The sequence below is a fragment of the Streptomyces griseoviridis genome (genome assembly GCF_005222485.1).
Taxonomy (GTDB): domain Bacteria; phylum Actinomycetota; class Actinomycetes; order Streptomycetales; family Streptomycetaceae; genus Streptomyces; species Streptomyces hintoniae.
Window position 1 is genome coordinate 5,611,462 of the sequence record NZ_CP029078.1, and the last position, 461,373, is coordinate 6,072,834.

A 461,373-nucleotide genomic window follows, 5' to 3' on the forward strand; every position below is an offset into this window, starting at 1 on the left:
CGTCCCGCATGTCCCGTCCCCCTCCGGCGTCAACTCCTGTCCGTACGAGTGTCCTTCGGGTGACGCGGGAGCGCGAGGGGGCGGAGATCACAGGGTTCGGCGACGGCCGCGACCGGGACGCCCGCCCAGGCGCCCCGGAGCGCGACCGGGCGGGCGTCCGGTCAGCGCCCGTCGTCCGGAGTGCCGGTGCGCAGGACCTCCGCGAGGGACTCCGCCCGCCAGCGGCGCAGGAGTTCGTGGAAGGCGACCGCGCCGTGCGGGTAGGCGGTCGGGCCGTTGGGCCGGCCGCGCCCCTCCCGGTTGTAGTAGCCGGGGGTGCACTCGGCGTGGAACCACTCGTGGTCGGGGGCGCCGTCGGCCAGCACCGCGAGCCAGGCGTCCTCCGTCTCACGGGACGGCTCGATGAGGGCGCCCTTCGCCTGGGCGGCGGCGATCAGGGCCGCCGCGTGCACGGCCTGCTCGTCCAGGATGTGCGTGTAGTTGACGCTGCTCGCGTTGTGCAGCGAGCCCATCTGGACGAGGTTCGGGAAGCCGTTGCTGGTGAAGCCGTGGAGGGAGCGCGGGCCCTGCCGCGCCCAGGCGTCGAGGAGTTGGACGCCGTCGCGGCCGTGGACGGGCAGCTTGCCCGAGTGGATGCCCGAGGTGCCGACGGAGAAGCCGGTGGCGAAGATCAGGCAGTCCAGTTCGTAGGCGGTGCCGCCGACCACGACCCCGTTCTCGGTGACCCGCTCGATGCCGTGGGTGTCCGCGGTGTCGACGAGGGTGACGTTGTCGCGGTTGAACGCCGGGTAGTACTTGTCCGAGAACGTGGGGCGCTTGCACGCGTACCGGTACCAGGGCTTGAGCGCCTCGGCGGTCTCCGGGTCGCCGACGATCTCCTCGACGCGGGCCCGCAGCTCGTTCATCTTGGCGGCGTCGGCGACCTCGTAGGCGGCCTCGAACCCGGTCCGGTCGTCCGGCCTGCGGAAACTGGGCAGCAGCTTCTCCAACAGGGCGGCCGACGCCGTCCATTGGTCCGCGACGAGGTCCTCGTCGGCCCGCTCCCCGGAGACGATGCGGAGATAGTTCTCGCGGCGCGCGCGGGCCCAGCCCTCGCGGTCCGCGCCGACGTCCTCGCCCGTGGTGCGGCGGTTGCCGCGCACGTCCACGGTGGAGGGGGTGCGCTGGAAGACGTAGACGTGCCCGGCGTCCTCGGCGAGCATCGGGATGAGCTGGACGCCGGTCGCGCCGGTGCCGACCACGCCCACCCGCCGGTCCGCGAGGCCCGTCAGACCGCCGTCCGGGGTGCCCCCGGTGTAGCCGAAGTCCCACCGCGAGGTGTGGAAGGTGTGGCCCTTGAAGTCCTTGATGCCGGGTATCCCGGGGAGCTTCGGCTCCGAGAGGGTGCCGGTGGCGGTCACCACGTAGGTGGCCCGGAACGTGTCGCCGCGGTCGGTGGCCACGATCCAGGTGCCGGACGGCTCGTCCCACGTCAGCGAGGTGACGGCGGTGGAGAACAGAGCGTGCTCGTAGAGGCCGAACTGCTCGGCCACACGCACCGCGTGGCGGCGGATCTCCTCGCCCGGCGCGTACTTCCACTCCGGGACGTACCCGGTCTCGTCCAGCAGCGGCAGATAGACGTGCGCCTCGATGTCGCAGTGGATGCCGGGGTAGCGGTTCCAGTACCAGGTGCCGCCGAAGTCGCCGCCCTTCTCGACGATCCGGACGCGCTCCACGCCCTGCCGGCGCAGCCGCGCCCCGGCCAGGATGCCGCCGAAGCCGCCGCCGACCACGGCGACGTCGACGGTGTCGTCGAGCGGCGCGCGCTCGGTGGCCTCGGTGTACGGGTCGGCCGCGTAGTAGCCGAACTCGGCGTCGGCGGCGAGGTATTGACCGGTGCCGTCGGGCCGTACCCGGCGCTCGCGTTCGAGGCGGTAGCGCTGCCTCAGCTCGGCGAGTCCTTCGGGGTCGGGGGCGTGCGGGGTCGTCACGTGGGGGGCCTCGATCCTGTGGGCGGGGTGGCGCGCGGGCCGCTCGGGGCGGCCGTCGGTCCGCTACCGTAGCAACTACCGGACAACACTGTCCGGTTGGAGTGCGGGCGTACCGCAGCATCCGGCCACCGCGTCCGCCCCACCGACGCGCGGGCCACCGGAGGACCGCGCCCGCGGACAGGAGCAGTGATCCCCCCTATGCGACGACTTCCGATCCGAACGCTCGCCACGCTCACCGCGATCGGCGCGCTGACCCTGACCGGATGCGGCACCCAGAGCGCCGCCACCGGCGCGGCGGGCACCTCCGACGAGGGCCGGACCATCACGGCCCGGAAGGTCATGCGGCTGACGACGGTGCACCAGGAGACCGGGATGACGCTGCTCGAAGGGCCGACCTTCGGCACCGACGGCGGGCTGTACGTCGTCGACGTCACCGCGCCCGCGGGCAAGCCGAAGGTGCTCCGCGTCGACGTCGGCCGGAAGACCTCGCGCGCGGTCCACACCGACTCCCGGGGCGCCTACACCTCCGCGCAGTTCAGCCCCTACGACGGACGGCTCTATCTGACCGACTACGCGCACGGCGAGATCGTCAGCATGGACCCGGACGGCGGCGATTTCCGGACGTTCTTCTCCGGCGAGGTCGACGGCGCCCTGATGAACCCCGACGACCTCGCCTTCGACCAGGACGGCAACCTGTACGTCAGCGACTCGCGCGGGCTCTCCGAGGGCGAGGCGCACGGCCGCGTGGTGCGGATCGACCGCACCGGCGAGAAGACCGCCGTCCTCGCCGACGGCCTCGCCGCGACCAACGGGATCTCGTTCGACCTCGGCTACCGGGGCCTGTGGATCAGCGAACTCACCGAGAACCGGATCTCCTACCTCCGCCTCGACGCGGACGGAAAGGTGACGGCCAGGCACACCGCCGTCCGCGTCGACGGCGGGATCGCCCAGACCGACTCGATCGCGGTCGACGCCGACGGCAACCTCTACCAGGCGCTGCACGGCAGGGCCGCGATGATCGTCTACAACCAGTACGGCGAGCGCCTCGCGACGGTCCGCCTCCCAGCCCGCACCGAGGGCCTCGAATCGGCGACGAACGTGGCGATCACGCCCGGCGGCCGGACCGCGTACGTGACGGTCAGCGGCCCCGCCGGGGGCTACCTCTACACCTTCGACGCGCTCGCGGACGGGGTACGCCAGTCCAACGGCGGCTGACCGCGGGGACGTTGACGGCCGGCCACGGGAACTTCGGTGGTCGATGGCGGGAACGCCGGCGGCTGACGGCGGGGACGTCGACGGCCGACCGCGGCACTTCGGTGGTCGATGGCGGGAACTTCGGTGGCTGACCGCGGGAACGCCGGCGGCTGACGGCGGGACGTCCGACGGCGGTCGACGTCCCGCCGGTCACTCCTCGAAGGGCCGTACCGGTTCCGCCTCGACGCCGAGCAGCCGCCAGGCCGCCCGCGCGCGCCGCTCGCGCTCCTCGCGGGTGGGGCCGGTGACGGCACCCGAGACCATGGCGACGGCGAGCATGAGATCGCCGGCCGCCTCCAGCCGTCCCCCGTGCGGAGCGTGCCCCCGCAGCGCGCGCTCCACCCGCTCCGACAGGGCCTGCGCGTACGGGGGAACGCCCTGCGGGCTGATCGCCACGTCGGCGTGCAGAAGCCCGATGAAGGCCGCCGACTCGGTGAGGTGCCAGGTCAGCACGCCGAGCACGGTGGCGGACGTGGCGCCCTCGGCCTCGGCGGCCTGCTCGACCTGCCGCACGTTCTCCTCCAGGACCGCGGCGGCCACGGCGGCCCGGTCGGGGAAGTGCCGGTACAGGACGCCCTGCCCGACACCGGCCCGGCGGGCGATGGCGGAGAGCGGGGCGGCGAGCCCGTGCCGCGCGTAGATCTCGCGGGCGGCGGAGACCAGAGCGGCCCGGTTGCGCGCGGCGGCCTTGGGCCCGTGGTTGGCGGGCCGCCACTTCTCCGGCACGGGGTGCTCTGTCACCCGGGAAGGGTACCGCCGGGGGAGGCGGAGGGTCGGGGCCTGTCCGCCGGCCGCGGGCCGCGGGCCGACGGCCAGGAACGGGTCGGTCTGCCCGCCCCGTACGCCTCGATCAGCCTGTCCCGGATGATCCGCCGCACCGGGACGGTGTCGACGTCCATCAGTAGGACGACGGGAGGGCGGGCCCGGTCGGGGTGGCGCACGAGGCCGTAGTGCGCGTCGACGTCGGCGAAGCGGGGGAAGGCGATGGGCAGGCCGCAGGCCACGATGCCGCCCTAGCCGTAGCCCTCGGCGATCGCCTGGAGCTGCTCGACGACCTGCCGCTTCTCGTCCCTGGCCGGCTCGACGTCGCTCGGGTTGTTCACCGGAACGATTCCCCGGTACCGCTTGAGGAGGTCGGCGGGTTCGGTCGGTACCGGTCCTGAAGGGGCGGCGGCCCCGCGAAGTGTCACCGGTCCGTCACAGTCGGCCAGCGCGGAAACCCGCGCCCCCGGTCCGATATCTCCCTGGCTGTCAGCAGATCTCACGCAAGGAACAGCAAGGGACACTCATGAACCACCGTTCTGTCTCGGCCGCGGCCCTCGTCACCTCCGCCGCCGCACTCCTGGCCCTCGGGTGCGGTACCGCCGGCGCGAGCCCGGCCGGCGCGGCGCACGTACGGGCGGCCGCCGCGGATTCCGGCGCGCGGACCGGGGACGCGGCGCGGACCACCTGGAAGCCGTGCGCCCTGCCCACCGGGTACCGGCACTTCTTCGAGCTGAAGTCCGCGAAGAAGGTCCACGGCGACACGGTCGTGCGCGTCGTCCCGGAGAAGTGCGTGGTCAACACGGAGAACGACGAGGATGTCGACTACACCCCGACCGGTCCGGCCACATCCCTCGTCGTCGCGTCGAGCGCCTCCGTCAAGGTCCTCGACGGCACCAGGACCGTGAAGGTCAGCCCGGCGTGGCTGACGAACCACACGCTGGACAACACCCCGCACTTCGTCTACCGCACCGGCGCCGGCAACCGGGTCACGGCGATGCGCGAGATCTACCACCCGTAGGGGAGGGAAGGCTCCAAGACTCCCGGGACCCGGCAGGCGGGTCCCGGGAGCCTGGGCGGAGCCGACCAGCCGCCGGCCTGGGGGAGCCGGGCGCCCGGCATCCCGAACGCGTCGGCATCAGGACATCGATCGCTTGTCGCGAATGTCTTCCGTCATCACCGATGTCTTCCGTTATCGCCGATGTCTTCGGTTCTCCGTGAATCCAGGTATTTCCATCGCCATTCAGCGGCCTTTCCGGGGCGGAATCGGTCATGCCAGGACAAGAGCAGGGCCGACCGCGAGGCAGGAATTCCATTCCGCCGTGATTGATTTCCCGGCTCATTGACAGGCCCCGGTGGAAGAAGCTTCACTTCAGCATCGAGCCGGAGGAGACACTCCTCCGAGCCGAAGAGGTGCGCCCATCCGGTAGCGAATCGACGACCAATTCGGAGCCCGGACCGAGTCGCCAGGACGTGTCGTGCACCGTCCGAGGCGGGGACGCGCCCACGATCTCTCGGAGATCCCGTATGAAGGACAACGCGATCAGCGTTCTGCATCGATGTCTTGTGCTGGCTGTCGTCGTGGCGGCCGCGTTCATCGCCTGGCCCGCGCCGTCCGAGGCGGCGTCGGCCAAGACCCTGCCCCCGGCCGCGGGCGGCTTCGACTACCAGATCGGCGGCCCCTACACGCCGGCCGCCGGAGTCAAGATCGTCAGCCGCGACCACACGGCGAGCCCCGCGTCCAACCTGTACAACATCTGCTACATCAACGCCTTCCAGACCCAGCCGGGCGCGAGTTCCGAATGGGCCGCGGACCTCCTGCTGCGCGACGCGAGCGGCAAGCTGGTGGAGGACAAGGAGTGGCCGGGCGAGTACCTGCTCGACGTGCGCACCGAGGCCAAGCGGGCGGCCATTCTCCAGAAGGTCGGGGGCTGGATCGACGAATGCGCGACGAAGGGATTCGACGCCGTCGAACCGGACAACTACGACCACTACACCCGCTCGAAGGGCCTGATCGACCCGAGCGAATCCAAGAAGTACATGAAGCTCCTCGTCGACCGCGCACACGCGAAGAACCTGGCGATCGCCCAGAAGAACACCCTCGAACTCGCCGGTGACGCCTCTTCTCTCGGCATCGACTTCGCCGTCGTCGAGGAGTGCGGTGTGATCTGGTCCGGCGCCAGCGCGCCCGAATGCCCCGAGTACTACGCGGCGTTCGGCAACCGCATCATCGACATCGAGTACACCAACGCGGGCATGAACCGGGCCTGCGCCTCCTACGCGGGCGTCTTCAGCATCGTGCAGCGCGATGTCTCGGTCACCCCGAACGGCCTCCGCAAGACCTGCGCCGGCCAGTAGGACCGAGCCGAGCGGGCCTTGCCGACCCGCCCCTGCCCCTGTGGTCTCAGTCGTCTCCGACGCTCCCGCGGCCTCCGCGGAACTCCGACCGGTCGTCGTGGTCGGAGGTCGGGGCGAGCACGGGGGCGGGGTGCGGCGGGTGGGCTCGAAGTCGTTTCAGCGTACGAGGATCAACCCGCAGCTGTACGCACGCGCGTGGCCGATGCCCTGAGTGAGGGCAGCGACGAACACCTTGGGGTCGGTGACCGTGAGGGTGCCTTTGATCTCCGCGCGGGCGATGCGAAGTCCCTTGTGCGGTGCGGGACTTGAGGCGCGCGGAAGCATGCGTACGGCGAGTCGGTCGGTGTCCGTGTCCGCTCCGATGCGGGTGACGCCGTCCGGGGCGGTCGCGGGCTCGCCGGACGGTTGCAGGCGTCGCGCGAACCACCCCTTCACGTGCTCGGGCCGAGTGTGCGGGACGCGGGTGCCTCGGGCCTTCCGGGGAGAGCCCGGCGGGGGCGGAATGCTGCGCACCGGATTGACGACCGTGCGGAAGGCGACCCGGTCGCCGACGCGGAAGGTGCGATCGATGGTGAGGGGCTCCGGCCTCTCGGCCAGGGCCGCACGGGGGATGCCACTCCAGTCGGCCGGGAGGGACGACTGGACCACCAGGTTGAGCCGCGCCTGACGGAGGTCGACGGTCCAGGTCGACAGGATGCCCATCTGGGCCCGCGGGTCCTGGCTGCCGTCATCCACCCAGCCGGGGAAGCCGCTCATGACCGTTCGGTGCATGTCCTGGGCGTCGATGAGTGACTTACCGGCGAACGGATGCCGGGCATCCAGGGTCAGCAGGGTCTGCGCGGCGACGAATCTGGCGGCGCCGTCCGCGCCTGACGGGCCGTTCGGCACGGCGGTGTCGGTGTCGGTGTCGGTGTCGGTGTTCACAGGATGATGTCCCATCCACGGGCGTGTGCGGCGATGGTGATGCGGTGGCGGGTCTCCCAGCGGAGACCGTGGGTTGCCCCGTCCGCTCCGAAGCGCACGGGCTGGTCGGACAGGGGTCCGACACCGGGGATCGGCCGCGGACTCTCGAACCAGGCCCACGGGCGTGCGGAGGGCCGGGCACCCGGCGACCCGGTTCCGCAGCCGACCGCGTCGGGAAGCAGGGCGTGTGTCTCGAAGGCATCCCTGAGGGAGCCCGGAGCGATGCCGAGGGCGAGGTCCCCCGACGGCGGACAGGCCTTGCGGCCGAGCCAGAGCAGCCTCTTCGGATGCTCCAGGGCGTGGGCGACACGTTCAAGGAGCGCTCTGTCCTCGTGTTCGAGACCGACGAGAAACGCGGCGTCGGCGAGGTACCAGCGCTCTGTGATCAGGCTGTGGCGGCGAAGCTGCGCGGAGACGAGAGCCCCCGATGCCGGGTCGGCGGTGACGTACTTCGGTGAGCCGTACCACGCCTCCAACTCCGCGCGTCCGAACGGGCCGGGCTCCGGGGCGTCGTCCAACGGCGGCACCGGCGACGGGTCCGTCGTCGCCCTGGCGGCTCGCTGGTGGTCGGTGATGAGGTCACGCGGGCGCAGCGGATACCTCCCGCCGCCGACCGTGTGGTAGTCGCGGAGCGACGTGCCGGGCCGGTCGGCCCGCACGCCGAAGCGCACCTCGGCGAGCTCCCCGAGAGGTTCTTCCCTGGGCAGCCCCAGGGCCGCGGCGCAGAGGCCGATCACACCCGACTTCGTGGGGCGGCTGTGCGTGTCGCGTCGAGCGAACCTGCCGGTGATGCCCCAGGACTGGAGGGGGCCGGCCAGCCGGACGAGGAGGACGTGCGCGTCGTTCGCGCCGCTCACGGGGTGAGGTCCTCGATCCGCTCCACCACGAGCGACTCCGGCACTCCCGACTCTCCCAGGAGCAGATCGATCTCGGGGTCGTACGTGAGCACCCGTGTGGTGCGCAGGTCGCTGCGGCGGCGACTGACGAAGGTGTGATGGCGCAGCAGCCTGCGTACGGCGGCGGGGCCCGCCGGTCCTTCCCCACCGGCCGACAGGGCCCGCTCGTCGACCGGCTTCTGAAAGGCGGACGCGTAGTTGTAGGGGCGCTCCCCTTCGAAGGCGAGGACGAGCGCCGGCAGTGATCCGGTGGACGCGGTGGAGTTCTTCTTCGCTTCCGGAAACGCCTCCACGAAGGAGTTGACGAACTCCTTCTCGGCCTCGGACGCCGCTTCCTCGGCCTCGGCCTCGTCCATTCCGGCCACCCGCAGATTGATGCGGAGCTGCGTACGGTCGAGGACCGCGTGTCGGTAGAAGGTGCCGGAGATCAGGGACTGGTACCCGGTCATGCCCGCGCCCGCGTCGTCCGCCGCGTCGAGGAAGTCGAGTGCGTTGCGTCTGCGATCGAGTTTCGCGTCATCGGCCGCCGCGTAGAAGTCCTCGATCTGCTCGGCCTCATGCACGGTGAAGGCGTGTCCGGTCTGGACGGCGCCGTCCACGTTGGGCGAGTCGGGAATCTCGGCGAGGAAACGACCGTAGAGGGCGATGTCCACGGCGTCGCGAGGAGCGAGGGCCAGCAGCACGGCATCGCGTGTGGCCTTGGGCAGCGGAGGCAGGTCGGCGGCCGGGGCGGCTTCCACCGCGGTCTCCGCCGCGTCCGGTGCTGTCGCGCCCTTCGTCCTGGTTCCGCGTCGTGTCTTCTTCGCGGCCTCAGCGCGAGCCTGGGCTTCGAGATACGCGTCGCGCCACTCCTCGACGTCCGCCGCCCGGTCGACGATGTGGTCCGCGATCCTCACCCCGGCGTCGGCCGGCGCGAAGATGAGCACCTTGGTCAGATCGGCCACGGTCTTCTTCTTCGGATCGCCGAATTTGAGACCGCTCGCTTCCATCACCGTTCGGGCCGTGACCACCGCCCTGTCCCGGTCCCAGCCGTGGGCGGACTCGAGTTCACGTCCGGCCAGGAGCGCCCACTCCCGGGTACGGACGCCCATGCTCCGTCCCTTGAGCTGCCCGAGTCCGGCGTTGGCCCGGTTGCGGGCGTGGACCCGCTCGGCGCGCCTGCGGGCCTGACTGGTGATCATGTGCCGTTCCACACCGCCGAAGACCAGGGATTTCGGCTGCGCGTTCTCGTCGCGTACGGGAAGGACCGCGGCCAGGGTCTCGATGAGATGCAAGGAGAGGAACTGGCTCCGAGGGGGCTCGGTCACGAGATGGTGTCCTTCCGTGTCGTCGGGCGAATCGTGAGAGGTGGTGTCGCCCCGGGTCATCGGTTCCTCGATGCCTGCCGGCCGCGCCCCGGCGGGGTGTGGAACTCGACCGACCACCGGTAGGCGACGCGCGCCTCTCGGTCGTTCCACTTGATGAGGTCCTCGGTCAGAGCGGTCCAGGACGGTGGGGGCTGTTCGCAGGACCGGAGCCGGGTGACGGCGTGCTGGATGTGGCGCCAGGGAACGCGCCGGCTCGCGACGACCCGGCCCAGGAGCCGCTGCGCGCCGGGATTGTCCGGCCCGCGGCCGGTCCCGTCGCCGATCCTGCGGGCCGCGGCGCCGAGACTGCCGTGGCCGTACGAGGGTGTGGGTCGGCCCTGGTGGTAGATCGCGAAGAGGAAGGCCACCTGCTCGAAGAGATCGCGGTGGTCGTCGCCCCCGTACCAGCCGGCCCGGATGTGCGCGTTGGTACGGACCCGGGCGCGACGGAGTTCGGCGAGCGTCCCGTACTCGCGGTCGCGCACGAGACCGGTGAGCCAGGTGGTGAGCGCCGTGCTGTCGTGCGGGAAGCGAGGCGGCTCCGCCTCCGTGTCCACCGGCGGACTCTGCTCAGTCACGTGCGGTCTCCCCTCGGAGTTCGGCCGGGGCCCGCCCACCGGACACGGCTTTGTCGAAGAGCCGCTCGCCCCGGGCGCGCGCTCGATGGTTGCGGTCGCTGGGCGGCAGGGTGTCGAGGCGCCGGAGCAACTGGGTGCGAGCCATGTTCATCAATTCCATCGCGTAGGCGACCAAGGGAGCGGACACCGGGTCGTCGTCCTCGAAACCGCGGTCGATCACCTCGTCCAGCAGTTCGTGGAAGGGGTCCTCGGCCGCGGGCCAGAAGGCGTACCGGGCGTCGAGCCGGGCCACCTGGCTGGTCTCCTCCCCGGCCCTCATGGCGGGGAACGCGGTCTCCGCGGCCACGATCGCCGCGTTCTTCAGGGTCCGCGCCAGGTGCTCGGCGACGATCGAGCCACGGCGGGACGCCCGGTAGAGGTGCGCGGCCATGCCCGGCGCGTAGGGGTAGGCGCCGTGCGTCCAGATGACGGGGAGTGCTTTGTTGGCCAGGAGCCCGACAGCCCAGAGCTGGTACGGGGCGCCCTTCCGTGCTTCCTGGTACGGGCCCTGCGGTTCCGCTCGCTGATGGGGGAGGAGGGACCGCAGCCGCGCGTACATACCGGTCCTGTCGTCCCTGACGGCGCCGTACAGGGCATGGGCCTGTTGCCAGAGAGCCCGGCTGGGCGAGGGCCACAAGGGCTTGGACACGCCGCTCGTCGTCTCGCTGTACACGGCGTCCTGAAGATGACGCGCCGGGTCGAGTTCCAGGATCTCACCGGCCCCGATCAGTACCCGGTCGACCATGATCTGCCCGTGAGGTCCGCGTGCCGGACGCAGCAGCACGGAACGGCCCAGGGAGCTGTGCAGGTCCGCTGAGCTTCGCGGCTTCCGGGGCTTCGGCTTCTCCACGAACGTACGCCGCTCGAAATCGGCCGCGGTCCAGGAGGTGTTGAGCGGCTTCCCCGGCCCGTCAGGCGGATAGAGGTTCAGGCGCAGTGTCTCGCCGAGCGTCCGCCCCAGGGCGACGACCCGGATCCGCCCCGCCAGCCGGCCCGCCGCGAGATTGGTGATCTTGGCGCCGAGCAGATCCCCTGACATGCGGGCCCGTCCGTAAGGGCCGTAGACGTGCTGGGTGAGGGTGGCGCGGAACGCGTCCGCCGCCGGGAGCGGGTTGGGGCGTTCGAGGTGATGGTGGTCGAAGTGCTGGTTGTAGTCGCCGGCGTGCTCGATGACCAGTTGGGCGGTTCCGGTGCCGTCTTTGCGGAGATTCGCGGCCAGTTGGGAGTTCTGGGCCAGCGGCTTCGTGGGGTGGAACAGGTCCCAGGAGTCCGCTGGTTCCTTCGACAGCCAGGCGGCGGCCGGCGCCAGGGCCTTTCCGCCGCGGACCCAGGCGCTCCAGTCCTCGTCGGACGACGGGCAGGTGCCGGACGCGAAGCAGATGGCGAGCAAGTACTCGATGACGGCGACGGTCTCGCCCGGCGAGGCGCAGTCCAGGGCGGCGAGGCCGTCGGCCTGGGCGAGGAGCGCGCACAGGGAGTGGTGCGCGGTCGCGCCGTCGAGGCCGACGGCGGGGACGCAGGGCTGGAAGCGAGGGTCCCAGCCGACGCGTCGCCCGGCCGGAACCGGCGGTCGGCTCTCGTGCAATCCGCTGCCCCCTCTTTGTGGATCAACAGCCACAAAACTAACGGGTGTTGGCGTCGAGGGAGAGGTGTTCTCCGCTTCTCGCCACACGGTGAGCACTCCGCGGACCCCGAAGCGCGGGACACCCCCGCCCACGCGGGGAAAAGCCATTCCAGAGCCCTCCAGGCTCCCGACGGGCCACTCCCGCCGTGAGCGGGAAGCGCTGTGACGGCCGTGAAGCCGTTTGTCCGTACCGGTAGTGGACCGCCCGGCCGGATGACATCCACCCAGGGAACTAAACTCAGAGGTGCCGATGTCTCGGCACCCCGGCAGCGCTCCACCGGGAGACCGGCGAGGTGCGAGCGGCTCCCGTCCCGTGCACGCGGAACGGGAACCACTCGCTGCTGGGGCAGGCCGTTCTCGACGCTCTCGCTGCGTCGAGAACGGCCGTCTACCAGAGGTAGTCGACTGCCTTGGCCACTACTGCGCTGACCACGGCGGCCACCAGGATGAGGAACAGTTCCTCCCTGCGGCGCCCCAGCCACTCACGTGCTGTCGTTCTCATGTCCTTCCTTCCGTGTCGGGACCTGCAGCGCCGCAGACGCAGAGCTGCAGGCGCCGCCACGGCTTGAGCGGGCGGCAGCACGGGAGAAGGTTTACACCAACGCCCTTGCTCCAGGAGGGTTTTCAGGCCACCGAAGCCCAGGAGAGGTGTGTTCAGCAAAGGGCCCTTCACGCTCCCGAGTTCTGTCAGAAGTCCATGTGGTCGTTCTGTGTGAGCAGGGCCCGCCGCGAGCACGGATGCGGTCGGTTCGCGGGGCGTCGGACGCGGTCCCATTCTCAACGCGGGCGTCGGCGTACGAGGATGCTGAGCGTCGTTCGCGCGTCCTTGCGGCGCTCCGGTGCGGAGGCGAGGACGGAGACGAGTGCCACGGTGAGCAGGGCGACCGTGTAGAGGAGACCGGCGGAGCCGCTCAGGAGAAGTGTGGAGGAGAGCAGATGAGAGAGCTGAGACACGGGGCGTCCTTCTGCGGGAGCCGGTTTCGGCTGCTGTGGTAGTGGCTCCAGACTGACGACGACGGTGCTGTGACGTTAAGTTGGGACGACCGCCGCGCAGAGTCTCCGCAGGTCAGTCCGCTTGAGGTCGTACGGAGGCGGCGGGGTTTTCGGGTGGCGGACGAGAACGGGAGCGGGGCCGGTGGCGCCTTCGGAGAGACGCGCGCGAGACGAGCTGCACCGCATGCTGACGGAAGCATGGTGCGACGCGAAGGTGAATCCTGGCTCCGTGGCCGCGGAGTTGGCGATCTCCCGTTCGACGCTGCACGGCTGGATCGGAGGGAGGACCGTTCCCTCACCGGAGCGAGCGCCTGACTTCTGGGCTCTGGTACGGCTGTTGCGGCGGGCGCCCGGCGCCTCGCCGCGCTCGGACGCCGCCTGGGAGGCCGCTCTGCTCGCGGCTCAGACGGAAGCGCAGGGCGCGCAGCACCGGCAACTCCCGTCGAACCGGCGGCGGTTGGACCCTGGCCTCCGTTTCATCGGGCTGCACCGGGCGGCCCCCGACGTCTCCACCGTCGAGGTCCGGGGCAGGGCGAACGAGCGGACGGTGATGAACGCGTTCGCCCAGGACTCCGGACCCGAGGCGCCGTCGTACCTGTGCTGGCTCGCCGACGGTCCCGCGGGCAAGACGACGCTGCTCGCCGACTACGTCCGCCGGAAGCCCCCGGCCGACCTCGACATCCTGACGTTCTTCGTCTCCGCGGCCCACGGCACCGACACCCGGGCGGAGTTCGAGCGGGAGATCGTCGACCAGATCGACGCTCTCCTCGGCAGGTCCAAGAGCCCCGGCAGCCCCGGCAGCCCCGTCCCGCGTGGCACCCGGAGGTGGTCCGCCCTCTTCGCCGAGGCCGCCGCGAAGAGCGCGCGACACGGACGGAACCTGCTGCTCGTGGTCGACGGACTCGACGACGACGTCGCCTGGTCGGACCCCGCGGGCACGAACGGGACACCGGAGCCCCGGACCCGCCCCGAGGCCAAGCAGAAGGGCCCGGTCAAGGCCGTGCGGAGCACCGCGCGCGGAAGCATCGCCGGCCTCCTGCCCGCCCACCCGCCGCCCCCCATGCGCGTCATCGTCTCCCTCCGGCGTGCTGTGCCCCTCCCCGGCGATGTCCCCGAGAAGCGGCATCCACTGCGCGAGAGCAGCCACCTGCGGACCCTCCTGCCCGTCGCGGGGATAGCGCGGATCCGACAGCCGCCACCGGACGGCACCGCGCTGGGCGAACCGGTCGCGGGGCTGCTCGCCGTGGCGGGCGGCGGCCTGCGCATGACGGACCTGGCGGAGCTGACCGGGCTCTCCGCCGACCACCTCGACCGCCTGGCGCACGGCCCGGCTGGGCGCGCCCTCGTGACCGACGATCCGGTGCTCCGGACGTACGCGTTGGCGGACGCCCCTCTCGTCGACGCGATCCTCGCGGACCTGGCGGAGCCAGAAGTCCGGCGGTACACAGCGGACTTGCTGGCCTGGTCGCGGACCTGGCGGGCGGCCGGCTGGCCGGACGGCACTCCTCCCTACCCTCTGACACATCAGCTCCGCCTGCTGACCGACACCGCCGAACGCGCCGAGTTCGTCCTCGACCTGCCTCGCCTGCGTCGACTCGCCCACACGGCCGGACCGGACGTCGCGCTCGCCCAACTGGACGCCTTCGAGAGGGAGATCAACGAAGCGGCGGACGTCACGTCCGACGCCGACGCTCTGGCGACCCTGGTACGTCTCCGCGGGGCGCGGTCCCTGCTGCGCCCGGAGTACGACGCGGACGTGCCCGACGGGGCTGCCGCCCTCTTCGTCAGGCTCGGGGACCGGGAGCGCGCACGCGCCCTGGCCCGTTCCGCACCCACGGCCCTCGCCAGGGCCGTGCAACTCGCGGACGTGGCAGTGGAACTGGCCCTCGCGGGACGGTCCTTTGGGGAGCGGACCGACCTGGACGCCGTCGTGCGGGAGACCGTCGAGTGGCTGCTCCGTGACCGGGCCCACCAGGGCTTTCCCGGTGCCTTCCGAGACCCCGAGTCGTACGCGCGGCTCCTCTGCGCCGCGGGCACGCTCGCGCGTCTGAACGGTCCCGGCGTCGCCCGGCCGTTGTTCCTCGCCGTGCTCCACGACCCTGCGGCCGGGACAGCGGCGGTCATCGAGGCGGCGGCGGCGCTGGACGCCGTCAAGGAGTTGCGCTGCCGGGCGGAGACGCTCAGCGCGGGTGACCCGCGGGCCAGGACCGCGGCGGTGGAACTCTATGGTCTGCTGCCGCAGGTCGCCCCCTACCTCGGCCGGTACGCCGGTGATCGCATCGAGGCCGTCTGCGAGGAACTCGGCGACGCGGAAGGACTCGGCGCGGTCGACGTGCTGGCCGCCGCGGCGTCGGCGCTCAGCACTCTGCCCGCCAAGCGACATGGCCGAGCCGCCGATCAGATGCACAAGGCCCTGGCCCGGATGCGCCAGGCGATCAAGGCGCTCAGGGACCCGGTGCCCCCGTCCGACGTCCTGTCCGAAGCTGATCGGGCTCACCTGCGCCGCGAACTCGCCGGGACACTGACGCGTCTTGCCAAGGCCGCAGCCGACATGGACGCGAAGGGCGACCTCGGCGGCATCAGACGTCTCATGGAGACCCTGCCCGAAGACCTGCGCGTCGGAGTGCTCGACGACCCCCTGCTGGAGCGGGCGCAGTGGGTCCTGGACACAGCCGAGGACGACAGAGCGCGACGGAACAGCGGGGTGGCGCAGGCCGCCGCCGAGAAGAGTGAGGCCGAACGCAAGGCGAAGCGCAGGGCCGGCGACGCCGAGCGCGCGGCATTCACGAGGCAGCGCATGGCCCACAAGGCGCGATCCGCCCGGACACCACGGCCCGCACGGACAGAACCCGAGGACACCCAGCCCCCACCCCCGCCCCGGCACACCCCCGCACCCCGGCGCCCGCGTCCGCACCGGCGGTCGACCGGTCTGCTGCGCCCTGGTGACGGCCCGTACCCCGACCGCCCGGAGCAGCCCCTGCTCCCGCTGCTTTTGGAGGCGGACGACCAACTGGCCGCGGGTCACCTCCCGCGCAGTCGGGAACTCCTGGAGTCCGCCCTGCGGAGCCGTCACGCGGTGCGGCCCACGAACCTCCCGTCGCTCCCGGAGAGCTGGACGGCAGACCTCTTCCAGGCCATGGGCGCCGCAGGCGGGTGGGACGAGGCCGAAGCGCTCGCGAAGATCCTGCCCGGCACACCTGCCCGCGCCCGGCACCTGGCGGCCCTCTCCCTCGGCTGCTCCCTCGCCGGACACGACGACCCGGGCGCCCGCTACGCCCGAGCGGCGGCCCGCCTGGTCCCCGACGCCGCCGCCCCTGACCTGGCGAACGCCGTGGCTCAGGCTCTCGCCCACGCCGGGGACGGGCCCGCGGCCACGGCGATGGCGACCGGAAGCACCGCCGCGCAACGGCGACACGCGCTGACGACGGTCGCAGCCGGGCTCGTACGACACCGTCCGGAGGCGGCGGCACGGGCCGCCGGGCCTCTGGTGGAGGCCGTCGCACGGCGAATCGACGCCGGGGGCAGCCCGCTCACCCTTCTCTCCGGACTCGCGGCGCTGCTGCTCGCCTTCCCGGACGTGCGGGACCCGGCCCCACCGTTGAGCGACGCACTCCGCCGCACCGCTCTCCAGGTGGCCGACCCCTCCACGGCGCCGCAGGCCCGGACGATGGCCGCCCTCGCCCTGCTGGCCCGGCTCGGCTGCCTGCCGGACGGAGCCATGGACGCCGTCGAAAGCGCGGTCCACCGCTGGCGACACACCCTTCGACCGGAACCACGGCTCGCCGCGGAGCTGGCGTTGCTGGCCGCGGTGGAAGGCGACACCGCCGCCGTGCGGCAGCACGCCGAGACGGCGCCGACGCCGGACGACCGAGCAAGGGCGCTCGGTACGGCCGCCGCGCACCTGGCGGGCGCCCACGTGGCGTTGGCCGTGGACAGCGGCGCTGAGCAGCGGGTGACGCGGACCTGCCTGGTGCTCGCCCGGGCCGCAGGCGACGGCCGGCCCCCGGCCGAAGGGACGGCCCGCCGGATCGCGCTGGAGCTTTCGCGGGACGACGCCGCGTGGACGCGCACGATCCCGCTGCTCCCGGCACTCGCCCCTGGGGCGCTGGGGCCCCTGGGCGCGATGGGGAGGGACACGTACCGGCCCGAGGAAGGAGCCCCTGGCGGCGGCACGGCACCTCGGAGGTGAGGCCCCGCCGCTCCGTCGCGTCGGGGCCCACCCCGCCGCAGCCGTGCGGAGCCCACGCCGGCCTCCCCGCGCGGAGAGGGCCCTGTGAGACGCTGGATCACATGAACCGGCTAGCTGGTGTGACCTCCCCGTATCTGCTTCAGCACGCCGACAACCCCGTCGACTGGTGGCCCTGGCAGCCCGAGGCGTTCGAGGAGGCCAGGCGGCGGGGGGTGCCGGTGCTGCTCAGTGTCGGGTACTCCGCGTGCCACTGGTGCCACGTCATGGCCCACGAGTCCTTCGAGGACGAGGTGACCGCCGCCTTCCTGAACGAGCACTTCGTCAGTGTCAAGGTGGACCGGGAGGAGCGGCCCGATGTCGATGCCGTGTACATGGAGGCCGTGCAGGCCGCCACCGGGCAGGGTGGCTGGCCCATGACCGTGTTCCTCACCCCGGACGCCGAGCCCTTCTACTTCGGTACCTACTTCCCGCCCGAGGCGCGGCCAGGGGTGCCGTCCTTCCGGCAGGTGCTCGAAGGGGTGCGGGCCGCCTGGAGCGACCGGCGGGACGAGGTCGCCGAGGTCGCGGGGAAGATCGTGCGGGATCTGTCCGAGCGGGAGATCGCCTTCGGCGCCGGTGCCGCGCCCGGTGACCAGGAGACCGCTCAGGCGCTGCTCGGGCTGACCCGGGAGTACGACCCGCAGCGCGGCGGGTTCGGGGGCGCGCCGAAGTTCCCGCCGTCCATGGTGCTGGAGTTCCTGCTGCGGCATCACGCGCGCACCGGTGCCGAGGGCGCGCTCCAGATGGCGCGGGACACCTGTGAGCGGATGGCCAGGGGCGGGATCTACGACCAGCTCGGGGGCGGGTTCGCCCGGTACTCGGTGGACCGGGACTGGGTGGTGCCGCACTTCGAGAAGATGCTGTACGACAACGCCCTGCTCTGCCGGGTCTACGCCCATCTCTGGCGGGCCACCGGGTCCGAGCAGGCCCGCCGGGTCGCGCTGGAGACCGCCGACTTCATGGTGCGTGAACTGCGCACGGCCGAGGGCGGGTTCGCCTCCGCGCTGGACGCCGACAGCGACGACGGCACCGGCCGGCACGTCGAGGGCGCCTACTACGCGTGGACGCCCGCGCAGTTGGCCGAGGTGCTCGGCGAGGACGACGCCCGGATCGCCGCGCACTACTTCGGCGTGACGGACGAGGGCACCTTCGAGCACGGCTCCTCGGTGCTGCAACTCCCGCAGCAGGACAGCGTGTTCGACGCCGAGCGGATCGCGTCGATCCGGCGCCGGCTGCTCGCCGCGCGGGACACGCGTCCGGCACCAGGGCGCGACGACAAGGTGGTCGCCGCCTGGAACGGCCTCGCCATCGCCGCGCTCGCCGAGACCGGCGCCTACTTCGACCGCCCCGACCTCGTGGAGGCGGCCGTCGGCGCCGCCGACCTCCTGGTCCGGCTGCACCTGGACGAGCAGGCACGGCTGGCCCGCACCAGCAAGGACGGCAGGACCGGCGCCAACGCGGGCGTCCTGGAGGACTACGCGGACGTCTCGGAGGGGTTCCTCGCGCTCGCCTCGGTCACCGGCGAGGGCGTCTGGCTGGAGTTCGCCGGGTTCCTGCTCGACCACGTCCTGGCCCGGTTCACCGACCCGGAGTCCGGCGCCCTCTACGACACCGCCACCGACGCCGAGCAGTTGATCCGCCGCCCGCAGGACCCGACCGACAACGCCACCCCGTCCGGCTGGAGCGCCGCCGCGGGAGCGCTGCTCGGATACGCGGCGCAGACCGGCTCGACGCCCCACCGGGCCGCCGCCGAGCGGGCGTTGGGCGTCGTGAGGACGCTCGGCCCGCGCGTCCCCCGGTTCGTCGGCTGGGGCCTCGCGGTCGCCGAGGCGCTCCTCGACGGGCCGCGCGAGATCGCCGTGGTGGCGTCCGAGGCCGACGACACGGCGTCGAAGTCCCTGCACCGCACGGCACTTCTGGGCCTCGCGCCCGGCGCCGTCGTCGCCTACGGGACCGCCGGGAGCGACGAGTTCCCGCTGCTCGCCGACCGGCCGCTGGTCGACGGCGGACCGGCCGCCTACGTCTGCCGGCACTTCACCTGCGAGGCACCCACCACCGACCCGGCCGAGCTGCGCGCCGCGCTCGACGGCTGAACCGGACAGATCCGTAACCCACCCAAACGTGATGTGCATGAGGAATATTCACGCTCGGGCCTCAATGTGATGAAACACGCCCTTCACCGAAAGGGCCTGCGCTCTTCACAGTTCACCCATAGTCTCTGCGGCGTGGCGCAACCGACTTGACGGGGCGTCATGTCCGGGGGGACTACAGGGATCTGGGGGGATCTTTTGCTCACGTCCATCGTCATCGCCACTGTCTCGATGGCCCTGTTCGGGATGGCTGCGTTCACTCTGTGGTGGCAGATGCACGCGTGGCGCACGCCCGAAGTGCTCGCCTCCACCCGGTTCAGCAGACCGGACGGCGCCGCACACGTGTCGTTCTCGCTGCTCCTGCCGGCCCGCCACGAACAGGCGGTCCTCGACCACACCGTCCAGCGGCTGCTGGAGTCCAGCCACACCGACTTCGAGATCATCGTCATCGTGGGGCACGACGACCCCGAGACCACCGCGGTGGCCGAACGCGCCGCCGCACGCGACCCACGGGTCCGGGTCGTCGTCGACACCCATGAGAAGAAGAACAAACCGCGCGCCATGAACACCGCGCTGCCGCGCTGCCGGGGAGCCGTCGTCGGGGTCTTCGACGCCGAGGACCAGGTCCATCCCGAGCTGCTCGCCCACGTCGACCACGCCTTCCGCACCACCGGCGCCGACGTCGTGCAGGGCGGCGTCCAGCTGATCAACTTCCACTCCAGCTGGTACAGCCTGCGCAACTGCCTCGAATACTTCTTCTGGTTCAGGTCCCGGCTGCATCTGCACGCCCAGAAGGGGTTCATACCGCTCGGCGGCAACACCGTCTTCGTCCGCACCGACGTCCTGCGCGCGGCCGGCGGCTGGGACCCGGACTGCCTCGCCGAGGACTGCGACCTCGGTGTCCGGCTCTCCTCGGTCGGCAAGAAGGTCGTCGTCGCCTACGACTCCGCGATGGTCACCCGCGAGGAGACACCCGGCAGCCTGATGTCGCTGCTGAAGCAGCGCACCCGCTGGAACCAGGGGTTCCTCCAGGTCTACCGGAAGAAGGACTGGCACCGGCTGCCGCGCTTCGAGCAGCGGTTGCTGGCCCGCTACACCCTCATGACACCGTTCCTCCAGGCGTTCTCCGGCGTGATCATCCCGCTCAACGTGGCCGTCGCCCTCTTCCTCGACGTGCCCGTCGGGATCGCCTTCGTCACCTTCCTGCCGGCCCTCACCGCCCTCGTCACCTTCGTCTTCGAGGTCGTCGGACTGCACGACTTCGGGGCCCAGTACGGGCTGCGGGTGCGCACCGTCCACTACCTCAAGCTGGTCCTGGGCGGTCCCGCCTACCAGGTGCTGCTCGCCGGAGCCGCCATCCGCGCCGTCTGGCGCGAGCAACGCGGGCGCACCGACTGGGAGTTGACCACGCACACCGGCGCGCACCTCAGCGGCGCTGCCGTGACCCGAGACCTCCGAGAGGACGTCCCCGCGTGACCTCCACCCTCCCCGCGGCGACCGCTCCCCAGGTCCCCGCGCAGCGCACTCCCGCGCCCGAAACCGCCCCGCCCGAGCGCCCCGCCGCACCCGGCGGGCTCCGGGCGGCCCGCCCCGACCTGCTGCTGTGCGGCGCGCTCCTCGTCGTCATCCTGGTCGTGCAGGGCTGGAACATCGCCGACTACCCGGCCCTCAGCGACGACGAGGGCACCTACCTCGCGCAGGCCTGGGCGGTCCAGCAGGGCAGCGGCCTCGCCCACTACACCTACTGGTACGACCACCCGCCGCTCGGCTGGATACAACTCGCCCTGCTCACCTGGATACCCTCGGTGCTCAGCCCGGGTTCGATGACCGTCGGCACCATGCGCACGGTGATGCTGCTGGTCAGCGCGGTCAGCGCGATCCTCCTCTACCTGCTGGCCCGGCGGCTGTCGCTGCCCCGCTGGGCCGCCGCCCTCGCCATGGCCCTCTTCGGCCTCTCGCCGCTGTCGGTCGTCCTCCAGCGCGAGATCTTCCTCGACAACCTCGCCGTGCTGTGGACGCTGCTGGCGTTCACCCTGGCCGCCTCCCCGAGCCGCCACCTCTGGCACCACTTCGCGGCGGGCGTCGCCGCGGCCGTCGGCGTCCTCACCAAGGAGACGATGCTCGTCGTCCTGCCCGCGCTGCTGCTCACCATGTGGCGGCACAGCCACCGCGACACCCGCAAGTTCGCCCTCACCGGCGCGGTCACCGCCTGCACCCTGATCGGCTTCCTGTACCCCCTGTTCGCCCTGCTGAAGGGCGAGTTGGTGCCCGGCAGCGGCCATGTCTCGCTCTGGGACGGCATCACCTACCAGATGACGAGGCCCGGCTCCGGCTTCATCCTCGACCCCGGTTCCGGCTCCTACGGGGTGCTGCACTCCTGGCTGTACTACGACCGCGTCCTGCCGCTCGGCGGGCTGCTCGGCGCGGTCCTGCTGCTGGTCACCTGGCGCTGGTCGGTCACCGCCCGCGCGCTCGCGGGCCCCGCCCTCACGATCGCGATCCTCGCCGCCCTCGCCCTGCGCCCCGACGGCTATCTGCCCGCCATGTACGTCATCCAGGCGCTGCCGTTCCTCGCCCTGGTGCTGGCGGGCGGCGCCGCCTCGGTCGCCCACGGGGTGCTGCGCCGCCGGCGGACGGAGCGGGAGGCGCGGTACGTCACCGCGGGACGCCATGTCGTCGCCGTCGCCCTGGCGCTCGCGGCCGCCGCCTACACCGTGCCGAGCTGGTACGACGGCGCCCGCACCGCCGTCACCACCGACGCCAACGCCCCCTACCGGGCCGCCGCCGGCTGGCTGGCCTCGGAGGTCGAGGAACCGCGCGACACCCGGGTCCTCGTCGACGACGCGCTCTGGCTCGACCTGGTGCACGCCGGGTACCGGCCGGGACTCGGCGTCATCTGGTTCTACAAGGCCGACCTCGACCCGGCGGTCACCAGGACCATGCCGCGCGGCTGGCGCGACCTCGACTACGTGGTCGCCTCCCCGACGGTACGGCGCGACGCGGCCGACCTGCCCCATGTCCGGGCCGCCATCGACCACTCCACCCCGGTCGCCGTCTTCGGCACCGGACCCGACCGCATCGAGATCCGGCAGATCCAGCCGGCCTCCGGAGGCGTCCGATGACCCACGAACACGCTGCCGTGCCGGGCGAGTTGACGGACCCGGCGGGGTCAGGGGGCGCGCTGGCCGAGCCGGGCGCCGTCACCCTCGTCGTCCCCACCTTCAACGAGTCCGCGAACATCCGCGAACTCCTGCGCCAGATAGCCGAGTCGGTGCCGTCCCGGCTGCCCTGCGAGGTCGTCTTCGTCGACGACTCCACCGACGACACCCCGGACGTGATCCGGGAGGCCGCCCGGCACTGCCCGTTCCCGGTGACCGTCCTGCACCGGGCGGAGCCCGTCGGCGGCCTCGGCGGCGCGGTCGTCGAGGGGCTGCGGGCGGCCACCTCCGAGTGGATCGTCGTCATGGACGGCGACTGCCAGCATCCCCCGTCCCTGGTACCGGAGTTGGTCGCCACCGGGGAACGCACGGGCGCCGGGCTCGTCGTCGCCTCGCGCTACATCGAGGGCGGCAGCAGGGCCGGACTCGCCGGCGGCTACCGGGTCGCCGTCTCCCGCGCCGCGACCTGGCTCACCAAGTCCCTCTTCCCGCGCGGGCTGCGCGGCATCAGCGACCCGATGAGCGGCTTCTTCGCGATCCGCCGCGCCGACATCACCGCCGACACCCTCAAGCCGCTCGGCTACAAGATCCTCCTGGAACTCGCCGTCCGCGGCAGGCCGGACCGGGTCGGCGAGGTGCCGTTCGTCTTCCAGGACCGGTTCGCGGGACACTCCAAGTCCGGCGCGCGCGAGGGGTTACGGTTCCTGCGCCATCTGATCGGGCTGCGCACCGCCTCCCCGGCCGCCCGCCTGATCGGCTTCGGCCTGATCGGCGCCTCCGGGTTCCTGCCCAACCTGCTGGGCCTGTGGGCCCTCACCCGCGCCGGACTGCACTACGTACCGGCCGAGATCGCCGCCAACCAGCTCGGCGTCGCCTGGAACCTCGTCCTCATCGAGCACCTGCTGTTCCGCGACCGCAGGGGACACCGCCGCTGGTGGGACCGGGCCTGCCGGTTCGCGCTGCTCGCCAACGCCGACCTGGTGCTGCGCATCCCGCTGATCGCGCTGCTCGTGCACCGGTTCGGGATGGGCGCGCTCGGCGCGACCGCGCTCGCCCTGGCCATCACGTTCGTGCTGCGCTTCGTCGGGACCGAAGCGCTGGTCTACCTCCCGCGCAGGGGGCGCGGGGGAAGCACCGCAGCGAGGAGAGCCGTGTGAGGAAGAGATCTGTCCGCACCCACCGCAGAAGGACCGCGCTGGTCGGGGTGGGGGCCCTGACCGCCGGTCTGCTCCTGACCGCGCCGCAGCAGGCCGCCGCCGCCAACCTGGTCGTCAACGCCGGGTTCGAGACGGCCGGACCCGACGGCATGCCGTCCTGCTGGGAGCGGTCCGGCTGGGGCGACAACGACTTCGCCTTCGAGACGACGAGCGACGCCCACAGCGGCGCGAAGGCGATGAAGGTGACGCTGACCCGCCGCGTCGACGGCGACCGCAAGGCCCTGATCACCGAGTCCGCCGCATGCGCGCCGGTGGTCGCCGCGGGCAGGCAGTACGACCTGTCGCTCTGGTACCGCTCGACCACCCCGGACGCCAACGTCACCCTGTTCCGGCACGACAGCACGGCCGGCTGGCAGTACTGGACGGACCTCAAGACGCTGGACATGCAGGGGAGTTGGACCGAGGCCACGGTCCGCACCCCGGAGGTGCCGGCCGGCACCGACCGGATCACCTGGGGCGTCTCCGTCTACGGCACCGGCTCGGTGACCACCGACGACTACACGATGGAACAGGTCGCGACAGTCACCCCGCCGGCCGGCTGCACCGCCACCGCGGCCGAGTGCGCCGACGGCCGCTGGGAGGTGCTGCCCACCCGCAACCCGGTCCGCTCGATGCACTCCGTCGTCCTGAGCAACGGCAAGGTGCTGCTGATCGCGGGCTCAGGCAACAGCGAGGAGAACTTCGCCGCGGGCACCTTCACCTCGGCGGTCTACGATCCCGCCGCCGGCACCTACAAGGTCATCCCCACGCCGAAGGACATGTTCTGCGCCGGGCACGTCCAGCTCCAGGACGGCCGGGTGCTGGTGATGAGCGGCAACCAGGCGTTCCCCGCGGCCGACGGCTCGCACGGCTACGAGGGCTACAAGGACTCCTACCTCTTCGACCCGGCCACCGAGACCTACAGCAGGACCAACGACCTCAACGACGGCCACTGGTACCCGTCGGCGACCGAGCTGGGCAACGGCGACGTCATCTCGTTCGGCGGACTGCGCGAGGACTCCACCGGGTCGGTGACCGCCGAGTACTGGAAGGACGCCGAGCAGCGCTGGCTGCCGCTGTGGCAGGTCAACCAGACCTGGTCCTACTGGGGCCTGTACCCGTCGATGATCCTGATGCAGGACGGCCGCCTCTTCTACTCGGGCAGCCATGTCTTCGGCAACAACATCCCCGGCACCGGTTCGGCGATCTACGACTACGACGCCAACACCGTCACCCAGGTGCCGGGACTGCGGGCCAAGGACGAGCGGGACCAGTCGGCGAGCGTGCTGCTGCCCCCGGCGCAGGACCAGCGGGTGCTGACCCTCGGCGGCGGCAACATCGACTCCAACCCGGAGGCGGGCCGCCTCACCGACGTCATCGACCTCAAGGCCGCCGACCCCGCCTATGTCGCCGGGCCCCCGATCCCGCAGGGCACCGTCGACCTCGGCGCGGGCCCGGTCCCGCAGACCGGCGACCAGGGCAAGATGTACGTCTCCGCCGTGCTGCTGCCCGACGGCACGGTCCTGGAGACCGGCGGCGCGCTGCACAACCGCGCCGACCCGGTCCGCGAGACGTCGATCTACGACCCGGCGACCGGCACCTTCGACCCGGTGGCCGCCGACCCGGAGGCCCGGGGCTACCACTCGTCCGCGTTCCTGCTGCCCGACGGCCGGGTGATGACCACGGGCGACAACCCGGGCAACGGCACCTGGAACCACGCCGTGTCGCTGTACACCCCGCCGTATCTGCTCAAGGGGCCCCGCCCGGCCATCACTTCGGTGATCGACACGGAGTGGACGTACGGCGACACCCAGCGCATCACCGTCGACCGGCCGATCGCCAAGGCCGAGTTGATCCGCCCGGCCGCCGTCACCCACTCCTCCGACCCCAACCAGCGGTTCGTCGACCTGCCGCTGTCGGTGGACCCGGAGAACAGCGGTGACGCCGGCACCGTCGACCTGAACGTCACGAGCAACCCCGACCTGGCCCCGCCCGGCTGGTACATGCTGTTCGCGGTCGACGCGAACGGCGTGCCGTCGGTGGCGAAGTGGGTGCACCTCCAGGGCCCCAAGGCGCTCGCCGCCCCGGAGGCCGCCGCGCACGTCCACTCCTTCGCGGACTCGCTGACCGGCAAGGTCGAGGGGCCGCGGAAGAAGCGGACCTCGCAGCCGGTCCCGGTCACCGTCGCGGGCTGCGACCGGCACTACGGCACGGTCAACGTGTGCGTGCCGACCGCGTTCCCCGCGGAGGTGAAGCGGACGGCGGCGGCCCGCTGCGGCTGGCTGAAGAGGAACCACTACGGGCGGCTGAGGGTGAACGGCGGTGACGACCCGCTCGGCCTCGACCGCGACCGGGACGGCGTGGCGTGCGGGACGGCGGACGTGCGCGGGAGATGACCGGCGCCCCGGCGGCGGTAGGCACCCGCCGCCGGGGGCCGATTCCCTTGTCAGGAACCGCCGTTGATCGAGCCGCTGATCTGTCAGCCGCCGCTGTCGATCGAGCGGGTGGTCTGTCAGCCGCCGCTGTCGATCGTGCCGCCGGTCTGTCAGCCGCCGCTGTTGATCGAGCCGGTGATCGCCGCGTCGGTGTTCCCGCGCGCGGCCCTTTCACCCGCCCTGCGGGCCTGTTCGTCGGTGGCGCCCCGGCCGTAGGCGGCCAGCATGGCCGCGTCGCGACGCTGCGCGACCTGCTCGGCCCGCCGGGCCCTGATTCCGCTGAAGAAGGACGAGAGAGACATGACGGTCGCGCTACCCGCGATACCCGACGGCAAACAGGACGGCGGCGCCGCTCACCCCGCGAACCGGTCGAGGGCGCGCGCCACGATCGTCTCCAACTGCTCGTGGTGGGCGCCCTTCCAGTAGGCGCGGCCGCACGCACCGCACCGCGCGAAGACGTCGAACGAGCGCCGGGTGCCGCCCGCGAGCTGGTCGGCGACCTCCTCCTTGGTCGCCGCGCGCAGCAGGCCGTTGCAGGCGGTGCAGCGGGTCCAGGGGGCCAGTTCGGGGCGGAACCGGTCAAGGACGTCGTGGAGTTGGGCGTCGGGGTCGGTGGAGTAGACGTAGCCGCCCGCCCACAGTTCACGCCGGTGCAGCAGACCGCGGTCCCGGCTGAGCAGCACCCGCCGCTGCTCGGCCGAGCGGGCGGCGAGGGCCGGGTCGCCGATGTCCGTCGACTCGTAGGCGCTGTCCACGCCGAGCAGCCGCAACCGGCGGGCGAGGGTGCCGAGATGGACGTCGAGGAGGAAGCGGAGCGGGGCGCCGGGCACCCGCTGGGGGCGCTCGACGGGCCGGACGGTGACGGACTCGCCGGCCGCCGGGATGTGTCCGGCCGTCACCTCGCGGCCGTCCACGAGCAGGGCGCCCACCTCGGTCAGCGGCACCCCGAGGGACTCCACGACATGGCCGAGGGTGGCCTTGCCGTCGACGGTGAGGGCGGTGGCTCCGCTGCGGCGCGCGTGCGGCACGAACAGGGCGAGTTCGGGGGCGACTTCGACGTGGATCTCGGGTCCGTTCACCCGGTCAGGATGGCACGCGGGACGGTGCCTGGCTCAGGAATTCGGGGCGGGCGGCGGGTGGGCGCAGCCGTCGAGGGCGCGGTCCACGAGGTCGGTGAGGTCGTCCCGGAACCCGTGCTCCGCCCAGTACAGCGGGACCTCCATCAGACCGCCGAGCAGGGACATGGTGAAGACCCTGACCTCCAGGCGGTCCTGGCCCTGGCCCGCGCGTTCGGCGACGGCCTCGGAGAGCAGGTGGCCGGTGGCCGACACCGTCTCCAGGAGCCGGGCGCGGACGGCGGGCACCTCGGCGAGCAGCCGGCCGCGCAGCCGGGTCACCTCGGGCCCTTCGGCGGTGCCGAGGTCGACGGCGGTGCGCAGCACGTGCCGCAGCGAGGTCTGCCACGGCTCGTCGGCGGGACGCGCCCGCAGCGCGTCGAGGAGCCGCCCGGCGTGCTCGTGGGGCAGGACGATGTCCTCCTTGCCCGCGAAGTACCGCGACACCGTCGAGGGGGACACCTCGGCCAGGGCGGCGATCTGCTCGATCGTCGTGGCGTCGTAGCCCTGCCGCTCGATCAGCGCGTACGCGGCCGAGCGGATCGCCTCCCTGGTCTTGATCTTCTTCCGCTCGCGCAGGCCCGGCCGGGGGCGGTCGGTGGGGGCTGTGGGGTGCGCGGCGGTCATGGGGCCATTGTCGGGCATCCGGCGTCGGGGGCGGCCACGCCGTGCGGCCACGGAGACGGCCGGGCGGCGGCCGGTGGGCGGGTCGGGGCACGGAAGAGGGCCACGGCCGCTCGGCCGTGGCCCTGACGGGGGAGGGGCGGGCGGTCACCCGTGCTGGTACGCCACCAGGGAGATCCCGACGTAGTGGACGACGAACGCGGCCAGCGTCAGCGAGTGGAAGACCTCGTGGAAGCCGAACCAGCGCGGGGAGGGGTTGGGCCGCTTGATGCCGTAGACGACCCCGCCCGCGCTGTAGAGCAGTCCGCCCACGATCACCAGGACGAGGACGGCGATGCCGCCGGTGCGCATGAAGTCGGGCAGGAAGAAGACGGCCGCCCAGCCCATCGCGATGTAGCAGGGGGTGTAGAGCCAGCGCGGCGCGCCGACCCAGAAGACCCGGAAGGCGATGCCGGCCGCGGCGGCGGCCCAGATGCCCCAGAGCACCGCCTGCCCCTTCGCGCCGGGCAGCAGCAGCATCGTCAGCGGGGTGTAGGTGCCCGCGATGATCAGGAAGATGTTGGCGTGGTCGAGGCGGCGCAGCACGCCGTCCATCCGCGGACTCCAGTCGCCCCGGTGGTACAGCGCGCTCACGCCGAAGAGCAGGCACGCCGTGAGGACGTAGATCCCGCAGGCGATCCGGCCCCGGGAGGAGTCGGCGAGGGCGGTCAGCACCAGTCCGGCGACCAGAACGGCCGGAAACATACCCAGGTGCAGCCAGCCTCGGAGCTTCGGCTTCACCGGGTGCGGCAGGGAGAGCGCGGTGGGACCGCGGCCGACGGGCGGCTGGTCCGTGGGCGCGTCAGGGGCGGACGCAGTCATGCCCGCATCGTACCTACGGAACCGTAAGTTACGGGTCAACAACGGCTGGGGCCGACGAAGAGTGGCCATCGTCTCACGGTAGTTGGCGCGGGTGCCCGCCGCGTCAGGGTGGCACCAAGGGACCTTCAGGTGAACCCAACGCGCACGCAAAGGAACGCTCCGAAACGTTCGGGTACGTGGCGATCCTCACTCCGCTCAAGTGTGAGGCCCTCTGGACAGATGGGCGGACGCGTCGGATGATCAAATGAGTGCGGTCGGCACCGGATGAGCGCAGAGGGTTCACGTGCAGCGAACCAGCGTGGTGGCATCCGGGTCGCAGCCCCCACGGGGCCTCCAACAAAAAATCCCTCATCTAGGAGCAATCGTGGCGCGCGACAACGCGGCTCCCTCCGTCGTCCCCACCCACCACAAAGAACTGATCTCGTGGGTCAACGAGATCGTCGAACTGACCCAGCCGGACCACGTGGTGTGGTGCGACGGATCCGAGAGCGAGTACGAGCGCCTGTGCGGGGAGCTCGTGGCCAAGGGCACCTTCAAGCGGCTCGACCCGGTCAAGCGCCCCAACTCCTACTACGCGGCCTCCGACCCCACCGACGTCGCGCGGGTCGAGGACCGGACGTTCATCTGCTCCGAGCGGGAGGAGGACGCGGGTCCCACCAACCACTGGAAGGACCCCGCCGAGATGCGCGAGGTCTTCCGCGGCAAGGAGGGCCGCGGCGGTGTCTTCCGCGGCTCGATGCGCGGCCGGACGATGTACGTCGTCCCCTTCTGCATGGGCCCCCTCGGCTCCCCGCTCTCCGCGCTCGGCGTCGAGATCACCGACTCGGCCTACGTCGCCGTCTCGATGCGCACCATGACCCGCATGGGCCAGGCCGTCCTGGACGAACTGGGCACGGACGGGTTCTTCGTCAAGGCCGTCCACACCCTCGGCGCCCCCCTCCAGGAGGGCGAGGCCGACGTGCCGTGGCCGTGCAACCCGACCAAGTACATCTCGCACTTCCCCGAGAGCCGCGAGATCTGGTCCTACGGCTCCGGCTACGGCGGCAACGCCCTGCTCGGCAAGAAGTGCTACGCCCTGCGGATCGCCTCCGTCATGGCCCGCGACGAGGGCTGGCTCGCCGAGCACATGCTGATCCTCAAGCTGACGCCGCCGCGCGGCGAGTCCCGGTACGTCGCCGCCGCCTTCCCGAGCGCCTGCGGCAAGACGAACCTCGCCATGCTGGAGCCCACCGTCCCCGGCTGGACCGTCGAGACCATCGGCGACGACATCGCCTGGATGCGGTTCGGTGCGGACGGCCGCCTCTACGCCATCAACCCCGAGGCCGGGTTCTTCGGCGTCGCGCCCGGCACCGGCGAGCACACCAACGCCAACGCGATGAAGACCCTCTGGGGCAACTCCGTCTTCACCAACGTCGCCCTCACCGACGACAACGACGTCTGGTGGGAGGGCATGACGGAGCAGACCCCCGAGCACCTCACCGACTGGAAGGGCAACGACTGGACGCCCGCCGACGGCGTCCCGGCCGCCCACCCCAACGCCCGCTTCACGGTGCCAGCCGCCCAGTGCCCGACCATCGCGCCCGAGTGGGAGGACCCCAGGGGCGTGCCGATCTCCGCGATCCTCTTCGGCGGTCGCCGCGCCTCCGCCGTCCCGCTGGTCACCGAGTCCTTCGACTGGAACCACGGCGTCTTCCTCGGCGCCAACGTGGCCTCGGAGAAGACCGCAGCCGCCGAGGGCAAGGTCGGCGAGCTGCGCCGCGACCCGTTCGCCATGCTGCCGTTCTGCGGCTACAACATGGGCGACTACATGGGCCACTGGATCGACGTCGCCAAGGGCAAGGACCAGGCGAAGCTCCCGAAGATCTACTACGTCAACTGGTTCCGCAAGAACGACGCGGGCCAGTTCGTGTGGCCGGGCTTCGGCGAGAACAGCCGCGTCCTGAAGTGGATCGTCGACCGCCTCGACGGCCGCGCGGAGGGCGTCGAGACCCCGATCGGCGTGCTGCCCGCGCCGGGCGCCCTGGACACCGACGGCCTCGAACTGCCCGACGAAGACCTGGAGTTCCTGCTCACCGTGGACCAGGAGATCTGGCGCGAGGAGGCCGCCCTGATCCCCGGCCACCTCGACACCTTCGGCGAGCACACCCCGAAGGAGCTGTGGGACGAGTACCGCGCGCTGGTGCGGCGCCTGGGCTGACCCCGTCCCGCGAGACTCCGCGGCCGGCCCGGATGTGCCCTGACCAGCGATCGTCACGGCCGGCCGCGGTGCACCACCCGAAGACCGGCGAGGCCCCGTACAACGGCGTGCGGGGCCCGGGGCCGTCGCCGGGGTTCCCGTCCGCCCCGACGGGACCCCGGTGGCGGCCCTTCGCCCGTGCCCGCCCACGCCGCCGGGTCGGGGCAACGCGCCCCGCGCGGCGGTGAGTTCGGCGGGTCCTCCGGCCGCGATCGGAAAAAAGAGGGACGACGGTTCCGTGCGTGGCCGCCATGATGGGCGGATGGGCGACGAGGTGCCGATCAGCGACGAGGAGCGCCGGCTGCTGGCCGGCTGGGCCGCCGACTGCGCCGAACGGGTGCTGCCGCTGTTCGAGAAGGCGGCTCCCGGCGACCCGCGTCCGCGTGCCGCGCTCGACGCGGTCCGGCTCTACGTGCGCGACGGGCGGCGGACCGGCGCGCTGCGGTCGGTGGCCTGGGCGGCGCAGAAGGCGGCGGGCGAGGCCGGGGACCCGGCGGCCGCCGCGGCGGCCCGCGCCGCCTGCTGCGCGGCGGCGACCCCGTATCTGCATCCGCTGGCCACCCCGCACCAGTCGCGGCACATCCTGGCGCCCGCCGTCCACGCGGCCCGCGCCCGCGACCTGGCGCACGGGCGGGGAGCGGCGACGGAGGCGGGGGACGACGAGATCCGCGACGCGATCGAGCGGTGCCCCGCGCCGGTCCGTGAGCTGCTCTCCCGGATGCCGCCGCGGAATCCGGGCCGCGGTCGCCCGGACACGCTCTACCACCGGCTGGACGGCGCGCTGCGGGGCCGAGACCCGCGCCGGTGAGGGTGGCGCCCGGTGCGCGTGCCGTACGGCGCGCGCGAACCGGGGCCGTCGGGGGAGACCCGGGTGGGGTCAGCGGGCGGCGAGGGCCTGCGGGTGCAGGGCCGCCGCGTGGGCGTCGATGCGTTCGGCGGAGAGGATGGCCGCCGCCGTGTCCGCGCGGGACGCCGCCACGACCAGGGCCCGTCCGGCGAGCGCCTGCGCCCGCTGGTGGAGCACGGTCGGGTCGAGGGCGTCCGCGGGGGCGGTGAGCCTGGCCGGTGCGGGTCCTCCGCGCAGCCGGGCGACCTGCCCGGCGAGCCGGTCCGCCGCCGTGTCCAGCTCGGTGGACGGGGCGCTCGCGCGCAGCTCGTCGGTGACGGCCAGCAGCGCCGCGAGGTGCCCCGCGAGCTGGATGTCCAGCTCCTCCTCGCGGGAGCGGTGCGGGAAGTCGGAGGGCCTGCCGGCCGTCGTGCTGTGGACCGACTTGGTGCGGATCGGTTCGTACATGGGACGGCCTCCAGTGCGGTGACAGGAAACCATCCTAGCTTAGATTTCGTCTAAAGTTATGCGCTTCACAAAGCCGGACCGCTCACCTACGGAGCGTGAGACTCACGGCTGGCCGTAGCCGTCGAGGAAGTGCGCGATCCGCCCGACCGCGTCCCGCAGGTCCCCGACCGACGGCAGGGTGACGACCCGGAAGTGGTCGGGCTCCGGCCAGTTGAAGCCGGTGCCCTGGACGACCATGATCTTCTCGCGGCGCAGCAGGTCGAGCGCCATCCGCCGGTCGTCCTTGATCTTGAACGTCTTCGGGTCGAGCCGCGGGAAGAGGTACAGCGCCCCCTTCGGCCGCACGCAGGTCACGCCCGGGATCTGGGTCAGCAGCTCGTAGGCGGTGTCGAGCTGCTCCTTCAGCCGGCCGCCGGGCAGCACCAGGTCGTCGATGGTCTGGCGCCCGCTGAGCGCGGCGACCACGCCGTGCTGGCCCGGCATGTTGGCGCACAATCGCATGTTCGCCAGGATCGTCAGGCCCTCGATGTAGGAGTCGGCGTGCGCGCGCGGCCCGGAGATCGCCATCCAGCCGACCCGGTAGCCGGCCACCCGGTACGCCTTCGACATGCCGTTGAAGGTGAGGGTGAGCAGGTCGGGGGCGACCTTGGCGGTCGGGGTGTGGGTGGCGCCGTCGTAGAGGATCTTGTCGTAGATCTCGTCGGAGCAGACCAGCAGGTTGTGCCGGCGGGCGATGTCGGTGAGCCCCTTGAGGACCGTCTCGTCGTACACCGCGCCCGTGGGGTTGTTGGGGTTGATGATGACGATCGCCTTGGTGCGGTCGGTGACCTTGCGCTCGACGTCCGCGAGGTCGGGCATCCAGTCGGACTGCTCGTCGCAGCGGTAGTGGACGGCGGTGCCGCCGGAGAGCGAGACGGCGGCCGTCCACAGGGGGTAGTCGGGGGCGGGGACGAGGACCTCGTCGCCGTCGTCGAGCAGGCCCTGCATGGCCATCACGATCAGCTCGGAGACGCCGTTGCCGACGAAGACGTGCTCGACGTCGGTCTCGATGCCGAGGGTCTGGTTGTGCATGACGACCGCGCGACGGGCGGCCAGCAGTCCCTTCGCGTCGCCGTAGCCGTGGGCGGTGGAGACGTTGCGGAGGATGTCCTCCAGGATCTCCGGGGGGCACTCGAAGCCGAACGCGGCCGGGTTGCCGGTGTTCAGCTTGAGGATGCGGTGACCGGCCGCTTCCAGCCGCATCGCCTCATCGAGGACCGGCCCGCGGATCTCGTAACAGACGTTGGAGAGCTTGGTCGACTGGATCACCTGCATGTCTGGGAGCTTACGGCCCGGTAACGCACCTCGCGTCGTGTTTTCCGCCACGCGAGGTGTCCGCGGCCCGGAGCGGGCCCTCTCCGCCGGGTCCGGATATGACGGGTTCACGCCAGCTATGTGACCGGAAACCGCGCCTTGTCCCACCCCCTCGTCACCACAACAATGCACATGACAATTCCGGGGTGGCCGGACGATCTCCGGCCGCCCGCGTCCACGAGGGGACCCCACATGCGCAAGCCTCTCCTTGCCGCGCTCGCCACCCTGGCCGTCGCCGGGGCCACCGTGGCACCCGCGGTCGCCGCACCACAGGCCGCGGCAGTGACCGTCGACTTCGCCGGCATCGTCTCGCTCAGCAACTGTTCCGGCTCGGTCATCCGCTTCCCCGGCTCCACGGACACCGCGCCCGCGCTGGTGATGACCAACGGCCACTGCCTGGAGACCGGCTTCCCGAGCGCGGGCCAGGTCATCACGGGCCAGTCGTCGAGCCGCACCTTCGGGCTGCTGAACTCGGCGGGCACCACCGTCGCCACGCTCCGCGCCAACCAGGTCCTCTACTCGACCATGACCGACACGGACGTGACGATCTACCGCACCACCACCACCTACGCGGCGATCAAGAGCGCGTACGGGATCAGCCCGCTCACCCTCAGCGCCACCCACCCGACCGCGGGTACCGCCATCAAGGTCGTCTCCGGGTACTGGAAGACGATCTACAGCTGCAACATCGACGGGTTCGTCTACCGCCTCAAGGAGGGCAGCTGGACCTGGAAGGACTCGGTCCGCTACACCTCCGCCTGCAACACCATCGGCGGCACCTCGGGCTCCCCGGTGATCGACACCAGCACCGGGCAGGTCGTCGCCGTCAACAACACGGGCAACGAGGACGGCGCGAGCTGCACGGTCAACAACCCGTGCGAGGTCGACGCGAACGGCACGGTGACCGTCCGCAAGGGCATCAACTACGCCGAGGAGACCTACAACATCCCCGCCTGCTTCACCTCGGCCAACGCGCTGAACCTCAGCGCCGCCGCCTGCACCCTGCCCAAGCCGTAGCCGGGCGCGGCTACCGGGGGGTGCGGCGGACCGAGCGGCCCGCCAGGACGTCGGTGCGGCGGCCGTCCTCGATCACGGGACGGCCGTCCACCAGGACGTGCGGGATGCCCACCGGCAGGGTGCGCGGCCGCTCGAAGGTGGACCCCGCCGCGACCGTCGCCGGGTCGAACAGGACCAGGTCGGCGCGGTAGCCCTCGCGCACCAGGCCCCGGTCGGGCAGCCGCAGCCTGGCCGCGGGCCGCGACGTCAGACGGGCCACGCACTCCTCCAGCGAGAGGACGCCCAACTCCCGTACGTAGTGGCCGAGATAGCGCGGGAAGGTGCCGTACGCGCGCGGGTGCGGCTTGCTGCCCTGGAGGATGCCGTCCGAGCCGCCGGTGTGCACCGGGTGCCGCATGATCGCCCGGACGTTCTCCTCGTGGCCGACGTGCTGGAGGATCGTCGGGCCGAGCCGGTCCTCGACGAGCAGCCGGCGCGCCGTCGTCCACGGGGACTCGCCGCGCAGGTCGGCCGACTCCTGGACGGTGCGGCCCACGTACGGCGCCAGCGCCTCGCTGCCCACGCCCGAGATCTCCACGGTGTCCCACTCGATGGGCACACCGTGGCAGCCGTCGGCGCCGACCACCTCCAGATCGTGGCGGATCCGCTCGGCCGCCGCCGGGTCGGCCAGCCGCCGCAGGATCGCCTCGGGGCCGCCCTCGCTCGCCCAACTGGGCAGCATCGCCACCAGGGTGGTGCAGCCCGGGGTGTACGGGTAGGTGTCGAGGCTGATGTCCGCGCCCGCCGCGAGAGCGGTGTCCAGCAGGGCGAGGAGTTCGGGCGCGCGGCCCTTGTTCACCCCGAAGTTCATCGTGGCGTGCGCCAGATGGAGGGCGCAGCCCGCCTCCCGGGTCAGCGCCACCATCTCCTCGTACGCCTCCAGGGCGCCCGCGCCGTAGGAGCGGTGGTGCGGGCAGTAGTAGCCGCCGTAGGACGCCACCACCCGGCACAGCTCGGTGAGTTCGGCGTCCCGTGCGTACATGCCGGGCGTGTAGGTGAGCCCCGACGACAGGCCGACCGCGCCCTGTTCGAGGCCCTCCGCGACCAGGGCGCGCATCCGCTCCAGCTCGGCGGGGGTCGCCGCGCGGTCCTCCCAGCCGACGGCCAGCATCCGGACCGTGCCCTGCGGGATCAGATAGGCCGCGTTGACCGCGATGCCCCGGTCGAGGCGGTCGAGGTACTCGCCGACCGACCGCCAGTCGAAGTCGATGTCGTCGCCCGAGCCGTTCCAGCCGGTGATGGTGGAGCGCACCTCGGCGAGGGTGCGGTCGTCGACGGGCGCGTACGAGAGACCGTCCTGGCCGAGGACTTCGAGGGTGACGCCCTGCGCGGCCTTGGCGCTGTGGTCGGGGTCGCGCAGCAGGGCCAGGTCGCTGTGCGCGTGCATGTCGATGAAGCCGGGCGACAGGACCAGGCCCGCCGCGTCCAACTCCCGCCGCGCGCCCGGCCGTCGGCGGCCCGCCGCGGCCGCCTCACGGACGATCTCGACGATCCGCCCCTGGTCGACCACCACATCGGCGCGGTACGACGGGCCACCGCCGCCGTCCACGACGTCGGCGCCCCTGATGACGAGTTCCCGCACGGCCTGCCTCCTAGAAGAACGTGCGGAGGTAGTCGACGACCGTGCCGTCGGCCTCCGTCACCGGGATCAGCTGCCACTTGTCGAAGGACGTGCACGGGTGGGAGAGGCCGAGGCCGACCCAGTCGCCGACGTCGATCCGCGCGTCGGGCCCGGTGCGCAGCCAGGCGTGCTGGTCGGAGAGGCCGGTGACCTCGATGCCGTCGGCCGGCCGCTCGCCGCCGTCCGCGCGCACCACCTGGGCGACCGGCAGGTCCAGGTCGTAGGCGGCGTCCCGCTTGCCCGCGTTGGTGAACGCCTGCTCGGCGGAGGGCCTCGACACCACCTGCGTCCAGAGCCGGAACGCCGGTTCCAGCGCGCCCTCCTCGGGCACCCGGTTGAACGGGGTGAGCCTGCGGTAGTGGCCGTCGTCGTGCGAGACGTAGGCGCCCGAACGCAGCAACTTCAGCACCGGCAGGGAGAGTTCGGGGATCTCGGCGAAGACCTCGGCGACCGCGTCGAACCAGGCGCTGCCGCCCGCGCTCACCACGACCTCCTCGGCGCCCGCGAACCGGCCGGCCCGGTCGAAGTCGGCGGCCAGCGCGACCAGTCGGCGCAGATAGGCGGCCACCCGCTCCGGGTCCGCGCCCGGCACCTCGCCCTCGTAGCCGGCCACCCCGGTCAGCCGCAGGGTGCGGGTGGCGGCCACCGCGTCGGCGACGGCCGCGCACTCGGCCTCGGTCCGCACCCCGGTGCGCGCGCCGTCACCCGCGGCGAGTTCCACGACGACGTCCAGCGGCCGGACGGCGCCGGACAGCGCCGCGTCCATCAGCCGCACGCCGCGCACCGAGTCGACGTAGCAGACCAGCCGGAAGTCCGGGTCGGCGTCCTGCTCGGCGGCGATCCAGGCGAGGGCGGCCGGGTCGACGAGTTCGTTGGCGAGGAACACCCTTCGCACCCCGAACGCGCGGGCCACCCGCACCTGGTGGGGGACGGCGAGGGTGATGCCCCAGGCGCCGCGCTCGATCTGCCGCTGGAAGAGCCGGGGCGCCATGGAGGTCTTGCCGTGCGGGGCGAACAGCAGGCCGTGGCGGGCCGCGTACCGCTCCATGAGCGCGAGGTTGTGTTCGAGGCGCTCGGCGGAGAGGGCCAGCACCGGGGTGGTGAAGCCGCCGGTGAACAGGTTGCGGCGCTGGGCGGTCAGCTCGCCCACGGTCAGCCCTTCGGCGTCCGGCGGGAGGCCCTTGAAGCGGTGGTCGACGCGTTCCTCGGCGAGCCGGTCGAGCGCCTCGGCACTCATGGAGCCTCCCTGAAGGGGTCGGTGGCCTCTGTTGCATCTTCTGCAACGTTCATTGCGTATGTCGCTCACCGCTGTCTAACATCCCAGCCAACCCCGGGTCAACGGAAGCAGCCGAGACCCGCGAGCACGAGGAGCGACGACCATCGTGACCACCGCCGGACCCCCCACCGCCGCCCCCGACGTGGTCGACGTGGTGACGCTCGGCGAGTCCATGGTCACCTTCCTGCCCACCCGGCCCGGCCGCCTCGCCGACGTCCCCTCCTGGGACCGCGCCATCGGCGGCGCCGAATCCAACGTCGCCTGCGTCCTGGCCGCCGCAGGACACTCCGTGCGCTGGGTCAGCCGGGTCGGCGCCGACGGCTTCGGCGACCACCTTGTGGAACGGATCGCCTCCTGGGGCGTCGACACCCGCCACGTACCACGCGACCCCGCCCGCCCCACCGGCATCTACTTCCGCACCGCGGGCGACCGCGCCGACGACACCCACGAGGTCGCCTACTACCGGGCCGGCTCCGCCGCCTCCGCGATGTCCGCGACCACCCTCGACCTCACCGCCGTCCGCGCCGCCCGCGTCCTGCACCTCTCCGGCATCACCGCCGCCCTCTCCGCCGACTGCCGCGCCCTGCTGCACACCCTGACCGCGCCCGCCGCCGGCCGCCCGCTGCTCTCCTTCGACGTCAACCACCGCCCCGGCCTCTGGCCGGACCGGGCCGAGGCCGGCACCGTCCTGCGCGACCTGGCCCGCCGCTGCGACCTCGTCTTCGTCGGCGACGACGAGGCCAGGGACGCCTGGGGCATCGAAGGACCCGACGCCGTCCGCAGGGCCCTGCCCGAACCCCGCACCCTCGTCGTCAAGGAAGGCGCCCGCGGCGCCACCGTCTTCCACGACGCGGGCGTCACCTCCGTACCCGCCCTCGACGTCGACGTCGTCGCCGCCGTCGGCGCGGGCGACGCCTTCGCCGCCGGGTTCCTCTCCGCCACCCTGCGCGACCTGCCCGTCCGCGACCGCCTCCGGCACGGCCACCTGACGGCCGCCGCCGCCCTCACCGTCCCCGGCGACCTCGCCAGGCCGCCCGCCCGCGGCCACGCCGACCGGCTGGCCGCCCTCGACGACACGGCGTGGGGGACACTTCGACTCGGCCCCGGCTGGACCACCGCAGCCGACGACGACCGGGCCGACCAGGAGGTACGTACGCCATGAGCCAGACCGTCGACCGCGCGCTCAGCATCCTGCCGCTGCTCGCCGAGGGCCCCGCAGACCTCGGCAAGGTCGCCGACCGGCTCGGCGTCCACAAGTCCACCGCCCTGCGGCTGCTGCGCACCCTGCACGAACACGGCCTGGTCTACCGCCAGTCCGACCAGCGCTACCGGCTCGGCGCCCGGCTCATCGCCCTCGCCCAGGAGGCGATGGAGAACCTCGACATCCGCGAGATCGCCCACCCCCACCTCGTCCGCCTCAACGAGCAGTGCGGACACACCGTCCACCTCGCCGTCCACGAGGAGCACGAGGTCCTCTACATCGACAAGGTGGAGAGCCGCTACCCGGTGCGGATGTACTCCCGGATCGGCAAACCGGTCGCGATCACCGTCGCCGCCGTCGCCAAACTCCTGCTCGCCGACCTCCCCGAGAGCGAACGCAGGACCCGCGCCGAACAGCTCGACTACCCCCTCTACACCGCCCGCTCCACCCCCAACGCCCCCGCCTTCCTGCGGGAGTTGGAGAAGGTGCGGGACCAGGGATGGGCCACCGACCTCGGCGGCCACGAGGAGTCCATCAACTGCGTCGCGGCCCCCATCCGCGGCGCCGACGGCAAGGTCGCCGCCGCCATGTCGGTCTCCGCGCCCAACGTCGTCGTGACCGCCGACGAACTCCTCACCCTGCTCCCGCTGGTGCGCCGCACCGCCGACGCCATCAGCGGCGAGTACTCGGGCCGCACCCCCGTCACCGACCCCGCCCACCCGAACCACCGCAGCGACGAACCCTCGACGAAGGACCCGGAATGACCGACAAGACCGCCCTCACCCCCGCGACCCACACCACCCCGCCCGCGAAGTTCTCGCACGGCGTGCGCAAGGGCAACATCCTCCAGGTCGCGGGCCAGGTCGGCTTCCTGCCCGCCGAAGCGGGCAAGGCCCCCACCCCGGCAGGCCCCACCCTGCGCGAACAGACCCTCCAGACCCTCGCCAACGTCAAGGCGATCCTGGAGGAGGGCGGCGCGAGCTGGGACGACGTGATGATGATCCGCGTCTACCTCACCGACGTCGACCACTTCGCCGAGATGAACGCCCTCTACAACACCTACTTCGAGGAGCAGGCGCTCACCGCCCCGCCCGCCGCCCGCACCACCGTCTACGTCGGCCTCCCGGCGGGCCTGCTCATCGAGATCGACGCGCTGGCCGTCCTCGGCTGACCCGCGGCCCCCGCGTCACACTCCCCACCCCGCACCGCAGTACGGCACGGCGTCCCGGACCTCCCGGGGCGCCGTGCCGCGATCCGCCCTGCCCGAAAGCTTCATGCCCCCACGAAGAGGACCCCCATGCCCCTCCCGCTCGCCGCACCCGCCGCCCCCGAAGCCCCACCCCACACCGGCGGACTGCTCCTGCTCATCGACGGCACCGCAGGACTGCTCACCATCGCCGCCCTCGGCATCGCCCTGCTGCTCGTCCTCATCATCAAGGCCAGGCTCCAGCCGTTCGTCGCGCTGCTCGCCGTCTCCATAGCCGTCGGCCTGATGGCCGGCCTCTCCGTCACCGAACTCTTCGGCACCGTCCAGCGCTCCGACGCCGTCTCCACCATCGAGTCCGGCATGGGCGGCATCCTCGGCCATGTCGCCATCATCATCGGCCTCGGCACCATGCTCGGCGCGATCCTCGAAGTCAGCGGCGGCGCCGAGGTGCTGGCCTCCCGGCTGCTGCGCCTCTTCGGCGAGAAACGCGCCCCCCTCGCGATGGGCCTCACCGGCCTCATCTTCGGCATCCCGGTCTTCTTCGACGTCGGCATCTTCGTCCTCGCGCCGATCGTCTACGCCGCCGCCAAACGCTCCGGCAAGTCGATCCTGCTCTACTGCCTGCCGCTGCTCGCCGGACTCTCCATGACCCACGCCTTCCTGCCCCCGCACCCCGGCCCGGTCGCCGCCGCGGGACTCCTCCACGTGGACCTCGGCTGGGTCATCCTCATGGGCGTGGTCTGCGGCATCCCCGCGGTCCTCGCCGCCTGGGCGTACTCCGCCTGGATCGGCCGGCGCATCTTCGTGCCCGTGCCGCAGGACATGGTCGAGGCCGCCGACGAGGCCAGACGAGCCGTCCTCGACGAGCAGCGCGCCGCGGGCGACGGCACCGCGCCCCGCGAACACCCGGTGCCGCTCGGCACGGTCCTCGGCATCATCGGCACGCCCCTGGTGCTGATCCTCGCCGCCACCTTCTCCTCGATCGCCCTCGACCCATCCACCGGCCGCTCGGTCGTCGAGTTCTTCGGCCACCCCTTCGTCGCCCTGACCATCGCCCTGCTGCTCGCCTACTACCTGCTCGGCATCAGGCGCGGCTGGTCCCGCGCGTCCCTGGAGAAGGTCTCCACCTCGTCGCTCAAGCCGGTCGGCAACATCCTGCTCGTGGTCGGCGCGGGCGGTGTCTTCGGCGCCGTCCTCAAGGCGAGCGGCGTGGCCCAGGCGCTCTCCGACACCTTCCACGACGTGGGCCTGCCGGTGCTGGTCCTCGCCTATCTGATCTCCCTGGTGCTGCGGGTCGCGCAGGGCTCGGCGACGGTCGCGATCGTCACGACGGCCGGGATCGTGGCCCCGCTGCTCGCGGCGGGCGACCACTCGCAGGCGTTCGTCGCGCTCGTCATCATGGCGATCTCGGCGGGTTCCATCTTCGCCTCGCACGTCAACGACGGCGGCTTCTGGATGGTCGCCAAGTACTTCGGCATCAGCGAGCGCGACACCCTCAAGACCTGGACGGTCCTCGAGTCGGTGCTGTCCGTCGCGGGCTTCGCGGTGGCGGCCGTGCTCAGCGTCTTCGTGTAGGTACCGCCGTCCGGGTGCCGTCGTGTAGGCGTCTGATAACGAAGTTGGGGCTGGCTGTGCCCGGCACAGGATCTTCGACCATACTGCCCGCTGTGGAGCAGCGCATAGGTTCGAGCAGCCAGCCCCTGGAGGGCGCCGGATTCGACCCGGCTTTCATCCCCGGGCTCACGTCGCCCTCGTCCGCCGGGAAGGCGACGGGGAAGCCGACGGAGGCCGAGACCGAAGCCGAGGCCGCCCAGGACACCGAGGAGGAACACCCCGAGGACGTGAGCAGCGAGGACGGGAGCCGCGAGTCGGACGTCCGGTCCGCCGTGGAGCCCGAGGAGCCCGTGGAGCCCGAGGAGCCCGTGGAGCCCGAGGACGCCGTGCCCGCGGGTGACGAGGCCGTCGAAGGGCCCGTCTTCGAGGCGTCCGACCGCCGCGCGCGGATCGTCGCCGACCACCGGGGCGTCCGGCTCTCCCTCGACGACCAGGCGTGCGAATTCCGCTGGGACGAGATCGGCGCCGTCGAGACGGAGTCGCCCCGCTTCGGCAAGCGCTTCACGATCACCGTCCACACCCCGGACCGCCGCTGGTACCCGATCGAGATCGAGGCGAAGTCCAGGGCGCGGTTCGACGAGTGGGACCGGGAGTTGGACGCCGTCCTCGACACGTACTTCGAGGACGGCGCCGCGGAGACGGAGCCCGACTCCGGGCCCGAGCCCGACTCGGAGCCCGGGATCGACCCCGCCGCCGAGGACGGCCCGGAGGCCGAAGTCGACGCCGGGGAGGGCGAGTCGGAGGAGAACGCCAAGAACCCCGCGAACCCCGAGAACCCCGCGGACTCCGCGAAGCCCGGGAAGCCCGGCAAGGCTCAGGAGCCCGGGAAGGAGTAGCTAGCCGCAGTACTGGGCCTCCTTGCCGATGGCCCGGTACATGCAGTCGGCGTTCTCCAGGAGTTGCAGTACGGCGTCCTCGTTGCGTGAGGTCTCCCGCTCGATCACCTCGTCGGGCGGGTAGAACCCGCCGCCGCCCGAGCGCGGGTACATCTCGAAGGTGTACGAGAAGATCCGGTGCACGCCCCACAGGTAGTCGTCGATCGAGCCGTCCGTGATGTACAGGTCGCTCGACTGCTCAGCGGTGTACCCGTTGCTCGCGGCCATCTTCTGGCCGACCGTGCGGAAGGCGTTGTAGTCGTCCGCCGTCATGCCGGTGGTGGTGTCCGAGTACGTGTACCCGAAGGGCCACAGCACCAGTTCGCTGTAGGTGTGGAAGTCGATGCCCGCGGTGATCTGCTGCTTGCCGCCGACCACCCGGCCGCGCACGAAGTCGGCGACGACCTTCACCTCGGGCGCGGACTCGGCGGCCGCACCGCGGTAGGTCTCGGAGGACGCGGAGCCCGAAGACCCGCCGCAGCAGCCCCACTTGTGGTTCCAGTTGCGGTTGAGGTCCGTACCGACCGCGGTGGAACCGGAGTTGGGCTGCCGGTTCTTGCGCCAGGACCGGTAGGAGCCGGTGGCGATGTCGTACTCGCCGCCGTCCGGGTTGAGGTCGGGCACGATCCAGATCTCGCGGCTGTCGACCAGGCCGGTGATCCGTGGGTCGCTGCCGTACCCGGCGCCCAGCTCCCGCAGCAGGTACAACGCCATCTCGACGGTGAGGTGTTCACGGGCGTGCTGGTGGAACGTGAAGAGGACCTCGGGCTCGTTCTCGTCGGTGGCGACGTTGTCGCTGACCTTGATGGCGACGATGTCCCGGCCCTGGTACGACGTGCCGATCACGCGCCGGCTCATGATGCCGGGATAGGCGGCGAGCCGCTGGTCGATCTCGGCGTTCATCTCGGCGTAGTTGTGGTAGCGGGAGTCGGCCGACGGGAAGTCGAACAGGCGCGGTTCGCCGTCCGACCGGTCAGGGGCGGCGCCCACCGGGGCCACCTCGTACCCCTTGGCGCGCAGGGCGCGGATCTGCTCGGCGCGGCCGGAGACGACGACGGTCTCCTCGTCGGCCTCGTCGACGCTCACCCCGGCGGCCGCGATGGCGGTGCGGGTGACCGGGGTGTTGTGGTCGACGTGGATCTCGTACTGGCGGACACCCTCCGCCGAGGGTGCCGTGGGGCGGGCGCCGTCCGCGGACGCGGTGAGGGGGACCGCGAGCGCCAGGGCGAGGAGGGCGGCCAGCAGGCCGGGTCCTCGGGTGCGAAGTCGCATGAATTCTCCTGGTTCTCCGGGTTCCGGGGGTGCCGGAAGCGGGGGAGTGGAGCGGGGGGTGGTTCAGCGACGTGCCGGTGCGGTGCCGCCCATCGTTCTGCTCGTGGCATGAGCAGGTCAAGAGGACGTCAAGGACCCCCAGGTCCACGCCCTCTTGTCCGGCGCACCGCTGTGCTGTTACTTGACCCGCATGGCGGACACCACGGGACACCCCACTGACACCGAGGCTCCATCCGGCCCCGACTCCACCCCCCGCAGATCGAGTTGGAAGCACATCGGCCCAGGCATCGTGGTCGCCGCGACCGGCGTCGGCGCGGGCGACCTGGTGGCCACCCTCATCGCGGGCGGCAACTTCGGCTACACCCTGCTCTGGGCGGCCGTCGTCGGCTGCCTGGTGAAGATCTCCCTCGCCGAGGCGGCCGGCCGCTGGCATCTCGCGACCGGCCGCACCCTCTTCGACGGGTGGGCCGGCCTCGGCCGCTGGACCGGCTGGTTCTTCGTCGTCTACGCCGTGGTCTGGGGGTTCGTCTACGGCGCGGCGGCGATGTCGTCCAGCGCGCTGCCCCTCCAGGCGCTGTTCCCCGGGGTGATGGACCTCAAGGCGTGGGCCGTCGCCTGCGGTCTGGCCGGCCTGGTCTTCGTCTGGTTCAACAGGTACGCCGTCTTCGAGAAGGTCATGACGGTCCTGGTGGGCGTCATGTTCGTGGTGACCGTCTACCTCGCGGTCAGGGTCACCCCGCACCTCGGGCAAGCCTTCGCGGGCCTGCTGCCGGTACTGCCCGACGAGAAGGACTCGGTCCTCAACACCCTCGGCCTGATCGGCGGGGTGGGCGGCACCATCACGCTGGCCGCCTACGGCTACTGGGTCAACGCCAAGGGGTGGACCGACACCGGCTGGATGAAGGTCATGCGCCTCGACAACCGGGTCGCCTACCTCACCACCGGCGTCTTCGTGGTCGCCATGCTGTTCGTCGGCGCCGAACTGCTGCACTCCGCGAACGTGGCGATCTCCAGCGGCGACCAGGGCCTGATCCAGCTCGGCGACATCCTCGCGGACACCTACGGCCGGGCCACCTCGACGTTCTTCCTCATCGGCTTCTTCGCCACCTCGTTCACCTCGCTGATCGGCGTCTGGCACGGCGTGAGCCTGATGTTCGCCGACTTCGTGGCCCGCACCCGCGACCGCGCACCCGCCGCCGGCACCGAGGTCGCCTCCGGCGCCCGTGAACGGTCCTGGCCGTTCCGCGCCTACCTGCTGTGGCTGACGTTCCCGCCGATCGTTCTGCTGTTCCAGGGCCAGCCGTTCCGCCTGATCATCCTCTACGGCGTGCTGGGCGCGGCCTTCCTGCCGTTCCTCGCGCTGACCCTGCTGCTGCTCCTCAACTCCTCGCGCACACCCGCCCCCTGGCGCAACGGGCCGCTCAGCAACACCCTCCTCGTGCTGGCCGGGACGCTGTTCCTGGTCCTGTGCGTGAAGCAGGTCCTCGACCAGCCCTGGGCCGACTTCCTCTGACGGCACCGAGGGCAGCGGCGGCCCGACAGCGCCGTGCCCCCGCCCGGGGAGCCGGGCGGGGGCAGGGGTGGGGGCGGGGATGGACAGCGGGCCGTTCTAGGGCAGCGCGTGGACGTGCGGGCCGACCGTGTTCGACCAGGCGTTGCCCGCCGACGCGTCCCAGTTGGTCGACCAGGTCATCGCGCCGCGCAGTCCCGGATAGGTCCTGGACGGCTTGAAGGAGCCGCACCCGGTGCCCTTCGCCAGGCAGTCGAGGGCGTTGTTGACGACTGTCGGTGAGACGTAGCCGCTGCCCGCGCCGCTGGTCGAGGCGGGCAGGCCGAGGCCGACCTGGGACGGGGCGAGGCCGCCCTCCAACTGGATGCAGGCCAGCGCGGTGAGGAAGTCGACCGAGCCCTGCGAGTAGACCTTGCCGTCGCAGCCCAGCATCGAACCGCTGTTGTAGTACTGCATGTTGACGACGGTGAGGATGTCCTTGATGTTCAGGGCCGTCTGGAAGTAGGAGTTCGACGTCGACTGCATGTCGATGGTCTGCGGCGCCATCGTGATGATCAGCGAGGAGCCCGCCTTGGCCGACAGGGAGCGCAGCGCCTGGGTCATGTAGGTGGCGTTGAGGCCGTTCTCCAGGTCGATGTCGACGCCGTCGAAGCCGTACGTCTGCATCAGCGTGTACACCGAGTTGGCGAAGTTCGCGGCCGAGGTCGCGTCGCTCACCGACACCGTGCCGTTCTGGCCGCCGATGGAGATGATCACCTTCTTGCCCGCCGCCTGCTTCGCCTTGATGTCGGCCTTGAACTGATCGGCGGTGTAGCCGTTCAGACCGGCCGAGTCGAGGGTGAAGGAGACCGCGCCCGGTGTCGTCGTCGCGTCGGCGAAGGCCACCGCGATGATGTCGTACTGGGACGGCACGTCGGAGATCTTCTGGACGGTGGCGCCGTTGTTGAAGTTCTGCCAGTACCCGGTCACCGCGTGCGCGGCGAGGGTGCCGCCCCCGCCTCCGCCGCCGGTCGCGGTGGTGGTGCCGGTCACGGTCGCCGACTTGGCCGACTCGCCGGCCGCGTTGGTCGCCGTGACCTGGAAGGAGTACGCCGTCGAGGCGGCGAGCCCGGTCACCGTGGCCGACGTTCCGGTCACCGCCGTCACCTTGGTGCCGTTGCGGTAGACGCTGTAGCCGGTCGCGCCCGACACCGCGTTCCAGGCCAGCGAGACGGACGACGAGGTGGTGCCCGACACCGCGAGGCCCGCCGGGGTCGCCGGGACGGTCGGGGCCGGGTCGCCGCCCCCGCCGCCGTCGGGGCCGTACACCGACAGGTCGTCCGCGTAGTAGGCGGCCTGTCCGTACCAGCCGTGCGTGTAGACGGTGACCGAGGTGGTGGCGGAGCCGGTGGTGAACGTCGTCGAGAGCTGCTTCCAACTCGCCGTGTCCGGCGTCCAGGTGGAGACGTCCGTGGTGCCGGTGCCCGTCACGCCCAGGTAGCTGTACCCGCCCTGCACCCAGGCGCTCAGCGTGTACGTCGAACCGGGCTTGACGGCCACGGTCTGTACGCACTGGGCGTTGTCCTGCCCGGCCGGGGTCGCCTTGAGCGCGGAAGTGCCGCCGTGGACGGGTGAGTTGACGGTGGCGCCGCTGTTCGCGGAGCACGTCCAGTTGCTCAGGCCGTTCTCGAAACCGGCGTTCTTCGCGTTGTTGACGTCCGCGGCGGACGCCTGGCCCGCGCCCGCCAGGGAGAGCGCGAGGGCGGCGGTGACGGCTCCCGACCAGAGCCGTGCCGATCTTCTGTGTGGGGACATGACAACAAGTTGGTCTAGGCCAATCCTGCTGTCAAGAGGTCCAGACCAACTTGTCGAGCAGCAGTCCGGCCGCGCACCCCGCGAGCAGCACCGCCGTCGACATCCACAGCGACCCGTGCGCCGGTGCCAGGAACTCCGGGCGCAGCGCCGACGCGAGCAGCAGGGCCGCCACCGGGACCGCGCAGGCCGCCACCGGGTGCCGGACCGGATCGTGCCGCCACGGCTCCGGGTGGACGCGGGCCGCCGCCCACGTCGCGAGTGTCACCGAGAGCAGGTTCGGCAGGTGGACGAGGGCGAGCGCCGCCCCGAACGAGCCGACGCCCCCGGGGCCGACGAGATACCGGTGCACCACCGTGGCCTGCGTGTACGCGGTGAGCGCCAGCACCACGGCCCCGGCCGCCCAGGACCTGGCGAACGCCATCAGCCGCCCCCGAGGACCCCGTGCACGAGGACCGCCGTGAACCACACCGCCGCGAGACCGCACCCCGACGTCAGCGCCAGCGCCTGGAGCACCGGCGGCCAGCTCCCCCGGCCCGTCACCGCCGCCGTCCCGGCCGGGTCGCGCGGATCGTAGGTGACGGTGACCGGGGTGCCCTCCTCGGTGGAGCGGCGCACCATCGCCTCGAACTCGACCCGGGTGCCGTCGGTGGTGTGGAAGGCGAAGAAGTGCCGTACGGCGTCCGAGCGGTGGTACGGCTCGGCCGTGACCCGCACGCACTCGCCGCCGGTGCGCACCCCGCGCCGCAGCACCCGCGTCACCGTCACCAGCCGGCGCGCGCACCGCACCGCGACGGCCCCGGACACCACGACCAGCAGGGCGAGTACGACGTCGCCCGTCTCCGGTAATCCCATGGCTAGCGCACCTTCGCAAAGGCGACGGTCCGCTTCGGACCGGAGGCGGGCAGGCGACCGCGCACGGCGTCGCCCCGGAGCCCCCCGGCCGGGAGCGGGCGGTGGGTCCTCGTCGGCGGAGGGCTTCCCCCGAGGTCAGTTCGCACAGCGGCTGTAGGGCACATAGTGGCGAGTGTTCCCCTGTGGGACGCCCGGGAACTGCGCGGCGGCCGGCGTCTCGGTCTTCTTCTGCGTCACCCGGGTCGCCTGAGCCGCCTCAGTCACCCGAGTTGCCTGAGTCACGTGCGGCACGTGCGGCACCTGAGTCCCGTGCGTCGCCCGAGTCACCCGCGTTCCGCTGTCTCTCCCGTGACGCACGCGTACCCCTCCCGGCCGACATTCGCCTGTGTGTTCGGCCGCGAGCGTAGGCGCCGGGCACCCCGGTGCGCGTGGGCCCGGGGACCCAGACACGGGCCCACTCCGCACCCGGGGCGGCGGACCCGGTCAGCCGGAACGGACCCGTCCGGCGGGCGGCGAGATGCTCAACCTGCCCCGGTTTGGCATGACTTGCGCCACAGGAGTTCCCCAGGAGCTACGCAATCGCTGTTCTCCGGTCACAGTGGCGTGGATACAGTGCTGAGGTAGTCACGCAGTGAAGTCATTTCGATGCGCCGGAGTCACCCCGGCGGAGCGACGGACGCAACACGGGGAGCCGCGCGTGCCCACTGCCATCGCCGTGACGAGCGCCGACATGGCGCTCCCGCCGCAGGACGAACGCACCCTGCCCGCGGTGGTCCTCGCGGACCTGGACCGGCAGCCGCTCGACGAGGCGCTCGGCGCCGTCCAGGCCCTCCTCGACCAGCACGGACATCTCGTCGTGGTCTCCTCGCAGGCCGTGCCCCACGCGGTCACCCGGCGCCTGTACACCATCCGCTCGCTCCTGGAGAGCGACCGGATCGCGCTGTTCCATCCGCCGCTGCCGCCGCTCGGACTCGCCGTCCTCGCCCGCCAGTTGCGTCAACTCGCGACCTGCGACCTCAGCCCGGGGGTGCTCGCCTCGGCCGGCCGGCTGCTCACCCACTACATCCACTGCGGCGCGCTGCTCGGCTCCGTGGCCCGGCTCGACCGGGTCCCCGTCGGCCTCACCTCGCACGCCAGATCCTGGGTCCCCGGCAGCCAGTTCGGCGTCGTCGCCCACCCCGAACCGCAGCTCGTCAGGATCGGCCCCGAAGCCGCCCTGACCGGACCCGAGTTCGGCACCTGGATGCTCGTCGCCCCGGGGCAGCCGCCCTCGGACTGGGTCACCGCGACCCTCGCCGAACAGTGGGGCGCGCAGGGGCTGCGCGAGGTCCCGTCGCCCGCGGAGTCCGCCACCTGGTGGGGCACGGGCAAGCTCGTCGAGTTCGCCGCGTACCTGCCCGACCTCTCCGTCCTGTACCAACTCGTGACGTCCGTGCGGCAGGGCGTCTGCCACTGGTGCGGCATCGACGTCATCGGCGACCGCTGCGTCTTCTGCTCCGCCGTACCACCGTTCCACGAGAACCAGATCACCGCCCGATGAGTCCTGCGCCCCAGGGTTCGCAGCCACGTCCGTCACGTCCGGCACTTCATCCGAAGTCCGCTCGACCGACCATCCCCCCGATGAGGTTGTACGGTTCATGAACTCACGTCAGCGCCGAGGCGTGCTCCTGCTGCTCCTGTCGGTCCTCTGCGCCCTCGGCGCGTTCGCCGGTGTCCTCTCCGTGATCAGCGACGTCAAGTCGAAGGTCGGACCCGAGGTCACGGCCTACCGGCTGAAGAAGAGCGTGGCGCCCTACACCACCCTGACCACGGACCAGTTCGAGAAGATAGAGATGCCCGAGCGCTGGCTCTCGCCCACCGCGGTGACCAGCCTCCGCCAGATCCAGGGCAAGATCGCCGTCACCACCCTGCGCGAGGGCTCCCTGCTCCAGACCGACATGATCGTCGAGCAGCCCGCACTCCAGCCGGGCCAGCAGGAGGTCGCGATCATGATCGACGCGGCGACCGGCGTGGCGGGCAAGATCACCCCGGGTGCGACGGTCAACGTCTACGCCACCTTCGCGGGCGAACGGGACGGCGACCCCGCCCAGTCGAAGATCATCGTGACCAACGCCAAGGTCCTCGACGTCGGCAAGATCACCGCCCTCGACCCGGCCGAGGGCACCAGGACGCAACGGCCCACCGACGCCGTCCCGATCACGTTCGCCCTCTCCGCGCTCGACGCCCAGCGCATCACCTACGCCGAGTCCTTCGCCCAGCGGGTACGGCTGGCCCTGGTCGCGCCGGGCGGCGACACCACGGTCCCTGACAAGGACCGCACGTACCAACTAGCGAAGGACAAGTGAGACGCCCGCATGCCCACGAGGATCCTTCCGGCCGTCGGTGACGTGGACGCGGTCCGCTCCCTGACCACGCTGCTCAGCCAGCTCCCGGACGCCGAACCGGTCGCCCCGGTCGTCGACTCGACGCAGCTCGTCGACACCCTCGCGCGCCTCGCCGCCGAGTCCGTCGACGAACTGCCCGAGGTGGTCGTCGTCCACGAACGCATCGGCCCGGTCCCGGCCCTTGAACTCATCCGCGAAGTGGCCCTGCGCTTCCCGGCCGTCGGCGTCATCCTCGTCACCACCGACGCCAGCCCGGGACTCTTCCAGGCCGCCATGGACTACGGCGCCCGCGGCCTGGTCGCCATGCCCCTCAGCTACGAGGAACTCGCCAGCCGCGTCCAGGCGGTGGCCCAGTGGTCGGCCGGCGTCCGGCGCCATCTCGGCCACGGCGGCGACGTGTTCACCGGCGTCGGCGGCACCGTCGTCACCGTCAGCGGCGCCAAGGGCGGCGTCGGCGCCACCCTCACCGCCGTCCAACTCGCCCTCGCCGCACAGGCGTCAGGCAGGACCACGGCCCTGGTCGACCTGGACCTCCAGGCCGGCGACGTCGCCTCCTACCTGGACGTCCAGTTCCGCCGCTCGGTGGTCGACCTCGCCGCCATCACCGACATCTCGCCCCGCGTCCTCGCCGACGCCGTCTTCCGCCACGACACCGGACTCGCCCTGCTCCTCGCCCCCGGCGAGGGCGAACGCGGCGAGGAGGTCACCGACCGCGCCGCCCGCCAGATCGTCGCCGCGCTGCGCTCCCGCTACGAGGTCGTCGTCGTCGACTGCGGCGCCCAGCTCAGCGGCGCGGGCGCCGCCGCGGTGGAGATGGCCGACACCGCGCTGCTCGTCACCACCCCCGACGTGGTCGCCGTACGCGGCGCCAAGCGGACCGTGCGGATGTGGGACCGGCTCCAGATCCGCAAGGCGGAGGAGACCACCGTCGTCGTCAACCGGCACACCCGCGCCACCGAGATCCAGCCGCCGCTGATCCAGCGGATCACCGGCACGGCGGTCGCCGCCACCACGGTCCCCGCCCACTACAAGGAACTCCAGGGCGCGGTCGACGCGGGCCGGGTCCACGAACTCGACAGCAAGAGCGTGGTGAAGCAGGCCCTGTGGGGCCTGGCCGGAGAGCTGGGCCTGGTGAAGGCCGCCGAGAGCGCCCACAAGGGCGGCAGGGCACGCGGCGACCGGGGCTCGGTCAGCCTGTTCAGACGCCGGGACGGAGGGGGATAGCGATGCGCAGACCACCCGGAGGCACGCGCGAGAGGCGGGACGGCGGCCAGGTCACCATCGAGTTCCTCGGCATGACACCGACGATCCTCGTCACGCTGGTGGTGCTGTGGCAGCTCGTGCTCGTGGGGTACACGTTCACGCTCGCGGGGAATGCTGCGGACGAGGCGGTACGGGCGGGCACGGCCGCCGAGGGCGACGCACCGGGAGCCTGCCGGCGGAAAGGGGAGAGGACACTGCCGTCCGCGTGGCAGCGCACGGTCACCTGCGGTCCAGGTGCGGCCGGCTACTTCACGGCCGACGTCCGCCTCAAGGTGCCCGTCCTCTTCCCCGGCACGGTCGACTTCCCGTTCCGCGTGCACGGACACGCCGGAGCCGTACAGGAGGCGAGGCGATGAACCGGCACCCGCACCGCGACCGCGGCCAAGTCGCCCTGGAGTACCTCGGGTTCCTGCCGATCCTGCTGCTGGTCGGGATGGCCGCCGTCCAGCTCGGACTGATCGCCTACACCGCCCAGCAGGCGGGCACCGCCGCCCGCGCCGGCGCGCGCAGCGCCTCCCTCGACGGGAGCGCCGCCGAGGGCTGCGCCCAGGCGGTCAGCGACTGGCTGACCGGACGCACCCGCTGCGCCTCCTCGTCCGGCGGCGACTCCGTCACCGTCACCGCCAGCATCGCCATCCCGTCCGTCGTCCCCTTCTGGCACTTCGACCAGGCCCACAGGACGGCGACGATGCCGCTCGACCACTAGGCCCACCGGCACACCGAGGAACCAGAACGAGCGAGGAGCACCGGAGCCATGAGCCTGCGGGCACGCATCAACTCCCCCGAGGAGAACGGCAACAGGGGCGAGGACGGCCACCTGGTCGCCTCCTACCGGGCCAAGCTCCTCGAGGAGATCGACCTCGCCGAGATGAGTTCGCTGGCCGCGGCCGAACGCCGGGCCCGCCTCGAGCGGGTGCTCGGGCACATCATCAGCCGCGAGGGCCCGGTCCTCTCGACGGTCGAACGCTCCCAGCTGATCCGCCGGGTCGTCGACGAAGCCCTCGGCCTCGGCATCCTCGAACCGCTCCTGGAGGACGCGTCGATCACCGAGATCATGGTGAACGGCCCCGACGCGATCTTCGTCGAGCGCGGCGGCCGGGTCGAACAGCTCCCGCTGCGCTTCCCCTCCCACGACCAGCTCATGCAGACCATCGAACGGATCGTGTCGACCGTCAACCGCCGTGTCGACGAGTCGAATCCGATGGTCGACGCCCGCCTCCCGTCCGGCGAACGCGTCAACGTGATCATCCCGCCGCTCTCCCTCACCGGCGCCACCCTCACCATCCGCCGCTTCCCCCGCTCCTTCACCCTCCAGGAGATGATCGGCCTCGGCTCGCTCGACGAGCACATGCTCTACCTGCTGGCCGGCCTGGTGCAGGCGAAGTTCAACGTGATCGTCTCCGGCGCCACCGGCACCGGCAAGACGACCCTCCTCAACGCCCTCTCCGGGCTGATCCCCGGCGGCGAACGCATCATCACCATCGAGGACTCCGCCGAACTCCAGCTCCAGCAGGCCCATGTGATCCGCCTGGAGTCCCGCCCGCCCAACGTCGAGGGCAAGGGCCAGGTCACCATCCGCGACCTGGTCCGCAACTCGCTGCGGATGCGGCCCGACCGGATCGTCGTCGGCGAGGTCCGCGGCGGCGAGTCCCTCGACATGCTCCAGGCCATGTCGACCGGCCACGACGGCTCGCTCGCCACCGTCCACGCCAACAGCGCCGAGGACGCGCTGATGCGGCTGAAGACCCTCGCGTCGATGTCCGAGGTCGAAGTGCCCTTCGAGGCACTGCACGACCAGATCAACAGCGCCATCGACGTGATCATCCAGCTGACCAGGTTCGCCGACGGCGCCCGCCGGATCACCGAGGTCGCCGTCCTCGACAGCCACGGCAGCGAACCGTACCGGCTGATCACCGTCGCCCGCTTCCACGCCCGCCCGATGACCGCCGACGGCCGCGTCCACGGCGTCTTCGAGTACTTCCCGCTGCCGCGCCGCACCGCCGAGCGCCTCTACCTGGCCGGCCAGCCCGTCCCGCAGGCGTTCGGCGTCGCCCAGAGCCTCGACCAGCTCGCCGTCCGAGAAGCCAGGTAGGCAGGAACCGACCCCATGACTCTGCGATCCCTCGTCTCCCTCACCACCGGCGTCACCCTGCTCGCCTGCGTCCTCGCCGTGCTCGGCGTGCACGCCTACGCCACCGGCAGAGCGCAGCGCCAGGCCCTCGTCGACCGCCTCTCCGCCACCGGCCAGATCCCGGTCGTCGGCAGGCGCCGCCGCTTCCGCACCCTGGACCGCAGGCTGCGCCGCACCGGCGTCGGCCGAAAGCTCGAACTGCGGCTCGCCGCCACCGGACTCGACGTCACACCGGGCGAGTTCTTCGTCTACATGCTCGCCACCGTGGCCGGCCTCTGGCTGGTCGGCCAGGCCGCCCTCGCCCCCTTCTTCGGACCCATCGCCGGACTCCTCGGCATCTGGGTGGCGGTGCAGTTCCTCAACTGGCAGCGCCAGAAACGTATCGAGAGGTTCATCAACCAACTCCCCGAACTTTCCCGCATCCTGGCCAACGCCACCCAGGCGGGCCTTGCCCTGCGCACCGCGATCGGCATGGCGGCGGAGGAACTGGAGGCCCCGGCGGGCGAGGAACTCGCCAAGGTCGCCAACCAGTTGGCGGTCGGCGCCGCCATGGACGACGCGCTGGGCGAGCTGGCCGAGCGGCTGCCGTCCCGCGAACTCGTCGTCCTCGTCACCACGTTGGTGCTCTCCAGCCGGGCCGGCGGCCAGGTGGTCAGCGCGCTGCGCAACCTCACCGAGACGCTGGAGGAACGCAAGGAGACCCGACGCGAGGTCCGCACCCAGCTCTCCCAGGTCAGCATGACCTCGTACGCCGTTCCCGTCCTCGGTATCGGCTCGTTGTTCCTCATGAACGGCGTCAAGGACGGCGCCCTCGACCGGATGACCGGCTCCCCGGTCGGCCAGGCCGCCGTCCTCATCGCCTTCGGCCTCTACGCGGTCGGCTTCGTCCTCATCCGCCGACTGTCCCGCATCGACGTCTGAGCACCGGAAAGGAGGACACATGGCACTGCTGCTCGCCCTCGCGATGGGCCTCGGCGTCTGGGGCGCCTTCGCCGGCATCCGCATGTACCGCGCCGACGCCAAACTCCCCGGCGACCTCGCGCTCGCCCTCGAGGTCGGCGCCACCCGCACCGGCGCCGTCGACTCGCTCGTCGACCGCCTCGGCATGCGCTACGCCCCCGCCGTGCAACGGATGATGGGCCCGAAGGCGGTCGCCAGGTACCGCCGCAGGATCGACCTCGCGGGCAACCCCGGCGGCCTGACGATCGACCGCTACGCGGCCCGCCGCGCCGTCTACGGCTTCCTCGGCGGAACCGGCTTCCTGGTCTTCCTCCTCAAGGGCAACATCCTCCTCGCGGTGGTGCTGCTGGCCTTCGGCGCGTTCTGGACGGAGGTCGGCATCTGGTCGGCGATCCGCATCCGCAAGGACGTCATCGAACGCACCCTGCCCGACTTCCTCGACGTCCTCGCGGTCGTCGTCAGCGCCGGCCTCGGCTTCCGCCAGGCCCTGGACCGGGTCGCCTCCAAGTACGAGGGCCCCTGGGCCGACGAACTCCGCATCACCCTGCGCCAGATGGACCTCGGCATGAGCCGCAGGCAGGCCTTCGCGGAACTGCGCCGCCGCAACGACTCCGAGCAGGTCGCGATGTTCGTGACCGCGCTCCAGCAGGGCGAGGAACTGGGCGCGCCGATCGTCGACACGCTCGTCGCGCTCGCCAAGGACATGCGCCGCACGGACGCCCAGAACGCCCGCCGCAAGGCGGCCCGCGCGGTACCCAAGGCCACCATGATGATCACCACGTTCATGGTCCCGGCCACGATGATCCTGCTCGGCGCCGGACTGCTCCTCGGCTCAGGCACCGACTTCGGCACCATCACTGGCAAGTAGACGACGGCGGTGACGCACATGCCCACGACGAGACCACGCCTCGGGCGGCTGCGACGCCGCGGGACCTCGTGGAAGCCGACGGAGATCACCACACCCCCCGCGGGGACGGTCCTGCCGGCCCACGCCCGCACCGGAGCCCCGGACATCCCGGTCACCTCGGTGACCCCGGCACTGCCCCCGGGCTGGGAACGCGCGGACGGCCTCGCCACGGGCCCCACGGAGGGCGGCCGGCCGACCGAACCGATGAACGCGATGCCGCCCCAGCCGGGCCCGCGGGGCACGAGCGGGGCGAGGGGCGGGGGCGGCGGTGGGGCGGTCGGCGAGGCGGCGGAGATATCCGTCTTCACGCCGTTACCGAGGAGGGCGGGACCGGCCCTGACGGCGCCACCCGCCCTCACCACCTCCCCCGCTCCCTCTCCCTACTCCTCACCCTCCGAGGCTCCTCCGTCCGAGGCCCCCGCCCAGGCGTCGAGAACCGGGTCGTCGAGAACTCGAGCGTCCAGAACCAGACAGTGGGGAACCAGACAGTCGGGAACCCAGGCGCCCAGGACCCCGACGATCCCGATCCAGATCAACGCCCTCCAGGCCATGTGCCGACAGGTCTTCGGGTTCCGCCTGGCGATGATCGCGCTGGCGGCCCCCTCCGCGCTGATCAACGCCTCACCGGGAGTGGCGACCCGGCTGGTCGGGGCGGCCGTCGTCGTCACCTTCATGGGCTCCTACGTCCTGCTCCGCGACTGGGAACGGTTCGGCCCGCTCCTGCTGCGCCACCCCGTCCTGCTGGCGGTGGACACCCTCTTCGGATCGCTGCTGCTGATCTCGGCGGGCCCGGACACCACGATCGCCTACGTGAGCGTCTGCACCCCGCTGCTGGCCGGGATCGTCTACGGCTGGCGGGGCGCCGCCGTCTTCGCGTCGCTCCAGTCCGTGATCCTGCTCCTGGTCCACGCGACCAGACGCGGCCTCGACGCGCCCCCGTCGGAGACGCTGATCCTGCCCGGCCTGTGCGTCATCGCCGGGGCGGTCGGCTCGGCGCTGCGCAACCTGCTGCTCCGCTTCGGCGCCGCAACCGAGGCCCTGACGGCCGTGCAGGCCCGCCTCGCCGTGACCGAGGCGGTCAGCGCCGAACGGGCCAGGCTGGCACGGGAGATGCACGACTCGGTCGCGAAGACCCTGCACGGTGTGGCGCTGGCGGCGGAGGGCCTGGCGGGCTCGGCGGGCGCGACCCGGGTGGACGCGCGGCTGGTCAAGCAGCAGGCGGAGCTGGTGGCCCGCTCGGTCCGCAGGGCCGCCGCCGAGTCCCGTGAACTCCTCGCCGACCTGCGCCGGGAGGCCGACCCGCGGCACGCCACCGACGTCCTGGTCGAACTGGCCGCCCGCACACGGGACTTCAGGGCCCGCACCGGCATCGTCGCGAGCTACCGCCCGACCGGCGACCACGCGGTGCCGCCGATGCCGCCCGCCGTGGCCCGGCAGCTCCTGACCATCGCGACGGAGGCGATGGAGAACGCCTACCGGCACGCGGGCCCGGCCCGGGTCGAGGTGGCGGCGGGGGTCCACGGCGACCTGCTGCGGATCGTCGTCCACGACGACGGACGCGGCCTGCCCGAGGACACCACCCTCGAACAGCTGCGCAGAGCGGGCCACTTCGGACTGATCGGCATGGTCGAGCGGGCCGCGTCCGTGGGCGCCCGCATCCGCATCGGCCGCGGCGACCACCCGCACGGCACGGAGGTCCGCCTCGACCTCCCGCTGGCGGCCCTGGCCACGGAGCCGGAGCACGACACACAACACCCGCACCGCGTATGACGGTTGACCGACCCCACGACCCGAGAGAGAGGAGGCCGCCCGATGCCGGAGCCGAGCACGCCCCCAACCGGCGCCCCACAGCCGCCGCCGTCACCGAGCCCGTTCGACGACTTCCCGCCGACCGCACCGGCCCCGCCCGCCGCGCCGCTGCGCGTCGTGGTCGCCGACGACAACCCGGTGGTCCGCGCGGGCCTCACGGCGCTGCTCTCGGGCCGCCCCGACATCGTGGTCGTCGCGGAGGCGGCTGACGGGCGTGAGGCGTGCGAGGCGGCGCGCGAACTCCGCCCGGACGTGGTGCTGTTGGACGTCAGGATGCCGGGCGTCGACGGCATCTCGGCGCTGCCGTACCTGGTGCGGATCGCGCCGGTGGTGATGCTGACGTACAGCAGGGAGTCGGAGATCGTCCGCGAGTCCCTGCGCAGGGGAGCGGGCGGCTACCTGGTCCACGGGGAGTTCACGGCGGACCAACTGATCACCGCGGTGCGGGACACCAACCACGGCGGGGCGCACTTCACGCGGACGGCGGCGGGGGCACTGCTGGCCCAGGTGCGCCAGGACGCCGACCGGGGCGCGGGACGGGAGGGCGCGGGACGGGAGGGTGCGGGGCTGCCGGAGGGCCTGGGCGGCGCCGAGGCGTCCGACGGCAACCTTGCCCAGGGGTCGATTTCTTCGCGAGAGCAACCAGCCTCACCTGCGGATGAAGTCGGCTGGCCGCAGGAACTCTCCGCGATTTCCCCTCATCTCCTTTCGCGATTGCAATCAAATGTGGGACAGTCGTCGTCAGCGGGATGGCCGGGCGGTCGTGCGGCCGTCCCCGACAGGTCGAGGTTCCCACTCAGTGCGAGGGAGGCGGAGATCATGGACCTCATCGCGTCCGGCATGAACAACCAGCAGATCGCCGCCACGTGCTTCATCAGCGAGAAGACGGTCAAGAACCACATCAACCGCATCTTCGCGAAGCTCCACAGCACCAGCCGCTCCGAGGCCGCCGCCAAGTGGCTCGGCACCGCATGGGACCAGGGGTGACCGGCGATGACCCGATCGAGTGAGGCGAGCGGCGGGGAGCGGCGGGCCGAGATCCGGGGCCGGGTCCCGGCTTGGGCCCGCGTTTGGGCCCTGGGGCCCTCTGGCGCACAGCGAAATCCGGCGTACGTTTCTGGTGTCGACGGTGGCACCGGCCGGGAGGAAGCCGGTCACGCGGGCGACACGGAGACTTGCGAGCCGACCCGCCAGCGGTCGACCGGCACCGGAGGGGAACACCATGAGCTACTGGGTCAACAGCACGGTTTCGTACCTCAAGACCCGCGCGTCCCGCAACGACAAGGGGCAGACGGCGGTCGAGTACCTCGGGATCATCGCGGTGGTCGTGGCGATCGTGCTGGCGATCACGGGGACGGACATCGGGCAGTCGATCTACGACGCCATCGTGGATCAGATCGACCAGGTCACCGGCGGCTGATGCGCGTTCGTCGCTACGACGACGCAGGGCAGGCCTTCCCCATCTACATCACGGTGGTGGGGGGCCTGCTCTTTCTCGCGTTCGCGTACCTCGCGGTCGGCCAGGCCGCTGCGACTCGCAACGGTGCCCAGACGGCAGCCGACGCGGCCGCTCTCGCGGCGGCCCAGGAGACCCGGGACCGGCTCGCCGGTGAGTGGGTGGACACGATCCTCGACCCCACGAAGTGGGGGGACCTCCTCGACGGTGACGCCGCCGTCCTGGACGGGTGCCCACGCGCATACCAGCTCGCGGAGGACAACAGCTCGCATGTCCTCGATTGCGCCCCGCGGTTGGTGGATCTGAGCTACACAGTTCAGGTCCAGACGAACGACCCCGTCGGCGACACCATCGTTCCCGGCACGGAGGACACCTACGCCAAGGCGTCGGCCAAGGCCGTGATCGAGCCGCTCTGCACGTTCGAGCCGCCCATCGAGGGCGGCGGCGACGCCGGTGACCCGGGTGACCCCGCCGACACCGTGTTGCCGAAGCTCACCTGCAAGGACAGGAACTGGGACCTGGACCCGGACGACCTCACCCGTCTCCCGGAGCCCAAGGACCTCTTCGACGTCCACCTGGCCGACTGACAAGCGAACGATGAGTGAAGAAGGAAGCGAGCGGAGTCATGAGCATTCGGTTCACTGGGAAGGCCCGCAGGGGGATGGTCGCGTTGACCGTTGCGGCCGGACTGGCCGTCGGCGTGACCGGCTGCGGCGGGGGAGGGGACGACGCGAAGAAGCCGAACGCCTCCACCTCGGCTTCCTCGAACGGCGGGTCGGGACCGAGCGCGCAGGAAGGTACCGACGAGACTCTGGCGGAGCTGAAGGGCGAGGACGGCCTGCTCCTCCAGATCACCTCGGCCAGGAGGGACGCCGGCGGCTTCGTCACCGTCAGCGGTGAGCTGAAGAACGACGGCGCCCAGCCGGTCCGGCTGTCGGTGCGGGCCGCGGGTGACGAGACCGAGATCATCAGGCACGGTTCGTCGTTGGGCGGGGCGACTCTCGTGGACCCCGAGGGGAAGAAGCGCTACTACGTGCTGCGTGACACGGACGGCCGCCCGCTGACGACGACCGGTATGCCCCGGATCAAGGCGGGCGACTCCATTCCGGTCTTCATGCAGTTCCCGGCGCCGCCGACCGACACCACCGATGTCACCTTCCAACTGCCGACGTTCGCCGCCGCGACCATCAAGATCTCCGGGTGAGGCGACGATGATCCACACCCGAACCCGAACCAGGACACCGAGCCTCGCGCTGACCCTCACGGCGGCCTCCGTCCTGCTCGCCGCCAACCTCCTCGGCGCCACCACCGCCCGCGCCGACGACAACCCCAGCGTTCCGCCCGGCACCGAGGCCAACGCCGCCGCGCCCGTCAAGGTCGACCCCAACGACCCCGACCTGAAGCTCCCCGAAGGCGCCACCCTCGCCGACCCGAAGGTCCTCGACATCAAGTCCGTCGTGGAGGACCAGAGCGGCGACGAACGCCGCGAGGACACCAACTCGGACGTCAAGTTCGCCCTTCAGGCCGAGGTGCTCTTCAGCAAGGACAGCGCGAAGCTCAGCGGCGAGGCGAAGTCCCGGATCTCCGGGATCGCCGACGAGATCAAGAACCAGAACGCCACGAAGATCCGCGTCTTCGGTTTCACCGACAACCTCGGCTCCTCCGCCCACGGCGACGTCCTGTCCCGGCAGCGCGCCAACGCCGTACAGGACGTCCTGGCACAGGAGTTGAACAACCCCGACGTCACCTTCGAGGTCCGCGGCTACGGCGAGCAGTACCCGATCGCCGACAACTCGACGGAGGCGGGCCGCAAGAAGAACCGCCGGGTCGAGGTGTCCTTCCCCCGCACGGACAGCTGACGCCGCACCGGCCCCCTGCCTGCCGCCCCGTGGCGGCTGACGGCAGGGGGCCGTGCGGGCGCTCAAGGGATGCCTGGCGCCTGACGGCACCTACGGGCCCCGCCCCTCCCGCTACGGACGCCCCTCACCCGCCACAAGCACCTCGACCCGGACCCCCGCCCGGAGCCCCCACCCCGCCATCGCCCCGGCCTCGGCCTCCAGCACATGCCGTGAGCGCAGCCGGGGCATCCCCAACCGGCCCGGCTTCATGGTCCGCACGGCGACGACCCGCAACGTCCGGTCGAGGTAGGCGACATCGATGGGCATGCGCATCCGGAACGTGTGCACACTGCCGGCCGGCGACAGCAGCATCGCGCCGTCGATCGAGTCGCGTCCCAACAGCCCCTTGATGCGGGCCCGGTACGAGGTCGCCAGCTCCAACGGGACGGCGGTGCCGCCCGGTTCGGGTACGACCAACGTCCCGCGCCCGTCACGCCATCGACGCCCCATCCCGAACCTCCCACGGTCGTCCGGGGGCGAACGTATCGGCTCGCGCCCGGCCGTTCACCCCGTCCGGCGACCGCACGTGACGCAACCGTGACCCCGTGGTGGGAACCAGGGGTGGCCGTTTTGGACTCATACGCTCCATCCGTAGTCAAGCATCACCCTGGTGCCACCGCACGCCGCTGGATAGCGTTACTTCGCTTGCGAGAATTCCGACCCGTCCAGGAGCCGACAGTGAACCGCCGCCCTACCGTGCTAGCAGCGATCACCTTGACCACCGTCACGGCCCTGTGCCTGTCTGCATGCGGAAACGACAACGACGACAAGGCCGGCGACTCCAACGGGAAGATCGCGGGCGCCCAGACCGACAAGGAGACGTCGGCGTCGCCGGAGACGTCGCCGTCCGCGGTCTCAGGGCGACCGAAGATCGAGCTGCCGTCGGACGTCAAGCGGGTCTTCGAGGGCGGGAAGACCGGTGACACGGTGAAGGACGCCGTCCTCGCCGACAGCGCGGACCGCATGGGAGCGATCGACGCCGCGATCACCGGGACGGACCCCAAGGGTGAGGCTCTCGCCTACTACAACACCGGTAAGGCGCTGGAGTCGGCGCTGTCCTGGGTGGCCCAGTGGAAGAAGGCCAACGCCACACTGACCGGTGAAACGCGCTATTACGACCGCGAGGTGACGCTCAAGGGCAAGACGTCGGCGGTTGTCATCTTCTGCGCGGACGAGAGCAAGGGCTTCAGCAAGGACAAGACGACCGGCAAGGTCGCGAAGACACCGGTCACCAAGAACAGCTACGTCCTCTACAACACCAGGCTGGACAAGAACCCGGATGGAGTCTGGCAGACCTCCCAGGTCATCGCCACGAGGGGAGCCGCACGATGCCAGCCGTAGCCGGAATCTCACGGTGCTCCGCACTTCTTCTGGCGGGTGCCTTGGTGGTTGCCTCCAGCTCCCCGGTCTGGGCCGACAACGTACCCGGCGGCGTGGGCCAGCCCACCGAGACTCCGGTGAAGGGCGACGCCGCCGACGACAAGATCAGTGCGACCGCGGGCGCCGTGGTCTTCGACCGGTCCCGAAACGGCTCGGGTCCGAAAGCGGGCGCGGTCACCTCCGCGTCGACCTGGACGCCGCCCGCCTGCTATTACGCCCCCAAATACTCCCCCGGCCAGCTCGAGAAGTATCTGACACCGATCTGGGAAGCCGGCTCGACCGGCTACGAGTGGGATGCCGAACAGCGTGACCGCTACGTGAACGGCAAGCCGTACAAGGACTTCAACAAGGACAAAGCGGGCGACGGCTACTGGTGGGACTCCTACGTCACACCGGGCCGAGAGGGCGACCCCGGGGCGACCGAGTGCGACAAACGCATCTTCTGGGTCGACACCAACGACGACCCGCCCGCCGACATCCCGCAGGCCATCACCCCGCAGATGCTCGCCCAACTCGCCTACGCCGAGATCCGCGTCCCGTCCACTCAGGTCGACATCGCACCGCAGAACGCCACCAAGGTGAACCTGCCGACCTGGACGTGGCTGGACGGTGCGCAGTTCAAGCCGGTGTCGGTCACGGCGAGTGTGCCGTTGCTCGGCATCACGGCCACGACGACCGCGGAGCCGGTCTCCGTGAAGATCGACCCGGGTACGGGCGACGCCCAGACGTATCCCGCGTCCGGCGTGTGCGGGTTGCGCAACGGCCACATCGGCGAGCCCTACGCCAAGGGCAAGGCGTCCCGGACCCCGCCCTGCGGGGTGAAGTACCTGCGCTCCTCGGGCGACGGTTCCTTCCCCCTCCGGGCCACCGTCACCTGGAAGATCCACTGGACCGGCACCGGCGGAGCGGGCGGCGACCTGCCCGACGGGACCTTCGGCGCCACCCAGGACGTCGTCGTGCAGGAGATCCAGGCGGTCAACCGCTGAGCGGGACCCGCGGCGCGGTAGGAACCCGGCCCGCCGGGTAGGGACACCCCCATGACTGGACTCGGCGCCGTGTTCCGCCCTCAACTGCCCCCCGAAAGACTCCGTTCCGTCGTCCGGCTGGCCGACGAGTCAGGACTCGACCAGCTCTGGCTGTGGGAGGACTGCTTCCGCGAGGGCGGCATCTCCACCGCCGCCGCGGCCCTCGCCTGGACCGAGCGGGTCAGGATCGGCGTGGGACTGCTCCCGGTGCCGTTGCGCAACGTCGCCCTCACCGCCATGGAGGCCGCCTCCCTGCACCGGATGTTCCCCGGGCGCCCGATCCTCGCCGTCGGCCACGGCGTCCAGGACTGGATGGGGCAGGTCGGCGCGCGCGTCGAGTCCCCCGTCACCCTGCTGCGGGAGCATCTCGGCGCGCTGCGCGCCCTGTTGGCCGGTGAGCGGCTCACCCGCGACGGCCGGTACGTGCGCCTCGACGACGTCGCGCTCGACTGGCCGCCCGCCGCCGCGGTCCCCGTCCTCGCCGGCGCCACCGGGCCCCGTTCGCTGCGGCTGGCCGGTGAGGCGGCCGACGGCACCGTCCTCACCTCGTCGACGTCCCCGGACGGCGTCCGCGCGGCACGGCTGCTCATCGACGAGGGGCGCACGTCGGCGGGACGGGCCGCCGACCCGCACGAGGTCGTCGTCTACCTGCTCGCCGCGACCGGTCCCGACGCCGCCGCCCGGCTGCGGACCGAACTGGCGGCCGAGGGACTCGCATCGGTCCCCGACCTCGGGGTCGCCGGGGACGCGGACGCCGTCGCCAAGGCCGTCCAGCGGCTCGCGGACGCCGGCGCCGACACCGTCGTCCTCCAGTCGACGGGGGACGAACCCGACCCCGAGGGTTTCGTCCGTTTCGCCGCGGAGCAGGTCAGGCCGCTGCTGCCGTGACCGCGAGGGGTCCCGGGACGCGACCGAGCCCCGGGACCCCCGCCCTCACCCCTGGCCCCGGCCTCCCGCCGCGAAATCCGGTTGTCCGTCGTGGCCTCGGCGGATCTCATGGGGCTCATGGGTCCCATGGTTCACAACGGCGGGTCCGAGTCGCCCGGCGACGACGGCTCAGCCTCCGCCCGCACTCCCGCCCGCACCCCTCGTCGCGCTCCCCGTTCCTTCGACGACCTCGTCACCGAAGGCGCCGCCGTTCCCACCGACGGCTGGGACTTCTCCTGGTTCGAGGGGCGGGCCGCCGAGGCCCGGCCCTCCTGGGGTTACGCCAGGGCCATGGCCGGGCGGCTCGCCCGCGCCGACGCCGTGCTCGACGTGCAGACCGGGGGAGGGGAGGTCCTCGCCGAAGCACTTACGCACACCGCCGCCCCCGGCCCGACCGCCACCCCCACCACCGCGCCCGCACCGAACCCCGTCCCCTCCGCCCCCGGCCCGACCGCCCCGCGCACCCCCTCCACCCTTGCCGCCCCCGCCCCCGCCCTCGTCGTCGCCACCGAGGGCTGGGGTCCGAACGTCCGGCGGGCCACCCGGCTGCTCGGGCCGCTCGGGGTCGCCGTCGTCGCCTCCCCGGAGGACGCCCCGCTGCCGTTCGCCGACGGGGCGTTCGACCTGGTCGTGAGCCGGCATCCGGTGCGCCCGCACTGGGACGAGATCGCCCGGGTGCTGCGTCCCGGCGGCCGTTACTTCGCGCAGCACGTCGGGCCGGCCAGCGTCTTCGAGCTGGTGGAGTTCTTCCTCGGCCCGCAGCCCGACGCCGTCCGCTCCGCCCGCCACCCCGACCGGGAGCGGGCCGACGCCGAGGCGGCCGGTCTCGACGTCGTCGAGCTGCGGGCCGAGCGACTGCGGATGGAGTTCCACGACATCGGGGCCGTCGTCCATTTCCTGCGGAAGGTCGTCTGGATGGTCCCCGGGTTCACCGTGACGGAGTACGAGGAGCGGCTGCGCGCCCTGCACGCGCGGATCGAGTCCGACGGGCCGTTCGTCGCGCACAGCACCCGCCACCTCTTCGACGCGCGCAAGCCCTGACGCCGGTTCCCCGGGCCCGACGGCGCTCCCGCGGCGCGTCGCGACGCGCTGGACTCCGTTCGCCTCGCATGCGCATGCGACGCGCTGGACCCCGTTCCGCCTCGCACGCGCAGGCCGCCCCGGAGTTTCCGCATCGTTATCGAGGTGATCTCGCTTCCCCGGCGTGTCTGACGTAACTTCACTCCCAGGCAATTCGCGTGAGCAAAGCCGCGCGGACGGCACCGCGCGGTGGAGGGGGCCGCGCGGCGCCCCGGCCCCCCGCGAAGGCCGGAGCCAGGCCGAGTCGGACCCCGCCCCGGCCCGCTCCGCCCCGTCCCCGCCGCCCGGCCCCGCGTGTCGTCGTGTCACCCGAGTGGGGGATGCCGCGCCCGGATCGCCACCCGGAGCGGATTCCGCACCAGACCCCCATGATCTCCATGGGTTCCCCCCAACTGCCCTGGAAATGCACCGCGTTTCGGCCAGGGGCAAGCCGTGCGGAGGCCACTCCTGAACACTTCGGGAGTCGCCGCGCGATTCCGGAGAGTAGTTGTGGCACGCCGATGCGCGCGACTTCCCTCACGAAGGGTTATGGTGGAAACCCCCCCTCGGGCCGGTCCGTCTCCCCCCCACGGACCGGCCCGTTTTTCTTGCCCGGGTGCCGCCGCCGCTCCCCGGCCGCCTCGCCCGTCCGGCGCCGTCGCCCGTTGGCCGTCCAGCCGCCCGGCGGGGGTAGGCTTCGCCCCCGGGGAACCGTCGTACGGAAGACCCCGGACCGCCAACGGACAGGGCCCGCCCTCGGCCGAGTGCCGAGCCCGGGTCGCGCCTGTCCGATCCCTACGGAGGGGCTGACAATCACGTGAACCTGCGCGACAAGCTGCGTGGCCTGTTGGTCAGGCTGTACGCACGCCGGGTGGAAGGCCACCTGGACCACGCTCAGGTGCCCAAGCACATCGGCGTCATCATGGACGGCAACCGCCGCTGGGCGAAGGCCGCGGGTTCGAGCACGGTGCACGGTCACCGCGTCGGCGCCGAGAAGATCGAGGAATTCCTCGGCTGGTGCACCGAGACGGACGTCGAGGTCGTCACGCTCTGGCTGCTGTCGACGGACAACTTCGACCGGCCCCAGGACGAACTCGGCCCGCTCCTCGGCATCATCGAGGACGTCGTGCGCACCCTCGCCGCCGACGGCCGCTGGCGCGTGCACCACGTCGGCACCTCCGACCGGCTGCCCGCCCAGATGCGGATCGCGCTGAAGGAGGCGGCGGAGTCCACCGCCCACGTCGACGGCATAGTCGTCAACGTCGCCATCGGCTACGGCGGCCGGCAGGAGATCGCCGACGCCGTGCGCTCCATGATCCAGGACGCCGCCGACAAGGGCACCTCGATGGAGGAGCTCGCCGACGCCGTCGACGTCGACATGATCGGCCGCCACCTCTACACCAAGGCGCAGCCCGACCCCGATCTGGTGATCCGGACCAGCGGCGAGCAGCGACTGTCCGGTTTCATGCTGTGGCAGACCGCTCACTCGGAGTACTACTTCTGTGAGGTCTTCTGGCCGGCCTTCCGCAAGGTCGACTTCCTGCGCGCCCTGCGCGACTACGCGGCGCGACACCGCCGCTACGGAGGCTGACGGGAACGCCCCGTATACCCCTTCGGCAGCGGAAGTAACAAGGAGTTCACCAGCACGCCGCCCTGTGCTGTGGCATGGTCACGCGCGTTCGAGGGCATAACCCTGGCAGGTCGACGCCCGAACCACGGGTGTCGGATCTCAGCGGACGGCACGGGGCCGTCCGCCCGGGAGGCCCTTTGCACCAGCCCGACCGTGCGTCGGCACGGAAGAAGCAGTGGAGGGCCGGTCCCCGGCCCGTGCGAGGCGGCCGTCGACCGGTCGGGATCCGTCCCGCCCAGCCGGACCCGGCACTCCACTCCGTCGCTCCCCGACCTCATCCGAGGGGGTACGTCCTTCCGTGGTGACCAGCGCAAAGCGCCACAAGACCGACCGGCGCACCTATGTTCTCGACACCAGCGTCCTGCTGGCCGATCCCAACGCCCTGACCCGGTTCGAGGAGCACGAAGTGGTGCTCCCGATCGTCGTGGTCACAGAGCTGGAGGCCAAGCGGCACCATCCCGAACTCGGCTACTTCGCCCGGCAGGCGCTCAGGCTGCTCGACGACTACCGGGTGCGCTACGGGCGCCTCGACGCGCCCATCCCGATCGGGGAGCTGGGCGGGACGGTCCGTGTCGAGCTCAACCACTCGGACCCCAGCGTGCTGCCCAGCGGCTACCGCCTGGGGGACAACGACTCCCGCATCCTCGCGGTCGCCCGCAACCTCCAGGCGGAGGGCTTCGACGTCACCGTCGTGTCGAAGGACCTCCCGCTGCGGATCAAGGCGTCCTCGGTCGGCCTGCTGGCCGAGGAGTACCGCGCCGAACTCGCCATCACGGAGAACTCCGGCTGGACGGGCATGTCCGAACTGACGCTCCCGGGCGAACAGGTCGACATCCTCTTCGAGGAAGGCCAGGTGCAGTTGCCGGAGGCCGCGGACCTCCCCGTGCACACCGGGCTGACCATCCAGTCCGAGCGCGGCAAGGCGCTCGGCCGGGTCACCCCCGAGGGCGGCATCCGGCTGGTGCGCGGCGACCGCGAGGCGTTCGGCATCAAGGGCCGCAGCGCCGAGCAGCGCATCGCGCTCGACCTGCTCCTCGACCCGGACATCGGGATCGTGTCGATGGGCGGCCGGGCCGGCACCGGAAAGTCGGCGCTGGCGCTCTGCGCGGGCCTCGAAGCGGTCCTGGAGCGCCGTCAGCACAAGAAGGTGATGGTCTTCCGGCCGCTGTACGCGGTGGGTGGGCAGGATCTGGGCTATCTGCCCGGCTCCGAGGCCGAGAAGATGAGCCCCTGGGCGCAGGCGGTCTTCGACACGCTGTCCGCGGTCACCAGCCGCGAGGTCATCGAGGAGGTCACCGCCCGCGGGATGCTGGAGGTGCTGCCGCTCACCCACATCCGCGGACGCTCGCTGCACGACGCGTTCGTCATCGTGGACGAGGCGCAGTCGCTGGAACGGAACGTCCTGCTGACCGTGCTCTCCCGGATCGGCGCCAACTCGCGGGTGGTCCTCACCCACGACGTGGCGCAGCGCGACAACCTCCGGGTCGGCCGGTACGACGGAGTCGTCGCCGTCGTCGAGAAGCTGAAGGGGCATCCGCTCTTCGCGCACGTCACCCTGACCAGGTCCGAGAGGTCCCAGATCGCCGCCCTTGTGACCGAAATGCTGGAGGACGTGCAGATCTGACAGGCACCGCCCAATAAGGGCCGGTTACCCGACGGTTGGCGCCGTCCGGCAAAGGCAGTGAGCCTAGCCGGGCGGCGTCTTCGCGCGTGAGCGTTTCTCGAAATGCCGTGGGCCAAACGGGCTGTGAGCTTTCACACTCAACTCGGAATTGCCTCCCGGTGTTGCCGTACGGCAGAGTCTCCTTCCTGTCAGGCCCCGCATACGACACACAGGTAACCCTGGGGATGCCCCGCACCGGCACGGCGCGGAGAGGTACGGCATCCCCACGCACCACCGCCAACTCCACAGCGTCGTCGTATGCCGCCCGAGCACCACGCGGCGCTCCCGTCACGGGAGTTGCCCACCGGGTCCGCGCCTCCCGTGACCCCGCAGTACGGAGGCCAGCGCCAGGGGCACGATTGCGTCCGCCACGGTCACCGAAGCGGGCGATGCTGGAAGGAAACCGTGTGAGCCGGATTTCGGTCCGGGGATTCGCAGTGGCCTCGGCCACCGCGGTCACCGCTGTCGGAAGCGTCGTCGGTGTTGCCTCGGGCAGCGTCGCGCAGAACAACGACGCCGAGGCAACGGCTGCCGACGCCACGCTCCTCGCGGACATACCCGCGGGTCAGCAGGCCCAGGTGCAGACCGCGTCCCTGACGCAGCAGGCCGAGACACAGGCCATCGCGGCGGACGCCTCCGCCAAGAAGGACGCGGAGGAAGCGGCCCGCAAGGAAGCCGCCAAGACCGCGGTCGCGAAGAAGGAGGCCGCGGAGAAGGCCGCCAAGGACGCCAAGGAGCGTGCCGAGGCCAAGGCCGCAGCCGCCCGCAACGCCACGCGTGACGCCTCCAGCTTCACCCCGCAGAGCTCGTACACCGTGGCCCAGATCCAGGCGATGGCCCGTCAGATGGTGCCGAGCAGCCAGTTCCAGTGCTTCAGCAACATCGTGAACCACGAGTCCAGCTGGAACATGCACGCGACCAACGCCTCCTCCGGGGCCTACGGTCTCTTCCAGGCGCTCCCCGCCTCCAAGTACTCGTCCGCCGGCTCCGACTGGCAGACCAACCCGGCCACCCAGATCAAGTGGGGCCTCAGCTACATGGACGGCCGCTACGGCAGCCCGTGCGACGCGTGGTCCTTCTGGCAGGCGAACAACTGGTACTAGTACCGGCGGCCGCTCTCCCGCGGCCCCTCATCTCCACCCCGGCAGCCCCTCCCCGTCCTAGGGGGAGGGGCTGCCGCCCTGTACGGTCGGACACGCAACGGCTCCGGGGGGAGTGGCGGGGAAAGACGGGGGAAGAGGACGCATCATGTCGAGAGTGCCAGGGTGGCTCGGTCAGGTCGGCAACCGACTGACCGAGATGAGTGAACGGCTCGACGAGCGCCGCGCCGAGGCCGAGCGGGAGGACGACGAGGGCGGCACCGCCCGCCCCTCGTCGTCCCGGGGCCACGGCGGCGGAGCCAGGGAGCACGCGACCGAGGTGCTTTCCGTCGTGGTCTCCCGCCCCGACCCCGCGCACGCCGTGCCCTGGGGGGTGCGGGTCGCCGCCGAGGCCGGCTGGCGGCTGCTCGTGCTCGCGGGCACCGTCTGGGTGCTGATGCGGGTCATCAGCGCCGTGCAGCTCCTGGTCCTCGCCTTCGTCGCCGCCCTGCTGATCACCGCGCTGCTCCACCCGACGGTGGCCAGGCTCTGCCGGTACGGCGTGCCGCGCGGCCTCGCCACCGCGCTCACCGCGATCTCCGGCTTCGTCGTCATGGGGCTGATCGGCTGGTTCGTGACCTGGCAGGTCATGGAGAACATCGACACCCTGTCCGACCAGATACAGGACGGCATCGACGAACTCCGCAAGTGGCTGCTGAACAGCCCCTTCCACGTCACCGACAAGCAGATCAACCAGATCGCGAAGAACCTCCGCGACGCGATCGGCGCCAACACCGACCAGATAACGTCCGCGGGCCTCGAAGGCGTCCAGGTCGTCGTCGAGGCGCTCACCGGCATCCTGCTGACGATGTTCTCCACGCTCTTCCTGCTCTACGACGGCCGGCGCATCTGGGGATGGACGCTCAAGCTGGTGCCCGCCGCGGCCCGTCCCGGTGTCGCGGGCGCCGGTCCGCGCGCCTGGCGCACGCTGACCGCCTATGTGCGCGGCACGGTCCTGGTGGCTCTCATCGACGCCATCTTCATCGGCCTCGGCATCTACTTCCTCAATGTGCCGATGGCCGTCCCGCTCGCCGTCTTCATCTTCCTGTTCTCCTTCATCCCGCTGGTCGGCGCGGTCGCCTCGGGCGCCCTCGCGGTCGTCGTGGCGCTGGTGACGCAGGGCGTGTTCACCGCGGTGATGACGCTCGTGGTGGTCCTCGCGGTGCAGCAGATCGAGGGCCATGTGCTCCAGCCGTTCATCCTGGGCCGCGCGGTCCGCGTCCACCCGCTCGCCGTGGTGCTCTCGGTGGCGGGCGGCGGCATGATCGCGGGCATCGGCGGCGCGGTGGTCGCGGTGCCGCTGGTGGCGGTCACCAACACGGTGGTCGGCTATCTGCGGGCGTACGCCCACGACCAGAGTGTCGCCGACGCGGCGGGCCGTCAGCCCGCGGTGCCCGCGACGGCCGGCTCGGCCCCGCCCGACACCCCCGCGGGCGCCAGCCCGGCCCCCGCCGACACCCCCGCCGACGGCACCCCCACCGGCACGCCGGACGGCGGTGACCGCGACGGCGGTCAGGGCGACGGCGGCACGGGGGCCGGCGGCAAGGGGGCTGGCGGCACGGGAGGCCCGTCGTAGGAGTCGGGCGCGTACGCGGGGCCGCCCCGGCGGGCTCGTGGCGCGCCTCGCGCCTCGCATCGCGCATCTCGCACCGCGCGCCTCGCACCGCGCGCCTCGCACATCCCCGCCCCGGCCCGCGACCGGACCCGCCGCCCCCGAGCCGCTCGGCGCCCTCGCCGAGCCTGGCCCCGCCCCGCCCCGTCCGGTCGCGGCTCCGCCGACATCCGAGCGGGTCCCTCCCCGGGGTGGGGGAGGGGCCCGATTCCCGTGTCACCGGGCGCTACTCGGTGCGCAGCCCGTCCGGCCGCATCAGCTTGAGCAGCGGCGGCACGCTGAACAGGGTCACCCCCATGACGATCGCCGCGCCGAAGCCGGTCATCGCCAGCACCCCGGTCCAGTCGATCCGCACCTGCGCGCCGACCATCTTCAGCAGCACCGTGCCCAGCGTCAGCCCGACCGCGCAGGCGAGCACGAGACCGAGCCCCACCGGCACCGCCGACTGCCACAGCACCGACATGCCGAGCGTGCGCCGCCGGGTGCCGAAGGCGACCAGCGACGACAGCAGCTTCCTGCGCTCCCGCAGCTGTTCGAGCTGCCCCACCAGGAGGCTCGCGCCGATCAGCGCCAGCACGCAGGCCGCGCCCACGAACAGCCCGGTGCGCAGCGAACGGAACTCCGCCGTGCGCTCCTTGGAGACCAGCGTCTCCGGGGTCAGCAGGACGTCGATCCCGGCGGCCGTGTTGCGCACCTGCTCCTGGGCGTCCGCCGCGCCCGGGACGAGGGACAGGTAGACCACCCCGCGGATCCCGGCCTCGGCGCCGCTCGGCACGGCGCTCCTGGTGAGCAGGAACCCGCTGCGCTCCGCGCCGGTCGGGTCCACCCGGGTCCGCGCCTGCTTCAGCTCCTTCGGCAGCCGCCAGGCGGCCGGGGCGACCTGGTCGTCGCTCCCCCACGACGGGTTCAGGTAGAGCCGCTTCCGCGACTTCAGAAGCGTCCGGGTATCGGTCTGGTCCGCGGTGTCCGCCACGTAGAAGACGTCACCCTCGCGGCAGGACGGCAGGACGGCCACCTCGCGCAGCGACGCGCAGTCGCCGACGCTCACCTGCGCGCTGTGCTTCGGCTCGACGCGCCCGTCGCCTACCTCGGCGTCGGCGACCGAGACGACCTTGCGCACGCCCTCGGTGTCGCGCATGGCGTCGGCGATCCTGGTCACCGGCGCCGAGTCCGTGACCTTGATCTGCATCTGCGCGCGGGTCAGGTCGTTGGTGGTCCACTTGCTGTACTGGGCGTCCACCCCGGCGAACAGCATCTGGAGGGCGATCGCGCCGGCCACCGCCACCGCGATGCCGTTGACCATCCTGGCCGCCGAACCGCCGCTCAACTGGAGCTTGCGGACGGCCAGTTGCCAGGAGACGGCGCCATGGCCGAGGCGGCCGACGACGGTCTCCACGAACCACGGCAGCAGCGCGGTGACCCCGACGAGCAGCAGTAGGACGCCGATCACGACCAGGTACTGGTTGAAGTCCCCACCGCCTTCCCCCTTGCCGATCATCGGGGCGAGCGCCGCGAGACCAGCCACCGGCAGCAGCAGCCGCCACCACAGCCGGCGCCTGGCGGGCTTCGCCGTCCGCACCACACCGAGCGGTTCGATGACGACCCCGCGCAGCGCGAGCAGCGTCACGCCCACCGCGGCCGCCGGGACGGCCACCGCCACCAGCACCACAAGGGCGGCGGCGGGGGTCAGGTAGCTCGGGAACACGCTGATCCCGAACACCTCAACGGTGGAAGCCAGTTGACGGGCCATCAGGAAGAACCCGGCGCCGAACGCGAGGCCGAGCAGCGCCCCCGCCATCGCCTCGCCCGCCGCGATCCGGCGCACCATCCGGCTGTCGGAGCCGACCAGCCGCAGCGCGGCGAGCCTGCGGTCCCTGCGCTCGCCGCCGAAGCGCACGGCGGCGGCGATGAAGACCCCGACCGGCATCAGCAGCACCACGAACACCACCAGGATCAGGAGCGTCATCACCGGATCGCTCTCCTCGCCCCGGCTCGGGCTGCCGAAGTGGTCGATCCGGGCCACGTGCGGCGGGTCGATCCGGCTCGCCAGGTCCTCGGCGCCCGCGTAGTAGGCGAGTTCCTGCGAGCCGACCAGGCCGCTCTCCGTGATGGTGCCGCTCACCCGGTAGGGCAGCCGGGCGCGCAGCGTCGTCCCGTCGGGGGAGTCGAGCAGCTTCTTCAGCGCGGGCGAGACCACCATGTCGCCGGTGGCCGGGAACGCGTCGAGACCGGGCGGCAGCGGCGCCTTGGCGCCCTCCGGTTCCATCACCCGGCCGCGGATGTCGGCACCGCGGTACTCGGTGTCGTTGTCCGCGATCACCAGGGTGTCGTCGGCCGGCTTCGTCGCCTCGAAGATGTACGTGAAGTCCGCGCGCTGCCGCTCCCGGTCGTGCCGGACGGACAGCGCGGTCGGCAGGGTCGTGGTGAGCAGCAGCAGCGCCACCCCGAGCCCCACGCCGACGGCCGTGAGCAGCGCCCTGACCCAGCCCTCGCGCCCTCCTCCGAAGGCGAATCTGACGCCCAGGGACAGGTCCCTCGACCACTGCCGCACGTTCATACCGCGCGCTCCATGTCCCGGGACTTGCCGTCCCGCACGACGATCTCGCGGTCGGAGTAGGCGGCCACCCTGGCCTCGTGGGTCACCAGGACCACGGCGGCCCCGGTCGTCCGCGCGGCCTCGGTGAGCAGCTCCATCACGCGTTCGCCGTTGAGGGAGTCGAGGGCGCCGGTGGGTTCGTCGGCGAAGATCACCCGGGGGTCGGTGACCAGCGCGCGGGCCACCGCCACCCGCTGGCCCTGGCCGCCGGAGACCTCGCCGGGCCGCTTGTCCTTGAGGCCGTCGACCTCCAGGCGCTCCATCCAGGAGAGCGCGGCGCGCTCGGCGGTCCTGCGCGGGGTGCCGTTCAGCCGCAGCGGCAGCGCGACGTTCTCGACGCAGGTCAGCTCGGGCACCAACTGGCCGAACTGGAAGACGAACCCGAACTCCGAGCGGCGCAGCGCGCTGCGCTGGGCGTCGGTCATGGTGGCCATTTCCTGGCCGTTGTAGCGGATCGACCCGGAGTCGGGCGGGACGATCCCGGCGAGGCAGTGCAGCAGCGTCGACTTGCCCGACCCCGAGGGGCCCATGACGGCGACGACCTCGCCCGGGTGGATGGAGAACTCGGCGCCGTCGAGGGCGACCGTGGGGCCGTACGCCTTGTGCAGGTCGACGGCGGTGAGCAGGGAACCGGTCGGGTGCGTCATGCCGTCACCGCCGCGCGGAGCTTGTCGAGCCGGGCCGCGGTCAGTTCGAGCCAGCGCAGGTCGGCCTCCAGGTGGAACAGGGCGTGGTCGCAGATCAGCTGGTCGGCGAGGTCGCCCTGGCGCTTGCGCTCGGTCAGCGCGCGCATCGTGCGCAGGTGTTCGGAGCGCTGCGTGTCGAGGATGTCGGCGGCGTCGCGCCGGGTGAGCAGGGCGAGGACGACCTTGGTGTACAGGGTCGACTGGAGGTAGGGCTCCGGCGCCTCGGGGGTCGCGAGCCACCGTTCGACGTCGGTGACGCCGGCCTCGGTGATCGCGTACCGCTTGCGCTCGGGTCCGCCGCCCGCCTCTATGCCGTCGACCTCGACGAGACCGTTCTTCAGCAGGCGCGACATCGTCGAGTAGACCTGGCCGTAGTGCAGCGGCCGGTCGTGACCGAACTTCTCGTCGAAGGCCCGCTTCAGGTCGTAACCGTGTCGCGGGCCGGACTCCAGGAGCCCCAGAAGGGTGTGACCAATGGACATGGCCAGGACTCTACACAGTGTGTATACCCACGGTGTATACCCGGGGTGTCCAGTTGGCGGAGAGGGGCATGAAACCGCAGGTCAGTGGCGTTTGTCAGGGTTCGGCAACAGCCGATTCAGGCGGACGGCGATCCGGTGCCCGGGTCGCCGGGCGGGCGCCCCCTGCGGGGCAGCGGGCCCACCTCGCCCGGCAGTCGGCCGGCCTCTTTGAGGGCCCTGCGCAGCAGGAACTCGATCTGCGCGTTGGCCGACCGCAGTTCGTCGCCCGCCCACCGCGCGAGCGCGTCGTGGACCGCGGGGTCCAGCCGCAGCAGCACCTGCTTGCGCTGCTGCGGCCGGCGCTTCCCGGGCGCGGCCCCGGCGGCCCCGGCCGACTCGGGGGTCGCGGGGGCCGCGGGGATGTCGGAGGGATCCGTCACTGGTAGAGCGTCCCGGTGTTCAGGACCGGCTGCGGGGCGCGGTCGCCGCACAGCACGACCATCAGGTTCGACACCATCGCCGCCTTGCGCTCGTCGTCCAGTTCCACGATGTCCCGCTCGGAGATCCGGGCGAGCGCCGCCTCGACCATGCCGACCGCTCCCTCCACGATCTCCCGCCGGGCCGCCACGACCGCTCCGGCCTGCTGCCGCTGGAGCATCGCCGAGGCGATCTCGGGAGCGTACGCGAGGTGCGTGAAGCGCGACTCGATGATCCGCACGCCGGCCGCCTCCACGCGCGCGTGCAGTTCGACGGCGAGCTTCTCGGTGATCTCCTCGGCGTTGCCGCGCAGCGAGAGCCCGCCCTCGTCGTGGGCGTCGTAGGGGTACTCGATGGCGATGTGCCGCACGGCCGCCTCGGTCTGGGTGGAGACGAACTCCAGGAAGTCGTCGACCTCGAAGACCGCCTGCGCGGTGTCCTGGACGTTCCACACCACGACCGCGGCCAGCTCGATCGGGTTGCCGTAGGCGTCGTTGACCTTGAGGACGGCGGTCTCGTGGTTGCGCACCCGGGTGGAGATCTTGGTGCGCGAGGTGAACGGGTTCACCCAGCGCAGCCCGTCCTGCCGGATCGTCCCCCGGTAGCGCCCGAAGAGCTGGACGACCCGTGCCTCGCCCGGCGCCACCGTGTTCAGGCCGCACATCGCGATGAAGGAGGCGAGCGCGATGAGGATGCCGCCGATGATGAGCAGGGCCTTGCCGCCGGCCGAGGAGACGGCGGTGGCCGCTATGGTCACGCCGACCCCGACCAGCAGCCCGACCAGGCCGAGGAGCAGCGCGAGCCCGCCGCCGATGCTGTGCGCGGCGACCTCCCGCACGCGGGGTTCGGGCATCTCGGGTACGTCGGCGGTGGTGGTCTCCGGTGCGCTGTCGTGCACGGACATGCGGGTCCCCCGTTCGTCAGGCGCCGGGCTGTCCGCCCGGCGCCGCCTGTCTCGTTCCGCGCCTATCGCGGTTCTAGCTAACTGATATCACTTTACCCTGCCGGGCAACCCTTCACGCCTCTCGGCCGTCGGTTCCTTGGGGACGGGTGCTGATTGTCACGTCCGCAAAAGGCCGGATCACCGGACCTTTGCCATAACTGGCGGTGTTAGCTTTCTGAGCTGACCTTGGCGGCGAAGCTGTGTGACTTCTGAGCACACTTGAGCGAAGCGGAGCGGAACGGACCAATGGGACGCGCGGATGAGAGACGAGCGCGACAGCGCGGTGGCCATCGCGCGGCGCCTCCACAACCGTCCGGGACCCACGCCCCCGGCGTCGGGGGCCGGGCCGAGGCCCGGAGAGCGGCACAGGGCAAGGGCCGGAGCAAGGGCAGGGGCAAGGCCGGCAAGGACGGCAGGAGCCTGATACGCCGGATGTTCACCTGGAAGAAGGTCGTCGGGACGCTGCTCGGGCTCTGCCTGCTGGGCATGGGCGCCTTCATCGCGCTCTACATGATGATCGGCATACCCGAGGGCAACGCCGACGCCCAGCTCCAGAGCAACGTCTACAAGTACAGCGACGGCACCCTGATGACCCGCGACGGGCAGCGCAACCGCGAGGTCGTCGACCTGGCGAAGGTGCCCAAGAAGGTCCAGCTGACCTTCGTCGCCGCCGAGAACAAGACCTTCTACAAGGACGCCGGTGTCGACCTCAGGGGCACCGCGCGCGGTCTGCTCAACACGGTCGCGGGCCGGGGCGCCCAGGGCGGTTCGACGATCACCCAGCAGTACGTCAAGAACTACTACCTGACGCAGGAACAGACCGTCACCCGCAAGCTCAAGGAACTGGTCATCTCGCTGAAGCTGGACCGGGAGAAGTCCAAGGACTACATCCTGGCCGGCTACATCAACACCAGCTACTACGGCCGCGGCGCCTACGGCATCCAGGCCGCCGCGCAGGCCTACTACCGCGTCGACGCCGACGAACTCACCGTCGAGCAGGGCGCGTACCTCGCCGCGCTGCTCCAGGCGCCGAGCCAGTACGACTGGGCCTCCGCCTCCGAGACCGGTAAGAAGCTGGTGAAGGAACGCTGGAACTACGTCCTCGACAACATGGTCGAGGAGGGCTGGCTCGACCAGGGCAAGCGGACGTCGATGACGTTCCCGGTCCCCAAGGACCCGAAGGCGGCGCCCGGGATGGGCGGCCAGGTCGGCTACCTGGTCGACGCGGCCAACAACCAGCTGGCCAGGCAGCTCGTCGCGCAGGGCACGGCCGACAACGTCAACGACGCCGTGACGATGGTCAAGGCGGGCGGCTGGAACATCACGCTGAACATCGACAAGAAGCGGCAGGCCGCGCTGGAGGAGGCCGCGAAGACGCAGCTGACCAGCAAGCTCGACCCGAAGGAGCGCGACGTCGACGCGGACGTCCAGGCCGGTGCGGTGTCCGTCGACCCGAAGACCGGCGCGGTGGTCGCGCTGTACGGCGGCCAGGACTACTACAAGCACTTCCGCAGCAACGCGACCCGGGTCGACTACCAGCCGGCCTCGACCTTCAAGCCGGTCATCCTGGCCGCCGCCTTCGACGAGGCCGCGAAGACCCAGGACGGCAAGGAGATCGACGCCAACACCCTGTACGACGGCACGAGCAAGCGCCCGGTTGTCGACAACGGCGTGAAGGTCGGCTTCGCCCCGGAGAACGAGGACGACGCCAGCTACGGCGACGTCACCGTCCAGACGGCCATGAACAAGTCCGTGAACTCCGTCTTCGCGCAGATGGGCGTGGACGTCGGCATGGACAAGGTGCTCAAGGTGGCCGGCCAGATGGGCATGGACACCGCCGAGCTGAAGTCGGTGCCCGCGCAGACCCTCGGCACCATGGGCGCGAGCCCGCTCCAGATGGCGGGCGTGTACGCGACCCTCGACAACCACGGCAAGAAGGTCACACCGACCATCCTCAAGTCGGCGGAGAGCAGCACCCGCACGGTCGACCTGCCCGACCCGATCGGTAAGCAGATCATCAGCCGCGAGGCAGCCGACTCCGTCACCTCGGTGCTGACGGGCGTGGTCGACGACGGTACGGCCAAGGTGTCGGTGCGCGACAACACCGAGCGCGACGGCCGCAAGGTCGCCGGCAAGACCGGCACCTCCGACGAGAACCGCTCGGCGTGGTTCACCGGCTTCACCCCCGACCTGGTCACCTCGGTCGGCCTGTTCGGCGAGGACCACAAGACGTACGCGCAGGTCTCGATGTACAAGGCGGGCGGTGTGCCGCGCGTCAACGGCGGTGGCTTCCCGGCGCAGATCTGGGCGATGTACACCTTCGGGGTGTCGTCGAAGAACGCCCGGTTCGACCTGGACACCACGCAGGGCGCGGCGGTCCAGCCGTCCCAGGCGCCGACCCCGAGCGACACGCCGTCCCAGACGCCGAGCCAGACGCCGAGCGAGTCCCCGAGCGACACCTCGTCGCCGCCCAGCGAGACACCGTCGCAGACGCCGTCCCAGACCCCGTCCCAGACCCCGACGACCACACCCCCGTCCCAGACCCCGAGCCAGACCCCGACGGAGGAGATCCCGGACGACCCCCTGAACCCGAACAACGAGCAGTAGCGGCCCGACACGAAGGGGCGCCCGGCACAGTGCCGGGCGCCCCTCCGCGTGCCGTCCGTGATCAGCCGGCGTCGAGCTCCTTCGCCACGCGGGCGCCGAGGTCCTTGTCGACGTTCCGCCAGTACTCGATGGCACGGGCCAGCACCGGGGCCGAGACGCCGTCCTTGAGGTGGCCGGTGATGTTGGTGACCAGCCGGTCGCGGGCCGCGTCGTCCAGGACCTCGCGGACCTGGGTGCCGGCCTGGCCGAAGTCGTCGTCCTCGCTGTGCAGGGCGTACGCCTCCCGCACCATCTCGCCCGCCGCCTGCCAGCCGGCGACGTCACCGAAGCGTCCGACGTCCGCCGCCGGGCCGCCGTACGAGTTGGGCGCGTACGGGGCGCCGACCCGGGCCGGCTCGTAGCGCATCGCGCCGTCCTTGGCGTACGAGTTCACCGGGGAGTGCGGCCGGTTGGGCGGCAGCTGGGTGTAGTTCGCGCCGATGCGGTAGCGGTGCGTGTCCGGGTAGGAGAACAGCCGGCCGAGGAGCATCTTGTCCGGCGACGGGCCGATGCCAGGCACCAGGTTCGACGGCTCGAACGCGGCCTGTTCGATATGGACGAAGTAGTCCTCGGGGTTCTGGTTCAGAGTCATCCGGCCCAGCTCGATCAGCGGGTAGTCGCCGTGCGGCCACACCTTCGTCAGATCGAACGGGTTGAACCGGTAGCCGGGCGCGTCCTCGAACGGCATGACCTGCACGTACACCGTCCAGGTCGGGTGCTCGCCGCGGTCGATGGAGTCGAACAGGTCGCGCCGGTGCAGGTCGGGGTCCTCCCCGGCCAGCCGGTCGGCGTCGGCCTGGGTGAGGAACTCGATGCCCTGGTCGGTCTTGAAGTGGTACTTGACCCAGAACCGCTCCCCGCCGCCGTTCACCCACATGTAGGTGTGCGACGAGTAGCCGTTCATGTGCCGGTACGACCTCGGGATGCCCCGGTCGCCCATCAGCCACGTCACCATGTGCGCGGACTCGGGCGAGAGGGTCCAGAAGTCCCACTGCATGTCGTGGTCGCGCAGGCCGTTGTCCACCCGTCGCTTCTGCGAGCGGATGAAGTCCTGGAACTTCTGCGGGTCCCGGACGAAGAAGACCGGGGTGTTGTTGCCGACCATGTCGTAGTTGCCGTGCTCGGTGTAGAACTTCAGCGCGAAGCCGCGCGGGTCGCGCCAGGTGTCGGGCGAGCCCTGCTCACCCGCGACGGTCGAGAAGCGCGCGAGCATCTCGGTCCGTTTGCCGGGCTGGAAGAGGTCCGCCTTGGTGAACTGGCTGACGTCGTTCGTCACCTCGAAGACGCCGTAGGCGCCACTTCCCTTGGCGTGGACCACACGCTCAGGTACCCGCTCCCGGTTGAACTGCGCCATCTTCTCGATGAGGTAGTGGTCCTGGAGCAGGATCGGGCCGTCCGCCCCGACGGTGAGCGAGTGCTCGTCGCTCTCCACGGGGATGCCCGCGTTGGTCGTCGTGTACGGATCATGCCGGGGTGCCTGCGTCACGAGTGTCTCCCGTTCATCCGGAGAGGGGATCGGGTCAGGTCGTTCCGGGTACCCCAGCAGTCAACGCCTCCAACATGATGTCGGCAACTTTTGGATCGGCTCCAATTCCGGAGCTAGTTCCGGTTCAGCTCGAACCACACCACTTTCCCGGTGCTCAGCCGTGTCGCACCCCACCGTCTGGCCAGTTTGTTGACCAGGTACAGGCCACGGCCGCCCTCGTCGGTGGCGCGTGCCTGGCGCAGTCTGGGCAGCTGCGGCACGTCGTCGCCGACCTCGCAGCGCAGCACGTCGGTGCGGAGCAGCCGCAGGGTGACCGGCCGTGACGCGTACCGGACGGCGTTCGTCACGACCTCGCTGACCAGCAGCTCCACCGAGTCGCTCAGATCCTCCATGCCCCACCGGGACAGCGCCCTGCGGGCCAGCCGGCGGGCCCGCCCGGGAGCCGCGTCCTCCGGCTCCAGGAACCAGTACGCGACGTCGCTCGGCGCGATCCCGTCGAAGCGGGCGGCGAGCAGCGCGATGTCGTCGTCCCGGTCGCCGGGGCCGAGCATGTCGAGCACCTCGTCGCAGAGCGCTTCGAGGGGCGGCGGGTGGTCGGGTCCGGTGAGCTGTGCGGTCGCGGCGAGCTTCTCGCGCAACTGTTCGATTCCGGTCCAGACGTCCCGCAGCCGGGACTCCACCAGCCCGTCCGTGTACAGCAGCAGGGTGGCCCCGGCCGGCGCGTCCAGCTCGACGGCCTCGAAATCGACCCCGCCGACACCGATCGGGGCGCCGGGCGGCACCCGCAGCACCTCGGCCCGACCACCCAGATGGAGCAGGATGGGCGGCGGATGCCCGGCGTTGGCGATGGTGATCCGGTGCGAGACCGGGTCGTACACCGCGTACAGGCAGGTCGCCATGCGGTCGCTGCCCAGCCGCTGGGCCTGCTCGTCCAGGTGGTGCAGCACCTCCTGCGGCGGCAGGTCGAGACCGGCCAGGGTCTGCGCCGTGGTGCGCAGCTGGCCCATGATCGCCGCCGAGGTCATGGAGTGACCCATGACGTCACCGACGACCAGCGCGACCCGGCTGCCGGGCAGCGGGATCGCGTCGTACCAGTCGCCGCCCACCCGGGCCGTCTCGGCGGCAGGCAGATAGCGGGAGGCCAGCCTGACACCCGTCGGGCGCGGCAGGTTCTCCGGCAGCATGGTGCGCTGCAGCTCGTCGGCGATGTACGCCTCGCGGCCGTAGAGCACCGCCTTGTCGATGCCCAGCGCGCTGTGCGTCGCCAGCTGGGCGGCGACCAGCAGATCGTCCGCCTCGAAGGCGATGCGCTCGGGGCGGCGCAGGAACAGCGCGGCACCGATCACCCGGCGCCGGCCGCGCAGCGGCGCGAGAATCGCGCGCTGTCCGGACGGGACGGTGAACTCGCCTCCCTCGCCGAGCAGTTCGGGCAGGGCCGCGCGGGCCGCCGGGGCGTCGGTGAACACCGGACGCACTCCACGCAGCACCTCGGCCAGGGCGCTGCCGGGTCGCACCTCGCACAGTTCGTTGCCGACCGTCTCCAGCTCCGATGGCTCGGGCTGGAGGACCGGCGCGAAACCGCCGTCGGTGTCCCGTTCCGCCGGTATGCGGTCGGTCCTGCGCAGCCGCAGCAGCAACGGCCCCGTGGGCCGTTCGTCGCCGACCGGCAGCGGATCGCGCAGGTAGACCAGGATCGCGTCCGAGAACGTCGGGACGGTCGCCCGGCACAGGCCCATGACGATCTCGTCCAGGTCGATGCCGCGGGCGATCCGCCGGGTCGCGGCGCCCACGAAGCGCAGCCGGTCGCCGTCGCGCCGCATCGGTGTCGGCTGTCCCGGCGGCAGTCCCTGGCCCGACCGGCGCTCACCGCCGCCCAGCACCGGCGGCCGCTCGTTCTCGGTGCCCGGCTGCGAGGGGATGCCCTCGGGTGCCGGACGCGGCCGGTGGGTGTCCGGCTCCGCCGCGTCCGGCTGCGAGTGCTCCGAGTCCGTGCCGGCCTGACTCATGCCCTTGCCGCACGGCACCGCCGTCTCCGGTGTCGACGGCGTCTCGCCCGCGCGTGCCTGCGCGGGTAAGGCGCCCGACGGGGAGGCGGGCGCGGGCGCCGGGGTGCGCAGGAGCGCCCCGCGTGGGTCCGCGGGGTCGACGCCCGGCTGGGGGCGCTCGAAGGAGATGGGGTGCTCCGTCACGCGTGTCGAATCCGTCCGTCCGGGGCTGCGCGCCGTGCGCGCGGTTCGTCCCGCAGTGTTGCCGATACCCGGAATACGTGCCCCAGGAACGGAATTCCCGCGTGGTCAGAGGTGCTTCCTGTGCCGCCGACGAACCGTCTGCGGCTCGCAACGGTGTCCTCGTACCCCTCGCTCACGTCCTGCCGCCCCTCGGTGACGATCGGCCAAGCCCAGCGCATGCTCCGGGAGTTGCTGCTGTGCGCCCTTGCGGAGGACGATCCTACGGTTGTGGACCGGGGGCGCATCAAGGGTCTCATGTGGACACGTGCGCGGGCGTACGGTCCCAGTCCTCCGGGAGTGACGGTACAGCCCACGAGGGGTCGGGGCGCCAGTGCTGCCATCCTTCGCTGTACGGCGGGCCCCAGGCGTGGATCACCTCCACGGCCGCGTGTCCCGCCTCCCGCACCCGCCGGGCCTGCGCCTCGTCCATCAGACCGTCCCGCCGGGCCTGCGCGAACTCGTCCTCGTCGCGCCAGTCCCAACTGTGGTCCGGCTGCACCGTGATGTCCAGGAAATGGTCCTCGGAATCCACCCCACCGTCCCAACGGGTCAGCGGCGTCTCCAGGTTCACGTACCAGTTCTTGAACTGCCATCCCGGGTCCCAGAACAGCCACACCGACCAGGGCTCACCCGGTCTGGCGAGCTTCAGCACCCCGGTGCCGAACCAGTGGTCGCGCTGGACCGCGCGCGGCTTGGTGTACCGGGACTCCAGAGGTTCCTGGTGCACGGGAGTGCCATCGGCGAGCACCGGCTTGACGCACTCGGTCCCGGGGGCCATCCAGGCGGCGAGGAGATCGGCGTCGTCGCGCACGACGGTGACCGGGCGCGCGATGTGGATCCCCGGGCCGCCGTTCTCCCGGTAACGCCACAGGATCTGACTCCCGGGGTCCCAGAAACCCGTCGGACCGCCCGCTGTCACCCGCTTCGCGTCCCCGCGTACCGCTCCACCGTCTGCCATGCACAGATATTAGGTGCCTGCGGCATACGACGCTGCGGTCCGCGTCACGGTTCAGGCCGGTCCACGCGAAAGGTTCGCGTCCGGTTACGGGCGTGTCATCCGCAGGACATCCAGCGCCTCGTCCAACTGCTCGACCGTGAGGTCGCCGCGCTCCACGTACCCTCCGTCCAGGACGACCTGACGGATCGTCCGCCGTTCGGCGAGCGACTTCTTGGCGACCTTCGCCGCCTCCTCGTACCCGATGTACCTGTTCAGCGGGGTGACGACGGACGGCGACGACTCCGCGTACTCACGGGCCCGCTCCCGGTCCGCCACGATCCCGTCCACGGTCCGGTCGGCCAGCAGCCGCGACACGTTGGCGAGCAGCCGCACCGACTCCAGCACGTTCTTCGCGATCACCGGCAGCATCACGTTCAGCTCGAAGTTGCCCGCCGCGCCCGCGGTGGCGACCGTCGCGTCGTTCCCGACGACCTGCGCGGCGACCATCAGGACCGCCTCGGGGATCACCGGGTTGACCTTGCCCGGCATGATCGACGAACCCGGCTGGAGATCGGGCAGCGCGATCTCGGCGAGGCCGGTGCGCGGCCCCGACGCCATCCACCGCAGATCGTTGGCGATCTTCGTCAGGCCGACCGCGATGGTCCGCAGCTGCCCGCTGGTCTCGACGATGCCGTCCCGCGCGCCCTGCGCCTCGAAGTGGTCCCTCGCCTCGGTCAGCGGCAGCCCGGTGGCGCGGGCCACCTCCGCGATGACGGCCGCGGCGAAACCGGGCGGGGTGTTGATGCCGGTGCCCACCGCGGTGCCGCCCAGGGGCAGCTCGGCGAGGCGCGGCAGCGACGCCCGCAGCCGCTCCACGCCGTACCGCACCTGCGCCGCGTACCCGCCGAACTCCTGACCGAGGGTCACCGGCGTGGCGTCCATGAGATGGGTGCGCCCCGACTTCACCACGTCGGAGAACTCCTCCGCCTTCCGGCCCAGGGCGGCGGCGAGGTGTTCGAGGGCCGGCACGAGATCACGGGTGACGGCGGCGGTCGCGGCGATGTGGATCGACGACGGGAAGACGTCGTTGGACGACTGCGAGGCGTTCACATGGTCGTTCGGGTGGACGTCCCGCCCGAGCCGCTCACTCGCCAGGGTGGCCAGCACCTCGTTGGTGTTCATGTTGGACGAGGTACCTGACCCGGTCTGGAACACGTCCACCGGGAACTGGTCGTCCCAACGCCCCTGCGCGACCTCGTCGGCCGCCTCCTGGATCGCCTCCGCGATCTCCCGGTCGACCACCCCCAGCTCCGCGTTCACCTTCGCCGCCGCGCCCTTGACGCGGGCCAGCGCCTCGATGTGCGCCCGTTCGATCCGCTGCCCCGAGACCGGGAAGTTCTCGACGGCACGCTGCGTCTGGGCCCGCCACTTGGCGTCGGCGGGGACGCGGACCTCGCCCATGGAGTCGTGTTCGATGCGGTAGTCGCTCATGACCTGTACAGCGAACGGCGCGGCCCGGATGTTCCGCCCGCTGGGCCGTCCGGGGGCGCGACCCTGTGACACCGGTCTCGCCCCCGGCCGCCCCGGGACGGCGTCAGACCAGACCGGGCCCGCGCACCGGGATCGACGTGAACGTCGGCGCGGGCGCCGGGTCCTGGAAGAAGTCGTTGCCCTTGTCGTCCACCACGACGAACGCCGGGAAGTCCTCGACCTCGATCTTCCAGACCGCCTCCATGCCCAGCTCCTCGTACTCGACGACCTCGACCTTCTTGATGCAGTCCTGGGCGAGCCTGGCGGCCGGGCCGCCGATGGAACCGAGGTAGAAACCGCCGTGCGTGCCGCACGCGTCGGTGACCTGCTTGCTGCGGTTGCCCTTGGCGAGCATCACCTTGGAACCGCCCGCCGCCTGGAACTGCTCCACGTAGGAGTCCATGCGGCCCGCCGTCGTCGGCCCGAAGGAACCGGACGCGTAGCCCTCGGGCGTCTTCGCCGGGCCCGCGTAGTACACCGGGTGGTCCTTCAGGTACTGCGGCATGCCCTCGCCCGCGTCGAGCCGCTCCTTGATCTTGGCGTGCGCGATGTCGCGGGCCACCACCAGCGGGCCGCTGAGCGAGAGCCTGGTCTTCACCGGGTACTTGGTCAGCTCGGCGAGGATGTCGTCCATCGGCTGGTTCAGATCGATGCGCACGACGTCCGACGACTCGTCCAGGTGCTCGTCGGTGGTCTCCGGCAGGAAACGCGCCGGGTCCGTCTCCAACTGCTCCAGGAAGACGCCCTCGGCGGTGATCTTCGCGACGGCCTGCCGGTCGGCCGAGCAGGACACCGCGATCGCCACCGGGCAGGAGGCGCCGTGCCGGGGCAGCCGCACCACGCGCACGTCGTGGCAGAAGTACTTGCCGCCGAACTGCGCGCCGATGCCGATCCGCTGCGTCAGCTCGAAGACCTTCTCCTCCAGCTCCTTGTCCCGGAAGCCGTGCCCGAGCGGCGAACCCTCGGCCGGGATCTCGTCCAGGTAGTGCGCGGAGGCGTACTTCGCGGTCTTCAGCGCGTACTCGGCGCTGGTGCCGCCGACCACGATCGCCAGGTGGTACGGCGGGCAGGCGGCCGTGCCCAGCGAACGGATCTTCTGCTCCAGGAACGCCATCATGGAGCCCTCGTTCAGGACGGCCTTCGTCTCCTGGTAGAGGAACGACTTGTTGGCGCTGCCGCCGCCCTTCGCCATGAAGAGGAACTTGTAGGCGCCGCCGTCCGTCGCGTACAGCTCGATCTGCGCCGGGAGGTTGGACCCGGTGTTCTTCTCCTCCCACATGGTGAGCGGAGCCATCTGCGAGTAGCGCAGGTTCAGCTTCGTGTACGCGTCGTAGATGCCGTGCGAGAGGGCCTTCTCGTCCTCACCGGAGGTGAGGACGTTCTGCCCGCGCTTGCCCATGACGATCGCCGTGCCGGTGTCCTGGCACATCGGCAGCACGCCCGCCGCCGCGATGTTGGCGTTCTTCAGCAGGTCGAGCGCCACGAACTTGTCGTTGCCGGATGCCTCGGGGTCGTCGATGATCCGGCGCAGCTGCGCCAGGTGGGCCGGGCGCAGATAGTGCTGGATGTCGTGGACGGCCTCCTCCGCCAGCTTGCGCAGGGCCTCCGGCTCGACCTTGAGGAACGTCCGCCCGTCGGCCTCGAAGGTGGAGACACCCTCGGAGGTCACCAGCCGGTAGGGGGTGGTGTCCTCTCCCATGGGGAGCAGATCGGTGTACGCGAACTCAGGCATCTCAGCCCATTCCTCACTCGGCGGACGACGGCCCGCCGACGCTGGCGGGCGCCACCAGCGTAGAACCTGCCTCTGACAACGATCCGGTCAGGTAAGGCTCAGTCGCGCGGAGACCGGTTGTCCACACCCCCTAGTCGCGATCTATCGCGTTTGGGTACGCTGCTGCCGTGGACCTTCACAAGCACGCCCCGCAGGCGCAGACGCCGCCCGCAGTCGCCGAGCTGCGCGCCTCGGACGCCGACCGTGACCGCATCGCCGACATCCTCCGTGACGCACTCGCCGAGGGGCGGCTGACCGCCGAGGAGCACGCCGAGCGGGTCGAGGAGGTCTACCTGGCCAAGACCGTCGGCCAGCTCGAACCCCTCGTCCAGGACCTGCCGGCCGCCCATCAGCGCCGCCAGCCGCCGGCGTTCGCCCCGGCGCCGGGGCGCCCCACCCGCGAGTACATACCGGCCGACCCCGACGACAACGTGGTGGCGGTGTTCAGCAGCGCCGTCCGCAGGGGACGCTGGCGCGCGGGCCGGCGCATCCACGCCTACGCCGTCTTCGGCAGCGTCGAGATCGACCTCAGCGAGGCCCTCTTCGAGCACCAGCAGGTCCTCGTCAAGGCGCTCTCGGTCTTCGGCAGCATCGACGTCCGCGTCCCGGAGAACGTGTCGCTGCGCGGCACCGGCGGCGGCGTCCTCGGCAGCTTCGAGGTCGACCACCTGGACGCGGCCGACCCCAACGCCCCGGTCGTGCACGTCGAGGGCTGGTCCGTCCTCGGCAGCATCGAGGCCCGCCCCAAGCGCGGCAGGCTCGTCGCGGACATCCTCGACCGCGTCCAGCGCAAGATCGACAAGGTCGGCCTCGGCGACAGGAGTTTGCGCAAGCACCCGGACCGGTGATCGGGCCGTCCGGAACTGTGTGCATAGGCCCGCGCACAGCGGGTAGGCCTTGCGCATCGTCTCTCGCTCGCGAAGCCGTCGTCAGGAGTAGACCGTGCCGCAACCGCCGCATTCGTCCGCGCAGGTAGCTGCCGTTCCGGCCCAGCGGGTGCCAGTGCGGGACAGGGACCAAGACGCGCCCTGGCACACCGAGGCGGTGTGCCGGCGCGACGAGGCGAGCCTGTTCTTCGCACCGTCCAAGGAACCCACCGCCGCCCGGCTCTCCCGCGAGGAGGCGGCCAAGCGGGTCTGCGGTCGCTGTCCCGTGATGGTCGAGTGCCGGGAACATGCGCTACTGCAACCGGAACCGTACGGCGTCTGGGGCGGCCTCACGGCCGCGGAACGCCGCGTGGTCCTGGCCAGGCGCCGCCGCCGCGAGGTCGAACTCCAGAAGGCGGCCCGCGCGGGAACCCGCATAGCCCAGGCAGGCTGACCCAGCCGAACGTGGGCGCCCCCTACCGCACCAGGGGACGCCCACTTCTGCCGCGCGGCGGGGGGCGGGGGGTCTCCTCAGGGCGCGTGCGCGTGGGCGCGTGACTCCGAGCGCCTTCGAGAACCGGGACCCGATGGCCGGGTGTGCCGTCCGGGGGCGCCGGGAGGCTTGTCGGGCCGGGATGGGAAGACGGCTGCCTTGGTGAGGCACGCGAGCCGCAACCCCCTCAGGGGCGCGGGGAACTGCGCGACCGGCCCCCACGCACGCGCACCGGTAATGCAGTCCGGGGGTGCCGGGAGGCTTGTCGCGGCACCTCGGGAAGGCGGCTCCCCAGCCGAGATACGCGAGCCGCATCCCCTTCAGGGGCGCGGGGAACTGCGCGACCGGCCCCCACGCACCCGCACCGGTAATGCAGTCCGGGGGCGTCAGGAGGCTTGTCGCGGCGGGCGGGGAAGACGGCTGCCTTGGTGAGGCGCGCGAGCCGCACCCCCTCAGGGGCGCGGGGAACTGCGCGACCGGCCCCCGCGCACCCGCACCCGCACCCGAAGAATCCTTACTTCCCCCGGTCGAAGTCGACCGCGCTGTACGCCCGCAACTTGCTCAACCGGTGCTCGGAGTCGATCCGCCGCACCGTCCCGGACTTCGACCGCATCACGATCGAGTCGGTGGTCGCGGTCTCCGACCGGTACCGCACCCCCCGCAGCAACTCCCCGTCCGTGATGCCGGTCGCGACGAAGAAGACGTTCTCGCCGGAGACGAGGTCGTCCGTGGTCAGCACCCGGTCGAGATCGTGCCCCGCGTCGACCGCCCGCTGCCGCTCGTCGTCGTCCTTGGGCCACAACTTGCCCTGGATGGTGCCGCCGAGGCACTTCACCGCGCACGCGGAGATGATGCCCTCGGGCGTGCCGCCCACGCCGAGCAGCAGGTCGACGCCGGTGCCCTCGCGCAGCGCCAGGATCGAGCCGGCCACATCGCCGTCGGAGATCAGCTTGATGCGCGCGCCGGTCTCCCGGATCTCGTCGATGATGCCCGCGTGCCGCGGCCGGTCGAGGATGACGACGGTGACGTCCTCGGGCGCGGACCGCTTCGCCTTCGCGACCCGCCGGATGTTGACCGAGACGGGCGCGTCGATGTCGACGAAGTCCGCCGCGTCGGGCCCGGTGACCAGCTTGTCCATGTAGAACACGGCGGACGGGTCGAACATCGACCCGCGGTCGGCCGCGGCCAGCACGGCGATCGCGTTGGTCATGCCCTTCGCGGTGAGCGTGGTCCCGTCGATCGGGTCGACGGCGATGTCGCACTCGGGTCCGGTGCCGTCGCCGACCCGCTCCCCGTTGAACAGCATCGGGGCTTCGTCCTTCTCGCCCTCGCCGATGACCACGACGCCGTTCATCGACACGGTGTGGACGAGGGTCCGCATGGCGCGCACGGCGGCACCGTCGGCGCCGTTCTTGTCACCCCGGCCGACCCAGCGGCCCGCCGCCATCGCGGCTGCTTCGGTGACCCGGACGAGTTCCAGGGCCAGGTTGCGGTCCGGAGCTTCGCTCGGGACTTCGAGTTCGGACGGCAAGTGATGATGCTCGGTCATCGGAGCGCACCTTTCTGATACGACGACGGCCGGATGAGGGTGACTCCGACTCTATCGCCAGTCCTACAAAATGAGCAGGGGGCCCCACGGATGAGCACGCCGGTGCACCTGCGACGATAGGGACGTGGCAGGTTCGAACGGTAAGCAGAAGACGGTCAGGGACATGATCCTCTCCCTGGCCCTCATCGGGGTCGCGGCGGCGGTCATCTACGTCTTCGTCCCGCACGACGACGGCGAACCCGACGTCAAACGGGTCGACTACCGCGTGGAGCTACTGACGGCTCGCCGGGCCGCCGCCTATCCGGTGGCCGCCCCGCAGGGGCTCTCCGAGGAGTGGAAGCCCACCTCGGTCCGCTTCAGCGGCGCCGACTCCGACGCCTGGCACCTCGGCTTCAGGACCCCCGACGGGCAGTACGTGCAGATAGAGCAGTCGACCCAGAAGCCCTCGAAGTTCATCGACACCGCGAGCCAGGGCTCCAAGGAGACCAAGGTCACCCAGGAGATCGACGGCGCCACCTGGACCCGCTACACCGGCGGCCGCTATGACGCGCTCGTCCGCTCCGACGAGGGCGCGACGACGGTCGTCGCGGGCACGGGTTCGTTCGAGCAGCTGACGGAGATGGCGAAGGCGCTGAAGACGGCGTAGCCGTCCACCGCACGAGAAAGGCCCCGGCGTCGTCGCCGGGGCCTTCGTCATCGTCGGGCCGCTCAGACCGTCGTGACGACCTGGTCGTACGTGAGGCGCGGGGAGCGCGGGAACCAGGCGTCCTCGCCGGGGCGGCCGATGTTGACGACCATCAGCGGGGTGTGGTCGTCGTCGAGGAACTCCTTGCGGACACCCTCGAAGTCGAGGCCGGTCATCGGCCCCGCGGCGAGGCCGGCGGCGCGCACGCCGATGATGAAGTACGCGGCCTGGAGGGCGGCGTTCAGGGCGGCGGCGCCCTCGCGGGCCGGACGCTCGCTGAAGAAGAGGTCCTTGGCCTGCGGGAAGTGCGGCAGCAGGGCCGGCAGCTCCTCGTGGAACTCGTTGTCCGCGGCGAGGATCGCGACCAGCGGCGCGGTGAGGGTCTTGGGCCGGTTGCCCTCGGCCATGTGCTGCACCAGGCGCTCGCGGGCCTCGGCGGAGCGGACCAGCGTGATGCGCAGCGGGTTCTGGTTGAAGGCGGTGGGGCCGTACTTGACCAGGTCGTAGATGGCCTGGACCTGCTCGTCGGTCACCGGCTCGTCGGTGAAGGTGTTCGCGGTGCGGGCCTCGCGGAACAGCAGGTCCTGGGCGTGGGGGTCAAGAACGAGAGACATGGGGGAAACCTTCTGGCGATATGAGCGGGATCCGGGACACCGGACCGGCTGACGGTCACGACGGTACGCCAGAGAAGTTCAAGTTTCAACCAACACTGAGGCGCGGTGATCCGCTTCACAGTGCCGGAAAGGCGACCGGCCGACGGGCGGGAGGCAGGACGCGACGGACGTGAGGCGGGTTGTGACGGAGGTGAGGCGGGTTACGGGAGACGGGTGACTGGGCTGACGGGGCTGACAGACCTGACGGGGCGGCCGAGCGAGACGCAAGCGACGACGCTCGCGCGAGCGAGGACATGGCGACGACGATCGCCCGCCCGCCGAGTCGCCCCCGCCCACCGAGCGGCCGGCGTCGCGCGCCTCCGCCCCGCCGAGCGGGCGCCGCCGTGTGCCTTCCCCCGCCGAGTGGCCGCTACCCCCGGCCGTCCGGCCGTCCGACTGGTGGCGACCACCCGAACGGGTGACGACGGCAATCCGGTCGGCCGTCACCCCTTCACCAAGCTCGCAGCGCGACGCTCGCAGCGCGCCCAAGCGCCCAAGCGCCTACGCGTCCGCCTCGCCCCCGGTCCCCCCGGCGCCACCGCTCCCGCCCTCCTGCGCGTGCTCCTCCGCCAGGGCCGCGTCCAGGCGGGCCCGCGCGCCGTCCAGCCAGCGGCGGCACACCTTGGACAGCTCCTCGCCGCGCTCCCAGAGCGCCAGCGACTCCTCCAGCGTCGTGCCGCCCGCCTCCAGGCGCCGTACGACCTCGATCAGCTCGTCCCGGGCCTGCTCGTACCCGAGCGACTCTTCCGCCACCTTGCCAGCCATTCCGCCCACCCTACGCACCGCTCTCATCGACTCGAACCGTGAATTCGCCCTCGGCCACCCGCGCCCGCAGCACCTCGCCCGCCCCGACCTGTTCAGGCGCCCTGACCACCGGGCCCTCCGCCGTCTGGAGCACCGCGTAGCCGCGCTTCAGGGTGGCGGCGGGGGAGAGTGCCACCACGCGCGCGTGCGTGTGCGTCAGCTCCGAGTCCGCGCGGTCCAGGAGATGGCCGAGCGTGCGGCGGGAGCGGTCGACGAGGGACGCCACCTGCTCGGCCCGCTGGTCGACCATGCGGTGCGGATCCTCTATCGAGGGTCGCGCCAGGGCGTGCGCGAGCCCGCGCTCCTCACGCGCGAGGATCCCCTCCACGCACCGGCGCGCCCGGTCCCGCAGCCCCCGTACCCGCTCGAACTCCTCGCCGACGTCCGGCACGACCTTCTTCGCCGCGTCGGTCGGCGTGGACGCCCGCAGGTCGGCCACGTGGTCGAGGAGCGGGTTGTCGGGCTCGTGCCCGATCGCCGACACCACCGGCGTGCGGCAGGCGGCGACCGCCCGCACCAACTGCTCGTCGGAGAACGGCAGCAGGTCCTCCACACTGCCACCGCCCCGCGCGACGACGATCACGTCGACCTCCGGCAGCGCGTCCAGCTCCTTCACCGCCTGCACCACCTGCGGGACGGCGTGCACGCCCTGCACGGGGACGTTGCGCACCTCGAAGCGGACGGCGGGCCAGCGGTGCCTGGCGTTCTCCAGGACGTCACGCTCGGCGGCCGACGCCCGCCCGCAGACCAGCCCGATCAGCTGCGGCAGGAACGGCAGCGGCTTCTTTCGCTCCGGCGCGAACAGCCCCTCCGCGGCGAGCGACTTCTTCAACTGCTCGAGCCGCGCCAGCAGCTCCCCGACACCGACCGGCTTGATCTCGGCGGCCCGCAGCGACAACTGGCCGCGCGGCGCGTACCACTCGGGCTTCGCGTGCACGACGACCCTCGCGCCCTCGCTGACGACGTCGGCGACGGCCTCGAACACCTGGCGGTAGCAGGTGACGCTGATCGAGATGTCGTACGACGGGTCGCGCAGCGTCAGGAACACGACACCGGCGCCCGGCCGCCGGGACAGCTGGGTGATCTGCCCCTCGACCCAGATGGCACCGAGGCGGTCGATCCAGCTTCCGATCAGCCGCGACACCTCACCGACGGGGAGGGGCGACTCCGGGGACGTGTTCGCAGCCATGCCGGTGAGCGTAACCGCAGCCACTGACAACGAACCGGCCCCACCGGGCCAGCCGTCCCGCCGCCCTGCCGGGCCCCCGTCCGGCCGTCCCGCCGGGCCCGTCGCCCGTGCCGGGCCCGTCGCCCGTGCCGGGCCCGTCGCCCGTGCCGGGCCCGCCGTCCGGCTGTCCCGTCGGGCCCGTCGCCCGTGCCGGGGCCACCGTCCCGCCGTCCCGCCGGGTCCCTGGCCCTCGGTCGTCAGGCCACGGCTCCTCGTCGCGCCTTTCCGCCGGGCCGCAGGTTCCTCGTGTCGCGCGGGTCCGGCCTCCCGCCGGGCCGTCGGGCCGTCGGGCCCTCGGGTCCGTCAGTCGGCCACCCGTCCCCGCTGTCCCACCAGCACCACCAATCCGATCACCAGCCACACCGCGCCCACCACCTGCGCCGCGCCGGACGCCTCCACGATCACCGCGATCGTGATCGCCGCGCCCAGCACCGGCATCAGCAGATGCCGCCACCACACCACAGGCCCGCCCGCCCGCCGCACCACGAACCAGCCCACCACGCTCGCGTGCAGCAGCGTGAACGCCGTCAGCGCGCCGATGTCGACCACCGACACCAGATGGTCCATGCCGTCGTCCCTGCTGGCCGCCCACACCGCCGCCACCAGGGTGATCACGGCCGCGCACAGCAGCGCCACCCGCGGCACCCCCGAGTCCGTCCGCGACAGGGCCCGCGGCAGCCGCCGGTCGCGGCCCATCGCGAACAGCAGCCGCCCGGCCGCCGCCTGCCCGGCCAGCGCCGCGAACGCCGCGCCGATCGCCTTGCTCACCGCGACCAGGTCGTGCAGCCAGCCCCCGACCGACACGTCCACCGCGTCGTAGAACGCGGACCCCTGCTTGACCGGGTCGGCGGCGAGCTGCGCGGACGTCGTCGGTTCGAGGAGCGCCACCAGGTACGTCTGCGCCACGAACAGCATGCCCGCGAGCGCCAGACAGAACAGCACCGCGCGCGCGACCTTCTCCGAGCCGCCCGTGACCTCCTCGGCGAAGGACGCGATCGCGTCGAAGCCCAGATACGACAGGACCGCGATCGACACCGCCCCGATCACCGCGGAGAGCGCGAACGCGCCCTGCGTGCCGTCCCCTGACAGCGGCGACAGCCAGCCGCGTTCGGCGCCGTCGCGCGCGAGGACGACGATCGCGGAGACGACGAAGACCAGCAGCACCACGATCTCCATCGCCAGCACCAGGAAACCCACCCGGGCCGCGGCCCGCACCCCCCACAGGTTCAGCAGGGTCGTGACGACCACCGCGATCGCCGTCCACACCCAGCGCGAGACCCCCGGGACCAGCGCGTTCATCGCGATCCCGGAGAACAGGTAGGCGACCGCGGGGATGAGCAGATAGTCCAGCATCGCCATCCAGCCCGCGATGAACCCGACCTCCCTGCCGAGCGCCGCGCGCGCGTAGGCGAACACCGAACCGGCCAGCGGCACCACGCGCACCATCTGCGCGTAGCTGAAGGCGGTGAACGCCATCGCCACCGTCGCGACGACGTAGACCAGCGCCACCGCGCCGTGCGAGCGCGCGTCGAGGGTGCCGAAGACTCCGACAGGAGCCATCGGGGCGATGAACAGCAGCCCGTAGACGACGAGATCCCGGAAGCCGAGACTGCGCCGCAGATCGTCCGGTTCGCCCGTCGTGCCGCCCGTTCCCGCCGTCGCGTCCGTCCCGGACATCGCGCCTCCGCCTGTGCCTCGTCCGTTCTGTCCCTGCCCGCCCCTCCCACCTCACGCCAGTCTCTCCAACGGCGCGATCTTTGACCCGCCGAACGCGGCCTTACGATGGGTGCCATGACCGCTTCGCCTGGCCGCCGTGTCCTGCTCGCCGCCCCCCGGGGCTACTGCGCGGGCGTGGACCGCGCCGTGATCGCCGTCGAGAAAGCCCTCGAGCAGTACGGGGCTCCGATCTATGTCCGGCACGAGATCGTGCACAACAAGTACGTCGTGCAGACCCTGGAGAAGAAGGGCGCCGTCTTCGTCGAGCGGACGGAGGAGGTCCCCGAGGGGAACATCGTGATGTTCTCCGCGCACGGGGTCGCCCCCGTCGTCCACGAGGAGGCCGCGCGCGGCCGGCTCGCCACCATCGACGCGACCTGCCCGCTCGTCACCAAGGTCCACAAGGAAGCCGTCCGCTTCGCCAACGAGGACTACGACATCCTCCTGATCGGGCACGAGGGCCACGAGGAGGTCATCGGGACCTCGGGCGAGGCCCCCGACCACATCCAGCTCGTCGACGGCCCCGCGGACGTCGCCAAGGTCGAGGTCCGCGACCCCTCCAGGGTCGTGTGGCTCTCCCAGACCACCCTGTCGGTCGACGAGACGATGGAGACCGTCGACGCCCTCCAGGAGAAGTTCCCGCAGCTCATCTCGCCGCCCAGCGACGACATCTGCTACGCCACCCAGAACCGCCAGCTCGCCGTGAAGCAGATGGGCGCCGAGGCCGAGCTGGTCATCGTGGTCGGCTCGCGCAACTCCTCCAACTCCGTCCGGCTCGTCGAGGTCGCCAAGCAGGCCGGCTCCCGCGCGGCCCACCTCGTGGACTTCGCCGATGAGTGCGACGAGGCGTGGCTCGACGGCGTCTCCACGGTCGGCGTCACCTCGGGCGCGTCCGTCCCCGAGGTCCTCGTCGAGCAGGTCCTCGAGTGGCTGTCGCAGCGCGGCTTCGAGGACGTCGAGCTGGTCAAGGCGGCCGAGGAGTCGATCACCTTCTCGCTGCCCAAGGAGCTCCGCCGGGACCTGCGCGACGAGGCGGCCGCGCTGGTCGCCGAGCGCGGCGGTTCGGGCGCCGCGGGTGCCTCGGCGGAGTGACTGTCAGTCCGTCGTCGTAACGTAGGGCCATGCAGATCTTCGGCGTGGACATCGGCGGATCCGGGATCAAGGGCGCCCCTGTGGACCTCGACAGGGGCGACCTTGCACAAGAGCGGTTCAAGGTGCTGACCCCGCACCCGGCGACCCCCGACGGGGTGGCCGACGGGGTCAAGGAGGTCGTGGAGAAGTTCGGCTGGAGCGGACCGGTCGGGCTCACCTTCCCGGGCGTGGTCACCGGCGGCTCCACCATCCGTACGGCGGCCAACGTCGACAAGAGCTGGATCGACACCGACGCGCGCGCCCTCTTCGCCGACCGGCTGGGCGGCCTGCCGGTGACGGTGGTCAACGACGCGGACGCGGCGGGCGTCGCCGAGATCGCCTTCGGCGCCGGCCGCGACCGCAAGGGCACGGTCATCCTGCTGACCTTCGGCACCGGCATCGGCAGCGCCGTCTTCGTGGACGGCGTGCTGCTGCCCAACACCGAACTCGGCCACCTGGAGCTGCACGGCCACGACGCCGAGAAGCGGGCGTCCAGCAAGGCCAAGGAGGACGGCGACCTGACGTGGGAGCACTGGGCCCACCGGGTCCAGAAGTACCTGGCCCACGTCGAGATGCTGTTCACGCCCGAGCTGTTCATCATCGGCGGCGGGGTGAGCCGCAAGTCCGAGAAGTTCCTGCACTTCATCGAGGGCATCAAGGCGGACATCGTCCCGGCGCAGCTGCAGAACAACGCGGGGATCGTAGGAGCGGCGATGCACGCAGCCAAGGACGGCTAGCCGCCCGCTCCCCGGTTCTCAGGTTCTGTGCCGGCCTCCTGCCTCCGGTCAGCGACGCTGGGCCGCCGTGCGTCGACGCATCAGGGCGACCCGGCGGCCCAGCACCACCACGCCGGCCACCAGGGTGCCGCCGTAGAGCCAGCCCGCCTGGGTGGCGAGGGCCGTCACGAGGCCCATCAGCCGGCCGAGGAGCCCCGCGTCGCCCTCGGCCATGGGCAGCAGTCCGACGGCGAAGGCGATCGGTACGACGACCGGCGCGGTCAGCAGATCGCCCCGCCGCACCCAGGCGGCGGTCACCAGACACACCGGCAGGAACAGCACGCCGTACACGGTGAGGGAGTCCAGGAGCAGCGAGTCGAGGACGCCCAGGACGAACATCACGGCGCCGCAGAAGAGGCCGCCGCCCAGCCCGGTCAGGCGGGGGTTGGGCAGCCGCCGCAGGGCCTCGACGAGCGGCGGCCCGGCGGTCCTGGCGGGCAGCGGTCTGGCGCCGAGTGCCCGGCGCTGTACCGGGCGTCCGGTGCCGACGGCGGCTCTGGCCCCCTTCCGTCCGCCGCGTGCCGCCTGCGGGGGCAGCGGGGGCGTGCCGCGTCGCGGTCCTTGCTGCGGGGGGCGCGTCCTGTGTTGCTCCACTGGACCAACCTAGGTCGGTTTATGTGCGGAATGGCTCCTCAGACACGCCGGTGGACGGTCCCTGGCCACGCGTTCGATACGTCGCCGGTGCGGGGTCCGGCACGCCGTAGACTGGTGGATCGGCCCGCCGCACCGCTGTGAGGACCGGGTCCGCAGCCCCCAGTCCCCTGAACTCCTCTCACGTACGGGAAGTCGCAACGTGTCGCTCACGATCGGAATCGTCGGCCTGCCGAATGTCGGCAAGTCGACCCTGTTCAACGCCCTGACCAAGAACGACGTGCTCGCGGCCAACTACCCGTTCGCGACCATCGAGCCGAACGTCGGCGTGGTCGGCGTCCCCGACCCCCGCCTCACCAAGCTGGCGGAGATCTTCAGCTCCCAGAAGGTCCTCCCGGCGACGGTCGACTTCGTCGACATCGCGGGCATCGTGCGCGGTGCGAGCGAGGGCGAGGGTCTCGGCAACAAGTTCCTCGCGAACATCCGCGAGTCCGACGCGATCTGCCAGGTCATCCGCGCCTTCAAGGACGAGAACGTCGTGCACGTCGACGGCAAGGTCTCGCCCAAGGACGACATCGAGACGATCAACACCGAGCTGATCCTCGCGGACCTCCAGACCATCGAGAAGGTCCTGCCGCGCCTCCAGAAGGAGTCGCGGATCAAGAAGGACGTCGCCCCGAAGGTGAAGGCCGTCGAGGAGGCGAAGGAGATCCTGGAGCGGGGCGACACCCTCTTCTCGCAGGGCATCCTCCAGGGCAGCGAGCGCGCGGAACTCCTTCACGACCTGCACCTGCTGACCACGAAGCCGTTCCTTTACGTCTTCAACGTCGACGAGGACGAGCTGGTCGACGACGACTTCAAGGCCGCCCAGCGCACCCTGGTCGCCCCCGCCGAGGCGATCTTCCTCAACGCCAAGCTGGAGGCGGACCTCGCGGAGCTGGACGAGGCGGACGCGATGGAACTCCTGGAGTCGGTCGGCGCCGAGGAACCGGGCCTGGCCACCCTCGCCCGCGTCGGCTTCGACACCCTGGGCCTCCAGACCTACCTGACGGCCGGCCCGAAGGAATCCCGAGCCTGGACGATCAAGAAGGGCGCGACGGCCCCCGAGGCGGCCGGAGTGATCCACACGGACTTCCAGAAGGGCTTCATCAAGGCGGAGGTCATCTCCTTCGACGACCTGGTCGAAACGGGTTCGGTGGCCGAGGCCCGAGCGAAGGGGAAGGCCCGGATGGAGGGCAAGGAGTATGTGATGCAGGACGGGGATGTGGTGGAGTTCCGGTTCAACGTGTAGCGGTTGACTTGGCACCACGTCGCTGATCTGGCAGACATGCGGCTCAGAGGGGGTCCGACTGCTTGGGGTCGGGCCCTTCGTTTTTCCCGTGCTGGGATCGTGCTGGGTTGGGACGGGGGCGCCCGCGCTGGGATTGCGCGAGTGGGGCGCTGACCGAGCTGTGTCGGCAGTGCGGACTTGGCACTTTTCCTACTCGTTTGACACAATCGGGGGCATGGCTGAGACGACGTACAGCATTGGCGAAGGCCCGGCGACGCGGGTGAGCCTGTCGCTGCCTGAGGGGACCGCTGAGGCGATTCGGGCACGGGTGGGGAAGCGGGAGTTCTCCGCGTTCATCGCCGAGGCGGTCGAGCGTGAGCTGCGCGGGCAGGTCCTCGACGAGTATCTGGCGGACTACGAGAGCCGCAAGGGGCCGGTCTCCGAGCCGGCTCGTCAGCGGGCGCGGCAGGTCTTCGACGAGGTGTTCGCCGAGGAGGCCGAGTGGCCCGCCGCAGGCTGAGCCACGAGGGGACGCTGGTCCTCGACAGCGAGGGCTTCTCGAAGCTGCTCGCTGACGACGAGCAGGTGGTGGCTCTGATCGCTGAGGCGCGCTCGCGCGGCATGGAGGTCGTGATCAGTGCGCTCACCATCATCGAGGCCGTCCACGCCCGTACGAACAAGTCACGCCTGAACTGGGTGCTTTCCGGGCTGCGGGTCGTCCCGGTCGGTGACGAGGAGGCGAGGGCTGCCTCGGAGTTGCTGATGAATGTCGGGTTGCACGGACACAAATACGCGATCGATGCGGCCGTCGCCGAGGCCGCGCTGCGACAGCACCGCCCCGTGGTCATGCTGACTTCCGACATTGACGACATGACCAAGCTGTGCGGCGAGCGGGTCCGGCTCGTGGCGGTGTGATTTCCCTTGGTCCGACTCAGTAGGAGCGGGGTCCGTAGGGGCAGCAGTGACCGAGGAAGGGTTGAGGTCGTCGCCGCTGGGTTTCGGCGGCGTGGGCTTCCTGCACGGCGGCTTCCCAACGCTTTTGCTATACCTCTCTGGCTTGCTGTCTGCAAGGCGTTTGCGTTCCGCGGCTTCGCCGCGGAGGCCGACCTCTTGCACGATCTCGGTAAGTTGTTCTTCCAGAGGCCGGTCGGGGAGGTCGGCCAGGGCCTGTCCGCTGGTCTTGTACGTGCTGTCCGGCCAGACTCCGTCGGGGGACACCCTGGCCCACCCAGTCGAGTACGGCCTGCTGCCGCTTGTTGAGGGCCTGGTGCATGTAGCCTCCCGCCGTGTGCCATGTGTACACAAACGCTTCTGCTGAACGTGCGGCGGGCGCGACGGTCGTCGACGCCGCGTTGCGACATCACCGCCCTGTGGTCATGTTGAGCAGTTCCCCTCCACAACACCCCCCACCGCCCCCTCAACCCGCTCCACCGCCGCCCGGACCAACCCCGCGAAGAGTGGATGCGGATGGGTCGGGCGGGAGCGCAGTTCTGGGTGGGATTGGGTTGCCACCAGGTACGGGTGGGTTTCTCTCGGGTATTCCAGGTATTCGATCAGTTGGCCGTCCGGGGACGTGCCCGAGAAGATGAGGCCCGCTTTCTTCTCCAGTTCCGTGCGGTACGCGTTGTTCACCTCGTACCGGTGGCGGTGGCGTTCCTCGACGTACTCCTTGTCCGCGTACGCCTCGCGGACGAGTGAGCCCTCCGTCAGTCTCGCCGGGTACATGCCCAGCCGCATCGTGCCGCCCATGTCGCCGTCACCGGCCACGATGTCGAGCTGCTCGGCCATGGTGGAGATGACCGGGTGCGCGGTCGCCGAGTCGAACTCGGTGGAGTTGGCGTCCTGGATGCCGGCCAGGTTGCGGGCGGCTTCGATGACGATGCACTGGAGGCCGAGGCAGAGGCCGAGGAGGGGGATCTTCTGTTCTCGGGCGTACTGGATGGCGCCGACCTTGCCGGCGACGCCGCGGTCGCCGAAGCCGCCGGGGATGCAGATCGCGTCGGTGTCGGCGAGCTGGGCGGCGGCGCCCGCGGGGGTCTTGCAGTCGTCGGAGGTGACCCATTTGATCTTCACGCGGGCCTTGTTGGCGAAGCCGCCGGCGCGCAGGGCCTCGGTGACGGAGAGGTAGGCGTCGGGGAGGTCGATGTACTTGCCGACCAGGGCCATGGTGATCTCGTGGTCGGGGTTGTGGACGCGGTCGAGGAGGTCGTCCCAGGTGGTCCAGTCGACGTCGCGGAAGGGCAGGTCGAGTTTGCGGACGACGTAGGCGTCGAGGCCCTCGCCGTGGATGGTCTTGGGGATGTCGTAGATGGAGCGGGCGTCGGGGCAGGCGACGACGGCGGCTTCGTCGACGTCGCACATCAGGGAGATCTTCCGCTTGATGGCGGTGGGGACCTCGCGGTCGCAGCGCAGGACGATCGCGTCGGGCTGGATGCCGATGTTGCGCAGGGCGGCCACCGAGTGCTGGGTGGGCTTGGTCTTGAGTTCGCCGGAGGGGCCGATGTAGGGCAGGAGCGAGATGTGGACGACGAAGACGTTGTCGCGGCCGACCTCGTGGCGGACCTGGCGGACGGTCTCCAGGAACGGCAGTGACTCGATGTCGCCGACGGTGCCGCCGACCTCGGTGATGACGACGTCGACGGCGTCGGTGGCCATCCGGCGGATGCGGTGCTTGATCTCGTTGGTGATGTGCGGGATGACCTGCACGGTGTCGCCGAGGTACTCGCCGCGGCGTTCCTTGGCGATGACGGTGGAGTAGACCTGGCCGGTGGTGACGTTGGCCGAGCCGTCGAGGTCGCGGTCGAGGAAGCGTTCGTAGTGGCCGATGTCGAGGTCGGTCTCGGCGCCGTCGTTGGTGACGAACACCTCACCGTGCTGGAAGGGGTTCATCGTGCCGGGGTCGACGTTCAGGTACGGGTCGAGCTTCTGCATCACGACGCGCAGCCCGCGGGCCTTGAGCAGCATGCCGAGGCTGGAGGCCGTCAGGCCCTTCCCGAGGGAGGACGCGACACCCCCGGTGACGAAGATGTGCTTGGTCGTCGGCGATGTGGGCGGCATGACAGGAGGCTCCCGTGGTCGCGGTCTGGGGGAGCGGCGCCGTTCACCGGGGCGCGGTCCGCGGGGCGGGACCGTCCGGAGGCAGCCGCCGGATGATGTCGGTGTCGTAGGCGAGGATGTGCGGAAGCGCCCCGAGCGTGTCCACCACGAAGCTGTACAGGCTCGTCTCGTGCTCGACGCACACGTCCGCCAGCAGGTTGTGACGTCCGGTCACGGCGACGCAGGACCGCACGGCGGGGGACGCGGCCAGCGCCGAGCCGACCTCTTCGAGGCCGGCCGGGTGGACCTTCAGCCGCACCCGCGCCTGGACCGGCCGGCCGAGCAGGGCCGGATCGACCACCGTGCGCAGATGCAGCACCCGGCGTTCGAGCAGCGCGGTGACCCGGCGTCCCGCGGTGGCCGTGGAGACACCGAGGCCGCTCCCGAGGTCGGTGAGGCTGATGCGTCCGTTCTTCATCAGGGCGTCGGCGACGCGCAGGTCGGTGGGGGTGAGTTCGTAGCGGTGGGCGGAATCGGGCAGCGGCTTGACCAGGCTCGCCCGCAAGCGCTTCTCCTCTTCCTCGGTCAGGACGGGGGCGTGCCACTCGGCCTCGGTCAGGAACGGGCGCAGGGTGACGTGCGAGCTGCGCACGTCGATCTCGGGGAGGCCGGGGATGCCGTCGGTCGTCAGGGAGTACAGCAGGCGGTGGGATTCGAGCAGCAGCTCGCACCAGAGGTGGCCGACCGCTCCCCCTACCGCCGCGACGTTAAGGACATCGGGGCGGTTTGCCAATTCCTGAACGATGCTTTTCAGGCAGCTCGTCGGGGCCTTCAGCCGCAGCCTGACCGTGGGGCCGAGTCCGCAGCGCAGCCGGTCGTACTCGGCCGTACAGCGCACGGCTCCGGTGTCCAGGAGCCTCTGCAGGTGCCTGGACACGGATCGTTCGTGCTCGCCGAGGATGCGGCCCACCTCCGCGACCCCGGCACGCGGGCTGATCTGGAGCGCGGCCACGATCCGCTGGTCAAGACCACTGAGTACCTCGGTTGCGTCTGAATCGTTCAGCATGGCCGCATGATGGCAGGATCTTTATCACCAGATCCAGCTCCCTTGTCGGAATCCATCTCCTCGGGCACACTATCCCTTCGTCACCAGCGGTGATGAGCGGTGAGCTTGTTGTATCCGACCCGGCTGTACACGCCCGAGAGGACAGAGCTTTTGTTGGGCGAGAACCATTCCGCAGCAGTTCAGGATCACGTCACGCCGGACACGTTCCGTTCGGTCATGGGACAGTTCTGTTCCGGCGTCACGGTCGTCACCGCCATGGGCCCCACCGGGCCCGTCGGATTCACCTGTCAGGCGTTCTCGTCACTCTCCCTGCGACCGCCCCGGATCACCCTGGGGGTCAGCCGCACCTCGACGAGCTGGCCGTCGATCAGGGACAGCGTCTCCTTCTGCGTCAACGTGCTGGCGCACTCCCAACACCCGCTCAGCGAGCGGTTCGCGCGGTCCGGCGGGGACAAGTTCCGCGAGGTCGCGTGGGACCCGTCCCCGGACGGCGCCCCGCGGCTGGCCGGCGCGACCGCGTGGATCGACTGCCGGCTGCACGCCGAGCACGACGGCGGCGACCACCTGGTGGTCATCGGCGACGTGCGCCGGGTCGAGGCGCCCGCCGAGCCGCGCGAGCCCCTGCTCTACTACCGCGGCCGGTACACGCGGGTCGCCGACCTCTCCTGACGTCGGCGTATCCCGCCCGACACGACCACCGCCCCCCGCCACGACCGACGCCCTCGGCCGTGGCACGCGGTGCGCCGACCCTGCGGTCGGCCGCCGCCGACCCTCGCGGTCGTCCGTCGCCGATCACCCCGGCGCGCGACCGCACACCCGCACGCCCGCGCGGACTCGGGCGCCTGCCCGGCGCGGGAGACCGTCCCACTCACCACCCCCCACCTCACCCGACATGGAGCGACACAGTCATGGACACCACCTCTGCCGGACTTCTCTCCGGGCTCGACGTCTTCGTCGGCGGGCCGATCCAGCACGCCATCCTGGCCGACGGCTTCGCCGGTGACTTACAGGACGCGATCACCACGGCCATCACCACGGCCAAGGAGAACGGCGCGAACATCTTCTCCGCGCACGTCGTCGAGAAGTTCGGCGCCGACACCGCCTCCTTCACCCCGGAGCAGGTCTCCGTACGCGACTTCCGCTGGATGAAGAAGTGCGACGTCTTCGTGCCCGTCCTGCCGGTCCTCGACGACGGCATCCTGCGGCGCACGGACGGCACCCATGTCGAACTCGGCTGGGCCACCGCCCTCGGACGTCCCATCGTCATCATCACCAAGCAGCCCTTCGTGGAGTCCGCGAGCCACCTGCTCAAGGGCCTGCACCGGGTGGGGGCCGTCCAGACCATCGACTTCGACGCCTTCACCGAGAAGCCGAGCCTGCTCATCGACGCCGTGCTGAGCGCCACCGAGCGGCAGCGCGAGGCGATCAGCGCGAGCCTCGTCGCCTAGCCATCCGTCCCATCCCCGCAGACCACCCCTCCATCTGCCGGACGGAGACACCCCAGTGAACGACATATCGATACTCGGCCTGCCGCTGGCCAACCCCGTGGTCATCGGATCCGGGCTGCTGACGGACCAGGAACGCAACATCCGCAAGCTCATCGAGAAGGGCGCGGGCGCGGTCGTCACCAAGACCATTCACCCCCGGCCGCCGAAGGGCCTCGACGAGCGCATCCTGCGGCTGCCCGTCGGCATGCTGAACAGCACCACCTACTCCAAGCGCTCGGTCGACCACTGGCTGGGGGTGCTGCGGTCGTTCGCCGAGGACGGGCTGCCGATCATCGCCTCCCTGCACGCCGACACCCCGGCCGAACTGGCCGCGCTCGCCAAGGACGTCGAGGCGACCGGCTGCCGCGCCCTCGAACTCGGCATCTCGTGCCTCAACGAGGAGGACGGCCTGGAGGACGACAACCCCGACCGGGTCTACGCCTACACCTCCCAGACCCGCGGCCGGACGGCGCTGCCGATCTCCGTCAAGCTGGCCGTCGGCGAAGGGCTCCAGGACCGGGTGCGGGCCGCCATCGCGGGCGGGGCCGACGCCATCACCCTCAGCGACACCATCCCCGGCGCCGCGGTCGCCCCCGACACCGGGGAGCTGGAGCTGAACGGCGTCTACGGCTACTCGGGACCCGGCCTCAAGCCGCTGGTCCTGGCCGCGATCTGGCAGCTGCGCAAGCGCGGCATCGAACTGCCCATCCTGGGCGGCGGCGGAGTGACCTCGGGCCGGGACGTCGCCGACTACCTCAGCGTGGGTGCCACCGTGGCGCAGGTCTACACGGCGCTGCACACCGACATGTACGAGACGCTGGAACGCATCGTGGCCGAGACCCGCGACCTCGTCGGTCCCTTCGCCGCCCAGGAGTCGAGGGGAGCGATCGCATGACGAACGCTCAGCCGCGGCCGCCCCTGCTCACCGATCTGACCAGCTCCCAGGTCGCCGACGCGGTCCGCGGACGCACCGTCGTCTGGCCGATCGGCGCGATCGAGCAGCACGGCCCGCATCTGCCGCTCTCCGTCGACCTGATCTTGGCGGAAGGTTTCGCCACCGAGATCGCCAGGGAACTCGACGCGTACACCCTGCCCGCGCAGGCCGTCGGCGCCCGGTCCCTGCCGCAGAGCGGCGGCGGCCTGTACTTCCCCGGCACGGTCTATGTCGCGGGCGACACGCTCGTCCGGTTCCTGCGCGAGACGCTCACGGCGCTGGCCGCGCTCCCGATGGCCCGCCTCGTCGTCGTCAACGGCCACTACGAGAACGAACCGTTCCTCTTCGAGGCGCTCGACCAGGTGCGCGAGCAGGGGCTGTTCGACGGCACCGAGGTCTTCGCGTTCAGCTGGTGGAGCCTGGCCAGGGACACCTGGACCGACGCGGAGATCCCCGCGTTCCCCGGCTGGCACGCCGAGCACGCCGGAGTCACCGAGACCAGCCTCATGCTGCACCTGCGCCCCGACCTGGTCACCGACGAGCGCCCCGACCACGACAACCCGCCCAGGGCCGGCGTGTACCTGCACCCGGTGGACGTCGAACAGACCACCCACCGCGGGGTGCTGTCCTCGACCTCCGGATCGAGCGCGCACCTCGGCGAGAAGCTGCTGCGGCACGTCGTCGACGAGGCGACGGCCCTGGTGCGCGACGGCAGCGGGCTGCTGTTCGCCCAGAGCAGCCCCGACCGCCGCCCAGGCCGCCGTCCCGACCCGCGCACCGCCGACCGCTCCGAAGGGACCACGCAGTGACCCGTAAGTTCCACCTCGCCTGTATTTTCAACTTCACCCCGGACGAGTGGCAGGGACCCTTCGGCAACGGGGGTTCACCCTGGGACGGCCGGTTCCACACGGAGGTCGCGCAGGCGCTCGAACGGGCCTGCTTCGACTATCTGATCATCGAGGACAAGCTCATGGTCCCGGAGAGCTACGGCGGCTCCTCCGAGCGGGCACTGCGCCAGGGCATGGTCGTCCCCAAGCACGACCCGGTGCCGCTGGCCGCCGCGATGGGCGTCGCCACCTCGCACATCGGGATCGTCGCCACCCTGTCGACGCTCGCGTACCCGCCGTTCATGACGGCGCGGCTCGCCTCGACGATGGACAGCATGCTCGGCGGGCGCTTCGGCTGGAACATCGTCACCAGCGCCGAGAACCTGGCCGCGCGCAACTTCGGCCTGGAGGAGCTGCCGACCCGCGACGCCCGCTACGCCATGGCCGACGAGTACGTCGACGTCGTCCGGCAGCTGTTCGCCTCCTGGGACGCGGACGCCGTCGTCCTCGACCGCGAGAAGGGCATCTACGCCGACCACACCAAGGTCCGCCCGATCGACTTCAAGGGCGAGTACTTCAGCGTCCGCGGCCCGCTGAACACCGTGCCCTCCCCGCAGCACCGGCCCGCGTTCGTGCAGGCCGGCGCCTCGCCCAGGGGCCGGGTCTTCGCCGCCCGCAACGCCGACTCGGTGATCGCCATCGCCAACGGCGTCAGCGGGATGAAGCAGTTCCGCGACGACGTGCGCAAGCACGCCGAGGCGGCCGGCCGGGACCCCGACGACGTCAAGGTGCTGTTCTGCGTGACGCCCACGCTCGGCGACACCGAGCAGGACGCCCGGGACAAGTACCAGCGGATGATCTCCTCACCGCAGTTCATCCACGACATCCTCGCCGAGACGTCCGCGCTCACCGAGATCGACTTCGCGCAGTTCGACCTCGACAAGCCGCTCCCGCACCGGCTGGAGACCAACGGCGAACAGGGCTCGCTCGACCAGCTCCAGCAGTGGGGCAGCGGCAAGACCCTGCGCGAACTGGTCATGGACGCGGCCGGCGGCCTGGTCTCCTCCGTCGAACTGATCGGCACGCCCGACCAGGTGGCCGAGCGGATGGGCGAGGTGATGGAGGAGGTCGGTGGCGACGGGTTCATGGTGACCACCCCGGTGCTGCGGCTCGACCGGCGCTGGGTCGGCGAGATCACCGACGGCCTGGTGCCCGCGCTGCAACGGCGCGGCCTCACCCGTACGGAGTACACGCCGGGGCAGACGCTGCGGCAGAACCTCACCGAGTTCTGACCCGGCGGAACCGGATGACGCACACCACGACGCGACGGCTGGTCCTGGACGAAACGGCCCAGGACCTGCTGTTCCGGCAGGCGCACACCGTGGACCGGTTCACCGACGAGCCGGTCCCCGACGACATGGTCAGGGCCGTGCACGACCTCGTCAGGAACGGCCCGACCGCCTTCAACCAGCAGCCGCTCAGGCTGGTCCTGCTCCGCTCTCCGCAGAGCCGGGGCCGGCTGGCCCGGCATCTGTCACGGGGCAACCGGGACAAGACCGTACGGGCGCCGCTGACCGCGCTCCTGGCGGTCGACAACCATTTCCACCGGAGGCTGCCCGAACAGTTCCCGCAATTCCCCGGGGCGATCGACCTGTTCACCGGCGAACAGGGTGTGCGGGAGCGTTCCGCGATGTTCAACGGCGCCTTGCAGGCGGCCTATTTCATCATCGGGATACGGGCCGCGGGACTCGCCGCGGGACCGATGAGCGGATTCGACGAGGACGGCGTCAACGGTGAATTCTTCCCGGACGGCGACCTGTCCACGCTGCTCCTCGTGAACATCGGCAGACCCGCGCCCGACGGCGCCCGCCCCCGCGGCCCACGGCTCGGGTACGACGAGATCCGCACGACGCTCTGACCCGCGCCCCCGGCCCGGCCCCTGCCCCGGGGCCGGGCCGGGGCTGCCCGGTTCACGCGGCCGGGCGGGGTCCTGCCGGGGCCTCCGCGCGCACCGTCTCCTGGTACCAGCGGCCCCACTTGTCCAACTGCTCGGTGATGGCGTCCAGGCTGTGCCCGATGTCGGTCAGCGCGTACTCGACCTTCGGCGGCACCTCCCGGTACACCGTCCGCGTCACCAGGCCGTCCGCCTCAAGCTCCCGCAGCTGACGGGTCAGCATGCGCTGCGTGATGGTCGGCAACGCGCGCCTCAGCTCACCGAAGCGATGCGTTCCGGAAGCCAGCTGCTTCAGTATGGCCAATTTCCAACGGCCGCCGAGAACCTCCATGGCGAACTCGATCGCGCAGTACTCCGGGGCCTCTTCGACGCTGGAACGCACAACTGACCTCCATTGGTATACCGAATGGCACTAGGGGACACGAAAGACCGTACTTGTGGCCCGCGTCGATACCTACCGAAACTGAGACTATGTTGAACAAGGATGCCTCCGCACCGGCGCGGGCGGAAGCGGAATCAGAACGGCTCGCGGGCTCCTCGCGGCAACGGTGGCTGGTCCTGGCCGTGGTGTCGGGCAGCCTGCTGCTGTGCGGGATCGACCTCACCGTGCTGCACGTCGCCGTACCGAGCATGAGCCTCGACCTCCAGCCCAGCGCCGCGCAGTTGCTGTGGATCGTCGACGTGTACTCGCTGGCGCTCGCCGCCCTGCTGGTCACCTGCGGCACCCTCGGCGACCGCATCGGCCGCCGCAAGATGGTGCTGAGCGGCTTCTTCGCCTTCGGTCTCGCCTCCGCCGCCTGCGCCTTCTCGACGTCGACCGTGCAGCTCATCGCCGCCCGCGCGGCCCTCGGCGTCGCCGCCGCCATGATCATGGCCTCCACGGTGGCGATCATCCGGGTGGTCTTCACGGACGACCGTGAACGCGCCTTCGCCATCGGGGTGTGGACCTCCGCGCACAGCGTGGGCGCGACGATCGGACCGCTGCTCGGCGGACTCGTCGCCGAACAGTGGGGCTGGAACGCCGTCTTCCTCGTCAACATCCCGGTCATCGTCGTCATCCTCGCCGTCGGACTCCGCGTCATCCCGGAGTCGAAGAACCCCGTGCCGCGCCGCTGGGACCTGGCCAGCGTGGTGCTCTCGGTGACCGGCCTCGCGGGCGTCGTCTACGCCCTCAAGCAGGCGGGCGAGCACGCGGGCGTCAACACCGTGATCGTGGTGACGGCCGTCGTGGGCGCCGCCCTCCTGTACACCTTCGTGCGCCGCCAACGGCGCCTGGCCGAACCGCTGCTGGACTTCTCGCTGTTCGCCGAACGCCGCTTCAGCACCGCCACCCTCTGCGTCATCGGCTGCTTCGGCAGCTATGTCGCCCTGCTGTTCTTCCTCACCCAGTGGCTGCAACAGGTCGGCGGATACTCGCCGTTGCGCGCCGGGCTCGCGCTCATGCCGCTGGCCGCCGCCAACGCCGTCGGCGCGATCACCGCACCCTGGGCGGCGAACCGCTGGGGCAACCGCTGGGCCCTCACCGGCTCGCTCTCCCTGTTCGCCATCGCCTTCGCGGCCATCGCCGCCGTCGGCGACACCGCCCACTACGGCCTGCTCCTGCTGCCGCTGCTCGCCGCAGGGTACGGCGCGGGCATCGTCATGACGCTGGGCGCCGACTCCATCATGAGCGCCGCGCAGCCCGAGCGGTCCGGGGAGGCGGCGGCCATCCAGGAGACGTCCTTCGAACTCGGCGCGGGCCTCGGAGTCGCCGTCCTCGGCACCGTCCTCGCGGTCTTCTACCGCACGAGCCTCCCCTCGGTACCCGGTCTCGCGCCGGACCAACGGGCCGTCGCGGGCGAGTCGTTCTCCAGCGCCGAGGAAGTGATGAGCCACCTGCCCGCTCCGGCCGCCCACGCCGTGCTGGACGCGGCCCGCCAGGCGTACGACCACGGCTTCACCGCCGTCGCCGTGATCGCCTCGATCGGACTGGCCGGGACGGCGGTGATGGCGGCGGTGCTGCTGCGGCCCCGGACGACGGGCGAACCGACCTGATCGGGCCACCGGAGGGCCCTGCGCCCCCGCAGGGCCGGGCAGGTCACTGTCGCCGTCACTGTCGCTGGCGCCGTCACTGGAGGGTGAGCCGCACCGGATGCCTCCCGTCCTCCGGGCAGCTGAACAACCGGAGTTCACCGAAGCGGCCGACGCTCAGGTCCGGGCCGTCGTTGCTGCTCGGGACGGTCAGCAGCAGCCGCAGCCGGGTGGCGCAGGACCCGCAGTCAAGGGGCTCGCCCCCGGCGAGGTGCCGGCTGGGCCAGCCGCCCAGCTTCCAGCCGGGCAGGCAGGACAGATCGCGCCGATACGCGGCACCGTGTTCCTCGGCCCAACGCCGCGCCCGCTCGGCGAGCTTGGCCGGGAGTCCGTCCTGGTCCGGGAGGTCGGCCACCGGGAGCGGGGCGAGGACACAGGGCGTCGGCAGGTAGACGTCGTCTGCGCGGTGCGGGCGGGGCGGAGCGGCCAGGACGTCCTCAGGCCGCACGTCCGAGGCGGCGCGGTGGCGTATCTCCACCGCGGGCCCGTGGTACGCCGACTGGTGCGGCAGGTCGCTGTGGTCGTTCGGGCACCACAGCACCTGGAGGAGGTCCGCGCCGTCCGGCCAGTCGGCGGCGGGCGCCTGCGCGCGGCGCAGTTGCAGGAGCGGGACCATCGGGACGCCGGGGCCCGAGGTGTCGAGCGCGGTACGGACCGTCTCCCAGGAGATCCGGTCAAGCGACCCCGCGCCGTTCATGACCCGGCGCACCACCGCCGCCTCCTCCGCGGTGGTCTCGTACGCGCGCTCCGGCCGGGCGCGACGGCGCTCCCGTACCGCGCGGTCGACGCGCTCCAGGGCCGCCCGGTCCTCGTCCGACACCTTCTCGCGGACCTCCACGACATGCGCCTCCCGGCACAGCGGCCACGGCTCGGCCGCGGGCCACAGCAGCGGGCCGCCGACCGAGCTGTCCAGGACGCCGGGCGCACCGGGCTCAGGCCGCAACAGCACGGCCGCGCGGACGAGTCCGGCCAGCTCGGGCAGCGCGGACACCAGATCCTCGACGGCGGGGTGCGGGACGCTCATGGACAGCTCCTTCCGAGGAGCGCGGCGCGGGTGCGGGTCATACGGAAACGCTACGCGCCGCCACTGACAACGGAGCCGGCACGCGTCCTCGGCCGGGGCGCGGGGGAGTGGGACGCGTCCTCGGCCGGGGCGCGGAGGAGTGGCACGCGTCCTCGGCCGCGGTGAGGGGGAGCGGGACGCGTACCGCCCGGTCCGGCGATCCCGTCCCGACCTCTGCCGTCCCGACCCTTCCCTCCCGCCCCCTCTCGCCCCGTCCCCCTCGCTCCGTCCCCGCCCGCTCCCCTCACCCGTCCCGTTCCCGTTCCCGTTCCCGTTGTCAGTGGCCGGTGCGACCATGGACGCGTCGGCGTGGGCCGGGTGAGCGGAGGGGCGGGGCGGTATGGGGGAGGGCGTGGGGGAGGCCGTCGTCGGGCGGCGGGCCCGGGAGCTGTGCGCGCGGGGAGTCCGGCTGCGGGACACCGCGCGTGCCCTGCTCGACGACCATGACCGCGCCCTGGACGCCGTCCGCTCGGCGCTCGCCCCGCTGCGCGACGAACTGGTCGCGGCGGAGCTGGAGTCCATCCCGGTCGCGCGGCTGAAGGACGTCACCGAGGGGCGGCTGCGGCTGGCGGCTCTCGAGGCGGCCGGCCTCACCACCGTCCGCGCCGTCCACCGGGCCGAGCGCTTCGCACTGCGGCAGATCCCCGGAGTCGGCGCCCAGACCGCCGACCAGGCGCTCGCCGCCGCGGGCCAGATCGCCCGCGCGGTCGAGGAGACCGTCTCCGTGCGGGTCGACGTCGACCACCCCGAACCCCGGACCACCGCCCTGGTCGTCGCCCTGCACCGGCTCGTCGAGGCCGGGCCCGAGCTGCGCCGCGCCGTGGACACCGCCCGCCGCGTCGAACACGCGCTCGGCGAGCTGCTGCCCACCGTCCGCCCCGCCACCGGACGGCTGCGGCTCGCCCTCGCGGGACCTCGCCGCCGCGCCGCCGCCCTCGAAGCCGGCGGTGCACTGCGCGCGCTGATCGCCGACGCCGACACCCGTGGCGTCGGCCTGCTGCTCGCGCAGGCCACCACCGACCTGCTGCGCGACCCGGTGTCCGAGATCGAGGCGTGGGTCGACTTCGAGCTGCGGTCCGCCGAGTACTACAGCCAGCTCGTCGAGACCGGCGCACCGCCGGGCGAGGAACAGGCCGCGGACGGCTTCCTGCCGTCCGACGTGGTCGAACGGGTGCGGGCGCAGCCGCTCGACGACACCCACCGCCGGGTCTCGCTGCGCGGCTACCAGTCCTTCGGCGCCCGGTTCGCCCTGGCGCAGCGCCGGGTGGTGCTCGGCGACGAGATGGGGCTCGGCAAGACCGTGCAGGCCATCGCCGCGCTGGCGCATCTCGCGGCCCAGGGGCACAGCCACTTCCTGGTGGTCTGCCCGGCCGGCGTGCTCATCAACTGGACGCGTGAGATCCGCTCCCGCAGCACCCTGCGCGCGCTGCCCGTGCACGGCCCCGAACGCCAGGACGCGCACGCCGAGTGGCGCGAGCGCGGCGGCGTCGCCCTCACCACCTTCGACGTGCTGCACACCCTGCCCGCGCCCGAGGAGGGCGCCGCCCCGGCGATGCTCGTCGTCGACGAGGCGCACTACGTGAAGAACCCCGAGACCCGCCGCGCCCGTTCGGTCGCCGAGTGGGCCGCGGCCTGCGAGCACGTCCTGTTCCTCACCGGCACCCCCATGGAGAACCGGGTGGGTGAGTTCCGCTCCCTGGTGCGGATGGTCCGGCCCGAGCTGGCGCCGGAGATCCGCGACAGCGACGGCGCCGCGGGACCGCAGGTCTTCCGCCGGACGGTCGCCCCCGCCTACCTGCGCCGCAACCAGCGGGACGTGCTGACCGAGCTGCCCGCGCTGCTCCAGGTCGACGAGTGGGCCGAGTTGAGCCCGGCCGACCTGGACGCCTACCGCGCGGCGGTCGCCGCGGGGAACTTCATGGCGATGCGCCGCGCCGCCTACGCCGACCCCGCGCACTCCGCGAAGCTCGGGCGGCTGCGCGAACTGGTCGAGGAAGCGGGCGGCAACGGCCTCAAGACGGTCGTCTTCTCCTACTTCAGGGATGTCCTCGGCGCCGTCGAACAGGCCCTCCCGCAGCCGGTGTTCGGACCGCTGTCCGGTGGGGTGCCGGTCGCCCGGCGGCAGCGCCTGGTCGACGACTTCACGCACGCCGAGGGCCCAGCCGTGCTGCTGGCCCAGATCGAGGCGGGCGGTGTCGGCCTCAACCTGCAGGCCGCGTCCGTCGTCGTGCTGTGCGAACCGCAGGTCAAGCCGACCCTCGAACACCAGGCGGTGGCCCGCGCGCACCGGATGGGCCAGGTCCGCCCGGTCCAGGTGCACCGGCTGCTCGCCACCGACAGCGTCGACGCGCGCCTGCTGCGCATCCTGGAGAACAAGACGCGCCTCTTCGACGCCTACGCCCGCCGCAGCGACACCGCCGACGCCACCCCGGACGCGGTGGACGTCTCGGACGCCGGTATCGCCCGCCGCATCGTGGAGGAGGAACAGCTCCGGCTGGCGACCGGGGCGGCGTAACTCCGTTCCCACCCCGCCGACCTCGTGCCTACGATGCCGAGTCGTACGTCGGTCCGCCGTGCGGTCGGCGTCAGTCCGCCGTGCGGCCGGCGGGTCCGCCGTGAGGCGTGCCATTCCTCTGCCCGCACCACCGCCCGAATCAGGAGCACGGTACCCGTGTCGATACCCCCGCCCCCTGGGCCCGACCAGCCCCAGGACCGCCAGGAGCCCCAAGGCCCAAACCCGCAGGGCCCGTTCACGGCTCCCGGTCAGGGGGACCCCTACGCGGCCCCCGGCCAGGGCAACCCGTTCGCGCCGCCGGGTCCGCCGCCCCCGCCGGGACCCGGCGCCGCGGGCCCCTACCCGCCGTACGGACCGGGGGCCGCGCCAGCACCCGGTGGCGGGCCGTACGCCTACCAGCCCTGGGGGCAGGGCTACAGCCCCTACCCCCAGCAGGCTCCCGTCAACGGGATGGCCGTCGGCTCCCTCGTCCTGGGGCTCCTGTGCGGTGTCCCGGTCGTCGGACTGGTGCTGGGGCTGGTCGCGCTCGGGCAGATCCGGCGCAAGGGGGAGCGCGGCAAGGGCATGGCGGTGGCCGGTTCGGTGCTGTCGGGGATCGGGACCGCGCTCTGGGTCCTGGTGCTGGCCACCGGCGGGCTGACCGGCCTGCGGGACGGCATCGAGGAGGCCGCGAGCGGGGAAGGCACCGCCTACACGCTCTCCGTCGGCGAGTGCTTCGACGCGCCGACCGGCTCGCTCCAGGGCTTCGCCTACGACGTCGAGGACGTGCCCTGCGAGGGTGAGCACGATGCCGAGGTCTTCGCCCTCTTCACGGTCACCGGCCACGACTCCTACCCGGGCGACGACCGGCTCACCGAGATCGCCGACACCCGCTGCTACCAGCTGCGGCACGGGTACGCGATGGACTCCTGGGCCGTCCCCGCCGAGGCCGACGTGTACTACCTGACGCCGACGCGGTCGAGCTGGCGGATCGGCGACCGCGAGGTCACCTGCCTCTTCGGCAACATGGAGGAGCGGGCGGGCCTGACCGGTTCGCTGCGCAACGACGCCACCCTTCTCGACGCCGACCAGCTCGCCTATCTGACCGCCGTCAACCTGGAGAACAAGGCCCTGGACGGCGAGCCGCTCGCCACCGCCGAGGACGACCTCGACGCCAACCGGAAGTGGGCCGGGCGGATGTCGGGGGCGCTCCTGAAGGAGGCCGGGCAACTGCGCGACCACAGTTGGCCCGAGGCGGCGCGCGGACCGGTCGCCGAGGTCGCCGACGAGGTCGACAGGCTCCAGAAGGAGTGGGCGCGGGCCGCGAAGGCCACCGACGCGGACGCGTTCTACGTCCACGTCGACCGGGTCATGGAGCTGTCGACGCCCGACCGGTCGGTCACCGCGCGCAAGGCTCTGGGGCTTGCCTCCAGCCCTCCCGCGGACGGCGTCGACGGCTCCGAAGGCTCCGGCGGAGGCGGAGACTCCGGTCTTGAGGTGTGACGGCCGCTGTGCGGGGGAGAAAGTGCCTGCGTAAGCCACTGGTAAGAGCGAGTCATCACATCGAGTGATTCTCTGGCCTTTGCTTGCATCGCCGAACCCACGGTTGCCACGCTGTCGCTGTCTGTACAACCTGATGGGAGCGACCTGTGACTTTCGGTGAGCAGCCGGCGTACCTGCGCGTCGCGGGTGATCTCCGCAAGAAGATCGTCGACGGTTCGCTGCCACCGCACACCCGGCTCCCCTCCCAGGCGCGCATCCGGGAGGAGTACGGCGTCTCCGACACCGTCGCCCTGGAGGCGCGCAAGGTGCTGATGGCCGAGGGCCTGGTCGAGGGCCGCTCCGGTTCCGGTACCTATGTGCGGGAGCGGCCGGTGCCCAGGCGCCTGGCCCGCTCCGGCTACCGCCCGGACGGCGGGGCGACGCCCTTCCGCCAGGAGCAGGCCGACGGCGAGGCGCGCGGCACCTGGGAGTCGCGCAGCGAGCAGCTCGCGGCCGGCGGCGCGGTGGCCGAGCGGCTCGGCATCGAGCCGGGCGAGCGGGTGATGTGCACGCGCTACGTCTTCCGCGAGGCCGGCGAGGTGATGATGCTGTCCACCTCCTGGGAGCCCCTCGAAGTCACCGGGCGCACGCCGGTGATGCTGCCCGAGGAGGGGCCACTCGGCGGGATGGGCGTCGCCGAGCGGATGGCGGCGATCGACGTCATCGTGGACAACGTCACCGAGGAGGTCGGGGCGCGTCCTGGCCTCGCCGAGGAGTTGCAGGCGCTCGGCGGCGTGCCCGGTCATGTGGTGCTGGTCATCCAGCGCACGTTCTACGCCTCGGGGCGTCCGGTGGAGACCGCCGACGTGGTCGTTCCGGCCGACCGCTACCGGATCGCGTACCACCTTCCCGTGAAGTAGCGCACACCCCTTGGGGGTTGACCCGCCCCCCGATCCCTGCGGGGAGCCGCGCGCGCCCTCGCGCCCGCCGCCGCGATCCGGCCGTTCTCGCAGGTCGCCGCCGTCCGGTCGCGACGGCGCCGCGGCGAGGCGTCGGCAGGTCCGGACGGCGCGTTCGCCGGCGCGCGCCCCCTGCGTTCTGGCCGGTTGCGTACCTCTTTGTGAAAACCCGTATTCGCTGCGTGAAGGTAGGGCGTAGGCTCAGGCATATGCGGATCGCGGTTTCCTCAGAGAGCGGGGCGCGGTGCGAACCGCGTTCGGTAAGGGGCGACTTGGCGTGATGAACGACGGCACTCTCACTCTTCCCTGGCGCCTCATACGTGAGGACGACAACGGCAATCGGTACAGCGTCGGCAGATACGCGACGCAGGCCGAGGCCGAGAAGATGGCCGACAGGCTCGATGCCCGCGGCCACAAACAGCTCTACTGGGTCGAGTGCATCGGCCCGAACGGCCAGGGCGCGACCGACACGCTCAACTGAGTTCCACCGGCCGGATCACGCGGTCGGACGCGGGCCCGAGCGCCGGCGTACGACTCCCGTAGGCTCCGGCACATGACGGAACGGATCGTGGTGGGCGCCGCCCTCCTGCACGACGGCCGCCTGCTCGCGGCCCGGCGCAGCGCGCCGGTCGAACTCGCCGGCCGCTGGGAGCTGCCCGGCGGCAAGGTCGAGGAAGGCGAGAGCCCCGAGAGCGCCCTCGTCCGCGAACTGCGCGAGGAACTCGGCGTGGACGCCTCGCTCGTCGAGCGGATCCCCGGCCAGTGGCCGCTGCGGGCGCCCTATGTCTTCCAGGTGTGGACCGCCCGGCTGCTGCCCGGCTCCGCCTCCCCCCAACCTCTCGAGGACCACGACGAACTGCGCTGGCTCGCCGCCGCCGACGTGTGGGACGTCGACTGGCTCGACCAGGATGTGCCGGCCGTGCGCGAGGCGGCGGCGCGGCTCGCGGCGTAGAGGTCGGAGGCGCTGCTTCCGCGAGAAATGTGGGGGGAGCGGAGGGGGAGCACGGGAGTGCGGAAGGAGAGGGCCGGGGGGAACAGGGCGCCGGGTACGCCGTTTGTGCCACAGTGCTTCGAATAAGGCGGTACTTCGCGCTGAATATCGGGTATGTGGCCATTAACCCCATGAAAACGGACATGGGTAGGCTTGCTGGCCCGGCCTGGGAAGTGATCGGCGTGATCGACACCGAAGGCGACCGTGCCGAGTGGACCTTTCCCGCGGAGCCGGGAGCCGTCCGCAACGCCCGTGACGCCGTGCGCGACCGGCTGCGCCGCTGGAACCTCGAACCCCTCACCGACCTCACCACTCTGCTGGTCAGCGAGCTGGTCACCAACTCCCTCCGGCACGCGACCGGCCCCATCGGACTCCGTCTCGTGCGCCCCGCGCACCCCGGCGACGTCCTGCGCGTCGAGGTGTCCGACCCGCTTCCCGACCCGCCCCGCGAGCGGGTCGCCCGTCCGGAGGACGAGAGCGGGCGCGGACTCCAACTCGTCGCGCTGTCCTCGCGCAGTTGGGGTACCCGCCCCGGCGACACCGGCAAAACGGTCTGGTTCGAACTGGCCGTACCGGGGTGAACCGGACGCCCCGCCCGCCCGTGGAAGCTGTACGAGGCAGTCCGCTTCGCCCGCCGCCCTGTTCGGCGGAGGTCGGTTGTCGATAGGAGTGGTTCGACGACGTGTTGGCTGGTTAGAAGACTGGAAGTGTTGTCACGGTCCGGACCGAAAACCATCGGGACCGTGCTGTGATCGTGAACACCGTGTTGTGCGGCGCCGTAGTGCTGGATACTGCGGGCAGCCGCTGCCGGTGACCGGTGCCGGACGCGGTGAGCTGGAGGGGACGGTTCGAGTGAGCGAGATACCAGCGAAGGCGGCGGAGTCCAAGGACCCGTCGGGCGGTGCGAGGTCGTACACCGCGGGCGCTGCCGATGCGCCGGCGCCACGCGCGGTGACGGGCGTCGGCGAGCCGCCCGCACCTGGTGACGCCATGTGGCAGAGCAGTCCGCCCGGCTCGATCTACGACTACATCAAGGTCGCCTCCTTCTCCATCGGCCCCGACGGACTCGTCGACCAGTGGAGCCTGCGCGCCGAACAACTCTTCGGCATCACCGCGGAGCAGGCCGTCGGCATGGACCCCATCGAGACGTTCGTCGACCCCGATCTGCGCGAGCAGGGCCAGCGGAAGATGGCCGAGATCCTCGACGGGCGGGAGTGGACCGGCGTGGTCCCCTTCCGGGTGCCCGAGCCGAGAAGCAGGGGCGAGTGCGGGGAGGAGGGCCTCGCCGAGGTCTACGTCATGCCCACGCTCACCGAGGACGGTGAGAAGGCCGCCGTCTGCATCGTCGTCGACGTCCGCACCCTGCGGAACATCGAGACCGACCTCGCCGCCTCACAGTCGATTTTCGGGCAATCCCCTTTCGGCTTCCTGCTCATCGACGCCGACCTGCGGGTCCGCCGCGCCAACCAGCGGTTCGCCTCCCTCTTCGGCGGCACCCCCGACGACCACCGCGGCAAGGGCGTCCACGACTACCTGCCCCGGCCCGAGGCCGACCGCATCACGGCCACCCTGCGCCGGGTCCTCGAGACCGGCAACGCCATCACCGACATGCACGTCACCGGCTTCGTGCCGAACACCGACGAGCGCCGCCACTGGTCCGTCAACCTCTACCGCGTGCACAGCGGGAGCGGCCGGCCCATCGGGGTCGCCTGGCTCGCCACCGACATCACCGCCCGCCGCGCCGCCGCCCGCGAGGCCGCCGCCGCACGGCGCAATCTCGCCCTCCTCAACGAGGCCGGTGCCCGCATCGGCAACTCCCTCGACCTGGAGACCACCGCACGCGAACTCCTCGACGTCGTCGTGCCCGGCTTCTGCGACCTCGCCACCGTCGACCTCTACCAGGGGCTGCTGGCCGGCGACGAGACCCCGCCGGGACTCGCCGACGGCAGCGCCGCGCTGCGCCGGGTCGCCTTCGCCAGCGCCGTCTCCGACGCGCCGTTCGTCGGCGGCGGGACCTCCGTCGAGGTCGGCGCCGTCCACCACTACCCCTTCAACTCGCCCTGCGCCGACGCCCTGCGCACCGCCCGCACCCAGCGGGTGCCGGCCGAGGAGGGCGGGCTCGTGCAGTCCACCCTCGCCGTGCCGATGGTCGCCCACGACACCGTCGTCGGACTCGTCCAGTTCGCCAGGACCAAGGGCAGCGAGCCGTTCGGCGACCGGGACCGCGACCTCGCCGTGGAACTCGCCGCGCGCGCCGCCGTCTGCATCGACAACGCGCGGCTGTACCGGCGCGAGCACGAACGGGCCCTGATACTGCAACGGTCCCTGCTGCCGCCCGGCGACCCGGTCGCCTCCGGACTCGACATCGCCTGCCGCTACCGGCCCGGCAACTCCTCCTCCGACCGCCCCAGCGAGGTCGGCGGCGACTGGTTCGACGTCATCGAACTGCCGGGCCACCGCACCGCGTTGGTCGTTGGCGACGTCATGGGCCGCGGACTGCGGGCCGCCGTCGCCATGGGCGAACTGCGCTCCGCCGTGCGCACCCTGGCCCTGCTCGACCTCGAACCGGCCGAAGTGCTCGGCGCGTTGGACGAGATCGCCCGCGGGCTCGGGGCACCGGGCGGGGTCCAGCAGGCCACCCGCTCCGCCCGCAGGCCCCGCGAGGCCGACCTCTCCGAGGTGTACCTCGCCACCTGCATCTACGCCGTCTACGACTCCGTCACCCGGCGCATCACCTTCGCCAACGCGGGCCACCTCCCGCCGGTCCTCGTCGAACCGGGCGAGGACGCCCTGATGCTCGACGTGCCGCCCGGCATGCCGCTCGGGGTCGGCGGCGAACCCTTCGAGGAGGTCGACGTCGACCTGCCCGAGGGCGCCCTGCTCGCCCTCTACACCGACGGCCTCGTCGAGTCCCGCGACCACCCGCTCGACGAGGGGCTCCAGGCGTTCGTCGGCGCGCTCACCGACCCCGCCCGCCCCCTGGAGGACGTCTGCGACCACGTCCTCAACACCCTCGACACCCACCACGGAGAGGACGACATCGCCCTGCTGATGGCGCGCGTCCAGGGCCTGCCCACCGACTCCGTCGGCGACTGGACGCTGCCGCGCGAACCGCGCAGCGTGGGCCGCGCCCGCGAGCACGCGCGCGGCCAACTGCTGTCCTGGGGCCTGGAACCGCTCGTCGACACGGCGGAACTCCTCGTCAGCGAACTCGTCACCAACGCGCTGCGCTACGGCGAGGGCGAGATCCGGCTGCGGCTCCTGCTGGACCGCACCCTGGTCTGCGAGGTCTGGGACTCGGGACTCGTCCAGCCGCGCCGCCGCCGCGCCCGCGACACCGACGAAGGCGGCCGGGGCCTGCAACTCGTCGGGCTGCTCAGCACGTCCTGGGGCTCACGCCGCACCCCCCGCGGCAAGACGGTCTGGTTCGAACTCCCGCTGCCCGACGGCGAGACGGGCCTGACGGACCCGGCGGAGGCGCTGCTCAGCCTGTTCTGACGAGGGAGGCTCCGCCGGTGCCGGTCGGCCCCGCACGGGGTCCCGTGAGCCGGCTAACCCGGGTCCGCGGCGCGGCGGCGGCCGGTCCTGGGGCCGCCGAAGCTCGGGGGCGGCCCGACGGCGCCCTGCGGATCTCCGTCCGACGGCGGCAGCAGCACGCCGCCGAGGACCGCGCCCGCGAGACCGCTCTCGTGCCCGCTCCCGCCGCTCAACGGGTTGCCGTGGCCGCGCACATCGCGTTCGGCCAGCTCACGGGCGCGGACCGCCAGCGCGTCGGCGGTGAGCGGATCGGCGTCCCGGAGCCGCCTCGCCTCCGAGAGCCGGGTCCTGGCCTCGCTGCCGACGGCACCCCGGTGCGTGCCGATGAACGTGTCGGCGTCGGCCGTGCTGTGCGCGGCGACCAGGGAGGCGGCGAACGGCACCGCGCCCGCCCGGCCCGCGGCCAGCGGCAGCACGGCGGAGGCGACCCGCCGCAGCGCGTCGACCGGATCGGAAGGTCCCGCCGTCGCCTCGGTCCTGACGGCGGCCAGGACGGCGTCGGCGACATCGGCTTGGGCCAGCAACATGTCGGCGGGGAGCAGGGGTTCGGCCGGCCGCGCCCCTGACGCGCCGGGCCTGACGAACCGGTGCCCCCGCGCGGTCACCGGCCGTTCGGCGCCGTCGCCGCGGACGGCCGCCGCGTGGTCCCGCGCCGTCTCCCGCGCCCCCGCGATCTCCGCCTCGGCGCCGCTCAGCGTGGCCGGAAGCAGCCGCTCGGCCGACTCCAGGTCGGCGGCGAGGCGTTCGACGCCGTCCAGGAACGCGGCGGCCTGCGCGATCCCGCCCTCGGCCGCCCGCAGCTGCCTGGCCGCGACGTCGGGTTCGCCCCGGTCCGCCGCCTGCCGGGCCTCGTTGAGCCGGAACGTCGTGAACACCAGCCGGTCCTTGGCCTGTTCGACGGAGCCGGTCACGGAGTCCGTCACCGCGGGCCCGTACCGCTCCCCGAGCCCCGCGACCAGCGTCGCCATCCGGCGGGTACGGGCGCCCAGTTCACGGAACCGGGTCTCGGCGGCCACCAGCGCGTCCACGACCCCGGGCGCCGACCCCCTTTCGAGGCCGCGCAGTTGGTCGAAGGAGTCGGCGTCCGCGTCCAGCCGCCACCCCGCCTCCTCGCACCGCGCGACGATCCCGGCGAGCGACTGCCGCCGCTCGTCGTGGTCGGCCGGTGGCCCTTCGTCGTAGCGCTGCCGCAGCCGGAAGGCGTCCGACAGCTCCGCCGCCGCCTCCCGCACCGCCCGCGCGTACGGCGCGACGGCCGCCGCCCCGAGCCGCGCCTCGGCCGGCCCCAGCTCCTCCCGGGACACCCGCACCCAGTCGTCGGCCGCGACGAGCAGCGCCCGCGCCCGGTCGTCCGCCTCCGGCAGCGAGGGCGGGGCGTCGGCGGCCGGGGCGGTCGCCCAGCCGGGGGTGGTCCTGGTCCTGGCCCGCCGGGTGCGCCGCACATACCCGTACCCGCCGAACGCCAGGGCGGCGACGACCACGACGAGGGGAAGCACCAGGTCGGCGGTGGAGGTCCCGCCGGACGCGGGTGCCGACCGCGCGGTGGCCGCGGGGGCGGCCGCCGCGCTCGGCGGCGGAACCGGCGTGGCGCTGTGGAACGTCACCCCCGGCAGGACCAGCCACACCACACCGGCGAGGCCGCCCAGCACGGTGTGCAGCAGGCGCGCGGGGACGAGGGACGGAGCGCGGCGTCTGGGCCGCCCCCGTATCAGGGAGGACGTCACATTTCGGAGCGTATGAGCAGCACAGCGGGTGCGCGAGCGGGAGACGCCCGGGGTGGGGAGCCGAGAGAGGGGCGGGACACGGCATGACGAACGAGAAACAGGGGAACGGGGGGCGCGCGGCGGGCCGTGCGGACCGGGTGGATCGTGCGGACCGGGTGGATCGTGCGGGCCGGGCGGCGGGGGCGGACCGGGTGGACCGTGCGGATCGTGCGGGCCGGGCGGCGGGGGCGGAGGTGGGGGCAGGGCTGGAGGGCTCGGATGATCCGGCCGAGCCCGCCGGTCCCGCTGAGCCCGCCAGTCTCGCCACGGCCGCCGGTCCCACTGAGCCCACCGGCCTTGCCACGACGGCCGGTGCCGCTGAGCCCGCCAGTCTCGCCACGACGGCCGGTGCCGCTGAGCCCGCCAGTCTCGCCACGACGGCCGGTGCCGCTGAGCCCGCCAGTCTCGCCACGACGGCCGGTGCCGCTGAGCCCGCCAGTCTCGCCACGACCACTGGTCCTGCTGAGCCCACCGGCCTCGCCACGACCACTGGTCCTGCTGAGCCCGCCAGTGCCACCAGCCACACCGGCCCCACCAGCCACACCGGCTCCACCGGCCTTGCCGAGCCCCCCGGCCTCGCCACGACCACTGGTCCCGCTGAGCCCATTGAGCCCGCCGGTCTCACCGGCTCCGTCGAGCCCACCAGCCCCGCCAAGCCCATTGAGCCCACCAGCCCCACCGGCTCCGCCGATCCCACCGGCTCCGCCGATCCCACCGGCCTCGCCGAGCCCATTGAGCCCGCCGGTCTCACCGGCTCCGCCGAGCCCACCAGCCCCGCCAAGCCCATCGAGCCCACCTGCCCCACCGCCCCCACCAAACCCCCCACCCCACCCCGCCCCCGGCGTCTCCTTCGGCGGTTTGTCCTGGGGCTTGTGCTTCTGCTGGTGCTTCCCGTCGCCTCCGCCGCCGTCGCGTTGCGGCTCGCCTACGGTGGGGAGCCCGGGAGCGGGGCCCACAGCAGGGGGCGGGACGCGGTCTGGCTCGGGCACGCCTGGGTCGACGGGCGCAAGGGCGACGCCGACGTCACCGCGCTCGCCCGGCGGCTGCGCTCCACCGGCATCCGGGACCTGTACGTCCACGCGGGCCCCCTGGAGCACGACGGCACGCTGCCCGACTCCGCCTATCCGAAGGCCCGTTGGCTGATCGGCGCGGTGCACGAGGCCGCGCCCGGCGTCCGCGTGCAGGCGTGGCTCGGTGACGAGCTGGCGACCGAGAGCCCGGACGGCATGCGCCTGGAGCGGGCCGCCACGCGGACCGCGATCGTGGCGTCCACCCGGCGCGTCCTGGCCGCCGGATTCGACGGCGTCCACTTCGACCTCGAACCCCTGCACTCGGGCGACGCCCACTACCTCGGCCTGCTGGACGCCCTGCACAGGACCACCGAGGCGGCCGGCGTGCCGCTCTCCGTCGCCGCCCATCAGATCGACCCGCTGCCCGCGCTGCACACCGTCGCGGGCGCCCTCACCGGTCACCCCAAGTGGTGGTCGCGGGAGTACTTCGGGCAGGTCGCCCGGCGCGTCGACCAGATCGCCGTCATGTCGTACGACACCGCCACGCCGCTGCCGAGCCTGTACGGCGGCTATGTCGCCCGGCAGACCGCGCTCGCCCTCGACGCCACCCCGGAGTCGACGGACCTGCTGATGGGGCTGCCGTTCTTCCACGAGACGAAGCCGGGCCACCTGGCCTACGCCGAGACCGTCCCGGCCGCCGTCCGGGGGGTCAGGCTGGGTCTGTCCCGCGCGGACGCGGACCGCGTACGCTTCGGCGTCGCCCTGTACGTGGACTTCGCGGCCACCGAGGCCGACTGGGCGGCCTACCGAGAAGGCTGGGTGACGCCCGGATGACCCGAACCCCGCTCACCGCCACCGACCTCGCGCCCCTGGCCCGTGCCGCGCTCGGACGGACCCCGCTCACCGCGACCCGGCTGCCGGGCGGCACCCGCAAGGGCGTCTACCGGCTCGCCCTCGACGACGGCTCCACCGCCGTCGTCTATGTGTGGTCGGCCGCGGAGGACTTCTGGGACGCCGCTCCACCCGGCCCGCGCGACCCGCTCGCCCCCGGCACCGGCCTCGCCCTGTTCACGACGGCCCACGACCGGCTCACCGCGGCCGGTGTCCGCACCCCACGGCTGCTGTACGCCGACGCCACGCGCACCCTGCTGCCAGCGGACGCGGCCGTCGTCGAGGACCTCACCGGCGGCAGCCTCCAGGAGGCGCTGGCCGGTGACCCCCGGGAGGCGGAGGCGGCGCTCGACCGGTTCGCCGATCTGGTGGCGCGGCTGCACGCGCAGCGCGGGCCGGCCTTCGGCAGCGTCGCCCTGGTCGACAACGGCGGTGTCCCGAAAGGCGGTTCGTGCGAACGGCTGGTCACCGAGGGCGCCCTGCGGGACATCGCCGCGAGCGCGGCGCGGGACCGGCGGATCGCGGCGGCCCGCGACGAACTGGACGACGTCGTCGAGGAGTTGGCGTCCGCCGTCCGACCGCGTTCCCGGTTCTCGCTGGTGCACGGCGAACTGGGGCCCGACCACGTCCTGTTGACCGCCCAGGGGCAGCCCGCCCTGATCGACATCGAGGGGCTCAGGTACTTCGACGTCGAGTGGGAGCACGTCTTCCTGCGGCTGCGCCTCGGGTCCCACTACCCGCGCCTGCGTACCGCCGGTCTCGACGAGGACCGGCTGCGCCTGTACCGGCTGGCGACGCATCTCTCGCTGGTCGCCGGTCCCCTCCGCCTCCTCGAAGGGGACTTTCCCGACCGGGTTGCCCTGCGGGGCATCGTCGAACACCATCTGCGGCGGGCGCTGGAGTTCGTCGGCGGATGACGGCCGCGGACGCCCGCCCTCCCCCGTGACGGCGCTCCTGCGGGCGCCCCCACCGTGACGGACTCCCGCCCGCCGCCCGTGACTTCACTCCCGCCCGCCGTCCCGGTGACCGCTACGCCCGACGCCTGATCTTCGACCCCAGCCAGACCAGCGGGTCGTACTTGCGGTCGGCCGCGCGCTCCTTCAGGGGGATCAGCGCGTTGTCCGTGATCTTGATGCCTTCGGGGCAGACCTCCGTGCAGCACTTGGTGATGTTGCAGTAGCCGAGCCCGTGCTCGTCCTGGGCGGTGCTCTTGCGGTCGAGGCCGGACTCGGCGGCCGCGTCCAGCGGATGCATGTCCAGCTCCGCGACCCGCATCAGGAACCTCGGGCCCGCGAACGCCGGTTTGTTCTCCTCGTGGTCGCGCACCACATGGCAGGTGTCCTGGCAGAGGAAGCACTCGATGCACTTGCGGAACTCCTGCGAGCGGTCCACGTCCTGCTGCGTCATCCGGTACTCGCCCGGGGCCAGTCCGGCCGGCGGCACGAACGCCGGAACCTCCCTCGCCTTCGCGTAGTTGAACCCGACGTCCGTCACCAGATCGCGCACCACGGGGAAGGCGCGCAGCGGTGTGACGGTGATCGTCTCGTCCTTCGTGAACACCGACATGCGGGTCATGCACAGCAGCCGGGGGCGGCCGTTGATCTCCGCCGAGCACGAACCGCACTTGCCCGCCTTGCAGTTCCAGCGGACGGCGAGGTCGGGTGCCTGGGTGGCCTGGAGGCGGTGCACGATGTCGAGGACGACCTCGCCGTCGTTCACCTCGACCGTGAAGTCCTCCAGGCCGCCGCCGCCCACATCGCCCCGCCACACCCTGAAGCGGGCCTCGTAGCTGCTCACTCGTAGAGCTCCTCTTCGGCCAGGTACTTGACCAGCTCGTCCTTCTCGAAGAGGGCGAGCAGGTCGGGGCGGATGGGTTCGGTGTCCTCGCGGGTCAGGGCGATCTGGCCGGGCGCCGGATCGGTGGCGCCCGGATCGGCCAGCGCGCAGAGCAGGTTGACGTGGCGCCAGTGCCGTTCCATCGTCGGGTGGTCCTCGCGGGTGTGGCCGCCGCGCGACTCGGTGCGCTCCAGGGCGGCCCGTGCCACGCACTCGCTGACCAGCAGCATGTTCCGCAGGTCCAGGGCGAGATGCCAGCCGGGGTTGAACTGGCGGTGGCCCTCGACGCCCGCCCGCCTGGCCCGTACCCGCAGTGCGGACAGCCGCTCCAGGGCCTGCTCCATCTCGCCCTCGCGGCGGATGATGCCGACCAGGTCGTTCATGGTCTGCTGGAGCTCCTGGTGGAGGGTGTACGGGTTCTCCGGGGCGCGGGCCGCGGCCGGTTCCCCGTCCGGGGGCGGGCCCTCGGCGGAGAACGGGCGCAGCGCCTCGGCCGCCGCCGCGTCCACCTGGGCGTCGTCCGTCTGTGGTCGTCCTGGCCGTCCTGGCCGTCCCTCCGTCTGCTCCGCCGCGTGCTCGGCCGCGTACCGGCCCGCCCTGCGGCCGAAGACCAGCAGGTCGGAGAGGGAGTTGCCGCCCAGTCTGTTGGAGCCGTGCATGCCGCCCGCCACCTCGCCCGCCGCGTACAGACCCGGCACCCCGCGCGCGGCGGCCGTGTCGGAGTCGACGGCGATGCCGCCCATCACGTAGTGGCAGGTGGGCCCGACCTCCATCGCCTCCGCCGTGATGTCGACGTCGGCCAGCTCCTTGAACTGGTGGTACATGGACGGCAGTCGGCGCCTGATCACCTCGGCGGGCATCCGGGTGGACACGTCGAGGAAGACCCCGCCGTGCGGGGAGCCGCGGCCGGCCTTCACCTCGGAGTTGATGGCGCGGGCGACCTCGTCGCGGGGGAGCAGTTCAGGGGGTCGCCTGTGGTGGTCGGGGTCCTCGTACCAGCCGTCGCCCTCGTCCTCCGACTCGGCGTACTTCTCCTTGAAGACGTCGGGAATGTAGTCGAACATGAACCGCTTGCCCTCGGAGTTGCGCAGCACCCCGCCGTCGCCGCGCACCGACTCGGTGACGAGGATGCCCTTCACGGACGGCGGCCAGACCATGCCGGTCGGGTGGAACTGCACGAACTCCATGTTGAGCAGCGGCGCCCCGGCGAGCAGGGCCAGCGCGTGGCCGTCGCCCGTGTACTCCCACGAGTTCGACGTCACCTTGAAGGACTTGCCGATGCCGCCGGTGGCGATCACCACGGACGGTGCCTCGAGGACCAGGAAGCGGCCCGACTCGCGTTCGTAGCCGAAGACGCCCGATACCCGGCTCCCGTCCTTCAACACCCGGGTGACGGTGCACTCCTGGAAGACCTTGAGCCGGGACTCGTAGTCGCCGGTCTCCTTCTTGTCCTGCTGCTGGAGCGAGACGATCTTCTGCTGGAGGGTGCGGATGAGTTCGAGTCCGGTGCGGTCGCCGACGTGCGCGAGGCGCGGGTACTCGTGGCCGCCGAAGTTGCGCTGCGAGATGCGTCCGTCGGCGGTGCGGTCGAACAGGGCGCCCCAGGTCTCCAACTCCCATACCCGGTCCGGGGCTTCCTTCGCGTGCAGCTCGGCCATCCGCCACTGGTTGAGGAACTTGCCGCCGCGCAGCGTGTCCCGGAAGTGGACCTGCCAGTTGTCGCCCGGGTTGACGTTGCCCATGGCGGCCGCGATGCCGCCCTCGGCCATCACCGTGTGCGCCTTGCCGAACAGCGACTTGCAGATCACCGCCGTACGGGCGCCGCGTTCCCGGGCCTCGATGGCGGCCCGCAGCCCCGCGCCGCCGGCGCCGACCACGACAACGTCCCACTCCTGGCGGTCGACCACGGACATCAGAAGAACCTCGGATCGTCGAAGGCGCCGGACGAGAGCAGGTAGACATAGAAGTCGGTGACCCCCACGCTCACCAACGACGCCCAGGCCAGCAGCATGTGACGGGCATTCAGCTTGCCGACGAACCGCCAGGCCCGGTAGCGCACGGGGTGCCGGGAGAAGTGTTTGAGCTTGCCGCCGACGATGTGCCGGCAGGAGTGGCAGGAGAGGGTGTACGCCCAGATCAGCGCCACGTTGGCGACGAACAGCACGGTGCCGAGGCCCATATGGCCCCAGTGGTGGTGCGCGTCGCGGAACGAGAGCACGGTGTCGTAGGTGAGCACGCCCGCGACCAGGATCGCCGCGTAGAAGAAGTAGCGGTGCAGGTTCTGCAGGATGAGCGGGAAGCGCGTCTCACCCGAGTACGACGCGTGCGGCTCGGCCACCGCGCAGGCCGGCGGGGACGCCCAGAAGCCCCGGTAGTAGGCCTTGCGGTAGTAGTAGCAGGTCATGCGGAAGCCCAGCGGGAAGATCAGGATGATGATCGCGGGGGAGAGCGCCCACCAGCCGCCGAACAGGTCCGCGTTGGGGCCGCTGTGCATGGTCTGGCAGCGCTCGGCGAGGCAGGGCGAGTAGAACGGCGACACATAGGGCGCGGAGTAGTAGTGCGCGTCGGCGAAGGCCCGCCAGGTCGAGTAGACGACGAAGGCGAGCAGCCCCGCGGCGGTGCCCGCGGGGGCCAGCCACCAGCGGTCGGTGCGCAGATGACGGGCGGAGATCGCGGCGCGCGTCGGGGTGTGCACGCCGCGGCTGTCGGGATGGGGTTCCGTACCAGTGGCCAATTCTTGACTCCGGTCGGGTTCAGGGGGCGTGGCGGTCGCGGGCGCCGAGTCCCTCGTCGTCCGAGTCCGTCCACAGGCTGGTGTCGTACGGGGTGTCGGAGATGGGGACGAGATCGGTGCGGCGGGCGGCGGGGGCGGCCGCGGTGTCGCGCAGCAGGGCGAGGCTCTCGCGCAGGTGGTTGGCGTCGTTGCGGACCCGGCGCATCTCGAGGCCGCCGGTGCCGAGCTGCTTCTCCAGCCGCCCGACGGACCTGAGCAGCTCGTCGAGACTGCGCTGGACCGATGTCAGTTCGTCGTGCACGGACATGACGTGACCTCACTTCCGCGGGCTGCACTGCCCTGGGCGGGGACGTTCATGCGCCTGCGAGTGTTGCGCGTCACACCCGGCGGTGGGAAGGCATGTGCACGGATTGGCGGGGGCGCGCGGGTGCGGGCCGGTCCGGCGGAGCCCGGCGGACGGCGGGCGGCACGGGTCACGGGCGGGGCGGGCCGGGAGGCAGCGGGGCCGCGGGGCGGGCCGGGGGGCCGTGGGGCGGGCCGTGGCCCGGGGCGCGGCCGTCGCCGTCCCGCCGATGGCGCAACGGCCGCCGCGCCGGTTGCGCCGCACGGGTGGGGTTCGGCGCGCGTGCCGCCGTGTCGCGCCCGAACGTCTGATCCCGTCCTCTTCAGTGGGCCGCATAGATCTGATCAGCTCCAAATACCGCCAAACGAGTTCGGCGGCGGCCCCCTCCCGGAGGTAGACGACATGTCCCACCACGGCGTCGGACTGCGCGCGGTCATGCGCTCGGTCGCCTTCCTTGCCGCGGGTGCGCTCGCGGTGCCCCTGCTCGCCGGATGCAGCTCCGAGGACGAGGCCGGCCGGCCGCTCGCCGGACAGGACATCGCACCCGCGGCCCGCGACCAGGTGGCCGACGGCGGCACCCTGCGCTGGGCCGTCGACGACATCCCGGAGACCCTGAACGCCTACCAGGCGGACGCGGACGCGGCCACGGGCCGGGTCGCCCAGGCCGTCCTGCCGTCGATGTTCCGGCTGGACGCCCAGGGGCGTCCGCAACGGGACCCGGACTACCTGGAGACCGCCAAGGTCGTCGAGACCGAGCCCAAGCAGGTCGTGCTCTACAAGCTGAACCAGCAGGCGGTGTGGAGCGACGGCCGCGAGATCGGCGCCGCCGACTTCGTCGCCCAGTGGCGCGCGCTGTCCGGCAAGGAGAGCGCCTACTGGACCGCCCGCAACGCCGGGTACGACCGCATCGAGAAGATCGAGCGGGGCGCCAACGACCTGGAGGTCAAGGTCACCTTCGGGCGCCGGTACGCCGACTGGCGCTCGCTGTTCTCGCCGCTGTACCCGAAGGCCGTCATGGGCACCCCCGACGCCTTCAACGACGGCGCGCGCCGCAAGCTGAAGATCACCGCGGGCCCGTTCGCGGTGAAGAAGGTCGACCGCGCGGAGGACGAGATCACCCTCGCCCGCAACCCGCGCTGGTGGGGGCGGCCCGCGAAGCTGTCCGAGATCGACCTGAAGGCCGTACCGCGCGCCAAGCGGGCCGCCGCGCTGGCCGCCGGGAAGATCGACCTGGCCGACATCGACCCGGACGCCGCCTCCCGCATCTCGCAGGCCGGCAGCAACGGCGGCCCCGGCAGCCCGTCGCAGGGCGCCTCTCCGCAGCTGGGCCCCGCCGCGGGCCGGACCGCCGCGAAGGCGCTGCGCTCCTGGGCGCGGGCGCACGGCAGTGACGACGACGTCGCCGACGAGGAGCTGCTCGCCCGCAAGAAGGCGCGCAAGGCCGTCGCGAAGTACGAGCGCCAGCAGGAGGCGCTGCGCGGCTTCGAGGTCCGCAAGTCGCTCGAACCCGCCTACACCCAGCTCGCCCTGAACGGTTCCGAGGGCCCGCTCGCGGACGAGCGGGTGCGCAGGGCGGTGGCCCGCGCCCTCGACCGGGAGGCGCTCGCCCAGGTCGTCCTGAAGCCGCTCGGGCTGCCCGCGGTGCCCGTCGGCAGCCATCTGGCGCTCTCCGGGCAGGCCGCCTACGCCGACAACAGCGGCGCGCTCGGCGGCCAGGACACCGCCGAGGCGCAGGCGCTGCTCGCCGACGCCGGGTGGGTGCCGGGCGCTCCGGTCAAGGACAAGAAGAAGGGCGAGAAGGCGGCGGGCTCCGAGGGCAAGAAGTCCCAGGACGAGTCCGAGGGCGGCAGCGACGGGGCGTACATCGTCGGCGAGGACAACAAGGGCCACGACGACCACGACCACAAGGGCCACGACGACGGCCAGGACAAGAAGGCCCATGAGGGCGGCGAGGGCGGCGAGGGCGGTGCCAGGCACCTCGCGGACGGCAAGCAGTACGGCGGTGAGGCGCACCTCAAGCAGGGCGGCGCGGCCGGCGCGGCGGGTGCCTACGCCCCGAAGGGCACCGCGGCCCCCGCGCCCGCGCCCGGCCCGCTGGCCAAGGACGGCAAGCCGCTGACCCTGCGGTTCGTGCTGCCGTCGGGCGCCGGTTCCGAGTCGCTGCGGGCGGTGGCCGAGCGGATCGGCACGATGCTGGAGCGGGTCGGCATCAGGACCGACATCACCAAGGTCCCGGACAGCAGCTACTTCAAGGACCACATCGCGTCCGGCCAGTACGACCTGGCCCTCTACTCGTGGCCCGCCTCCGCGTACCCGGCCACCGACGCCCGGCCGATCTACGCCAAGCCGGTGCCCGCGGCCGACGGCTCCCTGAACGTCGAGCAGAACTACACCAGGGTCGGCACCGACCAGGTCGATCAACTGTTCGATCGCGCGGCCGCCACCCTCGACGACGACGAGAGCCGCTCCCTGATCCGCAAGGCCGACTCCCGCATCTGGGCCTCCGCCGGATCCATCCCGCTCTACCAGCGCCCCCAGCTCACCGCGGCCCGCAAGGACCTGGCCAACGCCGGCTCCTTCGGCTTCCAGACCCCCGTCTACCAGGACATGGGCTTCCTGAAGAACGGCACCAAGCCGTCCACCGCGCCCAACGGGAACTGACCCTTCCGCCCCCGCGCACGGGCCGCCGCCCCGCACCCGCGGGGCGGCGGCCCGCGCCGCTCGTCCCGGCCCCCGGGACCGGTCCACCGGCCACCGGCGGGCCGGGGCCGCGCCACCGCGCGCGCCGCGGTCTGCCGAGCCACGTAACATGGGGTGAGGCCGTGGCATGTCAAGCCCGGCAGGGCCCGCGTCACACGGACGTACGCGAAGGCCTTCCTCACACTCCGGGAGTACTCCGCAATATGGCCACGCGCCACGACATCCGCAATGTCGCCATCGTCGCCCACGTCGACCACGGCAAGACGACCCTGGTCGACGCCATGCTCAAGCAGGCCGGTGCCTTCGCCGCGCACGCCGCAGAGTCGCTCGACGACCGCATGATGGACTCCAACGACCTGGAACGTGAGAAGGGCATCACGATCCTGGCCAAGAACACGGCCGTCAAGTACCACCCGAAGGATGGCGGCGACGTCATCACCATCAACATCATCGACACCCCCGGCCACGCCGACTTCGGTGGCGAGGTCGAGCGCGGCCTGTCGATGGTGGACGCGGTGGTGCTGCTGGTGGACGCCTCCGAGGGCCCGCTGCCGCAGACCCGTTTCGTGCTGCGCAAGGCGCTGCAGGCCCGCCTGCCCGTCATCCTGTGCATCAACAAGACGGACCGCCCCGACTCGCGCATCGACGAGGTCGTCAACGAGGCCTACGACCTCTTCCTCGACCTCGACGCCGACGAGGACCAGATCGAGTTCCCGATCGTCTACGCGTGCGCGCGCGACGGCGTGGCCTCGCTGACCAAGCCGGAGGACGGCACCGTCCCGGCCGACAGCGACAGCCTGGAGCCGTTCTTCTCCACGATCCTCTCGCACGTCCCCGCCCCCGAGTACGACGAGGAGGCCCCGCTCCAGGCGCACGTCACCAACCTGGACGCGGACAACTTCCTCGGCCGTATCGCGCTGCTCCGCGTCGAGCAGGGCGAGCTGCGCAAGGGCCAGACCGTCACCTGGATCAAGCGTGACGGCACCATGGCCAACGTGCGCATCACCGAGCTGCTGATGACCGAGGCGCTCACCCGCAAGCCCGCCGAGGTGGCGGGCCCCGGTGACATCTGTGCCGTCGCCGGTATCCCGGAGATCATGATCGGTGAGACCCTCGCCGACCCCGAGAACCCGATCGCGCTGCCGCTGATCACCGTCGACGAGCCGGCGATCTCCATGACCATCGGCACCAACACCTCGCCGCTGGTCGGCCGCGGCGGCACCGGCAAGGGCGCCGACAACAAGGCCGCGGTCAAGGACCGCAAGGTCACCGCCCGGCAGGTCAAGGACCGCCTCGACCGCGAACTGGTCGGCAACGTCTCGCTGCGGGTGCTCGACACCGAGCGTCCGGACGCCTGGGAGGTCCAGGGCCGCGGTGAGCTGGCGCTCGCCATCCTGGTCGAGCAGATGCGCCGCGAGGGCTTCGAGCTGACCATCGGCAAGCCCCAGGTCGTCACCCAGATGATCGACGGCAAGGTGCACGAGCCCGTCGAGCGCATGACGATCGACGTGCCCGAGGAGCACATGGGCGCGGTCACGCAGCTCATGGGCGTCCGCAAGGGCCGCATGGACAACATGTCGAACCACGGCTCCGGCTGGGTCCGCCTGGAGTTCGTCGTCCCCTCCCGCGGCCTCATCGGCTTCAGGACCGAGTTCCTGACCGGCACCCGCGGCACCGGTATCGCGCACTCCATCCACGAGGGCCACGAGCCGTGGTTCGGCACCCTGACGACCCGTAACAACGGTTCGCTGGTCGCCGACCGCTCGGGCGCCGTCACCGCCTTCGCGATGACGAACCTCCAGGAGCGCGGTGTGCTCTTCACCGACCCCGGCACCGAGGTCTACGAGGGCATGATCGTCGGTGAGAACTCGCGCTCCGACGACATGGACGTGAACATCACCAAGGAGAAGAAGCTCACGAACATGCGGTCCTCGTCGGCCGACACGTTCGAGGCGATCGTCCCGCCGCGCAAGCTCTCCCTTGAGCAGTCCCTGGAGTTCTGCCGCGACGACGAGTGCGTCGAGGTGACCCCGGAGGCCGTTCGCATCCGCAAGGTCGTGCTCGACCAGAAGGAGCGCGGCCGCTCCGCGAGCCGCGCCAAGCACGGCTGACACAGGGCCGATCAGGCCGAAAACAGCTGAACCGGAGCCCGGGTTCCCCGTCTTGGGGGGTCCGGGCTCTTTGCAACCGGTTTTCCAGAAGATCGCTGTCCGGATTGCGGAGATCGTCGCCCGATACCCATGTAACAAGTCCGTTTCGCGCCTTCTCCTCCCGAACAGTTTGTCCAGATTTTGGAAGATGTACGTGCCAGCTGTGACCGAATTGAGATTTGAAGACAGTGGTCGGTGAATGGCTCATGGCAGATAGTTAGCCGCGTAGCGCTCGGGTCAATGGGTCTCGCACTGTGGGGACAGTGCCGACTCACGAGCACCAAGGGGTGTCTGAGTCTCCGTCAGGGGTGTCGGAGGACGGACGCGAACCCTTTTCAGTGGTGGGTACGTGAAGTCATAGGAGGAACACCCATGCGCGGTGTCACGAGCACCAAGTGGATCCCCTTCGTGAGGTCCGTCCTGCACAGCTGTGAGTGTCTGCCCTACGGCCAACTCTGAAGCGTCCGCCGACCGCTCAGTGCGGCGGCTCGCCTACGCGCGTCCGACTGCGGATTCGCGTGCTCCAGAGCATTCGGACGCCACTCGGCAATCATTTCTGTGAAACGGACCAATAGTGACAAGTCCTATCGACATTGAGGGCAGTGGGACTTCGGTGGTCGTCGACGGCGAACCAGAGCCGAAGGCGAAGTCCGAGGCCAAGCACGAAGGCCGCTCTCCCGGCCAGTTGATGTGGATCCGCTTCAAGCGGGACCGCACGGGTGTCGTGTGCGCCGTGATCGTGATCGGCTACTTCGTCGTCGCGCTGCTCGCCCCGCTGCTGGTCAAGTTGGCCGGCACCGACCCGTACACGCTGTACGGCCAGGACCCGACCTACGCCGACCAGCCGATCCTCGACGACTTCGGCCTTCCCCTCGGCTACCTCGGCGGGGTCTCGGGCGACCACTGGTTCGGTGTCGAACCGCAGTACGGGCGCGACCTGTTCGCCATGCTGATGTACGGCATGCGGACCTCGCTGTACATGGCCCTGGGCATCACGGTGCTCGTCATGGTCACCGGCGTGATCATCGGCCTGATCGGGGGCTACTTCGGCGGCCGCACGGACTACTGGGTCGGCCGCGTCACCGACTTCTTCCTCTCCTTCCCGTCGCAGCTGTTCTTCATCGCCTTCATGCCCGTGGTGACGTCGTTCTTCGTGGATCCCCGCGAGGAGACGCCGACCTACTTCCGCGCCCTGGCCATGCTGATCGTGCTGTGGCTGCTGGGCTGGATGGGCATGGCGCGTCTGGTGCGCTCCACCGTGCTCTCCCTGCGGGAGCGGGAGTTCGTCGAGGCCGCGAAGGTGTCCGGTGCCTCACCGTGGCGGATCGTCCGCAAGGAGATCCTGCCCAACGTCGTGACGCCCATCCTCGTGCAGTTCACGTACCAACTGCCCAGCACCATCCTCACCATCGCCTTCCTCTCCTTCGCCGGAGTCGGCTTCGTCGAACCGACCCCCGACTGGGGACGTCTGTTCGCCGCCGGAGCCCAGTACGCCGAGCAGGACCCGGCGTTCATGTTCTTCCCCGGCGTGGCGCTGGTCCTCTTCGTGCTCGCCTTCAATCTCCTCGGAGACTCCGTACGGGACGCCTTCGACCCCAAGTCCGGTCGATAGCAAGTCCATTGGTGGGGGGTGACTGCCGCCCCCGCTCGGCCCGCCGGCCAGCGACTGGCAGTACTCATGGATAACAACCGACAGGTAGGTGGATCAGCCTCATGATGTCTCAACGCGCACGCACGGCTCGCGCCGTCGTGATCGCCTTCGCGGCGGGCTCTCTCGTTCTCACGGCCTGCTCCAAGAACGAGGGCGGCAAGTCGAACACGAACTCCAAGAAGGACCAGAAGGAGGCGGCGGTCCAGTCCAAGGCGGTCACCTACGGGGACGAGACCGCCTCGGCGGGACCGGCCAAGGAGCTGGCCGGCGCCAAGAGCGGCGGCACGATCACCGTCTACCAGGAGGCGGGCATCTCGCACCTGGACCCGGGCCAGATCTACGTCTCCGACGCCGGCCAGGTCGCCAACCTGCTGTTCCGCCGCCTCACCCAGTTCTCCGAGGACGACAAGGGCAACGTCTCGGTCGTCGGCGACCTCGCCACCGACTCGGGCAAGTCCTCCGACGGCGGCAAGACCTGGACCTACACGCTGAGAGACGGCGTCAAGGACCAGAACGGCAACGCCATCACCTCGGCCGACGTGCGCCACACCATCGAGCGCCTCTACGCGAAGTTCATCTTCGACGGCCCGACCTACCTCCAGTCCTGGCTGAGCGGCCCCGACTACCGCAAGGCGCTGCCCGACGGCGGCTTCGGCTCCAAGCACCTGCCCGACTCGGTCCTCGACACCCCCGACGACAAGACCGTCGTCCTGCACTTCGACAGCCCGCGCCCCGACCTGCCGCAGACGCTCGCCATGGCGGGCTACGCGATCGTGCCGAAGAAGACCGACACCAAGGAGAAGTACGACAAGGCCCCGGTCGCCACCGGGCCCTACAAGATCGCCGAGAACAAGGCGGGCAAGTCCGTCAAGCTGGTCAAGAACACCAACTGGGACGCGAAGACCGACCCGGTCCGCCACCAGTACGTGGACGGCTTCGACTTCCAGTTCGGCGTCACGGAGTCCACCCAGACCAAGCGCCTGATCGCCGACCAGGGCAGCAACAAGACCGCCATCCAGTTCACCGGCGGTGTCGAGGCGACCCAGATCCAGGACGTCGTCAGCAACCCCGAGGTCAACAAGCGCACCGTCAAGGGCTACCAGCCCTACGTCATGCAGCTCAGCTTCAACCTCGACCGGGTCAAGGACAAGAAGATCCGCGAGGCCGTCACCTACGCCGTCAACTCCAAGTCCCTCATCGCCGGTGAGGGAGGCGTCTACGGCGGAGACGTGGCCCCGAACTACTTCGCGCCGACCCTGCCCGGCTACGAGGAGAAGTACGACCCCTACGGCCGGCTGAAGACGCCCCAGGGCAACATCGCCAAGGCCAAGGAGATACTCAAGGACGTCCCTGACTCGGAGAAGACCCTCGTCTTCGCGTACGGCAGCACCGAGGCCGGACAGAAGCGCAAGGTCGCCATCGAGGACGCCCTCTCCAAGGTCGGTCTGAAGGTGGTCGCCAAGGAGATCGACTCCGCCAGCTACTACGAGCAGATCGGCAAGCTCAGCAACCCGTACGACATCTACATCACCGGCTGGGGCCAGGACTGGCCGTCGCCGGGCACCGTCATCACGCCCATCTACGACGGCAGCCAGGTCACCGACGGCGGCTCCAACTACGCCCACGTCAAGGACCCGAAGGTCGACGCCCTGATCAAGAAGGCGCTGACCCAGGAGCCCACCGAGGCGGCGGCGACCTGGAAGGAAGCCCAGCACTACCTGCTGGAGAACGTCATCCCGGCGGCCCCGCTGTGGTACACGAAGTCCTTCCAGCTGTTCGGCTCGCAGGTCGGCGGCGCCCGGTACAGCTCGGTGTCGAGCCTCATCGACATGACCCGCCTGTACGTGAAGCCGTAGCGCTCCCCGGCTGATGGCGGGGGCCCGCACCAGGCGGAGCGGGCCCCCGCGTCGGGATGAAGTCCTTTCACTGTCACCGCAGAGAGCAGCCTGCCCGCCATGCTTCAGTTCATCATCCGGCGCGTACTAGGTGCCGTCGTCACGCTCTTCCTCATCGGAGCGGCCACGTTCTTCCTGTTCGTCGCCGCGCCCTCCGACTACGCCTCGCTCGCGTGCGGCAAGGACTGTTCGCCGCAGCGACTGGCGGACATCCGGGAGGCGCTCGGGCTCAACCTGCCGATCGCCCAGCAGTTCTGGGACTTCATGTCCGGCATCGTGACGGGCCGGGACTTCCCCACCGGCCACTGCCCCGCGCCCTGCCTCGGCCAGTCGTTCTACTCCGGTGACATGGTGTGGGCCACCATCATGGACCGCTTCCCGGTGACCATGACGCTCACCGTCGGCGGAGCGATCGTCTTCCTCCTCGTCGTCGGCGTCGGCGCGGGCATGCTCGCCGCCTACCGGCAGGCGACCATGGTCGACAAGATAGCCACCGGCGCCTCCATGGTCCTCAGCTCCTTCCAGATCTACTTCCTCGGCCCGATCGTGCTGACCGTCCTCGTCTACAGCACCGGCTGGATGGAGGACCCCAAGTACGTCCCGATCAGCGAGGACCCGGTCGGCTGGTTCATCGGCATGTCCATCCCGGTCTGCGTGATGGCGACCATCTTCACCGCGCAGTACACCCGTATGGCGCGCTCGTCGATGATCGAACAGCTCGCGGAGGACCAGGTCCGCACCGCGCGCGCCAAGGGCATGTCCAACCAGTACGTCTTCTTCCGCTACGCCTGGCGCGGTTCGCTGATCCCGATCGTGACGGTCCTCGGCATCGACATCAGCTCCATGCTCGGCGGCGCGGTCGTCACCGAACTGACCTTCTCCCTCCAGGGGATCGGCCAGCTCGCGGTCTCCGGCGCGACGACGAAGGACCTGCCGTTGACGATGGGCGTGATGCTGTTCGGCGCCTTCTTCATCCTCTTCATCAACATCCTCACCGACATCGCGTACGCCTTCATCGACCCGCGTGTCCGGCTCTCCTAGGAAGATCCACCACAGTGACCACACTGACCAAGATCGAGGGCGAGCCCGTCCCGACCGGACCGGAGACCTTCCTCTCGGTCCGCGATCTCCAGGTGACCTTCGCCACCGAGGACGGCCCGGTGAAGGCGGTCGACGGACTCTCCTTCGACGTCCAGCGCGGCTCCACCCTCGGCATCGTCGGCGAATCCGGCTCGGGCAAGTCGGTCACCAACCTGACGATCCTCGGCCTGCACAACCCGCGGACCACCACGGTCGACGGCGAGATCCTGCTCGACGGCAAGGAGCTGATCACCACTCCCGAGAAGGAGTTGGAGCGGCTCCGCGGCAACCGGATGGCGATGATCTTCCAGGATCCGCTGACCGCGCTCTCGCCCTTCTACACCGTGGGCCGGCAGATCGCCGAACCGTTCCAGAAGCACACCGGCGCCTCCAAGAAGGAGGCGTGGCAGCGCGCGGTCGACATGCTGGAGAAGGTCGGCATCCCCAACCCGAAGGAACGGGCGAAGGACTACCCGCACCAGTTCTCCGGCGGTATGCGCCAGCGCGCGATGATCGCCATGGCGCTGGTCTGCGACCCCGACCTGCTGATCGCCGACGAACCCACCACGGCGCTCGACGTCACCGTCCAGGCGCAGATCCTCGACCTGCTCAAGGACCTCCAGCAGGAGTTCGGCTCGGCGATCGTCTTCATCACCCACGACCTCGGTGTCATCGCCGACATGGCCGACGACATCATGGTGATGTACGCCGGGCGCGCGGTGGAGCGCGGCACGGTCGACGAGGTCCTGCGCTCTGCCCAACACCCCTACACCTGGGGCCTGCTGAACTCGATGCCCCGGCTGGACTCCGACCTCAGCCTGCCGCTGGAGCCGATCCCAGGCACCCCGCCGTCGCTGCTGAGCCCGCCGTCCGGCTGCCGTTTCCACCCCCGCTGCACCTTCCAGGACCGGGTCGGCGGCAGCCGCTGCGCCGACGACATCCCGCTCCTTGGCCAGGGCCGCTCCTCCGCCTGCCACTTGACGGCGGATCAGAAACGGACCATCTACGCCGAAGAGATCAAGCCCGGCCTGGGCTAGGAGAAACCGTCATGACAGAGGACCTCGTCCTTCCCGCTCCGCGTGACGACGACGCCCCGGCGCCCGCCGCGGAGCCGCTGCTGACCGTCGCCGGACTGAAGAAGCACTTCCCGGTCAAAGGGGGCTTCCCGATCCGGCGCACGGTCGGCGCGGTCCAGGCCGTCGACGGCCTCGACCTGACCGTGCACGTCGGGGAGAGCTTCGGCCTGGTCGGCGAGTCCGGCTGCGGCAAGTCCACCACCGGACGGCTCATCACCCGCCTCATGGAGCCGACCGCGGGGACCATCTCCTACCGGGGCCAGGACATCACCCACGCGTCCCGCAGGCAGTTGGCGCCGGTCCGCTCCGAGATCCAGATGATCTTCCAGGACCCCTACTCCTCGCTCAACCCGAGGCAGACGGTCGGCAAGATCATCTCCGGTCCGATGGAGATCAACGGGATCAACCCGCCCGGCGGCCGTGAGACGCGGGTGCGGGAACTCCTGGAGATCGTGGGTCTCAACCCCGAGCACTACAACCGGTTCCCGCACGAGTTCTCCGGCGGTCAGCGCCAACGCATCGGTGTCGCGCGGGCGTTGGCCCTCGAACCGAAGCTGATCGTGGCCGACGAACCGGTCTCCGCGCTCGACGTCTCCATCCAGGCGCAGGTCGTCAACCTGCTCCAGAAGGTGCAGCGCGAACTCGGCATCGCCTTCCTCTTCATCGCCCACGACCTCGCGGTGGTACGCCACTTCTCGCAGCGCGTCGCGGTGATGTACCTCGGGAAGATCATCGAGGTCGGCGACCGCGACTCCATCTACACCCGCCCCCGGCACCCGTACACCCACGCCCTGCTCTCCGCGGTCCCCGAGGTCAGCCTCGACGAGAACCGGGCCGGCGGCCGTGAGCGCATCCGGCTGGCCGGTGACGTGCCGTCCCCGATCAACCCGCCCACCGGCTGCCGGTTCCGCACCCGCTGCTGGAAGGCGACGGAGAAGTGCGCCACCGAGGAGCCCCCGCTCGTCCAGATCTCCGGCAACCGCGAGGGCCATCTGACAGCCTGCCACTTCCCGGAGGAGCCGACGATCGAGGGCCGCGCGGAGGACATCGTCCTCGACCCGGCGCTCGCGGCCCTCGAGGACGTGGCGACGGAGCGTCCGGACGACCCCGCGAAGTGAGCGGGACGGGGGAGCGGGGCCGCCTCCGAGGCGCCCCGCCCCGCTGGTCCGCCGTACGAAGAAGGCCCGCGCCTGGGGAGGCGCGGGCCTTCTCGTCCCCGGGAACCGGACGATCGTGGGCTCGGGTCAATGGGCCGTGAAAGTCGGTTCCCCGTGGGGCCGCGGCTGACGGAAAGGGGTGTTGTCAGGCCGCTGCCCCGGGGTCCTTGGCGAGGGCGGTGGCAGGCACCGTGGCCTCGTGCGTCTCAGGATAGTGGCAGGCCGTCAGGTGGCCGGGCTTGTTCCCCTCCACCTGCACCAGCGGGGGAGCCTCCGTCGCGCACTTCTCCGTCGCCTTCCAGCAGCGGGTGCGGAACCGGCAGCCGCTGGGCGGGTTGATCGGGGACGGCACGTCGCCGACCAGCCGGATGCGCTCGCGCGGCGTCTCGTCCACCGTCGCCTCGGGCACCGCGGACAGCAGCGCCCGGGTGTACGGGTGGCGCGGGTTGCCGTACAGCTCGTCGCGGTCGGCGATCTCCACGATCTTGCCGAGGTACATCACGGCGACGCGCTGCGAGAAGTGCCGCACGATCGCGAGGTCGTGGGCGATGAAGAGGAAGGCGATGCCGAGTTCGCGCTGCACCTTCTGGAGCAGGTTGACGACCTGCGCCTGGATGGAGACGTCGAGCGCGGAGACCGGCTCGTCGGCCACGATCAGCTTCGGTTCGAGAGCCAACGCCCGCGCGACACCGATGCGTTGGCGCTGGCCGCCGGAGAACTCGTGCGGGAACCGGTTGTAGTGCTCGGGGTTGAGACCCACGATCTCCAGCAACTCGCGGACCCGTGTCTCGTGGCCGCCGGGCGGGTTGATGCCGTTGATCTCCATCGGGCCCGAGATGATCTTGCCGACCGTCTGGCGGGGGTTCAGGGACGCGTACGGGTCCTGGAAGATCATCTGGATCTCGGAGCGGACCGGCGCCAGCTTGGTGCGCGAGGCGTGGGTGATGTCCTGGCCCCGGTAGGTGATCCGGCCCGCGGTCGGTTCGAGGAGCCGGGTGATGAGCCGTCCGGTGGTGGACTTGCCGCAGCCGGACTCGCCGACCAGGCCCAGGCTCTCGCCCTCGCCGACCTGGAAGTCCAGGCCGTCGACGGCCTGGACCGCGCCGACCGTGCGCCGGATCGCGAAGCCGCCCTTGATCGGGAAGTGTTTGGTCAGCCCGGAGACGTCCAGGAGGGGGGTGGTGGTGCTCATGGGGGTGAAGTCCCGTCTCTTCTGCGTCAGTGGTGCCGGGAGCCGGCGAAGTCGGCGAAGAACTCCTCGCGCTGGGCCAGCGGGAGGTGGCAGGCCGATCCGCGGCCGTCCACCACGTCGAGGGCCGGCCGCTCGGTCGAGCAGAGCCCGTTCGGCACCTTCTCGGCGAAGGCGCAGCGCGGGTGGAAGCGGCAGCCCGACGGCGGGTTGAGCAGCGAGGGCGGCGACCCCGGGATCGGGTTGAGCGGCACGTCCACCGACCCCTCCAGGCTCGGCATCGAGCTGAGCAGCCCCAGCGTGTAGGGGTGCTGCGGGGTGCTCAGCACCTCACGCTTGGTGCCGCGCTCCACGCACCGGCCGCCATACATCACCAGCACGTCGTCCGCGATGTCGGCGATGACACCGAGGTCGTGGGTGATGAAGACGATCGCCGTGCCGAACTCCTGCTGGAGGTCCTTGAGCAGGTCCATGATCTGGGCCTGGACGGTCACGTCGAGCGCGGTGGTCGGCTCGTCGGCGATCAGCAGCTCGGGGTCGCAGACCAGCGCCATGGCGATCATCGCGCGCTGGCGCATACCGCCGGAGAACTGGTGCGGGTACTCGTCCACCCGGGTCTCGGGCTGCGGGATGCCGACCCGCCTGAGCATCTCGATGGCGCGCGCCCTCGACTCCCGCTTCGAGGCGCCGGTGTGCTTGCGGAACACCTCGCTGATCTGAGTGCCGACCGTGTGGTACGGCGACAGCGAGGCCAGGGCGTCCTGGAAGATCATCGCCATCTTGTTGCCGCGGAGCTTCTCCAGCTGCCGCTCCGACGAGGTCAGCAGATCCGTGCCGTCGAGCAGGATCTCCCCGTCGATCGCGGTCCTGTGCCGGTCGTGCAGGCCCAGGATCGTCAGGTTGGTGACGGACTTGCCGGAGCCCGACTCGCCGACGATGCCCAGCGTCTGACCCTTGGCGAGGTCGAAGCTGAGCCCGTCGACGGCCTTGACGATGCCGTCCTCGGTGGAGAAATGGACCTTCAGATCCCTGACGGAGAGGAAGGGCTGCTGCTCGGTGCTCGTCACGGGGACGCTCCTGGGGGTGATGCGAGAGGTAGGGGGCGGGCGGAGGTCAGGCGAGCCGGATCCGCGGGTCGATGAGGGCGTAGACGGCGTCGACGATGATGTTGAAGAAGACGATCGCGCCCGCCGACAGCAGGGTCACGCCCAGCAGCATCGGCAGGTCGCTCTGGTCCACCGACTGGACGGCGAGCCGTCCGATGCCCTGGAGGCTGAAGACCGACTCGGTGATGATCGCGCCGCCGATCAGCGTGCCCAGGTCGATGCCGAACACCGTGACGATGGGGCCCATGGCGCCGCGCCAGGCGAAGCGGAAGAAGACGTTCCACTGGGACAGGCCCTTGGCCCGCGCGGTGCGCACGTAGTCCTCGCTGAGCTGCTCCACCAGTTGGGAACGCGTCATACGGGTGTAGTTGGCGGTGAAGATGATCGACAGCACCAGCCACGGCAGCAGCAGGCCCGAGAACCAGGCGGCCGGGTTGTCGGTGAGCGGCGTGTAGGACGGCTGGCTCAGCAGTCCGATCTTGGCGACCAGGAAGTACATCGCGATGTAGCCGACGAAGTAGATCTGGAGGGAGGAGCCGAGCAGCGAGACCGAGCTGGCGATCTTGTCCAGGGGCTTGCCCTGCTTGACGGCCGCGATCATGCCGGCGCCGATGCCGAAGATCAGGAAGACGATCGCCGCGCCGAACGCCAGCGACAGGGTGAGGGGCAGCCGGTCCATGATCGTGCCGAAGACCGGCTCGCGGTTGGCGAAGGAGTACCCGAGGCACGGCGCGTCGCAGTAGCCGTAGCCCCCGTAGTCGCGGCCCGCGAAGACGCCCACGAGCCAGTGCCAGTACTGGAACGTGATCGGCTCGTCGATGCCCAGGTTGCGGCGGATCTGAGCGAGGTTCTCGGGCGTGCAGTTCTTGCCGCAGGACATCATGGCGGGGTCACGCGGGATGGCGTAGAAGAGCCAGAAGGTGATGGCGCTGATGATCAGCAGGATGACCAGCGCGCCGAGAACGCGGCGAGCGAGGAAGCGGGGCATGGGGCGTGACTTTCGGACGGGGCGCCGTCGCCGGGGTGGAGGGGGTGGGCCGTGGGGGCGGCCACAGGGTGGGTGGCCGCCCCCGTGAGTCCGGCGCCGTTACTTCTTGACGTACACCTTGCAGAGGGCCACGCAGGTGTTGCCGGCGTCGTACACGACGTTGCCGACCTTGGATCCGTACATCCAGTTGCGGATCGAGTGGTAGTCGGGCACGACCGGCGCCAGCTCCATGATCTGGCGGTCGACGGCACCCCAGGCCTTGTTGGCCTTCTCGCTGTCGGTGAGGGTGGCGGCGGTGTTGATCGCCTTGTTGACGCTGGTGTCGTCGAGCTGGGCGTAGTTGCTGCGGCCGTCGCCGATGTTCTCGCCGCTCCAGCAGGGGTAGAAGACGGAGTAGCCGTTCGGCCAGTCCGGGCTCCAGCCCGCCGCGAAGAGGTCGTAGTCGTTGTCGATCTTGCCGATCTGGGTGTAGAAGGTCGACTTGTCGATCTGCTTGTTGACGACCGTGAAGCCGGCCGCCTCAAGGGCGTTCTTGATCGCGACGGCCTGCTTCACCGCGTTGTCCGACTGCTGGTACGCGATGACCAGCTTCTGGCCGACCTTGCCGGCCTCCTTCAGCAGCGCCTTCGCCTTGACGGGGTCGCCGCCGGGCTTCTTGGTGGTGCCGTAGAGGTCGAACTTCTCGTAACCGGGCGTCACCGGGCTGAGGATCGTGGTGGCGATCTCGCTGGTGGAGGCGCCGCCGCGGATCGTCTGGAGCTGCTGGTGCGGCCAGGCCCAGTTGATCGCCTGACGGACCTTGACGTCCGTGATGCGGGTGGTGTTGATCGGCCAGTAGTAGGTGACCGTGTCGACCTGGGTGAGGACGCGCTTCTTCAGCGTCGCGTTGGTGAGCACCTGCGCTATGCGCTCGGCGGCGACCTCGTTGAAGATCGGCACGGCGTACTGGTCGTTGCCCTTGTCCGCGATGTAGCGGTCGGTGGCGGCCAGCGGCTGGAAGCCGAACTCGAAGACGTACTTGTCCGGGTAGTTGTTGCGGATCGAGTCGGTCTTCGGGTCCCAGTGCGCGTTGCGCGAGTAGGTCAGCGACTTGCCGATGGAACGGCTCTCGATCTTGTAAGGACCGCAGGAGAACGGACGCTTGTCGTACTTCTCCTTGGTGTCGTGCTTCTTCGGCACCAGGGCGTAACCACGCATCGCGAGCGTGTAGTTGAAGTCACCGCGGGGCTCGTTCAGACGGAAGGTGACGGTCTTGCCGTCCACCTCGACCGACGAGAGCGACTTGCCGTCGTAGGGGCCCTTGTACTTGTCGCCGCCCACCAGCCACTGCTGGACGTAGCGCGGGCCCTCGGTGATGAAGGACGCGAAGAGCCGCTCGAAGGTGTGGCGGACGTCGTCGATGGTGACGTCCGAGCCGTCCTCCCACTTCAGGCCGTCCTTCAGGGTGAAGGACCAGGTCTTGCCGCCGTCCTTGGAGGTGCCGGCGTCGGTGGCCGCGTCGCCGACCAGGGTGACGCCGCCCTTCTCGTCGATCTTGTAGCCGGTCAGACCGCGCATGATCGGAACGGTGATCGCGCCCTCGGTGGAGACGTAGATCTGCGCCGGGTCCAGGTGGTCCATGTCGAACTGCTCGAGGGAGTAGATCGTCCCGCCCTTGGTGGCGCCCGCGACCTCGGGGGCCGGCCCCGTGGAGTCGGCCTTGGTGCCCACCGGGATGTCCATGGTCTTGGAGCCGGTGACCTTCGGGGCGTCGCCGCCCGACGAGCTGCCGCCGCCACCGCTGCCGCCGCACGCCGTCAGCACGGTGGACGACGCGGCGACGACGCCGGTCGCGATCATGAAGTTTCTGCGGGAAAAGGACATGGAGAGCCTGCCTATTGAGTTCGATCTAGGACCGGGTGAGGTCGATCGGGGCGGACGGGACCAGCCGGGCGTCGTTGGACCGGACCGGGTTCAACTGAGTGGCTAGCGCTTGGACTTCGGGTCGAGGGCGTCTCGTACCGAGTCGCCGAGCAGGTTGAAGGCCAGCACGAAGATCACCATCGCGAGGCCCGGGAAGAGCATGAAGGTGAAGTCCTCGGTGTAGAACTGCGCACCGCGCTGGATCATGACGCCCCAGTCCGGGGTCGGGTCGATGATGCCGACGCCGAGGAAGGCGAGACCCGCCTCGGCCGTCACATAGGCCGGGAGCATCAACGTGGACTGGATGATGATCGGCGTCCACAGGTTGGGCAGCAGCTCCTTGAAGACGATGCGCTTGGGCGAGGCGCCCGTGACCTTGGCCGCCTCGACGAACTCGCGCTCGCGCAGACCCAGCACCTGGCCGCGCAGCAGCCGGGCGATGGAGGCCCAGCCGAAGGCGGAGAGCACGACGATCAGGGCGCCGGCCCGCAGCGAGGTCGGGATGTTGTCGTCGGCGGCGACGAAGAGGCCGTAGATGACCGGCATGAAGGCGATGAAGAACAGCGTGGAGGGGAACGACAGCAGGATGTCGATGACCCGTCCGACGAAGTAGTCCGTCCTGCCGCCCAGGTAGCCGGCGGTCACGCCGACGACCACGCCCAGGAGCGTGGTCAGCAGGGTGGCGGCGACGGCGATGCCCAGCGAGGTGCGGATGCCGTAGAGCAGGAAGGTGAAGACGTCACGGCCGAGCTGCGGCTCGATGCCGAACCAGAACTCCGAGCTCATGCCGCCGTTCGGGCCCGCCGGGTAGGCGAAGGCGTTCAGCAGCTCCGGGCGCTGGCTGGCGTAGGTCGTGTACGGGTCTTTGCCGTACACCTTGGCTATGAGCGGCGCGGCGAGCGCGATCGCGAAGAAGAAGACCACGATGCACGCCGATATGACGCCCGTGCGGTCCCGCTTGAAGCGGTTCCATGCCAGTCGTCCGGGAGACCTGCTCTCGTTGCCCTTCGGAGAGGGAGAAGTGGTCGACTTCTCGACGCTCTCGTCGGTCAGCTCGAGCGGGGCGGCCGCTGATGGAGTTGGGGGGGTCATGATGCTCCTGGCCCAAGGGAGGGACTGATGTGTCCGCAGGGCGCTCCCCTACGGGCTACGCCGGACTTTTTCAACGCAATTCGTTCAAGGTCAATAAAATCTCGGTTCCCTTGGGTTTCTCTTTACTTTCTTTGCGTTTACTTTACTGACTTGTAGCTACGCGCGTAGCGTTTCGTAACTGATCCGTGTCCTTAATCCGGCAAATCACGCGAAACGGGCAACGAGTTCGATATGCGGACTCCAAGGTGTCGAAATGCGTACATCCGGTGGTCGCTCTCCAACGGTTCGGCAACAGATGGTGAAGATCCATTGCGCGGGCTGGACAAGATCTCTCACACCCCTCCGCCGTCCGGGTGTCCGCCCCCCGAATGGGTGGGGCGGGTGTGCGATGCGTTCCTTTTGAGTCGATATTTGCCGGTAACGGATCGGCACTCATGAGGAGGCACTCCATGCGCGGAGCCACGCACGCCAAATGGGCCGCTTGCACCGTTGCGGTCGCACTCGCCGCAACGGCCTGCGGAGGCGGGGGCGGCGGCAACGGCGGCGGTGGCAGCGGAGTCCTCAGCTCGTCCTGGGGCGACCCGCAGAACCCGCTGGAGCCGGCCAACACCAACGAGGTGCAGGGCGGCAAGGTCCTCGACATGATCTTCCGGGGCCTGAAGCGCTACAACCCCAAGACCGGCGCCGCCGAGGACATGCTCGCCCAGAGCATCGACACCTCCGACTCGCAGAACTTCAAGATCACGATCAAGAAGGGCTGGAAGTTCAGCAACGGCGAGCCCGTCACCGCCGCCTCCTTCGTCAACGCCTGGAACTACGGCGCCAGCCTCAAGAACAACCAGAAGAACGCCTACTTCTTCGGGTACATCGACGGCTACGACAAGGTCCACCCCGAGGACGGCGGCAAGCAGAGCGCCGACACCCTCAGCGGCCTCAAGGTCGTCGACGACACGACGTTCACCGTCAAGCTCACTCAGAAGTTCTCGACGTTCCCCGACACCCTCGGCTACGCGGCCTTCGCCCCGCTGCCCAAGGCGTTCTACGACGACCACGCCGGCTGGATCGGGAAGCCGGTCGGCAACGGCCCCTACCAGGTGCAGTCGTACGCCAAGGGCTCCCAGATGTCCCTGCGCGCGTGGGACGGCTACCCCGGCTCGGACAAGGCGCAGAACGGCGGCGTCGACCTCAAGGTCTACACCGACAACAACACCGCCTACACCGACCTCATGGCCGGCAACCTCGACCTGGTCGACGACGTACCGGCCGCCCAGCTCAAGAACGTCAAGAGCGACCTCGGCGACCGCTATCTGAACACCCCCGCGGGCATCATCCAGACGCTCGCCTTCCCGTACTACGACAAGAACTGGAACAAGAGCGGCTCCGACAAGGTCCGCCAGGGCCTGTCCATGGCGATCAACCGCAAGCAGATCACCGACACGATCTTCCAGAAGACCCGCACCCCGGCCACCGACTGGACCTCACCCGTGCTCGGCAAGGAGGGCGGCTTCGACCAGAGCCTGTGCGGCGCCGCCTGCTCCTACGACCCCGGCCAGGCCAAGAAGCTCGTCCAGCAGGGCGGCGGGCTGCCCGGTGGCCAGGTCAAGATCTCCTACAACGCCGACACCGGCTCGCACAAGGAGTGGGTGGACGCCGTGTGCAACTCCATCAACAACGCCCTCGGCAACGACAAGGCGTGCGTCGGCAACCCCATCGGCACCTTCGCCGACTTCCGCAACCAGATCACCCAGAAGAAGATGACCGGCCCGTTCCGGGCGGGGTGGCAGATGGACTACCCCCTCATCCAGAACTTCCTCCAGCCGCTCTACTACACCAACGCCTCGTCCAACGACGGCAAGTGGTCGAACAAGGACTTCGACAAGCTGGTCGACCAGGCCAACCGGGAGACCGACACCGCCAAGGCCGTCGGCCTCTTCCAGGACGCCGAGAAGGTCGTCAGGGACAACATGGCCGCCATCCCGCTCTGGTACCAGAACGGCAGCGCCGGCTGGTCGAACCGGCTCTCGAACGTCGCCCTCAACCCGTTCAGTGTCCCGGTCTACAACGAGATCAAGGTCAGCTGACCCGCCATGGGACGCTACGTCCTGCGGCGGCTGCTCCAGATGATCCCGGTGTTCATCGGAGCCACACTGCTGATCTTCCTGATGGTGAACGTGATGGGCGACCCCATCGCCGGGCTCTGCGGCGACAAGCAGTGCGACCCGGCCACGGCCGCCCAGCTCAAGAGGGAGTTCGGCCTCGACAAGCCCGTCTGGCAGCAGTACCTGACCTACATGGGGAACGTCTTCACCGGCGACTTCGGCACCGCGTTCAACGGGCAGAAGGTCACCGAGCTGATGGCCACCGCGTTCCCCGTCACCATCCGGCTGACCATCGTCGCGATCCTCTTCGAGATCGTCATCGGCATCACCCTGGGCGTGATCACCGGCCTGCGACGCGGCCGGCCCGTCGACACCTCCGTGCTGCTGCTCACCCTCGTCGTCATCTCCGTCCCCACCTTCGTCACCGGCCTGCTGCTGCAACTGCTGCTCGGCGTCGAGTGGGGGTGGATCAAACCCTCGGTCTCACCTGACGCCGAGTTCGGCGAGCTGATCGTGCCCGGACTGGTCCTCGCGTCCGTCTCGCTCGCCTACGTCACCCGCCTCACCCGCACCTCCATCGCCGAGAACCGGCGCTCCGACTACGTCCGCACCGCGACCGCCAAAGGGCTGCCGCGCCGCCGGGTGGTCGTCAGGCACCTGCTGCGCAACTCCCTGATCCCCGTCGTCACCTTCATCGGCACCGACATCGGGGCCCTGATGGGCGGCGCGATCGTCACCGAGCGGATCTTCAACATCCACGGCGTCGGCTACCAGCTCTACCAGGGCATCCTGCGCCAGAACACCCAGACGGTGGTCGGCTTCGTGACCGTCCTCGTTCTCGTCTTCCTGGTGGCCAACCTGCTCGTCGACCTCCTCTACGCCGTACTCGACCCGAGGATCCGCTATGCCTGAGCAGCCGTACGAGCCCGACGGCGCCATCGCGGGCACCGGCGCGGGCGGCGCGATGGACCTCGCGGCCAGCGAGGCGCAGACACTGGAGAAGACCCCGGGCGGCCCACTGGGCACCGGACCGCGCGGCAAGCCGCGCTCGCTCTGGTCGGACGCCTGGCGCGACCTGCGCCGCAACCCCGTCTTCATCATCTCGGCGCTCTTCATCGTCTTCCTCGTGGTGATCTCCCTCTGGCCGTCCCTGATCGCCTCGGGCAACCCCCTCAACTGCGACCTCGCCAAGGCCCAGCAGGGATCCCAGCCAGGCCACCCGTTCGGCTTCGACGGCCAGGGCTGCGACGTCTACACCCGCACCGTCTACGGCGCCCGCACCTCCGTCTCGGTCGGCGTCCTCGCCACCCTCGGGGTGGCGGTCCTCGGCTCGGTGCTAGGCGGGCTCGCCGGGTTCTTCGGCGGCGCGGGCGACTCGGTGCTCTCCCGCATCACCGACGTCTTCTTCGCCATCCCGGTGGTCCTCGGCGGCCTCGTGCTGCTCTCCGTCGTCGTCACCAACACCATCTGGCCGGTCATCGGGTTCATGGTGCTGCTCGGCTGGCCGCAGATCTCCCGGATCGCCCGCGGCTCCGTCATCACCGTCAAACAGAACGACTACGTGCAGGCCGCCCGCGCCCTGGGCGCCTCCAACTCCCGGCTGCTGCTGCGGCACATCGCGCCCAACGCCGTCGCCCCCGTGATCGTCGTGGCGACCATCGCGCTGGGCACCTTCATCTCCCTGGAGGCCACCCTGTCCTACCTCGGCGTCGGTCTGAAACCGCCGACGGTCAGCTGGGGCATCGACATCTCGTCCGCCTCCGCCTACATCCGCAACGCCCCGCACATGCTGCTCTGGCCGGCCGGGGCGCTCGCCGTCACCGTGCTCGCGTTCATCATGCTCGGCGACGCCGTGCGCGACGCCCTCGATCCGAAGCTGAGGTGAGCCGCCGCCATGCTGCTCGAAGTGCGTGACCTGCATGTGGAGTTCAGGACCAGGGACGGTGTCGCGAAGGCCGTCAACGGCGTCAGCTACGGCGTGGACGCGGGCGAGACGCTCGCCGTGCTCGGCGAGTCGGGGTCGGGGAAGTCCGTCACCGCCCAGGCCATCATGGGCATCCTCGACATGCCGCCCGGCCGGATCGCGGCCGGCGAGATCCTCTTCCAGGGCCGGGACCTGCTGAAGCTCAAGGAGGACGAGCGGCGCAAGGTCCGCGGCGCCGAGATGGCGATGATCTTCCAGGACGCCCTCTCCTCCCTCAACCCGGTGCTCTCCGTGGGCGACCAGCTCGGCGAGATGTTCGTCGTGCACCGCGGGATGTCGCGCAAGGACGCCCGCGCCAAGGCCGTCGAGCTGATGGACCGGGTGCGCATCCCGGGCGCGCGGGAGCGGGTCAAGCAGTACCCGCACCAGTTCTCCGGCGGCATGCGCCAGCGCATCATGATCGCGATGGCGCTCGCCCTCGAACCCGCGCTGATCATCGCCGACGAACCGACCACCGCCCTCGACGTCACCGTCCAGGCCCAGGTCATGGACCTGCTCGCGGAGCTGCGGCGCGAGTACGACATGGGGCTCATCCTCATCACCCACGACCTCGGCGTGGTCGCCGACGTCGCCGACCGGATCGCCGTGATGTACGCGGGCCGGATCGTCGAACAGGCGCCGGTCCGCGACATCTACAAGGCGCCCGCCCACCCCTACACCCGGGGCCTGCTCGACTCCATCCCTCGCCTCGACCAGAAGGGCCGGGAGCTCTACGCGATCAAGGGCCTGCCGCCCAACCTCATGGACATCCCGCCCGGCTGCGCCTTCAACCCCCGCTGCCCGATGGCCCAGGACGTGTGCCGCACCGACGTCCCGCCGCTCTACGAGGTCTCGGACGACCGGGTCAGCGCCTGCCACTTCTGGAGGGAGTGCCTGCATGGCTGAGCCGATTCTTGAGGTCAGCGGGCTGGTCAAGCACTACCCGCTCACCCGGGGCATCCTCTTCAAGAAGCAGGTCGGCGCGGTGAAGGCCGTCGACGGCGTCGACTTCACGCTCGACCGCGGCGAGACCCTAGGCATCGTCGGCGAGTCCGGCTGCGGCAAGTCGACGGTGGCCCGGATGCTGGTCAACCTCGAACGCCCGACAGGCGGTTCGATCATCTTCAAGGGCGAGGACATCAGCAGGCTGTCGGGCCGCGCCCTCAAGGCCGTCAGACGCAACATCCAGATGGTCTTCCAGGACCCGTACACCTCCCTCAACCCCCGGATGACGGTGGGCGACATCATCGGGGAGCCGTACGACATCCACCCCGAGGTGGCCCCGAAGGGCGACCGCAGGAGGCGGGTCCAGGACCTTCTCGACGTCGTCGGCCTCAACCCCGAGTACATCAACCGGTATCCGCACCAGTTCTCCGGCGGCCAGCGCCAACGCATCGGCATCGCAAGGGGGTTGGCGCTGCGCCCGGAGATCATCGTGGCCGACGAACCGGTCTCCGCGCTCGACGTCTCCGTGCAGGCCCAGGTGATCAACCTGATGGCCCGGCTGCAGAGCGAGTTCGAGCTGTCGTACATCTTCATCGCCCACGACCTGTCGATCGTGCGGCACATCTCGGACCGGGTCGGGGTGATGTACCTCGGCCGGATCGTGGAGACCGGCCGGGACGCCGAGATCTACGACCACCCCACCCACCCCTACACCCAGGCGCTGCTGTCCGCGGTGCCGGTGCCCGACCCGGAGGCCCGTGAGCGCCGGGAGCGGATCATCCTGGCGGGCGACGTGCCGTCGCCGACCAACGTGCCGTCCGGCTGCCGGTTCCGCACCCGCTGCTGGAAGGCCCAGGAGCGGTGCGCGCTTGAGGTGCCCGAGCTGGCGGTGCCCGCGGAGTTCCGGCTGCTGCCCGGTCCCGCGGCGCACGACTCCGCGTGCCACTTCGCGGAGGAGAAGCGGGTGGTCCCGCCGGAGGAGGGCCAGGAGCCGCCGGCCGGGGGAACGGGCAACGGGCCGGGGTGACATGGCGCACCCCGGCCCGTACACGGCACCCGCACGGCCGTACGTTGTACAGGATCGCGCGTCCGTATATCGGTACGGCTTCCGTGAAGTTGCCTGTGTGTTAACGCCGTTCGGGCGCTTTTGTGACGTTATGCCAGTGACCGCCGCAGGAAGTCCAGCTGGAGCCTGAGCAGGTTCTCCGCGACCTCCTCCTGCGGTGTCATGTGGGTCACGCCGGACAGCGGCAGCACCTCGTGCGGGCGCCCCGCCGCCAGCAGGGCCGAGGAGAGCCTGAGCGAGTGGGCGACCACCACGTTGTCGTCGGCGAGGCCGTGGATGACCATCATCGGGCGGTGCGGCGCGACGGCGTCCACCAGGCCGGCGTCGTCGATCAGCGAGTTGCGCCGGTAGACGTCGGGCTGCTCGCCCGGCAGCCCGAGGTAGCGCTCCTGGTAGTGGGTGTCGTACAGCCGCAGGTCGGTGACCGGGGCGCCGACCACCGCCGCGTGGAAGACGTCGGGGCGGCGCAGCACGGCGAGGGCGGCGAGGTAGCCGCCGAAGGACCAGCCCCTGACGGCCACCCGGGAGAGGTCGAGCGGGAAGTCGCCCGCCAGCGCCTGGAGCGCGTCCACCTGGTCCTGGAGCATCACCGCGGCCAGCTCGTCGCGGACCGCCTTCTCCCAGGCGGGGGAGCGGCCGGGGGTGCCCCTCCCGTCGGCGACGACCACCGCGAAACCCTGGTCCGCGAACCACTGCGAGGTCAGGTGCGCGTTGTGGGCCGAGGTGACCCGCTGGCCGTGCGGGCCGCCGTAGGGGTCCATGAGCACGGGCAGGAGAGTGTCCCCGTCGTAGTCCCGTGGCATAAGCACGGCGCACGGAATTTTCCGTGCGCCCCCCTGTGTGAGGGTCACGCGCGGGGACATACCGGGATCCTCCGCGTCCGACCGGACAACGGCGACCTCCTTGAGACCCTTGCCGTCCGGGTCGTCGCGCAGCACCCGGGCGCGGGAACCCGGGCGGTCGAGGGAGGCGGAGACCAGGACCGTCACCTCCCCGGCCCGCACCGCGCTGTGCACGCCCGGCTCCCGCGAGAGGCGCTCGACCCCCAGCTCGTTGACCCGGTAGACGTGCACCTCGCCGGTCTCCGGCTCCGCCGCCGCCTCGCCCGCCGACGCCGTGACCAGCACTTCCCGTGCCGACACGGCCAGCACCGAACGGATGTGCAACTGCGGTCCGGTCAACGGGCGTTCGCCGACGGTGAGGACCCGGGCGCCGCCCTCGTCGGCGATCCGCACCAGGTGGCCCGACGGGCTCCAGCACGGCACCCCAGGGAAAAGATCAAGCCAAACTGGATCTTCGTCCGCGTGCACGGGGCGGGTCCCGCCGGTCTCCGGGTCGACCGCGAGGAACAGCTGCGACCGCTGGTCGCGCGCCTGCACCAGAATCAGCGGGGCACCCGCCTCCGACCAGTGCACACGCGCCAGATACGGGTAGCGCGCCGCGTCCCAGACCACCTCCGTACGGGTCCCGTCGAGGCCGATCACGGACAGCCGGACGTCCGCGTTGTCGGTTCCCGCCGCCGGGTAGGCGACCCGGTGCGGCTCCCGGTCGGGATGGGCCGGATCGGAGATCCACCAGCGCCGCACCGGCGTCTCGTCCACCCGCGCGACCAGCAGCCGGTCCGATCCGGGCGCCCACCAGAACCCGCGCGAGCGGCCCATCTCCTCGGCCGCGACGAACTCCGCTAGCCCGTACCCGACCTCCTCCGACTCCGGTTCGGCCAGGGCCCGTTCACCCGTGCCGTCGGCGCCCACCACCCGCAGCGCACCCCCGGCCGCGTACGCGACGAACCGTCCGTCGGGGGACGGCCTGGGGTCGATCACCGGTCCCGCGGACGGGAGTTCACGGGTCTCGCCGGTCCTGGTGTCGGTTCGGAAAAGCCGCCCTGACAAGGCGAAAGCCGCTGATTCGACGGCCGCGTCGGTGGCGTAGCCGACGATGCCGGCGCCGCCCTCGCGGCTGCGTTCGCGCCGTGCCCGCTCCTCGCGCGAGAGGTCCTCCGAGGCGCCGCCGAGCAGGGCGCGCGGGTCGGCAAGCACCCGCTCGCCGCCGTCCGCGACATCGAGCACCCGCAGTGAATTCGCCCTGTCCGTACCGGAGTCGGAGCGCAGGAAGACCACACGGGAACCGTCGGGCGAGACCGTGAACGCGCGGGGCGCGCCGAGCGTGAACCGCTGGGTTCCGGCGTACCGGCGGGGGAAGGAGTCTGGACTCGTCGTCATGACTCGACCATATTGGCCATGCGCCCCCTTGTGCGGCTGTGCGCCGATCGATGCGCGCGTGTGGATAGTTATGATCACTACCGCGTAGTGGGTATGAATCTGCTGGTTGCTGTATGGATTTATGTGCCCCCTTAGTCCGACCCCCCGAGCTTCTGGGATCTTTGGAGGTGAGCTGCCGTGGCACTCTCGATTTCGGCGGCGGTGCTGCTGGCGATCATCGTCTTCCTGCTCGTCAAGAAGTCAGGACTGAAAGCCGGGCATGCGGTTGTCTGCATGCTCCTGGGGTTCTATCTCGCCTCGTCCACCATCGCGCCCACGATCAGCAACCTGACCTCGAACATCGCAGGCATGATCGGCAGCATCAAGTTCTGAGCGGGCGGTGGGCCGGACTCCGGGCGTCAGCCCGCCGGGAGTCCGGCCCGCCGGCCGGCCCGTCCCGCCACTCCCTCCGCCCTCCCCGGGCCCGGCCGCGCGCCGGACCGGGGGCGGGCGCGGGGCGTGCGGTCAGCCCTGCCTCGGGAGCCTCGTAGGCTGGGCCCATGACGGAACTGCCCGCCCGGCGTCTGCTCCTCGTGCACGCGCACCCGGACGACGAATCCATCAACAACGGCGCGACCATGGCCAGGTACCGGGCCGAGGGCGCGCGGGTGACGCTGGTCACCTGCACCCTCGGCGAGCGCGGCGAGGTCATCCCGCCCGAGCTGCGGCACCTGACCGGGCCCGCGCTCGGCGCGTACCGGCTGCGCGAGCTGACCGCCGCCATGGCCGCCCTCGGCGTCGACGACTTCCGGCAGCTCGGCGGCGCGGGCCGCTACAGCGACTCCGGGATGATGGGGCTCCCCGACAACGACGACCCGGACTGCTTCTGGCAGGCCGACCTCGACGAGGCCGCCGCCCACCTGGTCGAGGTGATCCTCGAGGTCCGCCCGCAGGTCGTCGTCACCTACGACCCGGACGGCGGCTACGGCCACCCCGACCACATCCAGGCCCACCGGGTCACCACCCGCGCCGTCGAACTGGCCGCGGCGGCGGGCTGGGAGGTCCCCAAGGTCTACTGGAACCGCGCCCCGCGCACCGTCGTCGAGGCCGCCTTCGCCCGCCTGGAGCGGGAACTGCCCGAGCTGCCCTTCGACGCCGCCGCCCGCGTCGACGACCTCCCGGGCGTGGTCGGCGACGAGCTGGTCACCACCGAGATCGACGGCACCGCGCACGCGCGGGACAAGGCGGCGGCCATGGGCGCGCACGCCACCCAACTGAAGCTCACCGGCGCGTACTTCGCGCTGTCGAACGCGCTGGCGCAACCCCTGTTCACCACCGAGTACTACCAACTGGTGCGCGGCGAAAGGGCCCCGGGCGGTCGCGAGAGCGACCTCTTCGCCGGCCTCGCGACGGAGGGGACCCGATGAGCGGCCAGGGGCACGGATCCCCGCTCGCCCAGCCGCTCAGGGCGCCCTCCCCCGGCCGCGCGGCCGCCTACGCGGGCCTCCTCGTGCTCGGCGCGGTCGTCGGGACCGCCGGATCGCTGGTGCAGGCGGGCTGGTTCCCCGGCGGGCTGCTGCTCGCGCTGGCCGGCGAGGCCGGGCTGCTGCTCGGCGGCGCGCGGGCCACCGGGGGCCGGGCCGGGGCGGTCGCGCCCGCCGTCGGCTGGATTGTCGCCGTCGTCCTGCTCACCACCAACCGGCCCGAGGGCGACTTCGTGTTCGCCGCGGGCGGGACCTCGTACCTCTTCCTCCTCGGCGGCATGGCCGTCGCTGTGATCTGTGCCACTTTTGGTTTCGGGCGGCAACCGAGCGGTCGATGACGCCCGACTTGGGAAGTGACGTACCACTTCGCCGCCGCGCGCGCGTGCGAGTCCGGTGTGGGTTTCCCCATCGGTCGTGGGATACGCGTCAGAAGTGGCCAGTATGGTGGTGCGCGCCGCCGAGCTGCCCGCGTGAGGTCGTGTGGGGCGGCGGAGCCAACCGGGAGAACCTGCCTTGAGTCGTGAAACTGACACTCCGTCCTCCGGGCCCAACGGGCGCGGCGGAGCCGCATACCCGTCGGGCACGCCGCCCTACGGGACGCCCGTGGCTCCCGACGCCGGTACCGACGCGGCGCGTTCGGGCTCGCAGCCGGAGGACCGCAAGACCGAGACCACGCTGACCACCCGGATCAGGATCAACATCCCCGGGTCGCGGCCCATCCCGCCGGTCGTCGTGCGGACCACCGTCGCCGACTCGCCGGCCCCCGAGGAGACCGGCGAGACCCCGGCACCGCCGCCCGCCGTCGAGCCGCCCGCCGAGGCGGCGGCGCCGCCCGCGGGCGAGAAGACCAGCGACTGGTTCGCGCCCCGCAAGGGCGGTGCGCCCAAGGGCGGCCAGGGCGCGGGCGCCACCAACGGCGCGGGTCTGGCCGTCGGTCCGGCCGCGGCCGGTGCCGCGCCGCCCGCCCGGCCCGCGCTGCCCGGCCGCCCCAGCGGCGTCACCGGCGCCATGGGCGCGTCGGGCGGCAGCCGTCCCGGCTCCACCAACGGCGCGGGACTGCCGGGCGTGGCGGGCGGACCCGTCGCCCCAGGACACGGCGGCGGCACCGGTTCGTTCGACGTCACCGAGGCCCTGGCCGCGGGCAACGCGCCGCGCCCCGGCCCGGCGGACGCCCCGGCGAACGGCACGAGCCCGTACGGGACGCCCGAGCAGACCCCGGCGGCCCCGGCCGCCCCAGGCGGCCCGAACGCCTCGTACGACTTCACCGACAACTCCAGCAACGCGAGCGCCGCCGGCAACGCGAACAACACACCCCCCTCGGCCCCCGGCGCGGGCGAGCCCCGCCGCGACGAGCTGCCGTACTTCGCCGAGGGCGACCAGGGCGAACGGCCCGGCGGCCAGGGCGGCTACGGCGGTCCCGGCGGCGCGGGCGGCTTCGAGGGACCCGGCGGACCCGGCGGCGGCTTCGGCGCGCGGGGCCCGGCGGGACCGACCGGCGGCCCGGCCACCGGCGAGGGACCGATGACCCCGCCAGGCGCCCCGCGCGCCGCGGGACCCGGACCAGGCGGCGGCCTCAGCGACGACACCGCGATCCTCACCCCGCAGAAGCAGGTCCCCGAGCCGGGCACCCCGGGCTACGGCGGCCGCCCCGCCCCTGTCTCGGGGCACACCGTCACCAGCGGCATCCCGGTCGTGCCGCCCGGCCCGAACACCGGGTTCGCGCCGGGCGTCGGCACCGACGGGCCGCTGCCGCACACCCCCCCGAAGCTGCCCGAGCCGGTCGGGCAGAACGTGCCCGCGTCCTCGGCGCCGAAGGCGAAGAAGAAGGGCCGCAGCAAGCTGGTCCTGCTCGTCGTGGCGGCGTTCGTGCTGGCCGGCGGTGTCTACGGGGCCGGCCTGCTGATGAACCACACCGACGTGCCCAAGGGCACCACCGTCCTCGGCGTCGACATCGGCGGCGGCACCCGCGACGACGCCGTCAAGAAGCTCGACGCGGCCTTCGGCGAACGGGTCGGCAAGCCCCTGAAGCTGAGCGTCGACGGCAAGACGGTCTCCCTCACCCCGGACCAGGCCGGCCTCCAGTTCGACACCCAGCAGACGGTGGCGTCGGCGGCCAGGAGCGACTACAACCCGGTGTCGGTGATCGGCTCCCTGTTCGGCCAGAAGCGGGTCGTGGAGCCGTCGATGCCGGTGGACGAGGAGAAGCTCCAGGCCGCCCTGAAGCTGGCGGGCGGCGGCTCGGGCTCGGTCCGCGAAGGCACCATCAAGTTCGAGTCGGGCAAGGCCGTCGCGGTCTACGGCAAGGCCGGCAAGGGCATCGACGCGGCCAGGTCCACGACCGCGGTCGAGGACGCCTACCGCGGCATGGTGGAGACCGGCGCGGCGCAGACGGTGACGGTGCCGACCACCAGCCAGCAGCCGACCGTCTCCAACGCCGAGGTGGACCGGATGATGAAGGCGTTCGCGGAGCCCGCGATGTCCGCGGTCGTCATCGTGCAGACCGACGCGGCGCACCAGATCCCGCTGGGTCCCGTGTCGCTGCCGAAGATCCTCGGCGTGAAGGCCATCGACGGCAAGCTCGTCGAGACGTACAACCTCGAAGCGCTCAAGGAGGCCTACGGCAGCACCTTCGACGGGGTGAAGGTCGAGGGCGCGAGCGGCAAGCGTGACGTGATCCCGCAGGACGTGGTCGCCGCGCTGCGCAAGGCGCTGCTGGGCAGGACGACGGCGGAGCGCGTCGGCGTCATCGACACCAACCCGAGCTGACCCGAGCCGCTGCCGAGGGCCCGTCCGCGAGGACGGGCCCTCTCGCGTTCCCCGGGGCCGCCGCATGACATCTGTCATCCCGCACCCCGGACGCCCGACACTGCCCCGGGCGCCCGGCCGCCCAGCAGGATGGGGGGCATGACAACGACAGCCGTGACGGCCGCCACCCCGGTGGTCGGATTCGAATCTGTGAGCAAGGTGTACGGGGACGTACGGGCCGTGGACGGCCTGTCGCTCAGCCTGTACCCGGGGGAGACCGTGGCCCTGCTGGGGCCCAACGGGGCGGGCAAGTCGACGACGCTCGATCTGCTGCTCGGGCTCAGGCAGCCCGACGCCGGGCGGGTACGGGTGTTCGGGACCGGGCCGCGGGAGGCGATCGTCGCCGGGCGGGTCGGCGCGATGCTCCAGAGCGGCGGTCTGATGGACGAGGTCACCGTCGCCGAACTGGTCGCGCTCGCCTGCGCCCTGCACCCGAAGTCCTACAAGGTCGGCGACGTGCTCAGCCGGGCCGGCATCAGCCAGATCGCCGACCGCAAGGTCGACAAGCTCTCCGGCGGCCAGGCCCAGCGCGTCCGGTTCGCCCTCGCCACCGCGGGCGACAGCGACCTCATCGTCCTCGACGAACCCACCACCGGCATGGACGTCACCGCCCGCCAGGCGTTCTGGGCCACCATGCGCGAACAGGCCGACCAGGGCCGCACGGTCCTCTTCGCCACCCACTACCTGGAGGAGGCCGACGCCATCGCCGACCGGGTCCTGGTGCTGCACCGGGGCCGGCTGCTCGCCGACGGCACCGCAGCCGAGATCAAGGCCAAGGCCGGCGCCCGCCGCGTCTCCTTCGACCTCGACGGCCCCGTCGACGAGGCCCCGATCCGCGCGCTGCCCTTCCTCACCTCGGTCGACGTGAGCGGCCACACCGTCCGCATCCAGTCGTCCGACGCCGACGCCACCGTCCACGCGCTGTACGGACTCGGCGTCTACCCCCGCAACCTCGAAGTCTCCGGCCTCGGCCTCGAGCAGGCGTTCGTCGCCATCACCCAGGCCGAGGAGGCCAAGCAGTCATGAGCAGCCTGATCAAGCTGGAACTGACCCGCGCCCTGCGCAACCGCAAGTTCCTGTTCTTCTCGGTGATCTACCCCTCGGCCCTGTTCCTGCTGATCGCGGGCAACGCCGACAGCTCCGAGAAGGTCGACGGCACCGGCCTGACCCTGCCGACGTACATGATGGTCTCCATGGCCTCCTTCGGCGCCCTGACCGCCGTCCTGATGGGCAACAGCGAACGCATCGCCAAGGAGCGCGAGAACGGCTGGGTGCGGCAACTGCGGCTGACCACCCTGCCGGGACGCGGCTACGTCCTCGCCAAGACGGCGGGCGCCGCCGTGGTGAGCCTGCCGTCCATCGTGATCGTCTTCGTCGTCGCGGCGCTCGTGAAGGACGTCCGCCTCGACGCCTGGCAGTGGCTCGCCCTCACCGGCGCGATCTGGGCGGGCAGCCTGGTCTTCGCCGCGCTCGGGGTCGCCCTCGGCTACCTCGCCAGCGGCGACGCGGTCCGTCCGATCACCATGCTCACCTACTTCGGGCTCTCCATCCTGGGCGGCCTGTGGATGCCCACGACGACGTTCCCGCAGTGGCTCCAGGACATCGCGAAGTGGCTGCCCACGCACGCGTACGCTGCGATCGGGCGGGCCATCGAGCAGAGCCAGGCCCCGCAGACCCAGGACATCGCCATCCTGGCCGTGTTCTTCGTCCTCTTCGCGGGCGGAGCGGCCTGGCTGTACCGGAAGGACACGCTGAAGGCGTGAACGGCATGGAGGACGCACCGCTCTCCGACGAGGAGACCCGGGTGAATCGGCTGGTGCGCATCGGTGAGGCGCCCCGCAACCGGGGTGAGCTGATGCGCAAGCTGATCTGGGTGGTGCCCTGGCTGGTCTTCCTGGCCTCGCCCTTCCACGACCTGCTGGACGGCGACGACTCCGCGGCGGTCACCGCGGCCGGCGCGGCGGGCCTGCTCGCCTTCGTCGGGATCTACCTGACGATCGTCTTCCGCAACATGGGCACCCCGTTCGCCCCGGCCACCGTCATCTTGCTGGTCGCGGTGCTCGAAGCGCTCGCCGTCGCCCTCTCGCTCGCCCTCGGCAGCGACTGGCTCGGCCTGTTCGTGTACATCTCCGTCTGCTGCGGGATCACCTTCCCGATCCGCCTCGCCTACTGGTGCGTCCCCGCCAACACCGCCGCCCTGGTCCTGGTCGGCCTCGCGGTCGGCCAGCGGGACGCCTGGGGGCTGGTCCTGGTCGTCCTGATGGTCGGCTACTCCATGAGCGGCGTGCGCCAACTGATCCACACCACCGTGGAGTTGCGCAAGGCACGGGCCACCGTCGCCCGACTCGCCGCCAACGAGGAGCGGTTGCGGATGGCCCGGGACCTGCACGACCTGCTCGGCCACTCGCTCTCCCTCATCACGCTCAAGAGCGAACTGGCCGGCCGGATGCTCCCCGGCCACCCCGACCGGGCCGCCCAGCAGGTCGCCGACATCGAACAGGTCAGCCGCCAGGCCCTGGTGGACGTCAGGGAGGCCGTCACCGGCTACCGGCGGGCCCGCCTCGCCGACGAACTCGCCGGCGCCCAGGTCGCCCTGACCGCCGCGGCCATCACCCCGCGCGTCCCCACCGAGCCCGACCTCACCGGCGTCCCCGAGGAGAGCGAGTCGGCGCTCGCCTGGGCGCTGCGCGAGGCGGTCACCAACGTCGTGCGGCACAGCGGCGCCCGCCGCTGCACGGTGGAGCTGCTGCGCCGCCAGACCCTGGACGGCCCGGTCCTCGAACTCTCCGTCGAGGACGACGGCTCCGGCGGCTCCGGCGAGGGCCCCGGCAACGGCCTCGCCGGCCTCACCGAACGCCTGGCGAAGGCCGGCGGGACCCTGGAGGCGGGCCGCACCAAGGGCGGCTTCCGGCTCGTCGCCCGCGTCCCCGCCGACGGCCCCGCGCACGTAGGATCCGAGGCATGAGCCGCACGATCAAGGTCCTGCTCGCCGAGGACCAGTCGATGGTCCGCGAGGCGCTCGCCGCCCTCCTCGGTCTCGAGGACGACATCGAGGTCGTCGCCCAGGTCGCCCGCGGCGACGAGGTGCTGGCCGCGGCCCGCGCCCACGACGTCGACGTCGCCCTCCTCGACATCGAGATGCCCGGCGCCACCGGCATCGAGGCCGCCGGACAGCTGCACCGCGAGCTGCCCGGCGTGAAACTGGTCGTGCTGACCACCTTCGGCCGCCCCGGCTATCTGCGCAGCGCCATGGAGGCGGGCGCCGACGCCTTCCTCGTCAAGGACGCCCCGGCCGCCCAACTCGCCGACGCGGTAAGGAAGGTGCTCGCGGGCGAACGCGTCATCGACCCCACGCTCGCGGCGGCGGCCCTCGCGGAGGGCGCCAACCCGCTCACCGACCGCGAGCGCGAGGTGCTGCGCGCGGCGGCGGACGGCGCCACCAACGCCGAACTGGCCTCCGCCCTGCACCTCTCCCAGGGCACGGTCCGCAACTACCTCTCGACGGCGATCCAGAAACTGGCGGTCCGCAACCGCGCGGAGGCGGTCAGCATCGCCCGGCAGAAGGGCTGGCTGTAGCGGCCACGGCCGACCGGAGCGGCCCGGATAACCGTCCGGACAGCGTCAGTTGAGCATCGCCCGCGCCAACCGGGCCTCCCCGCGCACCCGTTCGGCCGTCGCGTCGTCCACCGCCGCCACCACGTCCGCGTACGCCTCCAACTCGCGTGCCCCGTCCGTGAACTCGCCCCGGCCCACCAGCAACTGGGCGCGCTCGTAGCGCAGTCGGGCCGGATGGGACGGCAGCAGCAGGCCGAGGTCGACGGCCCACAGCCCCACCTCCGACCGTTCGGGCCTGGCCGCCGACCACGCCCGCACGTTGTTGAGGATCCGCGCGACGACCTCGAGCGGCTCGGCCGGAGCGAGCATCGACGGTTCGAGAGGCGCCCCCGCGGCCCCGGCCACCAACGCCCGCGCGTCGCCCCCGGCGAGCACCCGTCCACCGTCGAACGGATCGGCGAGCACCTGCTCGTCGGGCGGGCCGAACCCGACCACGAAGTGACCGGGCAGCGCGACCCCGTACACCGGGGCCCCGGCCCGCCTGGCGACCTCGAGCCACACCACGGAGAGCAGGATCGGCAGCCCGCGCCGCCGCCGCAGCACCTCGTGCAGGAGCGACGACTCGAGGCGCCGGTAGTCGGCGGGGGCGCCGCCGAACCCCTCACCCGCGCCCAGCACCCGGCCCACCGCCCGCGCCCACGCCTCGGGCCCGCCGGGCCGGAACGGCAGCCGCCCGGCCAGCCGGTCCAGCTCCATCTGCGCGGCGTCGATGCCCGTGTCGTCCAGGGCGCCGTCCGCCGCCGCGCCCACCAGCAGGCAGAGCGCGGCCAGGTCGGGCCGCTCGGAGCGCGCCTCCTCGGCGAAGAGCCGCCGCACCTCGGCGGCCCGCTCGGGCGGGGGCGGCTGCGGGGAGCGCGGGGTCCTGCCGCGTCGTCCGTGCGGTGTCACGCCGGTCCTGTCCCGTCGCCGTCCGGTTCCCGGTAGTGGTGGTAGGCGTGGTGCGCGGCGAAGCCCATCCCGGCGTACAGGGCGCGCGCGCCGGCGTTGTCGGTCTCGACCTGGAGCCAGGCGGCCGAGGCGCCCTCGTCCAGGGCCCGCCCGGCCAGCGCCGCCATGACGGCGCCCGCGAGCCCCTGCCTGCGCCGCTCGGGCGCCACCTCGACGGCGGCGAACGAGGCCCACCTGCCGTCCACCACGCACCGCCCGATCGCGGCCGGCGCACCGGGCACGTCCTGGCCGGACGCTTCCTCGCCCGGCACCGTCGCGAACCAGACCGAGGGCCCGCTGCCCAGCACCCTCAGGGCCACCTCGCCGACGCCCTTGCGCTGGTAGCGGGCCAGCCAGGCCGCGTCGGCCGTGCGGGACAGCTCCACCCCGGCGGACCCGGCCCGGTCGGCGACCGGCGCCAGCGCGCCCGTCCACAGCTCGGCGCTCACCTCACGCGCCCAGCCGCGCCGCTCCAGCTCCGCGCAGAGCGCCTCCTGGGTGCCCTCGGCGCCGGTCGCGGTCTGCACGTACGCGGGCAGCCCCCGTCGCGCGTACCACCGCCGTACCGCGGCCAGCGCCTCGTCCAGGGGCAGCCCGGGATCGCCGAGCGGCAGCACCGAGTTGGCCCGGCGGGTGAAGCCGGCGGCGGCGCGCAGCTCCCACCCGCCGAGCCGCTCGCTCTCCACCGGGCGCCACGCGCGCGAGGAGACCCGCGCGAGTTCCCGGTAGGTGGCGGCGGGCCCGCGTCTGCGGGCCGGCGCGGCCGGTACGACCTTCCCGGCGACCAGGGACGGCACCGCGATCCGGACGCTCACACCGCTCTTCTGTGTGATCAGCAGCACGTCGTCGTCCCATGATGTGAGAACGCCCACCGTGTCGGTGAACTTCTCCCGCGCCGCGCCGGGTTCGGTCAGACACCGCACGGAGACGCGTTTTCCCACGTCAGCAGCGGTGATGCGGACCTCGAGACGTCCGGCGGCAGATATTTCCACAGGTCGGTCCACCCCTCCTGTTCGGATCGTGCCCAAGAACGGAGATACTAGAGGTGGGCATCGACGACGCCGCGTTTGTGCGCGCCAGGCGGCGGAGCCTGTGGAGGCCCGCCAGCGCCCTATCGAGGAGGAACGACAGCGTGACCTACGTCATCGCGCAGCCTTGTGTCGACGTCAAGGACAAGGCGTGCATCGAGGAGTGCCCGGTCGACTGCATCTACGAGGGCTCCAGGTCCTTGTACATCCACCCGGACGAATGCGTCGACTGTGGTGCCTGTGAGCCGGTCTGCCCGGTCGAGGCGATCTTCTACGAGGACGACGTGCCGGAGGAGTGGAAGGACTACTACAAGGCGAACGTCGAGTTCTTCGACGAGCTGGGTTCTCCCGGCGGCGCCAGCAAACTGGGTCTGATCGAGCGCGACCACCCCTTCGTGGCGGGTCTCCCGCCGCAGGCCGAGTAGCCTCCGCCCGCACCGTGCGTCGCCTCGGTCCCGTACGCCCGCCGTACGGGACCGAGGCGTTTGCCGTCCCGCCGCGCAGCCGCCGCGAGCCGCTGCGCGAGAAAGTGAGCCAGAGCCGTGTCCGCAGTCTCCGACCGCCTTCCGACCTTCCCCTGGGACAGGCTGGAGCCGTACAAGAAGACGGCGACCGCCCATCCGGACGGCATCGTCGACCTCTCCGTCGGCACCCCGGTCGACCCGGTGCCCGAGCTGATCCAGAAGGCGCTGATCGACGCGGCCGACTCACCCGGCTATCCGACGGTCTGGGGCACCCCGGCGCTGCGCGACGCGCTCACCGGCTGGGTCGAGCGCAGGCTCGGCGCCCGCGGCGTCACCCACCGGCACGTGCTGCCGATCGTCGGCTCCAAGGAACTGGTCGCCTGGCTGCCCACGCAGCTCGGCCTCGGCCCCGGCGACCGGGTCGCGTACCCGCGCCTCGCCTACCCGACCTACGAGGTCGGCGCCCGGCTGGCGCGCGCCGGCCACGAGGTCTACGACGACCCGACCGAGCTCGACCCGGCGGGCCTGAAGCTGCTCTGGCTCAACTCGCCCTCCAACCCGACCGGCAAGGTCCTCGGCAAGGACGAACTGACCCGGATCGTGGCCTGGGCCCGCGCCCACGACGTCCTGGTCTTCTCCGACGAGTGCTACATCGAGCTGGGCTGGGAGGCCGACCCGGTCTCGGTGCTGCACCCGGACGTCAACGGCGGCTCCTTCGACGGTCTCGTCGCGGTCCACTCGCTCTCCAAGCGCTCCAACCTGGCCGGCTACCGCGCCGCGTTCCTGGCGGGCGACCCGGCCGTGCTCGGCCCGCTCCTGGAGATCCGCAAGCACGGCGGCATGATGACCTCCGCGCCGACCCAGGCGGCCGTGGTGGCGGCCCTCGGCGACGACGAGCACGTCCGTGAGCAGCGGGAGCGGTACGCGGCCCGGCGCACGGCGCTGCGCGCGGCGCTCGTGCGGCACGGCTTCCGCATCGAGCACAGCGAGGCCAGCCTCTACCTGTGGGCGACCCGCGGCGAGTCCTGCTGGGAGACCGTGGCGCACCTGGCCGAGCTGGGCATCCTGGTGGCGCCCGGCGACTTCTACGGCACCGCGGGCGAGCGCTTCGTCCGGGTCGCCCTGACGGCGAGCGACGAGCGGGTGGCGGCGGCGGTGGCCCGGCTGTAGCCGCGTCGACGAGCCACGACGACAGGCCGAAGGGGCCCGGGAGACAGCTCCCGGGCCCCTTCGGCGCGTGCGGTGGAGGATCAGCCGCCCAGCGGGAGGCCCTTCAGCGGCAGCGTCTGCGCCGACGGCAGGCCGCCGCCGAGCGCGTCCGTCGGCAGCCCGCCCTTGGTGGCCGTCTTCGCGGTGTCACCGAGGATCTCCCCGGCGGAGCCCGCCGCGCTCCCGGCGGCCTTCTGCGCGGCCGGGGTGGCCTGCTTGGCGACCGCGCCGCCGGTCTTGCCCGCCGCGGGCACGGCCTGCTTGACGGCCTTGCTGCCGGTGTCGGCCGCGACGCCGGTGGCCTTCTGCGACACGCCGTCCACGGTGTTGCCGACGCTCGCGCCGTCCAGCGCGGTCAGGCCGCCGAGGTTCGGGGTGGCGGGCAGCTGGGGGGCAGCGCTGGCGGAGCCGGCCACACCGACCCCGGCAGCCGCTCCCGCTGCGACGAGCAGCGCGGCACGGGCGATCCGGCGGGTCAGGGGGAGGGACATGATGCTCCTTCGACGGGAGAGAACACGGAATCGTCCGGCCGTGCCGGGCAGTTGACCGGTGCGGTCCGGACGGAGTGACTACCGCTCGAAGGCCGCGAAGGTTGCGGCGGCCCGACGTAAAGAGTTGGCAATGCGTCGCATAATCGCCTGCGGATGAAGTCGGGCAAAAGGTGCCCGGTCCGACAGTGTGCCGAATGGCCGCAGCCCTTTGTTCCCAAGGGCTGTGGCCCTCTCGGGGGTGACGGCGCGAAAACCTGCGCACCTCACACGGGGAACGGCACCCGCGGTACCCGTGCGGGTGACACCCCGCACTCCTGCGCAGGTGCCGGGGCGGGGGCTGGGGCGGGGTCGCACTCGCGGGACTGCGGGACTGCGGGTTTGCGGGGCTGAGCGAGTGCGGGTCACGGCCGCGCGGCAACAGCGACGCGCACGGCCACGGCCACGGCTACGGCTACGGACGCGCCGTGACGATCCGGACCGTGTCCGCAGCCCCGGCGGTCCCGCCGGTCCCGCCCGTCCCCGCCCCGCGCACCGTCCGCCACCGCGAGTCGACGTTCCCCGCGGTCCACTCGCGCCCGCCGTAGACGACCCGCTCGATGCGCAGCGCCGAGGCGTTGGCCACTGCCCACTGCGCGAGCTGCCAGCCGCGCTGCCGGTCCGTGCGGCCCTTCGCCGGGCTCGAACCCGCGGTCACCGGCAGGGTGAGGACGCGACTGCCCCCGGTGCTCTGCGAGGGGGCGGCCGACGGCTCCGCCGCCGTGCCCACCTCGGCGCCGACCGGCTGGAGCGCGTCCCGCCCGAAGTCCCGCGCCAGCGCGGCCCGTACCGCGTCGGGGCCCTGCGTCTCGCCGGCCGTCGGGTCCACCGAGGCGACGGGCGCGGGCGTGCCGGTGCAGGAGAGGGTGGCGGCCGCGTTCCCGGTGAGGGCGGCGGCGAGCAGCGCGGCGTCCGGCTCGTGCTTGGCGTACGCCTCGGGGAAACCGCTGCGCTGCACGCGCTGCGCGGCGACCGTCAGCGGCAGCTCGGCGTAGTCGTCGACCTTCGCGAGGTGCCGGTAGAACTCGCCCGCCGCGTACGTCGGGTCCATGATCTCCTTCGCGGTGCCCCAGCCCTGCGACGGCCGCTGCTGGAACAGGCCGAGCGAATCCCGGTCGCCGTGCGCGATGTTGCGCAGCGCCGACTCCTGGAGCGCCGTCGCCAGCGCGATCGTCACCGCGCGCTCGGGCATGCCGCGCCCGGTGCCGACGGCGGCGATCGTCGCCGCGTTCACCGCCTGCTCCGGCGTGAACTCGTACGTCGTCCCGTCGCCCTCGGCGTCGCCCGCGACGACCTCGCAGCCGGGCCCGCCGCGGCCGCCCGTCACGTACTGCACCGCCATGTAGGCGGCGACGGCCAGCAGGACCACGAGGGCGCCCGCGGCCCGCAGAAGGCGGCCACGGCGCTTGGGGGAGTGGGGGGACGGCTCTGACACGCGTACAAGGTAGCGGAGGTCTCTATGGTGTTCGCACCGGGTGCGCACCGAACGTTCACACTCCCGCGCGTTAGGGTCGGCCCCATGGCCGACACCCCACTTGACCTCTCGCTGGACGCCGCCCGGCTGACCGCGCGACTCGTCGACTTCCGCTCCGAGAGCGGCACCGAGAAGCCCCTCGCCGACGCGATCGAGCAGGCCCTGCGGGCGCTGCCGCACCTGACGGTCGACCGGTACGGCAACAACGTGGTCGCCCGCACCCGGCTCGGCCGCGCCGAACGCGTCATCCTGGCCGGCCACATCGACACCGTGCCCATCGCGGACAACGTCCCCTCCCGCCTCGACGAGGACGGCGTCCTCTGGGGCTGCGGCACCTGCGACATGAAGGCGGGCGTCGCCGTCCAGCTGCGGATCGCCGCGACCGTCCCCGCGCCCGCCCGCGACCTCACCTTCGTCTTCTACGACAACGAGGAGGTCGCCGCCCACCTCAACGGCCTGCGGCACATCGCCGAGGCCCACCCGGACTGGCTGGAGGGCGACTTCGCGGTCCTGCTCGAACCGTCCGACGGCGAGGTCGAGGGCGGCTGCCAGGGCACCCTGCGGGTGCTGCTCAGGACGGCGGGCGAACGGGCCCACTCGGCGCGCTCCTGGATGGGCGCCAACGCCATCCACGCCGCCGCGCCGATCCTCGCCAGGCTCGCCGCCTACGAACCCCGCTACCCGGTCATCGACGGCCTGGAGTACCGCGAGGGCCTGAACGCGGTCGGCATCTCAGGCGGCGTCGCCGGGAACGTCATCCCCGACGAGTGCGTCGTCACCGTCAACTTCCGCTACGCGCCCGACCGTACGGAGGCCGAGGCGCTCGCCCACGTCCACGAGGTGTTCGCGGACTGCGGGGTCGAGGAGTTCGTCGTCGACGACCACAGCGGCGGCGCGCTGCCCGGCCTCTCCCACCCGGCCGCGGCCGCCTTCATCGAGGCGGTCGGCGGCACCCCGCGGCCCAAGTACGGCTGGACGGACGTCTCCCGGTTCTCCGCGCTCGGCATCCCGGCCGTCAACTACGGCCCGGGGAACCCGCACTTGGCGCACAAGCGGGACGAACGCGTCGACACCGCGAAGATCCTCGCCGGTGAGGAACGGCTGCGGGCGTGGCTGTCCGCGTGACACCTCTTCGAGGGTGGACATGCGCACGTCCCCCCTCCGTAACCGGCGTGGATCTACGCTGAGGTGAACACCCGCAAGTGGAGGGAGCGCATATGGCTACCGGGAACCCGGAGGGCAAGAAGCAGCCGCCGGAGGAGCAGCGCCTGGGACCAGTCCTCCGGAGGCGGGACCAGGTCACGGCGAGCACGACCGACCAGCGGCTGCTGGACGCCGGCGGCCCGTCGGACTGGGTGCACACCGACCCCTGGCGGGTGCTGCGCATCCAGTCGGAGTTCATCGAGGGCTTCGGCACCCTCGCCGAACTCCCCCCGGCGATCAGCGTGTTCGGCTCCGCGCGGACGGCCGTCGACTCACCGGAGTACGAGGCGGGCGTACGGCTCGGGCGCGGACTCGTCGACGCCGGATGGGCCGTCATCACCGGCGGCGGACCCGGCGCGATGGAGGCCGCCAACAAGGGCGCGCTCGAGGCCAAGGGCGTCTCCGTCGGCCTCGGCATCGAGCTGCCCTTCGAGCAGGGGCTCAACCCGTACGTCGACATCGGCCTCAACTTCCGTTACTTCTTCGTCCGGAAGATGATGTTCGTCAAGTACGCGCAGGGCTTCGTCGTCCTGCCCGGCGGGCTCGGCACCCTCGACGAACTCTTCGAGGCGCTCACCCTGGTGCAGACCCAGAAGGTCACCCGCTTCCCGATCGTGCTGTTCGGCACGGAGTACTGGGGCGGCCTGGTCGACTGGCTGCGCCACACCCTGATCGCCCAGGGCAAGGCGTCGGAGAAGGACCTGCTCCTCTTCCACCTCACCGACGACGTGGACGAGGCGGTCGCCCTGGTCTCGAAGGAGACCGGCCGCTGACCCGCACGGTCAGCTGACCCGCACGGTCTAGGCGAGTCCTCGTCGGGCCACCGCCGGTGGGCGGTGGCCCGCGATCGACGCGACCATGTCCAGCACCTGGCGGGTCTCGGCGACCTCGTGCACCCGGTACACCTGGGCGCCGAGCCACGCCGACACCGCGGTGGTCGCCAGCGTCCCGATCAGCCGCTCCTTCACCGGGCGGTCCAGGGTCTCGCCGACGAAGTCCTTGTTCGACAGCGACACCAGCACCGGCCAGCCGGTCGCCACCATCTCCGGCAGCCGCCGGGTCGCCTCCAGGCTGTGCCGGGTGCTCTTGCCGAAGTCGTGCCCGGGGTCGATCAGGATCGACTCCCGGGGCACGCCGAGCCCGGCCGCCCGCTCCGCGAGCCCCTCCGTCACCCGCAGCACGTCGGCCATCACGTCGTCGTACGCCACCCGGTGCGGCCGGGTGCGCGGCTCGGCGCCGCCCGCGTGCGTGCACACCAGCCCCGCGCCGTACCGCGCGGCGACCTCGGCGAGCCCGGGATCGACGCCGCCCCAGGCGTCGTTCAGCAGATCGGCGCCGGCCGCGCAGACCGCCTCGCCGACCTCGGCCCGCCAGGTGTCCACGCTGATCACGACATCGGGGAAGCGGCGCCGCACCTCGGCCACGAAACCGACCGTGCGCCGCGCCTCCTCCTCGGCGCCGACCTCCTCGCCCGGCCCGGCCTTGACGCCGCCGATGTCGACGATCGCCGCGCCCTCCGCCACCGCCTGCTCCACGCGCGCGAGGGCGGGCTCGTCACGGAAGGTCGCCCCCTGGTCGTAGAAGGAGTCCGGGGTGCGGTTCACGATCGCCATGATCACCGGCTCGTGCGCCTCGAACACCTGCCTGCCCAGCCTGAGCATCCGCTGTGACCTTCCTCGTGGTTCCTCGTCGTCGGCCCCCTTGAGGCCGCCTGCGACCCTAACTGTCCGACCCGCATGGCACGATCGGACCCTGACACATTCAGCTTGCGGACATCGAGCGTGGGGACCACAGCGATGGTTATGTTCTTGTTCCTGGTCGTCGCCCTGGCCGTGGTGGTCGGCGCGGTGACACTGGCCGTGGTGGGCGGGGGCGAGGGCGAAGGACCGCTGCCGGAGGCCGCGCCCGAGCGGCTCCGGGACGCCCTGCCCGAGGACCGTCCGGTCGCCCGCACCGACGTGGACGCCCTCCGCTTCCCGCTCGCCGTCCGCGGCTACCGGATGGAGGACGTCGACGACGCCCTCAACCGCCTCGCCGCCGAACTGGCCGAGCGCGACGCCCGCATCGCCGACCTGGAGACCGCTCTCGCCGGCCCCCGCGCCGCCGGCCCCGCGGCGCCCGAGGACCACCACGGTCACGTCTCGGTTCAGAAGCCGGTCCCCGGGGAGCCCCAGTGACCGAGGGCACCGCGCTCGCCGGGGCGGACGGCGCGCTGCGCTGCCCCTGGGCGCTCTCCACCGCGGACTACGTGACGTACCACGACGAGGAGTGGGGCCGCCCGGTCCACGGCGACGACGCCCTCTTCGAACGCCTCAGCCTGGAGGCCTTCCAGTCGGGCCTGTCCTGGATCACCATCCTGCGCCGCAGAGCCGGCTTCCGCGCCGCCTTCGCCGACTTCACGATCGCCGCGGTGGCCGCCTTCACCGACGACGACCGCGCACGCCTCCTCGCGGACCCCGGCATCATCCGCAACCGCGCCAAGGTCGACGCGACGATGGCCAACGCGCGCGTGCTCGCCGACTGGACGCCGGGCGACCTCGACACCCTGATCTGGTCGCACGCCCCCGACCCCGCGACACGCCCGGCCCCCAGAACCCTCTCCGACGTCCCCGCCGTCACCCCGGAGTCGACGGCGCTCTCCAAGGCCCTCAAGAAGCGCGGCCTGCGGTTCGTCGGACCGACGACGGCGTACGCGCTGATGCAGGCCTGCGGCCTCGTCGACGACCACCTCCAGGACTGCGTGAGCCGCGGCGCCCGCTGACGGGCGCCACCGCCCCGCTCACCTGCCCAGGTAGGCGGGCCGCTCCTTGTTGACGAAGGCGGCCACCGCGATCGCGTGGTCCTCGGACACCCCGGCCAGCGTCTGGAGCTCGTCCTCCTTCTCCAGCGTCTCGGTCAGGGAGTGCGTCAGCCCGTACGCCACCGACTCCTTGAGCGCCCGGTAGGCCACCGTCGGCCCCTCGGCCAGCGCCCGCGCCGCCTTCTCCGCCTCGGCCCGCAGCTCGGCCGCGGGCACCACCCGGTTGGCGATGCCGAGGTCGAGGGCCTCCGCCGCCTTGACGCCGCGCGGGAACAGCAGCAGATCGGTGGCGCGCCCCGGGCCCACCACCCGGGGCAGCGTCCAGGAGACCCCGGAGTCCGCGGTCAGCGCGACCCCGGCGAACGACGTGTTGAACGCGGCCGTGTCCGCCACCACCCGGAAGTCAGCCGCGAGCGCGAACCCGAACCCGGCCCCGGCGGCGACCCCGTTCACGCCCGCCACCACCGGCTTCCCCATCCCCGCGAGCGCCCGCACGATCGGGTTGTAGTGCTCGCGGACGGTGCTCATGGTCCGCCCCGAACCGCTCTCCCGGTCGGCGGCCAGCAGCCCGATGTGCTCCTTCAGGTCCTGCCCCACGCAGAAGGCACGGTCACCGGCCGCGGTGAGCAGCACGGCCCGCACCGCGTCGTCGCCCGCCGCCTCCTCGACCGCCCCGCGCAGCGCCACCTTCGCCTCGGTGTTCAGCGCGTTCATCGCCTCGGGGCGGTTCAGCGTGATCGTCGCGAGAGAGTCGCGCACTTCGTAGAGCACGGTGTCGGCCATGGTGGATCCCCTCGGCGGTCGCGGTCGCGGCGTACCGGCCGGTACGCCCTCGTGGCAGACAGCATGGCGGAGATCACCGCCCGCGGGCCGGACCGGACGTGTGACCTGCGTCAAAGAAAAACGTCGTCCAGAAGCCGCGGCGAGGTCGGTGCGGGCGCGAAGTATCGCAGTCACATCGCCGAATTGAGTGGTTTTGCTCGCGCGCGTTGCGCAAGCGATGCCGACCGATGTTGGTCATCGGGTCCTGCGATGCGGGATAATGGCCTGGAAGCAATGTGTTCGATGCCGGTGTCGCGTGTCCCACGCCTTGGAGCGCGCGTGCCCGCCCATGGGCTTGTCGGCTGTGAGTGAGCTGGTTTCAGGAAGGGGAACGAGCATGGCGGCCATGAAGCCGCGAACGGGCGATGGCCCGCTCGAGGTGACCAAGGAGGGGCGGGGCATCGTCATGCGCGTTCCGCTCGAAGGCGGCGGTCGGCTCGTCGTCGAGCTGACCCCGGACGAGGCTGACGCGCTGGGCGACGCCCTCAAGAAGGTCGTCGGCTGACGCGGGAGCGCGACCGTACCCCTTCAGCGCCCCGGCATCGTCCTCGATGCCGGGGCCGCTGCGTTCACCCCTCGCGGCTGCCCCGCTTGACCGCGCACAGCAGCCCGTCGCCCACCGGCAGCAGCGACGGCAGCAGCTCCGGACTCTCCCGCACCGCCCGCAGCAGCTCCCGCAGCCGCAGCACCTCGGTGGGCTGCGGACCGGAGTCCACCGTGCGGCCGTTGGCGAAGGTGCCCTCGAAGACGACCAGGCCACCGGGGCGCAGCAGCCGCAACGATTCAGCGAGGTACTCCATCACCTCCTGCCGGTCGCCGTCGCAGAAGACGAGGTCGTAGCCGGAGTCCGCGAGGCGGGGCAGGACGTCGAGGGCGCGGCCCGGGATGAAGCGGGCGCGGTTGCTCGCGTACCCGGAGGCCCGGAAGGCCTGGCGGGCGAACTGCTGGTGCTCGGGCTCGGGGTCGACGGTGGTCAGCACGCCGTCGGGGCGCATCCCGTGCAGCAGGTGGATGCCGGAGACGCCGGTGCCGGTGCCGATCTCGGCGACCGCCTTCGCGTCCACCGAGGCGGCCAGCAGTCCCAGCGCGGCGCCCGCGCCGGGCGACACCGAGCGCAGCCCGGCGTCGCGGGCCCGCTCCCGGGCCCAGAGCAGCGCGTCGCCCTCGGCGACATAGGCGTCGGCGAACGCCCAGCTCGTCTGCCGGTTGCCGGTAATGACCCTCTCCTGTCCCCATGGTTGCCTGGGCGTGACTGTATCCGTTGGGGCCGGGAACCCGCAGATGGGACCGGGCGTTTAGAGAGTGGCGGACGACACCGGGGGGACACGGTTGGATCACGACGGCAAGCGGGGGTCCGCACCCCCGCCGACGTGGGGGTTCGACCCCCGGCAGGCCAGATCAAATTCTCGTAAAACCGCTTATCCGGAGCTAACGGGCGAGGTGGCTATGGTAGGGGCTCCACTGGACACCACCAGAGCCGACAGGGGAGGTGCGGCCGCGCCTGTGGATCGGGGAGGAGTGCTGCGGCGCTTTCTCGGATCGGCGGGCAGGCCGAAATCCGTGAACGACACCGCTGCTGACCACAGCCACGCCGCTGACCAGTCCCAGACCGCGACTTTCACCACCGACGCGGACGGGCAGGCGTGGACTCCGCCCACCTGGGAGGAGATCGTCAGCACCCACAGCGGTCGCGTCTACCGCCTCGCGTACCGCCTCACCGGCAACCAGCACGACGCCGAGGACCTCACGCAGGAGGTCTTCGTCCGCGTCTTCCGCTCTCTGTCGACCTACACGCCCGGCACCTTCGAGGGCTGGCTGCACCGCATCACGACGAACCTGTTCCTCGACATGGTCCGCCGCAAGCAGCGCATCCGCTTCGACGCCCTCGGCGAGGACGCGGCCGAGCGGCTGCCCAGCCGCGACCCGTCCCCGCAGCAGGTCTTCAACGACGCCCACTTCGACGCGGACGTCCAGCAGGCCCTCGACACCCTGGCGCCCGAGTTCCGCGCCGCGGTCGTCCTGTGCGACATCGAAGGGCTGTCGTACGAGGAGATCGCCGCGACCCTCGGGGTCAAGCTCGGCACCGTGCGGTCCCGGATCCACCGGGGCCGCTCGCAGCTCCGCAAGGCCCTCGCCCACCGTTCGCCCGAGGCCCGCGCGGCCGAGCGGCGCGGATTCATGGCGCGGGTGCCCGCTCTGGGGGGAGGGGGCGCGACCGCGTGAGTGGAACACGACCCAGCCCCGCCGAGCGGCGCCTGTCCGAGCAGCATCTGGGAGACCGACTCTCCGCCCTGGTGGACGGAGAGCTCGGCCATGAGACGCGCGAGCGTGTCCTCGCCCACCTGGCCACCTGCGCCAGGTGCCGGGTCGAGGCCGACGCCCAGCGCCGTCTGAAGAGTGTCTTCGCGCAGGCGGCACCCCCGCCGCCCTCCGAGAGCTTCCTCGCCCGCCTCCAGGGGCTACCGGGAGGAGGCGACGCGGGAGACGCGCGGTACGCGGTGGACCCGGACGGCGGTGGATCGCCGTTCGGAAGAGGATTCGGCGACGGGCTGACCGCCGCCCAGGAGCCCTTGGCGCCCTCGGGCGTCTTCCCCGCCACGGGCGGGCTCGGGGGCTTCGGCCCCAAGCGCGGTGAGCGGTTCGCCTTCGGCTACCTCCCCGCGCGCCCGCACCCGCCCGAACCCGCCCCGGGGCGCGGCTTCCGCGTCCACGACGTCAGCAGGCACGACGCCGACCGCTCGTCCTCGCGCGGGCTGCGCTTCGCGTTCGTCGCCGCCGGCGCGGTGTCCCTCGCGGCCATCGCCCTCGGCGGTGTCACGACCGGCGCCCCGACCGACACGGACGCGCGCGGCGCGGGCAGCAACGTCACGCCGATGCGCACCCCGGCGACCGGAGCCGCGACCAACCCCGACGGCCAGCGCCGCCGGGGCGTCAACCCGCTGCTCGCCCAGGGCCAGCGGGTCCTCGGTGACATCGCGGTCGCCCCGACCACGGTCTCCGCTCCGCTGCTGCCCGGGGTGCCCGCGCCCGCGCGCCAGCCGCAGGCACCGCACTCGCTGACCACGCCGGTCCTCGCCGGCGCGGCCGTCATGTCCCCGCTGATACGGCCGTTGTCCGCCGTCCCGCCGCTGGCCCTCACCGCGTGGTCCGCGGCGCCCGATGTGCCGGTCGTCCCCGACACGACGTCGTCGCCGACCGCGTCCGAGCTGCCCCGCACCGCCCGCTGAACCTGGTTGAATCCGGGGTGGGCCGCGACCACGGCAGGCAGCCGGGCGCGGAATCGACGTACCGCGACCACCGTCGAGGTGCCGTGTCGCGGTCAGCTGTGGGGAGAACATGAACGAGGGGAAACCCACCGAGCGGGGCGCGACCCGGACGGACGGGGACGCCGTAGGGGCCGGGCCGGACGGATCGGGAGGTCCCGCCACCCCCGCCGTGCCGGAACCGGCCACGGCGGACGGCGACTTCGTCCTGAGACGACCCGAGACACCCCCGACCGCAGAGACCGCCGGCGGCCGGGAGCTGTCGGTCACCGGGGCGTCGGCGGGCTCGGCCATGGCGTCAACAGATTCAGCGGCAGGCCCGGCCTCGGCATCGGCAGGCTCGGCCACCGCGGACACCGTGACCACCCCGGACACAGTGACCACCCCGGACACACTGGCCGCCTCGGCCACAGCGTCCCCGGCCGTCCCCGCCGCCGAGCAGCCCGCCGCCTCCGTCCCGGCCCCGCCCCCACCGGCCCCGCAGGCCCCTCCCGTGGCCTCCTCCGGGCATTCCGCGCCGCTGCACGACCCTGACCCCTACAGCACCCCGCCCTACGGTCAGCCGGGCCCCTGGGCCTCCGCCCCGCCGTTCCAGCACCCGGCGACGGCCCCGCGGCCCCCCGCGGACCCGCCGGCCGGCGTCCCGACGCCCGCCCCGGCCCCGGTCGAGGAAGGCGCCGTCGCCTCCGGGACCCCGTCGCCCGCCCCCGCCTCCGTGTCCCCCGCCGACGGCGCCGACCCCTGGCGCAACTACGACCCCTGGGCACGGGGCGGCGCCTCCGGATCCTCCGGGATGGCGTTCCAGCAGAGCGGTGAGGGCGTCGAGAGCACCGGGCAGCGGCGGCGCCGGGTGCGGCGGGCCCTGGTCGGCGGGGCCGTCGTGCTCGCGCTCGTCTCCGGGCTCGGCGGCGGGATCGTCGGGACCTGGCTGGAGCGCAACGGCGGACTCGGCGACATCGTGCTGCCGCAAGCCGCGAAGGAACCCGCGGGACGCGACCCGGACAGCGTCGCCGGGATCTCAGCCCGCGCCCTGCCCAGCGTCGTCACCCTGCACGTGTCCGGCTCCAAGGAGTCGGGCACCGGCACCGGCTTCGTGCTCGACGACCACGGCCACATCCTCACCAACAGCCACGTCGTGGAACCGGCCGGCTCCTCCGGGCGGATCTCGGTGACGTTCAACAGCGGCGACACCGCCAGGGCCACCGTCGTCGGCCGGGACAGCGGCTACGACCTCGCCGTGGTGAAGGTGAGCGGGGTGCGCGGGATGAAGCCGCTGCCGCTCGGAAACTCCGACAACGTCCAGGTCGGCGACCCGGTGGTGGCCATCGGCGCCCCCTTCGACCTGGCGGGCACGGTCACCTCCGGGATCATCAGCGCCAAGGAGCGGCCCATCACGGCCGGCGCGCAGAGGCAGGCAGGTGACGTCTCGTACGTGGACGCCCTCCAGACCGACGCCCCGATAAACCCGGGCAACTCCGGCGGCCCGCTCCTCGACTCCCGGGCCCGTGTCATCGGCATCAACTCCGCGATCCGCTCGGCGGACAGCGGCGCCGACGCGGAGACCGGGCAGTCCGGTTCCATCGGGCTCGGCTTCGCCATACCGGTCAACCAGGCCAAGCGGGTCGCCGAGGAACTGATCAACAACGGCCGCGCCACCCACCCGGTCATCGGCGTCACCCTCGACATGAACTACAGCGGTGACGGCGCCCGGGTGGCCGCCCACGGCAACGACGGCGACGCGGCCGTGACCAGGGAAGGACCGGGTGCCGAGGCCGGCATCGAGCCGGGCGACGTGATCACCGAGGTCGACGGCCGCGCCGTCCACACCGGCGAGGAACTCATCGTCAAGACCCGTGCCCACCGTCCGGGCGACCGCCTCGTGCTGACCGTCGTCCGCGACGGCGAGGAACGCACCGTCACGCTGGTGCTCGGTTCCTCGCACGGCGGCTGACACCGCGGCGGCCGGAACCGCGGCGGCCGGCACCGCGGCGGCCGGCACCGCGGGGAGGGACAGAAACCTCACAGGGAGACGTCCGGCACCCGCCCCCCGCGGGCGCGCACCGCGGAAAGGCCGCCGGACGGCCGCATTCCGCCCCCTCGGGGCGGTACCGGTCGCACCGCATCGCCGGGTACCGTGGATCCGGCCCGGACCACGGAAGACCCGCACGACCACAGAGGGCCGAGGACCGAGGACATCGCAAGGAGCTTCAGGTGTTCAATGACATAGGACCGCTCGAGCTGGTGACGCTTGTCGTCCTCGCCGTGCTCATCTTCGGTCCGGACAAGCTCCCGAAGGTCATTCAGGACGTCACGCGGACCATCCGCAAGATCCGCGAGTTCTCCGAGAGCGCGAAGCAGGACATACGGTCCGAACTGGGGCCGGAGTTCAAGGACTTCGAGTTCGAGGACCTCAACCCCAAGACGTTCATCCGCAAGCAGCTGGACAACGACGAGCTGGGGCTCAAGGAGATCCGCAACGGCTTCGACCTGAAGAAGGAGATGGCCGAGGTCACGGACGCGGTGCACAGCCGCGACACCGACACGCCGTCACCCTCGCCGTCGTCGCCCTCCGGGTCCGCCGGCGGGCGCGTCGACATGACCAAGAAGCCCGAGGGCGACGAGCGCCCGCCCTTCGACATGGACGCCACCTGATCCGGACGTCCCCATGGGTCTGACGCGTCGCACGTGACGCGTTTCATACGCAGGGACGCCCGCCATACGGCCTGAACATGCCGTCCGCGCGAGGCACGCGCCGGGCGGCTTCCCTGCTGTCCGCAGCGGGGTGGCTATGCTGCCGAGTTGTTGTGCGGACCGGACGAGTGCGCCCGAAGGGGGGCGGGCCGCCCCGGTCCGACGAGAGCGAGGAGGCGTCCGGGCATGGAGACGACGAGTAGTGCAGTCGCGCAGGCGTCGGCCGCGGAGGGCAGACAGGGGGGACGTCCGTCCCCCTCCGCCCGGCGCACGGTCGACGGTTATCTGGAGGCGCCCTTCTCCTGGTACGGCCTCGACGAGGCGTTCAGCGGGCCGCGCTGGCTGATGCAGGTCGGCGCGGGAGCCGACGGGGCCGTCGAGCACGGGTCCCTCGGGCACGGCGACGAGCCGTCCGTGAAGAACGAGTTCGCGGCCCAGGGCGGCGACTCCAAGGAGAAGTTCGCGGTCGTCGTGACGATCGCCGCCCACCCGTCCCGGCGCAGCGCCGACGGCACCGGGCTGCTGGAGGCCACCTCGGTCTCGTCGGCCGCCTGGCTGGCCGGGGTGGGGCTGCTGTCCTTCACCTGGCCGGGGCAGATGGACCACAGCCTGCGCGACGACTGGCTCGACCAGCAGACCGAGACGGCGTGGGCGCTGGCCGACGACCTCGAAGGCGCCGACTGGTCCTCGCTCTCCCTGCCGGTGGACGGCGTGCCGACGCCGTTCCACTACCGGGAGTCCGAGTTCGGCTGGGTGCTCGCCGGGTCCACCGAGGCGGGCGTCCACCTGGGCGCGTACGGGCGCGGGATGAGCGTGTACGGGCTCGGCTTCGCCGCGGTCAAGGACCTCGGCGCCTACACGTAGCGAGACGACCGCACCCCGGGGCGCCGCTCGACGGCGCCCCGGACGCGCGTGCCGTTCGCCGTCAGAACTTGTTGCGGGGGGTGATCCCCAGCGACAGCCCCGCGAGCCCCCGCTGCCTGCCGCCGAGCTTGCCCGCGATGCCGCGCAGGGCCGCGCCCGCCGGGGAGTCGGGGGCCGCCAGGACGACCGGGGTGCCGTCGTCGCCGCCCTCGCGCAGCCGCAGGTCGATCGGGATGGAGCCGAGCACCGGGACCGAGGTGCCGGTGGTGCGGGTGAGCCCGTCGGCGACCAGCTGGCCGCCGCCGGTGCCGAAGACGTCGACCATCTCGTCGCAGTGCGGGCAGGGCAGGCCCGACATGTTCTCGACCACGCCGACGATCTTCTGATGGGTCTGGACGGCGATCGAGCCGGCCCGCTCGGCGACCTCGGCGGCGGCCTGCTGGGGCGTCGTCACGACCAGGATCTCTGCGTTCGGGACCAGCTGGGCGACCGAGATGGCGATGTCACCCGTGCCGGGCGGCAGGTCGAGCAGGAGGACGTCGAGGTCGCCCCAGTACACGTCCGCCAGGAACTGCTGGAGCGCCCGGTGCAGCATCGGGCCGCGCCAGACGACCGGTGCGTTGCCCGGCGTGAACATGCCGATCGAGATGACCTTCACGCCGTGCGCGGACGGCGGCATGATCATGTTCTCGACCTGGGTGGGACTGCCGTCGGCGCCCAGCATGCGCGGCACGCTGTGGCCGTAGATGTCTGCGTCGACCACGCCCACCTTGAGGCCGTCGGCCGCCATCGCCGCCGCCAGGTTCACCGTCACCGAGGACTTGCCGACGCCGCCCTTGCCCGAGGCGACCGCGTAGACGCGGGTCAGGCTGCCCGGTTTGGCGAACGGCACCTCGCGCTCGGCCTGCCCGCCGCGCAGCGCGTTCGCCAGCTCCTTGCGCTGCTCGTCGCTCATCACGTCCAGCTCGACGTCGACCCGGGTGACCCCCTCGACCCGGGCGACCGCGTCCGTCACGCGCTGGGTGATGGTGTCCCGCATCGGGCAGCCGGAGACCGTCAGGTACACGGCGACCGCGACCGCTCCGTCCGCACCGATCTCCACCGATTTGACCATCCCGAGGTCGGTGATGGGACGGTTGATCTCGGGGTCGTTCACCGTCGCCAGCGCTTCGCGCACCGCGTCTTCCGTAGCCATAAGGACGATGGTACGGCGCCGGGGGGCACCCGAGGGCAGTCGGTCAGCGGTCGTCTGTGTCACGCCCGCGCGACCGGTCCGCCGGGAATACGACGGGTTCCCGCTCGCCGCCGCGCGCTTCCTCCAGCTCCCTCACCAGGTCCTGGAGCTCGGAGCGGATCCAGTCCCTGGTGGCCACCTCGCCCAGGCCGATGCGCAGGGCGGCGATCTCCCGGGTCAGGTACTCGGTGTCGGCGATCGAGCGCTCGTTCTGCTTGCGGTCCTGCTCCAGGTTGACCCGGTCGCGGTCGTCCTGCCTGTTCTGCGCGAGCAGGATCAGCGGGGCCGCGTAGGACGCCTGGAGGGAGAGCATCAGCGTCAGGAAGATGAACGGGTACTGGTCGAACCGCAGGTCGCGCGGTGCGGCGATGTTCCACACCACCCACACCACGATCGCGACCGTCATCCAGACGATGAACCGCCCGGTGCCCAGGAACCGCGCGATCCGCTCCGACATGATGCCGAACGCCTCGGGGTCCCACTCGGGCAGCAGCCGGCGGCGGGGCGGGCGCGGCTGGTCGAGGCGGGCGCGCGGGCGCGCGGTGGCGGTGGCCCCGGTCGGGGTGCGCTCGCGGCCGCTGTCACGCTCGGGAGCCATGGCCGTCCGCCCCCTCGCCGTGGTCCCGGTCCTCGTGGCCGTCCCGCTCCCGGTCCTTGATCAGTTCCTCGTCCTCGTCCCCGCGACGGCCGTCGTCGGTGTCAGCGCTGTCGGCGCGGTCAGCTGTGTCAGTGGCGTCGGCGATGTCGACGGGGTCGTCCTCGTCGAGGTGGAACTCGGTCTCCCGCCAGTCGTCGGGCAGCATGTGGTCGAGGACGTCGTCCACGGTCACCGCGCCGAGCAGCGCCCCCGCCTCGTCCACGACGGGTGCCGCGACCATGTCGTAGGTGGCGAAGAACCCGGCGACGGCGGGCAGCGCCGCGTCCGGCGCCAGGGGCTTGAGGTCCTGGTCGAGGATCGAGCTGACCAGCGTGTACGGGGGGTCGCGCAGCAGCCGCTGGAAGTGCACGGTGCCCAGGTACTTGCCGGTCGGGGTGTCGTCGGGCGGCCGGCAGACGTAGACCTGGGCGGCGAGCGCGGGGGAGAGGTCGGCGTTGCGGACCCGGGCCAGGGCGTCGGCGACGGTGGCGTCGGGGCGCAGCACGATCGGCTCGGTCGTCATCAGACCGCCCGCCGTGCGCTCCTCGTACGACATCAGCCGCCGCATGTCGGCCGCGTCGGAGGGCTGCATCAGGCTCAGCAGCCGCTCCTTGTCCACCTCGGGCAGCTCCCGCAGCAGGTCGGCCGCGTCGTCCGGGTCCATGGCCTCCAGGACGTCCGCGGCCCGCTCCTCCTTGAGCTTGCCGAGGATCTCGATCTGGTCGTCCTCGGGCAGCTCCTCCAGGACGTCCGCCAGCCGGTCGTCGTCGAGGGCGGCGGCGACCTCCGCGCGGCGCTTGGGGGAGAGGTGGTGCAGCACGTTGGCGAGGTCGGCGGGGCGCAGCTTCTCGAAGGTGGCGAGGAGGTTCTCGGCGCCCTGTCCCTGCTCGTCGAGGGAGAAGCCGCTGACGGCTGACCACTCGACGGTCAGCGTCTCGCCCTTGGCCCGCCGGAAGGCGCCGCCCTTGCGGCCCTTGCGGACGAAGACCCGGTCGACCTCCCAGTCCCTGCGGGCGGGCAGTTGCCGCACCGACAGGTCGAGGACGGTGACCTCCTCGCCGCTCTCGGCGAGCACGACCCGCCGGTCGAGGAGTTCCCCGAAGACCAGCCGCTCGGTGGGCCGCTGCTCGAACCGGCGGACGTTGAGCACCCCGGTGGAGATGACCTGGCCCGACTCGACGCCGGTGACCCGGGTCATGGGCAGGAAGATCCGGCGCCTGCTGGTCAGTTCGACGACCAGGCCGAGCACCCGGGGCGGCCGGTTGCCGACGCGCAGCACGACGACCACGTCCCGCACCCGGCCGACCGCGTCGCCGTTCGGGTCGAAGACGGCGATGTCGGAGAGGTGCGAGACGAAGACCCGGGAAGGGGCGCCCGTTGCCATGCCCGCGCCTCCTCCCACGACGGTGTTGCGCGCTGCGCTTCTTTTCCGAATTGCCCGCTCGGATGGGCTTCAGGCTAGCCCGTCCCGATCGGATCCGCGCAGGTGGGGCTCGGCGAGGACTGGGTCCGCCGGGAGCGTGCGCCCCCGGTACGCTGCCGTACGCCGCTTGGGTCATTCGACGGAAAGGCAGCACCACCTGTGTCTGCGATCTCCCTGGGCCGTACGCGCCGGACCGCGCTCGCGGGCGCGGTCTGCGCCCTGGTCGTGACGGCGACGGGGCTGCTCTCCGGGTGCGGCGAGGACCCCGACGCGGGTACCAACGGGGTGGGGAAGCTGCCCGCCGAGCAGATCCAGCGCAAGACGCGGGCCGCGGCCGACGCCGCGGACACCGTGCGGCTGGCCGGGGACGTCGTCACCAACGGGCGCACCTACCGGCTCGACATGCGCCTGTCGGCGGACGGCGCGAGCGGCTCGGTCACCTCGAAGGGCGTCGCGTTCGGGCTGCTGCGGGTCGGCGAGCACCTCTATGTGAAGGCCGACGCCGACTTCTGGAGGCACGCGGAGGACGGCAAGGGCGGGGACGCCGACGCGGCGGGCAAGCTCGAAGGCAAGTACGTCAAGGTCCCGCAGGGCGACCCGGCGTACAAGAAGTTCAGCGGCTTCACCGAGAAGGACGTCCTGCTCGACGGGCTGCTCACGCTGCACGGCTCGCTGGCGACCGACGGCCACCACCAGCAGTCGGGCACCCGCACCATCCGCGTCACCGGCGACAAGGGCTCGGGCGGCACCCTCGACGTCTCCCTCGAGGGCAGCCCGTACCCGCTGCGGCTGGAGCGCGCGGGCGGCGCGGGCACCCTCACCTTCTCGGCCTGGGGCAAGTCCGTCGCCCTCGAGGAACCGGACGAGAGCGAGACCGTGGACTACGGCAAGCAACTGCCGACGTCCTGACGGCCGCTCCGGCGGCTATCCGCGCCGGCCCTTCCGCTTCCGTCCGCGCTTCAGCAGCAGCCGCGGCAGCCCGGCGGGGACCGGCTCCCTGGTGGTCGCGGGCGACGGCAGCGGCGGCCCGGCCAGTGATCCGTCGGGCAGCGGCGCCGTCGCGCCCGTCGGTTCGAGGCGCAGCACCCGGCACTCGCGCGCCCAGCGGGCCGGCATCGCCTCGCCGTCCGGCGCGTTGAGGCGCTTGCCCTTCAGCTCGGCGACCGTCGTCTCCCAGACCTCGGTGCCGGGCGCCACTTCGACGACGGTCGCCGCCCACGTCACCAGCCGGCCGCCCTTGTCCTTGCTGCGCGCGGTCACCAGGGCCCGGCCGCCGTCGGTCAGGGCGGGCAGCGGCTGTTCGCCCGGTCCGTCGCCGACCAGGCAGAGCGCGCCCTCGTGCCAGACGTGCCACAGCGGCCTCGCCGGGCCCGCGGAGCCCTCGACCCAGACGAGGCCGGACTTCTTCGTGGCCTCCTCGACCAGGGCCCGGTCCAGCAGCTCGCCAGTCAGCGCAGGTGTCATGAGGGGCAGCCTACTCAGGCGCCGTCACAGCCAGCCGTTGCGCTTGAGGGTGCGGTGGATGCCGAGGCAGATGCAGACCGTCACGCCCATGACCATCGGGTAGCCGAAACGCCACTCCAGCTCGGGCATGTGCTTGAAGTTCATGCCGTACACCCCGCACACCATCGTCGGGACGGCGACGATCGCGGCCCAGGAGGTGATCTTCCGCATGTCCTCGTTCTGCGCGACGGACGCCTGGGCGAGGTTGGCCTGGAGGATGGAGTTGAGCAGCTCGTCGAAGCCGATGACCTGCTCCTGGACCCGGGCGAGGTGGTCGGCGACGTCCCGGAAGTACTTCTGGATGTCCGGGTCGACCAGCCGCATCGGCCGCTCGGACAGCAGCTGCATCGGCCGCAGCAGCGGCGACACCGCCCGCTTGAACTCCAGCACCTCACGCTTGAGCTGGTAGATCCGCGCCGAGTCGACACCGCGCGACACCCCGCCCCTGCGGCCGGGCGAGAACACCTCGGTCTCCACCTCGTCGATGTCGTCCTGGACGGCGTCGGCGACCGCGATGTAACCGTCGACGACATGGTCGGCGATGGCGTGCAGCACGGCCGACGGGCCCTTGGCGAGCAGCTCGGGGTCGTCCTGGAGGCGGTGGCGCAGGGCGCGCAGGGAGCCCTGGCCGCCGTGCCTGACGGTGATGAAGAAGTCCCGTCCGGTGAAGCACATGACCTCGCCGGTCTCGACGACCTCGCTGTTGGCGGTGAGGCGGTCGTGCTCGACGTAGTGGATGGTCTTGAAGACGGTGAACAGGGAGTCGTCGTAGCGTTCGAGCTTGGGCCGCTGGTGGGCCTGGACGGCGTCCTCGACGGCCAGCGGGTGCAGCCCGAACTCGCCCGCGATACCGGAGAATTCGGCCTCGGTGGGCTCGTGCAGGCCGATCCACACGAACCCGCCGTCCCGGCGCACCTGGCGCATCGCCTCGTGCGGGGTGAGCGGAGCGGCCGTCGCGACGCGGGAGCCGTCGCGGTAGACGGCGCAGTCGACGACCGCCGACGGCGTCCCGGGGTCGCGGGTGGTGTCGTAGGAGGCGGTGTCCTTGCGCAGGGAGGCGCGGGACGGTCGGACCGCGGCGCGCAGGTCACGGATCATCGACATGGCGGGCTCCTTCGTGAAGCGAGCGACAAGCGACGAACGCCGGGTACGACGGCTGGAACTGCCCGGAATGGGGACGTCCTGACTGCGGAGGTTCGGCACGTCCACAAAGCGGGGAGCACCGCACCGTCGCGGTGGCGCGCTTCGTCACTGATACGGATCGGACGGATCAGACGGATCAGGCAAAACGAAACGAAGGGATCTTCCGAAGGAAGAACGCGGGATGACGCGAACCCGAGAGGTGGCGGCCGATCGAGTGGGAGCGGCTACGTCAGCGGGCGGAAGATCGGGTGGTACTGCACGGTCGACTTCGGTCCACCGCAGCCCCACCTCCTCCGGCCGGTCCCCCGTAGGGGAGTTCCATCGGCGTCGGAGCTTGATGGCGACGCTTCTGCGTGCTGCCCCGAACCACCGGGCAAGAGTAACAGTCGCCAGGAGTGTCAAGGCGCCGCTTTACCCGCTACTGGCGAGTTCTATGCTCACCGCATGGTTGATGTTCTCCCCCTGGTCGAGGCGAGGCTGCGCACCGCGCTGGGCGAACCGGACGCGCGCGCGGCGGTCACCTTCCTCGGCACCGACCGCGTCGAGGTGCTGCGCTTCCAGGAGCGTGACGTCGTCCGCTACGCCACCCTCGGCATGTCCGCCCACCCCATGACCGACCCGACCGCGATGCTCGCCGACCCGGTCGCCGGGCCGCGCGCCGAGCTGGTCCTGTCGGTGCGCGCCGGGGTCGCCGACACCGACAAGGCGCTCAGGCCGCTCGCCGTACTGGCCGCCTCCCCGCAGGTCGAGGGTCTGGTGGTGGCGCCCGGCGCCTCCCTCGACGTCGGCGAACCGCTGTGGCCCGGCGCCCCGTTCACCTCGGTCCTGGTGGCCGAGCCGGGCGGTCTCGTCGAGGATCTGGAGCTGGACGCGCCCCTCGACCCGGTCCGCTTCCTGCCGCTGCTGCCGATGACACCGAACGAGGCCGCCTGGAAACGGGTGCACGGCGCCCAGGCGCTCCAGGAACGCTGGCTGACCAGCGGGACGGACCTCAGGGACCCGGCCAGGAGATCCGTCCCGCTGGACTGACCCGGGCGTGAGCAACCTCACCAACGGGCCTCTGCCGCAGCTCAGTTGGCGAAGACCGTGACGCCGTCCTCGGTGGCGTGCCGGGTCTCCAGCTCCTGCGCCCGGTGGGTGAGCGAGCGCCGCCGCACGACGACCACGGCCGCGCCGAGCACCGCGGTGACGGCGGCGACCGTGAACGGCATGTGGATGTCGCTCCACTCCTCGATCTTCGGCGCGAAGAAGGGGGCAGCGGCGGCGGCGAACCAGCGCACGAAGTTGTAGCCGGCGCTCGCCACCGGGCGCGGCGCGTCCGAGACGCCGAGCGCCAGCTCGGTGTACACGGTGTTGTTCACGCCGATGAACGCGCCGGACAGGATCGTGCAGACGATCGCCGCGGTGTGACCGCCGTAGCCGAGCACCAGGACGTCGGCCGCGAGCAGCAGCAGCGAGCCGCCGAGCACCTTCAGCGAACCGAACCTCGCCTGGAGCCTGGGCGCCACGAACACCGAGAAGACGGCGAGCAGCACACCCCACGCGAAGAACACCGCACCCGACTTGTACGGCGTCATGTTCAGGACGAACGGGGTGAAGGCCAGCACCGTGAAGAACGTGTAGTTGTAGAAGAACGACGAGGCGGCGGCGGAGGCGAGCCCGCCGTGGCCGAGCGCCCTGATCGGGTCGAGCAGGGCCGTCTTCCGCGCGGGCCTCGGCTGCTCCTTGAGGAACACCGTGATGCACAGGAAGCCGACGGCCATCAGGAACGCGGTGCCGAAGAAGGGGTAGCGCCAGCTCGCGTCGCCGAGCAGCGCGCCGAGCAGCGGTCCGCAGGCCATGCCGAGGCCGAGCGCGGACTCGTAGAGCAGGATGGCCGCGGCGCTGCCGCCGGCCGCCGCGCCGACGATCACCGCGAGGGCGGTCGACACGAACAGGGCGTTGCCCAGGCCCCAGCCCGCGCGGAACCCGACGAGTTCGCCGACCGAGCCCGAGGTGCCGGCCAGACCGGCGAAGACCACGACCAGGGCGAGGCCGAGCAGCAGGGTCTTGCGGCCGCCGACGCGGCTGGAGACGAAGCCGGTGACCAGCATCGCGATGGCGGTGATCAGGAAGTAGGAGGTGAACAGGAGGGAGACCTGGCTCGCGGTGGCGTCCAGGCCCTTGGCGATGGACGGCAGGATCGGGTCGACGAGCCCGATGCCCATGAAGGCGACGACGGACGCGCCGGCCGTCGCCCACACCGCCTTCGGCTGCCGCAGGATGCCGCCCGCCCCGGCGTCGAAGGGGTCCTGCGCGCCGTCTCCCGTCCGCATGGTGCTGTCTCCTGTCGTCACTGCTGGCTCCGATCCCGACGAAGAGATGGTTGGTATTTACACAGACTAGATTAGGTTGGCTAACTAATGCAAGATACATCTAGTTCTTGAGGGGTCGGTTCCGGTCGGTGACCCGGCGATCCGGACGGGTGATCGTCCTTGACGTGGCGGTTCGAGGGTAGGACCGTGGGGCTCTATGAGGGGCGAACCCAGTTGCCCGAAGTGCGGTGGCCGGGTCAGGGCTCCCGGACTCTTCGCCGATTCCTGGCAGTGTGCCGTGCACGGGACGGTGCATCCGCTCCAGCCCGTGATCCCGCCCAGCGTCGAGGCCCTCGAAGTCGTGGTGCGTCGCACGCAGGTACCCGTGTGGATGCCCTGGCCGCTGCCGGTCGGCTGGCTGTTCACCGGCGTGGGCTGCGCGGGCGACGACCGCAGCGGCGGCCGCGCCACCGCGGTGGCCTGCTCGGGCCCCGGGCCGCTCGGCGGCGCCGGTGAGCTGATCCTCGTCGCCGAGGAACTGGGCGTCGGACTCGGCGCGCGGTACGCGGGCATCGAGGGACCCGACCCCGGCACCGGCATGGACGTGGGGAAACCCCCGCAGGCCAAGGTGCTCGCGGCCGGCCGGCCCACCCCGCTCTGGCACGTCACCGGGGCGCCCGAGGACCGCGCCGTCTTCGCGGGCGAGGCGCTCGGGCTCTGGGTCTGGGCCGTCGTCTGGCCCGAGCAGTCCGGGCTGCTGATGTACGACGAACTCGTCCTGACCGACCTGCGGGACGCCGGCGCGGAGATCGACCTGGTGCCCTGCGGGGCCCTGTCCCCGCGCCTGCTCACGCCGTAGCGGCCCGGCGCGGCCGGGGGTTCCGGCTGCCGGGCCCGGTCGCCGGGGGGCGGGGTGCCGCTCGGCGACCGGGCGGCGGAGCGTCTGGGAGACGCGGCGGAGCGTCGGAGAGACGCGGCGGAGTGTCGGGGAGAGTTGCTCAGGTCCGCGCGCCGGGGTCGCCGGGGAGTGTCGCCCGGGTCCCCGCGCCGGAGGGCCGGGAGGGCGGGGTGTCGCTCAGGTCCGCGCGCTGGGGTCGCCGGGGCGCCGGGAGCGCGGGATGCCGCCCGGGTCCGCGCGCCGGGGCGCCGGGAGGGCGGGGTGCCGCCCAGGTCAGCGCGCAGGGATCGCCGGGGAGTGTCGCCCGGGTCCGCACGCCCAGGTGCCGGGCGCCGGCGGCGGTCCGTGGGTGCCGGGGCGGTCGGTATGCTGAGGCGTCCCCTTTCGTTCCGTCCGTCCTGGAGTTTCGTCGTGCGTATCGACCTGCACACCCACTCCACGGCGTCCGACGGGACCGACACCCCCGCCGCACTGGTGCGCAACGCCGCCGCCGCGGGGCTCGACGTCGTCGCGCTGACCGACCACGACACCACCAGGGGGCACGCCGAGGCCGTCGCCGCGCTGCCCGAGGGGCTCACCCTCGTCACCGGCGCCGAACTGTCCTGCCGGGTCGGCGGGATCTCGCTGCACATGCTCGCCTACCTCTTCGACCCCGCCGAACCCGCGCTGCTCGCCGAGCGCGAGCTGGTGCGCGACGACCGGGTGCCGCGCGCCCAGGGCATGGTCGCCAAGCTGAACGCCCTCGGCGTGCCGGTCACCTGGGAGCAGGTGCGGCGGATCGCGGGGGAGGGCTCCGTCGGGCGCCCGCACGTCGCCACCGCCCTCGTCGAGCTGGGCGTCGTGCCGACCGTGGACGCCGCGTTCACGGCGGAGTGGCTCGCCGACGGCGGCCGGGCCCACATGGCGAAGCACGAGACCGACCCCTTCGAGGCGATCCGCCTGGTCAAGGCCGCGGGCGGGGTCACCGTCTTCGCCCACCCGGGCGCCAGCAAGCGCGGACGCACGGTGCCCGAGCCGGTGATCGCCGAACTGGCCGCCGCGGGGCTCGACGGCATCGAGGTCGACCACATGGACCACGACCCGGCCACCCGCGCCCGACTGCGCGGCCTCGCCAGGGAGCTGGGGCTGCTGGCCACCGGGTCGAGCGACTACCACGGCAGCCGCAAGACGTGCCTGCTCGGCGAGAACGTCACCGACCCCGAGGTCTACGGCGAGATCACCCGCCGGGCCACCGGGGCCTTCCCGGTGCCGGGGACCGGCGGAGCCTGACCCGCACCGCCGCCCGCCCGAACCACCCTCTCTCCCGCAAGGCCCTTCACCGATGTTCGACGTCGCCGTCTTCGGCTCGCTCTTCCTGACCCTCTTCGTGATCATGGATCCCCCCGGGATCACGCCGATCTTCCTCGCCCTGACCGCCGGACGCCCCGGCAAGGTGCAGAAGCGGATGGCCTTCCAGGCCGTCTGCGTGGCCGGCGGTGTGATCACCGTCTTCGGGCTGCTCGGCCACCAGATCCTGGACTACCTGCATGTCTCCGTGCCCGCGCTGATGATCGCGGGCGGGCTGCTGCTCCTGCTCATCGCCCTCGACCTGCTCACCGGCAAGACGGACGAACCCCAGCAGACCAAGGACGTCAACGTCGCCCTGGTCCCGCTGGGCATGCCGCTGCTGGCCGGGCCTGGAGCCATCGTCTCCGTCATCCTGGCCGTGCAGAAGGCGCACAGCGTAGCCACCCAGGTGTCGGTGTGGGCGGCGATCCTCGCGATCCATGTCGTGCTGTGGCTGGTGATGCGGTACTCGCTGCTGATCATCCGGGTCATCAAGGACGGCGGGGTGGTCCTGGTGACGCGGCTCGCGGGCATGATGCTCTCCGCCATCGCCGTGCAGCAGATCATCAACGGGGTGACGCAGGTGATCAAGGGCGCCTGAGGGGTGGCCGCGGGGCGCGCCTGATGGGGCTAAAGGGGTACGCCTGAGGGGCCCAAGGGGCGCGCCAGGGGTGGAGCGCTCGCGGGGCGGGTGCCCGTACGGGGCTCGCGCGCGGGGCGCCGGACGCACGGAGGCCCCGCACGGTCCTGCCGTGCGGGGCCTCGAAGCTCTGGTCTTCGTCGTCTGTCGTTACGGTGTCGTCGGTCGTCTTCGGGCGTCGTCGGTGTTCTGGCCGCGGTGGTTCGGCATGGTCTGTTACGCGGCCGGGGTCTGTGCCGGTCGGATCCAGAGGCGCTGTCCTACGGCGGCGGCCTGCTGCACGATCCGGTTGACGGAGGCGGCGTCCACGACGGTGCTGTCCACGGGCGTGCCGTCGACCTCGTCGAGTCGCATGATTTCGAAGCGCATGGCCTCTCCCTTCGTCTCGTTGTCTCTGTAGCAGTCAACGACTTGCATGTTACAAACATTCCCTACGCTAAAGAAAATTTTCGAACAACTAATTACTGACCGGTAAGACACTGGCGTGAGACTGACCGGGACCGGTTGTGTTCGCAGCGTGACCGCCGGGACAATGGGGGCGATGAACGACGACGAACTCGCGGCTCTGAACGCCCGCATCGACCGCACGAACGAGCTGCTCCAGCGCATGCTCGCCGAGGTGGCGAAGACGCCCTCGACCCATGCGATCTTCGTCGACGCGGGATACCTGTACGCCGCCGCGGGACGTCTCGTCGCCGGCACCGAGGACCGCCGCGCCTTCGACCTCGACGCCGAGGGGCTGATCGAGGCGCTGATCGACAAGGCCCGCACGATCTTCGCGGACAGCAGGCTGCTGCGGGTCTACTGGTACGACGGCGCCCGGCGCCGCATCCACACCGCCGAACAGCAGTCGATCGCCGAACTCCCCGACGTCAAGGTCAGGTTGGGCAACCTCAACGCCAACAACCAGCAGAAGGGCGTCGATTCGCTGATCCGCAGCGATCTGGAGTCACTGGCCAGGCACCGCGCGATCAGCGACGCCACCCTCCTCGGCGGCGACGAGGACCTGGTGTCGGCGGTCGAGGCCGCGCAGGGGTACGGCGCCCGCGTCCACCTCTGGGGCATCGAGGCACCCGAGGGCCGCAACCAGGCGGAGCCGCTGCTCTGGGAGGTCGACAGCCAGCGCACCCTGGATCTCGACTTCTTCAAGCCGTACGTCTCCCGCCGCGCCGCCGCCCCCGCCTACGAGCCGACGGCGTCCCGCCCCACCCGCGAGAACGTCCGCTTCGTCGGCGCCCAGATCGCGGCGAAGTGGCTCGCGGCGCGCGGCCGGGAGGCCTTGGTGGAACTGCTGCCGGGACACCCGTACCTGCCGGGCTCGGTCGACCAGGACCTGCTGGTCGAGGCGGAGGGCCTCCTCCAGTACTCGCTGCGCGGCCAGGCCGACTTGAGACGGGCCCTGCGGGACGGCTTCTGGGACCACCTCCAGACGCAGTACTGATCCGCGGACCGTCGGCACTGGTGTCACCCGCGCCGGGAGGTCAACGGGCCGCGCTGTCCCAGAAGTCGGCGACCGCGCGGGCCGTCTCGGCGGGGCGGTCGGTGTTGGGGGAGTGCTCCGCGCCCGCGACGACCGTGCGGTGCGCGCCGAGCCCGCGGGCCATGTCGTCGAGCAGCGGCACCGGCCAGGTGTCGTCCCGCGCCCCCGACAGCACGTGCAACGGCAGCCCTGTCGCGGCGAGTTCGGCGACCCGGTCCGGCTCGACGCACAACTGCCGTCCGGTGGCGATGAGTTGGGCGGGCTTGTTGGCGAGCCAGCGCCGCCGCAGGTCCTCCTGGTCGTCGAGTCCCGAGTCCAGGCCCGCGTCCTCGCCGGTCTCCGTCTCCTCCGGCGCCTCCATGCTCCGGATGGCGTCCCACACCTCGGCCAGGGTCATCACCGCGAGGGCGTCCCTGAGCAGCTTCACGCGCTGCCGCTGGGACTCCGAGATCTCCGCGGGGCCTGACGACATGAGGGTGAGCGACCGGAACGGCGCGGGGTCAAGCAGCACGGCCGCGCGCGCGATCTGGCCGCCGAGCGAGTGCCCGACGAGATGGACGCCCGGGGCGCCGAGCGCGGCGGCCTGCGCGAGCACGTCCCGCGCCAACTCGCCCTGTGCGTAAGCCGATTCGTCGTGCTCGGGGCCGTCGGACTCGTACTGTCCGCGCCCGTCGACGGCGACCGTGCGGTAGCCGCGCGCGGCGAGCGACTCGTGCAGCGGGTTGAAGTCCTCCTTGCTGCCGGTGAACCCGGGCAGCAGCAGCGCGACTCCCCGCTCCCGCACGTCGGCGGCCACGGGCGACTCGATGGCGGCGAACTCACCGCGCGCGGTGCGCAGTACGCGCGCGCGGGCACCGGGGGGCGGGGCGAAGCTGGGCGGCCTGCTCATGGGGTGAGGCTATCCGGCGGGTGCGCCGGCCGCCCGGGGAGGGGTGGCGGCCCACGGCGGGCGAACGCGAAGGGCCCGGCCCACACGGGGTGGACCGGGCCCTTGGCGTTCACGCGCGGGCGATCAGCTCTCCGCGGCCTCCACGGGCACGGCGGCCTTGCGCGGCCGGCGGACCTTCGGCTTCTCCTCGGCGACGGCCTCCGGTGCGGTGGCGGCGGCCTTGCGGGTCCGCCGGGGCTTGGCCTCGGTCGGCTCCTCGGCGGCCTGCGCCGGGATCTCGGCGGTCGCGGCCGTCTTCCGGGTGCGCCGCGCCTTGGGCTTGGCCTCGGCGGCCTCCACCGTGTCGGCGACGGCTTCCGGTGCGGCAGCGGCCGTCTTGCGGGTGCGGCGCGGCTTGGCCTCTGTCACCTCGGTGGTGTCCGGGGTGGCGGTGGCGGCGGTTTTGCGGGTGCGCCGGGGCTTGGTCTCCGTGCCTTCGGCCGTGTCGACGGCGGTCTCGGCGGCGGTGGCCTTGCGGGTGCGGCGCGGCTTCGCTTCGGCGGCGGGCGCCTCGGCGGCCGTCTCGACGGCTTCCGGAGCGGCAGCGGCCGTCTTGCGGGTGCGGCGCGGCTTGGCCTCTGTCACCTCGGTGGTGTCCGGGGTGGCGGTGGCGGCGGTTTTGCGGGTGCGCCGGGGCTTGGTCTCCGTGCCTTCGGCCGTGTCGACGGCGGTCTCGGCGGCGGTGGCCTTGCGGGTGCGGCGCGGCTTCGCTTCGGCGGCGGGCGCCTCGACGGCCGTCTCGACGGCTTCCGGAGCGGCAGCCGCGGTCTTGCGGGTGCGACGCGCCTTGGGCTTGGCCTCGGCGGCCTCCACCATGTCGACGACGGTCTCCGCGACCGTGGCCGCGGCCTTGCGGGTGCGGCGCGGCGTGGCCTCCGCGACCTCGGCCTCCGCCGTGACGACGGCCTCGGCCGGCTCGGCGGCCTTGCGGGTGCGCCGACGGGGCTTCGCCTCGACGGCCTCGGCCGTGTCGACCGCCGTCTCGGCGGGAACCGCGGCCTTGCGGGTGCGGCGACGCGGCGCGACCGCGACCTCGGGCTCCGGCACCTCGACGGCGACCGGCGCTTCGACGGCGACGGGGGCCGCCACGGCGACCGGTGCTTCGGCGGCGACCGGCGCCTCCGTCACGACCGGCTGCTGCGGCAGCGTCGTCGTGGCCGGCTCGGCCGACCTGCGGGTGCGGCGACGGCGCGACCTGCCCGGCGTCTCGACGCTCTCCGCGGTGTCGAGCGCGGGGCTCTCCACCGCGGCGACCACGGTCTCGGCGGCGGCCACCGGGGTGGCCACCGGCTCCCCGCCGCCACCACGGGTGCGGCGGCGGCGGCGCGGGGTACGGCCGCCGGGCTGCTCCTCGGTCACCGGTGCCGGCGTGCTGTCGACGGCGACGCCGTCCGCCTCGGCCCCGCCGCGGGTGCGACGGCGACGGCGCGGGGTGCGGGCCGGACGCTCCTGCTCGGCGGGACGGGACTCGGCGCCCCGGCCGGAACGGCCGCGCGGACCGCGCCCACCGGTCTCGCCGAGATCCTCGACCTCCTCGGCCGCGAGCCCGGCGCGGGTGCGCTCGGTACGCGGCAGGACACCCTTGGTGCCCGCGGGGATGCGGAGTTCCTCGAAGAGGTGCGGGGACGTGGAGTACGTCTCCGGCGGGTCGTTGAAGGTCAGCTCCAGCGCCTTGTTGATGAGCTGCCAGCGCGGGATGTCGTCCCAGTCGACGAGGGTGATCGCCGTACCCGAGTTGCCCGCGCGGCCGGTGCGGCCGATGCGGTGCAGGTACGTCTTCTCCTCCTCGGGGCACTGGTAGTTGATGACGTGCGTGACGCCCTCGACGTCGATGCCGCGCGCGGCGACGTCGGTGCAGACGAGGACGTCCACCTTGCCGTTGCGGAAGGCGCGCAGCGCCTGCTCGCGGGCGCCCTGGCCGAGGTCGCCGTGGACCGCGCCGGACGCGAAACCGCGCCGCTGGAGCTGCTCGGCGATGTCGGCGGCGGTCCGCTTGGTGCGACAGAAGATCATCGCGAGACCGCGGCCGTCGGCCTGGAGGATCCGGGAGACCATCTCCGGCTTGTCCATGGAGTGCGCGCGGAAGACGTGCTGCGCGATGTTCGCGACGGTCGCGCCGGTGTCGTCGGGCGTGGTGGCGCTGATGTGCGTGGGCTGCGACATGTAGCGGCGGGCGAGACCGATGACCGCGCCCGGCATCGTGGCCGAGAACAGCATCGTCTGCCGCTTCGCGGGCAGCAGGTTGATGATCTTCTCGACGTCGGGCAGGAAGCCCAGGTCGAGCATCTCGTCGGCCTCGTCGAGGACGAGCGACTTCACGTGCTTGAGGTCGAGCTTCTTCTGCCCGGCGAGGTCGAGCAGCCGGCCCGGGGTGCCGACCACGACGTCGACGCCCTTGCGGAGCGTCTCGACCTGGGGCTCGTAGGCCCGGCCGCCGTAGATGGCCGTCACCCGGACGTTGCGGACCTTGCCCGCGGTCTGGAGGTCGTTGGTGACCTGCTGGCACAGCTCGCGCGTCGGGACGACGACGAGGGCCTGCGGGGCGTCGGTGAGCGCCTCGGGGCGGGCGCGTCCGGCCTCCACGTCGGCGGGGACGGTCACGCGCTCGAGGAGCGGGAGGCCGAAGCCCAGCGTCTTGCCGGTGCCGGTCTTGGCCTGGCCGATGACGTCACTGCCCGAGAGGGCGACCGGGAGCGTCATCTCCTGGATGGGGAACGGGGTGATGATGCCGACGGCTTCGAGGGCCTCGGCGGTCTCGGGAAGGATTCCGAGATCTCTGAACGTCGTAGTCAGGGTTTTGCCTCTTCTGTGTACGCGGCGCGAGGCGAGCGCGGGGGTCGTCTACAGACCGTGCTGGGGACGTCGGCTGCCTTACGGGCGTGCCGTAAAGCACGGGACCACTACCAACGCTCTAGCGCTCGTACCGCTGAGGGTGTCCCTCCGGTCGTCGTACGCGAGGTGCCGTACGGCCACGGAGGGCTGTCGGGTCGGAGCCGATCGGGCCACCGACCGGGCATCCTCAAACGTGCGGCCCGTCGAGACGCTTCGACTTCGCGAGCCGAAGGTACTCAGCAGGGCGCATTACCACCATACCCCGGATTCGCGCACATGCGTTGGCCGATTCCGTCACGTCATCGTCGTCACAGTGACTGACCAGGGCCTTCCGCGGCCCGGGAGGCGGGCTATTGTGCGCTGCATGACCACCTCTGACACGCCTGACAACGCCTCCGGCGAAGCCGTCGCCCACACCGGAGTCGCCGCCCAGGACTGGACGACCGCCGCCGCAGACCCGCAGTACCGTGCCGCGGTCGTCGATCTGCTGGGGGCGCTCGCGTACGGGGAGCTGGCCGCGTTCGAGCGGCTCGCCGAGGACGCCAAACTGGCGCCGACGCTGGCGGACAAGGCGGAGCTGGCGAAGATGGCGTCGGCGGAGTTCCACCACTTCGAGAGGTTGCGGGACCGGCTGACGGAGATCGGCGAGGAGCCGACGGGCGCGATGGAGCCGTTCGTCGCCGCCCTCGACGGCTTCCACCGCCAGACCGCGCCGTCGGACTGGCTCGAGGGCCTGGTCAAGGCGTACGTCGGCGACTCGATCGCCAGCGACTTCTACCGCGAGGTCGCCGCCCGCCTCGACACCGACTCCCGTGAGCTGGTGCTGGCCGTGCTGGACGACACCGGGCACGCGGAGTTCGCCGTCGGGAAGGTGCGGGCCGCGATCGACGCCGAACCCCGGGTGGGCGGCCGGCTCGCGCTGTGGGCGCGGCGGCTGATGGGCGAGGCCCTGTCGCAGTCGCAGCGGGTCGTCGCCGACCGGGACGCGCTGTCGACGATGCTCGTCGGAGGCGTCGCGGACGGCTTCGACCTGGCCGAGGTCGGCCGGATGTTCTCCCGGATCACCGAGGCGCACACCAAGCGGATGGCGGCGCTGGGGCTGGCGGCCTAACCGATCGGCTGCGCGGGCGCCGAGCCGTGCCCGAGCCGGCCGGCCGGGCGCAGCAGCAGGGAGAGCGAGGCCGCCGAGACGACGGCCGCGCCGATCAGATCGACGAGGACCCCGCCGGGGCCGAGCGCGCTGTGGGTGACGAACGCGCCGAAGAGGGCTCCGGCGATCCCGGTGGCGAGCACCAGGGAGACGGCGGGCAGCCGGTGCGCCAGACGGCGGACCGCCACTCCCGCGAGCACCAGGCCGAGCACAGCGGAGCCGAGTGCGTCCAACAGCAACATGAGGTCCCTCCCACACGGCCACAGTTCGTGTCACGGTCGTAGCCGGTCATACCCGTGACCTGCGGATTGCAATCCTTCTCCGGGTGCGCGGTGTGCGCCAGACGTGGAGGGCCGAGCGGGGGGTCCGGTGGCACGGACGCGAGAGGGCCCGGCGACTGTCCGTCGCCGGGCCCTCTCGCGTTGCGAGTGTCTACAGCGCGCCGAAGCCCACCTTGCGCGGGGCCGCCTCGCCCAGCTCGACGTAGGCGAGACGCTCGGCAGGAACGAGGACCTTGCGGCCGTGCTCGTCCACGAGGGTCAGCAGCTGTGACTTCCCGGCGAGTGCGTCGGCCACGATCCGCTCGACCTCCTCGGCACTCTGACCGCTCTCCAGAACGATCTCGCGGGGCGCGTGCTGCACGCCGATCTTGACCTCCACGGCTAAGTCCCTCCGACGGTCAGTGAAGTGCGCGACCAGGCCGCGCCGTACCCGCACACATTAGCCCGGTGAGGGGACGTACACGCTCCCCGCGTGCACGCCAGGAGCGAACAGCCGTCGCCGGGCCTTCAGTGCTGCTGGTCGGTGCCGTGCAGCGGGAAGCCGGCGATGCCGCGCCAGGCCAGCGAGGTGAGCAGCTGCACCGCCTGGTCGCGCGGGACGCTGCGGTCGCTGTGCAGCCAGGAGCGGGCCACCACCTGGGCGAGGCCGCCGAGTCCGGAGGCGAGCAGCATCGATTCGGCCCGGGACAGGCCGGTGTCCTCCGCGATGACCTCGCAGATCGCCTCGGCGCACTCGGTGGTGACCTTGTCGACGCGCTCGCGGACCGCGGGCTCGTTGGTCAGATCCGACTCGAACACCAGTCGGAAGGCGCCGCCGTCGTCCTCGACGTACGCGAAATACGCGTCCATCGTGGCCCGCACCCGCTGCTTGTTGTCGGTCGTCGACGCCAGGGCCGCGCGCACCGCCTGGATCAGCGACTCGCAGTGCTGGTCGAGGAGGGCCAGGTACAGGTCGAGCTTGCCCGGGAAGTGCTGGTAGAGGACCGGCTTGCTGACACCGGCGCGCTCGGCGATGTCGTCCATCGCCGCCGCGTGGTACCCCTGGGCCACGAAGACCTCCTGGGCGGCGCCCAGCAGCTGGTTGCGCCGGGCACGGCGCGGCAGGCGTGTGCCGCGCGGGCGTGCCGCCTCTGTCTGCTCGATGGCTGTCACGCCGCCTCCCAATGTCGTCCGCGTGCGGTGTGCGCCGCCCGGCCATCGTACTTTTCGGTAACCGTGCTGTGCGCGGTGCGCGCGCACAATTTCACGGACCGGACGGCGGCGAAAGCGGCGTAGAAGGTTTCGAATCGGGGTGGAGCGGGCAGCATGGGGCCTCTTCCCGGCTCGACGGTGCGCGGCGCCTCGACGGTGCGGGACGCCTCGGTGGAGCGTGGCGCGGTCTCCGCGCTGTCCCTCGTCAGCGGTAGTCGTCCTCGTCGAGGGAGACGACCCGCGCCTGTTCGGCGAGATCGCCCTCGTCGGCCCGGTCCCGGTCCGCGCCCTCAGGGCCTTCAGCGCCCTCGGCGGCGTCGTGCTCCGGTGCGACGGCCGTCCGCTGCTCGGCGGCGTCGTCCTCCGGGACCTCGACGTCGCGCTCGGACGGATCCGGGGTGTCGGTGTCCTCGAAGGTGGTGGGATCGCTCGGGTCGACGGCCATGATGGGCTCCCTTCCTCTGGGTGTCCCCGGGAGAGCGGGGGCGGTAAGCGGGTGCCCTCCTCCAGAGCCTAGGAGACACGGGGTCCTGACGCTATGCGATGAGCGCACGATCTGTGATGGCGAACACATGAGCCAGTGCGTGATCGTCTCGTAACATTGCCGCATGTCTTCGACCGAGCTGCCGGCAGAGTCGGCGTCCGTGTCCAACGTGCTCCCCAGGGTGACGCCCGTCCGGGTCGCCGAGGGCGAGCGTCTCCGGTCGGTCGAGCTGCCCGGATTCACCCTGACGGTCCGGACGAGACCCGCCACGCGCGCGGGGCTGCCGCCCGCCCTGTTCGTGCACGGCCTCGGCGGCTCCTCGCAGAACTGGTCGGCGCTGATGCGGGAGCTGGAGGACGTCGTCGACGGCGAGGCCCTCGACCTGCCGGGGTTCGGCGACTCCCCGCCGCCCGACGACGGCGACTACACCGTCGGCGGCCACGCGCGCGCGGTCGTGCGCCATCTGGACGCGTCCGGACGCGGTCCCGTCCATCTCTTCGGCAACTCGCTCGGCGGCGCGGTCGCCACCCGGGTCGCCGCGCTGCGCCCCGACCTCGTGCGCACCCTCACGCTGGTGTCGCCCGCGCTGCCCGAACTGCGCGTCCAGCGCTCCGCGGTGCCCACGGCCCTGGTCGCGGTGCCGGGAGTGGCCCGCCTCTTCACCCGGTTCACCCGGGAGTGGTCGGCCGAGCAGCGGGTGCGCGGGGTCACGGCGCTCTGCTACGGCGACCCGGGCCGGGTCTCGCCCGACGGGTTCCGCGACGCGGTGCGGGAGATGGAACGACGGCTCCAACTCCCGTATTTCTGGGACGCGATGACGCGCTCCACGCGCGGCATCGTCAACGCGTACACGCTGGGCGGGCAGCACGGCCTCTGGCGCCAGGCCGAACGCGTCCTCGCGCCGACCCTGCTCGTCTACGGGGGCCGCGACCAGCTCGTCGCCTTCCGCATGGCCCGCAAGGCGGCCCGCGCCTTCCGCGACTCCCGGCTGCTCACCCTTCCGGACGCGGGGCACGTGGCGATGATGGAGTACCCGCAGGAAGTGGCCCGCGCCTTCAAGGGGCTGCTTTCGGACACGGCGGGTGAGGCAGGCGCGTTCGCCGATTCGCGCACCGCCGCCCTTGTGTCCGAGACTGACGGCGGAGACGGGAACGCCGTCGAGAGTGCGGGGAGCTGAGGGGCTGAGTGGGACGCCACAGCCGACGCGGCGCCGAGAAGGCCGTCGCCAAGGAGGAGACCGCGGGTGCCGCGGCGGGCCTAGACAGCGGGGCCACGGGTTCCGACGGACCGCCACGTCCGGTGCCGGGCGGGCGCCCTGACGGGACGCCACGCCGGGCGGTCGACCCGCTGCCCACCCGACCGGTGACCCGAACGGCTGAGGCCGCGTCACATCCCGGCGGCCAAAGGCCGTCGGACGGCCCGTCCGCCCACCGCGGCGGCCCCGGGCGCACGGACACCGCCCCGCCCCCCGACGCCACCCCGGCGCACGGCGCGCCGCACCTCCAGGACGGCACGCCCGCGCGCGGAGTACCGCGCTTCCAGGACGGCACCCCCGCGCGCGGGGTGCCCAGGTCCACGGACGGCGGTGTCCCCGCCCGCGGAGTTCCGCGCGGAGTGGACGGTGCTCCGGTGGGCGGTGCTGCGGTGGGCGGTGCGCCCCGAGCGGCCGACGGCGGGTCGGCGCGCGGCGCGCCACTCCTCGCCGACGGCACACCGGCGCGCGGCGTCCCGCGTTTCACGGAGGGCGGCTCCCCCGCGCGCGGCGTGTCGCAGACGCAGGACGGCGCGCCCGGCCGCGCCGGACGCCCCGGCGGTACGCCTCCGCACGGCACCCCGCGGGTCCGCGGCGGCCACCCCGAGCAGCGTGAACCGGGCGGCGGCTGGGGCGAGAACGCCGGTCGTGCGGGCACGGCGGGGCCCGCCATACCGGGGCAGCGGCACGTCTCCGCGCACGGACCGCGGCAGGAGTACGTCGACGCCTTCGAAGCCGACGCCGACACCCCCGGCACCACCGACACCGCCGTCGGCGGCGAGTCTTCGGCGCCCAGGACCGCCACCACCCGCGGCGACCGCTTCGGTGCCGGTCCCGCCGCCGGGAAGGGCGACGGCAAGCCACCGGCCGGCCTCCCGCTCACGTCCGCCGGGGGCGGCAAGGGGCGCGCCTTCACCGGCATCGCCGCCGCGGCCGTCACCACCGTGCTCGCCGTCGTCGTCGCGGGGCAGGTCGCCGACGGGCAGGAGAACGGCGGGGTCCGCTCGGCCGCGGGCAAGGGGCAGGGCGCGCAGCGCGGGGACGGGCGGCCGACGCCGTCCGTGGCGCCGCGTGCGGTGGCGCTGACGTACGCGCAGAAGATGGCCGAGAAGTATCCGCTGAGCGCCACCCTCGAAGGGCCGGGGGAGTTCACCGTGATGCCCGGGGGCGCCGAGGCGCCGGGCAAGGGCGAGAAGTTCACGTACCGGGTGGACGTCGAGCGCGGGCTCGGTCTCGACGGTGAGCTGTTCGCCGAGGCGGTGCAGAAGACCCTCAACGACGACCGGAGCTGGGCGCACGACGGCGACCGCACCTTCGAGCGCGTCGCCTCCGACGACCCGGACTTCGTCGTCACCCTCGCCAGCCCCGGCACCACCGACGCGTGGTGCGAGAAGTCGGGCCTCGACATCACCCTGGACAACGTCTCGTGTGACTCGGCCCTCACCGAGCGCGTGATGATCAACGCCTACCGGTGGGCCCAGGGCTCGACGACCTACGGTGATCAAATTCACGCCTACCGGCAGATGCTGATCAACCACGAGGTCGGTCACCGGCTCGGCCACACCCATGTGAGCTGCGAGAACGACGGCGATCTGGCACCGGTCATGCAGCAGCAGACCAAGTTCCTCGACCACGACGGAATCCACTGCCTGCCCAACCCGTGGCCCTATCCCAGGAGTTGACGGAGGCCACCGGGGTCACATTGACATGCGCAGAAAGTTCCTTCATATTTCTGGGCATGTCGCCCCGTCCCGCCTCCGTCCGCGCAGCTTTCGAGCTGGCGCTGATCGGCGTGACCCCACTCTGCGTGGCGGACATTCTCTGTAGCTGACGCGCGCCCCTGGCGTCCGCGTCGCGAACCTCTCTCTCCCTGCCATGACCCTGTCGTGGCCTTCGACGACCTGACGCACGGGCAGACGTCTGTTCACTTTCGTCTCACTCCTCGTCCAACTGTCTCAGCATTCGGTCCATTCGGTCCGAACCCCCACGAGAGGTCGTCCTTCCGATGCGTCAACCGTCCCCCAGAGCGCGCCGCGTGGCCGTGGCGACCGTCAGCCTGGTCATGGCAGCGGGCGTCGCCGCCTGCGGGCCCGAGGACTCCGAGGGCAAGGACGCCAAGGCATCCACCGGCGGCTCCACGCCCCACAAGGGCGGCACGCTGTCGGTCCTGAACGCCAACGCGCAGCAGGATTTCGACCCCGCCCGCCTCTACACCTCCGGCGGCGGAAACGTCCCCTCCCTGGTCTTCCGCACCCTCACCACCCGCAACCGCGAGAACGGCGCCGCGGGCGCCAAGGTCGTGCCCGACCTCGCCACCGACACCGGACGCGCCAACAAGGACGCGACGGTGTGGACGTACACCTTGAAGAAGGGCCTCACGTACGAGGACGGCACGCCCATCACCTCCGCCGACATCAAGTACGGCATCGAGCGGTCCTTCGCGCCCGAGCTGTCCGGCGGCGCCCCCTACCTGCGGGACTGGCTGGTCGGCGCCGCCGACTACCAGGGCCCCTACAAGGACAAGAAGGGGCTCTCGGCGATCGAGACGCCCGACGACCTGACCATCGTCTTCCACCTGAACAAGCCCGAGGGCGAGTTCCCCTACCTGGCCACCCAGACGCAGTTCACGCCCGTCCCGAAGGCCAAGGACACCGGAACCAAGTACGAGGAGCACCCGGTCTCCTCCGGCCCCTACAAGGTCGTCAAGAACGAGAACGACGGTGAGCACCTCGTCCTCGAACGGAACCCGCACTGGTCCGCCGCCACCGACGACCAGCGCAAGGCCTACCCGGACCGCATCGACGTCACCTCGGGGCTCGACTCCTCCGTGATCAACCAGCGGCTGTCCGCGTCCCAGGGCGCCGACGCGGCCGCCGTCACCACCGACACCAACCTCGGCCCGGCCGAACTCGCCAAGGTCACGGGCGACAAGGCGCTGGCCGCGCGGGTCGGCACCGGGCACTTCGGCTACACCAACTACATCGCCTTCAACCCGAAGGTGAAGCCGTTCGACGACCCCAAGGTGCGCCAGGCGATCTCGTACGCCGTCGACCGCTCCTCGGTGGTCAACGCGGCCGGCGGGTCCGCGCTCGCCGAGGCCGCGACCACCTTCCTGCCCGACCAGAAGTCCTTCGGGTACACGCCCTACGACCTCTTCCCGGCGGGTGCCTCGGGCAACGCGGCCAAGGCGAAGGAGCTGCTGAAGGAGGCCGGTCACCCCGACGGGATCACCGTCACCCTGACCCACTCCAACAGCAAGGACTTCGAGACCAGCCCCGAGATCGCGACCGCCCTCCAGGACGCGTTGAAGAAGGCGGGCATCACCGTCAAGCTCCAGGGCCTTGAGGAGAACGACTACGGCGACAAGATCCGCAACGTGAAGACCGAGCCCGGCTTCTTCCTCGCCCACTGGGGTGCCGACTGGCCCTCCGGCGGCCCGTTCCTCGCCCCGATCTTCGACGGCCGGCAGATCGTCAAGGACGGCGCGAACTTCAACACGGGCCTCCTCAACGATGAGTCCGTCAATGACGAGATTGACTCGATCAACAAGTTGACCGACCTTGACGAGGCCGCCAAGAGGTGGGGTGCACTGGACAAGAAGATCGCCGAACAGGCGCTGACCGTCCCGCTGTTCCACCCCGTCTACAAGCGGCTGTACGGCAAGGACGTCAAGAACATCGTGATCAGCGACTGGACCGGCGTCCTCGACATCTCCCAGGTCGCGGTGAAGTAGCGCCGTGAGCGAGGCACTTGTCGCCGCCGAGGCCGCCGGCACGGGCGTGGAGCCCGTCCCGGCGGCCTCGGGGGCCCGTCAGTTCTGGCGGCGGCTGCGGACGCAGCGCGCCGCCCTCGTCGCGGCCGCCGTCGTCGCCCTGCTGCTCCTGGTCGCGCTCGCCGCGCCGCTGCTCACCGCCCTGGAGGGCCAGGACCCGACCAGCTACCACCCCGCGCTGATCGACTCCGCGCGCGGGGGCGTGCCGACCGGTTCGCTCGGAGGCGTCTCCGCCGACCACTGGCTCGGCGTCGAACCGCAGACCGGCCGCGACCTGTTCGCGCGGCTGGTCCACGGGGCGCGGGTCTCCCTCGGGGTCGCGTTCGCGGCGACCGCCGTCCAGGTCGCGATCGGCGTCACCATCGGAGTGGCGTCCGCGCTCGGCTCTCGATGGGTTGATCAACTGTTGAGCCGGCTCACCGACATCATCGTGGCGATGCCGTTGATGATCATGTCGTTGGCGCTGCTCGCGATCGTCCCGTCGAGCTTCCCGCGGCCGGTCCTGGTCGCCCTGGTCATCGGCCTGATCGCCTGGGGCAACATCGCCAAGATCGTGCGCGCCCAGACGCTCACCCTGAAGGGCCTCGACTACGTGTCCGCCGCCCGGCTCAGCGGCTGGGGCACCCTGCGCATCGCCCGCCGCGAACTGCTGCCGGGACTCGCCGCGCCCGTCATCACCTACGCGGCGCTCCTGGTCCCGATGAACATCACCGTCGAGGCGGCCCTCTCCTTCCTCGGCGTCGGCGTCAAGCCGCCGACCCCGTCCTGGGGACAGATGCTCACCGCCGCCGACGTCTGGTACCAGGCGGCCCCGCAGTACCTGCTCCTGCCGGCCGGCGCCCTGTTCGTCACCGTGCTCGCCCTGACCGTCCTCGGCGACGGCGTCCGCACCGCCCTCGACCCCCGCGCGGCCTCCCGGCTGCGGGTGGGCACGGGCCGCAGGCGCGAGAAGAAGGCGACGGCGACCGGCGAACGGGCCGGCGGCACCTCCGTCGGCCAGGACGGCGGCACGTCCGCCGCGGACACGACCACCGGAGGTACCGCGTCATGAACGGCTTCGGCGGCTTTCTGCTGCGCCGCGCCGTCGGCACCGTCATCACCCTGCTCGCCATCTCGGTGATCGTCTACGTCGTCTTCTACGTCACCCCGGGCAACGTCGCCCAGATCACCTGCGGCCCGCGCTGCTCCCCGGCCCAGGTGCACCAGGTCGCCGAACAGCTCCGCCTCGACGATCCGCTGTACGCGCGCTACGCGGACTTCCTCCAGGGCCTGTTCGTCGGCCACGACTACTCGACCGGCACCTCCGTCGAGCACTGCTCGGCCCCCTGCCTCGGCCTGTCGTACCAGACCGACCAGCAGGTCACCGCGCTGATCCTGACGAAGCTGCCGGTCAGCCTCTCCCTGGTGCTCGGCGCGATGGTGCTCTGGCTGCTGCTCGGCGTCGGCACCGGAGTGCTCTCCGCCTGGCGCCGCGGCCGCCTCTCGGAGCGGGTGCTGACCGCCGTCACCCTCGCGGGAACGGCCACGCCCGTCTTCGTCATCGGCCTGGTCCTCATGATCGTCGTCTGCGGGGAGCTGCGGCTGCTGCCGTTCCCGCAGTACGTGAACCTCACCGACGACCCCGAGCAGTGGGCGTGGAACCTGCTGCTGCCCTGGCTGTCGCTCGCCCTCATCGAGGCCGCCACGTTCGCCCGGCTGACCCGCGCGTCGATGCTGGAGACACTGGCCGAGGACCACATCCGCACCTTCCGCGCGTACGGCGTCGGCGAGCGCTCCGTCATCGGACGGCACGCCCTGCGCGGGGCGTTCGCGCCGGTCATCGCCCTCAACGCGAACAACGTCGGCTCCGCGGTCGGCGGCGCGGTCCTCACCGAGACCCTCTTCGGACTGCCCGGCATCGGACAGGAACTGGTCCACGCCGTCAACGTCGTCGACCTGCCGGTGGTCGTCGGCATGGTCCTGGTCATCGGCTTCTTCGTGGTCCTCGCCAACGCCGTCGCGGACGTGCTGTACGCGGTGGCCGACCGACGGGTGGTACTGGCATGAGTCTCGTCCGCGTCACGGATCTGACCGTCGACTTCGGCGACCTGCGGGCCGTCGACGGGCTCTCCTTCACCCTGCGGCCCGGCGCGGCGCTCGCCCTGGTCGGCGAGTCGGGCTCGGGCAAGTCCACCGTCGCCTCCGCGCTGCTCGGCCTGCACCGGGGCACCGGCGCGCGGGTGGGCGGCGCGATCGAGGTCGCGGGCGTCGACGTCCAGGAGGCAGGCGAGGAGGAACTGCGGCGGCTGCGCGGCGGGAAGGCCGCCATGGTCTTCCAGGACCCGCTCTCCTCCCTCGATCCCTACTACGCGATCGGCGACCAGATAGCCGAGGTGTACCGGACCCACACCCGGGTCTCCCGGCGGGCGGCACGCGCGCGTGCCGTCGAGGTGCTCGACCGGGTCGGCATCCCGGACGCGCCACGCCGCTCCCGCGCACGCCCGCACGAGTTCAGCGGCGGCATGCGCCAGCGCGCGCTGATCGCCATGGCGCTCGCCTGCGAGCCCGACCTGCTGATCGCCGACGAGCCGACCACCGCGCTCGACGTCACCGTCCAGGCCCAGATCCTCGACCTGCTGCACGCCCTGCGCGAGGAGACCGGGACCGGGCTGCTGCTCGTCACGCACGACGTGGGCGTGGCCGCCGAGAGCGTCGACGAGGTGCTCGTCATGCGGCACGGCCGGGTCGTCGAACACGGTCAGGTGGCCGATGTCCTGGGGGCGCCCGCCGAGCCGTACACCCGCACCCTGCTGGCCGCCGTCCCGCGCGTGGAGGCCGCCCGCGCGCCCTCGGGGGAGGCCGGCGACGTCGTCCTCGAGGCCACCGGGCTGCGCCGCGAGTTCGGGCGCGGCAAGGGCGCGTTCGCGGCCGTCGACGACGTGTCGCTCACCGTCCGCAGGGGCGAGACCCTCGGGATCGTCGGCGAGAGCGGCAGCGGCAAGACCACGCTCGGCCGGATGCTGGTCGGGCTCCTCGATCCGACCGCGGGGGAGGTGCGGCACGACGGGCGGGCCCGCACGGGCGTGCGCCCCGACGTGCAGATGGTGTTCCAGGACCCCGTCTCCTCGCTCAACCCCCGCCGCAGCGTGGGCGAGTCCATCGCCGACCCGCTGCGCGCGCGGGGCGAGCGCGACGAGGGGCGGATCCGGGAGCGCGTGGGTGAACTGCTGGAGCGCGTGGGGCTCGAAAGGGCGCACCACGACCGCTATCCGCACGAGTTCAGCGGCGGACAGCGCCAGCGCGTGGGCATCGCGCGGGCGCTCGCGGCCGACCCGCGCGTCATCGTCTGCGACGAGCCCGTCTCCGCGCTCGACGTGACCACCCAGGCCCAGGTGGTGGCCCTGCTCGGCGAACTCCAGCGCGAACTCGGGCTCGCGCTCGTCTTCGTCGCCCACGACCTCGCGGTGGTCCGCCAGGTCAGCGACCGGGTCGCCGTGATGCGGCGCGGCCGGATCGTCGAGTCGGGCCCCGCCGACCAGGTGTACGACGCGCCGCGCGACCCGTACACGCGCAGCCTCCTGGCCGCCGTACCGGCCCTGGACCCGCGGATCGCGGCCACCCGCAGGGCGGCCCGCCGGGAGCTGGCGAAGGTCTGACCGGGGGGCGCCCTGCCGGGCCGACGAGTGCCGCGAGCGGCGGTACGTCGGTCCGGTGGGGGGCGGGGTCCGCTGGTCCGTCGGTCCGGTGGGGGGGAGGGGGGCGGCGTCCGCTGGTCCGCTGGTCGGCTGTCCGCTGCTCGACTGGGCCGTCGCCTTGTAGCCCTCTATAGCCCTGTCGCCCCGCCGATTGGCCGATCTGTTGGTCCGTCGGGGTGCGGAGTGACCGTCCGCGGTCCGGCGGAGGATCGATACGCCGGGCTGCGGGGTGCGGAGTGTGGACTGCCGAGTGCCGAGTGCTGATCCCCGGTGCCCGTCGGGAGCCCCCCGGCTGGGGCCGGTCCGGTGGCGGCCGTCGAGTACCTCCGGGGCCGTTCGGAGCCTGCGGGCGCCGTCCGGGCGGTGTTCGGGCGGTGTTCGGGACACCGTCCGGGCGGTGTTCGGGGCGTGGTCCTGGACGCCGACAAGCCTGGGCCCTGGCCTGACGTGGCGTGATCGGTTGATCTCCTAGCGCCATCGAACGCGACCCGCACGGGAAAGTTACGACCGTTCACCCCTTTTGGTGGCGCGACGGACAACCGTCCGTCGCGCCACCACCTTGTCCGCATACGTTCGTCCCGCTGCGAGCCGCTGGACCAACGGCGGCTCCCCATACGGGAGATCGGGGGTGCACACGTGCGCATAGGACTGCTTACGGAGGGTGGCTATCCGTATCTGAGCGGTGAGACAAGGCTCTGGTGCGACCGGCTCGTGCGCGGGCTCGGGCAGCACGAGTTCGAGATCTACGCGCTCAGCCGCACCGAACGCCAGGAGGACGAGGGCTGGCTCCCGCTGCCGCCCCAGGTCGACCGCGTGCGCACCGCCCCGCTGTGGACCACCGAGGCCGCCACCGACGGCCGCACCCCCTACGGCCGCCGCGCGCGCCGCCGGTTCGCCGACTGCTACGGCGACCTGGCCGCCACCCTGTGCGCGGGCGGTGTCGGCGACCCGGCCACCACTTCGACGGAGGGCTCCGCCCTTGAGGCGGACCGTTTCGGCAACGCTCTGTACGCGCTCGCCGAACTCGCCCGCGTCGAAGGCGGCCTGCCGACCGCCCTCCGCTCCGAGACCGCCGTACGCGCCCTGGAACGCGCCTGTCGTGCGCCCGGCGCCCGGCGCGCGGCCCGCGAGGCCCGCGTCCCCGACCTCCTCGCCGTCGCCGCCCACCTCGAACGCGCCCTGCGCCCCCTCTCCCTCGACTGGTACGAGGACGACGCCCTCGGCGCCGTAGACCTGTGCCACGCGGCCTCCGGCGGCGCCGCCGCCCTGCCGGGACTCCTCGCCCGGCACTTCTTCGGCGTGCCCCTGCTGGTCACCGAGTACGGGGTCAGGCTGCGCGCCCACTACCTCGCCGCCCCCGACGCCCCGCCCGCCGTACGGGCGCTGCTCGCCGCCTTCCACGGCCGCCTCGCCGCCGAGACCTACGGCAGGGCCGCCGCCGTCACGCCCGGCAACGCGCACGCCCGCCGCTGGCAGGAACGCTGCGGCGCCGACCGTGCCAAGCTGCGCACCGTCCACCCCGGCATGGACGCCGCGCCCTTCACCGAGATCGGCGAGGCCCCGGAGTGCGCCGACCCCGGCACCGTCGTCTGGGTCGGCCGCGTCGAGCCCGCCAAGGACCTCGTCTGTCTGCTGCACGCCTTCGCCGAGGTGCGCGCGGCGGAGCCCGGCACCCGGCTGCGGATCGTCGGCACGCCGGCCGGCGCGGAGGGCGCCGCCTACCTCGGCCACTGCCGGGCACTCGCCGCGCAGCTCTTTCCCGACGAGGCCGAGGGGCCGCACACCGTCGGCGACAACCCCGTCTCCTTCGAGGAGGTCGGCGGCCCGGAGCTCCCGACGCTCGCCGACGCCTACGGCTCGGGCGCGGTCACCGTCCTCTCCAGCGTGGTCGAGGGCTTCCCCGCCGGTCTCGTGGAGGCCATGTTCTGCGCGCGGGCGACCGTCTCCACGGACGTCGGCGCGGTCGTCGAGGTCATCGGCGGGACCGGTCTCGTCGTACCGCCGCGCAACCCCAGGGCGCTCGCGGAGGCGTGCGTGGCGCTGCTGCGCGACCCCGCGCGCCGTGCGCGACTCGGCGCCGCCGCGCGCGCCCGAGCGCTCGAACTGTTCACCGTCGAGCAGAACACCACCGCGTTCCACGACCTCTATCTGGAGATCGTCTCGCACACGCCGGTGCGGCGGCTCGTCCTCGACGGCGCCGGTGAGCCCGTGCCGTTCGCGGCTCCCGCCGAGTCCCACATCCCCGGCCGCTGGGCGGGGCCGGCACCTCGCGCGGTGCCGCGCGGCGGGCCCAGCTGGGCGACGGGCACGACACGTACGGCCGGCGGCTTTCCGGCCGCGGAGGGGGCGTGATGAACGGCTTCGGCGGCAGCCGCCTCGACGGCGCGGAGCCGGACGGCCCCAGTGATCTGGACCGACCCGGAACACCGGCCAGCCCCGGGGCCTGGGACGAGCGGTCACGGGGGTGGCTGGACGCTGAGCGGGCTGTCGACCCGGCTGGGGAGCGGATGGTTGCTTCGGCGGGGGAGTGGACGGCTGCTCCGGCTGGGGAGCGGACGGTTGCATCGGCGGCGGAGCGCGCGGTTGCGTCTGCCGGGGAGTGGGCGGTTGCCCCGGCGGGGGAGCCGTGGGCCTCTCCGGCCGACGAGCCTCGGATTTCGTCGTCCGGTGAGCGGGCCACCGCGGCTGGAGTGAACGGTCCTGCTGAGGGGACGGGGGGTGCGGCGTGGGGCGCTGAGGCGCCTGGGGGCGTCGGGGTGCCTGTGCGTGGGGTCCGCGGGGCTGATGTGCTGCCTGGGGACGCTCAGGCGCTTGGGGGCGCCGACGCTCTCGATCATGACCATGACCATGACCATGACCATGGCCGTGACCATGATCCCGGTGCCTACCTTGGTGCGGCTGCCGGCGCCGGTCCTGGTTCCGGTGCGGCTCCTGATCCCGGTCCCGGTCCCGTCGGCGTGCCCGGTGCCGGCGCACCCGGTGCCGGCGTCCCCGGTGTCGGGGTGCGGCTCGGGCGGGAGACGGGGGTCGGTGCGCGCCGGGGACGTCCCGACGCCCCGCCCGTCCGGCGCCGTCCCGCGCCCCGCCGCGCCGCCGACCCCGTCAAGGCGCTGATGCACCGCCACCGCCGCCTGTGCGAACGCGCCGTCGACCCCCTGGAGATCGCGGCCGGCCTGGAGGCGCACGGCGTCACCGACCGCACCGCCACCCGCTTCCGGCACCGGGACGTCTTCTCCCTCGCCGAGGAGATGTACGCCCGCGCCCCACGGGAGACCTGGACGCCCCCGCCCCCGAAGCCCCCGCCGCCCACCCCGGCCCGCACCGGCTGGGCCCTGCGCTCCCTCCTCCCCGGCCTGCTCTGTGCGGCGACCGTCACCGGCCTGCGCCTCACCGACGGCCACGCCCGCCTCGCCATCGCCGCCGGCGGCGTCCTCGCCGTCACCCTCGGCCTGCGCGCGGCCCTCGCGCACGGCCCCCTCGCCCCGGACCCCCGCGCCACGGCACTCCCGCGCCAACCCGGCGTCCATGCCTGGACGTTGTGGCTCCTCGCCTACGCCCTCCTCGGCGACGGACTCCTCGACACGGTCGTCTCCGGCGGCCCCGACACCCTCCCCGACGGCACCACCGACGGTCCCTGGCCCCTCGCCGCCGCCCCCGTCCTGGCGCTCGCCCTGTCCTGCGCACCGGCCGCCTGGTGCGCCCACCTCCTCTCCGCCCGCGCCCGGCGCCGCCTCACCACGAGCCGCGGCCTCGCCGAGTTCACCACCTCCGTACGCCCCCTGCTGTTCGCCTCCCTCGCCCTGTACCTGGGCGCCCTCGCCGCCCTGGTGACCGTCTCCGGCGCCGTCCTCGGTGAACCCGCGCACCTCGCGCAGGCCCTCACCCTCGGCTCCCTCCTCTTCCTCGCCCGCCTCCTCGTCGTCCACGGCGCCACCCGCGCCCCCACGCTCGCCCTCACCTGCGCCGCGACGGCCCAGGCAGGCGCCCTGGCCGCGCTGTTCGGCGGCCGGCTGCCCGGCTGCGCCTTCCTCGCCACCCCCGTGGAGACGGTCTTCACCGCCTGGGGACCGGGCAGCGTGCCGTCCGTCGTCTGCGCGGCGGCGGCCCTGCCCCTGCTGCTCCTCGCGACCCGCACGCTCACCCGGGCCTCGGCCCACGCCCCCGCGGACCCGCCGTGCTGACGCGGCGCCCCCACCCCACCCCGTCGCCGGCCCCTGGCACCCGCGCCTTCGGCGGCCGCACCGCTCTCTTCGAAGGAGAACCCCAGATGATCACCTCCCGACCCGAGCACTCGGCCCCGGGAGTCGCGCGATGAGAGTCCTGCTGATCGGAGCCAACGGCTACCTCGGCCGTTTCGTCGCCGACCGCCTGCTCGCCGACCCGGCCGTCCAGCTCACCGCACTCGGCCGCGGCGACGACGCCGACGTCCGCTTCGACCTCGCCTCCGGCAGCCCAGGCGCCCTCACCCGGTTCCTGGACGCCGTCCACCCGGGCGTCGTCGTCAACTGCGCCGGCGCCACCCGGGGCGGCGCCCGCGACCTCACCCGCCACAACACCGTCGCCGTCGCCACCGTCTGCGAGGCGCTGCGGCGCAGCGGCTGCGGCGCCCGGCTCGTGCAGATCGGCTGCGGCGCCGAGTACGGGCCGAGCCAGCCGGGCTCCTCCACCGCCGAGGACGCCGTGCCGCGCCCCGGCGGCCCGTACGGCGTCAGCAAACTCGCCGCCACCGAACTCGTCCTCGGCTCCGGGCTCGACGCCGTCGTCCTGCGGGTCTTCTCCCCGGCCGGACCCGGCACCCCCGCCGGCTCACCGCTCGGCCGGCTCGCCGAGGCGATGCGGCGCGCGATGCAGTCGGGCGACGGCGAACTGAAACTCGCCGGCCTCGGCGTCCAGCGCGACTTCGTCGACGTCCGCGACGTCGCCCGCGCGGTGCACGCCGCCTCGCTCTCCGCCGCCCAGGGCGTCATCAACATCGGCTCAGGGCGGGCCGTCCGGCTGCGCGACGCCGCCGCCATGCTCGCCCGCGTCGCCGGATACGGCGGCGCCCTCCATGAACTCGACGGCCCGCCGGGACCGCTGCGCGCCTCCATCGGACACCCGCGCGGCGAGGGCGAGCACGGTCTCGCGCCGGTCGCGTACCCGTACCCCGACGGCTGCGGCACTTGGCAGCAGGCCGACGTCCGCACCGCCCGCGACCGGCTCGGCTGGCGCCCCCGGATCAACCTGGAGGAGTCCCTCGCCGACATCTGGATGGAGGCGGCATGCCGCATCTGACCAGCGCCCGCACCGGCCTCCGCACCGGCATCGGCGTGCCCGGCTACGCGCACCCCCTGGTCGCCCCCACCGAATGGGGCGAACTCACCCGCCCAGGCACCCCCTTGCACTGGGTCGTCCTCAACGTCGCCGACGGCCCCGGCGCCCGCCCCGACCCGCACTGCCTGGCGGCGGCCGGGCGGCTGCGCAACGCGGGCGTGCGGGTCCTCGGCCACCTCGACACCGTCCACGGCGCCCGCACCTTCGGCGAGCTGATCTCCGAGGCCCACCGGTACGCCGACTGGTACCGGGTCGACGGCTTCCTCCTGGACCGCTGCCCGACCGACCGGGCGTGGCTCCCGGAGATCCGCCGCACGGTCGCCGCGCTGCGCACGCTGGGCGACGGCGCGCACATCGTCCTCGGCCACGGCAGCCACCCCTACCCCGGCTACGCCGAGAACGCCGACCAACTGGTCACCTTCGTCGGCCCGTGGAGCGACTACCGCTGGTCGCAGGCCGACGAGTGGACGGCCGACCATCCGCCCGAGCGCTTCTGCCACTTCGTCCACGGGGTGCCCCGCGGCCACCTCGACGAGGCGCTGCGCATCGCCCGCTGGCAGGGCGCGGCCACCCTCTACTTCACCGACCGGACCGCGCGCGAAGGGCACCTCGACCCCTGGGAGACCATGCCCGGCCACTGGGACGAGTTCGTCTCGCGGATCGGAACAGGTGTCTCGGAATGACGCGGGGCGTGGCAGTGTTACACGGAGAACAACTGTAGTGATTGACCGATCAACGGAGTCCCCGTGTCGCTGCCACCCCTGGTCGAGCCGGCTGCCGAGCTCACCGTAGACGAGGTCCGCAGGTACTCCCGCCACCTGATCATCCCCGACGTCGGGATGGACGGGCAGAAGCGGCTGAAGAACGCCAAGGTGCTCTGTGTGGGCGCCGGCGGTCTCGGTTCGCCCGCGCTGATGTACCTGGCCGCCGCGGGTGTCGGCACGCTCGGCATCGTCGAGTTCGACGAGGTCGACGAGTCGAACCTCCAGCGGCAGATCATCCACAGCCAGTCCGACATCGGCCGCTCCAAGGCCGAGTCCGCGCGGGACAGCGTCAAGGGCATCAACCCGTACGTGAACGTGATCCTTCACGAGGAACGGCTCGAGGCCGAGAACGTGATGGACATCTTCAGCCAGTACGACCTGATCGTCGACGGCACGGACAACTTCGCGACCCGCTACCTGGTCAACGACGCGGCCGTGCTGCTCAACAAGCCGTACGTGTGGGGCTCGATCTACCGCTTCGACGGCCAGGCCTCGGTCTTCTGGTCCGAGCACGGCCCCTGCTACCGCTGCCTCTACCCCGAGCCCCCGCCCCCCGGCATGGTCCCCTCCTGCGCCGAGGGCGGCGTCCTGGGCGTGCTGTGCGCGTCCATCGGCTCCATCCAGGTCACCGAGGCGATCAAGGTCCTCACCGGCGTCGGTGACCCGCTGGTCGGCCGGCTGATGATCTACGACGCCCTGGAGATGCAGTACCGCCAGGTCAAGGTCCGCAAGGACCCGAACTGCGCGGTCTGCGGCGACAACCCGACCGTCACCGAGCTGATCGACTACGAGGCCTTCTGCGGTGTCGTCTCCGAGGAGGCCCAGGAGGCGGCGGCTGGTTCGACGATCACTCCCAAGCAGCTCAAGGAGTGGATCGACGACGGCGAGAACATCGAGATCATCGATGTCCGCGAGGTCAACGAGTACGAGATCGTCTCGATCCCCGGCGCCAAGCTGATCCCGAAGAACGAGTTCCTCATGGGCACCGCCCTCGAGAGCCTTCCGCAGGACAAGAAGATCGTCCTGCACTGCAAGACGGGTGTCCGCAGTGCGGAAGTCCTCGCGGTCCTGAAGTCCGCGGGCTTCTCCGACGCCGTGCACGTCGGCGGCGGCGTGATCGGCTGGGTCAACCAGATCGAGCCGGACAAGCCGGTCTACTGACCGCCCGCCTTCCTGGCTGACGTCCTTGCCGTGACGGGGGCTTCGCGCACCACGGGTGCGGGGAGCCCCCGCCGCCGTCAGGAGCAGACCTTGCCGTCCTTCGGCACGGTGCCCTTGATCAGATAGGCGTCGACCGCCGAGTCGACACAGCCGCTCCCGCTGCCGTACGCGCCGTGCCCCTCGCCCTTCCAGGTCAGCATCACCCCGACCCCCTTGCCCAGTGCGTCGGCCATCTTGCGGGCGCCCTCGTAGGGGGTGGCGGGGTCCCCGGTGTTGCCCACCACGAGGATCGGCGCCGCGCCCGGCGCGCTCACCTCCGGGGTGTCGTACTGGCCCGCCACCGGCCAGTCGTGGCACCAGCCGGCCGCGTCCCAGGCGAGGAACGCCCCGAAGACGGGCGAGATCTTCTCGAAGTCCGGCAGCACCTCGGTCACCTGCGCGGCCGTCGGCCGCTGCCGGTCGTCCAGGCACGATATGACCCGTTGGGAGTGGGTCGCCGTGCCGTAGTGCCCCGACGCGTCACGGTCGTTGTAGCCGTCGGCCAGCTCCAGCAGCCCGGTACCGTCGCCCCGCTGGGCCGCGGTGAGCGCGCTGGTCAGCGTCGGCCAGCCGGACTTGCTGTACAGCGGCAGCACGATCCCGGTGATCGCCAGGCTCTGGGTCAGCTCCCGCCCGGACGAGGTGGACAGCGGGGCGGCGTCGATCCGCTTCAGCAGCGCCGCGATCTTCCGGGTCCCCTCGGCGGGGTCCTGGCCGGTCGACGCGAGGTAGTCGTCCAGCGCCCGCTGGAATCCCCTGGCCTGGTTCTCCGCGTGGCCGATCGTGTCCGCCGTCGGGTCGACGACCGCGTCCAGGACCAGCCGCCCCACCCGCCGCGGGAACAAGTGGGCGTACACCCCGCCCAGTTCGGTGCCGTAGGAAATGCCGAAGTAGTGTGTCCGCGCGTCGCCGAGCACCTGCCGCATCAGGTCCAGGTCGCGGGCGCTGTCGGTCGTCGACACGTGCGCCATCAGCTCGCCTGCCGCCTTCGCGCAGCCCTTGCCGAAGGCGGTCGCGTCCCCGAAGTACGCCTTCTCCTCGGCCGGGGTGTCCGGAGTGACGTCGATGTCCTCCGCCGCCTCGATCTCCCGGTCGGCGCGGCAGCGCACCCCCTCGCTGCCGCCGACGCCGCGCGGGTCCCAGCTCACCAGGTCGTAGTGCTCGCGGAGCGCGGAGACCGTCGTCGCGTAGGACGGCATCGTCGAGACCCCCGAGCCGCCGGGGCCGCCGAAGTTGAACAGCAGGGAGCCGATCCGCTTCTTCCCGGTGGCCTCGGCGCGGATCAGGGCCAGGTCGATCGTCCGGCCCCGCGGCTTCGACCAGTCCAGCGGCGCCTTCAGCGTGGCGCACCGCCATTCGCCGCCCGGGGCGTCCGCCTCCGCGGTGGCCCCGCACGCGCCCCACCGGAGCCGCTGCCCGGTCAGCGCCGCGGGCAGCGCGGCCGTCGAGTCGGCCGAGCCGCTCGATGACGGCGCCTGCGACCCCGTCCTCCCGCCGTGGTCGCGGCCGTCGTCACCCGGGCCGGACGAACCGCTGCCGCACCCCGCGACCAGCAGCACGGCGGTGGCGGCGAGCGCGGCCCAGCGCACGAATCCCCTCACGTCTGTCCCCCCTCACAAGCCGTCCGCGTCGAGCGGCGCACGGCGGTCAGGCCATGGTATGCGGACCGCGCCGAACCCGTGCGAGCCTGTGGATAACCTTCTGACCTGGGGATTTATCCGGTCCGTTGACGGGTCTCAGGAGCAGACGGTGCCCGCCGCCGGCACCTTCCCGTCCAGCAGGTAGCCGTCCACCGCGGACTGCACGCACGGGTTCTTGCTGTCGTACGCGCCGTGCCCCTGACCCTTGTACGTCAGCTCCACGCCGACCCCCTTGCCCAGCGCGTCCACCATCTTGCGGGCGCCCTCGTACGGCGTCGCCGGGTCGCCGGTGTTGCCCACCACCAGGATCGGCGCCGATCCGGCCGCGCTCACGTCCGGGTGCTCGGCGGCGCCCGGCACGGCCCAGTCGGTGCAGCTGACCATGGACCAGGCGAGGAAGTCCCCGAACACCGGCGAGGCGGCCCGGAACTCGGGCAGCTTCCCCCGCACGTAGTCGGCCGTGTACCGGGGCTTGTCGTCGGCGCAGTTGATCGCGACGTTCGCCGCCGTGGTGTTGCTGTACTGGCCGTTCTCGTTGCGCCCGTTCATCGAGTCCGACAGCAGCATCAGGATCCTGCCGTCCCCGTCGTAGGCCTGTTCGAGGCCCTCGGTGAGGTACTCCCAGAAGTCCTTCGAGTACAGCGACTGCGCGATCCCGTTGGTCGCCGCGGTCTGGGTCAGCTGCCGCGGGAAGATGCCGGGCAGCGGCTTGTGGTCGAGGCCCTTCAGCAGCTTGGCGATCCGGTCCTTGACGTCCTGGGCGGTGTCGCCGACCGGGCAGTCCCGCACCTTCGAGGTGCAGTCCCGGGCGAAGTTGTCGAGCGCCAGCTGGAACCCCTTGGCCTGCCCGAGGGAGCCCTGTTCGACGTCCTGCGTCGGGTCGACGACCCCGTCGAAGATCGCCCGCCCCACGTTCTTCGGGAACAAGTGGGCGTAGACGCCGCCGAGTTCGGTGCCGTACGAGATGCCGAAGTAGTGCAGCTTGTCGTCGCCGAGCACCTGGCGCATCAGGTCCATGTCCCGGGCCGCGTCGGTGGTGCGCACATGCGGCAGCATCTTCTTGGAGTTCTTCTCGCAGGCCGCGTTGAACTTCCTGGTGTTGTCGATCAGCTTGGCGCGTTCGGCCGCGTCGTCGGGTGTCGCGTCCTGCTGGAAGTACGTGTCGAGCTGCTGGTCGTTCTCGCACCGCACGGGCGCGCTGCGGCCGACCCCGCGCGGGTCGAAGCTCACCAGGTCGTAGCGGGTGCGCAGTTTCGTGTAGTCGGAGCCGAAGGCGGGCAGCGTGGTGACGCCCGAGCCGCCGGGCCCGCCGAAGTTGAAGACGAGCGAGCCGATCCGCCGGCTCAGGTCGCCGCTGGCCTTCGCCCGGATCAGCGCGATGCCGATCGTGTCGCCCTGGGGGTTGCCCCAGTCGAGCGGCGCCCTCATGGTGGCGCACTGCCACTGCTCGCCGCCCGGCAGCGGGGAGGGCGCGCTGCCGCCGCCCTCCGCCTCGGACGGCGCCGGGCACTCCTTCCAGCTCAGCTTCTGGGCCGAGACGTCCTCGTCCGTCGAGCCGTCGCCGCACCCCGCCAGCACGGAGGAGAGCAGCACGGCGGTGGCGGACAGGGCGGCGGCGCGCAGGCGAGGAGGGTTCGGCATGCCCCCATCCTGCGTGCGGGCGCCACCGGGCGCTCGGGGCGCGGTCCGTCCGGGCTACGGCGGCACGCGCGCGTGCGGGGCGCCGGGCGCGTCCCGGCGGGCCCGGACGTCACCGGCCGGCACGCGCGCGTACCGGCCGACCGACGTCTTTCGGTGTCCTACAGGGAGCCCTTGCGGGAGAGGTGGTTGAAGGCGAGCCAGCCCGGCAGCACCGGCAGCCACAGCGTCAGCAGCCGGAACAGCAGCACGGACGGCGCCGCGACCTCCTTGGGGAGGCCGATGGCGATCAGACCGACCGTCAGGGTCGCCTCCACCGCGCCCACCCCGCCCGGGGTCGGGGCGGCGGAGCCGAGGGCGTTGCCCGCGAGGAAGACGACCGCGACGCTCGCGATGCTCAGCGACGTCGACTCGTCGCCGAACGCGCGGATCGAGGCGTCGAGGCACATCACGAAGCAGGCGGTCAGCAGCAGCATGCCGCCGATGCCGGTGACGAGCTTCTGCGGCCGCTGGAGCACGTCCAGCATGCGCGGCACGACGCCCGCGAAGAGCGACCGCACGCGCGTGACGACGAATTTCCGCAGGAACGGCACCGAGGTGACGACCAGCACCAGCACCGCGACCGTCAGCAGACCGGCGATGACCGTACGGGAAGGCGACAGCGACGGCGTCTTCTCGGTGCCGGTCAGATAGCCGAAGGACAGCAGCATCAGGATGTGGCAGCCGAGGCCGAACAGCTGCGAGGCGCCGACACTCGCCACCGCGAGCCCAGGCCGCACCCCCGAGCGTTGCAGGAAGCGCGTGTTGAGGGCGACCCCGCCCACCGCGGCCGGCGCGACGATCTTGACGAACGACCCGGCGACCTGCGCCGCCACCGTCCGCAGGAACGGCACCCGCTCGGGCACGAACCCCAGCAGCGACATCGCCGCTGCGAAGTAGCTGCACGCCGAGAACAGCACCGCCGCCGCCACCCAGCCCCACTGCGCGTTCGCCACCAGCGGCCCGAACTCGATGTGGGTGAGCTGCGTCAGCAGGAAGTACGCGCCGATCGCGCCGGCGATGAAACTCATCAGGGTGCGCGGCCTGATCCGCTCCAGACGGGCGGGCTCGACCGGCGCCTGCGGTCTGATCCGCAGCACCACGTGCCGGATCTGGGTGAGCAGATCCTCCTCGCGGGCCTCCTCGAGAGCGTCGTCGATGGCCCGTTTCTCGGCCCGCTGCTCGGCCCGCACCGCCTTCTTGTCGGGCTTGTCGGGCTTGTTGAGGGCCGGCGCACCGGTGTCGTCCCCGGCCGCCTCCAGCCGTGCCTGCTTGGCCGCGCTCCCCGCCTCAAGGACCGCGTCCCGCTCCCGCTCGGCCCGCTCCCGCGCCAGCCTGCGCAGGGTCGCCCGCGAGGTGCGGGAGAGCGCGATGGGCTGGAGCATCGGCAGGCAGTCGGCGACGGCGTCGGGCCCGAGGACGCTCAGCGCGGACGCCACCGATCGCTCGGCGCCCACCCGCAGACCCAGGGTCACCAGGAGCTGCGAGACGTCCATGCGCAGCAGCAGATCACCGGCGGCGATCTCGCCGACCCGCAGGTCGGTGAGGATCACCGTGCCGGAACGATCCACCAGGATCGCGTCACCCACCAGCCTGCGATGGGCGATCCGCCGTGACTGAAGGGCGCGCACCTGGTGCCAGGTGTCGCGCAGCAGATCGTCGGTGATCTCCTCGTCCGCGAGCGTGTCCAGGGTGCGCCCGCCGGTGTGCTCGTAGATGAGCATCACGGCGTCGGGACCCAGCTCGGAGGTGGCGATCAGCTTGGGGGCGTTGGCGCCCGCCGCGATGGCCGCGTACGCGAGCAGCGCCTCCTGCTCCAGGGCCTGGCGCAGCGACTGCAGGCTCCTGCGGGTGGCGAAACCGCGCAGCGTCAGATTGCGCCACACGCGGTAGAAGAAGCCCTGCGCCTGCTGTTCGCGGTCGACGACCGTCACGTCCAGCGGGAGGCCGTCCTCCAGGGTGACGAAGTAGCGCCGGCCGCGGTCGCCGGTCTCCGGGGTCTCGTGCACCTCCTGGCGCGCGGCGCTCACCGGGTGGAAACCGACGTGCCGCAGGCCCGCCATCAGGGTCTGGCCGGTCGGCCTGACGTTGGGCGAGCCCACCGCGTAGAGCGTCCCGTAGGCGACCGTCCAGCCGATCAGCACCGTCAGGATGATCGAGAACGGGGTGGTGTAGCCGGTGACGAGCATCGAGAACGCGTCGAGGAGCAGCACGATCCACAGCACCGCGCGCCAGCGGGGTCTGCGGGACATGCCGACGGCCGTCATGTACGCGATGACCGGGGCGAGATAGCCGTGCACCGGGTCGGTCAGGGCGTGGATGTCGCTGGGGGAGGGCTGGGTGAGCGCTTCCTGGATCGAGCCGGGAGCGGCCTTGGCGACCCACAGGTCGGTCGCCAGCGTCACCCCGTGCGCGAGGACCGCCGCGAGCACGCCGTCGGCGATCCGCAGTCCGTCCCGTTTGATCAGCCGCTCGATCGCGAACGCGACCGGCACCAGCAGGATCGCGATGCTCGACGCCAGGCCGGCGATCTTGATGAGCAGGTCGGGCGCCTGCCCGGTGCCCTTGTTGATGTCCTGTTCGAGCCCCGAGGTGGTGCCGTGCGCGAACGCGGCGATGCCGAGCACCACGGCGACCGCGAGCACACCCACCACGAAGCGCATCAGGTCCGAGGGACGGTGCACGCGCGCGGGGAGCAGCGGTTCGTCGCCGTCGACGGCGTCGACGTGCGCCCCCTCCAGCAGATCGTCGTCCGGATCGGACGGGCGACCGCCCGAAGGGGCGAGGTCCCCGCCGGTGTCCTCGGAGGGTTCGGCGCCGGTGTTCCGCGCGGCCGGGCGCGACGGAGCGTCAGAGTCGCTGTCCGCGTCCTCCGGCTGCGCGTCCTGCTGCTTCATCGTCTCTTCTTGGTCTCGTATCACCAGTCACCGCCCGCACGATGGTGGCATGCCCCACCGACACACAGGGGCATCAGGGTGCAAATGCGGGGGCGCACAGTCTGCCCGACGCGCCGCCCGGGGGCGAGGGATACGCAGGGTCGCGGGCCCGTCACATTGTCGGTGCGGTGGGGCAGGATGGGCTGGATGAGCGAGCAGAACCATTCCCCGGGCGCCCGCGCGGAGCACGCCGACGCGCTTCCCGACTACGCCGAGCGGGTACTGGAGGTCGCCGAACTGGTACCGCCCGGCCGCGTCATGACGTACGGGGACATCGCCGAGTGGATCGAGGAGGGCGGACCCCGGCAGGTCGGCCGGGTGATGGCGCTCTACGGGAGCCCCGTCCCGTGGTGGCGGGTGGTCCGCGCCGACGGCCGCCTGCTGCCCGGCCACGAACTCGACGCCCTCGCCCACTACCGCGCCGAGGGCACGCCCCTGAAGGACGCGAGCAGGGCCGCCGAGGGCCATCTGCCGCGCCTCGACATGCGGCGGGCCCGATGGGACGGCGGCGAACACGCGGAAGGTCACAGCTGACAGCCTCCGCCATCCGGCGCCCCCACGGGCCGCTCGTACCTCGTACGGGTGACCGGAGGCACGCTCGCGGCATGCCGTACGTTCGAGGGGCGAGGGACCCGCGTGGCACCCGGGCGGCCACGGCCGCACGCTCCGAGGGGGACGTACGCTCCGCACGCTCCGAAGGGGACGTACGGTCCGCACGGTCAGAGGGGGACGCCCGGTCCGCACGGGTCGCGTGGGAAGGAGGGGAAGCCGCGCTTCCACGACATCCGTCGGCGTAGCGTCGCCGGCACGCGTCCCTCTCACCCCGCGATCACCGCCGCGCACCCGCGGTGATCCGACCACCAGCACACCCACCAGGACCGGCGAACCACGTGAGCTCCTCTTCCTCCACCAGGCACCCGACGCACCCCCAGGTGCGCCGGGGGAGCCGTGGCGCCTACCGACTGGTGCGTACCCCGCCGGCCCGACCGGATCCCCCTGATCTGGACGCGTCCCAGCGCTCCGTGGTTGAGCACACCACCGGACCGCTGCTCGTCCTCGCCGGTCCTGGCACCGGCAAGACCACCACGCTCGTCGAGTCCGTGGCCGCGCGGATCGCCCGCGGCGGCGACCCCGAACGCATCCTGGTGCTGACGTTCAGCCGCAAGGCCGCCGTCGAACTGCGCGACCGCATGGCGCTGCGCATCGGGACGGCCCGCGCGCCCCGCGCGACCACCTTCCACTCGTTCTGCTACGCCCTGGTCCGCGCCGAACAGGACAGCGACCTGTTCGTGGAGCCGCTGCGGCTGCTGTCGGGACCCGAGCAGGACGTCACCGTCCGCGAACTGCTCGCGGGCCAGAGCTACCTGGAGCGCCGGGGTCTCGCGCATGTGCGCTGGCCGGACGAACTGCGCGCCTGCCTCACCACCCGGGGCTTCGCCGACGAGGTCCGCGCGGTCCTCGCCCGCAGCCGCGAACTGGGCCTCGGCCCCGGCGCCCTCGACGCCTTCGCGCGCCGCATCGGCCGCCCCGACTGGGGCGCGGCGGCCGCCTTCCTCGCCGAGTACCTCGACGTGCTCGACCTCCAGGGCGTCCTCGACTACGCCGAACTCGTCCACCGCGCGGTGCTCCTCGCCGACCGCCCCGAGGTCGCCCTGCGGCTCGCCGCCCAGTACGACGCCGTCTACGTCGACGAGTACCAGGACACCGACCCGGCCCAGGTGCGGCTGCTGAAGGCCCTCGCGGGCGGTGGCCGCACCCTGGTCGCGCTCGGCGACCCCGACCAGTCGATCTACGCGTTCCGGGGCGCCGACGTCAACGGCATCCTGGAGTTCCCGGCCGCCTTCCCGCGCGCGGACGGACGCCCCGCGCCCGTGCAGGTGCTGCGCACCTCCCGGCGCTCCGGCGCCGTCGTCCTCGACGCGACCAGGCGGCTCACCCAGCGGATGCCGCTCACCCGGCTGCCGGCCGAGAAGGTGCGCGCCCACCGCGAGCTGGCCCCGGTGCGGCCGGGCGGCCAGGTCGAGGTCCACACGTACCCGACGCCCGGCACCGAACTCGACAACATCGCGGACATCCTCCGCAGGGCCCACCTGGAGGACGGCGTCCCCTGGCGCGACATGGCCGTCCTGGTGCGCGCGGGCGCCCGCACCATCCCGGTGCTCCGCCGCGCCCTCACCTCCGCGGGCGTCCCCCTGGACATCGACGGCGACGACCTCCCCCTGCGCCACGAACCGTCGGTGGCCCCCCTGCTGACGGCCCTGCGGGCGGTCGCGGAGGCGTCGGGGCGGGGAGAGGACAACGGGAGCGACACGGACGACACGGACGGCAGGGACGGCACGGACGGCAGACGCGACGGCGACGGAGGCGATGCCGAGGCCGACGCGGAGAGTGGCGACGGCGCCCCTGAAAGCGGTGACGACGGGGGCGACCCGCCCGCCGCGGAAGCCGACGCTCCGGAAACCGCCGTCCCCGAAGCCGCCACCGCGGAAACCACCGCGGAAACCACCGCACCCGAAGCCGCCGCCTCCTCGGAAACCGCCTCCTCGGAAGCCGCCGCCGCCGACCCGCCCTGCTGGCTCGGTACCGAGACCGCGCTCACCCTGCTCGCCTCCCCCCTCGCCGGCATGGACACCGCCGATCTGCGGCGGCTCGGACGGGCGTTGCGGGACGAGGAGCGGGCCGCGGGCAACCCGTTGCCGCCGCCGTCCGACGAACTCCTCGCGCGGGCGCTGGCCGAGCCGGAGCGGCTGGTCGCGCACGATCCCGCGTACGCGCGCGGTGCCCAGCGCCTGGGCGCGCTGCTGCGCAAGGCCCGCGAGCGCCTCGCGGGCGGCGGCTCCGCCGAGGAGGCGCTCTGGGACCTCTGGCAGGGCACCCCGTGGCCGGCCCGTCTGGAGCGGTCGGCCCGGCGCGGCGGCGCCGCGGGACGCAACGCCGACCGCGACCTCGACGCCGTCTGCGCGCTGTTCGCGACCGCCGCGCGCGCGGAGGAGCGCACCGGCGGCCGCGGCGCCCTGAACTTCCTGGCGGAGATCGACGCCGAGGACATCGCCGCCGACACCCTCACCCGCCGCGCCGTGCGCCCCGACGCCGTCCGGCTGATGACCGCGCACCGCTCCAAGGGCCTGGAGTGGCGCCTGGTCGTCGTCGCCGGGGTGCAGGAGGGCCTCTGGCCCGACCTGCGCCGCCGCGGCTCCCTCCTGGAGGCCGACCGCATCGGCCGCGACGGTCTCGCCGAACCGCTCACCCCGGGCGCCCTGCTCGCCGAGGAGCGCCGCCTGTTCTACGTGGCCGCCACCCGCGCGCGCGAGCGCCTCGTCGTCACCGCCGTGAAGGCCCCGGCGGACGACGGCGACCAGCCCTCCCGCTTCCTCACCGAACTCGGCGTCGAACCCAAGGACGTCACCGGCCGCCCCCGCCGCCCGCTGGCCGTCGCCGCGCTCGTCGCCGAACTGCGCGCCACCACCGTCGACCCGCAGGCGTCCCCGGCGCTCAGGGAGGCCGCCGCGCACCGGCTGGCCCGGCTCGCCGCCCTCGCCGACGACGACGGCCGCCCGCTCGTCCCCGCAGCCCACCCCTACCGGTGGTGGGGCATGGACGACCCGACCGAGAGCAAGGTCCCGCTGCGCGACCGCGACCAGCCCGTGGTGCTCTCCGGGAGCGCGCTCGACCAGCTCGCCAACACCTGCGCCCTGCAGTGGTTCCTGGGCCGCGAGGTGAAGGCCGACGCGCCCGCGACCACCGCGCAGGGCTTCGGCAACGTCGTGCACGTCCTCGCCGACGAGGTCGCCTCCGGGCACTCCCCGGCCGACCTCGCCGTCCTCATGGAGCGCCTCGACTCCGTGTGGAACGCGCTCGCCTTCGACGCCCCGTGGAAGTCCGAGCAGGAGAAGGGCAACGCGCGCGTGGCGCTCGAACGCTTCCTCAAGTGGCACGTCATGGACCGCGCCGGACGCACCTCCGTGGCCAGCGAGCACGACTTCGACGTCACCCTCGAAGCGGGCGACTACCAGGTGCGCATCCGCGGCTCCATGGACCGCGTCGAGGCCGACGCCGACGGCCGCGCCTACGTCGTCGACTTCAAGACCGGCAAACAGTCACCGACCTCGGGCGAGGTGGCCCGCCACCCGCAGCTCGCCGTCTACCAGCTCGCCGTCCGCGAAGGCGCCGTCGACGACGCCTTCGGCGGCGAGCGCCCCGAGCCCGGCGGCGCCGAACTGGTGCAGCTGCGCCAGGGCGCGGCCAAGCGCGACGGCGGCGACACCCTGCCCAAGGTGCAGGCCCAGCAGGCGCTGGAGGGCGAGTGGGTCGGCGACCTGCTGGCCGGGGCCGCGGGCAAGGTCCTCGACGAACGGTTCACGCCGAGCGCGGGACAGCACTGCACGCACTGCGCGTTCCGCGCCTCCTGCACCGCGAGGCCCGAGGGACGGCAGATCATCGAATGACCCGGGCGGCACCACGTCAGGCCCCGACTGTCAGTGCCCACGGTTAGCCTCTGTGACGTGCCCTCCCGTATCACCGACCCCGAGCAGCTCAAAGAGCTCCTCGGCATCCCCTTCACCCCGGAGCAGACGGCCTGCATCACCGCGCCGCCCGCCCCGCAGGTGATCGTGGCCGGAGCCGGTTCGGGCAAGACGACGGTGATGGCGGCGCGCGTGGTGTGGCTGGTCGGCACCGGCCAGGTCGCCCCCGAGCAGGTCCTCGGCCTCACCTTCACCAACAAGGCCGCGGGCGAACTCGCCGAGCGGGTCCGCAAGGCGCTGGTCCGCGCGGGCGTCACCGACCCGGACGCCATCGACCCCGACAACCCGCCGGGCGAACCCGTCATCTCCACCTACCACGCCTTCGCGGGCCGCCTGCTGACCGACCACGGCCTGCGCATCGGCCTGGAACCGACGTCCCGGCTGCTCGCCGACGCGACCCGGTTCCAGCTCGCCGCGCGCGTGCTGCGCGAAGCCCCCGGCCCCTACCCGGCGCTCAGCCGCTCCTTCGCCGACCTGGTCGGAGACCTGCTCGCCCTCGACGCCGAACTCTCCGAACACCTGGTGCGCCCCGAGGAGCTGCGCGCCCACGACGCCGAGCTGCTGCGCGCCCTGGAGAGCGCCAGGCTCACCAACGCCGACCTGCGCAGGATCCCGGAGGCCGCCGCCGCCCGCCGCGAACTGGCCGACCTGGTGACCCGCTACCGCGCCGCCAAACGGGACCGCGACCTCCTCGACTTCGGCGACCAGATCGCCCTGTCCGCGCGCCTCGCCGGCATCCCCGAGGTGGGCCGCGTGCTGCGCGACGAGTTCCGGGTCGTCCTCCTCGACGAGTACCAGGACACCTCGGTGGCCCAGCGCATCCTGCTGGCCGGCCTGTTCGGCGACGGCACCGGCCACCCCGTCACCGCCGTCGGCGACCCCTGCCAGGCGATCTACGGCTGGCGCGGCGCCTCCGTCGCCAACCTGGACGACTTCCCCGCCCACTTCGCCCACGCCGACGGCCGCCCGGCCACCCGCCAGTCGCTCAGCGAGAACCGCCGCAGCGGCGGCCGGCTCCTCGACCTCGCCAACGGCCTCGCCGAACCGCTGCGCGCCCTGCACGCGGGCGTGGAGGCGCTGCGCCCCGCCCCGGGCGCCGAGCGCGACGGCCGGGTGCGGTGCGCGCTGCTGCCCACCCACGCCGAGGAACTCGACTGGCTCGCCGACTCCCTCGCCCACCTCGTCAGGACCGGGACGGCACCCGGCGAGATCGCCGTCCTGTGCCGCACCGCGGCCGACTTCGCCGAGATCCAGGGCGCCCTCGTCGCCCGGGACGTCCCCGTCGAGGTCGTCGGCCTCTCCGGGCTGCTGCACCTTCCCGAGATCGCCGACCTGGTCGCCGTCTGCGAGGTGCTCCAGGACCCCGGCGCCAACGCCGCCCTGGTCCGCCTGCTGACCGGCCCGCGCTGGCGCATCGGCCCCCGCGACCTCGCCCTCCTGGGCCGCCGCGCCCGGCATCTCGTCGCCCACGCGCGCGTGGACGCCGGTGACGACCCGGACCGACGGCTCGCCGGAGCCGTCGAGGGCGTCGACCCCGCCGAGGTGATATCGCTCGCGGACGCCCTGGACACCTTCCTCGAACTGCCCCTCGACGCCGGGCACCAGGACGACAGGCTGCCCTTCTCGCCGGACGCGCGCGTGCGCTTCGCCCGCCTCGCCGCCGAACTGCGTGACCTGCGCCGCTCGCTCGCCGACCCGCTGATGGACGTCCTGCACCGCGTCCTCGCCGTCACCGGCCTCGAGGTGGAGCTGTCCGCGTCCCCGCACGCGCTGGCCGCCCGCCGCCGCGAGACCCTCTCCAACTTCCTCGACATCGCCGCCTCCTTCGCCGCGGGCGACGGCGAGGCCACGCTCCTCGCCTTCCTCGGCTTCCTGCGCACCGCCGCCCAGTACGAGAAGGGCCTCGACAACGCGCTGCCGGGCGGCGAGAACACCGTCAAGGTGCTCACCGCGCACCGCTCCAAGGGCCTGGAGTGGGACGTCGTCGCCGTCCCCGGCCTGGTCACCGGAACCTTCCCCAGCACCCAGGGCCGCGAGAAATGGACCGCCCAGGGCAGGGTCCTGCCGCACGCCCTGCGCGGCGACGCCGACACCCTCCCCGACCTCGCGTCCTGGGACTCCCGCGGCCTGAAGTCCTTCCAGGAGGCCATGAAGGAGCACCAGCACACCGAGGAACTCCGCCTCGGCTACGTCACCTTCACCCGCCCCCGCTCCCTGCTCCTCGGCTCGGGCCACTGGTGGGGACCCCACCAGAAGAAGCGCCGCGGCCCGTCCGATTTCCTGGAAGCCCTGTACGAGCACTGCGCGCGCGGCTTCGGCGAGATCGAGGTCTGGGCGGACCAGCCCGCCGAGGACGCCGAGAACCCCGCCCTGCACCGCGCGGACGCCGACCAGGTGTGGCCGCTGCCCCTCGACGAGACGGCACTCGCCCACCGCAGGCGGGCCGCGGCCACCGTCCTCGACCACCTCAAGGCCCTCGCCTCCGCCGACGGCGACCACCAGCACGACCACGGGCACGGTCAGGGCGGCGGGCCCGGCCACCCGCACCCGGTGGCCGTCCACGACCCGGACAGCCACGACGACCCCGACTGGCCCCCGCCCCCCGACGACGAGACCTTCGACGACGGCCCCTACCCCGACGACGAGCCGTACCCGGGGGACGAGCCGTACACCGGGGAGGAGCCCTACCCGGACGAGGACGAGGACGCGGCCGGCTGGGACGCCTGGCCCACCGACCGCCCGGCCGTCCCGCACCAGGCGGCGCCCACCGGACCCGGCCACGCGCGCGTACGCCCGACGCGAGAGCCCCCGCGCGCGCGGCGACAGGAGCACGAACGCCCGCGCACCACCCCCGAGGAGGCCCGCGCCATCGCCTCCTGGGACCGCGACCTCGACGCCCTCACCGGCGAGCTGCTGCGCGCGCGGGAGGCCGTCACCGACGTCCCGCTGCCCGCCTCGCTCACCGTCTCGCAGGTGCTGCGGATGGCCGCCGACCCGGACGGATTCGCCCAGGAACTCGCCCGCCCCATGCCCCGCCCGCCGCAGCCCGCCGCCCGCCGTGGCACCCGCTTCCACGCCTGGATCGAGGCCCGCTTCGAAGCGCTGACCCTGCCCGTCCTCGAACCCGACGAGCTGCCGGGCGCCGAGGCCGAGATCGCCGACGAACAGGACCTCGAACACCTCAAGGACGCCTTCGAACGCACCGAGTACGCCCACCGCACCCCGCACCGCGTCGAGGCCCCCTTCCAGATCGCCATAGCGGGACGCGTCATCAGGGGCCGCATCGACGCCGTCTACCGGGACGGCGAGGGCGACGAGGCGCGGTACGAGATCGTCGACTGGAAGACCGCGAGGACCCACAGCGCCGATCCGCTCCAGCTCGCCCTCTACCGGCTCGCCTGGGCCGAGCAGCACGGCATCGAGGCCGAGTCGGTCGCCGCCGCCTTCGTCTACGTCCGCGACGGCGAGGTCGTCAGACCCGAGAACCTGCCCGGACGGGCCGGACTGGAAAGGCTCCTCCTGGCGGAAGCCAAGTGTGACGAACCGCCCCCCGAGGATGTCCGTGCGGGCCGATAGGCTCGTGACCATGAGCCCGACCCCGGACAGCGCCGTCCGTTCGTACATCGAACAGCACCGCGCCGCCTTCCTCGACGACCTCGCCGAGTGGCTGCGCATCCCGTCGGTGTCGGCCCAGCCCGACCACGCGCCCGACGTGCGCCGCAGCGCCGACTGGCTCGCCGCCACGCTCACGGACACCGGCTTCCCGACCGTCGAGGTCTGGGAGACGCCCGGCGCCCCCGCCGTCTTCGCCTCCTGGCCCGCCGAGGACCCGGCCGCGCCCACCGTCCTCGTCTACGGCCACCACGACGTCCAGCCCGCCGCCCGCGAGGACGGCTGGCACAGCGACCCCTTCGAACCCGTCGTACGGGACGGCCGCCTCTACGCGCGCGGGGCCGCCGACGACAAGGGGCAGGTGTTCTTCCACACACTCGGCGTCCGCGCCCACCTCGCCGCCACCGGCCGCACCGCCCCCGCCGTCCACCTCAAGCTGCTCGTCGAGGGCGAGGAGGAGTCCGGCTCCCCGCACTTCCGGGCCCTCGTCGAGGACCGCGCCGAGCGGCTCACCGCCGACGCCGTGATCGTCTCCGACACCGGCATGTGGGCCGAGGACACCCCCACGGTCTGCACCGGCATGCGCGGCCTCGCCGAGTGCGAGATCACCCTCCACGGACCCGACCAGGACATCCACTCCGGATCCTTCGGCGGCGCCGTCCCCAACCCGGCCACCGAGATCGCCCGGCTGGTCGCCGCCCTGCACGACGACCACGCGCGCGTGGCGGTGCCCGGCTTCTACGACGGCGTCGTCGACCTCACCGACCGCGAGCGCGCCCTCTTCGCGGAACTGCCCTTCGACGAGGCGCGCTGGCTGCGCACGGCCTCCTCGCACGCGACCCGCGGCGAAGCGGGACACACCACCCTGGAGCGGGTCTGGGCCCGCCCGACCGCCGAGGTCAACGGCATCGGCGGCGGCTACCAGGGCCCCGGCAGCAAGACGATCGTCCCGTCGTCGGCCATGGTGAAGCTCTCCTTCCGCCTGGTCGCGGGGCAGGACCCCGACCACATCGAGAAGGCCGTCCGCGCCTGGGCCGCCGACCGGGTGCCCGCCGGGATCAGGTGCGAGATCACCTTCGGCCCCGCCACCCGCCCCTGCCTGACCCCGCTCGACCACCCCGCCCTCACCTCCGTGGCCCGCGCCATGGGCCGCGCCTTCGAGTCCCCGGTCCTCTTCACCCGCGAGGGCGGCTCGGGACCCGCCGCCGATCTCCAGGAGGTGCTGGGGGCGCCCGTCCTCTTCCTGGGCATCTCGGTGCCCTCCGACGGCTGGCACGCACCCGACGAGAAGGTCGAACTCGACCTCCTCCTGAAGGGCGTCGAGACCACCGCGTACCTCTGGGGCGACCTCGCGGAGAGTTGGCGCCGTGCGCCCTGACCACCCCGCGCGGTCCGGAGCGGCACCGGCGCGGGGGCACACTGGGAGAGCCACCCCGCACCGCCCAGCCCCGCCGGACGCGGTCGCCCGCCCTACGTCCCGCCGAAACAATCCGTTCCACCGGGGGAGTTGGAAGTACCCGTGACCACCTGGACCGACCACACCGCCGACCGCCCCATCTCGCTCACCGCCCCCAGCGGCATCGACCGCGCCGCGCACCACCGCCTCGACGAGGCCTGGCTCGCGGCGGCATGGAGCCACCCCACGACCCGCTGCTTCGTGGTCTCAGGCGGTCAGGTCCTCCTCGACGAGACGCCCGACGGCCGCACCGAACTCGTCATGACGCCCTCCTTCGAGGCGCCCCTCACCGAGGCGCACCGCTACTTCCTCGGCACCGACGAGGACGGCGTCAGCTACTTCGCCCTCCAGAAGGACTCGCTGCCCGGCCGCATCGACCAGTCCGCGCGCCCGGCGGGCCTGCGCGAGGCAGGACTGCTGCTGTCGGCGCGCGACGCGGGCCTCATGGTGCACGCCGTCGGCCTGGAGAACTGGCAGCGCACCCACCGCTTCTGCTCCCGCTGCGGGGAGCGCACCAACATCGCCGCGGCCGGCCACATCCGCCGCTGCTCCGCCTGCGGCGCCGAGCACTACCCGCGCACCGACCCCGCGGTGATCATGGCGGTCACCGACGACGAGGACCGCATCCTCCTCGGCCGCCAGGTGCACTGGCCCGAGGGGCGCTTCTCCACGCTCGCCGGGTTCGTGGAGCCCGGCGAGTCCATCGAGCAGACGGTCCGCCGCGAGGTCTTCGAGGAGGCCGGGATCACCGTCGGCCGCGCCGACTACGTCGCCAGCCAGCCCTGGCCGTTCCCGTCCAGCCTGATGCTCGGCTTCATGGCCCGCGCCACCTCCACGGAGATCAACGTCGACGGTGACGAGATCCACGAGGCCCGCTGGTTCTCCCGCGACGAACTGGGCGCCGCCTTCGAGTCGGGCGAGGTCCTGCCGCCCTACGGCATCTCCATCGCGGCCCGCCTGATCGAGCTGTGGTACGGCAAGCCGCTGCCCACACGGAGCGTGTGACCGACCGGTCCGTGACACGAGAAGGCGGCCCCTGAAGACCTCTCAGGAGCCGCCTTCCGGCCTGGTGCGGCCGATCACGCGCCGATCTTCTGCTTCACCTGCGCGAGCGACGGGTTGGTCAGCGTCGAACCGTCGGGGAACAGCACGGTCGGCACGGTCTGGTTGCCGCCGTTCGCCTTCTCCACGAACGCCGCGGACTCCGGGTCGTGCTCGATGTTGATCTCGTCGTACGTGATGCCCTCACGGTCCATCTGGCTCTTGAGCCGGCGGCAGTAGCCGCACCACGTGGTGCTGTACATCGTCACAGTGCCCGGCATGTCTTTCGCGCTCCTCGGCTGATCGGGGATGAGTGCTCGCGTGGAGGGAACGTACGGCACCCCTCCGCCATTCCCCCACGCGCGCCCGCGACGGAAGCGCGGCCGGCCGGAGTGACGCACGCCGGGCCGGCCGGGGTGACGCATGCAGGGTCGGGGGTCACGCACGCCGGGCCCGCCGGGGTGACGCACGCCGCATTAATACGACTGTCGGGGCGTGCCTGTGGACAACCGACTCGTCCGTCACGGGCGACCTGGCAGCATGGCCGTGTGACAGCAGCAACGCACTCCTCGCTCTTCCCTCAGGTACCGGACTCGGCCGACGCGGTGCTCGACGGGCTCGACCCCGAGCAGCGCGCGGTCGCCACCGCCCTGCACGGTCCGGTGTGCGTACTGGCGGGCGCCGGTACCGGCAAGACCCGGGCGATCACCCACCGCATCGCCTACGGGGTGCGCGCGGGCATCCTCCAGCCCTCCACCGTGCTCGCCGTCACCTTCACCAACCGGGCCGCGGGCGAGATGCGTGGCCGGCTGCGCCAGCTCGGCGCCGCCGGTGTCCAGGCCCGCACCTTCCACTCGGCGGCCCTGCGCCAGCTCCAGTACTTCTGGCCCAAGGCGATCGGCGGCTCCATGCCCCGGCTCGTCGACCGCAAGATCCAGCTCGTCGCGGACGCCGCCGCGGCCTGCCGGATCCGGCTCGACCGGGGTGAGCTGCGGGACGTCACCGGGGAGATCGAGTGGTCCAAGGTCACCCAGACCGTCCCCGCCGACTACGCCCTCGCCGCCGCCAAGGCCGGCCGCGACGCCCCCCGCGACCCGGCCGAGATCGCCCAGCTCTACTCCGTCTACGAGGACCTCAAGCGGGACCGCTCCGTCATCGACTTCGAGGACGTCCTGCTGCTCACCGTCGCCGTCCTCCAGGACCGGCAGGACGTCGCCGAGCAGGTCCGCTCCCAGTACCAGCACTTCGTGGTCGACGAGTACCAGGACGTCAGCCCCCTCCAGCAGCGCCTCCTCGAACTGTGGCTCGGCGAGCGGGACAGCCTCTGCGTGGTCGGCGACGCCAGCCAGACCATCTACTCGTTCACCGGCGCCACCCCCGACCACCTCCTCGACTTCCGCAACCGCCACCCCGGCGCCACCGTCGTCAAGCTGGTCCGCGACTACCGCTCCACCCCCCAGGTCGTCCACCTCGCCAACGGCCTCCTCTCCCAGGCCCGCGGCCGGGCCGCCGACCACCGCCTCGAACTGGTCTCGCAGCGCTCCGCGGGCCCCGAACCCGGCTACACCGAGTACCCGGACGAGCCCGCCGAGGCCGAGGGCGCCGCCCGCCGCATCCGCGAACTCGTCGACGCGGGCGTCCGGGCGAGCGAGATCGCGATCCTGTTCCGCACGAACTCCCAGTCCGAAACGTACGAACAGGCCCTCGCGGACGCGGGCGTCTCCTACCAGCTGCGCGGCGCCGAGCGCTTCTTCGACCGGCCCGAGGTGCGCAAGGCGGGCGTCGCGCTGCGCGGCGCGGCCCGCTTCGGCGGCAACGACTCCCTGCTGGACGAGGCCGTCGACCTGCCCTCCCAGGTGCGCGCCGTGCTGTCGGGGGAGGGGTGGACCCCGCAGCCACCGGCCGGCTCCGGTGCCGTGCGGGAGCGGTGGGAGTCCCTGGCCGCGCTGGTGAACCTGGCGCACGACTTCGCCGCCGCCAAGCCCGGCGCCACCCTCGGCGACCTGGTCGCCGAGCTGGACGAGCGGGCCGGGGCCCAGCACGCCCCGACCGTGCAGGGCGTCACCCTGGCCTCCCTGCACTCGGCCAAGGGCCTGGAATGGGACGTCGTCTTCCTGGTCGGCGTCGCCGAGGGCATGATGCCCATCACCTACGCGAAGACCGACGAGCAGATCGAGGAGGAGCGCAGGCTCCTCTATGTCGGGGTCACCCGAGCCCGGGAGCGCCTGCATGTCTCCTGGGCGCTGTCCCGCTCGCCGGGCGGCCGGGCGAGCCGCAGGCCCAGCCGCTTCCTCGACGGACTGCGCCCCGGTTCCACCGGCGCCGCCGGGCGGGCCGCGTCGGGCGGCGTCGCGGGCGTCGAGCGCGGCTTCACCACCCGGGCGGAGGCGGCGCCCCGGCGCGTGCAGCGCACGGTGGCCCGCTGCCGGGTGTGCGGGCGCACGCTCACCGACGCGGGTGAGATGAAGCTGATGCGCTGCGAGGAGTGCCCGTCCGACATGGACGAGGGGCTGTACGAGCGGCTGCGGGACTGGCGGGCCGTCCAGGCGCGTCGCAGCGGCCAGCCGGCCTTCTGCGTCTTCACCGACAAGACGCTGATGGCGATCGCCGAGGCGGTGCCCGACGCCGACGGCGAGCTGGCCCGGATCCCCGGGGTCGGCGTGCGCAAGCTGCACCGCTACGGAGCCGATGTCCTGGCCATCTGCGCAGGCCAGGAGGTCGAGGAGGGGGACGGCGAGGGGTGAGCGAAAATCGTCGAGAAAATAGTTTGCGCATGCCCCGGCAATCCCCATAGGTTCTTATCCACGGGGATGGAGGCCTTCTGGGAGGCCCCGGAACCGTGTTCTACTTACATACCCGTGGGTTGGTTCGTCCCAGCCCCTTGAGACGCCGAGAGGAGGCGAGTCCAGTGATCACCATCAACGAGATTTCCAGCAGTGTCGTCAAACTGACCGATCACTCGGCTGTCGCTTCCCCGCGCGTTCTCGGTACCCCGAACAACGGCACCGGTCTGTCCGGCATTCGTGCCGTCCTGCCGGTCTGCGCTCTGTCCGTGGCGGATCTTCCCGTCCGCGACCGGGGCGAGCGCAATGAGCGAGCGACCAAGGCACTGGAAGCAGTAGCGGCAGAGGCACAGGCCTATGCCTTTACGGCGGCCGGTGCCGGAGGCCGCAAGCAGACGACGCACCACCACCAGATGTGGGCCTTCCGCGGGCCAGAACCCTGGAGTGATCCAGCCTGATCGTCGATCAGGTCGGCGCCTTCAGGGCCGCGGAACCCCATCCGGGATCCGCGGCCCTTTTGTTTGTCCCCGACCAGGGACGGCAGAACGAAGGAGCCTCGGGCAAGAGCACCACTCGGTACCAGCCGCCAACCGGTCGACCCGACCGGCACGACCAGACGAGGAAAACCAGCCGTGCAACTCGAGACGCACGCCCCGTCCGTACCGCCTTCCGACACGATCTCCCCGCCCGGTTCCACGGAGGACCCCACCTTGACCCCGCTCACGGCGCTCACCGCGCTCGACGACGCCATCGAGAACCTCGGCGTGCCCGTCCCCTGCCGTTCCTACGACCCGGAGGTCTTCTTCGCCGAGTCGCCGGCCGATGTCGAGTACGCCAAGTCCCTCTGCCGTACCTGCCCGCTGGTCGAGGCCTGCCTCGCCGGGGCCAAGGAGCGGCGTGAGCCGTGGGGCGTCTGGGGTGGCGAGCTGTTCGTCCAGGGCGTCGTCGTCGCCCGGAAGCGGCCGCGTGGCCGCCCGCGCAAGAACCCGGTCACGGCATGAACACCCTCGGAACGATCGACCGCCCCTTCACGCACGACCCCAAGAAACAGGCCCCGATGATGCCGTCCACCCACGAGCCCACCGGCTCCGCGATCGAAGATTTCACCACCACAGGCGCGACCGGTTCGCGTCAGAACAGGACCCGCGAGATGCAACTCATCCCAGAAGCCCTGGCTCGTGCGCATATGCACGACCGCCTGGCGGAGGCGCAACGGGAGCGCCGGGCCATGAGCCTGGCCACCGCGCGCCGGATGCAGCGCCGGGCGGAGCGCGCGTCGATGCGCGCCCGCCGTGCGCTCGCCATCGCCGTGATGCAGTAGGCGATCCCCGCCCCAGGCGGTGGCCTCCCGGTCCCGGGAGGAGATGACCCCACGGGGGCCGGTCCGCGCCGACGGACCGGCCCCCGACGTGTGTCGGGGCGGCGGCCGGCCGTGCGGAGCGCGGTGGCTCAGGCCCCCGCCGCGGCCTGCTCCCCTCCGTCCGTCCCGTCTGTTCCGTCCATGCCGTCCATCCCGTCTGTTCCGTGCGTGCCGTCCATCGGGTCCTCCTCCGGTACGTAGCCCGGCAGCCACGCCTCCAGTTCGTCGCGCAGTCTGACCGTCGCCCCCAACTGGCACAGCACACCGATGGTGCTGAGGGTGACCCGGTGGATGAGGAGGTAGGAGGGCGGGAGGTTCAGCTGCCGCCCCAACTGGTGGGCGGGGGAGCGGGGATCGGCGATGCTGGCCGCCTGACCGCGCATCCAGCCCCGGGTGAAGGTGAACGCGTCCACCCGTGCCGGTTCGATGATCGGCAGCAGATAGTCGAGGACCGCGACGGGGTCGAGCTCTATCGACTCCCTGACGAAGCCCTCCGCGCGGAGGTGGTCGTAGACCGCCTCCGCGTCGCCGTCCAGCGTCATCCGCAGGGACTCGCCGATCGAGGCGGGCAGCCCCTCCGGCAGCCGGTCGACCGTGCCGAAGTCGAGGACGCCGAGCCGCCAGTCGCCGTCCCCGTCCCCGTCCGGGCCGCCCGGCAGCAGCCGGAAGTTGCCGGGGTGCGGGTCGGCGTGCAGCAGGCCGGTGCGGGCCGGGCCGGAGAAGAGGAAACGGGCCAGGAGCTGTCCGGCCCGGTCGCGCTGCTCCTGGGTGCCGTCCGCGATGATCTCCGACAGCGGGATGCCGTCGATCCACTCGGTGATCAGCACCTGCTCGCACTGGTGGACCACCTCGGGCACCAGGACATCGGGATCGCCCGCGAACTCCTCGGCGTGCGCCTGCTGGGCCGCCGCCTCCAGGCTGTAGTCCAGCTCCTCGGAGACCCGGTCCCGCAACTCGGTGATCAGGGGCTTGATGTCCATGCCGGGGATGAGCGGCCCGAGCAGCCGGGCGAAGCGGCTGAGCTGGGTCAGGTCCGACAGCAGGGCCTCGCCCGCCCCCGGGTACTGCACCTTGACCGCCACCTCACGGCCGTCGTGCCACACCCCGCGGTGGACCTGGCCGATCGAGGCCGCCGCCGACGGCTTCTCCTCGAACTCCAGGAACAGCTGCTGCCAGTCCTCGCCGAGCCGCTCCTCGAGCACCGCGTGCACGGTGCGCGTCGGCATCGGAGGGGCCGCCTCCTGGAGCTTCGTCAGGGCCGCCCGGTAGGGGCCCGCGACCTCCTCGGGCAGCGCCGACTCGAACACGGACAGGGCCTGGCCGAACTTCATGGCACCGCCCTTGAGCTCGCCGAGCACCTTGAACAACTGCTCCGCCGTGCGCTGTTGCAGCTCACGGCCGACGATCTCCGCTGACTCGCCGACGATCCGCTTGCCCAGTCCCCAGGTCGCCCGCCCGGCGAAGCCGAGCGGGAGCGCGGCGAGCTTGGCGGTCCGGGTGACCGCCTTGCGGGGAAGATCAGACATGCGCCCTCCAAGTCCCAGCCGGCCGCGCCGCGTCCGCCGTGCGGCTTGACTCCTTCGACGGCCCTTGCACCGCCATTGTCGCGCGCCGCTCCTCCTCATCGGAGGTGTGCCCGTCCTCGGTTCTCACCGCGGCCCCGCACCGGCAGGCCGGATGCGCCGTGACCGGTCGCGCGTGCCAGTGCAGCGCGGGCAGCGAGGTCTCCCAGCGGGCGCCGGCGCTGGTCGGCACCCGGCCGTCCAGGAACGTGAGCGCGTGCGCGGCGGTCAGCCCGGCGACGGTCGTGGCCAGCGCCAGATCGCAGGCCCGTGCCGGACGCGGCGCACCCGAGCGCCACTGCGCGATCAGCCGCGGCCAGGTCGGGTCCCGGTCGGTGCGCGTCTCCTGGAGGCAGCCCGCGCAGCCGGTGTCGCCCGGCAGCACCAGCGGGCCGACCACGCCGGTCGCCTCCACCACGCCCGCGTACAGATGCGGGGTGCCCGAGGCGAGCAGCGCGGCGGCGGTGGCGGGGTCGGGCGCGTGGACGGCGACGTCGTCGCGCGGGGTCAGGATCACCAGGGACAGAGCTGTGCTCCCGGTCCCGGGGGAGGCATCCGGGACAGTGGAGGGGGCGGGAGCGGCGGCGGTGGCCGTCCGCGCGCTCCTCGGGCCGCTCCGCGGTGGCCGGTCGGGGGCGTGGCAGCGGGCCGCGCGGCGGGCGGAGTCGGCCCTGCGCTCGCCCACCGACTCCGCGGGCAGGCCACCGGGAGCCACGTCCCCCGGCTCGACCCGGCCGCTGTCGCACACATCGACCGCGCCGACGCCGGCCGCCGCCAGCAGGGAGGCGACGAGCGCGCCCACCCGGCCGGCGCCGCGCACCTGCACGCGCAGCGAGCGGCGGGCCGCCAGCCGTCCGATCGCCTCGCCCGGCTCGGTGGCGAGCAGCGACAGGGAGGCGAGGTCGGGGCGCAGCCGGTCGAGGACCGCCTTCCTGGCGCGCAGTTCATCGGCTGCCGGGCCGCCGCCCCGGGCGTCGTCGAGCAGACCCGCTCTGGCCAGCCGGGTCACCAGCCGGTCGACATGGCCGTCCGGGAGGTCCATCCGGCGGCCCTCCTCGCGCAGCAGCGGCAGCCCCCGGGTGCCGTTGAGCAGGTCGAGGAAGCTGCCCGTGGCCGTGTCCACCGGGCCCAGGGTCAGCGCGTGCGCCGGGGCCATCCCGAACTGCACGGTGTTGAGGTCGCGCCAGCCGCGCCTGAGCGCGGTCTTCATCTGCGGAACCATCCGCTCCAGAGCATCCGTGCCAGCGTCCATCCCAGGCCCCCGTAACCGCTCGCGTCCGTCGCCGGACTCCCCGTCGGCCCGCGGAGCCGGTCGAGGCCCCGCGGCGACTGCCAGCATGCACGGACCCCGCCGGTCCGTGCCGAGAGTTGTCCACAGGCGGTGGATATTCGTCGTACTAATCAAGCGCTTGGCGGGGCGGCGACACCGAACCGTCCCGGGGTCGGGACTTCCCGCGTGTGCAGCGGGTAACGTCGGGGCGTGTCCGCCGACCCACTGCACCGCGCCGGAGCACCACAGCGCAGTACCAAGAGCCAGCCGCCGAGCGGGGCCAGCGCGATCGAGGTGCGCAGGAGCGACCGTCGACGCCGGACGGTCTCCGCGTACCGCGACGGCGATCGCACCGTCGTGCTCATCCCCGCCCGGATGTCCGAGGCGGAGGAGCAGCGCTGGGTGAGCGTCATGCTCGACAAACTCGCCGCGCAGGAGAGCAAACGGGTCCTCGGCGACGACGAGCTGGCGGAGCGCGCTGGGCGGCTGTCCGAGCAGTACTTCCAGGGCCGTGCCAGGCCCGCCTCGGTGCGCTGGGTCACCAACCAGAACACCCGCTGGGGCTCCTGCACCCCCTCCGAGGGCAGCATCCGCCTGTCGCACCGCCTCCAGGGCATGCCCGAGTACGTCGTCGACTACGTGCTGCTGCACGAACTCGCCCATCTGCTGGTGCCCGGCCACGGCCCCCGGTTCTGGCGGCTGCTGGACGGATACCCGCGCACCGAGCGGGCGCGCGGGTATCTGGAGGGGGTCGTCGCCGCCGACCGGCTGCCGCACGCGCCGGGCGCTCGCGACGAGTGAGCGGCGCCGCACGGCGCGTGGGCGTTGTGTACCGGGTCTGTACCGACCCCTCGCGGTGTCGGACTTTGCCGTTAGCCTGACGCGACGCACTCGTATCGGGATGGGGGACGGTCGTTACGCATGGCCAGGCAATTCCAACGCGGCCACAAGGCCAGGATCAGTGATCTCACCGCGGGCACCGATCTGTACGTAGGCGTGCAGATCAGCGGTCCGGGGCTGACCTTCGACATCAGCTGCTTCGGGCTCGACGCCGACGAACGGCTCTCCGACGACGCCTACTTCGTCTTCTTCAACCAGCCGAAGTCCCCCGAGGAGTCCATCCAGCTGCTGGGCGCGCAGGCGGGCGACACGGAGTCCTTCCGGATCACGCTCGACCGCGTCCCCGCGCGGATCCGGAAACTGTCGTTCACGGCGACCCTCGACGGCGCCGGGCAGATGTCGCAGATCGGCCCCGGGTACCTCAGGATCGTCGCCGGCGGCGAGGAGGTGGCCAGGTACGCGTTCGACGGCTCGGAGTTCTCCACCGAGCGCGCCGTGATGCTGGGCGACTTCTACCTGAAGGACGTGTGGCGGTTCGCGGCCGTCGGACAGGGCTTCGACGGCGGCCTCGACGCGCTGCTGAAGAACTTCGGCGGCGAGGTGCTGGAGGAGGAGACTCCCCAGGTGCCGCAGCAGGCGCAGCAGCCGCAGACCGGCGCGGTCCCGGGCTTCGCCCCGCCCGCCTTCGCGCCCCCGTCGGCTCCCGCGCCTGCCCCCGCCCAGGCACCCGCGCCTGCCCCCGCCCCGCAGGGATACGCCCCGCCGCCCCCGGGACCCACCCCGCCCCCGCTGGCCGACGTGCACGCCGCGCCGACGATCATCGCGCCCCTGACCGGGCCGGGCGGCGCCCCCGTACCGCCCCCGGGCCCCGCGCCCGCGCCCTACGGACAGCACCAGGCGCCGAGCGCCCCCCTGCCGCCCGGCTACGGCCAGACCCAGCCGCCGGGCGCCCCGCCCGCCCCGGGTCCGCCGCCCGGCTACGGCCAGCAGGGCCCACCGCCCGGCTACGGACAGCAGCCGCCCTTCGGGCAGATGCAGGTACCGGGACAGCAGGCCCCCCAGTTCGGGGGCGCCCCCTACGGGGCCACGCCCACCCAGTACGGGGTGCCGCAGGGCGCTCCCCAGGGCGGCTCCGGGGTCTCCGCCGCGCTCCAGAAGTACAAGGAGACGCCGACCGGACAGCGCTGGACGCAGCAGAACAAGAAGCTCGTCCGCGTCGACCTCGGCATCGGCGGCCAGCCCGTGCTGGCCCGGCAGGGCAGCATGGTGCTCTACCAGGGCAAGGTCGACTTCAGCTACAAGGGCGCCGGTTTCGCCGGCCGCGTCGTCGGCAACGCCACCGGCCAGGAGATGCAGCTGATGCGCTGCACCGGGCAGGGCCAGGTGTTCCTCGCCGACTCCGCCACCTATCTGCACCCGGTCGAGCTCCAGGGCGACGCGATCTGCGTCTCCTCGGAGAACGTCCTCGCCTTCGACGAGAGCCTCCAGTACGAGGTGCGCCGCATCGAGGGCCACGGCATCCCCGGGGGCGCGCTGTTCACGATGCAGTTCCAGGGCACCGGCACGATCATCGTGCAGACCCACGGCACGCCCGTCGTCCTGCCGGTCACGCCCACCACGTTCGCCGACTGCAACGCGGTCGTCGCCTGGTCGGCCGCCTCCCAGGTGATCGTCTCCAGCCAGGTGCGGATGCGCCGCAACGCCTACGCGGGCGACACCGGGGAGAGCGTCAACCTCCAGTTCCGGGGCGCTCCCGGCAACTTCATCGTCGTCCAGCCGTACGAGGTCTGAGGGAGCCCGTCATGAACCAGCCGCTCGCGGGCTACGCGCCCGCACCCGTCACCGCCCGTATGGAGAACCACGGCAACCACATGCTGAAGGTCGCCCTCCAGAGCGGGAGCGACCTCCTCGCGCGCGTGGGCTCGATGGTCGCCTACGAAGGCTTCATCCAGTACGAGCCCAACCCGCCCGCCGTGCGCCAGATCGCCCGCGACTGGGCCACGGGCGAGGGCGCTCCCCTGATGAAGTGCTCGGGCGACGGACTGCTCTACCTCGCCGACTACGGCGCCGACGTCGTCGTCATCCACCTCGACGGCGACGGCATCTCCGTCAACGCCACCAACCTGCTCGCCTTCGACGCCCAGCTGACGTGGGGGGTCGAGCGGGTCAAGGGGCTCGCGAAGTTCGCCGGCCAGGGCCTGTGGAACACCAGGATCTCCGGCCAGGGCTGGGTCGCGCTGACCTCCCGCGGCACCCCCGTCGTCGTCGACTGCGGGGGCGGCGAGGACGAGACGTACGTCGACCCGGACGCGCTCGTCGCCTGGTCGCCGAACCTGAAGGTGAAGGGGAAGCGCAGCTTCAAGGCGCAGTCGCTGATCGGCCGCGGCAGCGGTGAGGCCTACCAGATGGCCTTCTCCGGTCAGGGGATCGTCGTCGTCCAGCCCAGCGAGGACAGCACCGACCGCCTTCGGGTGCGGGGCTGAGGGGGAGCCGGAACAGTCATGCAGAGCTCGCTTTTCGCCTACAACGACCTCCAGAGCCAGGACCGCTGGAGTCTGCAGAACCAGCAGATGCTGCGCGTCACCCTGGAGGGCCACGACGACCTTCTCGCCCGCAAGGGCTCGATGGTCGCCTACCAGGGGCTCGTCGAGTTCGACGCCGAGTTCCAGAGCAACCAGCAGGGACGCGCGCGTGCGTACACCGGCGAGGGGCTCGACCTGATGCGCTGCCACGGGCAGGGCACGGTCTACCTCGCCAACCTCGCCCAGCACGTCCATGTGATGGACGTGGAGCAGGAGGGGCTGACCGTCGACAGCGCCTATGTGCTGGCGATGGACTCCACGCTGCACCACGAGGTCATCGCCGTCGACAGCCTCTACGGCATCTCCGGTTCGGGGAAGTACCAGCTCAACATCACGGGACACGGCCGGGTCGCCCTCATGACGTCGGGTGCGCCGCTGCTCATGCAGGTGACGCCCGACAAGTACGTCAACTGCGACGCCGACGCGATCGTCGCCTGGTCGACCGGGCTGCGGGTGCAGATGCAGGCCCAGACGCACTCCTCCGGGGTGTGGCGGCGCCGGGGCAACACCGGTGAGGGCTGGGAGCTGAGCTTCATGGGCAGCGGCTACGCGCTCGTCCAGCCCAGCGAGCTGCTGCCGCCGCAGAACGCCCAGATCGGCGGCGGGATCGCCGCGCAGTTCGGCATGGGGCAGCAGGGCGCCCACGGACAGAACCAGGGCAACGTCTGGAGCTGAGCCGCGAAGGCCCGCCCGCCCGAGCGCGGGTAAGGGGCGCCCGCCATGGCAGGCGCCCCTTACCCGGCCGGGCTGACCACGCGGGTCGCACGGTCCGCGCGGGGCGCCCGCCGCGGAGGCGGCCAGCACGGCTGGTGCGGCTGATGCGGAGCATCGCGCGGGGGCGGACGGGTCGCACCCCGCGGTCGCCACCCGCCGCGCGGGCGGCGGACGGGTCGTACCCTGCGGTCGCCACCTGGCCCGCGCCCGCCGCGCCGGCCCGCGCACCGCCTCAGAGGCGGGCGCGCGCCGCCTCCAGCAGGTTCACCACCGAGGCGTCCGCCACCCCGGCCACCTCGTCGTAGCGGAACCAGCGCAGATCGAGTGACTCGTCGCTGATCGCCTCGACCGCGCCGGGCGGCGCGAGGACGGCGTACTGGACGTCCAGGTGCCAGTGGCACGGCGCCGGGATCGCGTGCCGGTCGAGCCGCACCGGGCCGCCCGGCAGCAGCGTCAGCCCCGCGACCCCCGACTCCTCGGTGGCCTCGCGCAGCGCCGCCGCCGCCACGGACGGGTCCTGCGGCTCGCAGTGGCCGCCCATCTGGAGCCACATCCGCAGCTTCCTGTGCAGGGTGAGCAGGACCCGCCCCCGCGCCGGGTCGATCACCAGGGCGCTGGCCGTGAGGTGTCCGGCCTCGCACGCCTTCCACATGGCGTCGGGGTGCGCCGACAGATGGTCGAGGTAGGTCTGCCGCAGCGCCTCCTGGGCTGATCGGTCCCGCTCGTCCCCGCCGGTCCGATCGGCCTGGTCAGGCCCCTGCGTCCGGCTCCCGTACCCCTTCAGGACGAGGATCGCGTCGTCGTGCAGGCTCACTCGCCGTCGTCGCCCTTGCTGTCGCCCTTGCTGTCGCCCTTGCCGTCGCGGGGGGTGCCGTCGGTGGGGTCGTCGCCCTCGGCAGCGTCCTTCTTGCGCAGGTCGGGCCTGTCCGCCGCCTCGCCGAGCATCTTGTCCAGCTCGGAGAAGTCCAGCTGCTCGCGGTGGACGAAGCCGTCCGGGTCGTCGAGGTCGGAGGCGGTCGGCAGCATGTCCGGGTGGGCCCACAGGTTGTCCCGGCCGTCGACCCCGCGCGCGTCCGTGAGCGACGCCCAGAGCCGGGAGGCGTCCCGCAGCCGGCGCGGACGCAGTTCGAGGCCGATCAGCGTCGCGAACGTCTGCTCCGCGGGGCCGCCGCTCGCCCGGCGCCTGCGCAGGGTCTCGCGCAGCGCGTCGGCGGACGACAGACGCGGCTTCGCCGCCGCGTGCACCACCGCGTCCACCCAGCCCTCGACGAGCGCGAGCGCCGTCTCCAGACGGGCCAGGGCCGCCTTCTGCTGCGGGGTGTCCTCCGGCTGGAACATGCCCTGCTGAAGGGCGTCCTGGAGCTGCTCCGGGTTCTGCGGGTCGAACTGGCCGACCACGTCCTCCAGCTTGGCGGTGTCGACCTTGATGCCGCGCGCGTAGCCGTCGACCGCGCCGAACAGGTGCGAGCGCAGCCACGGCACATGCGCGAAGAGACGCTGGTGGGCCGCCTCGCGCAGGGCGAGGTACAGCCGCACCTCCTCCTTGGGCACGCCCAGGTCCTTGCCGAACGCCTCGACGTTCACCGGCAGCAGCGCGGCCTTCCCGGCCGGGGTGAGCGGCAGGCCGATGTCGGTGGAGCCGACGACCTCGCCCGCGAGCACGCCGACGGCCTGCCCGATCTGGGTGCCGAACATGGCGCCGCCCATGGAGCGCATCATGCCGATCAGCGGGCCCGCCATGGCCTGCATCTCCTCCGGCAGGACATCGCCCATCGCCGCGCCGACCCGCTCGGCGACCGGGTCGACCAGCTCCTGCCAGGCCGGGAGGGTCGCCTCGACCCACTCCGCGCGCGACCAGGCCACCGCGGAGCCCGCGCCCGACGGCAGGGACGTCGCGTCGTCGAGCCAGAGGTCGGCCAGGCGCACGGCCTCCTCGACGGCGGTGCGCTCGGCGGGGCCGACGCTCGCGTCCTTGGTGCCGTCCGACGTGCCCTGCGCGACCGTCTGGCGGGCGATCTGCTTGGCCATGTCCCAGTTCACCGGGCCGCCCTCGTAGGAGAGCATCTGGCCCAGCTGCTGGAACGCGGCGCCCAGGTCGGTGGGGTTCAGGGAGCCGAACATCGCGGCGAGCGGGTTGTCGCCGCCCCCGGCGCCGGCCGGCCCGAATCCGAACGGATTGGCCGGTCCCTGACCACCACCGCCCTGCTGGTCCTTCTTCTTGCCCTCGTCGCCGTCTTCCGGCTCCTCCGGCGGAAGGCCGAATCCGAATGGGGTGTCACTCACGGGATTCCTCGGCTCCTAGGGCCGCCGGTTGGCTCCGACGGCACGACTGCCCGATAACACCACCCAGCGTAGACACCGCGCGCGGTTCGGGCCTCGGTGCTCCGCCGACTCGTGGCCTGCGGCAGGATGGATGCCACCTGGTACGGACGCGTCACTCGGGTCCGTACTGAAGACAACCGCTGGAGACGCCCGGTGAGTTCCCCAGATCCTCAGGTTCGCGCAGCGCGAAACGAGTCAACCCGTCCCGCCTCGCGCGGGCCCGTCGTCGCGGTCACGGGCGCCGCGTCCGGAGTCGGAGCACTGCTCACCGAGCGGCTCGCCGCCTCGGACGAGGTCAAGCAGGTCATCGCGATCGACGAGCGGCGCGGCGACTGCGCGGCCGCCCAGTGGCACATCCTCGACGTCCGCGATCCGGCCATCGCGGAGAAGCTGCGTGGCGCCGACGTGGTCGTGCACCTCGCGCTCGACCTCGACCTGGAGACCGACTCCGCCGCCCGGACGGCCTACAACGTCCGGGGGACGCAGACCGTGCTGACGGCCGCCGCGGCGGCCGGCGTCCACCGGGTCGTGCTGTGCACGTCCGCGATGGTCTACGGGGCGCTCCCGGACAACGAGCTGCCGCTGTCGGAGGACGCGGAGCTGCGCGCCACGGCCGAGGCCACCGGCGTCGGCGACCTCCTGGAGATCGAACGGCTGGCCCGGCGTGCCCCTCGGGCGCACCCCGGGCTCAATGTGACGGTGGTCCGCCCCGCCGTCCTCGTCGGCGGCACCGACACCGCGCTGACCAGGTACTTCGAGTCGCCCCGGCTGCTGGTGGTCGCCGGTTCGCGGCCCGCGTGGCAGTTCTGCCACGTCGAGGACCTGTGCGGCGCCCTGGAGTACGCCGTCCTGGAGAAGGTCGACGGCGAACTGGCCGTCGGCTGCGAGGGCTGGCTCGAACAGGAGCAGGTCGAGGAGCTGAGCGGCATCCGGCGCATGGAGCTGCCGTCGGCGGTCGCCCTCGGGGCCGCGGCCCGGCTGCACCGGATCGGTCTGACGCCGTCCCCCGCCGGTGACCTCGCCTACACGATGTACCCCTGGGTGATCAGCGGGAGCAGGCTGCACGACGCGGGCTGGCGGCCCCGGTGGACCAACGAGGAGGTGCTCGCGGAGCTGCTCGCGGAGGTCTCGGGGCGGCACACGGTCGTGGGACGCCGGCTCGGCCGCAAGGACGCGACGGCGGCGGGCGCGGCCGGTGCGACGGTGGCGCTGCTGGGCGCAGCGGCCGTGGTGCGGCGGGCCCGCAAGGCCCGGCGCCGGATCTGAACCCGCGCGCGCGGGCGGGGCCGCTCCTGTAGGAGGCTCCAAGCGCGCACGCGCGCGTGCCGGGCGAACGTCGTATTCCGGGGTGTCGGACCGGTGAGGCACGATGGAGCCATGGCACCCACCGACCATCCCGGCGAGCAGGCCGCCGACGACCCCGTCAAGCTGATCGCCGTCCGCGAGAGCCCGCTCTCCGTCGACGAGGTGTTCCGGGCCGTCGGGGACGCCGCCGCGGGCGGGACCGCGCTGTTCGTGGGCACCGTGCGCAACCACGACGGCGGCGCGGGTGTGGACCGGCTCGGCTACTCCTGCCACCCCGCCGCCGAGGCCGAGATGCGGCGGATCGCCGAGAAGGTCGTCGCCGAGTACCCGGTGCGCGCCCTGGCCGCCGTCCACCGGGTCGGTGACCTCGTCGTCGGGGACCTCGCGGTGGTCGTCGCCGTCTCCTGCCCGCACCGGGGCGAGGCGTTCGAGGCGTGCCGGAAGCTGATCGACGACCTCAAGCGCGAGGTGCCCATCTGGAAGCACCAGACGTTCTCCGACGGCACGGAGGAGTGGGTCGGCGCCTGCTGATGCGGTTCCCCCCTCCGGTTGCGTAACCGCACCCCGGGTCGGAGCGTTGTCAGTGCGGATGGTTAATCTGCTGATCAGTCAGTTGTCTGTGATGATCCGCACGCACCTGTCCGCGCTCGCCCGTCCGCGCCCTCGGTGGCTCCCGGGCGAGCCTGTCCGCACACAGGTGTCCGCGTTCGTCTGGGTCGGGAGGTCGGCATGGCGGCACTCGTCTGGTTGTTGATCCCACTGGTCGCCGCGGTCGGTGCCGGTCTGTGGGGGAGCTGGGCCAACCGCACCCGCAGGGCCCGCAGCGACGGCCCCGAGCTGGACGGCTACGCCCGCTTCCGGGCGGCCATGGAGAAGTCCCACACCGGCACCTGACGGACGTGGGGCTGACGGTGCGCCGACAGCTCCGTCCCGTACTGTCTTCGCATGCCACGCCGCACCGCGACGATGCTCGCCTCCACCCTGATGCTGATCGCGCTCCTGTGCGCGGGTGTGCTCACCCCCGTGCCGTACTCGGAGATGTCACCCGGGCCGACGGTGAACACCCTCGGGGACCACGACGGCGAACCGGTGCTCCAGATCTCCGGGCACAAGACGTACCCGACCAGCGGTCACCTGAACATGACGACCGTGCGGGTCACCAGTGCCGACTACCGCATGAACCTCGTCGAGGCGGTCTACGGCTGGCTCGCCCACGACAACAAGGTCGTGCCGCACGACACGCTCTACCCGGACGGCAAGACCGAGGAGCAGTCCACCCAGGAGAACGCCGAGGAGTTCAGCCAGTCCCAGGAGAGCGCCAAGGTCGCCGCCCTGAAGGAGCTGGACGTCCCGGTGCGGTCCTGGGTGATCGTCTCCACCGTCGTCAAGGGATCGCCCGCCGAGGGCAAGCTGCACGCCGGTGACGTCATCAAGGACGTCGACGGGACGGCCGTCAAGGAGCCCGCCGACGTCGCCAAGCTGGTGACCAAGCACAAGCCGGGCGAGAACGTCGTCTTCACGATCGTGCCGGCCAAGGAGCAGGCCGACGCCGAGAAGGAACAGCGCGAGACGGCCAGGACCGAGGAGATCACCGTCAGGACGGCGGCCTCCGACGACGGCGGCACCGAGCGGGCCGTCGTCGGGATCTCCGCCGGGACCGACCACACGTTCCCGTTCACCATCGACATCAAGCTCGCCGACGTCGGCGGCCCGAGCGCGGGACTGATGTTCGCGCTCGGCATCTACGACAAGCTCACCCCCGGCAGCCTCACCGGTGGCGCGTTCGTGGCCGGCACCGGCACGATCGACGACGACGGCAAGGTCGGGCCGATCGGCGGCATCGAGATGAAGACGGTCGGCGCGCGCGACAAGGGCGCCCAGTACTTCCTGACGCCCGCCGACAACTGCGCCGCCGCGGCCGAGGACACCCCGCACGGCCTCACCCTGGTCAAGGTGAAGACCATCGGCGACGCCCTCGGCGCCCTGAAGGACATCCGCGCCGGGGACACCGCCGACCTGCCGAAGTGCGGCACGTAGCCGGCCGGGCGAGGCCCTAGTCCTCGAACGTCGCCGCCAGCGCCTGCGCCAGACCCGGTACCAGGTCCGCGCCCGTGAGCACCTCCGTCGGGGTGTCCTTCTCGCGCAGCCGGACCGCGGAGTCGCGGCCGCCGTCGCGCAGCGCCGCGACCGTCATCCTGACCTCCTGCCGCTCCGGGTGCGCGGCCACCCACTTCGCCAGCTTCGCCTCGTTCAGACCCTGGGGGACCTGCGCCTCGGCGGACGGCGGCAGCATCAGCCGCTCCACCGTGAGCGCGCAGCCGACCACCGCGTCGGGCCAGGCGATGGTGGCGAGGAACTCGTCGAGCGGCTTGCCCGCGGGGATCTCCTCCTGCTCGATCGGGGTGAGGGCGGCGGCCTCCCGCTCCTCGTCGGCCAGACCGAGCTGGGCCGCGAGGCCGGGTTCCTGGACCCGCAGCCGTGCGGTGTCGACGAGGGCGAAGAGGCGGGCGGGCTGGTCCCAGCCGAGGCCGGAGGCGTACTCGTCGATCTCGAGTACCGCCCGGGTGAGCGGGTTCGCCGCCATGGGAGTGTTGGACATGGTCACAATCCTGCCTCGTTCCCGCCCGGAATCGGGAACCGAGTAAGCGGTGAGTAAGTTGCATAGGTGTGGGCCCACGATGACGGGGGGCCACGGGAGGTCCTCGAAAACGCGGGCCTGACGGATCGACAGCGAACCACGAGGTGCCACCTTGGCTTTCCAGATGCCGGACCGCGGCGGAGGCCCGACGGGGCCACGGATCAGAGTCGGCCGCCCGTCCCGGCGGGCCCGGACCCTGCTCATGACACTGGGCGTCCTTGCCGTGCTCGGCATGGCGTTCACCATGTTCGCGGGCTTCTGGACGGACTGGCTCTGGTACCGGTCGGTGAACTACTCCTCGGTCTTCACCACCACGCTCTGGACCAAGATCGGCCTGTTCTTCGTCTTCGGCCTGCTGATGGCCGTCGCGGTCGGCTTCAACGTCTGGCTCGCGCACCGGCTGCGTCCGCCGCTGAGCGCCATGTCCATGGAGCAGCAGAGTCTGGACCGCTACCGGATGGGCGTCGCGCCCTACAAGAAGTGGCTGCTCCTCGGGATCACCGCGCTGGTGGGCCTGATCGCGGGTGCCTCGGCCGCCGGTCAGTGGCGGACCTGGCTGATGTGGGTCAACGGCGTGCCCTTCGGACAGAAGGACCCGCAGTTCCGGCTCGACGTCTCGTTCTACGCGTTCGACCTGCCCTGGTACCGGTTCCTGCTGGGCTTCGGGTTCGCCGCCGCGATCCTCTCGCTGATCGCCGCCGCGCTCACCCACTACCTGTACGGCGGGCTGCGCGTGACGTCCCCGGGCGCGCGCGCCACGGCCGCCGCCACCGGCCATCTGTCGGTGCTGCTCGGCATCTTCGTCGCCCTCAAGGCGGTCGCGTACTGGCTCGACCGGTACGGACTCGCCGTGAAGTCCAGTGACTTCAAGGCGACGGACAACTGGACCGGTCTGCGGTACGTCGACGCCAACGCCTATCTGCCGGCCAAGACGATCCTGTTCTGCATCGCCGTGATCTGCGCGGCGCTGTTCTTCGCCACCCTCTGGCGGCGCACCTGGCAGCTGCCGGTGATCGGCTTCGGCCTGATGGTCCTCTCGGCGATCCTGATCGGCGGGCTCTACCCGGCGATCGTCCAGAAGTTCCAGGTCCAGCCGAACGAGCAGGCCAAGGAAGCCCCGTACGTCAACAAGAACCTGAAGGCGACGCGCGAGGCCTACGGCATCGACGACGCGCAGGTCACCGAGTACTCGGGCACCGGCAGCACCAAGGACAAGACCAAGCTGCGCGACGACGTGGACTCCACGGCGAGCATCCGCATCCTGGACCCGAACATCGTCTCGCCGACGTTCCAGCAGCTCCAGCAGATCAGGAACTACTACGCGTTCCCGACCAACCTGGACGTGGACCGGTACAGCAAGGACGGCAAGGACCAGGACACCGTCATCGGTCTGCGCGAGCTGAACCTGAACGGCATCCCGAAGAACAACTGGATCAACGACCACTTCCGCTACACCCACGGATACGGCGTGGTCGCCGCCAAGGGCACCACGGCCGACGCCGAGGGCCGGCCCGTCTTCACCGAGTCCGACCTGCCGTCCAAGGGTGACCTGGGCGACTACCAGCAGCGGGTCTACTACGGCGAGAAGACCACCACGTACTCGATCGTCGGCGGTCCCCAGAAGGAGATCGACTACTCCGACGACAGTGGTGAGAAGACCACGAGCTACCAGGGCAAGAGCGGCGTCAGCCTGTCGAGCCCGGTCAACCGGGCCGCGTACGCGCTGGCGTTCAGCGAGCCGCAGATCCTGTACTCCGGTGCCATCGGCGAGGGTTCGCGGATCCTCTACAACCGCACCCCCAAGGAGCGCGTGGAGGCGGTCGCCCCCTGGCTGACCATCGACGGCGACGCCTATCCCGCCGTCGTCGGCAACAAGATCCAGTGGATCGTCGACGCCTACACGACGACCAACGGGTACCCGTACGCCTCGCGGACCACGCTCGGTGACACCACGGCCGACTCGCTGACCGCGACGAACAACTCCCGTGCGGTGGTGGCCCAGCAGAACCAGGTCAACTACATCCGCAACTCGGTGAAGGCGACCATCGACGCGTACACCGGCGAGGTCAAGCTCTACCAGTGGGACACCAAGGACCCCGTCCTGAAGACGTGGATGAAGGCCTTCCCCGGCACGGTGCAGTCCAAGAGCGCCATCTCCCCCGGCCTGATGGACCATCTGCGCTACCCGCAGGACCTGTTCAAGGTGCAGCGCGAACTCCTCACCCGCTACCACGTCAAGGACGCGCAGACGTTCCTGTCCGGCAGCGAGGTGTGGCAGGTGCCGGACGACCCGACCAACAAGTCGGGCAACGCGGTGCCGCCGTACTACCTGAGCATGAAGATGCCGGACCAGAAGGCGCAGGCGTTCTCGCTCACGACGACGTTCACGCCCAACGGCCGTGACAACCTGAGCGCGTTCATGTCGGTCGACGCGGAGGCGGGCACCAGCGACTACGGCAAGATCAGAATCCTGAAACTGCCGACCAGCACCACGGTCAACGGTCCCAAGCAGGTCCAGAGCCAGTTCAACTCCGAACAGGACATCGCCGAATCGATCAAGCTGCTCAAGGGCGGCGACTCCGACATCGAGTACGGCAACCTGCTCACCGTCCCGCTGGACGGCGGACTGCTCTACGTCGAACCGGTCTATGTGCGCGGTGGCGGGCTCAAGTACCCGCTGCTGAGAAAGGTGCTGGTGACCTACGGAGGCAACACCGCCTTCGAGGACACCCTGGACCAGGCGCTCGACAAGGTCTTCGGCACCCAGGACACCGGGACGTCGCCTCCTGACGACGACACCACCACCAACCCGCCGCCGACGTCCGAGAACCCGACGGTCCAGGGCGCGCTCGAAGACGCCCAGAAGGCGTTCGACGCGGGCCAGGACGCCCTGAAGAAGAACGACTGGGAGGCGTACGGCAAGGCCCAGAAGGACCTTGAGGACGCGCTCAGGCGGGCCGAGGACGCGCAGAACGCCGCCGACAAGAAGAAGCCGAGCGGCGGCGGCGAGGCGAGTCCGAGCCCCAGCGGCTCACCGAGCGCCAGCAGAAGTCCGAGCAGCGCCTGACGGCCGCCGGTCGGGCGGCCCCTGACCGGGACGCTGATCAACTGCCCCCCCCGCGCCGTGGTACGGTTGCAACACAACGGCGCGGGGTGGAGCAGCTCGGTAGCTCGCTGGGCTCATAACCCAGAGGTCGCAGGTTCAAATCCTGTCCCCGCTACTGAAGTCGAAGGCCCGGATCCTTAAAGGATCCGGGCCTTCGACATGTGCGAACGCATGTCCCGAGATGGGGAGACGGCCGCGCCGACGTGGGGAGTTGGCGAAGACGTGTTTGACTTGTCGTTCTGTGGGCATGTCGACAAAACGCTGTAGTGACCCTACTGGCTGCGGTATACCAGGTGTACCCGGGTTGCAGGTGGTGCGACGATGGACGTTATGGGGGACAAGGCAACTCTGTTCGAGAGCGGGCGATTTGTGCAGCCCTCCGGGCGGGACGATGCCGTGGAAGCCGCGGAGGAGGCCGCCGAGGAACTTCGTCAGCGACTCGCCGCGGAAGCGGGTGACGTCGACGCGATGAGCGTCCTCGGCGCCATGCTGCTGCGCCGCGGCGACCTCGACGGAGCCGAGCCGCAGCTCCGGGCCGCCACCGCGGCCGGCGACCGGGCCGCGGCCAACAACCTCGGAGTCCTCCTCCACCAGCGCGGATACCCCGACGAAGCCGCCGGCTGGTGGCGGATCGCGGCCGTCGCCGGATCGGCCGCCGCCGCCCACGCCCTCGGCCGCCACCACCGCGAGCGCGGCGACGAACCCGCCGCCGAGTACTGGCTGCGCCAGTCCGCCGAACAGGGCCACGCGCTGGGCGCCTACGCCCTCGCCGACCTCCTCGAACACCGCGGTGACCCGGGCGCCGAGACATGGCTGCGCGCCTCCGCCGAACGCGGCCACCGGGAAGCCGCCTACCGGCTGGCCCGCGCCCTCGACCGCAAGTCCGCCCTCGCGCAGGGCGCCGGCCGGGAGATCATGACCAGGGGCGCCCGCGCCGACCGCGGCACCGGCGCACCCCGCGCGAAGGCGACCGCGCGCGCGGTCCGCCCGGCCGACGAGGCAGAGCAGTGGTACCGGCAGGCCGCCGCGCGCGGACACCAGCGGGCCGCGCTGCACCTCGGCGCGATCCTGGAGAAGCGCGGCGAACTCAAGGAGGCCGGGCGCTGGTACCTGACCTCCGCCAAGGACGGCGACGCGCGCGCCGCCTGCGCCCTCGGCTTCCTGCTGCGCGACGCGGGCGACTCCGAGAGCGCCGCCGTCTGGTGGCTGCGGGCCGCCCAGGAGGGCGACGGCAACGCCGCGAACGCGCTCGGCGCGCTGCACGCCGAACGCGGCCAGAACCAGACCGCCGAACGCTGGTACCGGGCCGCGATGGACGCGGGCGACGACAACGGCGCCTACAACCTCGGGCTCCTCTGCGCCGAGCAGGGCCGCACCGCGCAGGCCGAACAGTGGTACCGGCGCGCCGCCTACGCCGGCCACCGGGAGGCGGCCAACGCGCTGGCCATCCTGCTTCTGCAGGGCGGTGACGCGACGGGCGCCGAGCCGTGGTTCTCGAAGGCGGCCGAGGCCGGCAGCGTCGACGCGGCCTTCAACCTCGGCATCCTCTTCGCCGGGCGCGGCGAGGAGGCGTCCGCGCTGCGCTGGTACGAGCGGGCCGCCGTTGCCGGGCACACCGAGGCGGCGTTGCAGGTCGGCATCGCGCGGCTGCGGGCCGGTGACGAGTCCGACGCCGAGCGGTATCTGCGATGGGCGGCGGGAGGCGGCAACGCGGAGGCCGCGTACCGGCTCGCCACCGTCCTCGACGCGCGGCGCCCGCCGGAGTCCGCGCACGAGCTGGGGGAGATCGTCCACCAGAAGACCGAGTGCGAGGAGTGGTACGAGCGGGCCGCCTCCCAGGGGCACCGGCGTTCCCAGGTGCGGGTCGGGATGCTGGCCGCCGCCCGCGGTGACGTCGTCGAGGCCGCCCGGTGGTACCGGGAGGCCGCCGAGGCCGGGTCGCGCAACGGCGCGTTCAACCTGGGGCTGCTGCTGGCCCGGGAGGGGAGCGAGCCCGAGGCGGCCGTGTGGTGGACCAAGGCGGCCGACGCGGGCCACGGCCGGGCGGCGCTGCGGCTCGCGCTCGTGTACGCGCGCCGCGGAGAACTGGCGGAGGGCCAGCGCTGGGCCTCGCGCGCCGTCGCGCTCGGCCCGCCCGAGGTGGGCGAACGCGCGGGCCGCCTGCGCGACGCACTCCGAGAGGAACTCTCGGCCTGACGGGACACGGCCCGCGAGGGCGGGCGCGGGCCGGGGGCTGATCCGGAGGCCGGGATCGGGACCGTTCGCTGATGTCCCGCCCCGCCCCCCGTCGTCCGATCCCGGCCACGGCCCAGGTCGCTCGTCGGCGCTGGGGCCGGGATCGCCCGCCGGGTCGGGGGTCGGACCGGTTCCGCGTCCGGCTGTCGCCTACGGTCGGCGGGCCCGGACGGCCCGCAGCGGCCGGCCGCACGGCAGACGGGCCCGAGGCCGCTCGCCGGGCCGACTCGCGTTCCGTTGCCCGATCCTGGCGGCCGGCCCGAACCCGTCCACCAGTCTCCCGCCCCGCCCCCCGTCGTCCGATCCCGGCCACAGTCCAGGTCGCTCGTCGAAGTCGGGTGTGGGTCCGGCAGGATGGGCTCATGAGCGTAGTCAAGATCAACGTGCTGACCGTTCCCGCCGAGCAGCGGGAGACCCTGGAGAAGCGCTTCGCGTCGCGCGCCGGTGCCGTCGAGAACTCGGACGGGTTCGAGTGGTTCGAGCTGCTCCGGCCCGTCGAGGGGACCGACGACTACCTGGTGTACACGCGGTGGCGTGACGAGGAGTCGTTCCAGGCGTGGATGGAAGGACCGATGAAGGCGGCCCACCAGGGCGGCGGCGACCGTCCGAAGCCCGCGGCCGCCGGCTCCACGGTCTGGTCCTTCGAGGTGGTCCAGCAGGCGGCGCCCAAGGGCGCGTAGCCGGTACGGGCCCCCTCTCCGACCTCGTTCGCAGGGTCCGCCCCGAAGCGATTTGCCTCCTGCCTCACCCATCACGTAACGTTCAGTTCATCGACGCGGGGTGGAGCAGCTCGGTAGCTCGCTGGGCTCATAACCCAGAGGTCGCAGGTTCAAATCCTGTCCCCGCTACTGAAGGCCGAGGGCCGGAACACGGATCACATCCGTGTTCCGGCCCTCGGTGTTGTCAGGGGCGGTGGCCCACCGCCTCCGCGTAGTAGCTGCGGTCCACCGTTCTCGACTCCGGCAGCGGGCGGGCCCGGCCCGTCGCCCCCTGTGCCGCGTACGCCTCCTGGAGCCGCCCGGTCGTCCCGGCCCTGATCTCCCAGTCCACGCGCAGCGACGGCGTCGCCCTGAGCGTCCGTTCGTCGATCTTCGTGAGGCGGGAGAGGTACGTCACGAACGCCGGGTCGGACTTGTAGTCGGCCCCGAAGTACGTGTCGACGGTGCGCAGGTAGGCCCGCATCAGGGCGACGCCCGCGTCCACGTCGTCGCGCAGCAGCGACCGCCCGTACAGCAGGCCGCCCAGCGGTTCCCCCAGGGGCTGGCCGCCGAGGAACGCGTAGCCGGGGTCGCCGTCCACCGTGCGCCAGACCGGGTCGAGGAGCCACGCCGAGTCGACGCCGCCGTTGCGCAGGGCCGTCAGGACGTCCGCCGAGCCCAACTGGTGGTACCGGATCCGGTCGAGGCCGCCCCCGTGCCTCTTGAGCGCCCGTTCCATCGGGTACGCGATCACCGACCCCTTGCCGATCATCGTGCCCAGTGAGCGTCCCGCCAGCCGGACCCCCGCCGCCGTCTCGCCGTCCCGCAGCCGTGCCCACAGGCCGCTCCTGGACTCCGGGTCGGGGGAGAAGTTGCCCGCCACCCACCTGATGTTGAAGCCGCCCCTGATCCCGTTCATGACCGCCGCCTCGGGGGCCGCCCAGAGCGCGTCGATGTCGCCGCCCGCCAGCAGCGGCAGCGCGTCGGGAGTCGGCAGCACCTTCAGTGTCACCTTCAGCCCCTCCTTCTCGAACTCGCCCTTGTCGAGGGCCACTTCGAGGGGCGCCACATATTCGGCGCTCAGGGTGCCGGTCGCGATGGTCAGCTTCCTCCGGGTCGTCAGGCGGTGCGGCGCGGGGGTGCCGGGCGCGCAGCGGGCCGGTGCGCGGGTCGGCGACCGGTCGGCGGGGTCCGTCCACGACCTCGCCGCGCACCCCCGTACCGGGGTGACGGTCCGGCCGGCCGCGCCCGGGGCGGCCCCGTCGTCGCGCGGGGCGGAGCAGGCGGCCGCGGTGAGGAGGGTCACGGCGAGCGCGAGCGCGGGGGTGACGCGCGGGCGGCTTCTCATGTCCGGGTCCTCCCGCTGTCCCTCGGCGACCAGGGCGTCAGCAACCGGCCCAGCAGCCGGACCAGTTCGGAGAAGACGACGCCCAGGAGCGCCACGCAGACGATGCCCGTGAACATCACGTCGTTCTCGAACAGGGCGCGCGAGTCGAAGATCAGATGGCCCAGGCCGTCCGTCGCGGCGATCTGCTCCGACGCGACGATCACCAGGACCGCGACCCCGGCCGCGATCCGCGCCCCGACCAGAACCTCGGGCAGCGACGCGGGCAGCAGGACATGGCGGAACATCTGCCACGGGGAGGCGCCGAAGACCCGGCCGGCGTCCCGGTGGCCGGCCGGGACGGCCAGCACCGCGGACATCGTCGAGATCCACACGAAGAAGAAGACGGTCGCCGCCACCAGCGCCACCTGCGGGCCCTCGCCCAGCCCGAACATGTTGAGGAAGACCGGCAGCAGCGCCAGCTTCGGGACCACGTACAGGGCGTCGAGGAGCGGTTCGAGGGCCGCCCTGACCAGCGGGAGCGATCCCATCAGCAGGCCGAGCGCGTAGCCCGCGGCGGTGCCGATCGCGTAGCCCGACAGGACCCGGCCGAGCGTCGCCCGCACGTCGGGCCACAGCTCGCCCGCGACGGCCCGGTCCCAGCCGTCGGCCGCGATCGTGGACGGCGCGGGGTAGACGCGGTCGTCGATCCAGCCCCGCGCGGCGGCCAGTTGCCACAGCAGCACCAGCGCCAGCGGCACCGCGAGGGCCAGCGAAAGCTCTACGGTCCTGCGACGGCGGTGGGCGCGCGCCGGGTCCAGTTCGGCCGGGCCCGGCCGGCGGACCAGGACCGATTCGGGCCGGTCGGTCAGCAGCGCGCTCATGCCGGGACCGCCTCCTCGCGCAGCAGATCCCACAGTTCGCCCTTGAGCGCGGTGAACTCGGGGGCGGTGCGGACGGCGCCGGTGCGGGGGCGCGGGAACGGCGGGCGGCGCTCGGCGATGATCCGGCCGGGGCGCGCCGACATCACCAGGACGCGGTCGCCGAGGAGCAGCGCCTCCTCCAGGCTGTGCGTGATGAAGAGGGTGGTGGTGCGGGTGGTCTGGGTGAGGTCGAGCAGCTCGTCCTGGAGGATCGTGCGCAGTTGGGCGTCGAGGGCCGCGAACGGCTCGTCCATCAGCAGGAGTTCGGGCTCCACCGCGAGGGCTCGGGCGATCGCCACCCGCTGCCGCATGCCGCCGGAGAGGGTCGCCGGGTAGGCGTCCGCGAACCCGGTCAGCTCCATGCGGGCCAGCCAGGCGGCGGCGCGCGCGTCGGCCTCCCGGCGCGGGACCCGCTGCACGTCCAGGCCGAAGCGGACGTTGGCGCGGACGGTCTTCCAGTCGTAGATGCCGTAGTCCTGGAAGATCATGGCGGCCGGGCGCGGGCTCGTGGTGCGGATGCGCAGGGCGCCCGTGCTGGGGCGCAGCAGCCCGGCGGCGATCCGCAGCAACGTGGACTTCCCGCAGCCCGAAGGGCCCACGACACACACGAACTCACCTGTGGCGACGGTGAGTTCGAGCGGGCCGAGGGCGTCGACGGCGTGCGGTGCGCGGCCGAAGGTCCGGGTCAGACCGGTGGCTTCGAGTGCGGGGCGGGGCTCTCCCACGGGGGCTCCTCGCGGAGTGCGGAAGGTGCGGAAGGTGCGGACGGTCGTGCGGAGGGGGTGCGGGCAGTCGTGCGGATGGGGCGGACGGCCGTGTGAAAGGTGCGGGTAGTCGTTCGGGAGGTGCGGACAACCGTGTGCAAGGTGCGGGCAGTCGTGCGGGAGGTGCGGGCAGGGTCCGCACGGGCGTGCGGACAGGAGTGCGGGTGGAGCGGTGAGCGGTGGGTGGCGTCGACGATATGACGGTGCGTCAGATTCGGGAAGGCCGCGCGCAGCACGAAACCCCGGCCGCCCTCGCGGGCCGACCGGGGTCTCGGGAAGGAAGGGTTACGCCGTCGCGCAGTTCGGGCAGACGCCCCGGTAGGTCACCTCGACGTCCGAGACGGTGAAGCCGAAGCGCTCCGAGTCGGGGAGGTCGGCCATCGGGTTGCCGACCGGGTGGACGTCCTTGATGGCTCCGCAGCGCGCGCAGACCAGGTGGTGGTGGGGCTGATGGGCGTTCGGGTCGTAGCGCTTGGCGCGCCGGTCGGTGCTGACCTCGAGCACCTCGCCGAGCGAGACCAGCTCGCCCAGCGTGTTGTAGACCGTGGCCCGGGAGATCTCGGGGAGCTTGGCGACGGCGCGGGAGTGCACCTCGTCGGCCGTCAGGTGGACGTGCTCGCCGTCGAGTACCTCGGCCACGACGCGCCGCTGCGCGGTCATGCGCCATCCGCGTCCGCGCAGCCGCTCCAGAAGGTCGCTCATACCGCCCACCATAACAGAGGACGACCAGAATCCGAATGGGTGTGACTTTAGAGCGGATACTGTTCTGGACTATGTCCAGAGAGCGACGGTCTAGAAGGCCAGCGCCCTGACCGGTGCCCAGCAGCGGATGATGTCGCGGACCGAGACGATCCCGGCGGGCTCGCCGCCGTCCAGGACCACCAGGTGGCGGAAGCCGCCGTGCGCCATCGTGCGGGCCGCCTCCTCCAGCGTCCAGGTCGGCGACGCGAAGACGACGTTGTTGGTGGTGTGGGCGTGGGTGGGTTCCGCGTCCGGGTTCTGGCCCCGGCCGACGGAGTTCAGGACGTCCCGTTCGGTGAGGATCCCGATGCCTCCGGCGTCGGGGTCGAGGACGAGGGCGGCGCCCACCCGGCGCGAGGACATCAGGGTGGCCGCCTGGCGGAGGGTGTGGGCGGGGCCGATGGTGAGGACCACCGTGCTCATGGCGTCGCGGACGAGCATGGTCTGAAGCCACCTCCTACGAACCGCCGAGACCACTCGGGGTTCACAAGTTCACAAGTGGGGGTCGGCTTCAGAGTGGCAGGCAAAGCGGGGGTCAACAAGGGGGCGCGTGGCGCCAATTGAGGGCGCACGCGCTCATTTGTGAGGCTCAGGAGCGCTCGTTGAGGTACCCGAGCAGATCGTCGTGGAGCAGCCCGTTCGACGCGGCCGCGTTGCCGCTGTGCGGGCCCGGACGGCCGTCGAGGCCGGTGAACGCGCCGCCCGACTCGGTGACGATGATCGCGTTGGCGGCCATGTCCCAGAGCGACAGCTCCGGTTCGGCGCAGAGGTCGACGGCGCCCTCGGCGACCAGCATGTACGGCCAGAAGTCACCGTACGCGCGGGTGCGCCACACCTCGCGGGTCAGGTCGAGGAAGCCGTTGAGCCGGCCCTGCTCCTCCCAGCCGGTCAGCGACGAGTACGCGAACGAGGCGTCGGTGAGCTTGCCGACGCTGGAGACCCGCAGCCGGCTCGCGGAGGTCAGGCTGCGCCCGGTGAACGCGCCGTGGCCCTTGGCGGCCCACCAGCGGCGGCCGAGCGCGGGCGCGGAGACGAGCCCGACGACGGGCTGGTAGCCGCCCTCGGCCGCCTCCATCAGGGAGATGAGGGTGGCCCAGACCGGGACGCCCCGCACGTAGTTCTTGGTGCCGTCGATCGGGTCGATCACCCAGCGGCGCGGCCCCGTGCCCTCCACCCCGAACTCCTCCCCGAGGATCGCGTCACGGGGGCGGGCCCGGTGGAGGTGGCCGCGGATGATCTCCTCGGCCGCGCGGTCGGCCTCGGTGACCGGGGTCATGTCCGGTTTCGTCTCCACCTTGAGGTCGAGGGCCTTGAAACGGTCCATGGTGGCGGCGTCGGCGGCGTCCGCGAGGACGTGGGCGAGACGCAGGTCGTCGAGATAGTCCGGCATGGGGGGAACGCTATCCGGCGGATGGATGACGGGGCCACCAGGTGCCCTTCCGTGGCCTGTCGCCCCCGGCGGGCGCGCGGTTGGCCGAAGGCCGACCCCTCGTGCGGTGCCTGACTCTTGACAGTGCCTCCGCGCCCGTCAAATCTGGGCGCAGTCCGTTCCCCTGGGAGGCGATGGTGCCTGGAGCGCGGGAGTCCCTGCTCGATGCCGCCTGTTCGGCGCTGGCCCGGCGGCCGTGGGCCACCGTGCGGATGGTGGACGTCGCCGCCGCGGCCGGCGTGTCCCGGCAGACCCTCTACAACGAGTTCGGCAGCAAGGACGGTCTCGCGCGGGCCCTCGTCAGACGGGAGGCCGACGGCTACCTCGCCGGCGTCGAACACGCGCTCGCCACCCACAGCGACGCCCGTGAGCGGCTCGCCGCGACCGCCGAGTGGACGGCCGTCAGCGCCCGCGACAACGACCTGGTGCGGGCGATGCTCACCGGCTGCTGGAGCGAGCGGCTGCCCGCGCCGACGCTCTCCGCGGTGCCGTCGTCCTCCGCCGTGCCGGCGCAGCGGCGGGCCGACGGGCCGCTGCCCTCGCCCGGCGACCTGGTGGCGATCGTCCGCGACCGGGCCGTGGCGGTCCTCGCGGGCCCCGGCCGGCACCGCGCCGACACCCACGAACTCGCCCGCTCCTGCGAACTGGTCGTGCGCCTCGCGCTGTCCTGCGTCGCGGCTCCGCCGGGCGGCGGGGACGCGGGCGTGGCGGAACTGGTGCGCGGGGCCCTGCACCGCCAGGGCGTGTGAGCGCCAGGACGCCCGCCCCGGCGCGAGCCGCGAGGGACGCCCGGGGCGCCCGCCCTGGTGCGCCGAACCGGAGATCTGGTGCGCGGAACCGGAGATCTGGTGCGCCCAACCGGAGATCTAGTGCGCCGAACCGGAGATCTGCAGTCCGATCACGCCCACGATGACGAAGCTGATCGAGACGAGTTTCAGGGTCGACACCAGGTCGCCGAGGAAGACCATGCCGTAGATCGCGGTGCCGGCCGCGCCGATGCCGGTCCACACCGCGTAGGCCGGGCCGACGTCCAGCTTCTTCAGGGAGAGCGTCAGCAGGCCGAAGCTGCCCAGGGCGAACACGCAGAACGCGACCGTCGGCCAGAGCCGCGTGAAGCCGTGCGACAGCTTCAGGCAGACGGCGAAACCGGTTTCGAGAATCCCGGCCACGATGACCAGCAGCCACGCCATGTGCGGTCCTCCCGTATGTCCGGCTCGGTGCGATTATGCACTTGCCACTCCCGTGCCGAGCCAAACAACCCGGGCGACACCGGGGGTCAGTCGCCTTCCTTGCGCTCCCGGGTGGCCAGCAGCCGGCGCAGCGAGTAGAGCCGGGCCGGGTCGGAGTGGCCCTCGGCCACCCAGGCGTCCAGCGCGCAGTCCGGCTCGTCGTGGCTGCACGCGCGCGGACAGTTCTCGGTGCCGGGCACCAGGTCGGGGAAGGCGTTGATGACCCGGGACGGATCGATGTGCGCGAGCCCGAACGACCGTACGCCCGGGGTGTCCACCACCCAGCCGTCGTCGTCACCGAGGGGCAGCGCGAGGGCCGAGGTGGTGGTGTGCCTGCCGCGGCCGGTGACCGCGTTGACATGGCCGGTCGACCGCCGTCTGTCCAGCGGCACCAGTGCGTTGACCAGGGTCGTCTTGCCGACGCCCGAGTGGCCGACGAACGCGGTGATCTTGCCGTGCAGATGCTCGCGGACCCGGTCGGCGGCGCCGCCGGTCTCCAGCTCCTCGCGGCTCGTGACGACGTAGGGGATGTCCAGGTCGCCGTAGAGTTCGAGGAGTTCGTCCGGTGCCGCCAGGTCCGACTTGGTCAGCACCAGGAGCGGGGTCAGACCGCCGTCGAACGCGGCGACCAGGCAGCGGTCGATCAGCCGGGGGCGCGGTTCGGGGTCGGCGAGAGCGGTGACGATGGCCAACTGGTCGGCGTTGGCGACGACCACCCGCTCGAAGGGGTCGTCGTCGTCGGCCGTGCGGCGCAGCACCGACGAGCGCTCCTCGATGCGGACGATCCGCGCGAGGGTGTCCTTGTCGCCGGTCAGATCGCCGACGATGGCCACCGTGTCCCCGACCACCGCCGCCTTCCGGCCGAGTTCGCGGGCCTTCATGGCCATCACCACCCGGTCCTCGACCAGGCACGTCAGCCGGCCCCGGTCCACGGTGAGGACCATGCCCTCGACCGCGTCCTCGTGCTTGGGCCTGGTGTGGGTGCGGGGCCTGGTGCCCTTGCGGTGGGGACGGCTGCGGATGTCGTCCTCGTCGGTGTGCTTGCCGTAGCGGCGCATGGCGGTGGTTCCTAGGCCCCGAGCATCCCGGTCCACAGCTCGGGGAAGTCCGGGAGGGTCTTCGCCGTCGTCGCGACGTTCTCGATCCTGACGCCGTCGACGGCCAGGCCGAGGATCGCGCCCGCCGTCGCCATCCGGTGGTCCTCGTAGGTGTGGAAGACGCCGCCGTGCAGCGGGCGCGGCCGGATGTGCAGACCGTCCGCGGTCTCGGTGACGTCACCGCCCAGCTCGTTGATCTCCTTGGTGAGCGCGGCCAGCCGGTCCGTCTCGTGCAGCCGCAGATGCGCCACCCCCCGCAGGGTCGAGGGGGAGTCCGCGAGGGCGGCGACCGCCGCGATGCCCGGGGTCAGCTCACCCACCTCGCCGAGGTCCACGTCGATCCCATGGACGCGACCCGAACCGGTGAACTCGAGCCCGTACTCGGTGAGTTCGCAGGAACCACCCATCTCGGTGAAGATCTCCCGCAGCCGGTCGCCCGGCTGGGTGGTGCGCGCGGGCCAGTCGGGCACCACGACCTTGCCGCCGGTCACCAGGGCCGCCGCCAGGAACGGCTGCGCGTTCGACAGGTCGGGCTCGATCGTCAGGTCGCGGCCGAGCAGCGCGCCGGGCGTCACCCGCCACACGTTCGGCTCGCCGCCCGACTCCGGGGTGTCCACCTGGGCGCCGACCGCGCGCAGCATGTCGACCGTCATCCGGATGTGCGGCATCGACGGCAGCGCCGACCCGGTGTGCCTGACCTCGACGCCCTGGTTGAACCGGGGGGCGGAGAGCAGCAGCGCCGACACGAACTGGGACGAGGACGACGCGTCGATCGCGACCGGACCGCCGTCCAGCGCGCCCCCGCCGTGCACGGTGAGCGGCAGCGCGCCGCGGCCGTCGTCGTCGATCCGGGCGCCCAGCGCGCGCAGCGCGTCGATCACCCCGTGCAGCGGACGCTCGTAGGACCGCGGGTCGCCGTCGAAGCGGACCGGGCCGTCGGCGAGCGCCGCGACCGGCGGCAGGAACCGCATGACCGTGCCCGCGTTGCCGACGTCGACGGTGGCGGGACCGTGCAGGCCCGTCGGCAGCACCCGCCAGAACTCGCCCGAACCGTCGGGGCCGACGCCCTCCTCGATGCCGACGCCCATCGCGCGCAGGGCGCCCGCCATCAGCAGGGTGTCCCGGGAGCGCAGCGGGCGGCGCAGCCAGCCGGGCTCGGAGGCCAGCGAGGCCAGCACCAGGGCACGGTTGGTGACCGACTTGGACCCCGGCACGTGGACCGTCGCGTCGACGGCTCCGCTCGCGTGCGGGGCGGGCCAGAGGGCGGTGTCTGCGGGGTTCGGGGCCATGACCCCACTTTATAAGCAGGCCGCCGGTGGCGTGCCCCCGCGTGCGGGCCGCCGGCGCGCGCCCCGCGCGCCCCCGACGCCGCTGGTCACCACCGCAGCAGCCACCTGCCGCCGCCTATCAGCGCGCACAGGCTCACCGCGTGGAAGAGGAACAGCCAGAGCCCGGCCGGCACGTGCGTCAGCCGCGACAACTGGTCCGCGTCCGAGTCGCCCGCACCGCCCCGGCGCCGCTTCGCCTGCAGTTCGAACGCCGGCCGCACCCCGCCCACCAGCAGGAACCAGACCACCGCGTACGCGAACGCCGCCTGCACCTGCGGTCCCGCCAGCCACGACACCAGCAGGAAGGCGGAGCCGGTGAGGACGACGGTCAGCGCGCCGTACGCGTTGCGGATCATCACCAGCATCGCCAGCAGCAGGAGCGTCGCCAGCCACAGCAGCAGCGTGATGCGCCCGGTGCCGAGCAGCGCGGCCCCGCCGAGGCCGAGCAGCGGGGGAGCGGTGTAGCCGGCCGCCGCCGTGAGGATCATGCCGATCCCGTGCGGCTTGCCCCGGCTGACGGTCAGCCCGCTGGTGTCCGAGTGCAGCCGGATGCCCGTCAACTGCCGTCCGGTGAGCAGCGCGACCAGACCGTGGCCGCCCTCGTGGGCGATGGTGACGGCGTTGCGCGATATCCGCCACAGCCCGTGCGGGACGGTCACCGCGAGCGCCGCGACCAGCGTCGCGATCACCACCCACAGATCCGGGTCGGGCTGGGTGCCGACCACCTCGTCCCAGAGCGAGGAGAGCGAGGATGCGGTGCTTTCCATACGGCGAGGGCTCCCGTGGGTGTCGGCGAATCTGGCAGTGTGGCACGTATGTGCGGACGGTATGCAGCGAGTCGTGGGCCCGAGGATCTCGCGGGAACCTTTGAGGTCGAGCGGTGGGACGCCGAGGACACCCTCGCGCCCGACTACAACGTGGCCCCCACCAAAGAGGTCTACGTGGTCCTCGACCGTCCCCTCAAGGACGCCGCCGACCCGCGGCCGGTTCGCCAGCTGCGGAAGCTGAGGTGGGGACTGGTCCCGTCCTGGTCGAAGACCCCCGAGGGCGCCGCCCGGATGATCAACGCCCGCGCCGAGACCGTCCACGAGAAGCCGTCGTACCGGCGCGCCTTCGCCGGCCGCCGCTGCCTCGTCCCGGCCGACGGCTACTACGAGTGGGTCACCGGACAGCAGGAGCGGGACCTCGAGGTCGAGGGCCGCAGGAAGCGCCCGCGCAAACAGCCCTACTTCGTGCTGCCCGCCGACGGCTCGGTCTTCGCGATGGCCGGGCTCTACGAGTTCTGGCGCGACCGCACCCTGCCCGACGACCACCCGGCCGCCTGGTGGGCGACCTGCTCCGTGATCACCACCGAGGCCGAGACCACCCCGCTCGCCGTCGCCCCCGCCGACGGCCCGCACGCCCTCGCCGACATCCACCCCCGGATGCCCCTCATGCTCACCCCGGACCGCTGGGACAGCTGGCTCGACCCCGGCCGTACCGACGTCGAGGACCTCCGCGCGCTGCTCGCCCCGCCGCCCGCGGGGCTGATGCGCGCCTACCCCGTCGCGACGGCCGTCAGCAACGTCCGCAACAACGGCCCGGAGCTGCTGAAGGAGCTGGAGGGCCCCGAAGAGGGCACACTCTTCTGACGTGAGCACCGAGACCGTGACGACGGACGCGGGCGACGCCCGCATCACCTGGCACCCGGCGGGCGCCCCCCGGCTGCTGCTCGCCGTCAGCCATGGCGCCGGCGGCGGCATCGACGCCCGCGACCTGCGCGCCCTCGCCGCCGTCCTGCCGGGACACGGCGTGAGCGTCGCCCTCGTCGAGCAGCCCTGGCGGGTCGCGGGCAAGAAGGTGGCGCCCGCGCCGAAGACCCTGGACCTCGGCTGGCGCGGCCTGTGGCCCGCGCTGGCCGCCACCGGGCTCCCGGTGATCGCCGGTGGCCGCAGCGCGGGCGCCAGGGTGGCCTGCCGCACCGCCGCCGAGCTGGGCGCGCACGCCGTGCTCGCGCTCAGCTTCCCGCTGCACCCGCCCGGCAGGCCCGAGAAGTCCCGCGCCGCCGAACTGCTCGGCGCGGGCGTCCCCACCCTCGTCGTCCAGGGCGGCAACGACCCGTTCGGCCGCCCCGAGGAGTTCCCGCCGGGCGACGGCGCCCCCTACCGACTGGTCGAGGTGCCGTCGGCCGACCACGGGTTCGCCGTGCCCAAGCGGGCCGCCCTCGGCCAGGACGAAGCCGTGACGATCGTCACGGACGCCGTCACCACGTGGACCGCGTCACTCACCTGACGCCCGGGAATGTTGCGCGGGCGACGGCTGTTGTGGCGAACAGCGTGCCGATCACCGGCACCGCCGCCACCGGAGTCCACGGAGAGGAAGTCCGCCGCATGGGTTCGACCATCTGCCCGAGCCGTCACAGCAGCGCTGACCTGGAGTGGACGGTGCTGCACGCGGCGAAGACCACGCCTGTTCGGGCGGCGGGCGGACCGGATCGTCGTCTATCCTCCGAATCTGGTGGAACCGGTCTCGGTTCCGCCCGGAATCTTGAGGAGGTGGGTCCGGTCACTGGGATCGACGCAGGGACCGACAACGGCCAGGCGGAGCAGCCCGAGGGCCAGGGCACCGGCGCGGAGAGCACCGCGGAGCGCACCGCGCGCTTCGAACGGGACGCGCTCGCGTTCCTCGACCAGATGTACTCGGCCGCCCTGCGCATGACGCGCAACCCGGCCGACGCCGAAGACCTGGTGCAGGAGACCTACGCCAAGGCGTACGCGTCCTTCCACCAGTTCCGCGAGGGCACCAACCTCAAAGCGTGGCTGTACCGCATCCTCACCAACACCTTCATCAACTCGTACCGCAAGAAGCAGCGCGAACCCCAGCGCTCGGCGGCCGAGGAGATCGAGGACTGGCAGCTCGCCCGCGCCGAGTCGCACATGTCGACGGGTCTGCGCTCCGCCGAGTCGCAGGCGCTCGACCACCTGCCCGACTCGGACGTGAAGGCGGCGCTCCAGGCGATCCCCGAGGAGTTCCGCATCGCCGTGTATCTCGCCGATGTCGAGGGCTTTGCCTACAAGGAGATCGCCGACATCATGGGGACACCCATCGGAACGGTGATGTCCAGGCTGCACCGGGGCCGCCGCCAGCTGCGCGGCATGCTGGAGGACTACGCCCGTGAGCGCGGGCTCGTCCCGGCCGGTGCCGGAGAGTCGAACGAAGCGAAAGGCTCGGCGTCATGAGCTGCGGAGAGCCGCACGAGACGGACTGCGGTGAGGTCCTCGACCACCTCTACGAGTTCCTCGACAGCGAGATGCCGGATCTCGACCGGGACAAGTTCAAGCAGCACTTCCAGGAGTGCTCGCCGTGCCTGGAGAAGTACGGGCTCGAAGAGGCCGTGAAGAAGCTGGTCAAGCGGTGCTGCGGACACGACGACGTCCCCACCGACCTGCGCGCCAAGGTCCTCGGCAGGCTCGACCTGATCCGCTCGGGGCAGGCGGTGCCCGACCACGACGTCACGGCCGCGGCGCCCGCCGCCCCGCAGGAGTCGCAGGGCCTGTCGTAGCCGACCCTGAAAACCTCCGCGCACCTCCGCACACCTCCGAACACCTCCGCGTCACCCGAACGTGCTAATCGACGGGTGATAAGCCCACATCGTCCCCCCGGGCCGCCCTAGGCTCCTCACTCCGAGCAGGAGCGGCCGGGGAGGGGCGTGATGGAGGCGGTTCCGGCGGGGGCCCGCGCGTACATCGGCTGCGTGACCCTCGCCGCCCTGTACTGCCTGATCCCGCTCCCCTCCCTGGACACGCCCTGGTGGGCCGTGCTGCTGACGGCCGTCGTCTACGCCGGCTGCGAGCAGGCCGCCGCCCGCTGGCACGTCGCCGGCACCTTCTTCCCCGTGCTGCTCGCCGGGGCCTTCCTGCTGCCGCCGCCCGCCGCCGCGCTCGTCCCGGTGCCCGGCGCCCTCTTCCTCCCGGCCCGCCGCGGCCCCCGCACCGAGCGGCGCGCCTCCGCGACCCGCAGGCTCTGGCGGGCCGCCCAGCTCGCCGTCGCGGTCTGGGCGGCGAGCCGCACCCACTGGGCGCTCGGCGGCCGGGACGCCGTCGTCTCCTCCGACTTCCCGTACGCGCTCGTCCCCGCCGGGGCCGCCGTCCTCGCCTTCTGCCTGGCGCTGACCGCCCTCGACGGCGGGATCAGGGCCCTCGCCGAACGGGTGCCCGCCCGCCGCGCCTGGCGCGGCCTGCTCGCGCGCTCCCTCGCCCCGATCGGCGTGCACGGGCTCGCCGGGCTGATGATGGCCGTCCTGTGGCGCAGCCCCTACGGGCCGGTCGCCGCGCTCCTCGTGCTGCTGCCGATGTGCGTGTCCTGGTGGGCGTTCGCCCAGTACCACCGCGAACGCGCCGCCCACCAGGCGACCATCAGGGCCCTGGTGCAGGCCGTCGACATCAAGGACGGCTACACCCGCGGCCACAGCGAACGCGTCGGCCAGGCGTCCATGATGATCGCCCGCGAGCTGGGCATGGACGACGCCCGCGTCGAGGTGCTCCGCTTCGCCGGCATCCTGCACGACGTGGGCAAGCTCGGCGTCCCCACCCGGCTGCTGCGCAAGGACGGACCGCTGACCCCCGAGGAGCGCCGGGTCATCGAACTGCACCCCGAGTACGGCCACGAGATGGTGCGCGGCATCGCCTTCCTCGGCGAGGCCCGCGCCGCCGTCCTGCACCACCACGAACGCCTCGACGGCAGCGGCTACCCCTACGGCCTGCTGGGCGGCCAGATCCCGGAGTCCGCCCGGGTCGTCGCCGTCGCCGACGCCTTCGACGCGATGACCTCCACCCGCTCCTACCGCCGCGCCAGGCCCGTCCCCGCCGCACTGGAGGAGCTGAAGCGCTGCGCGGGCGCCCAGTTCGACCCGCACATGGTCACCGCCCTGGCCCGCGCCCTCGCCCGGCAGGGCTGGCACCCCGCCGTCACCGCGGAGGAACAGCCGGCCCCGGACCCCGCCACCGCGCCCCTCACCAGCGGCCCGAGGGCGGCCCGATGAGACGGCGCGCGGCCGGGAGGCGGCTGGTGATGCCCCGGCCGGCCGTCCTCATCCACGGCAGCGCCGCCCTGCTCGCCGGCTGCTCGCTCGGGGTCGTCCTGTGGACCGGACTCGACGAACGGCCCACCGCGCTCGCCTTCGGCGTGCTCGTCGCCGTCGGCGAGGCCGGCCGCTGGACCGGCGCCCGGGTCCGCGAGGCCGCGCCCCTCGGCGCGGCGGGCGCCCTGTCCTACGCCCTGCTCGGCGCCGACGCGGGACGCCCCACCCAGCACGGGGTCCTCCAGGTCGTCGCCGTCGTGCTCGCCGCCTCGCTGCTCGGCGCCGTCCCGCACCTGGCCCGCGGCCACGGACCCGTCCTCGACCACCTCGCGCGCCGGACACTCACCGTCGCGTTCACCGCCGTCTGCTTCCAACCCCTCTACAACCGGGACCTGTTCGGCGCCTGGGGCGGCGGCCCCGGCTACCCGCTGCTGCTGCTCGCGCTGCTCGCCCTCACCGCGCTCTGCGACGCCGTGCTCGCCGCCGCCCTCGCCCACTCCCGCACCGGCTGGCCCTTCGGACCGCTGCTCCGCGACGAACTGCGTGCCCTGCTCGGCATCGGCTCCGCGGTCTGCGCCACCGGCGCGGTGATGGCGCTCGCCGTCGCCGTCGTCGGACTGTGGGCGTTGCCCGTGTTCTCGGTGCCGCTGCTGCTCACCCAGCTCTCCTTCCGCCGGTACGCGGCGGTGCGCGCCACCTACCGGCAGACCATCGCCTCCCTCGCCCGCGCCACCGAGATAGCCGGCTGCACCCCCGCGGGGCACGCCCGCCGGGTCGCCGAGCTGAGCCGGGCCGTCGGCCGGGACCTGGGACTGACCCGGGCGGAGCTGCTGGTGCTCGAGTACGCGGCCCTGATGCACGACATCGGCCAGCTGAGCCTCGTCGACCCGGTGCCGGACGGCGCCACCGCCGAACTGCCCGCGGCCGAGCAGCGCCGCATCGCGCTGCTCGGCGGGGCCGTCGTCCGGCAGACCGGGGTCGACGCGGCGGTCGCCGTGGTCGTCGAGCGGCAGGCCGACCGCTGCCGGGAGCAGCCCGTCGCCGCCCGGATCGTGCGGGCCGTCAACGCCTACGAGGAGAAAGCGCGCGGCGCCGGGCCCGGCGGACCCCTCACCGCGCTGGAGGAACTGCGCCTGGCGAGCGCCGGGGAGTACGCGCCGGAGGTCGTCGAAGCGCTGGCCCGGGTCCTGTCGAGGGACTGTCTGACCGTGCCGTCGGCTGGGTAACCCATGGGTAAGGAGCGCCCTTCCAGCCGTACGTGGTTGGATGCGAAAGAGACATGAGAAGGGGCGAGGGTGTCCGGGGGCAGCACTGGCCAGCCCACTCCAAGGAACTGGCAGGCGGGAATCGTGAGGATCTTCGGCAAGGGACGGCACCGGCCCTCCGCCTCCTGGCGGCAGGCCACGGACCGCGCGTTCACCCTGATCGGCGACGGTCGCTACGAGGACGCGGGGGCGCTGCTGACCCGTGCCGCCGACCTGGAGCCGTGGCTGTCCGAGTCCTGGTTCAACCTCGCCCTGCTGCACAAGTTCCGGCACGACTGGGAGCAGGCGCGCGCCGCGGGGCTTCGGGCCGTCGCCCTGCTCGACCGGGAGGCCGGGGCGCCCGACTGGTGGAACGTGGGCATCGCGGCCACCGCGCTCCAGGACTGGTCGCTGGCCAGGCGGGCCTGGCAGGCGTACGGGCTGCGGGTGCCGGGCGGCGCCACCGAGGCCGCCGAGCCGGTCGGCATGGACCTGGGCAGCGCGGCCGTGCGGCTCTCGCCCGAGGGCGAGGCCGAGGTGGTCTGGGGCAGGCGGCTCGACCCGGCGCGGATCGAGGTGCTGTCCATTCCGCTGCCGTCCTCGGGGCGCCGCTGGGGCGAGGTGGTGCTGCACGACGGCGTCCCGCACGGCGAGCGCACCACCGGCGCCGGGCACGCCTACCCGGTCTTCGACGAGATCGAGCTGTGGGCGCCCTCGCCGGTGCCGACCTGGGTGGTGCTCCTGGAGGCGGCGACGGAGGCCGACCGGGACGCGCTGGAGCAACTGGCCGCGGACGCCGGGTTCGCCGCCGAGGACTGGTCGTCGTCGGTACGGCTGCTGTGCCGGATGTGCTCGGAGTCGCGGATGCCGGCCGACGAGGGCGACGGCGAGCACCTGGACCCGCACGACCACAGCGAGCCGGGGCATCCGGGACCGCTCGGCCACCGCACCGACGGGCAGCTGTGGGTGCCGGAGCGGGAGTGCGGGGTGGCCGCGCCGGCGTCACTCGTGCGGGGACTCCTCGACGGCTGGGTCGCCGACAGCCCCGATTCCCGCGACTGGCGGGACCTGGAAGAGGTCTGCTGAGGCCGCCGCCGGGGCCGCTGGGCCCCGCTGAGGTGGGTCTACCCTGTATCAGCGACGCACCCCTTTGTTTCTCGACGCACCCTTAGTTTGTCTAGGAAGGCTCACCGCGGTCATGGCCCAGCAGGACACCGATCAGCAGCACATGGACGTGCTCCCCGTGGACGACGAGGGTTTCGTCATCGACACCGAGGACACGGACGAGCGCGAGAGCGCCTGGCGTGAGCGGGGGACCTCACGGCCGATCACGGTCGTCGGCAACCCGGTGCTGCACAAGGAGTGCAAGGACGTCACCGCGTTCGACGCCGACCTCGACCAGCTGGTCGCGGACATGTTCGCGAGCCAGCGCACCGCCGAGGGCGTGGGCCTGGCCGCCAACCAGATCGGCGTCGACCTGAAGGTCTTCGTCTACGACTGCATGGACGACGAGGGTGTCCGGCACGTCGGTGTCCTCTGCAACCCGAAGCCGGTCGACCTGCCGGCCGAGCGGCGCCGCCTCGACGACAGCAACGAGGGCTGCCTCTCGGTGCCGACCGCGTACGCGTCGCTCGCCCGCCCCGACTACGCCGAGGTGACCGGGCAGGACGAGAAGGGCAACCCGGTCAAGGTGCGCGGCACCGGCTACTTCGCACGGTGTTTGCAGCACGAGACCGACCACCTCTACGGGTACCTCTACATCGACCGGCTCTCCAAGCGCGAGCGCAAGGACGCCCTGAAGCAGATGGCCGAGAACGAGCCGCGCTACCCCGTGGTGGCCAACGACTGACGTCCCGCACGTCCCACGCGCACGGCGCCCGGTCGGGTTCACCTTCCCGACCAGGCGCCGTTCGTATGTAGGTCGTACATTCGATCTGATGTGCGCACCCGTTGATCCATATTCAGTCACACAAGGGGAGGATCTAGGCGCCGTGGGGTAGTGAATGGAGCAAATCCGTTCCCAGAACGGTCAGTTGTAGTGCTGAATGGGAACTGCGGGGATGCGCAACGGCGTGCGCCGGGTACAGCGGGAGGGGCGTACGCCAACTGGCGGCTGAGAGGGGTTTGTTCGTGCCTGCTTTCCCATACAGCACCACATCGACAGTGACCGCGGTGCCACCCTCACTCTGTCTTCCGGTGATCGAGGCCGCGTTTCCCCGTCAACTGCACCCGTATTGGCCTCGGCTCCAGGAGAGGACCAGGGCCTGGCTGCTGGAAATGCGGCTCATGTCCGCCGACAAGGTCGCGGAATATGCCGACAGCCTGTGCTACACGGACTTGATGGCCGGCTACTACCTGGGCGCCCCCGACGCGGTCCTCCAGGCGATCGCCGACTACAGCGCGTGGTTCTTCGTCTGGGACGACCGCCACGACCGCGACATCGTGCACCGCAGGCCCGCCGCCTGGAAGCGGCTCAGAGAACGGCTGCACACGGCCCTGGACGCCCCGCGCGACCACCTGCGCCACGAGGACCCCCTGATCGCGGGGTTCGCCGACGCCATGGTGCGGCTGTACTCGTTCCTGCCCGACAGCTGGAACGACCGCTTCGCACGGCACTTCCACGCGGTGATCGACGCCTATGACCAGGAATTCCACAACCGCACCGAAGGCGTCATTCCCACCGTCGACGACTATCTCGAACTGCGGCGGCTCACTTTCGCGCACGCGATCTGGATCGACCTGCTGGAACCGAGCGCCGGATGTGAGCTTCCGGACACCGTGCGGAAACATCCCGAATTCCAGCGGGCGGCCCTGCTGAGCCAGGAATTCGCCGCCTGGTACAACGACCTCTGCTCGCTTCCCAAAGAAATCGCGGGCGATGAGGTCCATAACCTCGGCATCAGCCTCATAAAACATGAGGAGCTGACTCTCGAAGAAGCGGTCGCCGAACTGAGGCGGCGGATCGAGCAGTGCATCCAGGAATTCCTGGCCGCCGAACGCGGAGCCTTACGTGTCGCCGACGAGATCGACGACGGCACGGTACGCGGAAAAGAGATCGCCGACGCGGTGAGAGCCTGCGTCGCGAACATGCGGAACTGGTTCAGTTCCGTCTACTGGTTCCACCACGAGTCCGGCCGCTACATGGTCGACAGCTGGGACGACCGGTCCACGCCCCCGTACGTCAACAACGAAGCGGCAGGTGAGAAATGACCGTCGAGTCCGCACAGCCCGAGTCCGGCACGCCGGCCTCCCCCGAACTGCGTGAACCACCCCTCGCGGGCGGCCGGGTCCCGCTGCTCGGCCACGGCCTGAGACTGGCCCGCGACCCGCTGGCCTTCCTGACCGGTCTGCGCCCGCACGGCGACATCGTCCGGCTGAAGCTCGGCCCCAAGACGGTGTACGCCCCCACCACCCCGGCACTCACCGGAGCGCTCGCCCTCAGCCCCGACTTCATCATCGCGGGACCGCTCTGGGAGTCCCTCGAAGGACTCCTCGGCAAGGAGGGCGTGGCCACCTCGAACGGCCCGCTCCACCGCCGCCAGCGGCGCACCATCCAGCCCGCGTTCCGGCTCGACGCGATCCCCGCCTACGGGCCGGTCATGGAGGCCGAGGCGCACGCGCTGACCAGGCGCTGGGAGTCGGGCGAGACCATCGACTGCACCGCCGAGTCCTTCCGGCTGGCCGTCCGGGTCGCCGCCCGCTGCCTGCTGCGCGGCCCGTACATGGACCAGTGCGCCGAACGGCTGTGCGACGCCCTCGCGACCGTCTTCCGCGGCATGTACCGGCGCATGGTGGTGCCGCTCGGGCCGCTCTACCGGCTGCCGTTCCCGGCCAACCGCGAATTCAACCGGGCGCTGGCCGATTTGCATCTCCTCATCGACGAGATCATCGCCGAGCGCCGGGCATCAGGTCAAAAGCCGGACGATTTGCTGACGGCATTGCTGGACGCGAAGGACGACAATGGCGACCCCATCGGGGAACAGGAGATCCACGACCAGGTCATCGCGATACTCACCCCGGGCGGCGAAACCATCGCCGCGACGATCATGTGGCTGCTCCAGGCACTCGCGGAACACCCGGAACACGCGGACCGCATCCGCGACGAAGTCGAATCCGTCACCGGCGGCCGACCGGTCGCATTCGAGGACGTCCGCAGGCTCACCCACACCAACAATGTCGTCGTCGAGGGGATGCGGCTCGGTCCCGCCGTGTGGATATTGACCCGGCGGGCGGTGGCCGACACCGAACTCGGTGGCTATCGCATTCCGGCCGGGGCCGACATCCTCTACAGCCCGTATGCGATCCAGCGCGACCCCAGGTCGTACCCGGACCACCTGGAGTTCGACCCCGACAGGTGGCTTCCCGAGCGCGCCAAGGACGTGCCCAAATACGCCATGAGCCCGTTCAGCGTCGGCAATCGGAAGTGCCCGGGAAGCGACTTCTCGATGGCTCTGCTGACGCTCGTCACGGCCGCGGTGGCCACCAGGTACCGGCTCGAGACCGCGCCGGGCTCCGACGGCACCCCGCACGTGGGGGTCACGCTGCGCCCGCACCGGCTGCTGCTGAAGGCGATCCCGCGGTGACGCGCCCGCCGGGCCCGGCTCAGGCGATCTCAGGGCACCTGAACGTCCGCCGGTAGGCGTTCGGGGTCGTGCCCAGGACGCGGACGAACTGGTGGCGCAGCGCGGCCGCGGTGCCGAACCCGGCACGGTCCGCGATCGTGTCCACCGTCTCGTCCGTCGCCTCCAGCAGCCGCTGGGCCAGCAGCACCCGCTGCCGCAGCAGCCAGCGGTAGGGGGTGGTGCCGGTCTCCTGCTGGAAGCGGCGGGCGAAGGTGCGCGGCGACATGTGGGCGCGGGCGGCGAGCTGTTCGACGGTCACCTCCCGGTCGAGGTGCCGGTCCATCCACACCAGCACCTCGGCGACGGTGTCGCCCTGCGAGCGCGGCAGCGGGCGCTCGATGTACTGGGCCTGGCCGCCGTCCCGGTGCGGCGGCACCACCATCCGCCGGGCGATCTTGTTGGCGACCTCGGGGCCCTGTTCCTTGCGCACCAGGTGCAGACAGGCGTCGATGCCCGCGGCGGTGCCCGCCGAGGTGATCACCGGGTCCGCGTCGACGTAGAGGACGTCGGGCTCGACCGTCAGCCGCGGGTAGGCGCGCGCGAGTTCGTCGGCGTGCCGCCAGTGCGCCGCGCACCGCCTGCCGTCCAGCAGCCCGGCGGCGGCCAGCACGAAGACGCCGGTGCAGACGCTGAGCACCCGCGCCCCGCGCGCCACCCCGCGCCGCAGCGCGTCGAGGAGTTCGGGCGGGAACGCGCGGCTCTCGTAGCGGGAGCCGGCCGGCACGGCGATCAGGTCCGCCGTCTCCAGGCGTTCGAGACCGTGCTCGACGTGCAGGGCGAAGCCCGCCCGGGAGGTGAGCCGGGGGCCCTCGCCCGAGGCCACCGCGAAGTCGTACACCGGCAGTCCGTCGTCGCTGCGGTCGGTGCCGAAGACCTCGCACACCACCCCCAGCTCGAAGGGGTTCACACCGTCCAGGACGACGGCCGTCACGTTCCTGAGCATGGAGGCAGTATGCCCCCGCGCTGGCAGTAATTCGAGGGTCTACGGCAGTCCTGCCACTGACGGTAAGGAGCGTCCGGCACGACAGTGGTGTCCATGGATACCGCACACATCGAAGGACTCATCGGCATGCTGACCGTTCTCGCGATCCTCGCCCTGCTGATCCTGCCGTCCGTGATCGGCGTCGTGCACGAGCGCCGCATCGACCGGCAGCTCCGCCGGGCGGCCCGGTGCTACCGGACCACCACCGTCAGCGACCACTCCTGAAGCCCCGCGCACGAGACCTCGCCCGCTCCGGTCGGGCAGAGCGGACGGGCCGACGCCAGCCGGGCCGTCCCGGCGGCGACCGCACGGTAGGCGCCCGTCGCGTCGCCCCGCCCGAGCACGAGACCGCTGTTGGTGGCCCGCAGCCCGGCGCCGCTCACGGCGAGCGGCTTCCAGGGCCGCGCCTCGCTGCCGTCCAGGTCCACCCTGACCACCCCGCCCACCGCCACGCACACCGTGCGCCCGCTGTCCCCGGCGCCGAGTTCGGCCGGGGGCGCGCAGCCGCGCGAGGGCGAGGCGGCGCTCGGGCTTCCGCCGACGCTCCCGCTCCCGGTCGCGGTTCCGGGGCCGCAGCCCGCGAGCAGCAGGCTCAGCGCGGTCAGCGCGAGGGCGGTGCGGGCGGCTGCCGGGCGGCGGAACGTGGGACGCGTGGGTCGCACAGGGGCCTCCTCGCCCCTTGGACGTACCCGGACCCACTCCGGATCCACCCCCTGACGCCTCCCGCGGCGCGGGCGGACGCGCGGACGGCCCGGGGACACTCCCCGGGCCGCCGGTGATCCACGCGTGGACCGGTCAGAACTCCTCGTCGAAGTCGACCGTGCCCTCCACGGCGACCTGGTACGCCGACGGACGGCGCTCGAAGAAGTTGGTCAGCTCCTGCACACCCTGCAACTCCATGAAGGAGAACGGGTTCTCCGAGCCGTACACCGGCGCGAACCCGAGCCGGGTGAGGCGCTGGTCGGCGACGCACTCCAGGTACTGGCGCATCGACTCGGTGTTCATGCCCGGCAGACCCTCACCGCACAGGTCGCGGCCGAACTGGAGCTCCGCCTCCACGGCCTCCCGCATCATGTCCGTGATCTGCTGCTGGAGCTGGTCGTCGAACAGCTCCGGCTCCTCCTTGCGGACGGTGTCGACCACGTCGAACGCGAAGCTCATGTGCATCGTCTCGTCGCGGAAGACCCAGTTGGTGCCGGTGGCGAGACCGTGCAGCAGGCCCCGGCTGCGGAACCAGTAGACGTACGCGAAGGCACCGTAGAAGAACAGGCCCTCGATGCACGCGGCGAAGCAGATCAGGTTCAGCAGGAAGCGGCGCCGGTCGGCCTGCGTCTGCAGGCTGTCCAGCTTCTCCACCTCGTTGATCCACTTGAAGCAGAACTCCGCCTTCTCGCGGATCGAGGGGATGTTCTCCACCGCCGCGAAGGCCGCCGTGCGGTCCTCGGGGTCGGGCAGGTACGTGTCGAGCAGCGTCAGATAGAACTGGACGTGCACGGCCTCCTCGAACAGCTGACGGCTCAGGTACAGCCGCGCCTCGGGGGAGTTGATGTGCTTGTACAGCGTCAGCACCAGGTTGTTCGCCACGATCGAGTCACCGGTCGCGAAGAACGCCACGAGGCGGCCGATCAGGTGCTGCTCCTCCGGGGACAGCTTCGCCAGGTCGGCGACGTCCGAGTGGAGGTCGACCTCCTCGACGGTCCAGGTGTTCTTGATGGCGTCCCGGTACCGCTCGTAGAAGTCCGGGTAGCGCATCGGACGCAGGGTCAGCTCGAAGCCGGGATCGAGCAGGTTCTTGGCTTCGCTGGTCATTACTGGCATGCCTCGCAGGACTCGGGGTTTTCCAGGGAGCAGGCGACGGCGTCGGGCTCTGCGGCCTGCTGGACGGGGACGGTGGCCTGCGCCTGGGCCTGGGCGGCCCGCGCGATCCGGGTCGCCGGACGCGAACGCAGGTAGTAGGTGGTCTTCAGGCCCGACTTCCAGGCGTACGCGTACATCGAGGAGAGCTTGCCGATGGTCGGCGTCTCCAGGAACAGGTTCAGCGACTGGGCCTGGTCGAGGTACGGGGTGCGGGCGGCGGCCATGTCGATCAGACCGCGCTGCGGGATCTCCCACGCCGTGCGGTACAGCGCCCGCACGTCCGCCGGGATCCACGCGAAGTCCTGCACCGAGCCGTTGGCCTCGCGCAGCGCCTCCCGGCTGCGGGCGTCCCAGACGCCCAGCTTCTTCAACTCCTCCACCAGGTAGGAGTTGACCTGGAGGAACTCGCCTGACAGCGTCTCGCGCTTGAACAGGTTGGACACCTGCGGCTCGATGCACTCGTACACGCCCGCGATGGACGCGATCGTCGCCGTCGGGGCGATGGCGAGCAGCAGCGAGTTGCGCATGCCGGTGGTGGCGATCCGGGCGCGCAGCGCGGCCCACCGCTCGGGCCAGGTCGGCTCGACGCCGTAGTGGTCGGGGTGCAGCACACCGCGCGCGGTGCGGGTCTTCTCCCAGGCGGGCAGCGGGCCGTTGCGCTCGGCGAGGTCGGCGGACGCCTCGTAGGCGGCCAGCATGATCCGCTCGGAGATCCGGGTGGAGAGGGCCTTCGCGCCGTCCGAGTCGAAGGGCAGCCGCAGCTTGAAGAAGACGTCCTGGAGGCCCATGGCGCCCAGGCCCACGGGCCGCCACTTGGAGTTGGAGCGGCCCGCCTCCTCGGTCGGGTAGAAGTTGATGTCGACGACCCGGTCGAGGAACGTCACGGCGGTGCGGACGGCCTCGTCGAGGCGCTCCCAGTCGATGTCGCCGTCGGCCACGAACGCGCCGACGTTGATCGAGCCCAGGTTGCAGACCGCGGTCTCGCCGTCGTCGGTGACCTCCAGGATCTCCGTGCAGAGGTTCGAGGAGTGCACGACGTGGCCCGGCTCGGCCGTCTGGTTCGCGGTCCGGTTGGCGGCGTCCTTGAAGGTCAGCCAGCCGTTGCCGGTCTGCGCGAGGGTGCGCATCATGCGGCCGTACAGCTCACGGGCCGGCATGGTCTTCTTCGCCAGGCCCGCCGCCTCGGCCTCGCGGTACACGGCGTCGAACTCGTCGCCCCACAGGTCGACCAGGTCGGGCACGTCCGAGGGGGAGAACAGCGACCACTGCCCGTCGGCGTTGACCCGGCGCATGAACTCGTCCGGGATCCAGTGCGCGAGGTTCAGGTTGTGCGTACGCCGGGCGTCCTCACCGGTGTTGTCGCGCAGCTCCAGGAACTCCTCGATGTCGGAGTGCCAGGTCTCCAGGTAGACCGCGGCCGCGCCCTTGCGCCGGCCGCCCTGGTTGACGGCGGCCACCGAGGCGTCCAGCGTCTTCAGGAACGGCACGATGCCGTTGGAGTGCCCGTTGGTGCCGCGGATCAGCGAACCGCGGGAGCGGATGCGGGAGTAGGAGAGGCCGATGCCGCCGGCGTGCTTGGAGAGGCGGGCCACCTGGTGGTAGCGCCCGTAGATGGAGTCCAGCTCGTCCAGCGGCGAGTCCAGCAGGTAGCAGGACGACATCTGGGGGTGGCGGGTACCGGAGTTGAAGAGGGTGGGCGAGGACGGCAGGTAGTCCAGGCGGCTCATGAGCCCGTAGAGCGCCGAGACCTCGTCGACCGAGCGGGCGGTGTCGTCCTCGGCGAGGCCGGAGGCGACCCGCAGCAGGAAGTGCTGGGGCGTCTCGACGACCTTGCGGGTGATCGGGTGGCGCAGCAGGTAGCGGCTGTAGAGGGTGCGCAGGCCGAAGTAGCCGAAGCGGTCGTCGCCGCGCGGGTCGATCAGCGCGTCCAGGCGGGACGCGTGCACCCGGGCGAACTCCGCGGTGCGGTCGGCGATCAGGCCCTCGCGGTGGCCGACGGCGATGGACTCGGTGAAGGTCGTGACGCCCTGGGTGGCGGCCTCGACGGCGATGCTGATGGTCAGCAGCCGGGCGGCGAGCCGCGAGTAGGCGGGGTCCTCCGAGATGAGTCCGGCCGCCGCCTCGGTGGCCAGCTCGCGCAGCTCCGCCTCGTCGGCCCGCGCGGACCGGCCGCGCAGCGCGGAGGCGGCGACCCGGCCGGGGTCGGCGTCGGGGAGGTCGGCGGTCAGCTCGGTCAGGGTCCGCAGCAGCGCGGCACCGGGGCCGTCGTTCTCCACCGGGGTGACTGAAGCCGGGTCGACTGGCGCGATGGTCACGTGGGGGCTCTCCCTCGCTCGGCACGGGGGCCTCGAAGAGGGCAGGGGTCGGCCGCGGGCGCACACACGCCGCGTCCAACCGCCCATTCCGCGAGGCCCGGACGTCTCAGGGCACCCGGACCGGGAGGCCGGGCGCACTGTCGGCAGGTCCTCGGACTGGACGTGCGTACGGCACGCGGGTACGCGAATGTACGCAAGTACACCGTTGCGGGACAGTTCCGGATTCGCACCGGATTCCCCTGCGGCGACAGCGAGCATGAGCATACATCTAGTGCCGGGCTGCGGTAGCACCCCCAGATGTTGTGTCGTGCCGGTCTCGGAGCGTCAACTCGTAGGTGAGCACAGTGATCTGGCGGGGCCCCCGGAAGCCGCGCGTCCGGGGGTCGGATGTGCGGGCCGCCGGGTGTCTCGGGAACGCCCCGTGAAGGGCCCTGTGCGCTCGACGCGGGCCCGTCGGGACATCCGTCCGAGGGCGGCGGCGGGGGCTTCGCGGACGACGGCGAGGGTGCCGGTGCAGCGGCTCGCGGGTGACGGTTCCGGAGCGTGACAGCGGGCCGCCGTCCTCCCGGATCGGCGGCCCGCTGTCGGTGGTGCGCGGTGCTGGGGGTGTCTCAGTGGGTGGAACCCGCCGTCGCCGGGGGCAGTTCGACCTGGACGCCCGGGTCGCCGGCGTCCGCCGTGTAGTCCTGCGGGCGGGTCTCGTCGACGCCCTCGGGGGCCTTCAGGGCCCGCAGGACGAAGGTGGCGACCACCACGACCAAGGCGTTGAGGGCGAACGCGGTCATGCCGATGTAACCGATCTCACCGATGCCGGGGATCTCGTCGGAGGAGCCGCCGAAGTGCTTCTGGGTCGGCGACGCCACCCCGTACGCGGCGACCGTGCCGTAGACCATGCCGACCGCCCACCCGGCGAGCAGCGCCCAGCGGTGGCACCAGCGGGTGAAGAGGCCGCCGACCAGGGCCGGGAAGGTCTGAAGGATCCAGATCCCGCCCAGGAGCTGGAAGTTGATGGCGACCGTCTTGTCCATGGTGAGGACGAACACCAGCGCGCCCACCTTCACCAGCAGCGAGACCAGCTTGGAGACCCGGGTCTCCTGCTCGGGCGTGGCGTCCGGCTTGATGAAGTCCTTGTAGATGTTGCGGGTGAAGAGGTTCGCCGCCGCGATCGACATGATGGCCGCGGGCACCAGCGCCCCGATCCCGATCGCCGCGAAGGCCACGCCCGCGAACCAGTCGGGGAACATGTCCTCGAACAGCTGCGGGATCGCCAGCTGTCCGTTGTCCACCTTCACCCCGGCCGCGATCGCCATGAAGCCGAGCAGCGCCAGCAGGCCGAGCATCAGGGAGTACAGGGGCAGGATCGTGGTGTTGCGGCGGATCACGTCACGGCTCCTGGAGGAGAGCGTCGCGGTGATCGAGTGCGGGTACATGAACAGCGCCAGCGCGGAGCCGAGCGCCAGCGTGGCGTAGGTCCACTGGCCGGCCGCGGGGGGCGCGAGTCCGCCCACGCCCGTCGCGGTGAACTTCGCGTCGGCCTTGGCGAAGATCTCGTCGAAGCCGCCGAGCTTGATCGGGATGTAGATGATCGCCACCGCGATGACGATGTAGATCAGCGTGTCCTTCACGAAGGCGATCAGCGCGGGCGCCCGCAGCCCCGAGGAGTAGGTGTACGCGGCCAGCACGCCGAAGGCGATCAGCAGCGGCAGGTCCTTCACGAACCAGTTGGTGCCGTCGTCGCCGCCCACGCCCATCACGTCGAGCACCGCCTGGATGCCGACGAGTTGGAGCGCGATGTACGGCATCGTCGCGAGGATGCCGGTGACGGCGACCGCGAGCGAGAGGCCCTTGGAGCCGAAGCGGCCCCGCACGAAGTCCGACGTCGTCACATAGCCGTGCCGGTGCGAGACCGACCAGAGGCGGGGCAGGAAGGTGAAGATCAGCGGGTAGACCAGGATCGTGTACGGCACCGCGAAGAAGCCGGCCGCGCCCGCCGCGTAGACGGCCGCGGGCACGGCGACGAAGGTGTACGCGGTGTAGAGGTCGCCGCCCAGCAGGAACCAGGTGACCCAGGTGCCGAACGACCGTCCGCCCAGGCCCCATTCGTCGAGGCTGTGCTCGTTCTCGGCCTTGCGCCAGCGCGCGGCCAGGAAGCCGACGACCGTGACGGCCAGGAAGAAGAAGATGAAGACGCCGAGCGCGACGCCGTTCACGCCGTCCTTCATTCCGCCGCACCCCCCTGCGCGGCGGCGCGGGCGCGCTGCTCACGCTGCCAGAGCCGGTACGCGGTCATGGTGAGCGCGGTGGAGATCAGCACCCAGGCCATCTGGTACCAGTAGAAGAAGGGGACGCCGATGAACGTCGGGTCCGTCTTCGCGTACGACCCGACCCACAGCATCGCCACGAAGGGCGCCACCAGGCAGACCGCGATCACCACCCGGACCGGTGTCACCACCGGTGGTTGCGTCTCCCGAACATCCGACATACCGCGGCTCCGTCCCCTGGCTGCGAATAGCTGCGAACCCGCACTTCACGTGCGCAATGCGCAGGCAATCTAGGTCACGGTGTCAGAGCTGCGGAAGACCCCGTCGGCATATCGGTATGCCGATTCGGTGAAGGAACGGACGGTCGTGCGAAATGTGAACTCTGTTAGTCCTGCGGCCGCTTGAGGCGGGCGACGAACTTGTAGCGGTCGCCGCGGTACACCGAGCGCACCCATTCGACCGGCTGCTGGGTCAGGTCGAGGGAGTGCCGGGAGAGCATCAGCATCGGCAGGCCGACGTCGGTGCCGAGCAGGCCGGCCTCGCGCGGGGTGGCGAGCGAGGTCTCGATGGTCTCCTCGGCCTCGGCGAGCCGGACGTCGTACACCTCGGCGAGCGCGGTGTAGAGGGACGTGTACTTGACCAGCGACCGGCGCAGCGCCGGGAAGCGCTTGGCGCTCAGGTGGGTGGTCTCGATGGCCATCGGTTCGGCGTTGGCCATGCGCAGCCGCTCGATGCGCAGCACCCGGCCGCCGGCCGTGATGTCGAGCAGGTCGGCGAGCCGGTCGTCGGCGGTGATGTAGCCGATGTCCAGGAGCTGCGAGGTGGGTTCGAGGCCCTGGGCGCGCATGTCCTCGGTGTAGGAGGTGAGTTGGAGCGCCTGGGAGACCTTGGGCTTGGCGACGAAGGTGCCCTTGCCCTGGATGCGTTCCAGGCGGCCCTCGACCACCAGTTCCTGGAGGGCCTGGCGGACGGTGGTGCGCGAGGTGTCGAACTCGGCGGCCAGGGTCCGCTCCGGGGGGACCGGGGTGCCGGGCGTCTGGGTCTCCGTCATGTCCAGCAGGTGCTTCTTGAGACGGTAGTACTTGGGCACGCGCGCGGTACGGACGGTTGCCCCACCCTCGTTCTCCGCACTGCCGACGTCGGTGCTCATGCTCTGCCTTCCCGGCTCCTGGTGCCGATGCGGCCGGCGCCCCGTCGGCCACGGCTCACATCGTGGCACGGTCGCGGGCGGGGGCGGCCCCGCGCGCTTCGTGATCCCCTCTGTATACCGTCGCACCCGGTGTTGGTCTAGTCCACCACCTCAAGTGGTCTACCGGGAGCGCCCCCGGAAGCGGCCGGATTTTCGAGGGCTTCTTACTTAAAGGTTCCTGCATATGTAGGTCCCATAACGGCTGGTCGGAGCCTATTCGGCCACCCTTGACACGCTTCTTGGTCTGGGCCAAGCTCCCCCTACTGGTCTACACCATTGGTCCAGGTCCCGGCTCCACGGGCGGTACGTATGTCGACGACGGACACCGCGGGGAGGCAGGGGGGTTTGTGGCATCCCTGAGGAGGATGGCGTGAAGCGCAAGCTGATAGCCGCGATCGGTATCGCGGGCATGATGGTCTCCATCGCGGCATGCGGGGACAGTGACAAGGGCTCGGACAAGCAGGGCGCGGACGCCAAGGAGCTGACCGTCTGGCTCACCGTCGACGCTCAGAACAACTGGCCCGACCTGGTGAAGGCCGCCGACGCGGCGATCACCAAGAAGCACCCCGGCATCAAGATCAACCACGAGTACTACGGCTGGCCGGACAAGAACACCAAGCTCGACGCGGTCCTCGCCACCGACAAGGCGCCGGACGTCGTCGAGATGGGCAACACCGAGATGCTCGGCTACATGGTCAAGGGCGCCTTCGCGCCCCTCGACACGGCCAAGTTCGACAACTCGTCCGCCTGGCTCGACGGCCTCAAGGCCTCGGTGACCTACGAGGACAAGACCTACGGCGTCCCGTACTACGCCGGCGGCCGGGTCGCCAACTGGCGCAAGGACGTGTTCGCCGCGGCGGGCGTCAAGACGCCCCCGAAGACGTACGCGGAGCTGACCGCCGCCCTGGACAAGGTCCAGAAGAAGGAGGGCGACAAGTTCTCCGCCTGGTACCAGCCCACCCGTGACTGGTACGCGGCCATGTCCTTCGTCTACGACGCCGGCGGCGCCATCGCCAAGGAGGAGGGCGGTCAGTGGAAGGGCAGCCTCTCCTCGCCCGAGTCCCTCAAGGGCCTCGGTGAGTTCAAGAACGTCGTCGACAAGTACATGCACGGCGACAAGACCAAGGACGAGTCCGACCGCTACATCGTGTACGGCCAGGGCAAGTCGGGCATGATCTTCGGTGCGGCCTGGGAGGGCGCGACCTCCGCCGACCCGAAGAACGACAAGACCGGCAAGCTCAAGGACAACCTCGAGAACTTCGTGATGCCCGGCCCCTCCGGCAAGAACATGCCGGTCTTCCTGGGCGGTTCGGACCTCGCGGTGCCGGTCAAGTCCAAGGCGCAGGAAGTCGCCGCCGAGTGGATCAACGCCTTCACCGGTCCCGCCGGACAGAAGGCCCTGATCGCCAAGGGCAACCTGCCCAACAACAAGACCGACCTCGCGACCCTCAAGAGCGACCCGGCGACGGCGGTCCCGGCCACCGCGGCCGAGTCCAACTGGTTCGTCCCGATGGCGCCCGGCTGGGGCCAGGTCGAGAAGGCCCAGGTCCTCCAGACGATGCTCCAGAACATCGGCACCGGCAAGAAGTCGGTCGAGGACGCCGCGAAGGAAGCGGACGCCGCGATCGACAAGGTCATCAACACCAAGTGACGCGAGGCGGGACCCCGTCCACCGACGGGGTCCCGCCTTCCGTGGGACCTGTACGACCGCCAGGGCGGGAGGTACGGGGCTCGTGGGACCCGTACGACCTGATGAGGGACCGCTGAGGAGCGCGCGATGAGTGCCGCAGACACCACCACCCCCGCCAAGGTGCCGCCACCGCGGCAGGCACCGCCACCGCCCGCCGCCGGGAAGCCGCGGCGCGCGAGGACCCCGGGCGGCGCGACGACCACTCCGTGGCTGCTGCTCGCCCCCTGCCTGCTGATCCTGGCGCTGGTCCTCGGCTATCCGCTGTTCCGCCTGCTCAGCCTCTCCTTCCAGAAGTTCGGGCAGTCCCAGCTCTGGGGCTTCCAGCCCGCCGAGTGGGTCGGCTTCGACAACTTCACCAAGGTGCTCGGGGACGGCGAGTTCTGGCAGGTCGTGCTGCGCACGATCGTCTTCGCGGCCGGCTCGGTCGTCTTCACCATGGTGATCGGCATGCTGGTCGCGCTGCTCCTGCAGCGGGTCTCCGGCTGGGTCAAGACCCTGATCAACATCGTGCTCGTGGCCAGCTGGGGCATGCCGATCATCGTCGCCACCACCGTCTTCAAGTGGCTGTTCGACGCCGACTACGGCATCCTCAACGCGCTGCTCAGCAAGCTCCCCGGCGTCGAGATGATCGGCCACAACTGGTTCGCCAGCGGGCCCCAGGGCCTGGCCGTGATCATGCTGCTGGTGATCTGGGGCGCCGTCCCGTTCGTGGTGATCACCCTCAGCGCCGGCCTCACCCAGGTACCGGCCGAACTGGAGGAGGCCGCCCGGCTCGACGGCGCGGGCGCCTGGGGCGTCTTCCGGTACGTCACCCTGCCCATCCTCAAGCCGATCATCGTGATGCTCACGACCCTGTCGGTCATCTGGGACATGGGCGTCTTCCCGCAGGTCTTCGTGATGCGCAACGGCCATCCGGAGGCGGAGTTCCAACTCCTCACCACGTACTCGTACGACCGTGCCTTCGTGGTCAACGACTACGCGCAGGGCTCGGCGATCGCCCTCATCACCGTGCTGCTGCTGCTCGGTGTCGTCGCCGTCTACATGCGTCAGATGCTGAAGATCGGAGACGTCGAATGAGTGCCGTGACCGCCCCGGGCGCCGCACGCGCGCCCCGGAAGTCGAAGCTCGGCTGGAACGTCCTCGGGCTGCTGGTCTTCGTCGTCGCAGGATTCCCGGTCTACTGGATGCTGAACACGGCGTTCAAGCCGGCCAAGGACGCCATCGACCCCGACCCGAGCCTGCTGCCGTCGTCCCTGACGCTCTCCAACTTCAGCCGCGCGCTGGACATCGCGGACTTCTGGGGCCCGGTCGGACGGAGCCTGATCGTCTCCCTCTCGGTGGTCGCGATCGGCGTCTTCGTCGGGCTGCTGGCCGCGCTCGCCATCTCCCGGTTCGCCTTCCGCGGCCGGAAGATCGTGATCGTCGGCATCCTGGCGGTGCAGATGATCCCGCTGGTCGCCATGATCATCCCGGTCTTCCTGCTCCTCAACGACCTGGGCCAGTACGACAAGCTCACCGGCCTGATCATCACCTATCTGACCTTCATCCTGCCCTTCACGGTGTGGACGCTGCGCGGCTTCATCGTCAACATCCCGAAGGAGCTGGAGGAGGCGGCCATGGTCGACGGCTGCAGCCGCACCGGCGCGTTCATCCGGGTGGTCTTCCCGCTCCTCGCCCCCGGAATGGTCGCCACCTCGGTGTACGGCTTCATCCAGGCGTGGAACGAGTACCTGTACGCCCTCATGCTGCTCAGCCAGAAGAACCAGACGGCGACCGTCTGGCTCGGCAACTTCACCACCAAGCACGGCACCGAGTACGCCCCGATGATGGCGGGCGCCACCATGATGGCCCTGCCGATCGTCGTCCTCTTCCTCCTCGTCCAGCGCAAGATGGCCGCGGGCCTCACCGCGGGCGCCGTGAAGGGATAACGCCCCCCGATGACGACATTCGCCAGCGGCACCGACACCCTGACGCGGGACGCGCTCACCGTTCTCCAGCCCGGCTTCACCGGCACCACCGCCCCCGACTGGCTGCTGCGCCGGCTCGGTGAGGGCCTCGCCTCCGTCGGACTCTTCGGCCGCAACATCGCATCACCCGAGCAACTGGCCGCGCTGACCGCCCAGTTGCGCGCCGAACGGGACGACGTCCTGGTCGCCATCGACGAGGAGGGCGGCGACGTCACCCGCCTCGAAGTGCGCGCCGGGTCCTCCTACCCGGGCAACCACGCCCTCGGTGCGGTGGACGACCCCGAGCTGACCCGCGAGGTCGCCCACGACCTCGGCCGACGGCTCGCCGCCTGCGGGGTCAACCTCAACTGGGCGCCCTCCGCCGACGTCAACTCCAACCCCGACAACCCGGTGATCGGGGTCCGCTCCTTCGGCGCCGACCCCGCCCTGGTCGCCCGGCACACCGCCGCCTACGTCACCGGGCTCCAGGCCGCGGGCGTCGCCGCCTGCACCAAGCACTTCCCCGGCCACGGCGACACCGCCACCGACTCGCACCACGCGCTGCCCCGCATCGACGTGGGCCCGCGGGAACTCGCGGAGCGCGAACTCGAGCCGTTCCGCGCGGCCATCGCGGCCGGCACCCGCGCGGTGATGAGCGCGCACATCCTGGTCCCGGCGCTCGACCCGGACCTCCCGGCGACCCTCTCCCGCCGCATCCTCACCGGCCTGCTGCGCGAGGAACTCGGCTACGACGGCCTGATCGTCACCGACGGCATGGAGATGCAGGCCATCTCCGCGACCTACGGCATCGAACGCGGCAGCGTTCTCGCCATCGCCGCGGGCGCCGACGCGATCTGCGTGGGCGGCGGCCTCGCCGACGACGACACGGTCCGCAGGCTGCGCGACGCCCTGGTCACCGCCGTCCGCACCGGCGAACTCGCCGAGGAACGCCTCGCCGAGGCGGCGGCCCGGGTACGGACGCTCGCCACCTGGACGACGGCCGAGGCACCCCGGGGCGCGACTCCGGGCGGGCCGGTCTCCGACGTCGGCCTGCGGGCGGCCCGGCGGGCGCTGCGGATCACGGCGGCGGACGCGGGACCGGACGCCACCCCCTTCACCCCGCTCACCGCACCGCCCTACGTCGCCGCCCTCACCCCCGTCGCCAACATCGCCGTCGGCGACGAGACCCCGTGGGGCGTGGCCGCGGAACTGCTCCGGCTGCTCCCCGGCACCGGGACCGGCAGCTTCTCCGGCGACGACGCCGGCCGCGACGCCCTGGAGGCGGCCGGCCCCCGTCGCGTCGTCGCCGTCGTCCGCGACGAACACCGGCATCCGTGGATGGCGTCGGCCCTCGACACCCTGCTCGCGGCCCGCCCGGACACCGTGGTGGTCGAGATGGGCATCCCGCAGGCTCCGCCCCGAGGCGCCCTGCACATCGCCACCCACGGAGCGGCCCGGGTCTGCGGCCGCGCGGCGGCGGAGATCATCGCGGGCGCGGAGCAGGCGTGACAACGTAGTCGACCGCAGGACGACGGAAGGCGACCGCCCGGCGGTCGCCTCCCCCCTGACGACGGGCGCGCACCGCCGCCGTCACACCCCCTGAACGCGGAAGGCGCCGGCCCCCCTCACCGGGACCGGCGCCTTCCGCGCGTGCTCAGATGCCCTGCCACTCCGGCTTGTTGACGTAGGTGTGGCGGAAGTAGTCCGCGAGCTTGAGCTTGGACGCGGCGGCCTCGTCGACGACGACCGTGGCGTGCCCGTGCAACTGGAGCGCGGAGGCCGGGCAGACGGCGGCCACCGGACCCTCGACGGTCGCCGCGACCGCGTCGGCCTTGCCCTCACCGGTCGCGAGCAGCACCAGGTGCCTGGCCTCCAGGATGGTGCCGATGCCCTGGGTGATGACGTGGTGCGGGACCTGCGCCAGATCGCCGTCGAAGAAGCGCGCGTTGTCGATCCGGGTCTGCTCGGTCAGCGTCTTGATGCGGGTGCGGGAGACGAGGGAGGAGCACGGCTCGTTGAAGCCGATGTGCCCGTCCGTGCCGATCCCGAGGATCTGGAGGTCGACGCCGCCCGCCTCGGCCAGCGCCCGGTCGTACTCCTCGCAGGCGGCCCGCACGTCCTCGGCGGCGCCGTCCGGGCCCAGGAAGGCGTCCATGCCGATGGACAGCCGGTCCAGCACCTCGCGGCGCAGTACCGAACGGTAGGACTCGGGGTGGTCGGCCGGCAGCCCGACGTACTCGTCGAGCTGCGCGATCCGCGCCCGCGTGGTGTCCACGGCACCGGAGCGCACCTTCGCCGCCAGCGCCTGGTAGACGGGCAGCGGCGTCGAACCGGTGGCCACCCCGAGCAGGGCGTCGGGCTTGCGCCGCAGCAGCTGCGCCAGGGCGTCGGCGATCAGCTCGCCGCCCGCCGCGGCGTCCGGGACGATGACAACTTCCACGCTGGTCCTGCCGATCTGAGGGGACGGTCCACGCGGACGGTCCGGAGAGGGCTATGTGGTTTAGACCAATCTAACAGAATTGACTCCGACGGCCCAGGTGCGAGCGGGTGGGAGAAGGGGAGGGGCGAGCCGTGCCCGGCCGGTGTCGGCCGTCGAGATCGGCCGCTCCGACCGGTCCCACGGGCGAGGCGCACGGGTTAGGCTGCGGGAAGGATGCTAGGGCGTCCACGTAGTTGCGGCGCGGGCGTCCGGGTATGCCCCACGGTGTCCTGGCGGCGGCGGAGCGCCCGCGGTGATCCGCTCGCACCGGGGCGGGCGCGGCGGCGACGGAGCGCCGAAAGCGCCAACAACAAACACAGTCCCACGCATGGACACGCGTAGTGGTCTAGTCCACAATCGTAGAAGTGGCCTCGCAACGGCCACAGACGCACAGCTTCCGCCTTCCCCGCACAGGAGGGCGGACCGAGGACCCGGAGCTCTCTGCCCTGACTGCCCCGGATCCTCATCCTTCGGCCGACCGGGACCGCACACCCCACGGCCGATGCTGCTCCGGGCTGCGGTGCCGGGAGGGTTGAGGGTCCCTCCCAGGCGCCGCGGCCCGCGGGTGTCCCGAGGGGCCCCGCAAACCGGGAGGTACGCTCCCTTCCGTGCCCTCCATGAACGAACTGGTCCGCCAGCACACCGCCCTAGACGACTCCGACCTGGAGTGGCTGCATCTGCTGGTCTCGGAGTGGCAGTTGCTCTCCGACCTCTCCTTCGCCGACCTGGTCCTGTGGGTCCCCACCCGCGACGGCACCCGGTACGTCTCGGTCGCCCAGATGCGCCCGAACACCGGGCCGACCTCCTACCAGGACGACATGGTCGGCCATCTCGTCCCGCGCGGCCGGCGCCCCATGCTCGACGCCGCCCACGACGAGGGCCGGATCGTGCGCGAGGGCGACCCCGAATGGCGCGAGGAAGTCCCGGTCCGGGTCGAGTCGATCCCGGTACGGCGCGAGGGCCGGGTCCTCGGGGTCATCGCCCGCAACACCAACCTGCTCACCGTGCGCACCCCGAGCCGTCTGGAACTGACGTATCTGCAGAGCGCGTCCGACCTCGCGCAGATGATCGCGGCCGGCTCGTTCCCGTTCCCGAACCAGCAGATGGACATGGACGCGGCCCCCCGGGTCGGCGACGGCCTGCTCAGGCTCGACGCGGACGGCGTCGTCCAGTACGCCTCCCCGAACGCGCTCTCCGCCTACCACCGGATGGGCCTCGCCTCCGACCTGGTCGGCCAGCACCTGGGTGTCACGACCGCCGAACTCGCCCCGACCCGGGGGCCGGTGGACGAGGCCCTGGCCAAGCTCGCCAGCGGCTGGGCGCCCCGCGAGTTCGAGATCGAGGCGCACGACGGGGTGATCCAGTTCCGGGCGATCCCGCTCAAGCCGAAGGGCACCCGGATCGGTTCGCTCGTGCTGCTCCGGGACGTCACCGAACTGCGGCGCCGCGAACGCGAGTTGATCACCAAGGACGCGACCATCCGGGAGATCCACCACCGGGTCAAGAACAACCTCCAGACGGTCGCAGCCCTGCTGCGGCTCCAGGCCCGCCGTATCGAGTCCGACCGCGGCCGTGAGGCGCTGGAGGAGGCGGTACGGCGGGTCGGCTCGATCGCCATCGTCCACGAGACGCTGTCTCAGAACCTGGACGAGCGGGTGGAGTTCGACGAGATCGCCGACCGGGTGCTCGCGATGGTCGCCGAGATCTCGCCCGGCAAGGTCACCGGCCGGCGTACCGGGCGGTTCGGCATCCTGGACGCCGAGGTCGCCACCCCGCTCTCCATGGTGCTGACCGAGATCCTCCAGAACGCGCTGGAGCACGGCTTCGGCGAGGGCGAGACCGGGACCGTCGAGGTGTCGGCGGTCCGTGGCGGCACCTCGAAGGAGGCCCGCCTGCTGGTCACCGTCCAGGACGACGGCGTCGGCCTGCCCGAGGGGTTCGACCCGCACACCGCGGGCAACCTCGGCCTCCAGATCGTACGGACGCTGGTGGAGGGCGAGTTGGGCGGGACGTTCGACATGGTGCCCGCGCCCGGCCGGGGGACCCGGGTGATCCTGGACGTACCGGTGCGGGCCAACAAGTAGGACGCGGAAAGCGTCGACTCACCGACGGCGGCAACTCCCCGACAACGTCAACTCACCGACAGTGTCAACTCCCCGAAAACGAAAGGCCCCGGACCTCTTGGAGGTCCGGGGCCTTTCGCTCGTTGCTGCTTTTTCGCTAAGCGTAAGCGCATCGGGGTACTGCGCGCTGCGGCTCGGGGGCGGGAGATGCGTACTCGCTGTACGCGCCGCCAAGCTCAGGCTGTGTACGGGGTGGATGTGGTCAGGCGGAAGCCTGACGAGCCCTGTTGCGGGCGGCGCGGCGCTTCATGGCACGGCGCTCGTCCTCGCTGAGACCACCCCAGACGCCGGAGTCCTGGCCGGACTCAAGCGCCCACTGCAGACACTGCTCGATAACCGGGCAGCGACGGCAGACGGCCTTGGCTTCCTCGATCTGCAGCAGCGCAGGACCGGTGTTGCCGATGGGGAAGAAGAGCTCGGGGTCTTCCTCGCGGCAAACGGCGTTGTGACGCCAGTCCATGGCTGCTACCTCTCCTTGGTATTACGTGCAAGTTGCTTGTGAATGTGAACGCTTTCACGAATCCCTCAACAAGTGAAGGGCCTACCGCCAGGTTCCCTGGTGTGGTCCTGTGTTTCGAAGAGGGGTTCCGGTGATCTGTGGAGGCTGGTGTTGCGGGCCGTCCCGATCGCCACGTAGAGACTCGCAAACCTCAGCGGCGGATACAACCCCTTCTGGAAAGTTTTTTTTGATTCCTCGGTGTCGACTAGGTCACAGCCGTACTTCCATGGGGTGGACCCTGGCCTAAACGTTCGAGTGAAAGGACTTTGGCCTTTTCTGCTCACACAATCACACGCAGTGCACGGCGTACGCCTGTGAACGTCACGCTTCTGCGCAGTCCGAGGTGGTCGCCGTCCATCTGGAGGGGGAGGGGGGCCTTCGAATGCAAGGTGAACTGGTCCAGGTCGTGCAGGGCCACCGCATGCCTGCCATGGGGTCCCCGGTCGGGGGACGAAGTGAGCAATTGTGTGGCATACCGGGCAACCGCCACGGTCGACATGCGGCTGAGACCCACTACGTCGAGCCCGGTATCGAACGAAGCCTTAGGCGCGGCGTACACCGGACGATTGCCCAGATACGTCCACGGCGAGGTGTTGCAGATTATGGAGAGCACCAGATCGGTCACGGGATCGGCCCCCGGACGCTCCAAAGTGATAGTCCCCTGGCGGCGGTTGGGCTCCTGGAGGAACTGGCGCATGACCTGACGGAGATAGAGCGCGTGCGTGGATTTCTTGCCGCGCTCGCGCTGTTGTTCCACTCGCCCGACCACACCCGCGTCGAATCCGAGACCCGCGCAGAAAGTGAACCAACGGGCGGGCGCCGCCTCGTCGTCGGTACCCGGGGTGCCTTCGGCCCGCCCCATTCCCACCGTGCGTTCGCTGTTCTCACGCAGCGCGTCCAGCAGGGCGCCGGTCGCCTCGACCGCGTCGTTCGGCAGGCCGAGCGCGCGGGCGAAGACGTTCGTGGAGCCGCCGGGCACCACCGCGAGGCGCGGCAGCCGCTCGGGGTCGGGGCCCGCGTGCAGCAGACCGTTGACCACCTCGTTGACCGTGCCGTCGCCGCCGAGGGCCACCACCAGGTCGATGTCGTCGCTGTCCGCGGCGTGCCGGGCGAGGTCGCGCGCGTGCCCCCGGTACTCGGTGGTGATCGCCTCCAGCTTCATCTCGCTGGCGAGCGCGTGGATCAGGACATCGCGCGTACGTGCGCTTGTGGTGGTTGCCGCCGGATTGACCACGAGGAGTGCACGCATGCGTTGCAGGTTACCTACTGGGTGGTACCCGGCACAGGCCGAGGTAGGGATCGGGTAAGAGGTGACGGCGTGAGCCTCGCCACGGACGGCCCCGGGCGCCGCGCCGCCGACGGCTACCCTGCTCAGGTGACCAGTGAGCCGAACCCCGCCACCGAGGACCCCGCCGTCCGCTCCGCCGACCGCCGCCCGCGCCGGCTGACGTACGCCGCCGCGCTCGCCGCGCTGGAAGGGGTCGCGCTCGTCGTCGGCGGCGCGTGGATGCTCGTCGGGGGCCTCACCGGGGAACCGGACGACCGCCGCTCCGCCGTCACCGGCGGGATCACCCTGCTCGCGCTCGCGCTGCTGCCGCTGCTGGCCGCCCGCGGGCTGCTGGGGCTGCGCGGCTGGAGCCGGGGGCCCGCGGTGATCACCCAGATCATGGCGCTGCCGGTCGCCTACACCCTGCTCCAGGCCGACAGCGTGGCCATCCCCGCCGGGATCGTCCTCGGGATCGTCGCCGTCGTGGCGCTGGCGCTGCTGCTGCACCCGGAGACGAACCGGGCCCTCGGCATCCGAGGGCCCGGGGCCGCGAGCGACGACGCGAAGCGCGGCGAGGAGCAGCGCGGCGCCGGGAAGTAGACCGCCGCGGCGGGCGCGGGGCTACTCCTCGACGAGGAGCTTCTCCCGCAGCTGCGCCAGGGTCCGCGCGAGCAGGCGCGACACATGCATCTGCGAGATGCCGACCTCCTGGGCGATCTGCGACTGCGTCATGTTGCCGAAGAAGCGCAGCAGCAGGATCCGCTTCTCCCGGGGCGGCAGATCCTCCAGGAGCGGCTTGAGGGACTCGCGGTACTCGACGCCTTCGAGCGCCTCGTCCTCCGCGCCCAGGGTGTCCGCGACGGCCGGGGACTCGTCGTCGGTGTCCGGCACGTCGAGGGAGAGCGTCGAGTAGGCGTTGGCCGACTCCAGGCCCTCGAGGACCTCCTCCTCCGAGATCGCCAGCTTCTCGGCGAGTTCGTGGACGGTGGGGGAGCGGCCGTGCTGCTGGGAGAGTTCCGCCGTCGCCGTGGTGAGCGCCAGCCGCAGCTCCTGGAGCCGGCGCGGCACCCGCACCGCCCAGCCCTTGTCCCGGAAGTGCCGCTTGATCTCGCCGACGACCGTCGGTGTCGCGTACGTCGAGAACTCGACCCCGCGGTCCGGGTCGAAGCGGTCCACCGACTTGATCAGACCGATGGTGGCGACCTGGGTGAGGTCGTCCAGCGGCTCGCCGCGGTTGCGGAAGCGGCGGGCGAGGTGCTCGACGAGCGGCAGATGCATCCGCACCAGCCGGTTGCGCAGCTCCGCGTACTCCGGGCTGCCGTCCCGCAGGCCCCGCAGCTCGATGAACAGCGCCCGCGCCCCACTGCGGTCGTGCACGTCGTGATGGGTGGCCGGCGGCGCGGCCGGTGGAGCCTGCTGCTCGTCTCGCTGGTGCTCGCTCATCGTCCCGCCCGTTGTCCTTCGCTGAGCTCTCGCCTCCGGGCGGACCGGTGAGACTCCGTTCCGCCCGTCCGGGGGCGCGCTCAGCGAGGCGCCTTCCCCCTCCCGTCCCCCGTCGTCCTGCGGGTGCGGGCGGGCCTGCTCGGGGATGCCGGTCACGCCGTCGACGGCGTCCCCCGTGCGCCGGGAACCGTCTGTGCCGTCGGCCGGTGGTTCCCGGGTGCCGCGTTCTTCGTCACGCACCGGCCCTTCCCCTGTCCTCACGCCGGCCCGGGTCCCGCGCCGCGCTGTTTGTAGAGGCTGATCGAAACGGTCTTGTCGTCGTCCACCGCGGAGGAGACCTTGCCTGCCAGGGCGGACAGGACCGTCCAGGCGAAGGTGTCGCGGGACGGGGCGTGGCCGTCGGTGGTCGGCGCCGAGACGGTGACCTCCAGCGAATCGTCGACCAGTCGGAAGACACAACTGAGCACCGAGCCGGGCACGGCCTGCTGGAGCAGGATCGCGCAGGCCTCGTCCACCGCGATGCGGAGGTCCTCGATCTCGTCGAGGGTGAAGTCCAAACGGGCCGCGAGGCCGGCCGTGGCCGTACGCAGCACCGACAGGTAGGCACCCGCGGCCGGCAGCCGGACTTCCACGAAGTCCTGGGTCGCGGGCTCGCCTGCGATCTGGGACACCCTCACCTCCAAGGTGGTACAAGCTTTTCGGGGCCGGGGGTCGCCCCCCGGGGTTGACGCGATGAGTGGTTCAGCGGTGACGCTATCGCGCTCCGAACTGTCCTGTCCCCAGGACCCCATCCCCTTGCCGTCACTCATAGTAAACCTATGAATACGCTCCGTGGCTAGGGGGTCTGCGGGCCCAATTGGGAAGAGCGCGCGCCGGGTTGACGTACCCAGCCGTCGGACGGTCGAACCGTCCTGAAGCGGAGTCGCCCCGGCTCACACCAGGACGTGGTCCACGAAGCACCAACGCCAGCTCTCGCCCGGCTCGAACGTCCGCATCACGGGGTGACCGGAATCCTTGTGGTGGCCGGTGGCGTGCTGTCCTGGCGAGGAGTCGCAGCAGCCGACGTGACCGCAGGTGAGGCACAGCCGCAGCTGGACCGGGTGGGTGCCCTGCGCCAGACACTCGGGGCACGTCTCGTTCAGCGGGACGGGTTCCGGGTGCGGCAGCGCGTCGGCGTGCGTGCACTGTTTCATGATTGCCAGATTACGACCCCCGCGGGGACGACCGCGCGGAAAGACGAGGGCGGGCGAGGACGATGGACGTGATGCCACTGCTGCTGCTGGTGGCGGGGAGCGCGGCGGTGGCCGCGGCGGCCCGGCGCACACCGGTGCCCGCACCCCTGCTGCTGGTCGCGATCGGCCTGATCGTGTCGTACATCCCCGGGGTGCCCGACTACACCCTCGACCCGGAGATCGTGCTGCCCCTGGTGCTGCCGCCGCTGCTGTACACGGCGGCCACCGACAGCTCCTACCTCGACCTCAGAGCCCAGCTGCGGCCCGTCGCGCTGCTCTCCGTCGGGTACGTGCTGTTCGCGACCCTCGTGGTCGGCTGGGCCGCCTACCGGATCGTGCCCGGCCTGTCGCTGACGGCGGCCCTGGTGCTCGGCGCCGTGGTCGCGCCGCCCGACGCCGTCGCCGCCACCGCGATCGCCCGCCGGGTCGGCCTGCCCTCCCGGGTCACCACGATCCTCCAGGGCGAGTCCCTGGTGAACGACGCCACCGCGATCACCGCCTACCGGGTCGCGGTCGCGGCGGCCGTCGGCGAGGGCGCCACCTGGGCCGGCGGCATCGGCGAGTTCCTGCTCGCGGCGTTCGGCGGTGTCGGCATCGGACTGGTGCTGATGGTGCCGCTGCACTGGCTGCGCACCCGCCTCAAGGAGGCGCTGCTCCAGAACACCCTCTCCCTGCTCATCCCGTTCGTCGCCTACGCCGCCGCCGAGCAGGTGCACGCCTCCGGTGTCCTCGCCGTCGTCGTCGTCGCGCTCTGGCTCGGCCACCGCGCGTGGGAGGTCGACTTCGCGACCCGCCTCCAGGAGGAAGCCGTCTGGAAGATGGTCGCGTTCGTCCTGGAGTCCGCGGTCTTCGCCCTGATCGGCCTGCAACTGCCGATCGTCCTCAAGGGCCTCGGCGCCTACCAGGGGCTCAGCGCGGCCTGGTACGCCGTCGCCGTCTTCCTGGTTGTCGTCGCGGCCCGCTTCGTCTGGGTCTACCCGGCGACCTTCCTGCCCCGGCTGCTGTCGGCCCGCATCCGCAGGCGCGAGGAGAGCCCAGGCTGGAAGGGCCCCTTCGTCATCGGCTGGGCCGGCATGCGCGGCGTGGTCTCGCTCGCCATCGCCTTCTCGATCCCGGTCGAACTCCACGACGGCGCCCCCTTCGACGGCCGCAACCTGATCCTCTTCCTGACGTTCACCACCGTCATCGGCACCCTCGTCGTCCAGGGCGTCACCCTGCCCACCCTGATCCGGCTCCTGAAGCTGCCCGGCCGCGACACCCGGGCCGAGACGCTCGCCGAGGCCAACGCCCAGGCGCAGGCGTCCCGGGCCGCCGAACAGCGGCTCGACGCACTCCTCGCGGACGAACGCAACGCCCTCCCGCCCCCGCTCGCCGACCGGCTGCGCACCGTACTCGAACGCCGCCGCAACGCCGTCTGGGAACGCCTCGGGCAGGTCAACCCGGTCACGGGCGAGACCGCCGACGACGTCTACCGCAGGCTGTCGCGCGAGATGATCAGCTCCGAACGCGCCGTCTTCGTGAAACTCCGCGACGCCCGCTACATCGACGACGAGATGCTGCGCACCCTCCTCAGACGCCTCGACCTGGAGGAGGCGGCGGCGTACCGGGAGACCATGTGAGTCCGGCTCCTCCCCCTCCATCCCGCCGGCCGTCTCTGCTCGTGACAGAAGCGCGGTTCGGGCCTCCTGCCCCGTCGATCAGGGGCTCGGGCGCGGGGAATCCGCAGGCGGCTGCGGGACCGCGGGAGATACCTCGCCGACCTGTTGGCCGAGGCCGACGGGCTGCTGCGCGAGGCCGTTGGGCTGCTGCCCGAGGCCGGTGGGCTGCCGGTCGGCCACTGGGAGACGGTCGGCTACTGGGAGTCGGTCGGCCACTAGGAGGCGGACGCACACCGGGAGACGGTCGTCGTCGGCCGGGAGCTGTCCGTCGAGCATGCCGACCGGCCGCGTCCACGCTGACTGGCCGGCTCGCTGCTCGAACTGGCGCCGACGCACGATCCCGACGGGTCCCCGGCCCGGGTGCTGACCACGCAGCCGCCGCGCACCTGTGTGGCCGCGTGCGCGGCGCACGCTCGGGCGGACGGGCTGTCCCCGGGCGCCGATCGTGGGGACGATTCGGCCGAAAACCCTCCATCCGACGACCCGTACGGAAGGCGGTGTACGGACGCTCTTTCCGGAGGCGTTTCGCCTGCCGAGACGCTTCCGGCGGCCCGCCTGCGGACGGCCCGGTCGGCGGAGACCCTCCCGAACTCCTGGTGGAGGAAGCGGAAGCCGCCCCGCGTTGCGTCAGCCGGCACCGCCTGGTCAGTCTGTTCGGCGACGCCGACGAGCGCGGCGTGCGGGTGCGTGCTCTCGGCCAGCGCGTCACCGGGGAGTCCTGGAACTCGAACTGCGCGCCGGGAGGGCCTACTTCACCGGAACCGCGCGCTGCTCGAAGGGTGGCTGAGGTCGGTCGACCTCGCGACGGCCCCGATCACCCGCACGGCCCGGATTCGGGGGCGCGGAACACCCCGAGACGCCCGTCACCCGGCACAACCTCGCCCAGTTCCGCGCGGACGCGGGGCCGCACGGAACGCGCCGCGGCCGAGTTCGAGGCGCCGCTCGCCGACCGGCGGCGCGTTCTCGGCGACGACCACCCGAAGACCGACAACACCCGGCGGGCGTCGGCCGAACCGCGGGAGCAGGGCATCACTCCGCGAACGGCGCCCCGGTGATCACCGCGGCCACCGTCGTCCCGCGCGGGAAGGCGCCTTCCTCGGTGAGGGCGAGGAGCCCGTACAGCAACTTGGCGACATAGAGACGTTCGACGGGGACGCCGTGCCGGTCCTCGAAGTCCGCCGCGAACGCGTCGAGAGCGGGCGGCACGCGCGCGTAGCCGCCGAAGGCGAACCGGTCCTCGACGCTCCACGCCCCGACCCGATGGCCGAACGCCGCCTCCTGGAGGGCCGCCGTGTCCCGGCCGAGGAAGCCGCCCCCGAGGACCGCGACGCCCAGCGCGCGCTGCTCCCGGCCGAGCCCCGCGGCCAGCCCGGCCAACGTCCCGCCGGTGCCGCAGGCGACCCCGACGACGTCCGCGTGGCCGCGCAGCTCCGCACCGAGCGCACGGCAGCCGCGCACCGCGAGGGCGTTGCTGCCGCCCTCCGGGACGACGTACGCGCGCGTGGCGTCCGCGGCGCGCAGCACGGCCGCGAGCGTCGCGGGTTCGGGCAGGCGCCGGTAGGTCGAGCGGTCGACGAAGCGCAGCCGCATGCCGTCGGCAGCGCACCGGGCCAGGGACGCGTTGAGCGGCCGGTCGACCAGCTCCTGGCCGCGCACCACACCGACCGTGGGCAGCCCCAGGAGGCGGCCGGCGGCGGCCGTGGCGCGCAGGTGGTTGGAGTAGGCCCCGCCGAACGTGACGACGGTACGGCCGGCCGCGGCGGCGAGGTTCGGCGCCAGCTTGCGCCACTTGTTGCCGACCAGGTCCGGCTGGATCAGGTCGTCCCGCTTGACGAGCAGCCGCACCCCGTACCGCTCGAACCGCCCGTCCGTCAACTCCCGCACCGGCGACGGAAGCCGGGGGCGGAGGACGGAGCGGGGATCGAGGGCGGGGTGGGAGCCGTGAGCGGCGTGGGGTTCGAGGGCGGCGACGGGATCGCGGGGATCACCGGGATCGCTGGGAACCATGGGCCTGCTGGGACCGCTGGAACCGCTGGGGCCTTCAGGAGCGGTGTGGCCTGTGGGGTCGCGAGCGTCGGCGGGGTCGAGGGGATCGAAGGGGGCGCTGCCGGTCACGTTCCCATTGTGACCTGCGAGGTCCGGGCAGGAACGACCGCGGACGCCCCCCGCCCCGCCAGGTCGCCTCGACCGCCCCTGACGGGCCCGTGGGGGCCCTCCCGCGCGCTTCCCGAGCCCCGGGACCGCCGTCCCCCGCCGACCCGAGTCACCCGGAGCAGGCCCCCCCCCGACCTACCCGTGTCACTTCAGCCGGCCCCGGACCCGCCCGTGTCACTTCAGCCGGCCCCGGACCCCCGCCCGCGTCACTTCAGTCGGTCCCGGACCCGGCCGCGCATCCACGCCATCGTGAAGCCGCGCGGGTCGACCTTGCCCGGCTGCCACTCCAGATGACCGATCACCGACCGCTCCGTCCAGCCGTGGTGGCGGCAGACGGCCGCGGCGACCTGCTCGATCGCCTCCAGCTGCGCCTGCGGCCAGGGGTCCTTCCCGTCGCCGAGGTTCTCGCACTCGAAGCCGTAGAAGTGCGGGTTCCCGTCGGTGTTCGACTCGTTCTCGGGCGGCAGCGCCTTCTCCGCGATGACCGCGCGCAGCACGTCGTCGTCGCCGAGCCCGGCGTGGTTGGCGCGGCCGTAGCCGACCAGGTGGACCTTGCCGTCCTTGGTGATGACGCCGTGGCAGAGCGGGCCCGGCAGATCCTCGTGGCCGTCCCGGCAGAGCGTGACCGTCTTCGCGGTGCCGCTCGTCACCGTGTGGTGGATCATCACGCCGTGCACGGGACCCCACGGCCCCTTCTCGTTGCGGTTGTGGTGCTGCCAGTCGCCGACCTCGACGACGGTGACGCCCTCGGCCTTGAGGGCGCGCAGGAACGTGCCCGCGGACATGGGTGAGGCCATGACCGCCCCTTTCTTCCGTGCTGCGACGACGGCCGTCGTGCACGGCCGCTCGTACCGCTGCTTGTACCGGAAGGAGACCGTCCGCATGCCTTGTTCGGACCGCGTGCGACTCGATCCGGACATCAGGTGGCGGGGGAGTGGGGGAGTTCGGCCTGTTTGGGTGGATGCGCGAACCCCCGGGGACGCTGATCATGCCCCGGTCGGAGGTGGTCCATTCCCGCTCTTTCGGGTAATAGCATCAGCACGCTCCGTGATGAAAGGGTTGCCCGTGAGCACGTTGATGCGCCGGAGCGCGAAGGCGTCGGCGTTGACAGGGAGGGCAATTCTCATATGTCGGTAGGCGAAGAGGTCCGTACGGAGCAGGACAAGCCGCAGCAGAGCCTCGGCACTGCCGCCGCGCGGAACCTGGCCACCACGACCAAGTCCGCGCCGCAGATGCAGGAGATCAGCTCGCGCTGGCTGCTGCGCACGCTGCCGTGGGTGAATGTGCAGGGCGGCGCGTACCGGGTGAACCGGCGCCTCACCTACACCGTGGGGGACGGCCGCATCACGTTCGTGAAGACCGGCGACCGGGTCGAGGTCATCCCGGCGGAGCTGGGCGAGCTGCCCGCGCTGCGCTCCTACGACGACGAGGAAGTCCTCGCCGAACTGGCCCAGCGGTGCAGGCAGCGGGAGTTCGCCCCCGGGGACGTGATCGTCTCGGACGGCACCCCGACCGACGAGGTCTACCTGCTCGCCCACGGCCGGGTGGAGCGGGTCGGTACCGGCCCCTACGGTGACGAGGCGGTCCTCGGAGTCCTCGCCGACGGCGCCTACTTCGGCGAGGCCGCCCTGCTCTCCGACGACGCCGTCTGGGAGCACGGCGCCCGCGCGGTCACCGCCTGCACGGTCCTCGCCCTCTCCCGTCAGGACGTCCAGCAGATCGCGGAGCGCTCGGACTCCCTGCGGGACCACCTGGCCGCGGTCCGCGCGATCCCGGAGCAGAGCACCAACAAATACGGTGAGAAGGCCGTCGACCTCGCCGCGGGCCACAGCGGCGAGCCCGACATCCCGCACACCTTCGTCGACTACGAGGCCCGCCCCCGCGAGTACGAACTGAGCATCGCGCAGACCGTCCTGCGCATCCACTCGCGCGTCGCCGACCTCTACAACCAGCCGATGAATCAGACCGAGCACCAGTTGCGGCTCACCGTCGAGGCGTTGAAGGAGCGCCAGGAGCACGAGCTGGTCAACAACCGGGAGTTCGGGCTGCTCCACAACTGCGAGTACGACCAGCGCCTCCAGCCGCACGACGGTGTGCCCAGCCCCGACGACCTGGACGAGCTGCTCAGCCGGCGGCGCGGCACCAAGCTGCTGCTCGCCCACCCGCGCGCGATCTCCGCGATCGGCCGCGAGTTCAACAAGCGCGGACTGGTGCCCGAGACCATCGACGTGGCCGGCAACCGCATCCCGACCTGGCGCGGGGTGCCGATCTACCCGTGCAACAAGATCCCGGTCACCGAGGCCCGCACCACCTCGATCATCGCCATGCGTACCGGCGAGGCCGAGCAGGGCGTGATCGGCCTCCACCAGACGGGTCTGCCGGACGAGATCGAGCCGAGCCTGTCCGTGCGCTTCATGGGCATCAACGAACAGGCGATCATCAACTACCTGGTGACGGCCTACTACTCGGCCGCCGTCCTCGTGCCGGACGCGCTCGGCGTGCTGGAGAACGTCGAGATCGGCCGCTGGAGGTGACGTTTTTGCACCTCGGAGCCGTGTTCCCGCCCGCACGGGCGGGTACATCTCCGTCGTACACGTCCGGCGGTGGTCCGGGCGCGGTGTCCGAGCGCTGTCCGAGGGAGACCCCATGGCCGAGCTGACGGCGGAGGCACAACCCCTGGAAGGATCCGAGGCGACGGCGATCCTGGAGCGTGCCCGCGCCGTCGTCGACCCGGAGATGCGGGCCGCCGTCGACTCACTGCCCGGCTCCCTCCGCAGGATCGCCCGCTACCACTTCGGCTGGGAGCACGCGGACGGCACCCCGGCGGACGGCAGCGCGGGCAAGGCGATCCGTCCCGCGCTGGTCCTCACCGCGGCCGGCGCCCTCGGCGGCTCGCGGGCCAGGGAACGGGCGGTCCGGGCAGCGGTGGCGGTGGAGCTGGTCCACAACTTCACCCTGCTGCACGACGACGTCATGGACCGGGACCCCACCCGCCGCCACCGGCCCACCGCGTGGACGGTGTTCGGGGACGCCGACGCCATCCTCGCGGGCAACGCCCTCCAGGCGCTGGCCCTGCGGCTGTTCGCGGAGGACCCGCACCCGGCGTCCGCGCAGGCCGCCGTCCGGCTCACCGAGTGCGTCATCGAGCTGTGCGCCGGACAGCACGTCGACACGGCGATGGAACTCCGTTCGCCGACGGACGTCTCCCTCGCCGAGGTGCTGACGATGGCCGAGGCCAAGACGGGCGCGCTGCTCGGGTGCGCCTGCGCGCTGGGCGCGCTGTACGCGGGCGCGGACCACGAGGACGTGGAGGCGCTGGACGCGTTCGGCCGGCAGGCCGGGCTCGCCTTCCAGCTCATCGACGACGTGATCGGCATATGGGGCGATCCGCACCGCACCGGCAAGCCGGCCGGCGCGGATCTCGCGGCCCGCAAGAAGTCCCTGCCGGTGGTGGCCGCGCTCACCTCCGGCACCCCGGCCTCGGCGGAGCTGGCCGAGCTGTACGCGCTGCCCTGTGTCGAGGGCGACCAGGAGGCGGTGGAGCGGATCGCGCTGGCGGTGGAGCGGGCCGGCGGCCGGGACTGGGCGCAGGTCGAGGCGGCCGACCGGATGGCCCGCGCGATGCAGGAACTGTCCCGCGCCGTTCCCGAACCGGAGTCCGCCGGCGGCCTGTTGGCGCTCGCGGAGTTCGTGACCCGGCGCAGCAGCTGAGAGGTTCCAGGGGGTACGGAGTCCCCGAAGTCACCGAGGCCGCGCGGACCTGACCCCGCGCGGCCGTCGGCGGCCTCGGCCCGGCGGGTCCCGCGCATCCCCACGATGCGCGGGGCCCGTCCACATGAATGGGACCTCAACCCCCTTGCATTGCAGAGGGGTTGAGCGCGAGGCAGACGAGGACCGCATGCCGTGGCGGCGAGGGACGACGGAAAGCCGCGCTCAGAAACCCGACACTCATCGACGTCCGCGCCGCCTGCCCGCCTGCCCGCGAAGTGCTCGCCGGGGAATGGTGGTCCCGACGCCGAGGCTCGTACGGTGGCCCCATGCCTGAACCCACCCCCACCCCGGACCCCTCCCTCACCCCCACCCCCGACCCCACCACCCCCATCCTTCACCTCACCGAACGCGTCCTCTGGGACGAGGCTCGCGCGCGGGGCGTGTACGAGATGTCCACCCGCGGGCGCACCCTCCAGGAGGAGGGCTTCGTGCACTGCTCCACCGCCGCCCAACTCCCCGCCACCGCAGCCACGTTCTACGCCGACCTGGACGATCTGGTGGTGCTGGTCATCGACCCGGCGCTGCTCGGCGTGCCCGTCAGGTACGAGGCGGCGCGGCCCGGCGGGGAGGAGTTCCCGCACGTGTACGGGCCGATCCCGGTGGCCGCTGTGGTGGAGGCGCGGGCGTGGCCGCAGGCATGAGCGGTGGGCCGTCTCAGCGGGCGGCCGGCAGCCCGCCGGTCTCCGGGTCGCGGCCGGTCAGGCAGTAGGTGCCGGCCGCGGGGTCGCGCATGACCGTCCAGCGGGGGTGACGGGCGACGACGCGGGCACCGAGGCGTTCGTGCGCGGCGCGGGTCGCCTCGACGTCGGCGCAGGCGAGGTCGGGATGGGCGCCGCCGGGACCGTCGTCGTCCAGGCGTTGGAGCAGGACGCGTACCGGGAATCCGGGCGGCGGGGCGAGCACCCGGAACTCGGGGCGCGAGCCGGCGCGGGACTCCCAGTCGGGCAACAGGGCGCTCCAGAAGGCGACTTCGGCGTCGAAGCGGGACGGGGGAACGTCGAGGCAGATCTGGTCGAGACGGGTGCCGTGCACGACGGGCGCCCGCACCGCCTCCCCGTTCCACTGCACCGCGCACCACGGCTGCCCGCCGGGCGACCGCAGGACGACCAGCGACCCCGCGTCGAGGACCACCTCGGCGCCGAGCCGCACCGCGTCCCGCGCGAAGCCGCCGACGTCCGTCACACACAGGTCGAGATGGGCACCGCCGGGCCCCGAGAGCACGCCCTGCGCCTTCACCGAGGCGTCGCCGCTCCCGGCCAGCAGGGTGGTGAACTCGCCGCGCTCGCCCCGGAGTTCGGACAGCGTCGTGCCCGTGACGGCGGTCCAGAAACGGTGAGCGGGCCCGGACAGCGCGGCGGGCCGGTCGAGGAGGACGTACGCCCACCGCGGCGCCGGGCTCACGCGGCCCGCTCCATGAAGCGCAGCAGGTTGCCCGCGGGGTCGCGGAACGCGCAGTCCCGGACCCCGTACGGCTGGTCCATCGGCTCCTGGAGCACGTCGGCGCCGGACTCCCGCACCCGCTGGAACAGCGCGTCGCAGTCGGCGGTGGAGAAGATGACGCCGCGCAGCATGCCCTTGGCGAGGAGCCGGCTCAGCGCCTCCTTGTCGGCGGGCGAGGCGTCCGGGTCGGCGCCCGGCGGCTCCAGCACGATCTCCACGTCCGGCTGCGAGGGCGAGCCGACGGTCACCCAGCGCATGCCCTCGAAGCCGACGTCGTTACGGATCTCGAGCCCGAGGACGTCCCGGTAGAAGGCGATGGCCTTGTCGTGGTCGTCGACGGCGAGGAAACAGGTGCGCAGGGCGATGTCCATGGCTCCAGGCTAGGACCTGCCGCTGGTCACGACCCGTCGTCCGGTCGCCGGGGGCGGCGGCTCGGCCGGGTGAAGCGGCGGGTCACACAGGGCGGGATCAAGGAGCCCGCCTCGTGCGAGCGGGCCCGGTAGGCGCTCGGGGTCTCGCCGACCAGCTCCGTGAAGCGGGAGCTGAAGGAGCCGAGCGAGGTGCAGCCGACCGCGAGGCAGACCTCCGTCACCGACAGGTCGCCCCGACGCAGCAGCGCCTTGGCGCGCTCGACCCGGCGGGTCATGAGGTAGCCGTACGGGGTCTCGCCGTACTCCGCGCGGAAACTGCGCTGGAAGTGGCCGGGCGACATCAGGGCGGTGCGGGCCAGCTCCGGCACGTCCAGCGGGAGGGCGTACTCCCGGTCCATCCGGTCCCGCGCCCGCCGCAACCGCACCAGATCCTCACGGTTCACCACCCTGCCAGGATCGCACGACCACCACGGATGGCGCGCCCCGCCCGGGGGAAGGCTTCGCCCGGGGCTCGCGTCGTGCGGGGACGGGCTGGCTCCCCGGAGCTGCGGACAACGTCAGACGCAGGCCGGCCGGCGCCGCGGGCCGGGGCGGCGGTGTCGACCGGGGAGCTGGGCTGCCCGCAGTACGGTGGGGCCGCGCGGGCCGCACATCCAGGTGAACGACTCCACACCCGACCGCCCTCGCGGCCGTCCACGCCGCTTGCTCACCGGAGCCGCCGACATGACCGAGCAGTCCGCCGCACACGCCGCCGCCGTCACCGACCGGGCCCGCCTCGCCGGAAGCGCGTACCGCAGCGACCGGGAACTCGCCGCCCGCCAGTCGCTCTACCGCTGGCAGACGCCCCGGCACGACCTGCCCGGCATCGTCGCGGGGCAGCTGAGCGGTGTACGCGGGCGCGTGGTCGAAGTCGGCTGCGGCAACGGCACGTTCATCCAACGGCTCCGCGCCGACCGGCCCGATCTGGCCCTGCTCGGCCTGGACATCTCCGCGGGCATCCTCGCCCGGGTGCCCGGCCCGGTCGCCGTGGCGGACGCCACCCGCCTGCCGCTGGCGCCCGGGAGCGCCGACGCCGTCCTGGCGCTGCACATGCTGTACCACGTCCCCGACATCCCCCGGGCGGTCAGCGAGCTGTCCCGAGTGGCCACGCCTGACGGGCTGGTGATCGCCTCCACCAACAGCCGCCGGGACAAAGCCGAACTCGACGACCTGTGGCGGCGGGCCGCAGGCGATGTCCTCGGCACCGGGCAGGGCCCGGCCCGGATCTCGCTCAGCGCCCGCTTCTTCCTGGAGGACGCCCCGGGCTTCCTGGGGGAGGAGTTCAGCCGCGTGGAGACGATCGAACTGCCCGGCACCGTCACGGTCCGCGACCCCGAGCCCGTCATCGCGCACCTGGCCTCCTACCGCGCCTGGGCCGACCAGCACGAGGCGCCCTTCGACGCCACGATCGAACGGGCCCGCACGATCGCGTCCGACCACATCGCCCGCCACGGAACCTTCACGGTCACCTGCTTGAGCGGCGTGCTTGTCTGCCGTCGGTGAGGGGCCGGTGTCGTCGTGGGGGAGATCCGCGTTCCGTCAACGCACCTCGCCCCGACGCGCAAAAAAAACCGCACCCTCCCCACCACCCAGCCGACTCCGATGAGTCGTGGGTCGTGGGTCGGGTGCGGTTGTGGTGCTTGGGTGGACGTGAAGGTCAGGCCTTCTTCGTCTCCCAGAAGATCTTGTCGATCTGGGCGATGTAGTCCAGGGCCTTCTGGCCCGTCGCCGGGTCGGTCGAGGCCTTGGCGGCCGAGAGGGCCTTCAGGGTCTCGTTGACCAGCTGGTGCAGCTCCGGGTACTTCTCGAAGTGCGGCGGCTTGAAGTAGTCGCTCCACAGCACGGAGACGTGGTGCTTCGCCAGCTCGGCGCGCTGCTCCTTGATGACGGTGGCCCGCGCCTGGAAGTGCGGGTCGTCGTTGGCGGCCATCTTCTCCTGCACGGCCTTCACCGACTCCGCCTCGATGCGGGCCTGGGCCGGGTCGTACACACCGCAGGGCAGGTCGCAGTGCGCGCTGACCTTGACCGTGGGGGCAAACAGGCGGGAAAGCATGGAGCGTTCCTTCCTCGTGATCGTCTTCTCAGGTCCGACATTACTCCCTGGGAAGGCTGATTTCGCGAGTGCCCCCATGCGCCTAGGACAAAAGTCCGGGGTCAGACTGAGACTGGTGGAGGATCGGACCGGGGAGGTGCCGGTAATGCCGGAGCTGTCGCAGGAGATCGAGCGCGGGCGGGCCCTGCTGCCCTATGGGGCCGCCCAGGTGACGGGGCCGTCCATGGTGCCCACGCTGCGGCACGGGGACCGGCTGGTGGTGCGCTGGGGCGGGCGCGTGCGGGCCGGTGACGTCGTCGTCCTGCGCCATCCCTTCCAGCAGGACCTGCTCGTCGTCAAGCGGGCCGCCGAGCGCCGGGACGGCGGCTGGTGGGTGCTCGGGGACAATCCGTTCGCGGGCGGCGACAGCACCGACTACGGCACCGTCCCCGAGGAACTGGTGCTCGGCCGGGTGCGGCTGCGGTACCGGCCGCTCCAGGCGGGTCAGCGCTCGCCGCTCGCGCTGGCGCGCTGGGCCTTCTCGGCGGCCCGGCCCGTGCTCTCCGACCGGTCGGCCTCCAGGCGTTTGCGGGCCCGGTAGGCGGCCACGTTGGCGCGGGTCGCGCAGCGGTCGGAGCAGTAGCGCCGGGAGCGGTTGGTAGACGTGTCCAGGTAGGCGTTGCGGCACGGCGGCGCCTCGCACAGGCCCAGCCGGTCGACGCCGTACTCGGTCAGGTGGAAGGCCAGGCCCATGGCGGCGATGGCCGCGTAGCCCGCTGTCGCGTTGGACGGGTGGTCGGCGAGGTGCATGTGCCACAGCGGGCGGCCGTCGTCGTCCCGGTGGTCGTGCCCGGAGATCTGCGGGCTCACCGGGAACTCCAGGAGCAGGGAGTTGAGGAGGTCAACCGCGAGGGTCTCGTCGTCGCCGTCGGCCGCCTCGAAGACCGCGCGCAGCCTGCCGCGCACCGACCGGAACCGGGTGACGTCGGCGTCGGTGGCGCGGCGGGCCGCCGACGCGTTCGCGCCGAACAGGCCCCGCACCGCCTCGACCGAGGTCAGGGAGTCCTTGCCCCGGCCGGGTTCCTCGCTGTTGACGAGCCGAACCGCGTAGTCCGAGTAATAGGCCAGTTCCACTTGTTAGTCCTTACGGCGGTGTTCTAGGGTCGTGCCGGCGGTCGGGTAATGGCTGATCGTCCATACAGGGTATTACGGTACTGCGCGTCGTCACCCGACGGAGGAGCCCGATGACGGACATGGACACCGAGACGCGGACAGCGGCGGCCGCGGCGCCCGGCACCGGGAGCGGCGGCTTCGGCACCGACTGGGCCGCCTGGCAGCGGAGCTGGGACCGCCAGCAGGAGTGGTACATGCCCGACCGCGAGGAGCGCTTCAGCACCATGCTCGACATGGTCGAGGCGCTCACCGGACCCGCCCCGCGCGTCCTGGACCTCGCCTGCGGCACCGGCACCATCACCGCCCGGCTGCTCGACCGGCTGCCCGGCGCCACCAGCACAGGCGTCGACCTCGACCCCGCGCTGCTGGCCATCGCCGAGGGCACCTTCGCGGGCGACGACCGGGTCTCCCTCGTCACCGCGGACCTCAAGGACCCCGACTGGACGGCGCGGCTGCCGCACGACGCCTACGACGCCGTCCTGACCGCCACGGCCCTGCACTGGCTGCACAGCGAACCCCTCGCGGCCCTCTACGGTCAGATCGCGGGACTCGTCCGCGACGGCGGTGTCTTCATGAACGCGGACCACATGATCGACGACTCCACGCCCCGGATCAACGCGGCCGAGCGGGCGCAGCGCCACACCCGTATGGAACAGGCCAAGGCGGCGGGCGCCGTCGACTGGGCGCAGTGGTGGCGGCTGGCCGCCGAGGACCCGGTGCTCGCCGGGCCCACCGCCCGCCGCTTCGAGATCTACGGCGAGCACGCCGACGGCGACACCCCCTCCGTCGGCTGGCACGCGCGCGTCCTGCGCGAGCACGGCTTCGCCGAGGCCCGCCCGGTCTGGTGCTCCCCCTCGGACACCCTGCTGCTCGCCCTCAAGTAACGCCGGGCCGCGACGCGCGGGAGGGGCGGTACGGATGTGCCGTACCGCCCCTCCCGCCTCCGCGTTCACCCGTGCGTCCGGTCAGAGCACCTTCGACAGGAACGCCTTCGTCCGTTCGTGCTGCGGGTCGGTCAGCACCTCGCGCGGCCGGCCGGACTCGACGACCACACCGCCGTCCATGAAGACCAGGCTGTCGCCCACCTCGCGGGCGAAGCCCATCTCGTGGGTGACGACGATCATCGTCATGCCGGACTCGGCGAGGTCGCGCATGACGTCGAGGACGTCGCCGACCAGCTCCGGGTCGAGGGCCGAGGTCGGCTCGTCGAACAGCATCAGCTTCGGGTCCATCGCCAGGGCCCGCGCGATGGCCACCCGCTGCTGCTGGCCGCCGGAGAGCTGCGAGGGGTAGTTCCCGGCCTTGTCGGCGAGCCCCACCCGTTCGAGGAGCTGTGTCGCCCGCTCCCGCGCCTGCGCCCTGCTGACGCCCTTGACCTGCACCGGCGCCTCCATGATGTTCTCGGCGGCGGTCAGGTGCGGGAACAGGTTGAAGCGCTGGAAGACCATGCCGATGTCCCGCCGCTTCAGCGCGACCTCGCTGTCCTTCAGCTCGTACAGCTTGTCGCCCTTCTGGCGGTAGCCGACCAGCTCGCCGTCGACGTAGAGACGCCCGGCGTTGATCTTCTCCAGGTGGTTGATGCAGCGCAGGAACGTCGACTTGCCCGAGCCGGACGGGCCGATCAGGCAGAACACCTCACCCGCCTTCACCTCCAGGTCGATGCCCTGGAGGACCTCGACCTGGCCGAACGACTTGTGGACGCCCTCCGACTTGACCATCGGCACCGACGGGTCGCGCGGGGCGCCGGCCCCGGCGCTGCTGAGCTTCTCGGTCATACCGCGACCTTCCTGCTGGAGAAGGACCCCAGATGGGCTCGGACCTTCTGCCACGGCGTCGCCGGCAGCTGGCGGCTGGAGCCGCGCGCGTAGTACCGCTCGACGTAGTACTGGCCCACGCTCAGGATCGATGTCATGAGCAGGTACCAGGCCGCGGCGAGGAAGTACATCTCCACCGGGGCACCGGAGTTCTGCCCGATGTCCTGGGCGTAGCGGAAGAGTTCCTGGAACTGGACGGCCGCCACCAGGGAAGTCGTCTTCAGCATGTTGATGACCTCGTTGCCCGTCGGCGGCACGATCACGCGCATCGCCTGCGGGATGACGATCCTGCGCAGCGTCTTGGCGTGGCTCATGCCCAGCGCGTGCGACGCCTCGGTCTGGCCCTCGTCGACGGCGAGCAGGCCGGCCCGGCAGATCTCGGCCATGTAGGCGGCCTCGTTGAGACCGAGGCCGAGCAGCGCCGTCAGCAGCGGCGTCATGAAGCTCGACCAGTAGTCCTTGTAGATCGGGCCGAGGTTGATGTACTGGAAGACCAGGCCCAGGTTGAACCAGACGAACAGCTGGACCAGGACCGGGGTGCCGCGGAAGAACCAGATGTAGAACCAGGCGATGGACGACGTCACCGGGTTCTTCGACAGCCGCATCACGGCCAGGACGATGCCGCCCACGATGCCGATCACCATCGACAGGACCGTCAGCAGCAGGGTCTTGCCGACGCCGGTCAGGATCCGGTCGTCGAAGAAGTAGTCGGGCACGGCATGCCAGTTGATCTTGCCCTGGCCGAACGCGTAGACGATCGAGACCAGCAGGCCGATCGCGATGACGGCGGTGAGGTACCGCCCGTAGTGCCGGACCGGCACGGCCTTGATGGCCTGCGGTCCCGCGGCGGGCGTGTCGGGCGCCGCCGCCTTCTCGGTGTCAACAGTCACGGGTCACGCCTCTCGGTGGCCGCGGACCCGCGGTCACTTGCCGCCGTTGACGACGGACTCGGTGACGGCGCCTTCCTCGGCGCCCCACTTCGTGAGGATCTTCTTGTACTCGCCGCTCTTGATGACGGCGTTCATCGCGGCCTGGATCGCGTCCCGCAGCTGGGTGTTCTCCTTGCTGACGGCGATGCCGTACGGCGCGGCCTCGACCTGCTCGCCGACCAGCTCGAAGTCCTTGCCCGCGCCGGACGTCTTCACCGCGTACGCGGCGACCGGGAAGTCCGAGGAGGCCGCGTCGACGCCGCCGGCCCGCAGCCGGGTCTGGGACTGCTGGTCGTCGTCGAACGCCTCGATGGTGAGCTTCTTGCCGCTCGGACACTTCTTCGCCTCGGCCTTGGCGAGGTCCTCGGAGACCGTTCCGCGCTCCACGGCGAGCTTCTTGCCGCACAGGTCCGCCCAGGTCGTGATCGACTCGGTGTCGCCCTTGCGCGTGTAGATGGAGACGCCCGCGGTCAGGTAGTCGACGAAGTCGACACCCTCGCCGACCTTCTTGCCGGTGTCCGGGTCGACACCGTCCTGCCGGTTCTTGTTGTCCGTCATCGCCGACATGGAGATGTCGTAGCGCTTGGAACGTATACCGGTGAGCAGCGCGTCGAACGTGCCGTTCTCGAACTCGAACTTCACGCCGAGCTGCTTGCCCATCGCCGCCGCCAGGTCCGGGTCGAGGCCGACGACCTTGCCCGACGCGTCCTTGAACTCGACCGGCGCGTACGCGATGTCCGAGCCGACCTTGATGACCCCGGCGCTGCGGATCTCCGCGGGCAGCTTGCTCGCCAGCGGGGCGGAGCTGTCGCTCGCGCCGCCCGAGCTCTTGGCGCCGTCGTCCTTGGTCTGGTCACCGCAGCCGGTGAGGATCAGGGCGCCGGCGACCGCGATCGCCGCGACCGCGGCGGTCCTGGCGCGGGCGGTCGTACGGCGGGTGGTGAATGCGGTCATTTTCTGGTCCTCCGGCGATGGGTGGAGTTGCCGACAGGTCGACGGGTACACGCACCTTCGGGTGTCGCGACCTTGAGTGATTACGGCATCTTGCCATTCGGTCTACGCCGTTCAGGCGACTCTCGATGTCAAAATCGGATAACAGGTCTCAGCCGAACCGCGCCGGACCGGCACACCCCCGCCGGACCATCTACGGGAATCCGCGCCGACGGCCGGAGGATCTCCCGCGCGTCTCGGTATACGGACCGGCCGCCCGAGGCGTTGCTCACTGTTTCGGCCGCAGGTCACCGAGAGGCCGGTCAGGTGTCGCCATATTTCGTGACCATTCTCGTCACCAAGACGTGACCTGCCGGCCGCCCGATGCGCCCTTGCGCCGAATGGGCTCGTCCACGAAGCGGTCCGTCCGGTAAGAAGGTCCTTTACACCCCTCATCCGGGGCTCCGGGCGCGTGTGCGGCGCGCCCGTCGCGTATGTCCTTTACGCACCTCACAAAATCGGGCATACGCGGTCCCGCCCACCCCTCACCAGGAGTGGCAACCCTCAACCGAATGATCATCTAAGGGGTCAAAGAAGTGGCAGCGGAGATCGTCAATCCTCGCAGCGACGGCACGAAGGACCACGACGCGGGGGGCGAGCCCCTCGATTCCTTCGATCCGGCGTTCGCGCTGCACCGCGGCGGAAAGATGGCCGTGCAGGCCACCGTGCCGATCCGCGACAAGGACGACCTGTCCCTGGCTTACACACCCGGCGTCGCGCGCGTGTGCACCGCGATCGCCGAGCAGCCGGAACTCGTCAACGACTACACATGGAAGTCGTCCGTCGTCGCCGTCGTCACCGACGGCACGGCGGTGCTCGGCCTCGGGGACATCGGTCCCGAGGCGTCCCTCCCGGTGATGGAGGGCAAGGCGATCCTGTTCAAGCAGTTCGGCGGCGTCGACGCGGTGCCGATCGCGCTCGCGTGCACGGACGTCGACGAGATCGTCGAGACCGTGGTGCGGCTCGCGCCCTCCTTCGGGGGTGTCAACCTGGAGGACATCTCGGCGCCCCGGTGCTTCGAGGTCGAACGCAAGCTCCAGGAACGGCTCGACATCCCGGTCTTCCACGACGACCAGCACGGCACCGCGGTCGTCACGCTGGCCGCGCTGCGCAACGCGGCACGGCTGACCGGCAAGGGCCTCGCCGATCTGCGGGCCGTCATCTCCGGGGCCGGCGCGGCCGGTGTCGCCATCGCGAAGATGCTGGTCGAGGCCGGGATCGGGGACGTGGCGGTGACCGACCGCAAGGGCGTCGTGTCGGCCGACCGGGCCGATCTGACGCCGGTCAAGCGGGACCTCGCCGGGTTCACCAACAAGGCGGGACTCACCGGCACGCTGGAGGACGCCCTCGCGGGCGCCGACGTCTTCATCGGCGTCTCCGGCGGGACGGTTGCGGAGGCGGCGGTCGCCTCCATGGCCGAGGGCGCGTTCGTGTTCGCCATGGCCAACCCGAACCCCGAGGTGCACCCCGAGATCGCCCACAAGTACGCGGCGGTCGTCGCCACCGGGCGCTCGGACTTCCCGAACCAGATCAACAACGTCCTCGCGTTCCCGGGCATCTTCGCGGGCGCCCTCCAGGTCCGGGCCTCCCGGATCACCGAGGGCATGAAGATCGCGGCGGCCGAGGCGCTCGCCGGGGTGGTCGGCGACGACCTCGCCGCCGACTACGTCATCCCGTCGCCGTTCGACGAGCGCGTCGCCCCCGCGGTGACGTCCGCCGTCGCCGCGGCGGCACGGGCGGAGGGCGTCGCCCGCCGCTGACCCCGCCCGCCGGGCCCCGCCTCACCGGGCGGGGCCTTTTGGCTGTGCGGGGCCTTCTCGCTGTGCGGGTGTCCGGTTGGGGAGCGGCGGCCGTTTCGTCTGGCAGTCTCGCTGTCCGGGCGTTCGGGGGGCGCTCACGTTGTCCGGGGACGTTCTCGCTGTCCGGGGCGTTCGATCGGGGAGCGGCCGTTTCGTCTGGCAGTCTCGTTGCCGTTGCCGTTGCCGTTGCCGTTGCCGTTGCCGCTGCCGCTCGGCTGCTCCCGCCTCGCGTCGGTAGCGGCATGCTCCACCAGTTCCCCCCGGCCTGTCCTCGCCCCGGTCCTCCCACCAGTTCCGCCCGCCTGGTTCAAGAGGGCGAGTGTCACAGGTGTGCCCGGTTCCGTGAGCCACCCGCGGCCCCTATCGTCGACGCCATGTTCGCCGTCTACGCCGCCCGAATCGACCGCGACCAGCCGCTCTCCGGACTGGAGTCGGGGGAGCGGCCGGCCCCCGAGGCCCGCCCCGGCTGGAGCACCGTCGAGGTCAGGGCCGCCTCCCTCAACCACCATGACCTCTGGTCGCTGCGCGGTGTCGGTCTGCCCGAGGAGCGGCTGCCGATGATCCTCGGCTGCGACGCGGCCGGCGTCGACGCGGACGGCAACGAGGTCGTCCTGCACTCCGTGATCGGCCAGAGCGGTCACGGCGTCGGCCCGAGCGAGCCGCGCTCCATCCTCACCGAGCGCCACCAGGGCACGTTCGCCGAGCAGGTCGCCGTCCCGACCTGGAACATCCTGCCCAAGCCGAGGGAACTCTCCTTCGCCGAGGCCGCCTGCCTGCCCACCGCCTGGCTGACGGCGTACCGGATGCTGTTCACCAACGCCGGGGTGCGCCCCGGTGACTCCGTCCTGGTGCAGGGCGCGGGCGGCGGGGTCGCCACGGCCGCGATCGTGCTCGGTCGCGCCGCGGGGCTGCGGGTGTTCGCCACCAGCCGCGACGAGGCCAGGCGCGCGCGGGCGGTGGAGTTGGGCGCCGTGGAGGCGCTGGAGCCCGGCGCGCGGCTGCCGCAGCGGGTGGACGCGGTGATCGAGACGGTCGGCGCGGCGACCTGGTCGCACTCGGTGAAGTCGCTGAAGCCGGGCGGCACGCTCGTCATCTCGGGTGCCACCAGCGGTGACCGGCCTGCGCACGCCGAGCTGACCCGGATCTTCTTCCTCGAACTCAAAGTGGTCGGCTCCACGATGGGCACCAAGGACGAGCTGGACGACCTGCTGGCGTTCTGCGCCGCCACGGGGGTACGGCCCGTCATCGACGAGGTGCTGCCGATGGACCGGGCCCGCGAGGGCTTCGAACGGCTGGCGTCGGGCGAGCAGTTCGGCAAGATCGTGCTCACCAACGACTGACGGCACTGACGGAACTGGCGGCACCGACGGCACAAACAGCACTGACTGTGGCCTCCGCCGGGAACACCGGCGTCTCGAACCCCCCCTTCGATCACCCGCCTTCGTGCCTCGCCCTCCGAACGCCGGCCGTCCAGCCTCTCCCTTCGAACATCGGCCTTCCAGCTTCGCCCTTCGAACGTCGGCCTCCTGAACCCCCTTCCTGTCAACCAGGGTTGACGTACCCCGAGTGTCAACGTAAGTTGACGGCATGACCGAAGCTACGGATCTCGCCGAGCGCGCGGGTGACCGTGACCCACGGGTCGGGCTGCGCGCCGTCGCCGCACTGCGCCGGCTGCTGGAGCAGTTGGAGGCCGTCCAAGTGCGCAACGCGCGCCACCAGGGCTGGTCGTGGCAGGAGATCGCCGCGGAACTCGGAGTCAGCAGGCAGGCCGTGCACAAGAAGTACGGGAGGCATTGATGTTCGAACGGTTCACCGGTGAGGCGCGGGCGGTGGTGCAGGGCGCCGTCGAGCACGCCGAAGCCGACCAGGCGCCGCGTGTCGAGCCCGCACAGCTGCTCCTCGCCCTCCTCGACCGGGAGGCGAGCCGCTGCTCCTTCGCGCTGGCCGCCCTCGGTCTCGATGCCGGGCGCAAGGAGTCCGTACGCCGGGCCCTGGCCGACACCCGCCGCCGGGCCGGGCTCTCCCGGGCCGACTCCGACGCCCTCGCCGGCCTCGGGATCGACGTCTCCGAGATCGTCGCCCGGGTGGAGGAGGCGCACGGGGTCGGCGCGATGTCGGGCGAGTGCCGGCCGGGGCGTGGACGGCGGCCCTTCACCAAGGACGCCAAGGATGTCCTCGCGCGGGCCCTGCGGGTCGCCGTCTCCCACGGCGACCGGCACATCTCAGACGAACACCTGCTGCTCGCCCTCACCGCCGGCCCCGGCGTCCCGGCCGAGATCCTGCGCGACCACGGGGTCACCCACAAGGCGGTGACGAGGGTCCTGTACGGCGGGGGAGCGCAGGCCCAGGCCGGCTGACCCGCCGCCGCCCCCGCGCTCAGTCCTGCGGGACCCGCAGCAGTGCCCCGATGTGCGCGGCTGCCGTCGACAGATGGCGGCGGGCGTCGCGGAGCTGGTCGTCCGTGACGCCGTGGTCGCGGGCCGCGTCGCGGATGTCGTCGCGGAAGCGGTCCAGGAGCCGGTCGAGGTCGCGGGCGGTGTCGCCGGTCGGGCTCTCGTGCGCCCAGCTCGGCTCGTACCCGGCCGGGAACTCCGCGTCATAGGTGAAGTCCGCGCCGGCGGCCGGGTTCTCCTTGGTGCCGGTGCCGGTGCCGGTGCCGGTGCCGGTGCCGGTGTCCGTGGCCGCGTCGGTCCGGGACGTGGGCCTGCCGAATCCCAGGTCCTTGCCGAACTCCTTGCCGAAGTCCTTTCCGAACTCGCCGAACTCCTTGGCCAGTTCGGTCAGGCCCTCGCGCACCCCGGTCGGCCAGTCGCCCCGCGTGAAGTGGTCCTGGACCTGGTCCTGGACCCGGCGCGCGATGCGCTGGACCTCCTCCTGGGCCTGGGCGCGGGCCCTCTCCTGGGCCTCCTTGGCCTGGTGCCGGGCGCGTTGGGCCTCCTCGCGGGCCCGGCGGCTCTCGTCCTTGGCCCGGCGTGCCTGTTCCTTCCACTCCTGCTTGACGCGCCGCATCTCCTCCTTGGCCGCGCGCCAGGACTCCTTGTCGCCGACGTCACCGGCGTCACCGAAGTCGCCGTTCTCCGTGGGCCCGCCGCGGCCCGCCCGTGCCCCGGCGCCCGTGCCGCGCCGTGCCTCGGAGGCCGCCGCCCGCATCTCGCGCCGCAGATCACCGGCCGCGCCCCGGACATCGGCCCGGATCTCCGCCGCCAGCTCCGCCACCGAGTCGCGGATCTCCAGCTCCAGATCGGCCAGTTCACCGCTGCGGTCGGCCAGTTCGGCGCGGCCCGCGTCCGTGATCGCGTACACCTTGCGGCCACCCTCGGTGGTGTGGGTGACCAGCCCTTCCGCCTCCAGCTTGGCCAGCCGCGGATAGACGGTGCCCGCCGACGGCGCGTACAGCCCCTGGAACCGCTCCTCCAGGAGCCGGATCACCTCGTAGCCGTGGCGGGGTGCCTCGTCGAGCAGTTTCAGCAGATAGAGGCGGAGGCGGCCGTGGGCGAAGACGGGGGACATGTCAGAGCACCTTCTTGTCGTTCGGGCCACCGGCCGGGTCGTCGTGCGAGCCGTCGCTCGGACCGCCGTTCGCGTCCTCGCGGCTGCCGTCGGCCGGGCCGGGAGGGGAATTCTCCCCCGGGCTGTCGTGCGGCTCGTCCACCGGGCTCCCCGGCGGCCGCTCCTGGGGCCCGCCGCCCTCCCACGGTTCCTCCTCGGCCGCGGGGCGGCGCAGCAGGGCGATCGAACCGGAGACGGTCGTGGCCTTCAGGCTGCCCTGGCCCGTGCCGAGCCGCCCGGTGATCCGCTTGGCGCCCCACTGGCCGCCGACCCGCAGATCCTCGAAGGCGTTCGAGACCGAGCCGCTCGCGGTGTTCGCCTCCACGCGGGCGTCCGCCGGGTGCGGGAGCCGGATGGCGATCTCGCCCGAGACGCTGGTCAGGCCGATGTCCGTCGGGCGGCCGGCCGGTTCGAGGTCCACGATCATCGAGCCGCTCACCGACTCCGCCCGCACCGAGGAACCGGCGCCCTCGACCACCGTCAGATCCCCGGAGACGGAGTGGAAGCGGAGGTCGCCGCTGAGCGCCTGCGCCTCCACGTTCCCGGAGACGGTGTCGGCGCGGACCGTGCCGGTGAGGCCGACCAGGGTGGTGTCCCCGGTGACGCCCTTCACGTCCGCGGGGCCGTCGAGCCCGGAGAGGACGGCCGCCGCGCCCACCACCCCCACCTGGACCCGGGTGCCCGCGGGCACGGCGAGCGAGACGACCGCGCTGCGCCGCCAGCTCTTGTGGTCGAGCCAGCTCAGGAACCCCTTCCAGGGCAGATCCTCGTAGGCCACCGTGAGGACGCCGTCCCGCTGGGTCACCACGAGGGGCGGGCCCTCGATCTCGGTGATCTCGCAGCGCGCGGAACCTTCCTCGGTGCCCACCACGTTCACCGTGCCGTTGACGACGCGTACCTGGAGCTCTCTCACCGGTTCGTCGAACGTCAGTTTCGCGGGCTCCGCGACGGACCACTCGGACATCCTGCACCTCCCCGTGCGGACGCGCCATATCGCGTCTTCACCCTCAACACGATATATCGCGGTCGGGGAAAGTCAAGGCACCCGTTCGGGGAAGCGGAATGCTCACAAAATGCCCGAAAGCCGCTTGTCGTCCTACCGTGTGATCATGTCGACGGAAGCTGCCCGAACCGGTTCCCCCTCCGGCGCGCTGCTGCTGTGCCGCGCGGAACCCGCCTCGGTCGCCCCCGCGGCCCATCTGCTGCGCGAACCCATGCTGGTCACCGACGCGGGCGGGCCGTGGAGCGTGCTGGTGCCCGAGGGCAGGCCCTGGCGGGACGGCGTCGAGCCCGTCGACCGGGTGATGACCGGTTGGGCCACCGCGCTCGCGGTCGGCGCCCCCTGGCCCGCGCTCGCCCTCTGGTGGGACGCCGGGCGGGCCGGTTACACCCTCGCCTCCGGGTTCCGCCGCCCGGTCGGCTACGTGTGGCTCGCCGACGGCACCCCGGCGGGCGAGGGCGAGGCCATGCGCACCTTCGCCGCCCGGCTCGGCCTCGACCCGGTCCTGGACGTCCAGGCCCTCGACCGGCTCACCGAACCCGACCCGACCCGGGTCGTCGACGCCCGCGCCCGGCTGCGCGGCCTCCTCGTCGTCCTCAGCCGCGCGGGCGTGGAGCTGCCCGCGGGACTCGCCCCCGGTGAGCCCCAGGACCGTCTCGGCGAGGCTGCCCGCGCGCACCCCGGCGCCCGCCCGGTCGCGTGGCCCGGCTGGCGTGAGGCGGTCCGCGCGGAACTGGACGCCGTCGACGCGAGCCCCCTCGGCCCCTGGCTGCCCCCGTCGCGCACCCCCAGGGCCCGCGCGCTCGCGCTGGCGCAGATCGCCGTCGGCCTGCCCCTCACGGTCTGGGGGCTGCGCAGCCGCGGCACCGGCTGGGCGGCGGCCGGCGCGCTGCTGCTGGCGCACGGCACGCTGGGCCTCGCCCACGACCTGACCCGCCCCCGCGACTGACGCCCCGAGCGACCTGGGCGTCCCGAGCCGCCTGGGCTGTCCCGTCCGGTCCGGCGGTCTCGTCCGGTCCGACGGTCCCGTTCGGTCCGGACGGTCACAGAGACGCGTCAGGGGGCGCGGAGACACGTTGGACACGTCAGAGGGCGCGGAGACGCGTCGAGGGGCGCCCGGAGGCGCCCCTCGGTCACTCAGGCCGCGCGGAACGGCCGCCGGTCAGTCGTCGTCGCCGTCATCGTCGTCGTCCAGCCGGGCCAGCCAGGTCGCCAGGCGTTCGACCGGTACCTCGAAGTCCGGGTTCAGGTCGACGAACGTCCGCAGCTGCTCGGCGAGCCACTCGAAGGTGACCTCCTCCTCGCCACGCCGCTTCTCGAGTTCTTCGATGCCTCGGTCGGTGAAGTACACGGGTTGCTCTCCTGGGGCTGGGCCGTGGGCCGGGGTGGTGCTGTCCCTCCAGGTTAGGCGGCCGTGACGCGGACGGCCCCGTCGCCCCAAGGGGGGCGACGGGGCCGTCCGGTCGGTCGGGCCGAGGTCAGCGGGTCACGCCTCGAACACCTCGCGCACCAGCTGCTCCTGCTCCGCCTGGTGCCGCTTGGCCGAGCCGACCGCGGGCGACGAGCCGTGCGGGCGGGAGATGCGGCGCAGCCGCTCGCCGTGCGGGACGTCCGCGCCGACGGCGAGGTCCAGGTGGTCGATCAGGTTCAGGGCGATGAACGGCCAGGCACCCTGGTTGGCCGGCTCCTCCTGGGCCCACAGGTACTTCTCGGCGTTCGGGTACTTGGCGATCTCCGCCTGGAGTTCGGCGCCGGGCAGCGGGTACAGCCGCTCGATGCGGATGATCGCCGTGTCCGTGACGCCGCGCTTCTGGCGGTCGGCCTCCAGGTCGTAGTACAGCTTGCCCGCCACGAAGACGACCTTGCGGACGGCGGCCGGGTCGACCGTCGAGTCGCCGATGACCGGGCGGAACTGACCCGACGTGAACTCCTCCGTCTTCGACGCGGCGGCCTTCAGACGCAGCATCGACTTCGGGGTGAAGACCACCAGCGGCTTGTGGTGCGGGTTGTGCACCTGCCACCGCAGGAGGTGGAAGTAGTTCGACGGCAGGGTCGGCATGGCGACCGTCATGTTGTTCTGGGCGCAGAGCTGGAGGAACCGCTCGACGCGGGCCGAGGAGTGGTCCGGGCCCTGGCCCTCGTAGCCGTGCGGCAGCAGCAGGGTGACGCCGCTGGTCTGGCCCCACTTCTGCTCGGCGGCCGAGATGTACTCGTCGACCACCGTCTGCGCGCCGTTGACGAAGTCGCCGAACTGCGCCTCCCACATCACGAGCGCGTCGGGACGGGCCAGCGAGTAGCCGTACTCGAAGCCCATGACCGCGTACTCGGAGAGCAGCGAGTTGTAGACGTTGTAGCGGGACTGCTCCTCGGCGAGGTACTGGAGCGGGGTGTGCTCCTCGCCCGTCTCGCGGTCGATGAGGACCGCGTGGCGCTGGCCGAAGGTGCCGCGCTGCGAGTCCTGCCCGGAGAGCCTGACCGGGGTGCCCTCCAGGAGGAGGGAGCCGACGGCGAGGGTCTCGCCCATGCCCCAGTCGATCGTGCCGTCCTCGACCATCGCGGCCCGGCGCTGCAACTGCGGCAGCAGACGCGGGTGCACGTGGAAGGTGTCGGGGATGTTGACCTGGGACTCGGCGATCCGCTTGACGACCTCCGCGGAGATCGCCGTGTTCACGGCGACCGGGAACTCGGCCTGCGGGTCGGAGACCGGTCCCGCGCTCGGCTGCGAGACGGCCTCGCGGACCTCGGTGAAGACCTTCTCCAGCTGCCCCTGGTAGTCCTGGAGCGCCTGCTCGGCCTCTTCCAGGGTGATGTCGCCGCGACCGATGAGGGACTCGGTGTAGAGCTTGCGCACCGAGCGCTTCTTGTCGATCAGGTCGTACATCAGCGGCTGGGTGAAGGCCGGGTTGTCGGACTCGTTGTGACCGCGGCGGCGGTAGCAGATGAGGTCGATCACCACGTCCTTGTTGAACGCCTGGCGGAACTCGAACGCCAGCCGCGCGACCCGCACGACGGCCTCGGGGTCGTCGCCGTTCACGTGGAAGATCGGGGCCTCGATCATGCGGGCCACGTCCGTCGCGTACATGGAGGAACGCGAGGACTCGGGGGCCGCGGTGAAGCCGACCTGGTTGTTGATGACGATGTGGACCGTGCCGCCGGTGCGGTAGCCGCGCAGCTGCGACATGTTCAGCGTCTCGGCCACCACGCCCTGGCCCGCGAAGGCCGCGTCGCCGTGCAGGGCGACCGGCAGGACGGTGAAGTCCGTGCCGCCCTTGTTGATGATGTCCTGCTTGGCGCGGGCGATGCCCTCGATGATCGGGTCGACCGTCTCCAGGTGGGACGGGTTGGCGGCCAGCGAGACCTTGATCTGCTCGCCGTCGAGGCCGGTGAAGGTGCCCTCGGCGCCCAGGTGGTACTTGACGTCACCGGAGCCGTGCATCGACTTCGGGTCGAGGTTGCCCTCGAACTCGCGGAAGATCTGCGCGTACGACTTGCCGACGATGTTGGCGAGGACGTTCAGCCGGCCGCGGTGGGCCATGCCGACGACGACCTCGTCGAGGCGGGACTCGGCGGCCGAGTCCAGCACGGCGTCGAGCAGCGGGATGACGGACTCGCCGCCCTCCAGGGAGAACCGCTTCTGGCCGACGTACTTGGTCTGCAGGAAGGTCTCGAAGGCCTCCGCCGCGTTCAGCCTGCGCAGGATGCGCAGCTGCTCCTCGCGCTCCGGCTTGGTGTGCGGGCGCTCGATGCGGTCCTGGATCCACTTGCGCTGCTTGGGGTCCTGGATGTGCATGAACTCGACGCCGGTGGTGCGGCAGTACGAGTCGCGCAGCACGCCGAGGATGTCGCGCAGCTTCATCAGGGACTTGCCGGAGAAGCCGCCGACGGCGAACTCGCGCTCCAGGTCCCACAGGGTGAGGCCGTGCTCGGTGATGTCCAGGTCGGGGTGCTTGCGCTGGCGGTACTCCAGCGGGTCGGTGTCGGCCATGACGTGGCCGCGGACCCGGTAGGAGTGGATCAGCTCGAAGACCCGCGCGGCCTTGGTGACGTCGTCGTCGTGGCTGGCGTCGATGTCCTTGAGCCAGCGGACCGGCTCGTAGGGGATGCGCAGCGCCTCGAAGATGTCGTCGTAGAAGCCCTGGTCGCCCAGGAGCAGGTTGGCGACGACCCGCAGGAACTCGCCGGAGGCGGCGCCCTGGATGACCCGGTGGTCGTAGGTCGACGTGAGCGTCATGACCTTCGAGATGCCGAGCTTGTTCAGGGTGTCCTGGCTGGTGCCCTGGAACTCCGCCGGGTAGTCCATGGAGCCGACGCCCATGATGACCGACTGTCCGGGCATCAGGCGCGGCACGGAGTGGACGGTGCCGAGGCCGCCGGGGTTGGTCAGGGAGACCGTGACGCCGGTGAAGTCGTCCATCGTCAGCTTGCCGTCGCGGGCGCGGCGGACGATGTCCTCGTAGGCCTGCCAGAACTCGAAGAAGTTCAGCGTCTCGGCCTTCTTGATGCCGGCGACGACGAGCTGGCGGTCGCCGTTGGCCTTCACCAGGTCGATGGCGAGGCCGAAGGTGACGTGCTCCGGCTTGACGAGGGTGGGCTTCCCGTCCTTCTCCGCGTAGTGCCAGTTCATCGACGGCATGGCCTTGATGGCCTGCACCATCGCGTAGCCGATGAGGTGCGTGAAGGAGATCTTCCCGCCCCTGGCCCGCTTCAGGTGGTTGTTGATGACGATGCGGTTGTCGAACAGCAGCTTCACCGGGACCGCGCGCACGGACGTGGCCGTGGGCAGCTCCAGGGAGGCGTTCATGTTCTTCGCGACGGCGGCGGCCGGGCCGCGCAGCGTCACGTACTCGGGGCCGCCCGGGGCGTCGGCCGCGGGAGCGGCCTTCGGCTTGGCGGCGGCGGCCGGCTTGGCGGGCGCGGCGGCCGGAGCCGGGGCGGCGGCCTTCGCGGGAGCCGCGGCGGGCGCGGCCGCGGCGGGCTGCGGTGCCGCGGGTGCCGGAGCCGGGGCGGCGGGCGCCGCCTGAGCCGTGCCGGTGGTCGCCGCGGGCCCCGTGGTCGCGGTGGCCGCCGCGTCCGCCGGTGCGGCGGGTGCGGCCGGTGCGGCTGCCGGGGTGGCGGCTGCGCCGGGCTTGTAGTCGGCGAAGAAGTCCCACCAGGCTCGGTCCACCGAGTTCGGGTCCTGGAGGTACTGCTGATAGATCTCGTCGACGAGCCACTCATTCGCGCCGAACGCCGCGGCGGGGTTCTTGCCCGCTTGGTCGGCGTCGGTCGTGGTGGCACCACCCGCCCGGAGGGTGGGGGAGCTCGAGTTACTGGGGGACTGTGGCGACACGGCGGCAACCGCCCTCTTCCGCTTCACAAGGTGATGGACAGCGGGAATAAAGGCTACGCCCCCTGGAGGGTGAAGGTCAGGCCGGGCCGGTTCATCGTCGTGTAAGTCACATCGCGGAGCGGGTTTCGGGCCTGGAAATGGCGGGAAACAAGCGTGGTTCCGCGCTGTTTCGGGCGTGCCGGGGTGTCGCGACCCGGGCCCTGCGCGCCGAGCGTGCGGACGTGTGCCTGATCACACGTGTCCGGCTGCGCGGACAGAGGTGGATCTTGAGGTCGCGTCTCGGACTTTACGTCAACTTTGAAGGGAAGTCTCTCCCGGAAGAGTGACAAGAATCCGGCAACCGCGCTCGGATTCGGCCACTCCGATCCGGCCCCCGTGCAGATCGACCGCCCAGCGCGCGATGGCCAGCCCGAGGCCGGTGCCGCCGTCGCTGCTCGACGCCTTAGACCCGCCCGACGGGGACGCGCCCGCGTCCCCCCGGTTGAACCGCTCGAAGACCCGGTGCCACTCGGAGCGCGGGATGCCGGGACCCTCGTCGAGGACCTCCAGCTCAAGCGACTCGGGCTGCGGGCCGCGACGCGCCTTCACCGTCACCCGGCCGTGCGCCGGGCTGTGCTTGACCGCGTTGTCGATCAGGTTGGCGACGACCTGGTGGATGCGCTCGGGGTCGGCGTGCGTGGTCAGCTCGGGCGGCGACACGTCGAGGTGCAGATGGACGTCGGTACGGGTGTGGGTCCCGGAGCCCGAGGCGATGCCCGCGCGCGCCGGGACGGCCATGTTGGCCTCCTTCAGCACGCCCGACAGATAGGGCCACACCTCGAAGCGCCGCTTGCGCAGCGGCACGACGCCGTTGTCCAGGCGGGAGAGGTCGAGGAGCGTCTCGACGAGCCGGCCGAGCCGCTCGGTCTGCTTCAGGGCCGTGCGCATCGTCTCGGGGTCGGCGGGGGAGACGCCGTCGACGATGTTCTCCAGGACGGCGCGCAGCCCGGCGATGGGGGTGCGCAGCTCGTGCGAGACGTTCGCCACCAGCTCCTTGCGCTGCCGGTCCTGGGCCTCCAGCTCGTCCGCCATGACGTTGATCGTCTGGGCCAGGTCGCCCAGTTCGTCGCGGCGGTTCTCGCGCACCCGGCGGGTGTAGTCGCCGTGCGAGATGGAGCGGGCCACCGCGTTCATGTCGTCGAGCGGGGAGGTGAGCGAATGCGCGACGAACTGCGTTATCAGGAGTGTGGCGATCATCGAGAAGACCGTGATGAAGCGCAGCTCCGTCTTGGTGTGCACCGCGATCATCGACAGACCGGTGGTGATCAGCACCGAGGTGACCACCAGCGCGCCGAGCTTGGTCTTCACCGAGAACGGGCGGACCCCGCCCCACGGCTCGTCCCCCGGGTTGCGTCGTGCGGGCGGCCCGCCGCTCATGGCGTCGGGGTCTCCAGCGCGTAGCCCACACCGTGCACGGTGCGGATCCGCTCGGCGCCGATCTTCCGGCGCAGCGCCTTGATGTGGCTGTCGACGGTGCGGGTGCCCGAGGCGTCCGCCCAGTCCCACACCTCGGCGAGGAGCTGCTCGCGGGAGAGCACCGCGCGCGGGGTGTTCGCCAGGCAGACCAGCAGGTCGAACTCGGTGGGCGTCAGATGCACGTCCTCCGAGCGGACCCTGACCCGGCGCTGCGCGTGGTCGATCTCCAGCTCGCCCAGGCGCAGGATGCCCGAGCGGGGCGTGGTGGCGGCCAGCGCGGCCCGCTCCACCCGGCGCAGCAGCACATGCACCCGCGCGGCCAGTTCCCGCATGGAGAACGGCTTGGTCATGTAGTCGTCGGCGCCGACACCGAGGCCGACCAGCATGTCGGTCTCGTCGTCGCGCGCGGTGAGCATCAGCACCGGCACCGGGCGCTGCGCCTGCACCCGGCGGCAGACCTCGAGGCCGTCGAAGCCGGGCAGCATGATGTCGAGGATCAGCAGATCGGGCTGCCAGGCCTCGGCGGTGTCGACGGCGGAGGGGCCGTCGCCCGCGGTCTGTACGACGAATCCCTCGGCGCGCAGACGGGCCGCGATGGCGTCGACGATGGTCGGATCGTCCTCCACGACCAGTACCCGGCGCTGGGCGCCCTGGGTCGCCGTCGCGCCGTTGTGCGAGGTGTGTGTCTGCTCCATCGCCCGCCCCTGAGTGGCTTTCCGGATCCGTGGGGTGATCCGTTGACTAGCTCATGCCTGCGCATGCTTGCGATTGACGCTCGAATGATCTGCGCCAGGGAAGCAGAGTACGGGGAGTGACCGCGCCTCGGCTATTCAGGTCGGACGGCGAGATGCACGACGTCGGGTACGCCCCGGGCAACCGGGATCTCTTCGGTACGCACCTGCTGGAAACCGGCATTCCGTAGGGTTCCTTCGAAATCCGCGGAGGGCTGGGCCGACCACACCGCCAGTACCCCGCCCGGGGTCAGCACGCGCGCGCAGTCGGCGAGTCCGGCCGGCCGGTAGAGGCCGTCGTTGTCCTCGGTGACGGTCCAGCCGGGGCCGTTGTCGATGTCCAGGCAGAGGAGGTCGTAGGTGGCGGACGTCTCACGCAGGTGGGCGAGGAGGTCGCCGCGCTCGATCCGGGTGCGCGGGTCGGCGAGCGCCTCGGCGGAGATCGCGGCGAGCGGTCCCGCGCGGTGCCAGTCGACGATGGCCGGTTCCCGCTCGACGACGGTGATCGCGCCGAACCGCGCGTCGGCCGCCGCGTGGGCGAGCGAGAAGCCGACGCCGAGACCGCCGATGAGCACCGAAGGCCGCTCGCGGGGGCCGAGCGCGGCGAGCGCCGCGTCCACCAGCAGCCGTTCCGAGCGGCCGTCCGAGGTGTCCATGAGGAAGCAGCCGTTGGCGATGATCTGCAACAGCTCGCCGTGTCTGCGGAGCACGACCTCGCCGTACGGCCCCTCGCGGCGGTCGAGGACGACAGGCCCGGTGTCTGTGGCGGTCATCGCTCCATCCTGCCCGAACAGGGGCCGAAGGCCACGGGAATTCCCGGTGCCGGACAACCCGAACGAGCGAGCGCCCGGCACGGCCGCCGCCCTCGCCCGACCAGGCTCCTTGCACAGCTCGTGGACAGCTCGTTGACAACTCGCAGGCGCAGACTCGGTGCCGAAGGCCGCCGTGGCCGGCGGCGCGTGTGACGCCGGTCATGGACAGTGGCCCGCGGCCCCCGAAGGCTGGGCCGGAACGGAAGGAGCGCTCGCCGTGGAACCCGTCGCGGCCGTGCAGGCCGACCCGAAACCCGCGGGCCCGCCGCCGCTCCTGGACGGCATGCCCCGCCAGCGCGTCACCCCCGCGCTCGCGCTCGCCGTGACCCCTGCCACCGGCACGGCCCCGGCCTCGGCCCCGGCAGATCAGGACCCGGGGCGCCGGCTCGCCGTCGCGCGCGGGCTCCCGCGCCCCTGGCGGCTGCTGCCGACCCCGGCCGGGACGCCGTTCACCTTCGGGTACGCGCTCGTCCTCGCCGCCACCTCGCTCTTCGTCGAGCACGCCGACCCGTCCCTGGTGCGCGCCCTGCACGAGGCCACCAGCACCGACGTCGCCCACCTGGTGCGGGCGCCGGTGCCGGTGCTGCTGGGCAGCGCGCTCTGGGTGGTGGGCGGCTTCACCTCGCCGTACGCGTGCGGGTTCCTGCTCGCGCTGACCGCCCTGGAACGGCGGATCGGCGGGGTCAGGGCCCTGGTCGTCTTCCTGCTCGGGCATGTCCTCGCGACCCTGGTCACCGAGGGCTCGGTGGGTGTCGCCGTGCTGTTCGGGCGGCTGCCCGACAGCTCCCTGCACCGGATGGACTACGGCATCAGCTTCGGCGTCGCGGCGAGCGTCGGCGCGCTCTGCGGGCTGCTGCCGCACGTGCTGCGCTGGCCGGTGCTCGCCCTGTACGCCTGGGAGCTGGTGGAGGCCCTGATCGCCTTCGCCGACCCGATGACGGACTGGGGTCATCTGCTGGCCCTGACGATCGGCGTGGCGACCTGGCCCCTGGTCCGCCGCTGGAGCGGGGAGCGGCGCGGGAGCGGAGAGCGGCGCGGGAGGGCAGCCGCCGCCTGAGCGGCACGGTGGCGGCGCCCCACCCGGCGTACGGAGGCCCCTCGCCCCCCGGCTCCCTACACCCCCACGAACTTCGCGCTCGTCAGGGGAGCCGACGTGCGCCAGCCCAGGGCCTTGTACAGGGCCTGGCCCTCCGGGGTGCCCGCGAGGACGCCGGTGCGGGCGCCGTGTTCGGCTGCCGTGCGCTGCAAGGTGCGCACCACCAGGGAGCCGAGGCCCTTGCGGCGGTGCGCGGGGGCCGTCTCGACCCGGTCGAGGACCGCCGTGGGTCCGGTCGGGGTGATCTGGCCGCGCGCCGCGAGGGCGCCGTCCGGGGCTGTGACCAGCGCCTGGGTGACGGTGCCGCGGGTCCAGCCGCGCAGCCGGTAGCCGTCGGGCAGCGCCAAGGGCGCGGTCGCCGCCGGGGCCAGCGGCACGGACATCAGGCAGCCGGGCGCCGGGTCGACCCACCAGCCGGGGCCGAGCCACTTCCCGACCAGCTCGGGTGGCGCGAACACCTTGAGCCAGACCCCGTAGCCGGTCACGCCGTCCGCGACCGTCCGCACGACGGCCTCCTCGACGTCGTCGTTCACGGCGCCGACGACATGGCGGCGGACGTGCTCGGTCTGGCCGACGTCGATGGTCCAGCCCCAGCTCTCGGCGACCGGCTCGGCGGCGCCGCGGGACACGGTCCAGCCGTCCACCCAGGCCCGCACGAGGTCGTCCATGTCATCTCCCTGTAATGATTGACCGTGGTTCGAGAGTGTTACCGCGCGGTGATCGTAGGCGGCCGCTCCTCCCCGGTGGCAGCCCCGATCGCTGACAGCGAACAACGGCACGGGAACATTCGGCGCCGCTCCGGCATTGAGTCGGCATAGCTCAACTTGACTGCCGAAGGGGAGATCATGGCTGCTGAGTCCACGGCGTTCACCTCGCTCACTCTGCCCGTACTGCCGCTCGACGGCGAGGTCGTGCTGCCCGGAATGGTGGTGCCGCTGGACCTGAGCGACGCCGATGTCCGCGCCGCGGTGGAGGCCGCCCAGGCCGCCGCCGGTGCCGAGCCGGGCAAGCCCCGGGTGCTGCTGGTGCCCAGGATCGACGGCGCCTACCCGGGCATCGGTGTGCTCGGCACCGTCGAACAGGTCGGCCGGCTCGCCGACGGCGATCCCGGCGCCCTGATCAGGGGCCGCTCGCGGGTCCGGATCGGCGCGGGCACCACCGGCCCAGGCGCCGCCCTCTGGGTCGAGGGCACCCGCGTCGACGAGACGGTGCCCGAGCCGCTGCCCGGCCACGCGGCCGAACTGGTCACGGAGTACAAGGCCCTCGCCACCGCCTGGCTGCGCAAGCGCGGCGCCTGGCAGGTCGTCGACCGCGTCCAGGCCATCGACGACGTCTCCCAGCTCGCCGACAACTCCGGATACTCGCCGTTCCTGACCACCGACCAGAAGGTCGAGCTGCTGGAGGCCACCGACCCGGTGGCCCGGCTCAAGCTCGCCACCCAGCAGCTGCGCGACCACCTCGCCGAGCAGGACGTCGCCGAGACGATCGCCAAGGATGTCCAGGAGGGCGTCGACAAGCAGCAGCGCGAGTTCCTGCTCCGCCGCCAGCTGGAGGCGGTCCGCAAGGAGCTGCGCGAGCTGAACGGCGACGGCGCCGACACCGGTGAGGAGTCCGACGACTACCGGGCCCGGGTGGAGGCCGCCGACCTGCCCGAGCGGGTCCGCGAGGCCGCCCTCAAGGAGGTCGACAAGCTGGAGCGCTCCTCCGACCAGTCGCCCGAGGGCTCCTGGATCCGCACCTGGCTCGACACCGTCCTCGAACTGCCCTGGAACGAGCGGACGGAGGACTCCTACGACATCCAGGGGGCCCGTTCCGTCCTGGACGCCGAGCACGCGGGCCTCGCGGACGTGAAGGAGCGCATCACCGAGTACCTGGCCGTCCGCAAGCGCCGCGGCGAACGCGGCCTCGGGGTGATCGGGGGCAGGCGCGGCGGCGCGGTCCTGGCCCTCGTGGGGCCGCCCGGGGTCGGAAAGACCTCGCTCGGCGAATCGGTCGCGCACGCCATGGGCCGCAAGTTCGTCCGGGTCGCCCTCGGCGGAGTCCGGGACGAGGCGGAGATCCGCGGCCACCGGCGCACCTACGTCGGCGCGCTGCCCGGCCGGATCGTCCGGGCCGTCAAGGAGGCCGGTTCGATGAACCCGGTCGTCCTGCTCGACGAGATCGACAAGGTCGGCTCCGACTTCCGCGGCGACCCCGCCGCAGCCCTGCTCGAAGTCCTCGACCCGGCCCAGAACCACACCTTCCGCGACCACTACCTGGAGGTCGAACTCGACCTGTCCGACGTGGTGTTCCTCGCCACCGCCAACGTCCTCGAAGCCATCCCCGAGGCGCTCCTCGACCGGATGGAACTGGTCCGCCTCGACGGCTACACCGAGGACGAGAAGGTCGTCATCGCCCGCGACCACCTGCTCCCGCGCCAGCTGGAGCGGGCCGGTCTCGCCGCCGACGAGGTGACCCTCCAGGAGAGCGCGCTGCGCAAGCTGGCGGGCGAGTACACCCGCGAGGCGGGCGTGCGCACCCTGGAGCGGTCGATCGCCCGGCTGCTGCGCAAGATCGCCGCCCAGCACGAACTGGGCGAGCGGGAGCTGCCGTTCACCGTCACCGACGGTGAGCTGCGCGGTCTGATCGGCCGGCCGCACCATGTGCCGGAGTCCGCGCAGGACCCGGCCGAGCGCCGCACCGCGGTGCCCGGCGTGGCCACCGGCCTCGCGGTGACCGGGGCGGGCGGCGACGTGCTCTACGTCGAGGCGTCCCTCGCCGACCCGGAGACCGGCGCGGCGGGCCTGACCCTGACGGGCCAGCTGGGCGACGTGATGAAGGAGTCGGCGCGGATCGCGCTGAGCTTCCTGCGCTCGCGCGGCGCCGAACTGGAGCTGCCGGTCGGCGACCTGAAGGACCGGGGCGTGCACATCCACTTCCCGGCGGGCGCGGTCCCCAAGGACGGCCCGAGCGCCGGCGTCACCATGACGACGGCCCTGGCGTCGCTGCTCTCCGGACGCCTGGTGCGCACGGACGTGGCGATGACCGGCGAGGTCTCGCTGACCGGGCGGGTGCTGCCGATCGGCGGCGTCAAGCAGAAGCTGCTGGCCGCCCAGCGCGCGGGCGTCACCACGGTGATCATCCCCAAGCGCAACGAGGCCGATCTGGACGACGTCCCGGCGGAGGTGCTGGAGAAGCTGGACGTGCACACCGTCACGGACGTCCGCCAGGTCCTCGAGCTGGCGCTCGCACCGGCGGTGAGCGGCGCGGCGTCGGAGGTTCCGGCGGCGGCGTGACGGACGCCGTCGGAGCGGTGAGGCCCGGGTCCCGAGCGGGGTCCGGGCCTTTCCCGCGCCCGCGCGGAGGCTGCGGCGAGACGGATGGACGCCCGGGTGGGGAGACGCTTCCCGCGCCCGCGCGGAGGTTTCGCGGTCCGGGCGGCGCCGGGTGCGCCGCCCGCGCGGGCGCTCAGCCGTTGGCGAGGGCGACGACCCGGTCGAGGGCGCCGTTGAACTTGTCGTGGTCGCCGACGGTCGGCCCTGACGACGTGTACTGCCACATCGTGTAGTACGGCCAGCCGGCCGGGAGCGTGCCCGGGTCGGAGGCGTAGCGGGCGACCCACAGCGGGTTGGCGGTGGCGAAGCCCGCGTAGTCGCCCGTGCACTGGCTCCACCAGCTGGCGGCCGTGTAGATCACCGCGTCCCGCCCGGTGCGCGACCGGTAGGTGTTCAGGAAGTCGGCGATCCAACTGACCATCGCGCTCGCCGACTTGCCGTAGCAGGCGTCGCCGTAAGGGTTCCACTCGATGTCGAGGACGCCCGGCAGCGTCTTGCCGTCCTTGGACCAGCCGCCGCCGTTCGCGACGAAGTAGTTGGCCTGGGTGGCGCCGGACGTGGTGTCCGGGGTCGCGAAGTGGTAGGCGCCGCGGATCATGCCGACGTCGTAGGAGCCGTTGTACTGCTGGGCGAAGTACGGGTTGGTGTAGTAGGTGCCCTCCGTCGCCTTGGTGTAGGCCCAGCGCACCCCGCTGCTCCACAGCGTGGACCAGGCGACGTTGCCCTGGTAGCCGGAGACGTCGACGCCCTCGGTCTGGGTGGCGTCGCCGGTGGTGGGGCTGCCCGCGCTGCCGTCATGGGCGAGGACGCCCATGCCCAGGTAGGCGGAGCCGCGGGCGGGCGTGGCCGCGGCCGAGGCCGGGACCGCGCAGGTCAGACAGAGGGCGGCGAGCAGGAGCGCGCCGACGAGGGAGCGGGCGGTCCTGCGGCGGGGCGGACCGGGTCTGCGCAGGGGCATGGCATGCCTTTCGAAAGGCCGGTGGTGCACGGTGGGGGGAGGAGCTGCGGGGAGCGGGGGCGCGGGTGCTCGGGTATGCAGATACGCGGGCGTGCCGATATGGGGGCGTGCGGGTGCGCGGATATGCGGGTGCGCGGATATGCGGATACTCGGGTACACGGCTCCGTGCGCTGGTGGCGTGCGCATGCCAGTGGGTGCCTGTCGTCGACGCTACGCACGTAGACCGGCCACTGGGAAGAGGGCCCGGACGACGCCGTTGGTCTACGCCTGCGAAATACTTGCCGAGCTGCGGCGATGACGGCGCCCGGCGGAAACTTTCAGGACCGGGAAACCGGACCGGGTGACCGGCCGGGACAACCTAGGCAGGGGCTGACGTGCACGGAAGCGGAAACGGCGACGCACACCGGGGCGAAGCGGTGGTGGCCGGCGCCGACCAGGAGTACCTGTCCCTCGAACGCGAGCTGACCGTCCTGCTGCGGCGCGCCCGCGCCAACCAGGGCGAGATGGCCCGCGAGGTCCACCCCGACCTGGAGCCCGCCGCCTACGGCCTGCTGGTCCGCCTCGACGAGTACGGCCGCCAGCGCGCCACCGAGCTGGCCGGTTACATCGGCGTCGGCAAGGCCACCATGTCCCGCCAGCTGCGCGCCCTCGAGGACCTGGGCCTGGTCGCCCGCGAACCCGATCCGGCGGACGGCCGCGCCTGGCTCGTCCACCTCACCGACGAGGGCCGCAGCCGGGTCGGCCGGGTCCGCGAGGCCCGCCGCGCCCGCTACGTCAGCCAGCTCAACCACTGGGACCGCCGCGAGGTCGCCGAACTCGCCCGGCTGCTCGCCCAGTTGAACGGCGTCATGGAACGCTGACCGACGGACGGTGACCAGCGGACGCCGAGCGACGAGAGCCGACCGGCCCGCTCCCGAGAGACCGACGGGCCTGCGCGCACCGCGCACCGGCCGCCGTCCGCCGTGGCCCGCCCCCGCCGCCGTTCACAGCTCCGCGTACACCACCGTCGCGTCGTCGTGCGTCTTGCTCCGGCGCAGGAACACCCGCCCGGTGTCTGCCCGTTCCAGCACCCGCACCCGCTCCACCAGCGCCTCCGCGCCCTCCGCGCGGACCACGTCGAGGCAGTCGGCCCAACCGCCCTCACGGAACGTCTCCACCCAGCGCGTCGCCCCGTCGGTCAGCGCCACCAGGGCCCGCACCTCAGACCTTGGCAGCGTGCCCGTGACCGCGCGGGCGGCCACCGAGGGATCGGCGGCCGCCGTGAAGAACCCGCCCTCCCTGTTGCGGAGTTCGGCGTCGACCATGGCGTCCGTGGCCAGCGCCGAGCGGGGCAGCCGGGCCAACCGGTCGTCGAGGAACGGCGTGACCTTCCCGTCGGGGGACTCGACGAGCAGCGCCGAGTCCGACAGCACCAGATACTCGACGGCGTCGCCCTGCCACCGCGCCAGCACCACCGTGGCCTGCGGGGTTCGTGGGTGAGAAAGGTCACAGGTGTCCGCGTGGAGCCCCGCCGTGCGCCCGATGGCGTGGGCCAGCGCCTCCGCCAGTGGCATATCCGGGCGGGAAACGGTCAGTTCGGTCAGCGCCCCGCCGAGCCGCGCCGTGAACCACGGGACCGAATGCAGACACCCCGTCGCCCCCCGCGGCGGGGTGACTCCGTCCAGGACGACGACCGTGCCGCCGCGGCCGGACGCGGGAAGCAGGACCCCGGCGAAGTCCTCGTTGGGGCGGGCGGGATCACCGGGCTCCGACACAAGTTCCGTACGCATCCAGCCAGTCTGCACGATGCCTTCACAAGCTCAGCCAAAGGCTGGCATCGCCGCGCGAATTGACGTGACCGCGCAGGTCAGACGCCTGTTTTGCGGGGTAATCCACCACCCGTCCACCGCGCGGCGGCACATAGTGCCATCGCCCGCCGCCGACGTCCAACCGGCCCACCGGCGGCGCCCGCGGGAACACGTCGCGTGACTTGCCCGCCAACTCCCCTCCGATGTTCACTCCTTCGGGTGGCGGAGCGGTTGATGCGCGGCCACCGCCCACCGGCGCTGGGAAGGTCGGGGCCCGGTGAAGGCAGCCCCCGCTCGCCACCAGGCCGAGCACTTGGGGGAAGGTGTACACGCGGTTCGGCATCGTGTGACGCGATGTCACCCGGGTGATGGGTTTCACGAGTCAGGAATGCGAGCACCGGTGCAGAAGACGCGGCCTCGTCGCACAGGCAAGCAGACGGACCCCGCGGTGGGCGCGGAGCGCGTCCCCGAGACCGGCGGACCCGTCATCGGCAAGGGCCGCCCCACCCACGTACGCAACCGGCTCATCATCGCCGTGACCGTCGTGGCCGCCGCCATCGCCGCGGCCGGCGCGCCCTCCGTGCTCGCCGCCTCCGGGCAGCTCAAGGACGCCCAGGAGCTGGTGACGCTCGCCGGGCAGACCAAGGACGCCCTCGGCCTCGCCCACTCGCTGGCCGACGAACGCGACGAGGTCACCGCGTGGATCGCGGCCGGCCGCGCCAAGTCGAAGACGCCCACCGAGCAGCGCAGCGCCCGCGTCGACCGGCAGGTCGAGGAACTCCGCGCCGACACGGCCACCTCCGCCGACCTGCGCGCCGACCTGGACGCCGTCGCCACCCTGCGCCGCAACGCCCTCACCGGCCGCAGCAGCGCCCTGGAGGCCCACGACGCCTACTCGGCCGCCATCACCGAACTCCACCGGCTCGCCGAGCAGCTCGCCGACCAGATCCCGCCCAGGGCCGGATCGGGCGCCCACGCGCTCGCCGAACTGGACTCCGCCGTCCAGCAGGCCGCCGCCGCCCGCGGTCTGCTGCTCGCCGCGCTCAGCGTGCCGCGCACCACCCAGACCGTCATCGACCCGCTCACCGGGCTGCCGTCGACGACCACCTCCTCCACCGCGTCCGACGCCAAGCAGCGCGACGCCCTCACCGCCGCCGCCCAGCAGGCCAGGCTGCGCTCCGACGCGGCGCTCTCCGACTTCCGCGACACCGCCCCCAAGGCCACCCGCGCCTCCTACGACTCCACGGTCACCGGCCCCGAGGTCAACTCCGCCGAGAAGTACCTCGCCGCCCTCACCGACCAGCCGACGCTCTCCGACTCCGAGCTGGGCACCAACGCCACCAAGGCCGAGGCCGCGCTCTCCGCCCGCGTCGACCTGATGCGCGGCGCCGAGTCCGCCCTCTACGAGCGCAGGACCAAGGACCTCGCGGGGCTCCGCGACGACGACGTCACCGCCCTGGAGATCCGGATCGCGGCCCTCGGCGCGCTGCTGCTGCTCGCCGTCGGCGTCGCCACCGCCATGGCCCGCACCCTCACCCGCCCGCTCGCCGTGCTGCGCCTCGGCTCGGCGCGGCTGGCCGAGGCGGAGAACCCGGCCGCCGAGGAACCCGTCGCGTTCACCGGCCGCAACGACGAGTTCGCCCGCGCCATCCGCTCCGTCAACACCCTGCACGCGCACGCCGTCGCCCTGCACGAGCGGGTCACCACGCTGGAGTCCGACCGCAAGCACCTGGTCGGACAGCGCCAGCGGATGGCCGACGCCCGCGAGGAGCTGCGCGCCGAAGTCGCCGACTCCAGCGACCAGTTGGACAAGCTGCGGGAGAGCATCGGCTCCACCTTCGTCAACCTCGCGCTGCGCACGCTGGGGCTCGTCGAGCGCCAACTCGCCGTCATCGAGGGCCTGGAGGAGCGCGAGCAGGACCCGGAGCGGCTCGCCACCCTCTTCAAGCTCGACCACTTCGCCACCGTGATGCGCCGGCACAGCGAGAACCTCCTGGTGCTGGCCGGCACCGAACACGTCCAGCAGAGCGCGGGCCCGGTCCCGCTGATCGACGTGGTCCGCGCCGCCGTCAGCGAGATCGAGCGCTACGAGCGGGTCCGGATCTCCGCGCTGCCGCCGCACGCGCACGTGGCCGGGTTCGCCGCCGACGACCTCTCCCACCTGCTCGCCGAACTGATGGAGAACGCCACCTCGTTCTCGCCGCCCGACCTGCCCGTCGAGGTCTCCGGCTGGCTCCTGGAGAACGGCGAGGTGATGCTCTCCGTGCAGGACGAGGGCATCGGCATGACCGCCGAGCGGATGGGCCGGCTCAACACCCGTCTCGCCGAGTTCGACCCGGAGTCGCCCTACGACCAGGAGGGCGAGGAGGGGCTCGGCCTCGGCCTGTACGTCGTCGCCCGGCTCGCCCACCGGCACGGGGTGCGCGTCAAGCTGCGCGAGCAGAAGCAGGGCGGGATCGCCGCCGTCGCCGTCCTCCCGACGACGCTGCTGGCCACCGCGCCGTCGGCGGCTGTGCCCGCCCCGGCCGCCGCGCCCGCCGCCGCCCCGTCGGTCTCGCTGCCGGGCGCCGACGCCGAGGCCAACTCCAACGTCCTGCACGCCCGCGCCCCGCACGCCGACCCGCTGGTCGCCCTGGCGGAGGACGCCGTCCGCGAGGCGCACCCCGACCTCGCCCAGGACACACCGGCCGAGCCGAGCCCCGCCCCGGCCGGGGACGCCCCGGCCGAGCCGCACCCCGAGCCGGGCACCGAGGCGCACCCCGAGACGACGATGGAACTCTTCGTCCCGGCCCAGGAGAAGCCGGCCCGGGAGAAGCCGGCCCGGGAGAAGCCGGCCCGGGAGAAGCCAGCCCAGGAGAACCCGGCCCAAGAGCGGCCGGCCCAGGAGAACCCGGCCAAGGAGCAGCCGCAGGAGCCGGCCGCGCCCGAGGCCGCCGACCGTCCCGCGCCCGAGGCCGCCGACCGTCCCGCCGGGAGCGCGGGCGGCAGCGCGAGCGCGGGCACCGCCCATGACCGGGCCGCGGCGGACCCGGCGGCGGGGAGCGCGGCCGAGCACCAGCGTGCCGAGGACGACGACGAGGTCACCGACAAGGGCCTCCCCAAGCGCACCCCGAAGATCACCGAACCGGCTCCCCAGCAGCGCCCGCACAACGCGTCCCTTGACGCCGACGCACTCCGCCGCCGTCTCGGTGGCTTCCGCCGGGGGGCGGAGGCCGGTCACCGCGACGTCCAGGCGGAAATCGCCGAACACACCGGAGAGGCGACGCCACCGGCCGCGTCCCGCACCGGCTCGGCCACCGCAGAAGAAGCCACGGGGGGCCCTGTCGAGGAGGCAAGCAGTTGACCGCGTCCAGTACCTTCGGGCTGAGCAGCGAGGCCCGCAATCTGCACTGGCTGTTGACGAACCTCGTCGAGGAGGTGCCCGGTATCGAGTCGGTCGCCGTGGTCTCCTCCGACGGGCTGCTCCTGCTCTCCTCCGACCCCGACCGCAACGACGAGGCCAGGCAGCCGGGCGCGGGCCGGTCGGGCGGACCGCGCGGCTCGGCCGCCGACCTCGCCACCGTCGTCTCCGGCATCGGCAGCCTCACCATCGGCACCGCCAAGCTGATGGACTTCGGCACGGTCAAGCACACCATGGTCGCGATGGACGAGGGCAGCCTGTTCGTCATGTCGATCAGCGACGGCTCGCTGCTCGGCGTGCACGGCTCGGCGGACTGCGACATGAGCGTCGTCGCCTACCACATGGCGCTGTTCGTCGGCCGGGCCGGCCATGTGCTGACGCCCGAACTCCGCAGCGAGCTACGGAAATCCCTGGAGACCGAGTCGGCCGGGAGTACCCGATGACCAGTACCCCCAAGTCGCAGCTGCCGGTCCGCGGCGGGGACCGCAAGCCCGCCCGGGTCCGGCCCTACTCGCTCACCGGCGGCCGCACCCGCTTCGGACACGTCCTGCTCGTCGAGACGTTCGTGGCGGCGCTCGAAGCCCCCGAGGAGCGCAAGGAACTGACGGGGCGTCAGCTCAGCAGCCGGGTCATGCCGGAGATGCTGGCCATCGTCGAACTCTGCCGCCGTATGCGCACGGTGGCCGAGATCGCCGCGCTGCTGAAGATGCCGCTCGGCGTGGTCCGCGTGCTCCTGAGCGATCTCGCGGACCAGGGAAAGATCCGTGTGTACGGAACCGGCACCGGCCACGGCACAGGCCGTCCGGACCGCGCTCTGCTGGAAAGGGTGCTGAGTGGACTCCGTCGTCTCTGACGTCACCGACGCCGCCCGGGGCGTCACCCCTCTCGTCGAGGGTGTCGCCGACACCGACGAGAACCTCAAGTCGTGGCAGACGGACCGCACCCGCGCCCCGGTCGCCACGAAGATCGTCGTGGCGGGCGGCTTCGGCGTCGGCAAGACGACGCTGGTCACCGCCGTCTCGGAGATCACGCCGTTGCAGACCGAGGCGCTGATGACCGAGGCGAGCGCGGAGACCGACGACCTCACCGCCACGCCGGGCAAGCTGACCACCACCGTGGCCATGGACTTCGGCCGCATCACGCTCGACGACGACCTGGTGCTCTACCTGTTCGGCACGCCGGGCCAGCAGCGGTTCTGGTTCATGTGGGACGACCTGGTGCGCGGCGCGATCGGCGCCGTCGTGCTGGCCGACACCCGCCGCCTGAAGGACTGCTTCCCGGCGCTCGACTACTTCGAGAGCTGCGGGCTGCCGTACGTCGTCGCCGTCAACCACTTCGACGGCAGCGAGCTGTTCCGGCCCGAGGACGTGCGGGAGGCGTTGACGATCCCCGCCCGCGTCCCTGTCATGATCATGGATGCCCGGCGCCGGATCTCGGCCATCGAGACCCTGCTCGCCCTCGTGGCCCACGCGCTCGAGGAGACCCCCGAGTAGCCGAGCGGTCCCGGGCCGCCCCGAGCGGTCCTGGCAGCCCGACCGTCCCGCCCTCGTCAGCCCGGTAGGAGACACCACCGCATGCGGAAGATACTCGTCGTGGGAGCCGGCCAGTCCGGACTCCAACTCGCCCTCGGACTCCTGTCGAACGGGTACGAGGTCACCCTGATGTCCAACCGGACGGCGGACGAGATCCGCACCGGCCGGGTCATGTCGACGCAGTGCATGTTCCACACCGCGCTCCAGCACGAGCGCGACCTCCAGCTGAACTTCTGGGAGTCCCAGGCCCCGCGGATCGAGGGCCTCGGCGTCTCGGTCGCCGCCCCCGGCTCCTTCGACCCCGGCCCCTCGCAGCGCGCGATCGACTGGGTCGGCAGGCTCGACGGCTACGCCCAGTCGGTCGACCAGCGGGTCAAGATGGCCGGCTGGATGGAGACGTTCGCGCAGCGCGGCGGCCAACTCGTCATCCACGGCGCGGCCGTCTCCGACCTCGACTACTTCTCCCGCGCCTACGACCTGGTCCTGGTCTCGGCGGGCAAGGGCGAGCTGGTCTCCATGTTCGGCCGGGACGCGGCCCGTTCGCCGTACAGCGAGCCGCAGCGCGCCCTCGCCGTGTCGTACGTGCACGGCCTGGGCCCGCGTCCCGAGCACCCGGAGTTCGACGCGGTCCGCTGCAACCTGGTGCCCGGCGTCGGCGAGTTGTTCGTGATGCCGACGCTGACCACCTCGGGCCGCGCCGACATCCTGTTCTGGGAGGGCGTACCCGGCGGCCCGCTGGACGCCTTCGCCGGCGTCAAGGACCCGAACGAGCACCTCGCCCTGACCCTCGACCTGATGAAGACGTTCACGCCCTGGGAGCACGACCGCGCCACGAAGGCCGAACTGACCGACGCGGGCGGGGTTTTGGCGGGACGGTACGCGCCGACCGTGCGCAACCCGATCGGCCGGCTGCCCGGCGGCGGCCTGGTCCTGGGTGTCGCCGACGTCGTCGTCGCCAACGACCCGATCACCGGGCAGGGCTCCAACTCCGCGTCCAAGTGCGCCGCCGCGTACCTCGCGTCGATCCTGGAGCACGGCGACAGGGAGTTCGACGAAACCTTCATGCAGGCGACGTTCGACCGCTACTGGGAGACCGCGCGGCACGTCACCAAGTGGACCAACGCGATGCTGTCGCCGCCCCCGGAGCACGTCCTGAACCTGATCGGCGCGGCCGGCCAACTCCAGCCCGCCGCCGACCGGTTCGCCAACGGCTTCGACAACCCGGCGGACTTCGAGAACTTCTTCTACGAGCCCGAGAAGACGAACGCGTACCTGGCTTCGCTGACCGGCGCGTAACCGCCGCCGTCAGGCGGCCGGGTCCGGGCGCACCGCCCCCAGGATCGGATGGATCGCCATCGGCGAGATCATCACCTGCTCGCCCGTCCTGGGGGCCTGGACCACCTTCCCCTCACCCAGGTACAGCGCCACATGCGTCGCCTCGGGGAAGTAGACCACCAGGTCACCCGGGCGCAGCTCGGTGAGCGGGATGTGCCGCAGCCGGGCCCACTGCTCCTCGCTGGTGCGCGGGATCGGGACGCCCGCGTGCTCCCACGCCTTCGACGTCAGACCCGAGCAGTCGTACGTCTCGGGCCCCTCCGCGCCCCACTCGTAGTCCTTCCCGAGCTGGCGCAGCGCGTAGTCGATCGCCCGGTCGCCCTGCCCCGACGGCCTGCGGACGGTGCTCAGGGCGCCGGATGTCACCAGCTTCCGCTGCTCCCGGTCGACGCCCCGCCGCTCGAACTCCGCCAGCGCGGTGAGCTGCCCGGGGGTGAGGGCGGCGAGCAGGGCCTCCACGTCCCGGAGGCCGCGTTGGACGCCCTCGCGGTCCTTCTCCTGCCGGTCGGCCAGCGCGACCTGGTCGTCCAGGGCCTTGCGGGCCTTGCGGGCCAGTTCGGCCGCCTTCTTCGCGTCACCGCTCACCCGGCCCAGCGTCTCGGCGCGCTCCCTTGCCACCTGGCCGATGACATGGCCCTGGTCGAGGGCCTGCTGCGGGTCGTGCGCCAGGAGCAGCCGCAGATAGGGGGAGAGGCCCGAGCTGCCCTGGTACTGCTGCCGGGCGAGCCGGCCCGCCGCGCCCTTGCTGTCGCGCAACGTCAGCCTGGCGCGGGCCAGTTCGCCGTCCAGCCGGGCCACCTCGGCCCGCCCGCGCTTCAGCCGCTCGGCGGTGGCGTTGTAGGTCTCGGTGGCCTGCTCGGCCTTGCGGTACAGCTCCTGAAGCTCTGTCAGCAGCTCGGCGACGGAACGGTTTCCGGGCGCCGCCGCGCTCTCGCCCTCCGGGCCCGGGGCGGTGGCGCCGTCCGTCCCGGCGTCGGAGGGGGCGTTTGTCGCGGCGGGGGAGGGGGCGTCGGTGGTGAGGCGGGTGCCGCCCGGGTCGGGGGCGGCCGCCGCCGGCAGCGGAGCGAGGAGCGCGCCGGCCGTCGCCGCCGTACAGACCAGGCGCAGAAGCCTTCCTGACACGTCATCACCTCCGGTGCGCAGCGGCCCGTCCGCTCCGCATCGCGAGCATCAGGCGGGCCGGCCCGTTCCGCGCGCCGGGTGGGCGGTTCGGCCCAACCGGGTCACCCGTCGGTGTCGTCCCGCGCGGAGCCCGGCGCGGCGTCCCCGCGTCCGTCCGGCCTGGACCACGGCCACTTCAGGCCGCCGCCCTTCCTGCCCTCCGGGTCGAACACGTACTTCCAGCCCTGCGGGACGCCCAGCCGTCTGCTGTGGCCGCGCGGGACCCGGCGGTAGACCAGCACGGTGGGCGGGCCGCCGGCCGCGTCGGGGACGGGGATGCGGTAGGTCTTGGGCGGATGCCCGGTCGGGCCCAGCAGCACGGGCAGCGCCCGGCCGTCCATGGGGCCGCCCTCGAAGGGGGTGTCCTGTCTCTTCACGGCACCAGTGTCAGACATCCCCGGCCAGCGCGTGCACCAGCGCGGCGGTCTGCGGGTCCCGGGCGGCGGTCGCCGTCAGGACGGCCGCGAACTGGTCGACCAGCCAGTCCCGCAACTCGTCGAGCGGCGGCTGCTTCCCCTCGTCGAGCCAGATCAGCGACGCCGCCTCGACGGCGGTGATCCACACCCGTACGGTCATCCGCAGCCGGGGCCCGGGGTCGGTGGCGTCCAGGTGGCGGAGGATGTGCTCGGCCGCGGCCCGGCGGACGCCGTCCACGATGGCTGTCGTGCGGGACGTCCCGACGACGCTGCCGCCCTGGAGCAGCGCGCTGAACCCGGCGTCGTGCTGGTCGACGAAGGCTAGGTAGCGGTCGAGGGCGCGGCCGAGCCGGCTCAGCAGCGGGCCCTCGCGCGGCTCGTCGAAGCAGTGCCGCAGCTCGTCCGCGGCGGACCGCAGGGCGGCCTCGTACAGCTGCTGCTTGCCGCCGGGGAAGTACCGGTACACCAGGGGCCTCGACACCCCGGCCGCCTCCGCCACGTCGTCGAGCGAGACGTCCTCGGGGGCGCGGTGCGCGAAGAGGCCGAGCGCGGCGTCGAGGAGCTGGCTGCGGCGTTCCTCGACGCTGAGGCGGCGGTAGGCGGGGGTCGGGGCCGAGGACGTCATGCTCCGCAGCGTAACCGGCCCCCCCGCCCGCCACCTATGCCAGCAGCCCGGACGCCTTCCAGAGCCGGCGGCCCACCCCGCGCAGCACGCCGATGTCGTCGAGGAAGTCGGTCAGCCGCTGGGAGCCGCTCTGCATGACCTCCCTGCGGTGGCCGCTGGCCTTCACCTGCGCCATGGCCTCGCGCCGGTCCAGCCCGACGTTCGTGTACACCTCGGGGTTGACGAAGGCCACCGAGAAGACCCGGGCGAACTCGCCCGAGGTGACCCGGGTGAACTCCTGCGACCACTTCGGGGCCGTCACCATCTGCCGCCGCAGCTCCTCACGGGCATACCTGACGTGCCGGGCCTCCTCGACGACATGGATGCGGGTGACCCCGCGGACCAGGGGCTGCACCCGCTCGTCGGGGAAGGTCAGCCGCTGCATCCAGTCGAGGACCTCCTCGCCCAGCAGGGTCGCGGTGAAGGAGCCCGGGGTGGTCGAGATGGTCTTGAACAGCCGGCCCAGGTTCTGGTGGACCCGGCTCACCGGGTACCAGGGGGTGTCGCCGCGCGAGATCAGCCGCGCGAACATCTTGGAGTGCCGGCACTCGTCCTCGATCTCGGTGAGCGCGTACCGCACGTGCGCGCTGGTCGCCGACTTGTCGTAGATGTGCCGGACCAGCAGCTGCATCAGGATCAGCTCGAACCAGATGCCGAGGGAGGCGAGCGCGGCGGCCTCGTGCTGGGAGAGGAGGATGCGCTGCTCCTCGCTCATCCGCTTCCACATCGGGGTGTCGTACAGCGACACCAGCTCCGGCGGCCAGAACCACTTGCCCTCCTCGAAGGGCGCGTCCCAGTCGAGCTCCTTGTCGGGGTCGAACGAGTGCTTGGCGGATGAGGCGAGCAGCCGCTCGGCCACCTGCTCGCGGTCCTTGAGCAGACCGAGCGCGTCGCGCAGCCCCTCCAGCGCCTCGGTTTCCGTCAGGGTCGTCATGGTTCTCCCACCTTGTTACCCGGGGTCACATCCACCGACTCTTATGAGACTGCTTGTCAGCAAGGCCGTCAATCCCCTGGGCGCGACGAGTTGCGCCGGGCGCCGCCCGCGGGTGGGCGGGCTTTCGCCCCGATGCAGTAGCGTTTCAGCGTGTCCATGCCGCCATCGCCACAGAACCCGCACGGCCAACAGTCGCCGTCCCAGGGCCCGCACGGCCAACAGCCGCCGCCCCAGGGCCCGTACGGCCAGCAGCCTCCGCAGCCCCCGTACGGCCAACCGCCCCAGCAGAACCCCTACGGCCAGCAGCCCCCGCCGCCCGGCCCCGGCCCCTACGCCCAACAGCCCCCGCAGCAGGGCCCGTACCCGCCCCCGCCGGGACAACAGCCCTACGGCGCGGGCCCCTACCCGCAGCAGCAGCCGCCCTACGGCTGGGGCGCCCCGATGGCGCCGCCGCCCAAGAAGCGGCGCACCGGGCTCATCCTCGGCATCGTCGGCGGGGTGGTCGGACTCGTCGTGGTGGGCGTCGTCGTGCTCGCGATGATCGGCTCGAAGGTCGTCAACAGCGGCTTCCCCGAAGCCGAGTTCGTGCTCGCCCTGCCCAAGACGCTGGTCGACGAGAGCTACCAGCTCTCCGAGGACCTCTCGCGGTCCGAGGGCCAGAAGATCGTCGACGAGGCGGACGGCTCCTGGGACGCCAAGGTCGACGGGGCCGCCGTCGGCCGCTACAGCCTCGGCGGCGACGAGACCAAGGGCACCCTCGTGGTCTCCGGCATGTACGGCCGGTTCAAGAACACCGACCTGGCCCGGAAGAACATGATGAAGGGCGCCGCCCAGGGCGCGGGCGCCAAGGTGGCCGTCCCCCCCAAGGACTTCCACCCCGAGGGCGCGGACGGCCTCACGGTCACCTGCGAGGTCCTCACCCAGACCCAGGCCGGCACCGAACTGACCCTCCCGATCTGCGGCTGGGCCGACGAGAACACCGGCGCCTCGATCGCCGAGGTCACCGCCGACACCGTCGTCAAGGACCCGGCCGACATCGACCTCGCCAAGGCCGCCGCCACCACCCTCAAGGTTCGCTCGGAGATACGCAAGGCGATCGACTGAGCGACGCGTGCGCCGCCGTCACGACGGCCGCGCCCGGCCATGGACCGCGCGGCCGGACCGGGGCCAACGCCCCGGTCCGGCCCCTTTCCGGCTACGTGCCCCCGCCCACCCCTTCACCGGTCCGGCGCCCTCAGCACCGCCTCCATCACCGCCCGCGCGATCGGCGCCGCCACCCCGCCGCCGGTGATCTCACCGCGGACCGCCGACGCGTCCTCCACCACCACCGCCACCGCGACCCTCGGCCGCACGTCCCGCTCGCCCTGCGCCCACGACACGAACCAGGCGTACGGCGTACCGGAGTTGCCGACACCGTGCTGCGCGGTACCGGTCTTGCCGCCGACCACGGCACCCGGGACGGCCGCGTTGCCGCCGGTGCCCTCGGTCACCACGTCCTCCATCAACTCCCGCATCCGCATCGCCGTCCCCGGGCTCATCACCTGCCGCGCAGACCGGGCCCCCGGCGTCCCCACCGTGTTCCCGTCGTCCGTGGTGGTCCGCTCCACCAGATAGGGCCGCCGCAGCAGCCCGTCGTCGGCGACGGCCGCCGACACCATCGCCATCTGCAACGGCGTCGCCCGGGTGTTGTACTGCCCGATCGACGACAGCGCGAGCTGCGCCCTGTCCACCGACGTGTCGAAGGTGGAACGCGCCACCGCGAACGGCACCCGCAGCCCGCCCTCGTTGAACCCGAACGCCCGCGCCGTGGCCGCCATTCTGGCCACCCCCACCTCCACCCCCAGCTTCGCGAACACCGTGTTGCACGACCACTCGAACGCCTCCCGCACCGGGGCGTCCTCGCAGCCGTCGCCCTCGTTGGTCAGCGCGGTCGTGGTGCCGGGCAGCGTGTACGGCACGGGGGAGCGGGTCGGCGCGTCCAGGTCGGTGACCACACCGGCGTCCAGCGCGGCCGCCGCCGTCACCACCTTGAACGTCGAACCCGGCGGATACGTCTGCCGGATCGCCCGGTTGAGCATCGGCTTGTCCGGGTCCCCGTTCAGCCGCGCCCACGCCCGCCCGGTCGCCGCCGCGTTCCCCGACAGCTCCGCCGGGTCGTACGACGGCGTCGACACGAGCGCGAGGATCCGCCCCGTCGACGGGTCCACCGCGGCCACCGCGCCCTTGCGCCCCCGCAGCCCGCTGAACGCCGCCCGCTGCGCCGCCGCGTCGAGCGTCGTGACGACATCACCGCCGGGCGTCAGCCGCCGGGTCAACTCGTTCCACAGCGGGAACGGCGTCAGCAGCGGATCGGTGCCGGACAGCAGCGGGTCCGCCGCGTGCTCCAGGAACGTCGTCCCGTACACCTGCGACGAGAACCCCGTCACCGGCGCCCACAACGGCCCGTCGCGATACGTCCGTTCGTAGCGAAGCTGCTCACCGGTGTCCCGGGAACCGGTGATCCGCTCCCGGCCCACCAGGATGTCACCGCGCGGACGCTCGTAACGGGCGATAGCGGAACGGCGGTTGGCCGGATTGTCGTCGAACCCGCGGGCCGCGAAGACCTGTACGCGGACCGCGTTGACGAGCAGCGCGACCAGCAGCAGCGCGCACAGGACCGCCGGGTGCCTGATGTACTTGGTCACAGCGCCGGTCCCCCGTCCACCTGGCCGCGCGCCGAGTCGCTGACCCGGATCAGCAGCGCCACGATCGCCCAGTTGGTGACGACCGACGAGCCGCCCTGCGCCAGGAACGGCATCGCCATCCCCGTCAGCGGGATCAGCCCGGTCACCCCGCCCGCGATCACGAACACCTGGAGCGCCACGATCGACGCCAGCCCCACCGCGAGCAGCCGCCCGAACGGGTCGCGCAGCGCCAGCCCGGCCCGGAAACCGCGCTCCACCAGCAGCCCGTAGAGCAGGAAGATCGCCGAAAGCCCGGCGAACCCCAGCTCCTCGCCCGCCGTCGCCAGGATGAAGTCCGACTTGGTCGCGAAGCCGATCAGGATCGAGTGCCCGAGCCCGAGCCCGGTGCCGAGGACACCGCCCGCCGCGAACGCGAACAGCGACTGCGCGAGCTGGTTGGGGCCCTGACCGGCGTCGATGGACGCGAACGGGTGCAGCCAGTCCTCCACCCGGCTGTGCACATGCGGCTCGAGCCAGCCGACGGCCACCGCCCCGAACGACGCCAGCACCAGCCCCACCGCGATCCAGCCGGTGCGGCCGGTCGCCACGTACAGCAGCACCACGAAGAGACCGAAGAACAGCAGCGAGGTCCCGAGGTCGCGCTCCAGGATCAGCACCCCGATGTTCAGCAGCCAGACGGCGACGATCGGGCCGAGCACCCGCCCGGTGGGCAGTTGGAACCACCAGAGCCGACGCCCCGTGTAGGCCAGCGCGTTGCGGTTGGCCGCGAGGTAGGCGGCGAAGAACACCGCGAGCAGCACCTTCGCGAACTCGCCCGGCTGGATGGAGAATCCGGAGATCCTGATCCAGATCCGGGCGCCGTTCACCGCCGGGAAGAAGATCGGCAGGATGAGCAGGGCGAGCGCCGCCGCCACGCACACATAGGCGTACCGCTGGAGCGTCCTGTGGTCCCGCAGCAGCGCCACGACCACCGTGAACAGGGTCACCCCGAGCGCGGACCACACCAGTTGGGTGGGCGCGGCCCGGTCGCCCGGCGTCTCCAGGTCGAGCCGGTAGATCAGCACCAGGCCGAGCCCGTTGAGCAGCACGCCGATCGGCAGCAGCAGCGGATCGGCGCAGGGGGCGCGCAGCCGGACGGCGATGTGCGCGAGGAGCGCGAGCACACCGAGCCCGGCGCCGTAACCGGCGGCGCCGGGCGGGAGGTTGCCGTCCTTGGCGAGGCCGACGGCGCAGTAGCCGTACACGGAGAGCAGCACGGCCAGCACGATGAGGGTGAACTCGATGCCACGGCGCCGGGGGAGCGGGACCGCGGACGACGCCGGGTCCGCCTCGGCCACGGTGGTTCCGACGTTCGTCATGTCCGGAACCTACCCAAAGAGGCGTTCTGGTCGGCTCAGGGCGTCAGCACCAGCGTGGCGCCGGGCCGATGTTGTCGATGTAGCGGGCCGAGCCCCACGCCCAGGTGCCGTCGGTGAGGAGGTACCAGAGCGGATTGTCGTCGACCCGCTGCCCGGCGGTCTTGCAGTCGATCGAGACCCGCTCGCCGTAGTGGGCGACCCGGATCACCTCGCTGTGCCGGTCGGGACGGCTGCGCAGCAGCAGCTCGTCGGCGGTCACCCTGCCCCAGTAGCGGTGCGGGCGGTCGCCGTCGTGGTGGCTGTGACCGCCGTCGCCGCCGTCCCAGTCGTCGTCCGCGACGGCCGGGGCGGCGGCGGCCGAGGCGACGAGCGCGCCGGCGGCGGTGACTATGGCGAGGCGGGTGAGGGCGGAGCGCAGGGACATGGGGCACCTCCGGAAAAGGGGCGAAGCTGACTGATCGCCACACTAGGAGCACCTGTTGAGCCCCGCGCGCCACGCTGGGCCATCGGGGACGGGCACCGACGCGCGGGGACGCGTGGCGACGGGGAGGTCGTCTGCGGGGTGACGGGTGGGGGCGCCCGGTCAGGTGCGGCGGTCGTTGGGGGCGGGGCGTGGGGCGGGGTGCGAGCCGGCGCGGGCTTGGGGCCCGGAGCCGGACCTGGAGCCGGAGCCGCTGTCGGGGGCGGGGTCCGAGCCGGCGCGGGTGCCGGACCCGGCGTCGGTGCCCGCGCGGTCGTTCGCTTCACCGTCTCCGTCTCCGTCACCGTCACCGTCACCGTCACCGTCACTGTCATCGGCATCGTCACCGGAGCCGTTCACGAGCCAAGGCAAGGTCAGGGTCGCCACCGCGCCCCCACTCCGTGCCGTGCCACCGGCCCCGACCGCGCGAGAGGCCCCGTCCGCGCGAGAAGTCCCGTCCGCGCGAGAGGTCCCCTCCGGGGGAGAGGCCCCCTCCACACGAGAGGCCCCCTCCCCCTGAGAAGTCCCCTCCCCCCGGGAGGCCCCCTCCGCGTTGCCGAACTCCAGGCGGGCGCCCAGTACCTCCGCCTGGCCGAGGGCGATGGTCAGTCCGAGCCCGTGCCCCGTCGCCCCGCCCTCGGTGCGGAACCGCTGCGGCCCGTGCGCGATCAGGTAGTCGGGATAGCCGTCCCCGTGGTCCCGCACGGTGACGACGGGCCCGTCGACCGTCAGCACCACCGGCCCCCGCCCGTGCCGGTGCGCGTTCGCGACGAGGTTGCCGAGCACCCGTTCGAGGCGCCGCCGGTCCGTCTCCACCCGGGCGTCCCGCACCACGACGACCTCCGTCTCCCCGGTGCCGGTCCCGGCCGCCGCCCGCACCACCCGCTCGGCCACCGCGCCCAGCGCCTCGGTGTCCAGGTCGAGCCGCTCCCGCCCGGTGTCGAGGCGGGAGATCTCCAGCAGGTCCTCGGTGAGGGTGCGCAGCGCCGCCACCCGGTCCCGCACCAGCTCGGTCGGCCGGCCGGGCGGCAGCAGTTCGGCCGCCGCGTGCAGCCCGGTCAGCGGGGTGCGCAGCTCGTGCGCGACGTCCGCGGTGAACCGCTGCTCGCTCTGCAACTTGCCCTGCAACGACGACGCCATCGAGTCCAGCGCGACGGCGACGGCGGCCACCTCGTCCTGCGGGCGCGTCGGGTCCTTGGCCCGCGGGTCGTCCACCCGCGCGTCCAGGTCGCCGGTGCTGATCCGCCGGGCCACCCGGGCGGTGGTGTGCAGCCGCCGGGTCACCCGGGTCACCGCGAACGCCCCCACCAGCAGCGTCGCCCCGATCGCCAGCAGCGACGACCAGAGGATCGCGCGGTCGAGCCCGGCGATGGTCCGGGACTGCTGCGCGTAGTCGACCTCGACGGCGAGGGCGCGGTTCCGGTCGGCGGGCCCGGCCGCCCACATCGTCGGCCTGCCGTGCTCCTCGGCGACCAGCGTGCCGCGCCGCCCGCCGACCGCGAGCGCCCGCAGCGAGGCGGGCAGCCCCGGCGGATCGACGGCCGCGCCGGGCGCCAGGGTGTCGCCCGCCTCGTACGCCTCGGCCGCGTCGGCCAGCCGGGAGAGCGCCAGGCCGCGGGCCTCGCCGACGGTCTGGTGGGTGACCGAGACGTGCACCAGGATGCCGAGCAGCGCGGCGAGCGCGCAGCACATCACCGTGATGAAGACGGCCGACTTCGCGGCGAGCGTGCCGGCCCACTGGGGGAGCGCGACCCTCATCGCGGGCTCGCCGGACGGGACGGCGACGGCGACGCCGACGGCGCGCGCCCGGACGGCGAGGCGGTGCGGTGCCCTTCCCGCCCGGTGCGGATCATCTCGTCGTGGGTGAGCAGCATCAGACGCTGCTCGGGGTCCCAGGTCCACTGGAAGCGGTACTCGTAGTCGGAGATGTCCGACGGCGCGTGGATGATCACCGACCGCCCGGTCAGTTCGACGGAGCTGATCGCGTCGTCGTTCGACATGACCTGGACCAGCCGCCCGGATTCGAACGTGTAGACGCGTACGGCGGTCTGGTCGCCCGGCAGCAGCCGGAACCCGAGGGCCAGGTCCTCGTGCCCGTCGCCGGTGAGGTCGCGGTAGTAGGGCCTGAGGACCGGACACCTCCCGTGCCCGGCGCCGCCGCCGCAGTCGGCCATCCGCCGGGTGGTCTCCCGGTACGCCGCCTTCGCGCCGGTGTACGCGTCCGGGTGCTGGCGGATCTCGGCCCGCACGACGTCCACCGGGTCCACCTCGCGGACGTCGTCGCCTGGCGCGGTGACGCCGCGTATCACCTCGGACGCGCCGTCGTCGTAGTTCCAGGCCGGGCTCGACGCGGGCGCGAGATCCGGCCACAGCCGGGCGGGACTGGTCGCGGTGGGCGTCGCCCCGGCGCTCTCCAGGCCGCCCGCGTCACCGCAGCCGACCGCGGCCGCGGCGAGCAGACCGACGGCCGCGGCGGCGCGCGCGGGGCGGAAGCGGGGCACGGTACTCCAGTGGCCGGAAACAACAGGTGACCCGGTACACCCTATTCGTCCGCTACTCGGTCAGCTCCTCCAGCAGCCGGGCGGTGGCCAGGCCGGCCCGCAGATAGTCGACGAACAGGTCGTTGTGCAGGGCCCAGGGCGAACGTCTGGTCCTGATCAGCCGGATCGCGTCGTCCGTGGACCGTCCGCCGCGGACCAGGGTGTGCGCCACGACCAGGCCCGAGCGGTTGTACCCGTGGTAACAGCGGACGAGGACCTGGCGCCCGTCGTCCAGCGCCTCCTGCGCGGCCCGCGCGAGACGCATCACACCGGTCAGCTGCGTCCCGTCCAGCGGACCGTCGGGAATCGGCCACACATGGTGCTCCACACCGGGATCGGGACCGTGCCCCGGCAGCCTCAACAGACTCAGGACGAGATCGAACTCGTCCCGGACGACGGCGAACTCCCGCTCTCCCGAACTCCCCCTGAACTCGTGCCCGCCCATCCACAGGCCTGGCACGATCTCGCTCCACGGGGCGTCCGGAGCCGGTACGTCGGGTTGCTTCCTGCGGGTACGCAACAACGCCTCCCCCACTGCACCTCAACCGTCTTCAAAGGTAACCGGGTTCTTGCCCCTGGAGCACCCCGCCTGTTCCCATGGTCGGGGGGTGATGATGGATGAGCGCACTGCGGGTCGTACCGGCCCGGCGGCACGGACGGGAACAGCTCTGGGTCTGCCTCACCGACGGCAGGAACGTCGCCTGGTACGACAGGGAGGCGGCCAGGGTCAACCTCCTCAGCGAGGCCGACCGGGACGACGTCCTCGACGCCCTCGGCCCCTTCCTCACCGGCCGCTACACCGTGGGCCCGCCCCCGGTCCCCACCGCCGCCGAACTCGTCAGGCTCTCCCTCCACCCCGACGACGACCTCGCGCCCAACCGTCCCGGCGAGGCGCTCCAGATCGCCCTGGACCGCGACCCGGCCGCACCGCACCGGCTGCGCCCCGACCCGCGCCGCCGGGCCCTGGAGGCGGAGCAGCGGGTCGGCGCGGCGCTCGACGCCCTGGAGGGCGCCGGCTGGCGCACCCTGCACTCGATCACGCTCCCCGGCGGCGACCGCGTCCACCACCTCGCCATCGGCCCCGGCGGCCTCTACGCCGTCCACACCCTGTACGCCCGCAGACAGCGGGTCACGGTCGCCGACCCGCTGGTCACCCTGGGCCGCAGGGACACGCACCCGCTGCCGCGCAGGGCCCGCGCGAACGCGGCCCGCGTCTCGCACGCCCTGACGGCCGAGGTGCACGCCGTCCTCGCGGTCCACGACCCGGCGGAACTCACGGTCCCGGCGCCCCCGCGCGGCCTGCGGGTCCTGCGCGAGACCGAACTGGAGGCCGCCCTGACCGGAACGGGAGCGTCCCTGAAACCGGCCGACGTGGAGGCACTGCACGCGATGGCGAGGGACCGGGGAACGTGGCGACGGGTGTGACCGCGGGGGCGAGGGCGACGGCGCACGCGTGGGCGAAGGACTCGGGGTAGCGCACCGAATCGCACCGGGATCACGCCGGAGCGCACCGCAGCGCACCGGAGCGCGCAGGATCACGCCAGACCGCACCGCGCCCCTACTCCGACGCAGCCGCCCCGGGAATGGCGCCGTGGGTGGTGCGGTCGAGGAGCGGGGCGAGCAGGTCCCCGAGGAGGCGCAGCCGATCCGCCATGTCGTCGGCGCGCAGGACGAGCCGGCCGGGGTCCCGGCACTCCTCGACCTCCCGCCAGGTGACGGGCGCCGAGACGGTCGGCTCGTCCCGGGCGCGCAGGGTGTACGGGGTGGCGGTGGTCTTGCGTCCGGCGTTCTGACTCCAGTCGACGAAGACCTTCCCGCCGCGCAGGCTCCGCGTCATCCGGTGCAGCACCAGATCAGGCATGGTCCGCTCCGCTTCGAGGGCGAGCCGCTTGGCATAGGCGCTGACCTCGGCGGACGACGCCCCGCGCACCCCGGCGAGCAGATGCAGCCCCTTGGCCCCCGAGGTCTTGGCGTACGCCTCGATGCCGTCCGCCCGCAGCCGCTCCCGCAGCCACAGGGCGACGGCACAGCACTCGACGACGCTCGCGGGCGCCCCCGGATCGAGGTCGAAGACGATCCGGTCGGCCTCGGCGGGCTCCGCGAGCACCCACTGGGGCGTATGGAACTCGGTGACGAGATTGGCGGCCCACATCAGCGCGGCCAGACCGTCGAGGACGACCATCCGCGCGGGCCCCTCCGACCGCGGCACCTCGGCGGTGGTGACCCAGTCGGGGGTACCCGGCGGAACGTTCTTGGTGAAGAACACCTGCCCACCGGGCCCGTCCGGGTACCGCAGGAAGGAGACGGGCCGGTCCCGCAGATGGGGGAGCAGGACATCGGCGACGACGGCGTAGTAGTGCAGTACCTCGCCCTTGGTGAACCCGGTGGCGGGATAGAGCACCTTGTCGAGGTTGCTGACGGAGAGCCGCCTCCCCGCCACAAGTGTGATGGGCGACATAAACTAAGAATCCCACGCAAAAGAGACGACCTCCCCTCCACGCGAAGGACGGGCACGTGAGATCCATATGGAACGGCGCCATCTCGTTCGGCCTGGTCAGCATCCCGATCAAGCTGGTGAACGCGACCGAGAGCCACTCGATCTCCTTCCGCCAGATCCACACCGAGGACGGCGGCCGGATCAAGTACCGCAAGTTCTGCGACCTGGAGGACCGCGAGGTCTCGACGGCGGAGATCGGCAAGGGCTACGAGGACGCGGACGGCACGATCGTCCCGATCACCGACGACGATCTGGCGAGCCTGCCGCTGCCGACGGCGAAGACCATCGAGATCGTGGCGTTCGTCCCCGCGGACCGCATCGACCCGCTCCAGATGGACGCCGCGTACTACCTCGCGGCGGGCGGCGCGGCCGCGGCGAAGCCGTACACGCTCCTGCGGGAGGCGCTCAAACGCAGCAACAAGGTGGCGATCGCCAAGTACGCGCTGCGCGGCAGGGAACGCCTGGGCATGCTCAGGGTGGTGGACGACGCGATAGCGATGCACGCCCTGCTGTGGCCCGACGAGGTCCGCGCCCCCGAGGGAGTGGCCCCGGAGACCGACGTGACGGTCAACGACAAGGAACTCGACCTGGCGGACGCCCTGATGAACACCCTGGGCGAGGTCGACCTGACGGACCTGCACGACGAGTACCGGGAGGCCCTGGAGGAGGTCCTGGCGGCAAAGGCGACGGGAGACACCCCACGCTCCCTCCCGGACCACGCCCGCTCGGGCAAGGTCCTCGACCTGATGGCGGCCCTGGAGAAAAGCGTGAGGGACGCGAAGGAGACGAGGACGGAGGAGGCGGAGGTAAAACCCCTCCGCTCCCCGAAGAAGTCCGCCCGAACCCCGAAGACCCCGGACCCCAAGAAGTCGACGTCGACGAAGAGAACAACGACGAAGAAGACACAGACCCCAAGAAAATCGACGTCGACGAAGACGACGAGCGAGAAGGCGACGACGAAATCGACGGCGACGACGAAGAAGGCGACGCGGAAGAGGACAACACCGCAGAAGCGGACGGCGTGAGGGACGCGGCGGTCGCCACACGGCTCAGCGTGTGCGTGTATCAGGCGAGCAGACGCTCAAGGCTCCTTCGCTCGCTGTCGAGCGCGGAGAGCATCTGCGGACGTGTGTGCGCGAAGCCAGGCTGGACCTCGACGCCGAGGTCATGGCGCAGGGTGACCCGCAGCAGATACACCCCGTCGGACAGAGGACCACTGAACCATTCCTTGGCTCGGTCGTACGCCTCGGCTCGGTCCGGGCCGCTCGGCAGCTGCTTCACGACGGAGTACCCGACGCCGAGCGCCCTGTTGAGGGTCGAGGCGATCTGGTGGACATCCTTCGGCAGCGCCATCTGTGCCAAGGAGTACTGCTCTGCCCACGCTTCCTTCGCCGCGTCGAGGACTGCTGGTCCGACGCTTTCACCGCGCTCGGCCGCGTGGACCGCGTCTCGGGCAGCGACCCGGTAGGCGCGAGCAGTGGTGTTCAGCCGGGCGTAGAGATCCCGCCGGGCTTCCTGCGCCCGGTCGTGGCGGTCCTCTGCCCGTTCACGATCGGCACGCCGATTCTGCTCCCGGGTGACGCGCTGACTGAGCAGCGCCCCACCCAGAGCTCCCCCCAGCGTTCCGCCGACGCCTATGAGCGCGACTGCAAGAGTGGTCACGTCCATGAGATCCCCTACCTCGTCCGATCGCCCGTCCGCGGGCGCAACGCCCCTTTCGAGCGGCATGTGGCTGCACAAACACGAAGACCCCGTCCTCAGCGAACTCGCTGACGGCGGGGTCTTTGGGCACTTCCTGTGAAGTGCCCCCGGCAGGATTCGAACCTGCGCACACGGCTCCGGAGGCCGTTGCTCTATCCCCTGAGCTACGGGGGCGTGTCCGCTGCCTTGCTTGGCGGCGACGGGTAGAACCCTACCAGCTTCCCAGGGGTGTTCATGAACGGGTTCACCGGCGTCGCCGGGACCTTCTCTTCCTGGTCCGGTGGGGTCTCCCGTCCCGTACCTCCCGTGCTGCCAGGTGCCGTTCGCGGGCCGGCCCGCGCCGTCGAGTCGTCGTCGCTCCTCCCGCTCGGCGGCTCCGCCCGTGCCCTCCCGTGCCCCCGCTCCTCCTCCCGCGCGCCTTCCCTCGCGTCCGTCGCCACCCCACCTCAACGGGTGGAAGTGATGAAAAGCCGGACGCGGTGGGGCGTCGCGACCTACTCTCGAGTTGTGCCAGGTGCGTCGGGCCGGGTGCTTGTTGTGGACGACAACAAGGTCATCCGGCAGCTGATCAGGGTCAATCTCGAACTCGAGGGGTTCGAGGTCGTGACCGCGGCCGATGGTGCCGAGTGTCTCGATGTCGTTCATCAGGTGCGGCCGGATGCCGTCACCCTGGACGTCGTCATGCCCCGGTTGGACGGTCTGCAGACCGCCGCTCGGCTGCGCTCCGACCCTCGGACCCGTGATCTTCCCCTCGCGATCGTCAGCGCGTGCACTCAGTTCGAGGTCGACAGCGGTCTCGACGTGGGCGTCGACGCCTTCCTCTCCAAGCCCTTCGAACCCGCCGAACTCGTGCTTCTCGTCAAGCGGTTGGTCGATTCCCGCCGGCGTGACGGAGACGATCGCGGTGATCGTCGCGAGCACGGAGACCGTGATGATCGGGACGATCACGACGATCCGGAGGGGCGCCAAAGGGCGGACGGTCGAGACGAGCAGCGGGGTGGTCGGGAGGGGGCAGTCCCTGACGTCCTGGAGCGGGATGTTCTGGAGCTGGGGGAGACCGAGCGGGCCGGGCACGCCGGCGGCTGACCCCCATCCTTCAGCCCCTCCCATCCTTCAGCCCCTCCCAATCTTTAGCCCCTCCACCCTGCAACCTCCGACTCTTCAACCCCCGGCCCGCCGACCCCCGACCTTTTCAGCCCCGGGCCTCAGCTCGACCTCACCCCTGGCCCTCGCAACCGCCCCCCGCCCTCGCCCCAGCACCCCCGTCCACATCTCGGGACCCTTCGGGAATTGGCTCGCGTGTTCACCCCCCTCCTCCCCTACGCTGGGGCCGTGACCTCCGTCGACCTCTCTCGTACCGTGCTGCGCGCGGTGCGTCGTGCTGTCGATGACGGGGAGCTGCGCGTCGAGCCTCCCGAGCGGGTCGTCGTCACGACCCCCGGGGGTGGCGGGTGGGGGGACTACGCCACCAACGTCGCTCTCCAGCTCGCCCGGCCCGCCGGGCAGCCCGCGCTGCGGGTCGCCGAGATCCTCCGGCCCCGGCTCATCGGGCTCGACGGCATCGACGACGTCCTCGTCACCGGGCCCGGGTTCCTCAACATCCGGCTCCGGGACACCGTCTCCGTCGACCTGGTCCACGACATCCTGCGCCGCGGGACCCGGTACGGGTTCGTCGACGTCCCCCAGGGCTCCCAGGGCTTCCGAAGCGGTCCTCCCGCTTCCCCCGCCCCCCTCCCCCTCCCACTGCACAGTCCCGGCGACGTCCGTTCCCTCGTCGTCATGGACGTCGTCGCCCGGCTTCTGCGGGCCCAAGGGGTGGTCGTTCGCACCCGGTGTCTCGATTCCTCGGTCGCGCCCTCGCTCGCTGACCAGTGGGGCGTTCGCGTCGATGGGTATGGAGCGGCAGGCTCAGACACCCCGGACCTCGGCGCTCTCTCCAGCCCTCCGTGTTCCCTTCAGCCTCGGCCCTGTTCCGGTGATCCCCTCTTCCTCGGGATCGACGCCGGGCGGTGGGCGTTGTTGCATCCCGCGCCGCACGATGCCGTCCGGCTCACCGGTGATCATCTCGTCCAGCGGGAGAGCAACCCCCTCTTCCGGGTCCGGTACGCGCACGCCCGTGCCCGTGCCGTCCTGCGCAACGGCTCGGAGCTGGGGCTCGCCCCGCGCCCCGGCGCCACCGGGGTCGCCGACGCCGCTCTGCTCGCCGTGCTCGCCGACCACCCCCGGGTGCTGCGTCGCGCCGCCGAGACCCGCGCCCCCGACCGGCTCACCCGGCATCTCGTCGCCGTCGCCGATGCCGCGCTCCCCTTTCTCGTCACGGTGCTGCCCCGCGGCGACGAGAAACCCTCGGCCGCCCACCGTGCCCGGCTCGCGCTCGCCGAAGCCGTCGGGGCGGTGCTGGCCGGTGGCCTGTCCCTGCTCGGCATCGACGCACCCGACCACCTCTGAGTCACCCATGACGCCCTCACACCGCCGTGAGCCACGTGCGCCCAGAGATTCCGCAGAGAGCCAGAGAGTCCTGTCATGAGCCGTTCCGCACACCCCGCCGGTCCCCGGCACGCCGATGTCCTGCCCGAGGGGCACTACTCCGCGCCGCCCGCCGACCTCAACTCCCTCGACGCCAAGGTGTGGTCGCAGACCGTGGGGCGGGACGCGGACGGTGTCGTCACCGTCGGCGGGGTCTCCGTGCAGGCGCTCGCCGAGGAGTTCGGCACGCCCGCCTACATCATGGACGAGGACGACTTCCGGGCCCGCGCGCGGGCCTGGCGGACCGCGTTCGGGCCCGACGCCGACGTCTTCTACGCGGGCAAGGCGTTCCTGTCCCGGGCCGTCGTGCGCTGGCTGCACGAAGAAGGGCTGAATCTCGACGTCTGCTCGGGCGGGGAGCTGGCTACCGCGCTCTCCGCCGGGATGCCCGCCGACCGGATCGCCTTCCACGGCAACAACAAGTCCGTCGACGAGATCGAGCGCGCCGTGCGGGCCGGTGTCGGACGGATCGTGCTCGACTCCTTCCAGGAGATCGTGCGGGTCGCGCACATCGCGCAGTCCCTCGGCAAGCGGCAGCCGGTGCAGATCCGGATCACCGTCGGCGTCGAGGCGCACACCCACGAGTTCATCGCCACCGCCCACGAGGACCAGAAGTTCGGGATCCCGCTGGCCGGCGGGCAGGCCGCCGAGGCCGTCCGCAGGGCCCTCCAGCTCGACGGGCTGGAACTGATCGGCATCCACTCCCACATCGGCTCCCAGATCTTCGACATGTCCGGCTTCGAGGTCGCCGCGCAGCGCGTCGTCGGGCTGCTCAAGGACGTCCGTGACGAGCACGGCGTCGAACTGCCCGAGATCGACCTCGGCGGCGGCCTCGGCATCGCCTACACCAGCGACGACGACCCCCGCGAGCCGCACGAGATCGCCAAGGCGCTGACCGAGATCGTCGGCCGGGCCTGCGAGGCCGCGCGGCTGCGCACGCCCCGGATCTCCGTCGAGCCCGGACGCGCCATCGTCGGCCCCACCGCCTTCACGCTGTACCGGGTGGGCACCACCAAGCACCTCGACGGGCTGCGCACCTACGTCTCCGTCGACGGCGGCATGTCCGACAACATCCGCACCGCGCTCTACGACGCCGAGTACAGCGTCGCCCTGGTCTCGCGGACCAGCGACGCCGGGCCGATGCTCGCCCGGGTCGTCGGCAAGCACTGCGAGAGCGGTGACATCGTGGTGAAGGACGCGTTCCTGCCCGCCGATCTGGCCCCCGGCGACCTGCTCGCGGTACCGGCGACCGGCGCCTACTGCCGCTCCATGGCCAGCAACTACAACCATGTGCTGCGCCCGCCGGTCGTCGCCGTCCGCGACGGCGAGGCCCGGGTCGTCGTCCGCCGGGAGACCGAGGAGGACCTGCTGCGGCTCGACGTCGGCTGAGCGGCCGGGGCCGACCGGCCCAGGCGGAAGATCTGCGGTCCAGGGGTCGCGGCAAAATGGAATAAACGTCTCACAATCCGGACCCGGCGCAGAAAGTCCCGTCCGGTGAGTGAGACTGGTCCCACCGTAGACGGTATGAGGAAACGAGGTCGGATGATGCGTACGCGTCCGCTGAAAGTGGCGCTGCTGGGCTGTGGAGTGGTCGGCTCAGAGGTGGCGCGCATCATGACGACGCACGCCGCCGACCTCGCCGCCAGGATCGGCGCCCCGATCGAGCTGGCCGGGGTCGCCGTGCGGCGGCCGGGCAAGGCGCGTGAGGGCATCCCGCCCGAGCTGGTCACCACCGACGCCACCGCGCTCGTCAAACGCGGCGACATCGACGTCGTCGTCGAGGTCATCGGCGGCATCGAGCCCGCCCGCTCCCTCATCACCACCGCCTTCGAGCACGGCGCCTCCGTCGTCTCCGCCAACAAGGCGCTGCTCGCCCAGGACGGCGCGGCCCTGCACGCGGCGGCGGGCGAGCACGGCCGGGACCTCTACTACGAGGCCGCCGTCGCCGGTGCCATCCCGCTGATCCGCCCGCTGCGCGAGTCCCTCGCGGGCGACAAGGTGAACCGGGTCCTCGGCATCGTCAACGGCACCACCAACTTCATTCTCGACAAGATGGACTCCACCGGCGCCGGCTACCAGGAGGCCCTCGACGAGGCCACCGCGCTCGGCTACGCGGAGGCCGACCCGACCGCCGACGTCGAAGGGTTCGACGCCGCCGCCAAGGCCGCCATCCTCGCCGGGATCGCCTTCCACACCCGGGTGCGCCTCGACGACGTCTACCGCGAGGGCATGACGGAGGTGACCGCCGCCGACTTCGCCTCCGCCAGGAACATGGGCTGCACCATCAAGCTCCTCGCCATCTGCGAGCGGGCGGCCGACGGCGGCTCCGTCACCGCGCGGGTGCACCCCGCCATGATCCCGCTGACCCACCCGCTCGCCTCCGTGCGCGGCGCGTACAACGCCGTCTTCGTCGAGTCCGACGCGGCGGGCCAGCTGATGTTCTACGGTCCGGGCGCCGGTGGCGCCCCGACCGCGTCCGCCGTGCTCGGCGACCTCGTCGCCGTGTGCCGCAACCGTCTCAACGGCGCGACGGGACCGGGCGAGTCGGCCTACGCGGCCCTGACCGTGTCGCCCATGGGCGACGTCGTCACCCGCTACCACATCAGCCTCGACGTCGCCGACAAACCGGGCGTCCTGGCGCAGGTGGCCACCGTCTTCGCGGAGCACGGGGTGTCGATCGACACCGTTCGGCAGAAGGGCAAGGACGGCGAGGCATCGCTCGTCGTCGTCACCCACCGCGCGTCCGACGCCTCCCTCACCGGGACCGTCGAGGCGCTGCGCAAGCTCGACACCGTGCGGGGTGTCGCCAGCATCATGCGGGTTGAAGGGGAGTAACGAGCAATGACCCACCAGTGGCGCGGAATCATCGAGGAGTACCGGGACCGGCTGCCCGTCTCCGACAGCACGCCGGTCGTGACGCTCCGCGAGGGCGGTACGCCGCTCGTGCCCGCGCAGGTGCTCTCCGAGCGCACCGGCTGCGAGGTCCACCTCAAGGTGGAGGGCGCCAACCCGACCGGCTCCTTCAAGGACCGCGGGATGACGATGGCCATCACCCGGGCCAAGGAGGAGGGCGCGAAGGCCGTCATCTGCGCCTCCACCGGCAACACGTCGGCGAGCGCCGCCGCGTACGCGGTGCGGGCCCAGATGGTCTGCGCGGTGCTCGTCCCGCAGGGCAAGATCGCGCTCGGCAAGATGGGCCAGGCCCTCGTGCACGGCGCGAAGATCCTCCAGGTCGACGGCAACTTCGACGACTGCCTCACGCTGGCCCGCTCGCTCAGCGACAACTACCCGGTGGCGCTGGTCAATTCGGTGAACCCGGTGCGCATCGAGGGGCAGAAGACGGCGGCCTTCGAGATCGTCGACATGCTCGGTGACGCCCCCGACATCCACGTCCTGCCGGTCGGCAACGCGGGCAACATCACCGCCTACTGGAAGGGCTACCGGGAGTACGCGGCCGACGGTGTCGCGACCAAGACCCCCCGGATGTGGGGCTACCAGGCCAGCGGCAGCGCCCCGCTCGTGCGCGGCGAGATCGTCAAGGACCCCTCGACGATCGCCACCGCGATCCGCATCGGCAACCCCGCCTCCTGGCAGTACGCGCTGGCCGCGCGGGACGAGTCGGGCGGCCACATCGACGAGGTGACGGACCGTGAGATCCTGCGCGCCTACCGGCTGTTGGCCGCGCAGGAGGGCGTCTTCGTGGAGCCCGCGTCGGCCGCGTCGGTCGCCGGTCTGCTGAAGGCCGCCGAGCAGGGCAAGGTCGACCCGGGCCAGCGCATCGTCTGCACCGTGACCGGCAACGGCCTCAAGGACCCCGACTGGGCCGTGGCCGGCGCCCCGCAGCCGGTGACCGTCCCGGTCGACGCGGCGACGGCGGCCGAGCGCCTCGGTCTGGGCTGAACCGCCCGGCCGGAGTGAACCGAGGACCCGTGGGTGTTCCCGGCGGAGGAGGCTGAGCCGCTTCGCCGGGGGCGCTCCGGGAGCCCCGGGCCCGGGAAAGCCCTGGGAAAGGTGCACGAGGGGCTTACGACACGCATCGTGCGCCTCCTGTGCGCCCTATGTCGCCACAGAACCTTCCTTCGATAGGCTGTACCGAACCCGCCCGCAGCATATGCCTCCGCATATCCGCGGTGCCTCGCCGTTTCCGCGGCCCCTGGGTCTCCCCGTACGTATCGAATGTCATCGAGTGTCTTCGACAATCACGCAGCTCAAGGAGAGTCATCGAGCGATGGCCGGTCCAGCGTTCCGCGCCGCCGCCGTCCGGGTGCGCACCCCCGCCACCAGCGCCAACCTCGGTCCGGGCTTCGACGCCCTCGGCCTGTCGTTGGGGCTCTACGACGACGTCGTCGTCCGGGTGGCCGACTCAGGGCTGCACATCGACATCGCGGGTGAGGGCGGCGCGACCCTGCCCCGGGACGAGAACCACCTGCTCGTCCGCTCCCTGCGCACCGCCTTCGACCTGCTGGGCGGACAGCCCAGGGGCCTGGAGATCGTCTGCGCCAACCGCATCCCGCACGGCCGCGGGCTCGGCTCCTCGTCGGCCGCCATCTGCGCCGGCATCGTCGCCGCCCGCGCCGTGACGATAGGCGGCGACCACAAGCTCGACGACGCCGCGCTGCTGGAGCTGGCCACCGAGATCGAGGGCCACCCCGACAACGTCGCCGCCTGTCTGCTCGGCGGGTTCACGCTCTCCTGGATGGAGGCGGGCGCCGCGCGCGCGATCAGGATGGAGCCCGCCGATTCCATCGTTCCGGTGGTTTTCGTGCCCGGGAAGCCGGTGCTGACGGAGACCGCGCGCGGACTGCTGCCGCGTTCCGTGCCGCACGTCGACGCCGCGGCCAACGCGGGCCGCGCCGCGCTGCTCGTCGAGGCCCTCACCCGCCGCCCCGAGCTGCTGCTGCCCGCCACCGAGGACCGGCTGCACCAGGAGTACCGGGCCCCGGCGATGCCGGAGAGCGCGGCGCTCGTGGAGCGGTTGCGGGCCGACGGCGTGCCGGCCGTCATCTCGGGCGCGGGCCCCACGGTGCTCGCGCTGGCCGACGAGGCGAGCGCCGACAAGGTCGCCCATCTGGCAGGCGAGGGCTGGGCCGCGAACCGGCTGCGGCTCGACGCCCGGGGAGCGAGCGTGCTCCCGCTTGCGCCCTGACACCTGGTTGCCGGATTTCGAGAGGGGGAATGTTTGTTGGATCCGGTAGTGTTAATCTCAAGTCTGCACCCGACCCCACCATGGCGAGGTGCTTCGTGTCCCCGTCCGGGACAGACATTCTTCCGGGAGCCTCCCAAGCCGCACGGTGTTCCGTACGACGTACCTGAGCGGTACCTCGTGCGTCGGCACTGAGCGACTTGCCGGGCACGCTCCGGAACTGGTGCGACCAAGCCCCGTGACACCGACTTCAGGTGCCACGTCTTCGGGAAGCGCCATCACCAGAAATTTCCTCCGCCGCTTAGGCGGACCACCGCCCCGGCACGGTCCACACAGCAAGGACCGCAGCCGGACAGCACAACCGGTCGCCGAGCCAGACAGGCCGACGTCCGCTCCAGGGAAGGACCCTTCGTGAGCGACACCACCGATCTGATGGGCGCGCGTGTCGAGGAGACCGCTGCCGCGCCCGCCACGGACGCCTCCGCGCCTGCCGCCGGTGCCGGCTCCCGGCGGCGCCGCGGTACCGGCCTCGACGGCATGGTGCTGGCCGAGCTTCAGCAGGTCGCCTCGGGCCTCGGTATCAGGGGCACCGCGCGGATGCGCAAGAGCCAGCTGATCGAGGTCATCAAGGAGGCGCAGGCGGGCGGCGGAGCCGCTCCGGCCAAGGCCGACGCCGCCCCCGAGACCAAGCCGAAGCGCCGGGCCACCTCCAAGGCCCGCACCGGCGAGGAGTCCGCCGCCGTCGCGGAGAAGAAGGCCGCGGCCGAGGCCCCCGCCGACAAGGCCGCGGCCCAGCAGCAGATCGACATCCCCGGCCAGCCGGCCGGCGGCCCCTCCCGCGCGGGCGACGCCGAGCGCTCCGGGGACGACGCTCCCGCCGAGCGCCGTCGCCGCCGTGCCACCGCCGACGCGGGCAGCCCCGCGGGCGCCGAGAGCGCCGTCGTCGAGACGAAGAGCGAGCCGAAGGCGGAGGCGCAGTCCCAGCAGGGCGACGCCGGTGACGCCGAGGGCCGCGGCCGCCGCGACCGCAGGGACCGGGACCGCGACCGCGGTGGCCGCGACCGCGACCGCCGCGGCAAGGGCGACGACCAGCAGGGCCAGGGCGGCCAGCGCCAGCAGCAGGGCGGCGGCCGTCAGGACCGGCAGGAGCGCCAGGACCGGCAGGACCGGCAGGACCGCAACAACGGCCCGCAGGACCGCAACAACGGTCCCCAGGACGACGACGACTTCGAGGGCGGCAGGCGTGGCCGTCGCGGGCGCTACCGCGACCGCCGTGGCCGTCGCGGCCGTGACGACGTGGCCGAGCCGCAGGTCGCCGACGACGATGTGCTGATCCCCGTCGCGGGCATCCTCGACATCCTCGACAACTACGCGTTCATCCGCACCTCCGGCTACCTGCCGGGCCCCAACGACGTGTACGTCTCCCTCGCGCAGGTCCGCAAGAACGGTCTGCGCAAGGGCGATCACGTCACCGGCGCGGTCCGGCAGCCGAAGGAGGGCGAGCGCCGCGAGAAGTTCAACGCGCTGGTCCGCCTCGACTCCGTCAACGGCATGGCGCCCGAACACGGCCGCGGGCGGCCGGAGTTCAACAAGCTGACGCCCCTCTACCCGCAGGACCGCCTGCGGTTGGAGACCGACCCGGGCGTGCTGACCACCCGGATCATCGACATGGTGTCGCCGATCGGCAAGGGCCAGCGCGGTCTGATCGTGGCCCCGCCGAAGACCGGCAAGACCATGATCATGCAGGCGATCGCCAACGCCATCACGCACAACAACCCCGAGTGCCACCTGATGGTCGTCCTGGTCGACGAGCGTCCCGAAGAGGTCACCGACATGCAGCGGTCGGTGAAGGGCGAGGTCATCTCCTCGACCTTCGACCGTCCCGCCGAGGACCACACGACCGTCGCCGAGCTGGCCATCGAGCGCGCCAAGCGCCTGGTGGAGCTGGGTCACGACGTCGTCGTCCTGCTCGACTCGATCACCCGCCTGGGCCGCGCGTACAACCTCGCCGCCCCGGCCTCCGGCCGCATCCTGTCCGGTGGTGTCGACTCGACGGCCCTGTACCCGCCGAAGCGCTTCTTCGGCGCGGCCCGCAACATCGAGGACGGCGGCTCGCTGACCATCCTCGCCACCGCCCTGGTGGACACCGGGTCCCGCATGGACGAGGTGATCTTCGAGGAGTTCAAGGGCACCGGCAACATGGAGCTCAAGCTCGACCGGAAGCTCGCCGACAAGCGCATCTTCCCGGCGGTGGACGTCGACGCGTCCGGTACCCGCAAGGAGGAGATCCTGCTCGGCGCCGAGGAGCTGGCCGTCGTCTGGAAGCTGCGCCGGGTGCTGCACGCGCTCGACCAGCAGCAGGCGATCGAGCTGCTTCTCGACAAGATGAAGCAGACCAAGTCCAACGGCGAGTTCCTGATGCAGATCCAGAAGACGACGCCCACCCCCGGCAACGGCGACTGACCGTTCTCCGGAAGTGCGCGAGGCGGCCCCTGTCACGGACGTGACGGGGGCCGCCTCCGTGTCCGCGCCCCCGCCTCCGTATCCCCGTCCCCGTCCCCGGGGCGAGACCTTTGCCACAGCCGCCCCCGTCCGCCGGGCGTCCGGCGCGGCCGGCGTCCGGTGCCGTCACCCCAGGTGAGCGAGGCGTGTCGCGGTGCGGCCGTCACGCCTCGTGTCCGGCGCGGCACCGAGCGGTCTCCTGGCGCCGTGCAACGCTTTCCCCGGTTTCCCCGTCTGACCTGACGGGGTGAGGATGGTGCGGTAAGGGTCGAAAAGACCAGACCTGTCCCTGAACGCAGGGGGTAACCGACCGGGACGAGATGCGAGGAGCACATGTCCGCCGAGAGCACGCCGGAGCCCGGCATACCGGGCGACACCGGGCCCACCGGCCCACGCCGAGGCGCCAAGGGCCGCAGGCGCGGGCCACGCGGCCGGCACCACACGGCCATGGTCGTGATGGCCTGGACCGCGGCGGGCATCGTCCTGCTGGGCGGCACCGGAGCCGGCTACGTCTACTTCAAGCTCAACGGCAACATCAAGAGCGTCGACATCAACCAGCTGCTGGGCACCGACCGGCCCAAGAAGGTCGACAACGGCTCCGAGAACATCCTGGTCCTCGGCTCGGACTCGCGCTCGGGCGCCAACAAGCGGCTCGGCGGCGGCGCCGACGACGGCAGCGCCCGCTCCGACACCGCGATGATCGTGCACGTCTACAAGGGCCACCAGAAGGCCACCGTGGTCTCCGTCCCGCGCGACACCCTCGTCGACCGGCCCGCCTGCACCGACACCCGGGGCACCGAGCACGACGCGGCCTCCGGCGTCATGTTCAACTCCGCGTACTCCACCGGCGGCGCCACCTGCGCCGTCAAGACCGTCGAGTCGCTCACCGGCATCCGCATGGACCACTATCTGGAGGTCGACTTCAACGGCTTCCAGAAGCTCGTCGACGAGCTGGGCGGCGTCGACGTCACCACCACCAAGGCCATCAAGGACCCCGAGAGCCACCTCGACCTCGCCGCGGGCACCCACCGCCTCGACGGGCAGCAGGCCCTCGGCCTGGTCCGCACCCGGCACGCCGTGGGCGACGGCTCCGACCTCGGCCGCATCCAGCTCCAGCAGGCCTTCGTGAAGGCGCTGGTCGACCAGGTCAAGAGCATCGGCGTCCTCACCGACCCGAAGAAGCTCTACGACCTCGCCGACACCGCCACCAAGACCGTCACCGCCGACTCCGACCTCGGCTCGGTGAACTCGCTGGTCACCTTCGCCGAGGGCCTCAAGGGCATCTCCTCCCGCCACCTGACGATGGTCACCATGCCGGTCCGCTACGACCCCGCCGACGCCAACCGCGTCCTCGTCGAGGACGCCAAGGCCCGGCAGATGTGGACGGCCCTGGAGAACGACCGCCCGATCCCCAGGTCGGCCACCGAGGGCACCGCCACGGGCGAGGCCGCCGGCGTCGTCGGCGGCGGATAAGGCCCCCGGGCCCCGGCGCGGGCGAGCGGGCGGCGCCGGGGGAGCGCGGGGAGCGCGGGAGTCCGGGGAGCGCGCGGGGAGTCCGGGGGCGTCCGGGGTGTCCGGGGGGAATAGATCACCATGACCCCCCGTTTTGGGTGATGGCCCCAGTCCTGGCAGACTGGTACGTCGGCCCCGGTTCACGCCTCCGCATCCCGCGGCTGCGACCCGGCGCCCTCCCGAACCTAGGAGACACCTTGAAGCGCGACATCCACCCCGAGTACGTCGAGACCCAGGTCAGCTGCACCTGTGGCGCGTCGTTCACCACCCGCAGCACCATCGACTCCGGCACCGTCCGGGCCGAGGTCTGCTCCGAGTGCCACCCGTTCTACACGGGCAAGCAGAAGATCCTCGACACCGGTGGCCGCGTGGCCCGCTTCGAGGCCCGCTTCGGCAAGGCCGCCGCCGGCTCCAAGAAGTAGCGAGCCCCATATCGCCGGTCCACGGCCGCGCCCCGCACGGGGCGCGCCGGGACCGGCGTTTTTGGTCGCCCGCCTGCCCCTCACCCGCAGTATTCAGGAGCCCAAGATGTTCGAGGCCGTCGAGGAACTCGTCGGTGAGCACGCCGACCTGGAGACGAAGCTCGCCGACCCGTCGGTCCACTCCGACCAGGCCAACGCGCGCCGGCTGAACAAGCGCTACGCCGAGCTGACCCCGATCGTCGCCACGTACCGCTCCTGGAGGCAGACCGGCGACGACATCGAGACCGCGCGTGAACTCGCCGCCGAGGACCCGGAGTTCGCCGCCGAGGTCAAGGAACTGGACAAGCAGCGCGAGCAGCTCACCGAGAAGCTGCGGCTGCTGCTCGTCCCCCGCGACCCCAGCGACGACAAGGACGTCATCCTCGAGGTCAAGGCGGGCGCGGGCGGCGACGAGTCCGCGCTGTTCGCCGGGGACCTGCTGCGGATGTACCTGCGCTACGCCGAGCGGGTCGGCTGGAAGACCGAGATCATCGACGCCACCGAGTCCGAGCTGGGCGGCTACAAGGACGTCCAGGTCGCCGTCAAGACCAAGGGCGGCCAGGGCGCCACCGAGCCGGGACAGGGCGTCTGGGCCCGCCTGAAGTACGAGGGCGGCGTGCACCGCGTGCAGCGGGTGCCGGCCACCGAGTCCCAGGGCCGCATCCACACCTCGGCCGCCGGTGTCCTGGTGACCCCGGAGGCGGAGGAGGTCGACGTCGAGATCAACCCGAACGACCTGCGCATCGACGTCTACCGCTCCTCGGGCCCCGGCGGGCAGTCCGTCAACACCACCGACTCCGCCGTGCGCATCACGCACCTCCCCACCGGAGTCGTCGCCTCCTGCCAGAACGAGAAGAGCCAGCTCCAGAACAAGGAGCAGGCGATGCGTATCCTGCGCTCCAGGCTGCTCGCGGCCGCGCAGGAGGAAGCGGAGAAGGAGGCCGCGGACGCCCGCCGCAGCCAGGTCCGCACCGTCGACCGCTCCGAGAAGATCCGCACCTACAACTTCCCGGAGAACCGACTCTCGGACCACCGCGTCGGCTTCAAGGCCTACAACCTCGACCAGGTCCTCGACGGCGACCTCGACGCGGTCATCCAGGCCTGCGTCGACGCCGACTCGGCGGCGAAGCTGGCGGCCGCGTAAGAACGACCGACGCGAGAACGCGCGAACGAGTACGACACGGAGGACTTGCGTGAACCTGCTGCTCGCAGAGGTGGCACAGGCCACCCAGCGGCTGGCCGACGCCGGCGTGCCCTCGCCGCGCAACGACGCGGAGGAGCTCGCCGCGTTCGTGCACGGCGTGAAGCGGGGCGCGCTGCACTCCGTGAAGGACTCGGACTTCGACGCCAGGTACTGGGAGGTCATCGCCCGGCGCGAACAGCGCGAGCCGCTCCAGCACATCACCGGACGGGCCTACTTCCGCTACCTGGAACTCCAGGTCGGACCCGGCGTCTTCGTGCCGAGACCGGAGACCGAGTCGGTCGTCGGCTGGGCCATAGACGCCGTGCGCGCCATGGACGTCGTCGAACCGCTCATCGTCGACCTGTGCACCGGATCGGGCGCCATCGCGCTCGCCCTCGCCCAGGAGGTGCCGCGCTCGCGCGTGCACGCCGTGGAGCTGTCCGAGGACGCCCTGGTGTGGACCCGCAAGAACATGGCCGACTCCCGGGTCGACCTGCGCCAGGGCAACGCCCTCGACGCCTTCCCCGACCTCGACGGCCAGGTCGACCTGGTCGTCTCCAACCCGCCGTACATCCCGCTCACCGAATGGGAGTACGTGGCCCCCGAGGCCCGCGACTACGACCCCCAACTCGCCCTGTTCTCAGGGGAGGACGGGCTCGACCTGATCCGCGGCCTGGAGCGGGCCGCACACCGCCTGCTGCGTCCCGGCGGCGTCGTCGTCATCGAGCACGCCGACACCCAGGGTGGCCAGGTGCCGTGGATCTTCACCGAGGAACGGGGCTGGGCCGACGCTGCCGACCACCCCGACCTCAACAACCGGCCGCGGTTCGCGACCGCCCGCAGGGCGCTGCCGTGAGCACGCGCCCCACTCCCATCCCGCAGCACGTGTACGAGGAGGCCCGCTAGATATGGCACGGCGATACGACACCAACGACGCGACCGACCGCACGACCGGTCTGCGCGAAGCCGCGTCCGCCGTCCGCCGTGGCGAGCTGGTCGTCCTCCCGACCGACACGGTGTACGGCATCGGCGCCGACGCGTTCTCCTCCGAGGCCGTCGTCGACCTCCTCGCCGCCAAGGGCCGCGGCCGCAACATGCCCACGCCCGTCCTCATCGGCTCCCCGAACACCCTGCACGGCCTCGTCACGGACTTCTCCGAGCTGGCCTGGGAACTCGTCGACGCCTTCTGGCCCGGCGCGCTCACCCTCGTCGCCAAGCACCAGCCGTCCCTGCAGTGGGACCTCGGCGACACCCGGGGCACGGTCGCGATCCGGATGCCGCTGCACCCCGTCGCCATCGAGCTGCTCAACGAGGTCGGCCCGATGGCCGTCTCCTCCGCCAACCTCACGGGACACCCCGCCCCCGAGACCTGCGACGCCGCCCAGAACATGCTGGGCGACTCCGTCTCCGTCTACCTCGACGGCGGCCCCACCCCCGCCAACATCCCCTCGTCCATCGTCGACGTCACCGGCCAGGTCCCGGTGCTGCTGCGGGCCGGCGCCCTCTCGGCCGAGCAGCTGCGCAAGGTCGTACCCGACCTCGAGGTGGCGAATTGACGGCCCCTGACGCGGGGCGTGGCATATGGGACGGGGAAGAGACGCGGACCTTCACGGGGCTGCCGCGTGACACCTTCCGCATCCTCCACGTCAGCACCGGCAACGTGTGCCGCTCGCCGATCACCGAGCGGCTCAACCGGCATGCCCTCGCGGACCGCCTCGGCACCCCTCCCCCCGGTTTCGCCGGGGGGAGCCCCATGGGCGGCCTGGTCGTGGAGAGCGCCGGCACCTGGGGCCACGAGGGCGCGCCCATGGAGGCCAACGCGGAGGCGGTCCTCGCCGACTTCGGCGCCGACGCCTCCGGGTTCGTCGGCCGTGAGCTGCTCGACGAGCACGTCATCATGGCCGACCTGGTGCTCACCGCGACCCGCGATCACCGCGCCCAGGTCATCTCCATGGGCCACTCCGCGGGGCTGCGCACCTTCACGCTGAAGGAGTTCACCCGCCTGGTGCGGGCCATCGACACCGCCACCCTGCCGCCCCTCGAGGACGGCCTGGTGGCCCGCGCCCGCGCCCTCGTGCGGGCCGCCGCCGCGCTGCGCGGCTGGCTGCTGGCGCCCACCGCGGACGCCGACGAGGTGCACGACCCCTACGGCGCCCCGCTGCCGTTCTTCCGCTCCATCGGCGACGAGATACACCAGGCCCTCGACCCGGTGGTCACCGCGCTCACCGGCGTGCCCGCCCGGATGTGACGGCACCGCGCACCCCGTCCGCCCCGGGCCTACATTGGACGTACGTCACCGTCGACGCCCGGAGCCCACCATGCCGGTCACCCGCATCCCCGCCGATGCCACCGATCTCCTGCGCCGCCAGGACCCGGAGCTGGCCGGAGTCCTGCTGGGGGAGCTGGCACGGCAGTCGACGACGCTCCAGCTGATCGCCGCCGAGAACTTCACCTCGCCCGCCGTCCTCGCCGCCCTCGGCTCACCGCTCGCCAACAAGTACGCCGAGGGCTACCCGGGCGCCAGGCACCACGGCGGCTGCGAGATCGTCGACGTCGCCGAGCGGATCGCCCGCGACCGGGCGACGGCCCTGTTCGGCGCCGCGCACGCCAACGTCCAGCCGCACTCGGGCTCCGCCGCCGTCCTCGCCGCCTACGCCGCGCTGCTGCGTCCCGGCGACACCGTGCTCGCCCTCGGGCTGCCCTACGGCGGCCACCTCACGCACGGCTCGCCCGCCAACTTCTCCGGCCGCTGGTTCGACTTCGTCGGCTACCGCGTCGACCCCGACACCGGCCTCGTCGACCACGAGCAGCTGCGCACGCTGGCCCGCGCGCACCGCCCCAAGGCCATCGTCTGCGGCTCCATCGCCTACCCCAGGCACCTCGACTACGCCCTGTTCCGGGAGGTCGCCGACGAGGTCGGCGCGTATCTGATCGCGGACGCCGCGCACCCGATGGGGCTGGTCGCCGGGGGAGCGGCGCCGAACCCCGTGCCGTACGCCGACATCGTCTGCGCCACCACGCACAAGGTGCTGCGCGGGCCGCGCGGCGGGATGCTGCTGTGCGGCGAGGAGCTGGCGGAGCGGGTCGACCGCGCGGTCTTCCCGTTCACCCAGGGCGGTGCGCAGATGCACACCATCGCCGCGAAGGCCGTCGCGTTCGGGGAGGCGGCGACGCCCGCCTTCGCCGGCTACGCCCACCAGGTGGTCGCCAACGCGCGGGTGCTCGCGGCCGGCCTCGCGCGGGAGGGCCTCGCGGTGACGACCGGCGGCACCGACACCCATCTGATCACCGCCGACCCCGCGCCGCTCGGCGTCGGCGGGCGGGAGGCGCGCGGGCTGCTCGCCGCCGCCGGGATCGTGCTCGACTCCTGCGCGCTGCCCCGTGCCGACGTGCGCGGGGTCCGCCTCGGCACCGCGGCCGTCACCACCCAGGGCATGCGCGAGCAGGAGATGGCGGGCGTCGCGGCGCTCCTCGCGGGCGTGCTGCGCGGCCGGGTGGAGGCCAGGCGGGCGCGCGAGGAGGTACGGGAACTGGTCACCGCGTTCCCGCCGTATCCCGGCTGACCTCCCGCGAACAGGTACGGTTTGCGGAATGGGCCCGGCGGTACGGGGTAGGCGGCGGTACCGGACGAGGCCCGCCGTGCGCGGGCGCACAGCCACCCGTGCAACCATCGTCGCTACCCGGTAGTCCCCACACATATGCGCCGCGTACCGGTAGATCGCTAGTGTGTGGGGCTGAGATGGCCAGCGAGACCTGTGGGGAAGCCCGTGCGTGAATACCTGCTGACGCTCTGCATCACGGCCGCGGTGACGTATCTGCTGACAGGGCCGGTACGGAAATTCGCGATCGTGGCCGGAGCGATGCCGGAGATCAGGTCCCGTGACGTGCACCGGGAACCCACTCCGCGGCTCGGCGGGATCGCGATGTTCTTCGGGCTCTGCGCGGGCCTGCTGGTCGCGGACAAGCTGACCAACCTGAACGAGGTCTTCGAGAAGTCGAACGAACCGCGGGCGCTGCTCTCGGGCGCCGCGCTGATCTGGCTGATCGGCGTGCTGGACGACAAGTTCGAGATCGACGCGCTGCTGAAGCTGGGCGGGCAGATGATCGCCGCCGGCGTGATGGTCATGCAGGGGCTCACCATCCTGTGGCTGCCGGTGCCGACCGTCGGCACGGTCGCGCTCACCCAGTGGCAGGGCACCCTGCTGACGGTCGCGCTCGTCGTCATCACGATCAACGCGGTCAACTTCGTCGACGGCCTCGACGGTCTCGCGGCCGGCATGGTGACCATCGCCTCGGCCGCGTTCTTCATGTACACGTACCGCATCTGGTACTCGTACGGCATCGAGGCAGCCGCCCCCGCGACCCTCTTCGCGACCATCCTCATGGGCATGTGCCTGGGCTTCCTGCCGCACAACATGCACCCCGCGCGGATCTTCATGGGCGACTCGGGCTCGATGCTGATCGGCCTCGTGCTGGCCGCCGGTGCGATCTCGGTCACCGGGCAGGTCGACCCCGACAACCTCTTCGGCGGCTCCGAGCGCAGCACCGTGCACCAGATGGTGCCCGTCTACATCCCGCTGCTGATGCCGCTGACGATCATCGCGGTCCCGGCGGCCGACCTGGTGCTGGCGATCGTGCGCCGCACCTGGCGCGGCCAGTCGCCGTTCGCCGCGGACCGCGGGCATCTGCACCACCGGCTCCTGGAGATCGGCCACTCGCACAGCAGGGCGGTGCTGATCATGTACTTCTGGTCGGCGCTGATCGCCTTCGGCGCGCTCGCCTACTCGGTCAACTCGGCTTCCATGTGGATCGTGTTGGGGATCGTGTTCCTCAGCGCGATCGGTCTGGTGCTGCTTCTGCTGCCGCGCTTCACGCCCCGGGCCCCGCGGTGGGCCGAGTCGTTCGTGCCGCCGCGCTACCGCCGCCGCAAGGCCGTCGCGCGTGAAGTGCGGCCGCCCGCCGAGGAGATGGCGCGCACGGACGCGGCCGAGCCGCGGACTCCGGTGGCGGCGGGGGCCGCCCGCTTCAACGGCGCGACGGCGATCGGGGGCCGTACGCGCTTCCTCGACCGGTCAGGGGCGGACGGCAGGGCGTCAGGCCCGACCACCACGGCTTCCTCGGCTGCGTCCTCTGCGTCTTCCGCGTCGTCGTCGGCGTCATCACCGCGCTGACTCGACAAGGTAAGAATCTGACGAGAGCATTGCCAACTCGTGGGGGAGTAAACCTCCCGAATACCAGACAAGTTACCCCTGTACTCGCGCAGACGCGCACTGTCACTCTCATGTGTGACAGCAGGCACACCCACTTGGTAAAGACCGCATCAAATAGTTTGTGATACGGTTCACGAGAACCCCCGGACAGAGCCGAAGGGCCGCACTGCGACGGCCCCTTGGCGTGAGGTTCTCTCTCGCTCCGGGACTACGCTCGTCCATGACGACACCCTGCCCCCCTGTGAAAGCGGAGTTGCCGCCATGCCGTCCAATGACGCCCGGATCCTGGCCCAGGCCGCCGTGCCCACGGCTGTCGTCGGCGCACTAGCCGCCGTCGTCAGCGCCGTGGCCGCCGGTGGCAAGGGTGCGGTCGGCGCGGTCGTCGCGGCGCTCATCGTGATCGTCTTCATGGGCCTCGGGCTCTACGTTCTGCAACGCACCGCCGCATCCCTGCCGCACCTGTTCCAGGCGATGGGTCTGATGCTCTACTCGGCGCAGATCCTGCTGCTGTTCATCTTCGTCGCGATCTTCAAAGACACGACGTTGTTCAACCCCAAGGCCTTCGCTCTCACGCTCGTCGCCGGCACCCTCGCGTGGATCGCAGCGCAGACGCGTGCCCACATGAAGGCCAAGATCCTCTACGTCGAGCCCGAGAAGTCGGGGCACTCGTCGTGAGGGGTAGGGCCGGGATAAGTGCGCAGGAGAGACCCTGCTATCGTCCGGTGCCAACTGCGGCATCGCGGGCGCGGGCATCTGAGCTGACGCCTGCTCAATCGCGAGGCGAGATGCCCCCAAGCCGCACCCACATCCGTAACACCAGTCCGGTGCCGAACCGCGGCCCTGCGCCGCGCCGACACAACGAGGTTGCCGTACCCATGCGCCACGCAGAAGGAGCCCGCGGTGAGTGCTGACCCGACGCAGGTGCTCGCCTTCGAGACCGACTGCCACATCTTCGACGGCTGTGGCTTCCCCGCTCCGGGCCTGCACTCGTTCCTGTTCGAGCCCCTCTGGGGCGACGGCGACAGCAACGTCTACTTCAACAAGACGATGCTGCTGGCCCTGCTCGGTTCGATCATCATCGTCGGATTCTTCTGGGCCGCCTTCCGCAAGCCGAAGGTCGTGCCCGGCAAGCTCCAGATGGTGGCCGAGACCGGCTACGACTTCATCCGGCGCGGAGTGGTCTACGAGACGATCGGCAAGAAGGAGGGCGAGAAGTACGTCCCCCTGGTCGTCTCGCTGTTCTTCTTCATCTGGATGATGAACCTCTGGTCGGTCATCCCGCTCGCCCAGTTCCCGGTGACGTCGATCATCGCGTACCCGCTGGTCCTCGCGCTGATCGTGTACGTCCTGTGGGTCTCGCTGACCTTCAAGCGCCACGGGTTCGTCGGGTTCTTCAAGAACGTCACCGGCTACGACAAGTCGCTCGGCGCGGTGCTGCCGCTCGCCATGCTCATCGAGTTCTTCTCGAACCTGCTGGTGCGCCCGTTCACCCACGCCGTCCGACTCTTCGCGAACATGTTCGCGGGCCACACCCTGCTGCTGCTCTTCACCATCGCCAGCTGGTACCTGCTGAACGGTGTCGGCATCGCCTACGCCGGCGTCAGCTTCATCATGACCATCGTGATGACGGCCTTCGAACTCTTCATCCAGGCCTTGCAGGCGTACGTCTTCGTGCTGCTGACGTGCACCTACATCCAGGGCGCTCTCGCCGAGCACCACTGAGCGTCCCGCCTCCCACCCCCTGATCGTCCGGTGGCCAACCCCCACCGGTCCGTAAAGAAGAAGGAAGAACTGGCATGTCCCAGACCCTTGCCGCCGTCTCCGGTTCGCTCGGTTCCATCGGTTACGGCCTGGCCGCCATCGGCCCCGGCGTCGGCGTCGGCATCATCTTCGGTAACGGCACCCAGGCCCTGGCCCGTCAGCCCGAAGCGGCCGGCCTGATCCGCGCCAACCAGATCCTCGGCTTCGCCTTCTGTGAGGCGCTCGCCCTCATCGGCCTGGTCATGCCGTTCGTCTACGGCAAGTAATCGACGGCCGATCAGCGACAGCCCACTAGACGAAAGGCACTGATATGAGCCCGATGCTCATTCTGGCGGCCGAGGAGATGGAGAATCCTCTCGTCCCGCCGATCCCCGAGCTCGTCATCGGCCTGATCGCCTTCGTCATCGTCTTCGGCTTCCTCGCCTGGAAGCTTCTTCCGAACATCAACAAGGTTCTGGAGCAGCGTCGCGAGGCCATCGAGGGCGGTATCGAGAAGGCCGAGGCCGCGCAGACCGAGGCCCAGAGCGTCCTTGAGCAGTACAAGGCCCAGCTCGCCGAGGCCCGCCACGAGGCCGCGCGCCTGCGCCAGGAGGCACAGGAGCAGGGCGCCACGCTCATCGCCGAGATGCGCGCGGAAGGCCAGCGGCAGCGCGAGGAGATCGTCGCCGCCGGTCACACGCAGATCGCGGCCGACCGCAAGGCCGCCGCGTCCGCGCTGCGCCAGGACGTCGGCAAGCTCGCCACCGAGCTGGCCGGCAAGCTCGTCGGCGAGTCCCTCGAGGACCACGCCAGGCAGAGCCGGGTCATCGACCGCTTCCTCGACGAACTCGACGAGAAGGCGACGAAGGCCGAGGCCACCCGATGAACGGCGCGAGCCGCGAGGCCCTGGCCGCCGCACGCGAGCGTCTGGACGCGCTGACGGACTCCACGTCCGTCGACGCCGGTACGCTCGCCGGCGACCTGGCCGCCGTCACCGCGCTGCTCCACCGCGAGGTGTCCCTGCGTCGGGTCCTCACCGACCCGGCGCAGGCCGGCGAGGCCAAGGCCGACCTGGTCAGGCGGCTGCTCGGCAGCCAGGTCGGCGGGCCCGCCCTCGACCTGGTCTCCGGCCTGGTGCGCTCCCGCTGGTCGCAGTCGCGCGACCTGGTGGACGCCCTCGAGGAGCTGGCGAACCTCGCGGACCTCACCGCCGCGCAGCGTTCCGACGCGCTCGACGACGTCGAGGACGAGCTGTTCCGGTTCGGCCGGATCATCTCCTCCAGCACGGGTCTGCGCGCCGCGCTCACCGACCGCAAGGCCACCACCGCGGCCAAGACCGAGCTGCTGCACCGGCTGCTCGGCGGCCGGGCGAAGGCCGTCACCGAGCGGCTGGTCATCCGTCTGGTCACCGCGCCCCGTGGACGTAGCCTGGAATCGGGACTCGAGTCCCTGTCCCGGCTCGCCGCGGAACGCCGGGACCGGATGGTCGCCGTCGTCACCTCGGCGGTACCGCTGAGCGACCCGCAGAAGCAGCGCCTGGGCGCCGCCCTCGCGAAGCTCTACGGCCGCCGGATGCACCTCAACCTCGACGTGGACCCCGAGGTCGTCGGCGGCGTGCGGGTGCAGGTCGGCGACGAGGTCATCAACGGCTCCCTCGCGGACCGTATCGAGGACGCCGGCCGCCGCCTGGCGAGCTGAACAGCAACTCAATAGGCAGTACGAACTCACTACGGCCCTGGTTGGGCCGTGCAGAAGAATCCTGGGGGTCGCCCCCAGACCCCCAAAGTGAAACTTCGGGCCCAACAAGGAGAGCAGGGAACCCAGATGGCGGAGCTCACGATCCGGCCGGAGGAGATCCGGGACGCGCTGGAGGACTTCGTCCAGTCGTACAAGCCGGACGCGGCCTCGCGCGAGGAGGTCGGTACGGTCACCCTTGCCGGCGACGGCATCGCGAAGGTCGAGGGCCTCCCCTCGGCCATGGCCAACGAACTGCTGAAGTTCGAGGACGGCACCCTCGGTCTTGCGCTCAACCTCGAAGAGCGCGAGATCGGTACCGTCATCCTCGGTGAGTTCAGCGGTGTCGAGGAGGGTCAGCCGGTCACCCGTACCGGAGAGGTCCTCTCGGTCGCGGTCGGCGAGGGCTACCTCGGCCGCGTCGTCGACCCGCTCGGCAACCCGATCGACGGACTCGGCGAGATCGAGACGTCCGGCCGCCGCGCGCTGGAACTTCAGGCCCCCACGGTCATGCAGCGCAAGTCGGTGCACGAGCCGATGGAGACCGGCTACAAGGCCGTCGACGCCATGACCCCGGTCGGCCGCGGCCAGCGTCAGCTGATCATCGGCGACCGCCAGACCGGCAAGACCGCCCTGGCCGTCGACACGATCATCAACCAGCGTGACAACTGGCGCACCGGCGACCCGAACAAGCAGGTCCGCTGCATCTACGTCGCCATCGGCCAGAAGGGCTCCACCATCGCGTCCGTACGCGGCGCGCTGGAGGAGAACGGCGCGCTGGAGTACACGACCATCGTGGCCGCCCCGGCGTCCGACCCGGCCGGCTTCAAGTACCTGGCGCCGTACACCGGCTCGGCCATCGGCCAGCAGTGGATGTACGAGGGCAAGCACGTCCTGATCATCTTCGACGACCTGTCGAAGCAGGCCGACGCCTACCGCGCCGTCTCGCTGCTGCTGCGCCGCCCGCCGGGCCGTGAGGCCTACCCGGGTGACGTCTTCTACCTGCACTCCCGTCTGCTGGAGCGCTGCGCGAAGCTCTCCGACGCCGAGGGTGCCGGCTCGATGACCGGTCTGCCGATCGTCGAGACGAAGGCCAACGACGTCTCGGCGTTCATCCCGACCAACGTCATCTCGATCACCGACGGCCAGTGCTTCCTGGAGTCGGACCTCTTCAACGCCGGTCAGCGCCCCGCGCTGAACGTCGGTATCTCCGTCTCCCGAGTCGGTGGTTCCGCGCAGCACAAGGCGATGAAGCAGGTCTCCGGGCGTCTGCGCGTGGACCTCGCCCAGTTCCGTGAGCTGGAGGCGTTCGCCGCCTTCGGTTCCGACCTGGACGCGGCCTCGAAGTCGCAGCTCGAGCGTGGCCAGCGCATGGTCGAGCTGCTGAAGCAGGCCCAGTACCAGCCGATGTCGACCGAGGACCAGGTCGTCTCGGTGTGGGCCGGCACCACCGGCAAGATGGACGAGGTGCCGGTCGCCGACATCCGCCGCTTCGAGAAGGAGCTCCTGGAGTACCTGCACCGCAAGGAGCAGGGCCTCATGACCTCCATCCGCGAGGGCGGCAAGATGTCGGACGACACCCTCACCGCCATTGCCGACGCGATCGCCGACTTCAAGAAGCAGTTCGAGACCTCGGACGGCCAGCTTCTCGGCGAGGACGCCCCGGCCGCGGCCAAGTGACGTAAGGAAGGGACCTGACTCATGGGAGCCCAGCTCCGGGTCTACAAGCGTCGCATCCGATCCGTCACCGCGACCAAGAAGATCACCAAGGCGATGGAGATGATCGCCGCCTCGCGTGTCGTCAAGGCGCAGCGCAAGGTGGCGGCCTCCACGCCGTACGCGAAGGAACTGACCCGCGCGGTGACGGCGGTCGGTACCGGCTCCAACACGAAGCACCCGCTGACCACGCAGGCCGACACGGTCGTGCGGTCCGCGGTGCTGCTCCTGACGAGCGACCGCGGTCTCGCCGGAGCCTTCAACTCCAACGCCATCAAGGCTGCCGAGCAGCTGACCGGGCGACTGGAGCGGGAGGGCAAGGAGGTCGAGATCTACGTCGTCGGCCGCCGTGGCCTCGCCCACTACAACTTCCGTGAGCGCAAGATCGCGGAGTCGTGGACCGGGTTCACCGACGAGCCGACGTACGCGGACGCCAAGAAGGTCGCGGCGCCGCTGATCGAGGCGATCGAGAAGGACACGGCGGACGGCGGTGTGGACGAGATCCACATCGTGTTCACCGAGTTCGTCTCGATGATGACGCAGACGGCTCTCGATGACCGTCTGCTGCCGCTCAGTCTCGAGGACGTGGCGAAGGAAGCAGCCCCCAAGGGCGAGATCCTCCCGCTGTTCGACTTCGAGCCGTCGGCGGAGGACGTCCTCGACGCCCTGCTGCCGCGCTATGTGGAGAGCCGCATCTACAACGCGCTTCTCCAGTCGGCCGCTTCGAAGCACGCCGCCACCCGGCGCGCGATGAAGTCGGCGACCGACAACGCGGGTGAGCTCATCGAGACGCTCTCCCGTCTTGCCAACGCGGCCCGCCAGGCCGAAATCACCCAGGAAATCAGCGAGATCGTCGGTGGCGCCAGCGCCCTGGCCGACGCGACCGCGGGGAGTGACCGCTAATGACCACCACAGTTGAGACCGCGACGGCCACGGGCCGCGTCGCCCGGGTCATCGGCCCGGTCGTCGACGTGGAGTTCCCCGTCGACGCGATGCCGGAGATCTACAACGCGCTCCACGTCGAGGTCGCCGACCCGGCGAAGGACGGCGAGCGCAAGACGCTGACCCTGGAGGTCGCCCAGCACCTGGGTGACGGCCTGGTCCGCACCATCTCCATGCAGCCCACCGACGGTCTGGTCCGCCAGGCCGCGGTGACCGACACGGGCTCCGCCATCTCCGTGCCGGTCGGCGACTTCACCAAGGGCAAGGTGTTCAACACCCTGGGTGAGGTGCTCAACGTCGACGAGAAGTACGACGGCGAGCGCTGGCCGATCCACCGCAAGGCCCCGAACTTCGACGAGCTCGAGTCGAAGACCGAGATGTTCGAGACCGGCGTCAAGGTCATCGACCTGCTGACCCCGTACGTCAAGGGCGGCAAGATCGGTCTGTTCGGTGGTGCCGGTGTCGGCAAGACGGTGCTCATCCAGGAGATGATCTACCGCGTCGCCAACAACCACGACGGTGTCTCCGTGTTCGCCGGTGTCGGCGAGCGCACCCGTGAGGGCAATGACCTCATCGAGGAGATGTCCGAGTCGGGCGTCATCGACAAGACCGCCCTGGTCTTCGGTCAGATGGACGAGCCGCCGGGCACCCGTCTGCGCGTCGCGCTGGCCGGCCTCACCATGGCCGAGTACTTCCGCGACGTCCAGAAGCAGGACGTGCTGTTCTTCATCGACAACATCTTCCGCTTCACGCAGGCCGGTTCCGAGGTCTCGACCCTGCTCGGTCGCATGCCCTCCGCGGTGGGCTACCAGCCGAACCTGGCCGACGAGATGGGTCTCCTCCAGGAGCGCATCACCTCGACCCGCGGTCACTCGATCACCTCGATGCAGGCGATCTACGTCCCCGCGGACGACCTGACCGACCCGGCCCCGGCCACCACCTTCGCCCACCTCGACGCGACGACGGTGCTCTCCCGTCCGATCTCCGAGAAGGGCATCTACCCGGCCGTGGACCCGCTGGACTCCACGTCCCGGATCCTGGACCCGCGCTACATCGCGCAGGAGCACTACGACGCCGCCATGCGCGTCAAGACGGTCCTGCAGAAGTACAAGGACCTCCAGGACATCATCGCGATCCTCGGTATCGACGAGCTGGGCGAAGAGGACAAGCTCGTCGTCCACCGGGCCCGTCGCGTGGAGCGCTTCCTGTCCCAGAACACCCACGTCGCCAAGCAGTTCACCGGCGTCGACGGGTCGGACGTCCCGCTGGACGAGTCGATCACGGCCTTCAACGCGATCATCGACGGCGAGTACGACCACTTCCCGGAGCAGGCGTTCTTCATGTGCGGTGGCATTGAGGACCTCAAGGCCAACGCCAAGGAGCTGGGCGTCTCCTGAGCCTCCCGCTCGTCTGAGGGGACGGGCGCGTCCCGTCCCCTCAGTCACGCCCACTAGACTTGTAACCAACACCCGGCAGACCGCCGGGTGGTGACCCGAGGAGCCACTCATGGCTGCTGAGCTGCACGTCGCGCTGGTCGCGGCCGACCGAGAGGTCTGGTCCGGCGAGGCCACCCTGGTCGTCGCGCGCACCACGTCCGGCGACATCGGCGTCATGCCCGGTCACCAGCCGCTGCTCGGTGTGCTGGAGTCGGGCCCGGTGACCATCCGTACGAGTGACGGTGGCACGATCGTCGCCGCGGTGCACGGCGGTTTCATCTCGTTCGCCGACAACAAGCTGTCGCTGCTCGCGGAGGTCGCCGAGCTGTCCGACGAGATCGACGTCCAGCGCGCCGAGCGCGAGCTGGAGCAGGCGAAGACCGCGGGTGACGCCACCGCCGAGCGTCGCGCCGACGTACGACTGCGTGCGGCGGCGCGCTGAACCAGCGCACCATGTGATGACGTCACTCAGCCGCGGTCGGCACCGGAGCCATCCGGAGCCGACCGCGGCTGAGGCAGATCTGGATGTTTTTTCCTTTCCGTTACCTGTACGGGTACCTAGGAGACGAGGAGGTCGGTGTCGATGGTCCTCGCTCTGACTGTGTGCGGAATCGTCGTCGCCGTTGTGGTGGTGGGGCTGTTCGTCTTCGGCCTGCGCCGCAGACTCATCCAGCGCTCGGGCGGCACCTTCGACTGTTCGCTGCGCTGGGACGTCCCCGAGAAACCCGACACCAGCGGCAAGGGCTGGAGCTACGGCGTGGCCCGCTACAGCGGGGACCGCATCGAGTGGTACCGGGTCTTCTCCTACGCCTACCGGCCGCGCCGGGTGCTTGAGCGGGCCGCGATCGAGGTCGCGGGGCGCCGGCTGCCCGCGGGCGAGGAGGAGTTGGCCCTGCTCTCCGACGCCGTCGTGCTGACCTGTCTGCATCGGGGCACGCGCCTCGAACTCGCGATGGGCGAGGACGCCCTGACCGGCTTCCTCGCCTGGCTCGAAGCGGCTCCGCCCGGCCAGCGGGTGAACGTGGCATAGCCGCGGTTCACCCGCCGACCGGGCGGAGTGCTGTCCGGGGTCGGTCCGACTACTGCAGACCGCTGTTGATCGCGCTCACCAGCTCACCGTTGGCGGTGTCGCCGCTGAACTCCCAGAAGAACGCGCCGCCGAGACCCTGGGTCTTGGCCCACGCCATCTTCGTCGTGATGGTCGCCGGGGTGTCGTACGACCACCAGTTGGAGCCGCACTTCGCGTAGGCGGTGCCGGCGATCGTGCCGGTCGCCGGGCAGGACGTCTTGAGGACCTTGTAGTCCTCGATGCCCTGCTCGTAGGTGCCCGCCGCCGGTCCCGTGGCCGTGCCGCCCGGGGTGTCCTGGGTGACCCCGGTCCAGCCGCGGCCGTAGAAGCCGATGCCGATGAGGAGCTTCTTCGCGGGTACGCCCGCCGCCTTGAACTTGGCCATCGCGTCGGCCGTGGTGAACCCGGCCTTCGGGATGCCGGTGTACGAGGTGAGCGGGGAGTGCGGGGCGGTCGGGCCCTTCGCGTCCCAGGCGCCGAAGAAGTCGTACGTCATCACGTTGTACCAGTCGACGTACTGGGCGGCGCCGCCGTAGTCGGCCGCGTCGACCTTGCCGCCGCTGGTGCCGTCGGCGGTGGTGGCCGCCGTGACCAGGTTGCCCGTGCCGAACTTGGCGCGCAGGGCCTGCATCAGGTTCTTGTAGGCTGCGGCACCGCTGGTGTCGCAGGTCAGGCCGCAGGCGTTCGGGTACTCCCAGTCGATGTCGATGCCGTCGAACACGTCGGCCCAGCGCGGGTCCTCGACCAGGTCGTAGCAGGACTGCGCGAACGCCGCCGGGTTCTTGGCCGCCTCACCGAAGCCGCCCGACCAGGTCCAGCCGCCGAAGGACCACAGCACCTTGAGCTTCGGGTACTTGGCCTTCAGCTGCCGCAGCTGGTTGAAGTTGCCGCGCAGCGGCTGGTCCCAGGTGTCGGCGGTGCCGCTGACGGACTGGTCGGCGGTGAACGCCTTGTCGTAGTCGGCGTAGGAGTCGCCGATCGCGCACTTGCCGCCGGTGACGTTGCCGAAGGCGTAGTTGATGTGCGTGATCTTCGCGGCCGAACCCGACGTCACCAGGTTCTTGACGTTGTAGTTGCGGCCGTAGATGCCCCACTCGGTGAAGTAGCCGAGCTTGACCTGGTCACCGGTGGGGGGCGTGGTGGTGCCGCCCGTGGTGTGCACCGCGACGGCGCCGCTGACCGGTCCGGTCTGGTCGGCGGTGTCGCGGGCCTGGACGGTGTACGAGTAGTCGGTGCCCGCCGTGAGGCCGGTGTCCGTGTACGAGGTCGTCGTCACGGTGGCGACCTTGGCGCCGTCGCGCAGCACGTCGTAGTTCTTGACGCCCTTGTCGTCGGTGGCTGCCGACCAGGCCAGCTTCACCGAGGTGTCGGTGATCGCGGACGCGGTGGGGGTGCCGGGCGCGGAGGGGGCGGAGTCGCCCGGGACCGTGGTGCCGTCACAACTGCTGCCGTTGAGCTTGCAGTTGGAGGGCGAGCCGGTGCCGGCGCCGTTGAAGCCGAAGGAGACGGAGGCACCGGGGGCGATGCTGCCGTTGTACGACTTGTTCTTGGCGGTCCAGTGGGTGCCGGACGAGGTGACGTCCGCGTCCCAGGCCGAGGTGACGGACGTGCCGGTGGGGAAGTCCCACTCGACGGTCCAGGAAGCGATGGCGCTGGTGCCGGTGTTCTTGACGGTCCACTGGCCGCCGAATCCGGTGCCCCAGTCGCTCGCCTTGGTGTAGGTGGCGGTGGCGGTGCTCGCGGCCTGTGCGGGACTCGCCAGGCCGACCAGGCCGGCCAGCGGGAGCAACAGGGTCGCGAACCCGGCCGCGGCTCTGTGTCTGAAGCGCATGCGCGCCTCCCTCGGTGAAAGGGGGTTGGGGGCGCGACTGAGCCTTCGCGCCCACGGTGCGGCGAGAATAGAAAGGTCTGGACCTTAGGTCAATAGGTCTGGACCACTTGCGAGTTGGATGGCCCGAATGTGCAACTGCCGTCCGGCGCAATGATCTTGAGGGAGGCGCACCCGGCCGCCGGGACGGTCCGCATGGTCGTGGGGGAGGCGTCCCCGCCGGCCGCCGGGTCGGGAGCGGGGGGCCGGCGGGGACGGGCCGGCCGTCGCCGGGACGGGCTCAGCGCTCCCCGCCCGGTACCCACAGGACGTCCCCGGTCTCCTTGTTCGCCGTCCTGGCCAGGATGAACAGCAGATCCGACAGGCGGTTCAAGTAGGTCGCGGTGAGCGGGTTCATCGTCTCGCCGTGCGTCTCCAGGGCCGTCCAGGTGGAGCGCTCGGCGCGGCGGACGACCGTGCAGGCCTGGTGGAGCAGGGCCGCGGCCGGGGTGCCGCCGGGCAGGATGAACGAACGGAGCTTCGTCAGCTCCTCGTTGAACCGGTCGCAGTCCGCTTCGAGGCGGTCGATGTAGAACTGCTCGACGCGCAGCGGCGGGTACTCCGGGTTCTCGACGACCGGGGTGCACAGGTCGGCGCCCACGTCGAACAGGTCGTTCTGGACCCGGGTGAGGACGGCGGTGACGTCGTCGGCCGGGCGGCCCAGGGCGATGGCGGTGCCGATCGCCGCGTTCGCCTCGTTGGCGTCGGCGTACGCCGAGATCCGCGGGTCGGTCTTCGGGACCCGGCTCATGTCCCCGAGCGCCGTGGTGCCCTGGTCGCCGGTCCTGGTGTAGATGCGTGTCAGATTGACCATGCGGTCAGCGTAGTTACGCCGGTGGGCGTCAACTACGCCGTCCGGGGCGTCGGGTGAGTCGCGTCCGTGTGATGTCCGCCAGTTGAGACGTGACGCGCGTTACTAACCGGTCACACAGGGCGTCGCGGGCGCTAGGGTCCGCGAAAGAGAGATGTCTGAACAGGGTCACACCGTCAGCGTGCAACGCGTTTCAAAGGGGAGTCGCACAGTGGCACGGAAGCTTGCCGTCATCGGCGCCGGGCTCATGGGATCCGGTATCGCCCAGGTGTCCGCCCAGGCCGGATGGGACGTCGTGCTGCGCGACGTCACCGACGAGGCGCTGAGGCGTGGCACCGACGGCATCAAGGCGTCGTACGACAAGTTCGTGGGCAAGGGCCGGATGGAGGCGCACGACGCCGACGCTGCGCTCGCCCGCATCACCACCACCACCGACCTCGACGCCGTCGCGGACGCCGACCTCGTCGTCGAGGCCGTGTTCGAGAAGCTGGAGGTCAAGCACGAGATCTTCCGCGCGCTCGACACCCTCGTGCGCGAGGACGCGGTGCTCGCCTCCAACACCTCCGCGATCCCGATCACCAAGATCGCGGCGGCCACCGCGCACCCGGAGCGGGTCGTCGGGGTGCACTTCTTCTCCCCGGTGCCGATGATGCAGCTCGTCGAGCTGGTGCGCGGCTACAAGACCAGCGACGAAACCCTCGCCACCGCGCGGGAGTTCGCCGAGTCCGTGGGCAAGACCTGCATCGTCGTCAACCGCGACGTCGCCGGGTTCGTGACGACCCGTCTGATCTCGGCGCTCGTCGTCGAGGCCACCAAGCTCTACGAGTCGGGCGTCGCCACCGCCGAGGACATCGACCTGGCCTGCAAGCTCGGCTTCGGCCACGCCATGGGGCCGCTCGCCACGGCCGACCTCACCGGCGTCGACATCCTGCTGCACGCGGCCGGCAACATCTACACCGAGTCGCAGGACGAGAAGTTCGCCCCGCCCGAGCTGATGCGCCGGATGGTTGACGCCGGTGACATCGGCCGCAAGAGCGGGCAAGGCTTCTACACGTACTGACAGACCGTCGCGGCCCGCGCCGACACACCGGTGGGGGCCGCACCGGAAACCGCACACCCTCCGAGGGCATCACCCGCAGGGGTGAATTCGGTATCGGTTCGCTTACAGACGGCAACCAGTCGGCCGCGGAAGCAGTCAGACGTTGCACAGTCACAGTCACCGCCATGGAGTACGCCACCGCAGTCACGGGAGCGCATATGCACATCAGGGGCGACCACGTCGAGCTGGTCGTCGGGGGCCGCCTCGACGTCCGCAGCGCGGCGGACGCCCGTACGGTCCTGCACTCGGCCGTCGACGACGGAGTCGGCGACCTGGTCCTGGACCTGTCCGAACTCGACTCCTGGGACGCCACCGGGCTCGGGGTCATCATGGGCGTCCACCGCCGGGCGGGCCGGTGCGGCCGGCGCCTGGTGCTGCGCGACGTACCCCCGCAGATGCAGCGCCTGCTGGTGGCCACCCGGCTGCACCGCATCCTCGCCATCGAGGGCGGCATCGGCGTCGAGTCGCTGCCCCGGGTCTGACCCCACACCCCGGCGAAACGTCACGTCGCGCCCAATCCTCATGAGACCGTGACGTCTCGGGCGGGACGGCACCCCGGCCTGTCATGGATACTGAACACGGTTTAGGGTTCGGGGCGCCCGCTGCCCACATCCCTGCGAGCGGGCCCGGACCAGAAGCGACAGCGCGGTGTGCAGCAAGGCCGGGAGGGACTTCGGCACACGACGCTTTTGGGGGGCTTGGACCTATGGACCCGATCGACCGGGGACCCGAGGAGTACGGCCAGGACGGCGACGGCGGCACGCCGCGCCCCCGCCCGCCCAGGGAACCCCTCACCACCGACTTCGCGTCGCCCACGCCCGCGCCGGCCCGCACCACCCGGCTGATCAGCGGCGACCACCTGCTCACCGTCAACCCGGTGGACGGCAGCGAGATAGCGCTCTGCCCGCCGGGCGAGCGGCCCGAGCGGCCGGTCAAGCGCACCGCGGCCGACCGCGCCGAGGCCGACCGCGCGGCCCGCCCGCCGGTACCGCCCGGCCCGGCCCGCCCCACCCTCTCCCTCCTGGAACGCCAGGACGACCGCGAACGCCTGGTCAGGCTGCTCGCCCGGGGCCGCTCCGTGCGCCTGACCGGCCCGGCCGGCTCCGGCCGCACCAGCCTCCTCGACCTGGTCGCCGAGGACTGCGCGGACCTCGCCCCCGACGGCGTCGTCCGCCTCGACGGCTCCCACCGCACCGCCGACGACCTCCTGCACGACCTGCTGCACGCCGTGTACGCCGCGCCCCTGCACCGGCCGGGCCCCGACGAACTCCGCGCCCTGCTGCGGGAGATCGGCGCCGTCGTCGTCCTGGACGACCTGGAGTTCGGCGGCGCCGCGCTCGACACGCTCCTCGACGCCACCCCCGAGTGCGCCTTCCTGCTCGGCGCCACCCCCGACGTGCCGCCGCCCTCACCCGACTCGTCCGTCGAGGAAGTACTCCTCGGCGGACTCGACCGCGCCGGCGGCGTCGAGATCCTGGAGCGCGCCGTCGGCCGCGTCCTCACCGAGGAGGAGGCCAACTGGGCGGGCGACCTCTGGTTCGAGTCCGAGGGGCTGCCGCTGCGCTTCGTGCAGGCCGGCGCCCTCCTCGACCAGCGCGACCGGCAGCGCGCCGACGTCAGCGCCGTCGACACCTACGGCGTCTTCGCCGACGAACCGCCCGCCGACGCGGTCCTCGACATCGATGCCGAGGACACCGCGGGCATCCCGCTGCCGTCCCTCGGCGAGGCCGCGGCCCCCGCGCCGCTGCTCGCCTCCCGGCTCAGCGGCGCCGCCCGCGACACCCTGCGGTTCGCCGTCGCGCTCGCCGGCGAGGTGCCCCACCAGGCCCATCTGCCCGCGCTGATCGGCGACACCCACGCGGACGCCGCACTCGGCGAGCTGGCCGCCTGCGGTCTCGTCACCCCGGTCGGCTCCCGCTACCGGCTCGCCGCCGGTGTCCTCACCCAGCTCGACGCCGCCGGGTACGCCGACCACGACGGCGGCCTCCAGGCCCGCGCGCTCACCGCCGCCCAGCACTACACCTGGTGGGCCGGGCACCCCTCGGTCGCCCCGCAGCGGGTGTCCGCCGAGGCCGACGCGGTGCTCGCGGCCCTCGCCGTCCTGGTGCCCGCCACCACCCCGCCCGCCGAGGACGGGGAGCGGCCCCCCGCCGTCCTGCTGGCCCGCGCAGCCGCCCCCGCGTTCGCCGCCGGGCTCGACTGGAACGCCTGGGAGCGGGCCCTGCGGGCCGGTGCCGAGGCCGCGAGGCTGGCCGGCGAGGTGGCGGAACAGGCCTACTTCCACCACGAGTTGGGCGTCCTCGCGCTCTGCGAGGGACAGCTCGACCGGGCCCGCGCCGAACTGGAGGTCTCCGTCGGCCTGCGCGGCGCGCTCGCCGACCGGCGCGGCACCGTCGCCGGACGCCGGGCCCTCGCCCTGGTCGCCGACCGCTCGGGCACCGCGCCCGGCCTGGTCCCCGCCCTCGGTCCCGCGGCCGTCGAAGCGGCGCCCGACGCCCGCCGGGCGGAGTCGGACCCGTCCTCCGGGACCGCGCCGCTGCCGTACGTGCCCGCGGCTGCCGACGCCACCCCCACCGTCGTCACCCACCGCGCCCCCTCCGCCCCCGGTGCCCCGGCCCCGGCCGCGCGGACCCGGGGCGGCGGCCTGCGGGCCCTGGCCCGCCGCAACCTCGTCGCGGCCGGCGCGGGCGCGCTGCTCGCCGCCGTCCTCGGCACCGTGGTGACGCTCGGCGCGACCTCGAACAACGACGCCGACACCCCGTCCGACCGGGTCGGCGTCAACCCGACGGCGGGCACCGAACTCGACGACGGCGGCGTCGGCGCCGACACCCCGGCCGCGGGCGACAGCACCTCCGACACCGGCGCCGCCACCAGCCGCGCGACCGACCCGGGCCCCGACGGCACCCTCGGCACCGCCGACGACCCGACGCCCTCCGACAGCGGCCGGCCGTCCGACGACCCGACCGGCACCCGCGGCTCGACCGGCTCGGGCTCGCCGTCCCGGCCGCCGTCGTCCCGGCCGCCGTCCAGCCCCTCGACGACGTCCAGGCCGCCGTCGGCGACCCCCAGCGGCTCGGGGACGCCCACCGGCAGCCCGACGCCGACCGGGGGCGAGACGCCCGACCCGACCGACTCCGAGACCGGTGAGCCCAGCACCACCGACTCCGCCAGCGGACCCGGCACCCCGTCCACGCCGGTGCAGAGCAGCGACGGCACGGCCTCCGTGCCGGCCTCGCCGAGCGGTTCCGCCGACGTGATCTGAGCGCACGGCGTACGCGCAAGGGCCGGACCCGTCCACGGGTCCGGCCCTTGCGCGTACGCAACTCGCCCTAGAACAGGCGCAGTTTGTCGTCCTCGATGCCGCGCAGGGCGTTGTAGTCGAGGATCTGGCAGCCGATGCCGCGGTCGGTGGCGAGCACCCGGGCCTGCGGCTTGATTTCCTGGGCGGCGAACACCCCGCGGACCGGCGCGAGATGCGGGTCGCGGTTCAACAGCTCCAGATAGCGCGTCAGTTGCTCCACACCGTCGATCTCGCCGCGCCGCTTGATCTCCACCGCGACGGTCCGCCCCTCGGCGTCCCTGCACAGGATGTCGACCGGACCGATCGCCGTCATGTACTCACGCCGGATGAGCGTGTAGCCGTCGCCGAGCGTCTCGATGCGGTCGGCGAGCAGTTCCTGGAGGTGCGCTTCCACGCCGTCCTTGATCAGTCCGGGGTCGACGCCGAGTTCGTGCGAGGAATCGTGGAGGACTTCCTCCATCGTGATGATCAGTTTCTCGCCCCCCTTGTTGACGACGGTCCAGACACCGGCGTCGTCCCCCGCGCCCTCCTTCAAGGTGCACGGCGGGGACATCCAGTTCAGGGGCTTGTAGGCGCGGTCGTCCGCGTGGATCGAGACGCTGCCGTCGGCCTTGACCAGGATCAGGCGGGGCGCCGAGGGGAGGTGGGCGGTGAGCCGGCCGGCGTAGTCGACGGAGCACCGGGCGATGACGAGACGCATGGTCGGCAACGCTACTCGACGCGTGCGGGTGCACGCGATTCGCCCTGGAATTCGGCTGTTCGTTTATGGCCGATTGTGCCCCTAACGGGAGCGCCCTATGTACGCATTCTCCTGGTGCCGCTCCCGGCCGTTGCATACCGTAGTAAACGGGAGGTCGCGAGTCGTGTACTCAGCGTGCTCGGTCTCGCGCGCTCCCTCATCTGTCCGGCAACCCCCGCTCCGCGGGGGTGCGAGAGGAGTACCCATGTCGCTCGACGTCTCACCGGCCCTACTCGAACAGGCCGAGCGAGGCGAGGTCGACGAAGCCGCCTTCGTCGACTGCGTCCGGACCTCCCTTCCCTACGCGTGGGAGATGATCAGCTCTCTGGTGGCCCAACTGAAGGTGAACGGCGGGGAGTTCGCCGACAACCAGACGCCCCCGCCGGACGAGCAGGCGCGCGGCCAGCTGCTGCGCGCGCTCGCCAGCGACGCGATACGCGGCGCCCTCCAGCGCCACTTCGGGGTACGGCTGGCCTTCCAGAACTGCCACCGGGTGGCGGTGTTCCCGCTGGACTCCTCGGCCGACGAGAGGCTGACCCGCTTCACGTCGATCCGGGGCCAGTTGCTCAACCAGTCCCCGGAGCTCCGGGACTGCTGAGCCGAGGGCCTTCGCTTGCCGCTCCGTGCGCGGGAGGTGCGATCAGCATCGGAGCGGCAGGCACCCGCCCGGCTCACCGCAGGCGGGGGAGGACCTCGGTGCCCAGCCTGCGGACGTTCTCCTCGGTGGCCGCGAGGTCGCCAGACCCCTCGACGAGCAGCGCGAACCGGGAGACCCCGGTGCGTTCGCTGGTCGCCGCGAGCCGGTCGGCGCAGAGCCGGGGCGTGCCCACCGGGTGCAGCCCGCAGAGGAGTTCGGTGTACTCCAGCGGGTCGCGCATCCGCCGGGCCCGGCCGTCGACCGTGACATGCGCGCCGAGCCCTTGCCGCAGCCAGCCGGGCATCGCCTTGGTGAGCGTCTCCACCGCGTCGGTGCGCCGGTCCGCGATCTGGCAGACTCCGGCCGACACATGGGCCGCGTCCCGCACCTCGTCACGGCTGCGCCCCGCCGCCCGCGCGTGCCGGTCCCACAGGCCGACCATCTCGGCCTTCTCCTCGTCCCCGACGTGCATCCCGAGCAGCATCGGCAGCCCGCGCTCGGCGGCCAGCCGCACGCTCGCGGGCGAGGTGCACGCCACCACCACCTCGGGCCCGGGGGAGTCGGTGAGGGACTCGCCGGGCCGCGGGACGACGGTGACCTCGCGGAAGCCGTGGCGCGGGCCGCGGCCGGCCACCGACGGCTCGCGCAGCCAGCGTGTCAGCAGGTCGAGGGATTCGGGGAACCCCTCCTCGTAGGCGGCGAGCCCGGCGCCGAACACCTCCAGGTCGACCCAGGGGCCGCCGCGCCCCACGCCCAGCGAGAACCGGCCGCCCGAGACGAGGTGGAGCAGGGCCGCCTGTTCGCCGACGGCCACCGGGTGGGCGGTCGACAGGACCGTCACCGCCGTGCCGACCCGGATGCGCTCGGTGCGGCCGAGCAGCAGCGCGGCCAGGGTGATGGCCGACGGGCAGATGCCGTACGGGACGAAGTGGTGCTCGGCCAGCCAGACCGAGTCGAGGCCCACCTCCTCCGCGGTCTGGGCCGAGCGGACCGCGCGGTGCAGGACCTCCCCCTGGCCCTGTCCGGGGAACTGGGCCGCCAACACGAAAGTTCCAACGTGCATTGATCTGTTCCTGCTTCCTTGGCTCCGACTGGGAGCTCCCCCACACCGCATAACCGCATGACACGTGCCGAGGTCACGGCCTGGCGAGGAGATTTGCGGATTGTCTGCAGAATGCGGGTTCGTGAGGGGGGACTTGCGGGGATTGCCCTTCTACGGCTACCCGTGTCCCCGCCCTTTAGGCTGGGAGGCGACCCGTGCCCCCTGTCAGCCCCGTGAGGTGTTCCGTGTCCCCGCGTCGCAACCGCCCCAAGGGATCCGACCTGTCGGGTCCGTCCGGCCGCAGTGCCGAGGACGACCGGCCCGGCCGCTACGGCGGCTGGCAGTCGACCGAGAGCTGGCAGGGCGACGAGTGGAGCGTGCGCCATGTCGCGGGGGCGAGCGCCCAGGGCAAGACCTACCGCTGCCCGGGATGCGACCAGATGATCGCCTCCGGGGTGCCGCACGTGGTGGCGTGGCCCGAGCACTCGGGCGTCGACGAACGGCGCCACTGGCACAAGGCGTGCTGGAACGCGAAGGACCGCCGCACCACCCGGGTGCAGCGGTCCCGCAACGCGCCGAGATTCTGAACCCGGGCGGCTACACGTCCCGCCGCTGGAGCAGGGCGGCGGCGCCGGCGAACGCGACGGCCGTGACGCCGATCGCGATCCACAGCGGGTCCCAGCCGCTCGGCCCGGTGTCGCTGAGCGACGTGGAGTAGAAGACGCCGAGCTGGTTGGGGATCGAGTACTCGAACAGGCCGTCCCGCAGCCACTCGAGGGCCCGCGAGAACATGAACAGCGCGATCACCAGCGGGGCGAGGACCAGCGCGATCATCAGCGTGATGGCGCCCGCCGAGTGCCGGATGACCGAGCCGACCAGCAGTGAGATCAGACCGAGCAGCGCCACGTACAGCGAGACGCCGACCGTCGCCTTCAGCCACTCCGCGCCCGTCGGCTGCCGGGCACCGCCCAGCATCGCCACGTCCGCGAGCCCGACCAGCAGCACCGACACGAAGGTGACGGTGAACGCGACCGCGAAGAACACGATCGACTTGGCCGCGAGCACCCGGGCGCGCGAGGGGCACGCCGTCATGGTGGTGCGGATCATGCCGGTGCCGTACTCCGACGCCGTCGTCAGCACGCCGAGCGTGATGACGCACATGATGCCGAGCAGCACCCCGAAGAACCCGAACGACAGCGGGCTCTCGTCGCCGTAGTCCGGCTCGGCCGCGCTGTTGGAGACCAGCGCGGCCACCGCGACGCCGATGCCGACCACCAGCACCACGAACACGCCCAGCGTCCAGAGCGTCGAGCGCACCGACCGGATCTTCGTCCACTCCGAGGCGATGGCGTGCCCGAGGTGGGTGCGCACGACGGGGATCGGCGAGGTGTAACCGGCGGAGGACGGCCCGCCCCCGGCCTGCCACGGGGGCGCGGTGGGCTGCGGCGTCGGGTGCTGTGGCGTGCTCATCGGACGTCCTCGGGCTTCGTCAGGTCGGCGGGAGCGGGGGGAGTGCCCGGCGCCGCGGGGGCCTCGGGCGCGGCCTGCTGGGGCTGCTGAGGCGGCTGAGCGGGCGTCTGCGGGGCTGCGGAGGCGGGCTGGGCGTAGGGGTTCGGTGGGGTGGCGCCCGGCGCGCCAGGGGCCGCGTACGGGTTCGCGGCCGGCGGTCGGCCGCCGTGGGGGGCCGGCATCGCGAACGCCTGGCCGCTCTGCTGCGGTGGCGGCGGGGCGTACCAGCCGGGCTGACCCTGTCCGGGCACCGGCACCGGCGGCTGCGCGCCGGGCGGCAGCGGCTGCATCAGGCCGGCCTTCTCGTCGGTGGAGGACCGGTAGTCCACCACCCCCTGCGTCATCCGCATGTAGGCCTCCTCGAGCGAGGCCTGGTGCGGCGACAGCTCCCACAGGCGTACGCCGGTGTCGTGCGCGAGGTCGCTGATCCGCGGCAGCGGCAGCCCCGTCACCCGCAGCCCGCCGTCCTGCTCGGGCAGCACATGGCCGCCCGCCTCGGTCAGCGCGGCCGACAGCTTCTCGCGCAGCTGCGGCTCGGTGTCCGGGGTGCGCACCCGCGCGAACCCGGCCGAGTTCGCCGCGATGAAGTCCCGCACGCTCATGTCGGAGAGCAGCTGTCCGCGCCCGATCACGATGAGGTGGTCGGCGGTCAGCGCCATCTCGCTCATCAGGTGCGAGGAGACGAAGACCGTGCGGCCCTCGGCCGCCAGCGCCTTCATCAGGTTGCGGACCCAGAGGATGCCCTCGGGGTCGAGGCCGTTGACCGGCTCGTCGAAGAGCAGCACCTGCGGGTCGCCGAGCAGGGCGGCGGCGATGCCGAGCCGCTGTCCCATGCCGAGCGAGAACCCGTTGGAGCGCCGGCCCGCCACGTCCTGGAGGCCGACCACGCCGAGCACCTCGTCGACCCGGCGGGCCGGGATGCCCGACAGCTGCGCCAGGCTGAGCAGGTGGTTGCGGGCCGATCGGCCGCCGTGCACGGCCTTGGCGTCGAGCAGCGCGCCGACCTGGCGCGGGGCGTTGGGCAGCCGGCGGTAGGGGTAGCCACCGATGGTGACCTGCCCGGAGGTGGGGTTGTCGAGCCCGAGGATCATCCTCATCGTCGTGGACTTCCCGGAGCCGTTGGGCCCGAGGAAGCCGGTGACGGCACCGGGCCGCACCTGGAAGGAGAGGTTGTACACAGCGGTCTTGTCGCCGTAGCGCTTGGTCAGGCCGACTGCCTCGATCATGCTCCGCACCCATCGAAAGGTTCAGGACAGCGGGGCACACGCCCCCGTAAGGGTTAGGAGGATATCCAGGTGCTGACGGTTCCGGCCAAGGGAAAGTAAAAGGTTGCGCCTCTGCAACGTTCCCGGCTTTCCGTACCTTTCGGCCCCCGCTTCCCCTCGCCGCCCCGGGTCCCAGCGGCCCCGGGTCCTCGGGTCCTCGGGTCCCAGCGGCCCCGTGCCCCCTGTCCCCGCGCCCTCCGCCCGCCTCAGGCGTCCCGTCGTTTGAGCAGGACGTAGCCGCCGAGGAGGGCCGCGAGCACCCACAGCACCATGATCCCCAGGCCGCCCCAGGGGCCGTAGGGACTGGTGTCGCCGGGGCGCGGCACCACCTGCATGATCTTGCTGCCCGCCTGGTCGGGCAGGAACCGGCCGATCTTCTTGGTCGCGGAGACGTTGCCGAGGATGCTGGAGATCAGGAAGAAGAACGGCATCAGGATGCCCAGCGACAGCATCGGCGAGCGCAGCATGGTGGCGACGCCCATCGAGAACACCGCGATCAGCGTCATGTAGAGGCCGCCGCCGATCACCGCCCGCAGCACCCCCGGATCGCCGATGGACGCCCGGTGCGGGCCCAGCACCGCCTGGCCGAGGAAGAACGCGGCGAAGCTGGTGGCCATCCCGACGACCAGCGCCAGCACCGTCGCCACCGCGAGCTTGCTGAACAGGAACGTGCCGCGCTGCGGCACCGCGGCGAGCGAGGTGCGGATCATGCCGGAGCTGTACTCGTTGGAGACCACGAGCACCCCGAACACGATCATCGCGAGCTGGCCGAGGCTCATCCCGGCGAAGCTGATGAACGTCGGGTCGAAGGACAGCCGGTCCTGCGGGCTCATGCTGTCGAAATCGTGGCGGGACAGCGCCGAGATCAGCATGCCGAGCGCGATGGTGACGACCACCGCGAGGGACAGTGTCCACACCGTCGAAGCCACCGACCGGATCTTGGTCCACTCCGACCTGACCACCTGGGCCGCCGTCATCTCAGCTCCTCTCCCAGCCGGCGCCCCACCGGTCGCCGCCCGGCGGCGCGCCGGGACCGCCGGGACCGCCGGGGCCGCCAGGCCCCCCCGGGCCCTCGGCGTCCCCGGCGCCTCCGGGGGCCCCGGTGGGCCCGTCGCTGTGCGCGTGGTACTCCACCGACTCCGCCGTGAGCCCCATGAACGCCTCCTCGAGGGACGCCTGCTGCGGGCTCAGCTCGTGCAGCGTCAGCTGGTGCCGCGCGGCCAGTTCACCGATCCGCGCCGCCTGCGCGCCGTCCACCTCCAGCGCCCCGCCGTCCGCCTCGACGACGGTGACGCTCTCCGCGCGCAGCACGTCGAGGAGCCGTTCCCGCTGCGGGCTGCGGACCCGGACGTAACCGCGCGAGTTGTGGGCGATGAAATCGGCCATCGACGTGTCGGCGAGCAGCCTGCCCTGTCCGATGACCACCAGATGGTCGGCGGTCAGCGCCATCTCGCTCATCAGATGCGACGAGACGAAGACCGTCCGGCCCTGCGCGGCCAGCGATTTCATCAGGTTGCGGATCCAGTGGATGCCCTCGGGGTCGAGCCCGTTGACCGGCTCGTCGAACATCAGGATGCGCGGGTCGCCCAGCAGCGCGCCCGCGATGCCCAGCCGCTGCCCCATGCCGAGCGAGAACCCCTTGGCCTTCTTCCGCGCGACCGCCGTCAGACCCACCGTGTCCAGCACCTCGTCCACCCGGCGGCGCGGGATGCCGTTGCTCTGCGCCAGGCAGAGCAGATGGTTGAACGCGGTCCGCCCCCCGTGCATCGCCTTCGCGTCCAGCAGCGCCCCGATGTAGGTGAGCGGGTCCTTGAGCCGGTCGTAGTGGTGGCCGTCGATCCTGACGTCGCCCGACGTCGGCCGGTCGAGACCCAGCATCATGCGCATCGTCGTCGACTTCCCCGCGCCGTTCGGCCCGAGGAACCCGGTGACGATGCCGGGCCGCACCGTGAAGGTGAGGCCGTCGACCGCCGTCTTCTCGCCGTACCGCTTCGTCAGCCCCTCCAGCTCGATCATGCGGCCACGCTAGAGCCGGGTTTCGGCGGCTGCCACTCGAAAAGGAGCCACCCCGCACGACGAAGGCCCGCACCCCCCGAAGGGTGTGCGGGCCTTGCGAGTGCCCGAGGTGTTACCGGGTCTGCTGGGCCGGAACCCCGCGGGTGATCGGCTCGTCCTCGACCGGCGAACCGGCCGCGGCCACGGCGGCACCGGTGAGGGTGGCGAGCATCTCGCGCACGTTCGTCAGCTGCGCGTTGATCGAGTCGCGGCGGTTGGTGAGCGCCGCCAGCTCGCGCTCCGATTCCGAACGGATCCGGTCGGCCTTGGCGTTCGCGTCGGCCACGATGTCCTCGGCCTGGCGCTGCGCCGTCTCCACCGTCTGACGGGCGCGACGCTCCGCGTCCGTGCGCAGCTTCTCGGCCTCCAGGCGGAGCTGCTCCGCGCGGTGCTCGATCTCCGCGAGACGCTTCTCGGCCTTCTGCTGACGCGAGGCCAGGTCGCGCTCGGACTGCTCGCGGCGCTTGGCGAGGTTCGTCTCGAAGTCCGCGGCGGCCTGGGCGGCCTTGGCGCGGGTCTCCTCGAAGAGGGCGTCGGCCTCCTCACGCTTCGACTGGGCGTCCTTCTGCGCCTCGGAACGCAGCTGAGAGGCGTCGCTCTTGGCCTTCTCGACGATCCGGACGCCCTCGTCCTCGGACTTGGCCTTGCGTTCGGCCGCGAACGACTCCGCGTCGTTGCGGACCTGCTGGGCCGCCGACTCGGCCAGCTCGCGGTGCTGCTCGGCCGCGCGCCGCGCCTCCTCGCGCAGATCCTTGGCCTCTTCCTCGGCGAGGCGCAGGATCTTCTCGACCCGCGCACCGAGGCCGGCGTACGACGGCTCGGCGTCGCTTACCTGGGCCTGGGCGTTCTGCGTCTCGAGGTGGAGTTCCTCGATGCGCTTTTCCAGAGCGGTGATGCGGGCGAGAGCGCTGTCACGGTCGGAGACGAGCTTGGAGATACGTTCGTCCACCTGAGCGCGGTCGTACCCACGCCGCACAAGCTCGAAGCCGTAGGGGGAAGTGTCGCTCATGGGGTTCCTGTCGAATGAGACCGGTGAGGTGATAGAGGGAATCCTAGGGGCCGAAGCGGTGTGTCATCGAGCGGATACGTGTTTGATCTGGAGAATGACACCCCTTTTGAGTGGCTGTCCGATGGAGGCGTTGCCAAGAAGTCAGGCCAAAGCCGTCAGAAGACACCCGAACCGGGCAGTGTCCGTTAGCCGTCTGACGACTTGCCACCCGAACGAGGGGCACCGACCGTCGCGCCCGCCTTGACTCCGCCGTCCTTCGGACTCGACGGAGTCTCAAAAGACTCCAACGCCTCCAGCACATCCTGGACACGGGAGATCTCGGCGTTGATGTCCTCGCGCCGACGCACCAGCACCTCAAGCTCCCGCTTCCCCTCCTCGACCGTGCGCTTGGCCTCGCGGATCGCCTCCGCCTTCAGCTCCTCGGCCTCACGGACGAGCGTCGCCTTCTTCTGCTCGGCCTCCTTCAGAAGCCCCTCGGCCTTCTTGACGGCGGCGATCCGCACCTTGCCCGCCTCCGAATTGGCCTCGGACACCAGCTCCTTGGCCTTCGCCTGCGCCTTGCCGAGCTGCTCCTCGGCCGCCTTGATGAGCGCGTCGCACCGGTCGCCCGTCGACCTCATCGTCTCCGCAGACTCCCGGCGGGCCCGCTCGTGCAGCGCCTCGATCTCGCCGGTGATGCGCTCCCGCAGCTCCTCCGCGCGCTCCCGGGTCGCCGTCGCGTCCCTGCGGGCGCCGACCAGCAACTCGTCCGCGTCCGCACGGGCCTTCTCCACCAGGGAGTTGCCCTCGACGGTCGCCTCCGACAGCAGCCGGTCGGCCTCCGTGCGCGCCCCGCCCACCATGCGGTCGGCCCGGGTCTCCGCCTCCGCGGTCGTCCGGTGCGCCTGCTGCTGCGCCTCGGTGAGCAGCTTGTCGGCCTCCGCCGTGGTCTCCGTGATGAGCGTGTCGACCTGCTCCGCCACGTCCGAACGCCGTTTGTTGGCGTCCTTGCGGGCCTCGTCCAGGGTGCGCTCGGACTCCTCGCGCGCCGCCGCCGTGACCCGCTCGGCCTCCGCCAGCGCCTCCGCCTTCACCCGCTGCGCCTCGACCCGCACCCGCTCGGCGTGCTGCTGCGCCGCCCCGACGGCGTCCGCCGCCTCGGCCCGCAGCCGCTCCGCGTCCCCGGTCGCCTCCGCGATCAGCTGCTCCGCCTTGGCGACCGCCTCCGAGCGCATCCGGTCGGTGTCCGCGATCGTCTCGTTGGTGAGCCGCTCGGCCTCACCGCGCGACTCCGTGATCAGGGTGTCCGCCTGCGTCGCCGCGTCCGAACGGATCCGGTTGGCGTCGTCGCGGGCGTCCGCGCGGGTCCTGGACGCCGCCTGCTCGGCCTCCGCGATGGCGTCCGACGCCTGGGTCCTGGCCCGCTGGGCGTGCTCGGACGCGTCCGAACGCAGCCGCTCGGCCTCCGAGATCGCCTCCGAAACGGTGTGCTCCGCAAGGGACTTGGCGGCCTGCGACTCCTCCGCGGCCTCCCGCCGCACCCGGTTGGCGTCCTCGGTGGCCCGCTCCCGCTCCGCGTACGCGTCACCGCGGACCCGGTCGGCCTCCTCCTGCGCCTCCCTGCGGGTACGGTCCGCCGCGTGCTCGGCGGCCGAACGCAGCCCGTTGATCTCCTCCTGGGCCTGCTCGTGCAGCCCCGCCACCGACTCCCGCACCTGCTGCGCGTGCTGCTCGGCGGCCGACACCATCTCGTTGGCGCGCCGGTCGGCCTCCTCGACCAGCCGGACCGCCTCGGCCTGCGCCTCCTCGACGCGGGTGCGCGCCGACGCGAGGAGCTCCTCGCTCTGCTCGCGGGCCCGCTGCCGCTCCTGGTCCGCCTCCGACCGGGCCGCGCCGAGCAGCTCCTCGGCCTCGCGGCGCCGCCGCGCGGCCTCCTCCTGGGCGGCGGCCAGCGTCTCCGACGCCTCGGCGCCCAGCCGCTCGGCCGCGGCCAGCGCCTCCGACCGCACCCGGTCGGCGGTGTCCTGCGCCTCGGACTTCAGCCGCTCCGCCTCGGCCGCGGCCTCCGACCGCAGCCGGACGGCGACGGCCTCGCCCTCGGCCCGGGACGCGGCCGCGTCCGACGCGGCCTCGGTACGCAGCCGGTCGGCCTCCGTCTCCGCCTGCTCGCGCAGCGTACGGATCCGCTCGGCGGCCTCGGCGCGCAGCCGCTCGGTCTCCTCGCCCGCCTCCCGGCGGATCCGGGACGCCTCGTCGCGGGCCTCGGACAGCGCCTGCTCGGCCGCCGCGAGCCGCTCCTCGGCCTCCGACTGGAGCCGGGTCAGCTCGGCCGCGGCCTCCTCGCGCCTGGCCTCGACGCCCCGCTCGGTCTCCTCGCGCAGCTCCCGCGCGGCCTGCTCGGCGTCCGCCTTGATGCCGTCGGCCCGCTCGACCGCCTCGTCGCGGTGGCGCTCGGCCTCCTTGCGGGTGCGCTCCAGGGTCTCCTCGGCCTGCCGGCGCAGCGCGGTGGCGCGCTCGATGGCCTCGGTGCGGACCTTCTCGCTGTCGCCCGACGCCTTCTGGCGCAGCTCGTCGGCGTCCACCTTCGCCTTGGCGAGCAGCTCCTCGGCGGTCTTGGCGGCCTCCTCGATCTGCTGGACGGCCTCCTTGCGGGCCTCCGCGCGGATCCGCTCGCCCTCCGCGACCGAGTCCGACCGCAGCTGCTCGGCCTCGCCGCGCAGCCTGCGGGCCTCCTCCTGCAACTCGACCGTCTTGGCGCGGTACTCCTTGGTGTCGTCCTTCGCCGCGCCCTTGAGCTGGGCGGCGAGGTCGTGCGCCTCCTCGCGCAGCCGGTCCGCCTCCGCCTCGGCCTCGGCGCGCAGCCGCTCGGCCTCCTCGGCGGCGGCCTTGGTGGTGTTCCTGGCCTCCTCGGACGCCTTGTTGAGGACGTCCTCGGCGGTCTTGGCCGTCTTGGCGAGCTGGGAGGCGCTCTCCTCGGCGGTGAGGGTGCGGGCCTTCTCGGAGGCCTCGGCGAGGAGCTTCTCGGCCTCCGAGCGGGCCTCGGCGACCAGCTGCTCGGCTTCCGCCTTGGTGCTCTCGGCCTCCTTGGTGGCCTCGCTGACCAGCCGGGCGACCTGCTCCTTCGCGGTCCTGGTGCGCTGCTCGTTGGCCGACTCGGCGCCGGCGAGCGCCTTGGCGGCGGCGTCCTTGGCCTCGGCGACCAGCTTGTCGGCCTCGGACTGCGCCTTGCGCAGCGCGTCCTCGGCGTCCGCCATCCGCTGCTCGGCGGCCCGGCTCAGCTCACCGGCCTGACGGCGGGCGCTGTCCGACTCGTTCGCCGTGGAGCTGCGCAGCGCCTCGGCGTGCTCGGTGGCCTCCTGGGCCTGCACCGAGGCGGCGGTCAGCAGCCGCTCGGCGTCCGTGCGGGCGCGGCGCAGCAGCTGCTCCGCCTCCGAGCGGGCCTGCTCGGCGTCCGCCTGGAGGCGCTGGCGGGCCTCGGCGGTGACGCGCTCGGCCTCCGCGCGGGCCGCGGCCATGGCCTGCTCGGCCTCGGCGCGTGACTCGTCGAGGAGCCTGCGGGCCTGCGACTCGGTGCGGGCGCGCAGCTGCTCGGCCCACGCCACGTTCTCATTGACGTGCGACTCGACGGTCTGCCGGCGCTCGGCCAGCTCCTGGTCGAGCTGCTGGCGCCTGGTCACCGCCTCCTGGTGCAGCTCGGCCTGGAGCCTGGCCGCCTGTTCGGCGTGCTCCTGGAGGATGCGCTGCGTCTGCGCGCGGGCCTGGCTCAGCTCCCGCTCGGCGTCCTGGCGCAGCTGATCGGCCTGCACCTGGGCGTTGCGCAGCATCTGCTCGGCCTGGTAGCCGAGGTCCCCGCCGCTGTCGTAGGCGGGCCGGGACATGATGGTGCGCCGCGCCTCGTGCAGCTTGGCGCGCAGCACCTCGACCTGGTAGCCGAGGTCCTCGGCGTGCTGGATCGCCTTTTCCCGCTCGGTCTTCAGCCGCTCCATCTCGGCCTCGAACCGAGAGAGGTGGTCGACGTCAGCCGCCGGCTCTCGCTCCTGGCGTTCGTAGCCCCGCACTGCGCGGTCCCATCCGTCCCCTGGTCGCAGGTCTTTCCAAACGAGCACCGTCCATCCGCCGGACGGTGCCCCCGGGGAATGGTGTCAGATCAGCGGGGGAGCAGAGGCTGCTGCCCCGACGCTCGCCCCCCGAAACCTGGACCCCGGCATACGGTCGCCCTGGTTGCGAGCGACGACCGCCCCCAACCCTACCGGCCCATATGTACGAGGGTCAGTGCTCAGGTGACTCAACTGCCGCCGAAGTAACCAGTTCTGTCAGTACTCCGTGGCAATCCTTGGGGTGCAGAAAGGTGATCCGTGACCCCATGGAGCCGCGTCGGGGCGCTTCGTACAGGACGCGTACGCCCTTTTCCCGGATGTCCGCGGCATCTCCGTCCACATCCTCCGTGCCGAAGGCGATGTGGTGGACGCCCTCACCGTTCTTCTCCAGCCACTTCGCCACCGTCGAATCTGGGCGGACGGGCTGGAGGAGCTGGATGTAGGAGGCGCCTCCGTCGGAGGTGCCGTTGATGCGGAGCATGGCCTCGCGGACCCCCTGCTCCTCGTTCACCTCGGTGTGGAACACCTCGAAGCCGTACGTGGCACGGTAGAACTCGACGGTCGTGTCGAGGTCGAGACAGGCGATACCGATGTGGTCGATGCGCGTCAGCATGCTGCCAGTGGAGCGTCCGGCGGGCGGTTACGCAACGTGCGCGCGATCACACTGACGTCACGATGACGAGGTGGGCGGCCGGTCAGTACATTCGAAGTAAACCCTCGTTCACTCCGCGGCCGGGTCCGGCCGGAAAAGGAGTTCGCACGCCATGTCCGGATCGAACAGCACGACCTCCGTGATCGTCGCGGGCGCCCGTACCCCGATGGGGCGCCTGCTCGGCTCCCTGAAGTCCTTCTCCGGAGCCGATCTCGGCGGTTTCGCGATCAAGGCCGCCCTCGACCGCGCGGGGATCGGCGGCGACCAGGTGCAGTACGTGATCATGGGCCAGGTGCTCCAGGCGGGCGCCGGCCAGATCCCGGCCAGGCAGGCCGCCGTCAAGGCCGGCATCCCGATGACGGTGCCCGCGCTCACCGTCAACAAGGTCTGCCTCTCCGGCCTCGACGCCATCGCGCTCGCCGACCAGCTGATCAGGGCCGGTGAGTTCGACATCGTGGTGGCCGGCGGCCAGGAGTCCATGACGGGCGCCCCCCACCTGCTGCCGAAGTCCCGCGAGGGCTTCAAGTACGGTGCCGTCGAGATGCTCGACGCCATGGCCCACGACGGCCTCACCGACGCCTTCGAGAACATCGCCATGGGCGAGTCCACCGAGAAGCACAACACCCGCCTCGGCATCCAGCGGCCCGAGCAGGACGCGTTCGCCGCGCTGTCCCACCAGCGGGCCGCCGCCGCGCAGAAGAACGGACTCTTCGAGGCCGAGATCACCCCGGTCGAGATCCCGCAGCGCAAGGGCGACCCGGTCCTCTTCAGCCAGGACGAGGGCATCCGCGCCGACACCACCACCGACTCCCTCGGCAAGCTGCGGCCCGCGTTCACCCGGGACGGCACGATCACCGCGGGCTCCGCCTCGCAGATCTCCGACGGCGCGGCCGCCGTGGTCGTGATGAGCAAGGCGAAGGCGCAGGAGCTGGGCCTCGACTGGATCGCCGAGATCGGCGCCCACGGCAATGTGGCAGGACCGGACAACTCGCTCCAGTCGCAGCCCTCGAACGCCATCAGGCACGCCCTGACGAAGGAGGGCCTCGACGTCGCCGACCTCGACCTCATCGAGATCAACGAGGCGTTCGCGGCCGTCGCCGTCCAGTCGATGAAGGACCTGGGCGTCTCCACGGAACGGGTGAACGTCAACGGCGGCGCCATCGCCCTCGGCCACCCGATCGGCATGTCGGGCGCCCGTCTGGTGCTGCACCTGGCCCTTGAGCTGAAGCGGCGCGGCGGCGGGGTCGGCGCGGCGGCCCTGTGCGGCGGGGGCGGCCAGGGCGACGCGCTGATCGTCCGGGTCCCGAAGTCCTGACCGACAGCACGGCGGCACGCCCGGAACAACCGGCCTGCCCGGCACAACCCGCACAACCGGCACAACGGCACAACCGGCACAACGGCACGACGAAGCGGAAACGGAGCTGTGATGCAGGACGTCTCCTCCCTGGCGGCCCAGGCCAGGGAAGGCAAGCCGCGGGCCGTGGCCCGGCTGATCTCCCTGGTGGAGGGGGCGTCCCCGCAGCTCAGAGAGGTCATGGCGACACTCGCCCCGCTCACCGGCGGCGCCTACGTCGTCGGCCTCACCGGGGCGCCCGGCGTCGGCAAGTCCACCTCGACGTCCGCGCTGGTCACCGCCTACCGCAAACAGGGCAGACGGGTCGGCGTGCTCGCCGTCGACCCGTCGTCGCCGTTCTCGGGCGGCGCCCTGCTCGGCGACCGGGTCCGGATGTCGGAGCACGCCTCCGACCCCGGCGTCTACATCCGCTCGATGGCCACCCGGGGCCACCTCGGCGGCCTCGCCTGGGCGGCCCCGCAGGCGATCAGGGTGCTCGACGCGGCGGGCTGCGACGTGATCCTCGTCGAGACGGTCGGCGTCGGCCAGTCAGAGGTGGAGATCGCCTCCCAGGCAGACACCTGCGTGGTGCTGCTCGCGCCCGGCATGGGCGACGGCATCCAGGCCGCCAAGGCGGGCATCCTGGAGATCGGCGACGTGTACGTCGTCAACAAGGCCGACCGGGACGGCGCCGACGCCACCGCCCGCGAACTGAACCACATGCTGGGCCTCGGCGAGTCCCGCGGCCCCGGCGACTGGCGCCCCCCGATCGTCCGCACCGTCGCCGCCCGCTCCGAGGGCATCGACGAGGTCGTCGAGGCGCTGGAGAAGCACCGCGCGTGGATGGAGGAGCACGGCGCCCTGCACCGCCGCCGCCTCGCCCGCGCCTCCCGCGAGGTGGAGGCCATCGCGGTCACGACCCTGCGCGAACGCATCGCCGACCTGCACGGGGACCGCCGCCTCAGCGCCCTCGCGGAGAGCATCGTGGCCGGCCGCCTCGACCCGTACCGAGCGGCGGACGAACTGGTGGCGGGCCTGACGGAGAGCTGACGCTCAGGGGACGGGCGCGGGGACGCCACGGACCGGCCGGACCGGCCGGGTCCGATCGCTCCGGGCCGCCTGGGCACCGGACTCTGCGGACCGGGCGGGGCCGATCTCCGCGCGGCCCGGACGCCGGACTCTGCGGACCGGGCGGGGCCGATCTCCGCGCGGCCTGGGCACCGGACTCTGCGGACCGGGCGGGGCCGATCTCCGCGCGGCCTGGACGCCGGACTCTGCGGACCGGGCGGGGCCGATCTCCGCGCCGCCCGGACACCGGACCCTGCGGACCGGCCGGGGCCGATCTCCGCGCCGCCGACGCGTCCCTCCGGGAAAAGGGTGGAGACTCCCCAGCGGGCGCTGCTACGTTGACCGCGTGTTCCTTCTCCTGGCATAGGGCCCGCCCATGCCCGCGACCGCCGCTTCGAGCCGCCGTCGCGGGACCTCGGTGTCCCCTCGTCGCCTCTCGTTGAGGAACCTCTCGCGTGTCCGCATCCTCCTCGCGGCCGTCCTATGCGGCCGTTCTCCGTGTTGCCCATGCCCGCCGTACCTTCGGCGCCGCCCTCGTCGGGCGGCTCTGCTACGGCGTGGTCTCCGTCTCCGTGATCCTCGCCGCGACCCGGGCCACCGGCTCGTACGGCGTCGCCGGCACCGTCATGGCGCTGTTCGGCGTGAGCGCCGTGCTCCTGATGCCCTACCGCGCCTCCCTCGTCGACCGGTACGGCCCGCGCCGCGCCCTGACCCCCATGGCGCTGCTCTACGCCGGCCTGCTCACCGCCCTCGCGGCGGCCACCTGGCGTCCCGGCGTCCCCGCCCCCGCCATCGGCGCGCTCGCGGCCCTCACCGGTGCCTGCTCGCCCCCGCTGGGTCCCACGATGCGCTCCATGTGGTCCGAACTCGCCCCCGAACCGGCGCTGTTGCGCCGTGCCTACAGCCTGGACGGGGTCGCGGAGGAACTCGTCCACGTCACCGGCCCGTTGGTCGTCGGCGTGCTCGTCGCGTTCGCCCCGCCGGCCGCCGGTGTGCTGCTGAGCGCCGTCCTGATGGCGGCGGGCACGCTCGCCTTCGTCAGCTCGCCCGCGGTCGGCGCGCTGCGCCCGCGGCCGCTCAAGTCCCGTCGTCCGCGCGGCCGTCGGGGCGGCCCCGGCCGCACGCTGCGGCAGCCGGTGCTGGTCGCGGCGGGCGTCGGCCTCTCGCTCAGCGTCGTCGACCTCCTCGTCGTCGCGGTGGCCGCCCGGGGGCACCACGGGGACGACACCGTCGCCTGGGTGCTCGCCGCCCTGTCGGCGGGCAGCGCGGCCGGCGGCCTGCTGAACGGCGCCGTCGACTGGCGTGCGCCCGCCCGCGTCCGGCTCCCGTTCTGCGCGGCGGGCCTCGGCCTGACGCTGGCCGCCGCGGGGCTCGCCCCCGGTGTCGGCACCCTCACCGTCGCGGTCGCCTGCGCGGGCGTCTTCGTGGCGCCGGCGCTGACGACGGCCTATCTGATCGCCGACGAGTCGGCACCGCCCCGCTTCCGCACCCGGGCCGGTGCCTGGGTCAACGCCGGTGTGAACGCCGGGAGTTCGCTCGGCGTTGCGGTCGCTGGCTGGCTCCTGGAGCAACTGCCGACCGGCGTCTGCTTCGCCCTCGCGGGCGCCACGGCGCTGGCGACGGCCCTCATCCCGGCGGGATGGCGGCACCCGGCCGACGGAACGCCCCCACCGGACGCTGAGCCGGTCACCGCGCCGGTCACCGCGCCCGTCACCGCGCCCGTCGACCCCACGGCAGCCTCACCGACCACCCCGCCCGCCGTCTGACCGCTCGCCCCACCCGCCGCCCGCCCGGCGGAGCGCGCTCCGCCGGGCAGGTGATCGGTCGGGTGTGAGGGGGAGGGAAGGTCCTCAGTCGTCGTCGGAGTGGTGGCCGTGGTCGTCGCCGTCCGCGTGGTGGCCGCTGTCGTCGCCGTCTTGGCCCTCGACGCCGGCGTCATCGGACGCGCGGGCCGTCACCTTGCCCGTGTCCAGGTCGACACGGTGGTCGCGCTCCGCTCCCGCCGCCGTGCGGGTCTCCACCTCCCAGCCCCGGTCGGCGCCGTCGTCGTCCAGCTCCACCGACGTCACCGTGGCCCCCTGGGACGACGCCGCGCGGGCCGCCCCGGCCGCCGACACCGACGTCCCGGCCAGCGCGCGCCGCACCTCGGCGGTGTCGTCCTCGTCCTCGGCGTGGACGCCCACCACCGCGCCGGTGCGGGCGTCCACGTCGACGCTGCGCCAGGTGCCGTCGGCGGCCAGGACATCGACGTCCCAGACGGTCGCACCGCGGCGATCGTCGTCGTCGTCCAGTTCGGCGGAGACGGCCGTGCCCGGTGTGCGGGCCAGCGCCGCCCCGATCGCGTCGGCGGCCGACACCCGCGCCGACACCACCCGCACGGTGTCGTCGTCGGTGCCGTCGCCGTGCGACGGGTCCCGGCGGTCGTCCGCCGCCGTGGCGGGCGTCTGCCGTGCCGACCCGCCGTCGCCCCCCGACACCGCGAGTGCCGTGGCCGTGCCGCCCCCGATCAGGGCGACGGTCGTCACGGCCGCGATCACGATGTTGCGCTTCATGGCGTTTTCCTCCCGAGTGGTGTCGTTCTCGACGAGACCCACCGTCGCCGACCGCGGCTGAGGGGAACCTGAAACCTCCTGAAGGGAGCTTCAGGTTCCCTTTGCGACCCTGTACCCATGCGCCTGTTGATCGTGGAAGACGAGAAGCGCCTCGCGCTGTCGCTCGCCAAGGGGCTGACCGCCGAGGGGTACGCCGTGGACGTCGTCCACGACGGCCGGGAGGGCCTGCACCGGGCCTGTGAGGGGGCGTACGACCTCGTGATCCTCGACATCATGCTGCCCGGCCTCAACGGCTACCGCGTCTGCGCCGCCCTGCGCGCCGCCGGGCACGAGGTGCCGATCCTGATGCTCACCGCCAAGGACGGCGAGTACGACGAGGCCGAGGGCCTGGACACCGGCGCCGACGACTACCTCACCAAACCGTTCTCGTACGTCGTGCTGGTCGCCCGGGTGAAGGCGCTGCTGCGCCGCCGCGCGCAGGGCCCGGGCGCCTCCCCGGTCCGGGTCCTCGGCGATCTGCGGGTCGACACCGCGGCCCGCCGGGTCTTCCTGCGGGACGACGAGGTGACCCTCACGGCGAAGGAGTTCGCCGTCCTCGAACACCTCGTGGGGCGGGCCGGCGAGGTCGTCTCCAAGGCCGACATCCTGGAGCACGTCTGGGACTTCGCGTACGACGGCGACCCCAACATCGTCGAGGTGTACGTCAGCACCCTGCGCCGCAAGCTGCGCGCCGAACTCATCAGGACCGTGCGCGGCGCCGGGTACCGCCTGGAGACCGGGCGGTGAGCCGGGTCCTCGGGTCGGTCAGGGCGAAGGCCACCCTCGGCGCCACCCTGGTCGTCGCGGTGGCCCTGCTCGCGGCCGGGGCCGCCGTGCTGCTGTCGCTGCGCGGCAACCTGCTCGACCAGGCGGACACCCAGGCCGAGCGCTCCGCCAGGAACGTGGCCGCCGACCTCGCCGCGGGCACCGCCTACGACCGGCTCGACCTCGACGACGACGGGCCGCCGGTCCAGGTCGTCGACGAGGACGGCCGCCTGGTCGCCGCGAGCGAGGGCCTCGACGCCGTCTCAGGGACGGGCAGCGCGGCCGTCCGCCCCCGGCCCCCGTCGCCGTCGGCCACGCCGGACGGCGGCGGCAGCGACGAGCGCGGCAGCCGCGACGACAGCGACGACAGCGACGACGACGGCGACGACAGTGGCGACGACCGTTCGGGCAGGGCAGGTTCGGGCGGTGACGACGACTCCTACGCCACCCTCGAACCCGGCGAGATCGCCGACGAGGCCGGTCGCTCCGACGGCTCCGCGACCGTCGACGGCGAGCGGGCCGACTACCGCTTCGCCGCCGTCCAGGTGGAGGTGCCGGGCAAGGGGCGGCTCACCGTGTGGGCGGGCGCCGCGCTCGCCACCGAGCAGGGCGCCGTACGGACCGCGCTGACCGTCATGCTGGTCGGGTTCCCGCTGCTGCTCTGCGTCGTCGGGGTCGTCACCTGGCTGGTCACCCGGCGGGCGCTGCGGCCGGTCGAGGGGATCAGGCGGGAGCTGGCCGCGATCACCGCCTCCGCGGACCTCGCCCGCCGGGTGCCGGTGCCCGACGCGCACGACGAGGTCGCCCGGCTGGCCCGCACCACCAACGAGACGCTGACCGCGCTGGAGACCTCGGTGGAGCGCCAGCGCCGGTTCGTCGCCGACGCCTCCCACGAACTGCGCAGCCCGATCGCCTCGCTGCGCACCCAGTTGGAGGTCGGCGAGGCGCACCCCGAGCTGCTGGACGTGCCGGGCGCCGTCGAGGACACCGTGCGGCTCCAGCGGCTCGCCGCCGACCTGCTGCTGCTGGCCAGGCTCGACGCGGGGGAGCGGCCCGCCGACACCCCGGTCGACCTCGGGGAGCTGGCCCTCGACCAGTCCGCGGGGCGGGCCGGGGTGACGGTGTCCGCGGCCGACGCCGTCACGGTGTCCGGATCGCGCGGGCAACTGGCGCGGGTGCTGGCCAACCTGCTGGACAACGCGGCCAGGCACGCCCGCGCGGAGATCACCGTCACGGTGCGCCGGGAGGGTGACGTCGCGGTCCTCGCGGTCGCCGACGACGGCGACGGGGTGCCCGAGGACGAACGGGAGCGGATCTTCGAGCGGTTCGTGCGGCGGGACGACGCGCGCAGCCGGGACGACGGCGGGGCCGGACTCGGGCTCGCCATCGCGCGGGATGTCGCCGCCCGCCACGGCGGCACCCTCACCGTCCGTCAGGCACCGGCGGGCGGCGCCCTGTTCGAACTGCGGCTGCCGCCGCGCGACCGGGCCTAGGACGGGCCCCCGAGGCTACGGGCGGCCGCGGTGGCCGCGCAGGTGCTGGGCGATCGGCTTCAGCGCCTTCTCCAGTTCCGCGAGGGCGTCGGGGGAGAGCAGGTCGATGAAGTGCCTGCGCACGGACGCCACATGGTGGGGCGAGACCTTCCGCATGGTCTCCAGGCCGTGCGCGGTGAGGACGGCGAAGAGGCCGCGCCGGTCGGACTCGCAGTTCTCGCGCCTGACCAGGTCGGCGTTCTCCATCCGGGTGATCTGGTGCGAGAGTCTGCTCTTGGACTGGAGGGTGGCGGCGGCGAGGTCGCTCATCCGCATCCGCATGTCGTCCGACTCGGAGAGGTTCACGAGGATCTCGTAGTCGTTCATCGTCAGGCCGAACGGCTGGAGGTCCTTCTCCAGCTGATACGTCAACAGCCTGTTGACCTCTAGGTGGGTGCGCCAGGCGCACTGCTCCGCGTCGGTCAGCCAGTGCGTGGCCGTCTCAGTCTCCATGAGTGAAGTCTACCTAAGATGTTGAATGATGAACTAGCCTGAGCGGTGTGACGGCGTGCACGCGTTCGACGTCACACTCCGCAGACTACCGCTCACAGACCGAAGCGGCGCTGGAGGTCACCGAGCTGTCCGGGAAGGCGCTGTGCCCCCGCGCCCGGCGCGCCACCGGTCTGCGGCCCCTGCCCGCCCGGCACCCCGGCCTGCTGCGGAGGCGCCCCGATCGGCTGCTCCGCCATGAGCGACTCGCTCGACTGGAGCAGCACCGTGCCGGCCCCGACGAACTCGAACTGGTGCTCCTCGCCGGAGGCCCCGCCGATGCCCGTCATCGCACGTAGGCCGCCCAGCACGCCGGTCAGATAGCCGTGGTCGTAGTGGTGGCAGGGGGAGGGGCAGTCGGCCCAGCCGACCAGCGCCTGCGGGTCGACCCGGATCGGGGGTTCCATGAACACCACGGGGCCGTTCGAGGCGGCGACGAACTTGCCCGTTCCGATCAGGGTCAGAAAGCCCGGCACGATCGACTGCTTGAGCGCCAGACTTGGCTGGAAAGCGAGCAGATTGCCGGAGCGAACGGTCAGATTGCCGTCGTCGAGGTCGAACGAGTTCACGTCGAAGGCCCGGTCGGCGAGGAGCATCTTGCCCGAGCCCTCCGCCACCACCCAGTCGCTCGCGTGCAGCGGCGAATGGAACGACGTCCGCACCAGGTGGTCGAGACGGCCGTGCCCGATGCCGTTGAAGTCGATCGACCCGTAGTAGGCGATCATCTTCCCCTTCTGGAGGAACCACTGGCTCCCCTTCAGCTCCACGCAGAAGGTGTAGTCGTTCACGTTGTCGTCGACCGGCAGCGTCGCCGGGTCGAGGACCACAGGACCGCCGGTGCCCGGGTACCCGCTCACAGCTTCTCCTCCGACGCCTGGACGTACACCGCACCGCTCCCGCTCAGCTCCAGTTGGAACGCCTCGCCCGACCCCCGCCCCACCATCTCCCGCCAGCCGAGCGCCGCCGACAGCCGGTTGCGCACGTCGCCGTGGTGGGCCACGTACGCCTGCGGGTCGACGTGCACCGGGCGCTGCGGGGTGATCGGGACCTCGAAGACACCGCCGTGCGCCATCACGGCCACCGCGCCCCGCCCCCGCAGGGTGGTCGTGAACAGGCCCTGCCCGGTCACCTGGCCCCGCACCATGCCCATCACCCCGCCCTGCGAGCCCATGAACATCGTGCCCTGTTCGAGGGTGCCCTCGAAGGCGAGCAGCCGGTCCGCCTCCACGTAGAGGGTGTCGCCGGTCAGCTCGATGACCTGGACATGGTGGCCGCCGTGCCCGAACAGCACGGTGCCGCGGCCCTCGACGGTCATCAGCGGGGTCGCCTCACCGGCCACCCGGCGCCCGACCATCGACAGGAAGCCGCCCTGGCCGCCCTGGAGGTTCGGGGTGAACGACACCTCGCCCCGGTAGGCGAGCATCGCGCCGCGCTGGCTGTACAGCCGCTGTCCCGGCTGGAGGGCGGCCTCGACCATCTTGGAGTTGATCTCACGGAAGCCCATCTCACACATCCCCCGCGATCGTCTCGCGCTCGCTCGGCTGGACGTACACCAGGCCCTCGCCCTCGAACCGGATCTGGAAGGCCTCGCCGCCGCCCTCGCCGAGGAAGGTGCGGAAGGTCACACCGGACTGGAAGGACTGCCGCAGCCCGCCGCCCTGGTGGGCGATGTAGGCGCCGGGGTCGACGGTCAGCGGGTACTGCGGGCTGACCCGCAGCACCACGGCGGGGCCGTCGGAGAGGATCGCCGCCTGCCCGTGCCCCTCCACCGTCGTCGTGAAGAGGCCGTTGCCCTGGGAGGCGCCGCGCAGCCCGGTGAACGTGGTGCCGGTCCTGAGCCCGGCGTCGGTCACCAGCAGGTTGCTCGACTCCACGTAGAGCTTGTCGCCCTGGAGTCCGACGAGGTTGATCTCCGCGGCACGGTCGGCGAACCAGCAGGTGCCGTGCCCCTTCACCTCCATCACCGTCATCTGCTCGCCGGTGATCCGCCGGGTCACCATCCCCCGGATCCCCTCACCACCGCCGCTCAGCTTCTTGAACGTCATCTGCCCGTCGTACGCGACCATCGAGCCGTTCTTCGCCTTCACGGCGTCCCCGGTCATGTCGACGGCGAGCACCTTGCTGCCCTGGAGTCGGAACATCGCCACCCAGCGAAGGTAACCCCCGCCGCCGCCCCGTCCCCCACGTTTGTCACAATGGGACGACGTTTGTGCCCGCGTTCACAAACGCGTCGGCGCGGCTTCCGCACCCGCCGGCGTCATCCCACCGACCACCGAAGGTGACCCGTGGACCTCAAGACCGCCTCCGCCCTCCGCCGTCTCCGCCTCGTCTCCGCGCCCGAGGCGGTCTCCTTCCTGCTGCTGCTGGTCTGCTCGGTGCTGAAGCGGACCACCGACTTCAACGCGGTCCCGGTCATGGGCGCGGTCCACGGCATCCTCTTCGTCCTCTACGTGATCTTCTGGGCGGACGCCTGGAACCGCGCCAAGTGGAGCCTGGGCACCGCCGCGCTCTACTTCGTCCTCTCGGTCCTGCCGACCGGCGGCTTCTTCGCCGAGCGCCGGCTCAAGCGCGCCGCCGAGGACGAGGTCATCGCCTCCCGCGCCCGCAGGGAAGGGGTGGTCGGCGCATGATCGTCGCCTTCTCCGTGACGCCGCTCGGCGTCGGCGAGGACGTGGGGGAGTACGTCGCCGACGCGGTCAGGGTGGTCCGCGCGTCCGGGCTGCCGCACCGCACCGACGCCATGTTCACCTCGATCGAGGGCGAGTGGGACGAGGTCATGGACGTCGTCAGGCGCGCGGTGGCCGCCGTCGAGGCGCGCGCTCCCCGGGTCTCGCTGGTCCTCAAGGCGGACATCCGCCCAGGGGTGACCGACGGCCTCACCTCCAAGGTGGCCACGGTGGAACGCCACCTCGCCGACGGTTAGGCCCGCTTACCTCAACTCCCTCTCCTCTACGGGCACTTCACGGCGCCCCGCGCTCCGGTCGCGGCGGCGCGTGCGGTGCCCGTAGCCGATTCGGATGACGCCCACCTGGCCGCTCCAAGTCGACATGTCCCCATATCTCCACTTTGGTGAGGTTATCGGGATCACTGTTCGATCACTGGAGGGCCCCGTGCGGCAGCCTGACGAGGGCTACGACTACGACACCCACAGCCGACTGGCCGGACCGCTCACCGAGCCGCCGGCCGGCCCCTACCGGGTGCGGTACACCTCTCTCCTCTCCCGCGAGCCCCACCGAATACGCGCCGTCCTGCTGATGAGCCTGGCCCCGGTGCTCACCGGGATCCTGCTCGTCTACCTGGTCTGGCCCACCCACTGGGTGGAGCGCGAGGGCGGCGAGGAGTGGCTGATCGGCCTCGACACCACGATGCTCATAGCCATCGGCCTGATCGAGCTGTTCATGGTGGTCAACGTGGCCTCCGTCGCCCACGCCACCCTGGTCGCCCACGACCCCGTCCCGGTCGTCCCCGAACCCGGCACCCGCGTCGCCTTCCTGACGACGTACGTCCCCGGCAAGGAACCCCTCGCGATGGTCCGCGCGACCCTGGAGGGCGCGGTGCGGATCACCCACCCCGGCCTCCTCGACGTCTGGCTCCTCGACGAGGGCGACGACGAGCAGGCCAAGGCGCTCTGCGCCGAACTGGGCGTACGCCACTTCACCCGCCACGGCGTCCCGGAGTGGAACCGCCCCAAGGGCGTCCACAAGGCCCGCACCAAGCACGGCAACTACAACGCGTGGATCGCCATGCACGGCGACGCGTACGACTTCTTCGCCTCCGTCGACACCGACCACGTCCCCGGCCCGAACTTCCTCGAACGGATGATGGGCTACTTCCGGGACCCGGACGTCGCCTTCGTCGTCGGCCCGCAGGTGTACGGCAACTACGCCAACCCCGTCACCAAGGCCGCGGAGTCGCAGCAGTTCCTCTTCCACGCGCTGATCCAGCGGGCGGGCAACCGCTACCGCGCGCCGATGTTCGTCGGCACCAACAACGTCGTGCGGATCTCCGCCGTCAAGCAGATCGGCGGCCTGTACGACTCGATCACCGAGGACATGGCGACCGGCTTCGAGATCCACCGCCGCCGCAACCCCGCCACCGGCCGCCACTGGCGGTCCGTCTACACCCCCGACGTCCTCGCGGTGGGCGAGGGCCCGGCCTCCTGGACCGACTTCTTCACCCAGCAGATGCGCTGGTCGCGCGGCACCTACGAGACCCTGCTCAAGCAGTACTGGAAGGCACCGTTCACGATGCCGCCCGGCCGGCTGTTCTCGTACACGATGATGCTCGTCTACTACCCCATGACGGCCGTCAACTGGCTGCTCGGCATCCTCAGCTGCGTGCTCTTCATGTGGTTCGGGGCCTCCGGCACCCAGGTCTCCGCCTCCGTCTGGCTGATGCTCTACAGCGACGCGGCGGCCCTCCAGGTCGGCCTCTACCTGTGGAACCGCAGGCACAACGTCTCCCCGCACGAACCCGAGGGCTCCGGCGGTCTGGCCGGCATGGCGATGTCCGCGCTCTCCGCGCCCATCTACCTCAAGTCGCTCGGCGAAGCGCTGATCCGCCGCCCCAGCCGGTTCGTGGTGACCCCCAAGGGCGGCGACAGCAGCGCCGACCGGGTCCTCACCTTCCGCATCCACCTCTTCTGGGCGACCCTGCTCGCGGCCTCCCTCGCCGCCTCCGTCGTCCTCGACCACACCCACGCGGCCATGCGGACCTGGGCCGTCCTCGCCATGGCGATATCCCTGGCACCGGTCGGGGTGTGGTGCTCCACGCTGCTCCGGGAGCGCCGGCAGCGGCAGCCGCTGCCCCGCGCCACCCGGCCGAGGGAGAGCGCCGAACCCGTCCTGGCGGCCGGCGCCCCGGTCTCCAGCTCCTCGACAGGAGGTAACTAGGCCATGGCCATCCGACAGTCACGCTCCACCAAGAAGACCGTCCTCGGCATCGGCGGCATAGTCGTCCTGGCCGGACTCAACGCGCCGGCCGCCCTCGACTTCGTCGGGGAGAAGTACCACGCGTGGGAGATATCCCGGCCCGGGTACCAGGCGAAGTACGGCTCCTGGGCGCAGCTCGACATCCCGGAGAAGTACCGCACCAACGCCATCCACGCGGCGCTCCTGCACACCGGCAAGGTCCTCATCGTGGCCGGCTCGGGCAACGAGCAGAAGAAGTTCGACAAGGGCTCCTTCGACACCGTCCTGTGGGACCCCAAGGCCAACACCTTCAAGAAGATCCCCACCCCGGACGACTTCTTCTGCTCGGGGCACGCCCAGCTCCCCGACGGCCGCATGCTGGTGGCCGGCGGCACCGCGCGCTACGAGCAGCTCGACGGCGAGGTGCGCCGGGCGGGCGGCGGCATGCGGGTCAAGAACGAGAACCCCGACAAGGCGATGTTCCTGAAGAAGGGCACCCGGTTCCGCTCGCCCGCGGGCGTCGAGTACGTCAGCAGGTTCGACGTCACCGTCCCCAAGGCGAAGCGCTCCTTCAAGGTCAGCTACGACGGCCGCGGCGCGATGCAGCCCTGGCGGACCCAGGTCACCGCGAGCGAGGTGCGGGTCTTCGTCGAGGCCGCCGAGAAGGGGCCGCTGTCGGCCACCGACAAGCAGGCCCAGTACGACATCGAGGGCCTGAAGGGCGAGGACGCCGACAACACCTACGGCCTCAGCGAGAAGATCACCCTCGACAAGCAGGACTTCCAGGGCATCCGCGCCGCCTACGAGTTCGACCCGAAGGCGGAACGGTACGTCCCGGTCGACCCGATGCAGAAGGCCCGCTGGTACCCGACCCTGGTCGGTCTCGACGACGGCCGGGTCCTCGCCGTCTCCGGACTCGACGACGTCGGGGTGATCGACCCGGGCGACAACGAGATCTACGACCCGAGGACCAAGAAGTGGTCGCCGGGACCCAAGCGGTACTTCCCGACCTACCCGGCGCTCTTCCTCACCAAGGGCGGCAAGCTGTTCTACCCGGCGTCCAACGCCGGCTACGGGCCCGCCGAACAGGGCCGTGAACCGGGCCTGTGGGACCTGAAGACCAACACCTTCACCAAGGTGCCAGGGCTGCGCGACCCCGCCCAGACGGAGACGTCGGCCTCGCTGCTGCTGCCGCCCGCGCAGGACCAGAAGGTGATGATCATGGGCGGCGGCGGGGTCGGCGAGTCCAAGAAGTCCACCCCGCGCACCGCGGTCGTCGACCTGAAGAAGGACAACCCCGCCTTCAAGGACGGCCCCGACCTGCCCCAGGGCACCCGCTACCTGAACAGCGTGATCATGCCGGACGACTCGGTGTTCACCAGCAACGGCTCGTTCGACTACCGCGGGCGCAGCGCGAGCAACATCTTCAAGGCGCAGTTCTACGACCCCAAGGCCAACGCCTTCCGGGCGGCGGCCGACCCGATGGTGGGCCGCAACTACCACTCCGAGGCGCTGCTGCTGCCCGACGGCCGGGTCGCCACCTTCGGCTCCGACCCGCTCTTCGACGACCAGCAGAACACCAAGCTCGGCCACTTCGAGCAGCGCATGGAGGTGTACACCCCGCCCGCCCTGCACAAGAACGGCGCCGCGCGGCCGGTCCTCGCCGACGGCCCGCGGGAGCTGGGCGAGGACCACCGGGCGACCTACCGCACCGACCACCCCGAGCGGGTCGTCAAGGCGCGGCTGATGCGGCCGAGCGCGGTCACCCACACCACGGACGTCGAGCAGCGCTCCATCGCGCTCGGGCTGACCAAGGACGCCCGTTCGGTGACCGTGGAGGTCCCCAAGGACCGGGCCCTGGTGCCGCCCGGCTGGTACATGCTGTTCGTGACGGACGGCCAGGGCACCCCGTCCGAGGCGAAGTGGATCCAGGTGAAGTGAACCCCGGCCTCACGCCTTGGAGTTGCGGGCCAGCTCCAGGGCGTACTCCGGCCACCACTGCCCGGCGTTCGGACCGCCCTCGCAGGTGCCGTCCGACTCGCCGGGCCGCTTGATCCACAGATAGGCGTCCAGGCCCGCCGTGCCGGTGTCGGTCGTCGGGCGGGTGCCCAGGGCCCGGCCGGGCGGGTTGCACCAGACGCCCTCCATCGGCCCGTTGCCGTTGCGGCTGGTGTCGACGACGAAGTGCTTGCCGCCCAGGGCGCGGGAGAGTTCGAGCCCGTACGCGGTGGTCCGCGCGTCGGTCTGGAAGTTGGAGACGTTCAGCGAGAACCCGTCGGCCCGCTCGACGCCCGCCCGCTTGAGCGGTTCGACGAGTTTCTGCGGCTCCTTGATCCAGGACGGGTTCCCGGCGTCCAGGTAGACCTTGGTGCCCGGCTGCTGCTTCAGCCGCGTGATGGCCTCGCCGAGCAGCTGCTCGCGCTCCTGGTGGTACTCGGCCGGGGTGCAGCCGTCCGCGATGTGCGCGATCGCGTCGGGCTCCAGGACCACCAGGGCCTTGCCGTCGCCGAGCGCCTGCGCGAACTTCCCGATCCAGGCCCGGTAGGCGTCCGCGTCGGCCGCGCCGCCCGCCGAGTGCTGGCCGCAGTCCCGGTGCGGGATGTCGTACGCCACGAACAGCGCCGTGCGGCCCTCGTGCCCGGCCGACGCGGTCGCCGCCCGCACCAGCGGGCCCGGGTCGATCTCGCCGGCCGGCCACATCGCGACCGGCTCCTTCGCGATCCGGCCGAGGAGTTCGGCGTCCTGGTGCCGGCCCTGCTGCTGCCAGATCCTGATCTGCTCGGCGGCGGAGCCCGCCGGGTCGACCCAGAAGTCCGAGGAGACCGTGGCGCGCGCCTTCGAGGAGGCGGCGACGGTCGCCTCGTCGCCGCCGGGCGCGGACGAACAGCCCGCCGTGAGCCCGAGGGCCGTGAGGGTGGCGAGGGTGTGGATCAGCCGGGACATGCCGCTCCCTTGCGCGAGGGTGACGACGGTGACGGGCCGACCGGGCGAAGGCCGTCGAGCAAGGCCACCGAAGGGCCGTCAGAAGCCGTCGAAGAGAATATGTCCGGCAATCGTTGCACAGCGTTATCTATCGGTACGGAACCGACATGAAGCGTGCGGGTCAGCCGTCCCCCGAGGCCAGCGCGATGCCCAGCGGGGTCCGCTCGTAGAGGACCTGGTGGCCGTAGCGGCGGGCGGTGAGCAGCCCGGCGTCCCGCAGCAGCGTCAGATGCGCCGAGACCGACGACGGCGCGAGCCCCAGCCTGCGGGCCAGCGCCGCGGTGCCCGCGGGCTCGTCGAGGGCGGCGAGCACCGCCGCCCGGCCCCGGCCGAGCAGCCGCACCAGGACGTCGGGCGCCCGGTCGGCGGGCCCCGACCACAGGCCGCCGATGCCCCGGGCCGGATAGACCACCGTCGGCTGCCAGGGCGGCTCGAAGGTGCTGATGACGTCAGGCCAGACGAAGACGCTCGGCATCAGGACCAGGCCCTGCCCGTCCAGGTGCCGGTCGTGTTCGAGCCGCATGTCCACCGTGAGCGTCCCCTCCCGCCAGCCGAACCGCCGGTTCATCTCCGGCAGCAGCCCGCCGAGGCCCACCTCCGCCAGCCGCCGCGAGTGGAACGCCACATCGGCCTCGAGCAGGGTGCGCAGCCGGGGCCAGTCCGGCGCGATCAGCGCCCGCCAGGCGGTCTCCATCAGCTCGGTCAGCTCCCTGACCATCCCCGCCGGGTCCCGCAGCCACCGCCGCCCCCGCGCCGACTCCGTCGCCCCCGGCGTGCAGGCGAGCGACTTCGCGGTGTCCTCGCGGGCCTGCTCGGGGTCGGTCGCCCGCACCGCCGCGATCTCCTCCTCGAAGGTCACCGCGGGACCCAGCGGCGGCGGGCACAGCCAGTCGGGGCAGTGCCCCTTCTGCGGCATCAGCAGCCACAGCCCGGTCAGGTCGAGCCCGGCCGCCACCCTCGCCGACCTGCGCAGCCAGTGTGCGTGATAGCCCTGCCGCTCCGGGCGCTTGAGCATCCGCACCACCTCCTGCGTCTCCCAGAGCGGGGACAGCGCGAACCGGCAGCGCAGAAAGTCGTCGCCACCGAAATGAAGCCGTGCGGGCACGCGCACCCCTCCGTCACCACCGCCGTCCGGCCGAAGATTCGTCCCGGGCCGAATCCCTAGGATGCCGTACCGCCGCGACCCAGGCTCGTGCCCATGGCAGCACTCCCCACCCCGACCACAGACCCCGGCCGGACCGCCGGCTACGGCCGGGTCTTCGCCGTCCCCGAGTTCCGCGCCGTCTTCGCCGCCCACGCGCTCTCCCTGCTGGGTGTCGTCGTCAGCGAGATCGCGCTCTCCGTCCTGGTCTACGACCTCACCGGATCACCCCTGCTGAGCGCCCTCACCTTCGCCCTCGGCTTCCTGCCCTACCTGATCGGCGGCACCCTGCTCGCCGGGGTCGCCGACCGGTTCCCGGCCCGCCGGGTGCTGGTGGTCTGCGACCTGCTCTGCGCGGGCTGCGTCGCCCTGATGACGGTGACCGGCACCCACGTCGCCGTCCTGCTCGCGCTGCGCTGCGGGGTCGCCGTCGTCTCACCCGTGTTCCAGGGCACCCGGATGGCCACCCTCGCCGACATCCTCGGCGACGGTGACCTCTTCGTCCTCGGCCGCTCCCTGCTCCGGATCGTCTCGCAGAGCGCGCTGCTCATCGGCTACGGGCTCGGCGGACTGCTCCTCGTCGTCCTCGCCCCGCGCCACGCGCTGCTCGTCACCGTCGCCACCTTCTGCCTCTCGGCCCTGCTGCTGCGCTGCGGCACCCGGCCGAGGCCCGCCCGCGCCGCCACCGGGGGCGCCCTGGTCCGCGACGGCCTCAGCGGCACCCGGCGGGTCCTCGCCGACCGCCGCGTCCGCTGCCTGCTCCTCCTCTTCTGGACGCCCGCGATGTTCGCCGTCACCCCGGAGGCCCTCGCCGCGCCCTACGCCGACGACCTCGCCGCCGGCTCCGCCGGACTCGGCCTGCTGATGTGCGCGCTGCCGGTCGGCACCATCGCCGGCGAACTGTTCGCGGGCGCCAGGCTGCGCCCCGCCGCCCGCGAACGCGTCGCCCTCCCGCTGGTCTGCGCCACCCTCCTGCCCTACCTCGGCTTCGCGCTGCGCCCGGGGCTCGCCGTCTCCCTGCTCCTGCTGGTGGTCGCGGGCGCCGGGAGCGCCTACACGCTCGGCCTCGACCAGTGGTTCGTGCGGGCCGTCCCCGACGAACTGCGCGGCCGGGCGATGACCGTGCTCACGGCGGGGCTGATGACCATCCAGGGCGCGGGCATGGCCCTGGCGGGAGTGGCCGCCGAGTTCGCCGGGGTGACGGCGACGGTGGCCGGCGCGGGGGTGCTCGGCACCGTCAGCAGCCTGCTGCTGGCCCGGGAGGCGGTGCGCACCCGACCGAAGGGCGAGACGGGGCTGACCGGCATGTGACCGGCGGGTAAGGTGTGATGCCGTGCCGAAACCGCTCAGTCTCCCCTTCGACCCCATCGCCCGCGCCGACGAACTCTGGAAACGGCGCTGGGGGAACGTGCCGTCCATGGCGGCCATCACCTCGATCATGCGCGCGCAGCAGATCCTGCTGGCCGAGGTCGACGCGGTGGTGAAGCCGTACGGGCTGACGTTCGCGCGGTACGAGGCGCTGGTGCTGCTCACCTTCTCCAAGGCGGGCGAACTCCCGATGTCGAAGATCGGCGAGCGCCTGATGGTGCACCCCACGTCGGTGACGAACACCGTCGACCGCCTGGTCAGATCGGGCCTGGTCGCCAAGCGCCCGAACCCCAACGACGGCCGCGGCACCCTCGCCACGATCACCGAGAAGGGCCGCGAGGTCGTCGACGCGGCGACCGCGGACCTGATGGCGATGGACTTCGGCCTGAGCGCGTACGACGCGGAGGAGTGCGCGGAACTCTTCGCGATCCTGCGCCCTCTGCGGGTGGCGGCCAGCGACTTCCGGGAGGAGTGACCCGGGCGTCGCGGCGCGGCTGCTCCCGCGGGTCAACGCCCGTCCGGCGCGTAGCACCCGCAGGTGATCCTTCCCGCGCAAGAACGATCCGGCGGCCCGTGCCCGCCGTCCCGGCTGCGATCTTGTCGATCGGTCCCCATCCGGACGCAGCGGCTCCGGAGCCATCGACCCACCGGGAACTCGTTGTGCCCACACTCCGGAACGCCGTCCGACTCCTCTCGACGGCGGGATGCGCGGCCGCGTTCGCCGCGGCCATGACCCTCGGCGGCGGGGCGGCGCACGCCAGTGCCACCGGGACGTCGCCGCTCGCGACGTTCAGCTACGACCTGCACGGGGTCGGCGTGACCGTCCCGACCGGCTGCTTCCTGACGCACTCGATCAAGGGCACCGGCAAGCGGATCAGCCGCCAGCTGGCGGGGGTGGACTGCGTCGGCCTCGCCGCGACCTTCTCCAGCTTCTGCAACTGGAGGATCGACTTCACCTACGCGGACACCGCGAACCGGATCTACCGGACCTCACGCGGAGCGACGCACACCGAGTGCAAGGGCGATCCGCTGCGGCGGGTCGCAGGGCAGCGGCTCCCCGCGTACGGCAAGGCGTGCGCGCGGTTCTACGTGAACGGGCAGCGGCGCGCGGCGCAGTGCCACTTCATCACCGCGTGAGAATCAGACGGCGGCGGCCTTGGCGGTGGCGTCCTCCGCGACCAGAGGCGTCACCTCCCGGGTCACCCGGCGCTCCACGAAGAACGCGGCCGTCGGGATGGTGCCGGCGAGCAGCACCCAGCCGAGCCGGGCCAGCGGCATCTTCGCCTTGGAGCCCAGGTCGAAGGCGACGATCAGGTACACCAGGTACAGCCATCCGTGAGCGATGCCGACCACGGTGACGAACCCGTCGAACCCGTCCAGGCCCAGCAGTCGCTTGCCGATCACACCGATCGTCAGCAGCACGAGCAGGACCGCGGTCACATAGGCCATCACCCGGTAACGGGTCAGGACGCTCTTCTTCATGCCGTCGAGGGTAGCGGGTGGTTTGCCATCGACATTTACTAGGACGTCCTAGTAAATTCGAAGCATGGACGCTGACGCCATCGAGGAGGGCCGCCGACGGTGGCAGGCCCGGTACGACGCCGCACGTACGCGTGAGGCCGACTTCACCACGCTCTCCGGGGACCCCGTGGAGCCCGTGTACGGGCCCCGTCCCGGGGACGTGTACGACGGGTTCGAGCGGATCGGGTGGCCGGGGGAGTACCCCTACACGCGCGGGCTCCACGCCACCGGGTACCGGGGGCGGACCTGGACGATCCGGCAGTTCGCCGGGTTCGGGAACGCCGAGCAGACCAACGCGCGCTACAAGATGATCCTCGCCAACGGCGGCGGCGGACTCTCCGTGGCCTTCGACATGCCGACCCTGATGGGACGCGACTCCGACGACGGGCGCGCGCTCGGCGAGGTCGGGCACTGCGGGGTCGCCATCGACTCCGCCGCCGACATGGAGGTGCTGTTCCGGGACATCCCGCTCGGGGACGTCACCACCTCCATGACGATCAGCGGACCCGCCGTCCCCGTCTTCTGCATGTACCTCGTCGCCGCCGAACGCCAGGGCGTCGACCCCGGCGTGCTCAACGGCACCCTCCAGACCGACATCTTCAAGGAGTACATCGCCCAGAAGGAGTGGCTGTTCAAGCCCGAGCCGCACCTGCGCCTCATCGGCGACCTGATGGAGTACTGCGCGGCCGGCATCCCCGCCTACAAGCCGCTCTCCGTCTCCGGCTACCACATCCGCGAGGCCGGGGCCACGGCCGCGCAGGAGCTGGCCTACACCCTCGCCGACGGCTTCGGCTACGTCGAGCTGGGCCTCAGCCGCGGACTCGACGTCGACGTCTTCGCACCCGGCCTCTCCTTCTTCTTCGACGCGCACGTCGACTTCTTCGAGGAGATCGCCAAGTTCCGCGCCGCCCGCCGGATCTGGGCCCGCTGGATGCGCGACGTCTACGGCGCCACCTCCGACAAGGCGCAGTGGCTGCGCTTCCACACCCAGACCGCGGGCGTCTCGCTCACCGCCCAGCAGCCGTACAACAACGTGGTGCGCACCGCCGTCGAGGCGCTTGCCGCGGTGCTCGGCGGCACCAACTCGCTTCACACCAACGCCCTGGACGAGACCCTCGCCCTGCCCAGCGAGCAGGCCGCCGAGATCGCCCTGCGCACCCAGCAGGTCCTGATGGAGGAGACCGGCGTCGCCAACGTCGCCGACCCGCTGGGCGGTTCCTGGTACGTCGAGCAGCTCACCGACCGGATCGAGGCGGACGCCGAGAAGATCTTCGAGCAGATCAAGGAGCGCGGCCTGCGCGCCCACCCGGACGGGCAGCACCCTGTCGGGCCGATCACCTCGGGCATCCTGCGCGGCATCGAGGACGGCTGGTTCACCGGCGAGATCGCCGAGTCCGCCTTCCGCTACCAGCGCTCCGTGGAGAAGGGCGACAAGCGGGTCGTCGGGGTCAACGCGCACACCGGGTCCGTCACCGGCGACCTGGAGATCCTGCGGGTCAGCCACGAGGTGGAGCGCGACCAGGTGCGCGCCCTCGCCGACCGGCGCTCCGCCCGCGACGAACCCCGGGTGCGCGCCGCCCTCGACGCCATGCTGGACGCGGCCCGCTCCGGCGCCAACATGATCGCCCCGATGCTGGACGCCGTCCGCGCGGAGGCGACCCTCGGCGAGATCTGCGGCGTGCTGCGCGACGAGTGGGGGGTGTACACCGAACCCGCGGGGTTCTGAAGGGACCGCGGGCTCCGCGGGCGTCACAGGTTCGGCGGCTCCTGCGGCTCCTGCGGCTCCTGCGGTTTCGGCGGCCCGGGGTGGCCGCCGCGTTCGGCGTGGGCCGGCGCCGTCATCCCGGGTCGGGTGCCACCGCGCCCGCCAGGCCCAGCAGCAGCACCCGGGTGAACCCGCGGACCCACTCCTCGTCCGCGGGTTCCGCGCTGACCAGGGTGCGGTGCACGACCGCCCCCGCGACCACGTCGAAGATGAGGTCGACCGTGCGGGCGGTCCGCGCGGGGTCGCTCTCCCGGGGGAGTTCGCCGCGCGCCTGCGCGCGGGCCCTGCCCTCGAGCACCAGGCGCTTCTGACGGTCCACGATCGACGCCCTGATCCGCTCGCGCAGCGCCTCGTCACGGGTCGACTCCGCGACCACCGCCATCAGCCCGCTCCTGGCCTCCGGGCGGGCCAGGATCGCCGCGAACTGGAGCACCACGCCCTCGACGTCGGCGGCGAGCGAGCCGCGGTCGGGCAGCCGCAGCGCGTCGAAGAGTTCCGCGACGGCGTCCACGACCAGTTCGTTCTTGCCCGACCAGCGGCGGTAGAGAGTCGTCTTGGCGACCCCGGCCCGGCAGGCGACGTCCACCAGGGTGAGCTTCGACCAGCCCAGTTCGACCAGCGCCTCCCGGGTGGCGGCCAGGATCGCGGCGTCGGCGGCGGCGCTGCGCGGACGTCCCGTGGCCCGCCGGGCGGGGGTGCGGCTCTGCATTCCCCGACGATAACGGCCGGGGCCCGCCGCGCCGAGGGGTCGGAACCCGCGAGCCCGCCCGGCCGTTGAGGTGATGCGGCGGTTCTGTGACGCCGTGAGGGAGATCACCGGGGGGCGCTGTCCGCGACGCCCCTCCTGCCCTTACGCTACGAGTCGTAGCGAAACCACTGGGCGCGGGGTGGGGACCCCGGAGCCGACCACGGGTGGCGAGCGTCGCACGGCAGGTGGGGACCTGCTTCCAGGACGCTTTTCACTCACGCGCGGGAACGGGGGAGGATAGACGCATGCAGCCACGGAACATGTCCATGAGCGGGGTCGTCGACCTCGCCGCGGTGAAGGCGGCCCAGGAGGCCAAGGCCAAGGCGGAGCAGGCTCGCGCCGAAGCCGCCAGGCAGGGCGGCGGCCCCGGCGCCGTCTCCCCGGCCGACCTCGTCATCGACGTCGACGAGGCCGGTTTCGACCGCGACGTCTTGCAGCGCTCCACCGAGGTGCCCGTCGTCATCGACTTCTGGGCCGAGTGGTGCCAGCCCTGCAAGCAGTTGAGCCCGGTCCTCGAACGGCTCGCCGTCGAGTACGCGGGCCGCTTCCTGCTCGCCAAGATCGACGTCGACGCCAACCAGATGCTGATGCAGCAGTTCGGCGTCCAGGGCATCCCGGCCGTCTTCGCCGTGGTGGCCGGGCAGGCCCTCCCGCTGTTCCAGGGCGCGGCGGGCGAGGAGCAGATCCGGCAGACCCTCGACCAGCTGGTGCAGGTCGCCGAGGAGCGCTTCGGGCTGACCGGCCTGGTCGTCGACCCCGAGGCGGAGCCCGGCGACCGCACGGCGCCTGAGATCCCGGTCGGCCCCTACGACGCGCTGCTCGAAGCCGCCGTCCAGGCGCTGGACGCGGGGGACCTGGCCGGCGCGGTGCAGGCGTACAAGAACGTGCTGAGCGACGACCCGGGCAACCCGGAGGCCAAACTCGGGCTCGCGCAGGCCGAGTTGCTCCAGCGGGTGGAGGGTCTCGACCCGCAGCGGGTGCGTCAGGAGGCCGCGTCCGCGCCGTCGGACGTCGCCGCGCAGATCGCCGCGGCCGACCTCGATCTGGTCGGCGGGCACGTGGAGGACGCCTTCGGGCGGCTCATCGACACCGTGCGCCGCACGGCGGGCGACGACCGCGACACCGTCCGGCTGCGGCTGCTCGAGCTGTTCGAGGTCGTCGGCGCGGAGGACCCGCGGGTGGCGACCGCGCGGCGGGCGCTCGCACGGGCGCTGTTCTGAGCGGGGCGCGGGGCCGGTTCTGACCAGTCGTTAAACACGACGGCGGGTGATGCCCGGGTGAAAGATCTGCCGACGGACCGTCATGCGGCCGCGCTTTACCAAAACTTGGTAATCGCGGCCGCTGTTACTGGCAGTAAGACCCGACTGTCGCTCTGTCAGAGTCCGTCCCGGTATACCCCCTTTCATTTCCGCGTTCTGCGGCACCCTGCGCAGTCGGTCGGGACCTATGGGTCGCCCCGTGGTTATCCGGCCGTTACTAGCCAGTAACGAACCCCCTTGTGCGGGCGGCGAGAATGCACCACGATCGGCGACGCTCGGTCCATTCCCGCACCCCGGCAGCCCGTCGGGTCGCGGGAGTTCCTGGGTCCCCACCGAGCAGGGTCGGCGCCCCGGGCGCCGGCTCTTGGGCAGGGGGGTCTTCGCCCGTCCGGCGGAGCCTGCCCGGCAGGGTTGTGCGTGATGTGCGTCAGGCGCGACCAGTGGTTGTCGCTCGGGGGTGATCGCCGGTGATCGGTGCGCGGTTCGCGCCTCCGAGTACGGGCGCTCTCCTTCCCGAGGACGTAGCACTTCTCCCATCCCTGCCCGGCTGAGCCGCCTTCGGGGGCAGTCGGGTCAGGAGATGTACGTCCGAGAAGGAGGAAATATGGAGTCCCAGGTGCGTGGCGGGACCAGATGGAAGCGGTTCGCTGTGGTCATGGTGCCCAGCGTCGCCGCTACGGCCGCGATAGGTGTCGCCCTTGCACAGGGTGCTCTCGCCGCGTCGTTCAGCGTGTCGGGCCAGTCGTTCAAGGTGACGGCGAACCAGCTCGACGGCACGGGCTTCGTCCAGTACGGGGCGCTCGACCAGGGCTACACGCTCACCGGTGACAAGACGGTTCACCCCGTCGCCGTCTCGGCGTTCAAGTCCGCGACGATCCAGAACATGTGTCAGTCGGTGGTCACCCCTGGCATCCCGCTGCTCGGGTCGGTCAGCCTCACCCTGAAGGCCGGCGAGGACAAGCCGGTCGAGGCGTCCAACCTCTACATCGATGTCGCCGATCTGGAAGCGGACGCGACGTTCACCAACATCAACATCGGTGTGGCGGCCAAGGACTCGACCAAGGGTCCCGGCATGAAGGGCGGGAACGAGCAGTCGAACCCGAACGGGTTCGCACAGGAGGCCGACAAGGCCGTCCTGAAGAACGTGAAGCAGACGGCGTGGGCGACCACCGCCGGAACCTTCAAGCTCAGCGGCCTGAAGATGTCCCTGTCGACGGGCACCCACGAGTGCTACTGAGCACTCGGTGACGGGCGGGGGAGCCGGTGGCGCCCCCGCCCTTCCACTCTCCCGCCGTGCTTCACACACGGCACACATCACCACCACGGCAACACCGCACCAGGGAGCTGTTTTCCATGAGCGCCGAGACCCCTGCCGCCGCAGACCAGTTCGCTCGCCGTAGGCAGCAGTTCCGCGCCTGGCGGGGTACCCGTCCGTTCTGGGCCGGCCTGTTCGTCTTGCTCAGTGGCTTTCCGATCATGTACTTCCCGTACGCGCACCTCCAGATCGGCCACCTCACGCTGGCGATGGCGACCACCGCCGGTGCCGGGTCCCTGATCATCGGTGTGCTGCTGGTCGTCCTGGGCATCAGCCTCTGGTACCAGAGGCATGTGCGCACCTTCGCGGGAGTCGCCGCGATCCTGCTCGCCCTGGTGTCCCTGCCCGTCTCCAACTTCGGCGGCTTCGTCATCGGCTTCCTGCTGGCCATGGTCGGCGGAGCGATGGCCGTCTCCTGGGTCCCGGGCGCCCCCGAGCAGGACGAACCGCACCGGCCGGCCCCCGTCGCCGGCGGCGACACCCCCGACGGGCTCACGTTCGACAAGGACACACCTGGTCCGGGCACGCCGGACGATCTGTCAGGAACGAGCCCCGCAGGCGGGGCGAACGGGAGGCACAGTGCCGGCTGACGAGGTGACCCACGGGAGCGATGTGGACGCGTCCCGTGTGAGAACCGGGCCGCGCCACGCGGCACCCAAGAAGCCGCTGTTCACCAGGTTCCACATGCCGGCGGGCAAGGCGATAGCCATGGCCGCCATGCCGACCGCCGTCCTCGTGGGCATGGGCTTCACGTCCTCGCTCGCCCTCGCGGACAGCACGGGCAGCAGCCCCGCGCCCGCCAAGAGCCTCAGCGCGGAGGAGTACAAGGACTGCGTCGCGGCCCTCGACGGCTCCTCGGCCTCGCCGTCGCCGTCCGCGTCGGCGAGCGGGTCGCCCACCGCGGGCGCCTCGGCGACGCCCTCGCCGACCGCGACCCCGGGCTCCTCCGGGGGCGGCCGCAAGGAGACGGCGGGCCAGGACACGACCTCTTCGCCGGATTCAGGTTCCGACGACAAGGCCACGTCCACCCCCTCACCCTCCGAAAGCAAGTCCGCGGCGGAAGGCTCCGCGACCCCGTCGCCGTCCGCGTCGGCCGGCTCGGGCGGGCTGCTCGGCACCATCGGTGACGTCGTCTCCGGCATCCTCACCGGCGGCGCCTCGGGCACCTCAGGCGCCACGCAGGAGGCCGCTCCGTCGCCGTCCGCCGCCGCCTCGGAGAGCGGCGGGAAGGAGTCCGCCGACGGCTCCGACGCGGCGGAGGACGCCGCGGGCAAGGCCACCGACAAGGTGTCAGGGACGGCGAAGGGCACCGCCGAGGACAGCAAGGACACCAAGGACGCCAAGGACACCACCGAGGACACCGCCGGGAAGGCGGGCGGGACGGCGAAGGACACCACCGACGCCGTCGGGAAGGCGGCCGACGAGGCCACCTCCTCCGTCCCCGCCCCGACCCCGTCCGCCGACGCCTCCGCCGACGCGGACGGCTGCCCCGCGGCCACCGACGACGAGAGCGGCGTCGACAACAGGGTGCCGGTCTCGGACGACCCCTGGCACCTGGACGCCAGTTCGCTGCTCCTCAAGGGCGCCGACTACCAGGGCGTCGTCGAGGTGAGGACGGCGAGCGGCGTCAAGAAGAAGGTGCTCAAGTACGTCATCTCCGACGGCACCGACATCGGGGACCTGCACCAGACCGTCCTGGACAGCCAGTCGGGGAAGACCTACCACGTGCAGGCCGCCAAGGGCTCGACGTCCACCATCCGCGACGGCGACACCACGATGTACACGGAGAGCATCTCCGGGAACCTGTTCGGTCTGATCCCGGTGACGTTCACCCCGGACAGCCCGCCGCCGCTGAACATTCCGCTGATCTTCTTCACCAACGCGAAGGTCGTGCAGGCGGCGCAGTTCGGCGGCGAACTGCACGTACCTGGCCTGCACCAGTACGCGACCGGCTGAGCCGGTCCCACCAGCCCGTCCGGGAGCCGCACAGGCTGAGGGCGCCCACCCGTCCGCGGGGGGCGCCCTCAGTGCGTTCGACGGCGGTGCGGGGACCGTCAGTCGGTGTCTCCGCCGCCCAGGTGGTGGACCCGGACCATGTTGGTGGTGCCGGGGACGCCGGGAGGGGAGCCGGCCGTGATGATGACCGTCTCGCCCGGCGTGAAGCGGTTGAGCTTGACGATCTCCTGGTCCACCAGGTCGACCATCTCGTCGGTGCTGTTCACGAACGGGACGACGTGCGACTCCACGCCCCAGCTGAGCGAGAGCTGGTTGCGGGTGTTCTCGTCCGTGGTGAACGCGATGATCGGCTGCGCGGCGCGGTAGCGGGAGAGCCGGCGGGCCGTGTCACCCGACTGCGTGAAGGCCACCAGGCCGCGGGCGCCGAGGAAGTCCGCGATCTCGCACGCGGCCCGCGCGACCGAACCGCCCTGGGTGCGCGGCTTCTTGCCGGGGACCAGCGGCTGGAGGCCCTTGCTGAGCAGCTCCTCCTCGGCCGCCGTGACGATCTTCGACATCGTCTTGACCGTCTCGACCGGGTAGGCGCCGACCGAGGACTCCGCCGACAGCATGACCGCGTCCGCGCCGTCCAGGATCGCGTTGGCCACGTCGGAGGCCTCGGCGCGGGTCGGACGCGAGTTGGTGATCATCGACTCCATCATCTGGGTCGCCACGATCACCGGCTTGGCGTTGCGCCGGCACAGCTCGATCAGCCGCTTCTGCACCATGGGGACCCGCTCGAGCGGGTACTCGACGGCGAGGTCGCCGCGGGCGACCATCACACCGTCGAACGCCATCACGACGTCCTCCATGTTCTCGACCGCCTGCGGCTTCTCCACCTTGGCGATGACGGGGACCCGGCGGCCCTCGCCGTCCATCACCTTGTGGACGTCCGCCACGTCGCTCGCGTCCCGCACGAAGGAGAGGGCGACCAGGTCGCAGCCCATGCGCAGCGCGAACCGCAGGTCCTCGACGTCCTTCTCGGAGAGCGCCGGCACGTTGACGGCCGCGCCGGGCAGGTTGATGCCCTTGTGGTCGGAGACGACACCGCCCTCGATGACGATCGTCTTGACCCGGGGGCCGTCGATGTCGACGACCTTCAGCTCGACGTTGCCGTCGTTGATCAGCACCTGGTCGCCGCGCGAGACGTCGGCGGGCAGGCCCTTGTAGGTCGTGCCGCAGATGTGCTTGTCGCCGGGGACGTCCTCGGTGGTGATGACGAACTCGTCACCGCGCTCCAGCTCGACCGGGCCCTCGGCGAAGGTCTCCAGGCGGATCTTCGGCCCCTGGAGGTCGGCGAGGACACCGATGGCCCGGCCGGTCTCCTTGGCCGCGGCGCGGACGCGGTCGTACCGCGCCTGGTGCTCGGCGTGGCTGCCGTGGCTGAAGTTGAACCGGGCCACGTTCATTCCGGCCTCGATCATCGAGACCAGCATTTCGTGGGAGTCGACCGCGGGGCCGAGAGTACAGACGATTTTCGAACGGCGCATGGGGCGATCCTATCGGTTTGTTTCGCTACGGAATATTCCGTCTGGCGGAAGATACAAATGGGCGCGCGTGCGCTCAGTTGCTGTTTTCGACCAGTGCGTAGGTCTGCGTCGCGATTTCCAGTTCTTCGTCGGTCGGCACCACCGCGACCTTGACCCGGGCGTCCGCCGGCGAGATCAGCCGCGGCGCGTCGCCGCGCACCGTGTTCAGCGCGTCGTCCACCGCGAGGCCCAGGGTCTCCAGGCCGGCGACGGCCGCCGCGCGGACCGGCGCCGCGTTCTCGCCGACTCCGGCCGTGAACGCGATCGCGTCCACCGTACCGAGTACGGCGTAATAGGCACCGATGTACTTCTTGAGCCGGTGAATGTAGATCTCGAAGGCGAGGGTGGCCGCCTCGTCCCCCTCGTCGACCCGGCGCCGAATCTCCCGCATGTCGTTGTCGCCGCAGAGTCCGACCAGACCACTCCGCTTGTTGAGAAGAGTGTCGATTTCGTCGATGGACATTTTGCCAACCCGCGCCAAATGGAAGATGACGGCCGGATCGATGTCCCCGGAGCGGGTGCCCATCACCAGCCCCTCCAGCGGGGTGAGCCCCATCGAGGTGTCCACGCACCGCCCGCCCCGCACGGCCGACGCCGACGCGCCGTTGCCGAGGTGCAGCACGATGACGTTGACGTCCTCGGGCGCCTTCCCGAGCAGCCGCGCGGTGGCGCGGGACACGTACGCGTGCGAGGTGCCGTGGAAGCCGTAGCGCCGGATCCGGTGCTCGTCGGCGGTCCGCACGTCGATCGCGTACCGCGCGGCCGACTCCGGCATCGTGGTGTGGAACGCGGTGTCGAAGACGGCGACCTGCGGCAGGTCGGGGCGCAGCGCCCGCGCGGTGCGGATGCCGGTGAGGTTGGCCGGGTTGTGCAGCGGCGCCACCGGGATCAGCCGCTCGATCTCGGCGAGCACGGCGTCGTCGACCACGGTCGGCTCGGTGAACAGCTTGCCGCCGTGCACCACCCGGTGCCCGATCGCGGCCAGCTCGGGGGAGTCGAGGCCGAGGCCGTCCGCGGCCAGCTCCTCGGCGACCGTCTTCAGGGCCGCCGCGTGGTCGGCGATCGGCTCGGTGCGCTCCCGGACGGTGCCGCCGGACCGCGGGGTGTGCCGCAGCCGCGAGGTGCGCTCGCCGATCCGCTCCACCAGGCCCGTCGCGAGCCTGGCCCGGTCGCGCATGTCGAGCAGCTGGTACTTCAGCGACGAGGAGCCGGAGTTGAGGACGAGGACGCGGGTCGGGCTCACGGGGCGGTCGCCTTCTCGGTGGGGTTGTGGGCCGGGGCGGCCGGGTTCGGGTTCTGGGCCTGGACGGCCGTGATCGCGACGGTGTTCACGATGTCCTGGACGAGAGCGCCCCTGGACAGGTCGTTGACCGGCTTGCGCAGGCCCTGGAGGACCGGCCCGACGGCTATCGCGCCGGCCGACCGCTGCACGGCCTTGTAGGTGTTGTTGCCGGTGTTGAGGTCGGGGAAGATCAACACGCTGGCCTGGCCCGCGACTTCGGAGCCGGGCAGCTTGGTCGCCGCGACCGACGGCTCGACGGCCGCGTCGTACTGGATCGGCCCCTCGATCCGCAGGTCGGGCCGCCGGGAGCGGACCAGCGCGGTCGCCTCGCGGACCTTGTCGACGTCGGCGCCCGACCCCGAGGTGCCGGTCGAGTAGGACAGCATCGCGATCCGCGGCTCCACCCCGAACTGCTCGGCGGTGGCCGCCGCCTGGATGGCGATGTCGGCCAACTGCTCGGCGTTCGGGTCCGGGTTCACCGCGCAGTCGCCGTAGACCAGGACCTTGTCGGCCAGGCACATGAAGAAGACCGAGGACACTATGGCGGCGTCCGGCTTGGTCTTGATGATCTCGAAGGCGGGCCTGATGGTCGCGGCCGTGGAGTGCACGGACCCGGAGACCATGCCGTCGGCCAGGCCCTCCTGCACCATCAGGGTGCCGAAGTAGTTGACGTCGGAGACGACGTCGTAGGCCAGCTCGACCGTGACGCCCTTGTGGGCGCGCAGCGCCGCGTACTTCTCGGCGAAGGAGTCGCGCAGCCCGCTGGTGGCCGGGTCGATCAACTGGCTGTCGCCCAGGTCGATGCCGAGGTCGGCGGCGGTCTTGCGGATGCGGTCGACGGGGCCGAGCAGCGTGAGGTCGCAGACCCCGCGGCGCAGCAGCACCTCGGCGGCGTGCAGGACGCGCTCCTCGGTGCCCTCGGGCAGCACCACCCGGCGCCGGTCGGAACGGGCCTGCTCCAGCAGCTTGTGCTCGAACATCATCGGGGTGACCCGGTCGGTGCTCGGCGCGGAGACCCGCTCCAGCAGCTCGTTGGTGTCGACGTACCGCTCGAAGAGGCCGAGCGCGGTCTCCGCCTTGCGGGGCGTGGCCGCGTTCAACTTCCCTTCCAGGGAGAAGAGTTCTGTGGCGGTGACGAAGCTGTTGCCGGGTGCGGAGAGCACCGGGGTGCCGGGCGCGAGGCGGGCGGCGAGGGTGAGGACGCCGTCGCTCGGCACCTCGCCCAGGGTGAGCAGCACCCCGGCGATCGGCGGGGTGCCCGCGCTGTGCGCGGCCAGCGAGCCGACGACCAGGTCGGCGCGGTCGCCCGGGGTGACGACCAGGCAGCCAGGGGTCAGGGCGCTCAGGAAGTTCGGCAGCATGGCCCCGCCGAAGACGAAGTCCAGGGCGTCCCTGGCGAGCCCGGAGTCGTCGCCGAGCACCACCTTCGCGCCGAGCGCCTGGCCGATCTGGGAGACGGTCGGGGCGGCGAGCGCGGGGTCGTCGGGCACCACGTAGCAGGGCACCGGGGGCTTGGCGGTGAGCAGCCCGGCGATCTCGTCGCGGTCCTCGCGGGCGACCCGGTTGGTCACCATGGCGATGACGTCGCAGCCGAGTCCCGCGTAGGCGCGGTAGGCGTTGTGGGTCTCGGCGCGCACCGACTCGGCGCTCTGGCCGCGGCCGCCGACCACCGGGATGACGGACGCCCCGAACTCGTTGGCGAGCCTGGCGTTGAGGGAGAGTTCGTCGGGCAGCTGGGTGTCGGCGAAGTCGGTGCCGAGGACCAGGACGACGTCGTACTCGCGCGCCACCACGTGGAACCGGTCGACCATGGTGGCGACCAGTTCGTCGCTGCCGCGCTCGGCCTGGAGGACGGACGCCTCCTGGTAGTCCATGCCGTAGACGGTGGCCGGGTCCTGCGAGAGCCGGTAGCGGGCGCGCAGCAGCTCGAAGAGGCGGTCGGGGCTGTGATGGACGAGCGGCCTGAAGACGCCGACCCGGTCGACCTGCCGGGTCAGCAGCTCCATCACCCCCAGCTCGACCACCTGGCGGCCGTCGCCGCGGTCGATGCCGGTCACGTACACGCTGCGGGTCACGCGTGCTCTCCGTTTCGTCTGTCGGTGGCCTGAGTGTGACGGGCCGCTCCGCCCGGGTGACACCCGTACGAAAATCACCCACCAAGGTGAGTGGAACCCTCTTGACAATACCCCGTCCGGTGGATAAGGCGCCCGTCAAGTCGAGGGGAGCCGGTGCGCTTCGGGGCGGCCCGATCCGGGCAATTCTGGACGTAGAAGACATCGTTCCCCGGCATGAAAGAATCGACCAGGCCCAAGGGACCGACAGCGAGCAGGAGACACAGCACGATGCGCATCGGAGTTCTCACCGCAGGCGGCGACTGCCCCGGCCTGAACGCCGTGATCCGTTCGGTCGTCCACCGGGCGGTCACGACCTACGGCGACGAGGTGATCGGCTTCGAGGACGGGTACGCGGGGCTGCTCGACGGCCACTTCCGCACCCTCGACCTCGACGCCGTCAGCGGCATCCTCGCCCGTGGCGGCACCATCCTCGGCTCCTCACGGCTGGAGCGCGACCGGCTGCGCGAGGCGTGCGAGACCGCCGCGGACATCGCCCGCGACTTCGGGATCGACGCCCTCATCCCGATCGGCGGCGAGGGCACCCTCACCGCCGCCCGGATGCTGAGCGACGCGGGGCTGCCCGTGGTGGGCGTACCCAAGACGATCGACAACGACATCTCCTCCACCGACCGCACCTTCGGCTTCGACACCGCCGTCGGCGTCGCGACCGAGGCGATGGACCGGCTCAAGACCACCGCCGAATCCCACCAACGAGTGATGGTCGTCGAGGTCATGGGCCGCCACGCGGGCTGGATCGCCCTGGAGTCCGGGATGGCCGCGGGCGCCCACGGCATCTGCCTGCCCGAGCGGCCCTTCGACCCGGCCGACCTGGTCAAGATGGTCGAGGAGCGCTTCGCGCGCGGCAAGCGGTTCGCCGTCATCTGCGTCGCCGAGGGCGCCCACCCCGCCGACGGCACGATGGACTACGGCAAGGGCGCCATAGACCAGTTCGGCCACGAGCGCTTCCAGGGCATCGGCACCGCCCTCGCCTACGAGCTGGAGCGGCGCCTCGGCAAGGAGGCCAAGCCGGTCATCCTCGGCCATGTGCAGCGCGGCGGAGTCCCCACCGCGTACGACAGGGTGCTCGCCACCCGGTTCGGCTGGCAGGCCGTGGAGGCCGCGCACCGCGGCGAGTTCGGCCGGATGACCGCGCTGCGCGGCACCGACATCGTGATGGTGCCGCTCGCCCAGGCGGTGACCGAGCTGAAGACGGTCCCCGAGGACCGGATGTACGAGGCGGAGTCGGTCTTCTAGACCCGCGGCCCGCAGGGGAGCGGGGCCCGGTCCGCCGGGCCCCGGCTCACTTGCCCCCGGCGAGACCGGCCCTCAGCGGCACCGGCCCCCGGCGACACCGGCCCCAGTGGCACCGGCCCTCAGCGGCACCCGCCCCGGCGGCACCGCCCCCGGCTACTGGGCCCGGCCGGTGCGGCTCTCGATCGCCGTCCAGAAGTGGTCGAGGATGCGGTCCAGGAACTCCCGCCCGTAGTCGCCCCGTTGGGGTGCCTCGGCGGTCCGCTCCTGGTGCTCCCGGTACTCCTGGTGCAGCTCCTGGAGAGTCACCTCGACGAGCCGCCGGTCCAGGGACGTCAGCATCTTGCCCACCGGCCGCACGGACGCCTGCCAGCGCGTCGTCACGGCCTCCCGCAGCAGCTCGGCGAGTCTCCCGGCCCGCCCGGTGACGGTGAGCAGCACCGGCAGCGCCAGATCGAGCAGCTCCGCGAGGGCGGCGGCCTGCCGCTCGGTGCCGCGCCAGGTGCCGTGCTCCTCCATGTCGAGATAGACCGGCAGATCGATGCCGAGGGCGCGGGCCACGTCCTCGGGCGCGAGACCGCGGGCGACCCGATGGTCGCGCAACACCTGCGCCCGGCCCACGAGTTCGTCCGGTGAGCACCACAGCACGCTGGCGAGCGCGGTCAGTTCGCGGCCTGTGGGCCTGGTCGTCCCGCGCTCCCAGGCCGCGACCAGGTCCGCGGTGACGTACGGCATCCCGTACGAGGCCCGCAGACCGTAGGCCACATGCTCGGGCCGCATGCCGAGCGCGGCCCGCAGCCGCCGGGCGGCGAGGGCGTTGAACGGCGGGGACGACCGTTCCGGATTCTGGTTCGGGGTGATGGCGGGTCTTGGCACGGCCACACCCTAGGGCGGTGAAGACGCTGTGACCATGGCCCTTTCGGCCCGGAAAACCAGCCGGTCGCGGCCGTGCGGGCGGCGCGGGGCCGCCGTCTCACCCCTTGACCGCCCCGCCGAGCGCGAACCCGCCCCCGAGCCGCCGCGAGATCAGCAGGTAGAGAAGGATCACCGGCGTCGAGTAGACGACCGAGAACGCGGCCAACTGCCCGTACGCCACCATGCCCCGGTTGCCGAAGAACTCGTTGATACTCACGCTCGCCGGCATCTGGTCCGGGGTCAGCAGCAGCATGAACGGCACGAAGAAGTTGCCCCACATCATGACGAACGAGAAGACCGTCACCACCGAGACCCCCGGCCCCATCAGCGGCAGCACGATCCGGGCCAGCGACTGGAGCGTGGACGCCCCGTCGGTCCAGGCCGCCTCCTCCAGCTCCTTCGGGACGCCGTCCATGAAGTTCTTCATCAGCCAGATCGCGAAAGGGAGTTGGGACGCGGCGAAGAACAGGATCGTGCCGTGCACGGTGTCGATCAGATCGACCCGCACGAACAGCGCGTACACCGGCACCATGATCGCGGTGATCGGCAGGCTGGTCGCGAAGAGGATCGTCAGCAGGAACGGGCGGTTGAGGCGGGAGCGGAACCGGGAGAGCGGGTACGCGGCGAGGACCGCGCACACCACCGTCAGCAGGGTCGCGCCGCCGCACAGGATCAGGCTGTTGAGCAGCGGGGTGAAGGTGATCTCCGGGGTGAGGATCGCGTCGAAGTTGCCGAGCGTGAGCCCGTCGGGCGCCTTCACCCGCAGATCGGCGTGCGGGTCGACGGACGACAGCAGGACCCATGCCAGCGGCAGCGCGAAGGCGGCGGCGACCGCCAACAGGCCGGTGTCGGCGGCCAGTCGACGACCGCGGCGGCGCGAGGAGACGGTACCGGCCATGGGGCTCAGACCTCCGTGCGCAGCAGGCGCAGGTAGACGAGGGAGAACAGCGAGCCGACGACGAGCAGCAGCAGGGCCACCGCGGTGCCGTAGCCGATCATGCTGTTCTGGAAGGCCTGTTCGTACATGAACAGCGGCAGCGTCTGGCTCCTGCCGCCGGGGCCGCCCCGGGTCATCACCCAGATCAGCCCGAACACCGAGAGCGTCTGGAGGGTGTTGAGCATCAGGTTGGTGCCGATGGAGCGCCGGATCATCGGCAGCGTGATGTGCCACCACAGGCGCCGGCCGCGGGCGCCGTCGACCTCGGCGGCCTCCTCGATCTCGCCCGGTATCTCGTTCAGGGCGGCCGAGTAGACGAGCATCGAGAAGGCGGTGCCGCGCCACACGTTGGCGAACGACACGGCGAGGATCGGAAGGGTGAACAGCCAGTTCTGGGACGGCAGATGGAGCTGGTCGAGGAGGGCGTTCAGGGTGCCCTCGCGGCGGAAGAACGCGTACAGCAGGAACCCGGCGACGACTTCCGGCAGCACCCACGCCGTGATGACCACGCCACCGGTGAGCGTGCGCACCGGCTTCGAGGCCCGCCGCATCAGCGCGGCCAGCGCGAGACCCAGGGTGTTCTGCCCCAGCAGCGACGACACCACGGTGAACACCAGGGTCAGCCAGACCGCGTTCAGGAACTCCTCGTCCCCGAAGGCCCTGCGGAAGTTGGCGAGGCCCACGAAGGACGCGTGGGCCTGCCCGGTGAGCTGGAGGTCGGTGAACGCGATGAAGGCGCAGTAGCCGATCGGTCCCGCGAGGAAGAGCAGCAGCAGGACGACGGCGGGGGAGAGCGGCAGGGCGCGGCCGAGTGAACGCAGGCGGCGGGCACCGCCGTTCACCGGCGCACGACCTGGTTGCCGGTGGCGTCCTTCAGCGCGTCGTCGTAGCCGCTCGCCGCCTTCGCCACCGACAGGTCACCCGTCGTCACACCCTCCATCGCCTCCTGGATCGCGGTGGACACCCTCGGGTACGCCGGGTACGCGGGCCGGTAGTGGGTGCTGGCCACCAGGTCGGTGAAGAAGGCGATGCCGGGCTGCGCCTTCACATAGGCGGGGTCGGCGGCGACGTCCTCGCGGACGGCGATGCCCGAGTTGGCGATGTACCACTTCCGGGCGTTCGCCCTGCTCTGCAGGGTGGTGATGAAGTCGAAGGCCAGGTCGGGGTTGTGGGCCTTGGCGGGGATCGCCCAGGTCCAGCCGCCCGACATGCTGACCCTGCCGGGCGCCTGGCCCCGCTGGGTGGGCATGGCGGCCAGTCCGAGCCGGGTCGACCACTGCGGCCAGGCGTGTCCCGCGCCCGCCTGCCAGTCCTGCGGCAGCCACGAGCCGTCCAGGTCGATGGCGAGCTTGCCCTTGGGCAGCAGGTCGCCCCGCACGATCGTCTGGATGTTGGGGTCGAGGGCGGTCGCGACGTCGGGTCCGAGCTTCTCCCGGTAGACGGTCTCGACGAACGTCAGGGCGTCCTTGAAGCCCTGGCTGCCCGCGATCCACTTCTTCGACGCCGTGTCGTAGAGCGGATCGGCGCGGCCGTCGCCGGTGCCGTACAGCAGCATCTCGAAGCTCTGCATGGTGGCGGCCTCACCGGCGGGCTTGCCGGTGTAGACGTTGAGCGGGGTGACGCCGGGGACCTTCTCCTTGACCGTGCGGGCGGCGTCGAGGACGTCCTCCCAGGTCTTCGGGTGCCACTCGGCCGGCAGGCCCGCCTTCGCGAACAGCGCTTTGTCGTACCAGAGGCCCCGGGTGTCGGTGCCGTCCGGGACGCCGTACGTCCTGCCGTCCTCGGCGCGCGCCGCCGTCTTCGCGGTCGGGATGAACTTCCGCCAGTCGGGCCACTTCGCGAGATAGCCGTCCAGCGGCTTCAAGTACCCGCTGGTGATGTCCGAGTTGATGAGGAAGGTGTCCTCGTAGACCAGGTCGGGCGCGGTCTTGGGGGAGCGGAGCATCTGCTGGAGCTTGGTGTAGTACTCCGAGTCGGGCGCCTTGATCGGGACGAGGTCGACCTTCTTGCCGGGGTACTTCTTCTCGAACTGCCGCTTGACGTCCGCGAGATAGGCGTCCATCACATGGACCGAGTTGTCGGTGGACTGCTTGAAGGAGACCTTCACGGTGTCCGGGTCGCTGCCGGACCCGCCGCAGGCGGTGAGGGCACCGGCGGCCACGGCGAGCGCGAGCAGGGCGGTCAGGCGGGGGCGGGCGGCGGTGGGGCGCACGGGCACGACCTCCTACGGGCCGGACATCGTTGTCGGCCCAGACGGTTGCCCGGTGAAGGTAGGAGGAGTGGTCCGCGGAGGTCAATGCGTCGGCGGGGTTTGTCTTGCCGGCGACCGGGGGAGGCGGCCGAGCCGGTCCTTACGGACGCCGTATCCCTCCGTGCGCCGGGTCGCCCACGCGGGCGGGCACCGGGAAGGGCCCTGGCCGGGCGGGCACCGGGAAGGGCCCCGGCCGGGCGGACGTCGGGATAGGGCCTCCGGCCGGGCGGACGTCGGGACGCGAGTCCTCGTCTGCGGACGGGTAGCGGGGCGCGGGTCCTGCGGGCAGGCATCCGGGCGCGGGTCACGCCTGCGGGCGGCCGTCCGGACGCGGATCCCCCTCCGCGTCCCGCGCACCTCCGCGTCCCGCGCACCTCCGCGTCCCCCCGCACCCCCGCGTCCGCCCGCCCCCGCGTCCCCGCACCTCCGCGTCCGTCCGCGCCCGAGTCCGCGCACCCCCGCGTCCGCCCGCCCCCGCGTCCCCGCACCTCCGTGTCCGTCCGCGCCCGAGTCCGCGCACCCCCGCGTCCGTCCGCTCCCCCGCGTCCGCGGCTCATCTCCCCGGCGTTCCGCCGCCCCGGCCCCAGCGGTAGACCAGTTCAGGGCGGCCCACCTGGCCGTACAGCGGGCTGCGGCCGGCGCGGCCCGTCTCCACCAGGTGTTCCAGGTAGCGGCGCGCGGTGATCCGGGAGATGCCCACCGCCTCCGCGACGCCCGCCGCCGTGAGCCCCTCCCCGGCGTCCCGCAGCGCCCCGGTGACCCGCTCGAGTGTCGGCCCGCTCAGCCCTTTGGGCAGCGCGGCCGGGCCCGGTGCCCGCAGGGTCGCCAGCGCCCGGTCCACCTCGTCCTGCCCGCTCGCCTCGCCCGCCGCCGCGTTGAACTCCGCGTACCGGACGAGACGGTCCCGCAGCGTCGCGAAAGTGAACGGTTTGAGGACGTACTGCACCACCCCGAGCGACACCCCCTCGCGGACCACGGCCAGATCCCGCGCCGATGTCACCGCGATCACGTCCGCGTGGTGCCCGGCCGCCCGCAGCGACCTGGCCAGCTGTAGACCGTGCACGTCCGGCAGATGCAGATCGAGCAGGAGCAGGTCCACGCCGGTGCGTTCGAGGAGCCGCCTGGCCTCGGCGCCGGTGTGCGCCTTGCCGACGGCGGTGAACCCCGGCACCCGGTTGACGTAGAGGACATGCGCGTCCGCGGCCACCGGATCGTCCTCGACGATGAGGACGCGGATGAGCGGGGCCTGCGTCACGCTTTGCCTCCGGAAACGATGTCCGTGCGATTCCCGCGGTCCGTCGCGGAGTCCCGCGCGGCCGTGGCTTCCGTGGTGCCGAGCGGCAGCCGCACCTCGAACTCCGCGCCGCCGCCGTCCGCCCCGGTCACCGAGAGCGTCCCCTCATGCCGGTGCACCGCCTGTCGTACCAGCGCGAGACCCAGACCGCGCCCACCGGGTCCCGACGGCTTGGTGGAGAACCCGCGCTGGAAGACCCGCTCGGCATGGTCCGGGTCCACCCCGGCCCCGGTGTCCGCCACCCGCAGCAGCAGCTCCGCCGCCTCGGTGCGCGCGGTCACCGTCACCCGTGACCCCACGCTGCCCTGCGCCGCGTCCACCGCGTTGTCGATCAGGTTGCCCAGGATGGTGACCAGGTCGCGGGCGGGCAGTGAGGGCGGCAGGAGCCCGTCGTCGAGTCCGCTGTCCTCGGAGACGACGAGTTCCACGCCCCGCTCGTTCGCCTGCGCCGTCTTGCCGAGCAGCAGCGCGGCCAGCACCGGTTCGCTGACGGCGGCCACCACCTGGTCGGTGAGCGCCTGCGCCAGTTCGAGTTCGGCGGTGGCGAAGTCGACGGCCTCCTCGGCGCGGCCCAGCTCGATCAGCGAGACCACGGTGTGCAGCCGGTTCGCGGCCTCGTGCGCCTGCGAGCGCAGCGCCTGCGTGAAGCCGCGCTCCGAGTCCAACTCACCCATCAGAGACTGGAGTTCGGTGACGTCCCGGAGCGTGACGACGGTGCCCCGGTGTTCGCCGCCGGTGACCGGGGAGGTGTTGACCATCAGGACCCGGTCCGCCGTCAGATGCACCTCGTCCACCCGGGGCTCGGCGGAGAGCAGCGCGCCGGTGAAGGGGGACGGCAGCCCGAGGTCGGCCACCGAGGTGCCCACCACGTCCGCCTCCCGGGCGACGCCGAGCAGCTCCCGTCCGCCGTCGTTGATCAGCGCCACCCGGTACTGCCCGTCGAGCATCAGCAGCCCCTCGCGCACCGCGTGCAGGGCGGCCTGCTGGTAGTCGTGCATCCGGCTCAGCTGGGCCGCGCTCATGCCGTGGGTGTGCCGGCGCAGCCGGGCGTTGACGACGTAGGTGCCGGCACCGCCGAGCGCGAGGGCGCCGAGCGCGACGCCGAGCAGCCCGGTCAGCTGGCCGCGGACCCGTTCGCTGATCGCCTCGACCCTGATGCCCGCGCTGACCAGGCCGACGACCTGGCGGTCGGTGTCGCGGACCGGGGTGACGGCGCGGACGGAGGGGCCGAGGGTGCCGGTGTAGGTCTCGGTGAAGGAGTGGCCCGCGACGGCCCGGTCGATGTGGCCGAGGAAGCGCTGCCCTATCTGGTCCGGGTCGGGGTGGGTCCAGCGGATGCCCCCCGGGTTCATGATCGTGATGAAGTCGACGTCGGTGTCCCGCACGATCTGGAGCGCGTAGGGCTGGAGTTCCGCCGTCGGGTCGGGGGTGCGGATCGCGGAGTGCACGGACGGCGAGTCGGCGACCGAGCGGGCCACCGCCAGCGCCTGCCGGCCCGCGGCCTCCTGCGCCTGGCTCTGGTCGCTGATGTAGGTGAACAGCGCGCATCCGGCCACGACCACCGTGATCAGCACCGCCTGCATGGCGAACAGCTGCCCGGCGAGGCTGCGGGGGCGGGGGAGGCGGATGTTCATGTCGTCAGTGTGCCTCGCACGTTAAGCGTGAACTAAATGAACGGAAGGGTGACCGCCCTCACACGGCGGGAGATAGTCACCGCAATACGGATGCGGGACGACCGGTTCAGGCCACTGCTGGATCTCACGGTCTCCGCACCCATCCGGACGTGAGCCGCACGCCGGTCCCACCGACGAAGACGTCAAGGAGGCAGCCGTGACGACGTCGCCTACGGCACCTGCCGCACCCGCCGCCAAGCGGGACCGCACCCACTATCTGTACATCGCGGTGATCGTCGCGGTCGCCATCGGCATCGCCGTCGGTCTGGCCGCCCCGGACTTCGCCCAGGAGCTGAAGCCGATCGGCACCGGCTTCGTCAACCTGATCAAGATGATGATCTCGCCGATCATCTTCTGCACGATCGTGCTCGGCATCGGATCGGTCCGCAAGGCCGCCAAGGTCGGCGCGGTCGGCGGGATCGCGCTCGGCTACTTCCTGGTGATGTCCCTGGTGGCGCTCGGGATCGGCCTCGTGGTCGGCAACATCCTCGAGCCCGGCACCGGGCTGCACATCACCGAGGCGATCAAGGAGACCGGTCAGGCGCAGGTGGCGCCGGAGGCCAAGGACACCACGGACTTCCTGCTCGGGATCATCCCGACCACGATCGTCTCCGCCTTCACCCAGGGCGAGGTCCTCCAGACCCTGCTGATCGCGCTGCTGTGCGGCTTCGCGCTCCAGGCGATGGGCAGGACGGGACAGCCGATCCTGCGGGGCATCGAGCACATCCAGCGGCTCGTCTTCCGGGTCCTCGCCATGATCATGTGGGCCGCCCCGATCGGTGCCTTCGGCGCGATGGCCGCGGTGGTCGGCTCGGCCGGCGTGGACGCCCTCAAGGGTCTCGCGGTACTGATGCTCGGCTTCTACGTCACCTGTTTCCTCTTCACCTTCGTCGTGCTCGGCGCCCTGCTGCGGATCGTGGCCGGGGTCAACGTCCTCGCGCTGTTCAAGTACCTGGCCCGCGAGTTCCTGCTGATCCTGTCCACCTCGTCGTCGGAGTCCGCGCTGCCGCGGCTCATCGCGAAGATGGAGCACCTGGGCGTCAGCAAGCCGGTCGTCGGCATCACCGTCCCGACCGGCTACTCGTTCAACCTCGACGGCACCATGATCTACATGACCATGGCGTCGCTGTTCATCGCGGACGCGATGGGCACCCCGATGTCGATCGGCGAGCAGATCCCGCTGCTGCTGTTCCTGCTGGTCGCCTCGAAGGGCGCGGCCGGTGTCACCGGCGCGGGCCTCGCGACCCTGGCCGGCGGCCTCCAGTCGCACAAGCCCGCGCTGGTCGACGGCGTCGGCCTGATCGTCGGCATCGACCGCTTCATGAGCGAGGCGCGCGCCCTGACGAACTTCGCGGGCAACGCCGTCGCCACCGTCCTGGTCGGCACCTGGACCAAGGAGATCGACAAGGCGCGGGTCGACCTGGTGCTCGCGGGCGAGCTGCCGTTCGACGAGACGACCCTCCTGGACGAGCACGGCGAGGTGAAGGAGAGCGACACCGAGGCCCCCCGGCCCGACCAGGGCGGCGACAAGGAACTCGCCAAGGCCTGACGGTGTCCGAGACTCCGGGCGGCTGAGGTCACCCCCCGTCACTCAGCCGCCCGGTCCCACCGCCGTCGATCCACGACGCATGACGCGCGCGGCGGGGCACGCACGATGCGCGCGGCGGACGACGCACGACGCGCGCGGCGGACGCGGAGACCGGGGAAGACGCGGAGACCGGGGAAGACGCGGAGACCGGGGAAGACGCGGAGACCGGGGAAGTCGCCAGGACCGCAGAGAATCCGGAGACCGCGGCGCGCGGGAGAGCGGCGGTGCGCGGGAGGGCGGGGTTCAGCAGCTCAGCTTCGTCACCAGCGCGGTGGCGTCGGAGGCGGGTACGCCCGCCGTGGTCAGCAGGGTGACCGCGGCGGAGCGGCCCGCCTCCCGTGTTTCCAGGAGGCCGTCGTTGACGGCCTCCATCAGCGCGAGCAGCATCTGCTCGTGCACGTACGCCAGCGCGGGCGCGGGCAGCGGTGAGGTGAAGACGCCGTCGGCCAGCCCCTGCGCCAGCACCTCGGCGCAGGACGCGCGCACCGGGGCGAGCCGGTCGCGGATGCCCTGCACGGTGACGCTGCGCTGGGCGAGGGCGACCAGGATGCGGTAGCGGTCGGCGACCTCCCAGACGGCGAGGGTGGAGCGGACCACCGACTCGGCAGGGCCCTCGGCGGCCGCCCGCCCCTGCGCGTGCGCGGCGGCGACGGCCTCCACCGCGCCGTCGACGAGCGTCCCGATCAGCGCGTCCCGGCTGGGGAAGTGGCCGTACACCGTGCGCCTGACGACCCCCGCGGCGCGCGCGATCTGGTCCATCGAGGCGTCCGGGTCGTGCAGCAGCTCGGCGAGGGCGACGTCGAGGATCCGTCGGCGGTTGGCGTCGGCGCGGCTGCTGTTACCGGTGGTCATGAGAGCCATTCTGCCTGTCCCGACTCGACTTGCACAGTGCTGTGCAATCGACGTAGATTGCACATCGTTGTGCAATTACTCGGTGCCGCAGCGGACGTCCGGCGCCGGGACGTGCGGAGAAGTCTGTCGAGGAAGGCCACCCCTGCCATGCGACTCGTCGTGAACCAACCGGTCGAAAGGTCGGACCAGCCCTACGCCAGGCGCTGGTGGGCGCTGCTCGTCCTGTGCCTGAGTCTGCTGATCATCGTGATGGCGAACACCGCGCTCACCGTCGCGGCCCCCGACATGACCCAGGACCTCGGCCTGTCAAGCGCCGACCTCCAGTGGGTCATCGACGGCTACACCGTTCCGTACGCGGCGCTGATGCTGCTGCTCGGCGCGATAGGCGACAAGTACAGCCGGCGCGGCGCGCTCGTCCTCGGCCTGCTGGTGTTCGGCGGCGGCGCCGTCTTCGGCTCCCTCGCCGGCAGCGCGACGACGGTCATCGCGGCCCGCGCCGTGATGGGCGTGGGCGCCGCGCTGATCATGCCCGCGACGCTGTCGCTGCTCGCCGCGACCTTCCCGCGCGCCGAACGCGCCAAGGCCATCGTGCTGTGGACGGCCACCGCGGGGCTCGCCATCGCGGCCGGTCCGCTGGTCGCCGGCGCGCTCCTGGAGCGCCACGGCTGGGCGTCGACCTTCCTCATCAACGTGCCCGTCGCGGCCGTCGCCCTGATCGGCGCGTTCGTGCTCGTACCGCCGTCGAAGGCGGGCCACCACGACCGGATCGACTACGTCGGCGGACTGCTGTCGGTGGTCTGGATCGCCGCCCTGATCTACATGATCATCGAGGGCCCGCACTTCGGCTGGGGCGCCAAGGCGATCGGCGCCGCGGTCGTCGCGGGCCTCGGACTGCTCGCCTTCGTCCTGTGGGAGCTGCGCCACCCGCGCCCGGTGCTTGACGTCCGCCGGTTCGCCGACCGCCGCTTCGCCGGCTCCAACCTCGCCGTCGCCCTCTTCTTCCTGGCGGTCTTCGGCGCCTTCTACTACCTCACCCAGCACCTCCAGTTCGTCCTCGGCTACGACGCCTTCGAGACCGGCGTGCGGATGCTGCCGCTGGCCGGCGCGGTCTTCGTCGGCTCGGCCCTCACCGGCTACCTCACCCCGCGGGTCGGCATGAAGTGGACGGTCACCGCGGGCATGGTCGGCGGCACCGCCGCCCTCGCCCTGCTGGCCCGCGTCGACGCCGGCTCGACCTACGCCGACCTGGTCGCCCCGCTCGTCGTCCTCGGCCTCGCGATCGGACTGGCGCTCTCGCCCTGCACCGACGCGATCATGGGCGCCTTCCCCGAGTCCGAACTGGGCGTCGGCGGCGCCGTCAACGACACCTCGCTCGAGCTGGGCGGCTCGCTCGGCATCGCCATCCTCGGCTCCCTGCTGGCGACTTCGTACTCCGACCACCTCGCGGACGCCGCCGGGGGCACCAAGCTGCCCGCCGCCACGCTGGCCACCGCGCAGGACTCGGTGGGCGCGGGGTACGCGGTCGCGCAGGGCATGGGCGAGAAGGCGCGGGCCCTCGCCGGGCAGGCCGCGCGGGCCACCGACCCTGCGCAGGCTGCCCAGTTGAAGGAGCAGGCCACCCAACTCGCCCAGGGCGCGCACCGGGTGGCGGACGCGGTCGGCTCGTCCTTCTCCGACGCGGTCGCCCACACCAGCCTGATCGGCGCGGTGGTCCTTGGCCTCGGCACGATCCTGGTGGGTGTCTTGCTGCCGGGCAGGGGCCGCGCGACCGAGGGCGCGGACGAGCGCTCGACGACGGACGACGCGACGGACTCCGCGGACGCGACGGCGGACCCGGCGACGGCGGAGGACGGCGGCCAGGCAACGGCGTCGGACGCGTCGTCGCAGGCCGCGCGGCCGGACGCGAAGGTGACCGGGCGATAGGGCGACAGAGCGATAGGGCGATAGGGGATCGGGGACCAGGGGCCGGGCGCGCACGTCGGCGTCCGGTCCCCCTCGTGGGGCAGCGGCGCCGACCGGGCTGTTGCCCTGACGTCGGCGTCAAGGATTACGTTCGACGTATGCGAATCGGCGAGCTGGCCGCACGGGCCGGGACCACCACGCGGACGCTGCGGTACTACGAGTCGCGCGGGCTGCTGTCCGCGCGGCGCGCGGACAACGGCTACCGCAGCTACGACGAGAGCGATCTGCGGCTGCTGCGGCAGATCAGGACGCTCCAGGACTTCGGGTTCGACCTGGAGGAGACCCGGCCCTTCGTTGACTGCCTGCGCGCCGGCCATCCGCAGGGGGACACCTGTCCCGCCTCGCTCGACGTCTACCGGCGCAAGCTCGCCGAGCTGGACGCGCTGATCGACGAGCTGCGGTCGGTCCGCGCGGAGATCGGGGTGCGGCTGGCGTCGGCCGGGGGCGAGGAACCGTTGTGCGAACTGGAAGGGCCGAAACTGTGACGACGACCGCGGGCGTGACCGAGGTGACCGACGCGAATTTCGCCGACGAGGTGCTCGGATCGGCACTTCCGGTGCTGGTGGAGTTCACCGCCGACTGGTGTCCGCCGTGCCGCCAGATGGCGCCCGTGCTGCGCGCGCTGGCCGTGGAGGAGGCCGGCCGGATGCGGGTCGTCCAGCTGAACGTGGACCACGATCCGGAGACGACCAACGCCTACAAGGTGCTCTCCATGCCGACGTTCATGCTGTTCAGGGACGGTGAGCCGGTCCGTTCCCTGGTCGGCGCGCGGCCGAAGCGGCGGCTGCTGGCCGAGCTGGAGGACGCGCTGTAACGCCCGGCCCGAGCCGTCGGGAGCCCGACACCAGAAATCCCCCGGACGTTGCGTCCGGGGGATTTCTTTGGGTATATTCATTGATTCGTGACTTCAATTCGCGGTGTGAACTGCGGATCAACTGCGAAGCAACTTCGCATCGAGTGCGGCAGTCACGAACAAGCTTGATGGGGTCATCATATGCGGCCGGGAGTGGAATTGTCAAACAGCGAATTTCCGGACGGTGAAATCCGTCGGGAACAGGAATTCATCGACGGGCTGTACACCCACGTCGACGCCCTGCGCGGCGACACCGAGGCGGGCGTCACCGACGCGCTCGCCCAGGGCAACACGCCCATGCAGGCCCGGCTGGAGCGGGACATCCTGGTCGCCGAGCGCTCCGGGCTGCTCGCCGCGCTGAACGCCGTCGACGGATCGCTCTGCTTCGGCCGGATCGACCTCACCTCCGGCACCAGCCACCACATCGGGCGCATCGGGCTGCGCGCCGACGACGACGCGCGCACCCCGATCCTGATCGACTGGCGTGCCGACGTCGCCCGCCCGTTCTACCTCGCCACCGGCCACACCCCGATGGGCCTGCGCCGCCGCAGACACCTCACCACCGACGGCCGTACCGTGACCGCGCTGCACGACGAGATCCTCGACCTCGGCGACGCCACCCGCACCGGACACGAGGACCCGACCGGGGACGCCGTCCTGCTGAGCGCGCTCGACTCCGCGCGCACCGGCCGGATGGGCGACATCGTGCAGACCATCCAGGCCGAGCAGGACGAGATCATCCGGGCCCCGCACCGCGGCGTCCTGGTGGTCGAGGGCGGCCCCGGCACCGGCAAGACCGCCGTCGCCCTGCACCGGGCCGCCTATCTGCTCTACGAGCACCGGGAGTTGCTGGCCAGGCGCGCGGTCCTGATCGTCGGCCCGAACCCGGCCTTCCTCGGCTACATCGGCGAGGTGCTGCCCGCCCTCGGCGAGACCGGCGTGCTCCTCGCGACCGTCGGCGAACTCTTCCCCGGCGTGCGGGCGACCGCCACCGACACCCCGCGGGCGGCCGCCGTGAAGGGCCGCGCCGAGATGGCCGACGTGCTCGCCGCCGCCGTTCGCGACCGGCAGGCGCTGCCCGACCCGGTCCTCACCATCGAGCACGACCGCGAGGTCCTGATGCTCGACGACGGCCTGGTGCAGGTCGCCCGCGACCGCACCCGCGAGACCCGGCTGCCGCACAACGCGGCCCGCGAGTACTTCGAGGGCCACATCCTCAACACGCTCACCGACATGGTCGCCGAACGCATCGGCACCGACCCGTTCGACGGGTCCAACCTGCTCGACCCCAGCGACATCACCCAGATCCGCGACGACCTCGCCGAGAACCCCGAGGTCTGGTCGGCGATCGACCGGCTCTGGCCGCGGCTCACCCCGCGCCGCCTGGTCGCCGACCTGCTGGCCGCCCCCGAGGAGTATCTGAGCGACGAGGACGCCGCCGCCGTCCGCCGCCCGGTGACCCGCTCCTGGACGGTCGCCGACGTACCCCTGCTCGACGAGGCCGCCGAACTCCTCGGCGTCGACGAGCGGGTGGCCCGCGCCCGCGCCGACCGCGAACGCGAGACGCAGATCGCCTACGCGCAGGGTGTCCTCGACGTCTCCTTCGCCTCGCGCACCTACGAGTTCGAGGACAAGGAGGACGGCGACCCCGACGGCTCGGAGGTGCTCTCGGCGCACGACATCATCGACGCCGAACGGTTCGCCGAACGCCACGAGGAGGAGGACTTCCGCAGCGCCGCCGAGCGCGCGGCGGCCGACCGGACCTGGGCGTTCGGGCACATCATCGTCGACGAGGCGCAGGAACTGTCCCCGATGGCCTGGCGGTTGCTGATGCGGCGCAGCCCGACCCGGTCGATGACACTGGTCGGCGACCCCGTCCAGACCGCCGAGGCGGCCGGGGTCGGCTCCTGGGCCGACATCCTCGCGCCGTACGTCGAGGACCGCTGGGAGCACGCCAGGCTGGGGGTCAACTACCGCACCCCCGCCGAGATCATGGAGGTGGCGGCGAGCGTCGTCCGCGCCGAACGGCCCGACTTCGAGCCGCCCAGCTCGGTCCGCGCCACCGGCGTACGGCCCTGGGTGCGGCAGGCCGGCCGCGCCGGGCTGCCCGCGGCGGTCGCCGAGGCCGTCGCCGAACTGACCCCCGACGAGGGCAGGTTGGCGGTGATCGCGCCACGCGACCTGCACCGCGCGCTGGCCGCCGTGCTCGACGGCGTCACGGCCGGCTCGGAACCCGACCTGACCCGCACGGTCGTCCTCCTCGACCCCCGCCAGTCGAAGGGTCTGGAGTTCGACTCGGTCCTGGTGGTGGAACCGGGCCGCTACGGCACGAGCGACCTGTACGTGGCCCTGACCCGGGCCACCCAGCGGCTCGGTGTCCTGCACACACAGGCCCTGCCCCCGGGCCTGGCGGACGCCGCGTCGACGCTCCCGCGGCACTCCTGAAGCGGCGGGGTCCGCGCCCGGGGGACGGGCTGACGGGCCTCACGCCGGTCGCAGCCACACCGTCGCCAGCGGTGGCAGGGTCAGCCGGACGCTCGACCCCCGGCCGTGCCAGGGGTGGGGCTCCGGTTTGATCGTGTCCGGGTGGACGACGTCGCTGCCGCCGTAGCGTGCCGCGTCGGTGTTGAGGACCTCCTGCCAGGCCGGGACGTCCTCGGGGACGCCGACGCGGTAGTCGTGGCGGACCACGGGGGAGAGGTGGGTCACCGCGAGCAGCGGGCCGCCGTCGGCGTCCAGTCGCAGATAGGCGAAGACGTTGTCCTCGGCGGAGTCGCCGGTGACCCACTGGAAGCCGGACGGGTCGGTGTCGCGCTGCCAGAGGGCCGCGGTGGCGGTGTAGACGGTGTTGAGGTCGCGGACCAGGTCGCGCACGCCCCGGTGGTCGGCCTCGGCGCCGTACGCCGGGTCGAGCAGCCACCAGTCGGGGCCGTGCGCCTCGGACCATTCGGCGCCCTGCGCGAACTCCTGTCCCATGAAGAGGAGTTGCTTGCCCGGGTGGGCCCACATGTGGGCGAGGTAGGCGCGCAGGTCGGCCCGCCGCTGCCACCAGTCGCCCGGCATCTTCGAGACCAGCGACCGCTTGCCGTGCACCACCTCGTCGTGCGAGATCGGCAGCACGTAGTTCTCGCTGTACGCGTACACCATCGAGAACGTCATCTCATGGTGGTGATGCCTGCGGTGCACCGGCTCGTGCGCCATGTACGCCAGCGAGTCGTGCATCCACCCCATGTTCCACTTCATGCCGAAGCCGAGGCCGCCGGTGTCCGTGGCCCGCGTGACGCCGTCCCACGCCGTCGACTCCTCCGCGATCGTGACGATCCCCGGCACCCGCCGGTACACCGTCGCGTTCATCTCCTGAAGGAACGCCACCGCGTCCAGGTTCTCCCGGCCGCCGTACGCGTTCGGCGTCCACTGGCCCTCCTCGCGCGAGTAGTCGAGGTAGAGCATCGAGGCGACGGCGTCCACCCGCAGCCCGTCGATGTGGAACTCCTCGCACCAGTACACGGCGTTCGCCACCAGGAAGTTGCGCACCTCACGGCGGCCGAAGTCGAACTCCAGGGTCCCCCAGTCGGGGTGCGCCGCCCGCAGCGGATCCTCGCTCTCGTACAGCGGACGCCCGTCGAACTCGGCCAACGCCCAGTCGTCGCGCGGGAAATGGGCCGGCACCCAGTCCATCAGCACCCCGATGCCGGCCTGGTGCAGCGCGTCGACGAGGAACCGGAAGTCGTCCGGGGTGCCGAGCCGCGCGGTCGGCGCGTAGAAGCCGGTGACCTGGTAGCCCCACGAGCCGCCGAACGGATGCTCCGCGACCGGCATCAACTCGACGTGCGTGAACCCGAGATCCTTCACATAGGCGGGCAGCTGCTCGGCCAGTTGGCGGTAGGTCAAGCCCGGTCGCCAGGACGGGAGATGCACCTCGTAGACCGAGAACGGCGCCTCGTGCGGCGGCACTTCACCGCGCCGCGCCATCCACGCGCCGTCCTGCCACTCGTGGTGCGCGGCCGTCACCACGGACGACGTCGCGGGCGGCACCTCGGTACGGCGGGCCATCGGGTCGGCACGCTGGGTCCGTGAACCGTCCGGCCTGGTCAGCTCGTACTTGTACAGCTCGCCCTCGCCGACCCCCGGCACGAACAGCTCCCACACCCCGGAGGAGCCGAGCGACCGCATCGGGAACCCGGTGCCGTCCCAGAAGTTGAAGGTGCCCGCCAGCCGCACCCCGCGCGCGTTCGGCGCCCACACCGCGAACCGGGTGCCCGCCACGCCCTGGTGGACCGTCGGGTGCGCGCCGAGCGCCTTCCACAGCTCCTCGTGCCGACCCTCGCCGATCAGATACAGGTCCAACTCGCCCAGTGTGGGCAGGAACCGGTACGCGTCCTCGACCTCGGGCTCGGCGCCCTCGTACGCCACCAGCAGCCGGTACGCCGGGACCTCGGGCAGGGCCAGCAGCCCGGAGAAGAACCCGTCGCCGTCGTCGTGCAGCGCCGTCCGCAGCCCGTCCCCGACGACGGTCACCGACCGCGCGTACGGCCGGAACGCCCGGAACACCACCCCGCCCGCCACCGGATGCGCCCCCAGCACCGCGTGCGGCGCGTGGTGCGTACCGTGCAGCAGCCGCTCCCGGTCGACGGCGTCCAGCGCGGGCGACACGGCTACCTCGACGGGCGGGACGGGCGGGACAGGTGGGACGGGCGCGACGGGAGCAAGGGGTACGGGCGCGGGTGCCTTCTCCGCCACGGCGGCCCTCCCCGTCGTCGCCTTCTCGGCAGCCGCCTTCTCGGCAGCCGCCTTCTCAGCGGCGGACGTCTTGGCAGCGGACGTTCTGGCCGCCGACGTCTTGCCCGCGGAGGTCTTGGCCGCGGATGCCTTCCCCGCGGACGTCTTCCCCGCGGACGTCTTCCCCGCCCCCTTCCTCGCCGCGGGGTTCTTCCCCGCCGCCTTCTTCGTCGTGGGCTTCCTCGGCGTGGCCTTCTCCTCCGGGACGGCCGGTTCCTCGGCCGGCCTCTTCGGATCCTGACCGCTTGACGGGGGGCGGGGGGTCACTGGCTGCGCCTCCTAGGCGAGGGTCGGGGCGGTCAGAAGGGTTCGACGGGGGTCGCGTAGCGCTCGATCGCCGCCATCGGCACGGTGAGCCAGTCCGGGCGGTGCCGGGCCTCGTAGACGACCTCGTAGATCGCCTTGTCGGTCTCGCAGGCCCGCAGCAGCACCGGGTCAGTGCGCGGGTCCTCCCCGCTGACCTGCGCGTATCCGGTGCAGAACGCGGCCCGGCAGGCCGCCGCCCACCCCGGTGCGGCGGGCCCTGCCGAGTGCGCCGCGTAGTCGAAGGAGCGCAGCATCCCCGCGACGTCCCGCGAGGTCGGCTGCGGCAGCCTGCGCTCCGCCAGGGGCTTGGACGGCTCGCCCTCGAAGTCGATCAGCGACCACTCGCCGTCCGGCGAGCGCAGGCACTGGCCGAGGTGCAGATCGCCGTGGACGCGCTGCGCGACCCAGGTGCGGCCCTCCTCGGCGAGGTCGGAGAGGGCGGTGAACGCCGTGCGCAGCGCCGGCACGTAGGGGCGCAGCACCGGTACCGCCTGCGCCGCCGACTCCAGGCGCTCCACCATGCCGTCGACCATCAGCCGCAGTTGGGCGCGGCCGAGGGTGACCGTGGGCAGTGCGCGGGCCAGCGCCGTGTGCACCTCGGCGGTGGCGCGGCCCAGGGCGCGGGCCTCGGCGCAGAAGTCCTCGCCCTTGGCGAGTTCCCGCAGCGCCAGCTCCCAGCCGTCCGCCGCGCCCTGCACGAACGGCTGGAGGACCGCGAGGACGGACGGTTCGCCGTCGAGGTCGGCCCGCAGCCAGCCGGTCGGGGCGGGCACCCGGGGGCAGTGCTCGCGGGCGAGCGCCAGCGGGAGTTCGAGGTCGGGGTTGACGCCGGGCACGATCCGGCGCAGCAGCTTCAGGATGAACGTATCGCCGTAGATGACGGACGAGTTGGACTGCTCGGTCGTCACCGGGCGGGGGACCAGGCCCGGCCTGATCTCCTGGGCGGGGTCCCGTTCGAAGCGGAGCCCGCCGATGCGGGCCTGGGCACGCAGTGCCTCCAGGAGCACGTCGGCGGGCCTGGGGTCGGAGAGGGCGTCGTACACCGTGCGTCCGGCGAGCGGGCCCTGCTCGACATGGCCGATGAGCGCGGGCGCCAGCCGGGGCGGCAGCGCCTCGCGCGCGCCTATCAGCAGCTGGTAGCAGTCACCGGGCTGCGGAGCGGCGCCCGGCACCGGCGGTTGATGGGCGCGCACCAGCAGGTGGTGCAGGCCGAGGCGGCTCTCCGACGGCAGCAGCTCGGTGGCGGCGGCCAGGGAGAACCCGGTGACCGGGCGCCCCTTGCCGGCGAACCAGCGCTGCCTCGGCAGCCACTCCCGCAGCAGCGGGTCGAGGGAGGGGAGGAGGCCGAGTCCGGCGTCTGCCGGGCTCGCGGAGCGGGTGAAGGCTTCCGACATGGCGGCGCGTCCTTTCCCCGGGCGGGTCGGGGTGTTACTGATGGGTGCCCCGGTCGGGACAGGGGAAACGCCCCCGCCCCGAGAGCCGAGACCCTATGCGGCGTCCTTGCGGAGCCGGAACCAGTAGAAGCCGTGGCCGCCGAGGGTCAGCAGGTACGGCAGTTCGCCGACGGCCGGGAAGCGCACCCCGCCGAACAGCTCGACCGGGTGCCGGCCGGTGAAGGCCCGCAGGTCCAGCTCGGTCGGCTGCGCGAAGCGGGAGAAGTTGTTGACGCACAGCACGAGGTCGTCCTCGTGCTCCCGCAGGAACGCGATCACCGCCGGGTTGGACGACGGCAGTTCGGTGTAGGTGCCGAGGCCGAAGGCGTGGTTCTGCTTGCGGATCTCGATCATCCGGCGGGTCCAGTGCAGCAGCGACGAGGGCGACGACATCGACGCCTCGACGTTGGTGACCTGGTAGCCGTAGACGGGGTCCATGATGGTCGGCAGGGACAGCCGTCCGGGGTCGCAGGAGGAGAAGCCCGCGTTGCGGTCGGGGGTCCACTGCATGGGGGTGCGGACGGCGTCGCGGTCGCCGAGCCAGATGTTGTCGCCCATGCCGATCTCGTCGCCGTAGTAGAGGATCGGCGAGCCGGGGAGGGAGAGGAGCAGGGCGGTGAAGAGTTCGATCTGGTTGCGGTCGTTGTCGAGGAGGGGGGCGAGGCGGCGGCGGATGCCGATGTTGGCGCGCATCCGCGGGTCCTTGGCGTACTCGGCCCACATGTAGTCGCGTTCCTCGTCGGTGACCATCTCGAGGGTGAGTTCGTCGTGGTTGCGCAGGAAGATGCCCCACTGGCAGCCGGAGGGGATCGCGGGCGTCTTGGCGAGGATCTCGGAGACGGGGTAGCGGGACTCGCGGCGCACGGCCATGAAGATGCGGGGCATGACGGGGAAGTGGAACGCCATGTGGCACTCGTCGCCGCCGCTGCGGTAGTCGCCGAAGTAGTCGACGACGTCCTCGGGCCACTGGTTGGCCTCCGCGAGCAGCACCGTGTCCGGATAGTGCGCGTCGATCTCCTTGCGCACCCGCTTCAGGAACTCGTGCGTCGCCGGGAGGTTCTCGCAGTTGGTCCCCTCCTGCTGGTACAGGTACGGGACCGCGTCGAGGCGGAAGCCGTCGATGCCGAGGTCGAGCCAGAACCGCAGCGCCGAGACCATCTCCTCCTGGACCGCCGGGTTCTCGTAGTTGAGGTCCGGCTGGTGGGAGAAGAACCGGTGCCAGTAGTACTCCTTGCGGACCGGGTCGAACGTCCAGTTGGACGCCTCCGTGTCGACGAAGATGATCCGCGCCTCGGGGTACTGCTTGTCGTCCTGGGCCCAGACGTAGTAGTCGCCGTAGGGGCCTTGGGGGTCCTTGCGGGACTCCTGGAACCACGGGTGCTGGTCGCTGGTGTGGTTCATGACGAAGTCGATGATGACGCGCATGCCGCGCTGGTGGGCGGCGTCGACGAACTCGACGAAGTCGGCGAGGTCGCCGAACTCGGGGAGGACGGCGGTGTAGTCGGAGACGTCGTAGCCGCCGTCGCGCAGCGGTGACTTGAAGAAGGGCGGGAGCCAGATGCAGTCGATGCCCAGCCACTGGAGGTAGTCGAGCTTGGCGGTGAGGCCCTTGAGGTCGCCGACGCCGTCGCCGTTGCTGTCCTGGAAGGACCGGACGAGAACCTCGTAGAAGACCGCGCGTTTGAACCAATCCGGGTCCCGGTCCTTGGCGGGGGTGTCCTCGAAGGTGTCCGGAACGGGCTCGTTGACGATCATATGGTGGGTGACCCTCCGATCTGCGGGGTGGACGGTCGCAGGACGGTGAAGACGTGCGCGGGCCGGTGCCCCGGCTCCAGGCGTACGTAGTTGGCCCTGCCCCAGTGGTAGGTCTCGCCGGTGAGCTCGTCGCGCACCGGCACCGACTCGTGCCAGTCGAGGCCGAGTTGCGGCATGTTCAACGAGACCGTGGCCTCCTGGGTGTGGTGCGCGTCGAGGTTGGCGACCACCAGAACCGTGTTCGAACCGCTCCGCTTCGAGTAAGCGATCACCGCCTCCTGGTCGACGGGATGGAAGTGCAGGTCGCGCAGTTGGCGCAGGGCGGGGCTCGCCCGGCGGATCTCGTTGAGCCGGGTGATCAGGGGGGCGATGGTGCGGCCCTCGCGGGCGGCGGCTTCCCAGTCGCGGGGGCGGAGCTGGTACTTCTCGGAGTCGAGGTACTCCTCGCTGCCGTCGCGCAGCGGGGTGTTCTCGCAGAGTTCGTAGCCGCTGTAGACGCCCCAGGTGGGGGAGAGGGTGGCGGCCAGGACGGCGCGGACCTCGAAGGCGGGCCTGCCGCCGTGCTGGAGGAAGGCGTGCAGGATGTCGGGGGTGTTGACGAAGAGGTTGGGCCGCATCGACGCGGCGCTCTCCCCGGACAGTTCGGTGAGGTAGTCGGTGAGTTCGGGCTTGGTGGTGCGCCAGGTGAAGTAGGTGTACGACTGCTGGAAGCCGATCTCGCCGAGGGTGCGCATCATCGCCGGGCGGGTGAACGCCTCGGCGAGGAAGATCACGTCGGGGTCGGCGCGGTTGATCTCGCCGATGACCCGCTCCCAGAACACCACGGGTTTGGTGTGCGGGTTGTCGACGCGGAAGATCCGCACCCCGTGGCCCATCCACAGCCGCAGCACCCGTACCGTCTCCGCGACGAGTCCTTCGAGGTCGGCGTCGAAGGCGACGGGGTAGATGTCCTGGTACTTCTTCGGCGGGTTCTCCGCGTACGCGATGCTCCCGTCGGCCCGGTGGTTAAACCACTCCGGGTGCTTGTCGACCCACGGGTGGTCGGGGGAGCACTGGAGGGCGAAGTCCAGGGCGACTTCGAGGCCGAGGTCACGGGCCCGCCCCACGAACCAGGCGAAGTCCTCCGTCGTGCCCAGGCGCGGGTGCACCGCGTCGTGGCCGCCCTCGGGCGAACCGATCGCCCACGGCACGCCGACGTCGTCGGGGCCGGCGGACAACGTGTTGTTGCGGCCCTTGCGATACGTCGTGCCGATCGGGTGGATCGGCGGCAGATACACCACATCGAAACCCATGCCCGCGATTGCCGGAAGCCTGCCTGCCGCCGTCCTGAAGGTGCCGTGGGGCTCCTCGGGCGTGCCCTCGGAACGCGGGAAGAACTCGTACCAGGCGCCGTACAGGGCCCGTTCACGCTCCACGAGCAGCGGCAGCGGCTCGGACGAGGTGACCAGGTCACGCACCGGATGGCGGGCCAGTACCGCCGTCACCTCGGGGGCCAGCGCCGCCGCCAGCCGTGAGGTGGCCGGAAGGCTGCGGTCGCGCAGCGCGTCGGCGGCGCCGCGCACCGCCTTGCGCAGCCCGCCGCCCTTGGGGACGCCCGCGGCGGCCCGTTCGTACAGCCGCGCGCCCTCCTCCAGGACCAGTTCGGTGTCGATGCCGGCCGGGATCTTGATCCCGGCGTGGTGGTGCCAGGTGGTGAGCGGATCGCTCCACGCCTCGACGTGGTACGTCCAGCGGCCGGGCGCGGTGACGGTGACGGTGGCGCCCCAGCGGTCGGTGCCGGGGGCGAGTTCACGCATCGGGGTCCAGGGGCCCTTGCGCCCCTGCGGATCGGTGAGGACGACATCGGCCGCCACGGCATCGTGACCCTCACGGAACACGGTGGCCGAGATCTCGAACGATTCCCCGGTCACCGCCTTCGCGGGACGCCTGCCGCGCTGGACGACGGGACGTACGTCGAGGACGGGGATGCGTCCGATGAGGTCCTGGCCGGCCGCGGAGGGTGGCTCCGGGGGCGGCGGACCGGTGTCGGCCGGGGGTACCGGGGCCGTCGCGGTGCCGGGTGTCGGGGGTGCTGACGTGTGGTGCGTGGCGGGCATGACCGCTCCTGTCCGCGTCAACGTGGGTGGGCGGATGGCTGAGGGGAGGTGGGTCCTGCGTCAGGTACCCCTCGAATTCCGGGGAATTCGGAGGGGGTCGTACCGGAGGTTCCTTCCCACCCTAAGCGAGTGCGCAATCCGGCACTTTGTTAACTACTCGCGCGTATGTCTACACACGAGTCCGGCCGGGCCCGCGGGGTTCGGCGGCCGCGTCGGGACACTGTCGGGCAGGGCTGCCGGTCTGCCGCTACAGGGCCGGTACCTGCAGGAGTTCGTCCGGCGAACCGGGCCCCCGGCCGGACACTTTCCCGTGCGCCGCATTCTTTGCGAGCGCTTTGGAAACACGCTCAGGCTCGGCCTTCGGGTTTTCGGACAAATACAGCGCGGCGGCGCCCGCGACATGCGGACTCGCCATCGACGTACCTGAATAGGTCGCTTCGGCGGTGTCACTGGCATAGGACGCGGAGGTGACGGCGACGCCCGGCGCGAACAGGTCGACCGACGGGCCGAAGTTCGAGAAGGGGGCGCGGGCGTCGTCGGGTCCTGTCGCGCCGACCGTGATCGCCTCCGCCACGTCCGCGGGCGAGAACAGCCCGGCCGGCCGCCCCGCGTTGCCCGCCGCGACCGTGTAGGTGACACCGGACGCGACGGAGGCGCGGACGGCCGCGTCCAACTGGGCGTTGTACGGACCGCCCACGCTGAGGTTGGCGACCGCGGGCCGCCGCGCGTGCCGGGTCACCCAGTCGACGCCCGCGATGACCTGCGCGGCCGTGCCGGTGCCCCGGTCGTCGAAGACCCGCACGGAGACGATCCGCGCCTTCCCGGCGACCCCGTACCGCGCACCCGCGACGGTGGCCGCGACATGCGTGCCGTGCCCGTTGCCGTCGGAGGCGGTCCGGTCGCCGTCGGCGAAGTCCCAGCCGTGGGAGGCCCGTCCGCCGAAGTCCCGGTGGGTGACGCGGACGCCGGTGTCGATCACGTACACCGTCACCCCGCGGCCCCCCGACGCGGTCCGCCGGTAGCGCCCGTCGAGCGGCAGCCCCGGCCGGTCGATCCGGTCCAGCCCCCAGGGCGGCGGGTCGCCCTCGGCGCCCGCGAGCGACACCCGGGTGTCGGGGACGACGGCCGCGACCCGCGGGTCGGCCGCGAGCCGCCGCGCCCGCGCCGCGTCCGCGCGGACCGCGTAGCCGTTCAAGGCGGTCCGGTAGGTCCGCACGATCCGGACCCCGTACCGGTCGACGACCGCCCGCCCGGCGGGGGACCCGGCCAGCACCCGCTCCGCCGACGAGGGCGGCGAGTGGCTCCTGAACGTCACCAGATAGCTCCCGCCGGGCGGGCCGGCGTCCGTGTCCCCGGCCCCGGGCGCCGCCCGCGCGGGCAGCGGGCCGATCGCGAGCAGGACGGCGCAGGCCACCGCCGTCAGCCCGCCGAGCCGGCCAGGACGCCGGTCACGCGTCCGTGCCATGGTTCGCGTCTCGGTTCCCCTCAGTTCCCCTCCTCGACCCGGCACACGACCACGCCCCCGTCGCCGGGGGCACCCGGCGGCCGGTCGGTACGCCACGGGGGAAGCCTCTCGTGCGCGCCGAAGCCCGACAAGAACGCCTCGGGGGGCGGAATCGGCCATCTCGCGCACCGCCCGTGCCGCAGGTCGTACGGGGTCCCGGACGGTGTCCGGCCGGGCGGCGCCGTGGTGAGGGCGGCCGGACGCCTATACCGTCGACCGTGACGACGGGACGCACACCGCCGTGCGTCCCTTTCCGCACGCCTGACGAGGTGGCAATGAAGGCTATCCGTCGCTTCACCGTCCGACCCGTCCTGCCCGAACCCCTCCAGCCGCTCAGCGACCTCGCGCGCAATCTGCGCTGGTCCTGGCACGCGGAGACCCGCGACCTCTTCCACTCCGTCGACCCCGAACGCTGGGCCGCGTCGGACCGCGACCCGGTACGGCTGCTCGGCAGCGTGCCACCGGCCCGGCTCGCCGAGCTGGCCCAGGACCGCCGCTTCCTGCGCCGGCTGACCGCCGCCGCCGACGACCTCGACGACTATGTCCGCGGCGCGCGCTGGTACCAGGCGCAGTCCGGTGAACTCCCCGCCGCCGTCGCCTACTTCTCCCCCGAGTTCGGCATCACCGCCGCCCTGCCCCAGTACTCGGGCGGCCTCGGCATCCTGGCCGGCGACCACCTCAAGGCCGCGAGCGACCTCGGGGTGCCGCTGATCGGGGTCGGCCTGCTCTACCGGCACGGCTACTTCCGCCAGACCCTCTCCCGGGACGGCTGGCAGCAGGAGCACTACCCCGTCCTCGACCCGCACGAGCTGCCCCTCACCCTCCTCGAAGAGGCCGACGGCACCCCCGCCCGGGTCGCCCTCGCGCTGCCCGGCGGCCGGCAGCTGCACGCCAGGATCTGGCTGGCCCAGGTCGGCCGGGTGCCGCTGCTGATGCTGGACTCCGACGTCGAGGAGAACGACGTCGGCGGACGCGGGGTGACCGACCGCCTCTACGGCGGCGGCAG

General features: G+C 71.9%; 403 protein-coding genes, 3 tRNA genes, 1 pseudogene and 1 riboswitch (2 of these 408 cut by a window edge). Of the genes and pseudogenes, 233 read left to right on the plus strand and 174 right to left on the minus strand.

Annotated features, from left to right (window positions below; all coding sequences use genetic code 11):
* Positions 1–10: the 5' portion of a tetratricopeptide repeat protein gene (locus DDJ31_RS24360; RefSeq protein ID WP_127178247.1), read on the minus strand. Its footprint begins 3,188 nt before the window's first position; the window shows 10 of its 3,198 coding nt (coding positions 1–10); it begins with the start codon at positions 8–10; its stop codon lies off the left edge, out of view.
* Positions 11–161: 151 nt separating this feature from the next.
* Entirely contained in the window at positions 162–1,970 is a 1,809-nt protein-coding gene (locus DDJ31_RS24365) for a flavin-containing monooxygenase (protein WP_127178246.1), read from the minus strand.
* Positions 1,971–2,168: 198 nt separating this feature from the next.
* On the opposite strand from DDJ31_RS24365, the gene DDJ31_RS24370 reads away from it, so the two are divergent.
* Positions 2,169–3,185 (plus strand): SMP-30/gluconolactonase/LRE family protein, encoded by a 1,017-nt coding sequence (locus DDJ31_RS24370; protein ID WP_127178245.1) that lies wholly within the window; start codon positions 2,169–2,171, stop codon positions 3,183–3,185.
* Positions 3,186–3,374: 189 nt separating this feature from the next.
* On the opposite strand, the gene DDJ31_RS24375 is transcribed toward DDJ31_RS24370, so the two are convergent.
* Complete coding sequence (locus DDJ31_RS24375) at positions 3,375–3,965, minus strand: TetR/AcrR family transcriptional regulator (protein ID WP_127178244.1); 591 nt, start codon at positions 3,963–3,965, stop codon at positions 3,375–3,377.
* On the minus strand, positions 3,962–4,228 hold the full coding sequence (locus DDJ31_RS24380) for a hypothetical protein (protein ID WP_127178243.1): 267 nt from the start codon (positions 4,226–4,228) through the stop codon (positions 3,962–3,964). The genes DDJ31_RS24375 and DDJ31_RS24380 overlap by 4 nt, the downstream gene beginning before the upstream one ends.
* 284 nt (positions 4,229–4,512) lie before the next feature.
* Here DDJ31_RS24380 and DDJ31_RS24385 point away from each other — a divergent pair, with 284 nt between their 5' ends.
* On the plus strand, positions 4,513–5,007 hold the full coding sequence (locus tag DDJ31_RS24385; RefSeq protein ID WP_127178242.1) for a hypothetical protein: 495 nt from the start codon (positions 4,513–4,515) through the stop codon (positions 5,005–5,007).
* A gap of 506 nt (positions 5,008–5,513) precedes the next feature.
* Positions 5,514–6,344: an endo alpha-1,4 polygalactosaminidase gene (locus tag DDJ31_RS24390; RefSeq protein WP_127178241.1), complete on the plus strand. Its 831-nt coding sequence runs from the start codon at positions 5,514–5,516 to the stop codon at positions 6,342–6,344.
* A gap of 156 nt (positions 6,345–6,500) precedes the next feature.
* Here DDJ31_RS24390 and cas6e read toward each other — a convergent pair whose 3' ends face one another.
* From cas6e to DDJ31_RS24420, 6 genes are all read right to left on the minus strand, one after another.
* Entirely contained in the window at positions 6,501–7,268 is a 768-nt protein-coding gene (gene cas6e / locus DDJ31_RS24395; RefSeq protein ID WP_240678092.1) for a type I-E CRISPR-associated protein Cas6/Cse3/CasE, read from the minus strand.
* Positions 7,265–8,164, minus strand: a complete 900-nt coding sequence (gene cas5e / locus DDJ31_RS24400) for a type I-E CRISPR-associated protein Cas5/CasD (protein ID WP_127178239.1) — start codon at positions 8,162–8,164, stop codon at positions 7,265–7,267. Before cas5e ends, cas6e begins: the two co-directional genes overlap by 4 nt.
* On the minus strand, positions 8,161–9,510 hold the full coding sequence (locus tag DDJ31_RS24405; RefSeq protein WP_240678091.1) for a type I-E CRISPR-associated protein Cas7/Cse4/CasC: 1,350 nt from the start codon (positions 9,508–9,510) through the stop codon (positions 8,161–8,163). The genes cas5e and DDJ31_RS24405 overlap by 4 nt, the downstream gene beginning before the upstream one ends.
* Positions 9,511–9,566: 56 nt before the next feature.
* Positions 9,567–10,127 (minus strand): type I-E CRISPR-associated protein Cse2/CasB, encoded by a 561-nt coding sequence (casB, locus tag DDJ31_RS24410; RefSeq protein ID WP_240678090.1) that lies wholly within the window; start codon positions 10,125–10,127, stop codon positions 9,567–9,569.
* Positions 10,120–11,751, minus strand: a complete 1,632-nt coding sequence (locus DDJ31_RS24415) for a type I-E CRISPR-associated protein Cse1/CasA (protein WP_240678089.1) — start codon at positions 11,749–11,751, stop codon at positions 10,120–10,122. The genes casB and DDJ31_RS24415 overlap by 8 nt, the downstream gene beginning before the upstream one ends.
* A gap of 816 nt (positions 11,752–12,567) precedes the next feature.
* Positions 12,568–12,744: a hypothetical protein gene (locus DDJ31_RS24420; RefSeq protein WP_164784903.1), complete on the minus strand. Its 177-nt coding sequence runs from the start codon at positions 12,742–12,744 to the stop codon at positions 12,568–12,570.
* A 223-nt stretch (positions 12,745–12,967) separates the two neighbouring features.
* Here DDJ31_RS24420 and DDJ31_RS24425 point away from each other — a divergent pair, with 223 nt between their 5' ends.
* From DDJ31_RS24425 to DDJ31_RS24450, 6 genes are all read left to right on the plus strand, one after another.
* Complete coding sequence (locus DDJ31_RS24425) at positions 12,968–16,972, plus strand: hypothetical protein (RefSeq protein ID WP_164784902.1); 4,005 nt, start codon at positions 12,968–12,970, stop codon at positions 16,970–16,972.
* A 101-nt stretch (positions 16,973–17,073) separates the two neighbouring features.
* On the plus strand, positions 17,074–19,104 hold the full coding sequence (locus DDJ31_RS24430) for a thioredoxin domain-containing protein (protein WP_127178236.1): 2,031 nt from the start codon (positions 17,074–17,076) through the stop codon (positions 19,102–19,104).
* Between the two features lie 195 nt (positions 19,105–19,299).
* Positions 19,300–20,577 carry a glycosyltransferase gene (locus tag DDJ31_RS24435; RefSeq protein WP_127178235.1) on the plus strand — a complete coding sequence of 426 codons (1,278 nt, stop codon included), beginning with the start codon at positions 19,300–19,302 and terminating at the stop codon, positions 20,575–20,577.
* Positions 20,574–22,223, plus strand: a complete 1,650-nt coding sequence (locus tag DDJ31_RS24440; protein ID WP_127178234.1) for a phospholipid carrier-dependent glycosyltransferase — start codon at positions 20,574–20,576, stop codon at positions 22,221–22,223. Before DDJ31_RS24435 ends, DDJ31_RS24440 begins: the two co-directional genes overlap by 4 nt.
* Entirely contained in the window at positions 22,220–23,416 is a 1,197-nt protein-coding gene (locus DDJ31_RS24445; RefSeq protein WP_127178233.1) for a glycosyltransferase, read from the plus strand. The genes DDJ31_RS24440 and DDJ31_RS24445 overlap by 4 nt, the downstream gene beginning before the upstream one ends.
* Positions 23,413–25,851, plus strand: a complete 2,439-nt coding sequence (locus DDJ31_RS24450) for a galactose oxidase early set domain-containing protein (RefSeq protein WP_127178232.1) — start codon at positions 23,413–23,415, stop codon at positions 25,849–25,851. The genes DDJ31_RS24445 and DDJ31_RS24450 overlap by 4 nt, the downstream gene beginning before the upstream one ends.
* A gap of 149 nt (positions 25,852–26,000) precedes the next feature.
* Here the strand turns inward: DDJ31_RS24450 and DDJ31_RS24455 are convergent, their stop codons facing one another.
* The 4 genes from DDJ31_RS24455 to trhA form a co-directional block, all read right to left on the minus strand.
* Complete coding sequence (locus DDJ31_RS24455) at positions 26,001–26,192, minus strand: hypothetical protein (protein WP_127178231.1); 192 nt, start codon at positions 26,190–26,192, stop codon at positions 26,001–26,003.
* 51 nt (positions 26,193–26,243) lie between these two features.
* Positions 26,244–26,969 carry a Mut7-C RNAse domain-containing protein gene (locus DDJ31_RS24460; RefSeq protein ID WP_127178230.1) on the minus strand — a complete coding sequence of 242 codons (726 nt, stop codon included), beginning with the start codon at positions 26,967–26,969 and terminating at the stop codon, positions 26,244–26,246.
* A gap of 33 nt (positions 26,970–27,002) precedes the next feature.
* Positions 27,003–27,632, minus strand: a complete 630-nt coding sequence (locus tag DDJ31_RS24465; RefSeq protein ID WP_127178229.1) for a TetR/AcrR family transcriptional regulator — start codon at positions 27,630–27,632, stop codon at positions 27,003–27,005.
* A 144-nt stretch (positions 27,633–27,776) separates the two neighbouring features.
* A complete protein-coding gene (trhA, locus tag DDJ31_RS24470; protein WP_127178228.1) occupies positions 27,777–28,490 on the minus strand; it encodes a PAQR family membrane homeostasis protein TrhA in 714 nt (237 codons plus the stop codon).
* A 364-nt stretch (positions 28,491–28,854) separates the two neighbouring features.
* On the opposite strand from trhA, the gene DDJ31_RS24475 reads away from it, so the two are divergent.
* Together DDJ31_RS24475 and DDJ31_RS24480 are read left to right on the plus strand one after the other, a co-directional pair.
* Positions 28,855–30,687, plus strand: coding sequence for a phosphoenolpyruvate carboxykinase (GTP) (locus DDJ31_RS24475; RefSeq protein ID WP_127178227.1), 1,833 nt, complete (start codon positions 28,855–28,857; stop codon positions 30,685–30,687).
* 301 nt (positions 30,688–30,988) lie between these two features.
* Positions 30,989–31,534 (plus strand): putative immunity protein, encoded by a 546-nt coding sequence (locus DDJ31_RS24480; RefSeq protein ID WP_127178226.1) that lies wholly within the window; start codon positions 30,989–30,991, stop codon positions 31,532–31,534.
* A gap of 69 nt (positions 31,535–31,603) precedes the next feature.
* Here DDJ31_RS24480 and DDJ31_RS24485 read toward each other — a convergent pair whose 3' ends face one another.
* On the minus strand, positions 31,604–32,020 hold the full coding sequence (locus tag DDJ31_RS24485) for a hypothetical protein (protein ID WP_127178225.1): 417 nt from the start codon (positions 32,018–32,020) through the stop codon (positions 31,604–31,606).
* 102 nt (positions 32,021–32,122) lie between these two features.
* A complete protein-coding gene (locus tag DDJ31_RS24490) occupies positions 32,123–33,334 on the minus strand; it encodes a pyridoxal phosphate-dependent aminotransferase (RefSeq protein ID WP_127178224.1) in 1,212 nt (403 codons plus the stop codon).
* 231 nt (positions 33,335–33,565) lie between these two features.
* On the opposite strand from DDJ31_RS24490, the gene DDJ31_RS24495 reads away from it, so the two are divergent.
* Entirely contained in the window at positions 33,566–34,390 is an 825-nt protein-coding gene (locus DDJ31_RS24495; protein WP_127178223.1) for a trypsin-like serine peptidase, read from the plus strand.
* Positions 34,391–34,400: 10 nt separating this feature from the next.
* Here the strand turns inward: DDJ31_RS24495 and DDJ31_RS24500 are convergent, their stop codons facing one another.
* Positions 34,401–36,011 carry an N-acyl-D-amino-acid deacylase family protein gene (locus tag DDJ31_RS24500; RefSeq protein WP_127178222.1) on the minus strand — a complete coding sequence of 537 codons (1,611 nt, stop codon included), beginning with the start codon at positions 36,009–36,011 and terminating at the stop codon, positions 34,401–34,403.
* A gap of 10 nt (positions 36,012–36,021) precedes the next feature.
* Positions 36,022–37,287, minus strand: a complete 1,266-nt coding sequence (locus DDJ31_RS24505) for an amino acid deaminase (protein ID WP_127178221.1) — start codon at positions 37,285–37,287, stop codon at positions 36,022–36,024.
* 145 nt (positions 37,288–37,432) lie between these two features.
* Between DDJ31_RS24505 and DDJ31_RS24510 the strand changes: the two genes are divergently transcribed.
* The 5 genes from DDJ31_RS24510 (at position 37,433) to DDJ31_RS24530 (ending at position 42,184) form a co-directional block, all read left to right on the plus strand.
* Positions 37,433–38,488 (plus strand): sugar kinase, encoded by a 1,056-nt coding sequence (locus tag DDJ31_RS24510; protein ID WP_127178220.1) that lies wholly within the window; start codon positions 37,433–37,435, stop codon positions 38,486–38,488.
* The gene (locus tag DDJ31_RS24515; RefSeq protein ID WP_127178219.1) at positions 38,485–39,291 is read left to right on the plus strand and encodes an IclR family transcriptional regulator; all 807 of its coding nucleotides are present in this window, start codon (positions 38,485–38,487) and stop codon (positions 39,289–39,291) included. Before DDJ31_RS24510 ends, DDJ31_RS24515 begins: the two co-directional genes overlap by 4 nt.
* Positions 39,288–39,698 (plus strand): RidA family protein, encoded by a 411-nt coding sequence (locus DDJ31_RS24520; protein ID WP_127178218.1) that lies wholly within the window; start codon positions 39,288–39,290, stop codon positions 39,696–39,698. The genes DDJ31_RS24515 and DDJ31_RS24520 overlap by 4 nt, the downstream gene beginning before the upstream one ends.
* A 126-nt stretch (positions 39,699–39,824) precedes the next feature.
* Complete coding sequence (locus DDJ31_RS24525; protein WP_127178217.1) at positions 39,825–41,309, plus strand: GntP family permease; 1,485 nt, start codon at positions 39,825–39,827, stop codon at positions 41,307–41,309.
* Positions 41,310–41,401: 92 nt separating this feature from the next.
* Positions 41,402–42,184: a hypothetical protein gene (locus tag DDJ31_RS24530; protein ID WP_240678088.1), complete on the plus strand. Its 783-nt coding sequence runs from the start codon at positions 41,402–41,404 to the stop codon at positions 42,182–42,184.
* Here DDJ31_RS24530 and DDJ31_RS24535 read toward each other — a convergent pair whose 3' ends face one another.
* Complete coding sequence (locus tag DDJ31_RS24535; RefSeq protein WP_127178216.1) at positions 42,185–43,495, minus strand: M14 family metallopeptidase; 1,311 nt, start codon at positions 43,493–43,495, stop codon at positions 42,185–42,187. It lies immediately after the preceding gene.
* A gap of 190 nt (positions 43,496–43,685) precedes the next feature.
* Here DDJ31_RS24535 and DDJ31_RS24540 point away from each other — a divergent pair, with 190 nt between their 5' ends.
* Positions 43,686–45,008: an Nramp family divalent metal transporter gene (locus DDJ31_RS24540; protein WP_127178215.1), complete on the plus strand. Its 1,323-nt coding sequence runs from the start codon at positions 43,686–43,688 to the stop codon at positions 45,006–45,008.
* 96 nt (positions 45,009–45,104) lie between these two features.
* On the opposite strand, the gene DDJ31_RS24545 is transcribed toward DDJ31_RS24540, so the two are convergent.
* Genes DDJ31_RS24545 through DDJ31_RS24555 form a run of 3 tightly spaced genes read right to left on the minus strand, consistent with a single transcriptional unit; the run spans position 45,105 to position 47,651 of the window.
* Positions 45,105–46,799 (minus strand): chitinase, encoded by a 1,695-nt coding sequence (locus DDJ31_RS24545; RefSeq protein ID WP_127178214.1) that lies wholly within the window; start codon positions 46,797–46,799, stop codon positions 45,105–45,107.
* 31 nt (positions 46,800–46,830) lie between these two features.
* Positions 46,831–47,220: a hypothetical protein gene (locus DDJ31_RS24550; RefSeq protein ID WP_171480896.1), complete on the minus strand. Its 390-nt coding sequence runs from the start codon at positions 47,218–47,220 to the stop codon at positions 46,831–46,833.
* A complete protein-coding gene (locus DDJ31_RS24555; RefSeq protein ID WP_127178212.1) occupies positions 47,220–47,651 on the minus strand; it encodes a DUF3592 domain-containing protein in 432 nt (143 codons plus the stop codon). Before DDJ31_RS24555 ends, DDJ31_RS24550 begins: the two co-directional genes overlap by 1 nt.
* Positions 47,652–48,348: 697 nt before the next feature.
* On the opposite strand from DDJ31_RS24555, the gene DDJ31_RS24560 reads away from it, so the two are divergent.
* The 14 genes from DDJ31_RS24560 (at position 48,349) to DDJ31_RS24625 (ending at position 60,420) form a co-directional block, all read left to right on the plus strand.
* Positions 48,349–49,191: a hypothetical protein gene (locus DDJ31_RS24560; RefSeq protein ID WP_164784901.1), complete on the plus strand. Its 843-nt coding sequence runs from the start codon at positions 48,349–48,351 to the stop codon at positions 49,189–49,191.
* A 97-nt stretch (positions 49,192–49,288) separates the two neighbouring features.
* Positions 49,289–49,996 carry a Flp pilus assembly protein CpaB gene (gene cpaB / locus DDJ31_RS24565; protein ID WP_127178211.1) on the plus strand — a complete coding sequence of 236 codons (708 nt, stop codon included), beginning with the start codon at positions 49,289–49,291 and terminating at the stop codon, positions 49,994–49,996.
* Between the two features lie 9 nt (positions 49,997–50,005).
* Entirely contained in the window at positions 50,006–51,259 is a 1,254-nt protein-coding gene (locus DDJ31_RS24570; RefSeq protein WP_127178210.1) for an AAA family ATPase, read from the plus strand.
* A 2-nt stretch (positions 51,260–51,261) separates the two neighbouring features.
* Positions 51,262–51,654, plus strand: a complete 393-nt coding sequence (locus DDJ31_RS24575) for a pilus assembly protein (RefSeq protein ID WP_127178209.1) — start codon at positions 51,262–51,264, stop codon at positions 51,652–51,654.
* Positions 51,651–52,004, plus strand: a complete 354-nt coding sequence (locus DDJ31_RS24580) for a TadE/TadG family type IV pilus assembly protein (protein WP_127178208.1) — start codon at positions 51,651–51,653, stop codon at positions 52,002–52,004. Before DDJ31_RS24575 ends, DDJ31_RS24580 begins: the two co-directional genes overlap by 4 nt.
* A gap of 48 nt (positions 52,005–52,052) precedes the next feature.
* Complete coding sequence (locus tag DDJ31_RS24585; RefSeq protein ID WP_127178207.1) at positions 52,053–53,390, plus strand: CpaF family protein; 1,338 nt, start codon at positions 52,053–52,055, stop codon at positions 53,388–53,390.
* 15 nt (positions 53,391–53,405) lie between these two features.
* The gene (locus DDJ31_RS24590) at positions 53,406–54,350 is read left to right on the plus strand and encodes a type II secretion system F family protein (protein ID WP_127178206.1); all 945 of its coding nucleotides are present in this window, start codon (positions 53,406–53,408) and stop codon (positions 54,348–54,350) included.
* Between the two features lie 19 nt (positions 54,351–54,369).
* Entirely contained in the window at positions 54,370–55,257 is an 888-nt protein-coding gene (locus DDJ31_RS24595) for a DUF5936 domain-containing protein (RefSeq protein WP_127178205.1), read from the plus strand.
* Positions 55,258–55,845: 588 nt separating this feature from the next.
* Entirely contained in the window at positions 55,846–57,066 is a 1,221-nt protein-coding gene (locus DDJ31_RS24600) for a sensor histidine kinase (protein ID WP_127182618.1), read from the plus strand.
* Between the two features lie 42 nt (positions 57,067–57,108).
* Positions 57,109–58,092 (plus strand): response regulator transcription factor, encoded by a 984-nt coding sequence (locus DDJ31_RS24605; RefSeq protein ID WP_171480897.1) that lies wholly within the window; start codon positions 57,109–57,111, stop codon positions 58,090–58,092.
* A gap of 235 nt (positions 58,093–58,327) precedes the next feature.
* Positions 58,328–58,525: a Flp family type IVb pilin gene (locus tag DDJ31_RS24610; protein ID WP_127178204.1), complete on the plus strand. Its 198-nt coding sequence runs from the start codon at positions 58,328–58,330 to the stop codon at positions 58,523–58,525.
* Entirely contained in the window at positions 58,525–59,148 is a 624-nt protein-coding gene (locus DDJ31_RS24615; protein ID WP_127178203.1) for a pilus assembly protein TadG-related protein, read from the plus strand. The genes DDJ31_RS24610 and DDJ31_RS24615 overlap by 1 nt, the downstream gene beginning before the upstream one ends.
* Positions 59,149–59,186: 38 nt before the next feature.
* Positions 59,187–59,765, plus strand: a complete 579-nt coding sequence (locus DDJ31_RS24620; protein WP_127178202.1) for a hypothetical protein — start codon at positions 59,187–59,189, stop codon at positions 59,763–59,765.
* Positions 59,766–59,772: 7 nt separating this feature from the next.
* Entirely contained in the window at positions 59,773–60,420 is a 648-nt protein-coding gene (locus tag DDJ31_RS24625) for an OmpA family protein (RefSeq protein WP_127178201.1), read from the plus strand.
* A 111-nt stretch (positions 60,421–60,531) separates the two neighbouring features.
* Here DDJ31_RS24625 and DDJ31_RS24630 read toward each other — a convergent pair whose 3' ends face one another.
* Positions 60,532–60,909 carry a DUF192 domain-containing protein gene (locus DDJ31_RS24630; protein WP_127178200.1) on the minus strand — a complete coding sequence of 126 codons (378 nt, stop codon included), beginning with the start codon at positions 60,907–60,909 and terminating at the stop codon, positions 60,532–60,534.
* A 264-nt stretch (positions 60,910–61,173) separates the two neighbouring features.
* Between DDJ31_RS24630 and DDJ31_RS24635 the strand changes: the two genes are divergently transcribed.
* The 8 genes from DDJ31_RS24635 (at position 61,174) to DDJ31_RS24670 (ending at position 70,858) form a co-directional block, all read left to right on the plus strand.
* Positions 61,174–61,800: a hypothetical protein gene (locus tag DDJ31_RS24635; protein WP_240678087.1), complete on the plus strand. Its 627-nt coding sequence runs from the start codon at positions 61,174–61,176 to the stop codon at positions 61,798–61,800.
* Positions 61,788–62,825, plus strand: coding sequence for a hypothetical protein (locus DDJ31_RS24640; protein WP_127178198.1), 1,038 nt, complete (start codon positions 61,788–61,790; stop codon positions 62,823–62,825). The genes DDJ31_RS24635 and DDJ31_RS24640 overlap by 13 nt, the downstream gene beginning before the upstream one ends.
* Before the next feature lie 51 nt (positions 62,826–62,876).
* Positions 62,877–63,752 carry an LLM class flavin-dependent oxidoreductase gene (locus tag DDJ31_RS24645; RefSeq protein ID WP_127178197.1) on the plus strand — a complete coding sequence of 292 codons (876 nt, stop codon included), beginning with the start codon at positions 62,877–62,879 and terminating at the stop codon, positions 63,750–63,752.
* 117 nt (positions 63,753–63,869) lie between these two features.
* On the plus strand, positions 63,870–64,832 hold the full coding sequence (locus DDJ31_RS24650; protein WP_240678086.1) for a methyltransferase domain-containing protein: 963 nt from the start codon (positions 63,870–63,872) through the stop codon (positions 64,830–64,832).
* Between the two features lie 835 nt (positions 64,833–65,667).
* Positions 65,668–66,441 carry an isoprenyl transferase gene (locus tag DDJ31_RS24655; RefSeq protein ID WP_127178196.1) on the plus strand — a complete coding sequence of 258 codons (774 nt, stop codon included), beginning with the start codon at positions 65,668–65,670 and terminating at the stop codon, positions 66,439–66,441.
* 337 nt (positions 66,442–66,778) lie between these two features.
* The gene (locus tag DDJ31_RS24660) at positions 66,779–68,104 is read left to right on the plus strand and encodes a PhoH family protein (RefSeq protein WP_127178194.1); all 1,326 of its coding nucleotides are present in this window, start codon (positions 66,779–66,781) and stop codon (positions 68,102–68,104) included.
* 428 nt (positions 68,105–68,532) lie between these two features.
* Complete coding sequence (locus DDJ31_RS24665; protein WP_127178193.1) at positions 68,533–69,246, plus strand: lytic transglycosylase domain-containing protein; 714 nt, start codon at positions 68,533–68,535, stop codon at positions 69,244–69,246.
* A 145-nt stretch (positions 69,247–69,391) separates the two neighbouring features.
* Positions 69,392–70,858 (plus strand): AI-2E family transporter, encoded by a 1,467-nt coding sequence (locus DDJ31_RS24670; RefSeq protein WP_127178192.1) that lies wholly within the window; start codon positions 69,392–69,394, stop codon positions 70,856–70,858.
* A gap of 262 nt (positions 70,859–71,120) precedes the next feature.
* Here DDJ31_RS24670 and DDJ31_RS24675 read toward each other — a convergent pair whose 3' ends face one another.
* The 5 genes from DDJ31_RS24675 to DDJ31_RS24695 form a co-directional block, all read right to left on the minus strand.
* Entirely contained in the window at positions 71,121–73,451 is a 2,331-nt protein-coding gene (locus DDJ31_RS24675; RefSeq protein ID WP_127178191.1) for an ABC transporter permease, read from the minus strand.
* The gene (locus DDJ31_RS24680; protein WP_127178190.1) at positions 73,448–74,137 is read right to left on the minus strand and encodes an ABC transporter ATP-binding protein; all 690 of its coding nucleotides are present in this window, start codon (positions 74,135–74,137) and stop codon (positions 73,448–73,450) included. Before DDJ31_RS24680 ends, DDJ31_RS24675 begins: the two co-directional genes overlap by 4 nt.
* On the minus strand, positions 74,134–74,658 hold the full coding sequence (locus DDJ31_RS24685; RefSeq protein ID WP_127178189.1) for a PadR family transcriptional regulator: 525 nt from the start codon (positions 74,656–74,658) through the stop codon (positions 74,134–74,136). The genes DDJ31_RS24680 and DDJ31_RS24685 overlap by 4 nt, the downstream gene beginning before the upstream one ends.
* 116 nt (positions 74,659–74,774) lie before the next feature.
* Entirely contained in the window at positions 74,775–75,077 is a 303-nt protein-coding gene (locus DDJ31_RS24690) for a hypothetical protein (protein WP_127178188.1), read from the minus strand.
* Positions 75,074–76,018 carry an SPFH domain-containing protein gene (locus DDJ31_RS24695; RefSeq protein ID WP_127178187.1) on the minus strand — a complete coding sequence of 315 codons (945 nt, stop codon included), beginning with the start codon at positions 76,016–76,018 and terminating at the stop codon, positions 75,074–75,076. Before DDJ31_RS24695 ends, DDJ31_RS24690 begins: the two co-directional genes overlap by 4 nt.
* Positions 76,019–76,303: 285 nt before the next feature.
* Here DDJ31_RS24695 and DDJ31_RS24700 point away from each other — a divergent pair, with 285 nt between their 5' ends.
* Complete coding sequence (locus DDJ31_RS24700) at positions 76,304–78,664, plus strand: transglycosylase domain-containing protein (protein WP_127178186.1); 2,361 nt, start codon at positions 76,304–76,306, stop codon at positions 78,662–78,664.
* Between the two features lie 61 nt (positions 78,665–78,725).
* On the opposite strand, the gene DDJ31_RS24705 is transcribed toward DDJ31_RS24700, so the two are convergent.
* From DDJ31_RS24705 to DDJ31_RS24725, 5 genes are all read right to left on the minus strand, one after another.
* Positions 78,726–80,189: a catalase gene (locus tag DDJ31_RS24705; protein ID WP_127178185.1), complete on the minus strand. Its 1,464-nt coding sequence runs from the start codon at positions 80,187–80,189 to the stop codon at positions 78,726–78,728.
* A gap of 113 nt (positions 80,190–80,302) precedes the next feature.
* Entirely contained in the window at positions 80,303–82,378 is a 2,076-nt protein-coding gene (locus DDJ31_RS24710; protein ID WP_127178184.1) for a SpoIIE family protein phosphatase, read from the minus strand.
* A 292-nt stretch (positions 82,379–82,670) separates the two neighbouring features.
* Positions 82,671–83,375, minus strand: a complete 705-nt coding sequence (fomD, locus tag DDJ31_RS24715; RefSeq protein WP_127178183.1) for a cytidylyl-2-hydroxypropylphosphonate hydrolase — start codon at positions 83,373–83,375, stop codon at positions 82,671–82,673.
* Positions 83,376–83,459: 84 nt separating this feature from the next.
* Positions 83,460–84,845, minus strand: a complete 1,386-nt coding sequence (locus DDJ31_RS24720) for a class II fumarate hydratase (protein WP_127178182.1) — start codon at positions 84,843–84,845, stop codon at positions 83,460–83,462.
* Positions 84,846–84,948: 103 nt separating this feature from the next.
* Entirely contained in the window at positions 84,949–86,616 is a 1,668-nt protein-coding gene (locus DDJ31_RS24725) for a fumarate hydratase (protein ID WP_127178181.1), read from the minus strand.
* A gap of 167 nt (positions 86,617–86,783) precedes the next feature.
* On the opposite strand from DDJ31_RS24725, the gene DDJ31_RS24730 reads away from it, so the two are divergent.
* A complete protein-coding gene (locus tag DDJ31_RS24730) occupies positions 86,784–87,503 on the plus strand; it encodes a DUF1707 SHOCT-like domain-containing protein (RefSeq protein WP_127178180.1) in 720 nt (239 codons plus the stop codon).
* Between the two features lie 94 nt (positions 87,504–87,597).
* A complete protein-coding gene (locus DDJ31_RS24735) occupies positions 87,598–87,975 on the plus strand; it encodes a WhiB family transcriptional regulator (protein ID WP_127178179.1) in 378 nt (125 codons plus the stop codon).
* Between the two features lie 553 nt (positions 87,976–88,528).
* On the opposite strand, the gene glpX is transcribed toward DDJ31_RS24735, so the two are convergent.
* The gene (gene glpX / locus DDJ31_RS24740) at positions 88,529–89,563 is read right to left on the minus strand and encodes a class II fructose-bisphosphatase (RefSeq protein ID WP_093836117.1); all 1,035 of its coding nucleotides are present in this window, start codon (positions 89,561–89,563) and stop codon (positions 88,529–88,531) included.
* A 124-nt stretch (positions 89,564–89,687) separates the two neighbouring features.
* Here glpX and DDJ31_RS24745 point away from each other — a divergent pair, with 124 nt between their 5' ends.
* On the plus strand, positions 89,688–90,209 hold the full coding sequence (locus tag DDJ31_RS24745; RefSeq protein ID WP_127178178.1) for a DUF4245 domain-containing protein: 522 nt from the start codon (positions 89,688–89,690) through the stop codon (positions 90,207–90,209).
* A 62-nt stretch (positions 90,210–90,271) separates the two neighbouring features.
* On the opposite strand, the gene DDJ31_RS24750 is transcribed toward DDJ31_RS24745, so the two are convergent.
* From DDJ31_RS24750 to DDJ31_RS24765, 4 genes are all read right to left on the minus strand, one after another.
* Entirely contained in the window at positions 90,272–90,862 is a 591-nt protein-coding gene (locus tag DDJ31_RS24750; RefSeq protein WP_127178177.1) for a malonic semialdehyde reductase, read from the minus strand.
* A gap of 540 nt (positions 90,863–91,402) precedes the next feature.
* Positions 91,403–91,666, minus strand: a complete 264-nt coding sequence (locus DDJ31_RS24755; protein WP_127178176.1) for an exodeoxyribonuclease VII small subunit — start codon at positions 91,664–91,666, stop codon at positions 91,403–91,405.
* A 10-nt stretch (positions 91,667–91,676) separates the two neighbouring features.
* On the minus strand, positions 91,677–92,894 hold the full coding sequence (xseA, locus tag DDJ31_RS24760; RefSeq protein WP_127178175.1) for an exodeoxyribonuclease VII large subunit: 1,218 nt from the start codon (positions 92,892–92,894) through the stop codon (positions 91,677–91,679).
* 342 nt (positions 92,895–93,236) lie between these two features.
* Entirely contained in the window at positions 93,237–94,610 is a 1,374-nt protein-coding gene (locus DDJ31_RS24765) for an APC family permease (protein WP_127178174.1), read from the minus strand.
* A 105-nt stretch (positions 94,611–94,715) separates the two neighbouring features.
* Between DDJ31_RS24765 and DDJ31_RS24770 the strand changes: the two genes are divergently transcribed.
* Positions 94,716–95,741 carry a 4-hydroxy-3-methylbut-2-enyl diphosphate reductase gene (locus tag DDJ31_RS24770; protein WP_127178173.1) on the plus strand — a complete coding sequence of 342 codons (1,026 nt, stop codon included), beginning with the start codon at positions 94,716–94,718 and terminating at the stop codon, positions 95,739–95,741.
* Between the two features lie 29 nt (positions 95,742–95,770).
* Entirely contained in the window at positions 95,771–96,517 is a 747-nt protein-coding gene (gene ppgK / locus DDJ31_RS24775; protein ID WP_127178172.1) for a polyphosphate--glucose phosphotransferase, read from the plus strand.
* A 48-nt stretch (positions 96,518–96,565) separates the two neighbouring features.
* Here the strand turns inward: ppgK and DDJ31_RS24780 are convergent, their stop codons facing one another.
* Positions 96,566–97,150, minus strand: a complete 585-nt coding sequence (locus DDJ31_RS24780) for a DUF6542 domain-containing protein (protein ID WP_127178171.1) — start codon at positions 97,148–97,150, stop codon at positions 96,566–96,568.
* Between the two features lie 199 nt (positions 97,151–97,349).
* Between DDJ31_RS24780 and ychF the strand changes: the two genes are divergently transcribed.
* From ychF to DDJ31_RS24795, 3 genes are all read left to right on the plus strand, one after another.
* Positions 97,350–98,438, plus strand: a complete 1,089-nt coding sequence (gene ychF, locus DDJ31_RS24785) for a redox-regulated ATPase YchF (RefSeq protein WP_127178170.1) — start codon at positions 97,350–97,352, stop codon at positions 98,436–98,438.
* A gap of 214 nt (positions 98,439–98,652) precedes the next feature.
* Positions 98,653–98,937 carry a hypothetical protein gene (locus DDJ31_RS24790; RefSeq protein ID WP_006138089.1) on the plus strand — a complete coding sequence of 95 codons (285 nt, stop codon included), beginning with the start codon at positions 98,653–98,655 and terminating at the stop codon, positions 98,935–98,937.
* Complete coding sequence (locus tag DDJ31_RS24795; protein WP_127178169.1) at positions 98,919–99,332, plus strand: PIN domain-containing protein; 414 nt, start codon at positions 98,919–98,921, stop codon at positions 99,330–99,332. Before DDJ31_RS24790 ends, DDJ31_RS24795 begins: the two co-directional genes overlap by 19 nt.
* A 459-nt stretch (positions 99,333–99,791) precedes the next feature.
* On the opposite strand, the gene DDJ31_RS24800 is transcribed toward DDJ31_RS24795, so the two are convergent.
* Together DDJ31_RS24800 and DDJ31_RS24805 are read right to left on the minus strand one after the other, a co-directional pair.
* A complete protein-coding gene (locus DDJ31_RS24800; RefSeq protein ID WP_127178168.1) occupies positions 99,792–101,474 on the minus strand; it encodes a CTP synthase in 1,683 nt (560 codons plus the stop codon).
* A 43-nt stretch (positions 101,475–101,517) separates the two neighbouring features.
* Entirely contained in the window at positions 101,518–102,519 is a 1,002-nt protein-coding gene (locus DDJ31_RS24805) for an Lrp/AsnC family transcriptional regulator (RefSeq protein WP_127178167.1), read from the minus strand.
* Positions 102,520–102,735: 216 nt separating this feature from the next.
* On the opposite strand from DDJ31_RS24805, the gene DDJ31_RS24810 reads away from it, so the two are divergent.
* The 6 genes from DDJ31_RS24810 to DDJ31_RS24835 all read left to right on the plus strand — a co-directional run bounded on the left by DDJ31_RS24810 (position 102,736) and on the right by DDJ31_RS24835 (position 107,685).
* A complete protein-coding gene (locus DDJ31_RS24810) occupies positions 102,736–103,188 on the plus strand; it encodes a flavin reductase family protein (RefSeq protein ID WP_127178166.1) in 453 nt (150 codons plus the stop codon).
* Positions 103,189–103,427: 239 nt separating this feature from the next.
* On the plus strand, positions 103,428–103,967 hold the full coding sequence (locus DDJ31_RS24815; protein ID WP_127178165.1) for a nucleoside 2-deoxyribosyltransferase: 540 nt from the start codon (positions 103,428–103,430) through the stop codon (positions 103,965–103,967).
* A gap of 55 nt (positions 103,968–104,022) precedes the next feature.
* A complete protein-coding gene (locus DDJ31_RS24820; RefSeq protein ID WP_127178164.1) occupies positions 104,023–104,901 on the plus strand; it encodes a dihydroorotate dehydrogenase in 879 nt (292 codons plus the stop codon).
* A complete protein-coding gene (locus DDJ31_RS24825) occupies positions 104,898–105,749 on the plus strand; it encodes a creatininase family protein (protein WP_127178163.1) in 852 nt (283 codons plus the stop codon). The genes DDJ31_RS24820 and DDJ31_RS24825 overlap by 4 nt, the downstream gene beginning before the upstream one ends.
* The gene (locus DDJ31_RS24830; protein ID WP_127178162.1) at positions 105,746–107,059 is read left to right on the plus strand and encodes an NtaA/DmoA family FMN-dependent monooxygenase; all 1,314 of its coding nucleotides are present in this window, start codon (positions 105,746–105,748) and stop codon (positions 107,057–107,059) included. Before DDJ31_RS24825 ends, DDJ31_RS24830 begins: the two co-directional genes overlap by 4 nt.
* 14 nt (positions 107,060–107,073) lie before the next feature.
* Positions 107,074–107,685 carry a malonic semialdehyde reductase gene (locus DDJ31_RS24835; protein WP_127178161.1) on the plus strand — a complete coding sequence of 204 codons (612 nt, stop codon included), beginning with the start codon at positions 107,074–107,076 and terminating at the stop codon, positions 107,683–107,685.
* 52 nt (positions 107,686–107,737) lie between these two features.
* Here the strand turns inward: DDJ31_RS24835 and DDJ31_RS24840 are convergent, their stop codons facing one another.
* Entirely contained in the window at positions 107,738–108,103 is a 366-nt protein-coding gene (locus DDJ31_RS24840) for a winged helix-turn-helix transcriptional regulator (protein WP_240678085.1), read from the minus strand.
* An 89-nt stretch (positions 108,104–108,192) separates the two neighbouring features.
* Here DDJ31_RS24840 and DDJ31_RS24845 point away from each other — a divergent pair, with 89 nt between their 5' ends.
* A complete protein-coding gene (locus DDJ31_RS24845; protein ID WP_127178160.1) occupies positions 108,193–109,755 on the plus strand; it encodes an MFS transporter in 1,563 nt (520 codons plus the stop codon).
* A gap of 73 nt (positions 109,756–109,828) precedes the next feature.
* Here the strand turns inward: DDJ31_RS24845 and DDJ31_RS24850 are convergent, their stop codons facing one another.
* Entirely contained in the window at positions 109,829–110,815 is a 987-nt protein-coding gene (locus tag DDJ31_RS24850; RefSeq protein WP_127178159.1) for a hypothetical protein, read from the minus strand.
* 379 nt (positions 110,816–111,194) lie between these two features.
* On the opposite strand from DDJ31_RS24850, the gene DDJ31_RS24855 reads away from it, so the two are divergent.
* The 7 genes from DDJ31_RS24855 to DDJ31_RS24885 all read left to right on the plus strand — a co-directional run bounded on the left by DDJ31_RS24855 (position 111,195) and on the right by DDJ31_RS24885 (position 120,278).
* The gene (locus DDJ31_RS24855) at positions 111,195–113,369 is read left to right on the plus strand and encodes a DEAD/DEAH box helicase (protein ID WP_127178158.1); all 2,175 of its coding nucleotides are present in this window, start codon (positions 111,195–111,197) and stop codon (positions 113,367–113,369) included.
* Positions 113,370–113,525: 156 nt separating this feature from the next.
* Positions 113,526–114,851 carry a DUF4190 domain-containing protein gene (locus tag DDJ31_RS24860; RefSeq protein ID WP_240678084.1) on the plus strand — a complete coding sequence of 442 codons (1,326 nt, stop codon included), beginning with the start codon at positions 113,526–113,528 and terminating at the stop codon, positions 114,849–114,851.
* 146 nt (positions 114,852–114,997) lie between these two features.
* Positions 114,998–115,750 carry a GntR family transcriptional regulator gene (locus DDJ31_RS24865; protein WP_127178156.1) on the plus strand — a complete coding sequence of 251 codons (753 nt, stop codon included), beginning with the start codon at positions 114,998–115,000 and terminating at the stop codon, positions 115,748–115,750.
* A 319-nt stretch (positions 115,751–116,069) separates the two neighbouring features.
* Positions 116,070–116,270: an SPOR domain-containing protein gene (locus DDJ31_RS24870; RefSeq protein ID WP_127182614.1), complete on the plus strand. Its 201-nt coding sequence runs from the start codon at positions 116,070–116,072 to the stop codon at positions 116,268–116,270.
* 72 nt (positions 116,271–116,342) lie between these two features.
* On the plus strand, positions 116,343–116,741 hold the full coding sequence (locus tag DDJ31_RS24875) for a (deoxy)nucleoside triphosphate pyrophosphohydrolase (RefSeq protein ID WP_127178155.1): 399 nt from the start codon (positions 116,343–116,345) through the stop codon (positions 116,739–116,741).
* A 182-nt stretch (positions 116,742–116,923) separates the two neighbouring features.
* Positions 116,924–117,361 carry an ATP-binding protein gene (locus tag DDJ31_RS24880; RefSeq protein ID WP_127178154.1) on the plus strand — a complete coding sequence of 146 codons (438 nt, stop codon included), beginning with the start codon at positions 116,924–116,926 and terminating at the stop codon, positions 117,359–117,361.
* A 271-nt stretch (positions 117,362–117,632) separates the two neighbouring features.
* Complete coding sequence (locus DDJ31_RS24885) at positions 117,633–120,278, plus strand: SpoIIE family protein phosphatase (protein WP_127178153.1); 2,646 nt, start codon at positions 117,633–117,635, stop codon at positions 120,276–120,278.
* A gap of 53 nt (positions 120,279–120,331) precedes the next feature.
* On the opposite strand, the gene DDJ31_RS24890 is transcribed toward DDJ31_RS24885, so the two are convergent.
* Positions 120,332–122,041 (minus strand): hypothetical protein, encoded by a 1,710-nt coding sequence (locus DDJ31_RS24890; protein ID WP_127178152.1) that lies wholly within the window; start codon positions 122,039–122,041, stop codon positions 120,332–120,334.
* An 824-nt stretch (positions 122,042–122,865) separates the two neighbouring features.
* Here DDJ31_RS24890 and DDJ31_RS24895 point away from each other — a divergent pair.
* Entirely contained in the window at positions 122,866–123,924 is a 1,059-nt protein-coding gene (locus tag DDJ31_RS24895; RefSeq protein WP_240678397.1) for a glycoside hydrolase family 18 protein, read from the plus strand.
* Positions 123,921–124,898 carry a phosphotransferase family protein gene (locus tag DDJ31_RS24900; protein ID WP_127178150.1) on the plus strand — a complete coding sequence of 326 codons (978 nt, stop codon included), beginning with the start codon at positions 123,921–123,923 and terminating at the stop codon, positions 124,896–124,898. Before DDJ31_RS24895 ends, DDJ31_RS24900 begins: the two co-directional genes overlap by 4 nt.
* Before the next feature lie 112 nt (positions 124,899–125,010).
* Here the strand turns inward: DDJ31_RS24900 and DDJ31_RS24905 are convergent, their stop codons facing one another.
* Genes DDJ31_RS24905 through DDJ31_RS24920 form a run of 4 tightly spaced genes read right to left on the minus strand, consistent with a single transcriptional unit; the run spans position 125,011 to position 128,858 of the window.
* Positions 125,011–125,778 (minus strand): succinate dehydrogenase/fumarate reductase iron-sulfur subunit, encoded by a 768-nt coding sequence (locus DDJ31_RS24905; RefSeq protein ID WP_127178149.1) that lies wholly within the window; start codon positions 125,776–125,778, stop codon positions 125,011–125,013.
* Positions 125,775–127,730 (minus strand): fumarate reductase/succinate dehydrogenase flavoprotein subunit, encoded by a 1,956-nt coding sequence (locus DDJ31_RS24910; protein WP_127178148.1) that lies wholly within the window; start codon positions 127,728–127,730, stop codon positions 125,775–125,777. The genes DDJ31_RS24905 and DDJ31_RS24910 overlap by 4 nt, the downstream gene beginning before the upstream one ends.
* Entirely contained in the window at positions 127,730–128,551 is an 822-nt protein-coding gene (locus DDJ31_RS24915) for a hypothetical protein (RefSeq protein ID WP_127178147.1), read from the minus strand. The genes DDJ31_RS24910 and DDJ31_RS24915 overlap by 1 nt, the downstream gene beginning before the upstream one ends.
* Before the next feature lie 19 nt (positions 128,552–128,570).
* Positions 128,571–128,858 (minus strand): hypothetical protein, encoded by a 288-nt coding sequence (locus DDJ31_RS24920; protein WP_127178146.1) that lies wholly within the window; start codon positions 128,856–128,858, stop codon positions 128,571–128,573.
* Positions 128,859–129,296: 438 nt separating this feature from the next.
* Here DDJ31_RS24920 and DDJ31_RS24925 point away from each other — a divergent pair, with 438 nt between their 5' ends.
* The 7 genes from DDJ31_RS24925 (at position 129,297) to DDJ31_RS24955 (ending at position 140,564) form a co-directional block, all read left to right on the plus strand.
* Positions 129,297–131,555 (plus strand): ABC transporter family substrate-binding protein, encoded by a 2,259-nt coding sequence (locus DDJ31_RS24925; RefSeq protein WP_127178145.1) that lies wholly within the window; start codon positions 129,297–129,299, stop codon positions 131,553–131,555.
* Positions 131,556–131,797: 242 nt separating this feature from the next.
* Positions 131,798–133,705 carry a translational GTPase TypA gene (typA, locus tag DDJ31_RS24930; protein WP_127178144.1) on the plus strand — a complete coding sequence of 636 codons (1,908 nt, stop codon included), beginning with the start codon at positions 131,798–131,800 and terminating at the stop codon, positions 133,703–133,705.
* Between the two features lie 613 nt (positions 133,706–134,318).
* Positions 134,319–135,356: an ABC transporter permease gene (locus DDJ31_RS24935; RefSeq protein WP_164784899.1), complete on the plus strand. Its 1,038-nt coding sequence runs from the start codon at positions 134,319–134,321 to the stop codon at positions 135,354–135,356.
* Between the two features lie 101 nt (positions 135,357–135,457).
* Positions 135,458–137,251: an ABC transporter substrate-binding protein gene (locus DDJ31_RS24940; RefSeq protein WP_164784898.1), complete on the plus strand. Its 1,794-nt coding sequence runs from the start codon at positions 135,458–135,460 to the stop codon at positions 137,249–137,251.
* A 99-nt stretch (positions 137,252–137,350) separates the two neighbouring features.
* A complete protein-coding gene (locus DDJ31_RS24945) occupies positions 137,351–138,331 on the plus strand; it encodes an ABC transporter permease (protein WP_127178143.1) in 981 nt (326 codons plus the stop codon).
* 14 nt (positions 138,332–138,345) lie between these two features.
* The gene (locus tag DDJ31_RS24950) at positions 138,346–139,407 is read left to right on the plus strand and encodes an ABC transporter ATP-binding protein (RefSeq protein ID WP_127178142.1); all 1,062 of its coding nucleotides are present in this window, start codon (positions 138,346–138,348) and stop codon (positions 139,405–139,407) included.
* 11 nt (positions 139,408–139,418) lie between these two features.
* Positions 139,419–140,564, plus strand: coding sequence for an ABC transporter ATP-binding protein (locus tag DDJ31_RS24955; RefSeq protein WP_127178141.1), 1,146 nt, complete (start codon positions 139,419–139,421; stop codon positions 140,562–140,564).
* Between the two features lie 184 nt (positions 140,565–140,748).
* On the opposite strand, the gene DDJ31_RS24960 is transcribed toward DDJ31_RS24955, so the two are convergent.
* The 5 genes from DDJ31_RS24960 to DDJ31_RS24980 all read right to left on the minus strand — a co-directional run bounded on the left by DDJ31_RS24960 (position 140,749) and on the right by DDJ31_RS24980 (position 146,880).
* Positions 140,749–141,795, minus strand: coding sequence for an ABC transporter ATP-binding protein (locus tag DDJ31_RS24960; RefSeq protein ID WP_127178140.1), 1,047 nt, complete (start codon positions 141,793–141,795; stop codon positions 140,749–140,751).
* A 26-nt stretch (positions 141,796–141,821) separates the two neighbouring features.
* Positions 141,822–142,859, minus strand: coding sequence for an ABC transporter ATP-binding protein (locus DDJ31_RS24965; RefSeq protein ID WP_127178139.1), 1,038 nt, complete (start codon positions 142,857–142,859; stop codon positions 141,822–141,824).
* A gap of 46 nt (positions 142,860–142,905) precedes the next feature.
* Entirely contained in the window at positions 142,906–143,886 is a 981-nt protein-coding gene (locus DDJ31_RS24970; protein WP_127178138.1) for an ABC transporter permease, read from the minus strand.
* Between the two features lie 99 nt (positions 143,887–143,985).
* A complete protein-coding gene (locus DDJ31_RS24975) occupies positions 143,986–145,749 on the minus strand; it encodes an ABC transporter substrate-binding protein (RefSeq protein ID WP_127178137.1) in 1,764 nt (587 codons plus the stop codon).
* 102 nt (positions 145,750–145,851) lie between these two features.
* A complete protein-coding gene (locus DDJ31_RS24980; protein ID WP_171480898.1) occupies positions 145,852–146,880 on the minus strand; it encodes an ABC transporter permease in 1,029 nt (342 codons plus the stop codon).
* Positions 146,881–147,329: 449 nt separating this feature from the next.
* Between DDJ31_RS24980 and DDJ31_RS24985 the strand changes: the two genes are divergently transcribed.
* Genes DDJ31_RS24985 through DDJ31_RS25005 form a run of 5 tightly spaced genes read left to right on the plus strand, consistent with a single transcriptional unit; the run spans position 147,330 to position 152,914 of the window.
* Complete coding sequence (locus DDJ31_RS24985) at positions 147,330–148,961, plus strand: peptide ABC transporter substrate-binding protein (protein ID WP_127178136.1); 1,632 nt, start codon at positions 147,330–147,332, stop codon at positions 148,959–148,961.
* Between the two features lie 6 nt (positions 148,962–148,967).
* A complete protein-coding gene (locus DDJ31_RS24990; protein ID WP_127178135.1) occupies positions 148,968–149,891 on the plus strand; it encodes an ABC transporter permease in 924 nt (307 codons plus the stop codon).
* Positions 149,884–150,864, plus strand: coding sequence for an ABC transporter permease (locus tag DDJ31_RS24995; RefSeq protein ID WP_127178134.1), 981 nt, complete (start codon positions 149,884–149,886; stop codon positions 150,862–150,864). Before DDJ31_RS24990 ends, DDJ31_RS24995 begins: the two co-directional genes overlap by 8 nt.
* A 9-nt stretch (positions 150,865–150,873) precedes the next feature.
* Complete coding sequence (locus tag DDJ31_RS25000) at positions 150,874–151,848, plus strand: ABC transporter ATP-binding protein (protein WP_127178133.1); 975 nt, start codon at positions 150,874–150,876, stop codon at positions 151,846–151,848.
* Positions 151,841–152,914 carry an ABC transporter ATP-binding protein gene (locus tag DDJ31_RS25005; RefSeq protein ID WP_127178132.1) on the plus strand — a complete coding sequence of 358 codons (1,074 nt, stop codon included), beginning with the start codon at positions 151,841–151,843 and terminating at the stop codon, positions 152,912–152,914. Before DDJ31_RS25000 ends, DDJ31_RS25005 begins: the two co-directional genes overlap by 8 nt.
* A 128-nt stretch (positions 152,915–153,042) precedes the next feature.
* Here DDJ31_RS25005 and DDJ31_RS25010 read toward each other — a convergent pair whose 3' ends face one another.
* Positions 153,043–155,175, minus strand: a complete 2,133-nt coding sequence (locus DDJ31_RS25010) for a S9 family peptidase (protein WP_127178131.1) — start codon at positions 155,173–155,175, stop codon at positions 153,043–153,045.
* 177 nt (positions 155,176–155,352) lie between these two features.
* On the opposite strand from DDJ31_RS25010, the gene DDJ31_RS25015 reads away from it, so the two are divergent.
* The 8 genes from DDJ31_RS25015 to DDJ31_RS25050 all read left to right on the plus strand — a co-directional run bounded on the left by DDJ31_RS25015 (position 155,353) and on the right by DDJ31_RS25050 (position 163,019).
* Positions 155,353–155,547: a hypothetical protein gene (locus DDJ31_RS25015; RefSeq protein WP_127178130.1), complete on the plus strand. Its 195-nt coding sequence runs from the start codon at positions 155,353–155,355 to the stop codon at positions 155,545–155,547.
* Between the two features lie 167 nt (positions 155,548–155,714).
* Positions 155,715–156,581: an N-acetyl-1-D-myo-inositol-2-amino-2-deoxy-alpha-D-glucopyranoside deacetylase gene (gene mshB / locus DDJ31_RS25020; RefSeq protein WP_127178129.1), complete on the plus strand. Its 867-nt coding sequence runs from the start codon at positions 155,715–155,717 to the stop codon at positions 156,579–156,581.
* Positions 156,578–156,976 carry a DUF6113 family protein gene (locus DDJ31_RS25025; protein WP_127178128.1) on the plus strand — a complete coding sequence of 133 codons (399 nt, stop codon included), beginning with the start codon at positions 156,578–156,580 and terminating at the stop codon, positions 156,974–156,976. Before mshB ends, DDJ31_RS25025 begins: the two co-directional genes overlap by 4 nt.
* A gap of 175 nt (positions 156,977–157,151) precedes the next feature.
* Positions 157,152–159,404 carry a hypothetical protein gene (locus tag DDJ31_RS25030; protein ID WP_127178127.1) on the plus strand — a complete coding sequence of 751 codons (2,253 nt, stop codon included), beginning with the start codon at positions 157,152–157,154 and terminating at the stop codon, positions 159,402–159,404.
* Between the two features lie 138 nt (positions 159,405–159,542).
* Positions 159,543–160,469, plus strand: a complete 927-nt coding sequence (locus tag DDJ31_RS25035) for an ABC transporter ATP-binding protein (RefSeq protein ID WP_171480899.1) — start codon at positions 159,543–159,545, stop codon at positions 160,467–160,469.
* Positions 160,466–161,206 (plus strand): ABC transporter permease, encoded by a 741-nt coding sequence (locus DDJ31_RS25040; RefSeq protein ID WP_127178125.1) that lies wholly within the window; start codon positions 160,466–160,468, stop codon positions 161,204–161,206. Before DDJ31_RS25035 ends, DDJ31_RS25040 begins: the two co-directional genes overlap by 4 nt.
* A gap of 5 nt (positions 161,207–161,211) precedes the next feature.
* The gene (locus DDJ31_RS25045; protein WP_127178124.1) at positions 161,212–162,408 is read left to right on the plus strand and encodes a sensor histidine kinase; all 1,197 of its coding nucleotides are present in this window, start codon (positions 161,212–161,214) and stop codon (positions 162,406–162,408) included.
* On the plus strand, positions 162,405–163,019 hold the full coding sequence (locus DDJ31_RS25050; RefSeq protein ID WP_127178123.1) for a response regulator transcription factor: 615 nt from the start codon (positions 162,405–162,407) through the stop codon (positions 163,017–163,019). The genes DDJ31_RS25045 and DDJ31_RS25050 overlap by 4 nt, the downstream gene beginning before the upstream one ends.
* A 45-nt stretch (positions 163,020–163,064) precedes the next feature.
* Here DDJ31_RS25050 and DDJ31_RS25055 read toward each other — a convergent pair whose 3' ends face one another.
* A complete protein-coding gene (locus DDJ31_RS25055) occupies positions 163,065–163,946 on the minus strand; it encodes a transglutaminase-like domain-containing protein (protein WP_127178122.1) in 882 nt (293 codons plus the stop codon).
* Positions 163,943–164,977 carry a GNAT family N-acetyltransferase gene (locus tag DDJ31_RS25060; protein ID WP_127178121.1) on the minus strand — a complete coding sequence of 345 codons (1,035 nt, stop codon included), beginning with the start codon at positions 164,975–164,977 and terminating at the stop codon, positions 163,943–163,945. The genes DDJ31_RS25055 and DDJ31_RS25060 overlap by 4 nt, the downstream gene beginning before the upstream one ends.
* Positions 164,978–165,117: 140 nt before the next feature.
* Here DDJ31_RS25060 and fdxA point away from each other — a divergent pair, with 140 nt between their 5' ends.
* Together fdxA and DDJ31_RS25070 are read left to right on the plus strand one after the other, a co-directional pair.
* Complete coding sequence (gene fdxA, locus DDJ31_RS25065) at positions 165,118–165,438, plus strand: ferredoxin (protein ID WP_093831697.1); 321 nt, start codon at positions 165,118–165,120, stop codon at positions 165,436–165,438.
* A 117-nt stretch (positions 165,439–165,555) separates the two neighbouring features.
* On the plus strand, positions 165,556–166,647 hold the full coding sequence (locus DDJ31_RS25070) for a bifunctional succinyldiaminopimelate transaminase/glutamate-prephenate aminotransferase (RefSeq protein WP_127178120.1): 1,092 nt from the start codon (positions 165,556–165,558) through the stop codon (positions 166,645–166,647).
* Between the two features lie 80 nt (positions 166,648–166,727).
* On the opposite strand, the gene DDJ31_RS25075 is transcribed toward DDJ31_RS25070, so the two are convergent.
* Together DDJ31_RS25075 and DDJ31_RS25080 are read right to left on the minus strand one after the other, a co-directional pair.
* The gene (locus DDJ31_RS25075) at positions 166,728–167,177 is read right to left on the minus strand and encodes an ATP-binding protein (protein ID WP_127178119.1); all 450 of its coding nucleotides are present in this window, start codon (positions 167,175–167,177) and stop codon (positions 166,728–166,730) included.
* Positions 167,178–167,628: 451 nt separating this feature from the next.
* The gene (locus DDJ31_RS25080; RefSeq protein WP_127178118.1) at positions 167,629–168,648 is read right to left on the minus strand and encodes a heavy metal transporter; all 1,020 of its coding nucleotides are present in this window, start codon (positions 168,646–168,648) and stop codon (positions 167,629–167,631) included.
* Positions 168,649–168,732: 84 nt separating this feature from the next.
* Between DDJ31_RS25080 and dapE the strand changes: the two genes are divergently transcribed.
* Together dapE and DDJ31_RS25090 are read left to right on the plus strand one after the other, a co-directional pair.
* Positions 168,733–169,812, plus strand: a complete 1,080-nt coding sequence (dapE, locus tag DDJ31_RS25085) for a succinyl-diaminopimelate desuccinylase (protein ID WP_127178117.1) — start codon at positions 168,733–168,735, stop codon at positions 169,810–169,812.
* Between the two features lie 92 nt (positions 169,813–169,904).
* On the plus strand, positions 169,905–170,663 hold the full coding sequence (locus tag DDJ31_RS25090) for a TIGR00730 family Rossman fold protein (RefSeq protein WP_127178116.1): 759 nt from the start codon (positions 169,905–169,907) through the stop codon (positions 170,661–170,663).
* 27 nt (positions 170,664–170,690) lie between these two features.
* Here DDJ31_RS25090 and folP read toward each other — a convergent pair whose 3' ends face one another.
* Positions 170,691–171,551, minus strand: a complete 861-nt coding sequence (folP, locus tag DDJ31_RS25095) for a dihydropteroate synthase (RefSeq protein WP_127178115.1) — start codon at positions 171,549–171,551, stop codon at positions 170,691–170,693.
* Positions 171,552–171,686: 135 nt separating this feature from the next.
* Here folP and DDJ31_RS25100 point away from each other — a divergent pair, with 135 nt between their 5' ends.
* Together DDJ31_RS25100 and DDJ31_RS25105 are read left to right on the plus strand one after the other, a co-directional pair.
* Entirely contained in the window at positions 171,687–172,067 is a 381-nt protein-coding gene (locus tag DDJ31_RS25100) for a DivIVA domain-containing protein (RefSeq protein WP_127178114.1), read from the plus strand.
* Positions 172,064–172,651 carry a DNA-3-methyladenine glycosylase I gene (locus tag DDJ31_RS25105; RefSeq protein WP_127178113.1) on the plus strand — a complete coding sequence of 196 codons (588 nt, stop codon included), beginning with the start codon at positions 172,064–172,066 and terminating at the stop codon, positions 172,649–172,651. Before DDJ31_RS25100 ends, DDJ31_RS25105 begins: the two co-directional genes overlap by 4 nt.
* 18 nt (positions 172,652–172,669) lie before the next feature.
* Here the strand turns inward: DDJ31_RS25105 and DDJ31_RS25110 are convergent, their stop codons facing one another.
* The gene (locus DDJ31_RS25110; protein WP_127178112.1) at positions 172,670–173,473 is read right to left on the minus strand and encodes an enoyl-CoA hydratase/isomerase family protein; all 804 of its coding nucleotides are present in this window, start codon (positions 173,471–173,473) and stop codon (positions 172,670–172,672) included.
* A gap of 376 nt (positions 173,474–173,849) precedes the next feature.
* On the opposite strand from DDJ31_RS25110, the gene DDJ31_RS25115 reads away from it, so the two are divergent.
* Positions 173,850–174,017, plus strand: coding sequence for a DUF3117 domain-containing protein (locus tag DDJ31_RS25115; RefSeq protein WP_003966491.1), 168 nt, complete (start codon positions 173,850–173,852; stop codon positions 174,015–174,017).
* Positions 174,018–174,081: 64 nt separating this feature from the next.
* Here the strand turns inward: DDJ31_RS25115 and DDJ31_RS25120 are convergent, their stop codons facing one another.
* Complete coding sequence (locus tag DDJ31_RS25120; protein ID WP_127178111.1) at positions 174,082–174,795, minus strand: O-methyltransferase; 714 nt, start codon at positions 174,793–174,795, stop codon at positions 174,082–174,084.
* 235 nt (positions 174,796–175,030) lie between these two features.
* On the opposite strand from DDJ31_RS25120, the gene sigE reads away from it, so the two are divergent.
* The 5 genes from sigE (at position 175,031) to DDJ31_RS25145 (ending at position 180,330) form a co-directional block, all read left to right on the plus strand.
* Positions 175,031–175,735: an RNA polymerase sigma factor SigE gene (gene sigE, locus DDJ31_RS25125; protein ID WP_093831715.1), complete on the plus strand. Its 705-nt coding sequence runs from the start codon at positions 175,031–175,033 to the stop codon at positions 175,733–175,735.
* Complete coding sequence (locus DDJ31_RS25130; RefSeq protein WP_127178110.1) at positions 175,732–176,739, plus strand: zf-HC2 domain-containing protein; 1,008 nt, start codon at positions 175,732–175,734, stop codon at positions 176,737–176,739. The genes sigE and DDJ31_RS25130 overlap by 4 nt, the downstream gene beginning before the upstream one ends.
* A gap of 109 nt (positions 176,740–176,848) precedes the next feature.
* Entirely contained in the window at positions 176,849–178,726 is a 1,878-nt protein-coding gene (locus DDJ31_RS25135) for a trypsin-like peptidase domain-containing protein (protein WP_127178109.1), read from the plus strand.
* A 260-nt stretch (positions 178,727–178,986) separates the two neighbouring features.
* A complete protein-coding gene (locus tag DDJ31_RS25140; protein ID WP_127178108.1) occupies positions 178,987–179,427 on the plus strand; it encodes a sec-independent translocase in 441 nt (146 codons plus the stop codon).
* Between the two features lie 225 nt (positions 179,428–179,652).
* On the plus strand, positions 179,653–180,330 hold the full coding sequence (locus DDJ31_RS25145) for a hypothetical protein (protein ID WP_127178107.1): 678 nt from the start codon (positions 179,653–179,655) through the stop codon (positions 180,328–180,330).
* 61 nt (positions 180,331–180,391) lie between these two features.
* Here the strand turns inward: DDJ31_RS25145 and DDJ31_RS25150 are convergent, their stop codons facing one another.
* Genes DDJ31_RS25150 through DDJ31_RS25160 form a run of 3 tightly spaced genes read right to left on the minus strand, consistent with a single transcriptional unit; the run spans position 180,392 to position 183,585 of the window.
* Positions 180,392–181,525 carry an Mrp/NBP35 family ATP-binding protein gene (locus DDJ31_RS25150; protein ID WP_127178106.1) on the minus strand — a complete coding sequence of 378 codons (1,134 nt, stop codon included), beginning with the start codon at positions 181,523–181,525 and terminating at the stop codon, positions 180,392–180,394.
* Between the two features lie 43 nt (positions 181,526–181,568).
* Complete coding sequence (locus DDJ31_RS25155) at positions 181,569–182,162, minus strand: DUF1003 domain-containing protein (RefSeq protein WP_127178105.1); 594 nt, start codon at positions 182,160–182,162, stop codon at positions 181,569–181,571.
* A complete protein-coding gene (locus tag DDJ31_RS25160; RefSeq protein ID WP_127178104.1) occupies positions 182,146–183,585 on the minus strand; it encodes a magnesium transporter MgtE N-terminal domain-containing protein in 1,440 nt (479 codons plus the stop codon). The genes DDJ31_RS25155 and DDJ31_RS25160 overlap by 17 nt, the downstream gene beginning before the upstream one ends.
* A gap of 198 nt (positions 183,586–183,783) precedes the next feature.
* On the opposite strand from DDJ31_RS25160, the gene DDJ31_RS25165 reads away from it, so the two are divergent.
* Positions 183,784–184,533 (plus strand): hypothetical protein, encoded by a 750-nt coding sequence (locus DDJ31_RS25165; protein ID WP_171480900.1) that lies wholly within the window; start codon positions 183,784–183,786, stop codon positions 184,531–184,533.
* Between the two features lie 15 nt (positions 184,534–184,548).
* Here the strand turns inward: DDJ31_RS25165 and DDJ31_RS25170 are convergent, their stop codons facing one another.
* Together DDJ31_RS25170 and DDJ31_RS25175 are read right to left on the minus strand one after the other, a co-directional pair.
* On the minus strand, positions 184,549–185,076 hold the full coding sequence (locus DDJ31_RS25170) for a hypothetical protein (protein WP_127182608.1): 528 nt from the start codon (positions 185,074–185,076) through the stop codon (positions 184,549–184,551).
* 36 nt (positions 185,077–185,112) lie between these two features.
* Positions 185,113–186,231 carry a magnesium and cobalt transport protein CorA gene (locus tag DDJ31_RS25175; protein WP_127178103.1) on the minus strand — a complete coding sequence of 373 codons (1,119 nt, stop codon included), beginning with the start codon at positions 186,229–186,231 and terminating at the stop codon, positions 185,113–185,115.
* Positions 186,232–186,714: 483 nt separating this feature from the next.
* Between DDJ31_RS25175 and DDJ31_RS25180 the strand changes: the two genes are divergently transcribed.
* Positions 186,715–187,299: a suppressor of fused domain protein gene (locus DDJ31_RS25180; protein WP_127178102.1), complete on the plus strand. Its 585-nt coding sequence runs from the start codon at positions 186,715–186,717 to the stop codon at positions 187,297–187,299.
* A gap of 41 nt (positions 187,300–187,340) precedes the next feature.
* Here the strand turns inward: DDJ31_RS25180 and DDJ31_RS25185 are convergent, their stop codons facing one another.
* Positions 187,341–188,585, minus strand: a complete 1,245-nt coding sequence (locus DDJ31_RS25185) for an MFS transporter (protein ID WP_127178101.1) — start codon at positions 188,583–188,585, stop codon at positions 187,341–187,343.
* 196 nt (positions 188,586–188,781) lie between these two features.
* Here DDJ31_RS25185 and DDJ31_RS25190 point away from each other — a divergent pair, with 196 nt between their 5' ends.
* The 3 genes from DDJ31_RS25190 (at position 188,782) to DDJ31_RS25200 (ending at position 191,389) form a co-directional block, all read left to right on the plus strand.
* A complete protein-coding gene (locus DDJ31_RS25190; RefSeq protein ID WP_127178100.1) occupies positions 188,782–189,423 on the plus strand; it encodes a DUF6758 family protein in 642 nt (213 codons plus the stop codon).
* A 450-nt stretch (positions 189,424–189,873) separates the two neighbouring features.
* Complete coding sequence (locus DDJ31_RS25195) at positions 189,874–190,731, plus strand: PHP domain-containing protein (protein WP_127178099.1); 858 nt, start codon at positions 189,874–189,876, stop codon at positions 190,729–190,731.
* A 52-nt stretch (positions 190,732–190,783) separates the two neighbouring features.
* A complete protein-coding gene (locus DDJ31_RS25200; protein WP_127178098.1) occupies positions 190,784–191,389 on the plus strand; it encodes a MarC family protein in 606 nt (201 codons plus the stop codon).
* A 255-nt stretch (positions 191,390–191,644) separates the two neighbouring features.
* Here the strand turns inward: DDJ31_RS25200 and DDJ31_RS25205 are convergent, their stop codons facing one another.
* A complete protein-coding gene (locus DDJ31_RS25205; protein ID WP_093827387.1) occupies positions 191,645–191,797 on the minus strand; it encodes a hypothetical protein in 153 nt (50 codons plus the stop codon).
* A gap of 172 nt (positions 191,798–191,969) precedes the next feature.
* On the opposite strand from DDJ31_RS25205, the gene DDJ31_RS25210 reads away from it, so the two are divergent.
* Positions 191,970–192,869, plus strand: coding sequence for an NYN domain-containing protein (locus DDJ31_RS25210; RefSeq protein WP_127178097.1), 900 nt, complete (start codon positions 191,970–191,972; stop codon positions 192,867–192,869).
* Between the two features lie 40 nt (positions 192,870–192,909).
* Here the strand turns inward: DDJ31_RS25210 and DDJ31_RS25215 are convergent, their stop codons facing one another.
* Entirely contained in the window at positions 192,910–193,797 is an 888-nt protein-coding gene (locus tag DDJ31_RS25215) for an alpha/beta fold hydrolase (protein ID WP_127178096.1), read from the minus strand.
* 123 nt (positions 193,798–193,920) lie between these two features.
* Positions 193,921–196,536, minus strand: coding sequence for a DEAD/DEAH box helicase (locus DDJ31_RS25220; RefSeq protein WP_127178095.1), 2,616 nt, complete (start codon positions 196,534–196,536; stop codon positions 193,921–193,923).
* 496 nt (positions 196,537–197,032) lie between these two features.
* Here DDJ31_RS25220 and DDJ31_RS25225 point away from each other — a divergent pair, with 496 nt between their 5' ends.
* Positions 197,033–197,779, plus strand: a complete 747-nt coding sequence (locus tag DDJ31_RS25225) for a ferritin-like fold-containing protein (protein ID WP_240678083.1) — start codon at positions 197,033–197,035, stop codon at positions 197,777–197,779.
* On the opposite strand, the gene DDJ31_RS25230 is transcribed toward DDJ31_RS25225, so the two are convergent.
* From DDJ31_RS25230 to DDJ31_RS25245, 4 genes are all read right to left on the minus strand, one after another.
* Positions 197,776–198,060 (minus strand): hypothetical protein, encoded by a 285-nt coding sequence (locus DDJ31_RS25230; protein WP_127178093.1) that lies wholly within the window; start codon positions 198,058–198,060, stop codon positions 197,776–197,778. The two genes, DDJ31_RS25225 and DDJ31_RS25230, sit on opposite strands and share 4 nt — an antisense overlap.
* 190 nt (positions 198,061–198,250) lie before the next feature.
* Positions 198,251–198,478 (minus strand): DUF3107 domain-containing protein, encoded by a 228-nt coding sequence (locus DDJ31_RS25235; RefSeq protein ID WP_127178092.1) that lies wholly within the window; start codon positions 198,476–198,478, stop codon positions 198,251–198,253.
* Between the two features lie 128 nt (positions 198,479–198,606).
* Positions 198,607–199,251: a TetR/AcrR family transcriptional regulator gene (locus DDJ31_RS25240; protein WP_127178091.1), complete on the minus strand. Its 645-nt coding sequence runs from the start codon at positions 199,249–199,251 to the stop codon at positions 198,607–198,609.
* A 244-nt stretch (positions 199,252–199,495) separates the two neighbouring features.
* Positions 199,496–199,735: a hypothetical protein gene (locus DDJ31_RS25245; RefSeq protein ID WP_127178090.1), complete on the minus strand. Its 240-nt coding sequence runs from the start codon at positions 199,733–199,735 to the stop codon at positions 199,496–199,498.
* 163 nt (positions 199,736–199,898) lie between these two features.
* Between DDJ31_RS25245 and DDJ31_RS25250 the strand changes: the two genes are divergently transcribed.
* From DDJ31_RS25250 to moeZ, 12 genes are all read left to right on the plus strand, one after another.
* Positions 199,899–200,951: an alpha/beta fold hydrolase gene (locus DDJ31_RS25250; RefSeq protein ID WP_127178089.1), complete on the plus strand. Its 1,053-nt coding sequence runs from the start codon at positions 199,899–199,901 to the stop codon at positions 200,949–200,951.
* 185 nt (positions 200,952–201,136) lie between these two features.
* Positions 201,137–202,708: a DUF3152 domain-containing protein gene (locus tag DDJ31_RS25255; protein WP_240678082.1), complete on the plus strand. Its 1,572-nt coding sequence runs from the start codon at positions 201,137–201,139 to the stop codon at positions 202,706–202,708.
* A 56-nt stretch (positions 202,709–202,764) separates the two neighbouring features.
* Complete coding sequence (locus DDJ31_RS39910) at positions 202,765–202,857, plus strand: Ms4533A family Cys-rich leader peptide (protein ID WP_311637008.1); 93 nt, start codon at positions 202,765–202,767, stop codon at positions 202,855–202,857.
* 174 nt (positions 202,858–203,031) lie between these two features.
* Positions 203,032–204,759 (plus strand): ABC transporter substrate-binding protein, encoded by a 1,728-nt coding sequence (locus tag DDJ31_RS25260; protein ID WP_127178088.1) that lies wholly within the window; start codon positions 203,032–203,034, stop codon positions 204,757–204,759.
* A gap of 4 nt (positions 204,760–204,763) precedes the next feature.
* Positions 204,764–205,849 carry an ABC transporter permease gene (locus tag DDJ31_RS25265; RefSeq protein ID WP_240678081.1) on the plus strand — a complete coding sequence of 362 codons (1,086 nt, stop codon included), beginning with the start codon at positions 204,764–204,766 and terminating at the stop codon, positions 205,847–205,849.
* Positions 205,846–206,844 carry an ABC transporter permease gene (locus DDJ31_RS25270; protein WP_127178087.1) on the plus strand — a complete coding sequence of 333 codons (999 nt, stop codon included), beginning with the start codon at positions 205,846–205,848 and terminating at the stop codon, positions 206,842–206,844. Before DDJ31_RS25265 ends, DDJ31_RS25270 begins: the two co-directional genes overlap by 4 nt.
* The gene (locus DDJ31_RS25275; RefSeq protein ID WP_127178086.1) at positions 206,841–208,433 is read left to right on the plus strand and encodes a dipeptide ABC transporter ATP-binding protein; all 1,593 of its coding nucleotides are present in this window, start codon (positions 206,841–206,843) and stop codon (positions 208,431–208,433) included. The genes DDJ31_RS25270 and DDJ31_RS25275 overlap by 4 nt, the downstream gene beginning before the upstream one ends.
* Positions 208,434–209,108: 675 nt before the next feature.
* Positions 209,109–210,824 carry a DUF3492 domain-containing protein gene (locus tag DDJ31_RS25280; protein WP_127178085.1) on the plus strand — a complete coding sequence of 572 codons (1,716 nt, stop codon included), beginning with the start codon at positions 209,109–209,111 and terminating at the stop codon, positions 210,822–210,824.
* Positions 210,825–211,429: 605 nt separating this feature from the next.
* Positions 211,430–212,653 carry a hypothetical protein gene (locus tag DDJ31_RS25285; RefSeq protein ID WP_431027308.1) on the plus strand — a complete coding sequence of 408 codons (1,224 nt, stop codon included), beginning with the start codon at positions 211,430–211,432 and terminating at the stop codon, positions 212,651–212,653.
* 130 nt (positions 212,654–212,783) lie between these two features.
* The gene (locus tag DDJ31_RS25290; RefSeq protein ID WP_127178083.1) at positions 212,784–213,746 is read left to right on the plus strand and encodes an NAD-dependent epimerase/dehydratase family protein; all 963 of its coding nucleotides are present in this window, start codon (positions 212,784–212,786) and stop codon (positions 213,744–213,746) included.
* A complete protein-coding gene (locus tag DDJ31_RS25295; protein ID WP_127178082.1) occupies positions 213,734–214,468 on the plus strand; it encodes a spherulation-specific family 4 protein in 735 nt (244 codons plus the stop codon). The genes DDJ31_RS25290 and DDJ31_RS25295 overlap by 13 nt, the downstream gene beginning before the upstream one ends.
* 63 nt (positions 214,469–214,531) lie before the next feature.
* Entirely contained in the window at positions 214,532–215,710 is a 1,179-nt protein-coding gene (gene moeZ, locus DDJ31_RS25300) for an adenylyltransferase/sulfurtransferase MoeZ (protein ID WP_093835890.1), read from the plus strand.
* Between the two features lie 77 nt (positions 215,711–215,787).
* Here moeZ and DDJ31_RS25305 read toward each other — a convergent pair whose 3' ends face one another.
* The 3 genes from DDJ31_RS25305 to DDJ31_RS25315 all read right to left on the minus strand — a co-directional run bounded on the left by DDJ31_RS25305 (position 215,788) and on the right by DDJ31_RS25315 (position 221,963).
* On the minus strand, positions 215,788–217,350 hold the full coding sequence (locus DDJ31_RS25305; RefSeq protein WP_127178081.1) for an alpha/beta hydrolase: 1,563 nt from the start codon (positions 217,348–217,350) through the stop codon (positions 215,788–215,790).
* Positions 217,351–217,485: 135 nt separating this feature from the next.
* Entirely contained in the window at positions 217,486–219,030 is a 1,545-nt protein-coding gene (locus tag DDJ31_RS25310) for an alpha/beta hydrolase (protein WP_127178080.1), read from the minus strand.
* A gap of 158 nt (positions 219,031–219,188) precedes the next feature.
* Positions 219,189–221,963: a lysylphosphatidylglycerol synthase transmembrane domain-containing protein gene (locus DDJ31_RS25315; protein WP_127178079.1), complete on the minus strand. Its 2,775-nt coding sequence runs from the start codon at positions 221,961–221,963 to the stop codon at positions 219,189–219,191.
* Between the two features lie 186 nt (positions 221,964–222,149).
* Here DDJ31_RS25315 and DDJ31_RS25320 point away from each other — a divergent pair, with 186 nt between their 5' ends.
* The 5 genes from DDJ31_RS25320 (at position 222,150) to nudC (ending at position 232,598) form a co-directional block, all read left to right on the plus strand.
* Complete coding sequence (locus tag DDJ31_RS25320) at positions 222,150–222,536, plus strand: MGMT family protein (RefSeq protein ID WP_127178078.1); 387 nt, start codon at positions 222,150–222,152, stop codon at positions 222,534–222,536.
* A gap of 356 nt (positions 222,537–222,892) precedes the next feature.
* Complete coding sequence (locus DDJ31_RS25325) at positions 222,893–226,447, plus strand: ATP-dependent helicase (protein ID WP_127178077.1); 3,555 nt, start codon at positions 222,893–222,895, stop codon at positions 226,445–226,447.
* Between the two features lie 57 nt (positions 226,448–226,504).
* Positions 226,505–230,101, plus strand: a complete 3,597-nt coding sequence (locus tag DDJ31_RS25330) for an ATP-dependent DNA helicase (RefSeq protein WP_127178076.1) — start codon at positions 226,505–226,507, stop codon at positions 230,099–230,101.
* Between the two features lie 10 nt (positions 230,102–230,111).
* Entirely contained in the window at positions 230,112–231,515 is a 1,404-nt protein-coding gene (locus tag DDJ31_RS25335; protein WP_127178075.1) for a dipeptidase, read from the plus strand.
* A 141-nt stretch (positions 231,516–231,656) separates the two neighbouring features.
* On the plus strand, positions 231,657–232,598 hold the full coding sequence (gene nudC, locus DDJ31_RS25340) for an NAD(+) diphosphatase (RefSeq protein ID WP_127178074.1): 942 nt from the start codon (positions 231,657–231,659) through the stop codon (positions 232,596–232,598).
* 74 nt (positions 232,599–232,672) lie between these two features.
* Here the strand turns inward: nudC and DDJ31_RS25345 are convergent, their stop codons facing one another.
* Positions 232,673–232,915 carry a mycoredoxin gene (locus DDJ31_RS25345; RefSeq protein WP_127178073.1) on the minus strand — a complete coding sequence of 81 codons (243 nt, stop codon included), beginning with the start codon at positions 232,913–232,915 and terminating at the stop codon, positions 232,673–232,675.
* Between the two features lie 267 nt (positions 232,916–233,182).
* Between DDJ31_RS25345 and DDJ31_RS25350 the strand changes: the two genes are divergently transcribed.
* The 4 genes from DDJ31_RS25350 to DDJ31_RS25365 all read left to right on the plus strand — a co-directional run bounded on the left by DDJ31_RS25350 (position 233,183) and on the right by DDJ31_RS25365 (position 236,738).
* Positions 233,183–235,378 carry an ATP-dependent DNA helicase UvrD2 gene (locus DDJ31_RS25350; protein ID WP_171480902.1) on the plus strand — a complete coding sequence of 732 codons (2,196 nt, stop codon included), beginning with the start codon at positions 233,183–233,185 and terminating at the stop codon, positions 235,376–235,378.
* Between the two features lie 164 nt (positions 235,379–235,542).
* Positions 235,543–235,875, plus strand: coding sequence for a hypothetical protein (locus DDJ31_RS25355; protein ID WP_164784897.1), 333 nt, complete (start codon positions 235,543–235,545; stop codon positions 235,873–235,875).
* A 174-nt stretch (positions 235,876–236,049) separates the two neighbouring features.
* A complete protein-coding gene (locus tag DDJ31_RS25360; protein ID WP_127178071.1) occupies positions 236,050–236,418 on the plus strand; it encodes a WhiB family transcriptional regulator in 369 nt (122 codons plus the stop codon).
* Positions 236,415–236,738, plus strand: coding sequence for a hypothetical protein (locus DDJ31_RS25365; RefSeq protein WP_127178070.1), 324 nt, complete (start codon positions 236,415–236,417; stop codon positions 236,736–236,738). The genes DDJ31_RS25360 and DDJ31_RS25365 overlap by 4 nt, the downstream gene beginning before the upstream one ends.
* A gap of 128 nt (positions 236,739–236,866) precedes the next feature.
* Here DDJ31_RS25365 and DDJ31_RS25370 read toward each other — a convergent pair whose 3' ends face one another.
* Positions 236,867–238,303, minus strand: coding sequence for an ABC1 kinase family protein (locus DDJ31_RS25370; protein WP_127178069.1), 1,437 nt, complete (start codon positions 238,301–238,303; stop codon positions 236,867–236,869).
* Entirely contained in the window at positions 238,296–239,561 is a 1,266-nt protein-coding gene (locus tag DDJ31_RS25375; RefSeq protein WP_127182605.1) for a ThiF family adenylyltransferase, read from the minus strand. The genes DDJ31_RS25370 and DDJ31_RS25375 overlap by 8 nt, the downstream gene beginning before the upstream one ends.
* Positions 239,562–239,819: 258 nt before the next feature.
* Here DDJ31_RS25375 and DDJ31_RS25380 point away from each other — a divergent pair, with 258 nt between their 5' ends.
* The 4 genes from DDJ31_RS25380 to DDJ31_RS25395 all read left to right on the plus strand — a co-directional run bounded on the left by DDJ31_RS25380 (position 239,820) and on the right by DDJ31_RS25395 (position 243,706).
* On the plus strand, positions 239,820–240,410 hold the full coding sequence (locus DDJ31_RS25380; RefSeq protein ID WP_127178068.1) for a M48 metallopeptidase family protein: 591 nt from the start codon (positions 239,820–239,822) through the stop codon (positions 240,408–240,410).
* Positions 240,411–240,530: 120 nt separating this feature from the next.
* Entirely contained in the window at positions 240,531–242,240 is a 1,710-nt protein-coding gene (locus DDJ31_RS25385; protein WP_127178067.1) for a TerD family protein, read from the plus strand.
* A gap of 11 nt (positions 242,241–242,251) precedes the next feature.
* Positions 242,252–242,932, plus strand: a complete 681-nt coding sequence (locus tag DDJ31_RS25390; protein WP_127178066.1) for an AIM24 family protein — start codon at positions 242,252–242,254, stop codon at positions 242,930–242,932.
* A gap of 18 nt (positions 242,933–242,950) precedes the next feature.
* On the plus strand, positions 242,951–243,706 hold the full coding sequence (locus tag DDJ31_RS25395; RefSeq protein WP_127178065.1) for an AIM24 family protein: 756 nt from the start codon (positions 242,951–242,953) through the stop codon (positions 243,704–243,706).
* A 271-nt stretch (positions 243,707–243,977) separates the two neighbouring features.
* Here the strand turns inward: DDJ31_RS25395 and DDJ31_RS25400 are convergent, their stop codons facing one another.
* A complete protein-coding gene (locus DDJ31_RS25400; protein ID WP_127178064.1) occupies positions 243,978–244,559 on the minus strand; it encodes an NUDIX hydrolase in 582 nt (193 codons plus the stop codon).
* Entirely contained in the window at positions 244,556–246,028 is a 1,473-nt protein-coding gene (locus tag DDJ31_RS25405) for a zinc-dependent metalloprotease (RefSeq protein WP_127178063.1), read from the minus strand. Before DDJ31_RS25405 ends, DDJ31_RS25400 begins: the two co-directional genes overlap by 4 nt.
* Positions 246,029–246,220: 192 nt before the next feature.
* Between DDJ31_RS25405 and DDJ31_RS25410 the strand changes: the two genes are divergently transcribed.
* From DDJ31_RS25410 to DDJ31_RS25425, 4 genes are all read left to right on the plus strand, one after another.
* Positions 246,221–247,333 (plus strand): SDR family oxidoreductase, encoded by a 1,113-nt coding sequence (locus tag DDJ31_RS25410; protein WP_127178062.1) that lies wholly within the window; start codon positions 246,221–246,223, stop codon positions 247,331–247,333.
* 111 nt (positions 247,334–247,444) lie between these two features.
* Positions 247,445–247,903 carry a molybdenum cofactor biosynthesis protein MoaE gene (locus DDJ31_RS25415; RefSeq protein ID WP_127178061.1) on the plus strand — a complete coding sequence of 153 codons (459 nt, stop codon included), beginning with the start codon at positions 247,445–247,447 and terminating at the stop codon, positions 247,901–247,903.
* 198 nt (positions 247,904–248,101) lie between these two features.
* A complete protein-coding gene (locus tag DDJ31_RS25420; RefSeq protein WP_164784896.1) occupies positions 248,102–248,266 on the plus strand; it encodes a hypothetical protein in 165 nt (54 codons plus the stop codon).
* 51 nt (positions 248,267–248,317) lie between these two features.
* The gene (locus DDJ31_RS25425; RefSeq protein WP_127178060.1) at positions 248,318–249,409 is read left to right on the plus strand and encodes a YlbL family protein; all 1,092 of its coding nucleotides are present in this window, start codon (positions 248,318–248,320) and stop codon (positions 249,407–249,409) included.
* A 16-nt stretch (positions 249,410–249,425) separates the two neighbouring features.
* Here the strand turns inward: DDJ31_RS25425 and DDJ31_RS25430 are convergent, their stop codons facing one another.
* Entirely contained in the window at positions 249,426–249,971 is a 546-nt protein-coding gene (locus tag DDJ31_RS25430; protein ID WP_127178059.1) for a PPA1309 family protein, read from the minus strand.
* Between the two features lie 163 nt (positions 249,972–250,134).
* Here DDJ31_RS25430 and DDJ31_RS25435 point away from each other — a divergent pair, with 163 nt between their 5' ends.
* From DDJ31_RS25435 to DDJ31_RS25455, 5 genes are all read left to right on the plus strand, one after another.
* On the plus strand, positions 250,135–253,077 hold the full coding sequence (locus tag DDJ31_RS25435; protein WP_127182604.1) for a UPF0182 family membrane protein: 2,943 nt from the start codon (positions 250,135–250,137) through the stop codon (positions 253,075–253,077).
* An 80-nt stretch (positions 253,078–253,157) separates the two neighbouring features.
* A tRNA-Met gene (locus DDJ31_RS25440) sits at positions 253,158–253,231 on the plus strand.
* A 206-nt stretch (positions 253,232–253,437) separates the two neighbouring features.
* Positions 253,438–255,312, plus strand: coding sequence for a tetratricopeptide repeat protein (locus DDJ31_RS25445; RefSeq protein WP_127178058.1), 1,875 nt, complete (start codon positions 253,438–253,440; stop codon positions 255,310–255,312).
* 401 nt (positions 255,313–255,713) lie between these two features.
* Positions 255,714–256,031: an antibiotic biosynthesis monooxygenase family protein gene (locus DDJ31_RS25450; RefSeq protein WP_127178057.1), complete on the plus strand. Its 318-nt coding sequence runs from the start codon at positions 255,714–255,716 to the stop codon at positions 256,029–256,031.
* A 94-nt stretch (positions 256,032–256,125) separates the two neighbouring features.
* Positions 256,126–256,199: transfer RNA gene (locus tag DDJ31_RS25455), tRNA-Met, on the plus strand.
* Between the two features lie 55 nt (positions 256,200–256,254).
* On the opposite strand, the gene DDJ31_RS25460 is transcribed toward DDJ31_RS25455, so the two are convergent.
* The 6 genes from DDJ31_RS25460 to hisN all read right to left on the minus strand — a co-directional run bounded on the left by DDJ31_RS25460 (position 256,255) and on the right by hisN (position 261,191).
* Complete coding sequence (locus DDJ31_RS25460; RefSeq protein ID WP_127178056.1) at positions 256,255–257,397, minus strand: ABC transporter substrate-binding protein; 1,143 nt, start codon at positions 257,395–257,397, stop codon at positions 256,255–256,257.
* On the minus strand, positions 257,394–258,257 hold the full coding sequence (locus tag DDJ31_RS25465; protein ID WP_127178055.1) for an ABC transporter permease: 864 nt from the start codon (positions 258,255–258,257) through the stop codon (positions 257,394–257,396). Before DDJ31_RS25465 ends, DDJ31_RS25460 begins: the two co-directional genes overlap by 4 nt.
* Positions 258,254–259,021 carry an ABC transporter ATP-binding protein gene (locus DDJ31_RS25470; protein WP_127178054.1) on the minus strand — a complete coding sequence of 256 codons (768 nt, stop codon included), beginning with the start codon at positions 259,019–259,021 and terminating at the stop codon, positions 258,254–258,256. The genes DDJ31_RS25465 and DDJ31_RS25470 overlap by 4 nt, the downstream gene beginning before the upstream one ends.
* A gap of 324 nt (positions 259,022–259,345) precedes the next feature.
* On the minus strand, positions 259,346–259,762 hold the full coding sequence (locus DDJ31_RS25475; RefSeq protein WP_127178053.1) for a Fur family transcriptional regulator: 417 nt from the start codon (positions 259,760–259,762) through the stop codon (positions 259,346–259,348).
* A gap of 90 nt (positions 259,763–259,852) precedes the next feature.
* The gene (locus DDJ31_RS25480; RefSeq protein ID WP_127178052.1) at positions 259,853–260,242 is read right to left on the minus strand and encodes a CBS domain-containing protein; all 390 of its coding nucleotides are present in this window, start codon (positions 260,240–260,242) and stop codon (positions 259,853–259,855) included.
* A gap of 148 nt (positions 260,243–260,390) precedes the next feature.
* Entirely contained in the window at positions 260,391–261,191 is an 801-nt protein-coding gene (gene hisN, locus DDJ31_RS25485) for a histidinol-phosphatase (RefSeq protein WP_127178051.1), read from the minus strand.
* Positions 261,192–261,364: 173 nt separating this feature from the next.
* Here hisN and DDJ31_RS25490 point away from each other — a divergent pair, with 173 nt between their 5' ends.
* Positions 261,365–261,979 (plus strand): TetR/AcrR family transcriptional regulator, encoded by a 615-nt coding sequence (locus DDJ31_RS25490; RefSeq protein ID WP_127178050.1) that lies wholly within the window; start codon positions 261,365–261,367, stop codon positions 261,977–261,979.
* A gap of 117 nt (positions 261,980–262,096) precedes the next feature.
* Here the strand turns inward: DDJ31_RS25490 and DDJ31_RS25495 are convergent, their stop codons facing one another.
* From DDJ31_RS25495 to DDJ31_RS25510, 4 genes are all read right to left on the minus strand, one after another.
* The gene (locus DDJ31_RS25495) at positions 262,097–262,420 is read right to left on the minus strand and encodes a DMT family transporter (RefSeq protein ID WP_127178049.1); all 324 of its coding nucleotides are present in this window, start codon (positions 262,418–262,420) and stop codon (positions 262,097–262,099) included.
* An 86-nt stretch (positions 262,421–262,506) separates the two neighbouring features.
* A complete protein-coding gene (gene rsgA / locus DDJ31_RS25500; RefSeq protein ID WP_127178048.1) occupies positions 262,507–263,517 on the minus strand; it encodes a ribosome small subunit-dependent GTPase A in 1,011 nt (336 codons plus the stop codon).
* Positions 263,518–263,528: 11 nt separating this feature from the next.
* Entirely contained in the window at positions 263,529–264,845 is a 1,317-nt protein-coding gene (aroA, locus tag DDJ31_RS25505; protein WP_127178047.1) for a 3-phosphoshikimate 1-carboxyvinyltransferase, read from the minus strand.
* Between the two features lie 86 nt (positions 264,846–264,931).
* Positions 264,932–265,651, minus strand: coding sequence for a M50 family metallopeptidase (locus DDJ31_RS25510; RefSeq protein ID WP_127178046.1), 720 nt, complete (start codon positions 265,649–265,651; stop codon positions 264,932–264,934).
* A 48-nt stretch (positions 265,652–265,699) separates the two neighbouring features.
* On the opposite strand from DDJ31_RS25510, the gene DDJ31_RS25515 reads away from it, so the two are divergent.
* From DDJ31_RS25515 to DDJ31_RS25560, 10 genes are all read left to right on the plus strand, one after another.
* Positions 265,700–266,515 (plus strand): SOS response-associated peptidase, encoded by an 816-nt coding sequence (locus tag DDJ31_RS25515; protein ID WP_127178045.1) that lies wholly within the window; start codon positions 265,700–265,702, stop codon positions 266,513–266,515.
* Between the two features lies 1 nt (position 266,516).
* Complete coding sequence (locus tag DDJ31_RS25520) at positions 266,517–267,155, plus strand: alpha/beta hydrolase family protein (RefSeq protein WP_127178044.1); 639 nt, start codon at positions 266,517–266,519, stop codon at positions 267,153–267,155.
* A 263-nt stretch (positions 267,156–267,418) separates the two neighbouring features.
* Entirely contained in the window at positions 267,419–268,102 is a 684-nt protein-coding gene (gene sigR / locus DDJ31_RS25525) for a sigma-70 family RNA polymerase sigma factor (RefSeq protein ID WP_206280657.1), read from the plus strand.
* Positions 268,099–268,425, plus strand: coding sequence for a mycothiol system anti-sigma-R factor (gene rsrA / locus DDJ31_RS25530; protein ID WP_127178042.1), 327 nt, complete (start codon positions 268,099–268,101; stop codon positions 268,423–268,425). Before sigR ends, rsrA begins: the two co-directional genes overlap by 4 nt.
* Positions 268,426–268,575: 150 nt before the next feature.
* Complete coding sequence (locus DDJ31_RS25535) at positions 268,576–269,904, plus strand: HD-GYP domain-containing protein (protein ID WP_127178041.1); 1,329 nt, start codon at positions 268,576–268,578, stop codon at positions 269,902–269,904.
* Positions 269,905–269,933: 29 nt separating this feature from the next.
* The gene (locus DDJ31_RS25540) at positions 269,934–271,169 is read left to right on the plus strand and encodes an HD-GYP domain-containing protein (RefSeq protein WP_240678080.1); all 1,236 of its coding nucleotides are present in this window, start codon (positions 269,934–269,936) and stop codon (positions 271,167–271,169) included.
* A gap of 123 nt (positions 271,170–271,292) precedes the next feature.
* The gene (locus DDJ31_RS25545; RefSeq protein WP_127178039.1) at positions 271,293–272,273 is read left to right on the plus strand and encodes a tetratricopeptide repeat protein; all 981 of its coding nucleotides are present in this window, start codon (positions 271,293–271,295) and stop codon (positions 272,271–272,273) included.
* Positions 272,274–272,385: 112 nt separating this feature from the next.
* A complete protein-coding gene (def, locus tag DDJ31_RS25550) occupies positions 272,386–273,036 on the plus strand; it encodes a peptide deformylase (protein ID WP_127178038.1) in 651 nt (216 codons plus the stop codon).
* Positions 273,037–273,317: 281 nt separating this feature from the next.
* Positions 273,318–274,397, plus strand: coding sequence for an epi-isozizaene synthase (gene cyc1, locus DDJ31_RS25555; RefSeq protein WP_127178037.1), 1,080 nt, complete (start codon positions 273,318–273,320; stop codon positions 274,395–274,397).
* A complete protein-coding gene (locus tag DDJ31_RS25560; protein WP_127178036.1) occupies positions 274,394–275,770 on the plus strand; it encodes a bifunctional albaflavenone monooxygenase/terpene synthase in 1,377 nt (458 codons plus the stop codon). Before cyc1 ends, DDJ31_RS25560 begins: the two co-directional genes overlap by 4 nt.
* Positions 275,771–275,789: 19 nt before the next feature.
* Here DDJ31_RS25560 and DDJ31_RS25565 read toward each other — a convergent pair whose 3' ends face one another.
* Entirely contained in the window at positions 275,790–276,752 is a 963-nt protein-coding gene (locus tag DDJ31_RS25565; RefSeq protein ID WP_127178035.1) for a helix-turn-helix domain-containing protein, read from the minus strand.
* A gap of 93 nt (positions 276,753–276,845) precedes the next feature.
* Here DDJ31_RS25565 and DDJ31_RS25570 point away from each other — a divergent pair, with 93 nt between their 5' ends.
* Positions 276,846–277,016: a hypothetical protein gene (locus DDJ31_RS25570; RefSeq protein WP_164784795.1), complete on the plus strand. Its 171-nt coding sequence runs from the start codon at positions 276,846–276,848 to the stop codon at positions 277,014–277,016.
* Here DDJ31_RS25570 and DDJ31_RS25575 read toward each other — a convergent pair.
* From DDJ31_RS25575 to DDJ31_RS25600, 6 genes are all read right to left on the minus strand, one after another.
* Positions 276,983–277,453: a hypothetical protein gene (locus DDJ31_RS25575; protein ID WP_127178034.1), complete on the minus strand. Its 471-nt coding sequence runs from the start codon at positions 277,451–277,453 to the stop codon at positions 276,983–276,985. The genes DDJ31_RS25570 and DDJ31_RS25575 overlap by 34 nt on opposite strands.
* 133 nt (positions 277,454–277,586) lie before the next feature.
* The gene (locus tag DDJ31_RS25580) at positions 277,587–278,600 is read right to left on the minus strand and encodes a ribonucleotide-diphosphate reductase subunit beta (RefSeq protein ID WP_127178033.1); all 1,014 of its coding nucleotides are present in this window, start codon (positions 278,598–278,600) and stop codon (positions 277,587–277,589) included.
* Positions 278,600–280,963, minus strand: coding sequence for a ribonucleoside-diphosphate reductase subunit alpha (locus DDJ31_RS25585; RefSeq protein ID WP_127178032.1), 2,364 nt, complete (start codon positions 280,961–280,963; stop codon positions 278,600–278,602). The genes DDJ31_RS25580 and DDJ31_RS25585 overlap by 1 nt, the downstream gene beginning before the upstream one ends.
* A gap of 125 nt (positions 280,964–281,088) precedes the next feature.
* Positions 281,089–281,227: riboswitch (cobalamin riboswitch) on the minus strand.
* A gap of 347 nt (positions 281,228–281,574) precedes the next feature.
* Complete coding sequence (gene mctP / locus DDJ31_RS25590) at positions 281,575–283,185, minus strand: monocarboxylate uptake permease MctP (protein ID WP_127178031.1); 1,611 nt, start codon at positions 283,183–283,185, stop codon at positions 281,575–281,577.
* Positions 283,182–283,445 carry a DUF3311 domain-containing protein gene (locus DDJ31_RS25595; protein WP_171480904.1) on the minus strand — a complete coding sequence of 88 codons (264 nt, stop codon included), beginning with the start codon at positions 283,443–283,445 and terminating at the stop codon, positions 283,182–283,184. The genes mctP and DDJ31_RS25595 overlap by 4 nt, the downstream gene beginning before the upstream one ends.
* A 164-nt stretch (positions 283,446–283,609) precedes the next feature.
* Positions 283,610–284,374 carry a GntR family transcriptional regulator gene (locus tag DDJ31_RS25600; protein WP_127178030.1) on the minus strand — a complete coding sequence of 255 codons (765 nt, stop codon included), beginning with the start codon at positions 284,372–284,374 and terminating at the stop codon, positions 283,610–283,612.
* A 409-nt stretch (positions 284,375–284,783) separates the two neighbouring features.
* On the opposite strand from DDJ31_RS25600, the gene DDJ31_RS25605 reads away from it, so the two are divergent.
* From DDJ31_RS25605 to DDJ31_RS25620, 4 genes are all read left to right on the plus strand, one after another.
* Positions 284,784–286,064, plus strand: coding sequence for an extracellular solute-binding protein (locus tag DDJ31_RS25605; RefSeq protein ID WP_127178029.1), 1,281 nt, complete (start codon positions 284,784–284,786; stop codon positions 286,062–286,064).
* 126 nt (positions 286,065–286,190) lie between these two features.
* On the plus strand, positions 286,191–287,180 hold the full coding sequence (locus DDJ31_RS25610; protein WP_127178028.1) for a carbohydrate ABC transporter permease: 990 nt from the start codon (positions 286,191–286,193) through the stop codon (positions 287,178–287,180).
* Positions 287,177–288,031 carry a carbohydrate ABC transporter permease gene (locus DDJ31_RS25615; RefSeq protein WP_127178027.1) on the plus strand — a complete coding sequence of 285 codons (855 nt, stop codon included), beginning with the start codon at positions 287,177–287,179 and terminating at the stop codon, positions 288,029–288,031. Before DDJ31_RS25610 ends, DDJ31_RS25615 begins: the two co-directional genes overlap by 4 nt.
* Positions 288,032–288,040: 9 nt before the next feature.
* Positions 288,041–289,558, plus strand: coding sequence for a glycoside hydrolase family 3 protein (locus DDJ31_RS25620; protein ID WP_127178026.1), 1,518 nt, complete (start codon positions 288,041–288,043; stop codon positions 289,556–289,558).
* Positions 289,559–289,703: 145 nt separating this feature from the next.
* Here DDJ31_RS25620 and nagB read toward each other — a convergent pair whose 3' ends face one another.
* Positions 289,704–290,489 carry a glucosamine-6-phosphate deaminase gene (gene nagB / locus DDJ31_RS25625; RefSeq protein ID WP_127178025.1) on the minus strand — a complete coding sequence of 262 codons (786 nt, stop codon included), beginning with the start codon at positions 290,487–290,489 and terminating at the stop codon, positions 289,704–289,706.
* 656 nt (positions 290,490–291,145) lie between these two features.
* Between nagB and DDJ31_RS25630 the strand changes: the two genes are divergently transcribed.
* A complete protein-coding gene (locus DDJ31_RS25630) occupies positions 291,146–292,612 on the plus strand; it encodes a sensor histidine kinase (protein WP_127182602.1) in 1,467 nt (488 codons plus the stop codon).
* 241 nt (positions 292,613–292,853) lie between these two features.
* On the opposite strand, the gene DDJ31_RS25635 is transcribed toward DDJ31_RS25630, so the two are convergent.
* Together DDJ31_RS25635 and DDJ31_RS25640 are read right to left on the minus strand one after the other, a co-directional pair.
* Complete coding sequence (locus DDJ31_RS25635) at positions 292,854–293,111, minus strand: WhiB family transcriptional regulator (RefSeq protein ID WP_003992873.1); 258 nt, start codon at positions 293,109–293,111, stop codon at positions 292,854–292,856.
* Positions 293,112–293,430: 319 nt separating this feature from the next.
* Positions 293,431–294,399 (minus strand): diacylglycerol/lipid kinase family protein, encoded by a 969-nt coding sequence (locus tag DDJ31_RS25640; protein WP_127178024.1) that lies wholly within the window; start codon positions 294,397–294,399, stop codon positions 293,431–293,433.
* A 126-nt stretch (positions 294,400–294,525) separates the two neighbouring features.
* On the opposite strand from DDJ31_RS25640, the gene DDJ31_RS25645 reads away from it, so the two are divergent.
* Positions 294,526–295,017 (plus strand): hypothetical protein, encoded by a 492-nt coding sequence (locus DDJ31_RS25645; RefSeq protein ID WP_127178023.1) that lies wholly within the window; start codon positions 294,526–294,528, stop codon positions 295,015–295,017.
* A gap of 21 nt (positions 295,018–295,038) precedes the next feature.
* Here the strand turns inward: DDJ31_RS25645 and DDJ31_RS25650 are convergent, their stop codons facing one another.
* The 3 genes from DDJ31_RS25650 to DDJ31_RS25660 form a co-directional block, all read right to left on the minus strand.
* Positions 295,039–296,121, minus strand: coding sequence for an RNA polymerase sigma factor SigF (locus tag DDJ31_RS25650; RefSeq protein ID WP_127178022.1), 1,083 nt, complete (start codon positions 296,119–296,121; stop codon positions 295,039–295,041).
* Positions 296,118–296,531 carry an anti-sigma factor gene (locus DDJ31_RS25655; RefSeq protein WP_015657891.1) on the minus strand — a complete coding sequence of 138 codons (414 nt, stop codon included), beginning with the start codon at positions 296,529–296,531 and terminating at the stop codon, positions 296,118–296,120. The genes DDJ31_RS25650 and DDJ31_RS25655 overlap by 4 nt, the downstream gene beginning before the upstream one ends.
* A 261-nt stretch (positions 296,532–296,792) precedes the next feature.
* Positions 296,793–297,053 (minus strand): UBP-type zinc finger domain-containing protein, encoded by a 261-nt coding sequence (locus DDJ31_RS25660; RefSeq protein WP_127178021.1) that lies wholly within the window; start codon positions 297,051–297,053, stop codon positions 296,793–296,795.
* A 62-nt stretch (positions 297,054–297,115) separates the two neighbouring features.
* Here DDJ31_RS25660 and DDJ31_RS25665 point away from each other — a divergent pair, with 62 nt between their 5' ends.
* Positions 297,116–298,711 (plus strand): Na+/H+ antiporter, encoded by a 1,596-nt coding sequence (locus DDJ31_RS25665; RefSeq protein ID WP_127178020.1) that lies wholly within the window; start codon positions 297,116–297,118, stop codon positions 298,709–298,711.
* 1,068 nt (positions 298,712–299,779) lie between these two features.
* On the opposite strand, the gene DDJ31_RS25670 is transcribed toward DDJ31_RS25665, so the two are convergent.
* Together DDJ31_RS25670 and DDJ31_RS25675 are read right to left on the minus strand one after the other, a co-directional pair.
* The gene (locus tag DDJ31_RS25670; RefSeq protein ID WP_240678079.1) at positions 299,780–300,865 is read right to left on the minus strand and encodes a 1-aminocyclopropane-1-carboxylate deaminase/D-cysteine desulfhydrase; all 1,086 of its coding nucleotides are present in this window, start codon (positions 300,863–300,865) and stop codon (positions 299,780–299,782) included.
* Between the two features lie 245 nt (positions 300,866–301,110).
* Positions 301,111–301,701: an N-acetylmuramoyl-L-alanine amidase gene (locus DDJ31_RS25675; protein ID WP_127178019.1), complete on the minus strand. Its 591-nt coding sequence runs from the start codon at positions 301,699–301,701 to the stop codon at positions 301,111–301,113.
* A 330-nt stretch (positions 301,702–302,031) separates the two neighbouring features.
* On the opposite strand from DDJ31_RS25675, the gene DDJ31_RS25680 reads away from it, so the two are divergent.
* The 3 genes from DDJ31_RS25680 to DDJ31_RS25690 all read left to right on the plus strand — a co-directional run bounded on the left by DDJ31_RS25680 (position 302,032) and on the right by DDJ31_RS25690 (position 305,316).
* On the plus strand, positions 302,032–303,438 hold the full coding sequence (locus tag DDJ31_RS25680) for a family 2B encapsulin nanocompartment shell protein (RefSeq protein WP_127178018.1): 1,407 nt from the start codon (positions 302,032–302,034) through the stop codon (positions 303,436–303,438).
* Between the two features lie 112 nt (positions 303,439–303,550).
* Positions 303,551–304,615, plus strand: coding sequence for a family 2 encapsulin nanocompartment cargo protein polyprenyl transferase (locus DDJ31_RS25685; protein ID WP_127178017.1), 1,065 nt, complete (start codon positions 303,551–303,553; stop codon positions 304,613–304,615).
* Positions 304,616–304,941: 326 nt separating this feature from the next.
* A complete protein-coding gene (locus DDJ31_RS25690; RefSeq protein ID WP_127178016.1) occupies positions 304,942–305,316 on the plus strand; it encodes a DUF952 domain-containing protein in 375 nt (124 codons plus the stop codon).
* Between the two features lie 13 nt (positions 305,317–305,329).
* Here DDJ31_RS25690 and DDJ31_RS25695 read toward each other — a convergent pair whose 3' ends face one another.
* The 3 genes from DDJ31_RS25695 to DDJ31_RS25705 are packed head-to-tail and all read right to left on the minus strand — an operon-like array spanning position 305,330 to position 306,929.
* Positions 305,330–306,076, minus strand: coding sequence for a VOC family protein (locus tag DDJ31_RS25695; protein WP_127178015.1), 747 nt, complete (start codon positions 306,074–306,076; stop codon positions 305,330–305,332).
* On the minus strand, positions 306,073–306,486 hold the full coding sequence (locus tag DDJ31_RS25700) for a VOC family protein (protein WP_127178014.1): 414 nt from the start codon (positions 306,484–306,486) through the stop codon (positions 306,073–306,075). The genes DDJ31_RS25695 and DDJ31_RS25700 overlap by 4 nt, the downstream gene beginning before the upstream one ends.
* 26 nt (positions 306,487–306,512) lie before the next feature.
* Positions 306,513–306,929 carry a helix-turn-helix transcriptional regulator gene (locus DDJ31_RS25705; RefSeq protein ID WP_127182600.1) on the minus strand — a complete coding sequence of 139 codons (417 nt, stop codon included), beginning with the start codon at positions 306,927–306,929 and terminating at the stop codon, positions 306,513–306,515.
* Positions 306,930–307,209: 280 nt separating this feature from the next.
* Between DDJ31_RS25705 and DDJ31_RS25710 the strand changes: the two genes are divergently transcribed.
* Positions 307,210–308,028, plus strand: coding sequence for a class I SAM-dependent methyltransferase (locus tag DDJ31_RS25710; RefSeq protein ID WP_127178013.1), 819 nt, complete (start codon positions 307,210–307,212; stop codon positions 308,026–308,028).
* Positions 308,029–308,182: 154 nt separating this feature from the next.
* Here the strand turns inward: DDJ31_RS25710 and sodN are convergent, their stop codons facing one another.
* Entirely contained in the window at positions 308,183–308,578 is a 396-nt protein-coding gene (gene sodN / locus DDJ31_RS25715; RefSeq protein ID WP_127178012.1) for a superoxide dismutase, Ni, read from the minus strand.
* 145 nt (positions 308,579–308,723) lie between these two features.
* Between sodN and sodX the strand changes: the two genes are divergently transcribed.
* A complete protein-coding gene (gene sodX, locus DDJ31_RS25720) occupies positions 308,724–309,158 on the plus strand; it encodes a nickel-type superoxide dismutase maturation protease (protein WP_127182599.1) in 435 nt (144 codons plus the stop codon).
* Here the strand turns inward: sodX and DDJ31_RS25725 are convergent.
* Entirely contained in the window at positions 309,062–309,691 is a 630-nt protein-coding gene (locus DDJ31_RS25725) for a CGNR zinc finger domain-containing protein (RefSeq protein ID WP_127178011.1), read from the minus strand. The two genes, sodX and DDJ31_RS25725, sit on opposite strands and share 97 nt — an antisense overlap.
* A 110-nt stretch (positions 309,692–309,801) precedes the next feature.
* On the opposite strand from DDJ31_RS25725, the gene DDJ31_RS25730 reads away from it, so the two are divergent.
* Positions 309,802–310,614, plus strand: coding sequence for a class I SAM-dependent methyltransferase (locus tag DDJ31_RS25730; protein WP_127178010.1), 813 nt, complete (start codon positions 309,802–309,804; stop codon positions 310,612–310,614).
* Between the two features lie 81 nt (positions 310,615–310,695).
* Here the strand turns inward: DDJ31_RS25730 and DDJ31_RS25735 are convergent, their stop codons facing one another.
* From DDJ31_RS25735 to DDJ31_RS25745, 3 genes are read right to left on the minus strand one after another with little or no spacing between them, the layout of a single operon-like run.
* A complete protein-coding gene (locus tag DDJ31_RS25735; RefSeq protein WP_127182598.1) occupies positions 310,696–311,448 on the minus strand; it encodes an amino acid ABC transporter ATP-binding protein in 753 nt (250 codons plus the stop codon).
* A 53-nt stretch (positions 311,449–311,501) separates the two neighbouring features.
* On the minus strand, positions 311,502–312,434 hold the full coding sequence (locus DDJ31_RS25740) for an amino acid ABC transporter permease (RefSeq protein ID WP_127178009.1): 933 nt from the start codon (positions 312,432–312,434) through the stop codon (positions 311,502–311,504).
* Positions 312,435–312,467: 33 nt separating this feature from the next.
* A complete protein-coding gene (locus DDJ31_RS25745; protein ID WP_127178008.1) occupies positions 312,468–313,427 on the minus strand; it encodes an ABC transporter substrate-binding protein in 960 nt (319 codons plus the stop codon).
* Positions 313,428–313,999: 572 nt separating this feature from the next.
* Here DDJ31_RS25745 and DDJ31_RS25750 point away from each other — a divergent pair.
* The 4 genes from DDJ31_RS25750 to DDJ31_RS25765 all read left to right on the plus strand — a co-directional run bounded on the left by DDJ31_RS25750 (position 314,000) and on the right by DDJ31_RS25765 (position 317,619).
* On the plus strand, positions 314,000–315,223 hold the full coding sequence (locus DDJ31_RS25750) for an NAD(P)-dependent malic enzyme (protein ID WP_127178007.1): 1,224 nt from the start codon (positions 314,000–314,002) through the stop codon (positions 315,221–315,223).
* A 413-nt stretch (positions 315,224–315,636) separates the two neighbouring features.
* A complete protein-coding gene (locus DDJ31_RS25755; RefSeq protein WP_127178006.1) occupies positions 315,637–316,602 on the plus strand; it encodes a zinc-binding dehydrogenase in 966 nt (321 codons plus the stop codon).
* A gap of 247 nt (positions 316,603–316,849) precedes the next feature.
* Positions 316,850–317,059 carry a helix-turn-helix domain-containing protein gene (locus DDJ31_RS25760; RefSeq protein WP_127178005.1) on the plus strand — a complete coding sequence of 70 codons (210 nt, stop codon included), beginning with the start codon at positions 316,850–316,852 and terminating at the stop codon, positions 317,057–317,059.
* The gene (locus tag DDJ31_RS25765; protein ID WP_127178004.1) at positions 317,059–317,619 is read left to right on the plus strand and encodes a Clp protease N-terminal domain-containing protein; all 561 of its coding nucleotides are present in this window, start codon (positions 317,059–317,061) and stop codon (positions 317,617–317,619) included. The genes DDJ31_RS25760 and DDJ31_RS25765 overlap by 1 nt, the downstream gene beginning before the upstream one ends.
* A 19-nt stretch (positions 317,620–317,638) precedes the next feature.
* Here DDJ31_RS25765 and DDJ31_RS25770 read toward each other — a convergent pair whose 3' ends face one another.
* A complete protein-coding gene (locus DDJ31_RS25770; protein WP_127178003.1) occupies positions 317,639–318,772 on the minus strand; it encodes a PadR family transcriptional regulator in 1,134 nt (377 codons plus the stop codon).
* A gap of 1 nt (position 318,773) precedes the next feature.
* Positions 318,774–319,775, minus strand: a complete 1,002-nt coding sequence (locus DDJ31_RS25775; RefSeq protein ID WP_127178002.1) for a DUF4097 family beta strand repeat-containing protein — start codon at positions 319,773–319,775, stop codon at positions 318,774–318,776.
* 145 nt (positions 319,776–319,920) lie between these two features.
* Here DDJ31_RS25775 and DDJ31_RS25780 point away from each other — a divergent pair, with 145 nt between their 5' ends.
* Complete coding sequence (locus DDJ31_RS25780; RefSeq protein WP_127178001.1) at positions 319,921–320,760, plus strand: hypothetical protein; 840 nt, start codon at positions 319,921–319,923, stop codon at positions 320,758–320,760.
* Between the two features lie 213 nt (positions 320,761–320,973).
* Here DDJ31_RS25780 and DDJ31_RS25785 read toward each other — a convergent pair whose 3' ends face one another.
* The 5 genes from DDJ31_RS25785 to DDJ31_RS25805 form a co-directional block, all read right to left on the minus strand.
* Entirely contained in the window at positions 320,974–321,162 is a 189-nt protein-coding gene (locus DDJ31_RS25785) for a DUF6104 family protein (protein ID WP_127178000.1), read from the minus strand.
* A gap of 135 nt (positions 321,163–321,297) precedes the next feature.
* Entirely contained in the window at positions 321,298–325,140 is a 3,843-nt protein-coding gene (locus tag DDJ31_RS25790) for a multifunctional oxoglutarate decarboxylase/oxoglutarate dehydrogenase thiamine pyrophosphate-binding subunit/dihydrolipoyllysine-residue succinyltransferase subunit (RefSeq protein WP_127177999.1), read from the minus strand.
* A gap of 291 nt (positions 325,141–325,431) precedes the next feature.
* Complete coding sequence (locus tag DDJ31_RS25795) at positions 325,432–326,556, minus strand: sensor histidine kinase (RefSeq protein WP_127177997.1); 1,125 nt, start codon at positions 326,554–326,556, stop codon at positions 325,432–325,434.
* Complete coding sequence (locus tag DDJ31_RS25800) at positions 326,553–327,290, minus strand: response regulator transcription factor (protein ID WP_093834503.1); 738 nt, start codon at positions 327,288–327,290, stop codon at positions 326,553–326,555. The genes DDJ31_RS25795 and DDJ31_RS25800 overlap by 4 nt, the downstream gene beginning before the upstream one ends.
* A 131-nt stretch (positions 327,291–327,421) precedes the next feature.
* Positions 327,422–328,099, minus strand: a complete 678-nt coding sequence (locus DDJ31_RS25805) for a spermidine synthase (RefSeq protein WP_127177996.1) — start codon at positions 328,097–328,099, stop codon at positions 327,422–327,424.
* Between the two features lie 256 nt (positions 328,100–328,355).
* Between DDJ31_RS25805 and DDJ31_RS25810 the strand changes: the two genes are divergently transcribed.
* Positions 328,356–329,195, plus strand: coding sequence for a rhomboid-like protein (locus DDJ31_RS25810; RefSeq protein ID WP_240678078.1), 840 nt, complete (start codon positions 328,356–328,358; stop codon positions 329,193–329,195).
* Between the two features lie 56 nt (positions 329,196–329,251).
* Here the strand turns inward: DDJ31_RS25810 and DDJ31_RS25815 are convergent, their stop codons facing one another.
* Complete coding sequence (locus DDJ31_RS25815; RefSeq protein ID WP_127177995.1) at positions 329,252–329,902, minus strand: GNAT family N-acetyltransferase; 651 nt, start codon at positions 329,900–329,902, stop codon at positions 329,252–329,254.
* Between the two features lie 177 nt (positions 329,903–330,079).
* Between DDJ31_RS25815 and lon the strand changes: the two genes are divergently transcribed.
* Positions 330,080–332,509 carry an endopeptidase La gene (lon, locus tag DDJ31_RS25820; protein WP_127177994.1) on the plus strand — a complete coding sequence of 810 codons (2,430 nt, stop codon included), beginning with the start codon at positions 330,080–330,082 and terminating at the stop codon, positions 332,507–332,509.
* Positions 332,510–332,681: 172 nt separating this feature from the next.
* Here lon and DDJ31_RS25825 read toward each other — a convergent pair whose 3' ends face one another.
* Complete coding sequence (locus DDJ31_RS25825) at positions 332,682–333,506, minus strand: lysozyme (RefSeq protein ID WP_127177993.1); 825 nt, start codon at positions 333,504–333,506, stop codon at positions 332,682–332,684.
* 374 nt (positions 333,507–333,880) lie between these two features.
* On the opposite strand from DDJ31_RS25825, the gene DDJ31_RS25830 reads away from it, so the two are divergent.
* On the plus strand, positions 333,881–334,366 hold the full coding sequence (locus DDJ31_RS25830; RefSeq protein ID WP_127177992.1) for a MarR family winged helix-turn-helix transcriptional regulator: 486 nt from the start codon (positions 333,881–333,883) through the stop codon (positions 334,364–334,366).
* 123 nt (positions 334,367–334,489) lie between these two features.
* On the opposite strand, the gene DDJ31_RS25835 is transcribed toward DDJ31_RS25830, so the two are convergent.
* Positions 334,490–335,275, minus strand: a complete 786-nt coding sequence (locus DDJ31_RS25835; protein WP_127177991.1) for a protein phosphatase 2C domain-containing protein — start codon at positions 335,273–335,275, stop codon at positions 334,490–334,492.
* A 418-nt stretch (positions 335,276–335,693) separates the two neighbouring features.
* On the opposite strand from DDJ31_RS25835, the gene DDJ31_RS25840 reads away from it, so the two are divergent.
* The 5 genes from DDJ31_RS25840 (at position 335,694) to DDJ31_RS25860 (ending at position 341,521) form a co-directional block, all read left to right on the plus strand.
* Positions 335,694–338,636 carry a nitrate- and nitrite sensing domain-containing protein gene (locus DDJ31_RS25840; protein WP_240678077.1) on the plus strand — a complete coding sequence of 981 codons (2,943 nt, stop codon included), beginning with the start codon at positions 335,694–335,696 and terminating at the stop codon, positions 338,634–338,636.
* Positions 338,633–339,136 carry a roadblock/LC7 domain-containing protein gene (locus DDJ31_RS25845; protein ID WP_127177990.1) on the plus strand — a complete coding sequence of 168 codons (504 nt, stop codon included), beginning with the start codon at positions 338,633–338,635 and terminating at the stop codon, positions 339,134–339,136. The genes DDJ31_RS25840 and DDJ31_RS25845 overlap by 4 nt, the downstream gene beginning before the upstream one ends.
* Positions 339,133–339,546 (plus strand): DUF742 domain-containing protein, encoded by a 414-nt coding sequence (locus tag DDJ31_RS25850; protein WP_127177989.1) that lies wholly within the window; start codon positions 339,133–339,135, stop codon positions 339,544–339,546. The genes DDJ31_RS25845 and DDJ31_RS25850 overlap by 4 nt, the downstream gene beginning before the upstream one ends.
* On the plus strand, positions 339,527–340,186 hold the full coding sequence (locus DDJ31_RS25855; protein ID WP_127177988.1) for a GTP-binding protein: 660 nt from the start codon (positions 339,527–339,529) through the stop codon (positions 340,184–340,186). Before DDJ31_RS25850 ends, DDJ31_RS25855 begins: the two co-directional genes overlap by 20 nt.
* 81 nt (positions 340,187–340,267) lie before the next feature.
* On the plus strand, positions 340,268–341,521 hold the full coding sequence (locus tag DDJ31_RS25860) for a styrene monooxygenase/indole monooxygenase family protein (RefSeq protein WP_127177987.1): 1,254 nt from the start codon (positions 340,268–340,270) through the stop codon (positions 341,519–341,521).
* 9 nt (positions 341,522–341,530) lie between these two features.
* Here the strand turns inward: DDJ31_RS25860 and DDJ31_RS25865 are convergent, their stop codons facing one another.
* From DDJ31_RS25865 to DDJ31_RS25880, 4 genes are all read right to left on the minus strand, one after another.
* The gene (locus DDJ31_RS25865; RefSeq protein ID WP_127177986.1) at positions 341,531–342,682 is read right to left on the minus strand and encodes a C40 family peptidase; all 1,152 of its coding nucleotides are present in this window, start codon (positions 342,680–342,682) and stop codon (positions 341,531–341,533) included.
* 101 nt (positions 342,683–342,783) lie between these two features.
* Positions 342,784–343,098 (minus strand): hypothetical protein, encoded by a 315-nt coding sequence (locus DDJ31_RS25870; RefSeq protein WP_127177985.1) that lies wholly within the window; start codon positions 343,096–343,098, stop codon positions 342,784–342,786.
* A gap of 10 nt (positions 343,099–343,108) precedes the next feature.
* The gene (locus DDJ31_RS25875; RefSeq protein WP_127177984.1) at positions 343,109–343,762 is read right to left on the minus strand and encodes a TetR/AcrR family transcriptional regulator; all 654 of its coding nucleotides are present in this window, start codon (positions 343,760–343,762) and stop codon (positions 343,109–343,111) included.
* A gap of 34 nt (positions 343,763–343,796) precedes the next feature.
* Entirely contained in the window at positions 343,797–344,735 is a 939-nt protein-coding gene (locus DDJ31_RS25880) for an AurF N-oxygenase family protein (protein WP_127177983.1), read from the minus strand.
* Between the two features lie 156 nt (positions 344,736–344,891).
* Between DDJ31_RS25880 and DDJ31_RS25885 the strand changes: the two genes are divergently transcribed.
* Positions 344,892–345,839 (plus strand): hypothetical protein, encoded by a 948-nt coding sequence (locus DDJ31_RS25885; RefSeq protein ID WP_346656303.1) that lies wholly within the window; start codon positions 344,892–344,894, stop codon positions 345,837–345,839.
* A gap of 113 nt (positions 345,840–345,952) precedes the next feature.
* Here DDJ31_RS25885 and DDJ31_RS25890 read toward each other — a convergent pair whose 3' ends face one another.
* From DDJ31_RS25890 to DDJ31_RS25915, 6 genes and pseudogenes are all read right to left on the minus strand, one after another.
* Positions 345,953–347,419: a penicillin-binding transpeptidase domain-containing protein gene (locus DDJ31_RS25890; RefSeq protein ID WP_127177981.1), complete on the minus strand. Its 1,467-nt coding sequence runs from the start codon at positions 347,417–347,419 to the stop codon at positions 345,953–345,955.
* A complete protein-coding gene (locus tag DDJ31_RS25895; RefSeq protein ID WP_164784894.1) occupies positions 347,416–348,777 on the minus strand; it encodes an FtsW/RodA/SpoVE family cell cycle protein in 1,362 nt (453 codons plus the stop codon). The genes DDJ31_RS25890 and DDJ31_RS25895 overlap by 4 nt, the downstream gene beginning before the upstream one ends.
* 43 nt (positions 348,778–348,820) lie before the next feature.
* Positions 348,821–349,201, minus strand: a complete 381-nt coding sequence (locus tag DDJ31_RS25900) for an SH3 domain-containing protein (protein ID WP_127177980.1) — start codon at positions 349,199–349,201, stop codon at positions 348,821–348,823.
* 585 nt (positions 349,202–349,786) lie between these two features.
* Positions 349,787–350,995: pseudogene (locus tag DDJ31_RS25905) on the minus strand (histidine kinase dimerization/phospho-acceptor domain-containing protein); the annotation flags it as partial.
* Complete coding sequence (locus DDJ31_RS25910; RefSeq protein WP_127177979.1) at positions 350,992–351,738, minus strand: hypothetical protein; 747 nt, start codon at positions 351,736–351,738, stop codon at positions 350,992–350,994. The pseudogene DDJ31_RS25905 and the gene DDJ31_RS25910, both read right to left, overlap by 4 nt.
* A 52-nt stretch (positions 351,739–351,790) precedes the next feature.
* Entirely contained in the window at positions 351,791–352,297 is a 507-nt protein-coding gene (locus DDJ31_RS25915) for a protein-tyrosine phosphatase family protein (RefSeq protein WP_127177978.1), read from the minus strand.
* Between the two features lie 98 nt (positions 352,298–352,395).
* Here DDJ31_RS25915 and DDJ31_RS25920 point away from each other — a divergent pair, with 98 nt between their 5' ends.
* Complete coding sequence (locus DDJ31_RS25920; RefSeq protein ID WP_127177977.1) at positions 352,396–353,202, plus strand: nuclease-related domain-containing protein; 807 nt, start codon at positions 352,396–352,398, stop codon at positions 353,200–353,202.
* 133 nt (positions 353,203–353,335) lie between these two features.
* Here the strand turns inward: DDJ31_RS25920 and ligD are convergent, their stop codons facing one another.
* Complete coding sequence (ligD, locus tag DDJ31_RS25925) at positions 353,336–354,235, minus strand: non-homologous end-joining DNA ligase (protein ID WP_127177976.1); 900 nt, start codon at positions 354,233–354,235, stop codon at positions 353,336–353,338.
* A gap of 56 nt (positions 354,236–354,291) precedes the next feature.
* Between ligD and DDJ31_RS25930 the strand changes: the two genes are divergently transcribed.
* Entirely contained in the window at positions 354,292–355,299 is a 1,008-nt protein-coding gene (locus DDJ31_RS25930) for a Ku protein (protein ID WP_127177975.1), read from the plus strand.
* A gap of 40 nt (positions 355,300–355,339) precedes the next feature.
* On the opposite strand, the gene DDJ31_RS25935 is transcribed toward DDJ31_RS25930, so the two are convergent.
* Together DDJ31_RS25935 and DDJ31_RS25940 are read right to left on the minus strand one after the other, a co-directional pair.
* Positions 355,340–355,942 carry a hypothetical protein gene (locus tag DDJ31_RS25935; protein ID WP_240678076.1) on the minus strand — a complete coding sequence of 201 codons (603 nt, stop codon included), beginning with the start codon at positions 355,940–355,942 and terminating at the stop codon, positions 355,340–355,342.
* Positions 355,943–356,077: 135 nt separating this feature from the next.
* Positions 356,078–356,149, minus strand: a tRNA-Arg gene (locus DDJ31_RS25940).
* A 288-nt stretch (positions 356,150–356,437) separates the two neighbouring features.
* Here DDJ31_RS25940 and DDJ31_RS25945 point away from each other — a divergent pair.
* The 25 genes from DDJ31_RS25945 (at position 356,438) to DDJ31_RS26065 (ending at position 383,110) form a co-directional block, all read left to right on the plus strand.
* The gene (locus tag DDJ31_RS25945; RefSeq protein WP_240678396.1) at positions 356,438–357,061 is read left to right on the plus strand and encodes a response regulator; all 624 of its coding nucleotides are present in this window, start codon (positions 356,438–356,440) and stop codon (positions 357,059–357,061) included.
* A gap of 246 nt (positions 357,062–357,307) precedes the next feature.
* Complete coding sequence (nrtL, locus tag DDJ31_RS25950) at positions 357,308–358,423, plus strand: ArgS-related anticodon-binding protein NrtL (protein WP_127177972.1); 1,116 nt, start codon at positions 357,308–357,310, stop codon at positions 358,421–358,423.
* Between the two features lie 75 nt (positions 358,424–358,498).
* A complete protein-coding gene (lysA, locus tag DDJ31_RS25955; protein WP_127177971.1) occupies positions 358,499–359,890 on the plus strand; it encodes a diaminopimelate decarboxylase in 1,392 nt (463 codons plus the stop codon).
* Between the two features lie 153 nt (positions 359,891–360,043).
* Positions 360,044–361,336 (plus strand): homoserine dehydrogenase, encoded by a 1,293-nt coding sequence (locus DDJ31_RS25960; protein ID WP_127177970.1) that lies wholly within the window; start codon positions 360,044–360,046, stop codon positions 361,334–361,336.
* Positions 361,337–361,342: 6 nt separating this feature from the next.
* Entirely contained in the window at positions 361,343–362,401 is a 1,059-nt protein-coding gene (gene thrC, locus DDJ31_RS25965; protein WP_127177969.1) for a threonine synthase, read from the plus strand.
* A 328-nt stretch (positions 362,402–362,729) separates the two neighbouring features.
* Complete coding sequence (gene thrB / locus DDJ31_RS25970) at positions 362,730–363,647, plus strand: homoserine kinase (RefSeq protein WP_127177968.1); 918 nt, start codon at positions 362,730–362,732, stop codon at positions 363,645–363,647.
* Between the two features lie 408 nt (positions 363,648–364,055).
* Positions 364,056–366,107 carry a transcription termination factor Rho gene (gene rho / locus DDJ31_RS25975; protein WP_127177967.1) on the plus strand — a complete coding sequence of 684 codons (2,052 nt, stop codon included), beginning with the start codon at positions 364,056–364,058 and terminating at the stop codon, positions 366,105–366,107.
* A gap of 372 nt (positions 366,108–366,479) precedes the next feature.
* Complete coding sequence (locus tag DDJ31_RS25980; RefSeq protein ID WP_127177966.1) at positions 366,480–367,619, plus strand: LCP family protein; 1,140 nt, start codon at positions 366,480–366,482, stop codon at positions 367,617–367,619.
* Positions 367,620–367,855: 236 nt separating this feature from the next.
* Positions 367,856–368,080, plus strand: coding sequence for a 50S ribosomal protein L31 (gene rpmE, locus DDJ31_RS25985; protein ID WP_093834436.1), 225 nt, complete (start codon positions 367,856–367,858; stop codon positions 368,078–368,080).
* A 106-nt stretch (positions 368,081–368,186) separates the two neighbouring features.
* The gene (gene prfA, locus DDJ31_RS25990) at positions 368,187–369,263 is read left to right on the plus strand and encodes a peptide chain release factor 1 (RefSeq protein WP_127177965.1); all 1,077 of its coding nucleotides are present in this window, start codon (positions 368,187–368,189) and stop codon (positions 369,261–369,263) included.
* 49 nt (positions 369,264–369,312) lie between these two features.
* Positions 369,313–370,158 carry a peptide chain release factor N(5)-glutamine methyltransferase gene (gene prmC / locus DDJ31_RS25995; RefSeq protein ID WP_127177964.1) on the plus strand — a complete coding sequence of 282 codons (846 nt, stop codon included), beginning with the start codon at positions 369,313–369,315 and terminating at the stop codon, positions 370,156–370,158.
* A gap of 52 nt (positions 370,159–370,210) precedes the next feature.
* Complete coding sequence (locus tag DDJ31_RS26000) at positions 370,211–370,858, plus strand: L-threonylcarbamoyladenylate synthase (RefSeq protein ID WP_127177963.1); 648 nt, start codon at positions 370,211–370,213, stop codon at positions 370,856–370,858.
* Positions 370,855–371,550 (plus strand): protein-tyrosine-phosphatase, encoded by a 696-nt coding sequence (locus DDJ31_RS26005; protein ID WP_127177962.1) that lies wholly within the window; start codon positions 370,855–370,857, stop codon positions 371,548–371,550. Before DDJ31_RS26000 ends, DDJ31_RS26005 begins: the two co-directional genes overlap by 4 nt.
* A gap of 70 nt (positions 371,551–371,620) precedes the next feature.
* Positions 371,621–372,865: a serine hydroxymethyltransferase gene (gene glyA, locus DDJ31_RS26010; RefSeq protein ID WP_127177961.1), complete on the plus strand. Its 1,245-nt coding sequence runs from the start codon at positions 371,621–371,623 to the stop codon at positions 372,863–372,865.
* Positions 372,866–373,069: 204 nt separating this feature from the next.
* Positions 373,070–374,473: an MraY family glycosyltransferase gene (locus DDJ31_RS26015; RefSeq protein ID WP_240678075.1), complete on the plus strand. Its 1,404-nt coding sequence runs from the start codon at positions 373,070–373,072 to the stop codon at positions 374,471–374,473.
* A gap of 300 nt (positions 374,474–374,773) precedes the next feature.
* Entirely contained in the window at positions 374,774–375,187 is a 414-nt protein-coding gene (locus DDJ31_RS26020) for a hypothetical protein (RefSeq protein WP_127177960.1), read from the plus strand.
* Positions 375,188–375,412: 225 nt separating this feature from the next.
* Entirely contained in the window at positions 375,413–376,234 is an 822-nt protein-coding gene (atpB, locus tag DDJ31_RS26025; protein ID WP_127177959.1) for a F0F1 ATP synthase subunit A, read from the plus strand.
* 74 nt (positions 376,235–376,308) lie between these two features.
* Complete coding sequence (gene atpE / locus DDJ31_RS26030; RefSeq protein ID WP_024884520.1) at positions 376,309–376,539, plus strand: ATP synthase F0 subunit C; 231 nt, start codon at positions 376,309–376,311, stop codon at positions 376,537–376,539.
* 44 nt (positions 376,540–376,583) lie between these two features.
* The gene (locus DDJ31_RS26035; protein ID WP_127177958.1) at positions 376,584–377,138 is read left to right on the plus strand and encodes a F0F1 ATP synthase subunit B; all 555 of its coding nucleotides are present in this window, start codon (positions 376,584–376,586) and stop codon (positions 377,136–377,138) included.
* The gene (locus DDJ31_RS26040) at positions 377,135–377,950 is read left to right on the plus strand and encodes a F0F1 ATP synthase subunit delta (protein WP_127177957.1); all 816 of its coding nucleotides are present in this window, start codon (positions 377,135–377,137) and stop codon (positions 377,948–377,950) included. The genes DDJ31_RS26035 and DDJ31_RS26040 overlap by 4 nt, the downstream gene beginning before the upstream one ends.
* Positions 377,951–378,076: 126 nt before the next feature.
* Entirely contained in the window at positions 378,077–379,666 is a 1,590-nt protein-coding gene (gene atpA, locus DDJ31_RS26045; protein ID WP_127177956.1) for a F0F1 ATP synthase subunit alpha, read from the plus strand.
* Positions 379,667–379,687: 21 nt separating this feature from the next.
* Positions 379,688–380,605: a F0F1 ATP synthase subunit gamma gene (locus DDJ31_RS26050; protein WP_127177955.1), complete on the plus strand. Its 918-nt coding sequence runs from the start codon at positions 379,688–379,690 to the stop codon at positions 380,603–380,605.
* Positions 380,605–382,041, plus strand: coding sequence for a F0F1 ATP synthase subunit beta (gene atpD / locus DDJ31_RS26055; RefSeq protein ID WP_127177954.1), 1,437 nt, complete (start codon positions 380,605–380,607; stop codon positions 382,039–382,041). Before DDJ31_RS26050 ends, atpD begins: the two co-directional genes overlap by 1 nt.
* A 109-nt stretch (positions 382,042–382,150) precedes the next feature.
* Positions 382,151–382,522, plus strand: coding sequence for a F0F1 ATP synthase subunit epsilon (locus DDJ31_RS26060; protein ID WP_127177953.1), 372 nt, complete (start codon positions 382,151–382,153; stop codon positions 382,520–382,522).
* A gap of 141 nt (positions 382,523–382,663) precedes the next feature.
* Positions 382,664–383,110 carry a DUF2550 domain-containing protein gene (locus tag DDJ31_RS26065; RefSeq protein WP_127177952.1) on the plus strand — a complete coding sequence of 149 codons (447 nt, stop codon included), beginning with the start codon at positions 382,664–382,666 and terminating at the stop codon, positions 383,108–383,110.
* A 49-nt stretch (positions 383,111–383,159) separates the two neighbouring features.
* Here the strand turns inward: DDJ31_RS26065 and DDJ31_RS26070 are convergent, their stop codons facing one another.
* Complete coding sequence (locus tag DDJ31_RS26070; RefSeq protein WP_127177951.1) at positions 383,160–384,980, minus strand: glycoside hydrolase family 18 chitinase; 1,821 nt, start codon at positions 384,978–384,980, stop codon at positions 383,160–383,162.
* A gap of 277 nt (positions 384,981–385,257) precedes the next feature.
* Positions 385,258–385,830, minus strand: a complete 573-nt coding sequence (locus DDJ31_RS26075) for a cob(I)yrinic acid a,c-diamide adenosyltransferase (protein WP_127177950.1) — start codon at positions 385,828–385,830, stop codon at positions 385,258–385,260.
* A gap of 208 nt (positions 385,831–386,038) precedes the next feature.
* Between DDJ31_RS26075 and DDJ31_RS26080 the strand changes: the two genes are divergently transcribed.
* The 3 genes from DDJ31_RS26080 (at position 386,039) to DDJ31_RS26090 (ending at position 390,188) form a co-directional block, all read left to right on the plus strand.
* Positions 386,039–386,887, plus strand: coding sequence for a 3-hydroxyacyl-CoA dehydrogenase family protein (locus tag DDJ31_RS26080; protein WP_127177949.1), 849 nt, complete (start codon positions 386,039–386,041; stop codon positions 386,885–386,887).
* A 197-nt stretch (positions 386,888–387,084) separates the two neighbouring features.
* Entirely contained in the window at positions 387,085–387,408 is a 324-nt protein-coding gene (locus tag DDJ31_RS26085) for an STAS domain-containing protein (RefSeq protein ID WP_127182595.1), read from the plus strand.
* A 224-nt stretch (positions 387,409–387,632) separates the two neighbouring features.
* Positions 387,633–390,188 carry an ATP-binding protein gene (locus tag DDJ31_RS26090; RefSeq protein ID WP_127177948.1) on the plus strand — a complete coding sequence of 852 codons (2,556 nt, stop codon included), beginning with the start codon at positions 387,633–387,635 and terminating at the stop codon, positions 390,186–390,188.
* A 67-nt stretch (positions 390,189–390,255) separates the two neighbouring features.
* Here DDJ31_RS26090 and nucS read toward each other — a convergent pair whose 3' ends face one another.
* Positions 390,256–390,927: an endonuclease NucS gene (gene nucS, locus DDJ31_RS26095; RefSeq protein WP_206280653.1), complete on the minus strand. Its 672-nt coding sequence runs from the start codon at positions 390,925–390,927 to the stop codon at positions 390,256–390,258.
* Between the two features lie 244 nt (positions 390,928–391,171).
* On the opposite strand from nucS, the gene DDJ31_RS26100 reads away from it, so the two are divergent.
* Positions 391,172–391,564: an SCO5389 family protein gene (locus DDJ31_RS26100; protein ID WP_127177946.1), complete on the plus strand. Its 393-nt coding sequence runs from the start codon at positions 391,172–391,174 to the stop codon at positions 391,562–391,564.
* A gap of 73 nt (positions 391,565–391,637) precedes the next feature.
* Here DDJ31_RS26100 and DDJ31_RS26105 read toward each other — a convergent pair whose 3' ends face one another.
* Positions 391,638–392,666 carry an LLM class flavin-dependent oxidoreductase gene (locus tag DDJ31_RS26105; RefSeq protein ID WP_127177945.1) on the minus strand — a complete coding sequence of 343 codons (1,029 nt, stop codon included), beginning with the start codon at positions 392,664–392,666 and terminating at the stop codon, positions 391,638–391,640.
* A 224-nt stretch (positions 392,667–392,890) separates the two neighbouring features.
* Here DDJ31_RS26105 and DDJ31_RS26110 point away from each other — a divergent pair, with 224 nt between their 5' ends.
* Positions 392,891–393,232, plus strand: coding sequence for an ATP/GTP-binding protein (locus DDJ31_RS26110; RefSeq protein WP_127177944.1), 342 nt, complete (start codon positions 392,891–392,893; stop codon positions 393,230–393,232).
* A gap of 10 nt (positions 393,233–393,242) precedes the next feature.
* Here DDJ31_RS26110 and DDJ31_RS26115 read toward each other — a convergent pair whose 3' ends face one another.
* From DDJ31_RS26115 to mce, 7 genes are all read right to left on the minus strand, one after another.
* Entirely contained in the window at positions 393,243–394,115 is an 873-nt protein-coding gene (locus DDJ31_RS26115; RefSeq protein WP_127177943.1) for an ABC transporter permease, read from the minus strand.
* Positions 394,112–395,380, minus strand: a complete 1,269-nt coding sequence (locus DDJ31_RS26120; RefSeq protein WP_127177942.1) for an ABC transporter ATP-binding protein — start codon at positions 395,378–395,380, stop codon at positions 394,112–394,114. Before DDJ31_RS26120 ends, DDJ31_RS26115 begins: the two co-directional genes overlap by 4 nt.
* Before the next feature lie 245 nt (positions 395,381–395,625).
* Entirely contained in the window at positions 395,626–396,396 is a 771-nt protein-coding gene (locus tag DDJ31_RS26125; RefSeq protein WP_127177941.1) for an ABC transporter permease, read from the minus strand.
* Between the two features lies 1 nt (position 396,397).
* A complete protein-coding gene (locus tag DDJ31_RS26130; RefSeq protein ID WP_171480906.1) occupies positions 396,398–397,435 on the minus strand; it encodes an ABC transporter ATP-binding protein in 1,038 nt (345 codons plus the stop codon).
* Between the two features lie 112 nt (positions 397,436–397,547).
* The gene (locus DDJ31_RS26135; protein ID WP_127177940.1) at positions 397,548–398,483 is read right to left on the minus strand and encodes a cellulose-binding protein; all 936 of its coding nucleotides are present in this window, start codon (positions 398,481–398,483) and stop codon (positions 397,548–397,550) included.
* A gap of 185 nt (positions 398,484–398,668) precedes the next feature.
* A complete protein-coding gene (gene scy, locus DDJ31_RS26140) occupies positions 398,669–402,520 on the minus strand; it encodes a polarized growth protein Scy (RefSeq protein WP_127177939.1) in 3,852 nt (1,283 codons plus the stop codon).
* A gap of 211 nt (positions 402,521–402,731) precedes the next feature.
* Positions 402,732–403,172 (minus strand): methylmalonyl-CoA epimerase, encoded by a 441-nt coding sequence (mce, locus tag DDJ31_RS26145; RefSeq protein ID WP_127177938.1) that lies wholly within the window; start codon positions 403,170–403,172, stop codon positions 402,732–402,734.
* Positions 403,173–403,323: 151 nt separating this feature from the next.
* Here mce and DDJ31_RS26150 point away from each other — a divergent pair, with 151 nt between their 5' ends.
* The 3 genes from DDJ31_RS26150 (at position 403,324) to DDJ31_RS26160 (ending at position 407,378) form a co-directional block, all read left to right on the plus strand.
* Positions 403,324–404,526, plus strand: a complete 1,203-nt coding sequence (locus DDJ31_RS26150; protein WP_127177937.1) for an acetyl-CoA C-acetyltransferase — start codon at positions 403,324–403,326, stop codon at positions 404,524–404,526.
* 111 nt (positions 404,527–404,637) lie between these two features.
* Positions 404,638–405,594: a methylmalonyl Co-A mutase-associated GTPase MeaB gene (meaB, locus tag DDJ31_RS26155; RefSeq protein ID WP_127177936.1), complete on the plus strand. Its 957-nt coding sequence runs from the start codon at positions 404,638–404,640 to the stop codon at positions 405,592–405,594.
* Between the two features lie 473 nt (positions 405,595–406,067).
* Positions 406,068–407,378: an MFS transporter gene (locus DDJ31_RS26160; RefSeq protein ID WP_127177935.1), complete on the plus strand. Its 1,311-nt coding sequence runs from the start codon at positions 406,068–406,070 to the stop codon at positions 407,376–407,378.
* A gap of 84 nt (positions 407,379–407,462) precedes the next feature.
* Here DDJ31_RS26160 and DDJ31_RS26165 read toward each other — a convergent pair whose 3' ends face one another.
* The gene (locus tag DDJ31_RS26165; RefSeq protein ID WP_127177934.1) at positions 407,463–408,164 is read right to left on the minus strand and encodes a PepSY domain-containing protein; all 702 of its coding nucleotides are present in this window, start codon (positions 408,162–408,164) and stop codon (positions 407,463–407,465) included.
* A 117-nt stretch (positions 408,165–408,281) separates the two neighbouring features.
* Here DDJ31_RS26165 and DDJ31_RS26170 point away from each other — a divergent pair, with 117 nt between their 5' ends.
* Together DDJ31_RS26170 and DDJ31_RS26175 are read left to right on the plus strand one after the other, a co-directional pair.
* On the plus strand, positions 408,282–408,950 hold the full coding sequence (locus DDJ31_RS26170; RefSeq protein ID WP_127177933.1) for a response regulator transcription factor: 669 nt from the start codon (positions 408,282–408,284) through the stop codon (positions 408,948–408,950).
* Positions 408,947–410,461, plus strand: coding sequence for a sensor histidine kinase (locus DDJ31_RS26175; RefSeq protein WP_127177932.1), 1,515 nt, complete (start codon positions 408,947–408,949; stop codon positions 410,459–410,461). Before DDJ31_RS26170 ends, DDJ31_RS26175 begins: the two co-directional genes overlap by 4 nt.
* 15 nt (positions 410,462–410,476) lie before the next feature.
* On the opposite strand, the gene DDJ31_RS26180 is transcribed toward DDJ31_RS26175, so the two are convergent.
* The 4 genes from DDJ31_RS26180 to DDJ31_RS26195 form a co-directional block, all read right to left on the minus strand.
* Positions 410,477–410,953, minus strand: coding sequence for a MarR family winged helix-turn-helix transcriptional regulator (locus DDJ31_RS26180; protein ID WP_127177931.1), 477 nt, complete (start codon positions 410,951–410,953; stop codon positions 410,477–410,479).
* 92 nt (positions 410,954–411,045) lie between these two features.
* Complete coding sequence (locus DDJ31_RS26185; RefSeq protein ID WP_127177930.1) at positions 411,046–411,846, minus strand: AIM24 family protein; 801 nt, start codon at positions 411,844–411,846, stop codon at positions 411,046–411,048.
* Positions 411,843–412,493, minus strand: a complete 651-nt coding sequence (locus DDJ31_RS26190; RefSeq protein ID WP_127177929.1) for an AIM24 family protein — start codon at positions 412,491–412,493, stop codon at positions 411,843–411,845. The genes DDJ31_RS26185 and DDJ31_RS26190 overlap by 4 nt, the downstream gene beginning before the upstream one ends.
* Position 412,494: 1 nt before the next feature.
* Positions 412,495–413,130 carry an AIM24 family protein gene (locus DDJ31_RS26195; protein ID WP_127182594.1) on the minus strand — a complete coding sequence of 212 codons (636 nt, stop codon included), beginning with the start codon at positions 413,128–413,130 and terminating at the stop codon, positions 412,495–412,497.
* A 144-nt stretch (positions 413,131–413,274) separates the two neighbouring features.
* On the opposite strand from DDJ31_RS26195, the gene DDJ31_RS26200 reads away from it, so the two are divergent.
* From DDJ31_RS26200 to DDJ31_RS26215, 4 genes are all read left to right on the plus strand, one after another.
* Positions 413,275–413,619, plus strand: coding sequence for a DUF3817 domain-containing protein (locus DDJ31_RS26200; protein ID WP_127177928.1), 345 nt, complete (start codon positions 413,275–413,277; stop codon positions 413,617–413,619).
* Complete coding sequence (locus DDJ31_RS26205) at positions 413,616–413,912, plus strand: MTH1187 family thiamine-binding protein (RefSeq protein WP_127177927.1); 297 nt, start codon at positions 413,616–413,618, stop codon at positions 413,910–413,912. The genes DDJ31_RS26200 and DDJ31_RS26205 overlap by 4 nt, the downstream gene beginning before the upstream one ends.
* A gap of 124 nt (positions 413,913–414,036) precedes the next feature.
* Positions 414,037–415,881, plus strand: coding sequence for a glycosyltransferase family 2 protein (locus tag DDJ31_RS26210; RefSeq protein ID WP_127177926.1), 1,845 nt, complete (start codon positions 414,037–414,039; stop codon positions 415,879–415,881).
* Positions 415,882–415,884: 3 nt separating this feature from the next.
* On the plus strand, positions 415,885–417,840 hold the full coding sequence (locus tag DDJ31_RS26215; protein WP_127177925.1) for a kelch motif-containing protein: 1,956 nt from the start codon (positions 415,885–415,887) through the stop codon (positions 417,838–417,840).
* Positions 417,841–417,849: 9 nt separating this feature from the next.
* On the opposite strand, the gene DDJ31_RS26220 is transcribed toward DDJ31_RS26215, so the two are convergent.
* Complete coding sequence (locus DDJ31_RS26220; protein ID WP_127177924.1) at positions 417,850–418,842, minus strand: glycoside hydrolase family 6 protein; 993 nt, start codon at positions 418,840–418,842, stop codon at positions 417,850–417,852.
* Between the two features lie 160 nt (positions 418,843–419,002).
* Positions 419,003–419,986: an ArsR/SmtB family transcription factor gene (locus DDJ31_RS26225; protein ID WP_127177923.1), complete on the minus strand. Its 984-nt coding sequence runs from the start codon at positions 419,984–419,986 to the stop codon at positions 419,003–419,005.
* 93 nt (positions 419,987–420,079) lie between these two features.
* Between DDJ31_RS26225 and DDJ31_RS26230 the strand changes: the two genes are divergently transcribed.
* From DDJ31_RS26230 to DDJ31_RS26240, 3 genes are all read left to right on the plus strand, one after another.
* Positions 420,080–421,333, plus strand: coding sequence for an MFS transporter (locus DDJ31_RS26230; RefSeq protein ID WP_127177922.1), 1,254 nt, complete (start codon positions 420,080–420,082; stop codon positions 421,331–421,333).
* 22 nt (positions 421,334–421,355) lie between these two features.
* On the plus strand, positions 421,356–421,865 hold the full coding sequence (locus DDJ31_RS26235) for a MarR family winged helix-turn-helix transcriptional regulator (RefSeq protein WP_127177921.1): 510 nt from the start codon (positions 421,356–421,358) through the stop codon (positions 421,863–421,865).
* 185 nt (positions 421,866–422,050) lie between these two features.
* On the plus strand, positions 422,051–422,527 hold the full coding sequence (locus tag DDJ31_RS26240) for a hypothetical protein (RefSeq protein ID WP_127177920.1): 477 nt from the start codon (positions 422,051–422,053) through the stop codon (positions 422,525–422,527).
* Between the two features lie 3 nt (positions 422,528–422,530).
* Here the strand turns inward: DDJ31_RS26240 and DDJ31_RS26245 are convergent, their stop codons facing one another.
* Entirely contained in the window at positions 422,531–422,872 is a 342-nt protein-coding gene (locus tag DDJ31_RS26245) for a DUF3817 domain-containing protein (protein WP_127177919.1), read from the minus strand.
* Positions 422,873–422,936: 64 nt separating this feature from the next.
* Between DDJ31_RS26245 and DDJ31_RS26250 the strand changes: the two genes are divergently transcribed.
* Positions 422,937–424,637 (plus strand): acyl-CoA mutase large subunit family protein, encoded by a 1,701-nt coding sequence (locus DDJ31_RS26250; protein ID WP_127177918.1) that lies wholly within the window; start codon positions 422,937–422,939, stop codon positions 424,635–424,637.
* A 112-nt stretch (positions 424,638–424,749) separates the two neighbouring features.
* Here DDJ31_RS26250 and DDJ31_RS26255 read toward each other — a convergent pair whose 3' ends face one another.
* On the minus strand, positions 424,750–425,385 hold the full coding sequence (locus DDJ31_RS26255; RefSeq protein WP_127177917.1) for a TetR/AcrR family transcriptional regulator: 636 nt from the start codon (positions 425,383–425,385) through the stop codon (positions 424,750–424,752).
* Between the two features lie 284 nt (positions 425,386–425,669).
* Between DDJ31_RS26255 and DDJ31_RS26260 the strand changes: the two genes are divergently transcribed.
* The 4 genes from DDJ31_RS26260 (at position 425,670) to DDJ31_RS26275 (ending at position 429,954) form a co-directional block, all read left to right on the plus strand.
* Positions 425,670–426,644: a tetratricopeptide repeat protein gene (locus DDJ31_RS26260; RefSeq protein WP_127177916.1), complete on the plus strand. Its 975-nt coding sequence runs from the start codon at positions 425,670–425,672 to the stop codon at positions 426,642–426,644.
* 643 nt (positions 426,645–427,287) lie between these two features.
* Positions 427,288–427,920, plus strand: a complete 633-nt coding sequence (locus DDJ31_RS26265) for a DUF6230 family protein (RefSeq protein WP_127177915.1) — start codon at positions 427,288–427,290, stop codon at positions 427,918–427,920.
* 116 nt (positions 427,921–428,036) lie between these two features.
* On the plus strand, positions 428,037–428,588 hold the full coding sequence (locus tag DDJ31_RS26270) for a DUF6114 domain-containing protein (RefSeq protein WP_127177914.1): 552 nt from the start codon (positions 428,037–428,039) through the stop codon (positions 428,586–428,588).
* Entirely contained in the window at positions 428,578–429,954 is a 1,377-nt protein-coding gene (locus DDJ31_RS26275; RefSeq protein WP_127177913.1) for a hypothetical protein, read from the plus strand. Before DDJ31_RS26270 ends, DDJ31_RS26275 begins: the two co-directional genes overlap by 11 nt.
* A gap of 98 nt (positions 429,955–430,052) precedes the next feature.
* Here the strand turns inward: DDJ31_RS26275 and pyk are convergent, their stop codons facing one another.
* The 3 genes from pyk to pta all read right to left on the minus strand — a co-directional run bounded on the left by pyk (position 430,053) and on the right by pta (position 434,879).
* A complete protein-coding gene (gene pyk / locus DDJ31_RS26280) occupies positions 430,053–431,483 on the minus strand; it encodes a pyruvate kinase (protein ID WP_127177912.1) in 1,431 nt (476 codons plus the stop codon).
* Between the two features lie 73 nt (positions 431,484–431,556).
* Positions 431,557–432,765 carry an acetate kinase gene (locus tag DDJ31_RS26285; RefSeq protein ID WP_127177911.1) on the minus strand — a complete coding sequence of 403 codons (1,209 nt, stop codon included), beginning with the start codon at positions 432,763–432,765 and terminating at the stop codon, positions 431,557–431,559.
* On the minus strand, positions 432,762–434,879 hold the full coding sequence (pta, locus tag DDJ31_RS26290) for a phosphate acetyltransferase (protein WP_127177910.1): 2,118 nt from the start codon (positions 434,877–434,879) through the stop codon (positions 432,762–432,764). Before pta ends, DDJ31_RS26285 begins: the two co-directional genes overlap by 4 nt.
* A gap of 267 nt (positions 434,880–435,146) precedes the next feature.
* Here pta and DDJ31_RS26295 point away from each other — a divergent pair, with 267 nt between their 5' ends.
* A complete protein-coding gene (locus tag DDJ31_RS26295) occupies positions 435,147–436,172 on the plus strand; it encodes an ATP-dependent 6-phosphofructokinase (RefSeq protein ID WP_127177909.1) in 1,026 nt (341 codons plus the stop codon).
* Positions 436,173–436,325: 153 nt separating this feature from the next.
* Here DDJ31_RS26295 and DDJ31_RS26300 read toward each other — a convergent pair whose 3' ends face one another.
* From DDJ31_RS26300 to DDJ31_RS26325, 6 genes are all read right to left on the minus strand, one after another.
* A complete protein-coding gene (locus DDJ31_RS26300; protein ID WP_127177908.1) occupies positions 436,326–437,045 on the minus strand; it encodes a helix-turn-helix domain-containing protein in 720 nt (239 codons plus the stop codon).
* A gap of 97 nt (positions 437,046–437,142) precedes the next feature.
* Positions 437,143–437,982: a carbohydrate ABC transporter permease gene (locus DDJ31_RS26305; RefSeq protein ID WP_127177907.1), complete on the minus strand. Its 840-nt coding sequence runs from the start codon at positions 437,980–437,982 to the stop codon at positions 437,143–437,145.
* Between the two features lie 5 nt (positions 437,983–437,987).
* A complete protein-coding gene (locus tag DDJ31_RS26310; protein WP_127177906.1) occupies positions 437,988–438,863 on the minus strand; it encodes a carbohydrate ABC transporter permease in 876 nt (291 codons plus the stop codon).
* Positions 438,860–440,239, minus strand: coding sequence for an extracellular solute-binding protein (locus tag DDJ31_RS26315; RefSeq protein ID WP_127177905.1), 1,380 nt, complete (start codon positions 440,237–440,239; stop codon positions 438,860–438,862). Before DDJ31_RS26315 ends, DDJ31_RS26310 begins: the two co-directional genes overlap by 4 nt.
* Before the next feature lie 586 nt (positions 440,240–440,825).
* Positions 440,826–441,527: a response regulator gene (locus DDJ31_RS26320; protein WP_127177904.1), complete on the minus strand. Its 702-nt coding sequence runs from the start codon at positions 441,525–441,527 to the stop codon at positions 440,826–440,828.
* The gene (locus DDJ31_RS26325) at positions 441,524–443,200 is read right to left on the minus strand and encodes a sensor histidine kinase (RefSeq protein ID WP_127177903.1); all 1,677 of its coding nucleotides are present in this window, start codon (positions 443,198–443,200) and stop codon (positions 441,524–441,526) included. The genes DDJ31_RS26320 and DDJ31_RS26325 overlap by 4 nt, the downstream gene beginning before the upstream one ends.
* A gap of 196 nt (positions 443,201–443,396) precedes the next feature.
* On the opposite strand from DDJ31_RS26325, the gene DDJ31_RS26330 reads away from it, so the two are divergent.
* Positions 443,397–444,788: a cation:dicarboxylate symporter family transporter gene (locus DDJ31_RS26330; protein ID WP_127177902.1), complete on the plus strand. Its 1,392-nt coding sequence runs from the start codon at positions 443,397–443,399 to the stop codon at positions 444,786–444,788.
* Positions 444,789–445,070: 282 nt separating this feature from the next.
* On the opposite strand, the gene DDJ31_RS26335 is transcribed toward DDJ31_RS26330, so the two are convergent.
* The gene (locus tag DDJ31_RS26335; protein ID WP_127177901.1) at positions 445,071–445,688 is read right to left on the minus strand and encodes a TetR/AcrR family transcriptional regulator; all 618 of its coding nucleotides are present in this window, start codon (positions 445,686–445,688) and stop codon (positions 445,071–445,073) included.
* 138 nt (positions 445,689–445,826) lie between these two features.
* Between DDJ31_RS26335 and DDJ31_RS26340 the strand changes: the two genes are divergently transcribed.
* The 4 genes from DDJ31_RS26340 to DDJ31_RS26355 all read left to right on the plus strand — a co-directional run bounded on the left by DDJ31_RS26340 (position 445,827) and on the right by DDJ31_RS26355 (position 450,939).
* Positions 445,827–447,602: a DHA2 family efflux MFS transporter permease subunit gene (locus tag DDJ31_RS26340; RefSeq protein WP_127177900.1), complete on the plus strand. Its 1,776-nt coding sequence runs from the start codon at positions 445,827–445,829 to the stop codon at positions 447,600–447,602.
* Positions 447,603–447,739: 137 nt separating this feature from the next.
* Positions 447,740–448,126, plus strand: coding sequence for a MerR family transcriptional regulator (locus DDJ31_RS26345; protein ID WP_127177899.1), 387 nt, complete (start codon positions 447,740–447,742; stop codon positions 448,124–448,126).
* On the plus strand, positions 448,123–448,455 hold the full coding sequence (locus DDJ31_RS26350) for a thioredoxin family protein (RefSeq protein WP_127177898.1): 333 nt from the start codon (positions 448,123–448,125) through the stop codon (positions 448,453–448,455). The genes DDJ31_RS26345 and DDJ31_RS26350 overlap by 4 nt, the downstream gene beginning before the upstream one ends.
* A gap of 180 nt (positions 448,456–448,635) precedes the next feature.
* Entirely contained in the window at positions 448,636–450,939 is a 2,304-nt protein-coding gene (locus tag DDJ31_RS26355) for a HelD family protein (protein WP_127177897.1), read from the plus strand.
* Positions 450,940–450,978: 39 nt separating this feature from the next.
* On the opposite strand, the gene glgB is transcribed toward DDJ31_RS26355, so the two are convergent.
* The 5 genes from glgB to DDJ31_RS26380 all read right to left on the minus strand — a co-directional run bounded on the left by glgB (position 450,979) and on the right by DDJ31_RS26380 (position 460,328).
* The gene (glgB, locus tag DDJ31_RS26360; protein ID WP_127177896.1) at positions 450,979–453,540 is read right to left on the minus strand and encodes a 1,4-alpha-glucan branching enzyme; all 2,562 of its coding nucleotides are present in this window, start codon (positions 453,538–453,540) and stop codon (positions 450,979–450,981) included.
* A 32-nt stretch (positions 453,541–453,572) separates the two neighbouring features.
* A complete protein-coding gene (locus tag DDJ31_RS26365) occupies positions 453,573–454,973 on the minus strand; it encodes a maltokinase N-terminal cap-like domain-containing protein (RefSeq protein ID WP_127177895.1) in 1,401 nt (466 codons plus the stop codon).
* 93 nt (positions 454,974–455,066) lie between these two features.
* Positions 455,067–456,767, minus strand: a complete 1,701-nt coding sequence (gene treS / locus DDJ31_RS26370) for a maltose alpha-D-glucosyltransferase (RefSeq protein WP_127177894.1) — start codon at positions 456,765–456,767, stop codon at positions 455,067–455,069.
* Positions 456,764–458,863 (minus strand): alpha-1,4-glucan--maltose-1-phosphate maltosyltransferase, encoded by a 2,100-nt coding sequence (locus DDJ31_RS26375; protein WP_127177893.1) that lies wholly within the window; start codon positions 458,861–458,863, stop codon positions 456,764–456,766. Before DDJ31_RS26375 ends, treS begins: the two co-directional genes overlap by 4 nt.
* A gap of 247 nt (positions 458,864–459,110) precedes the next feature.
* Positions 459,111–460,328 carry a S8 family peptidase gene (locus DDJ31_RS26380; protein WP_127177892.1) on the minus strand — a complete coding sequence of 406 codons (1,218 nt, stop codon included), beginning with the start codon at positions 460,326–460,328 and terminating at the stop codon, positions 459,111–459,113.
* 314 nt (positions 460,329–460,642) lie between these two features.
* Here DDJ31_RS26380 and DDJ31_RS26385 point away from each other — a divergent pair, with 314 nt between their 5' ends.
* A protein-coding gene (locus tag DDJ31_RS26385) for a glycosyltransferase family 1 protein (protein ID WP_127177891.1) crosses the window boundary here: on the plus strand, positions 460,643–461,373 show its 5' portion. 1,888 nt of this gene lie beyond the right edge of the window; the window shows 731 of its 2,619 coding nt (coding positions 1–731); its start codon is at positions 460,643–460,645; its stop codon lies beyond the right edge, outside the window.

Bases quoted from the DNA above. Each gene is read 5' to 3' on its own strand.
- DDJ31_RS24370 (WP_127178245.1), top strand. From the start codon at position 2,169: ATGCGACGACTTCCGATCCGAACGCTCGCCACGCTCACCGCGATCGGC.
- DDJ31_RS24385 (WP_127178242.1), top strand. From the start codon at position 4,513: ATGAACCACCGTTCTGTCTCGGCCGCGGCCCTCGTCACCTCCGCCGCC.
- DDJ31_RS24390 (WP_127178241.1), top strand. From the start codon at position 5,514: ATGAAGGACAACGCGATCAGCGTTCTGCATCGATGTCTTGTGCTGGCT.
- DDJ31_RS24425 (WP_164784902.1), top strand. From the start codon at position 12,968: ATGCTGACGGAAGCATGGTGCGACGCGAAGGTGAATCCTGGCTCCGTG.
- DDJ31_RS24430 (WP_127178236.1), top strand. From the start codon at position 17,074: ATGAACCGGCTAGCTGGTGTGACCTCCCCGTATCTGCTTCAGCACGCC.
- DDJ31_RS24445 (WP_127178233.1), top strand. From the start codon at position 22,220: ATGACCCACGAACACGCTGCCGTGCCGGGCGAGTTGACGGACCCGGCG.
- DDJ31_RS24455 (WP_127178231.1), bottom strand. From the start codon at position 26,192: ATGTCTCTCTCGTCCTTCTTCAGCGGAATCAGGGCCCGGCGGGCCGAG.
- DDJ31_RS24465 (WP_127178229.1), bottom strand. From the start codon at position 27,632: ATGACCGCCGCGCACCCCACAGCCCCCACCGACCGCCCCCGGCCGGGC.
- trhA (WP_127178228.1), bottom strand. From the start codon at position 28,490: ATGACTGCGTCCGCCCCTGACGCGCCCACGGACCAGCCGCCCGTCGGC.
- DDJ31_RS24480 (WP_127178226.1), top strand. From the start codon at position 30,989: ATGGGCGACGAGGTGCCGATCAGCGACGAGGAGCGCCGGCTGCTGGCC.
- DDJ31_RS24485 (WP_127178225.1), bottom strand. From the start codon at position 32,020: ATGTACGAACCGATCCGCACCAAGTCGGTCCACAGCACGACGGCCGGC.
- DDJ31_RS24490 (WP_127178224.1), bottom strand. From the start codon at position 33,334: ATGCAGGTGATCCAGTCGACCAAGCTCTCCAACGTCTGTTACGAGATC.
- DDJ31_RS24495 (WP_127178223.1), top strand. From the start codon at position 33,566: ATGCGCAAGCCTCTCCTTGCCGCGCTCGCCACCCTGGCCGTCGCCGGG.
- DDJ31_RS24505 (WP_127178221.1), bottom strand. From the start codon at position 37,287: ATGAGTGCCGAGGCGCTCGACCGGCTCGCCGAGGAACGCGTCGACCAC.
- DDJ31_RS24515 (WP_127178219.1), top strand. From the start codon at position 38,485: ATGAGCCAGACCGTCGACCGCGCGCTCAGCATCCTGCCGCTGCTCGCC.
- DDJ31_RS24520 (WP_127178218.1), top strand. From the start codon at position 39,288: ATGACCGACAAGACCGCCCTCACCCCCGCGACCCACACCACCCCGCCC.
- DDJ31_RS24525 (WP_127178217.1), top strand. From the start codon at position 39,825: ATGCCCCTCCCGCTCGCCGCACCCGCCGCCCCCGAAGCCCCACCCCAC.
- DDJ31_RS24535 (WP_127178216.1), bottom strand. From the start codon at position 43,495: ATGCGACTTCGCACCCGAGGACCCGGCCTGCTGGCCGCCCTCCTCGCC.
- DDJ31_RS24540 (WP_127178215.1), top strand. From the start codon at position 43,686: ATGGCGGACACCACGGGACACCCCACTGACACCGAGGCTCCATCCGGC.
- DDJ31_RS24545 (WP_127178214.1), bottom strand. From the start codon at position 46,799: ATGTCCCCACACAGAAGATCGGCACGGCTCTGGTCGGGAGCCGTCACC.
- DDJ31_RS24550 (WP_171480896.1), bottom strand. From the start codon at position 47,220: ATGGCGTTCGCCAGGTCCTGGGCGGCCGGGGCCGTGGTGCTGGCGCTC.
- DDJ31_RS24555 (WP_127178212.1), bottom strand. From the start codon at position 47,651: ATGGGATTACCGGAGACGGGCGACGTCGTACTCGCCCTGCTGGTCGTG.
- cpaB (WP_127178211.1), top strand. From the start codon at position 49,289: ATGAACTCACGTCAGCGCCGAGGCGTGCTCCTGCTGCTCCTGTCGGTC.
- DDJ31_RS24570 (WP_127178210.1), top strand. From the start codon at position 50,006: ATGCCCACGAGGATCCTTCCGGCCGTCGGTGACGTGGACGCGGTCCGC.
- DDJ31_RS24575 (WP_127178209.1), top strand. From the start codon at position 51,262: ATGCGCAGACCACCCGGAGGCACGCGCGAGAGGCGGGACGGCGGCCAG.
- DDJ31_RS24580 (WP_127178208.1), top strand. From the start codon at position 51,651: ATGAACCGGCACCCGCACCGCGACCGCGGCCAAGTCGCCCTGGAGTAC.
- DDJ31_RS24585 (WP_127178207.1), top strand. From the start codon at position 52,053: ATGAGCCTGCGGGCACGCATCAACTCCCCCGAGGAGAACGGCAACAGG.
- DDJ31_RS24590 (WP_127178206.1), top strand. From the start codon at position 53,406: ATGACTCTGCGATCCCTCGTCTCCCTCACCACCGGCGTCACCCTGCTC.
- DDJ31_RS24595 (WP_127178205.1), top strand. From the start codon at position 54,370: ATGGCACTGCTGCTCGCCCTCGCGATGGGCCTCGGCGTCTGGGGCGCC.
- DDJ31_RS24600 (WP_127182618.1), top strand. From the start codon at position 55,846: ATGTGCCGACAGGTCTTCGGGTTCCGCCTGGCGATGATCGCGCTGGCG.
- DDJ31_RS24605 (WP_171480897.1), top strand. From the start codon at position 57,109: ATGCCGGAGCCGAGCACGCCCCCAACCGGCGCCCCACAGCCGCCGCCG.
- DDJ31_RS24610 (WP_127178204.1), top strand. From the start codon at position 58,328: ATGAGCTACTGGGTCAACAGCACGGTTTCGTACCTCAAGACCCGCGCG.
- DDJ31_RS24615 (WP_127178203.1), top strand. From the start codon at position 58,525: ATGCGCGTTCGTCGCTACGACGACGCAGGGCAGGCCTTCCCCATCTAC.
- DDJ31_RS24620 (WP_127178202.1), top strand. From the start codon at position 59,187: ATGAGCATTCGGTTCACTGGGAAGGCCCGCAGGGGGATGGTCGCGTTG.
- DDJ31_RS24625 (WP_127178201.1), top strand. From the start codon at position 59,773: ATGATCCACACCCGAACCCGAACCAGGACACCGAGCCTCGCGCTGACC.
- DDJ31_RS24630 (WP_127178200.1), bottom strand. From the start codon at position 60,909: ATGGGGCGTCGATGGCGTGACGGGCGCGGGACGTTGGTCGTACCCGAA.
- DDJ31_RS24640 (WP_127178198.1), top strand. From the start codon at position 61,788: ATGCCAGCCGTAGCCGGAATCTCACGGTGCTCCGCACTTCTTCTGGCG.
- DDJ31_RS24645 (WP_127178197.1), top strand. From the start codon at position 62,877: ATGACTGGACTCGGCGCCGTGTTCCGCCCTCAACTGCCCCCCGAAAGA.
- DDJ31_RS24650 (WP_240678086.1), top strand. From the start codon at position 63,870: ATGGGTCCCATGGTTCACAACGGCGGGTCCGAGTCGCCCGGCGACGAC.
- DDJ31_RS24665 (WP_127178193.1), top strand. From the start codon at position 68,533: ATGCTGGAAGGAAACCGTGTGAGCCGGATTTCGGTCCGGGGATTCGCA.
- DDJ31_RS24670 (WP_127178192.1), top strand. From the start codon at position 69,392: ATGTCGAGAGTGCCAGGGTGGCTCGGTCAGGTCGGCAACCGACTGACC.
- DDJ31_RS24675 (WP_127178191.1), bottom strand. From the start codon at position 73,451: ATGAACGTGCGGCAGTGGTCGAGGGACCTGTCCCTGGGCGTCAGATTC.
- DDJ31_RS24680 (WP_127178190.1), bottom strand. From the start codon at position 74,137: ATGACGCACCCGACCGGTTCCCTGCTCACCGCCGTCGACCTGCACAAG.
- DDJ31_RS24685 (WP_127178189.1), bottom strand. From the start codon at position 74,658: ATGTCCATTGGTCACACCCTTCTGGGGCTCCTGGAGTCCGGCCCGCGA.
- DDJ31_RS24695 (WP_127178187.1), bottom strand. From the start codon at position 76,018: ATGTCCGTGCACGACAGCGCACCGGAGACCACCACCGCCGACGTACCC.
- DDJ31_RS24700 (WP_127178186.1), top strand. From the start codon at position 76,304: ATGGGACGCGCGGATGAGAGACGAGCGCGACAGCGCGGTGGCCATCGC.
- fomD (WP_127178183.1), bottom strand. From the start codon at position 83,375: ATGGCAGACGGTGGAGCGGTACGCGGGGACGCGAAGCGGGTGACAGCG.
- DDJ31_RS24720 (WP_127178182.1), bottom strand. From the start codon at position 84,845: ATGAGCGACTACCGCATCGAACACGACTCCATGGGCGAGGTCCGCGTC.
- DDJ31_RS24725 (WP_127178181.1), bottom strand. From the start codon at position 86,616: ATGCCTGAGTTCGCGTACACCGATCTGCTCCCCATGGGAGAGGACACC.
- glpX (WP_093836117.1), bottom strand. From the start codon at position 89,563: ATGACCGAGCATCATCACTTGCCGTCCGAACTCGAAGTCCCGAGCGAA.
- DDJ31_RS24750 (WP_127178177.1), bottom strand. From the start codon at position 90,862: ATGTCTCTCGTTCTTGACCCCCACGCCCAGGACCTGCTGTTCCGCGAG.
- DDJ31_RS24755 (WP_127178176.1), bottom strand. From the start codon at position 91,666: ATGGCTGGCAAGGTGGCGGAAGAGTCGCTCGGGTACGAGCAGGCCCGG.
- xseA (WP_127178175.1), bottom strand. From the start codon at position 92,894: ATGGCTGCGAACACGTCCCCGGAGTCGCCCCTCCCCGTCGGTGAGGTG.
- DDJ31_RS24765 (WP_127178174.1), bottom strand. From the start codon at position 94,610: ATGTCCGGGACGGACGCGACGGCGGGAACGGGCGGCACGACGGGCGAA.
- DDJ31_RS24770 (WP_127178173.1), top strand. From the start codon at position 94,716: ATGGGTGCCATGACCGCTTCGCCTGGCCGCCGTGTCCTGCTCGCCGCC.
- ppgK (WP_127178172.1), top strand. From the start codon at position 95,771: ATGCAGATCTTCGGCGTGGACATCGGCGGATCCGGGATCAAGGGCGCC.
- DDJ31_RS24790 (WP_006138089.1), top strand. From the start codon at position 98,653: ATGGCTGAGACGACGTACAGCATTGGCGAAGGCCCGGCGACGCGGGTG.
- DDJ31_RS24800 (WP_127178168.1), bottom strand. From the start codon at position 101,474: ATGCCGCCCACATCGCCGACGACCAAGCACATCTTCGTCACCGGGGGT.
- DDJ31_RS24805 (WP_127178167.1), bottom strand. From the start codon at position 102,519: ATGCTGAACGATTCAGACGCAACCGAGGTACTCAGTGGTCTTGACCAG.
- DDJ31_RS24810 (WP_127178166.1), top strand. From the start codon at position 102,736: ATGGGACAGTTCTGTTCCGGCGTCACGGTCGTCACCGCCATGGGCCCC.
- DDJ31_RS24815 (WP_127178165.1), top strand. From the start codon at position 103,428: ATGGACACCACCTCTGCCGGACTTCTCTCCGGGCTCGACGTCTTCGTC.
- DDJ31_RS24825 (WP_127178163.1), top strand. From the start codon at position 104,898: ATGACGAACGCTCAGCCGCGGCCGCCCCTGCTCACCGATCTGACCAGC.
- DDJ31_RS24835 (WP_127178161.1), top strand. From the start codon at position 107,074: ATGACGCACACCACGACGCGACGGCTGGTCCTGGACGAAACGGCCCAG.
- DDJ31_RS24845 (WP_127178160.1), top strand. From the start codon at position 108,193: ATGTTGAACAAGGATGCCTCCGCACCGGCGCGGGCGGAAGCGGAATCA.
- DDJ31_RS24850 (WP_127178159.1), bottom strand. From the start codon at position 110,815: ATGAGCGTCCCGCACCCCGCCGTCGAGGATCTGGTGTCCGCGCTGCCC.
- DDJ31_RS24855 (WP_127178158.1), top strand. From the start codon at position 111,195: ATGGGGGAGGGCGTGGGGGAGGCCGTCGTCGGGCGGCGGGCCCGGGAG.
- DDJ31_RS24870 (WP_127182614.1), top strand. From the start codon at position 116,070: ATGAACGACGGCACTCTCACTCTTCCCTGGCGCCTCATACGTGAGGAC.
- DDJ31_RS24875 (WP_127178155.1), top strand. From the start codon at position 116,343: ATGACGGAACGGATCGTGGTGGGCGCCGCCCTCCTGCACGACGGCCGC.
- DDJ31_RS24880 (WP_127178154.1), top strand. From the start codon at position 116,924: ATGGGTAGGCTTGCTGGCCCGGCCTGGGAAGTGATCGGCGTGATCGAC.
- DDJ31_RS24900 (WP_127178150.1), top strand. From the start codon at position 123,921: ATGACCCGAACCCCGCTCACCGCCACCGACCTCGCGCCCCTGGCCCGT.
- DDJ31_RS24910 (WP_127178148.1), bottom strand. From the start codon at position 127,730: ATGTCCGTGGTCGACCGCCAGGAGTGGGACGTTGTCGTGGTCGGCGCC.
- DDJ31_RS24920 (WP_127178146.1), bottom strand. From the start codon at position 128,858: ATGTCCGTGCACGACGAACTGACATCGGTCCAGCGCAGTCTCGACGAG.
- DDJ31_RS24925 (WP_127178145.1), top strand. From the start codon at position 129,297: ATGTCCCACCACGGCGTCGGACTGCGCGCGGTCATGCGCTCGGTCGCC.
- typA (WP_127178144.1), top strand. From the start codon at position 131,798: ATGGCCACGCGCCACGACATCCGCAATGTCGCCATCGTCGCCCACGTC.
- DDJ31_RS24940 (WP_164784898.1), top strand. From the start codon at position 135,458: ATGATGTCTCAACGCGCACGCACGGCTCGCGCCGTCGTGATCGCCTTC.
- DDJ31_RS24945 (WP_127178143.1), top strand. From the start codon at position 137,351: ATGCTTCAGTTCATCATCCGGCGCGTACTAGGTGCCGTCGTCACGCTC.
- DDJ31_RS24955 (WP_127178141.1), top strand. From the start codon at position 139,419: ATGACAGAGGACCTCGTCCTTCCCGCTCCGCGTGACGACGACGCCCCG.
- DDJ31_RS24960 (WP_127178140.1), bottom strand. From the start codon at position 141,795: ATGAGCACCACCACCCCCCTCCTGGACGTCTCCGGGCTGACCAAACAC.
- DDJ31_RS24970 (WP_127178138.1), bottom strand. From the start codon at position 143,886: ATGCCCCGCTTCCTCGCTCGCCGCGTTCTCGGCGCGCTGGTCATCCTG.
- DDJ31_RS24975 (WP_127178137.1), bottom strand. From the start codon at position 145,749: ATGTCCTTTTCCCGCAGAAACTTCATGATCGCGACCGGCGTCGTCGCC.
- DDJ31_RS24980 (WP_171480898.1), bottom strand. From the start codon at position 146,880: ATGACCCCCCCAACTCCATCAGCGGCCGCCCCGCTCGAGCTGACCGAC.
- DDJ31_RS24985 (WP_127178136.1), top strand. From the start codon at position 147,330: ATGCGCGGAGCCACGCACGCCAAATGGGCCGCTTGCACCGTTGCGGTC.
- DDJ31_RS24990 (WP_127178135.1), top strand. From the start codon at position 148,968: ATGGGACGCTACGTCCTGCGGCGGCTGCTCCAGATGATCCCGGTGTTC.
- DDJ31_RS24995 (WP_127178134.1), top strand. From the start codon at position 149,884: ATGCCTGAGCAGCCGTACGAGCCCGACGGCGCCATCGCGGGCACCGGC.
- DDJ31_RS25000 (WP_127178133.1), top strand. From the start codon at position 150,874: ATGCTGCTCGAAGTGCGTGACCTGCATGTGGAGTTCAGGACCAGGGAC.
- DDJ31_RS25005 (WP_127178132.1), top strand. From the start codon at position 151,841: ATGGCTGAGCCGATTCTTGAGGTCAGCGGGCTGGTCAAGCACTACCCG.
- DDJ31_RS25010 (WP_127178131.1), bottom strand. From the start codon at position 155,175: ATGACGACGAGTCCAGACTCCTTCCCCCGCCGGTACGCCGGAACCCAG.
- mshB (WP_127178129.1), top strand. From the start codon at position 155,715: ATGACGGAACTGCCCGCCCGGCGTCTGCTCCTCGTGCACGCGCACCCG.
- DDJ31_RS25025 (WP_127178128.1), top strand. From the start codon at position 156,578: ATGAGCGGCCAGGGGCACGGATCCCCGCTCGCCCAGCCGCTCAGGGCG.
- DDJ31_RS25035 (WP_171480899.1), top strand. From the start codon at position 159,543: ATGACAACGACAGCCGTGACGGCCGCCACCCCGGTGGTCGGATTCGAA.
- DDJ31_RS25040 (WP_127178125.1), top strand. From the start codon at position 160,466: ATGAGCAGCCTGATCAAGCTGGAACTGACCCGCGCCCTGCGCAACCGC.
- DDJ31_RS25045 (WP_127178124.1), top strand. From the start codon at position 161,212: ATGGAGGACGCACCGCTCTCCGACGAGGAGACCCGGGTGAATCGGCTG.
- DDJ31_RS25050 (WP_127178123.1), top strand. From the start codon at position 162,405: ATGAGCCGCACGATCAAGGTCCTGCTCGCCGAGGACCAGTCGATGGTC.
- DDJ31_RS25075 (WP_127178119.1), bottom strand. From the start codon at position 167,177: ATGTCCCTCCCCCTGACCCGCCGGATCGCCCGTGCCGCGCTGCTCGTC.
- dapE (WP_127178117.1), top strand. From the start codon at position 168,733: ATGGCCGACACCCCACTTGACCTCTCGCTGGACGCCGCCCGGCTGACC.
- DDJ31_RS25090 (WP_127178116.1), top strand. From the start codon at position 169,905: ATGGCTACCGGGAACCCGGAGGGCAAGAAGCAGCCGCCGGAGGAGCAG.
- folP (WP_127178115.1), bottom strand. From the start codon at position 171,551: ATGCTCAGGCTGGGCAGGCAGGTGTTCGAGGCGCACGAGCCGGTGATC.
- DDJ31_RS25100 (WP_127178114.1), top strand. From the start codon at position 171,687: ATGGTTATGTTCTTGTTCCTGGTCGTCGCCCTGGCCGTGGTGGTCGGC.
- DDJ31_RS25110 (WP_127178112.1), bottom strand. From the start codon at position 173,473: ATGGCCGACACCGTGCTCTACGAAGTGCGCGACTCTCTCGCGACGATC.
- DDJ31_RS25115 (WP_003966491.1), top strand. From the start codon at position 173,850: ATGGCGGCCATGAAGCCGCGAACGGGCGATGGCCCGCTCGAGGTGACC.
- DDJ31_RS25135 (WP_127178109.1), top strand. From the start codon at position 176,849: ATGAACGAGGGGAAACCCACCGAGCGGGGCGCGACCCGGACGGACGGG.
- DDJ31_RS25145 (WP_127178107.1), top strand. From the start codon at position 179,653: ATGGAGACGACGAGTAGTGCAGTCGCGCAGGCGTCGGCCGCGGAGGGC.
- DDJ31_RS25150 (WP_127178106.1), bottom strand. From the start codon at position 181,525: ATGGCTACGGAAGACGCGGTGCGCGAAGCGCTGGCGACGGTGAACGAC.
- DDJ31_RS25155 (WP_127178105.1), bottom strand. From the start codon at position 182,162: ATGGCTCCCGAGCGTGACAGCGGCCGCGAGCGCACCCCGACCGGGGCC.
- DDJ31_RS25160 (WP_127178104.1), bottom strand. From the start codon at position 183,585: ATGGCAACGGGCGCCCCTTCCCGGGTCTTCGTCTCGCACCTCTCCGAC.
- DDJ31_RS25175 (WP_127178103.1), bottom strand. From the start codon at position 186,231: ATGTCGATGATCCGTGACCTGCGCGCCGCGGTCCGACCGTCCCGCGCC.
- DDJ31_RS25180 (WP_127178102.1), top strand. From the start codon at position 186,715: ATGGTTGATGTTCTCCCCCTGGTCGAGGCGAGGCTGCGCACCGCGCTG.
- DDJ31_RS25185 (WP_127178101.1), bottom strand. From the start codon at position 188,585: ATGCGGACGGGAGACGGCGCGCAGGACCCCTTCGACGCCGGGGCGGGC.
- DDJ31_RS25190 (WP_127178100.1), top strand. From the start codon at position 188,782: ATGAGGGGCGAACCCAGTTGCCCGAAGTGCGGTGGCCGGGTCAGGGCT.
- DDJ31_RS25200 (WP_127178098.1), top strand. From the start codon at position 190,784: ATGTTCGACGTCGCCGTCTTCGGCTCGCTCTTCCTGACCCTCTTCGTG.
- DDJ31_RS25205 (WP_093827387.1), bottom strand. From the start codon at position 191,797: ATGCGCTTCGAAATCATGCGACTCGACGAGGTCGACGGCACGCCCGTG.
- DDJ31_RS25210 (WP_127178097.1), top strand. From the start codon at position 191,970: ATGAACGACGACGAACTCGCGGCTCTGAACGCCCGCATCGACCGCACG.
- DDJ31_RS25215 (WP_127178096.1), bottom strand. From the start codon at position 193,797: ATGAGCAGGCCGCCCAGCTTCGCCCCGCCCCCCGGTGCCCGCGCGCGC.
- DDJ31_RS25220 (WP_127178095.1), bottom strand. From the start codon at position 196,536: ATGACGCTCCCGGTCGCCCTCTCGGGCAGTGACGTCATCGGCCAGGCC.
- DDJ31_RS25225 (WP_240678083.1), top strand. From the start codon at position 197,033: ATGACCACCTCTGACACGCCTGACAACGCCTCCGGCGAAGCCGTCGCC.
- DDJ31_RS25230 (WP_127178093.1), bottom strand. From the start codon at position 198,060: ATGTTGCTGTTGGACGCACTCGGCTCCGCTGTGCTCGGCCTGGTGCTC.
- DDJ31_RS25245 (WP_127178090.1), bottom strand. From the start codon at position 199,735: ATGGCCGTCGACCCGAGCGATCCCACCACCTTCGAGGACACCGACACC.
- DDJ31_RS25250 (WP_127178089.1), top strand. From the start codon at position 199,899: ATGTCTTCGACCGAGCTGCCGGCAGAGTCGGCGTCCGTGTCCAACGTG.
- DDJ31_RS39910 (WP_311637008.1), top strand. From the start codon at position 202,765: ATGTCGCCCCGTCCCGCCTCCGTCCGCGCAGCTTTCGAGCTGGCGCTG.
- DDJ31_RS25260 (WP_127178088.1), top strand. From the start codon at position 203,032: ATGCGTCAACCGTCCCCCAGAGCGCGCCGCGTGGCCGTGGCGACCGTC.
- DDJ31_RS25270 (WP_127178087.1), top strand. From the start codon at position 205,846: ATGAACGGCTTCGGCGGCTTTCTGCTGCGCCGCGCCGTCGGCACCGTC.
- DDJ31_RS25275 (WP_127178086.1), top strand. From the start codon at position 206,841: ATGAGTCTCGTCCGCGTCACGGATCTGACCGTCGACTTCGGCGACCTG.
- DDJ31_RS25290 (WP_127178083.1), top strand. From the start codon at position 212,784: ATGAGAGTCCTGCTGATCGGAGCCAACGGCTACCTCGGCCGTTTCGTC.
- DDJ31_RS25295 (WP_127178082.1), top strand. From the start codon at position 213,734: ATGCCGCATCTGACCAGCGCCCGCACCGGCCTCCGCACCGGCATCGGC.
- DDJ31_RS25310 (WP_127178080.1), bottom strand. From the start codon at position 219,030: ATGCCGAACCCTCCTCGCCTGCGCGCCGCCGCCCTGTCCGCCACCGCC.
- DDJ31_RS25315 (WP_127178079.1), bottom strand. From the start codon at position 221,963: ATGAAGCAGCAGGACGCGCAGCCGGAGGACGCGGACAGCGACTCTGAC.
- DDJ31_RS25320 (WP_127178078.1), top strand. From the start codon at position 222,150: ATGAGCGAGCAGAACCATTCCCCGGGCGCCCGCGCGGAGCACGCCGAC.
- DDJ31_RS25335 (WP_127178075.1), top strand. From the start codon at position 230,112: ATGAGCCCGACCCCGGACAGCGCCGTCCGTTCGTACATCGAACAGCAC.
- DDJ31_RS25345 (WP_127178073.1), bottom strand. From the start codon at position 232,915: ATGCCGGGCACTGTGACGATGTACAGCACCACGTGGTGCGGCTACTGC.
- DDJ31_RS25365 (WP_127178070.1), top strand. From the start codon at position 236,415: ATGAACACCCTCGGAACGATCGACCGCCCCTTCACGCACGACCCCAAG.
- DDJ31_RS25370 (WP_127178069.1), bottom strand. From the start codon at position 238,303: ATGTCTGATCTTCCCCGCAAGGCGGTCACCCGGACCGCCAAGCTCGCC.
- DDJ31_RS25375 (WP_127182605.1), bottom strand. From the start codon at position 239,561: ATGGTTCCGCAGATGAAGACCGCGCTCAGGCGCGGCTGGCGCGACCTC.
- DDJ31_RS25385 (WP_127178067.1), top strand. From the start codon at position 240,531: ATGGCCAGGCAATTCCAACGCGGCCACAAGGCCAGGATCAGTGATCTC.
- DDJ31_RS25390 (WP_127178066.1), top strand. From the start codon at position 242,252: ATGAACCAGCCGCTCGCGGGCTACGCGCCCGCACCCGTCACCGCCCGT.
- DDJ31_RS25395 (WP_127178065.1), top strand. From the start codon at position 242,951: ATGCAGAGCTCGCTTTTCGCCTACAACGACCTCCAGAGCCAGGACCGC.
- DDJ31_RS25415 (WP_127178061.1), top strand. From the start codon at position 247,445: ATGGCACCCACCGACCATCCCGGCGAGCAGGCCGCCGACGACCCCGTC.
- DDJ31_RS25420 (WP_164784896.1), top strand. From the start codon at position 248,102: ATGGCGGCACTCGTCTGGTTGTTGATCCCACTGGTCGCCGCGGTCGGT.
- DDJ31_RS25425 (WP_127178060.1), top strand. From the start codon at position 248,318: ATGCCACGCCGCACCGCGACGATGCTCGCCTCCACCCTGATGCTGATC.
- DDJ31_RS25430 (WP_127178059.1), bottom strand. From the start codon at position 249,971: ATGTCCAACACTCCCATGGCGGCGAACCCGCTCACCCGGGCGGTACTC.
- DDJ31_RS25435 (WP_127182604.1), top strand. From the start codon at position 250,135: ATGCCGGACCGCGGCGGAGGCCCGACGGGGCCACGGATCAGAGTCGGC.
- DDJ31_RS25445 (WP_127178058.1), top strand. From the start codon at position 253,438: ATGGACGTTATGGGGGACAAGGCAACTCTGTTCGAGAGCGGGCGATTT.
- DDJ31_RS25450 (WP_127178057.1), top strand. From the start codon at position 255,714: ATGAGCGTAGTCAAGATCAACGTGCTGACCGTTCCCGCCGAGCAGCGG.
- DDJ31_RS25460 (WP_127178056.1), bottom strand. From the start codon at position 257,397: ATGAGAAGCCGCCCGCGCGTCACCCCCGCGCTCGCGCTCGCCGTGACC.
- DDJ31_RS25465 (WP_127178055.1), bottom strand. From the start codon at position 258,257: ATGAGCGCGCTGCTGACCGACCGGCCCGAATCGGTCCTGGTCCGCCGG.
- DDJ31_RS25475 (WP_127178053.1), bottom strand. From the start codon at position 259,762: ATGAGCGACCTTCTGGAGCGGCTGCGCGGACGCGGATGGCGCATGACC.
- DDJ31_RS25480 (WP_127178052.1), bottom strand. From the start codon at position 260,242: ATGCTCGTCCGCGACGCCATGAGCACGGTGGTCCTCACCATCGGCCCC.
- hisN (WP_127178051.1), bottom strand. From the start codon at position 261,191: ATGCCGGACTATCTCGACGACCTGCGTCTCGCCCACGTCCTCGCGGAC.
- DDJ31_RS25490 (WP_127178050.1), top strand. From the start codon at position 261,365: ATGGTGCCTGGAGCGCGGGAGTCCCTGCTCGATGCCGCCTGTTCGGCG.
- DDJ31_RS25495 (WP_127178049.1), bottom strand. From the start codon at position 262,420: ATGGCGTGGCTGCTGGTCATCGTGGCCGGGATTCTCGAAACCGGTTTC.
- rsgA (WP_127178048.1), bottom strand. From the start codon at position 263,517: ATGCGCCGCTACGGCAAGCACACCGACGAGGACGACATCCGCAGCCGT.
- aroA (WP_127178047.1), bottom strand. From the start codon at position 264,845: ATGGCCCCGAACCCCGCAGACACCGCCCTCTGGCCCGCCCCGCACGCG.
- DDJ31_RS25510 (WP_127178046.1), bottom strand. From the start codon at position 265,651: ATGGAAAGCACCGCATCCTCGCTCTCCTCGCTCTGGGACGAGGTGGTC.
- DDJ31_RS25515 (WP_127178045.1), top strand. From the start codon at position 265,700: ATGTGCGGACGGTATGCAGCGAGTCGTGGGCCCGAGGATCTCGCGGGA.
- rsrA (WP_127178042.1), top strand. From the start codon at position 268,099: ATGAGCTGCGGAGAGCCGCACGAGACGGACTGCGGTGAGGTCCTCGAC.
- DDJ31_RS25535 (WP_127178041.1), top strand. From the start codon at position 268,576: ATGGAGGCGGTTCCGGCGGGGGCCCGCGCGTACATCGGCTGCGTGACC.
- DDJ31_RS25540 (WP_240678080.1), top strand. From the start codon at position 269,934: ATGCCCCGGCCGGCCGTCCTCATCCACGGCAGCGCCGCCCTGCTCGCC.
- def (WP_127178038.1), top strand. From the start codon at position 272,386: ATGGCCCAGCAGGACACCGATCAGCAGCACATGGACGTGCTCCCCGTG.
- DDJ31_RS25560 (WP_127178036.1), top strand. From the start codon at position 274,394: ATGACCGTCGAGTCCGCACAGCCCGAGTCCGGCACGCCGGCCTCCCCC.
- DDJ31_RS25565 (WP_127178035.1), bottom strand. From the start codon at position 276,752: ATGCTCAGGAACGTGACGGCCGTCGTCCTGGACGGTGTGAACCCCTTC.
- DDJ31_RS25570 (WP_164784795.1), top strand. From the start codon at position 276,846: ATGGATACCGCACACATCGAAGGACTCATCGGCATGCTGACCGTTCTC.
- DDJ31_RS25580 (WP_127178033.1), bottom strand. From the start codon at position 278,600: ATGACCAGCGAAGCCAAGAACCTGCTCGATCCCGGCTTCGAGCTGACC.
- mctP (WP_127178031.1), bottom strand. From the start codon at position 283,185: ATGAAGGACGGCGTGAACGGCGTCGCGCTCGGCGTCTTCATCTTCTTC.
- DDJ31_RS25595 (WP_171480904.1), bottom strand. From the start codon at position 283,445: ATGTCGGATGTTCGGGAGACGCAACCACCGGTGGTGACACCGGTCCGG.
- DDJ31_RS25600 (WP_127178030.1), bottom strand. From the start codon at position 284,374: ATGAGCACCGACGTCGGCAGTGCGGAGAACGAGGGTGGGGCAACCGTC.
- DDJ31_RS25610 (WP_127178028.1), top strand. From the start codon at position 286,191: ATGAGTGCCGCAGACACCACCACCCCCGCCAAGGTGCCGCCACCGCGG.
- DDJ31_RS25615 (WP_127178027.1), top strand. From the start codon at position 287,177: ATGAGTGCCGTGACCGCCCCGGGCGCCGCACGCGCGCCCCGGAAGTCG.
- DDJ31_RS25620 (WP_127178026.1), top strand. From the start codon at position 288,041: ATGACGACATTCGCCAGCGGCACCGACACCCTGACGCGGGACGCGCTC.
- DDJ31_RS25630 (WP_127182602.1), top strand. From the start codon at position 291,146: ATGAACGAACTGGTCCGCCAGCACACCGCCCTAGACGACTCCGACCTG.
- DDJ31_RS25635 (WP_003992873.1), bottom strand. From the start codon at position 293,111: ATGGACTGGCGTCACAACGCCGTTTGCCGCGAGGAAGACCCCGAGCTC.
- DDJ31_RS25640 (WP_127178024.1), bottom strand. From the start codon at position 294,399: ATGCGTGCACTCCTCGTGGTCAATCCGGCGGCAACCACCACAAGCGCA.
- DDJ31_RS25660 (WP_127178021.1), bottom strand. From the start codon at position 297,053: ATGAAACAGTGCACGCACGCCGACGCGCTGCCGCACCCGGAACCCGTC.
- DDJ31_RS25665 (WP_127178020.1), top strand. From the start codon at position 297,116: ATGGACGTGATGCCACTGCTGCTGCTGGTGGCGGGGAGCGCGGCGGTG.
- DDJ31_RS25675 (WP_127178019.1), bottom strand. From the start codon at position 301,701: ATGGCCTCACCCATGTCCGCGGGCACGTTCCTGCGCGCCCTCAAGGCC.
- DDJ31_RS25680 (WP_127178018.1), top strand. From the start codon at position 302,032: ATGTCGGTAGGCGAAGAGGTCCGTACGGAGCAGGACAAGCCGCAGCAG.
- DDJ31_RS25685 (WP_127178017.1), top strand. From the start codon at position 303,551: ATGGCCGAGCTGACGGCGGAGGCACAACCCCTGGAAGGATCCGAGGCG.
- DDJ31_RS25690 (WP_127178016.1), top strand. From the start codon at position 304,942: ATGCCTGAACCCACCCCCACCCCGGACCCCTCCCTCACCCCCACCCCC.
- DDJ31_RS25700 (WP_127178014.1), bottom strand. From the start codon at position 306,486: ATGGACATCGCCCTGCGCACCTGTTTCCTCGCCGTCGACGACCACGAC.
- DDJ31_RS25710 (WP_127178013.1), top strand. From the start codon at position 307,210: ATGACCGAGCAGTCCGCCGCACACGCCGCCGCCGTCACCGACCGGGCC.
- sodN (WP_127178012.1), bottom strand. From the start codon at position 308,578: ATGCTTTCCCGCCTGTTTGCCCCCACGGTCAAGGTCAGCGCGCACTGC.
- sodX (WP_127182599.1), top strand. From the start codon at position 308,724: ATGCCGGAGCTGTCGCAGGAGATCGAGCGCGGGCGGGCCCTGCTGCCC.
- DDJ31_RS25730 (WP_127178010.1), top strand. From the start codon at position 309,802: ATGACGGACATGGACACCGAGACGCGGACAGCGGCGGCCGCGGCGCCC.
- DDJ31_RS25735 (WP_127182598.1), bottom strand. From the start codon at position 311,448: ATGGTCAAGTCGGAGGGCGTCCACAAGTCGTTCGGCCAGGTCGAGGTC.
- DDJ31_RS25745 (WP_127178008.1), bottom strand. From the start codon at position 313,427: ATGACCGCATTCACCACCCGCCGTACGACCGCCCGCGCCAGGACCGCC.
- DDJ31_RS25755 (WP_127178006.1), top strand. From the start codon at position 315,637: ATGTTCGCCGTCTACGCCGCCCGAATCGACCGCGACCAGCCGCTCTCC.
- DDJ31_RS25760 (WP_127178005.1), top strand. From the start codon at position 316,850: ATGACCGAAGCTACGGATCTCGCCGAGCGCGCGGGTGACCGTGACCCA.
- DDJ31_RS25765 (WP_127178004.1), top strand. From the start codon at position 317,059: ATGTTCGAACGGTTCACCGGTGAGGCGCGGGCGGTGGTGCAGGGCGCC.
- DDJ31_RS25770 (WP_127178003.1), bottom strand. From the start codon at position 318,772: ATGTCCCCCGTCTTCGCCCACGGCCGCCTCCGCCTCTATCTGCTGAAA.
- DDJ31_RS25775 (WP_127178002.1), bottom strand. From the start codon at position 319,775: ATGTCCGAGTGGTCCGTCGCGGAGCCCGCGAAACTGACGTTCGACGAA.
- DDJ31_RS25780 (WP_127178001.1), top strand. From the start codon at position 319,921: ATGTCGACGGAAGCTGCCCGAACCGGTTCCCCCTCCGGCGCGCTGCTG.
- DDJ31_RS25795 (WP_127177997.1), bottom strand. From the start codon at position 326,556: ATGAGCGGCGGGCCGCCCGCACGACGCAACCCGGGGGACGAGCCGTGG.
- DDJ31_RS25800 (WP_093834503.1), bottom strand. From the start codon at position 327,290: ATGGAGCAGACACACACCTCGCACAACGGCGCGACGGCGACCCAGGGC.
- DDJ31_RS25805 (WP_127177996.1), bottom strand. From the start codon at position 328,099: ATGACCGCCACAGACACCGGGCCTGTCGTCCTCGACCGCCGCGAGGGG.
- DDJ31_RS25815 (WP_127177995.1), bottom strand. From the start codon at position 329,902: ATGGACGACCTCGTGCGGGCCTGGGTGGACGGCTGGACCGTGTCCCGC.
- lon (WP_127177994.1), top strand. From the start codon at position 330,080: ATGGCTGCTGAGTCCACGGCGTTCACCTCGCTCACTCTGCCCGTACTG.
- DDJ31_RS25825 (WP_127177993.1), bottom strand. From the start codon at position 333,506: ATGCCCCTGCGCAGACCCGGTCCGCCCCGCCGCAGGACCGCCCGCTCC.
- DDJ31_RS25835 (WP_127177991.1), bottom strand. From the start codon at position 335,275: ATGCGTACGGAACTTGTGTCGGAGCCCGGTGATCCCGCCCGCCCCAAC.
- DDJ31_RS25850 (WP_127177989.1), top strand. From the start codon at position 339,133: ATGACCAGTACCCCCAAGTCGCAGCTGCCGGTCCGCGGCGGGGACCGC.
- DDJ31_RS25860 (WP_127177987.1), top strand. From the start codon at position 340,268: ATGCGGAAGATACTCGTCGTGGGAGCCGGCCAGTCCGGACTCCAACTC.
- DDJ31_RS25875 (WP_127177984.1), bottom strand. From the start codon at position 343,762: ATGACGTCCTCGGCCCCGACCCCCGCCTACCGCCGCCTCAGCGTCGAG.
- DDJ31_RS25880 (WP_127177983.1), bottom strand. From the start codon at position 344,735: ATGACGACCCTGACGGAAACCGAGGCGCTGGAGGGGCTGCGCGACGCG.
- DDJ31_RS25885 (WP_346656303.1), top strand. From the start codon at position 344,892: ATGCCGCCATCGCCACAGAACCCGCACGGCCAACAGTCGCCGTCCCAG.
- DDJ31_RS25895 (WP_164784894.1), bottom strand. From the start codon at position 348,777: ATGACGAACGTCGGAACCACCGTGGCCGAGGCGGACCCGGCGTCGTCC.
- DDJ31_RS25900 (WP_127177980.1), bottom strand. From the start codon at position 349,201: ATGTCCCTGCGCTCCGCCCTCACCCGCCTCGCCATAGTCACCGCCGCC.
- DDJ31_RS25920 (WP_127177977.1), top strand. From the start codon at position 352,396: ATGAGCGCACTGCGGGTCGTACCGGCCCGGCGGCACGGACGGGAACAG.
- ligD (WP_127177976.1), bottom strand. From the start codon at position 354,235: ATGTCGCCCATCACACTTGTGGCGGGGAGGCGGCTCTCCGTCAGCAAC.
- DDJ31_RS25935 (WP_240678076.1), bottom strand. From the start codon at position 355,942: ATGGACGTGACCACTCTTGCAGTCGCGCTCATAGGCGTCGGCGGAACG.
- DDJ31_RS25945 (WP_240678396.1), top strand. From the start codon at position 356,438: ATGAAAAGCCGGACGCGGTGGGGCGTCGCGACCTACTCTCGAGTTGTG.
- lysA (WP_127177971.1), top strand. From the start codon at position 358,499: ATGAGCCGTTCCGCACACCCCGCCGGTCCCCGGCACGCCGATGTCCTG.
- DDJ31_RS25960 (WP_127177970.1), top strand. From the start codon at position 360,044: ATGATGCGTACGCGTCCGCTGAAAGTGGCGCTGCTGGGCTGTGGAGTG.
- thrC (WP_127177969.1), top strand. From the start codon at position 361,343: ATGACCCACCAGTGGCGCGGAATCATCGAGGAGTACCGGGACCGGCTG.
- thrB (WP_127177968.1), top strand. From the start codon at position 362,730: ATGGCCGGTCCAGCGTTCCGCGCCGCCGCCGTCCGGGTGCGCACCCCC.
- DDJ31_RS25980 (WP_127177966.1), top strand. From the start codon at position 366,480: ATGTCCGCCGAGAGCACGCCGGAGCCCGGCATACCGGGCGACACCGGG.
- prfA (WP_127177965.1), top strand. From the start codon at position 368,187: ATGTTCGAGGCCGTCGAGGAACTCGTCGGTGAGCACGCCGACCTGGAG.
- DDJ31_RS26000 (WP_127177963.1), top strand. From the start codon at position 370,211: ATGGCACGGCGATACGACACCAACGACGCGACCGACCGCACGACCGGT.
- glyA (WP_127177961.1), top strand. From the start codon at position 371,621: ATGCCGGTCACCCGCATCCCCGCCGATGCCACCGATCTCCTGCGCCGC.
- DDJ31_RS26020 (WP_127177960.1), top strand. From the start codon at position 374,774: ATGCCGTCCAATGACGCCCGGATCCTGGCCCAGGCCGCCGTGCCCACG.
- atpE (WP_024884520.1), top strand. From the start codon at position 376,309: ATGTCCCAGACCCTTGCCGCCGTCTCCGGTTCGCTCGGTTCCATCGGT.
- DDJ31_RS26035 (WP_127177958.1), top strand. From the start codon at position 376,584: ATGAGCCCGATGCTCATTCTGGCGGCCGAGGAGATGGAGAATCCTCTC.
- DDJ31_RS26040 (WP_127177957.1), top strand. From the start codon at position 377,135: ATGAACGGCGCGAGCCGCGAGGCCCTGGCCGCCGCACGCGAGCGTCTG.
- atpA (WP_127177956.1), top strand. From the start codon at position 378,077: ATGGCGGAGCTCACGATCCGGCCGGAGGAGATCCGGGACGCGCTGGAG.
- DDJ31_RS26050 (WP_127177955.1), top strand. From the start codon at position 379,688: ATGGGAGCCCAGCTCCGGGTCTACAAGCGTCGCATCCGATCCGTCACC.
- atpD (WP_127177954.1), top strand. From the start codon at position 380,605: ATGACCACCACAGTTGAGACCGCGACGGCCACGGGCCGCGTCGCCCGG.
- DDJ31_RS26060 (WP_127177953.1), top strand. From the start codon at position 382,151: ATGGCTGCTGAGCTGCACGTCGCGCTGGTCGCGGCCGACCGAGAGGTC.
- DDJ31_RS26065 (WP_127177952.1), top strand. From the start codon at position 382,664: ATGGTCCTCGCTCTGACTGTGTGCGGAATCGTCGTCGCCGTTGTGGTG.
- DDJ31_RS26070 (WP_127177951.1), bottom strand. From the start codon at position 384,980: ATGCGCTTCAGACACAGAGCCGCGGCCGGGTTCGCGACCCTGTTGCTC.
- DDJ31_RS26075 (WP_127177950.1), bottom strand. From the start codon at position 385,830: ATGGTCAATCTGACACGCATCTACACCAGGACCGGCGACCAGGGCACC.
- DDJ31_RS26085 (WP_127182595.1), top strand. From the start codon at position 387,085: ATGCACATCAGGGGCGACCACGTCGAGCTGGTCGTCGGGGGCCGCCTC.
- DDJ31_RS26090 (WP_127177948.1), top strand. From the start codon at position 387,633: ATGGACCCGATCGACCGGGGACCCGAGGAGTACGGCCAGGACGGCGAC.
- nucS (WP_206280653.1), bottom strand. From the start codon at position 390,927: ATGCGTCTCGTCATCGCCCGGTGCTCCGTCGACTACGCCGGCCGGCTC.
- DDJ31_RS26100 (WP_127177946.1), top strand. From the start codon at position 391,172: ATGTCGCTCGACGTCTCACCGGCCCTACTCGAACAGGCCGAGCGAGGC.
- DDJ31_RS26105 (WP_127177945.1), bottom strand. From the start codon at position 392,666: ATGCACGTTGGAACTTTCGTGTTGGCGGCCCAGTTCCCCGGACAGGGC.
- DDJ31_RS26115 (WP_127177943.1), bottom strand. From the start codon at position 394,115: ATGAGCACGCCACAGCACCCGACGCCGCAGCCCACCGCGCCCCCGTGG.
- DDJ31_RS26120 (WP_127177942.1), bottom strand. From the start codon at position 395,380: ATGATCGAGGCAGTCGGCCTGACCAAGCGCTACGGCGACAAGACCGCT.
- DDJ31_RS26125 (WP_127177941.1), bottom strand. From the start codon at position 396,396: ATGACGGCGGCCCAGGTGGTCAGGTCGGAGTGGACCAAGATCCGGTCG.
- DDJ31_RS26130 (WP_171480906.1), bottom strand. From the start codon at position 397,435: ATGATCGAGCTGGAGGGGCTGACGAAGCGGTACGGCGAGAAGACGGCG.
- DDJ31_RS26135 (WP_127177940.1), bottom strand. From the start codon at position 398,483: ATGAGCGACACTTCCCCCTACGGCTTCGAGCTTGTGCGGCGTGGGTAC.
- mce (WP_127177938.1), bottom strand. From the start codon at position 403,172: ATGCTGACGCGCATCGACCACATCGGTATCGCCTGTCTCGACCTCGAC.
- DDJ31_RS26150 (WP_127177937.1), top strand. From the start codon at position 403,324: ATGTCCGGATCGAACAGCACGACCTCCGTGATCGTCGCGGGCGCCCGT.
- meaB (WP_127177936.1), top strand. From the start codon at position 404,638: ATGCAGGACGTCTCCTCCCTGGCGGCCCAGGCCAGGGAAGGCAAGCCG.
- DDJ31_RS26165 (WP_127177934.1), bottom strand. From the start codon at position 408,164: ATGAAGCGCAACATCGTGATCGCGGCCGTGACGACCGTCGCCCTGATC.
- DDJ31_RS26170 (WP_127177933.1), top strand. From the start codon at position 408,282: ATGCGCCTGTTGATCGTGGAAGACGAGAAGCGCCTCGCGCTGTCGCTC.
- DDJ31_RS26180 (WP_127177931.1), bottom strand. From the start codon at position 410,953: ATGGAGACTGAGACGGCCACGCACTGGCTGACCGACGCGGAGCAGTGC.
- DDJ31_RS26190 (WP_127177929.1), bottom strand. From the start codon at position 412,493: ATGGGCTTCCGTGAGATCAACTCCAAGATGGTCGAGGCCGCCCTCCAG.
- DDJ31_RS26195 (WP_127182594.1), bottom strand. From the start codon at position 413,130: ATGTTCCGACTCCAGGGCAGCAAGGTGCTCGCCGTCGACATGACCGGG.
- DDJ31_RS26205 (WP_127177927.1), top strand. From the start codon at position 413,616: ATGATCGTCGCCTTCTCCGTGACGCCGCTCGGCGTCGGCGAGGACGTG.
- DDJ31_RS26210 (WP_127177926.1), top strand. From the start codon at position 414,037: ATGTCCCCATATCTCCACTTTGGTGAGGTTATCGGGATCACTGTTCGA.
- DDJ31_RS26215 (WP_127177925.1), top strand. From the start codon at position 415,885: ATGGCCATCCGACAGTCACGCTCCACCAAGAAGACCGTCCTCGGCATC.
- DDJ31_RS26220 (WP_127177924.1), bottom strand. From the start codon at position 418,842: ATGTCCCGGCTGATCCACACCCTCGCCACCCTCACGGCCCTCGGGCTC.
- DDJ31_RS26230 (WP_127177922.1), top strand. From the start codon at position 420,080: ATGGCAGCACTCCCCACCCCGACCACAGACCCCGGCCGGACCGCCGGC.
- DDJ31_RS26245 (WP_127177919.1), bottom strand. From the start codon at position 422,872: ATGAAGAAGAGCGTCCTGACCCGTTACCGGGTGATGGCCTATGTGACC.
- DDJ31_RS26250 (WP_127177918.1), top strand. From the start codon at position 422,937: ATGGACGCTGACGCCATCGAGGAGGGCCGCCGACGGTGGCAGGCCCGG.
- DDJ31_RS26255 (WP_127177917.1), bottom strand. From the start codon at position 425,385: ATGCAGAGCCGCACCCCCGCCCGGCGGGCCACGGGACGTCCGCGCAGC.
- DDJ31_RS26260 (WP_127177916.1), top strand. From the start codon at position 425,670: ATGCAGCCACGGAACATGTCCATGAGCGGGGTCGTCGACCTCGCCGCG.
- DDJ31_RS26265 (WP_127177915.1), top strand. From the start codon at position 427,288: ATGGAGTCCCAGGTGCGTGGCGGGACCAGATGGAAGCGGTTCGCTGTG.
- DDJ31_RS26270 (WP_127177914.1), top strand. From the start codon at position 428,037: ATGAGCGCCGAGACCCCTGCCGCCGCAGACCAGTTCGCTCGCCGTAGG.
- pyk (WP_127177912.1), bottom strand. From the start codon at position 431,483: ATGCGCCGTTCGAAAATCGTCTGTACTCTCGGCCCCGCGGTCGACTCC.
- DDJ31_RS26295 (WP_127177909.1), top strand. From the start codon at position 435,147: ATGCGCATCGGAGTTCTCACCGCAGGCGGCGACTGCCCCGGCCTGAAC.
- DDJ31_RS26305 (WP_127177907.1), bottom strand. From the start codon at position 437,982: ATGGCCGGTACCGTCTCCTCGCGCCGCCGCGGTCGTCGACTGGCCGCC.
- DDJ31_RS26325 (WP_127177903.1), bottom strand. From the start codon at position 443,200: ATGAACATCCGCCTCCCCCGCCCCCGCAGCCTCGCCGGGCAGCTGTTC.
- DDJ31_RS26335 (WP_127177901.1), bottom strand. From the start codon at position 445,688: ATGGCTCTCATGACCACCGGTAACAGCAGCCGCGCCGACGCCAACCGC.
- DDJ31_RS26340 (WP_127177900.1), top strand. From the start codon at position 445,827: ATGCGACTCGTCGTGAACCAACCGGTCGAAAGGTCGGACCAGCCCTAC.
- DDJ31_RS26345 (WP_127177899.1), top strand. From the start codon at position 447,740: ATGCGAATCGGCGAGCTGGCCGCACGGGCCGGGACCACCACGCGGACG.
- DDJ31_RS26355 (WP_127177897.1), top strand. From the start codon at position 448,636: ATGCGGCCGGGAGTGGAATTGTCAAACAGCGAATTTCCGGACGGTGAA.
- DDJ31_RS26365 (WP_127177895.1), bottom strand. From the start codon at position 454,973: ATGTCGGAAGCCTTCACCCGCTCCGCGAGCCCGGCAGACGCCGGACTC.
- treS (WP_127177894.1), bottom strand. From the start codon at position 456,767: ATGATCGTCAACGAGCCCGTTCCGGACACCTTCGAGGACACCCCCGCC.
- DDJ31_RS26375 (WP_127177893.1), bottom strand. From the start codon at position 458,863: ATGCCCGCCACGCACCACACGTCAGCACCCCCGACACCCGGCACCGCG.
- DDJ31_RS26380 (WP_127177892.1), bottom strand. From the start codon at position 460,328: ATGGCACGGACGCGTGACCGGCGTCCTGGCCGGCTCGGCGGGCTGACG.